The organism is Methanobacterium sp. (genome assembly GCF_038562635.1).
In the GTDB taxonomy this organism is placed as follows: domain Archaea; phylum Methanobacteriota; class Methanobacteria; order Methanobacteriales; family Methanobacteriaceae; genus Methanobacterium_D.
The window spans coordinates 57,672-474,697 of the sequence record NZ_JBCFBO010000002.1; the positions used below are offsets into that span (position 1 = coordinate 57,672).

398 protein-coding genes, 5 tRNA genes and 2 pseudogenes (1 of these 405 only partly in view) are annotated in these 417,026 nt (G+C 32.9%); 168 read left to right on the plus strand and 237 right to left on the minus strand.

Annotated features, from left to right (window positions below; translation table 11 throughout):
* A protein-coding gene (arfB, locus tag AAGU07_RS12365) for a 2-amino-5-formylamino-6-ribosylaminopyrimidin-4(3H)-one 5'-monophosphate deformylase (protein WP_342459845.1) crosses the window boundary here: on the minus strand, window positions 1–313 show its start. It extends 380 nt beyond the left edge of the window; only the first 313 of its 693 coding nucleotides appear in the window; the start codon lies at window positions 311–313; its stop codon lies beyond the left edge, outside the window.
* 43 nt (window positions 314–356) lie between these two features.
* Entirely contained in the window at window positions 357–833 is a 477-nt protein-coding gene (locus AAGU07_RS12370) for an RNA-binding protein (RefSeq protein WP_342459422.1), read from the minus strand.
* A 575-nt stretch (window positions 834–1,408) separates the two neighbouring features.
* On the opposite strand from AAGU07_RS12370, the gene AAGU07_RS12375 reads away from it, so the two are divergent.
* The 5 genes from AAGU07_RS12375 to AAGU07_RS12395 all read left to right on the plus strand — a co-directional run bounded on the left by AAGU07_RS12375 (window position 1,409) and on the right by AAGU07_RS12395 (window position 5,710).
* Entirely contained in the window at window positions 1,409–1,651 is a 243-nt protein-coding gene (locus AAGU07_RS12375; RefSeq protein ID WP_048080615.1) for an LSm family protein, read from the plus strand.
* Between the two features lie 91 nt (window positions 1,652–1,742).
* On the plus strand, window positions 1,743–1,925 hold the full coding sequence (locus AAGU07_RS12380; protein ID WP_048080616.1) for a 50S ribosomal protein L37e: 183 nt from the start codon (window positions 1,743–1,745) through the stop codon (window positions 1,923–1,925).
* Window positions 1,926–2,795: a toprim domain-containing protein gene (locus AAGU07_RS12385; protein ID WP_342459423.1), complete on the plus strand. Its 870-nt coding sequence runs from the start codon at window positions 1,926–1,928 to the stop codon at window positions 2,793–2,795.
* Window positions 2,796–2,889: 94 nt separating this feature from the next.
* Entirely contained in the window at window positions 2,890–4,296 is a 1,407-nt protein-coding gene (gene purF, locus AAGU07_RS12390; RefSeq protein WP_342459424.1) for an amidophosphoribosyltransferase, read from the plus strand.
* 226 nt (window positions 4,297–4,522) lie between these two features.
* Entirely contained in the window at window positions 4,523–5,710 is a 1,188-nt protein-coding gene (locus tag AAGU07_RS12395) for a U32 family peptidase (protein WP_342459846.1), read from the plus strand.
* 202 nt (window positions 5,711–5,912) lie between these two features.
* On the opposite strand, the gene AAGU07_RS12400 is transcribed toward AAGU07_RS12395, so the two are convergent.
* From AAGU07_RS12400 to hypE, 10 genes are all read right to left on the minus strand, one after another.
* Window positions 5,913–7,325 (minus strand): MATE family efflux transporter, encoded by a 1,413-nt coding sequence (locus AAGU07_RS12400; protein ID WP_342459425.1) that lies wholly within the window; start codon window positions 7,323–7,325, stop codon window positions 5,913–5,915.
* Between the two features lie 373 nt (window positions 7,326–7,698).
* Window positions 7,699–9,168, minus strand: a complete 1,470-nt coding sequence (locus tag AAGU07_RS12405) for an MDR family MFS transporter (RefSeq protein ID WP_342459426.1) — start codon at window positions 9,166–9,168, stop codon at window positions 7,699–7,701.
* A gap of 5 nt (window positions 9,169–9,173) precedes the next feature.
* A complete protein-coding gene (locus tag AAGU07_RS12410) occupies window positions 9,174–9,629 on the minus strand; it encodes a MarR family transcriptional regulator (protein WP_342459427.1) in 456 nt (151 codons plus the stop codon).
* A gap of 20 nt (window positions 9,630–9,649) precedes the next feature.
* On the minus strand, window positions 9,650–10,447 hold the full coding sequence (locus AAGU07_RS12415) for an MBL fold metallo-hydrolase (RefSeq protein ID WP_342459428.1): 798 nt from the start codon (window positions 10,445–10,447) through the stop codon (window positions 9,650–9,652).
* A gap of 406 nt (window positions 10,448–10,853) precedes the next feature.
* Complete coding sequence (locus AAGU07_RS12420) at window positions 10,854–11,420, minus strand: EMC3/TMCO1 family protein (RefSeq protein WP_342459429.1); 567 nt, start codon at window positions 11,418–11,420, stop codon at window positions 10,854–10,856.
* Window positions 11,421–11,928: 508 nt separating this feature from the next.
* Entirely contained in the window at window positions 11,929–13,116 is a 1,188-nt protein-coding gene (locus AAGU07_RS12425; RefSeq protein WP_342459430.1) for a histidine kinase dimerization/phosphoacceptor domain -containing protein, read from the minus strand.
* Between the two features lie 11 nt (window positions 13,117–13,127).
* The gene (locus AAGU07_RS12430) at window positions 13,128–13,571 is read right to left on the minus strand and encodes a response regulator (protein ID WP_342459431.1); all 444 of its coding nucleotides are present in this window, start codon (window positions 13,569–13,571) and stop codon (window positions 13,128–13,130) included.
* Between the two features lie 31 nt (window positions 13,572–13,602).
* Window positions 13,603–14,538 (minus strand): ATP-binding protein, encoded by a 936-nt coding sequence (locus AAGU07_RS12435; RefSeq protein WP_342459432.1) that lies wholly within the window; start codon window positions 14,536–14,538, stop codon window positions 13,603–13,605.
* 188 nt (window positions 14,539–14,726) lie between these two features.
* Entirely contained in the window at window positions 14,727–15,128 is a 402-nt protein-coding gene (locus AAGU07_RS12440; RefSeq protein WP_342459433.1) for an RDD family protein, read from the minus strand.
* A gap of 110 nt (window positions 15,129–15,238) precedes the next feature.
* Entirely contained in the window at window positions 15,239–16,249 is a 1,011-nt protein-coding gene (gene hypE, locus AAGU07_RS12445) for a hydrogenase expression/formation protein HypE (protein WP_069584612.1), read from the minus strand.
* Window positions 16,250–16,935: 686 nt separating this feature from the next.
* Here hypE and AAGU07_RS12450 point away from each other — a divergent pair.
* From AAGU07_RS12450 to AAGU07_RS12470, 5 genes are all read left to right on the plus strand, one after another.
* Window positions 16,936–17,316 (plus strand): 30S ribosomal protein S8e, encoded by a 381-nt coding sequence (locus AAGU07_RS12450; RefSeq protein ID WP_069584610.1) that lies wholly within the window; start codon window positions 16,936–16,938, stop codon window positions 17,314–17,316.
* Window positions 17,317–17,574: 258 nt separating this feature from the next.
* Window positions 17,575–18,222, plus strand: a complete 648-nt coding sequence (locus AAGU07_RS12455) for a DNA polymerase domain-containing protein (RefSeq protein ID WP_342459434.1) — start codon at window positions 17,575–17,577, stop codon at window positions 18,220–18,222.
* Window positions 18,223–18,421: 199 nt separating this feature from the next.
* The gene (locus tag AAGU07_RS12460; RefSeq protein ID WP_342459435.1) at window positions 18,422–19,102 is read left to right on the plus strand and encodes a TIGR02253 family HAD-type hydrolase; all 681 of its coding nucleotides are present in this window, start codon (window positions 18,422–18,424) and stop codon (window positions 19,100–19,102) included.
* A gap of 116 nt (window positions 19,103–19,218) precedes the next feature.
* Window positions 19,219–20,766, plus strand: a complete 1,548-nt coding sequence (locus AAGU07_RS12465) for an ATP-binding protein (protein WP_342459436.1) — start codon at window positions 19,219–19,221, stop codon at window positions 20,764–20,766.
* Between the two features lie 165 nt (window positions 20,767–20,931).
* Window positions 20,932–21,204, plus strand: a complete 273-nt coding sequence (locus tag AAGU07_RS12470) for a SemiSWEET family transporter (protein ID WP_342459437.1) — start codon at window positions 20,932–20,934, stop codon at window positions 21,202–21,204.
* Window positions 21,205–21,515: 311 nt separating this feature from the next.
* On the opposite strand, the gene AAGU07_RS12475 is transcribed toward AAGU07_RS12470, so the two are convergent.
* The 3 genes from AAGU07_RS12475 to hemB form a co-directional block, all read right to left on the minus strand.
* Window positions 21,516–23,045, minus strand: coding sequence for a phenylalanine--tRNA ligase subunit alpha (locus AAGU07_RS12475; RefSeq protein WP_342459438.1), 1,530 nt, complete (start codon window positions 23,043–23,045; stop codon window positions 21,516–21,518).
* 323 nt (window positions 23,046–23,368) lie between these two features.
* Window positions 23,369–24,274, minus strand: a complete 906-nt coding sequence (locus tag AAGU07_RS12480; protein WP_342459439.1) for a triphosphoribosyl-dephospho-CoA synthase — start codon at window positions 24,272–24,274, stop codon at window positions 23,369–23,371.
* 39 nt (window positions 24,275–24,313) lie between these two features.
* Complete coding sequence (hemB, locus tag AAGU07_RS12485; protein WP_342459440.1) at window positions 24,314–25,285, minus strand: porphobilinogen synthase; 972 nt, start codon at window positions 25,283–25,285, stop codon at window positions 24,314–24,316.
* A 368-nt stretch (window positions 25,286–25,653) separates the two neighbouring features.
* Here hemB and AAGU07_RS12490 point away from each other — a divergent pair, with 368 nt between their 5' ends.
* The 6 genes from AAGU07_RS12490 to AAGU07_RS12515 all read left to right on the plus strand — a co-directional run bounded on the left by AAGU07_RS12490 (window position 25,654) and on the right by AAGU07_RS12515 (window position 31,685).
* Window positions 25,654–26,943, plus strand: a complete 1,290-nt coding sequence (locus AAGU07_RS12490) for a threonine/serine exporter family protein (RefSeq protein WP_342459441.1) — start codon at window positions 25,654–25,656, stop codon at window positions 26,941–26,943.
* 101 nt (window positions 26,944–27,044) lie between these two features.
* Window positions 27,045–28,346, plus strand: a complete 1,302-nt coding sequence (locus AAGU07_RS12495) for an STAS domain-containing protein (protein WP_342459442.1) — start codon at window positions 27,045–27,047, stop codon at window positions 28,344–28,346.
* A gap of 234 nt (window positions 28,347–28,580) precedes the next feature.
* Window positions 28,581–29,540: a nuclease-related domain-containing protein gene (locus AAGU07_RS12500; RefSeq protein ID WP_342459443.1), complete on the plus strand. Its 960-nt coding sequence runs from the start codon at window positions 28,581–28,583 to the stop codon at window positions 29,538–29,540.
* Between the two features lie 181 nt (window positions 29,541–29,721).
* Window positions 29,722–30,138: a MarR family transcriptional regulator gene (locus AAGU07_RS12505; RefSeq protein WP_342459444.1), complete on the plus strand. Its 417-nt coding sequence runs from the start codon at window positions 29,722–29,724 to the stop codon at window positions 30,136–30,138.
* 181 nt (window positions 30,139–30,319) lie between these two features.
* Window positions 30,320–30,850 (plus strand): DUF2115 domain-containing protein, encoded by a 531-nt coding sequence (locus AAGU07_RS12510; RefSeq protein ID WP_342459445.1) that lies wholly within the window; start codon window positions 30,320–30,322, stop codon window positions 30,848–30,850.
* Between the two features lie 40 nt (window positions 30,851–30,890).
* Entirely contained in the window at window positions 30,891–31,685 is a 795-nt protein-coding gene (locus AAGU07_RS12515; RefSeq protein ID WP_342459446.1) for a 4Fe-4S binding protein, read from the plus strand.
* Window positions 31,686–31,810: 125 nt separating this feature from the next.
* Here the strand turns inward: AAGU07_RS12515 and AAGU07_RS12520 are convergent, their stop codons facing one another.
* Entirely contained in the window at window positions 31,811–32,272 is a 462-nt protein-coding gene (locus AAGU07_RS12520; RefSeq protein ID WP_342459447.1) for a DUF302 domain-containing protein, read from the minus strand.
* 364 nt (window positions 32,273–32,636) lie between these two features.
* Here AAGU07_RS12520 and AAGU07_RS12525 point away from each other — a divergent pair, with 364 nt between their 5' ends.
* The 3 genes from AAGU07_RS12525 to AAGU07_RS12535 are packed head-to-tail and all read left to right on the plus strand — an operon-like array spanning window position 32,637 to window position 34,956.
* Complete coding sequence (locus AAGU07_RS12525; RefSeq protein WP_342459448.1) at window positions 32,637–33,275, plus strand: TetR/AcrR family transcriptional regulator; 639 nt, start codon at window positions 32,637–32,639, stop codon at window positions 33,273–33,275.
* Between the two features lie 4 nt (window positions 33,276–33,279).
* Entirely contained in the window at window positions 33,280–34,200 is a 921-nt protein-coding gene (locus tag AAGU07_RS12530) for a 4Fe-4S dicluster domain-containing protein (protein WP_342459449.1), read from the plus strand.
* A 39-nt stretch (window positions 34,201–34,239) separates the two neighbouring features.
* Window positions 34,240–34,956, plus strand: a complete 717-nt coding sequence (locus tag AAGU07_RS12535; RefSeq protein ID WP_342459450.1) for a head GIN domain-containing protein — start codon at window positions 34,240–34,242, stop codon at window positions 34,954–34,956.
* Between the two features lie 269 nt (window positions 34,957–35,225).
* On the opposite strand, the gene AAGU07_RS12540 is transcribed toward AAGU07_RS12535, so the two are convergent.
* Entirely contained in the window at window positions 35,226–35,924 is a 699-nt protein-coding gene (locus AAGU07_RS12540) for an endonuclease III domain-containing protein (protein WP_342459451.1), read from the minus strand.
* Between the two features lie 457 nt (window positions 35,925–36,381).
* Between AAGU07_RS12540 and AAGU07_RS12545 the strand changes: the two genes are divergently transcribed.
* The 4 genes from AAGU07_RS12545 to AAGU07_RS12560 all read left to right on the plus strand — a co-directional run bounded on the left by AAGU07_RS12545 (window position 36,382) and on the right by AAGU07_RS12560 (window position 40,041).
* Complete coding sequence (locus AAGU07_RS12545) at window positions 36,382–36,849, plus strand: pyridoxamine 5'-phosphate oxidase family protein (protein WP_342459452.1); 468 nt, start codon at window positions 36,382–36,384, stop codon at window positions 36,847–36,849.
* A gap of 514 nt (window positions 36,850–37,363) precedes the next feature.
* Window positions 37,364–37,750: a nuclear transport factor 2 family protein gene (locus AAGU07_RS12550; protein WP_342459453.1), complete on the plus strand. Its 387-nt coding sequence runs from the start codon at window positions 37,364–37,366 to the stop codon at window positions 37,748–37,750.
* A gap of 537 nt (window positions 37,751–38,287) precedes the next feature.
* On the plus strand, window positions 38,288–39,367 hold the full coding sequence (locus tag AAGU07_RS12555) for a hypothetical protein (protein ID WP_342459454.1): 1,080 nt from the start codon (window positions 38,288–38,290) through the stop codon (window positions 39,365–39,367).
* 29 nt (window positions 39,368–39,396) lie between these two features.
* Complete coding sequence (locus AAGU07_RS12560) at window positions 39,397–40,041, plus strand: HAD family hydrolase (protein WP_342459455.1); 645 nt, start codon at window positions 39,397–39,399, stop codon at window positions 40,039–40,041.
* 332 nt (window positions 40,042–40,373) lie between these two features.
* Here AAGU07_RS12560 and AAGU07_RS12565 read toward each other — a convergent pair whose 3' ends face one another.
* The 14 genes and pseudogenes from AAGU07_RS12565 to AAGU07_RS12630 form a co-directional block, all read right to left on the minus strand.
* Window positions 40,374–41,384: a tetratricopeptide repeat protein gene (locus tag AAGU07_RS12565; protein WP_342459847.1), complete on the minus strand. Its 1,011-nt coding sequence runs from the start codon at window positions 41,382–41,384 to the stop codon at window positions 40,374–40,376.
* A gap of 102 nt (window positions 41,385–41,486) precedes the next feature.
* Window positions 41,487–41,615: a hypothetical protein gene (locus tag AAGU07_RS12570; protein WP_342459456.1), complete on the minus strand. Its 129-nt coding sequence runs from the start codon at window positions 41,613–41,615 to the stop codon at window positions 41,487–41,489.
* 185 nt (window positions 41,616–41,800) lie between these two features.
* The gene (locus AAGU07_RS12575; protein ID WP_342459457.1) at window positions 41,801–43,072 is read right to left on the minus strand and encodes a tetratricopeptide repeat protein; all 1,272 of its coding nucleotides are present in this window, start codon (window positions 43,070–43,072) and stop codon (window positions 41,801–41,803) included.
* 176 nt (window positions 43,073–43,248) lie between these two features.
* Entirely contained in the window at window positions 43,249–43,833 is a 585-nt protein-coding gene (locus AAGU07_RS12580; protein ID WP_342459848.1) for a tetratricopeptide repeat protein, read from the minus strand.
* A 325-nt stretch (window positions 43,834–44,158) separates the two neighbouring features.
* Window positions 44,159–44,902: pseudogene (locus AAGU07_RS12585) on the minus strand (tetratricopeptide repeat protein); the annotation flags it as partial.
* Window positions 44,903–45,077: 175 nt separating this feature from the next.
* The gene (locus AAGU07_RS12590; RefSeq protein ID WP_342459458.1) at window positions 45,078–45,542 is read right to left on the minus strand and encodes a hypothetical protein; all 465 of its coding nucleotides are present in this window, start codon (window positions 45,540–45,542) and stop codon (window positions 45,078–45,080) included.
* 290 nt (window positions 45,543–45,832) lie between these two features.
* Entirely contained in the window at window positions 45,833–45,934 is a 102-nt protein-coding gene (locus AAGU07_RS12595; protein WP_342459459.1) for a tetratricopeptide repeat protein, read from the minus strand.
* Window positions 45,934–47,124, minus strand: a complete 1,191-nt coding sequence (locus AAGU07_RS12600) for a tetratricopeptide repeat protein (RefSeq protein ID WP_342459460.1) — start codon at window positions 47,122–47,124, stop codon at window positions 45,934–45,936. The genes AAGU07_RS12595 and AAGU07_RS12600 overlap by 1 nt, the downstream gene beginning before the upstream one ends.
* Window positions 47,125–47,199: 75 nt before the next feature.
* Window positions 47,200–47,529: a cysteine peptidase family C39 domain-containing protein gene (locus AAGU07_RS12605; protein ID WP_342459461.1), complete on the minus strand. Its 330-nt coding sequence runs from the start codon at window positions 47,527–47,529 to the stop codon at window positions 47,200–47,202.
* Window positions 47,530–48,138: 609 nt separating this feature from the next.
* Window positions 48,139–48,657: a cysteine peptidase family C39 domain-containing protein gene (locus AAGU07_RS12610; protein ID WP_342459462.1), complete on the minus strand. Its 519-nt coding sequence runs from the start codon at window positions 48,655–48,657 to the stop codon at window positions 48,139–48,141.
* 138 nt (window positions 48,658–48,795) lie between these two features.
* Window positions 48,796–49,794 (minus strand): tetratricopeptide repeat protein, encoded by a 999-nt coding sequence (locus tag AAGU07_RS12615; RefSeq protein ID WP_342459463.1) that lies wholly within the window; start codon window positions 49,792–49,794, stop codon window positions 48,796–48,798.
* Between the two features lie 96 nt (window positions 49,795–49,890).
* Window positions 49,891–57,735 carry a pseudomurein-binding repeat-containing protein gene (locus AAGU07_RS12620; protein ID WP_342459464.1) on the minus strand — a complete coding sequence of 2,615 codons (7,845 nt, stop codon included), beginning with the start codon at window positions 57,733–57,735 and terminating at the stop codon, window positions 49,891–49,893.
* Between the two features lie 1,509 nt (window positions 57,736–59,244).
* Window positions 59,245–59,499: a hypothetical protein gene (locus AAGU07_RS12625; protein ID WP_069584567.1), complete on the minus strand. Its 255-nt coding sequence runs from the start codon at window positions 59,497–59,499 to the stop codon at window positions 59,245–59,247.
* Between the two features lie 56 nt (window positions 59,500–59,555).
* The gene (locus AAGU07_RS12630; RefSeq protein WP_342459465.1) at window positions 59,556–60,815 is read right to left on the minus strand and encodes a CPBP family glutamic-type intramembrane protease; all 1,260 of its coding nucleotides are present in this window, start codon (window positions 60,813–60,815) and stop codon (window positions 59,556–59,558) included.
* Between the two features lie 195 nt (window positions 60,816–61,010).
* Here AAGU07_RS12630 and AAGU07_RS12635 point away from each other — a divergent pair, with 195 nt between their 5' ends.
* Genes AAGU07_RS12635 through AAGU07_RS12645 form a run of 3 tightly spaced genes read left to right on the plus strand, consistent with a single transcriptional unit; the run spans window position 61,011 to window position 64,143 of the window.
* A complete protein-coding gene (locus AAGU07_RS12635) occupies window positions 61,011–61,262 on the plus strand; it encodes a hypothetical protein (RefSeq protein ID WP_342459466.1) in 252 nt (83 codons plus the stop codon).
* An 18-nt stretch (window positions 61,263–61,280) separates the two neighbouring features.
* Complete coding sequence (locus AAGU07_RS12640) at window positions 61,281–62,705, plus strand: flippase (protein ID WP_342459467.1); 1,425 nt, start codon at window positions 61,281–61,283, stop codon at window positions 62,703–62,705.
* 1 nt (window position 62,706) lies between these two features.
* A complete protein-coding gene (locus AAGU07_RS12645) occupies window positions 62,707–64,143 on the plus strand; it encodes a hypothetical protein (RefSeq protein WP_342459468.1) in 1,437 nt (478 codons plus the stop codon).
* Between the two features lie 62 nt (window positions 64,144–64,205).
* On the opposite strand, the gene AAGU07_RS12650 is transcribed toward AAGU07_RS12645, so the two are convergent.
* The 11 genes from AAGU07_RS12650 to AAGU07_RS12700 all read right to left on the minus strand — a co-directional run bounded on the left by AAGU07_RS12650 (window position 64,206) and on the right by AAGU07_RS12700 (window position 76,647).
* Window positions 64,206–65,108 carry a glycosyltransferase gene (locus AAGU07_RS12650; RefSeq protein WP_342459469.1) on the minus strand — a complete coding sequence of 301 codons (903 nt, stop codon included), beginning with the start codon at window positions 65,106–65,108 and terminating at the stop codon, window positions 64,206–64,208.
* Between the two features lie 2 nt (window positions 65,109–65,110).
* Window positions 65,111–66,202: a DegT/DnrJ/EryC1/StrS family aminotransferase gene (locus AAGU07_RS12655; protein WP_342459470.1), complete on the minus strand. Its 1,092-nt coding sequence runs from the start codon at window positions 66,200–66,202 to the stop codon at window positions 65,111–65,113.
* A 2-nt stretch (window positions 66,203–66,204) separates the two neighbouring features.
* Entirely contained in the window at window positions 66,205–67,209 is a 1,005-nt protein-coding gene (locus AAGU07_RS12660; protein WP_342459471.1) for a GNAT family N-acetyltransferase, read from the minus strand.
* A gap of 153 nt (window positions 67,210–67,362) precedes the next feature.
* Complete coding sequence (locus tag AAGU07_RS12665; protein ID WP_342459472.1) at window positions 67,363–68,295, minus strand: GNAT family N-acetyltransferase; 933 nt, start codon at window positions 68,293–68,295, stop codon at window positions 67,363–67,365.
* A gap of 70 nt (window positions 68,296–68,365) precedes the next feature.
* Window positions 68,366–68,800 (minus strand): FdtA/QdtA family cupin domain-containing protein, encoded by a 435-nt coding sequence (locus tag AAGU07_RS12670; RefSeq protein ID WP_342459473.1) that lies wholly within the window; start codon window positions 68,798–68,800, stop codon window positions 68,366–68,368.
* 116 nt (window positions 68,801–68,916) lie between these two features.
* Entirely contained in the window at window positions 68,917–70,047 is a 1,131-nt protein-coding gene (locus tag AAGU07_RS12675; RefSeq protein ID WP_342459474.1) for a glycosyltransferase family 1 protein, read from the minus strand.
* Between the two features lie 24 nt (window positions 70,048–70,071).
* On the minus strand, window positions 70,072–72,366 hold the full coding sequence (locus AAGU07_RS12680; protein ID WP_342459475.1) for a DUF2206 domain-containing protein: 2,295 nt from the start codon (window positions 72,364–72,366) through the stop codon (window positions 70,072–70,074).
* A gap of 1 nt (window position 72,367) precedes the next feature.
* On the minus strand, window positions 72,368–73,507 hold the full coding sequence (locus tag AAGU07_RS12685; protein ID WP_342459476.1) for a glycosyltransferase family 4 protein: 1,140 nt from the start codon (window positions 73,505–73,507) through the stop codon (window positions 72,368–72,370).
* An 80-nt stretch (window positions 73,508–73,587) separates the two neighbouring features.
* Entirely contained in the window at window positions 73,588–74,577 is a 990-nt protein-coding gene (locus AAGU07_RS12690) for a class I SAM-dependent methyltransferase (RefSeq protein ID WP_342459477.1), read from the minus strand.
* A complete protein-coding gene (locus tag AAGU07_RS12695; RefSeq protein ID WP_342459478.1) occupies window positions 74,555–75,745 on the minus strand; it encodes a DUF1972 domain-containing protein in 1,191 nt (396 codons plus the stop codon). Before AAGU07_RS12695 ends, AAGU07_RS12690 begins: the two co-directional genes overlap by 23 nt.
* On the minus strand, window positions 75,742–76,647 hold the full coding sequence (locus tag AAGU07_RS12700) for a glycosyltransferase family 2 protein (protein WP_342459479.1): 906 nt from the start codon (window positions 76,645–76,647) through the stop codon (window positions 75,742–75,744). Before AAGU07_RS12700 ends, AAGU07_RS12695 begins: the two co-directional genes overlap by 4 nt.
* A 600-nt stretch (window positions 76,648–77,247) precedes the next feature.
* On the opposite strand from AAGU07_RS12700, the gene AAGU07_RS12705 reads away from it, so the two are divergent.
* On the plus strand, window positions 77,248–78,828 hold the full coding sequence (locus AAGU07_RS12705) for a histidine kinase dimerization/phosphoacceptor domain -containing protein (RefSeq protein ID WP_342459480.1): 1,581 nt from the start codon (window positions 77,248–77,250) through the stop codon (window positions 78,826–78,828).
* Between the two features lie 34 nt (window positions 78,829–78,862).
* On the opposite strand, the gene AAGU07_RS12710 is transcribed toward AAGU07_RS12705, so the two are convergent.
* Entirely contained in the window at window positions 78,863–79,435 is a 573-nt protein-coding gene (locus AAGU07_RS12710; protein ID WP_342459481.1) for a hypothetical protein, read from the minus strand.
* A gap of 633 nt (window positions 79,436–80,068) precedes the next feature.
* Between AAGU07_RS12710 and AAGU07_RS12715 the strand changes: the two genes are divergently transcribed.
* The 4 genes from AAGU07_RS12715 (at window position 80,069) to aroC (ending at window position 82,943) form a co-directional block, all read left to right on the plus strand.
* Window positions 80,069–80,587: a GNAT family N-acetyltransferase gene (locus AAGU07_RS12715; RefSeq protein WP_342459482.1), complete on the plus strand. Its 519-nt coding sequence runs from the start codon at window positions 80,069–80,071 to the stop codon at window positions 80,585–80,587.
* An 8-nt stretch (window positions 80,588–80,595) separates the two neighbouring features.
* Complete coding sequence (locus AAGU07_RS12720; protein ID WP_342459483.1) at window positions 80,596–81,042, plus strand: GNAT family N-acetyltransferase; 447 nt, start codon at window positions 80,596–80,598, stop codon at window positions 81,040–81,042.
* A gap of 58 nt (window positions 81,043–81,100) precedes the next feature.
* Window positions 81,101–81,670: a DJ-1/PfpI family protein gene (locus tag AAGU07_RS12725; RefSeq protein WP_342459484.1), complete on the plus strand. Its 570-nt coding sequence runs from the start codon at window positions 81,101–81,103 to the stop codon at window positions 81,668–81,670.
* Between the two features lie 181 nt (window positions 81,671–81,851).
* Window positions 81,852–82,943 carry a chorismate synthase gene (aroC, locus tag AAGU07_RS12730; RefSeq protein WP_342459485.1) on the plus strand — a complete coding sequence of 364 codons (1,092 nt, stop codon included), beginning with the start codon at window positions 81,852–81,854 and terminating at the stop codon, window positions 82,941–82,943.
* A 134-nt stretch (window positions 82,944–83,077) separates the two neighbouring features.
* On the opposite strand, the gene AAGU07_RS12735 is transcribed toward aroC, so the two are convergent.
* Entirely contained in the window at window positions 83,078–83,590 is a 513-nt protein-coding gene (locus AAGU07_RS12735; RefSeq protein ID WP_342459486.1) for a hypothetical protein, read from the minus strand.
* A gap of 223 nt (window positions 83,591–83,813) precedes the next feature.
* Between AAGU07_RS12735 and AAGU07_RS12740 the strand changes: the two genes are divergently transcribed.
* The 5 genes from AAGU07_RS12740 (at window position 83,814) to AAGU07_RS12760 (ending at window position 91,025) form a co-directional block, all read left to right on the plus strand.
* On the plus strand, window positions 83,814–85,349 hold the full coding sequence (locus tag AAGU07_RS12740) for an MFS transporter (RefSeq protein WP_342459487.1): 1,536 nt from the start codon (window positions 83,814–83,816) through the stop codon (window positions 85,347–85,349).
* A gap of 830 nt (window positions 85,350–86,179) precedes the next feature.
* On the plus strand, window positions 86,180–87,076 hold the full coding sequence (locus AAGU07_RS12745) for a cation diffusion facilitator family transporter (protein WP_342459488.1): 897 nt from the start codon (window positions 86,180–86,182) through the stop codon (window positions 87,074–87,076).
* Window positions 87,077–87,290: 214 nt separating this feature from the next.
* The gene (locus AAGU07_RS12750; protein ID WP_342459489.1) at window positions 87,291–87,746 is read left to right on the plus strand and encodes a response regulator; all 456 of its coding nucleotides are present in this window, start codon (window positions 87,291–87,293) and stop codon (window positions 87,744–87,746) included.
* A gap of 569 nt (window positions 87,747–88,315) precedes the next feature.
* Window positions 88,316–89,791: a pyridoxal-dependent decarboxylase gene (locus tag AAGU07_RS12755; RefSeq protein ID WP_342459490.1), complete on the plus strand. Its 1,476-nt coding sequence runs from the start codon at window positions 88,316–88,318 to the stop codon at window positions 89,789–89,791.
* Window positions 89,792–90,125: 334 nt separating this feature from the next.
* Complete coding sequence (locus tag AAGU07_RS12760) at window positions 90,126–91,025, plus strand: hypothetical protein (RefSeq protein ID WP_342459491.1); 900 nt, start codon at window positions 90,126–90,128, stop codon at window positions 91,023–91,025.
* Between the two features lie 62 nt (window positions 91,026–91,087).
* On the opposite strand, the gene AAGU07_RS12765 is transcribed toward AAGU07_RS12760, so the two are convergent.
* Window positions 91,088–92,494, minus strand: coding sequence for a glutamate decarboxylase (locus AAGU07_RS12765; protein ID WP_342459492.1), 1,407 nt, complete (start codon window positions 92,492–92,494; stop codon window positions 91,088–91,090).
* Between the two features lie 273 nt (window positions 92,495–92,767).
* On the opposite strand from AAGU07_RS12765, the gene AAGU07_RS12770 reads away from it, so the two are divergent.
* Window positions 92,768–93,157 (plus strand): hypothetical protein, encoded by a 390-nt coding sequence (locus AAGU07_RS12770; RefSeq protein WP_342459493.1) that lies wholly within the window; start codon window positions 92,768–92,770, stop codon window positions 93,155–93,157.
* A 145-nt stretch (window positions 93,158–93,302) separates the two neighbouring features.
* Complete coding sequence (locus tag AAGU07_RS12775; RefSeq protein ID WP_342459494.1) at window positions 93,303–94,070, plus strand: ion channel; 768 nt, start codon at window positions 93,303–93,305, stop codon at window positions 94,068–94,070.
* Window positions 94,071–94,108: 38 nt separating this feature from the next.
* On the opposite strand, the gene AAGU07_RS12780 is transcribed toward AAGU07_RS12775, so the two are convergent.
* A complete protein-coding gene (locus AAGU07_RS12780) occupies window positions 94,109–94,582 on the minus strand; it encodes a DUF308 domain-containing protein (protein WP_342459495.1) in 474 nt (157 codons plus the stop codon).
* Window positions 94,583–95,290: 708 nt separating this feature from the next.
* On the opposite strand from AAGU07_RS12780, the gene AAGU07_RS12785 reads away from it, so the two are divergent.
* The 3 genes from AAGU07_RS12785 to AAGU07_RS12795 all read left to right on the plus strand — a co-directional run bounded on the left by AAGU07_RS12785 (window position 95,291) and on the right by AAGU07_RS12795 (window position 97,380).
* Window positions 95,291–95,992, plus strand: a complete 702-nt coding sequence (locus AAGU07_RS12785) for an ABC transporter permease (RefSeq protein ID WP_342459496.1) — start codon at window positions 95,291–95,293, stop codon at window positions 95,990–95,992.
* A complete protein-coding gene (locus tag AAGU07_RS12790) occupies window positions 95,985–96,644 on the plus strand; it encodes an ATP-binding cassette domain-containing protein (RefSeq protein WP_342459497.1) in 660 nt (219 codons plus the stop codon). Before AAGU07_RS12785 ends, AAGU07_RS12790 begins: the two co-directional genes overlap by 8 nt.
* A 205-nt stretch (window positions 96,645–96,849) precedes the next feature.
* Window positions 96,850–97,380 (plus strand): DUF308 domain-containing protein, encoded by a 531-nt coding sequence (locus tag AAGU07_RS12795; RefSeq protein ID WP_342459498.1) that lies wholly within the window; start codon window positions 96,850–96,852, stop codon window positions 97,378–97,380.
* A gap of 62 nt (window positions 97,381–97,442) precedes the next feature.
* Here AAGU07_RS12795 and AAGU07_RS12800 read toward each other — a convergent pair whose 3' ends face one another.
* Together AAGU07_RS12800 and AAGU07_RS12805 are read right to left on the minus strand one after the other, a co-directional pair.
* Window positions 97,443–98,222: an MBL fold metallo-hydrolase gene (locus tag AAGU07_RS12800; protein WP_342459499.1), complete on the minus strand. Its 780-nt coding sequence runs from the start codon at window positions 98,220–98,222 to the stop codon at window positions 97,443–97,445.
* A 105-nt stretch (window positions 98,223–98,327) separates the two neighbouring features.
* Window positions 98,328–99,251: a DUF2121 domain-containing protein gene (locus tag AAGU07_RS12805; protein ID WP_342459500.1), complete on the minus strand. Its 924-nt coding sequence runs from the start codon at window positions 99,249–99,251 to the stop codon at window positions 98,328–98,330.
* A 496-nt stretch (window positions 99,252–99,747) separates the two neighbouring features.
* On the opposite strand from AAGU07_RS12805, the gene AAGU07_RS12810 reads away from it, so the two are divergent.
* From AAGU07_RS12810 to AAGU07_RS12835, 6 genes are all read left to right on the plus strand, one after another.
* Window positions 99,748–101,844, plus strand: a complete 2,097-nt coding sequence (locus tag AAGU07_RS12810; RefSeq protein ID WP_342459501.1) for a thioredoxin domain-containing protein — start codon at window positions 99,748–99,750, stop codon at window positions 101,842–101,844.
* Window positions 101,845–101,863: 19 nt separating this feature from the next.
* Window positions 101,864–102,556 carry a sulfite oxidase-like oxidoreductase gene (locus AAGU07_RS12815; protein WP_342459502.1) on the plus strand — a complete coding sequence of 231 codons (693 nt, stop codon included), beginning with the start codon at window positions 101,864–101,866 and terminating at the stop codon, window positions 102,554–102,556.
* 464 nt (window positions 102,557–103,020) lie between these two features.
* Complete coding sequence (locus AAGU07_RS12820) at window positions 103,021–103,251, plus strand: LSM domain-containing protein (RefSeq protein ID WP_342459503.1); 231 nt, start codon at window positions 103,021–103,023, stop codon at window positions 103,249–103,251.
* A gap of 242 nt (window positions 103,252–103,493) precedes the next feature.
* The gene (locus AAGU07_RS12825) at window positions 103,494–104,534 is read left to right on the plus strand and encodes a hydroxymethylglutaryl-CoA synthase (protein ID WP_342459504.1); all 1,041 of its coding nucleotides are present in this window, start codon (window positions 103,494–103,496) and stop codon (window positions 104,532–104,534) included.
* A 35-nt stretch (window positions 104,535–104,569) separates the two neighbouring features.
* Entirely contained in the window at window positions 104,570–105,721 is a 1,152-nt protein-coding gene (locus AAGU07_RS12830) for a thiolase domain-containing protein (protein ID WP_342459505.1), read from the plus strand.
* A gap of 324 nt (window positions 105,722–106,045) precedes the next feature.
* Window positions 106,046–106,408: a hypothetical protein gene (locus AAGU07_RS12835; RefSeq protein WP_048080680.1), complete on the plus strand. Its 363-nt coding sequence runs from the start codon at window positions 106,046–106,048 to the stop codon at window positions 106,406–106,408.
* 104 nt (window positions 106,409–106,512) lie between these two features.
* On the opposite strand, the gene AAGU07_RS12840 is transcribed toward AAGU07_RS12835, so the two are convergent.
* The 3 genes from AAGU07_RS12840 to AAGU07_RS12850 all read right to left on the minus strand — a co-directional run bounded on the left by AAGU07_RS12840 (window position 106,513) and on the right by AAGU07_RS12850 (window position 109,338).
* Window positions 106,513–106,860 carry a rhodanese-like domain-containing protein gene (locus tag AAGU07_RS12840; RefSeq protein ID WP_342459506.1) on the minus strand — a complete coding sequence of 116 codons (348 nt, stop codon included), beginning with the start codon at window positions 106,858–106,860 and terminating at the stop codon, window positions 106,513–106,515.
* Between the two features lie 25 nt (window positions 106,861–106,885).
* Window positions 106,886–108,367 (minus strand): oligosaccharide flippase family protein, encoded by a 1,482-nt coding sequence (locus AAGU07_RS12845; protein WP_342459507.1) that lies wholly within the window; start codon window positions 108,365–108,367, stop codon window positions 106,886–106,888.
* A 509-nt stretch (window positions 108,368–108,876) separates the two neighbouring features.
* Entirely contained in the window at window positions 108,877–109,338 is a 462-nt protein-coding gene (locus AAGU07_RS12850) for an acylphosphatase (RefSeq protein WP_342459508.1), read from the minus strand.
* A gap of 188 nt (window positions 109,339–109,526) precedes the next feature.
* Between AAGU07_RS12850 and AAGU07_RS12855 the strand changes: the two genes are divergently transcribed.
* Complete coding sequence (locus AAGU07_RS12855; RefSeq protein WP_342459509.1) at window positions 109,527–110,570, plus strand: PQQ-dependent sugar dehydrogenase; 1,044 nt, start codon at window positions 109,527–109,529, stop codon at window positions 110,568–110,570.
* A gap of 38 nt (window positions 110,571–110,608) precedes the next feature.
* Here the strand turns inward: AAGU07_RS12855 and AAGU07_RS12860 are convergent, their stop codons facing one another.
* The 17 genes from AAGU07_RS12860 to AAGU07_RS12940 all read right to left on the minus strand — a co-directional run bounded on the left by AAGU07_RS12860 (window position 110,609) and on the right by AAGU07_RS12940 (window position 130,768).
* A complete protein-coding gene (locus AAGU07_RS12860; RefSeq protein ID WP_342459510.1) occupies window positions 110,609–114,835 on the minus strand; it encodes an Ig-like domain-containing protein in 4,227 nt (1,408 codons plus the stop codon).
* Between the two features lie 419 nt (window positions 114,836–115,254).
* Window positions 115,255–116,889: a thermosome subunit alpha gene (gene thsA, locus AAGU07_RS12865; RefSeq protein WP_342459511.1), complete on the minus strand. Its 1,635-nt coding sequence runs from the start codon at window positions 116,887–116,889 to the stop codon at window positions 115,255–115,257.
* Window positions 116,890–117,033: 144 nt separating this feature from the next.
* Complete coding sequence (locus AAGU07_RS12870; RefSeq protein ID WP_342459512.1) at window positions 117,034–118,065, minus strand: transglutaminase family protein; 1,032 nt, start codon at window positions 118,063–118,065, stop codon at window positions 117,034–117,036.
* Window positions 118,066–118,685: 620 nt separating this feature from the next.
* On the minus strand, window positions 118,686–119,201 hold the full coding sequence (locus AAGU07_RS12875; protein WP_342459513.1) for a hypothetical protein: 516 nt from the start codon (window positions 119,199–119,201) through the stop codon (window positions 118,686–118,688).
* A gap of 57 nt (window positions 119,202–119,258) precedes the next feature.
* Entirely contained in the window at window positions 119,259–119,840 is a 582-nt protein-coding gene (locus AAGU07_RS12880; protein ID WP_342459514.1) for a phosphatase PAP2 family protein, read from the minus strand.
* Between the two features lie 176 nt (window positions 119,841–120,016).
* A complete protein-coding gene (locus AAGU07_RS12885; protein ID WP_342459515.1) occupies window positions 120,017–120,610 on the minus strand; it encodes a hypothetical protein in 594 nt (197 codons plus the stop codon).
* A gap of 408 nt (window positions 120,611–121,018) precedes the next feature.
* Window positions 121,019–121,927, minus strand: a complete 909-nt coding sequence (locus tag AAGU07_RS12890) for a hypothetical protein (protein WP_342459516.1) — start codon at window positions 121,925–121,927, stop codon at window positions 121,019–121,021.
* 127 nt (window positions 121,928–122,054) lie between these two features.
* A complete protein-coding gene (locus tag AAGU07_RS12895; protein ID WP_342459517.1) occupies window positions 122,055–122,576 on the minus strand; it encodes a hypothetical protein in 522 nt (173 codons plus the stop codon).
* 343 nt (window positions 122,577–122,919) lie between these two features.
* Complete coding sequence (locus AAGU07_RS12900; protein WP_342459518.1) at window positions 122,920–123,312, minus strand: hypothetical protein; 393 nt, start codon at window positions 123,310–123,312, stop codon at window positions 122,920–122,922.
* Window positions 123,313–123,817: 505 nt separating this feature from the next.
* Window positions 123,818–124,861: an aspartate-semialdehyde dehydrogenase gene (gene asd / locus AAGU07_RS12905; RefSeq protein ID WP_342459519.1), complete on the minus strand. Its 1,044-nt coding sequence runs from the start codon at window positions 124,859–124,861 to the stop codon at window positions 123,818–123,820.
* Window positions 124,862–124,982: 121 nt separating this feature from the next.
* Window positions 124,983–126,140, minus strand: coding sequence for a phospholipase D-like domain-containing protein (locus AAGU07_RS12910; RefSeq protein WP_342459520.1), 1,158 nt, complete (start codon window positions 126,138–126,140; stop codon window positions 124,983–124,985).
* A gap of 51 nt (window positions 126,141–126,191) precedes the next feature.
* Complete coding sequence (gene dapB / locus AAGU07_RS12915) at window positions 126,192–127,016, minus strand: 4-hydroxy-tetrahydrodipicolinate reductase (RefSeq protein WP_342459521.1); 825 nt, start codon at window positions 127,014–127,016, stop codon at window positions 126,192–126,194.
* 217 nt (window positions 127,017–127,233) lie between these two features.
* Window positions 127,234–128,127 (minus strand): 4-hydroxy-tetrahydrodipicolinate synthase, encoded by an 894-nt coding sequence (dapA, locus tag AAGU07_RS12920; protein ID WP_342459522.1) that lies wholly within the window; start codon window positions 128,125–128,127, stop codon window positions 127,234–127,236.
* On the minus strand, window positions 128,124–129,344 hold the full coding sequence (locus tag AAGU07_RS12925) for an aspartate kinase (protein ID WP_342459523.1): 1,221 nt from the start codon (window positions 129,342–129,344) through the stop codon (window positions 128,124–128,126). Before AAGU07_RS12925 ends, dapA begins: the two co-directional genes overlap by 4 nt.
* Before the next feature lie 38 nt (window positions 129,345–129,382).
* On the minus strand, window positions 129,383–129,574 hold the full coding sequence (locus AAGU07_RS12930; protein WP_048080698.1) for a 30S ribosomal protein S17e: 192 nt from the start codon (window positions 129,572–129,574) through the stop codon (window positions 129,383–129,385).
* On the minus strand, window positions 129,567–129,866 hold the full coding sequence (locus AAGU07_RS12935; RefSeq protein WP_069583600.1) for a chorismate mutase: 300 nt from the start codon (window positions 129,864–129,866) through the stop codon (window positions 129,567–129,569). The genes AAGU07_RS12930 and AAGU07_RS12935 overlap by 8 nt, the downstream gene beginning before the upstream one ends.
* Before the next feature lie 35 nt (window positions 129,867–129,901).
* Window positions 129,902–130,768 carry a shikimate kinase gene (locus AAGU07_RS12940; RefSeq protein WP_342459524.1) on the minus strand — a complete coding sequence of 289 codons (867 nt, stop codon included), beginning with the start codon at window positions 130,766–130,768 and terminating at the stop codon, window positions 129,902–129,904.
* A 431-nt stretch (window positions 130,769–131,199) separates the two neighbouring features.
* Between AAGU07_RS12940 and AAGU07_RS12945 the strand changes: the two genes are divergently transcribed.
* The 4 genes from AAGU07_RS12945 (at window position 131,200) to moaC (ending at window position 134,614) form a co-directional block, all read left to right on the plus strand.
* Entirely contained in the window at window positions 131,200–131,463 is a 264-nt protein-coding gene (locus AAGU07_RS12945; protein ID WP_069583598.1) for an MJ0307 family thioredoxin, read from the plus strand.
* Window positions 131,464–131,527: 64 nt separating this feature from the next.
* On the plus strand, window positions 131,528–132,586 hold the full coding sequence (gene cbiD / locus AAGU07_RS12950; RefSeq protein WP_342459525.1) for a cobalt-precorrin-5B (C(1))-methyltransferase CbiD: 1,059 nt from the start codon (window positions 131,528–131,530) through the stop codon (window positions 132,584–132,586).
* A 198-nt stretch (window positions 132,587–132,784) separates the two neighbouring features.
* Window positions 132,785–133,855 (plus strand): glycosyltransferase family 4 protein, encoded by a 1,071-nt coding sequence (locus AAGU07_RS12955; protein WP_342459526.1) that lies wholly within the window; start codon window positions 132,785–132,787, stop codon window positions 133,853–133,855.
* Between the two features lie 285 nt (window positions 133,856–134,140).
* Window positions 134,141–134,614 carry a cyclic pyranopterin monophosphate synthase MoaC gene (gene moaC, locus AAGU07_RS12960; RefSeq protein WP_342459527.1) on the plus strand — a complete coding sequence of 158 codons (474 nt, stop codon included), beginning with the start codon at window positions 134,141–134,143 and terminating at the stop codon, window positions 134,612–134,614.
* A gap of 20 nt (window positions 134,615–134,634) precedes the next feature.
* On the opposite strand, the gene AAGU07_RS12965 is transcribed toward moaC, so the two are convergent.
* Together AAGU07_RS12965 and AAGU07_RS12970 are read right to left on the minus strand one after the other, a co-directional pair.
* On the minus strand, window positions 134,635–134,988 hold the full coding sequence (locus tag AAGU07_RS12965; protein WP_342459528.1) for a DUF5518 domain-containing protein: 354 nt from the start codon (window positions 134,986–134,988) through the stop codon (window positions 134,635–134,637).
* Window positions 134,989–135,409: 421 nt separating this feature from the next.
* Window positions 135,410–135,748: a rhodanese-like domain-containing protein gene (locus AAGU07_RS12970; protein ID WP_342459529.1), complete on the minus strand. Its 339-nt coding sequence runs from the start codon at window positions 135,746–135,748 to the stop codon at window positions 135,410–135,412.
* Window positions 135,749–135,937: 189 nt separating this feature from the next.
* Between AAGU07_RS12970 and AAGU07_RS12975 the strand changes: the two genes are divergently transcribed.
* From AAGU07_RS12975 to AAGU07_RS12990, 4 genes are all read left to right on the plus strand, one after another.
* On the plus strand, window positions 135,938–138,031 hold the full coding sequence (locus AAGU07_RS12975; RefSeq protein WP_342459530.1) for a DEAD/DEAH box helicase: 2,094 nt from the start codon (window positions 135,938–135,940) through the stop codon (window positions 138,029–138,031).
* 50 nt (window positions 138,032–138,081) lie between these two features.
* Entirely contained in the window at window positions 138,082–138,618 is a 537-nt protein-coding gene (locus AAGU07_RS12980; RefSeq protein WP_342459531.1) for a DUF2115 domain-containing protein, read from the plus strand.
* Window positions 138,619–138,719: 101 nt separating this feature from the next.
* Complete coding sequence (locus tag AAGU07_RS12985) at window positions 138,720–139,253, plus strand: DUF2115 domain-containing protein (protein WP_342459532.1); 534 nt, start codon at window positions 138,720–138,722, stop codon at window positions 139,251–139,253.
* 1,176 nt (window positions 139,254–140,429) lie between these two features.
* The gene (locus AAGU07_RS12990; protein ID WP_342459533.1) at window positions 140,430–141,440 is read left to right on the plus strand and encodes a trypsin-like peptidase domain-containing protein; all 1,011 of its coding nucleotides are present in this window, start codon (window positions 140,430–140,432) and stop codon (window positions 141,438–141,440) included.
* A 36-nt stretch (window positions 141,441–141,476) separates the two neighbouring features.
* On the opposite strand, the gene AAGU07_RS12995 is transcribed toward AAGU07_RS12990, so the two are convergent.
* Both AAGU07_RS12995 and AAGU07_RS13000 read right to left on the minus strand, forming a co-directional pair.
* On the minus strand, window positions 141,477–141,863 hold the full coding sequence (locus tag AAGU07_RS12995) for a DUF488 family protein (RefSeq protein WP_342459534.1): 387 nt from the start codon (window positions 141,861–141,863) through the stop codon (window positions 141,477–141,479).
* 121 nt (window positions 141,864–141,984) lie between these two features.
* The gene (locus AAGU07_RS13000) at window positions 141,985–142,605 is read right to left on the minus strand and encodes a hypothetical protein (protein ID WP_342459535.1); all 621 of its coding nucleotides are present in this window, start codon (window positions 142,603–142,605) and stop codon (window positions 141,985–141,987) included.
* 825 nt (window positions 142,606–143,430) lie between these two features.
* Here AAGU07_RS13000 and AAGU07_RS13005 point away from each other — a divergent pair.
* A complete protein-coding gene (locus tag AAGU07_RS13005; protein WP_342459536.1) occupies window positions 143,431–144,615 on the plus strand; it encodes a trypsin-like peptidase domain-containing protein in 1,185 nt (394 codons plus the stop codon).
* Between the two features lie 82 nt (window positions 144,616–144,697).
* On the opposite strand, the gene AAGU07_RS13010 is transcribed toward AAGU07_RS13005, so the two are convergent.
* The 5 genes from AAGU07_RS13010 to AAGU07_RS13030 form a co-directional block, all read right to left on the minus strand.
* The gene (locus AAGU07_RS13010) at window positions 144,698–145,498 is read right to left on the minus strand and encodes an EFR1 family ferrodoxin (RefSeq protein ID WP_342459537.1); all 801 of its coding nucleotides are present in this window, start codon (window positions 145,496–145,498) and stop codon (window positions 144,698–144,700) included.
* A gap of 98 nt (window positions 145,499–145,596) precedes the next feature.
* A complete protein-coding gene (locus tag AAGU07_RS13015; protein ID WP_342459538.1) occupies window positions 145,597–146,334 on the minus strand; it encodes a 4Fe-4S binding protein in 738 nt (245 codons plus the stop codon).
* A gap of 102 nt (window positions 146,335–146,436) precedes the next feature.
* Window positions 146,437–147,030, minus strand: coding sequence for a TetR/AcrR family transcriptional regulator (locus tag AAGU07_RS13020; RefSeq protein ID WP_342459539.1), 594 nt, complete (start codon window positions 147,028–147,030; stop codon window positions 146,437–146,439).
* A 279-nt stretch (window positions 147,031–147,309) separates the two neighbouring features.
* On the minus strand, window positions 147,310–148,320 hold the full coding sequence (locus AAGU07_RS13025) for a histidine kinase dimerization/phosphoacceptor domain -containing protein (RefSeq protein ID WP_342459540.1): 1,011 nt from the start codon (window positions 148,318–148,320) through the stop codon (window positions 147,310–147,312).
* A 133-nt stretch (window positions 148,321–148,453) separates the two neighbouring features.
* Window positions 148,454–150,268 carry an MJ1255/VC2487 family glycosyltransferase gene (locus AAGU07_RS13030; protein WP_342459541.1) on the minus strand — a complete coding sequence of 605 codons (1,815 nt, stop codon included), beginning with the start codon at window positions 150,266–150,268 and terminating at the stop codon, window positions 148,454–148,456.
* Between the two features lie 1,160 nt (window positions 150,269–151,428).
* Between AAGU07_RS13030 and AAGU07_RS13035 the strand changes: the two genes are divergently transcribed.
* Complete coding sequence (locus tag AAGU07_RS13035) at window positions 151,429–151,668, plus strand: hypothetical protein (protein ID WP_342459542.1); 240 nt, start codon at window positions 151,429–151,431, stop codon at window positions 151,666–151,668.
* A gap of 157 nt (window positions 151,669–151,825) precedes the next feature.
* Here the strand turns inward: AAGU07_RS13035 and AAGU07_RS13040 are convergent, their stop codons facing one another.
* Together AAGU07_RS13040 and AAGU07_RS13045 are read right to left on the minus strand one after the other, a co-directional pair.
* Window positions 151,826–152,125, minus strand: a complete 300-nt coding sequence (locus AAGU07_RS13040; RefSeq protein ID WP_342459543.1) for a DUF2098 domain-containing protein — start codon at window positions 152,123–152,125, stop codon at window positions 151,826–151,828.
* 34 nt (window positions 152,126–152,159) lie between these two features.
* Complete coding sequence (locus tag AAGU07_RS13045) at window positions 152,160–152,453, minus strand: PRC-barrel domain-containing protein (protein WP_342459544.1); 294 nt, start codon at window positions 152,451–152,453, stop codon at window positions 152,160–152,162.
* A 200-nt stretch (window positions 152,454–152,653) separates the two neighbouring features.
* On the opposite strand from AAGU07_RS13045, the gene AAGU07_RS13050 reads away from it, so the two are divergent.
* Window positions 152,654–153,742: a CBS domain-containing protein gene (locus AAGU07_RS13050; RefSeq protein ID WP_342459545.1), complete on the plus strand. Its 1,089-nt coding sequence runs from the start codon at window positions 152,654–152,656 to the stop codon at window positions 153,740–153,742.
* Between the two features lie 28 nt (window positions 153,743–153,770).
* On the opposite strand, the gene AAGU07_RS13055 is transcribed toward AAGU07_RS13050, so the two are convergent.
* Window positions 153,771–154,115, minus strand: coding sequence for a hypothetical protein (locus tag AAGU07_RS13055; RefSeq protein ID WP_342459546.1), 345 nt, complete (start codon window positions 154,113–154,115; stop codon window positions 153,771–153,773).
* A gap of 763 nt (window positions 154,116–154,878) precedes the next feature.
* Between AAGU07_RS13055 and AAGU07_RS13060 the strand changes: the two genes are divergently transcribed.
* From AAGU07_RS13060 to AAGU07_RS13070, 3 genes are all read left to right on the plus strand, one after another.
* Window positions 154,879–156,519, plus strand: a complete 1,641-nt coding sequence (locus AAGU07_RS13060; protein ID WP_342459547.1) for a tRNA uridine(34) 5-carboxymethylaminomethyl modification radical SAM/GNAT enzyme Elp3 — start codon at window positions 154,879–154,881, stop codon at window positions 156,517–156,519.
* 369 nt (window positions 156,520–156,888) lie between these two features.
* Window positions 156,889–157,593, plus strand: coding sequence for a deoxyribose-phosphate aldolase (gene deoC / locus AAGU07_RS13065; protein ID WP_342459548.1), 705 nt, complete (start codon window positions 156,889–156,891; stop codon window positions 157,591–157,593).
* A gap of 5 nt (window positions 157,594–157,598) precedes the next feature.
* Window positions 157,599–157,952, plus strand: a complete 354-nt coding sequence (locus AAGU07_RS13070) for a cyclophilin-like fold protein (protein ID WP_342459549.1) — start codon at window positions 157,599–157,601, stop codon at window positions 157,950–157,952.
* A gap of 62 nt (window positions 157,953–158,014) precedes the next feature.
* Here AAGU07_RS13070 and cofH read toward each other — a convergent pair whose 3' ends face one another.
* The gene (cofH, locus tag AAGU07_RS13075) at window positions 158,015–159,130 is read right to left on the minus strand and encodes a 5-amino-6-(D-ribitylamino)uracil--L-tyrosine 4-hydroxyphenyl transferase CofH (protein ID WP_342459550.1); all 1,116 of its coding nucleotides are present in this window, start codon (window positions 159,128–159,130) and stop codon (window positions 158,015–158,017) included.
* 313 nt (window positions 159,131–159,443) lie between these two features.
* Between cofH and AAGU07_RS13080 the strand changes: the two genes are divergently transcribed.
* A complete protein-coding gene (locus AAGU07_RS13080; protein WP_342459551.1) occupies window positions 159,444–160,754 on the plus strand; it encodes an ATP-binding protein in 1,311 nt (436 codons plus the stop codon).
* A gap of 292 nt (window positions 160,755–161,046) precedes the next feature.
* Here the strand turns inward: AAGU07_RS13080 and AAGU07_RS13085 are convergent, their stop codons facing one another.
* Window positions 161,047–161,829 (minus strand): hypothetical protein, encoded by a 783-nt coding sequence (locus tag AAGU07_RS13085; protein WP_342459552.1) that lies wholly within the window; start codon window positions 161,827–161,829, stop codon window positions 161,047–161,049.
* 552 nt (window positions 161,830–162,381) lie between these two features.
* Here AAGU07_RS13085 and AAGU07_RS13090 point away from each other — a divergent pair.
* Both AAGU07_RS13090 and AAGU07_RS13095 read left to right on the plus strand, forming a co-directional pair.
* Window positions 162,382–162,588: a histone family protein gene (locus AAGU07_RS13090; RefSeq protein ID WP_048080739.1), complete on the plus strand. Its 207-nt coding sequence runs from the start codon at window positions 162,382–162,384 to the stop codon at window positions 162,586–162,588.
* Between the two features lie 298 nt (window positions 162,589–162,886).
* The gene (locus tag AAGU07_RS13095; protein WP_342459553.1) at window positions 162,887–163,378 is read left to right on the plus strand and encodes a rubrerythrin family protein; all 492 of its coding nucleotides are present in this window, start codon (window positions 162,887–162,889) and stop codon (window positions 163,376–163,378) included.
* An 877-nt stretch (window positions 163,379–164,255) separates the two neighbouring features.
* Here the strand turns inward: AAGU07_RS13095 and AAGU07_RS13100 are convergent.
* The 3 genes from AAGU07_RS13100 to AAGU07_RS13110 form a co-directional block, all read right to left on the minus strand.
* Entirely contained in the window at window positions 164,256–164,537 is a 282-nt protein-coding gene (locus tag AAGU07_RS13100) for a hypothetical protein (protein WP_342459554.1), read from the minus strand.
* A 937-nt stretch (window positions 164,538–165,474) separates the two neighbouring features.
* Window positions 165,475–167,334: a glutamate synthase-related protein gene (locus AAGU07_RS13105; RefSeq protein ID WP_342459555.1), complete on the minus strand. Its 1,860-nt coding sequence runs from the start codon at window positions 167,332–167,334 to the stop codon at window positions 165,475–165,477.
* On the minus strand, window positions 167,331–168,002 hold the full coding sequence (locus tag AAGU07_RS13110) for a tributyrin esterase (RefSeq protein ID WP_342459556.1): 672 nt from the start codon (window positions 168,000–168,002) through the stop codon (window positions 167,331–167,333). The genes AAGU07_RS13105 and AAGU07_RS13110 overlap by 4 nt, the downstream gene beginning before the upstream one ends.
* Before the next feature lie 155 nt (window positions 168,003–168,157).
* Between AAGU07_RS13110 and AAGU07_RS13115 the strand changes: the two genes are divergently transcribed.
* The 3 genes from AAGU07_RS13115 (at window position 168,158) to AAGU07_RS13125 (ending at window position 169,810) form a co-directional block, all read left to right on the plus strand.
* Complete coding sequence (locus tag AAGU07_RS13115; protein WP_342459557.1) at window positions 168,158–168,706, plus strand: helix-turn-helix domain-containing protein; 549 nt, start codon at window positions 168,158–168,160, stop codon at window positions 168,704–168,706.
* A gap of 371 nt (window positions 168,707–169,077) precedes the next feature.
* Complete coding sequence (locus tag AAGU07_RS13120; RefSeq protein WP_069583557.1) at window positions 169,078–169,275, plus strand: hypothetical protein; 198 nt, start codon at window positions 169,078–169,080, stop codon at window positions 169,273–169,275.
* 100 nt (window positions 169,276–169,375) lie between these two features.
* Window positions 169,376–169,810 carry a hypothetical protein gene (locus AAGU07_RS13125; RefSeq protein WP_342459558.1) on the plus strand — a complete coding sequence of 145 codons (435 nt, stop codon included), beginning with the start codon at window positions 169,376–169,378 and terminating at the stop codon, window positions 169,808–169,810.
* Window positions 169,811–169,849: 39 nt separating this feature from the next.
* Here the strand turns inward: AAGU07_RS13125 and AAGU07_RS13130 are convergent, their stop codons facing one another.
* The 3 genes from AAGU07_RS13130 to AAGU07_RS13140 are packed head-to-tail and all read right to left on the minus strand — an operon-like array spanning window position 169,850 to window position 171,138.
* On the minus strand, window positions 169,850–170,092 hold the full coding sequence (locus AAGU07_RS13130; RefSeq protein ID WP_342459559.1) for a hypothetical protein: 243 nt from the start codon (window positions 170,090–170,092) through the stop codon (window positions 169,850–169,852).
* A gap of 3 nt (window positions 170,093–170,095) precedes the next feature.
* On the minus strand, window positions 170,096–170,677 hold the full coding sequence (locus AAGU07_RS13135) for a DUF2953 domain-containing protein (RefSeq protein ID WP_342459560.1): 582 nt from the start codon (window positions 170,675–170,677) through the stop codon (window positions 170,096–170,098).
* A 50-nt stretch (window positions 170,678–170,727) separates the two neighbouring features.
* Window positions 170,728–171,138 (minus strand): spore germination protein GerW family protein, encoded by a 411-nt coding sequence (locus AAGU07_RS13140; protein WP_069583553.1) that lies wholly within the window; start codon window positions 171,136–171,138, stop codon window positions 170,728–170,730.
* A 336-nt stretch (window positions 171,139–171,474) separates the two neighbouring features.
* On the opposite strand from AAGU07_RS13140, the gene AAGU07_RS13145 reads away from it, so the two are divergent.
* The 3 genes from AAGU07_RS13145 (at window position 171,475) to AAGU07_RS13155 (ending at window position 171,937) form a co-directional block, all read left to right on the plus strand.
* A tRNA-Val gene (locus AAGU07_RS13145) sits at window positions 171,475–171,546 on the plus strand.
* Window positions 171,547–171,549: 3 nt separating this feature from the next.
* Window positions 171,550–171,622: transfer RNA gene (locus AAGU07_RS13150), tRNA-Phe, on the plus strand.
* Window positions 171,623–171,787: 165 nt separating this feature from the next.
* Window positions 171,788–171,937 (plus strand): hypothetical protein, encoded by a 150-nt coding sequence (locus AAGU07_RS13155; RefSeq protein WP_342459561.1) that lies wholly within the window; start codon window positions 171,788–171,790, stop codon window positions 171,935–171,937.
* A 96-nt stretch (window positions 171,938–172,033) separates the two neighbouring features.
* On the opposite strand, the gene AAGU07_RS13160 is transcribed toward AAGU07_RS13155, so the two are convergent.
* The 10 genes from AAGU07_RS13160 to tes all read right to left on the minus strand — a co-directional run bounded on the left by AAGU07_RS13160 (window position 172,034) and on the right by tes (window position 180,703).
* Window positions 172,034–172,264, minus strand: a complete 231-nt coding sequence (locus AAGU07_RS13160) for a hypothetical protein (RefSeq protein WP_342459562.1) — start codon at window positions 172,262–172,264, stop codon at window positions 172,034–172,036.
* 119 nt (window positions 172,265–172,383) lie between these two features.
* Complete coding sequence (locus tag AAGU07_RS13165; RefSeq protein ID WP_342459563.1) at window positions 172,384–172,782, minus strand: hypothetical protein; 399 nt, start codon at window positions 172,780–172,782, stop codon at window positions 172,384–172,386.
* Between the two features lie 143 nt (window positions 172,783–172,925).
* Window positions 172,926–173,327 (minus strand): hypothetical protein, encoded by a 402-nt coding sequence (locus AAGU07_RS13170; RefSeq protein WP_342459564.1) that lies wholly within the window; start codon window positions 173,325–173,327, stop codon window positions 172,926–172,928.
* Between the two features lie 681 nt (window positions 173,328–174,008).
* Window positions 174,009–174,404 (minus strand): hypothetical protein, encoded by a 396-nt coding sequence (locus AAGU07_RS13175; RefSeq protein ID WP_342459565.1) that lies wholly within the window; start codon window positions 174,402–174,404, stop codon window positions 174,009–174,011.
* Window positions 174,405–174,551: 147 nt separating this feature from the next.
* Complete coding sequence (locus AAGU07_RS13180) at window positions 174,552–175,832, minus strand: tRNA (N(6)-L-threonylcarbamoyladenosine(37)-C(2))-methylthiotransferase (RefSeq protein ID WP_342459566.1); 1,281 nt, start codon at window positions 175,830–175,832, stop codon at window positions 174,552–174,554.
* Window positions 175,833–175,962: 130 nt separating this feature from the next.
* Window positions 175,963–176,619 (minus strand): protein-L-isoaspartate O-methyltransferase, encoded by a 657-nt coding sequence (locus AAGU07_RS13185; RefSeq protein ID WP_342459567.1) that lies wholly within the window; start codon window positions 176,617–176,619, stop codon window positions 175,963–175,965.
* Window positions 176,616–177,215, minus strand: coding sequence for an HVO_0476 family zinc finger protein (locus tag AAGU07_RS13190; protein WP_342459568.1), 600 nt, complete (start codon window positions 177,213–177,215; stop codon window positions 176,616–176,618). The genes AAGU07_RS13185 and AAGU07_RS13190 overlap by 4 nt, the downstream gene beginning before the upstream one ends.
* Before the next feature lie 90 nt (window positions 177,216–177,305).
* Complete coding sequence (gene hacB, locus AAGU07_RS13195) at window positions 177,306–177,797, minus strand: homoaconitase small subunit (RefSeq protein WP_342459569.1); 492 nt, start codon at window positions 177,795–177,797, stop codon at window positions 177,306–177,308.
* 169 nt (window positions 177,798–177,966) lie between these two features.
* Window positions 177,967–178,965, minus strand: coding sequence for a beta-ribofuranosylaminobenzene 5'-phosphate synthase (locus tag AAGU07_RS13200; protein ID WP_342459570.1), 999 nt, complete (start codon window positions 178,963–178,965; stop codon window positions 177,967–177,969).
* 205 nt (window positions 178,966–179,170) lie between these two features.
* Complete coding sequence (tes, locus tag AAGU07_RS13205; protein ID WP_342459571.1) at window positions 179,171–180,703, minus strand: tetraether lipid synthase Tes; 1,533 nt, start codon at window positions 180,701–180,703, stop codon at window positions 179,171–179,173.
* 66 nt (window positions 180,704–180,769) lie between these two features.
* Between tes and AAGU07_RS13210 the strand changes: the two genes are divergently transcribed.
* Together AAGU07_RS13210 and AAGU07_RS13215 are read left to right on the plus strand one after the other, a co-directional pair.
* A complete protein-coding gene (locus tag AAGU07_RS13210) occupies window positions 180,770–181,351 on the plus strand; it encodes a CDP-2,3-bis-(O-geranylgeranyl)-sn-glycerol synthase (RefSeq protein ID WP_342459572.1) in 582 nt (193 codons plus the stop codon).
* Between the two features lie 309 nt (window positions 181,352–181,660).
* On the plus strand, window positions 181,661–182,104 hold the full coding sequence (locus tag AAGU07_RS13215) for a response regulator (RefSeq protein WP_342459573.1): 444 nt from the start codon (window positions 181,661–181,663) through the stop codon (window positions 182,102–182,104).
* Between the two features lie 43 nt (window positions 182,105–182,147).
* On the opposite strand, the gene AAGU07_RS13220 is transcribed toward AAGU07_RS13215, so the two are convergent.
* On the minus strand, window positions 182,148–182,657 hold the full coding sequence (locus AAGU07_RS13220; protein ID WP_342459574.1) for a CcdC protein domain-containing protein: 510 nt from the start codon (window positions 182,655–182,657) through the stop codon (window positions 182,148–182,150).
* 82 nt (window positions 182,658–182,739) lie between these two features.
* Here AAGU07_RS13220 and AAGU07_RS13225 point away from each other — a divergent pair, with 82 nt between their 5' ends.
* Window positions 182,740–182,979, plus strand: a complete 240-nt coding sequence (locus tag AAGU07_RS13225) for a hypothetical protein (protein WP_342459575.1) — start codon at window positions 182,740–182,742, stop codon at window positions 182,977–182,979.
* Between the two features lie 95 nt (window positions 182,980–183,074).
* On the opposite strand, the gene AAGU07_RS13230 is transcribed toward AAGU07_RS13225, so the two are convergent.
* The 9 genes from AAGU07_RS13230 to AAGU07_RS13270 all read right to left on the minus strand — a co-directional run bounded on the left by AAGU07_RS13230 (window position 183,075) and on the right by AAGU07_RS13270 (window position 193,822).
* The gene (locus AAGU07_RS13230; RefSeq protein ID WP_342459576.1) at window positions 183,075–183,803 is read right to left on the minus strand and encodes a hypothetical protein; all 729 of its coding nucleotides are present in this window, start codon (window positions 183,801–183,803) and stop codon (window positions 183,075–183,077) included.
* Window positions 183,804–183,944: 141 nt separating this feature from the next.
* The gene (locus AAGU07_RS13235; protein ID WP_342459577.1) at window positions 183,945–184,640 is read right to left on the minus strand and encodes a hypothetical protein; all 696 of its coding nucleotides are present in this window, start codon (window positions 184,638–184,640) and stop codon (window positions 183,945–183,947) included.
* 63 nt (window positions 184,641–184,703) lie between these two features.
* The gene (locus tag AAGU07_RS13240; RefSeq protein WP_342459578.1) at window positions 184,704–185,384 is read right to left on the minus strand and encodes a hypothetical protein; all 681 of its coding nucleotides are present in this window, start codon (window positions 185,382–185,384) and stop codon (window positions 184,704–184,706) included.
* Window positions 185,385–185,511: 127 nt separating this feature from the next.
* Window positions 185,512–186,534 carry a hydantoinase/oxoprolinase family protein gene (locus tag AAGU07_RS13245; RefSeq protein ID WP_342459579.1) on the minus strand — a complete coding sequence of 341 codons (1,023 nt, stop codon included), beginning with the start codon at window positions 186,532–186,534 and terminating at the stop codon, window positions 185,512–185,514.
* 108 nt (window positions 186,535–186,642) lie between these two features.
* Window positions 186,643–187,644, minus strand: coding sequence for an ATP-grasp domain-containing protein (locus AAGU07_RS13250; RefSeq protein WP_342459580.1), 1,002 nt, complete (start codon window positions 187,642–187,644; stop codon window positions 186,643–186,645).
* Window positions 187,645–187,666: 22 nt separating this feature from the next.
* Window positions 187,667–188,968, minus strand: a complete 1,302-nt coding sequence (locus AAGU07_RS13255; RefSeq protein WP_342459581.1) for a nucleotide sugar dehydrogenase — start codon at window positions 188,966–188,968, stop codon at window positions 187,667–187,669.
* A gap of 334 nt (window positions 188,969–189,302) precedes the next feature.
* Window positions 189,303–190,613: a UDP-N-acetylglucosamine 2-epimerase (non-hydrolyzing) gene (wecB, locus tag AAGU07_RS13260; protein ID WP_342459582.1), complete on the minus strand. Its 1,311-nt coding sequence runs from the start codon at window positions 190,611–190,613 to the stop codon at window positions 189,303–189,305.
* Window positions 190,614–191,070: 457 nt separating this feature from the next.
* On the minus strand, window positions 191,071–192,633 hold the full coding sequence (locus AAGU07_RS13265) for a DUF4013 domain-containing protein (protein WP_342459583.1): 1,563 nt from the start codon (window positions 192,631–192,633) through the stop codon (window positions 191,071–191,073).
* 409 nt (window positions 192,634–193,042) lie between these two features.
* On the minus strand, window positions 193,043–193,822 hold the full coding sequence (locus AAGU07_RS13270; protein ID WP_342459584.1) for a CPBP family intramembrane glutamic endopeptidase: 780 nt from the start codon (window positions 193,820–193,822) through the stop codon (window positions 193,043–193,045).
* 762 nt (window positions 193,823–194,584) lie between these two features.
* On the opposite strand from AAGU07_RS13270, the gene AAGU07_RS13275 reads away from it, so the two are divergent.
* The gene (locus AAGU07_RS13275; protein ID WP_342459585.1) at window positions 194,585–194,866 is read left to right on the plus strand and encodes a DUF5654 family protein; all 282 of its coding nucleotides are present in this window, start codon (window positions 194,585–194,587) and stop codon (window positions 194,864–194,866) included.
* A 59-nt stretch (window positions 194,867–194,925) separates the two neighbouring features.
* Here the strand turns inward: AAGU07_RS13275 and AAGU07_RS13280 are convergent, their stop codons facing one another.
* Window positions 194,926–196,323 carry a DUF460 domain-containing protein gene (locus AAGU07_RS13280; RefSeq protein WP_342459849.1) on the minus strand — a complete coding sequence of 466 codons (1,398 nt, stop codon included), beginning with the start codon at window positions 196,321–196,323 and terminating at the stop codon, window positions 194,926–194,928.
* Window positions 196,324–196,981: 658 nt separating this feature from the next.
* Here AAGU07_RS13280 and rsgA point away from each other — a divergent pair.
* Window positions 196,982–198,031 (plus strand): ribosome small subunit-dependent GTPase A, encoded by a 1,050-nt coding sequence (gene rsgA / locus AAGU07_RS13285; RefSeq protein ID WP_342459586.1) that lies wholly within the window; start codon window positions 196,982–196,984, stop codon window positions 198,029–198,031.
* Window positions 198,032–198,221: 190 nt separating this feature from the next.
* On the opposite strand, the gene AAGU07_RS13290 is transcribed toward rsgA, so the two are convergent.
* The 8 genes from AAGU07_RS13290 to AAGU07_RS13325 all read right to left on the minus strand — a co-directional run bounded on the left by AAGU07_RS13290 (window position 198,222) and on the right by AAGU07_RS13325 (window position 206,410).
* Window positions 198,222–198,344, minus strand: coding sequence for a hypothetical protein (locus tag AAGU07_RS13290; RefSeq protein WP_342459587.1), 123 nt, complete (start codon window positions 198,342–198,344; stop codon window positions 198,222–198,224).
* Window positions 198,345–198,350: 6 nt separating this feature from the next.
* Window positions 198,351–199,472, minus strand: a complete 1,122-nt coding sequence (locus tag AAGU07_RS13295) for a M20/M25/M40 family metallo-hydrolase (protein WP_342459588.1) — start codon at window positions 199,470–199,472, stop codon at window positions 198,351–198,353.
* 560 nt (window positions 199,473–200,032) lie between these two features.
* Window positions 200,033–201,415 carry a hypothetical protein gene (locus AAGU07_RS13300; RefSeq protein WP_342459589.1) on the minus strand — a complete coding sequence of 461 codons (1,383 nt, stop codon included), beginning with the start codon at window positions 201,413–201,415 and terminating at the stop codon, window positions 200,033–200,035.
* A 189-nt stretch (window positions 201,416–201,604) separates the two neighbouring features.
* Window positions 201,605–201,934, minus strand: coding sequence for a Rieske (2Fe-2S) protein (locus tag AAGU07_RS13305; RefSeq protein WP_342459590.1), 330 nt, complete (start codon window positions 201,932–201,934; stop codon window positions 201,605–201,607).
* A gap of 41 nt (window positions 201,935–201,975) precedes the next feature.
* Window positions 201,976–203,271, minus strand: coding sequence for a phosphomannomutase (locus tag AAGU07_RS13310; protein WP_342459591.1), 1,296 nt, complete (start codon window positions 203,269–203,271; stop codon window positions 201,976–201,978).
* A 130-nt stretch (window positions 203,272–203,401) separates the two neighbouring features.
* Complete coding sequence (locus AAGU07_RS13315; protein ID WP_342459592.1) at window positions 203,402–204,571, minus strand: NDP-sugar synthase; 1,170 nt, start codon at window positions 204,569–204,571, stop codon at window positions 203,402–203,404.
* 317 nt (window positions 204,572–204,888) lie between these two features.
* Window positions 204,889–205,695 carry a tRNA pseudouridine(38-40) synthase TruA gene (truA, locus tag AAGU07_RS13320; protein ID WP_342459593.1) on the minus strand — a complete coding sequence of 269 codons (807 nt, stop codon included), beginning with the start codon at window positions 205,693–205,695 and terminating at the stop codon, window positions 204,889–204,891.
* Window positions 205,696–205,990: 295 nt separating this feature from the next.
* The gene (locus AAGU07_RS13325) at window positions 205,991–206,410 is read right to left on the minus strand and encodes a hypothetical protein (RefSeq protein ID WP_342459594.1); all 420 of its coding nucleotides are present in this window, start codon (window positions 206,408–206,410) and stop codon (window positions 205,991–205,993) included.
* A 286-nt stretch (window positions 206,411–206,696) separates the two neighbouring features.
* Between AAGU07_RS13325 and AAGU07_RS13330 the strand changes: the two genes are divergently transcribed.
* Together AAGU07_RS13330 and hisA are read left to right on the plus strand one after the other, a co-directional pair.
* The gene (locus AAGU07_RS13330) at window positions 206,697–206,927 is read left to right on the plus strand and encodes a hypothetical protein (RefSeq protein ID WP_342459595.1); all 231 of its coding nucleotides are present in this window, start codon (window positions 206,697–206,699) and stop codon (window positions 206,925–206,927) included.
* Between the two features lie 211 nt (window positions 206,928–207,138).
* Entirely contained in the window at window positions 207,139–207,858 is a 720-nt protein-coding gene (gene hisA / locus AAGU07_RS13335) for a 1-(5-phosphoribosyl)-5-[(5-phosphoribosylamino)methylideneamino]imidazole-4-carboxamide isomerase (protein WP_342459596.1), read from the plus strand.
* Between the two features lie 382 nt (window positions 207,859–208,240).
* On the opposite strand, the gene AAGU07_RS13340 is transcribed toward hisA, so the two are convergent.
* Window positions 208,241–209,479: a putative PEP-binding protein gene (locus AAGU07_RS13340; protein WP_342459597.1), complete on the minus strand. Its 1,239-nt coding sequence runs from the start codon at window positions 209,477–209,479 to the stop codon at window positions 208,241–208,243.
* Window positions 209,480–209,609: 130 nt separating this feature from the next.
* Between AAGU07_RS13340 and AAGU07_RS13345 the strand changes: the two genes are divergently transcribed.
* Window positions 209,610–210,068 carry an adenylyltransferase/cytidyltransferase family protein gene (locus AAGU07_RS13345; protein WP_176720232.1) on the plus strand — a complete coding sequence of 153 codons (459 nt, stop codon included), beginning with the start codon at window positions 209,610–209,612 and terminating at the stop codon, window positions 210,066–210,068.
* A gap of 92 nt (window positions 210,069–210,160) precedes the next feature.
* On the opposite strand, the gene AAGU07_RS13350 is transcribed toward AAGU07_RS13345, so the two are convergent.
* The 4 genes from AAGU07_RS13350 to AAGU07_RS13365 form a co-directional block, all read right to left on the minus strand.
* Window positions 210,161–212,881 (minus strand): pseudomurein-binding repeat-containing protein, encoded by a 2,721-nt coding sequence (locus AAGU07_RS13350; RefSeq protein WP_342459598.1) that lies wholly within the window; start codon window positions 212,879–212,881, stop codon window positions 210,161–210,163.
* Window positions 212,882–213,728: 847 nt separating this feature from the next.
* A complete protein-coding gene (locus tag AAGU07_RS13355) occupies window positions 213,729–214,613 on the minus strand; it encodes a transglutaminase-like domain-containing protein (protein WP_342459599.1) in 885 nt (294 codons plus the stop codon).
* A gap of 907 nt (window positions 214,614–215,520) precedes the next feature.
* On the minus strand, window positions 215,521–217,740 hold the full coding sequence (locus tag AAGU07_RS13360; RefSeq protein ID WP_342459600.1) for a transglutaminase domain-containing protein: 2,220 nt from the start codon (window positions 217,738–217,740) through the stop codon (window positions 215,521–215,523).
* A gap of 417 nt (window positions 217,741–218,157) precedes the next feature.
* Entirely contained in the window at window positions 218,158–219,309 is a 1,152-nt protein-coding gene (locus AAGU07_RS13365; RefSeq protein ID WP_342459601.1) for a hypothetical protein, read from the minus strand.
* Window positions 219,310–219,724: 415 nt separating this feature from the next.
* Here AAGU07_RS13365 and AAGU07_RS13370 point away from each other — a divergent pair, with 415 nt between their 5' ends.
* The gene (locus AAGU07_RS13370) at window positions 219,725–220,765 is read left to right on the plus strand and encodes a thiamine-phosphate synthase family protein (protein WP_342459602.1); all 1,041 of its coding nucleotides are present in this window, start codon (window positions 219,725–219,727) and stop codon (window positions 220,763–220,765) included.
* Between the two features lie 236 nt (window positions 220,766–221,001).
* Window positions 221,002–222,024: an SIS domain-containing protein gene (locus AAGU07_RS13375; protein ID WP_342459603.1), complete on the plus strand. Its 1,023-nt coding sequence runs from the start codon at window positions 221,002–221,004 to the stop codon at window positions 222,022–222,024.
* 184 nt (window positions 222,025–222,208) lie between these two features.
* On the opposite strand, the gene AAGU07_RS13380 is transcribed toward AAGU07_RS13375, so the two are convergent.
* From AAGU07_RS13380 to AAGU07_RS13390, 3 genes are all read right to left on the minus strand, one after another.
* Window positions 222,209–222,646 (minus strand): Hsp20/alpha crystallin family protein, encoded by a 438-nt coding sequence (locus AAGU07_RS13380; RefSeq protein WP_342459604.1) that lies wholly within the window; start codon window positions 222,644–222,646, stop codon window positions 222,209–222,211.
* Window positions 222,647–222,772: 126 nt separating this feature from the next.
* A complete protein-coding gene (locus tag AAGU07_RS13385; protein ID WP_342459605.1) occupies window positions 222,773–223,393 on the minus strand; it encodes an Hsp20/alpha crystallin family protein in 621 nt (206 codons plus the stop codon).
* A complete protein-coding gene (locus tag AAGU07_RS13390; RefSeq protein WP_342459606.1) occupies window positions 223,365–224,366 on the minus strand; it encodes an NOG1 family protein in 1,002 nt (333 codons plus the stop codon). Before AAGU07_RS13390 ends, AAGU07_RS13385 begins: the two co-directional genes overlap by 29 nt.
* A gap of 532 nt (window positions 224,367–224,898) precedes the next feature.
* Here AAGU07_RS13390 and AAGU07_RS13395 point away from each other — a divergent pair.
* On the plus strand, window positions 224,899–225,327 hold the full coding sequence (locus AAGU07_RS13395; RefSeq protein ID WP_342459607.1) for a hemerythrin domain-containing protein: 429 nt from the start codon (window positions 224,899–224,901) through the stop codon (window positions 225,325–225,327).
* A gap of 283 nt (window positions 225,328–225,610) precedes the next feature.
* Here the strand turns inward: AAGU07_RS13395 and AAGU07_RS13400 are convergent, their stop codons facing one another.
* The gene (locus AAGU07_RS13400; RefSeq protein WP_342459608.1) at window positions 225,611–226,171 is read right to left on the minus strand and encodes a TIGR00296 family protein; all 561 of its coding nucleotides are present in this window, start codon (window positions 226,169–226,171) and stop codon (window positions 225,611–225,613) included.
* Window positions 226,172–226,215: 44 nt separating this feature from the next.
* The gene (locus AAGU07_RS13405) at window positions 226,216–227,589 is read right to left on the minus strand and encodes a TldD/PmbA family protein (RefSeq protein ID WP_342459609.1); all 1,374 of its coding nucleotides are present in this window, start codon (window positions 227,587–227,589) and stop codon (window positions 226,216–226,218) included.
* Between the two features lie 641 nt (window positions 227,590–228,230).
* Here AAGU07_RS13405 and AAGU07_RS13410 point away from each other — a divergent pair.
* Both AAGU07_RS13410 and AAGU07_RS13415 read left to right on the plus strand, forming a co-directional pair.
* Window positions 228,231–229,781 (plus strand): homocysteine biosynthesis protein, encoded by a 1,551-nt coding sequence (locus AAGU07_RS13410; protein ID WP_342459610.1) that lies wholly within the window; start codon window positions 228,231–228,233, stop codon window positions 229,779–229,781.
* Window positions 229,778–230,164, plus strand: a complete 387-nt coding sequence (locus AAGU07_RS13415) for a 4Fe-4S dicluster-binding protein (RefSeq protein ID WP_069583515.1) — start codon at window positions 229,778–229,780, stop codon at window positions 230,162–230,164. Before AAGU07_RS13410 ends, AAGU07_RS13415 begins: the two co-directional genes overlap by 4 nt.
* Before the next feature lie 195 nt (window positions 230,165–230,359).
* Here AAGU07_RS13415 and AAGU07_RS13420 read toward each other — a convergent pair whose 3' ends face one another.
* The 4 genes from AAGU07_RS13420 to AAGU07_RS13435 form a co-directional block, all read right to left on the minus strand.
* The gene (locus AAGU07_RS13420) at window positions 230,360–230,737 is read right to left on the minus strand and encodes a DUF5518 domain-containing protein (RefSeq protein WP_342459611.1); all 378 of its coding nucleotides are present in this window, start codon (window positions 230,735–230,737) and stop codon (window positions 230,360–230,362) included.
* Between the two features lie 250 nt (window positions 230,738–230,987).
* Window positions 230,988–231,818 carry a 4,5-DOPA dioxygenase extradiol gene (gene ygiD / locus AAGU07_RS13425; RefSeq protein ID WP_342459612.1) on the minus strand — a complete coding sequence of 277 codons (831 nt, stop codon included), beginning with the start codon at window positions 231,816–231,818 and terminating at the stop codon, window positions 230,988–230,990.
* Between the two features lie 44 nt (window positions 231,819–231,862).
* Window positions 231,863–232,015, minus strand: coding sequence for an ester cyclase (locus tag AAGU07_RS13430; RefSeq protein WP_342459613.1), 153 nt, complete (start codon window positions 232,013–232,015; stop codon window positions 231,863–231,865).
* On the minus strand, window positions 232,002–232,307 hold the full coding sequence (locus tag AAGU07_RS13435; protein ID WP_342459614.1) for an ester cyclase: 306 nt from the start codon (window positions 232,305–232,307) through the stop codon (window positions 232,002–232,004). The genes AAGU07_RS13430 and AAGU07_RS13435 overlap by 14 nt, the downstream gene beginning before the upstream one ends.
* A gap of 140 nt (window positions 232,308–232,447) precedes the next feature.
* On the opposite strand from AAGU07_RS13435, the gene AAGU07_RS13440 reads away from it, so the two are divergent.
* Genes AAGU07_RS13440 through AAGU07_RS13465 form a run of 6 tightly spaced genes read left to right on the plus strand, consistent with a single transcriptional unit; the run spans window position 232,448 to window position 236,871 of the window.
* The gene (locus AAGU07_RS13440) at window positions 232,448–234,106 is read left to right on the plus strand and encodes an AAA family ATPase (protein ID WP_342459615.1); all 1,659 of its coding nucleotides are present in this window, start codon (window positions 232,448–232,450) and stop codon (window positions 234,104–234,106) included.
* A 19-nt stretch (window positions 234,107–234,125) separates the two neighbouring features.
* Window positions 234,126–234,566 carry a hypothetical protein gene (locus tag AAGU07_RS13445; protein ID WP_342459616.1) on the plus strand — a complete coding sequence of 147 codons (441 nt, stop codon included), beginning with the start codon at window positions 234,126–234,128 and terminating at the stop codon, window positions 234,564–234,566.
* A gap of 5 nt (window positions 234,567–234,571) precedes the next feature.
* Complete coding sequence (locus AAGU07_RS13450) at window positions 234,572–234,784, plus strand: DUF2997 domain-containing protein (protein ID WP_342459617.1); 213 nt, start codon at window positions 234,572–234,574, stop codon at window positions 234,782–234,784.
* A gap of 1 nt (window position 234,785) precedes the next feature.
* The gene (locus AAGU07_RS13455; protein ID WP_342459618.1) at window positions 234,786–235,514 is read left to right on the plus strand and encodes a helix-hairpin-helix domain-containing protein; all 729 of its coding nucleotides are present in this window, start codon (window positions 234,786–234,788) and stop codon (window positions 235,512–235,514) included.
* Window positions 235,515–235,555: 41 nt separating this feature from the next.
* The gene (locus tag AAGU07_RS13460) at window positions 235,556–236,278 is read left to right on the plus strand and encodes a helix-hairpin-helix domain-containing protein (protein ID WP_342459619.1); all 723 of its coding nucleotides are present in this window, start codon (window positions 235,556–235,558) and stop codon (window positions 236,276–236,278) included.
* A complete protein-coding gene (locus AAGU07_RS13465; protein WP_342459620.1) occupies window positions 236,278–236,871 on the plus strand; it encodes a 4Fe-4S single cluster domain-containing protein in 594 nt (197 codons plus the stop codon). The genes AAGU07_RS13460 and AAGU07_RS13465 overlap by 1 nt, the downstream gene beginning before the upstream one ends.
* 717 nt (window positions 236,872–237,588) lie before the next feature.
* Here the strand turns inward: AAGU07_RS13465 and mch are convergent.
* Window positions 237,589–238,551, minus strand: a complete 963-nt coding sequence (gene mch, locus AAGU07_RS13470; protein WP_342459621.1) for a methenyltetrahydromethanopterin cyclohydrolase — start codon at window positions 238,549–238,551, stop codon at window positions 237,589–237,591.
* 29 nt (window positions 238,552–238,580) lie between these two features.
* Here mch and AAGU07_RS13475 point away from each other — a divergent pair, with 29 nt between their 5' ends.
* Window positions 238,581–238,748 (plus strand): hypothetical protein, encoded by a 168-nt coding sequence (locus AAGU07_RS13475; protein ID WP_342459622.1) that lies wholly within the window; start codon window positions 238,581–238,583, stop codon window positions 238,746–238,748.
* A 157-nt stretch (window positions 238,749–238,905) separates the two neighbouring features.
* Here the strand turns inward: AAGU07_RS13475 and AAGU07_RS13480 are convergent, their stop codons facing one another.
* From AAGU07_RS13480 to AAGU07_RS13530, 11 genes are all read right to left on the minus strand, one after another.
* Window positions 238,906–240,993: a hypothetical protein gene (locus AAGU07_RS13480; RefSeq protein WP_342459623.1), complete on the minus strand. Its 2,088-nt coding sequence runs from the start codon at window positions 240,991–240,993 to the stop codon at window positions 238,906–238,908.
* 299 nt (window positions 240,994–241,292) lie between these two features.
* A complete protein-coding gene (locus AAGU07_RS13485; protein WP_342459624.1) occupies window positions 241,293–242,222 on the minus strand; it encodes a TDT family transporter in 930 nt (309 codons plus the stop codon).
* Window positions 242,223–242,265: 43 nt separating this feature from the next.
* Complete coding sequence (locus AAGU07_RS13490) at window positions 242,266–242,952, minus strand: thymidylate synthase (protein ID WP_342459625.1); 687 nt, start codon at window positions 242,950–242,952, stop codon at window positions 242,266–242,268.
* 129 nt (window positions 242,953–243,081) lie between these two features.
* Entirely contained in the window at window positions 243,082–244,038 is a 957-nt protein-coding gene (locus AAGU07_RS13495; protein ID WP_342459626.1) for a methionine synthase, read from the minus strand.
* A 266-nt stretch (window positions 244,039–244,304) separates the two neighbouring features.
* A complete protein-coding gene (locus AAGU07_RS13500) occupies window positions 244,305–244,988 on the minus strand; it encodes an alpha/beta hydrolase (protein ID WP_342459627.1) in 684 nt (227 codons plus the stop codon).
* Window positions 244,989–245,070: 82 nt separating this feature from the next.
* Complete coding sequence (locus AAGU07_RS13505) at window positions 245,071–245,961, minus strand: class I SAM-dependent methyltransferase (protein ID WP_342459628.1); 891 nt, start codon at window positions 245,959–245,961, stop codon at window positions 245,071–245,073.
* Between the two features lie 34 nt (window positions 245,962–245,995).
* Window positions 245,996–246,892 carry a class I SAM-dependent methyltransferase gene (locus AAGU07_RS13510; protein WP_342459629.1) on the minus strand — a complete coding sequence of 299 codons (897 nt, stop codon included), beginning with the start codon at window positions 246,890–246,892 and terminating at the stop codon, window positions 245,996–245,998.
* 340 nt (window positions 246,893–247,232) lie between these two features.
* Window positions 247,233–248,027 (minus strand): TetR/AcrR family transcriptional regulator, encoded by a 795-nt coding sequence (locus AAGU07_RS13515; protein WP_342459630.1) that lies wholly within the window; start codon window positions 248,025–248,027, stop codon window positions 247,233–247,235.
* A 50-nt stretch (window positions 248,028–248,077) separates the two neighbouring features.
* Window positions 248,078–248,920: an MBL fold metallo-hydrolase gene (locus AAGU07_RS13520; RefSeq protein WP_342459631.1), complete on the minus strand. Its 843-nt coding sequence runs from the start codon at window positions 248,918–248,920 to the stop codon at window positions 248,078–248,080.
* Between the two features lie 85 nt (window positions 248,921–249,005).
* A complete protein-coding gene (locus AAGU07_RS13525; RefSeq protein ID WP_342459632.1) occupies window positions 249,006–249,653 on the minus strand; it encodes a methyltransferase domain-containing protein in 648 nt (215 codons plus the stop codon).
* Window positions 249,654–249,715: 62 nt separating this feature from the next.
* On the minus strand, window positions 249,716–250,141 hold the full coding sequence (locus tag AAGU07_RS13530) for a pyridoxamine 5'-phosphate oxidase family protein (protein ID WP_342459633.1): 426 nt from the start codon (window positions 250,139–250,141) through the stop codon (window positions 249,716–249,718).
* A gap of 115 nt (window positions 250,142–250,256) precedes the next feature.
* Between AAGU07_RS13530 and AAGU07_RS13535 the strand changes: the two genes are divergently transcribed.
* Window positions 250,257–250,562 carry a carboxymuconolactone decarboxylase family protein gene (locus AAGU07_RS13535; protein WP_342459634.1) on the plus strand — a complete coding sequence of 102 codons (306 nt, stop codon included), beginning with the start codon at window positions 250,257–250,259 and terminating at the stop codon, window positions 250,560–250,562.
* Between the two features lie 12 nt (window positions 250,563–250,574).
* Here AAGU07_RS13535 and AAGU07_RS13540 read toward each other — a convergent pair whose 3' ends face one another.
* The 6 genes and pseudogenes from AAGU07_RS13540 to AAGU07_RS13565 all read right to left on the minus strand — a co-directional run bounded on the left by AAGU07_RS13540 (window position 250,575) and on the right by AAGU07_RS13565 (window position 255,370).
* The gene (locus AAGU07_RS13540; RefSeq protein ID WP_342459635.1) at window positions 250,575–251,066 is read right to left on the minus strand and encodes a hypothetical protein; all 492 of its coding nucleotides are present in this window, start codon (window positions 251,064–251,066) and stop codon (window positions 250,575–250,577) included.
* Between the two features lie 291 nt (window positions 251,067–251,357).
* Window positions 251,358–251,660 carry a DUF1894 domain-containing protein gene (locus AAGU07_RS13545; protein WP_048080812.1) on the minus strand — a complete coding sequence of 101 codons (303 nt, stop codon included), beginning with the start codon at window positions 251,658–251,660 and terminating at the stop codon, window positions 251,358–251,360.
* A gap of 42 nt (window positions 251,661–251,702) precedes the next feature.
* Entirely contained in the window at window positions 251,703–252,176 is a 474-nt protein-coding gene (locus AAGU07_RS13550; protein WP_342459636.1) for a DUF1890 domain-containing protein, read from the minus strand.
* Window positions 252,177–252,202: 26 nt separating this feature from the next.
* The gene (locus AAGU07_RS13555) at window positions 252,203–253,285 is read right to left on the minus strand and encodes a hypothetical protein (protein ID WP_342459637.1); all 1,083 of its coding nucleotides are present in this window, start codon (window positions 253,283–253,285) and stop codon (window positions 252,203–252,205) included.
* 351 nt (window positions 253,286–253,636) lie between these two features.
* Window positions 253,637–254,714 (minus strand): annotated as a pseudogene (locus AAGU07_RS13560) (hypothetical protein).
* Window positions 254,715–254,878: 164 nt separating this feature from the next.
* Window positions 254,879–255,370 carry a GNAT family N-acetyltransferase gene (locus AAGU07_RS13565; RefSeq protein ID WP_342459638.1) on the minus strand — a complete coding sequence of 164 codons (492 nt, stop codon included), beginning with the start codon at window positions 255,368–255,370 and terminating at the stop codon, window positions 254,879–254,881.
* A gap of 249 nt (window positions 255,371–255,619) precedes the next feature.
* Between AAGU07_RS13565 and AAGU07_RS13570 the strand changes: the two genes are divergently transcribed.
* Window positions 255,620–255,692, plus strand: a tRNA-Ala gene (locus AAGU07_RS13570).
* Between the two features lie 148 nt (window positions 255,693–255,840).
* Here the strand turns inward: AAGU07_RS13570 and AAGU07_RS13575 are convergent.
* Genes AAGU07_RS13575 through hypA form a run of 3 tightly spaced genes read right to left on the minus strand, consistent with a single transcriptional unit; the run spans window position 255,841 to window position 257,920 of the window.
* Window positions 255,841–256,866, minus strand: a complete 1,026-nt coding sequence (locus tag AAGU07_RS13575; RefSeq protein ID WP_342459639.1) for a DUF354 domain-containing protein — start codon at window positions 256,864–256,866, stop codon at window positions 255,841–255,843.
* Window positions 256,867–256,890: 24 nt separating this feature from the next.
* The gene (gene hypB, locus AAGU07_RS13580) at window positions 256,891–257,547 is read right to left on the minus strand and encodes a hydrogenase nickel incorporation protein HypB (protein ID WP_342459640.1); all 657 of its coding nucleotides are present in this window, start codon (window positions 257,545–257,547) and stop codon (window positions 256,891–256,893) included.
* The gene (hypA, locus tag AAGU07_RS13585) at window positions 257,540–257,920 is read right to left on the minus strand and encodes a hydrogenase maturation nickel metallochaperone HypA (protein WP_342459641.1); all 381 of its coding nucleotides are present in this window, start codon (window positions 257,918–257,920) and stop codon (window positions 257,540–257,542) included. The genes hypB and hypA overlap by 8 nt, the downstream gene beginning before the upstream one ends.
* A gap of 849 nt (window positions 257,921–258,769) precedes the next feature.
* Between hypA and AAGU07_RS13590 the strand changes: the two genes are divergently transcribed.
* Window positions 258,770–259,627 carry a ribose-phosphate diphosphokinase gene (locus AAGU07_RS13590; RefSeq protein ID WP_342459642.1) on the plus strand — a complete coding sequence of 286 codons (858 nt, stop codon included), beginning with the start codon at window positions 258,770–258,772 and terminating at the stop codon, window positions 259,625–259,627.
* A gap of 63 nt (window positions 259,628–259,690) precedes the next feature.
* Here the strand turns inward: AAGU07_RS13590 and AAGU07_RS13595 are convergent, their stop codons facing one another.
* Complete coding sequence (locus AAGU07_RS13595; RefSeq protein ID WP_342459643.1) at window positions 259,691–260,500, minus strand: hypothetical protein; 810 nt, start codon at window positions 260,498–260,500, stop codon at window positions 259,691–259,693.
* Between the two features lie 237 nt (window positions 260,501–260,737).
* On the opposite strand from AAGU07_RS13595, the gene AAGU07_RS13600 reads away from it, so the two are divergent.
* Window positions 260,738–261,457: a DUF5518 domain-containing protein gene (locus AAGU07_RS13600; RefSeq protein WP_342459644.1), complete on the plus strand. Its 720-nt coding sequence runs from the start codon at window positions 260,738–260,740 to the stop codon at window positions 261,455–261,457.
* Between the two features lie 63 nt (window positions 261,458–261,520).
* Here AAGU07_RS13600 and AAGU07_RS13605 read toward each other — a convergent pair whose 3' ends face one another.
* The 3 genes from AAGU07_RS13605 to AAGU07_RS13615 all read right to left on the minus strand — a co-directional run bounded on the left by AAGU07_RS13605 (window position 261,521) and on the right by AAGU07_RS13615 (window position 265,981).
* Window positions 261,521–263,101, minus strand: a complete 1,581-nt coding sequence (locus AAGU07_RS13605) for a DEAD/DEAH box helicase (protein WP_342459645.1) — start codon at window positions 263,099–263,101, stop codon at window positions 261,521–261,523.
* 214 nt (window positions 263,102–263,315) lie between these two features.
* Window positions 263,316–265,220, minus strand: coding sequence for an ATP-dependent protease LonB (lonB, locus tag AAGU07_RS13610; protein ID WP_342459646.1), 1,905 nt, complete (start codon window positions 265,218–265,220; stop codon window positions 263,316–263,318).
* Window positions 265,221–265,729: 509 nt separating this feature from the next.
* On the minus strand, window positions 265,730–265,981 hold the full coding sequence (locus tag AAGU07_RS13615; protein WP_342459647.1) for a hypothetical protein: 252 nt from the start codon (window positions 265,979–265,981) through the stop codon (window positions 265,730–265,732).
* 252 nt (window positions 265,982–266,233) lie between these two features.
* Between AAGU07_RS13615 and cobQ the strand changes: the two genes are divergently transcribed.
* Window positions 266,234–267,736 carry a cobyric acid synthase CobQ gene (gene cobQ, locus AAGU07_RS13620; RefSeq protein ID WP_342459850.1) on the plus strand — a complete coding sequence of 501 codons (1,503 nt, stop codon included), beginning with the start codon at window positions 266,234–266,236 and terminating at the stop codon, window positions 267,734–267,736.
* A gap of 43 nt (window positions 267,737–267,779) precedes the next feature.
* On the opposite strand, the gene AAGU07_RS13625 is transcribed toward cobQ, so the two are convergent.
* The 3 genes from AAGU07_RS13625 to AAGU07_RS13635 all read right to left on the minus strand — a co-directional run bounded on the left by AAGU07_RS13625 (window position 267,780) and on the right by AAGU07_RS13635 (window position 269,723).
* Window positions 267,780–268,226: a universal stress protein gene (locus AAGU07_RS13625; RefSeq protein ID WP_342459648.1), complete on the minus strand. Its 447-nt coding sequence runs from the start codon at window positions 268,224–268,226 to the stop codon at window positions 267,780–267,782.
* A 4-nt stretch (window positions 268,227–268,230) separates the two neighbouring features.
* Window positions 268,231–269,229: a calcium/sodium antiporter gene (locus AAGU07_RS13630; RefSeq protein WP_342459649.1), complete on the minus strand. Its 999-nt coding sequence runs from the start codon at window positions 269,227–269,229 to the stop codon at window positions 268,231–268,233.
* Window positions 269,230–269,327: 98 nt separating this feature from the next.
* Complete coding sequence (locus AAGU07_RS13635; RefSeq protein ID WP_342459650.1) at window positions 269,328–269,723, minus strand: hypothetical protein; 396 nt, start codon at window positions 269,721–269,723, stop codon at window positions 269,328–269,330.
* A 463-nt stretch (window positions 269,724–270,186) separates the two neighbouring features.
* On the opposite strand from AAGU07_RS13635, the gene corA reads away from it, so the two are divergent.
* The 3 genes from corA to AAGU07_RS13650 all read left to right on the plus strand — a co-directional run bounded on the left by corA (window position 270,187) and on the right by AAGU07_RS13650 (window position 271,508).
* A complete protein-coding gene (gene corA / locus AAGU07_RS13640) occupies window positions 270,187–271,233 on the plus strand; it encodes a magnesium/cobalt transporter CorA (RefSeq protein WP_342459651.1) in 1,047 nt (348 codons plus the stop codon).
* A gap of 125 nt (window positions 271,234–271,358) precedes the next feature.
* Window positions 271,359–271,432, plus strand: a tRNA-Gly gene (locus AAGU07_RS13645).
* A gap of 2 nt (window positions 271,433–271,434) precedes the next feature.
* Window positions 271,435–271,508, plus strand: a tRNA-Gly gene (locus tag AAGU07_RS13650).
* 237 nt (window positions 271,509–271,745) lie between these two features.
* Here AAGU07_RS13650 and AAGU07_RS13655 read toward each other — a convergent pair.
* On the minus strand, window positions 271,746–272,150 hold the full coding sequence (locus tag AAGU07_RS13655; RefSeq protein WP_342459652.1) for a CBS domain-containing protein: 405 nt from the start codon (window positions 272,148–272,150) through the stop codon (window positions 271,746–271,748).
* 344 nt (window positions 272,151–272,494) lie between these two features.
* Here AAGU07_RS13655 and nikR point away from each other — a divergent pair, with 344 nt between their 5' ends.
* The 3 genes from nikR (at window position 272,495) to hycI (ending at window position 274,332) form a co-directional block, all read left to right on the plus strand.
* Complete coding sequence (nikR, locus tag AAGU07_RS13660) at window positions 272,495–272,941, plus strand: nickel-responsive transcriptional regulator NikR (RefSeq protein ID WP_176720239.1); 447 nt, start codon at window positions 272,495–272,497, stop codon at window positions 272,939–272,941.
* 109 nt (window positions 272,942–273,050) lie between these two features.
* Entirely contained in the window at window positions 273,051–273,872 is an 822-nt protein-coding gene (locus AAGU07_RS13665) for a 50S ribosomal protein L11 methyltransferase (protein WP_342459653.1), read from the plus strand.
* Complete coding sequence (gene hycI / locus AAGU07_RS13670; RefSeq protein ID WP_342459654.1) at window positions 273,856–274,332, plus strand: hydrogenase maturation peptidase HycI; 477 nt, start codon at window positions 273,856–273,858, stop codon at window positions 274,330–274,332. The genes AAGU07_RS13665 and hycI overlap by 17 nt, the downstream gene beginning before the upstream one ends.
* Before the next feature lie 89 nt (window positions 274,333–274,421).
* Here the strand turns inward: hycI and AAGU07_RS13675 are convergent, their stop codons facing one another.
* Complete coding sequence (locus AAGU07_RS13675; RefSeq protein ID WP_069583477.1) at window positions 274,422–274,784, minus strand: carboxymuconolactone decarboxylase family protein; 363 nt, start codon at window positions 274,782–274,784, stop codon at window positions 274,422–274,424.
* Between the two features lie 222 nt (window positions 274,785–275,006).
* Here AAGU07_RS13675 and AAGU07_RS13680 point away from each other — a divergent pair, with 222 nt between their 5' ends.
* The 7 genes from AAGU07_RS13680 (at window position 275,007) to AAGU07_RS13710 (ending at window position 284,420) form a co-directional block, all read left to right on the plus strand.
* Window positions 275,007–276,134 carry an ATP-grasp domain-containing protein gene (locus tag AAGU07_RS13680; RefSeq protein ID WP_342459655.1) on the plus strand — a complete coding sequence of 376 codons (1,128 nt, stop codon included), beginning with the start codon at window positions 275,007–275,009 and terminating at the stop codon, window positions 276,132–276,134.
* A gap of 183 nt (window positions 276,135–276,317) precedes the next feature.
* The gene (locus tag AAGU07_RS13685; protein ID WP_069583475.1) at window positions 276,318–277,397 is read left to right on the plus strand and encodes a glycosyltransferase family 4 protein; all 1,080 of its coding nucleotides are present in this window, start codon (window positions 276,318–276,320) and stop codon (window positions 277,395–277,397) included.
* Window positions 277,398–277,776: 379 nt separating this feature from the next.
* Window positions 277,777–279,195, plus strand: coding sequence for a Mur ligase family protein (locus AAGU07_RS13690; RefSeq protein ID WP_342459656.1), 1,419 nt, complete (start codon window positions 277,777–277,779; stop codon window positions 279,193–279,195).
* Window positions 279,196–279,246: 51 nt separating this feature from the next.
* Entirely contained in the window at window positions 279,247–279,705 is a 459-nt protein-coding gene (locus AAGU07_RS13695) for a hypothetical protein (protein WP_342459657.1), read from the plus strand.
* 75 nt (window positions 279,706–279,780) lie between these two features.
* Window positions 279,781–280,995, plus strand: coding sequence for a hypothetical protein (locus AAGU07_RS13700; protein WP_342459851.1), 1,215 nt, complete (start codon window positions 279,781–279,783; stop codon window positions 280,993–280,995).
* A gap of 542 nt (window positions 280,996–281,537) precedes the next feature.
* Window positions 281,538–283,145, plus strand: coding sequence for an MFS transporter (locus AAGU07_RS13705; RefSeq protein WP_342459658.1), 1,608 nt, complete (start codon window positions 281,538–281,540; stop codon window positions 283,143–283,145).
* Window positions 283,146–283,163: 18 nt separating this feature from the next.
* Complete coding sequence (locus tag AAGU07_RS13710) at window positions 283,164–284,420, plus strand: sodium:proton antiporter (protein WP_342459659.1); 1,257 nt, start codon at window positions 283,164–283,166, stop codon at window positions 284,418–284,420.
* 47 nt (window positions 284,421–284,467) lie between these two features.
* Here the strand turns inward: AAGU07_RS13710 and AAGU07_RS13715 are convergent, their stop codons facing one another.
* The 6 genes from AAGU07_RS13715 to AAGU07_RS13740 all read right to left on the minus strand — a co-directional run bounded on the left by AAGU07_RS13715 (window position 284,468) and on the right by AAGU07_RS13740 (window position 286,774).
* On the minus strand, window positions 284,468–284,794 hold the full coding sequence (locus AAGU07_RS13715; protein ID WP_342459660.1) for an AI-2E family transporter: 327 nt from the start codon (window positions 284,792–284,794) through the stop codon (window positions 284,468–284,470).
* A gap of 17 nt (window positions 284,795–284,811) precedes the next feature.
* A complete protein-coding gene (locus tag AAGU07_RS13720; RefSeq protein WP_342459661.1) occupies window positions 284,812–284,991 on the minus strand; it encodes a hypothetical protein in 180 nt (59 codons plus the stop codon).
* A 149-nt stretch (window positions 284,992–285,140) separates the two neighbouring features.
* A complete protein-coding gene (locus AAGU07_RS13725; RefSeq protein ID WP_342459662.1) occupies window positions 285,141–285,479 on the minus strand; it encodes a hypothetical protein in 339 nt (112 codons plus the stop codon).
* 56 nt (window positions 285,480–285,535) lie between these two features.
* The gene (locus tag AAGU07_RS13730; RefSeq protein ID WP_342459663.1) at window positions 285,536–285,910 is read right to left on the minus strand and encodes a hypothetical protein; all 375 of its coding nucleotides are present in this window, start codon (window positions 285,908–285,910) and stop codon (window positions 285,536–285,538) included.
* Between the two features lie 69 nt (window positions 285,911–285,979).
* Window positions 285,980–286,186 carry a hypothetical protein gene (locus tag AAGU07_RS13735; RefSeq protein WP_342459664.1) on the minus strand — a complete coding sequence of 69 codons (207 nt, stop codon included), beginning with the start codon at window positions 286,184–286,186 and terminating at the stop codon, window positions 285,980–285,982.
* A gap of 63 nt (window positions 286,187–286,249) precedes the next feature.
* Complete coding sequence (locus tag AAGU07_RS13740) at window positions 286,250–286,774, minus strand: DUF308 domain-containing protein (protein ID WP_342459665.1); 525 nt, start codon at window positions 286,772–286,774, stop codon at window positions 286,250–286,252.
* 725 nt (window positions 286,775–287,499) lie between these two features.
* Between AAGU07_RS13740 and AAGU07_RS13745 the strand changes: the two genes are divergently transcribed.
* The gene (locus tag AAGU07_RS13745) at window positions 287,500–287,862 is read left to right on the plus strand and encodes a DUF356 domain-containing protein (RefSeq protein ID WP_342459666.1); all 363 of its coding nucleotides are present in this window, start codon (window positions 287,500–287,502) and stop codon (window positions 287,860–287,862) included.
* Between the two features lie 23 nt (window positions 287,863–287,885).
* Here AAGU07_RS13745 and AAGU07_RS13750 read toward each other — a convergent pair whose 3' ends face one another.
* The 3 genes from AAGU07_RS13750 to AAGU07_RS13760 form a co-directional block, all read right to left on the minus strand.
* Entirely contained in the window at window positions 287,886–288,548 is a 663-nt protein-coding gene (locus tag AAGU07_RS13750) for a DUF5518 domain-containing protein (protein ID WP_342459667.1), read from the minus strand.
* 85 nt (window positions 288,549–288,633) lie between these two features.
* On the minus strand, window positions 288,634–289,299 hold the full coding sequence (locus AAGU07_RS13755) for a VTT domain-containing protein (RefSeq protein WP_342459668.1): 666 nt from the start codon (window positions 289,297–289,299) through the stop codon (window positions 288,634–288,636).
* A 601-nt stretch (window positions 289,300–289,900) separates the two neighbouring features.
* A complete protein-coding gene (locus AAGU07_RS13760) occupies window positions 289,901–291,133 on the minus strand; it encodes a proteasome-activating nucleotidase (RefSeq protein WP_342459669.1) in 1,233 nt (410 codons plus the stop codon).
* A gap of 368 nt (window positions 291,134–291,501) precedes the next feature.
* On the opposite strand from AAGU07_RS13760, the gene AAGU07_RS13765 reads away from it, so the two are divergent.
* Window positions 291,502–291,960: a multiprotein bridging factor aMBF1 gene (locus tag AAGU07_RS13765; protein WP_342459670.1), complete on the plus strand. Its 459-nt coding sequence runs from the start codon at window positions 291,502–291,504 to the stop codon at window positions 291,958–291,960.
* Between the two features lie 52 nt (window positions 291,961–292,012).
* On the opposite strand, the gene AAGU07_RS13770 is transcribed toward AAGU07_RS13765, so the two are convergent.
* On the minus strand, window positions 292,013–292,741 hold the full coding sequence (locus tag AAGU07_RS13770) for a UPF0280 family protein (RefSeq protein ID WP_342459671.1): 729 nt from the start codon (window positions 292,739–292,741) through the stop codon (window positions 292,013–292,015).
* A 132-nt stretch (window positions 292,742–292,873) separates the two neighbouring features.
* On the opposite strand from AAGU07_RS13770, the gene AAGU07_RS13775 reads away from it, so the two are divergent.
* The 4 genes from AAGU07_RS13775 (at window position 292,874) to AAGU07_RS13790 (ending at window position 297,556) form a co-directional block, all read left to right on the plus strand.
* The gene (locus AAGU07_RS13775) at window positions 292,874–293,476 is read left to right on the plus strand and encodes a PH domain-containing protein (RefSeq protein ID WP_342459672.1); all 603 of its coding nucleotides are present in this window, start codon (window positions 292,874–292,876) and stop codon (window positions 293,474–293,476) included.
* A 162-nt stretch (window positions 293,477–293,638) separates the two neighbouring features.
* Window positions 293,639–294,805, plus strand: a complete 1,167-nt coding sequence (locus AAGU07_RS13780; protein WP_342459673.1) for an NAD(P)/FAD-dependent oxidoreductase — start codon at window positions 293,639–293,641, stop codon at window positions 294,803–294,805.
* A gap of 176 nt (window positions 294,806–294,981) precedes the next feature.
* Entirely contained in the window at window positions 294,982–296,016 is a 1,035-nt protein-coding gene (locus AAGU07_RS13785) for a TIGR01177 family methyltransferase (protein WP_342459674.1), read from the plus strand.
* A gap of 34 nt (window positions 296,017–296,050) precedes the next feature.
* Window positions 296,051–297,556 (plus strand): (R)-citramalate synthase, encoded by a 1,506-nt coding sequence (locus tag AAGU07_RS13790; protein ID WP_342459675.1) that lies wholly within the window; start codon window positions 296,051–296,053, stop codon window positions 297,554–297,556.
* An 89-nt stretch (window positions 297,557–297,645) separates the two neighbouring features.
* Here the strand turns inward: AAGU07_RS13790 and AAGU07_RS13795 are convergent, their stop codons facing one another.
* On the minus strand, window positions 297,646–298,008 hold the full coding sequence (locus AAGU07_RS13795; protein WP_342459676.1) for a hypothetical protein: 363 nt from the start codon (window positions 298,006–298,008) through the stop codon (window positions 297,646–297,648).
* 249 nt (window positions 298,009–298,257) lie between these two features.
* On the opposite strand from AAGU07_RS13795, the gene AAGU07_RS13800 reads away from it, so the two are divergent.
* On the plus strand, window positions 298,258–298,662 hold the full coding sequence (locus AAGU07_RS13800; RefSeq protein WP_342459677.1) for a hypothetical protein: 405 nt from the start codon (window positions 298,258–298,260) through the stop codon (window positions 298,660–298,662).
* Window positions 298,663–298,828: 166 nt separating this feature from the next.
* The gene (cgi121, locus tag AAGU07_RS13805; RefSeq protein WP_342459678.1) at window positions 298,829–299,323 is read left to right on the plus strand and encodes a KEOPS complex subunit Cgi121; all 495 of its coding nucleotides are present in this window, start codon (window positions 298,829–298,831) and stop codon (window positions 299,321–299,323) included.
* A gap of 83 nt (window positions 299,324–299,406) precedes the next feature.
* On the opposite strand, the gene AAGU07_RS13810 is transcribed toward cgi121, so the two are convergent.
* From AAGU07_RS13810 to AAGU07_RS13845, 8 genes are all read right to left on the minus strand, one after another.
* The gene (locus tag AAGU07_RS13810) at window positions 299,407–300,390 is read right to left on the minus strand and encodes a DegT/DnrJ/EryC1/StrS family aminotransferase (RefSeq protein WP_342459679.1); all 984 of its coding nucleotides are present in this window, start codon (window positions 300,388–300,390) and stop codon (window positions 299,407–299,409) included.
* 158 nt (window positions 300,391–300,548) lie between these two features.
* Window positions 300,549–301,715, minus strand: a complete 1,167-nt coding sequence (locus AAGU07_RS13815) for an Nre family DNA repair protein (RefSeq protein ID WP_342459680.1) — start codon at window positions 301,713–301,715, stop codon at window positions 300,549–300,551.
* 344 nt (window positions 301,716–302,059) lie between these two features.
* Window positions 302,060–302,371 (minus strand): hypothetical protein, encoded by a 312-nt coding sequence (locus tag AAGU07_RS13820; protein WP_342459681.1) that lies wholly within the window; start codon window positions 302,369–302,371, stop codon window positions 302,060–302,062.
* 616 nt (window positions 302,372–302,987) lie between these two features.
* Window positions 302,988–303,671 (minus strand): ABC transporter ATP-binding protein, encoded by a 684-nt coding sequence (locus tag AAGU07_RS13825; RefSeq protein ID WP_342459682.1) that lies wholly within the window; start codon window positions 303,669–303,671, stop codon window positions 302,988–302,990.
* A complete protein-coding gene (locus AAGU07_RS13830) occupies window positions 303,664–304,833 on the minus strand; it encodes an ABC transporter permease (protein WP_342459683.1) in 1,170 nt (389 codons plus the stop codon). The genes AAGU07_RS13825 and AAGU07_RS13830 overlap by 8 nt, the downstream gene beginning before the upstream one ends.
* Before the next feature lie 614 nt (window positions 304,834–305,447).
* Complete coding sequence (locus AAGU07_RS13835; protein ID WP_342459684.1) at window positions 305,448–305,744, minus strand: hypothetical protein; 297 nt, start codon at window positions 305,742–305,744, stop codon at window positions 305,448–305,450.
* 11 nt (window positions 305,745–305,755) lie between these two features.
* Window positions 305,756–306,046 carry a winged helix-turn-helix domain-containing protein gene (locus AAGU07_RS13840; RefSeq protein WP_342459685.1) on the minus strand — a complete coding sequence of 97 codons (291 nt, stop codon included), beginning with the start codon at window positions 306,044–306,046 and terminating at the stop codon, window positions 305,756–305,758.
* A gap of 587 nt (window positions 306,047–306,633) precedes the next feature.
* On the minus strand, window positions 306,634–306,816 hold the full coding sequence (locus tag AAGU07_RS13845; protein ID WP_342459686.1) for a PadR family transcriptional regulator: 183 nt from the start codon (window positions 306,814–306,816) through the stop codon (window positions 306,634–306,636).
* 426 nt (window positions 306,817–307,242) lie between these two features.
* Between AAGU07_RS13845 and AAGU07_RS13850 the strand changes: the two genes are divergently transcribed.
* From AAGU07_RS13850 to AAGU07_RS13870, 5 genes are all read left to right on the plus strand, one after another.
* Window positions 307,243–308,133, plus strand: a complete 891-nt coding sequence (locus AAGU07_RS13850; protein ID WP_342459687.1) for an alpha/beta hydrolase — start codon at window positions 307,243–307,245, stop codon at window positions 308,131–308,133.
* 75 nt (window positions 308,134–308,208) lie between these two features.
* Complete coding sequence (locus AAGU07_RS13855; RefSeq protein WP_342459688.1) at window positions 308,209–308,838, plus strand: SGNH/GDSL hydrolase family protein; 630 nt, start codon at window positions 308,209–308,211, stop codon at window positions 308,836–308,838.
* A 166-nt stretch (window positions 308,839–309,004) separates the two neighbouring features.
* Complete coding sequence (locus AAGU07_RS13860) at window positions 309,005–309,565, plus strand: GNAT family protein (protein ID WP_342459689.1); 561 nt, start codon at window positions 309,005–309,007, stop codon at window positions 309,563–309,565.
* Between the two features lie 177 nt (window positions 309,566–309,742).
* Complete coding sequence (locus tag AAGU07_RS13865; protein WP_342459690.1) at window positions 309,743–310,549, plus strand: HEAT repeat domain-containing protein; 807 nt, start codon at window positions 309,743–309,745, stop codon at window positions 310,547–310,549.
* A 35-nt stretch (window positions 310,550–310,584) separates the two neighbouring features.
* Window positions 310,585–310,923 (plus strand): cupin domain-containing protein, encoded by a 339-nt coding sequence (locus tag AAGU07_RS13870; RefSeq protein ID WP_342459691.1) that lies wholly within the window; start codon window positions 310,585–310,587, stop codon window positions 310,921–310,923.
* 39 nt (window positions 310,924–310,962) lie between these two features.
* On the opposite strand, the gene AAGU07_RS13875 is transcribed toward AAGU07_RS13870, so the two are convergent.
* The 5 genes from AAGU07_RS13875 to AAGU07_RS13895 all read right to left on the minus strand — a co-directional run bounded on the left by AAGU07_RS13875 (window position 310,963) and on the right by AAGU07_RS13895 (window position 314,521).
* Window positions 310,963–311,604: a class I SAM-dependent methyltransferase gene (locus tag AAGU07_RS13875; protein ID WP_342459692.1), complete on the minus strand. Its 642-nt coding sequence runs from the start codon at window positions 311,602–311,604 to the stop codon at window positions 310,963–310,965.
* A gap of 26 nt (window positions 311,605–311,630) precedes the next feature.
* Complete coding sequence (locus AAGU07_RS13880; RefSeq protein WP_342459852.1) at window positions 311,631–312,254, minus strand: MBL fold metallo-hydrolase; 624 nt, start codon at window positions 312,252–312,254, stop codon at window positions 311,631–311,633.
* An 18-nt stretch (window positions 312,255–312,272) separates the two neighbouring features.
* A complete protein-coding gene (locus tag AAGU07_RS13885; RefSeq protein ID WP_342459693.1) occupies window positions 312,273–313,061 on the minus strand; it encodes an EFR1 family ferrodoxin in 789 nt (262 codons plus the stop codon).
* Window positions 313,062–313,096: 35 nt separating this feature from the next.
* On the minus strand, window positions 313,097–313,651 hold the full coding sequence (locus AAGU07_RS13890) for a PadR family transcriptional regulator (RefSeq protein ID WP_342459694.1): 555 nt from the start codon (window positions 313,649–313,651) through the stop codon (window positions 313,097–313,099).
* 330 nt (window positions 313,652–313,981) lie between these two features.
* Window positions 313,982–314,521, minus strand: a complete 540-nt coding sequence (locus tag AAGU07_RS13895) for a hypothetical protein (RefSeq protein ID WP_342459695.1) — start codon at window positions 314,519–314,521, stop codon at window positions 313,982–313,984.
* 146 nt (window positions 314,522–314,667) lie between these two features.
* Between AAGU07_RS13895 and AAGU07_RS13900 the strand changes: the two genes are divergently transcribed.
* Both AAGU07_RS13900 and AAGU07_RS13905 read left to right on the plus strand, forming a co-directional pair.
* Window positions 314,668–315,225 carry a cysteine hydrolase family protein gene (locus AAGU07_RS13900; RefSeq protein WP_342459696.1) on the plus strand — a complete coding sequence of 186 codons (558 nt, stop codon included), beginning with the start codon at window positions 314,668–314,670 and terminating at the stop codon, window positions 315,223–315,225.
* Between the two features lie 70 nt (window positions 315,226–315,295).
* On the plus strand, window positions 315,296–316,162 hold the full coding sequence (locus AAGU07_RS13905; RefSeq protein WP_342459697.1) for an MBL fold metallo-hydrolase: 867 nt from the start codon (window positions 315,296–315,298) through the stop codon (window positions 316,160–316,162).
* Window positions 316,163–316,188: 26 nt separating this feature from the next.
* Here AAGU07_RS13905 and AAGU07_RS13910 read toward each other — a convergent pair whose 3' ends face one another.
* From AAGU07_RS13910 to AAGU07_RS13925, 4 genes are all read right to left on the minus strand, one after another.
* Window positions 316,189–316,764, minus strand: coding sequence for a GNAT family N-acetyltransferase (locus AAGU07_RS13910; protein WP_342459698.1), 576 nt, complete (start codon window positions 316,762–316,764; stop codon window positions 316,189–316,191).
* Between the two features lie 51 nt (window positions 316,765–316,815).
* A complete protein-coding gene (locus AAGU07_RS13915) occupies window positions 316,816–317,295 on the minus strand; it encodes a MarR family winged helix-turn-helix transcriptional regulator (protein ID WP_342459699.1) in 480 nt (159 codons plus the stop codon).
* Window positions 317,296–317,404: 109 nt separating this feature from the next.
* Complete coding sequence (gene guaA, locus AAGU07_RS13920) at window positions 317,405–318,331, minus strand: glutamine-hydrolyzing GMP synthase (protein ID WP_342459700.1); 927 nt, start codon at window positions 318,329–318,331, stop codon at window positions 317,405–317,407.
* A gap of 270 nt (window positions 318,332–318,601) precedes the next feature.
* Window positions 318,602–319,573, minus strand: a complete 972-nt coding sequence (locus AAGU07_RS13925; protein ID WP_342459701.1) for a tetratricopeptide repeat protein — start codon at window positions 319,571–319,573, stop codon at window positions 318,602–318,604.
* Between the two features lie 387 nt (window positions 319,574–319,960).
* Here AAGU07_RS13925 and AAGU07_RS13930 point away from each other — a divergent pair, with 387 nt between their 5' ends.
* From AAGU07_RS13930 to AAGU07_RS13945, 4 genes are all read left to right on the plus strand, one after another.
* On the plus strand, window positions 319,961–320,485 hold the full coding sequence (locus AAGU07_RS13930; protein ID WP_342459702.1) for a hypothetical protein: 525 nt from the start codon (window positions 319,961–319,963) through the stop codon (window positions 320,483–320,485).
* Between the two features lie 124 nt (window positions 320,486–320,609).
* The gene (locus AAGU07_RS13935) at window positions 320,610–322,043 is read left to right on the plus strand and encodes a DUF2142 domain-containing protein (RefSeq protein ID WP_342459703.1); all 1,434 of its coding nucleotides are present in this window, start codon (window positions 320,610–320,612) and stop codon (window positions 322,041–322,043) included.
* A 317-nt stretch (window positions 322,044–322,360) separates the two neighbouring features.
* Entirely contained in the window at window positions 322,361–322,837 is a 477-nt protein-coding gene (locus AAGU07_RS13940; RefSeq protein ID WP_342459704.1) for a GtrA family protein, read from the plus strand.
* A 259-nt stretch (window positions 322,838–323,096) separates the two neighbouring features.
* Window positions 323,097–324,707 (plus strand): NAD(P)/FAD-dependent oxidoreductase, encoded by a 1,611-nt coding sequence (locus AAGU07_RS13945; protein WP_342459705.1) that lies wholly within the window; start codon window positions 323,097–323,099, stop codon window positions 324,705–324,707.
* A 73-nt stretch (window positions 324,708–324,780) separates the two neighbouring features.
* On the opposite strand, the gene AAGU07_RS13950 is transcribed toward AAGU07_RS13945, so the two are convergent.
* Entirely contained in the window at window positions 324,781–325,350 is a 570-nt protein-coding gene (locus AAGU07_RS13950) for a GMP synthase subunit A (RefSeq protein ID WP_342459706.1), read from the minus strand.
* Window positions 325,351–326,245: 895 nt separating this feature from the next.
* Between AAGU07_RS13950 and AAGU07_RS13955 the strand changes: the two genes are divergently transcribed.
* Complete coding sequence (locus AAGU07_RS13955) at window positions 326,246–326,866, plus strand: DUF447 domain-containing protein (RefSeq protein ID WP_342459707.1); 621 nt, start codon at window positions 326,246–326,248, stop codon at window positions 326,864–326,866.
* A gap of 67 nt (window positions 326,867–326,933) precedes the next feature.
* Here AAGU07_RS13955 and AAGU07_RS13960 read toward each other — a convergent pair whose 3' ends face one another.
* From AAGU07_RS13960 to AAGU07_RS13975, 4 genes are all read right to left on the minus strand, one after another.
* Window positions 326,934–328,160: a histidine kinase dimerization/phosphoacceptor domain -containing protein gene (locus AAGU07_RS13960; RefSeq protein ID WP_342459708.1), complete on the minus strand. Its 1,227-nt coding sequence runs from the start codon at window positions 328,158–328,160 to the stop codon at window positions 326,934–326,936.
* Window positions 328,161–328,388: 228 nt separating this feature from the next.
* Window positions 328,389–329,267, minus strand: a complete 879-nt coding sequence (locus AAGU07_RS13965; protein WP_342459709.1) for an MBL fold metallo-hydrolase — start codon at window positions 329,265–329,267, stop codon at window positions 328,389–328,391.
* Window positions 329,268–329,280: 13 nt separating this feature from the next.
* Window positions 329,281–330,888, minus strand: a complete 1,608-nt coding sequence (ade, locus tag AAGU07_RS13970; protein ID WP_342459710.1) for an adenine deaminase — start codon at window positions 330,886–330,888, stop codon at window positions 329,281–329,283.
* A gap of 92 nt (window positions 330,889–330,980) precedes the next feature.
* The gene (locus AAGU07_RS13975) at window positions 330,981–332,048 is read right to left on the minus strand and encodes an NAD(P)-binding protein (protein ID WP_342459711.1); all 1,068 of its coding nucleotides are present in this window, start codon (window positions 332,046–332,048) and stop codon (window positions 330,981–330,983) included.
* A 108-nt stretch (window positions 332,049–332,156) separates the two neighbouring features.
* Between AAGU07_RS13975 and AAGU07_RS13980 the strand changes: the two genes are divergently transcribed.
* Together AAGU07_RS13980 and AAGU07_RS13985 are read left to right on the plus strand one after the other, a co-directional pair.
* The gene (locus AAGU07_RS13980) at window positions 332,157–332,291 is read left to right on the plus strand and encodes a hypothetical protein (RefSeq protein ID WP_342459712.1); all 135 of its coding nucleotides are present in this window, start codon (window positions 332,157–332,159) and stop codon (window positions 332,289–332,291) included.
* Between the two features lie 49 nt (window positions 332,292–332,340).
* A complete protein-coding gene (locus AAGU07_RS13985) occupies window positions 332,341–333,030 on the plus strand; it encodes a class I SAM-dependent methyltransferase (protein ID WP_342459713.1) in 690 nt (229 codons plus the stop codon).
* Between the two features lie 58 nt (window positions 333,031–333,088).
* On the opposite strand, the gene AAGU07_RS13990 is transcribed toward AAGU07_RS13985, so the two are convergent.
* Together AAGU07_RS13990 and AAGU07_RS13995 are read right to left on the minus strand one after the other, a co-directional pair.
* Window positions 333,089–333,328, minus strand: coding sequence for a hypothetical protein (locus tag AAGU07_RS13990; protein ID WP_342459714.1), 240 nt, complete (start codon window positions 333,326–333,328; stop codon window positions 333,089–333,091).
* 452 nt (window positions 333,329–333,780) lie between these two features.
* Window positions 333,781–334,167 carry a Fur family transcriptional regulator gene (locus AAGU07_RS13995; protein WP_342459715.1) on the minus strand — a complete coding sequence of 129 codons (387 nt, stop codon included), beginning with the start codon at window positions 334,165–334,167 and terminating at the stop codon, window positions 333,781–333,783.
* Between the two features lie 211 nt (window positions 334,168–334,378).
* Here AAGU07_RS13995 and katG point away from each other — a divergent pair, with 211 nt between their 5' ends.
* From katG to AAGU07_RS14065, 14 genes are all read left to right on the plus strand, one after another.
* A complete protein-coding gene (katG, locus tag AAGU07_RS14000) occupies window positions 334,379–336,547 on the plus strand; it encodes a catalase/peroxidase HPI (protein ID WP_342459716.1) in 2,169 nt (722 codons plus the stop codon).
* Window positions 336,548–336,701: 154 nt separating this feature from the next.
* Entirely contained in the window at window positions 336,702–337,262 is a 561-nt protein-coding gene (gene afpA / locus AAGU07_RS14005; RefSeq protein WP_342459717.1) for an archaeoflavoprotein AfpA, read from the plus strand.
* Window positions 337,263–337,289: 27 nt separating this feature from the next.
* The gene (locus tag AAGU07_RS14010; RefSeq protein ID WP_342459718.1) at window positions 337,290–337,673 is read left to right on the plus strand and encodes a YbaN family protein; all 384 of its coding nucleotides are present in this window, start codon (window positions 337,290–337,292) and stop codon (window positions 337,671–337,673) included.
* A 656-nt stretch (window positions 337,674–338,329) separates the two neighbouring features.
* The gene (locus tag AAGU07_RS14015) at window positions 338,330–338,560 is read left to right on the plus strand and encodes a ferrous iron transport protein A (RefSeq protein ID WP_342459719.1); all 231 of its coding nucleotides are present in this window, start codon (window positions 338,330–338,332) and stop codon (window positions 338,558–338,560) included.
* A 173-nt stretch (window positions 338,561–338,733) separates the two neighbouring features.
* Window positions 338,734–340,836 carry a ferrous iron transport protein B gene (feoB, locus tag AAGU07_RS14020; protein WP_342459720.1) on the plus strand — a complete coding sequence of 701 codons (2,103 nt, stop codon included), beginning with the start codon at window positions 338,734–338,736 and terminating at the stop codon, window positions 340,834–340,836.
* Window positions 340,837–340,860: 24 nt separating this feature from the next.
* Window positions 340,861–340,989: a hypothetical protein gene (locus tag AAGU07_RS14025; protein WP_342459721.1), complete on the plus strand. Its 129-nt coding sequence runs from the start codon at window positions 340,861–340,863 to the stop codon at window positions 340,987–340,989.
* A gap of 250 nt (window positions 340,990–341,239) precedes the next feature.
* Complete coding sequence (locus tag AAGU07_RS14030; protein ID WP_342459722.1) at window positions 341,240–341,599, plus strand: metalloregulator ArsR/SmtB family transcription factor; 360 nt, start codon at window positions 341,240–341,242, stop codon at window positions 341,597–341,599.
* A 331-nt stretch (window positions 341,600–341,930) separates the two neighbouring features.
* Window positions 341,931–344,273: a cation-translocating P-type ATPase gene (locus AAGU07_RS14035; protein WP_342459723.1), complete on the plus strand. Its 2,343-nt coding sequence runs from the start codon at window positions 341,931–341,933 to the stop codon at window positions 344,271–344,273.
* A 548-nt stretch (window positions 344,274–344,821) separates the two neighbouring features.
* Complete coding sequence (gene cfbA, locus AAGU07_RS14040) at window positions 344,822–345,271, plus strand: sirohydrochlorin nickelochelatase (RefSeq protein WP_342459724.1); 450 nt, start codon at window positions 344,822–344,824, stop codon at window positions 345,269–345,271.
* Between the two features lie 65 nt (window positions 345,272–345,336).
* Complete coding sequence (locus AAGU07_RS14045) at window positions 345,337–347,262, plus strand: cation-translocating P-type ATPase (RefSeq protein ID WP_342459725.1); 1,926 nt, start codon at window positions 345,337–345,339, stop codon at window positions 347,260–347,262.
* A gap of 277 nt (window positions 347,263–347,539) precedes the next feature.
* A complete protein-coding gene (locus AAGU07_RS14050; RefSeq protein ID WP_342459726.1) occupies window positions 347,540–347,728 on the plus strand; it encodes a DNA helicase PriA in 189 nt (62 codons plus the stop codon).
* Window positions 347,715–347,972 (plus strand): hypothetical protein, encoded by a 258-nt coding sequence (locus tag AAGU07_RS14055; protein ID WP_342459727.1) that lies wholly within the window; start codon window positions 347,715–347,717, stop codon window positions 347,970–347,972. Before AAGU07_RS14050 ends, AAGU07_RS14055 begins: the two co-directional genes overlap by 14 nt.
* Window positions 347,973–347,977: 5 nt before the next feature.
* Window positions 347,978–348,130: a hypothetical protein gene (locus tag AAGU07_RS14060; protein ID WP_342459728.1), complete on the plus strand. Its 153-nt coding sequence runs from the start codon at window positions 347,978–347,980 to the stop codon at window positions 348,128–348,130.
* A complete protein-coding gene (locus tag AAGU07_RS14065; protein WP_342459729.1) occupies window positions 348,127–348,327 on the plus strand; it encodes a FeoA family protein in 201 nt (66 codons plus the stop codon). The genes AAGU07_RS14060 and AAGU07_RS14065 overlap by 4 nt, the downstream gene beginning before the upstream one ends.
* 150 nt (window positions 348,328–348,477) lie before the next feature.
* On the opposite strand, the gene AAGU07_RS14070 is transcribed toward AAGU07_RS14065, so the two are convergent.
* From AAGU07_RS14070 to AAGU07_RS14080, 3 genes are all read right to left on the minus strand, one after another.
* Window positions 348,478–349,713, minus strand: a complete 1,236-nt coding sequence (locus tag AAGU07_RS14070) for a TIGR00300 family protein (protein WP_069583401.1) — start codon at window positions 349,711–349,713, stop codon at window positions 348,478–348,480.
* 396 nt (window positions 349,714–350,109) lie between these two features.
* Window positions 350,110–350,979, minus strand: coding sequence for an agmatinase (speB, locus tag AAGU07_RS14075; protein WP_342459730.1), 870 nt, complete (start codon window positions 350,977–350,979; stop codon window positions 350,110–350,112).
* A gap of 370 nt (window positions 350,980–351,349) precedes the next feature.
* Window positions 351,350–351,739, minus strand: coding sequence for a translation initiation factor IF-5A (locus AAGU07_RS14080; protein ID WP_048080894.1), 390 nt, complete (start codon window positions 351,737–351,739; stop codon window positions 351,350–351,352).
* A 579-nt stretch (window positions 351,740–352,318) separates the two neighbouring features.
* Between AAGU07_RS14080 and AAGU07_RS14085 the strand changes: the two genes are divergently transcribed.
* The 7 genes from AAGU07_RS14085 to AAGU07_RS14115 all read left to right on the plus strand — a co-directional run bounded on the left by AAGU07_RS14085 (window position 352,319) and on the right by AAGU07_RS14115 (window position 359,447).
* On the plus strand, window positions 352,319–352,762 hold the full coding sequence (locus AAGU07_RS14085; RefSeq protein ID WP_342459731.1) for an arginine decarboxylase, pyruvoyl-dependent: 444 nt from the start codon (window positions 352,319–352,321) through the stop codon (window positions 352,760–352,762).
* Between the two features lie 4 nt (window positions 352,763–352,766).
* Window positions 352,767–353,603: a bifunctional fructose-bisphosphatase/inositol-phosphate phosphatase gene (locus tag AAGU07_RS14090; RefSeq protein WP_342459732.1), complete on the plus strand. Its 837-nt coding sequence runs from the start codon at window positions 352,767–352,769 to the stop codon at window positions 353,601–353,603.
* Entirely contained in the window at window positions 353,603–354,445 is an 843-nt protein-coding gene (locus AAGU07_RS14095) for an NAD(+) kinase (RefSeq protein ID WP_342459853.1), read from the plus strand. The genes AAGU07_RS14090 and AAGU07_RS14095 overlap by 1 nt, the downstream gene beginning before the upstream one ends.
* A gap of 45 nt (window positions 354,446–354,490) precedes the next feature.
* Window positions 354,491–355,825, plus strand: coding sequence for a coenzyme F430 synthase (gene cfbE / locus AAGU07_RS14100; RefSeq protein ID WP_342459733.1), 1,335 nt, complete (start codon window positions 354,491–354,493; stop codon window positions 355,823–355,825).
* 952 nt (window positions 355,826–356,777) lie between these two features.
* A complete protein-coding gene (hemC, locus tag AAGU07_RS14105) occupies window positions 356,778–357,647 on the plus strand; it encodes a hydroxymethylbilane synthase (protein WP_342459734.1) in 870 nt (289 codons plus the stop codon).
* Complete coding sequence (locus AAGU07_RS14110) at window positions 357,644–358,597, plus strand: Gfo/Idh/MocA family oxidoreductase (RefSeq protein ID WP_342459735.1); 954 nt, start codon at window positions 357,644–357,646, stop codon at window positions 358,595–358,597. Before hemC ends, AAGU07_RS14110 begins: the two co-directional genes overlap by 4 nt.
* A gap of 250 nt (window positions 358,598–358,847) precedes the next feature.
* Window positions 358,848–359,447, plus strand: a complete 600-nt coding sequence (locus AAGU07_RS14115; protein ID WP_069583393.1) for an orotate phosphoribosyltransferase-like protein — start codon at window positions 358,848–358,850, stop codon at window positions 359,445–359,447.
* Between the two features lie 483 nt (window positions 359,448–359,930).
* Here AAGU07_RS14115 and prf1 read toward each other — a convergent pair whose 3' ends face one another.
* Window positions 359,931–361,160: a peptide chain release factor aRF-1 gene (prf1, locus tag AAGU07_RS14120; RefSeq protein ID WP_342459736.1), complete on the minus strand. Its 1,230-nt coding sequence runs from the start codon at window positions 361,158–361,160 to the stop codon at window positions 359,931–359,933.
* 386 nt (window positions 361,161–361,546) lie between these two features.
* Between prf1 and pyrH the strand changes: the two genes are divergently transcribed.
* Both pyrH and AAGU07_RS14130 read left to right on the plus strand, forming a co-directional pair.
* Window positions 361,547–362,221: a UMP kinase gene (pyrH, locus tag AAGU07_RS14125; RefSeq protein ID WP_342459737.1), complete on the plus strand. Its 675-nt coding sequence runs from the start codon at window positions 361,547–361,549 to the stop codon at window positions 362,219–362,221.
* A gap of 201 nt (window positions 362,222–362,422) precedes the next feature.
* On the plus strand, window positions 362,423–362,620 hold the full coding sequence (locus AAGU07_RS14130; protein ID WP_342459738.1) for a DUF2116 family Zn-ribbon domain-containing protein: 198 nt from the start codon (window positions 362,423–362,425) through the stop codon (window positions 362,618–362,620).
* A 254-nt stretch (window positions 362,621–362,874) separates the two neighbouring features.
* Here the strand turns inward: AAGU07_RS14130 and AAGU07_RS14135 are convergent, their stop codons facing one another.
* The 5 genes from AAGU07_RS14135 to AAGU07_RS14155 all read right to left on the minus strand — a co-directional run bounded on the left by AAGU07_RS14135 (window position 362,875) and on the right by AAGU07_RS14155 (window position 366,589).
* On the minus strand, window positions 362,875–363,810 hold the full coding sequence (locus AAGU07_RS14135; RefSeq protein WP_048080904.1) for a transcription initiation factor IIB: 936 nt from the start codon (window positions 363,808–363,810) through the stop codon (window positions 362,875–362,877).
* On the minus strand, window positions 363,807–364,106 hold the full coding sequence (locus AAGU07_RS14140) for a Gar1/Naf1 family protein (protein ID WP_342459854.1): 300 nt from the start codon (window positions 364,104–364,106) through the stop codon (window positions 363,807–363,809). Before AAGU07_RS14140 ends, AAGU07_RS14135 begins: the two co-directional genes overlap by 4 nt.
* A 299-nt stretch (window positions 364,107–364,405) precedes the next feature.
* A complete protein-coding gene (locus AAGU07_RS14145) occupies window positions 364,406–365,473 on the minus strand; it encodes a UPF0104 family protein (protein ID WP_342459739.1) in 1,068 nt (355 codons plus the stop codon).
* Window positions 365,474–365,626: 153 nt separating this feature from the next.
* Entirely contained in the window at window positions 365,627–366,292 is a 666-nt protein-coding gene (locus AAGU07_RS14150) for an RraA family protein (RefSeq protein WP_342459740.1), read from the minus strand.
* Window positions 366,293–366,298: 6 nt separating this feature from the next.
* Entirely contained in the window at window positions 366,299–366,589 is a 291-nt protein-coding gene (locus AAGU07_RS14155) for a DUF211 domain-containing protein (RefSeq protein ID WP_069583386.1), read from the minus strand.
* Window positions 366,590–366,942: 353 nt separating this feature from the next.
* Between AAGU07_RS14155 and AAGU07_RS14160 the strand changes: the two genes are divergently transcribed.
* The 8 genes from AAGU07_RS14160 to AAGU07_RS14195 all read left to right on the plus strand — a co-directional run bounded on the left by AAGU07_RS14160 (window position 366,943) and on the right by AAGU07_RS14195 (window position 374,657).
* Window positions 366,943–367,290 carry a toprim domain-containing protein gene (locus tag AAGU07_RS14160; protein WP_342459741.1) on the plus strand — a complete coding sequence of 116 codons (348 nt, stop codon included), beginning with the start codon at window positions 366,943–366,945 and terminating at the stop codon, window positions 367,288–367,290.
* Between the two features lie 98 nt (window positions 367,291–367,388).
* Window positions 367,389–368,549 (plus strand): DNA primase DnaG, encoded by a 1,161-nt coding sequence (dnaG, locus tag AAGU07_RS14165; protein WP_069583384.1) that lies wholly within the window; start codon window positions 367,389–367,391, stop codon window positions 368,547–368,549.
* Between the two features lie 119 nt (window positions 368,550–368,668).
* Entirely contained in the window at window positions 368,669–370,180 is a 1,512-nt protein-coding gene (locus tag AAGU07_RS14170) for an ATP-binding protein (RefSeq protein WP_342459742.1), read from the plus strand.
* Window positions 370,181–370,332: 152 nt separating this feature from the next.
* A complete protein-coding gene (gene xerA / locus AAGU07_RS14175; protein ID WP_342459855.1) occupies window positions 370,333–371,241 on the plus strand; it encodes a site-specific tyrosine recombinase/integron integrase in 909 nt (302 codons plus the stop codon).
* An 88-nt stretch (window positions 371,242–371,329) separates the two neighbouring features.
* Entirely contained in the window at window positions 371,330–371,635 is a 306-nt protein-coding gene (locus AAGU07_RS14180; protein ID WP_342459743.1) for a hypothetical protein, read from the plus strand.
* 228 nt (window positions 371,636–371,863) lie between these two features.
* Complete coding sequence (locus tag AAGU07_RS14185) at window positions 371,864–373,051, plus strand: MFS transporter (protein WP_342459744.1); 1,188 nt, start codon at window positions 371,864–371,866, stop codon at window positions 373,049–373,051.
* Window positions 373,052–373,170: 119 nt separating this feature from the next.
* Complete coding sequence (locus AAGU07_RS14190) at window positions 373,171–373,659, plus strand: TspO/MBR family protein (RefSeq protein ID WP_342459745.1); 489 nt, start codon at window positions 373,171–373,173, stop codon at window positions 373,657–373,659.
* A 50-nt stretch (window positions 373,660–373,709) separates the two neighbouring features.
* Complete coding sequence (locus AAGU07_RS14195) at window positions 373,710–374,657, plus strand: DUF523 and DUF1722 domain-containing protein (RefSeq protein WP_342459746.1); 948 nt, start codon at window positions 373,710–373,712, stop codon at window positions 374,655–374,657.
* Window positions 374,658–374,823: 166 nt separating this feature from the next.
* Here AAGU07_RS14195 and AAGU07_RS14200 read toward each other — a convergent pair whose 3' ends face one another.
* Window positions 374,824–376,905: a histidine kinase dimerization/phosphoacceptor domain -containing protein gene (locus AAGU07_RS14200; RefSeq protein ID WP_342459747.1), complete on the minus strand. Its 2,082-nt coding sequence runs from the start codon at window positions 376,903–376,905 to the stop codon at window positions 374,824–374,826.
* Window positions 376,906–377,600: 695 nt separating this feature from the next.
* Between AAGU07_RS14200 and AAGU07_RS14205 the strand changes: the two genes are divergently transcribed.
* On the plus strand, window positions 377,601–378,263 hold the full coding sequence (locus tag AAGU07_RS14205) for a biotin transporter BioY (protein ID WP_342459748.1): 663 nt from the start codon (window positions 377,601–377,603) through the stop codon (window positions 378,261–378,263).
* A gap of 47 nt (window positions 378,264–378,310) precedes the next feature.
* Entirely contained in the window at window positions 378,311–378,781 is a 471-nt protein-coding gene (locus AAGU07_RS14210) for a DUF1284 domain-containing protein (protein WP_342459749.1), read from the plus strand.
* 2 nt (window positions 378,782–378,783) lie between these two features.
* Here the strand turns inward: AAGU07_RS14210 and AAGU07_RS14215 are convergent, their stop codons facing one another.
* The 6 genes from AAGU07_RS14215 to AAGU07_RS14240 form a co-directional block, all read right to left on the minus strand.
* The gene (locus AAGU07_RS14215; protein WP_342459750.1) at window positions 378,784–379,044 is read right to left on the minus strand and encodes a hypothetical protein; all 261 of its coding nucleotides are present in this window, start codon (window positions 379,042–379,044) and stop codon (window positions 378,784–378,786) included.
* A 126-nt stretch (window positions 379,045–379,170) separates the two neighbouring features.
* Window positions 379,171–381,102, minus strand: a complete 1,932-nt coding sequence (locus AAGU07_RS14220) for a histidine kinase dimerization/phosphoacceptor domain -containing protein (RefSeq protein WP_342459751.1) — start codon at window positions 381,100–381,102, stop codon at window positions 379,171–379,173.
* A gap of 490 nt (window positions 381,103–381,592) precedes the next feature.
* A complete protein-coding gene (locus AAGU07_RS14225) occupies window positions 381,593–382,360 on the minus strand; it encodes a hypothetical protein (RefSeq protein WP_342459752.1) in 768 nt (255 codons plus the stop codon).
* A 175-nt stretch (window positions 382,361–382,535) separates the two neighbouring features.
* Entirely contained in the window at window positions 382,536–384,509 is a 1,974-nt protein-coding gene (locus AAGU07_RS14230; RefSeq protein ID WP_342459753.1) for an FUSC family protein, read from the minus strand.
* A 189-nt stretch (window positions 384,510–384,698) separates the two neighbouring features.
* Window positions 384,699–385,688 (minus strand): ATP phosphoribosyltransferase, encoded by a 990-nt coding sequence (locus AAGU07_RS14235; RefSeq protein WP_342459754.1) that lies wholly within the window; start codon window positions 385,686–385,688, stop codon window positions 384,699–384,701.
* A 908-nt stretch (window positions 385,689–386,596) separates the two neighbouring features.
* On the minus strand, window positions 386,597–387,742 hold the full coding sequence (locus AAGU07_RS14240) for a DUF763 domain-containing protein (protein ID WP_342459755.1): 1,146 nt from the start codon (window positions 387,740–387,742) through the stop codon (window positions 386,597–386,599).
* A gap of 418 nt (window positions 387,743–388,160) precedes the next feature.
* On the opposite strand from AAGU07_RS14240, the gene AAGU07_RS14245 reads away from it, so the two are divergent.
* Window positions 388,161–388,283 (plus strand): hypothetical protein, encoded by a 123-nt coding sequence (locus AAGU07_RS14245; RefSeq protein ID WP_342459756.1) that lies wholly within the window; start codon window positions 388,161–388,163, stop codon window positions 388,281–388,283.
* A gap of 67 nt (window positions 388,284–388,350) precedes the next feature.
* Here AAGU07_RS14245 and nadA read toward each other — a convergent pair whose 3' ends face one another.
* The 18 genes from nadA to AAGU07_RS14335 all read right to left on the minus strand — a co-directional run bounded on the left by nadA (window position 388,351) and on the right by AAGU07_RS14335 (window position 407,804).
* Entirely contained in the window at window positions 388,351–389,271 is a 921-nt protein-coding gene (gene nadA, locus AAGU07_RS14250) for a quinolinate synthase (RefSeq protein WP_342459757.1), read from the minus strand.
* 299 nt (window positions 389,272–389,570) lie between these two features.
* On the minus strand, window positions 389,571–390,341 hold the full coding sequence (gene mtnP / locus AAGU07_RS14255; RefSeq protein ID WP_342459856.1) for an S-methyl-5'-thioadenosine phosphorylase: 771 nt from the start codon (window positions 390,339–390,341) through the stop codon (window positions 389,571–389,573).
* Between the two features lie 909 nt (window positions 390,342–391,250).
* On the minus strand, window positions 391,251–391,862 hold the full coding sequence (locus AAGU07_RS14260) for a hypothetical protein (RefSeq protein ID WP_342459758.1): 612 nt from the start codon (window positions 391,860–391,862) through the stop codon (window positions 391,251–391,253).
* A gap of 262 nt (window positions 391,863–392,124) precedes the next feature.
* Window positions 392,125–393,573, minus strand: coding sequence for an RtcB family protein (locus AAGU07_RS14265; RefSeq protein ID WP_342459759.1), 1,449 nt, complete (start codon window positions 393,571–393,573; stop codon window positions 392,125–392,127).
* Between the two features lie 310 nt (window positions 393,574–393,883).
* A complete protein-coding gene (locus tag AAGU07_RS14270) occupies window positions 393,884–394,300 on the minus strand; it encodes a hypothetical protein (protein ID WP_342459760.1) in 417 nt (138 codons plus the stop codon).
* Between the two features lie 27 nt (window positions 394,301–394,327).
* Window positions 394,328–394,768, minus strand: coding sequence for a methyl-coenzyme M reductase operon protein D (gene mcrD, locus AAGU07_RS14275; RefSeq protein WP_342459761.1), 441 nt, complete (start codon window positions 394,766–394,768; stop codon window positions 394,328–394,330).
* Window positions 394,769–394,810: 42 nt separating this feature from the next.
* On the minus strand, window positions 394,811–395,527 hold the full coding sequence (locus AAGU07_RS14280) for a flavodoxin family protein (RefSeq protein ID WP_342459762.1): 717 nt from the start codon (window positions 395,525–395,527) through the stop codon (window positions 394,811–394,813).
* Window positions 395,528–395,644: 117 nt separating this feature from the next.
* A complete protein-coding gene (locus AAGU07_RS14285) occupies window positions 395,645–396,568 on the minus strand; it encodes a class I SAM-dependent methyltransferase (protein ID WP_342459763.1) in 924 nt (307 codons plus the stop codon).
* Window positions 396,569–396,582: 14 nt separating this feature from the next.
* The gene (locus AAGU07_RS14290; protein WP_342459764.1) at window positions 396,583–397,458 is read right to left on the minus strand and encodes a class I SAM-dependent methyltransferase; all 876 of its coding nucleotides are present in this window, start codon (window positions 397,456–397,458) and stop codon (window positions 396,583–396,585) included.
* A complete protein-coding gene (locus AAGU07_RS14295) occupies window positions 397,439–397,609 on the minus strand; it encodes a hypothetical protein (RefSeq protein WP_342459765.1) in 171 nt (56 codons plus the stop codon). Before AAGU07_RS14295 ends, AAGU07_RS14290 begins: the two co-directional genes overlap by 20 nt.
* 176 nt (window positions 397,610–397,785) lie before the next feature.
* A complete protein-coding gene (locus AAGU07_RS14300; RefSeq protein WP_342459766.1) occupies window positions 397,786–398,526 on the minus strand; it encodes a TetR/AcrR family transcriptional regulator in 741 nt (246 codons plus the stop codon).
* 331 nt (window positions 398,527–398,857) lie between these two features.
* Window positions 398,858–399,583: a TetR/AcrR family transcriptional regulator gene (locus tag AAGU07_RS14305; RefSeq protein WP_342459767.1), complete on the minus strand. Its 726-nt coding sequence runs from the start codon at window positions 399,581–399,583 to the stop codon at window positions 398,858–398,860.
* Between the two features lie 354 nt (window positions 399,584–399,937).
* Window positions 399,938–401,593: a coenzyme-B sulfoethylthiotransferase subunit alpha gene (gene mcrA / locus AAGU07_RS14310; protein ID WP_342459768.1), complete on the minus strand. Its 1,656-nt coding sequence runs from the start codon at window positions 401,591–401,593 to the stop codon at window positions 399,938–399,940.
* Window positions 401,593–402,390: a coenzyme-B sulfoethylthiotransferase subunit gamma gene (gene mcrG, locus AAGU07_RS14315; RefSeq protein WP_048080941.1), complete on the minus strand. Its 798-nt coding sequence runs from the start codon at window positions 402,388–402,390 to the stop codon at window positions 401,593–401,595. The genes mcrA and mcrG overlap by 1 nt, the downstream gene beginning before the upstream one ends.
* Window positions 402,391–402,879 carry a methyl-coenzyme M reductase operon protein D gene (gene mcrD / locus AAGU07_RS14320; RefSeq protein WP_069583359.1) on the minus strand — a complete coding sequence of 163 codons (489 nt, stop codon included), beginning with the start codon at window positions 402,877–402,879 and terminating at the stop codon, window positions 402,391–402,393. It lies immediately after the preceding gene.
* A gap of 23 nt (window positions 402,880–402,902) precedes the next feature.
* Window positions 402,903–404,234, minus strand: a complete 1,332-nt coding sequence (gene mcrB, locus AAGU07_RS14325) for a coenzyme-B sulfoethylthiotransferase subunit beta (RefSeq protein WP_342459769.1) — start codon at window positions 404,232–404,234, stop codon at window positions 402,903–402,905.
* A 789-nt stretch (window positions 404,235–405,023) separates the two neighbouring features.
* Window positions 405,024–405,464, minus strand: a complete 441-nt coding sequence (locus AAGU07_RS14330; RefSeq protein ID WP_342459770.1) for an archease — start codon at window positions 405,462–405,464, stop codon at window positions 405,024–405,026.
* 54 nt (window positions 405,465–405,518) lie between these two features.
* Window positions 405,519–407,804 carry a CDC48 family AAA ATPase gene (locus AAGU07_RS14335; RefSeq protein ID WP_342459771.1) on the minus strand — a complete coding sequence of 762 codons (2,286 nt, stop codon included), beginning with the start codon at window positions 407,802–407,804 and terminating at the stop codon, window positions 405,519–405,521.
* Between the two features lie 179 nt (window positions 407,805–407,983).
* On the opposite strand from AAGU07_RS14335, the gene AAGU07_RS14340 reads away from it, so the two are divergent.
* Window positions 407,984–408,160 (plus strand): hypothetical protein, encoded by a 177-nt coding sequence (locus tag AAGU07_RS14340; RefSeq protein WP_342459772.1) that lies wholly within the window; start codon window positions 407,984–407,986, stop codon window positions 408,158–408,160.
* Between the two features lie 197 nt (window positions 408,161–408,357).
* Here the strand turns inward: AAGU07_RS14340 and AAGU07_RS14345 are convergent, their stop codons facing one another.
* The 3 genes from AAGU07_RS14345 to AAGU07_RS14355 form a co-directional block, all read right to left on the minus strand.
* Window positions 408,358–409,482 (minus strand): ORC1-type DNA replication protein, encoded by a 1,125-nt coding sequence (locus AAGU07_RS14345; protein WP_342459773.1) that lies wholly within the window; start codon window positions 409,480–409,482, stop codon window positions 408,358–408,360.
* Window positions 409,483–409,768: 286 nt separating this feature from the next.
* A complete protein-coding gene (locus tag AAGU07_RS14350) occupies window positions 409,769–410,182 on the minus strand; it encodes a hypothetical protein (protein ID WP_342459774.1) in 414 nt (137 codons plus the stop codon).
* Between the two features lie 572 nt (window positions 410,183–410,754).
* Window positions 410,755–410,937 carry a hypothetical protein gene (locus AAGU07_RS14355; RefSeq protein ID WP_342459857.1) on the minus strand — a complete coding sequence of 61 codons (183 nt, stop codon included), beginning with the start codon at window positions 410,935–410,937 and terminating at the stop codon, window positions 410,755–410,757.
* A gap of 444 nt (window positions 410,938–411,381) precedes the next feature.
* On the opposite strand from AAGU07_RS14355, the gene AAGU07_RS14360 reads away from it, so the two are divergent.
* On the plus strand, window positions 411,382–411,666 hold the full coding sequence (locus AAGU07_RS14360) for a hypothetical protein (RefSeq protein ID WP_342459775.1): 285 nt from the start codon (window positions 411,382–411,384) through the stop codon (window positions 411,664–411,666).
* 118 nt (window positions 411,667–411,784) lie between these two features.
* Here the strand turns inward: AAGU07_RS14360 and AAGU07_RS14365 are convergent, their stop codons facing one another.
* Window positions 411,785–412,546 carry a 6-hydroxymethylpterin diphosphokinase MptE-like protein gene (locus AAGU07_RS14365; RefSeq protein WP_342459776.1) on the minus strand — a complete coding sequence of 254 codons (762 nt, stop codon included), beginning with the start codon at window positions 412,544–412,546 and terminating at the stop codon, window positions 411,785–411,787.
* Window positions 412,547–412,773: 227 nt separating this feature from the next.
* On the opposite strand from AAGU07_RS14365, the gene AAGU07_RS14370 reads away from it, so the two are divergent.
* On the plus strand, window positions 412,774–413,922 hold the full coding sequence (locus AAGU07_RS14370) for an alanine--glyoxylate aminotransferase family protein (protein WP_342459777.1): 1,149 nt from the start codon (window positions 412,774–412,776) through the stop codon (window positions 413,920–413,922).
* A 77-nt stretch (window positions 413,923–413,999) separates the two neighbouring features.
* On the opposite strand, the gene AAGU07_RS14375 is transcribed toward AAGU07_RS14370, so the two are convergent.
* The 3 genes from AAGU07_RS14375 to AAGU07_RS14385 all read right to left on the minus strand — a co-directional run bounded on the left by AAGU07_RS14375 (window position 414,000) and on the right by AAGU07_RS14385 (window position 416,458).
* Window positions 414,000–414,671, minus strand: a complete 672-nt coding sequence (locus tag AAGU07_RS14375; protein ID WP_342459778.1) for a hypothetical protein — start codon at window positions 414,669–414,671, stop codon at window positions 414,000–414,002.
* A gap of 228 nt (window positions 414,672–414,899) precedes the next feature.
* On the minus strand, window positions 414,900–415,430 hold the full coding sequence (locus AAGU07_RS14380; RefSeq protein WP_342459779.1) for a hypothetical protein: 531 nt from the start codon (window positions 415,428–415,430) through the stop codon (window positions 414,900–414,902).
* 845 nt (window positions 415,431–416,275) lie between these two features.
* Window positions 416,276–416,458 carry a hypothetical protein gene (locus tag AAGU07_RS14385; protein ID WP_342459780.1) on the minus strand — a complete coding sequence of 61 codons (183 nt, stop codon included), beginning with the start codon at window positions 416,456–416,458 and terminating at the stop codon, window positions 416,276–416,278.
* Between the last annotated feature and the right edge of the window lie 568 nt (window positions 416,459–417,026).

Below are 417,026 nucleotides of genomic sequence, written 5' to 3' on the forward strand. Positions count from 1 at the left end.
CAACTTTTTTGATATTCAAGTATTTTTTTGCACTTTCAAGTACCAGAAACAGTTGATCTTCTGCTAATTTTTGGGCATCTATGTGGATACCATGTTTAACGTATTCGTATTCTGTTGCTGCATGCAGTATCCCTAAGAATTTTGCACCGCTTATTAAAGATGCTTGAAGGGCAAGATATGCTGCAATTTTAGAATCAGTATCTATGGGAAGTGCAGCACCATGATTTTCAAGGTGAGACCCAACTGCAAGAACTCCAATCTCATGTACCTCTGGAGATATAACGTTCCCTGACGAGTATCTAAGTTCCATAATTACTCACTTTTAAAGTTGCATAACCATTTATGATCTAAATAATTTATATGACCAGATTCCACAATTTGTCGCCGATATAATGGATCGCACTTACCGCTTTTCCTTCATTTTGTTCCACCATTTCCTGGCCAGAAATAAGTGCTTTTCCTATTGCAAGAGGTTTCCTATGTGTTTCCTCAATTATAATAACAAAATCTCCTTCAGTTATATCTGGATCAGCGCCAACAATGCCTGGACTCATTACATCTGCACCCTTTGCAACGAATTTAACAGCACCCATATCCACTACAACATATTTTTTAGTTATTTCAAGTTCCAGCGCTCCCTTAATTGTTGGAACAGGAATATCATCAATCATCATAATTAACGGCTTGCCGTCAACCAGTATCACATCATAAAGGTCACTTTCAAGAATTTCAACTTTACTCTTTGGAGAAATTAATGCGGAAAAATCTCCCAGTTCCTTTCTTACTTTCTTTAATTTCTTTTTTTGAAGATAGTATCTTTTCCGGATTTTCAATTTTTAACACCTGATTAAAACTATTTATATCTTGATTTAACATTATTTAAATTGTAATGTTTAATTTTTAAACCGAAATGATTTAAATTCTTTAATTTTTAGAATTATCTTATCTTAGACAATATAATCTAATATATTCTAAAAAATATTTTAAGTGGATTTACAATAACCTTAAAGTTAATAAGTTAGTTATCTTTAAATTTAATCTAAACATTATAATATTAACGGTGATCAAATTCATCATGTGATTATATAATCCAGTATCTATTTTTAAAATACCATAATTTAAAATTATATGAAATTTAGATTCTGGCATGTGTAACTTCATTAAAATAGTATTCTATTTAAGACTTAAATATAATTAAATACCAAAAAATACATACTAACCATCACTACCATTCCATTTAATGGATATATGGTTTGTTTTAAAAAGATCTATTTCAAAAAATATTGAAGTAAAATGATGGATATTTTGTTGACTTATGACCAAAATCCATGTTATACTTTAAATTTGATGAAGGATACATTTAAATATAAATCACACCAACAATGAAGTTATAGGAAAGGTGATAATTGTGAGTGTACAAAAGAATGTGAATGTTTCAAGACCACTTGACGCGTTAGGTAAATCATTAAACTCCCAAGTATTAATCAAGCTTAAAGGCGGAAGAGAATTTAGAGGAGTTTTAAAAAGTTTTGACATGCACATGAACTTAGTATTAAATGATGCTGAAGAATTAGAAAACGGGGAATCATCCCGAAGATTAGGCGTCGTGCTTATAAGAGGAGACAATATAGTTTATATATCTCCAGGATAAATCTAAAATTTAGATAACAAACTACTTTTGATATCTAATTTTAAAAATCGAATTTTGATACAATATTAACATAATTAAGGAGGATTAATAAATGAAGGGAACGCCATCATTTGGTAAGCGTAACAAAAAGACCCACATAAGATGTAGAAGATGTGGTAAAAATTCCTATCATGCAAGGAAAAAATACTGTGCAGCATGTGGTTTCGGCAGATCCAGCAAAATCAGAAGCTACAACTGGCAGAATAAAAAAATTACAGGATATAGGTTGAAATAGATGGATATTAAAAATCCGATTGATGTACGGATAATTGTAGAAGGTGCATCAGATGTGGAAAGCGTATCTAAAGCTATGAAAAATATAGCTTTAGGGGCTGAATACCACATTACCATATCCTCTATAATTCCTACAACAAGCTCCGTGATAGCAAAAAAAGCTGTAAAAGGAGCAGATATTGTTTTAATTGCAACTGATGTTGATGCCCCAGGACGAGAACTTGCAGAAAAGTTCCAAAAGATCCTGAAAGATGACGTGGGACATATAGAACGGATGAAACTTCCGTTTGGTCATGACGTCGAGTATATGGATCCTTACCTTATACAAACTGAGATTAAAAATGCTATAATAAGGTCAGGATTAATTTCTATAGCTAATATTAAATTATTTAGAGAATTACAGGATAAATTAAAAGAATATGAAAAAACTATTAAAGATTTATCCACAAAAAATAAAGATTTAGAAGCATTGAATAGTGAACTTTCCACTGAAAATCAAAATCTGCAGGATACAGATACTAAATTAAATGAAGAACTGGAAAGTTTAGAAGATAAATACAACTCACTGCAAATTGAATTTAATTCAATGAAGCATGAGTACAGCGAAGTTCAAAATAAAGAATTATTTGAAGCATTCTCTATTGACGAGTTATGGAAAGAAGTTTTTGATGAAAAGTTAGAAAATAAAGAACAGATTTATTTTATAAGTAATGAATTTAAGCCAGAAAATGTAATAGTCGGCCAGGACCGAATTGTTGCATTATCTAAGAAAGATGCTGTTGAATGGCTTAAAATAATCAGAGTAGTCCTAATTTTTTATGATTCTAAAATCGAAGAACTAAAAGAAGAGTTTGACAAAGGAAAGATTTAATTTGAAGTGTCTAAAAAAAAGATATGTTAAATCAAACCCTAATAAATTTATTTTCACTTAAAGAATTATCTAGAGAAAATCAGGAGAATTAAAATTGCGAGATAAATGCGGTATTGTAGGGGCTTATTCTCACAAAAAATCAAATAATATCTCAAGACCTATCTATTATGGTCTTTATGCATTACAACATAGAGGACAAGAATCTGCAGGTATATCAGTGCACAATGGGAAAAAAATGAGCACATATAGAGGCATGGGGCTTGTCTGTGATGTATTTAACAATGGAAATATTGAAGGACTTGAAGGTTATGTCGGAATAGGACATGTGAGATATTCAACTACAGGTAAATCAAGAATAGAAAATTCACAACCTTTTTTCAGCGAGTTTGATATGGGAACCATTGCAGTTGCCCATAATGGAGATATCATCAATTCAATGGAACTGAGAAAGGAATTAGAAGAGCAGGGCTACGAATTTAAATCCACCACTGATTCTGAAGTTTTATGCCACCTGCTTATTAAAAAATATCACAAAACTGGAGACATAATAAAAGCTGTTCAAGAAGTTTCTAAACGTTTGATAGGCTCTTATTCACTGGTTATATTATTTAACAATGATCTGATTGTTGTAAGAGATCCAATTGGAATTAAACCTCTTTCACTAGGAAAAGTCGACGATACAACTCTCGTTGCATCCGAAACAGTTGCCTTTGATGTGGTAGGAGGAGAGTACATCCGTGCGGTAAAACCAGGAGAAATACTGCTTATAAATGATGAAATAAAAAGTTTCAAAATGCCAAAAACCGAGTCATGCAAACAAGCGCACTGCATGTTTGAATATGTTTACTTTGCACGTCCAGACAGCATACTTGATGATAAATATGTCTATGATGTAAGGTTAAAAATTGGAAAAGCACTTGCAAAGGAATTTCCTGCAGAAGCAGATGTTGTAATGCCCGTGCCGGACTCAGCAATAACTGCAGCTATAGGCTATTCTAGAGAATCTGGATTACCTTATGGTGAAGGGCTTATAAAAAACCGTTATATAGGCAGAACTTTTATTATGCCAACTCAAGAAGAACGTGAAACTTCCGTAAGGTTAAAAATGAACCCTGTTAAAACAGAACTGGAAGGTAAAAAAATAGTTCTTATAGACGACAGTATTGTAAGAGGTACAACATCTAAAGCTCTGGTTAACATATTACGGGAAGCAGGAGTTAAAGAAATTCATTTAAGAGTAGGATGTCCACCTATAATTTCACCATGTTATTATGGAATTGCAATGGCAACCAAAAGGGAATTAATAGCATCTGATAAAGAAGTAGAGGAAATAAGAAAAACTTTAGGCGTAGATTCTCTTGGTTATTTAAGTGTAGATGCACTGGTTGACTGTATAGGTATAAAAAGAGATCAGCTCTGCCTTGGATGCCTTACATGTGAATATCCAACAAAATTACCGGATAATATTGAAGAATATGAAGCAAGGCGCTGTACCTGCTGAATTTATAATTTTTAATATTTTAACTTCTTTTTACATTTTATTTTTTCAATTTCAACTAAAATTATAAAACATTTTACATGTTAAAATCTAAAAAGAATGTGCAATATAAAAATTTTAACATTTTTAAATCCAAATCTCAATACTTGATGATATTCTATTATATATAAAAATAAATACAACTTTCTTATTTAAAAAAAGGATTAATAAACTAACATCGGTGATGAAAATAGTAGAACTACTTTCACCTGCACGAGATTTCCCGGCATTGAATGCAGCAATTTCAAACGGTGCAGACTCTGTTTATGTAGGCATTGAAGGATGCAACATGAGGGCAAATGTTAAAAATTTTACAATTCACGACCTCAAAGAAGCAGTAGAAATATGTCACAATGCAGATAAAAAGATATACCTCTGCACAAACACCATAATGAAAAATAAGGACATATACTCTTTAAAAAAAATTATCCCTACTATTTACCATTATGAAGTAGACGCATTAATTATTTCTGACCTTGGTGCGCTTAACATTGCCCGGGAAAATGATATTGAAGCGCACATGAGCATACAGGCCAATGTTTCTAATTTTGAATCACTGAATTTACTTGAAGAGCTTGGAGTTAAACGTGTTGTCCTCTCAAGAGAGTTATCACTTGAGGAAATTAGGGAAATTAAAGAAAACACTAATCTGGAGATAGAAACGTTTATACACGGGGCTATGTGCGTTGCGGTTTCTGGAAGATGTTTTTTAAGCTCGCATCTTTACGGCAAAAGCGCAAACTGCGGAGAATGCTTACAGCCATGTAGAAAAGAATGGAAACTTACATCTGAAGATGGAGATGAGTTTAAACTTCTTCAAAATGAAAATGAAAGCCATATCTTAAGTCCCAAAGACCTCTGCACTATAGAACATATACCCGAGCTTATTGAAGCAGGAATTGATGCATTTAAAATAGAAGGAAGGGCAAGGCCTGCAGATTATGTTGCAACAGTTACCAAAGCTTATCGAGAAGCTATCACCAGCTATGAAAGTGGTTCATGGAAATTTGATGAAAACTGGATTGAAGAACTTAAAAAAGTGTTTAACAGAGGCTTCGATACTGGATTTTACTTTAAAACTCCTTACAAAACCAGCCAGTATAATGAATCTACACATGTTAAAAAAGACATCGGTTCAGTTGTCAATTATTACAAAAACGTCTCTGCAGCTGAAATCAGACTATGGGATGATTTGAAGGTTGGAGATGAAATTATAATAGAAGGAAAAACAACAGGGTCTTTAATTCAAAAGGTTGAATCAATGCAGATTGATGGTAAAGATATAACCGAGGTTCAGAAAGGTCAAAATGTAGGTATAAAAATTGATGACAAAGTAAGGCCTAATGATCTGGTTTATAAAAGGATCAAAAGGCAGTAATTTTGAAAATTAAATACTTCAAAAGTGATTTTATATATTCATTTTATCATAAATCATTTTAACTCCAAGCTTATTTTACTATACACTTTTAAATAAACATGAGCTTTATTTAACACTTATTTTAAAAATAAATAAAAAAGAGTATCTGATTACAAATAACTTTTGTTAGATGTCCATCAAATCTGTTTAATTTACAGTATCTTTAATCAGGACTTTCAACGCTTCGCAGCCTGCGGATGTAAGTACGCGCCCATACGTATGCAACTATACCTCCGAGAATATCCCCTGCAACAATTCCCCACCATACTCCATATTCTCCTAAACCAAAGAATATCGCGAATATGTATGCAAATATTGCAATAAAAACCAAGTTTCTGAGCAATGTCAGCATGAGGGATGTCATTCCCTTACCTACGCCCTGGAATGTTGAGCTGGACATCACTCCCGGCGGCATGAAGATGTAGAAGAAACACATCACCTGAAGGAATGCTGCAATTGTAGGTGCCAGAGAAGCACTTTGAGGAGTATATGCAAATATCATGGCAATATAAGGAGCGAATACAAATGTTAGGACACTTGTAGCTGCCGCTATAATAAGCCCCACCTTTATGGAGTACTTATGGGCTATGGAAATGTTTTCATACTTTCTGGCCCCGTATGAAACACCTGCAACTGTAATTACAGATGTCCCCACAGCAATTATAGGCATCGTAGCCATCATCACAACTCTCCAGCCTGCAGAATAAACTGCAACTGCATCTGTTCCTGCAACTACAACCAGCAAACCGTTTACTATACCTGCTAAAATCGACATTATAAGAAACTCAGCACTTGCAGGTAGACCAACGCCTAAAATACTTTTGGCGACTATTTTATCCGGCATAAAATCTTTAATTGAAAAGGAAACATAAGTATCCTTTTTTACAAAGAACCAGTAAAGCAGGACAACAGCTACAAATCCCATGGATATAACTGTACCCCATGCCGCTCCGGAAATACCCAAGCCTGCCCAGTAAATAAGTATAGGGTCCAGGATCATGTTCATAACTGATGATATTATCATCGCGTACATTGTTCTTTTGGCATCGCCCTCTGCACGAAGTACTCCATAGCCTACACCTGTAAAGAGCATTAAAATAGTTCCTGCAAATGTGACCTGTCCAAACTGGACTGCAAGATCTATTGTATTTCCCGCGCCAAGAAGCATGAGTATAGGTTTAAGGAATACGGTAAGCAGCACAGTTAGAATAATTGAAATACCTACTGTAATGAACAAAGAATGCAGTGTAGCATTGTTTGCGCATTTTTTGTTATCCGCCCCTATATAACGTGCTATTGCAGATGCTGCGCCGGCACCAAGACCGTTACTGAGACCAACAAGTACCAGATACAATGGTGTTACAAATCCAACCGCGGCTAGAGCATTTCCCCCCAGACCCGCAACCCAAATTGCGTTGACCAGGTTGTAAAAGGTCATTAGAAGCATTGAAATGATCATAGGACCCGAAAGTTTGATTATTGCCTTTCTTGGGTCTCCAGTTATCAGATTAACTCCTTTTGTCTTATCATCTCCAAGTGGAGAATTTAATGTTGATTGTGATTCATCTGTTTGCATTTATAATTTCACCAAAATTTACTTATTATTACTAAATACAAAAAAATTGAGACTTATAATGGAAAAGTACGTCAATATAAGCTTAATTTAATTTTTTTGCCTGTTTTTTCGTTTATTTTAATTTTTATTTTAATTTTTTACGTATATACGTTAAATTACTAGGTATATAACTTTTTTGAATTAAATTTAAATTAAAAATTCTTATTTTAAAAATCTAATCCCTAACAACCATTATTACATAACCCCAAATATGGGTAGTGCACAGGGCATCAAGTTAAAATAAAGGAAATAGATTCCCACTAACTTAATAAATACTGAAAAAATATTTTCAGAGGTTAGATCTAATTTAAAACATTTAAGCGAAATAAATTATTTATTTCGCTTCATCAACTGCATTACCTGGAATTTCTTGAGCTGAAGATTCATGGTTTAAAGATGCTTCTTTAAGGAAGAATGCAATGGCCAAACCTGCAAATGCAAGTGCTATCGATGCTAAGAAAACGTTCTGTATAGAAAGTGCAAGAGCCTCTTTTTGACTCAGATTTACCATAGATGGACTTGCCAGAGTTGCATTTACTATATATCCAAACACCGGAATTGCCACTGTTGACCCAACGTTCCTGAAAAACTGCATGGAAGCCGTTACAATTCCTATTTCCCTTAAACTGAAAGAATTCTGAACACTTATTGTAAATACTGTGTACATCATTCCAGAACCTAAACCAAGAATTGTGGAATATGCAAGCAGTGCGTATGGGGAGGAATTTACATTCAATGTAGAAAGCAGTATGATTCCAATTCCAGTGATTACAAACTCTGCAATAGCGAGTTTTTTGTATTTTCCAGTCCTCGAAATGATTTGTCCAGCAATATTAGATGCTATTGTAAGACTTATTAGCATGGGTATCATTAAAAACCCTGCATTTGTGGCACTCATCCCCAAAATATTCTGCGCAAATAAAGGGACATAAATTATTCCTGCAAATATAAGTGCACTTGCCAAAAAGTTTTCTACCGATGAAACAGTGAATATTGAATTACTAAACAGGTTAAGGGGTAAGATAGGTTCCACTGCCCTTTTTTCAGCCCAAACAAATAACACAAACATCACTACTGAAAAAATCAAAAACCCGACTATTTCCTGCATAGGATACACATTTAAATCTCTTGCAAGTGTTAATGCCAGGAAAAGCCCACTTAAAGCCAAAGTAAATGTTATAATCCCTGAATAATCAATTACTTTTTTTACACCGTCTAATTTAAAGTTAGGAAGAGAATACATAAGTATGCTTACAGCAGCTATTCCAACTGGAACATTTACAAAAAATATCCATCTCCATCCAACAGCGTCTGTAATTACTCCACCAAGTATCGGCCCTAAAACACTTGAAATTCCAAATACAGAGGCAAGTATTCCCATGTATTTACCCCTTTCTTTTGGGCTGAAAATTTCCCCAACCAGAATAAATGGGAGGGACAATAATATTCCGCCACCAATTCCTTGAAGGCCTCTAAACAGGATCAATTCAAATATATTGGTAGAAAAACCACATAACATAGAGGTTATGACAAACAAAATAATTCCAAATATTATAATTAACTTTCTGCCGTAAATATCTGATAATTTACCAAAAAGGATTATTGCAATGGTTGATGTTAACATGTAAGATGTAAATGGCCATACATAGTATTCCATTCCCTGTAAGTTGCTAATAACTCGAGGCATTGCTGTACTGATTATAGAATTATCCAGAGCAGCTACAAGGAGTCCCACCATCAAACCTGCCATGATCATGATTATTTTATTTTTACTAAGGTTGTAATGAGTTTTATAATGATTCATAAATATCACTTATTATCCATTTTTAGGAGCAATCTCTTTATATTTTCCAAAGAGCCATTAAGAACTTCAATTTCTGTTTCAGTTAAATTCAAAATATTTTCTTTGATATTTTTCTCTACAGCTTTACGTCCTTCAATCAAAAAGTTCTTACCTTCTTCAGTTATTTCAATTTTAACTATTCTCCTATCCTCTTTACTTCGTGATCTTTTGACATTTCCATCTTTGACCATTCTATCAATTAAAGAAGTCATATTAGGTTTAGATATAAAAAGCATTTTGCCCATTTCAGATATTGGCAATGAACCAACATGAATTAAAATTCCAAGTACTTGATAATATCCGGTGGGTTTACTGTATTTTGAATGCTTTTCATGATTAATTGATGTTTTTATTTTTCTGTAAAACAGAGGATAATAAATTAAGATATTATCCACCATTTTTTCAAATTCTTTTTCTTGCATATTTTCCACTTGAATCTGATTTATAAATGATTTTCATCGTAAATAATGCTTGTTTCATTGAATCTGCACACAAGTCCCTCTCCGAAAAATGTTTGTTCTGATTTTCCACTCAATTTACCTTCCAGAATTTCAGAAACACCATCTATTAATTCATTTAAAATCGTTTTATCAATGGGAGTTTTGCCGTGTCCAGGTAATATTTTATTATACTCTTCCTCAAATGAACATACATGCACAATGCTGTCAAAATATGTACTTAACAGAAGAGACGTATCAAGATGCATCAAAACTGGCGCAGTTTGTACAGAATCACCTGAAAACAGCAGTTCATTTTCCCCGTCCAGTAAACAAATACTGCCAGGAGTATGTCCCGGCACTGCTATAACCTTCAGGTCCCTTTTACCCAACTCAAACACATCTCCCTCTTTAATTGTTGAAACATTGCCTAATTCTGCGTTGATCCATTTCTCCTTAGAGAAATCTGCAGGATGTTGGTCTTTAAAACGGTTCTCAAAAAGTTGACTGCGTGTTTGCTTATTATAAAATGCATTTAACATGCCTTTATCTTCATTTGAAATAGAGAGATCACTAAACTGGAATGCACCACACACATGATCCGGATGTCCATGGGTAATTACAACTTTTACAGGCAGTGATGTGATTGATTGAACCAGTTCTGCTAAATTGCCAATCCCCCAGCAGGTATCAATTAAAAGAGCTTTTTTTTCACCTTCAACTAAATAACATGCCACCTGTGTTTTGTCATGAATGGCCCATGTTTTGTCTGCAACCTTTTTCACTTTAAACCAATCTTCCATGTTTTTTCTCCATTTAGTTAATTTTTATAATAGTTATATTTTTAGAACTATTATAATAATATAATTATTATGTATTTAAATGCTTCGAAATTCTAGGACTTTTAAAAAGCTGTCAAACTGGAAACCTACTAAAGTTTCAGTTTAATAAAAGTCCAAAAATCATAGCTTTTTGACAGGTTTTTTAAGATTTATATCCCTAAAAAGCAGGGTTTGATGACTTTTAAAAAGTTACAAATTTTTCAGATACAGTATTTTAAACTTAGAAAACAGAGAAATTCATTTAAAACAAGAAATTTATACAAATAGCAAGTTAAACGTACTAAAAATTCATTTTGAAAAGAAAAAGAAGATAATTTCCTCTTATTTAAAATTAACAGGAAATATTTAGTTTAATAAAAATTTTTTATTACATAGCACCTGCATTTTTAACTCCCAGGAATTTCCTGAATATCTGGGAAAGCGCAAATGAACACAGGAAGTACCAACCAAACCATGAAACTGCAAGTGGTCCAAGTGGTACATGGACATAGCTTAGTGGAATTGCATGCCATAGTGGAACTAAAAGCACATAATAAGCAAATGAAGGTAAGTTAACCGCAACCTGGTTCAATAACGGTGATTGAAACATCCAGTAATATATAATAAGTATTGGAACCCATGTCACTATCATTGGTTTAAAAGACATGAACATCATCTCTTTTTGAAGACCCATGAACTCCATCTGCTTTTTTTGCATTTTCGCCAGCGCTTCTGGATCATTTGAATTTCTTGCCGCCACCATCTCCTGATTAAATTCTTTCATTTCTTTTTGGAGAAATGCAAGCCTGTCCTGATTTACGAGAAGCTTGGTTGCAACAGTGGTTATTAATGCAACCACAGCAGCTATTAAAAATATAGTCAATATCGGACCAAATGTATTAACAATTGGATTAAATACTGGATTTAATGCGTTAAAAACTGATTCAAATACCATCTAATTTCCTCTTTGTTTTAAGTTAGTCTATATAAAATTCTAAAGTTTATTTTTAAATTTAAATTCTAATAATGCATTACTTTTCAAAAATAGAATACATTTTATAGTTATTACTGTTAATTCGTCATATTTATACAGTTTAGTAAATAAACTATTTTACAAGTCTTCCAACAATCTGAAAAATATTCATGTAACTAATTAAATGTTATAGTATATAAATTCAATGAACTTCATACACTCATTTTTAGTCCGTTCATGCACATGGATTAATGTTAAATTGTAATCTTTATGAGGTATCTTAACATTAGTTCAAGATATTCACATGAAATATTACATTACCTGCACAACTCCCGATATAAACATTATAAAAAATAAAATGGTTTATGAAGTATATTAACATACAGTTCGAGATATTCACATGAAAATATTACATGCAACTCATGGGATATAAACATTGTAAAAATAAAACGATTTTTTAATATATAAATGTAAAAATTTTCTAAGGGACCTAAAATTTATTATTATACTCAACTTCTTTAAAAACAATTTTAAACAATGTCCCATTATTTCTTTCAAGCTCCACTGTACCTCTTAATTGACTTGTTAAACTAATTACAAGTTGCATACCTAACGAATCTGTATGACGGAAGTCTAAATTATCTGGAAAACCTATACCATTATCATAAACAGACATGGTGTAAATTTCATTTTCCTTAGTGATATTTACAGCTATTTTATCTCTTTTATCAAATGATTGGCTGTCAACACGAGTTCTACTTGCCAGAAATCCATGTTTTATTGAATTTGTTACCAGTTCATTGACAATAAGTCCACATGGAATTGCTGTATTAATATCTAATAAAACATCACGGATATTTATATCCGGCTCGATATTATCAACACCGTACGAATGGAACAGGTCCATTACTAAACTTTTTACATAGTCCCCAAAGTCAATCCTTGCTAGATCTTCTGATTGGTACAGTTTTTCGTGTATTATAGCCATAGATTTCACACGGTTCTGGCTTTCCTTATAAATATCAAGCATTTCTTCATCATTAATATAACGAGATTGGAGATTTAAAAGGCTGCTTATTATCTGTAAATTATTTTTAACCCTGTGGTGAATTTCTTTTAAAAGTATTTCCTTCTCTTCAAGAGATTTTTTAAGCTTATTTTCTATTCGTTCACGTTCATCCATTTCTGCACGTAACTCATCATTAACTCGAGATAATGCTTTTGTTCTTTCTAAAACTTGCTGCTCTAGCTCAAAGTGCGCCTTTTTCAGTGCTTTCTGTGCTTTTTCACGCTCAATTTTTTCATGACACTCCTTTAATGCCCTCTGCATGGCAGGTACTAATTTAGAAAGGTTATTTTTGAATATATAATCTGTAGCACCTTCTTTAAGCGCATTTACTGCAAACTCTTCACCTATTTTACCACTTACAAATAAAAAAGGAGTATATGGACATTCTGAATTTGCAATTTTTAAGGCCGAAAGACCGTCGAACTTAGGAAGAGAATGATCAGCCAGGATCAAATCAGGTTTTAGCACCTCAAGTTCACTTATAAAACTTTCTTTAGTTTCCACTCGCCTTGATAAAAATTTTACTCCTTCACGACGCAGTTCATACTCTATTAATTCTGCATCAAAGGCAACGTCCTCCAGGATCAGGATTTTAAGTTCTTCTTTCATGTTACTCTCTCTTATTCGGGTGGATTATTAAGTAACATCCAGTACAATCCAAGTGTTGAAACCGCTTCTGTAAATGCATCAAATTCAACGGGTTTACTAACGTAACTATTTACTCCAAGTTCATAACTTTCTACTATATCCCTATCTTCTTTAGAAGAAGTAAGGACAACTACAGGGATCATTTTAGTTCTTTCATCGGCTTTAATAGCCTGAAGGACTTCTAAACCATCTACTTTAGGCATTCTCAAATCAAGTAATATCAATCTTGGAAGTCCTTTTTCTATATCCCTTTCAGAATATTCGCCTTTGCCAAATATAAAATCCAACGCTTCAGCACCATCTTTAGCCCACACTAACTTATTGGCAAGATTATTTCTTTTTAATGCTCTAATTGTGAGCTCAGCATCCGTTTCGTTATCCTCTACAAGAAGAATTTCAACTTCATTTAAATTCATTTAATATCTCCTTAACCAATTTAACTTTAAATTATTCCATTTTAGCAGGCAGCGTGAAATAGATGGTTGCTCCATTATCGATTTCTCCTTCTCCCCAGACATGTCCTCCATGTCTCCTGATAATGCGCTGAACAATAGAAAGTCCTACACCAGTACCTTCAAATTCATCAACGCCGTGCAATCTCTGGAACAGGCCAAAAAGTTTATTTACATATTTCATATCAAAGCCAGCCCCGTTATCTCTAACATAATAAATGTTTTCATCTTTTCCTTTTTTTGCACCCACTTCAATAACCGCTTTTTCCCTAATTCTTGTAAACTTAATAGAGTTAGAAATAAGATTAGTAAAAACCTGAATAATTAGCGTCCTATCACCATAAGCCTGTGGAAGAGACTTAAGTTCTAATTGAACATCTCTATCTCCCATCGAAGATTTCAATTCTTCGAATATATTTTCTACAAGTGATTCCATGTCTATAGGAGCTATTCTCATTTCTTGGCGACCTGCACGGGATAAAAGAAGAATATCATCAATCAATTGGCCCATTTTCTGGGTATTTTCCCTGACAACATTTAAAAGTCTTTTGCCCTCATCATCAAGTTTGTCCTCATAGTCCTCAATTACAATACGAGAAAAACCATCTATTGCTCTAAGAGGAACTCTTAAATCATGTGAAACAGAATATGCAAACGCTTCTAATTCTTTATTAGCATCTTCAAGTTTTTCACTTTCTTTTTTTAAATTTTCATTCATTTCATTGAGAATTTTAACTTTCTCAATTCGTTCCCCTAAAAACGCGATTACAATAGCTATAAACATGATCATAACCAGTTGATAATAACTATCAGAAAATGAAGCTCCAAAACTCTGGTAAAAAAGCTGAATAAATATTAGTATAGCTGCTAAAAATATCGGTGCAAACCATGTCCTTTTTCTTCTCCATATGGATTTTGAAATAACTGGCATTGTATCTCCCTTATTTAATATAACTTCAAAAAAAGTATATTCCATTACGTATTATTAAATATATGCCTTGATAAGCAAAAAAAGATAAAAAGTAAGCAAGTAATACAAAAAAATAAATTTTTCAGCATTTATGAAAAATTATAAATCCAATTTCTATTAGCAACTACTAAAAAGCCATTTTTAACCCATTATACTTTCAATTTAACATCAGTACCTGCTACTTCATCTAAATATCTTAACTTTGAGTTTCCAGCTATATAATCTACTATAATATCCAAAATTAATGGAATTCCCAAAATTTTAGATATATTTCTTATAAAAGCTTTCCGGTAATTCATTTCACCATCATCTACAACAACTTCAATTTTCATCAAACTTTTACCTGGAGTTGTACCTAATTTTCCTTCAAAGTATGTGAAATAAACCATAACAATCACTGCAGTTACAATAAGCCAGTAATTCAAAATTCCAAATGCATTTGTTACAGCAAGTAAAGGATATACAATACCACTAAAGACCCACGTAATAAGTATTACAATTAAAAAATCTATTATTAAAGCTGCAAAACGTTTGCCCCATAAATCCTGCATTCTGTTACCCCTCTTATCTTATAATATTAATCCATCTATTCTTAAGCTATAAATAATTTCCTCAAAAATCTGAGCACTAAAATAAGATTCAAATTTAAAAAAAAATAAGTTTAGCAGACCCTTGGTACAGGATCAGCTATTGGGGCTTCAAGAATTCTTTTTCCACCAAGTGAAGTCTCAATAATTACATGCTTATCATCTGTAACTTCACCAATAATCTGGGCATCTTTACCATATTTGGTACTTCTTATAGCTTCAAGAATTTCTTCAGCTTTATCAGCTTCAACACCCATTACTACCTTACCTTCATTTGCAACTTCATAAGGGTCAATTCCAAGCATCTCAGATGCTGCTATAACCTGTTCTTTAACTGGAATTTTATCCTCATAAACCATCATTCCAACACCAGATTTGGATGCAAGTTCATTTAAAGCATTTGCAATTCCTCCTCTTGTTGGATCTTTCATTGCATTTACTCCACCAATTTCCAAAGCTTTTTCAATCATTTCCCAAACTGGTGCAACATCTGACTTTAAATCAGTTTCAAATCCAAACCCTTCACGGTAAGACATGAGCGCAATACCATGATCTCCAACACTTCCAGTTAATATAATTTTATTTCCAACTTCAAGGGAAGCATCACTTGTAACTTCACCTTTTTTAGCTATTCCAATCCCTGTTGTAGAAATAACTATTTTATCAAGTTTATCTTTCTCCATGACCTTTGTATCTCCAGTTACAAGTGCCACATCCGCTTCAGTACAGGCTTCACCCATTGACTTTATGATTTTTTCGAATTCTTCACTTGTAAATCCTTCACTTATGACCATTGCATTTGCAATTGCAAGAGGTTTTGCCCCCATTACAGATACATCATTTACAGTTCCTGTAATTGATAATTTTCCAATATCTCCTCCGGGGAAAAAGATTGGATCAACAGTGTGGCTGTCTGTACTGATCACAATTTCATACTCGCCAAAGGGAATTGTAGCGCCATCATCAAGCTCTCCAAGTCCTATTCCGCCATTGACATTTTTGTTTTTAATGTTACTCAGTATAATATCTGATATTAGGCTCTGCATTATTTCTCCGCCAGCGCCGTGTGCCATGCTAATTTTCATAAGTTCACCCTTTGTTTTTGTTTATTATGTATTCCTGTTTAAGCTTAATCTTAAATTAAGTCCTTTTTAGGATTTTAATGAACAAATTAAAATCCATTACTAATAAATAGCATACTAAAATATATATGGCTTGTTATTATTCTACTGTTAAAGAATTATTTTTTTACTTATTGTGAGTTGAACTTTCAATATATTAAATATATTTCATGGATATGTTCTAATGTTTTAAGTGATTTAATTGTACAAAAAAATGAATCATTTATTTTTTTTTTAATGATAAACACATAAAATGAAATAAAAATACTCTTGTTAGTCTAATTTACGAATTCATAAGAAGTTATCCTATAGATTTTCTGCAGAGTTCCTGTATTTGAACTGGACTATTTTTCAAAAGATACATGATTTCCATTAACCATTTATAACATAAAACATAACTATTTTAATCAACAAAATCCTATTTACTATTTAAAGATGTATAGAAACATATTTAAATACATTCAGAGAAATATCTTGAAGTAGTTAATTTAAGGGATAGCTATAAATAAAGCGTCCTAGAATTAATATAATATACAACTATTCTAAAATAGTGCTTTTTTGAGAATGAAATATTCTTTAAACTGAATAAATTCTATTTAAATATATTCTCAAGTAACAAAATCAACCATAATTAATAAGAGGTGAATATAATGGCAATTTGGCAAGGAAAATCATTAAGAACTCCAAGTGGAGCACGTGGTAAGCTTAACAAAAACAAAAGGAAATCTGAGCTTGGAAAAGAAGCAGCAGAAACTAAAATAGGAGACAGAAAAGTCAAAAAAATCAGAAGCAAAGGTGGAAACGAAAAAATCAGGCTCACAAACGAAAATAAAATCAACGTAGTGAACCCTGAAACAAACAAAGTAGAAGTTGCAGAAATTTTAAACGTTGTTGAAAACAGCGCAAACACTCACTTTGTACGTAGGAACATTATAACAAAAGGTGCAGTAATTGAAACCAGTGCAGGAAAAGTCAAAGTGACATCAAGACCTGGTCAGCACGGTGTTATAAACGGCGTATTAATTGAATAATTCAATTAATACAACCTATTTACACTCTAAAATCAAAGCAAATAAAAATCGATGATTTTTGTTCGTCAAAATTGAAAATTTTGACAGATTTTTGGTGTTTCGAAGCGTAGCTTCGTAACCGTGAAAAACAGAGCCTTCAAAAACCGTAGGTTTTTGCATGCGTCAAAATCATAGTTTTTGACAGTTTTTCACATGCTGTTAAAAATGATGCCCCAAATGCTGCGCATTTGAGGGTTCTAACAAATTTTGGTGTATCTATTGAACGAAGAAATTTTAGATAATGCTCAAAAGTTCCTTCAATCTGTAAACAAGGATTTACCAGAAGGAATGGAACTTGAATATGAAGGATTTTTCAAAAGAGGCTTTTTTGTCACAAAAAAAAGATACGCTCTTATTGAAGAAGACAATACCATAATTGTAAAAGGTTTAGAACTTGTAAGAAGAGACTGGGCACCAATAACCAAAAAAACCCAGCAAAAAGTTCTCGGTGCTATTCTAGAGGAAGCATCACCTAAAAAAGCAGCGGAAATCATTAAAAATGTCATTGAAGACATTAAAAAAGGAAATGTTGAATTAGAAGATTTAGTTATCCATACACAGCTTACTAAAGGCCCCTATGAATATACTCAAATGGCACCTCATGTTTTAGCCGCACGAAAATCTATAAAAAAAGGAAGAGACGTTGGAAGAGGTTCCATTATAAGATATGTTGTAGTAAAGGGGAGGGAACCTATAAGCAAACGAGCTGAACCCATAGAAGATGTGGATGTTTCAAAATACGATCCTACTTATTATATAGAAAATCAGGTGCTTCCAGCCGTTGGAAGAATAATAGAAGCACTTGGATATTCCGAAGAAGAAATACTGCACAAACAGAAGCAAAGCAGTCTCGACGCGTTTTTCTAAGTTTATTTTTAATAAAAAGTCATAAATCCTTTTTAAATTTAAAAATTATATATTTTAATATATTTTAATATATTTTAAGAGAATTTAATGAATATAAATAAATTTAAAAGTTTAAAATTAAATTTATTTCATTTTTCCTTAAGTATATATTAGTCCTAATTACAATTAATATTCATTGTAGTTATGCAGGTGTTTAATAATGATAAAAGCAGTTTTTTTTGATATTGATGATACTTTATATGATACCTCTGGTTTTGCAAAGCTTGCAAGGAGGGCTGCACTTAACGTAATGGTAGATGCAGGTTTACCTCTTTCAACTGACGAAGCATATAAGATTTTAAGGGAAATTATTGATGAATACGGCTCAAACTATGATAAGCATTTCAATGTATTAACAAAAAGAATTTTTGGAGAAGAAAAACCACTTCTTATTGCACTTGGAATGATTACTTATCACAACGTTAAATTTGCACTTTTAAGGTTGTTTCCACAGACAACAGCCACTTTAATTTATCTGAAGAAGCAAGGTTATGATTTAGGAGTAATATCAAATGGAATTACCATCAAACAGTGGGAAAAATTGATAAGACTTGACTTGCATCACTTTTTTGATCATGTCATAACCTCTGAAGAAGCAGGTGCAGAAAAGCCGGATAAACATATTTTTGAATGTGCACTTGAAAAAATGGGATGTGATGCTGAAAAATGTGTTATGATTGGTAACAAGTTCAGTGAAGACATATTAGGTGCTGTAAATATTGGAATGTCTGCAATACTTGTTAACTCTGAACTAAAAGAGTCTGAAAAGGAATATATTAAAGAAAAGGGTATAAAAATAGATGTAATATCTCATATAGGCGAACTTAAAGATATCCTCTAATTATTAAAAATCGGGAAAATAAGAACGCGCTAAAATGCACATTAAATACCTTAAAAGTTTATAAAATAGTGACAATAATATACAAGTAATTTTTCAGTTATTTTCAAGGTGATTCAATGAATTATTATCATGATGATTTAATGGAACAGATATTTGAGGTTCTTAAACAACCAAAATGTATTGAAGACCTTAAACTCTCAGAAGGCTTTGTTAAAAATTTAATTTTAAAGATCATATCAAGTTATGGAACTATTAAAACCAGCAGAATGAATGAAATAACCGGAATTCACTGGGACATTTTGGAAAAAAATCTCAGAAATCTAGAAGAAGATGGATTCTGTGCACCTACAGGTGGAGGGTTCCTGTTTTCAAGTGTTGAATACACTGTGACAAAAAAAGGACATGAAAAAGCCAGAAGGGCACTAGAGGAAAACCCATACATCGGCATGGCACCTGTTTCATACGATGATTATTACAGTATGATGGAAGCTCAATTAAAAGGGCGCCACCCCATAATAATACCTGAAGAAGTCATTGAAGAAACTTTTGCAGATGTTGTAGGTGTAGAACACGCTAAAAGAGTACTGTTAGAATCCTGTACTATTGGTAAAGGTATTTTTGTCTACGGACCTCCAGGAACAGGGAAAACATTTACAGTAAGTAAAATGTCAGACCTTCTCCCCCCACTCGTGGTTCCAAAGTTCATAGAATTTGGCGGGGCAGTAGTCCAATTTTACGATCCAGATTTCCATAAAGCAACTCCCGAACAGCCAGAAGATCCAAGATGGGTTAAAATTCGCGCGCCATTCGTACTTACTGGGGCTGAACTTAGCTTAAACAAACTTGAAACTAACTACAACCCAGATAAAGGAGTCTATGAAACTTCACCGATAATAAAAGCAAACGGAGGAGTACTTTTAATAGACGACCTTGGAAGACAGCGCGATGACCATGAACTCATTTTAAACAGGCTTATCGTGCCTATGGAAAATAAAAAAGATGTTATTTATGTAAGGGGAGTTCCAGTAGTTGTACACAGTCATTTTATACCTGCTTTTTCCACTAACCTGGATATAAGTATAATGGATGAAGCTCACTTAAGAAGGGCCCCTCTACATATTTTACTTTCAAATCCCCCTCTTGATGAGTTAGCCAAGGTTTTCAGGAAGAATATAGATGATTTAGAAGAAACATGCAGTGAAGAAGCCGTAGAAAGGTTTTTAAAAGTTTATACTCCTATTTCTGAAGGTGGAGAAGGCTTAATGCCAAGTTTCGCTCATGCAAGAGATTTAGCTCAAATTGCACAGTCAGTCCGTATAAACAGAAAAAAAGAGAGTATAGATTTAGATATTATGGAAGAAACACTCGGAAAACATATTCTTATCTATCTTCAAAGAATAAATATAGATGTTGCAAATATTGAGAAAAAAGTGCGGTCATATCGTGTGAAAACAAATGATTTAGAAGCTGCAGCTAATGCCCTTGCTGACTATGGTGCATATACAATATCACAGGAAGCAGATGCTCTCCTTTTGGATGTAGAAGAAACTATAACACCAGTACAACTTGCAGATTATCTGCAAAATAAAAATATTAATGTAGAAAGGGTTGATTTAATTACAGAGTCTGTAAGAGAACTGAGAAAAGCGCTTTTACAAAGCTAAACCTTTCCTCATTTTTTTGGAGATCAAAACTTATTTTTATTAATTTAAACTTATTTTCAATTGATCAAATCGGCTTCTATTAGATTATGCTTTTTAAGTATTTAATATAAATACCCCCTCTTAAAGCTTAAATTAAAAATAACTAAAAAATAAGAGTTTAAAGAAATGGACATAGAAACAATAGGACTAATTGCAAGCATTACAACCATAATAATGTTTATAAGCCCAGTTGACCAGATTAGAGATATTATAAAAGATAAAACATCTCATGGAGTTTCTCCAATCATATATGGGATGATGATAATAAATGGCATATTCTGGGTCACCTACGGTTTTGGAATAAACAATTCATTTATCATAGTTCCAAATGCAGTAGGTGCTGTTCTAGGAGCTGCAACACTATTTATAATATATAAATACCGATCTCATAAAGAATAGTGAATTTACTCTACAATTAGTACTTGAAAAGTTGTTTTATGTTTATTATTAATTAAAACTGATTTTTTAAATGTAGATCCTTAAAAAATAGCAGATTTAGTTTTAGCATTGAAAAAACATTTAAAAAGTTATTTTTACCTTTTATTATTAATTAGAACTGATTTAAATACCAATCCTTAAAAAATAGCAGATTTAGTTTTAGCATTAAAAAAACATTTAAAAAGTTATTTTTACCTTTTATTATTAATTAGAACTTATCTTTAAATTTTGCAATTACTAAAAATAGGATAATAACTGGAAAAAGTCAAAACTTAATCCAGTATAACTGGTAAATCTCTTAACCAGCCAATATCACTCTTATAAAGCATTCTTATATCTTTAATACCAAGTCTTAACATTGCAAGCCTTTCGATCCCAATACCAAATGCTGCAACAGGTGTTTCAACTCCCAGAGGTTCTAAAACTTCTGGACGGAACATTCCCGATCCTCCCAGTTCTATCCATGTCTTTTTATCTGGAAGGTAAATCTCAGACTCAACCGATAGATATGTGTAAGGGAAATATGCCGGCCTGAACCTGGCTTTAAATCCTAATTTACGGTAAAATTCCTTTAAATAACCAAGTAAGTTTTTAAAGGTAAGATCTTCTGCAGCTACAATTCCTTCAACCTGGTGAAACTCAGGAAGATGTTTATAGGTTATAGTTTCTCTTCTAAAGACCCTTCCAACTGAAAACATCTTGAGAGGGGGTTGGTGTTCTGCTAAATATCTTGTAGATAAACATGTTGTATGGGTCCTGAGCACTGACTGTTTTGCGACATCAACATCCCATGAATAACCCCATCCCTCAGAACCGGTCATTCCACCATTTTCATGAGCCCTGCGAACATTTTCTACAAGTTCATTTGAGGGAAGATTTACAGTTTTCGGTTCTTTGATATAAAAAGTGTCCTGCATTTCACGTGCTGCGTGATCTTGAGGCTGAAACAAGCAGTCAAAGTTCCAAAATGCTGATTCTAAAATTGATCCCTTAGATTCTGTAAATCCCATTTTAAGGAATATCTGTCTTATATCTTCAATTGTTCTCTGCAAAGGATGCATTTTTCCAGGGAAAAAATCAGGATATTCAGCATGGACATCATAGCCCCTAAATTTCAAGCTTTTCCATGACCCTGTCTTTAACTGTTCATGAGTTAACTGAGTTGCTTCTTCCCTGATTTCTATTCCAATATCAAGGAGTTCTTTTCCTTTTTCTGTTACTTTTAGGTTGTACTTGGGCTCTTTTTTTACATGTATTATTCCTTTTCTTTTCCTTAAAAGGTCGAACCCTTCCTTAATTAACTGAGTAGGGTTGAAAAGAAGCATTTTGTTTGCATCTAGAAGTTTATCCAACAACATTTCATCGGTATATTCTTTAGATACCGCTTCTTTTCCTTCTTCTGTTATTTTTACGGTTCCTTTATCAATTACGGCCCATTTCTTTTTACGCAGCCATCCTATAGCTACTTTAACTTCAGAAGAATCTAGATCAGCCTTACTGCCTATATCCTTCATAGGAATAGCTTCTTCATCGTTTAAGACCCTCAATATTTTTCGCTCAGGTAAACCTTCTTCAGCGTATTCTTTTCCTGTGTCACTTAAACTGATTATTTCATCAACATCTTTCTGTACTTCTATAAGTCCTTTGGATTCTAAAGAACCTGCTGCACTCATTACAGATTTAATATTTAGATCTTGAGTTTCAGCTATCTTTTCAGGTGTTGATTCATAATTTAATGATCCTAATCCATTTAAAACCTTTTTTTCATATATATGTAATTCATCAATGATATTTTGAAGCATGCTATTTACTCCTTATTTAAAATAATCAGCTACCCACGGTAGTATAATTTTTACCATCTAATTTTTATGGATTAAATGTGTTAACATTTTCTAACAAACTTAATATGAAAATACCAATTTGTTAGTCAGCTACTTCTTGAGGCAATATAATCTTCACCACTTATTTTTATGTTAAATGTGTTAAAACATTTTCCAACAAACTTCACATGAAAACAATAATTTGTTAGTCAGCTACTTCTGAAGTAACATAATCGTTATCACTTAATTTCTAGATTAAATCTGTTAAATATTTTCTAAAACTTTAAATGAAAAATGAGGATTTGCTAGAATCCAAATTCATCAAGATATGCAACCATTATAGAAGCAGCAGTTATATCTGCAGTGGTTCCAGGATTAAGCTTATTTCTCATAAGTTGCTTATCTAATTCCCGAAGTAAGAGTTCCCCTTGAGGATTCAATATCCCCCCGCTTTGAAGTACTGAATCTGCATCTGCAGACACTAATTTTGCCATATCGTCGCCGTATTTTCTTGAGATTAAGGTATCTGGTTTTTTGGACAAAATAGTAAGGAATGTCTGAACTGTTGCTTTATTTATCCCATACTCCATTTTAGTGGTTCTAAATGTAGGAAAACCAATTCCAAATGTCACAGGCATCCTATTTGTAAGTTCATAGGATAATAAATCCCATTTAGATGACATTTGAAGCACTTTGTACATGCTTATATCCTCATCTATAATCTTATCACGTGCTTCTGCATCTGCAACATCCAGTTCTTCCTGTTCGCCCATTCCACCTGCATCTGCAAGATTTATGGCATCATATAAATTTATAGCGTCCTGGGAAGTTGTTGCTTCCATTATTCTTCCCACATTTTTTCTTAAATCATTTAAGTCATTACTCATCCCTGCAGATGCAGATAATGGAGTTAAAAGTAGAACTATCCCCAAATTGGTATTGTTCCCAATCCAGCGATCAGTTTCAATTACAGCTTCCTTTATAATTTTCCCCAATTTAATTTTATGTAAAGAATCATCATTTTGACATCTATTTCCAATTTCAGCGGCCTTTTTCATTAAACTCCCAATAACTACGCCGCTTATCAGGAAATCTTCAAAGACCATATCATCAAAGTCCTGTGTACGGTGAACATTTCCGGGTTTTGGATGGCCGCTGACTTCAAGAACTGATGCAATCTGTGCTATTTTTCCGATTAACTCTGGATCCATGTTAACTCCTCAATTATCTTTGTTTATTATTCTACTTTTTTATATTTTACCCTTTAAAAAGTCAGGTGCAAAATGAGAAATGATAAGATCTGCTCCTGCACGTTTAATAGATAGTAATGATTCATATATAATCTCTTCAGTAATATATCCTGCTTCCATACCTGCTTTAATCATGGAATATTCACCGCTTACCTGGTAAGCAGCAGTCGGCATTTTAAACTCTTCTTTAATTGTTTTTATTACATCAAGATACGCTATAGCAGGTTTAACCATTAATATATCTGCACCTTCCACCATATCAAGTTCTGCTTCTCTTAAAGCCTCATCAACATTTGCAGGGTTCATCTGATAAGTTTTTCTATCACCAAAAGATGGTGCAGAACTTACAGCTTCCCTAAACGGTGCATAAAATGCTGAAGCATATTTTGCAGCGTAAGACATTATAAGTGTATCCTCATAGCCGTTTGCATCAAGAGTCTCCCGTATAGCATCGACCCTGCCGTCCATCATATCAGAAGGGGCTACCATGTCAGCACCGGCTTCAGCATGGCTTAAAGCAATTTTAGATAAATATTCAAGGGTCTCATCGTTTACTATTTCATCCTTCAGGATTATTCCACAGTGCCCATGGGAAGTGTACTGGCACATGCATACATCAGTTATAACTATTAAATCTGTCTCTTCCTTTAACCTGCGGACTGCCCTTTGAACAATTCCACCTTTCTCGTAAGCTGATGACCCTTTATCATCCTTTTTTTCAGGTATTCCAAAGATAAGAACTGATGATAAACCCAGTTCTTCCAGCTTTTTTGCCTCTTCAATACCTGCATCCAGTGAATATCTATACTGACCAGGCATGGTGTCGATGTGCTCTTTTTCGTTATCTTTTAAATCTTCTTTAAAATACATTGGATAAATAAAATCTTCAGGGTTCAGTTTTGTCTCACTTAAAATATTCCTTATCTGAGGCGTTTTTCTCAGTCTTCGCATTCTTGTAATTGGAAATTGCATTTTAACCACTGTTATCGTTAATTATAGTGAATAACTATATGTATTAAACCATTTAATTTTTAAAATAGCTTTATATACCTTAAATTTCAATTAAGTGATTAATTCGGCCTAATTTATCAGTCAAATAAATTAAATTATTCACTACTTAAAAATATTTATAAGTTTCTATTATTTATGAATATTGCATTGGGAATATAATAAGATATAATAATTTTGCATAACTAGTTCTTTAAAAATATTTGATAAATCAATACAACTAAATTACCCCAAATCAATAAAGTAAGTTACAAATAATTTTAATATTACTTAAATAATATGTTTTAAACGAAAATCAAATAAAAAGGGTTTAAAAGTTAAACGGTTTTATAATGGGTGAAAATAACGAATTAAAATCAGTTAAAAATGCTGTGGGCACCAAAGACGGCAGATCCATACATGGAATGTTTGAATTTTTAACTGAGCTCGGTAAAGCTTTAATATCAGCTGGGATTTCAGTAACAGCTGTGCAGTCAATTTTAGAAGATATTACAGAAGCATATAATCTTAAAGCTGAAATAATTGTTTTTCCTACCCTTTTAATTATAAAATTAGGTGATGAAGAATCAGCCCCCATAACTGCAGCTAACCAGTTGCCCGGTTCATTACCACTACACCAGGTTTCAGAACTTTATGAACTGATATACAAGGCCGAAAAAGCTGAAATATCTCCAGGTGATGGAAAAAAACGTGTTAAAGAGATACTTTCACAAAAACACCGTTTTGGCCAGGTAGGCATACTAATTGGTTATATCCTGTTTGCCATAGGTCTAGGAATGCTTTTACAACCTACCCTCCAGCAGTTAATTGCATCGGGAGGGGCAGGAGCAATTGTTGGTCTCCTACTGATTTTAGGTAAAAACCGCCCGCGTTTAGGACTTATATTACCAGTAGTTGCTGCGCTGCTTGTTTCAATTTTTATATTCTGGGGAATTAAGCAGGGATTAATAGTAGGATCTATCGCAGTGCTGATCCCAGCTCTGGCCTACTTTTTACCAGGAGCTACATTTACAACAGGAATGTTTGAACTCGCATCAGGAAATATAATCTCCGGCTCAAGCAGAGTTATTTATGGAGTGGCAGTTCTATTCCTGCTTCTTTTTGGAGTTTTAATGGGAATGCAGATAATAGGCTTGCCTCAAGAAGAAGTTATAGCCACTGTCCCATTCAACATATGTCAGGGGTGGATATCCTTCTTTGGAGTCTTTATTTTTGCCGTTGGAATGTATTTTTTCATGTCCATACGTAATAGAGACCTGCCGTGGATACTGCTGGTCCTTTACATAGCTTTCTTTGGACAGCAGTTTGGAAACTATTTTATTGGCGGATTTTCAGGGGCGTTCTTAGGTTCACTTCTTATGACAATCAGCGGGACTCTAATAGGGCGTTCGCCAATTAGAACTCCCAGCTTTGTATCGATACTACCTGCTTTCTGGATTTTAGTGCCTGGATCTATAGGTTTTATCAGTATAGCATCACTGATCGGTCAAAATTACTTTTCAGCTGTTAACAACCTTACAGCAGTTGTAATGACCGTTGTTGCTATTTCACTGGGATTACTGGTAGGGGCAGCCATTGTTGAGCCTTTAAAATTAGGGAAAATTAAACCTAAATCACTGTAATCATGTTGTGTTAACAACTTACTTACCGATAAGTAGTTTTGATTCCAGTTATAAAATCTAATATATAAACATATAAAAATAATTCTCTTTTAAGTGATTATATGGACATAAATACCAAAAGAACCAATGATATCCTGCAAATCTCCGTTAAAGGAAGGTTAGATACATTTGGGGCGTTGGAATTAGGTGATGCATTTAATAGCGTCATTAAAAAGAATGATACCCATATAATTGTAGACATGAATGATGTCTATTATTTAAGCAGTGCTGGCATCAGGATCCTTCTTCAACTAAATAAAAAGCTCAAAAAAAGAGGTGGAGATCTCCATTTATGCCATGTAAATCAATACCCATCAGAAGTACTGGAAATGACAGGGTTAGATAATGTATTTTTAATTCATTCTGGAAAAGAAAAAGCAATATTTCACATTACAGAGAAACTATATAAAACAAAAATAAACTGGAAGGATGCATTATCTTATACTAAAAATAATATTGAAATAACCGTTTATAAATCATCACAGAAATCTGCCATTTTGAAGGCTGTTGGAGACATATCTAAGGTTTTGTTTGCCCAATTAGAACAAAAAGATATTTATTCTAAAAAATTTTCAGAAACTGAATATTCCATCGGTCTTGGTGCGTTAGGAGATGATGTAAACGAATACATGCAAATTCTCGGCGAAATGATTACCCTAAGCGGGACCATGGTCTGGCTCCCAACAGACGGGCATGATACCCCTGACTTTTTAACTCCGTATAAAGATACTGGAAATGTAACTATCCATACAGGGTTTAATGCATCATTAGAAGGAGATTTTAATGATATAATGATTGTAAAAGCTAAAAATGGAGAAAGCTTCACTATAAGCGCCATTTATGCTGCTGTATTTAATATTGCACGTCAAACTCATCCCAATTTCAGTGGAGTTATAAGTATAGCCATGCAGGCAGATTTAGATGAATTTTACAGCTCAGGGGTTAAAATTGCACCTGTTAAAAAATTTGCACCTGAAAATCACCAGATGATAACACACAAAGATAACTTTAAAGACTGGATGGATATAAACAGTAAGCCCCAATATCATGGGGAAACAATGGTAAGCTTCGGCGTGGGTATGGATCTTAGTGGAAGCATATCAACCATAAAAAAAGAAGCTTTACACACTTTGTTCTATTTAAATCCTGCAAATATAAGAGATAGTGAACTGATCTTACATAACCATGCGGTTATTTTTAAACATATCCCCCTTAAAAAAACATGCAATTTGGATAAAACAATTAAAAATATCATAAGCAACGGCAAATTTATAGATATGCGCCATCTGCTGGACAATACAAAAATTAAGCAGGCGGTTATTGGAGTTTCTTATATTACAGATATTGTTTTTGAGAATGAATAATTAAAATTGAATTAAAATAGATAATGCCGCGCTAATTTTAATAATCCTACCACTTTTTTATATTATAACTGAAAATTGTATTTCAGTATCCATATAAGTCCCTAATTGGTAAAATATTTATAAATGTTTGTATTATTTATTAATAATATGTATCAACTAATATAAAAAAATTTCAAAATGAAATCTGTACATTTTAAATGAATTAACAAATAACAGCATTTACAGGTGCTAAAAATGCCTTATTTAATCTGCAATGAGTGTGAAATTTATTATGAAATAGAACCAGATTTTGATCCTGAGGCTTTAAAAACCTGTGAAAAATGTGGTTTGCAATTGGAGTACTATGAAAACTTCGATGATTACTATAACAATGAAAATATTAACCCTAATGCTTATGAAGATGAAGAAAATTTCAATACTCATTCAAAATATGCCAAAATTACCACTGCAGGTTTTATAATTGCAATCATAGGGTTATTTGTATTCATATTAGCTTATGTATCTCCCATTTTTTTGATATCTCAAAGTACAAATAATTTTAAAAATCCAAACAATTTATTGAATTTATCTCTGCAGATAATATTTTTTTATATTACAGCTGTTTTTATTATGGCTGCAGGCGTTCTTACTTATTTATATGGTAAAAGAAATGGAAAAATAATGAAAGCACGCGTTAATAATGCAAATCAGAGGAGAAGAACCGTAAAAAAAAATTCAACTGCAAATTATTTTAAGAATCTACCTGAAGGCTATTTTATTTTAAATAACCTGAAAATCCAGGGTAAAAAAATAAAAATTAATCATGTGGTAATTGGACCAACAGGTATCTTTTTAATCCATATCAATAATCTCCGCGGCCATTATGTCATCAACGAAAATAAATGGATAGATGACATTGGTAAAATAGTCTCAAAAGCTATCCTTAATCCTCAGCAGGTTAAGCTGAATGCAATAGAATTAAAAAGGTTTTTAGATTCTAAAAATTTAAATATTGATTACATAATGCTTAATTCAATTGTTGCATTCCCCAATAATAATTTTACAGTTCGAAAGATGCCGAGAACTTATACTGTGATGAATACTAGAGAAATATCTAATTTTATTGCTAACTCAAAAGTAAAAATGGATTTAAGTACTATTACTGAAGCTGTAGTCTTACTGGAACATTACTGCAGTGATATAGCACGTATTTAAACGGAAAGTTTTAATATATTACTAAAGTCTTTAAAATCCATGAGTTATAGTTTACAATACCCCTACTTTAATTCAAGTATTATGAATCTACAACTCAAACTAACAATTATGTGCTATAAAAATTATAATAAATTTAAACAACAACAATTGATTAATTTGATGTTTTAAAGAGGCCGAAATCATGGAAAATATAGAAGGACCTGAAAAGTACATCTGCTTTAAACTTAACAAAGTGAGGCGTAAGATACATCGGTACTATGAAAGCAAATTAGCGCCTTTTAACATTACTCCAGTTCAATTCTATGTGCTCAGTGCGTTATGGGATAAAGACGAAATAAAATTTAAAGACCTGGCACGTAGGTTAGATATGGACGGTTCTACCCTTACTGGAATACTTGACCGGATGGAAAAAAGGGGATTTATAAAGAGAAAAGAAGATCCAGATGACCGCAGGTCAATTTTAGTGTGTTTAACCAATGAATCAAGGGAAATTAGACCTCAAATGATAGAAATTGCCCAGGATCTTGACCGCGAATTCAGAGATAAGGTTCCAGATGAAGAATTCAGGACGCTTCTTAAAGTTTTAGATAAATTATAGATTAACAAAAAATTTATATACTTTTTTGAAATATTATTTGTATACAAATAATTTGTATAGAGTCAAAAATATAAAAAATAAAAATATATTTTAAAGGTCAAAATAGAAAACAAATGACTTTTAAAGAGCATATATCAATAAAAAGCATATTTATAGCTTTTAAAGTTAATAAGGTGCCCATATGTTAATTAAAGATATCAATCTTTCAAAAAATGTTCCAAGACAGACATTATTAGATGCTTTGAAAAACGAAGCAGGAACTATACACATAACTGACATAATGGCCGCATTCACCCATCTAAAAAAAGAATCTGCCTATGTACAGGAAAATTACCGCGAAGAATTTGACCAGGCGTATATTCAATCATTCTTAATGCGCATCAAGAAGATACAAGATAACAATAAACAATATGAAGGGTTCGTGAATGCTGATGAACTTCAAGAAGCTATTAAAATCTTAAAAGAGCAGCAAAAGTTGGCAGAACTTGATCACAGGCAGCACATGCATTTTTTCAAAATTTACCGAATCATTACACTTTACACAACATTTGTAATGGACGAACCAGTTCACCCTGTAGGAATGCCATTTCCAGGGGGATTTGAAATCAAACAAAAAGATGGAATATACTACTGTCCTGTAAAAGAAAGTCAAAAAAACAATCCAGGGGCTGTTTGTGGAATTTGTATAGCTGAACAGGACCCAGACGTTTAAAACTGGAACATTTTATAAAAATAATTTTTGGAGTAAAAATATGAAAGAAAAAACAGAATCTTTCAGGGCAGACATAAAGAAAAAAATTAAAGACTATGCAAAAGATATGGGAGCAGATGATATAGGTTTTGCTTCAGTCCGAAATTACAGGAGTCCAAACTCCATTCCTATAAAAGAACTCTTTCCTGAAGCCAGAACTATCATAGTTTTAGCATTTCAACAGATCGATAACTGTGAAAGCGATAATGACCAGTTTGCCTCGGTTGGTATTAAAATAGTAACAGAATTTTCGCATTCATGCACATATAAACTAGCTCGCTTCATAAAAAAACAATTCAAAGCCCATGTAATGGCCGTACCCGGTGCAGGCCCTGTAAATGTAGATAAAAATACAGGATTACCTTCAGGATATGTTTCGCTGCGTCATGCTGCACTGGCTGCAGGCTTAGGAAATTTCGGCAGAAATAATTTGATATTGCATCCAGAAATGGGTTCAAAAGTAGTATTCACAGCAATCATTACAGATCTTGATATTGAATCAGACATTCCTATTGAAGAGAAAAGTTGTATAAACTGTGATATATGCGTAAATCAATGCCCAGTTAATGCTTTAGCTGAAGAGGATAAAACAAATGTTGGTTTATGCGCTTTTAACAGCCGGCCATATGGAGTTCATGGTAGTATAGGGTTCTGGACAAAATTTACTGAAAGCAGTACTGATGATCAAAAGAAGATGCTTCAAGATGAGAAGTTTAAGAGATTGTATCAAGCATTAGCCTTAGGCTCTCAATATGTCTGTTTTAACTGTACCAAAAGCTGTCCTGTAGGGCAGTGAAATCTATTTTTTAATTTTGCATAGACTTTTCCAATCATATACTACATTACCCTGTTTATAATATCATTATTAACTCTTTTATTTAATTATAACCTGCTTTTAGGACTAATTTCAATTCAATATGATTATTCGTTTAAGTATTTAGCCATTGATTCTGCTTCTTGAATGAGATTTATCAATTTTTTATCAAGAGATTGTGCAACAGTTGTAACATTGGGGTTGTTAAATTGTCCAAAGAGGGATGAAGGCTGATCAAAATCTATTCGAGTTAACTGATCGTCAGTTTCGTATACAAGCACTCTCAGGGGTGCATAAAGTCCTGCTCTAATATCATGACGTGTCATCTCACTTGCAATTAGAGGATTTCCCAGGACGTATTGCTTGGCGTTTTTAGGAGACCCAATTATGTTCAAAAGGTTTCCATGATCTAAAACTTCAAAAAGCATTAAATCCTCTTCTCCACCCATCTCCTTGAGGCACCTTTCAATCATACTAGGATCAGTTTCATTAAATACAGATCTATCTAAATTGCCGAGTAATAGTTCAAATGTACATGTGAACCCTTTAAAATCAGCATTTATCTCCATAGATACATGAATTACTCCAATTTCATTTTCCATTTTAATACACCATTTTTAATTATTAGTTTAATACTTTTTATATTTTCATTATTCCCAAATTTAAATCCTAAAAACTGCTATTTTTTTATAAATAAGCTTATTTAATAGTTTTTTTAGCAAATCTAGAATAATTTATTTTTTTGTAACTTTTTATTAGCATTTACCTTATTACAATCACTTTTAGCAGGTATACAATAAAGTAAGTTCCTTCCCTACCTATCGGTAGGTAGCTTTATATACTATGAAATATATTACCATATTCATAAACTACCTACCGGTCGGACGTATAAATTATGTTTATACCAATTATTAGAAAAAGGATATGATTAAAATGGCCGAAAATAAAGGCAATATAAATAAATTAGAAGAAAAAACTACAAAAGAAAGAATATTTGAATCTGCTATTAATTTATTTGCCCAAAAAGGGTTTGATGCAACATCCATGCGAGAAATAGCAGAAGCTGTAGGTATTAAAAAGGCATCTCTTTACAGCCACTACAAAAGCAAGAATGAAATAATGGATAATATTTTCGAATACTTTAAAAAAGAATTAATGAAAATGAGGCCTCCAGAAGCCCAGAATCTGGACAAAATAGATAAAATTACGCCAGAAATTTTCCGTCAGAGGGCCGATCTTACCCTGGGTATTTTTAAAAATCCAGTAATAGAAAAAATATTCAGGATTATCTCCAGCGAGCAGTTTAGAGATAAAAGAGCCAGAATGATCGTTCTGGAATGCCTGATTCATGAGCCATACTCCTTTTCAAGGGCTGTATTAGAAATTATGGTCAAAAAAGGAGTAATAAATGAAATAGATCCTGATGTTAAAGCTATGGAGTTTCAGTACTCAATATACACCTTATTTATGGAATATTTGCTTTTAAAAAGCGGTAATTCAGATACGGGTAAAATAGAAGAAATGATTGAAAAACATCTGGATTATTTTGTAAACAGCCTGGAGAAAAAGTGATAAAATGAGCATAATAACTAAAATAAAGGACAAATATGCTGGTTACAGGCTTGAAAAAGTCAATAATCTTGAAAATAGTGTTAAAGAAATAGGAGGATGCGTAACAGCATCACCATCATCTCCAGAGAAGTTGATGCCTGATAAACTGAAAATAACACTAAAAACGCTCCCAAGACAGCTTTCAATAGCAAAAAATATGGAATTAACAGTTAAATCACTTAAAAATAATCCAGAAAATCCAAAAATAAATGCCAGCCATGATTTTATTGAAAAATTTGAAAATTATGCGGGATCAATTGGTATAGACAATATAGGATACATAAAAGTCCCTTCCACGTTTATATTCAAAGATAAATCGATTCTTTTTGATAATGCAATTATCCTGATAATGGAAATGGACAAAAAAGCTGTAGATGCTGCCCCAAGTCCTGAAACTCAGGAAATGAGTAATGTAACCTATGATGAGCTTGGTAAAAAAACCAACCAAATTGCAGGATTTTTAAGAGAAAATGGATTTGCTGCCCATGCCAGCCATCCTGCAGGAGGAGTTGTAATGTATCCACATCTAGCCCAAAAAGCAGGTTTAGGTTATAGGGGAACACATGGAATGCTTATAACACCAGAGTTTGGTCCAAGACAGCGGTTGTCTGCAATATTTACCAGTATTCAAAATTTACAAGCAAATACAGATGTTGATCACTCATGGATTCCTGAATTTTGTGCAAAATGTGGTAAATGTATTAAAAACTGTCCTGGAAACGCAATTATTCAAGAAAAATCTTCTGAAACTGGAATAACAAGGACAAAAGTTATAAAAGATCTGTGCAGTGGCTGCACTATTTGCATGCGTGGTTGCAGTTTTAACAGAAGAGGATACATGCAAATTAAAGACAAGTATGAAAAATCCGAAGAAATAATAAGTTAATAAGACCAGAATATTAATTATAAATAGGGAGGGGATAATTTGAAAAAATATATCTTTGCAGCTTTAATTATTTTAGCAGTTGTTGCTGCATCTGGATGTACAACGCAAGGTACAACCGGGTCTGGAAATGTAGTAAACCAATCACAAAATGTAAGCGGTTTTAACCAGGTTTCAGTTGATGGTTCAGGTACCTTAATTATAACTCAAGGGAATAAAGAATCATTGACTATTGAAGCAGAAGATAATATCCTGCCAAATATTAAAACCAGTGTAAATAACAATGTTTTAAACATCAGACACAGCAACTATACTTTAGTACCTACCAAACCAGTTAAATATTATTTAACAGTAAAAGACCTTAATTCCATCACATATTCTGGAGGAGGGAAAATCCAGTCCAACGGTTTAAAAACCAATTCATTGACTATAAACATCAATGGGGCAGGTGAAGGCACCCTAAGCAATTTAAACGTTGAAGCCCTTAAAATCATAATTTCAGGAGCAGGCAAATTAACCATGTCAGGCACTGCCAACAATCAGGATATCAGCATCTCTGGAGCAGGGGAATATAACGCAGGTGATTTAACCAGCAAAATAGCGACCATAACAATTAGCGGTGCAGGAAGAGGAACTGTTAAAGTATCTAACTCATTAAATGCAGTAGTTAATGGTGCAGGGCAGATATCTTACATAGGTAATCCACAGGTAACTAAACAGCTGAACGGTGCTGGAAGTATAAAACAGGTTACAGGTTAACTCAGCTGAAAAAAAAAACAGTTTAAATCAATTAAACTGTTTAATTTTTTAATTTTTAATTAAAAACATTTGTTTAATAAAAATTTAAGCAATCAAAAAATTCTAATCTTTCATTAACTTTTCTAGCGGATCACCCACCATAATGCTTTTTACCATACTTTAACATGTTTCACATATTTCTAGAAATTATCAGTTACTACAAAAAAATATTTTGTCCTTCTTTTGACAGCTATACCACATATCCAACTTAAATAACTTGAAACAGATAGTTAATACTTCATTAACTCTTTTAAAGAGTCATTTACACCATAAGGCTTTTTACTGTAATATCTTTTAGCATGTTCCACTATCAAAGCATGATATTCCTGATAAAGAGGCACATCCTCAGGCAGGTTTGATTCAAACAGTTCTTTAAGTTCCATATATTTTATATCTTCACTGACAATTCCCAAATGAGAAAATATCCGTTTTGTATATGCATCAACCACGAACTGGGGCTGTTTATAAGCATAAAGAAGAATTGAATCGGCAGTTTCATTACCAACACCTTTAACTGCCAGTAATTCTTTTCTTGTTGGGACATTCCCATCGATTTCTATAAAAAATCTGGTTATTTCCCTGAGGTAAACTGACTTCTGGTTTAAAAATCCTGCACAGCGGATGGCTGATTTCAAGGTTTCAACATCTAACTTTAACAATTTTTCAGGGTCAATTACATTTAATTCATTGAGGTTGAATAATGCCATTTCTGCAGACAACCAGGATGTATTCTGCGTCAAAATTGCACCAAGGATTATCTCATAGATTTGATCCCGCTTCGCGGGCAAATCATAATTTTCAGGATGATAACCCCTGATAGCTCCAGTTTTTGTTGGATTTGTCCCATCGTGATTTATTAATGGCCACCAGCCCTGCGGGCCGTAAAGGTCATAAAGTTTATCATAGATTTTAATTATCTGTTCCTGCATTTTCTCAACGCCAAATTACATGTTAAGTTATTAAATGTAGTTTAAATGTAAATCTTAATTAGGTTCCATATTTACAATTCAAAAATACAAATATCATTACTTTAAGTATTTTAGTTAAATTTAAAGATTATAAACTATTTCTATATTTCCAATTTAAAAATATCATTAACCAATTTAATTCATTTCAATTAAACTTAAAATTCCAATAAAATAATCCTATACGTACTCCTTAAAAAAATATCATCTACAATCCTTTTAAACGTATTTTAGTCAATTTAAAATTATATAAACTCTCTCCCTACATCTCCCTTAAAAAAATAGTGATAATTGAAAAAAATATCATTAAAAATCATTTTAAATGTGTATTAGTTAAATTTAAATCAAATATTATATTAAACTGTTAATTGAAACTTTATTTCTTGTAGAAATTTATCCAAAATCAGGAGGAAAATAATTTATGCAATATCGAATGAGAAAACATCAGTTGAGCGAAGAAGAAATAACCAAACTCTTAACCAAACAACCAGTGGGCAACCTGGCAACCATAAATGAAAATGGATATCCATACGTGGTCCCTGTACATTTCACTTACCATGAAGGTAAAATTTACATCCATGGACTGCCAAAAGGACAGAAAATCAACAATATTCAGGCCAATGAAAAAGTGTGCTTTGAAACTTATTTCATGAAAGGTTTTATTCTCGATGAAAAACCATGTGATGTAAATACAGAATATGAAAGCATTGTTATCATGGGAACCGCGTCAATTATTGATAATTTTGATTTAAAAGAAGCAGTACTGAATAAGATTGTGAAAAAATATACTCCTCATTTAGAAGGGACCAAAATGCCCGATAATGTGATAAGGGGTACAGGCGTAATTGAAATAACTATTGAAGAATGTACAGGTAAATATTATAAATAAGCGTGGCTCTGTAAAAAAAGTTTTATTTTTATATTTTCCAATTTAAGATCTAAATTCATTAATTTTTCTTTTTTTTAGGAGATTAGATCGTTACTCCAACTTACTAATTGAGCTGCCAGCAGTAGCCTGCGGCGTTATATAAAATAACTGTTTAAAAACAGTAATGAGGTTATGTGATTAAAATATTTATAAATTTGACTTATTTATTTAAGTTGATGCCATAAATTGTAGATTATAAAGAATAAATAAAACACTCAAAAAACTAAGTTTTTTGGTGCCCTCGAACATTTCATGTTCGGGGCCGAGGAAAATTAGATTCCTTTTTAAAAGACAATAATTTAAAACTGATTTGCAGTTTAAATTCGGATGATTTAGAAGATAAATTCTTCAAAATGAACAGGGAACTATTATTGCTAAAGTGAATGGTACACATTGTATAACATATGCAATAAAATAAAAGGTATAAATTGTTTAAAAAGTAATTTAAATTAAATCAGTAACCAAGAGGCATATCATGAAAGAAAAACGAATGAAACAGATCATCGATGAATACATTAAAGCATATAACGAATTCGACGTTACAGGGATGCTTAGAAATGTCCATGAAGATGTTGAACTTAAAAACACCACAAATGGAGAAGTAAATGTCCAGCTTAAAGGTATTGACACCTTAAAGAAACAGGCCGAACAATCATTGAGCTTATTTGAAAAAAGAGAGTTGAAAATTATTGAACAGGTGATTGAAGGCAATACAGTAAAAAATAAGATTAATTTTAAAGGAGTTATCGCCATGGATTTTCCAGAAGGCGGCGTTAAATCAGGCGAACTCGTTAAACTAGAAGGCAAATCTGTTTTTCAGTTTGAAAAGGGTAAAATAATTTTAATTGAAGACGTAAGGTGAAAGTGAAATTATCCTTTTAACTTATTAAAATATGTTAAATTTTCTAAATATTTAATTTATTTAATCAAATTATAAAATTGCCTTTAATTAGAGAGGTAAGATAAAAAATTTCCTCTTAACCTGCTAAAATCTAACTAGCATTCATAAATATCCAATTTACTTAATCATGTACTATCTAATTATAAAATTGCCTTTGATCAGATAATAGAAATTTCCTCTTTTTAACGATTCACTAAATTAAGTTTTTCATTTAACTATTTTTTCTAGTTTTATAACAATTAGGTGTTTTATCACAATTCTTAAAATTCTGAAATTATTCACAAACACATTGTAACTATCCTGTAGACATGTGCATAAATGATTAAACAGATTAAATAAAGGATTTATTCATCAAAAGTTAATTAATCAAAAGTTATTAGTTAAAAAAATAGAACTTGAGAAGAATTAAATAAGTTACACGGCGATGTTTATGTTATCTAGCTTCGAAGTAATAACAAATCAGATTATAATAGATTATATCTAAAAAGGGGTCAAAAAATGAAACGTTTAATTGTAGGAGGAGCTGGCGGAACTCCTTCCAATAATTTCATCCAATCAATCAGGGAATCATCAGAAAAAGTATTTATAATTGGAATGACCAGCGATCCTTATGATCTCTGCAAGGCAAATGTTGAAAAACGCCATTTAATTCCAAATGCTATGGAAAAAGATTATTATTTAATTCTTGAAGAAATAATAAGCGAAAATGAACCTGAATTTATCCATGTACAAAATGACTTCGAAGTACTTGCAATATCTCGATTCAGGAACAAGCTGAAAAAAATGAATGTAATTACATGTTTACCCCGACATGAATCTGTAGAAAACTGCATCGATAAATTAAAATCATGGAAGATATGGGAAAAATCTGAAATTGAAGTTCCTAAATCATTAATTATCAAAGATGAAGACGATTTAAAGGAAGCTTTCAAAAATTTAGGGAATACAATCTGGATTAGATCGATTAAAGGAGCGGCAGGTAATGGTGCATTACCCACTTCAGATGTAGACTTTGCCAAAAGCTGGATCGATTATTTTGATGGGTGGGGTAAATTTATGGCAGCAGAATACTTAAGCCCTACCTCAGTTACATGGATGTCTTTATGGGACAGTGGCGAACTTATCATTGCACAGGGAAGAAAAAGACTTAACTGGGCGTTTAATGACCGAACCTTATCTGGAGTTACAGGTATAACTGGTACTGGAGTTACAGTATCAGACCATTTAGTGGATAAAATAGCCCAAAAAGCTATTTTAAGCGTAGATTCTAAGCCTCATGGCGTGTGGTCCGTAGATATGACCTACGATAGCAAAGGAATGCCGAATCCTACTGAAATAAATATAGGTAGATTTTTCACCACAAGTCTGTTTTTTACAAAATTAGGGCTTAACATGCCATATATATATTTAAAATTAGCTTTCGGCGAAGAATTACCTGAAATAAAGAAAAAAATAAACCCCTTACCTCCGGACTACGCATGGATTCGAGGAATGGACACCGAACCAGTTTTAACAAATATGAAAAAGATCAGTGAATACGAAAACGACCTGAAAAAACGCAGAAGTCTGTATATTTAAATTAGTACCGCAAAAGTTATCTATATCTAGTGGTGATTGAAATACCCGGAACTATTTTTTTAGATTTAGACGGAACCTTGTTAGATACTTCTCCAAGGCATTACAAACTATATCAAGATATCCTTAATAATAAAGGAGTATCAGAATCAAAAGTTTCCCTTGAAAAATTCTGGAACATGAAACGTGCAGGTATAAAAACACGTGATATTTTACCTGCATCTTTATCAAATGAGATTATAGACAGTTTTGAAAAGGAATGGCTGCAGAAAATAGAAAAAAAATCATACCTGCAGTACGATGAACCTTTTCCCAAAACAAAAAAGGTCTTATCCTGCTTAAATAAAGAATTTGATCTGGTTCTGGTCACATTAAGGAATAATACCGAAAATCTTCACTGGGAACTCTCAAAATTAGGCTTGCAAAATTATTTTAAAGCTATAATCTGCGGTGAAGGTCCTAAGAATAAATTAGTTGAAGACTATTTAATGGATAGTCCTGATGAGAAATGTATAATTATCGGTGATACTGAAGAAGATATAAAAACAGGTCTAGAATTGGAAATAATTACCATTTCGGTTACATGGGGAATAAGATCTAGGGGCTTTTTAGAACAGTTTAACCATGACTTTTGTATAGACAGTTTTCAAGAAATAATGGACATCGTTAATTTTTAATTGGATACATAAAAAACGGGTTAAATGATGTTTTTAGTTTTTAATTTACTGTCAAAAGTGTAATTTTGACGTCCCCCACTTTTCAATTCCATTGACTTCGTTATAGTGTACTATAACGAAGTTCAACTAAAATAATATCTAAAAATAGATTTTAAAATTAAACAAAATAACAAATTATTGCTTTTATAATGTCAATTGTTGAACACTGTTTAATCCATCTTTTCTACAAATTTTTGTATACAATTCATATTAAATTTAAAAATTGTTCATTTTATACAAATAATTAAAATATCTTTACAAATTTTAAATAAACTTCTAAAAAATAGAAAAAGTTAGATTTTATATTTTTTAGCTTTTAAAATCTCTTTTTGAGTATTTAAAGCAGGCTCAAAGCCCCGATTTATTTCTAAAGCTTTATTGAAAGATTCTATTGCTTCTTCATTTCTTCCAAGTTTTGTAAGAACATTGCCTTTTTTATAAAATGCATAAATATTTTCTGGATATAACATGATTGATTTATCAATGTGTTCCAGTGATTCCTGATATTTCCCCAGTTTTTCTAGAGTGTGACCTTTATTACACCATAACATAAAATTGTTTGAATCAAGTTCCAACGCTTTATCAAAACATTTTATCGCTTCTTCATATTTTCCCAGTTCTTTAAAGCTGAAACCTTTCTGATGCCATGACTCTGCATTCTTCGGGTTTATCTTTAAAGCTTTATCAAAACATTTTATTGCTTCTTGATGTTCTTTAATTCCTATAAATGCCAATCCTTTGCCCTGCCATGCATCTACAAATCTTGAATTTATAGATATGGCTTTATCGAAACATTCAATTGCTTCTTTATTTTTATTAATTTTTCCAAAAACCAGTCCTTTGTCATACCATGCATATATAAACTTGGGATTTATAGATATGGCTTTATCAAAACATTCAATTGCTTCTTTATTTTTATTAATTTTTCCAAAAACCAGTCCTTTGCCATGTAATGCTTCTATATATTTTGAATTTATATTTATAGCTTCATTAAAGCATTTTAAAGCATTTTCATATTCTCCCCAATTATATAGAATCACACCTTTATTTTGTCGTGATCTAAAATGTTTTGGATCTAATTTTGAAGCGTTATCATAAGATTTAAAAGCTTCATTCTTTTTACCAAGGTTTTCAAAAGCAACACCTCTATTATTCCAGAGTGTAGAATCTTCTGGATTTATTTTTAAACCTTGATCAAAATATTTAATAGCTTCATCATATTTACCATGATCTAGGCATTTATTGCCCTTTTTAATAAATGAATTTCCATCATTTTTAGTTTTAAAAATATTTAGTATTCCAATATGATAACCTCCTTAAAAAAAGGGAAGTTAGGCTGATATTAGAGTAACAGCCTATGAATATATTTAAATTGTGTACTTTTACTATTATTCCCAGAAATTTTTTTATGATCCTTTTAATGCCCTTCTTTTAACCTCTGCTATGAACTTTATTGTTTCAGAGCATGCATCAACCAAACCACCTACAATCACTGCACCTCCAGCTGTTGCACCAGCTATTCCGGAGGCAATCATACCGTGATCTCTATTCGCTATTCCGTTTACAATTGTCGTAACAGCTGTTGTAAAATAAAGACCAACATGGCCCCACTCTTTGGATCGGGCTTTGGATCTGCATTAGTTCCGATGGGTCCCTCCTTAGCTGCCAAGTATTCCCAACATTTTTCAACAAACCATTCATACCATGTTTTTTTGGTAAACTATTTTTTAGCTTCTAAAATTTCTTCTTTAGCTTTCAATGCAGGTTCAAACTCCGGATTTATTTCTAGAGCGTTATTGATAGATTCTATTGCCTCTTGATGTTTCTCAAGTTTTACAAAAACACGCCCTCTATCAACCCACGTTTCAACATCATTTGGATCTACCTTTAATACATCATCAAAAGATGTTAATGCTTCTTGGTAGTTACCAAGTTCAATCATAATGTTGCCTTTATTATACAATGTTTCCATATCATTTGGGTTTATTTTTAAGACTTTATCATAGCTTTCTACAGCTTCAGAATATTTTCCGAGATTTGCTAAGCTGTGACCTTTCTGAAACAATGCATTAACATTTTCTGGTTTTATCTCCAAGACTTTGTCAAAAGATTCCACCGCTTCTGGATATTTTTCCAGTTTTTCTAATGCATATCCTTTGTTAAACCATGCACCATCATAATTTGGATCTATTTTTAAAGCGTTCGAAATCTCTGATTTCGGCGCCATGAAATCATAGATTTCAATGGCCTTATCATAGATTTCTACTGCCTCTTGATATTTTCTTAGACTTAAAAGAGCATTTCCTTTGGCAATCCATGCATAAATAAATTCTGAGTTTGTTTTTAGGGCTTTATCGTAGCATTCTATTGCTTCTTTATATTTTTCAAGCTTTGTAAGGACATTTCCTTTACTATACCATGCATTTGTATTTTGTGGTTCCAATTTTAATTCCTTATCAAAGCAGTTCAATGCTTCTTGATATTTATCTAGGACTCCATATGTAATTCCTTTGTTATGTAATGCATTAACATGACTGGGATCACTTTTTAAAGTGTTATCATAGGCTTCTAATTCTTCTTCATACTTTCCAAGTTTTCCTAAAATCACGCCCTTATTATACCATGCCTCAACATATTTAGGATCTAATCCTAAAGCTTTAGTATAAGCCTTTAAGGCCTCCTGATATTTTCCAAGTTCTCCTAAAACAACACCTTTACCACACCATACATCAACAAAATCTGGATCTAATTCTAAAGCTTTATCATAAGCTTCCAAAGCATCACTATACTTCTCAAGCCTTTGTAAGACAACTCCTTTACCAAACCACGCATCAGTATAATGTAAATCTGTTTCTAATATTTCATTGTAACATTTCAATGCTTCCGCATAATTGCCACTATTAATCAGGTTGTAAGCTTTTTTAATCTGTGAATTTTTCTTAAAATTATCGAAAATGCCTATTATAAACACCTCCTTAAAAAAATATGGCATGTCAGTATTAGATATGTCTCTAAAATTTGGAAATATAGTTTTATTAATACAAGTATTGAAGTTATTTAAGCCTATTCTTAATTTTATTCGTTTAACTCACTGTATAAATAGGTTTTTTTATTTTGGTTTAAATATATCCTATTCAAATTACAAAAAGAGTAGAAAAAAGTTAGAATCTATTCTTTTTTAGCTTCTAAAATCTCTTTTTTAGCATTCAAAGCAAGTTCAAAATTTGGATCTAACTCTAAAGCTTTATCAAAGGATTTTAAGGCTTCTTGGATTCTATTAAGATATTTAAGTGCTATCCCTTTACTATACCACGCGCCTATACTATTTGGATCTAACATTACTTCCTTATCAAAGCAGTTCAATGCCTCTTGATCTTTTCCAAGAACCCCATATGCAATTCCTTTGTTATGTAACGCTTTAACATAATTTGGATCCAGCTCTAACACTTTATCATAAGCTTCCAAAGCCTTTTGATGTTTTCCAAGTTCTCCCAAAAGCACTCCCTTATTGTACCACACATCAATATAATTTGGATCCAGCTCTAACACTTTATCATAAGCTTCCAAAGCCTTTTGATGTTTTCCAAGTTCTCCCAAAAGCACTCCCTTATTGTACCACACATCAATATAATTTGGATCCAGCTCTAACGCTTTATCATAAGCTTCCAAAGCCTCATTATATTTTTCAAGCCTTTGTAGGACTACTCCTTTACCATACCATGCATTAGTATAATGTAAGTCTGTTTCAAGGATTCATTGTAACACTTTAATGCTTCTTGATACTTATGCTCATTAATTAAATTATAAGCTTTTTTAATCTGTGAATTTTTCTTAAAGTTATTGAATATGCCTATTATAAACACCTCCTCAAAAAAAGTCTAAAATAGTCTGATTTTAACCACTTTAAAGTAATGTGTTCATGAATGTGTTGTTCCCGTTTCAATCCTAAAATATACTGATTTTAAAAGGGTAATCTTTTTATTCTTTCGCTAAGATAGATCCCATTTTTCATGTACATAAAATTTATTTTATCCTTTTAAAAATTAAAATAAATTAGTAAATATCAAAAAATAGATAATTATTTTTTTGCTTCTAAGATTTCTTTTTTGGCTTTTAAAGATGGTTCATGTTTTGGATCAATTGTTAGAGCCTTATCAAAACATTCTATTGCTTCTTGAAGTTTTTCGAGTTTTGTAAATGCACTTCCTTTGTTATTCCATGCATAAATAAATTTTGGATCTATTTTTAGGGCTTTATCATAGCATTTTATTGCTTCTTGATATTTTCCAAGCTCTTTAAGGGCATTTCCTTTGTTGTATAATGCTACAATATCATTTGAATCTATTTTTAGGGCTTTGCTGTAGCTTTCTATTGCTTCATGATTTTTATCAAGTTTTGCTAATGTATATCCTTTATTATGCAACGCTTTAACATAACTAGGATTTATCGTTAGGGCTTTATTATAACATTCTACTGCTTCCATATCTTTATCAAGTTCTGTAAGCGCATTTCCTTTATTATACCATGCCGTAATATCATTTGGTTCTATTTTTAGGGCTTTATCAAAAGATTCAATTGCCTCACTGTATTTTTCAAGTTTTACCAGTGTATATCCTTTATTATACCATGCATCAAAATAGTTCGGATCTATTTTTAGGGCTTTATCAAAAGATTCAATTGCCTCACTGTATTTTTCAAGTTTCGCTAATGTGTATCCTTTATTATACCATGCATTAAAATAGTTCGGATCTAGCTTTAAAGTTTTATCATAGGCTTCTAAAGCTTTTTGATGTTCTCCAAGTTCGTCTAAAACAACTCCTTTGCTATACCATACTTAATATAATTTGAATCGATTTCTGAAATAATTTTATCATAACATTCTAAAGCTTCTTGATATTTACCCTGAGAAAATAATTTATGAGCTTTTTTAATAAGCGAATTCTTCTTAGATTTACCAAATAAACCTATTGTAAACACCTCCTTAAAATATGATAGATTTACGGTGATGTTTTGCCTTTATTGATTAATTTCTTCTCAAATAAATCCCTAGCAAAACTACCTGCACTACCAACAACAGCTCCAAACATAATTCCCATAAATATGAAAACAAAAACTGAGAATATATAAAGTCCAATAAGATAGATGGAATTATTTCCAAATGCGGATAAGTTTGTCAAAAAAGTAAAGGTAGTTTTTAAAAATATAAAGATACAACTTGAAAACATCCCTGACGCTCCCCTTCTTTCAGAAGCGGAATCAACATTCCATTTTTTGATAATAGGAAATTTTAGGAGAAAATTAGGTGGAAAAGCATCTTTTGATATTAAAAAAGATGCTACAAAACTGGATACCAGTAAAGGAATGAGGATATTGATAAAATAATTGTGGAAAGATATTTCTGAAATTAACCATGCACATATAATTCCAATTATAACTGATGTAGAAAATCCAAATATCTTCAAAATGATATCTCCATGTTTTTTTATAATTCCAATATGATTTTTTATTTAATTAAGTTAATATTACTCTTTAAGCCTACTAATTGAAATCTCCCTTTCTTGATCTAACCTGCAAAATATTAAGTACTGATGAATTCGAACTTTTCAAATAAATAAATTAAAGTTTAATAAGTGAATTCGTATCAAATAAACCTATTTTAAACATCTCCTTAAATAAACTAAATATAGAAGATGAATTTCATATATTCAAGTTGAATAAATTTAATGAGAATTAATCTATTCATTTTCATATTCTAAAATTTCTTTTTGGCCTTTAAAGCGAGTTCATATTCAGGATCAATCTCCAGAGCTTTATCAAAACATTCCAAAGCCGTTTGATACCTTCCTAACTTCACTAATGTCTCGCCTTTGTTATACCATATTTCCACATCATTAGATCTATTTCTAACGCGTTATTGTAACATTTTAAAGCTTCCTGATACTGTTCAAGTTGTATAAAAATAACTCCTTTATTATGCAATGCACTAACAAGTTTTGGATCTATTTCTAACGCTTTATCATAAGATTTTAAAGCTTCCTGATACTGTTCAAGTCTTTTAAGGACAACTCCTTTATTATACCATACTTCAGCATACTTTGGATCTAGCTCCAAAGCTTTATTATAATTTTTTAAAGCTTCCCGATACTGCTCAAGTAGTGTAAAGACAACTCCTTTATTATACCATACTTTAGAATCATTTAGATCTATTTCCAGAGATTTATCAAAACATTCTATTGCTTCATCGTACCTCTCAAGATACTTTAAAACATCACCTTTATTAAACAAGGCATCAAAGTGATTTGGATCTAGTTCTAACGCTTTATCAAAACATTCCAACGCTTCCTGATATTCTTCGTGCTGCATTAAAACAAAACCTTTAGCAAACCATACCTTTGCATTACTTGGTTCTAAATCTAAAGTTTTGTTAAAACATTCAATTGCTTTTTCATATTTACCGAATAATTCAAAAACAATGGCCTTATTAAACAAAGCATCCGCATATACTGGATTCAACTCTAAAGCTCTGTTGAAACAGTCAATTGCCTTCACATAATTACCCAATTCTCTAAAAGCATTCCCTTTATTATACCAAGCTCTTAAAAACTCCGAATCCAATTCTATTACTTTATCATAACACTCAATTGCATCACCATACCTACCAATATTATAAAGAGCATTCCCTTTATTGGTCCATGCTCCCAAAAACTCCGGATTCAATTCCATTACTTTATCATAACACCCAATTGCATCTTCATATTTGTCTAACTCTTGTAGAATATTTCCTTTATTATACCATGCTTTAAAATATTCAGGATCTAATTTAATGGCTTTTTCATAACATTTCAAAGCATCTTGAGATCTTCCGAGCTTTCCAAAAATCACTCCTTTATTATACCATGCTTTAGCATAATTTGCGTCTATTTCTGAAATAATTTTATCATAGCAATATAACGCTTCCTGATATTTACCCTGATTTTCAAATGTAATTCCCTTTTTAATAAGTGAACTCTTCTTAAAACTGTCAAATAATCCTATTTTAAACACCTCCTAAAAATATAGAAATGGAGCATTTAAATTCCGCCAATTGGAAAACTGATATAATTCTTGTTACCTAATAGTTCAATTAGTAGTGTTGGTTGTGTTATTACCATCTTCAGGTAATTCTGTAGGTCCAATTGCATCAACTGCTTCCCAGATAGCCCAAGCTATACCTTGAGAAATTCCAGTTGTACCGTTTATACTTGTTATAACGCTGAAGTGATAAAGCCCACCTACAGTCAAAAGCACCATATAACCCAGTTTAAGTTGATCCACGGGTAGTATCATGCCAGTTGCATTTAAGCCCTTAACTTGCGCTGCATGCACTAATCCATACATTGTAGTTCCATCTTTATCTGTACCTGCTAATTGGGCAAGTTCGGCTTCTGTGGTGTAAATTTCATTACACAAACAGATTATCAATCATGAATAATAATTTATAGTCAATAATTTTCCTTAAAGATATTGGGTTTAAAAAGTAATGAAATGACAACAACATATGCTAAAACTCCAAAAGCAAAAAATGCGTATTCTCTACTGTTCTGCAGATATATTAATTTATATAAATAGTTATCAATCAATATTAGACTTTGAACTACTATTATGGATAAAAAAATTACGTAATAAATAACACGATTATAATTAATGAGCCTAGATATAGAAATCAATACTCCTATAATGCCCAAACAAAGTACTAATAATCCAGGATTTCCTGAAGATAAATAATTGAAAAATACACCAACTAATACCATTAGCATGATAATAACAAAATTTCTTTTGTTCATTTCCTTTGCCTCTTTAATTCATAAAAAAGTATTAAATAAAGTGTCTAATAAAACACTTTATTTAACATAGATGTATCCTGTTATTTACTCTTTTTCTTATAGAAAAGTATCCATGTTTATCACTGAGTAAATCATTTGCTCATAATCATCCACTCCATACTAAAAGTCTATACAATTTACATATCCCTCTCCTGCTCCAGTGGGATTAGGATCCGGATTAACAATCTTGGTAAAGTCAGTTGAATAGATGCCCGTTGCAGTGAAAATTCCTGTTTAAACCTGTAAAAGAATTATTTAGATAAATAACTTTCTCCCAATGCCAACTTCCTTTGATATTCCTCATCTCATCGTCAGTTAATATTGTAGCGTTTGCTGGTGCTTGCTCATTAATTAACAATGCAATTCCAATATAGAGTTCATTGAATTTGTCTCTTGTCATTTGAATGTTTCCAAGGTTAGGGTCGAATAGGTAAACTGTTGTATTGGTGATATTTTGCACGACGTCGAAGTGATTAACTCCATTGATGGATAGAACTACTATATTGTTGGTCAAAAGTTGATCAATAGTTAGTCTTGCTCCTATTGCAGTTACTCCTTTGGATTGTGCTGCTATCTTTAGGCCATATAAACTAGTTCCAGTTTCGTCTGTACCTGCCAAACTTGCAAGTTCATCCTGTGTTGCGCTGATCCCCATGTTATTTAGGACTGTAGCGAGACTTGCAGGTCCACAATCCCAGATGTCACTTTGTATCACAACTCCTGTGGTGTTTATTTGTTGTATATCTGCAATTGAATTATTTGTTATGGTGTTTCCAGATGTTGTAGTGCTGGTTGACTTGTAGAAAAAGAGTCTATGATCAAATTATGAAAAAATAAAAAAAAGTTAGAGCTTTTATTTTTTAGCTTTTAAAATTTCTTCTTTAGCTTTCAATGCAGGTTCAAAGTCCGGATTTATTTCTAAAGCTTTATCATAAGATTTTATTGCTTCTTGATATCTACCACTGTCTTTAAGAGCATGTCCTTTATTGTTCCAAGCATCAAAATCATTTGGATCTATTTCTAAAGCTTTATCATATGATTCTATTGCTTTCTGAAACTTACCAAGATTTCCAAAAGTATTACCTTTGTTATACCATGCTTCTACATCTTTAGGATTTATTTCTAAAGCTTTATCATATGATTCTATTGCTTCTTGAAACTTACCCAGATCCCCAAAAGTATTGCCTTTGTTATACCATATTTCAGCTATTTTTGGTTCTATTTCCAATGCTTTATTATAGGATTCTATTGCTTCCTGATACTTACCAAGTTTTTCAAGGGCAATTCCTTTATTATTCCATGCATTTGCATTTTTTGGCTCTATTTCCAATGCTTTATCATGACATTCTAATGCTTCCTGATACTTACCAAGTTTTTCAAGGGCAATTCCTTTATTATTCCATGCTTCTGCATTTTTTGGTTCTATTTCCAATGCTTTATCATGACATTTTAATGCTTCCTGATACTTACCAAGTTTTGTTAAAATGTATCCCTTGTTATTCAATGGAGAAGCATAATTTGGATCTATTTCTAGTGCTTTATTGTATGATTCTATTGCTTCCTGATACTTACCAAGACTTTCCAGTGCATTACCTTTATTATACCATGCTTCAACTTTTTTCGGTTCTAATTCTAATGTTTTATCATAAGATTCAATCGCTTCCTGATACCTTCCCAGTTGGTCTAAAACCACTCCCCTACCATGCCACGCTTCAACATAATCAGGTTTTATTTCGAGGATATTATCATAATGTTCCAACATCTCTTGAAATTTATCCTGTTTAAATTGTTTATAATTTTCTTTAGTAAGTTTTTTTTGGCCAGATCCGTTAAATAAACCTATTATAAACACCTCCTTAAAAAATATGGCATGTCAAGTTTGACATGTCAAAAATCTGTTAAAATACAGAGTATTGTTAGGTATAATTTACAAGTTATGATTTTTCAATTAGGGAAACGCTATCATAAGTAGAATAGCTACCTGAACTTCTGCACATCCTACTATCATATGCGCTGTACCTCCGGCAACATCACCAGTTTGATATTTGTATTTTCCAATTCTGAAATTTTTACCTGCATCCCTTGAAAGAGTATTTATAACTTCACCTACTTCATCATATTTATCGTCATCATCATCGTCATCACCGCCAATTATTGGTCCTATTGCACTCAAAGTAAGATAGGGTTTCTTTGATAATTCATCTTTTTGCATATCACTGAGTGATTTTTCACTTTTACGTTTATTATATTGGTCAAGATAGAATTCTGTTAGTCCTGATATTTTGCCAAGTTCACTGTCTCTTTTGATTTGATACTGTTTATAGATCTGTTGATCTTTTAAGATAGTTGGGTTTGAAGTAGTGGTAAATGTTTTGTACTCCCAGCCTGTAGGAGTGGCTACATAAAGACTATATGTATATGTGGGTGGTGTGTATGGGATATGTACTGGGTGGATGCTTCGTGTGGTGTAACCGTGTGGATATGAGTAACTATAGCTATAGCTATAACCACCACCTCCCACATGAATTGGGGAGTAGTTATTATATGAGGAACTAGAGTGATGATTGTTTTGACTGTTCCAGATACTATTTCCTATTAGGTATCCGGATATGGCTCCCATTGCCACTATTGCACCTCTTTGAACCCATGGTTCCCATATTGGAGCTGTTTCTATTATTAAAGCTCCTGCAGCAATAAGAATTGGGATAAATGTGCCTTTAATTTTCTGCATTTGTTCATTAGCTAATATTGTACCGTTAAATGTGTTGTTAGTTGAATTATTGGTTATAATTAGTGCATATCCTGTGTACATTGCTGTGAAATCTTCTATTGTCATGTTGATGTTTCCAAATGCGGAATCTGCTAGATAAACTGTAGTATTTGTAATGCTGTTTATAACACTGTAATGAAGTCCATTTGCAGTAATTAGAAGCACTATGTAATTAAGTTTAAGCTGATCCACTGATAGTATCATACCTGTTGCATTTAGACCTTTAGATTGTGCTGCATGTACCAAACCATACATGCTGGTTCCAGTTTCGTCTGTCCCTGCTAGATTTGCAAGTTCATCCTGTGTTGCATTGATTCCCATTTTATTTAAGACAGTGGCGAGACTTGCAGGTCCACAATCCCAAATGTTACCTTGTATCACAACTCCTGTAGTGTCTATTTGTTGTATATCTGCAATTGAATTGTTTGTTATAGTGTTTCCAGATGTTGTAGTGCTAGTTGACTCGTAGTAACTGATTCCTACTTGATTATTTGTTATATTGTTTCCTAATATGGTAGTGCTGGTTGAGTCGAAAAGAGATATTCCAATATTGTTGTCTGTTATATTATTTCCAGATAGCATGATGTTATTTGCGGTGTTGATGAAAATTCCATACCAATTACCCATTATATTATTTCCAGATACAGCACTAGTTGAATTGTAGAAACTGCTACCATACCAGTTGTTTATTATATTGTTTCCTGATATTGTGCTAATTGAATTGTATAGAATAATTCCATACATGTTATTTATTATAGTGTTCCCGGATATTATGGCACCATTTGAGTTAAATAGAGCAATTCCATTATTATTAGCTGTTATGGTGTTTCCTGTGATGTTAACGTTATTAGCATAGCCGAGTATACCGTATGAACCTACAGCACCTACCACATTAAGATTCTGTATGGTTGCCCCATTTTCAACAATGGTGAAAACACCACTAGTGGGATCTGCTGCCTGAACTGTTACATTTACTCCCGAAACTGGTTTTATTGTAATTTTTTTGTAAACAACGACATTTTCTATGTAGGTACCATCTGCTAGTGTTATAATATCCCCATCTAAAGTGTTGTTGCTGTCTATGGCTGCTTGTATGGTGGCAAATGATTCACCTGTCCTTGTATTGGTTACTCCAAGTGTAGTAACATTTGTTATGTTTATTGGTATTGTAATTGTCTGGTTATCTAACGTTGCAGTAATATTGGCGCTGCCTGCTGCTGTGCTGTTAAGTGTTGCAACTGCTTTACCATTTTTGGTTGATACGGTAGTGTCTATGGTTCCAAATGTTGTTGTGAAGTTTATTGGTATATTATCTGGAAGAGTATTATCTGAAGAGTTTCCATTAGATGATTTATTATTGTTGTATGTGTCTTCTCCATGATTATTGTGGGTTAAATCTGCTGTTATTGTGTAATTGTAGGTAGTACCATTTCTATCTGAACGATCACAGGAGCTTGTTAAGTTAAGTACAAGCCATGGGTCATAAGTAACGTTTCCTCCAAGTATGTAAATATCACTTCCGCTGGTTGATGAGACTACTGGAGTATTTGAGCCCCACCAGTTATTTGTAGCATCTACGATTCCATTACCTACCTTATAAAGTCCATATCTGCTATTTGAGACAATACTGTTGAAGTTAATATGAGCAGATGAATTGCTGAGATGAATTCCATCCACATTATTGTTTGATATTACGTTATTAGAGATTGTGTTATCATTTGAATTGTTGATACTGATTCCATCTATGCCATTGTTAATCAGATTGTTACCAATGATTGTATTGTTATTTGAACCTGCATCTATAAGAATACCGTTTGCAGTATTGTTTAGTATATCGCTGTCTAAAATCTGATTATCCGTAGAGTTACAGATGTATATCCCATTACTATTGTTAAATATGATACTGTCTAAGATTATATTGCAATATGATCCGTTGATGTATATACCTGCATTATTTGTAGATCCTCGTATAATAAGGTCCTGTATGATTGAACCGCTTCCATCTGTAGTTATTGTGAAGACTGGTAGATTTGGATTTGCAGCTTGAACAGTTACCTCTACTATAGGTGTAGACATTATTTGAATTCCCTTATTAACCACAATATTTTCTGAAACTAAGGCTTTTCCTATTCCTATAGTGTTGCCGCTTACTGTATCATTATCATCTATGGCTTCTTGCACACTGTTAAATATTTTATTGCTCTGGTAATTGTATATTGCATTTGGATTTGAAACCGCTATCCAAGGAGTTATTGTGAGATAACTCGGTAGAGTCTCGTTATTGGTGTTGTAGAAGTTTAAAATTTGCGCATACATATAGACCTGGGATTGGAAGCCCATGTGAGCTCCGAGACTGGTTTGATATGCGTAGTTAGGTGCTGCTCCGTTGGAGTCCATATAACTTTTAGTGTATTGTGCTATGGACATATATTCATCATATGTCATATCTCCACTTACTATGTCTTCTGTGGAGTTTGTTGCATTTCCAACACTTCTAAGAATGATTGAAGTATTTAAGTATCCTTCCATGTTTAACAGTGCTGTGGTTGCAAGTTTTAAGAACTGAGGCATGCTTATCTGCTTTCCAGCAATTGTTACGCTATTTGGAAGCGCATGGTTTGATTCTATGTAAGATTTCACTGCTCCTGATACGTTATTTATTTGATCTACACTTAAAAATGTTGTATTTGAGTTAGAAACGATTGACCATGGATTTACTGTGATATAATCTGGTAAAGTTTCGTTGGTATTGCTGTAGGAATTTAATATTTGGGCATATGTGTAAACTAGTGATTCATAGCGGATAGTGCTTCCGGTACTGGTTTGTGTGGCATAATTAGGTGCCCGCCTATTGGAATCCATGAAAGAATTAACACGTTTTGCAATGTCTAAATATTCTACGTATTCCATATCTTCACTTGTAACATTTTCTGAAGGAGTAGATGCACTTTCATAACTTCTAGGGATGAATGATGTACAAAGAATTCCTTGCATATTTAACAGTGATTCTGTTGATAGTTGCAGGAATTGAGACATGGTCACTTGTTTTCCAGCAATGGTTACACTGCTTGGAAGTGCATGATTGGTTTCTATATATGACTTTACAGTGCCTGCGGCGCTATTTATCTGATCTGCAGTGAAAAATACAGTATTCGTGTTTGAAATAACTGACCAAGGGTCAACTGTAACATTTTGAGGTAAATAACCAGTTGAATTGTGATAATCTAAGAGTTTAGAATACGTGTAAACTAATGATTCAAAGCGTATGTTTCCAAAACTGGCTATTAAGTAGTTAGGTGCTCGATTATAATTAGGGTCATCCATAAAAGTTTTAATACGGCATGCAAAATCTATATACTCTGACATGTTCATATTTTTGCTTGTAATGGTTTCTTCTGGATTTAAAGCAGGATCATAACTTTTAAAGATAGTTGCCGCGTTAGAATATGCGTCAATGTTTAATAATGTCGTGGCTATCATTCTTAAAAACGAAGGCATATCCACCTGATTATTAGATATTGTAACATAGCTTGGAAGTCTGTGATTAGATTCTACAAATGATTTCACTCTACTTGCCGCATCATCTATTTGATCTATACTGTAAAACACAGTATTTGCATTTGAAACAACAGACCATGGATCTGTTACAATAGAGTAAGGCAGTACATCGTTTGTGTTGTATGAATCCAGAATTTCTGAGCATATGTAAATTATGGATTCGTAGCGTATGTTTCCTAGACTACTTGAAACATAATTAGGAGCTCGTCCATTGGAATTCATAAATGAATTCACACGTTTTGCAATGTCTTTATATTCTGTGGAGTTAATAATTCCACTTGTCATGGTTTCTGAGGGTGATGGTGCGCTTCCATAAGTTCCAGGGATAAGCGAAGTATTAAGAGTTCCTGCAATGTTTAATAAGGCTTCAGTAGCTAATTTTAAGAATTTAGGCATGCTTATCTGCGTTCCGGAGATAGTGACACTACTTGGAAGGGCATGATGGACTTCTACATAATTTTTTACTGTTCCTGCTGCGTTAGTTATGCTGTCTATAGTAAATGCGTTGGTAGTGTTGAAATTGATTCCCCAAAGTGCAAAAGAATTGCCTGCCAGGTCTGTGACACTGCCTGTATGCAAAGTGAGAGTGTATTTATTTGCTGTTAGGAGAGTAGTAGGTGTTATTGTTAAAACTCTGCTACTAATAAATGTAGTAAATGGTATTGCTGTTCCAGCATTGTTTTTAAGTTCTATCCAGAGACTTCCTGCTTTTATAGGTTCACTGAATGTAACTTTAATCACTTTGTCTGATGGTACTTTCACTGCACCATTAGCCGGGTCTACAGATGCAACGGTTGGTGCTGTTGTGTCAAGGGTGTAAGTTTCACTGTAGATAAGGCTCCAATTATTATTTGAATCAACAGCGGAAAATTTGAGAGTTGTTGTATTGTTAAGTACTATTGGAGTTGTGTATTCAATTTGGGTACTGCTTGTTTGTGGATTTGAACCATCTATGGTGTAATAGATTGTTGCAGTACTGTTAGGGTCAGTATTAGTCAAAGTGACGGTTTTTGATGTGTTAAATGAGATTCCAGTCGGATTAGCAGTTACAGTTGGAGTTGTAGGTTCTGTTGTATTTTGATCTAAAGTATCTAATGCATCTATCATAGCGTTTGCATCAGATGTTTTTTCATCTACGGAATCATAGAAGTATGTTTCGTAGATCATTGTGGTTATTCCTTGATTTTTAATTGGCTCTGTGACATATTGAGTACTTGTAGGGTTTGGAGGACTGTAAATCACTAAAAATGGCATCTGACTGATTATGTCACTGGCATAGTTTGTAGTTGTAGTAGTGTTTGAAATCAGATATAAGAACCTGTAATAAGTGTATCCACTGTCTGCACCATGATTTTCATGGCAATCTAAGACCAGTATGGGGTTTTCGCTTGCCACATCTGGAACTATAAATTCTTGAGCTAATAATTGCCCGTTCATCCTTCCCTGGCTGTAATCATCGGCATCCTGGGTTACATGAACATAATATAGAACATATCTTTTACTGAGATCTGATGACTTGTTTATAATGGCATTGTAGATTGCAGTGTGTATTCCATTTTCCTGTGGGTGTACGCCAATTATAATAACTATGGTCTGGTTGGAGTTTGGATTTCCGTAAAATTCTTTTTCTACATAACCATAGCTGGTGTTGCCTATTACATAACTTGAAACATTTGCCCATGGCTCCACTGTGACATTGTCTGGTAAAGCACCATTTAGGTTGTAAGAGTTCAAGATTTGTGAGTACATATAAACCAACGATTCATAACGGATGGTGCTTCCTGTACTTGTTTGAGTGGCATAGTTTGGTGCCCGACCGTAAGTGTCCATATATGACTTTAAACGACCTGCAATATCCAAATATTCTGTTTTATCTATTTCTCTGCGTGTAATAGTTTCTGAAGGGGATGGTGCTGTATCGTAGCTTCCAATAGGGATAGCTACATTTGAATTATTGTTGATGTTTATTGTTGCAGTAGCTAGAAGTTCTAAGAATTGTGCCATGCTCACTTGAACTCCAGAGATATTAACACTACTTGGAAGGGAGTGATGGGTTTCTATATAACTTTTTACTGTTCCTGCTGCGTTAGTTATGCTGTCTATGGTAAATAAGCTGGTGGTGTTGAAATTGATTCCGCAAAGTGCAAGTGGGTTGCCTACCATGTCTGTGACACTGCCTGTATGCAAAGTAAGGGTGTATTTATCTGCTGTTAGGAAATTGGTGGGTGTTATTGTTAAAACACTACCATTAATAAGTGTAGTAAATGGTACTGCTGTTCCAGCATTGTTTTTAAGTTCTATCCAGAGACTTCCTGCTTGTATTGGTTTGTTGAATGTGATCGTGATTATTTTATCTTCAGATACATTAATCTCGCCATTAGCTGGATCTGACTCTATAATAGTTGGTGCTGTTGTGTCAATGGTGTAAGTTTCTGTTTGTATTGGGCCCGTATTTCCTGCTGTATCACGAGCATAGTACTTCAAAGTCGTTACTCCTTGGCCAAGACTCAATGTAACACTGTTAGCCTGATTATTCCATGTAGAACCATTATTCAAACTGTAATATATTAGGGGATTTGTGTCAAGATTATCTGTTGCAGTTAAAGTTACTGATTTTGTGGTGTTATAAGTTCCGCTTGGAAGATTTGCAGTTGCTGTTGGTGCTGTTGTGTCAATAGTATAAGTTGCAGTTTGTGTTGTACCTTGATTACCTGCTGTATCACGAGCATAGTACTTTAATGTTGTTATTCCTTGGTTAAGGTTCAATGTAATGCTGTTAGCCTGGTTATTCCATGTAGAACCATTGTTAGTACTGTAATAAACTTTTGGGTTTGGGTCATGGCTATCTGTAGCTGTTAATGTCACACTTTTGGTAGTATTATAAGAACCCGAAGCGAGGTTGTTGCTTATGCTGGGAGGAACATTATCTATTATTACACCTGTGGAATCTACACCGGTATAATAAACCACTGAAACGTAATTTGGTAGGTATCCATTATCTTGATAGAAATTTACTACTTTAGAATACGTGTAAACAAGTGATTCATAACGAATGTTTCCTAAACTACTGGACGCATAATTAGGCGCCCGACCATTTGTATTTATATAATTATACACATTATTTGCAACCGTAACATAATCAGCTTTATACAAGTTGCCTGTCGCTGATCCTGAAGGACCAGTAGGACTATTCACACTGCTTATATTTACAGGCGCTGTAGAACCTGAATTAAGCTGCACTGTAGTCTTAGTAACCGTCTTTAAAAAAGAGGCTGCACTACTATTCTTATCAGATACTTCTACATAACCGGGTATGTTACCATGGGCTTCCGTATAGTTTTTAACTCCTTCTGAAGCTAATTCTGTTTCAGTGAGATTTAAACTCGCTGCTGAAACAACTCCCATAAATAGGGCTAATACCATACAGAAACTCATTAATATTAAAATTCTTTTAATGTTTTCCATAATTCACCTCATTGTCTGGTGATATTATTTTGTCATATTTTTAAGGATCCATTACCTAAATTTAATAATATTATTAAATTAAGTAATATTAAGGCTGTAAATAGATTCAAACTTATTTTTTTCACGTAATTTATACCGCCCCCTTTTTCTTCCAAATTGTAAATAAAAAAAGTCAATTATAACCTTTTTATCTACAATTAACCTACAAATAAGAGTTAAAAAATAGTACATATAAACTTATCGTATTAAATCAAAAAAGCAATAGATATAATAATCTTTTATAGCATTTAAAACGTTTTAATCAAGCTTTATATTTATTAAGTATAGCCATTATCTGCTTATTACCATAATTCATACTTTAACTAATAGCTTAATTTATTTCAGAATATAGTGAAAGATATTTAGACTTTTAAGCTAATATTGAGGTTAATAAAGATAAAAGAACTTATTTAACCGTAAAATATAAAATAAATCAAATTTAGCAATAGTTTTATTGTTTAATAAGTTTATTTAAATTTTTTTTTTGAATATATAATCATAATTTTCATAGAATTTAACTATAAATAAGTATGACTATCCCAAAAACAGAATATTAACAAATTATTTGAATATATACAATTAACAGGAATTATTACATTCTAAATTAGATAGTAAAAGTACTTACAGAGATAATAATTCAAATAAATTCGTTAAAAATAATAATCAAAAGATTAATACTTAATACTCTATAATTTAAACAAATAAAGTTCATTACATTCCACAAGTACTAAAAATCCTTTTTAGAAGGTAAAAAAGAAAATTCTCTAAACAAAAACATTAATAAACATTAAGAATATACTTACCTTTTCCGGCTTAATATTTAATTATAAACAGTTTAATCTCATTTAAGACTTTATAATATAACTAAAAAGAATTAGTATAAATTAAAATATTTATCAAAAAAAATTAAGCACTAACTAATTATTCTTTCAGACTCTTACAAATATAACGAATATTCAACTTTTTAAACTGATAACTTACTAAATTTATAAATTTGATATAAAGTAAAGTTTCATCAAATAATTGAATAAAGTCTTCCCTATTTAAAACTTATTTAATAGATTTTATAATGATAAATCGATTAATAAAAATTATTTAACGCTTTTTTTAAATTATAATCCATTTATAGACATTTTTAAATGAATTAGTTAACATTAACGAATATTTGTGATTTTTTTCAAAAATTTTAAATAATTAAAACCCCCATATACTAACTAATTAACAAATATACTACTTTTATTTTAATTACCATGCAAAATAACGCTATAAATGTACTCTACAGATGAGTAAGTGTACTATAACGAATTAAAAATAACATCTTGAATTATTTGTTCAATTTTAAAGTCAAACAGTATTTGTTCAAAATTTAATAACAATTTACTAACTACAAATTAGAGAATAAATGGAAGATTATATTATACCATAATATTTACAACTAAAATGAAAAGGCAATTAATCATCTAGTATTTGCTAGAAACTAGAGAATAAAGGTGAAGATGAATATATCCTGTAGATAATTATAGTTATAAACATTATTAGAAGGGGTATTGAAACTATGTTGAGGTTGCGCATCAAAATTCCCACTTTACGCCGGTTTGAGATCTCTCCACGTATTATATTTCTAAGTGAAAGGAACAGTAATAAAAAAAGCACTGCTACAATACTGTAATCCATTATTTGACTCATTGTTACATTGGTTGTTGTGCCAGTGATAATTGATATCATATTTTTTCCTCTTTTTATCTTTAAAACATTTCATTCGATAATCACATTATATCCATTTATAATAAAAACGGCAGGATGATGAAAAGAATAACATTACAAATACCATGGGAAACGCTTATCCCCAGTATACTGCGCGTTTTTTGGAATATATACCCATAAAAAATTGAAATTCCAAAAATAAAGAGCAAGTCCATGGGAGAGTTCCAGCTGATATTAAACCCTACAAAAAGTAAGGAAGTAAAAATAATCCCCCAAACTTTCCCTATAATATTTTCAGCGTTCCTCTGGATAATTCCCCTAAATACCAGCTCCTCCAGTAATCCTGTAGATATTATCACAATTGAACCTACAAAAATCACATTTACCGGGCTTAAATTGGATATAAGAGCAATGGGCTGAAGTATCAAATATTCCACAAACCCAAAACCAATTCCTGTAAGACCTACCAGTAGCTGTAAAGGCAAATTCCTCGCGTTAAGTCCAACCATTCCCTTGCTTAGATACTGACTCTGCATTAACATCCACACAGCAACTAAAACCGGTACTGACATTAAAACCAACCAGTAGAGAGGTTCTAACTCCATAACAGGTATACTAAGGCTCATAATTCTAATTAAAGGTAGTAAAATCATGGCCTGTAAAAGGTATGAAAATTTAATTGATTTAGTCAATGTAGAATCAATTACCAGGCTTATAATTAAAATTACATGTAAAATAATCCCCCAGGAGGTCATGTAGTAAGTAGTCACCAGTTCTGATAGTATAAGTATCAAAATATAACAAATTAAAGTCAAAAATTGCGTTTTTGTAGGTTTAATACCCTCAATCTCATTTAGCAGCCTTTTAATATGTACCTGGTTTATAAAAAACTGAGCCACATCTAATGGCAATTCATCGATCTTCTTATGGACATCCAGTGCATCTTCTATAGATCCTTCAGCCAGATAACAACCAGAAATCCTGTTTAAAATATTCCTTTCCATCTCCCAATTCCCAATTACCTGAAAGTTTTCTAAGGACTGTTGATAAAATTTACGTGCTTCCGAATACACTCTCGCACTTTTCCAAAGGTTACCCATAGATTCAAGAGTAAAAGCTTCCCCCCATGTATCATCTTCATCATGAAAAAGTTTAAGGGCAAGATTATAATTCTCCATAGCTTTACCATGGTTCATGAGATCCCTATAAATATCTCCAATCCTCACCAGTACTTTAGCAGCCATATGGCCGTTTTTAAGCTTTCCAAATTGTTCTAATAAATTATTATAATTTTCAAGTAACCTATATGAATTTTTATCATTGCTACCATCGCTCATTTTGTCCATCTTCCATTTCTCAAGTAGAAACTAAAAATATGTAGAAAATCACCAGGGTCTATGTTTAAACCTAGTAATTCATTATATCTAATAAAAACTTCTTTAAATGGACTAACCACCTTTATGAATGGGTGTTTATGTGAAAATCTACTTCTTATTTTTAAATTAAACTCAAAATAGCATTTTATGATTAAATTGAGCGACAATCTGAATATTTTACAAATAACTGCAAATAACACTGAAATATTATTTTCTGCACAGATTATATCATTTATGTTAACCACTAATCTCTATGAATGTCATTTAGGGCTTGAATGTTTGGGGATTCTTTTATTTGTAATGTTCCTGGCTTCAATTCTAAGTATCTTTGAAGATCCAGATTTAAACATTATTTTCATCCATAAATATGATTCATTTATGGATCCACTAAAATTTTACACCGTTTGATGCCTGTGGGGAGTAGGAATGAACACTGCAAAACGAATTTTTAAAAATACAAGCATCCTTTTTATCGCTCAAGTTGTTAATTATATTCTGGCTTTCTTTTACACCATTTATTTGGCCCGTTATCTGGGGGTATCTGGTTTTGGTGTTTTAACATTTGGGATATCTTTTACCACAATTATGGGAGTAACAGCCGACTTAGGGCTTTCTATACTGGCAGTAAGAGAAATTGCAAGGGATAAATCTATTTCTTCAGGCTATACTGGAAATCTTATTGTAATCAAACTGGTTTTGAGTTCCATTACAATGGGCCTTATTGTGTTATTTATGAACTTATTTAACTGCCCTTCCCAGACTATTCAGGTGGTTTATCTTCTGGCGCTCTGGATGCTGTTTACATCATTTACTCAGCTCTTTTATTCAGTATTCCAGGCATATGAAGAAATAGAATACCAGTCCATAGGAACAATTTTATACAGCATTCTGCTGTTTTCAGGGGTATTTTATGGAATATTCAACAATTTCAGTATAGAGTGGTTTGCCCTAATCTATTTGATAGTAAGTGGAGTGATTCTGACTTATACTGTTTTTATTCAGATTACAAGGTTTCCAAGGCCCAGTTTACAGGTAAACTGGAATTTTTGGAAGTCCAAACTGACCTTAGCTTTGCCTTTATCCATTGCTTTAATTTTTTCTACCATCGCTTTTAGGGTAGACACAGTTCTACTTTCATTATTTCAAGGTTATCTTGTGGTAGGATTATATACAGCTCCATATAAAATAATAGAAGTACTGCTTTTTATTCCCAGTGTTTACAGTGCTGTTATATTTCCAGTACTCTCCAGATTTCATGTTTCTTCTAAAGAATCCTTCCAATTAATTTACGTAAAATCTATCAAATATATGATTATTCTGGGCCTGCCCATTGCAGCTGGAATCACCATTCTATCTAAGGATATAATTCTGATTCTTTATCAATCTGCATTTTCAGGGTCTGTAGTGGCGCTTCAAATTTTAATCTGGACTGTCCCTCTTTTACTTTTAACTACAAGCTTTGGGATAATTTTAATATCCATGAATAAACAGGTTTTAGCAATTAGACTTACGTTTATTTACATGATTTTTAATATAGGAGTTAATCTGGTGGTAATACCTTATTTCAGCTATTTAGGTGCTGCAGTTGTAACAGTACTTACAGAATTAGTAAATTTTATCATGCTTTTCTACTACCTGTCCAAGTTCATCTGCAAAGTACCTCTCCACCGACTAATTTGGAAACCCGCCTTAGCAACAGTTATTATGTCCTTATTCATGATTTCAGTGCATTTAAATATATTCATCACAGTTTTACTCGCTACTATTATATATTTTGCTCTTTTAATCCTCTTTAAAACATTTTCTAAAGGAGACTATAACATAATCAGAAAATTAGTAGAAAAGGGATAAAATGAATTTTAAAACTATTGAAGTGAAAATAGAGAATGAAACACATGACAGCAAATTTAAATTGGGGGTCATGAGAGAATATTTTAGAATCCCAAATAATGTTGCAGTAATCGCCGCCATAAATGGGAATATTTCTGAAAATAATCTTGTTCAGGTTTTAAAGAAAGTTGCTAAAATGCACCCACTTACAGGGGTTCGTGTAGTTATTGACAGCAACCAAGATGCATGGTTTACAGAGGAATGTGATGCACCCTTACCACTTAAAGTTACCCGTAGAAAATCTAACAGGCATTGGATAGATGTACTTGAAAATGAACAGAAAATACCCTTTGATTTTGAGAAAGGTCCTTTAATTAGATTTATACTTCTAAAATCAGGTGAAATTTCTGATCTTATCGTTATCTGCCAGCATTCAATCTGTGATGGTCTTTCACTTGCCAACATTATCCAAGATATTATGTTTCTATTAAATAACCCTGAAATCAAAGTTAAAAGGATAGATCCCGTTTTACCAGTGCCGGCCAATTTCCCGGCAGTACCTCTGCAGGTTAAATCAAAGTTATTGAAAAATAAGCTAATAATGAGAAGAGTTAACAGGAAATGGGATAAACAGCAAGTATTATTCGATGATGTGGATTACCATGATATCCATAAGGCTTACACTCAAAAATATAAACATAGAATAATTGTAGAGGAATTATCCCTGTCACAAACGTCTGATCTGGTAGAATGGTGTCATAAAAATCATGTAACAGTTAATTCAGCATTATCTGTAGCATTTCTTGCTGGAAGACGTAGTATTCGTGGTGAATCCAGTGATAACAACCACACAATACAAATTGCTGTAAATATAAGAGACCGATTTAAAAAACCTGTTAAACGAGTTTTTGGACTTTTAGCCAGCGGTATTAAATTTGAATTTGAATATTTACCAGAGAAAACATTTTCAGATAACGTAAGTTTATTCCACCAGAAAGTGCAGCATGAACTAAATGGAAATAAAATTTTAGAACCACTTATTGGATATTATATCGACCCTACACTTGTAGACGGAATTAACTTTGCAACCTACGGCAGATGGTTAACTGATGAGTTCAGCAGGTATGAAAAACTATCCGGGTTTATAAAGAACAAATCAAATAAAGCAGTAGCTATATCAAATCAGATGGTAAATAACATGCCTGGACTGATGATATCAAATTTAGGGGCAATTAAAACCCAAAAAGGATATGATTCTCTCAAACTTGACCATTTATATTTTGTTACTTCATCTTCTCCTTTTTTAGACATTGTTGCTGGCGTGGTAACTGCAAGCGGGAAATTAACGCTGACCTTAAATTATATGGAAGATGATACTTCAAATGACTTAGGTATAAAACTGGAAAAAATAATGCATAAAAGTATTGGACATTTAACTGAAGCTGTAAAACAGGGATAAATTCAGATTCGAATAAAAAAAAAGAAATTTTTTAGTTAATATAATCTAAACGTATTTTCAGGTTATTTTGCAATTTTTCCAGCTATTCTTTTTGGAATAGTCTTAACAGTAAGTAACATAAAAGTTAAGGGAGTAACTACCGGATAAATTATATTAAACCTGTTTAAAACATCATTTTGAGTGCCTATCATAAACGGAATTATGCAGGTTTTGTAGAAAATATTTTTCAAGGCTTTGTAGGATAATCCGCTGCCATACTCTTGAAAGAGATAGATACATAGCACTAAAGAATCATGATACCATCCTTTTATATCTGTTATTTCTCCAAATGAAGCGTTGTCTCCATGTAAACGGTATTTTGAAAGTGCCTCCATCATATAATAAAATTGGTATTTATAGGCTAAATCTGCGTAAAATTGGGTGTCATTCAGGTACTTCAAATTTTCACTGTATCTCATATCATGGATATTTTCTCTTTTCATAATAATACCCGAACCAGAAAGCCATGAATTAACAATCTCCTCAAATACATATCCATGAGGAGTGGCGTTTTTATATTTTTCACTGGTTATCTCGCCGGTAAGGTTTGAATTGGAGTCGATTATTGCAGAGTTACACCATACTACTAAATTTTCATCTGCCTCAAGGATTTTCAGCTGTTTTTCCAATTTTTCACTTGCCCATACGTCATCTGAAGCTATTAATGCAATGTATTTTCCCGTTGAGTTTTTTATACCTTCATTTATGGTCTTTGCAATGCCCAAATTTTCCCTATGGAATATTTTCTTAATTCTATTATCTTTTTGGGCGAATTCATCAATTATTTGCTGAGAATTATCCCTAGATCTATCATCTATAATAATTAGTTCCAGGTCCCTGAAAGTTTGCCCTAAAACGCTTTCAATTGCTTCAGATATGAATTTTTCATGATTATAAGAAGACATTATTACGCTGACAACTGGCAATTTCAGTCACCTTTACCTTTTAAACAATCTGTAACTTTTAAAATTTCTTCGTAGCTCATCAAGGGATGCAATGGCAGTGATAATATTTCATTGCATATTTTATCAGTTGTCTCTATCTTAAAATCATTAAAATTCAAATATGCCTTTTGCTTATGAACAGGTATTGGATAATGTATTTGAGGGTGTATATCGTTTTGAAGGAGTTTCTTTTTTAGATAATCTCTATTCTTACTCCTTACTACATAAAGATGGTAAGCATGTTTTGCAAATCGATTTTCAACAGGTGTGATAATGTCAGAATCCTGCAGAAGTTCTGTATATATCTCAGCATTCTTCCGCCTGCTTTCAATCCATCCTTCCAGGTGTTTTAACTTAGTTTGAAGAATAACAGCCTGTAATTCATCTAACCTGCTGTTAACTCCAACAAAATCGTGGCGATACTTCTCTGACTGTCCATAGTTTCTCATCTGAATCAGTTTTTCTTTAATTTCTTCGTTATCCGTGACTACTGCACCACCATCTCCATAAGCCCCTAAATTTTTAGTAGGATAAAAACTAAAACAACCCATATCCCCCATACTACCTGCTTTTTTCCCATTGTATTCTGCACCATGTGCCTGACACGCATCTTCTATCACATGAAGACCGTAATCTTCCTTTAGTTTGCAGATAGGATCCATATCTGCAGGGTGCCCATATAAATGTACAGGTAAGATAGCCTTAGTTTTCTCAGTTATCTTTTCCTCTATTTTTGATACATCCATACAATATGTATCCTGAGTTATATCAACAAAAACAGGTTTAGCACCGCTCCTAATAATAGCATCAACTGTTGAAATGAATGTATGTGAAACTGTAATCACTTCATCGCCTTTACCTATTCCAATAGATTTAAGTGCAAGGAAAAGAGCATCAGAGCCAGAGTTCACACCTACTGCATGATTAGTACCAATATATCTGGAAAAATCTTCTTCAAATTTTTTTACTTCTTCCCCCAGCACGTAAAAACCGGATTTAAGAACTCTCTGGATATTAAAATTCAATTCTTCACTTATAGAAAGATATTCTTTTTTTAAATCAGCAAACAAAACCATAATTACATCCCCACATCTATTAAATCAATGAAAATGTCTATTCTAACCATAAGAAACATCAAAAAGCCCATCACGATCAATTTCAATTCATAAGAGTCATAAACAACAGATCTTGCCCCAAATCTCTCTTTAAAATCAATTAAACCACGGTTTAAATAATGACCATTATTTTCTGTGGATATACCAAAATCAAAATATTTTTTTTGGCAGTACTGGTTGATTATCTTATCATAGATGAAACTAGAGGCATATAATTGCATTCCCCTCTCAGTAGCTCCCTGGTACTGTGCATGGACAACATTTTCACTCTCATAAATCAACAGTCCATCTACCATTTCGCCGTTATGTTCAACTGCAAAGAGTTTTATATTATCTGGAAACTTACCTGCCAGATATTCCATTTCTTCTGCAGTATGGGTAGGATTTTTACCATACTTCTTTAGCAATTGCTCTTCTTTTAGACCCATAAAAGTATCAAAATCATAACTTCTTTTTAAGCTTAAATCCTTATTTTCAGCTTTTTTTCTGTTTCGCTTTATATTCTTATTAAATGGTATTTTAACATCCATTTTGATGGTTGATGAAACTTCCCTCTTTATTAAAGTAGCATTGTTAATAAAAAGAGCATACAAATCTTCATCAGACAGATATGAATGGTAAATATGAGGTATTGCTTTATAAAGGAGTTTTTTAAAACCCCACTCTTTTAAATATTCTTTTAATGAATCAAATATCTGCAGCATTAAATTAACGTCCATTTTTTGATCGGTTATAATGCCTCCAAAGGTCAGTCCTGCATGGCTGAACAGCGTATCACCACTACGATTTGCAGGCAATAAAGCAACAAGTTCCCCTTCTTTAAAGAAAATTAAAGAATGGTCTTCAAATCTATCAGAATGGTATTCCATGTAGTCCCTCAAAAAAAAGAACACTCCATTTTTAGAACCCTTCACAAAATTATCCCAGAGCTCTTTTTTTTCAGGTTTATATCTCTTTATTTCAACCATTTAATCACCATTAAACATCTAAATTACTATTTGTGTACATTTAGTTATAACGCAATTAAAATCCCAAAATTCAGGTTATTTAATCGCTTAAGAATTAAAATTTCTTTATTTAAAATTTAAGTAATATAATCCCCTGGTAAAGTCTATTTTAAATTATAAATTCAACTCATACGAATCATATACAGTAGATCTCGCTCCAAATCTCTCTTTAAAATCAATTAAGCCTTCATTTAAATAAAAACCGTTATTTTCTGTGGATATGCCAAAATCAAAGTACTTTTTTTCTGAGTACCGTTTAATAAGCTTATCAAAAAGTAAGCTTGGAACATGTAGATCCATTCCCAGTTCATTAGCTTCCTGGTACTGCGCATGGATTACATTTTTATTTTCATATATTACCATTCCACCAATCATAGTCCCATTCTGCTCAGCTGCAAAGAGTTTTATATTATCTGGAAACTTACCTGCCAGATATTCCATTTCAAGGGCAGTATGAGTAGGCATCAATCCATATTTTTTAAACAACTGTTCCTCTTTTAAAAGCATAAAAGTACTAAAATCATAGCTTCGCTTTAGACTCAATCTACTGTCCTGAACTTTTTTAATATTCCGCCTTATATTCCTGCTATAAGGGATCTTACAGGCCATTTCAATAGTTGATGATACTTCTCTCTTTATTAAAGTAGCGTTATTAATAAAGAGAGCATATAAATCCTCTTCAGAAGGGTATAAATGGTATATATGGGGTATTGCTTTATAGAAGAGTTTTTTAAATCCCCCTTCTTTTAAATACTCTTTTAATGAGCCAAATATCTGCAGCATTAAAGAAGTTTTCATCTTTCGATTGGTTATAATGCCTCCAAAGGTCAGTCCTGCATGGCTGAACAGCGTATTACCACTACGATTTGCAGGCAATAAAGCTACAGGTTTATTATTCTTTAAGAAAATCAAAGAATGATCTTCAAATCTATCAGAATGGTATTCCATGTAATCTCGCAAAAAAAAGAACACTCCATTTTTAGAACCCTTCACAAAATTATCCCAGAGTTCTTTTTCTTTTGCTTCGTATCTTTTAATCTCAATCATTTGACCACCATTAGCAGACTATAAGTTTAGAGTAGCTGGAAAAGATTTATTTTAATTAGTTGCTTTTTATTTATTTGGCTTCTAAATCCTCCAGTGCAGCTTCTTTAAAATTTGAGTAACTTCTAATATAATCATCCTCATTAAATGATTCAGATGCTAAAACTAAGCATACAGATCCTGAAGAAAAGTTATCCAGTTCACGCCATACCATCTTAGGTATGTAAAGACCATAATAAGACCTATTCAAATGGAAACGTTCTTTATTCTGGCCATCATCCAGTATAACATCAAAACTACCATTTGCTGCAATAATAAACTGCTCTAATCCCTTATGTGCGTGACCCCCTCTACTTTCTCCCCCCGGAACGTCATAAAGATAATAAACCCTTTTAATTTCAAAGGGCACATGCTCAACCTGTTCAATAAATGTCAGATTACCCCTGTTATCTTCAATTTTAGGGAGATATATTATTCTACATTCTGATATTCTCGGTTCTTTAAACATTAAACCACCTGCTTTGTTTTTATTCTTTAATAATTTTAAATGCAATTTTTAAATGTTTTAATCATTATATGCTCTTAAATAAAATTTTAGAGCCCACATAATAAACTATACCTAATTTACCAATAATTATAAACCTCATCATAAACTTTTAAAGTTTCCCAAGCTGTTTTTCTCCAATTAAATCTTTCAGCCCGTTTTAAACCTTTTTTAATAAGCTCTTTCATTGTCCCATCATCAGACAGTACCCTATTAATGGCAGATGCAAGTTTTTCAGGGTCGTAAGGGTTGATTAGTTTTGCAGCATCTCCTACTATTTCAGGTAAAGAACTGCTGCAGGAAGTTATAACCGGAGTACCACAAGCCATAGCTTCCAGAGGAGGCAAACCAAAGCCGGCATATAAACAGGGATATAAAAAAAGATCCGCAGCGTTGTAAAGACCTACCAGATCATCATCAGAAACCACTCCCGTGAAAATCACATGATCTTCAAGACCCAAAGTAGTTATAATGTGGAATATCTCTCCAGCCCGGTCTACAGCGCCTCCGACCATCACCAATTTATGTTCTAAACCGTCTTTTCGTGCCAGATAATATGCTTCAAGCAGGCGCGGAATATTTTTTATTGGGTGCAGACCCCCTACAGATAAAATAAATCTATGGGGCAGCCTGTATTTTTCCTTAATTTCCGCCAGTTGTCTGGAGTTTAATGGCCTGAAATTTTCGTCCTTTCCATTATAAATTACTTCTATATCCTCCTCTGGAACATTGAGGTATTCCATGATGTCTCTTTGGGAATTATAAGATACTGTAATTATTTTATCAGCTTTACTAATGGTTTTTTTAAGGAGCAAACGGTGCAGCATTACATCTCCCCTCTTAAAAAGATTTGGGAAGAGCAGCGGTGTCAAATCATGCACAGTGATTACCTTCCGAAAGGGCTGGTTAAAAGTAAATGGCCCCAGCTCATAGGGGTCATGAACAACATCCAGATTATATTTCTTCAACTCTCGAGGTAATGTGAAGTGTCTCCAGAACATATAACTTCCCCACCCCTTTACAAATCGGTTTTTAGGGATAATAATCTCACTATTTTGACTGTAAATATCTAAATTATTCTTTAAGTAATGTATAAGATGGTAATTATTCTCATTATCCATTTTACCCAGATTTTTCACAATTTGATTGGTGTAAACGCCAATTCCACCATTATACTCGTCTATAAAGTTACTAACAATACCTATGTCCATAATTAACCTCCAGTTAGATTTGATTTATCCACGAACCGCTGATCCGTAGATATATGAACCTCCATCATCGTATATCCTGAACCGTTCACTGAGTATTTCATCAGGCGGCCGATAGCCTTCATTGATCACTATGTTGGCCCCTGCCATTTGAGATATCAAGACCTTATTTCTGGCAATATTCACGGTCCCCAAAAATATGTAGGACGTACTGTTGACCAGATCAAAATATGCAGGGATCTCCATACAGGAAACCATGCTGTTTAAAACACTGGCCCTATTTTTATCAGCGTAAATATCAGTACCATTATAAGAATATTTTTGTAACCATTCGCCACTTGTTACCTCTCTTTGATCGAATTTAGGGAAATCACAGGTGGTGCTAAGAGCAATAGAAGTAACATCAGCCCTATCTAAAATTTGGTATGTAAAACCAGTGTCAAAAAACAGGAAAACCACCAGAAAAATGGAGATCACCGTAAATAAATTATTACGGCTGATTTTTGAAAATGGTTTAAGCCTTAAAACTGGTCTAAACAAATGGAATGCCTTTATAATTCCAATTACACAAAATGGCGCTAAAATAATTAATGACATGTGATAAAGCCTGGAAGTGTTCATCTGGCTTGAAAAGAAAGGTAAAAAGACTCCTGCCATTAGCACTATAAATGCAGCTAAACTGAGGGCTTTAAATTCTTTTTTAAACTTCATCCCATCTTTTCCAAATAACAATGCAAGAATACCTACCGCTATGAATAACTGGCTGATCAGATAGAAATTCTTCTGCAGATTACGCAGAGGAGTAACCTGCTGCTGCATCACCAAGCTTAAACCCTGAGTGGCATTCGGATCCATAAAACTGTAGAGATTACCTATTATGCTACAGCCTATGTTAACGAAACTCTGGAAAATTGTGGAGTTAGAGGTGTAAATATCCCATATCAAAATAAATAATATGAATAGGGCTACAAATGGAGGGGTGATGATTATCCTGCTGTTCCCAATAACAGATCTGTAACGTTTTATTTTTGTGTTGATTTCACCCTTTTCATTGTCAACTAACTTACCCCTGGCTAAATATTTTTTAAATATATTAACTGGGTTCTTATCAATAAAATACAGGAAAATCATGCTTACTGATAAAATAAACATCATAATGTACGCTAACCCATAATGTGCTACAACAATAGACATCCCAAAAATTATGGCTAGAACTGACCTTTTTATTACATCCATCTGTTCGTTGACCATTATCATCAATACCAGAACTAACATAAGTTCAGCCACTTGCTGCCGGATTAACGATACCATTTCAGTGTAAAAAGTAAACTGTATCATAAAGAAAAATGCTGCAAAAAACGCTATACGAGGGCTGGTCTGTTTATGAAACACGTAATATAAGCCTAAAGGTGTTAATGAGAAAATAAATGGATAAACAATTTTCATTATCCAGATTAGTCCTGTGTTAATGAAGGTCGAAAAAATAGGCACCATCATCATTACACTTAGCATAGAATTATAGTTCATAGGGAGATTCTGATCCCAGAAAGAATTTGCAACAACCTGATTTGCTAAAAAGTACTCAATGTTTACATCCCATCCCCAAATATAGTTGGTAATCAGAGATTTGTGCAGTAAAAGGGAAAATGAAATTACAAATACCCATAATGAATAGTATTTAGAATTAATTTTTCCCATACCAACAAGCAGTGCCATTAAACCTATTAAAAAAATCGTCAGCATTGTTAAAATATTAAACTGATATACATTCATCATGTAAGCCCCTAAAACACTTAAAAACGGTATTAAAAGTGGAAATAGGACCTGTGATGCCATTAAATTTTTAACATTTACATGATTTGGTGGTGATTTTTTAATCACCATATCCTTTAAATTTCGTAAAATTAATTTGTACCTCCGGCCTTTATCTATCTTATAACAGATAAAATACAAAATAACAGTTAAAACATTAATAGTAACGAAAATTGATACAAAGGATAGTGGTTTATTAATTCCAAAAATAGGGTAAATTGTATTCATCAAAAATCCTACTAACATGAGGCTAGCTAGACTTAGCCCAACAGTATACAAAAGGACCTGCCCATTACGTTTTATTCCGTCTAAATCCAGCAAGCGAAGTAAAAGCATGCCCGGAACAAACAAAATAAATATAAATCCAACTACATTTTTAACAATGGGGACATTTAAACCAGCAAAATCCAGGAGAATGAATACGGAGAATACAACTTGGACCTCAGCAATCAGTGCAAGAAATTCTTTAATCCTCCAATCTTTCATACGAAAAGGGTTTTTTAGATACATTCTAAAATCCCCCATCAAGAACCTGACAGTAGATACTGTTCAACCGATTTTCCATAATTGTCCAGTTATACTTGTTCTCATAGGCTTTTCTGCCGTTATCCCCTAACCTTTTCTGCAAGCTAAGATCATTTTTTAAACGAGATACTGCCCAGATCAAAGCTTCTTCATTTCCGTAGGGTATTACCATTCCACATTTCTCTTTTCGTACAATATCTGCCATTGAGGTATTTTCATTCACAATAATTGGAATTTTAGATGCCATAGCTTCAAAAAGCTTATTTGGGCTGGCATATTTATTATTGGGAATATCTGGATCATAAAGTGCAATGGTAAGGTCCGCGCTCAGTGTCCCTTTAACTATTTCTTCATAGGGAACTCCATCTAAGTAAATGTCTATATTGTCAAATTTTTGGCTGAGCCGTATTATTTGCTGCTTATAATCTGTTTCATCACAATGCCCTCTGATACTTAGTTTTGCGCCTTCTATTTTACCAATAGCAGAAATTACAACGTCTAAACATCTTTCTTTTAGTATTTTACCTCCAATAAATACTTTAAACGTGTTTATATTGTCATCACGATAATTTTTATCAAAATTATCTTCTTCAGGGCTGTTATTTATAGTAAAAATATTTTTGTGTATACTTCCGCCTATTTGTTCAACCCTTGCTTCGTCGGCCAAAATTAGAACATCTGAAAATGGCAATAAACGTTTATCCACCTTTACAATAATATTTCGAAGTATAGATGGCATCATATCCCCATAAAAATCATATATATCATAAATTATGGGTTTATTTTTAATTTTAGCTGCAATCAGTGAAAATAAATATGTATCAAAATTTACAGCATGGACTACATCCCATTCCGATTTAAATAGCCAGAAAAAAAGGTATAAAAACCATATTGGGAAATATAATAATGAATTAATACGGCCTATTGGAGCATTAAGTCCTAAACCTTTTACATCAACTTTTTTATCGCAGGTAAACGGCCAGCCTCTCTCCCAAATGATAACTTTAACTTCATATCCACATTTTAGCAGGGTATCTATTTCCTTTCTCAGGCGAGTATCTGGATAAGATATGACCATCAAAATTTTTGATTTTTTATTTGTTTTTCCGTTTTTAAGTTGAATCATCTAAATCTACCTGTATAAAATTTCTCAAGATTTTAATGTATAAAACGCTTAAAAAATTTCATTTTTAAAACTACAATTTATTAGTAACTATGTTGCTTTTTTAAGATTATTTCGCACTGATCTCCAATTTTAAATAAATTTAAAATTGTAGTTAATGGAATAAGGAGCATATTCAAATATAAATTATGAATTAAAATACGTCTAGATTTTTTACCCCTAAAACTTTCCCAAAAATATATAAATGAACTTATAATCTGATATCTGGGGTCAGAATTATATCTTATTTCCAAAATATCAAAATTATATTTTTTAGCATATTTTTTCAGGACGCTAGTTGAAAAAAGGTATAAATGACGCGGAGTATCAAGCTGCGCCCAGTATTTTCCAAATACCTTCGAAGCCAGGGAGTCACTCACTGGCACTGCTATTATAAGATGACCCCCTGGCTTTAAAATTCGATAAATTTCTTTCATGGTCTCTGAAGGATTAGGAACATGTTCAAAAACATGATTGAGGGTAATAAAATCAAAATATTCATCATTATATTTCGCTTCTTCTAAAGTACAATTTGAAATATTTAAGCTGTAGTTTTGGGATAATTCCTGGTTGAAATCAACTGGTTCTACCCCATGAGGTTTCATTCCAAGATATTTCATGACTAAAGGGAAATAACCAATTCCACAACCAATATCCAGGTATTTACCATTTTCAACAACTTTTACAGTCCTGAAATATGATGAAAACGGTAAAAGTAAAAATCTAAATACCCTTAAAAATCCCGAGTTATTATTTTTTTGGACATAATGATACAATGTTTCAATCAATGTGAAAATTTTTCTGGAGTGAGATGGACCTTTTAAATCAGAATAAATAGAATAACCTGTAGAATAATTTTTTTTAAGCTCTTCAGGACTGGGTTGATTTAAAAATGAAAGCCCACAATTCTGGCATTGATATATCTTAAATTCTCCTCCAATTTCAGGAAACATGCGATCATGATTAGTAAAGACTAACTTATGAAGCCTGGAACCACATAAATCACAGTAATCATGCTTCATCTTTTTGTTCATGATCCATCTCCCTGTGTGTGATAAATTCTTCATCGATTATCTGGAAAAGAGAAAGATAGCCCTCTGTAATCCGGTCCCATAAATAATTATTTTTTACTCTATAGTAAACGTCATCCTTGAGCTTAAGATAACTTTGATGATGTTTATAAACTGATTTCATTTTTCTAGAGAGTTCTATTTCATTTTTAAAGTAAACTGCTGATGTTCCGCAAACTTCACGGTTAAACTGATTATCATGTGCTATAATTATATTTCTAGAAATTGCAGCCTCTAAAAGAGAAGGATTGGTTCCTCCCACTGAATGACCATGAATATATGCACAGCAGTTCTGCCGAAGCATATCCAGAAGTTTTTGATTATAAATCGATCCTAAAAATATTACTCCAGGTTGAGTGCATTCTTCTGCTATAGCTTCAATCTCTTCTTTATAATCTTTACTTGTGAAATCTCCAACTATTAACAATGGAATAGAAATTTCAGCCTGAATAAATGCATCTATTATTATATGGATGTTATTTTCTGGCTCTAATCGTGCTACCGCAAGATAATAATCTCCAGGACTAATCTCAATTGAAGTATAAGTTTTAAGAAGCTTCAATGATTCACCATTCCATGTAACTCTCTTAGGGACATCGATCCCATAGGAAAGGTAACTGGTTTTGTCCAGATATTTCGTATCCACATAATTTTTCATTGCTTGAGCATCTACAATTATTTTATCTGCAAATACAGTTGCCATATCATGATTTATCTTTAAAAGCCATCTTTCCAGTAGACTAAACTTGCTTCTCTGCCACATGACCCCGTCTATATTAACAAGAACTTGAGACCTTCTATTAAGTATCTTAGGGATGAAAAGAAACATACCCACTTCTATACCCAAAAAGTATATTAGCTGATGTTTCCTGCTTAATTTAATCAGGAAATAAATATCCGAGAGATTCTCATAAATTTTCCTTAAAAAATAATTTTTAGGCGGTTTTACAGGAAAATACTCCAGTTTGGCCCCCATATAATTATCTTTACGAGACTGCAATGGTTCGTGTTCACAGCTTACAGTGACATCATAACCATTTTTTACCAGATTTTCCGTTAATCCCTGAGCAAAAGTTTCAAAACCCCCATATTTGGCAGGAATACCACGGCAGCCTATAATTGCAATTTTCATCTTCTCACTCTTCTTGTTTTAATCCAGTAACTTAACATTCGTTTGAATATTTTAATCCCGTCATTCAATCCATTTAATTTAGGGGAATCTAATCGATTTTTATAGTTAATAGGAATTTCTAATACTCTGAAATTGTTGTTAGAAATCTTTGAAAACATTTCAACCTCTAAATCAAAACCATCGGAATCTATACCTTCCTGCAAAAGACTGTCTATCACTTTTCTTTGAAAGGCCCAGTAACCAGTGCATACATCCGAAACTTTAGAAAACAGTATGCTGGCAAAAAAACTCAACAGGCGGTTACCCACCAGGTTAAATCGACTTATAGAGCCTTTTTCGCGTTTGCCTAATAGACGAGATCCTAGAACTACATCCGCTTTACCATCCATCAATGGCTTTAAAAGTTTTTGAGCATCTTCTGGATCATATGTGTTATCTGCATCCAGCATTACTATAAAATCAGATTTTACATTCTCAAAACCTCTTTTTATAGCATGTGCTTTTCCCTGTTTTCGTTCTTTAAGTACATTGGCCCCTGATTTTTTTGCAACATACGCAGTCTTATCTTTAGAATTGTTGTCAACCACAATGACTCTTGATTTGGGATATCTGCGGATATTTTTGACCAGGGCACCAATGGACTGTTCTTCATTATATGCTGGAAGCAAAAAGGTCACATGCCTCATTGAATGATAATATTCCTCGTCAAAAACCCGGTTTACTGTTAGTTTATTGCTATATCTTTGAGAATAGAGTTCTATATCTTTCAGATAGTCTAATTCTTCAAATGATGTGTTTTTGTATAGATTTTTTGAATCCAAAGTGATCCCCTTCCATTCATATCTATACGCTCTTATAAATCGTGATATGAATATCATCAAAACATTTAATACTACTCTCATCAAAATGTCCCCATGCTTTTCATGATAGACATTCCCGCACTGTTCTGGCCAAACATTTCAATGCATCTTATAACAAATAGCAAAATCGTAAAATAGTTAGATTTTAATAGTACAGTTTATAAAAGTTAAAATTCTATATTTTTACAAATTAAAACAAAATAAACCATATAAATGGGCCAATTAAAACTTTAAATTAATTTAAAATATATTGACTATCATAATGGCTTTAAATATAGTAATATTAAAAATAGACGTGAAAATGCAACTTTTTTCACAGATTATTGTCAAAAATAGTGGTTTATAAAAACTGATAAATTGATCAATACATTTAATGAACAGTAGGGCATTTTAAAGATAGATTAAATAGTGAAAACATGTTAGACGATATATCCTCTTAATTCAAATCATAATTTTATTTTTAATTCATATTTATGGAGAAGTAGAAATTTTTTTATGTGATGATGTGATATCTATGTTTATACTTTATTAACTATCAGTAAAAAATCAGTACAACACTGGAAAATTTAAATCCATTGAACAATTCAGTATTTACGCAAAAATAGACGTTAATAAGAAATTTAACAAGTGAGATGAGCATCAATGAATATAAGTGTTCTTTTAATTAAGAATAATATAAATTATCCCTTCGAGGCGATTGTGGGATTTACTGATCTTCATCTTAAAGATATGCTTAATTTAGATGATCTTATTGATTTATTAGAATTTGATGCTTCAGAATTTGATGCTGTTTTGTTTGAAATGGAATGTTATGATACTTTTGAGAAAGCAACACTAGATAGAATCTCAAAAAAGTGGAATAAACCTGCATTGGTTATTATAACCCGTGCCAAAAATGAGGAAAAAGTTAAAGAATTAACTGATAATTATTTACTAGTAGAGCAGTTAACTCCCATATTACTAGAAAAGTCAGTTCTCCTTGCAATTGAAAAAAAGAAAGTCGATGATTTAAATTGGAAGCTTCAAAATTACGAACAACTTATAGAAGAAGACATTGAAAAAGAAGCTAATCTAACCATTGAAAACTATTCATATCTGGAAGAATATGACGATATTATAGATTTAAACCCGAAAACTGAATTTTTTAACCAGTATGATTCCGATGAATCAGAATTAAAATGGCTTGAAATTTTATTAAATGCAGTCCCTTGTGGAATCATTATTTTAGACTGCAGGGAATCACATGAATTTTTTGTAAACAGAGAATTACTCCACATGTTCGGTAATTATAACTTAGATGAGTTTAATATAGAAAAAAATTTGATAAAAATAAATAATATCAATGCACTCAACTTATACAGCCCCAATGGTGAAAAAATAGCTGATGAAGAATTCCCCTCAATCAAATCAATTATAAGTGGGGAAGATATTGAGAACTTAGAACAAGTTATAAAATACGATGAATATACCGATAAAACTGTTATGATTAACTCTTCACCTGTTTTTGATAAATCAGGGAATATAATAGCCTCCATAACAGCAATATCTGATGTATCTAAGCTGAAAAATACTGAAAGAGATTTAATAAATACAATTAAAGCTAAAAATATAATTTCAGAGGAGTTTAATGATCGAATTCTAAATATTTTGCAGACCATGACCAATCTTCTGTGTGTAAACGAAGAACTGGACCAGCCTGAACAGTATAATAAATTTTATCTAAATGAAAATAAGATAAATAAGGTAGTAGGGTTGAGTTTTATTCAAAATATCCACGAACAACTCCTGTATTATGAGGATGTTAAACAGGTAGATTTTAATGAATACGTTCAGGAAATATGTTCTAAGCTTCTCCATATTTATAATGCAGAAAGTTTGGTTGATTTGAAAATCGAAGGTCATGCACCTATGAATCTAGATATTATACTTCCATGCGGCCTTATTATTAATGATATACTCAATTACAGACTTAAATCATTCACAAAAAGTGCCAAAATTAATTTAATGATTGAATCTAAATCACAGGACGGTAGAATAACTATAGAAATTGCAGATAATGGACCCCGACCTAAAGTTCCTGTAGTGAAAAATTCAGATGATTTGAAGCTTACACATGCACTATTAGAACAGTTAAGCGGAATAATAAGAATTGAGACTAATAATCAACAAACTTCATTCTTTATAGAAATATTGTACTTAGATATCAATGATATTTTAAGTTAATGAAAGTAATGTGATTATTGAGCCTTTCTATTTTTTATTTAGATCTAATTGGATTTACCTGATTTTCTAAGACTTCGCTTTTCTGAGTTTCTGCCTCAGAATTAATTGATTCATAGGTACAAAGCAATGTGCGTGAATTAGAAGTTATATATTCCTGTCCAGTTATATCTTTAATAGCTGCACAAGCAACATTTTCTACAATACAGCTTAAATATACAGAACCATCTTCCTGTACTATTAACTGAGGAAGATAAGAGTCTAATGAATCTTCTTTATCCACTATAATTTTGTGGTCATTTAATCTGTAATTCACTTTTTCAACATACTTAATATCAGTTTCAAAATACTGGACAACTGAATCTAATATTTCTTCCGGATTATCAGAATCAATATCAATTTTATCTTTAAAGATGTTCCACAGATAATTTTTTTCTTCTTCAGAAATATCAGATTTTTTACTTGTTTGGTGTGTAATCCAAAGTTGTATTGCTTCAAGTATAGCTTTCCCATACCAGCCTCTTCTAAAAGCAAATTTTATTGCTGCATTTCTACGAAAGATCAAATCAATATCTTCAGGTACCGAAATCGTAACCCTATTCATGCCCATTAATACCACCTTCAAATTAATTGACTATTTTATATTCATATATCCAACAATTGAATTAATTGTTTCATATCAAGTAATATTACTCAACTCAAGTAACAGCACTTTTCACGTTTAGAAACATTGATGAATACAATCAATATTGCTGCGTATGATCTAATTTAACGTTCCAGCATATAAACATATTGTTAAATGCGTCCCCTTTTCTATATACATCTATTAAATGTTTCTAAAAGCAACAACGCACATATATGCATATACTGCCAATATTAAGGTATTACTGATTTTTTAATACTAATTCCAAACACTATTTGTATATTAACTTATGATACTAAAGTAATAAAACGGAAGTATTACCTCTAATTTGAATAATTAGATATTAACAATCCCAGATTAAATTTTAAGAAATGTTCAAACATTTTAATAAGTTAACAAACTATTAAATTAATTATAAAAACATTCGAACAGTTATACAATTAGATGAACTATCTAATTTTTCACGTGGTTTGTGACATATGTCACCAATAGATCAGTTATTTCCAAACTGGTAATTGTATTAGGTTATAGAAATACTTAAACTATTAATAAATTAAAATTCAGATTTTAACTAAAAGTAAAAAAGTGAATGGGTTAATAATGATAATTAAATGTGATAAATGTACATTAAGGAAATGGAAGGCTTCCGATCTTGAAAATCTGGTTAAAAACGCCAATAACTACAATGTAGCATCTACTTTGAGAGATGCATTTCCATATCCATATACTATTGAAGATGGAAAAGAATGGATAGAATTTGCAGGGAATGAAGAATGGGGCCATAATTTTGCCATAACCATAAATGATAAAGCTGTTGGCGCCATAGGGCTTATTGTAGGTAAAGATATAGAGAGAAAGTCTTCAGAAGTTGGTTACTGGTTAGGCGAAGACCACTGGGGAAAAGGCATTGCATCTTCTGCACTGGAAGCTATCGTAAAATATGCATTTGATAATTTAGAATTAGAAAGGATTTTTGCAGTCCCCCTCGAACATAACATTGCATCAAGAAAAGTCCTTGAAAAAAATGAGTTTATCCTGGAAGGAATTTTAAGAAACAGTGTTTTTAAATACGGAAAATTTCATAACCAAGCTTTATATGCAAGAATTAAGGAACAATAGTGTTTACAATGATGAAAAAAGTACGTCTAATTAATTACAAAGAATTAGAAGGCCTCTTATCTCTTTATAAATATTTAATCCCAGATGATCCTAAATTAAAGATAGACACTGCCTTAAAAGAACACTGGAATGAAATACTGTCTGATCCCAGCTATTTTTATTTAGTAATTGAAGAAGACAATAAGCTTGTTTGCGCGTGTAATTTAACCATCATTAAAAACCTGACAAGGTCAGCTAGACCCTATGGAATAATAGAAAATGTAGTTACTCACCCTGATTATAGGAATAAAGGATATGGCACTGCAGTTTTAAAAAAGTCGGTCCAGGTAGCTGAAGAAAATAACTGCTACAAAGTGGTGCTCACCACCAGCAGGAAAGATGAAAACATATTAAATTTTTATGAAAATGCAGGGTTTGACAGGGGAGAAAAAACTGCTTTTATTGTAAGGATATAACTTAAGTCAACACATGCTTATTGGTTTTAAATGACAGTACACTATCTGGAGACTAAAAATGAAAATAGCTTTTATAATTTACGATAAAATGACAACATTAGATTTTATCGGAGCCTATGACCCTATAACACGATTAAAGACCATGGGATTTATAAATAACTTAGAATATGATGTTTGCTCCAACAAAAACAAAGTAACTGCTGCAGAAGGTTTAGAAATCGCTGCAGATAAAATTCTAAATAATTTAAGTGAATATAATTTTATTGTCGTGCCTGGAGGAGAAGGGGTAAAATACATTGCACAGGACAAAGAATTCATTGAATGGATAAAAACAGCAAAAGATAAATCAACAATAACATCAGTGTGCGGAGGTTCTATAATTTTAGGGCTTGCAGGACTGATTAAAGATAAAAAAGCCACCACTCACCCCCTGCTGATGGAAAATCTTAAAAAATTCACAGCTAAGGCAACAGATAAACGGATTGTTGAGGATGGAAATATTATAACTGCAAGGGGCGTGACCTCTTCAATAGATTTAGGCCTGTTTTTATGTGAAAAAATTGCAGGCAAAGAGATTAGAATTAAAATTCAAAAGCAGATGGATTATCTAAATTATAATTGTGATTGAACTATTTTAGTTTCTATTAGCTAAAATAAAGTAAACTATTGAACATAATCAAAAGAACCATTTTTCAAAGATACTACTATTAACATTTAATAAATGTAAATCCAGATAATATTTAATAATCATTTAAAAATTTTAAATTACTATTAATTCAATCTCAAATATTTTATAAGGACGTGGACCCATGTCAGGAAATACAACAGGCAAAATGTTTAAAATAACAACCTTCGGCTCAAGCCACGGCACTGCACTTGGTGCTGTTGTAGACGGCTGTCCCGCAGGGCTGGAATTATCAAAAGAGGACATACAAAAGGAACTTGACAGGCGGCGTCCTGGAACAAGTAAAGTTACAACTTCCAGGGGCGAAACAGATGAAGTCCAGATTTTATCAGGTATCTTTGAAGGAAAAACAGATGGTACACCTATTGCAGCAGCAGTCTATAACAGGGATATGGATTCATCAGCTTACAAAGCACTTAGAAATAAACCAAGACCAGGGCATGCAGATTATGGATGGATAAGTAAATATGGACACTATGATTACAGAGGCGGAGGTAGGGCAAGCGGAAGAACTACCATAGGACATGTAATAGGTGGTGCAGTTGCAAAAAAACTTCTTGAAAAGTTAAATATCAAAGTCATAGCCCATGTAACAAAAGTCGGCAGTATCGAAGCTCAAAAGGTCGAATTAACTGAAATAGAAAAAAATATTAAAAATAATTCTGTAAGGTGTGCAGATTTAAAAGCTGCAGCAAAAATGGAAGAATTAATTCTTGATTTAAAACAAAAAGGAGATTCTGTAGGCGGGATAGTTGAAACAATAGTTTTAAATGTACCTGCAGGTCTTGGAGAGCCTGTATTTGACAAGTTAGATGCAGATATTGCAAAGGTTTTAATGGGAATAGGATCCGTTAAAGGTGTTGAAATTGGAGCAGGATTTGAAGCTGCTGGTTTAAAAGGTTCCCAAATGAATGATGAATTTTATGTGGATAACAATAAGATTAAAACTAAAACAAACAAGTCTGGCGGAATATTAGGTGGAATTTCAGATGGAATGCCAATTGTAACCAGAATGGCTGTAAAGCCAACACCATCAATATCTAAAGTTCAGGAAACTGTTGATCTTGAAAAAATGGACAATACAGAAATTGAAATTAAGGGAAGACATGACCCCTGCATTTGTCCGAGGGTAACATCAGTTGCTGAATCTTCTATCGCAGTTGTACTTGCAGACCATTTGATACGAGCAGGCGTTATTAATTCATGCAAATTATAAGTTTTATTCTTTTTTACAAATTAAATTTATTTTTTATTCCCAAATTGATAAAATCAATGAATTTAAAACTTTATATAATCATTAAATTTATTTTTAGGCATCCAAAACATTTACATAAAATAAAAAGAAAAAATTTAGGAAATAGTTAATGTCTGTAGAATAAGGCTATAAGCTTGTTCAGTCTGATTCAATGCACCTGGTGGACAAATATACTCCAGTACAAGATAATTGCTACCAGTATCTACAATTGTTACTTTTTGAGCTACATCTGACCCATAGGATCCCAGCTGAGTTGCTTTAAAGTTTCCAATGTTAGCACTTCCAACTGTTGAATTTGTGGTATTCATCACTATCGTATTTGTTCCCGGAAGCTGTAAAGTCCCCTGTGATTTCTTTTGCATTTGAATAACAATATATGATGTGGGGCTTTGTCTATCAGGAATATTTGCAGTTAAAGTAATCTCAGAATACAGTGAATTATTGGTAAAATCTCCCACCACATGGTTTTGGCTCCATGACTTAGGGTACTGGAAAGATATATTACCGCTCGTGAATGTGTTATTTCCAACGGATACAGCCAGTACAACGGCAATAATCACTACAACTGCAATGATTATTCCAGCAATAATTAAATTATCACGATTCATTTTATCACCGACTATTACCTATATATTACAAAATTAATACTTATATTTTTCCTTAAATTCATAAAAAAAGATGTTTTGATCTAAACTAAAATCCTTTTAATTATAAAATAAAAATTATTGATTTTAAACCTTAATTGAGTCTGAAAATTGATATTAACCTTAAAGCAAAAATTTAAATTTAATAAAATACATATTAAATTTAATAAATTGTAAAGGGATTTTTATGGCTCATAAAAACCAGAATAAATGGAGTGTAGTGATAATTGCCTGCATGGCAATCTTTATAATTGTTTTAGACTCATCAGCCATGAATGTAGCCATAAGTACCCTCGTTGTAGAATTAAATACAACGTTATCCATTATCCAATCCATAATCGCATTATATGCATTAATAATTGCATCATTTATGCTGCTTGGAAGTAAACTTCAGGATATTCTTGGTAGAAAGAAGACATTTCTTATTGGATTAATAATATATGCATGTGGAACAATCACAGCAACCCTAAGTGTAAATGCTTTTATGCTCCTTACAGGATGGTCCATTTTAGAAGGCATCGGGGCAGCTATGATCTTACCTGCAACCACAACAATAGTCGGAACTGCTTACGAAGGTAAAGATAGAGTCACCGCTTTTGGGATATGGGGAGGAATAGCAGCAATGGGTGCTGCAGTTGGGCCGATTGTAGGTGGAATATTCACTACATTTGTTACTTGGAGACTTGTATTCGGTTCAGAACTGGTTTTTGTTGCTGTCATACTAATTTTCAGACATTACTTAAGTGAATCAAAACCAACGTTAACCTGGAAAGATTTAGACAAAGTAGGTGTGTTACTTTCAATAGTATCCCTAATTTTAATTGTTCTAGGCATTTTATTACTTACAAGGCCAGAATACTGGTCTTATGTGGCAGTACTATTGATTTCAGGTTCTATTCTGTTTATATTATTTTTATTATGGCAGAGAAGAAGAATTAATAAGGGGATGGAACCTTTATCTGACATATCCCTCCTTAAAAACCGCATATTTGGTTTAGGGAATTTAAACTCCATTATACAGCAGATACCCCTGGCAGGATTTCTTTTCATAATTCCAGTATTCATGCAGCAGGTGGCCAAAATCAACGCATTTATGACTGGTGTTGCCCTTTTACCTGCATCAATCAGTATTTTAATCTTTTCATTGCTTGGTGCAAAATTATCATCGATTTTAGAATCTAAATATATCCTAATGATAGGATTTATCATTTCTGCAGCTGGTGCATTCATACTGGGCGGTGTATTTAACATAAACACCCAAATAATCGATATTATACCCGGAACAGTTGTATTTGGTATTGGAGTGGGCCTTTTACTTTCACAATTAACCAATCTAACCATGTCAGCTGCAAGAAGTGACCAGGAAACTGATGCTGCAGGTTTTTTAAATGCATTTAAAAATCTGGGCTATTCTATAGGAACAGCTTTAATTGGAGTTTTACTTATACTTGGAATATTCAGCGGCCTTACATCTGGAATAGAATCAGCAGGTTTAGATGGAAACATGACAACTAAGCAAATACATGACAGTCTCTTTAACTACGTGGAAAAAATGCAGACAGTTCCACCCGAAATATCTCCAGAATTAGTACCGCAGGCCACACAGATCGTTGAATCTACCATTAGCTATGCAATGAAACAAACTTTCAATGCCCTAACACTGATTTTGATCTTAGGGTTCATTATAAGTGTTTTTATACCCAAAAGGAAAGAATTTAATTAAATTTATTTATTATTTGGTTTTGAAGTTAAAAATAAAATTTATTGTTCTCTAGTATCAATCAATTTAAATCTGTTCTTATTATTTGTAATAAATACACAGATATCTCCATCTATATTTTTTTGTATATTATGAGACACTTTGTATTCATCCTCATCTTCAAACAGGTAGGTAACTAATGATATAGCTTTATTCTTTAATTTAGACTTCGGGTCATCTGTTAATTGGTCTTTAGGTTCAGTTATTTTAAAACACCTCATTTAATTTATTGAAATAGTTTCTTATATGATTAATTAGTTTTCAATATGTTTAAATTTATGTAATTTATTTTTTGAAATGTTATTTAATGGAGGCAAATAACATAGAAATAAAAATAGTGACTCTTAGAAAAATAGCAACAGAACCAATTACAAAATGAAATCACTGATAACTTTCAAGATTCGTGATTACATTGTCATTTAACATAAAACAGCTTAAGGCTTTATTTAATTAGTTTAATAGCTGATATTACTGGTTCTATCTTTTATTTCACATTGCCAAAGCCGTAGAAAACGAAGTTTTCTCGGCCACAAAATCAAAGATTTTGTTGGCCATAATTTTTGGAAGCCCAAAAACCCTCAAAATTCCTAAATTGAGATTTTTAACAGATAAATTAAATTATAAAAGCTAATTCTAAAAATTAAATAATTGATCTAAATACATGAATACTTAAAACATTGTAATCTTACCACTAAATGTGAAATTATGTTTATCTTCTTTGAACAACAGATTTATCCATCCTTGTCACATAAATGAATACTCCCAATCATTAAAAATAAATGGAGACTGATTTTTTGCAGAATACACCCGAAAGAGAAAAAGTAGGTAAACAAGCATCTTACATTGCCATATCTGGAAATATATTCCTTACAGCTTTTAATTTAATTGTAGGAATAGTTTCTGGAAGTAGTGCACTTATAGCTGAGGGGTTCCATACTTTATCAGACGTTATAACATCTGTTCTGGCTTTTGTTGGTTTTAAGATAGGCATGAAACCCGCAGATGATGATCACCAGTATGGGCATGGAAGGGCTGAACCTATTGTAGGACTTATTATTGTTGTCTTTTTGTTAATTGTGGCTTATGAGATAATATCTGAGGCTTATACCAAAATTATGTTGGGAGGAGAAGTTATACCTCCCAGTATGATAGCTGCTGTAATGGCTGCAATTGGAATAGGAGTAAATTATACAATGAGCACTTATCTTATAAGATCAGGAGCGAAAATTAACAGCCAGGCAATTATAGCTGACGGAAAACATCAAAGAGTAGATATATTTTCATGTATATCCGTTTTAATAGGAGTTATTGGATCTCAATTTGGGATATCTATCATGGATACTCTTGTATCAGTATTTATAGCCATAATAATACTTAATACAGCTTTCCATCTAGCTAAAGATAATATTAACACGTTAATGGGTAAAATACCCTCAAATCAAATCATTGGCGATGTTAAAAAAGCTGCACTCGTTTCAGAATGTGTTAAAGGTGTTCATAATGTGAAAGTTAATAATATGGGTCCATATGTATCTGCAGAGTTACATATTGAATTGAATAAAGATTTAAAACTTGAAAAATCCCATAAGATAGCTCATGAGGTTGAACAAAGCATCATTAACAACGTTGAATCAGTGCAAATGGTCAGCGTCCATACCTGCCCTACTGAAGTAGTGTGCAAAAAGAAATAAGAATTTCCCCAGAATGCTAAAAATAGATCATTAAGTTAAATTTTTTCAACTTTTAAAGCTTGTAGTCCATAATTTATTCTAATTTTAACAACCCGCATTTAACGAATATGAATTATACAAAAATACAACTCCACTTAAAAAAAATGAAAAATTGTTTGAATTATGTTTTACAAAATAAAATGGACTTACTACAAAAATTAATGTGGAGGTTTAAATGAGTGCCCTAGATAATGTTGAAATATTATTAATAGAGGATAGTCCTGCCGATACTCGTTTAATAATGGAATTATTAGATAATTGTAATATAATGAATATTAAAAGTGTCGATAACGGTATAACTGCTATGGATTACTTATATAATAGAAATGAATATAAAAATTGTAAAAAGCCATCTCTAATTTTGTTAGATTCAGGTTTACCTGCAGAAAATGGTTTAAAAATACTTAAAGAGATTAAAACAGATGATAAATTAAAATGCATTCCTGTAATTATACTTACAGGGTCCACTGACGATACGAATATAAATAACTTATACAAACAATATGCAAATGCATGTATAATCAAACCAATTGATTTAGAAGATTTTAAAAAGTATATGTGTACTTTTATAGATTTTTGGTGTAATATTGTCACATTACCTAAAATAGATGAAAAACAGCTTATAGAATAGCAGCTTACATGGATTAATATAACCTTGTAGAATTTTAAGGTTTATTACAATTATTTTTATACCCCGACTAAAAACTAGTTATCTAAACTTTTGATTAAAAAACTAAATTAATATCCTGTTAATTAATTCCACGCATATACTTATCCTAATAATTACTGGCGTGGGAGTAGGATTTGCAACAGGGCTTTTGGGTATTGGAGGAGGTTTTATACTTGCCCCTGTTCAGTTCTTGCTCTTATTATCATTAGGTATTGATCCTGATACCCCAATAAAAATTGCTTTTTAACAACAAAGGAAATTCCACCTTTAGCTGTAATCCATTAAAAACATACAAAAATACTTATGATTAGAATTATTTAAGATACACGTCGCTTCACTACTTTTAGGCATTTATTCTGCAAAAAATTAGTTTTCAAAGATTTAGCTCAAAAACTTATAAAATAACTACCATTGTTTAATTAATGAAAATATCAAAAAAAATATTTTTTTCTTTAATAAAACTATTATTTAGATTTATTAAAATTCTAAAGTTGCAATTAAAAATTATTTTTAAAACAGGAGGATTTTAGATGTTATCAAACAAGAAAAATTTAGGTGAAATGAGTAAGTTAGAAAGGGAACATACCACAACTTACGGCAGCCGTTACTTCAGAAAAAGCGTACCTAAGTACAGAATGCCCGATAGAGGAATGCCTGCACGGGCTGCTTACCAAATAATACATGATGAGCTGAATCTAGACGGTAACCCTGCCTTAAACTTAGCAAGTTTTGTAACCACATGGATGGAACCTGAAGCCGACATGTTAATAATGGAAAGTATGGGAAAGAACTATATCGACAACGATGAGTATCCTCAAACTCAAGTAATCCAGGACCGAGTTGTAAACATGCTTGCAAGGTTATTCAATGCCCCTAAAGACAGTAACTCCATTGGAAGCGCTACTATAGGTTCTTCAGAATCTATCATGCTCGGACTTCTGGCCCACAAGTGGACGTGGAAGAAACGAAGGGAAGCTGAAGGTAAACCAGCGGACAAGCCGAATATAGTGATAGGTGCAGACGTCCACACAGTATGGGAGAAGTTCGCCCTCTATTTCGACGTGGAACTCAGACTTATACCCCTTAGAAAAGACATATGCAAAATAACAGATACCAAAATCACCGAGATTATGTCTTCATTCAGTTATATAAGCGGATTAAAAGAAGATATATACACAATAACCGCAGAAGATGTTAAAGCTGCAGTTGACGAGAATACCATAGCTGTGGGGGCAGTAATTGGGACAACATTTACGGGACAGATGGATCCTATAGAAAATATTAACAAGGCACTACTTGAAATTAAGGAGACTAAAGGGTGGAATATACCAATACATGTTGATGCTGCAAGCGGGGGCTTTATACTGCCGTTTTTATACCCTGATCTTGAATGGGACTTCAGGCTGGAACAGGTTAGATCTATCAACGTATCCGGCCATAAGTACGGCTTAGTGTATCCAGGTATCGGATGGCTGCTGTTTAAAGATAAAAAAAATCTCCCTGAAGAGCTTATATTTAAAATAAATTACCTAGGAGGCCTCATGCCTAATTATTCGCTTAACTTCTCCAAGGGCAGCAGCACCATAATAGCACAGTACTACAACTTCATAAGACTTGGGATGGACGGTTACAAAAAGATAATGAAAAACATGCAGGAAAATGCGCGCTACCTCGCAACCAGGTTAAACGGGTCTGGTAAATTTGAAGTTATAAATAAAAGCGTCACATTTCCAATAGTAACTGTAGAACTCAAAAATACCACGTGCAGCGTGTTCCATCTTTCAGAAAAGCTCAGGCAGAAAGGGTGGATTGTACCAGCATATACCTTACCTGCAAACGCAGATGACACTGCCGTTTTAAGAATAGTTGTGAAGGAGAGTTTCAGTAAAGATATGGCAGAAATGTTCTTTGCAGATATAATGGAATCAATTGAAAAACTTGAACAGTCGGAAGAAGACAGGATAACAGACATAGACCAGAATAAAAATCCCACTCTACTCTACTGAAACTGGAAATAAGGCGAACAGCCACTATTTCTATTTTAATATGTAGAAAAACTGAATTGACAAAACAATATAAATAAACAATTCTTTAGAGTATTTATGTTATTACTGTAGCTTGAATCCATTGTCTAAAACATATAACACTACCTCTTGAAAAATTCAGAAGCATTACACGTGCCAAACAAGTTCGCCTCCATAATATATTTAATTTATAAAAATAATAACCAGTGCATTAAATAAAAAATCATATCAAAACAGGACACCGTTTAACACTGATAATAATTCCATTGCCATATTTAGTTTAGTAAAAATTAATAAGAAGCAGCAGGGCACCAGAATGAAAACAGATAAAACCATTAACAAGAACAAATGTGATGTGCTTCCTGTTAACCTGCCAGAAGATTGGTCATGCCTAAATGCTAAAGGACCAGGCCCATTCGCAACAAAGGCTACATTAAAAACCCCTGAAGGTAAAAAAGTTTCCTGGACTTCTCGCCACAAACGAAAACATCATTTTCAGCTCGATAAAAGTAAAGGATCAACATGGTGGGCACCCGGCGCCATAGGATGGTGGATCGGGGTTCTTTTCTCGATTGGAGCCACCTGTTTTGCAGTTGGTGCTATACCTTCATATTTAACAGCGGTTGGAGATACGTACGACGGCCTGACCTTTTTTATCGGTTCCATATTTTTTACATCTGCAGCTTTCCTACAGTACCTTGAGGCCATAAACACCCCATATAATCCTTTAAACAAAAAAGAAAAATTTCGCATTCTTGTATGGGCACCAAACCGTATTGGGTGGTGGGCTGTAGTGGTGCAGTTCATTGGAACTGTATTCTTTAACCTCAACACATTCAATGCCCTGCGCAGTAACCTGTCCATCAACCAGTTAACCCCTCTGGTATGGATCCCCGATGCCTACGGGTCAATCTGTTTCCTTGTTGCCAGTTTACTGGCATGGATGGAAGTCAGCCATGCTCTATGGTCATGGCGTCCCCGCAGTTTTTCCTGGAATATAGCAGGGTTGAACATGTTAGGCTCCATTTTCTTTGGAATTTCAGCAGCAGGTGCATTTGTTTTACCCGGAACAGGCCTGCCTCTAAACATGTTTCTAGTTAATATGGGCACATTTGCAGGAGGTGTTTGTTTCCTGGTTGCTGCCATACTATTACTACCAGAACGCGTCCATGAAACAATTAAAAACCCCCCAAGTATCATCTCAAAGTTAAAATAAAAATTTTAATTAAAAAAATAAACAAATATGTGCTGCTGATATTAAATCCAGAGCACAAATATTTAATACAACAGTGATGGATTTTCCCGTTCTTTTACGTCTTCTTTTTTGATAGATAATTCTTTCAACCTGCCGCAGGTATCTACCATATCATTAAAGAGCATATCTATCATATCTCTACCAAAACTCTCTTTGATGACCATTCTTATCACTGCAATATTCTCTGCGTCCTTTGGAAGGGTATATGCCGGCACGATCCATCCTTTTTCACGCAGCTTTTCCGAAAGCTGGAATACATCAAAATCAACATCTTTTAACCTTGCAGTAACTAAAGGAAACATTATATCATTGTTTATGACTTCAAATCTACCAGATTCCTCCAGTTTTTTCGATAAATACTTGGCATTTTTAAGCATATTCTGTATAATTTCCCCATAACCCTTTTTTCCCAGTCTTATGAAGTTGTAGTACTGTGCTATTATGGTGCTGCTGCCCTTGGAGAAGTTAAGCGAATAATTAGGCATTGAACCTCCAAGATAGTTTATATTAAATATAAGCTCTTCAGGTAAGTCTGTTTTATCTTTAAAAACCAGCCACCCTATACCTGGATAAACTAGACCATATTTGTGGCCAGATACGTTGATAGATCTAACCTGTTCCAGCCTGAAGTCCCATTCAAGATCAGGATATATAAATGGAGCTATAAATCCACCGCTTGCACCATCGACATGTATAGGTATATTCCACCCTTTAATTTTTTTAATTTCCAGCAAACAGTCGTTTATTTCCGTTATAGGATCCATCTGCCCTGTAAATGTAGTTCCTATAACTGCTCCCACTGCTATAGTATTTTCATCAACGTTTTCAGTCACGTCTTCTGCAGTTATAGTGTAAAGATCCCTTTTTAAAGGTATTAACCTTAATTCTACATCGAAGTAACGTGCAAACTTCTCCCATACTGTGTGGACATCTGCCCCCATTACTATATTCGGCTTGTCCGCTGGTTTACCTTCAGCTTCCCTTCGTTTCTTCCACGTCCATTTATGTGCTAAAAGTCCAAGCATGATAGCCTCAGAAGACCCAATGGCACTGGTACCTATAGATTTACAATCACTAGGAGCATTGAATAGACGAGCTAGCATATTAACACATCTATCCTGTATCTTCTCTGTCTGAGGATACTCATCGTTGTCCACATAGTTTTTATCTATACTTTCCTGTATCAGTTTGTCGGCTTCAGGTTCCATCCATGTGGTTACAAAACTTGCTAAGTTTAAGGCAGGATTTCCATCCAGATTCAGCTCATCATGTATTATCTGATAAGCTGCCCTTGCGGGCATACCCTCTTCAGGCATCTCAAATTTAGGCACACTTTCACAGAAATATCGACTGCCGTAAGTAGTCGTATTAACTGTATGCTCCTTCTCACTTTCACGCATCTTACGTAAATCATGTTTTTTAGATAACATTCTAACACTCTCCATTAACAAAATGAGAACACTCAAATAATTATTATTAATAATTATTAAGTAATTGGTTGTCATTAAATCTTTGCATTTCAAATATTATTGCCTAAAAAAAATAAAATCGATGATTATTTATGATTTAAAAATAATATATTATTACAAAAAACTTGTTTAAACTATTTAAAAAAAATGGACGCATTTTGAACCCATAAAAGGAAATAAATAGCTTAAAGTGTCTGCTTTCAGGTTATTATATTTAAAAAAGGAGATATTAAAATGAAAAAAATCGCAGTAGGTTTAATAGCCCTTTTGATTTTGATAACTTTTGTATCTGGATGTACAAGCAGTAACAACTCAACAGCAAATAATTCAAGTGCACAAAACAATTCAAGTATGCAAACAGATCAAAATGTAACGCTTAAAATTAATTCAGACGGTTCATGGAACGGCACATTGACATATAAAAATGGAAATCAAACTATAAATGGAACTGGAAATGCCACATATGATCTAGGCCAAAATCCAGGTAATGTTAGTGTCAGTGTACAGAAAACTAATAACAACAGAGGAACTATAACACTGCAACTGTTTAAAGGTGGAAATGTTACCATCTATCAAAGCACCACTTCAAATGAAGGTACTGTATCTTTAAACTATAACTTTTAATTTTATTTTATTTTTAAGAAAATATAAATTAACAAACAAAGATATACCCTACTATCGTTTTTAAGTACGAGTCAAGCTTACTGGTAGCGAATATTTAAATAATTTTAGATATACTTTTAATAGTAAAGTAGAACAGGATGAAAATATGCAGCGAAATTTCAAATTAGTCTTCAATGCTTTATTATTCGTTTCAATATTCATAGATATTCTAATCCTAATTTTTCTAGGTTTGGATTTTGCTCTAAGTTTAAAACCAGTTATATTAAGCCTGGTAAACTTTGATATAATCGTTTCTTTACTCATAATTCTCCAATCTGCACAATGGATAAAAAAACAAGAGCATAAAAAGCAATATCTGACAAAAAATTGGATTTATATCCCTGCTATGATTCCTTTTGCATATCTTATTATCCTACTTTCCCCAAATATGCATTATTTAGTTGTAATACTGCTTTTATTCAGAATTTATGCCCTATTTAAATATGCAATGAGAATTAAAGATATAATCCATATTACAGAAAAAACCAGACTGGATTATGCCACATTTGTTCTTGTAGGTACTTTTGTATTTGGCTCACTGCTTTTCTTCTGGGTTGAGTCTCCAGTAAATCCCCAGGCTTCTACCCTTGATGATGCAGCTTATTTTATGATTGTTACCATGTCCACTGTTGGTTATGGAAATATAGTCCCATATACAGGAATCGGCAGATTCATTTCTGTTATAGCAATAATTGTCGGTGTTGGATATGCTGGTTGGGTCACTGCTGCCATTGCTACGTCCCTTATAGAACAGTTGAGAGAAGAGCGGAAAACAGAGAGTGAAAAAGAAGTTAAATCCATGGAGATTATTTTAGATAAATTGGATAAAATAGAAAAAGAACTGGAAGAATTGAAATCTCAAAAAAATAAATAATTATTTCTAATTTTAACGATTAAAAGAGAATTTCGAGTTTAATCCTGGAATAACATAATTATTCCTGTAATTAAAAGCCATATCCCTATTAATGCACCTAAATAAAAAGGATCTGCCACTATTGATCCTATCAGGATGTATATTAAACCCAGAATTATAGGTACAATACTTACCCATTTATTTCTAATTTTAGCAAAAAATGCCATTATACCTACGATTATCAGGAATATACCTGCAATATAAATCAATAAAGCAACTAAGAAACTGAAGAATCCAGGATTTATAATGATACCTATACCCAAAATAATGGCTATAATTCCCAGTATTAACTCCACAACGCCCATGGTAGTACTTGCACGGATTCCAATTATACCTGCTATTAAAAGCCCTATACCTAAAAATAGCACGGAAATTCCAAGAAGCAAACTAAAAGGGAGTATTCCTAAAAGAGGGAAAGCAATTATAATTAAACCAAGGACTATTAAGATCAATCCACTTGTTTTTGCCTGCATACGTTAACCTCCAAACCTGAATTATGGTTTTAGTTCAAAAACACGAGTTTTCATCAACTACAGTATTTAAATAACTAACTCACCTTAATCTTACTAAAATATTTGTTTTTAATTGCTTAAATACATTTGAAGAACTGTTAGCAAAATCAGAGATTTTTGCATGCTGTCAAAAACGAAGTTTTTGACGCATCGAAAACCGTAGGTTTTCGAATGCTACGCATTTCTGAACATTCTAAAATCGGAGATTTCCGATGTTTGTGAAGCAAAACTTAAGAAAATGCTTCGCATTTTCTTTTCCGGAGGAAATTAAATTTCTTCGGCCACAAAAATCTTTGATTTTTTGAAGCTTCACAACCGTAAAAACCTTCGGTTTTTACATGCCCCGAACATGAAATGTTCGAAGGCATTAAAAATTTTTTATTAAAAGATTTTTAAAGTATTATTTCCTAAATTTCATTTAATAATTATAAAATTATTTTTTCATGCTTACAAACCAATTAAAACCACATTTTAGAAATTTTAATAAATATAATCCCCTAAAATCTTGATTAATAAAGTTTAAGTTATTTACTTTTTTATAATGGAAGCAGATATTTAAATTATAAAATATCCACAATAAAAAAATAGAACCATATATCCTGTTTTTTAACTACTTTTGCACCCATGAATCGCAAATTATTTTTAATACTTCCCATAAATAATATCTAGATGAATACAGGCATCTATAGTATTTCATATAAAAATTTACGCAGAAACTGGTTTAGGAATGCTTCTACCGTTTTAAGGATAGGGTTTGGCGTGCTCATCTTCGTGATTCTGGTTAGCTCTGGACTGGGAATTAGCACATTCCTTGGCCAAAATCAGGCAGCTGCTGGAAGTTCAATTTTAAATCAATCAGGCGGTAACGGCAGCACCACTAACCTTTTAAATACCGTAAATGATTTTATAAACTCAAAATTAGGTATAGATATAAGTAAATCTCAATTTTTAGGCCTTGTCGAAACTATTTTAAAAAATATCATAAATTTTTTTGATTTAATGGCCAGCATAGTGTTTTTAATTGGAATTTTTGGAATCACCAATGCCATGACCGTTAACTTACTTGAAAGAAAGAGAGAAATAGGCTTGCTAAAATCACTGGGCTTTACAGAACACCAGATCATTTTAAGTCATCTGTTAGAGGCAGGGTTATTGGGATTTATTGGGGCTTTAGTAGGTATTGTAGTTGGAATTTTTGGAATAATAATTTTATCAAACGTTATAAAAGTTGTACATCTCTCTATTTTAATCCCCTGGTGGTTACCAGTCATAGCTTTACTTCTTACAACCTGCCTGAGCATGTTACTGGCAGCATATACCATATTTTATTACACCCGACAGGATGTTGTGGGGGCTTTAAGATATGAATAATAATATTTTAAAGTTTAAAGAAGTTTGGAAGACTTATGGTACTGATAAAACTAAAATAACAGCTTTAAAAGGAATAAATTTAGAACTTAAGAAAAATTCACTAAATCTCATCTTAGGTCCATCTGGATCTGGAAAAACAACCATATTAAATCTTGCAAGCCTTTTAAACATTCCTACAAACGGTGAAATTTTAATAAATGGTCAAAACACGTCTAAATTATCTAAATCAGAGAGAAGCAAAGTTCGGCAAAATAAAATAGGAATCGTCTACCAGCGGGCTAATCTGTTTCCATATCTAAACCTTTTAGAAAATACGATGCTTCCCATGATTTCAAAAGATATGAATAATGCATCTAAAGTCCTCAATAACGTTGGTATTGTTGAAATCAGCAAATTTCCAGATGAAATTTCAATTGAAAAACAGCAGAGGGTAGCACTTGCAAGATCTATGATTAACGATCCTCATTTAATAATAGCTGATGAACCAACTGGAGAACTTGATAAAAAAAGTACAGAAGCAGTAATGGATTTAATTATGCATATAAAGAGTAAACACGCTATTTTAATGCTATCAAACAATGTTAATTTAACAGAATACTGCGATGAATTATTTTTAATCAAAGATGGCTATTTACAAAAAAGTAAGAACTAGAAAAGAGTTAAAATTACTTTTTATGAAATATATTTTCATATAATACCCTATAAAACTTTTTTTTAAAATAATAATTAATTTTAACCCATATTACCTATGAAACTCATTTAAACCCCAAATTATAAATTTTTAAATCAATAATTATTTATATTTATTAATATAATAAACTATAAGGGCTTGTTTGAAAATTAAGGGGGTAAATTATATGGCTGAAGGAAATAATATATTATTAGGTATTTTAGCTGTAATTTTAGGTATTTTAGTTATCGCTTTCCCATTGTTCAGTGTATTTACAGTAAGTGCTCTGGCCGGATTCGCTATCATGTTACTTGGAATTTGGCTATTGGTACAGAGTTTTGGAACATGGGGCGCAAGCAAAGCAGCAAGTATAGCTTATTTAATACTGGGAATTATAGCAATAATATGTGGAATAGGATTGTTCGGACACATACTTTTATTTAGCTTCTTAGCAAGCATCTGGCTCTACTTCGTAGGTTTCTTCCTGATAATTTCAGGTATAATGTCACTCTTTGCTAAAGAAGGAACCGCAGGTAAAGGATCTGGAGGTATGGGAGTCATACTTGGTATATTATATATTATACTGGGTACATATGCATGGGATCCTTATTATTTAGCATTGTTAATTGGAATTTGGTTAATAATTGATGGAATAGCTTTATTTTTTGTCAGTCCATCAGATTTAGTGGGTATGGAAAAATCAGAAATGCCTAAGTAAAATAATTTAAAACCAAACAAGCCCTTTAAAAATAAATAAAAATCAATGAAAAAAATTTAAATTCATCTAAAACTATCTAAAGTCTCCTGTTTTGGCATGAACTGGTCAAGATTAATTTTCATACCGTCATAAGCAGCGAAAGTATTTACTCCAGTTTGCTCTTTAACTGAATCTGCTTCTTTTTTAGCATCATTTACCACCATTTTCATCCCAAGATGAGTCATTATAGCAAGTCTAGGTGAAACTTCATCAACAAGTTTTGCAAAATCATGCGTAGACATATGTCCCCTTATTTTTTCATTTCGGGGCCTTATGACACTTGCTATTAAAACATCAGCACCGCTGTGATATTTATGAAGGTCTTCAAAATATTCGGTATCTGCAGTATACGATATAGAAAAATTTTTTACATTTAGATTAAACCCTACTGCAGTTGGATCTCCATGAATTGTCTTTGTTCCCTTTATTTTAATTTTACCTAACTTAGTCGTTTCATTAACACCTAAAATTGAAATATCTGGTTTACTTAAATGATACTTTGAGATACAGGGGCCCCATTGTTTATATCCCTCAATTACACTTTTACTTCCCACTACCGTGCCCTTTTTTCGGGTCATTCCTTTAGTCATTGCCTCTATAAGGACTTCAGCATCAGTATAATGATCAGTGTGGGAATGGGAAACCATGACAGCATCCAGTTTAAGTGGGGTCAGTCCAAACTGGTATGTCCTGACCAGTGCTCCAGGTCCCGGATCGATATGAATATTTTTTCCATCAATTTTATCTATTCTAAGCCCGCCAGTCATTCTACGCTGGGTAATGGTAGCGAAAGCGTCCGCCACCACTTCCTAAAAATGTTAGTTCCATTTATTCACCTTCGAATTCTACTTTAAATCATTTGCATAATAGATACATAAATTTATTTTCAATTGTGTAACAATTTTTCATCAGCTTCTACACAGAATAACATTACATGTAAGAGAGCACTTTGTCCGCATGATGCAGAGATTTTCATTTTCAATTACAGCAACGTCACCTATTTTGACACTTGAAGGATCATCTGTGTTCATTTCAATCAGACCGCCTGGTCCTGCTATTACATTCCATTCCATATCCAAAGCCTGGACACTTTTATCCAAAAGTATCCCTATTTTATCTCCATTTATACTTTGAACTTTACCTATTTCACCTTCATTGATTATCTTTGATGCCATTTGAATAGATTTAGCATTGGTATCCAACTGCTGTCTCAAACCTTCTCTCCACTCTTGAAGTTCTTTAACATCTTTAATCAGGATTTCCCTTAAATGTTTTTGTGCTTCCCTTTTATCCATACCACTGTGCTTGATAATTATGTCATAGTCTTTACTTACAGATGGCGTTTTACCTGATATTTCATTCATTACCCTCTTAAAAACGGATTCCACATTTTCTAAACTTGCTTTAGATTTCCAGTGCTTTTTAATGATTTCATTTGCCATCTGCTTTGTAACTTTATTTCCGAATACCACTATCGAACTGGCGCCGTTTTCAACCTTTTTAATATCTGACCCTGAAAGCTCCGTAATGATATAACCATTAGTAGTCCCATAAATTCGTTTCCGCTTGGTCTCAAATGGTGTTTTAAACCTGACCTCACCAACCACAACATCATCAATACTTCTAATTTTTCGAGCATCATCTGATATTTTAAGGGTTACTTCCTGTTCTTTTGCAACTTTAACCAGTTCTTCATCAGTTTGAATAGCTCCCGAATAAAGATATTCTTCAAGTTTTTCTCGTTTTTCTTTATCTCCAAAAAAACCAATTCTTCTTTTGTCTCCGGCCATTACACAACCATTACTTCCAATATATGACATTATAAGGCTCATTTAAACCACCTGATTGTTTTAAATGGTTCAGATCTATTATCAATTATCAACTTTAATTTATAGACAATTTACTTATAGATCCAATGAAATTTTGTATTTTCAAATTCTTTGATTTGCTTTATTAATCTGTATTTCAACTATATAAAACATGATTTCCTGTTAATTTATCATGCAAACGATTCAAAGACCAATATATTTTCAGTTAACATACATTATGTTTTCTATTTAATTTCATGTTTGATTTTTTAATTATATTAATTTGCTTTTTGAGCCGGTGAAGATAAAAAAATATATTATCTTAATGATAAACATAGTAACAGGAAAAAAACTTTTAAACAAAAATACAGTAAAAATCAAGTTATTCCATATATTCTTTGCCAAAAAACTCATTTTAAAGTCCAGAACTTGAAATCTAAGACTACACAATATATCCTATTTGCCCTAAATAAAACTTTAAAAATATTTATTTTAGTTAGATTATTATCAGAGGTGCAGTATGAACCCTGAAAATAAGCTTAAAAAATCAAACCACCTGATAAATGAAAAAAGCCCTTATCTAATTCAACATGCACATAACCCTGTAGATTGGTATCCATGGGGTAAAGAAGCTTTTGAGAAAGCAAAAAATGAGAATAAACCTGTTTTTTTATCAATTGGGTATTCAACATGCCATTGGTGTCATGTTATGGCTCATGAATCCTTTGAAGACTCTGAAATTGGGAATTTGATGAATGATATATTTGTTTCAATTAAAGTGGATCGTGAAGAACGGCCTGATCTGGATAATATCTACATGACAGTTTGCCAGTTGATGACTGGAACCGGAGGATGGCCGCTTACCATAATAATGACCCCTGATAAAAAGCCCTTTTTTGCAGGGACATATTTTCCAAAGATAAGTATGTATGGAAGAGTGGGCATTAAAGACTTAATTTTAAATATTAGAGATATCTGGAATGAAAAGCCAGAGGAAGTCTTTGACTCTGCAGATCAGATAATTAGAGCACTCCAAAAAGTATCAGAAACCTCATCAGGAAATGAACTTGATGAGAACATACTGGACAGTGCATATGAAAGCCTTTCCAATAATTTTGATGAAATCCATGGCGGTTTTGGAGGTGCTCCCAAATTTCCTACAGCACACACACTTTTATTTCTGCTTAGATACTGGAAAAGGAACCAGAATGAAAGAGCATTGAATATGGTAAAAGAAACCCTTGATTCCATGAGAAATGGTGGAATTTACGACCACTTAGGGTTTGGTTTTCACCGCTATTCTGTAGACACCAATTGGCTGGTACCACATTTTGAGAAAATGCTCTACGATCAGGCTATACTTGCAATAGCATATCTAGAAGCTTTTCAGGTTACAGGGGATGAAAAATACAGAGATACCGCACAGAAAATTTTTGAATATGTTTTAAGAGAGATGCAGTCTCCAGAAGGAGGCTTTTATTCTGCTGAAGATGCAGATAGTGAAGGTGTTGAAGGTAAATTTTATATCTGGAAGAAAGATGAAATTTATAAAGTTTTAGGAGAAGAAGATGCCAAATTCGCATCCAAAATATTTAACGTGACCTCTGAAGGTAACTTCAGCGAGGAAGCATCTCAAAGAAAAACTGGTTCTAATATACTTCACCTTGAAAATTCACTTGATGAAATATCCGAGACTTTAGAAATTAAAAAGGAAGATTTAAAAAGAAAAATTGAAAAAATTAGAGAAAAGCTATTTAATGCCCGTGAAAAACGCGTACATCCACATAAAGATGATAAAATACTTACCGACTGGAATGGTTTAATGATATCTGCCCTATCTAAAGGAGCACAGGTATTTGATGATGAAAAATATCTGGAAGCTGCTGTAAAATCTGCAGACTTTATAATTGACAACTTATGCGAAAACAATCGTCTCCTGCACCGCTTCCGAGATGGTGAAGCTGCAATAACTGCAAATTTAGATGATTACTCATTTTTTATATCTGGGCTTTTAGAACTCTATGAAACATCTTTTAATTTAAAATACCTTAAATTAGCAATAGATCTAAACAATAAATTGTTAAATCATTTCTGGGACTATGAAAACGGAGGATTTTATTTCACGCCTGATGATAGTGAAGATATACTTGTTAGAAAAAAAGAGATTTATGATGGTGCTGTTCCCTCTGGAAACTCAGTACAAATGCTTAACCTGCTGAAACTTTCAAAAATCACAGAAAATGAAGAACTTAAACATAAAGCAGTACAAATAGAAAAAGCATTTTCCCATGATGTTATGAGAACTCCATCTGCACATGCACAACTTATGATCGCTGTCGATTTTAAGTTAGGTCCTTCTTACGAGATAGTAATTGCAGGGACCCCTAATAACAATGATACTGATATGATGCTGAACTCCATCCGAAGCAATTACATACCAAATAAGACCATCACATTAAGGCCTCCAGATGATGAAGCTTCAGAAATAATAAAAATTATAAACTCTTTAAAATTTAAAAAACAGGAAAATAAGAAGGCAACTGCATACATATGTTCAGAAAACACATGTAAAACTCCAACAACTGATTTAAACACCATGTTAAAATTTTTAAATTAGATAAGAGGAGGTTTAAGTCTTGAGAGGATTATTTAATGCTGCTAAAAAGAAAATGAAAGGCGAAGAACCATTAACTGAAGAAAAAATTAATGAAATAATCGCAGATAAAAATATAATTATAAGTGAAGACACTAAAAGAGAAAATCGAATCCCTCCAGGACAGCACGAAATAAAATCATGGCCAGTGCTGCATGCAGGGTCAGTCCAAAATATTGATACATCAAAATGGAAATTCAAAATATTTGGACTAGTTGAAGAAGAAAAAGAATTAAATTATGATGAATTTATGTCTCTTCCCCAAACTAAGGTATTTTCAGATATACACTGTGTTACCACCTGGTCAAAGCTCAATAACCTGTGGGAAGGCGTAAGTTCAAATACAATTAAAGAACTTGCAGACGTCCAGAAAGAAGCTGAATATGTTACGGTTCACGCATCTGGCAATTTTACAACTAATTTAGCTATTAAAGACTTTTTAGAGCCGGATGTCCTGTTTGCAACCAGACACAACGAAAATCCTATAACTTCAAAACATGGAGCTCCTTTAAGACTTGTAGTCCCAAAATTATACTTCTGGAAAAGTGCTAAATGGGTTACAGGTATAGAATTCATGGCCGAAGACAAACCTGGATTTTGGGAATCTAACGGATACCATATGCGCGGTGATCCATGGAATGAAGAGCGTTACAGCTGGCAAAGCAACTATATCTAAATTTAAAATTAAAGTATTCAATTAAAAAAAATAGATTAAGATTAAATAATATAAAATCTATAAATAGAATTAATTATTATAAACTAATAAATCTTACAATAATTGATTTCGCTCATGTACTAAATATGTACAATTAATTATTTTTAATATTAATATCTGAAGTAAACTACATGTTTTTAAGATAATTCCCATTTTTAACCTAAAGATAATTCATGCGCGGGTCATATATATGAGCGTTTGATTTAAATACATCTTTTAAAAATAGTTATATAACCAGTTAATGTGTTATTTACATAAACCATTTGACTTGGTAAAGTAGTTATATCTTAAATTAGAATATAATTGCAAAGATGAACCGCTTATTCTCTAAAGAATAAACATTAAATCAGAAAATAGTTATATCAAAACTTTAAAAAATATCCAAGGCAAAATATTTACAATGCTGAAAATAACGAGATGATTAGATGAGAGGCAAAATAATAGCAGCTAAATCCGAAGAAAGAAAAGAAAATCCGCTTCACAGACAGCTTAAGCAATTTCAAAATAAAGATGTCAATATACTTCAGAAAGATAATGAAACCAAAGAAGGTAAACTTTTAGCTATAGATAACTATTTAAATGTTGCCATTGAAACATCGGTTGGCCTGGAATTTATAAAAGGAACTAAAATATTATACATTCAACTTTTAAACTAATTTTCATAATATTTATTTATTATTTGATAAAATTCATTGTATTTACTTAAATTTTTGGAATTTGAAGGTAATGATCATTATTTATAATTAACATTTATAGTAAACTTTATAAGTTCATTGCAAATAATAAGATATAAAATTAGTTAAATTTTTATTTGTAAATACAATTTTGTATTTTTTCAAAAATTAAAAAAATAACATGTAAACTAACAAAATAGATTACTTAACGGTAGTGATATCAAATGGCAGGAATTGTAGGATATGGTGTTAACATACCATCATATAGAATTAAAGTTGAAGAGATAGCAAAAGTTTGGGGAGATGACCCTAATGCTATTTCAAGAGGACTTATAGTACAAGAAAAATCTGTTCCAGCTCCAGATGAGGACACAGCAACCATATCAGTTGAAGCTGCAAGACATGCACTTGCTAGAGCACTGATAGACCCTCAAAAAATAGGGGCCGTTTATGTTGGATCAGAATCACACCCTTACGCTGTAAAACCTACAGCAACTATTGTAGCAGAAGCTATTGGTGCAGCACCACATTTAACCGCTGCAGATTTAGAATTTGCATGTAAAGCAGGTACCGCAGGTATGCAAATCTGTATGGGGCTTGTAGATTCAGAAACTGTTGAGTATGGCCTTGCTATAGGTGCAGATACATCCCAAGGTGCTCCAGGAGATGCACTAGAATACACTGCATCTGCAGGAGGGGCAGCATACATAATTGGAAAAGAAAATACAATTGCTGACTTTGAAGGAACTTACAGCTTTACAACAGATACTCCTGATTTCTACAGAAGAGAAGGAAAACCTTATCCTCGACACGGAGGAAGGTTTACAGGAGAACCAGCATACTTTAAACACGTGCTATCTGCTGCACAAGGTATGTTTGACAAAATGGGCACAGAAGCCAAAGATTACGACCACGCAGTTTTCCACCAGCCAAACGGTAAATTTTACCTGAAAGCTGCCAAAAAACTTGGATTTAACAATGAACAGGCAAAAACTGGTCTTTTAACTCCAGTAATTGGTAACACATATTCTGGAGCTACTCCATTAGGTTTAGCAGCTATACTCGATATAGCAGAACCAGGAGACCGTATATTTGCAGTTTCATACGGATCAGGTGCTGGAAGCGATGCATTCAGCATAACCGTAAATGACGCAATAGAAGAAAGACGAGAAAACGCTCCAAAAGTTGCAGATATGATTAAAAACAAAACTTATGTAGATTATGCCGTATATGCCAAATACAAAGGCAAACTAAGGATGGCTTAAACAAACTAATCTAAAATTATTCATGGGGGAATTCCTTGAGAGACGTTGCAATTATCGGAGTTTCACAGACAAAATTTGGAGAACTCTGGGATAAATCATTTAGAGATTTAATAGTAGAGGCCGGAATAACGGCCATTGAAGATGCAAATGTAGAAGGAGACGAACTAGATGCCATGTATGTTGGAAACATGTCTGCTGGTCTATTTGTAAAGCAAGAACACATCGCATCATTGATAGCAGACCATTCAGGACTTGCACCAATTCCATGTGCAAGAGTAGAAGCAGCATGTGCATCTGGAGGATTAGCACTTAGAAATGGGATAATGGCTGTTGCATCAGGATATCATGATATGGTAATTTCTGCAGGTGTGGAAAAGATGACCGATGTAGTTGACCCAACTCCAGCTATCGCCACAGCTTCAGACCAGGAATGGGAAGCACAGCAAGGTGTCACTTTCCCATCACTTTACGCAATGATGGCAAGAAGACATATGTACGAATATGGAACAACAAGAGAACAGTTAGCAATGGTTTCTGTTATAAACCATAAAAATGGTGCCAAAAACCCACTTGCTCAGTTCCCAATGGAAATTTCAGTGGATGCTGTATTAAACTCAAGTATAGTCGCAGACCCACTTAGACTCCTTGATTGTTCACCAGTATCAGACGGTGCAGCTGCAGTCATTTTATGTCCTGCAGAAGACGCTAAAAAGTACACAGATACACCAATATATGTTAAAGCTTCAGCACAAGCTTCTGGGACCATCGCATTACACGATAGGAAAAACTTAACCACCATTGACTCAACAGTACACGCATCAAGAAATGCATACAAAATGGCAGGCCTTGAACCAAAAAATATTGATTTAGTTGAAGTTCACGACTGTTTCAGTATAAACGGGTTACTTGCAGTAGAAGACCTTGGATTTGTTGAAAAAGGAAAAGGTGGAATTGCCATTGAAGAAGGTATGACTGAAATAGACGGTGATATTCCAGTAAACCCATCTGGAGGACTCAAAGCTAGAGGCCACCCATTAGGAGCTACAGGAATTGCTCAGGCAGCCGAAATCGTATGGCAACTTAGAGGAGAAGCAGGTAAAAGACAGGTAGACGGCGCCCAGATCGGTATGACCCACAATATTGGTGGAACCGGCGGAACTGCTGCAGTCCACATTTTCTCCAATTAAAAGGAATCTTTTGATTCCATTCACTTATTTTTTTAGTAGTAAATAACTTTTATTTTTGGCAATATTAAATAAAATTTTTAAGTAATGACTCGATAAGAATTGTGAAATTATCGGCCTTATTTATAAAATATTTTTAAAAATAAGTTTTATTTCATATTGAGTTATAATACAAAGGTTTAAATAGAGCTAATTCATATTCAAAAAAATCAAAAAAGACATATAACAATATATTTAATCCTTATAAAGTTTAAAGCCTATAAATATATACTCTATGTTAATAATATATTAATAGAGACTTGATACTCATAAATTGCGTGGTAAACAATGGAAATACTATGGTTTTATATTGCAGTGATATTAGCTATCAGTGACGAAGTTCACAGCAAGCTCTTCTGGAATGTTTTTGCTGATTTTTATATCCTGTTATCGGGAATACTGCACAAAATTATACATTCTAATATAAGGCTGTGGATGGTTCATGAATGCATGGAAGCAGTTTTTCATTTCATAGTGTTATCAGTGTTATTTTTATCTCTAGAAATAGGTATCTTAGGTGCTCTTATCCACTTAGTGATAGACCTTTACCATGAACTGGCAGGATTAGATCTCAAATGGCTGCAGCACCGTGCACTGCATTTCACCATAGAATCACTGTTCTTTATACTGTTCTTTTCAGCTTTACAGTAATATAACTAATTTATAAAATTTTTTCCATTTAATTTATTTAAATGGTTATTTCAACCAGAAATCTTTTTTTTCCATCCGTACATTTCGTATTCACTTAAAAAATGTTATTTCTCAACTGGAAGTCTGTTTCGTTTCCATTTATCTACGCCACCTATGATACTATGAGCTTCCATGTATCCTCTTTTTTTCATTAATTCAACTGCTTTGCGGCTTTTACGTCCTGTTCTACAATAAACAAAGTATTTCTTATTTTTATCCATTTTCCCAAGTTCATTTTCAAAACTACCAGATTTAAAGTTTAAAAGATATGCATTTTCGATGTGCCCACCATCATATTCTTCCAGAGTACGGACATCCAGAATCACAAAATCAGGGTCATTTCTATGCTTTTCAAGTATGGTAAACACTTCTTTAGGTTCTATTTCTTCAAATTCTTTTTTATGTGTAGACATAACAATACCTCTAATTATTTAAATTTTATAATCCCCGCAGTGCACAATAAACGTTCACTAAAGATTCCTTTATCATACCTGTGAAGAACTTGATTTCATCTGTTTTAATTCCTTTAAGAAGCCATAATACAAATATGTACAATGCAAATGAAAATAGTCCAGACAGTACTATATTAACTGGGCCATATGGATTCAGAAGAATGAGGGATAGAGCCATGAAAAATGCGGCGTATATAGTTTTTTTTGCAAATTTTACGTAGAAATCGCACCTTATATAGTTCAGAGAATAATAAACTGTAATTAAAAAGGCCGTTAGATAAAGAAGCAGTGTTATAATTGCTATACCAATAATTCCAAGGAAGTATCCAAACGTTACATCCAGAATAATATTTAATATTGCAGAAATAGCCCATATATTACCCGTGATCTTTGTTTTCCTTTCCATAACTATTATTTGAGTTATAATACAATAAAGACCAAAGAATAATCCACCAGTAGCTAGAATTGGAGTTATAAGATATCCCTGGTTAGCCAAAGTTGGAGTGGATAATATATACAGTAAAGGTCGAGCCAGAATAGATAATCCAATTACAGCAGGTACAGCCACTATTAAATACAATTTAATAGCATAATTTAAAAGAAATCTAGTTTCTCTGATTTTTCTTTCAGCATAAAACTGAGATAAAATAGGAAGTAGAACCGTATAAATTGGTGATGTGAGGATAGTAAGCAAAGAACTTATTGTATAACCTGCAGAATAGTAACCAACCGAAGTTATACCAAGTACTATCCCTATTATATAACGATCACTTGCATCTAACACCCAAAAAGATGCATTACTTGGAATGGTAGGTAATCCAAATGTCAGGTACTGCCTTAAATTATGGAACCTTGGAATTTTAAATCCAATCTGTTTAAGCACAAATGTAAACATTATTAAAGAAATTAAAGTTTGAGTTATTAAGATTCCTGTAACAGCCCCCACTACTCCCCTTCCCATCAATACAAGTAATAATGCAAAAATAACCACCATGTACGCCTGCAGAGTTGTGAAAACAGCATACTTTGTCATCTGGTTAGACGCTCTGAAATAATCAACAAAAACAAGCTGCAGCGCGGACATAATTACAGTAAGTGGAAGAATCAAGCCTACCCCTACATTTCCATTAAAAAGTACATGTGAAATAGGCACTACCAAAATATACAATGCAACAGCACCAATTATACTGGCAAATATAACTGTAAATAAAATTGAATAGAACGCTTCTTGTATTTCAGTCCTACTTTTGGAAGCAGATAAAAATCTTACCATTGTATAGGGCAGCCCCAATATTGCAATAGCAGGAATAATCGTAATTGTGATCTGAAACTGAGTCCATACACCATAATCTTGAATAGAAAGGTTTTGAGTTAAAATAGGCAGGAGCATAATCCCAGTTATAGTTACCAAAAAAGTTGACGTTCCAATTAGACCCATTCTCTGTAAAAACAATTTGTACTGATCCAAATTTTCACCTCATAACTCAAAAATCCTTAAAAAAATCCTCGACTTTAGGTTCAGGAAAATACTACGCATTTTTCTTCAACCCAATCAACCAAATATTACTTATGTAAAAATTATTATTAAATCGTTTGCATTACAAAATATTAACTATCCTACTGAATTAAAATATAAAAGACAATCCAAGACAATATTTAACGCAAACATACAGAAAAATAGTCTTTAAAATAATAAAAACAGATAATCAACGTTTAAAAAATATGATAAATTTTTACAATTAGTTTTACAATTTAACAAAACAGCCACTTCATTATAATTAACTTCTAAGAGCATTACCCTGCTCCAAGTAAATCCAACTTAAAAACAAAGAAAGAGACAAATTAACCCAATAAAGTACCTCAAAAAACTTGTTTTTTGGGCCCTCGAAATTCTACGAATCTCGGAGCATACAAAAAACTCTGTTTTTAGAAAGTTCAGAAAATCCTCAAAAAATTCATAGAATTTTTTTGGGACTGTCAAACGCGAAGCGTTTGAGCATTGGAAATCAAAGATTTCCAAAGGTTAGAAAATACGTAGTATTTTCTAAAATCCCAATCAAAGCTCGCAAAAACTATGTTTTTGTGGCTCTCAAACATTTCATGTTTGGCGCATTGAAAATCTACGATTTTCAAAAGCCCCAAAACCATAGGTTTTGAGGGATTGAGATTTTCTTCAACCTCAAAATCTCCAAACTCTTCATTATAATCCTGCCAGTTTACATCAACATTCAACACTCTAGCTCCTGAAGGCCATTTACCAGCAAAATCAATAAGCTTATTAACATTCTCCTTATTTCCATTAAAAACGGCTTCAACCCTGCCATCAGGAATATTACGGACCCAACCAGTTACTCCATGCTTTTTAGCTTCATCTCTTGTTCTATATCTAAAATAGGCTCCCTGTACTTTTCCAGTTATAAATACATGAGCGCTAACCATCAAGTTATCATTCTCCACATTTATTTTATAATCTAAAATTAAAAAATTTAGGGTTATTCCTTAATCTATTAAATGTCTAGAAAAAAGTTTATACTAAGCATTTTTCCATTTTGAAGCCTTCTTTGGGAAATTAAACATATTTAATAGAAATAAAAATAATAATATTACTTGGATAAAATGGTGTTAACATGAAACGAAAAACTGCCGTCATCATTGTTTTTGTATTTTTAATTGTAATTTTTGCTTTATATTTCATTATACCAAAACCAGCGAATCAAGAGGGCTATGAAACGGAAATTTTAGTTCAAGATCTGAATACACCTTGGGGAATTGATTTTCTTCCAGACAGTAAAATGATCTTTACAGAGCGTGGTGGAAGAGTAAGTATCTTTGATAATGGTACCATCAAAACAGTAGGAAATATAAATGTCACTCAAATAGGCGAGTCTGGAATGCTGGGAATTGCAGTAGATCCGGAATTCAGCACAAATAAATTCATATACCTATATTACACCAGCACAAATGGAAATAGAATTTCAAGATTCACATTAAATGGAACATTACAAAATGAAACTGTTTTAGTTGATAGAATACCAAATGCACAATTTCATAACGGGGGCCGGTTAAAGTTTGGACCTGATGGAAAATTGTATGCTACCACAGGGGACGCCACTAACAACCAATCAGCACAGGATATAAATTCTTTAGGCGGTAAAATACTTCGGATCAATAAAGATGGTACTGTTCCATCAGATAACCCATTTAGAAACTATGTTTACTCCTATGGACATAGAGATCCACAAGGGATAACATGGAACCCCTTGACACAAGAGATGTATGAATCTGAACACGGAGCAACACGAAATGATGAAATAAATATCATTACAAAGGGCGGAAACTACGGATGGCCGCTTTATCAAGGAAACGAATCGGCACAAGGATACATTAAACCACTTATCGTTTATACAGATTTCACACTTGCACCATCAGGAATAGATTATTACAACGGCGCTTTATACGTTGCAGGATTACGGGGATCGCAATTACGTAAAATAACACTTTCTATAGATGGAAACAGTGTAACTGGAGAAGAAGCCCTTTTTACTAACTTAGGGAGAATTAGAGAGGTTGTAGTGCATGATGGATACCTTTACATTGCAACGTCTAATAAAGATGGGCGTGGAATTCCCCAATCTGGTGATGATAAAATTGTCAGAATTAAGGTTTTATGAAATTAGTTAATATTAGTTAAAAAAATAAAATTCAGGAATTAATATTTTCCTGTTTTGAACTTAAATGCATAGGTTGCTGCTAAATTATTGCCTGCACTGTCTTTTACCGCTGCCGCGAGAATGTAAACCTGATACGAAGTGTATGCTGCTCTTTTACTGTTAGTTTTAATGTAAATATGATTTCCACTGACCCATGCTGTTATTTTACATTTAGAACCTGTTTTTAAGTTTTTAATGTAAATTTTAGACCAATTAACACTCTTTAAAATGTTTTCACTGAGCCGAATTGAAACTGTAGATGTTCTTGAAACTCCAATAACTCCGTTTTTAGGAGAAGTGGCAGCCACTTTAGGATCTGTTTTATCAATTGTATAAGTGTAAGTTTTATGGGCAGAAGGATTACCTGCTCTATCAACAACATAAAATTCAAGTTTATTAGTCCCCGCACTGGTTATCGATACTTTTCCAGTACCTGTAAAAGTATGCCATGACCCACCATTTAGTCTATAGTAAATTTTCGCGTTTGATTCACTTGAAAGAGTCACACTAATACTTTTAGATAAACCACCAGTCGGAGTTGCAGTAACCACCGGAGCAGTTTTATCAATTGTGTAACTGTAACTTGTATGTGAAGATGGATTACCTGCAGCATCTATCGCATAGAATTCAAGTTTATTAGTTCCTGAACTGGTTATCGATACTTTTCCAGCGCCTGTAAAAGTATGCCATGACCCGTTGTTTATTCTATAGTAAATTATTGCGTCAGATTCACTTGAAAGATTTACAGTAATGCTGCTATTTGACACGCCTTTAGTTGGACTTGCAGTTACCATTGGCTGTACTGTATCTACAGTAAAACCTGAAGTGAAAGCCGTTTCTAAGCCGTTGCCAGCCAAATCGGTTACTGCATTTACAGGAATATTAACAGTATAATTTCCATTAATGTAACCAGAAGTTGGAGTTATGGTTAAAACATTTCCTTTGATACTTTTAATTATTGAAACAGCTCCTGAAGGTCCAATAATAGAAATACTATCATAAACACTACCTGCTTGTATTGATTCACTGAAAACAATGGTAATTACTTTGTTTGTGGAGTTTGTTTTAGTATTATTCGCTGGATCACTGGTTGTTACAGTTGGAGGAATTGTATCTATACTAACAAATGTATCTAATGCTTGATAGTCCATTATAGTTGTTACATCAGCTACACCATTTATTAAACCTCCATTCAAAGTATTTTGCGCAATTCCATCAACGGTAAATGCTTGATTGTCTATATTTCCCAAAGTTGTAGTAAACTTCACCGGAATTCCATCAGGGACATGCCCTAAATCTGAATCATAGTAATTTCCAACATTGTCATGAGTTAAATCCACAGTAATTGTAGAAGTGGTGATATTATTGATTAAGTTTGGAAAAGCTGTAATATTCATTACTAACCAAGTAAATGGGCTGTATATGTTATAGGTTGGATATCCAGTACATGTACTGTCTCCAGGACCATAATTAGATCCCCACCAATTATATTCTATATTCAAACTGCCAGAATTGTAAATATTATTACCTGGAAATGGAGTGTGATAGTTACTTGCAGTATTTCTAATAAATTGGCTGAAATGAATAATTAAATTCCCCCCATTGGAAATAGCACCACCAAGACCACTATAAGTATAAGGATTACCCGATACATGGTTATCTTCAAAAATACTACTGTTCACGTTTAAATTAGCTCCATTACCAATAGCTCCAGCCCCATTCATAGCTTCATTACCAATAAATACACTATTATTTACAGTCACATCACCATCACGATTGTAAATAGCTCCACCACTAGAATGGGCATTATTATCCCTGAATATGCTGCTTGAAATCATTAATGTACCATAATTAATGATAGCTCCACCACAAAAACCACCTATAGCATCACCACCAGTAACACTATTTTCTGTAAATATACTGTTATTCACTTTTAAAGTACCATAATAATTGTTAATGGCACCACCATCTTCCACTGCGTTATTTCTTGTGAAATTACTGTTATTTACAGTCATAGTTCCATAATAATTGTAAATAGCACTACTACTTGCTGTATTACTTATAAAAGTGATGTTATTTAAAATTGAATTATTTTTATTGTAAATAGATGCACCATTAATTGCACTGTTACTATTAAAAGCACTGTTGTCAATAATCAGAGCCCCTAAATTAAATATAGCACCGCCAAATGCTTCACTTGCGGTACCAACTGCTTTGTTACCTGTAAAAGTACAATTTTTCACATTTAAATTAGCACTAAAACCTGAATCAGCGTAATTATAAATTGCACCTCCAGAAATTGCTCTGTTATCCGTGAAATCACCATCACTAACTGTTAAATCACCTGCATTATAAATAGCACCGCCCATATTACCTGCGGTGTTACTGTTGAATTTAGTATTTTTTATACTCAAAGTTCCACTATTGGAAATTGCACCACCAGAAGTAGCATTATTGGCACTGAAATAACTGTCAGTTACAGTTAAATTCCCCAAGTTTAAAATTGCACCGCCATAAGTTGCATTATTACCTGTGAAATTACTATTCTCCACAGTTACGTTACCATAATTGCAAATAGCACCACCATTAGTTGCATTTCCATTTGCAAGTGTCAAATTCGCAATTGTAACCTTCACGCCATTTTGAATCTGGAATATTTGTGCTGAATAAGTTCCATTGATAATGGTACTATCTCTACTTTGGCCAGTTATGGTCATATCACTACTAATGACCATATTAGTGTTGTTTTCTCCAGTGTAAGTCCCATCTGCAATATGCAATCTTCCACCAGGGAAAACATTGAGAATACCTGTTTTAATGGTTTTAAATGGATTGGATTGGCTGCCGTCGCCATCAATATCACTACCAGCATTTGAAACGTAAACATCATTTCTTCCCACGCTGATTTGAGTATTCACTGTTTGTGAGTCAGCCGCCGCCGAAACTGTTGCTAAACCCAGATTTTCAGATATAAATGTTGTAGTTGCTATGCCATTGCTTGTAGAGACACTTTCAGAGTCAACATGACCTACATAATCACTTTTAAAAGATACATTAACTCCATCAGGAACATGTCCATCTGCAGGATCATGATAAACTCCATCTGAGTCATGCAATAAGTCTGCAGTTATAGTTGATGTCTTACCTCTATTAATACTAGTTGAACTTACATTTACTGTTAAAACTATCCATTTAGAAACAGCAAACCCGCTAATTTTTCCAGATGGGTTACCCTTTGAACCCCACCAATTATACTCCGCATTCACAGTACCATCACTGCAGTAAATGGCACTACCCTTGGTTGCACTGTTATTTAAAAATATGTTAAAATGCACATTAATAGTACCATTATTGTAGATAGCACCGCCGCTATCAGTTGCATTGTTGCCTATAAAGTTACAGCCACTCAAATTAGCAATTGTGCCATAATTGAAGACAGCACCACCACCATAGTCCTCATCTGCTGCGGTGTTATTTGTGAGATTACAATTACTCCAATTGGTGATAATACCTTTATAATTACCAACCGCACCGCCACTTTTACTTGCGGCATTATTTGAGAACATGCTTCCACTTAAAGTAGTAATGTTACCTTCCCAATTGCTGATAGCACCCCCATAAATTGCATTGTTGCCTGTGAAATTACAATCAATCACAGTACCAATAGTACAGTAATTATTGTCAATAGCTCCGCCGAACCCTGCGCTGTTATTCGTGAAAGTACAGCCTTTTAAACTACTAATAGTACCATTATAATTAGAAATAGCACCACCCAAAGCAGTTGCTTTATTATTTAGGAAAATAGAATCAAAAACTGTTAAAGTACCATTATTATAGATGGCACCACCATAAGTTGCATTACCATTAGTCATCGTTAAATTTTGAATTGTAACATTAACATTACTGACAACTTTAAATATCCAATTTGTATCATTTCCACTTATAATAGTTTTATCTTTGTTTTGACCAGTTATGGTCATATTCCTGCTGATTGTAATATTTGTATTTCCTGTTCCAGTGTATACCTCATTTGCAATTTGTACTGTTCCACCTTCACTTACAGTTCCTGTTGCATTTTTAATGGATTTTTTAGGACCAGAAAGTGTATCAACTATCCATTCTGCGTATTGACCGTCCCAACTATCATTTCCACCAGAATTGTTTACATAAATAACCGATGAATCAGCTGCAGAAACTGCATTAACAGCAGATAACGTTATTAACACCATGCTAAATAAAATAAGGAATATTATTAATTTATTCGCATATTTAAAATGTGAATCCCCTTTAATTTTATTTATCCCCCTTTAAATGTTAAAAATAAATGAATAATTTATTAATAAATGAACATAATAACCCCCAATTATTATTTAAAATTTTCGGTTTAATTAAGAGGATTGACGGCTTTTTATAGTTACATTTAAAGGTTTATGCGTATTAAATTTAAAAATAGAACCAATTAAACTGTTTTAGGAAAAGAAAGCAAAAATTACTCCCATATAAGATCAGAACTTATTAAATCATGATCTATGTCAATAAACAGGCTAATTTGGAAATTAATATTCAATTTTAATTATATACAGAAACAGTTAATTTTCAAGAAGCGATTTAAAAAAAGAAAAAAATAAAGGAGATGTAAGTTTACTTACATCATTGGTGGCATTCCACCAGGCATTCCGCCCATACCTTCCATACCTTCCATTTCAGCCCTACCGGCACCAGTTGATGCGATAACGTCGTCGATACGGAGGATCATTTCTGCAGCTTCTGCAGCGGACTGCATAGCCTGTTTTTTAACTCTCTGTGGTTCGACTACACCAGCACGGTACATGTCAGCTACTTCACCTTTGAAGACATCTAATCCCATGTATAATGATTTTTCGTGTGCTGCTCTTAAGTCTACAAGAGCGTCAATGCTGTCTAAACCTGCATTTTCAGCGAGTGTTTTTGGAACAACTTCCAAAGCTTCTGCAAATGCAGAAACAGCTAGCTGTTCTCTGCCGCTTATTGAGTCAGCGTATTCTTTTAATCCTTTGGATATTGCTATTTCAGGAGCTCCTCCACCAGCAACAACCTTTTTGTCTTCTACTGTGGAAGCAACTACACCAATTGCGTCGTCAACTGCTCTTTCGATTTCGTCTACAACATGTGATGTGGAACCTCTAACCAGTAATGTAACAGCCTTTGGATCTTTACATTCTTCAACAAAGATCATGTCGTCGCCGGAAATTTTTCTTTCCACTACTTTTCCAGCTTGTCCTAAGTCGTTGAAGGAGAGATCTTCAAGGTTGGATACAACTTTAGCGCCGGTTGCTTTGGCGAGTTTTTCCATGTCTGATTTTTTGACCCTTCTTACAGCGAGAATACCTGCTTTTGCAAGGTAGTGCTGTGCGAGGTCATCGATACCTTTTTGACAGAATAAAACATTTGCACCTGAGTCTTCGACTTTGTAGATCATGTCTCTGATCATCTGTTCTTCCTGTTCGATGAATGCCTGCATTTGAGCTGGGTCTGTGATCCTGATTTCTGCGTCTACTTCAGTTTCTTTAACTTCTATTGCAGAGTTGAGTAATGCGATTTTTGCATCTTCTATTTTTGATGGCATTCCAGGGTGTACTCTTTCTTTGTCTATGATTACACCTTGTACGAGTGAAGAATCGTCCACTACAGCGCCGTCTTTTTTCTCTATTTTTATGTGATCTGTGTCAACTTCACCGTCTTCTTCAACCTGTTTAACAGCGCTTACGATGAGTTCTGCCAGTGGTTTTCTAGCTTTTTCAGTTCCTTTACCAGTCATTGCAGTCATTGCAACTTTTAAGAGAGTATCACGGTCATCAGCATCTATTGAAATTACGTTTAATATTTCCTGAGCTTTTTCTGCTGCCTGCCTGTAACCTGTAGCTATTACAGTTGGGTGTATGTCCTGGTCCAGTAATCCTTCTGCTTTTTTGAGTAATTCTCCAGCTATGATTACTGCTGTTGTTGTTCCGTCCCCTACTTCGTCTTCCTGTGTTTTTGCAACTTCTACAAGCATTTTAGCTGCAGGGTGTTCGATATCCATTTCTTTTAATATTGTTACACCGTCGTTGGTTACAACGATATCTCCAAGGGAGTCTACGAGCATTTTGTCCATTCCTTTAGGACCTAAAGTAGTTCTTACTGTCTCAGCGAGTACTTTTCCTGCCATGATGTTCATTCTTTGAGCATCTCTACCTAACAACCTGTTAGTACCTTCTGGTAAAATTAAAATTGGTTGGTTTCCACCACCTAATTGTGCCACTATATCACCTCAAATTTTTTTTAAAATAATTTTCAATTGTTTTGTATTTTATCAATGGGTTAGAGGTTCTATAAGTAGTTTTCGATAAAGCTCCCCTTTAAATAAAACCCTAATTTAAAATAAAAATAGTAAAAATCAAAATGTTTAGAATGGTAGCGATGAATAAATACCTTTTAAAATATCGTTTTTGGTGTTCCAATTACGTATTACTCCGAAATCATTGATATTATTTGATGCATCAGCACAGATCCATTTTCCATTGACAAACAACTGTGCCCACACATGACCGCACCATCCACTTGAAAATTTACAGTTTGCATGTACATACCTTGCTGGAATCCCTGCAGCTCTTGAAAGAGCTACTATAAGATGTGACAGGTCAACACAGTTACCTTTTCTATCTCTTAATGTACCTACTGCCCCTCTTCTTGTATTGTAATAGAATGAATAGTTTACATAATCTCTTACCCAGTTAAAAATATTGGTGGCTTTTTCTAGAGTTGTGAGTTTCTTAGTTACTGTTATATTTTCTTTATATTGACTCAACTTTTGTTGATAACTTGCATAGTCCTGTAAATATTGATTATATTTCTGTTTTGCTTTCAAATAAGAGTTATATGATACATTTGTCTCATTCCAGGCATCACGCGCTTCTTGATATGCAGTTTCATTTCCGCTGAAATCTGCAATTTGCGGCTCAATGCCAGGTTCTGAAACTGGATCTGGATTTTCCACATGTTCTGGTGCTGTTGGTTTTGGGTTTGGATTAGGTACAGACACGTTTTTAGTTGCAGGTGTTAAACTTTTAGCAAGTGCTTTTATTCGTGCATCACGGGATTGGGCATTTTTAGTTGCCTTTTTACACTCACTGGGAGGAATATTCCTTACTTTATAAGTTTTATAGACATATTTGTAGTAGTACTTGTACGCGTACCTGTAACTGTACTTATATTTATACGTGTATTTCCACTTGCCCCTGTATTTGTACCATACTTTTACCTTTGATTTTACCGGGACCTTTATCTTGTAGTATACTTTAACTTTCTTTTTTATCGTTACTAAATAAGCTGCATTTACCTGTAAAATACTTTTATATTCGTTAGAGATAGTGTTAATACTACCATTCGATGAAAATTGATTTTCTGTTAAAGCTGCAGAAGGAAAAACGCAGATCATTATACTTAATACAATTAGTAACGAAAAAAATGATTTTCGCTTAATTTTATCGCCTCCGTGATGGCATTGTTAAATTTATTATTTAACAAGCCCCAGGACTATTATTAATAATTTTTTTTAATAATATAAATCTTTTGCTTTTATTTTTAAAAAAATAAGTTATTTAAAAGCTTATTTAAGTTTAAAATTACCTAAAAAACTGTTTTAATACATGCAAAATTATTATTAATTTTAATTTATGTTTTTAATAAGTTATTATATAGTAAAAGATTTTTGTAAAAAATTTAGATATTTAATATTCTTCTGCATCTAAATTATGATTTTAAAGAGTCCACCGATAGCATTAAAATAATATCTAACTCCCCATCCTTAGTTAAAATATTATTTTCCAAATATATCCATTATCCCATGAAATATGCAGCTATTACTAATTTTAATGTTTTCTTAACAAGACTTTTAAAAATTAAGTTAAATTCTATTTCAGTATAAAGTCTGTTAAATTTACATCGCTTAAAGAAACTGAATTAAAATATTAAGAGCGTATTTGTTAAACCAATGAAATCTGCGGAACGAATTCAAAAATTTAATTAAAAAGAAGATGATTATTTATTAAAATTAATTTAATTCTCTATTTTCTGCCAGAAAGTTATTTCATTTTCTTTAAATGCTTTAAAATAACCTTTCCTTTCTAAATTTCTCAAAATACTGTTAAAATTATCAAAAGATAACTCTTTAAACCCTATATCCCGTATCTGTTCATAAAGTTCTTGGGTGGTACATTTATCCATACTTAATAATTGATAAACCTGGGATTGGAATGAAGTCAAATCCTTTTTTGGTTTAGCGGTAAGTGCGTCAAAATGTCTTTTAATTTTTTCAAGTTCTTCCAGTTCCTTATTCCTTTCATCCAGAAGACCCACAAGTTCTGATATTTTCCCATCTTTTTCTTCCAAAGCCAGCTTAAGTTCCTCTATTTCCTGATTCTTTTTATTAACCAATTCTGTATCTAACTTACCTGCATCTCTGGACTCAGTTTGACACTTTTTAAGTTCAATCTTTAATTTGCTAATTTCAAGCAGACAAGCCTTAACCAGTTGTCTCAACTGTTCCCTTTCGTTATCTTTCAGTAATGGCATTTTATCATGTATAATTTATTGGAACTTATTTTTAAGTTTAATGCTTTATCCGTATTTTCACGATAACATTTCATTAAACTTTATTATATCCTTTTCAATCATTAGAATTAACAAAGCGCAAAATATACCAATTAAAGCACCCGAAATTACATCAAATGGATAATGAACTCCATTATAAATTCTTGAAAATCCGACCAGAAATGCAAATATCAGCAGAGGATAAATTAATTTACACCTTTTACCTTTAAATTTAAAGCTGTAACTCCTCCCAATTATAATTGCCCCTATAAAAGAAGCAACCGTGTGACCTGATGGCCATGAAGAACCGCTCATATCTGTTAAAACCCGTATTCCATTAAGTGCAACATATGGCCTTGGCCTTGCAACAATATACTTTAAAATTTCTGTCAAAAAATAACCGAATACCAGGGCAACTATACAAACTAACGCAACATTTCTCCCTTTCCTCCCGCCAAATATGTACAGTAAAACACATAGCCCAATCCAAATGCTAAAATATCCCACACTTGATATCAACGGCATTATAACATCAAAAACTTGATTTTGCATGTTGATATTAATTAAATAGAAAATTATAATATCTACCTGATTTAATGTCCCAATTAGTCCATTTAGCATGCGTACCCTCTATATTAACTAGTAAAACAAGGAATTTTTAAAATACTTATTATTTGATCTTTAAATAATTAAAGTTTTCCCGTTATTTAAATGATAAATTTGTATTCTTTTAAAAAATATGGATGTTACAGATAACGTTATTCTATAATTCATCCAAATAACTAAAAATTAGTAGATTAATTGCTTTCTATAGCAGTGTACGTTAATTGATTATAATAATTCCCTGCAGAGGTATAAAATGGTATACCCAATGTTAAATAAGTACCAAAATGGCTTTCAGAACCATCAGCTGGCATTTGCACAGCAATACCAACATTTGTAGTTAAAATATCTACTGAAGAACCATCTTCCGAGTTAATTGTGAAAGATGCTGGTGTGAATACATTAGAACCGCCGTCTGAAAATTGCGTACTTGCAGACCTTACAAGCAGATTTATAGATACATTTCCAGCATTTTTAATGTAAATATTACGGTCTAGTTCAGCACTGCTGTAAGCTGTTTCACCAGCCAGAGGATTATGTCCATTTGTAGTCATTTTAATATTTGTTGGATTGATTTTTAGTGCAATATCCCTTTTAGTGTTATTGGTGTAATTTTGAGTACTATTTGATGTGCCATTATGATCAGTGCTTTTAACGATTAATGTAATAGTCTGTCCTGCTGAACTTGATTCAGATACTGCTGCCGCATCAGTATTTGCTGCTGCAAACACTGCTATAAACAGGACTGCAACTGTTAAATAAGCTATTCCCAATATTTTCTGGTTCATTAAGTTCCCTTTGCTTGATCATATATAATCCGTTAAATTAGTGAAGATAAGCACAAATATTTAACTGATTTAGTTAAAATGTGATATTGTCATTATCACGTATAAATATTATGTATTTTTATGTGAAATAAATTAAAATTAAGGTTTAAATAAACATATTAATCTATATTTTATTATTTAAAAAATCAATTAATATTAAAATAAATTATATTTTTATATCAGTGAAGAAATAACCAATAATATTAAAAAAAACACAAATAATAACTTGTTTGCTGTATTTGAACTGATTTAAAGTACTGATTAAAAAAATTAGATACATAATAACCTTTTAAAAAAGATACATAAACTATTAAAAACAGCTAATCAAATAGGACTTACAAAATAATAGAAAAAAGGAAATAAGTTAAATTATTTTTTCCTTTCTACTTTGATTTTAATTGGGGATTCTATTTCTTTTTTCCTGATGATCCACACTGCTGCTGCAATTATCAACAATAGTATTAGCCATATTGGAATTACAAGAATTGTGTCATGTGCCTGGAGGATCTTGTTCTGTTGATATCTCCCGTAGTTTATTTTTGTATCTGCAGAATAAAGACCAAAGTCTGCAAATCCAGGTGTCCACTGCGCAGTTAAAGTGTAATTATCTCCAGGGAATACTCCACCCTGTATGGGTACAACTTGTTTTCCAAGCAAGCCATTTATTTCAATATTTCCTGTCATGTTTGCATATACAGTTCCGTTGTTGTTTAACTGATATATAAAATCGCCAGGCATGTATGAAAGAAGGACTGTGGGTGTACTGTGCTGAATCATTTGTAATGATTCAACAATAGGGCCTGGAAGACCTGCTATTATTGGAATAACAAGTTCTACACCCTGTTTAATAGTTAAAGTCTGGCTTAAATTGCTACTGTTCTGCAAAGGTACCCCAGTTATGACCATTGCACCCATAGCGTCAGAATAATTTATCTTTGAGGGGGCAGTAAGAGTAAATGGAATGACCTTTGATGCCTTAGGTGTTAATGTGAAATTGGTTACGCCCAGGTTTATCCACGTAGCAATTCCTTGATCAGAGTAAAGCAGATGAATACTGTCCATTAACAGCCTTTTTTTGTTAACTGTTACATTCAGTGTTTCATCCCCAATATTTGTAACTTTTACCTGACCAGAAACAGTTTGTGACGGTGTTAAATTATATTTAATTTCAGGGGGTGATGCTAAAAGCCCTGCACCAAAAACGGACCCCACTGAATTAATCAATATAAATAAAATTAAAATCACTGGTAAAAACTTCTTAATATTTCCTAAAAACATGTGAAACCTCCAGATCATTTATTGGATACTAATAATGATCTGATTTACAAAACAGTATACTTTTGAAGTATTTAAAGATTTTCTAAGTAAAATTAAAAATAAAAAAATTTAAAAAAAAATGTTTTTATTACGGTGCTGTAGCTCCGTGTTTAACAGCTGTGTAAGTTAAACTAATAGAATAATCACCATCTTCAGCGCCAGCAGGTATATCAATTAACTGATGTGTTGTGAAAACATTGGTACCGGTTCTTGCAGTAGCTAAATTATCATATACTTTAGCAGCAGCAGCAGCAGATATTGCAACATTTCCAGATTGACCAACAATTTCATAGTTTGCTTCATCTATTCCGATTGTATCTGTTACTGGAGCAGTAGATGTAAATGCTGATGTATCTGCTTTAACATATATATCAGATTTAACGTTTCCAGTATTTGCTATATCAAAGTTACTACTTGAGGCACCAGTAGCACCAGGATTTAAAGCGCCAAATGCAGTATTACCGACAGTTAATGCTATGTTTTGGTTAACGGTCACTGTTGCAGTCTGACTATCTGTAGCAGCTGCAGCCGGATTGTCTCCCACTGCAAAAACAGCAACAAACATCATTGCAGCTATTAAAGGAATTATTCCTACTAATTTTTGATTCATTATTAATCACGTCCCCATTATATTAATATAATTATTAGTTATCATTGTATTCAATTAGTGACAATTGTCACAAAGTTATAACTGGATATCAACTAAAGTGAGGTATAGTTCTTTTAATATATAAATATTACGTGCTTTTTTTGTGAAATATAGTATTAAAAGGCCCAAAAGACAGTAATAAGGCATAAAATTACTTATTATTATATAATCAAGAATTAGTATTAAATATAATAAATTTCATGCACTTAATCAATAACAAATATGCCATTATTAAGAAAATATAATTATAATTAAAAAAATAGTCCATAAAAAGATTTAAACCAAATTTTAAGAATTCATAACACTAAGTAGCAGTATAAGTAATTGTTGTAGTGTAAGTTCCAGGTTCAGTGCCCTCAGGTACTGTTATATAATAGTCCATGTACACAGTTTCACTATGAAACAACCCAGAATAAGACTTTAATAATTCATCATCCGTAGTAAATGCTTTTTTACTTATAGTGCCCCCACTATATTGGCCACCGTACTTAAAATTACTCAATGCAATTCTATTAGTACCGCTTGTGAAATCACCCGATGCTCTAACGTAAAGTCCACCACTACCCAAAAGAGATGATACACTAACTGTCGTTGCACGAGTAAATGTATATTCTGTACCATCAGCTGCTAAATTTCCAAAATTAACAGTCGCAGGATCTGCTTCTACATCTGACAATATTGACATTGGTTGAACCATAATGCTCTTCGAAGCATTTTTTGTAACATTGGTTGAATTTGTATTATTAGTTGAATTTGAAGAGTTTGAACTGTCGGCATATACTGAAAATATGCTCGCAATTACAAAAGTTACGGCAAATACTGCAAAGATTATGTTGTACCTTTCTTTCACAAACTTCCCCTCATTTTAAACTGTAACACTAACTGTGATGTAAATCACAGATCATCAAATTACCATTACTAACTCACGAATATATTCACATATTTAATAAATCGTTATATATTCACCGTGATTTTAGTTCAATATTAATTTAATAAATATATATCTAATATAAACTTATCTTAAATCTGCTGGCAATCACATTAGAGACTTGATCGAGTAATACTCTGAAAATCAAATTATTAAAGTAAAAAAAAGAAAACCCTGCAAAATCCATGATTTTAAAGAGTTTTTCTAATTATTTGTTTGAGTACTCTTTAAAAATCTTTGATTTTTATGCAGAGATCCAATACACGTTTAAACACTACATTATCTCAGAAATAAGTTCAGCATTCAAAATAGAAGCGCCAGCGGCACCCCTTATAGTGTTATGCCCAACTAATACATATCTAAGACTGTTATCAAATGCTGCATCTTTCCTTAATCTTCCAACAGTTACAGCCATGCCGTTATCAGTATTCCTATCCATTCTTGGCTGCGGCCTATTTTCTTCTTCCCGGATTACAACAGGGTTTTTTGGTGCAGAGTGGAGATCTAACTTTTGTGGAATGCCTTTGAAATTATATAAACAATTTTTCACATCTTCAATCTCTAAATCATCTTCCATTTCAATGAAAACTGCTTCAGTATGACCATCGACAACAGCAACCCTGTGGCAGGAAGCACTTAATCCGAATGGCGCAGGGACTACAGATTCTCCATCAAATTCACCAAGCAAATGAAGTGTTTCAGATTCCATTTTCTCTTCTTCGCCGCCGATAAAAGGCACGAGATTATCCACTATTGCCATTGAAGGAACACCATTATAACCAGCTCCAGAAACAGCCTGCATGGTTGAAACATACACCCTTTTTAGGTTATACTGATCATAAAGTGGTTTTAAAGTGAGAGTTAAAGCTATGGTTGAACAGTTAGGATTTGTTACTATGAATCCATCCCATCCTCTGTTTTTTTGTTGAATTTCTACTAAATCCAAATGTTCAGGGTTAACTTCAGGTATCACCAGGGGAACATCGGGCTCCATTCTCATTGCACTTGCATTTGATGCTACAATACAGGATTTGGCAAACTTCGGCTCAACAATCGCTGCAGTATCTGCTGGAAGCGCAGAAAACACAATATCAACATCTTTAGTTTCTTTAGGGTCTGTATCAACTACAGTAATATCTTTAACACTTTCTGGTATCGAACTATCAAGATACCATGTTGCAGCGTCTTCATATCTTTTTCCTGCTGATCTTGCAGATGCTGTAAGAGCAGTGATTTCAAACTTTGGATGATCTGCCAAAAGTTCAATGAATCTCTGCCCAACCATTCCAGTTGCTCCGAGAATACCTACGTTTACCATATAATCACCTATAATATAGATTCATAACAAAATATCGTAGAAATGACTTTCCATTTTATTTATGTCATATTATCTTTAATTTACTAAATATATCTAATAATTTATGTTATCTACTATAAATTTATACACCTAATAACTTTATTTTTCCGTCGTTCTTTTGAAGTCCTAATCTTAATTCTCCCTCATGGACCTTCGTATAGCCGTTTGTTATTTCCAGCTTGATACCGCCTTTAAGTTTTCCACTTGGAATTATATTATCCCAAAGCTCTAAAGTGATATCTCCAGTGTCATCTTTAATTTTAACAAGTGTTAACACCTTACTGCCATACTTAGTCTCCATTTCAATTACTTCTTCTATGCTTATAACTTCTCCCTTTATCTTAATTTTACTTAAACCTAACCTCAAATTATTTATGTTAAATTTATCAGTGCCCTTTGATAATTCTTTTATTGTAAACTCGATATGTCCTTCTATCCTGTTAAATTTACCTGAAATTTCTACTTCATCACCGATTTTAGATGAATTCAAACTTCTGCTATCTCGCAAAAGTTTCACGGCAATATCTTTCCTTGTTTTTCCCAAAACATACGCTTTTTTACTATCTAAATAGCCTAAAATTCCGCTAAACTTTAAAGTTCCATCGTCCTTTACCCGCATCTTCTCTTGATTCACTATTTTATCAAAGTCCTTCCTGTATCTTTGATATATCCCAGATAGATGGTACGATTTACAAGATAACACATATTCATCATTAACATATTTATTTGAAGTTTTATGGCTCCATAACCTGACAAAAAAGCCTACTCCATTTTCTACAGCTTTTCGGTCATTTGTATAAATATTTGCTTCAATCTGAGGCTTTCCTTCATAATCTCTAGATGATCCAAGACCGCTTCCAGTTAAATTTGAAGATCCAGCAATCATTTCAGTGTCATCAACAATTATCATCTTTGCATGAAGATTATTATTGTATTTTATAGATATATTGTCACCAAAAATACTTTTCCACCTTTCAACATCATCTAATTGATGCAGCCTTCGAAATACATCTTCCTTTTCCAGTTTAGTGATAAGATATACTTCTACATCTTTATTATTAGATAAAGCATTTTCAAAAGGAATGATAAATTCCTCACCAAGCGTGATCCATGGATATACAATATAAATATGATTCTGTGCACCACTTATCATTTCATGAATCTTTCTTAAAGCAGAACGGTCTTCCTTTAAGAAAGTTGGAACAAATTCAGTTACTGGTTCACGTTTCTTAAAAAGCATGTATCCCCCTAAAAAATAAAAATATTATATAAAATAAGCAAATTATTTTTTTTATTTTATACCGAGAACATCTCCCATATCGCTTATTTTTCCCTCAGAAGCCCCAACAACATATCTTACTGCTTTAATTACTCCTGATACAAATGCCTGCCTGCTGTGTGCTCTATGGACAATTTCAATTCTTTCTCCTTCACCTGCAAAAAGTACAGTGTGGTCTCCAACGATATCTCCACCACGGACAGCGTGTATTCCGATCTCTTCAGGAGTACGTGCACCTACCATTCCTTGCCTGCCATAGACACCACATTCATTCTTATCTCTTCCAAGTGTCTCTGCCAGAACTTCATAAGCTTTAACAGCTGTTCCTGATGGTGCATCAGCTTTATGCTTGTGGTGAGCTTCTATTATCTCCACATCATAATCATCTTTTAAGATTTTAGCAAGGTCCGCAATGATTTTAAAGAATACATTTACACCTACTGCCATGTTTGGAGCAATTACTGCTTTTACTTTATTCTTTTCTATAGCATTTTTCATTTCTTCCATTTGCTCGTCTGAAAATCCAGTTGTACCTACAACTAAATTAACTCCACATTCTGCTGAAGTTTTAATTGTACCTACGGCAGCATTTGCTATAGTAAAATCAACAAGCACATCTGGCTTCTTCTCTGTTAGAACTTCAGCAAGTTTTTCAGCACCGTTTACAGGAACACCAATGGTTCCCACACCAATTACTTCACCTACATCCTTTCCCTCAAAAGGGGTATTTGGTGCTTCTATTGCTGCCACAACTTTCATGTCATCCTGTTCAAGTATGGTCCTAATTATTTTAGAACCCATTCTTCCGCTTGCGCCTGTTACAGCCACTCCAATCATTTTATCAATCTCTCCAATATTTAATATTTTGATTCAAAAAATCCATGATTTCGACCTAAATATTTTCTATTTCAGGCATAAAATCTTTGATTTTAACCAATTTCCCTGTAAAAATTATAAAAAAGCCCGAAAAACCGGCGAAAACATAGTTTTTGAGGGAATTCTCGAGCGATATAAAAATTAAATAATAGTTTTAGCAAATGTGCTAAATAATAATTTAAATTAAATCAAGGTTTTTAAGTACTTCTTTTAATTTAGCCTTGTTTTCCTCATTAATAGGTGCAAGAGGCATTCTTACATTACCTGCTGGCCTTCCCATCATACTTAAAGCTGTTTTTGCTGGGACTGGATTTGTCTCAATGAATAGAACTTTCATGAGATCATAAAGTTCGTAATGGGATTCAGATGCAGATTCAAAGTCCCCTTCCAATGCATAATTAACCAGCTGGCTCATACGTGCTGGATCAACATTTGCAACAACACTTATCACTCCTTTTGCACCCAAAGCTATCATAGGAAGTGTAAGATCATCATTTCCAGATAGAACTGCGAATTTATCAGTTTTACCTATTTCATCAATTTTTTTAATTATTTGAGATACTTTATCCAGGTCAGGGTTTGCTTCTTTAATAGCAGCAATGTTGTCAAGTTCTGCAACTTTTCCTATAGTTTCAACGTCTATATCTGTACCTGTTCTTGAAGGTACATTGTAAACTATTATAGGAATATTTGTAGATTCTGCAAGTAATTTATAATGCTCATAAAGGCCATTTTGCTGCGGTTTATTGTAATAAGGTGTTATAACCAGTGCTCCATCTGCGCCTATATCTTCAGCATGTTTAACAAGCCCAAGAGCTTCCTTGGATGAATTACTACCTGCACCGGCGATAGTTGTAACTTTACCATCAGCTTCGTCAATTAAAATATCTAACAGCTTTCTGTGCTCATCGTGAGATATTGTAGCTGATTCACCAGTTGTTCCTGCAGCTAATATCCCATTAACGCCGTTTTCTATCAAATAATTTATGTTTTCACGAATTCCTTCTTCATCTATTTCATCGTTTTTCGTGTATGGAGTCACCATAGCCACGGTCGTACCTTCAAATTTCATTTTAAGACACCTTTTACAAGTTCATAAGCCTTATTACCATCATCCCAATCCACAAAAAGAACAACAGAAGTCTGACTTGAAGAAATTTCAACAATATTTATTTTACTTTTTTGTAAAGGTTCAGTTATTTCTGCTATTACTCCAGGAGTGTCTATAAAATCCTGACTTGCAACAGTTATCATTGCAATTTCTCTTCCCAGAGAAAGAGAACTTAAATCATCAGTTGTTACAACAACTTCATGGAGAACTTCATGAGCACGGTCTGAATCAGATTTATTAACGAATACAGTTATGGAATTTTGACCTGTAGAAATTCCATAGATGTTAATTTTATGTTTTGCAAGAGTATCTGTGATTTTTGACAAAATTCCAGATTTTGTTAAAATCTCTTCCCCAACAACAGCAATAACAGATATAGGTTCGCTGTTTATGGTTGCACATTTGAGTAATTCATTATTAGAAGGACCTATAATTTCTGTCCCAGGAGTAGATAAGTCTCCTTTTTCATATCCAATTATTTTAGCATCTATTTTTGGATCTTTGTATTTTAGAGCATGGGGGTGCAATACCTGTGCTCCATGAGTTGCAAGGTCCCTCATTTCTTCAACAGAAATTTTATCAAGCTTTTTAGCCGAGAGAAGTTTGTTTGGATCAGTAGACATTACTCCATCAACATCAGTTACAATGATAACTTCTTCAGCTTTGAGGCAGTGCCCAAGCAAAAATGCAGTTATGTCACTTCCTCCTCGTCCTAAAGTTGTGATGTTCCCTGATTCATTTTTTCCAAGGTATCCACAGACTACAGGAATTATTCCTTCGTCTATCATTTCTTCAATCTTGCTTGATTTTTCTTCTGTTACTTCAAAGTTAATTTTTGCACTTAAAAAATTGTTATCAGTAATTACGGGCCAAGCATCTGCATATGGATCTACATATTCGGATTTAACACCTAAAGATTCGATAGTTGATGAAAATATTCTAACACTGGTCATTTCTCCCATTGAAACAACTTCAGCAAGCTGTTTGTCTGTTATAGATTTTCCCATAGCAGTATCTACAATTTTTAAAAACTCATCTGTCGTTTTATTTATTGCAGATACAACAACTACTACCTTTTTACCTTTCATGTATTCATTTACAACTGATTGCGCTGCTTTTTTAATCCGTTCACCATTGCCAACGGATGTTCCTCCGAACTTGGCCACTATAATTCCCATTAACTGTCACACCTGAAATCTATTGATATCTATAAGATCTATTGAGGTCCTTGTTTTACTAGTCTAGTTACATATCCTGCAATTTTATTTCTAAGATGTTTTGTACTTACAGTAGAAAATTCTTCTACTAATTTTTTATTTTCATCAAAATCTGTGGTAAATTTACCCTCATATGTTTCTACTAATTCTTTTGCAGTTCTTTTTACGAATGATGTTCTTATGTTACCCATTAGTATTCCTCCTAAGTATTTTTTCTTGTTCTTTTTTGTTTAATTCCATCAAAATATTCATTATTTTATTGATGAAGTCTCCATCTATTTCTTTGGAGATCTTTTTAATTTTATCTTGAATATAATCTTCTCTTTTTTTATCTTCTATTGGAATGCCCAAAGCTAGTTTTGCACTCGCAATATCTTTAGCAAGAGATGTTCTTTTTTCTATTAAATATATTAGTTCTTCATCTATTTTATCGATTGCGACTCTAGATTCTTGAAGAACTTTTAAAGCTTCTGCCTTATCCACTTTTTCACCTTAATTTGTTTAAAAAAGGAGACTTATTAACTCAGAATTTCCTTTGTGCCTTCATTATCAACTTCAGTATGTATAATGTTACCTTCATAAGAGCTCCATGAGTCTAAAACATTATCTAAAGCTTTATCATCAGTTACAGCCACAAATGAAGGCCCTGTACCTGATAATCCGGCTGCAATTGCACCTGCACTTAATGCATCAAGGGCAATGTTAGGATTAAATTCAAGAGCTGCACAATATAAAAGTCCATTTAAAGTTAGAGCCTTATATATATCACCTTTCAAAGCCTGGCCAAATGCAAGCTTGACATAAGGTGAGAGAAGTTTCATCTTCAAAATATCAGATTGTGCAGTAAGTGATTTTTTATCTGGCATATATATTAATATATTTTGCTCTTCCATGTCTTGCTTTTTCAAAATTTTTCGGTTCATGTTGTCGGTTACAGTTAATCCTCCAAAAAATGAAGCACTTGCATCGTCGAATGCACCAGTAATAGTAACACCCGCCTCTAACGAAGCATCTATAGCCAAATTTAATACATCAACATCCGACATATAACAATCAGGACCATATTCTTTTGATAAAGCTAAAACTGTAGCCAGAACAACTGCATTTGAAGTTGCACTGCTGCTTGAAAGTCCAGATGCAACTGGAAGATCAGAATATGTTTTAACTCTAACTCCAGTATCAATATCAAATTTATGGAGAACGCTTTTAACACATAGCTCCATTAAACTTGTGTCTACATCTTCATCTGACTTACATATTATATTTGATGATTTTAATTCCACTTCTGCAGTTACATAACGCCTAATACCAAATGCTGAACCACAACCAGTGGCTATAGCATTTATAACTGTTGCAGAACCTGGAGATTTAACAATTGTTTTCAATATATCACCTTTAGGTGTTATCATTATTTGTAACTAAATAAGAAGATTATGATATGTACTTTTATAACTCCTGATATTTAAATAAAATAGACATTACCCTTTTAAAATCATAATTTCATGACAATTCCATTTTAAATCTAATTTGTATGGTAAAAATATAAGGCAGAAACAGAATTTAAGGATAAATGATGAAAAAATAAATCAGTAATATGTTGAATGACTTTACCGCGCCCCCAAATTTAACTAGTTTAAAAAAATTAAGACTATCACTTAAAAGATACACTTCAACATGTTTTTATCTGCAGTAACTTGCGGGTTAAATTTAAATCTTAAAAAAACCAAATAGATATTTTATTAAAATAGAAATGCTAAAAATATTGAATAAATTGAATAATGTTAAAATAAAAATCTTATATAATGGAGGTTAAATAATGGCTGTTAAAGTAGAAGTATTTACATCTCCTTCATGCCCATACTGTCCTATGGCCATAGAAGTTGTTGACGCAGTAAAAAAAGAAATGCAAGACGATATAGAAGTTGAAAAAATTGATATAATGCAGAATCGTGAAAAAGCAATAGAATATGGTTTAATGGCAGTTCCAGCCGTTGCTATAAACGGTACTGTGAAATTTGTAGGAGCTCCTGAAAAAGACGAGCTAGAAAAAGCTATTAAAGAAGAATTACAAGCAAGCTAATTTTAGAAAAATGGAAATCCACAGTGCGCATCTCATTAATAAGTCCAGAGATACAGGGGAATTAATGAAAAATAATGAAAATTCCTCTTACGGGATTACAACAGGGAGCGCTGCAACTGCTGCTGCTGTTGCAGCACTTTTAACTGTAAATGGAAATATTACGTCACAGATAGATATTGAAACTCCTTTTGGAATACTTAAAATTGATATAAATTGTTCAAGAAAAATTAGTTCTAATTCTGGAAGAGCATGTGTAATTAAAATGCCCTACAACGACCCTGATGTCACCACAAACCTTAAAATATGTGCTGACGTGAAGATAACTGAAGATAACGAAATAAAAATTAAAGGCGGGGAAGGTGTTGGTAAAGTAACCAAACCAGGTTTACAGATCCCAGTTGGAGAACATGCCATAAATCCTGTTCCAAGACAAATGATAGAAATTAATCTCCAAAAGGTGCTCCCTAAAGGAAAGGGAGCAGAAGTTATAATATTTGTCCCAAAAGGAGAAGAAATTGCAAAAAGAACCATGAATTCTCGTCTTGGTATAACCGGCGGTATTTCAATTCTTGGAACGACTGGTATCGCAAGGCCTATGTCTTCTAAAGCTTATAAAGAATCTTTAGCCTGCCAGATTGATGTTGCAGTGGCTGAAGGATATGAAGATCTTATCTTCGTGCCAGGTAACATTGGAGAACGCCTTGCAGTTAAAATTTTAGATGCTCCTAAAGACAAAATAGTCCAGATGAGCAATTTTGTAGGTTACATGTTAGACAAAGCTGAAGAAAAAGGCATCAGCAAAATTATGTTATTTGGACACGCAGGTAAACTCATTAAAATCGCTGCAGGTATTTTTAACACTAAAAATAGTGTTGCAGATGGAAGAAGAGAAATAATAGCAGCATACTGCGGACTTTTAGGTGCAGACCAAAAGTTAATAGAATCTATTTTTAAATCTAAAACTACAGAAGACATGATAACTATTCTTGATAAAGAAAACATGACCTACTCTGTTTTTGAACTCATAGGTAAATCTATAAAAGAGAAATGTCATGAAAAATATAACATAGATTTTGACATAATTATCGTTACAATGAACGGCAGAATTTTAAACAAACAATAACTGCTTGTATAGTCAGGTGCAAAAATAGACCATCTATCCAAATGAAACGGTGAAATAATTGAATTTAATCAATTTAAAATCATTATGCCTGACTTTCAAATATTGTAAGTTTAATTAATTACGCTCATGACTATAAAATCAATAATTAAATAAATTTATAATTTTTACAATGATATAATTTAATTTAAGGTGAACATAATGAAGATATGTATGTTAGGTCATTTTCCACCCCATTTAGGAGGTATTTCTTCATATACCTATCTTTTATCCAGAGAACTGGTAAATCGAGGGGATAAAGTATGTGTACTCACATATCCCCATGAAAATATTTCTGATATTGAAGGCATTCCTGTTTTTACAGCCCCAACTGTAAATATTAAGGGTATACGAGGATTTTTATTTTCAATATCTGCCACTTTTAAGCTTTTGAGTATGATTAGAAAATATAAAATTGATCTTATACACGCTCATTACGTTATGCCTCCCGGATTAATAGCAGTTATTTGCAGTATGTTTTCAGAGACTAAAACAGCGATTACTATACACGGCTCGGATATATTTGTCCTGGCACGTAAACCCCTGTTAAAATCAATGATTAAATTTATTTTAAAAAGATCAGATTATGTATTCGTTGTAAGTGATTCGCTCAAAGAAAATGTCCTTAAGTTAGGCATCGAAGGGCTTGAAGATAAACTATCAATCACCTACAATTCAGTAGATGTTGAAAGATTTAGACCAGATCAGATAAGTACATTTAAAAAAGAAATACATATAAACCCACAAAAGCCAGTTGTGCTTTTTGTTGGTAATTTAGTGTGGCAAAAGGGTGTTGAATATCTTATACGGGCAAAAGAATTCCTCAATGTAGATGCAGAAATAGTGATTGTTGGAGACGGACCCCTGCTTGAGGAACTCAAGGGTATTGTAGAATTCGAAAAAATGGAAGGAATTACTTTTACAGGCGCGAGAAATGATATTGAAAATATAATGCCTTCAGCAGATGTTGTAGTGGTGCCTTCGGTATCTGAAAGTTTTGGTATTGTGATTTTAGAGGCCATGGCATCTGGTAAACCAGTAGTTGCAACTAAAGTTGGAGGAATTCCGGAAGTTGTAAATAAAAAGATTGGAATACTTGTAAATCCCGAAGACCCTGTAGGACTTGCAGAAGCAATTAATAAAATACTGCAGGATAAAGAACTTAAAGAGAACATGGGAAAAAATGCAAGGGAACAGGTAATGAAATATTCAAGTATTGAAATTCCATATTGATTAACACTCATAAATTAATAGTGAATTACCAGATAATTTAGATTAATTGATCTAAAAAAATGTATTTACGTGGTTTAAACCTCTAAAATTTTGTTAACAAAATTTTGGGGTTCAAGAAATGATATACATTTCTTTCAACCTGCAAAAAATCTTTGATTTTTTTTGACGGCTGTCAAAAATGAAAGTTTTGACGTATCGAAAATCTACGATTTTCGGATATATTTAAAATTAAGCGTTTAAAAAGTTACGTAATTCACTATAATAATTCACTAGGAGCTGACTTAAATGGAAGAAAAATCATTTACACACCTTTCTAAAAAAGGTGTTCACATGGTAGAAGTATCAGATAAACCCGTTGTAAAACGAACCGCTGTAGCACAGGGTAAAATCTACTTAAGTGCAGAAACAATTCAACTTATAGAAAAAGAAGAAATTAAAAAAGGTAATGTTCTTACTACAGCCCAAATTGCAGCTATTGGAGCTGTGAAATCAACACACCACCTGATTCCTCTGTGCCATTCCCTTAAAATCACAGGTGTCGATGTAAAATTCGATGTAAAACCCCAATTTATACAGGCAGAAGTCAGTGTAACTTCCCTCGGAAAAACTGGTGTTGAAATGGAAGCTTTAACTGGTACAAGCGTGGCACTTTTAACAGTATGGGACATGGTAAAAAGTGTTGAAAAAGATTCTGAAGGCCAGTATCCTTTTACCAAAATTTCAGATATAATTGTTGTTAAAAAAGAGAAAAAAGGGTAAATTTATCCTTTAATTTATTTCTATCCTTTTATTGCTCCACCTATAGCTCCGCCGATTCCCATAAGAACTAAAGACTGGATTATTGCAACTATAACAACTACTAATCCAACTGCAGCTCCTGCTAAAAGTCCTGCAATGCCTGCAAATAGTGTTCCTCCAATTACAATCAGTATGGCTGCGATTATTCCGCCAAATGCACCTGCCACAGCCGCGTTCCACGCGCCGTTTAAGGCTCCATCTCCCACCATCAAACCAACAATCAGTCCAGCTATGAACAATCCAAAGTAATTTCCACCATAGAACAATCCACCAAATAGCCAGGACAATATTATGGATAGAACAAATCCTATAACTACTGCTCCCCAATTTACCATCAAATACCTCCTTTAGATACAGAGTGATATATACTAATTTATTTTTAATTTTTAATAAACTTTTCCTTTTAAATGCCATAACTGGTTGAATTAAGATTAAAATAAGTACTGTAGAAAATAATAGCTTTATTTAACTGATTTACTCAGTTAATAAATTAAATAGCCCTATTATTTAGAAAATAAGTTTTGAAAAATGATTATATGCTCCTAAAATAAATTATAAACGATTTATCCAATTCAAAATATACAGATAATAATTATTTTATCTTGTTTCTATTTCAAATATTTAACAAAGTTTACTTATAATTTGAAACATATTTATAATGTTAAATATAATTTTGATCCTGATTTGGCTAATAAAAAACGTATTAATTCGTCAAAAAACAAAATTTCATTTAGATATATGTCATTAGCTTAAAACTTATTCTGTTTCACCTACAAGGGGAAGTTTACTTATTTTCCAGGCCACAAATCCGCCCAGTATATTATAAGCTTCATTAAATCCAGATTCTTTCATTTTACCCATAAAATATTCGCCTCTAGCACCACTTTTGCAGTATATAATATAATTCTTACTTTTATCCAGTTTTTCTGCTTTTTCCTGGAAATGATGTCCATGATAATCCAGATTTTCTGCTCCAGGGACATGTTCTTTTTCAAATTCATCCTCAGGTCGGATATCCAAAATAGTTATTTCATTACCTTTCTCTTCCATTAATTTAAGTGCTGCTTTCGGAGTTATGGTTTGAAATCGAGGCATGGTAAACACTCACAATGATCTTTAGTATGAATATGTACCTAATCACTATTATTTTTTTCTAGTTATACTGAAATTTTATGGCCAAAAAAGGTAGAATTAATAGTTTTTAACTTATTGGAGATATATAACTCAATTATTAAATAAGCATCAAAGGTATAATATAAAAAGCAGAATGCACTATTAATTTTTATGGAAAAAGTAGATCAGAAAATCAGAGATATAATCAGTGATTGCTATCCAAAGATTAAAGAACTAAATCCTGCGCAAAAAGCAGTTTTAGATTCAGGGTTACTTGAAAATAAATCTAATTATATAATAGCAATTCCAACTGCAAGTGGAAAAACACTTCTTGGAGTAATTGCTGCATTAAATACAATTTTAAATGGTGGAAAGGTAGTATACGCCGCACCGCTTATATCGATACAGAATGAGAAACTGGCAGAATTTAAGAAGTTTGAAAAATTTGGTATAACTGTAGGGAAACACCCCAAATCGTCAGACCTCTCAGTTATGGTCTTTGAATCATTTGATGCAATTACCCGTTTCTCATGGAATAATTTAAGAGAAATGGATCTTCTGATTATTGATGAATTTCACATGATTGGTGAATACTCAAGGGGCCCAACAATTGAATGTGCACTGACACGATCAAAAATTATCAATCCCGCCCTAAGGATCATTGCACTTTCAGCAACTCTCAAGAATATGGACGAGCTTGCAAGCTGGTTGGATGCAGAGATTGTGGAGCATGATTACAGGCCAGTTCCACTTTATAAGGATGTCCTCATAACTGAGGAGCTTGGGGTTAAAAATAAAAATGATGTTGTTTTAAAAGTTTTAAACGAATCCATTGAAGATTCATCTCAGATCCTTGTTTTTGTATCTACAAGACGGTTTACAGAAGCTCTTGCAAATTTTATCTCAGGTAAAGTGAAAAAGAAAATTCCAAGGGATAAGAAACTTGCATTTAGAGCCGTAGCTCAAAAAATACTGGATGTGCCAAGGAAAAGAGGGTCACGCCCAACTTCAGTGTGTTTAAAACTTGCAGAATGTGTTGAAAACGGAATAGCATTCCACCATGCAGGTCTTTTCGACAAACAGAGGGAAATAATTGAAAATGAGTTTAGAGCAGGGAATCTTTACATGATAACCGCTACTCCAAGTCTCATGTACGGAGTAAACCTCCCCTCTAAAAATGTTATAATAAGAGATTACACACGCTGGACATCTAGAGGTCCTCAAAGTATCCCAGTATTTGACTACGAACAGATGTCAGGGCGTGCAGGTCGGCCAGGGTATGATACTGAAGGATATTCATATCTAGTAGCCAAAAGCATGGACGAAGGCTATAATTTAAAAGATCATTACGTATATGGAGAAATAGAACTTACATCTTCCAAACTCATAGAAAATAAAGACGCTGTTTTCAGACAGATAATAGCACAGATAGCATCTTCACTTGCCAAAACTCCGCAGGAAATAACAGAATTCTTCGGCGAAACATTTTATGGTTATCAAATGAACTGCAACGATTTCTTCGGCGCTCTTGCAGTAGATACAATGGAATACGAAATAAACAGCGCGCTTGAGTTCCTGATTCAAAATGGAATAATTCAACTTACTCCCGAAGGGCTTAAAACAACTGATTTTGGAAATTTAATTGCAAGAAGCAATTATACAGTTGAAACCGCAGTGAGACTTAAAGAATACGCTAAAAGAGCTTCAGATCTTGATGTCTATCAACTTATCTATGATATTTCAAGGACTCCAGATATGCCCAAAATCTCATTTAAAAGCCGTAAAAGCAAGGAACCAGTAATGGACAAGCTGAATGAATATGGGATATTTGCCTGCGATATCAGCAACGATGAAGCTACAACTGCTGCCCTTTTAGAGTGGATAAATGAGAGAAGTGAATATGGAATAGAAAATGCGTTTAATGTGTACGCTGCAACCACGAGAAGGGCTGCTTATGAAGCTTCCAGGATGGTTAAGTTCTTTAAAGAAATTTGTCATGTCTTAGACAATTATTCATACTCCAGCGATCTCGACAAGCTGTCAGCACGTCTTTACTATGGAGTCCGCGAAGATATCATTCCACTTGTTGTAAGTGTTAAACGACTTGGGCGAAAACGTGCCCGTGCTCTTGTAGACGCGTTCGGAAGCGATTTAAGTTATGTATCAGAGAAAGAACTGGTTAAAATAGAAGGAATAGGGCCTAAAACTGCAGAGTCTATAATGAATAAGTTTGGTAAAGACCAGTTTGCAAAATTTAAACCATAAATCCAGTTTATTTTTAAATAATTTTTAAAATTGACATACTGGTACTTAAAATGGTAAACAAGCTAGAAAGCCTTGATTTTACAGGGAAAATAACAGTAGAAGAACTATTACTTGTTCTTAAAAAAGAAGCTTCAGATATATCAATGACAGACATCATGACTGCCCACACATATCTGGTAGCTGAAGGAAAATATGTACAAGGAAATTACAGGGAAGAATATTTAAGGGCATATGTAAAAGGGTTTATTCTACGGTTAAAAGAAATAAAAAATAATCAAAATAAATTTAAAGGCACTGTAAATACCTGCAAACTTAAAGAAGCTGTTGAACTCCTGAATGAACAGGAACAGATGCTGTTTAAAATAAGGTCCAAAGAATCCCACTTTTTTAAGATTTATAAAATTATATCCATCTACACCACATTTGTCCTTGATGAACCAATACATATAGTTGGAACGCCGTTCCCGGGCAGTCTTAAAGTTAAATATGAGAATGGGACCTACTTTTGTCCTGTAAAAGATAAACAAAATGACAACCCTGGAGCTGTTTGCGGGTTCTGTATTGCTGAGCAGGACGAAGATGTATAATTGGACATATCCATTTCATAAAATGAAACCATTTTTTTTAAGTTTTATATAATAAGTTAAACAAAAACAGGTTTAAAATTTATAGAAATTAAGGTCTTATCATGGTTGAAACAATTGAAGAACTCGATTTTTCCAGGAAGATATCAAAGAATGAACTTTTAGGTGTTTTAAAACAAGAAGCATCACGAATTCACATGCATGACATAATGCTTGCCTCTGCTTATATTCAGGAAGATGCTAAATACATGCATGCAGGGTACAGAGAAGAGTTCATTGAAAATTTCACAAAAGCATTCATAAACCGTTTCAAAGATATCAGGGAAGATAAAGGAAACTATGAAGGACATATTAACAATAAAAAGTTTCAAGAATTTCTGGAAGTGCTCAACAGACAGATAGAAGAATCTAAACTTAGATCAGAACTTTATTTTCTACGTTTAGCAAAAATTGTTTCTATTTATACGACTTTTATTTTAGAGGCATCGATTCACCCTGTTGGAACTTCATTTCCTGGAGGTTTCAAGCTTAAATTTGAAAACGGCGTGTATTTATGTCCTGTAAAAGAGAAACAAATGAATACACCTGGTGCTCTCTGCAGGTTCTGCGTTTCAAAGCAGGACAAGAGTGTAGAATAAATATTGATCTAGTTATTTTATAGCTATAAAACATGATTTAATTCAAAATAAGCTAAATCTGGACAATGGTGAGAGAACTCTCAAAACTCCCACCATCTCCTCATTACCAGATTCTAAAAGAGAAATGATGAGAGAAACATCTCTAAAAACTCTCATCATATCTCAACTGACTACCCCTACCTTCAACTTGATAGCAACGATTTAACGGATAATCAAACCATCATAATTCAATCTTGAATATGTCAACAAAGTGGAGGCATCCCCTCACTCAATTACAGCAGGTTTGATTTCCCCATTGCATTTTGTGATATATACTGGAACATATCCAGTACAAGCTAGAACTGGTAGTTAAACTTTCATTTTACCAGACGGTTAATCATAATACTGTGCTAATTAGTATTATAGTTGTCATGCTTATTAAATGTTACGGATGATTAACCCATTTTTTAAGTTAATAAGGTTAACTAGATAATCTTACATTATAAAAGTACAAAAATTGTATTAAAAAATGTAAAATTTTTAATATAAACTGACGTTAGGAAATCAAAATGCTTTTAGTGTAAGCCCATATTAAAAGGACTGTTTTTTGATAATAATAAAATAACATACTTATTAAGCATTAAAATTAACTTAAAAAACATTGAATTGTGAAAATTAAGGATATATTAACATTAATACTTCCTAATTTATAATAACTATCTTAATTTCTTACCCCTATATGTTCTAAATGACTCAAAAATTCATAATTGGAGTAGGCATCATATTCTTATCAAATTTTAGTAACATGTACCTATATCCAGAGCTGGGATCGATGACATTTATTTACTTGAAAGTTGATTAAGTTAAAATAATTATTACATCCTTGTCACTGAAAATTAAAACCTGTTTTACTTTAATTATTTAATAAAACAAGCCCTAAATACATTCATTGTAATTAAAACAAAATGTTTATATAAAACTTCAAACCGAATAAAATCATCTTGAAATAGAACAGTTTAAAAATGATCATCATGATGCACATGCATTATACCAATTTGAAGGCTTTAACTAATTTTAAAATCTGCAAAGCTGCTTCTTTTCAGAATTAATTACCAAAAACAAGATATATTGTATATTATTCCAATTATATAAATATTTAAGATATTGTCGAACAATCAATCCCCAAGAGGTGGAAACATGATTCTCCCTGAATCAAAAAACAAATTATTAAATCTATTTAAAATATTTTTACTGATCATTATTGTTATCGGATTTTCAGGAATTGGATGTGCACAGGCAGTTGCTGGAAGCTCTTTAAACACTGCAAATATTGCAAGTACAACTGTCAGCGTTGAACAGGGATTTTCAGGCACAGTTACAATTAAAGACCCTATGTTTAATGTAACATCAAATGTAACAGTCAACTACCAGCCCTACAGCTACGGGTCAGGTTTTATTATAAATAAAAACGGCTATATTATAACTGCATTTCACGTTTTAAGTGATTCCAGAGCATTAGAAAGCAAAAATCAGCTTAAACAAATGAATTCTAGTGATATAAAGTGGTATGTTGAAGAGGCAGGTTTATTGTACTATTTAAAAAATAAAAATCCAATACTTGCTTACCAATTGTTTAAAAATGTGCCCAAAACTCAAAATGACCGCAGGAAAGCCTTAGAACGTGCTACAAATGATTTCATTAAAAAAGGGTTGATATCTTCAAACTCTTATAGAAGTGAGATTTATGTCAAAGGAAACGCATTGCACAACGTCAATACCAGTAATTCACTAAAAGCCAGTTTGATAGGTTCTGGAAATACCGCAAATGGTGAAGATATAGCACTTCTAAAAGTAAATACCAGTGGTGTGAATCTGCCCATTTCAGGTATTAGTTTAAGCCACAAAATGAATGAAAAAGTTGTCATATACGGCTATCCGGTAAATAAAAAAAGCAGCACTCCATCAAGCTCATCAGGTAATTTAAAGGCAATGGCACCTAACCCCCAAGGCACTATATATTACGTAACAAACGCCCTTACAGGTGAAGGTTACAGTGGAGGTCCTGTTGTTAACAGCCAGAAAAAGGTGATAGGCGTTTTAGGTTACGGTATTTTGGATGAAAAATCTAAAAAGATTGCAGGCAGTCTTTTCCTATCCTCAAGTTACATCCAGAAAATATGTAAAAAATATGGAGTTACATTAAATTAACTTCATTATTATCCTTTTTTTGAAACTAATTAAAAATCACCCTCCATGAAGCCTGCCTACAGACCTGCTGACTGTCCTGTATCCATTAAGTTTATCTTTCAAAACCGCTGCGCAATTACATTCAGGGTCGCGTTTAGAATATAACAAAGTAACAGTTCCATTTTCTTTTTCAAAGTTCCGGATAATAGAAATAAGTGTCTTTTTCTTTCGCAGTTCCCTGCGATATTCCTCTTTAAACCCTTCAAAATCTACAGTGTTCTCTGTGATCCATTTATCTGTATCTTTTGTAGGGGCAATTTCTTTAAGCCATAAATCTACCTTTGTATCTTCTTTTGATAATCCTTCAGGCCATGTTTTATCTACTAAAATTCTAAATCCATCTTCTTTATCTGCAGGTTCGTAAATACTTTTAATTTTGAACATACTGAGCCACCAATTCAGTACAGTTAATCTCGAAAAATGCAATTATTTAAAATTTCATATATTACTACGTTGTTGATGATTAATAATCCTGCGCCCCATATATCTTTAAACTTAAAAATACTTACCACGTACATTTATCCAGGAAACATGCCGCTAAATCTCTTGTTTTAGGGCTTGAACTATCCAATTGAGCCTCAATGAACTTTGCCACCCTTTCTTTATCCTTAATCTCAGGATACATTTTTCTAAGTGCTTCTATAACATATGACTTAAGCAGCTCATTCTGCCGGCCCTGATGAATGTTGTCTATATCCAAAAGCATGTCAAGTATTTTTGATTGGAGTTCTGGCTTGTTCAATGCTATTTTACTGGAATTAAGGGCCACATGAGAGGCTGTCATGATCTTGTCCCCTGCAAGTATCCCATAATATTCATCAAAAATATCTTCAAATTTATTTTCTTTATCTACCCTGGTAAGGTCTGCCAGAATATAAATAGCAATGTATTTATGATAATTATTTTTACTTATGAGCATTTTATGGAAATAATCCCACTGTGGATAAAGAATTTCTGGTTTTTCAACACTTATAATCTGGAGTACATTAAAACTATTTGATCTAGTAGTGTTATCCTTAGATACAATCCCTTTAAGCAGTTCATGTAATAAAACTTTATCATTCAGCGCTTTTTCAGCTAATTTTTTAATATCGACGTCTTTTTTATCTAAATCATATTTTGACACACTAAAACCTCTTTTTAACAATTTATATTTCAAAAAATTTATTTATTAATCATTTTTAAAACATTGTCAATATATCCAAATTTAAATGAATGCCCACCATTTAAATGAGTCCTGATTTTTTATATATTTACTAATTAACTGAATTTGAGTTATATAAACAATAAATGTACCCTCTAACAGATTTCATTTACTATACTTATGACGCTTTTCATATTTATTTTCTTAAAATACAGCGAAAAATAGAGTATTAAACTTATTTTACAAAAGTAATACATGGTTTGAGTTTATTCAACATAAAATAAACTGGAAATGGCATTTTTTACTAAAAAGTAAATTATCAATGCCCTATGTTTTTATCTAGAATAAATATGTCCCCTCTAAAATAGCTAAAATCATTTAATATTTTTAAAATTAGGGTTTAATTGTAAGGGCATAATCAAAAATAATAATAAATTATGGAAACTCAATAACAATTTAAAATAAAACTTTCTATACTGTCTTTTTTTGATAAAATAAGCATTAATTAAGTTTATTTTTGGAAAATAGAGCGAAATATTTATATGTGATATGAGATTATTAGGGTTGTCTTGAAATGCTATTTTTGAAAAATGGTCATCATGACATAAATGTGGTTTAATTAAGCGGAATAATGCATACATACATATAATTGTATTATGTGGTTTATTTTCTGGTTTTAAGATATAAAGGTACGTGGAAGATTGAAATACTGCAGATAACAGCTTAGAATTTCAAAGTAATTTATTCTAACATTACATGCAGTTTAATGTCCTTTTTATCAATCCAGGATGATTAAGAGGTGTAATAGTGATTTGCCCAAGATGTGGCTTTAAAAATGCCGCATGCGCAAATTTTTGCGAAAAATGTAATGACCGACTTAAAAAGTCAAGTATTTTATCTAAAAATTTTTTACCATCATTTGATTTTAAAAACAAAACATCAATATTACTCAAAGCATTGATGCTTATAGTTGCAGCAGTTGGAATTTTTGCAATGGTTAATGTCCACCCTGTTTCTGCAAACTCGTTATCTCATAACTCACACGTAAGTGCTGTTCAAAATGGAACCGTTTATATTGAAAGCGGTTTTTCAGGAGTAGTTACCGTTAAAAATCCCATTACTCATAAGAAAGTAAATGTGACAGTTAATTATCAGCCATACAGTACTGGATCAGGGTCAATTGTAACTAAAAATGGTTATATCATAACTGCATTTCATGTCGTAAGTGATTCTAATACGTTAAACAATGAAAATATACTTAAAAAAATGAATTCTAACGATGTAAAATGGTATGTAGAAGAGATAGGTTTAATAAATTATATAAGAAATGATCCCCAATTAAGCTCTAAATTCCTCAAAAATACATCTAACCCGGATCCTGAAAAAGCTATGGGAGATGTTACATCTAAATTCATTAAAAATGGATGGATATCTACAAAAATATATAAATCAAGCATTTATGTTAAAGGTCTTGGATTAAAAGGCAGCGGAAGCAACAATTCTCTAAAAGCACATTTAGTTGACGTAGGAGATAGTAACAAAGACCAGGATATAGCTCTTCTAAAAGTCGACCCTGGTAAAAGCAAGAAATTACCGGCATTAACAGTCAGTGCAAAGAATCCAAAAATAGGCGGAAAAATTTATATATATGGATATCCTGGTAAAAAAATGGAATCAAAACTAAAAGCGAATAATAAAACCAAGTATTCAGCTTCAAAACCATCAAATTATACTCCATTTGTATCATCAGGTCATTTAATAGCTAAAAAGCCTAATGCTCAAGGTACAATTTATTATAGAACAAGTGCAGTTACAGCTGAAGGTTACAGCGGAGGACCAGTTGTTAACAGTGCAAATAGAGTAACAGGTGTACTAGTTTATGGAATTGGAACCAAAAAAAATCCTGAAAAAATAGTAGCTAGCCTTTACTTATCTTCAAAATACATTAAAAAAATATGTAATAAAAATAAAGTACCAATTACAGTAGCTTAATCACATTCGAGACTAAATTCTCGAAATTTTTTTTTATTCAACTTTTTAATAAGGTCTAAATCATTGGATTTAAAATAAATAATTAAAGATTCCTTATCTTCAAAAATTCTTTTGCCTTAACAGCACTGTATGTTTTCCCTTTATAATTAAAACTGCATGGAATAGCATGTTTAGGGCAGAGAGAAGTACATCTTAAACAGTATTGACAGTTTAAGCCATGATCAGGGTAGTTCCCGCTGTCTATCTTGATATTTTTAGTTGGGCACAGACCAACGCATATTCCACATTTATTGCATTTTTCCTTATTCACCTTAAAAAGGAGTAATTTCTGGTGTAAATCAATTCCAGTTAGCTTCAAAGTACCCCTTGAAAATAAGTTCACAGCATCGGATAAAATTGGAACACGTCCCCATTCAGCCTTTTCATTTACAAGATCTAATGCATATTCTTCAGCTACTTGGAGTCCCTTTTGAACTTTATTTTTGTTTGTTTTTTCATCCCGTATAAAAAATATATTGGAAGGCATCTGGATTTCCATGGCCCCAACTGGATTGTAACCCTTCTCTGAGACAATCTTTCGAAGTGGACCAACAATTCCTCCAGAAGTACCTCCCAGGGTGTCAACCATGAAAATTTTGGTACCACCTGCACGGGGCAACGACTCTATAAAATCCCAGACTAAAGGATAAGTTGAAAATACTGCCACAGGAAATGCTAGTCCTATCATATGCTCCAAATTAACCTTATCCGGATTTGATTCTTCGATTTTGTGTAAATTTACAGTTATGCCGTTTTTTTCGAATGTATCGCGCATCTTCTTTACTACAAGCAGAGTATTTCCTGTCCCTGAGAAAAAATAAAAGTCTATTGTTTTTAAATCCATAATATACACCTTTTACTGAACTTATTTATTAAATATTAACTTTAAATCATTATTAATTTATAACTTTTAAACCATTAACCTGTAAATTACATGTATTTTTATTTCTCCGGCCTGCCAAAAGCATATTTTATTGCTCCCTTTGGACAGGAATCAACACATTGGCCGCATAAAATGCATTCAAAATCATGCATATCTCCATCTTTCACTTTTTGCTGCACATCAAGACTCATCGGACAGTTTCTACAGAGCCTGCATTCCGTGCAAAGCTCTTTATCAGTTTTAATGTGAAGGGAAGGCCATCTAAAAAAATTCTTTATTTTTGTCCCAATAATCATAAATGGGGCTATAAAGCAGAAATAATGACAACTGGCCCTTTTACCAGCTATTAGTGAGACTGCAATTGTTGATAGCAGCACACCATAGTAAATAATGTACATAAATGGTTCTGAAATAGAAACTCCACTGGCAGTCATGAAGAAAGGATCAATTTTAGTTAAACCACCTGCTAATAAAGCCATTATTGTAATAATAGCCAGCCATGGCACAAAGAGGAAATATTTAATCCAGTTATATTTTCCACCCCTTGTTTTTCCATCATTTATTGAGAAGCAGTATTCCTGAGCTCCTCCAGTTGGACAGGCCCATCCGCAGAATGCTCTACCAAAGAACAGTGATAAAATGAACAGAACAGTGAAAGTTATAAAGCTGCCTGTAATTATCCCAAAGGAAGCTCCCCATATTATCAAAAAGGGTGAAAAGTAAAACATGGTAACTGGGAAAAGTAAAAATGAAATTAACAACGTTGTTTTTCTAATTTTCTGTTTTATATCTTTCATATAATGCCCCAATTATTTTATCATAATAACATGTATTAAAGACGTATATCCTTAATTAAGTCGCGATATTACTTTAATTATTATTTAATTAATTTAAAGCAATTATACTCCTTTTTCAATTGGTTTTATAAATTTTTCTTCAAATCGTTTTACCACTTCCTCAAGATTCAGCTGCTCATCGAGGAACATGTAGCATATAATTCCATCTAGTGCTGCTGCCAAGGTAACTGCACTTGTCATGGTATCATGTGGAATAAATTCACCTGCTTCAACTCCCATCTTAAAAGCTTCTTCCAGATATTTTATATAATCTCCAGTAAACTGCTGATAATACTTTAAAAGCTCAGAATTGTCTAAAATTTTAGTAATAGACAGGAAGAGAAAAGTAGTTTCTACAGGGTGTTCTAACCAGTACTTGAGATAATTTTCCATATAAAAAAGCAGTCCCTCTTTAACTGATGGCATTTCCATGGAGGCATGTCCTATTTCTTCTAATTTTTTGCTTATCTTTTGATTAACAAATATCAATATCATATCCTTGCTTTTAAAGTGGTGATACAATCCGCCTTTACTTATACCTGCTTTTTTAGCAATTGATTCCATTGTAGTGTTTTCATAACCTTTTTTTAGGAAAATTTCCATAGCAGCATCAGTAATATCATTGATACGTTTTTCTTTGGATTCTTTTTTAGTCATTATGTTTCTCCAAAAAACCGACTGCCGGTTTGTTAAAATAACAGTGATACATCTCATTATATAAAACTTTCTAAAATTTGCAAATCATTCAAAATTTATAATTTTAAAATATTTTGAGATTAATCCCGCTTGAATCTCCTAAAATTAGTTTAAACAATATACTAAATCATTTAAAAAATATTATATTCAATATATAAAAATATATAAACATTGAATGGATTAAACTGCATTAAATTTTAAAATTAATCATTAAATTAATTTAATGCGTCAAAACCCCAATTATGGAAATTTTATGGTGAATTTTGTCCCATAAGTTCTATCCATATCTATTTCACCATGTATCTGATCTACCAGACTATTTACAATTCTTAAACCTAAAGAATCTGATTTTTTGTAATCTAACTCTTCTGGAAATCCGATTCCATTGTCAGATATTATCAATACATATTTTCCACCATCTTTGTAGAACTTTATTTTGATAGTACCATTTCTGCCGTCAGGAAATGCATGTTTCAGGCCGTTTGATATAAGTTCATTGACTATAAGCCCTAATGGAATTGATGTTTCAGTATCCAGTTCATGATCTTCTAAATCAAAATTAATTTTTATAATACTAGATTGTCCAGAATACGTTTCGAAGAGTTCCATAGATAATTTTTTGATGTAATTTGCAAAGTTAATCCATTTAAGGTCAGTTGTCTGGTACAGTTTTTCATGAATTAACGCCATAGATCTTGCACGATTTTGACTGTCCCTGAAAATATTCTGTGTTTCTATATCTTCAATATACCTTGCCTGTAAATCAAGAAGGCTTGATATAACCATTAAATTATTTTTTACCCTGTGATATGTCTCTCTAATTAACATTTCCTTCTCTTGAAGGGAAGTTTTAATTTTATCTTCCATTATTTTACGTTCTGTGATATCACGTGCTATGTGCACGCTCCCCAGCGTGTTTCCAGATTTATCCTTTATAGGAGCAGCCGTAACCATAAAATATCCGCCCAAATTAGGTTCATACACTTCTTCAGTATGCCCTCTATTATCCATCATCATTTTCGCATGGGGACAGTTATCAACAGGCAATTTAGTACCATGAATTGCCTCAAAACATTTAACTCCCAAACATGAATCTAGCGAAGTATTTAAACACTCTGCCATAGCAGTGTTCGCCCATATAATCTCATATTTATGGTTTAAAATAGCTATAAGATCAGGTAAGGAGTTTAATACAAACTTCCACCCTTCAATATCTTCTAAAAAAGATGTTACTCTGTATTCTACATTCATTTTAATCATTTACTGAAAGTGTTTTATTCAAGTAACTCCTTTTATAATTTGAAGTTTTATAAATAAGCTGATATAAGTCCCTGCAATAATAAATAGGATGGATTTTTTAAGAAACGAATTAAAAATAGTAGTTTTATTTTGCGTTTTCTCTTGATTCTATTAAATTAACGATTTTGTAGGTAGCTTGCGAATACTCCTTAGAATATTTTTCAATTGCATCATTTAAAGCCTGGAAAATTTCCTGATTTCTATCGTGTTTAAATGAACTAAGTGATTCACGGTATACATCTAATTTATCCAGGAAATTTTCAAAGTTTTCTTTAGTTAATAATTCATGGAATTCACCATAGCCCAGTTTTTCGATATACATCGCATTAACAGTCTGTTCCGGCTGTTTCTTTACAGGAATACAAAATATTGGTTTTTTAAGATACATTGATTCACTTATCAAAGTAAATCCTCCGTTAGAAACCACTGCTTTGCACGATTCAAAGTCTTTGAAGAACTGATTTTCATTAAATTTACGGAAGTGAAGATTTCCATCCTCTTTTTCCATGTTAAAACCATAAATTACAAATTCTTCATTAATAGATTTTAATGTAGAAATAAGCTCTAAATTGGAATCACTTGTTTGATAAACAAGTACATGGTTACCATTTACAGGGTTAAGATTTAAAATTTCTTCCCTAAGCACAGGAGGGAATAACTCTACTTTCTCCTTATTTTTAATTTCAGGATAGAAAAATGTTGTAATTAAATAACATTTAGGCCTGTTTATAAATAAACGTATGACTCCTCCAGCTACTATCTTTTCACTTAAATACCGTTCAGGGAGGTCTAATTTGCACTGAGTAATAACATGTATATTATCAAGACTAATAAGAGGTATTCCGAGTAGTTTACTTAAAATGTTGGAGAATGCCTCAAAATCAGAAACTATAATATCCGGTTTAAATGCCCTGGCAATATTATAAAGCAGTTTAATATTAAATTTCAAACTTTTTGGAAGGTCTTTAACTACAGAAAAGAATGTAGATTTATACTGTGCATTATTTCCACTGTAAACAGTGTTAGGCCCTTCTATATAATATACATCATTGAATTTTTCTGAAAGATAGCTAAATGCTCTACCTCCAGCAAAAATAACCACATCATTTTCCTTTAACAGGTGTTTAATCATTACTGAACTTCGGATAGCATGGCCCATTCCTTCCCCACATACAGAATAAAGTATCTTCTTTTTCTTTTCTTTGGAATGTCCAAAGGTGTAGTTTAATTCACCAGCTGTAATTTTCTTGCCCATGAAGTCGTACAGGGTACTCTTTGCATAAATTAACGCCAGACTTTTAAGCCCTTCTTTTTCAAGTCTTCTTGTAGATATAAGGAGTTTAGGCTCTCTTAGCACCTTAAAAGAGTGTATTTTCCCTATCCGTTCTATATAATCACTGTCTTCTCCAAAATCAAGGCATTCATTAAATCCTTCTGCTTCCTCATGGATATCTTTCTTGGTTAAAATTCCATAACAGCCTGCACCATGGGGCTTTATTGACTCCACAAGTTTCATAAAGAAGTTCGCAAAGTCATGTAATATTTTATCTTTCTTACTATCACTAATTGGAACTAATTGGGTTATACCTATATCAAGATCATTTTCAGTAAATTCATTTAATGCAGATTCTAGATATCCTTCAGTTAATATCGCATCAGAATCCAGGAATAATAAATATTCCCCTTCTGCTACTTCACCCCCCTTATTTCGGCCCACAGCAGGAGATCCACCATCTACAACTTTACATCCGAACGATTCTGCTATTTCTCTTGTTTTATCAGTGGATTTAGCGTCCGCTACAATAATTTCATAATCTTTGAAATTTTGATCTTTTATACTTTGAAGTAATTTAGGGAGATAACACTCCTCATTGTATGTTGGGATTATTATACTAAGCATTCATAGATTAGTTTATTCTAATTTATTTTTAAAGCTTACTATTTAAGACATAATTAATACTAATTATTATAGTTTTTATGTATAAATATAAACTAATTACCGATACCTATCAAATCCATTTTTAAGGAAACTTTTTAAAAAATTGAATTATGCCCTCATTAAAAAGAAAATAATCTCAATTTAAAAAAATATACATATTCTAATTAAATTTAATGTAAAACAAATGAAATTCCTTTAATTCTTGTCAATTATACCTTAAATAAGTTATTATAAACTCTTTTTTACCTATATCTGTCCTAATTCTACATAGAACGTATCTTCAATACCCATTTATCCACATTTAACTATCTTTTTACATGAACCCCCTATGCAGTTTTAACGTACGATCTCAGTAAATCAGGGTTAAACTACAATTATCCAGTAAAAATCACTTAAACCTTGTATTAATATCCAAATAACAAAAACATCATGATGGTTATAAAGTTTATAGGAAGGATATCCCGATTTATTCTCAGTCATATTAACCCATTCAAAATCATTTTAAGTTTATTACTCCATAATGAAATTTTGTTTACTACTACCAAATTAGTTTTAATACGTCTTTTTTAACCCTTGTTATATCTTAATACTCCCATAAAAAGTTAGATTCTTAATTAACTAAATTTTATGAATTATATAATATATAAGCACATGTAAAATTAATATTATACTAAAAAAATAATTTTAATGCAATAAGGTGAAATTTTTGATAAGTCTTTATATCTTTCAAAGTACAATACAATAATTGCAGAACAAAAATTATAAATAGAAGTTAAAATGGAAATTTCGATTTTTGATTTTATATTGTTTTTAACTTTTAATAGAATGGAGATGTTAACATAGACAGTATAGACGAATATTTAAGCGAATTTTTAGAATCTGCTGGCAAAACAGAAGAAGTTAAAAAAATAGATGAGCAAATAACCATCTATCAAAATGAATTAAATAATCTTGAAAATAAAGACACAATTACTACAAACAATATTACACGCACAGAAGAGGAGCTTAAATATCTTAAAGAGAATTTAAAAGAAAATAACAGTGATTCAAGTCTTAAAGATATTGAGACTACAAAAATTAAATTAAGTGATCTTGAAAAACGCCATACAACAATTAAAACAGTGATATCTGAAAAAAATGAAACCCTAACAGATTTAAATCATGAAAAAGATGAAATAATTAAAAAATGTCTCATGAAATTACATGCAGACATGAAAAAAAGTCACAGAAAAGTAACTGAAGACCATGATAAATATGTAGAGTTATACACAAAAGCACGGGAAGAAAGACACAGTATAGAAAGAAAAATGAGGAATTTAAAAGTACTTGTCTACAAAACTTACAAAATACGACTAAAATAAATTTTACATGTTTTCAAATTTTATATTAAATTATAATTGTTTTAAAACATGAGTTAATTACTTCTTTTTTGTATATCACTAACTTACAAAAAATAAGCGGCATAATTGCGGTAAAAAATTAATTAATAAATTAAAACTATTTTTAAAGGATATAAATCTATCCTCCACCGTCACAGAGTTCTGAGCTCATATCAATATCTTCATCAACAAGCTTCTTCCTGTTTTTAAGTTTTTCTTTGATGTCTTCTCTGGATTCTTTTTTAAGTCCATTTTTTTCTATTTTTTCAATGGCCTGCAAATAATTGCTTTTATACCAGAGATCTGTATCTTCTAATTTTGCCCAGGTAGCTTCATTTTCAGTTTTAATGTCAACAACTTTACCAATTGTACCAGTTCCATTATATATAACATAGGAACCTTTCATTATAGGTTTACCGCAGAAATCTGAAACTTCCATTATTTAACCCCCTTAAAGTTAATAGATTTAAACATCAGTCCTCTTTAGTAAGAGTTAATCTTGTCTTTTCAGGAGCTTTTTCCTCTTCTTCTTCAAATATTCCTTCTATTTCAGCTTCTTCAAGATTTAAGATTAGATAGTCCCCTACCTGTTGAATGTCACGGGGTTTAATTTCAAAAGTTCTATTTCTAACCCACACTTCACCAGTAGATATTGTGATTGTGTCTATAACACCTTCTTTTGGCATCAAATCAACATCAGATACTTTTCCAATTTCCATTGCATTTTTATCAAGGACTTTTCTACCCATTAACTCGCTTACTTTCATAAATACACCTGTTTTTAGTCTATTTTTTAAAGCATATATTTTTTATGAGTGCACAATATAACTGTAGTATAATTATTATTAACTGTCCATATACCTCAAATTTAAAATATACCTCAAAAATCTATTTAAAATTTAAATTAATTATTTTTAGGAAATATAATTTTATTAAGTTGATGGAATCATAGTAATATAGTGATGTTATGAAGTCTTCATTTAAAATATTCAGCGCCTTTGGAATCCCTGTGGAACTGCACATTTCATTTTTATTATTAATGCTTTTTATATATGTTATAGCCTTTTTAGGAATAATATCTGTGTATATCGCGTTTCTAATCACATTACTATTTGTAACAGTTGTTGTACATGAATTAAGCCATTCTTATGTGGCAAAGAGATATGGAGTTAAAGTAGGTAAAATAGTTCTCTTACCCATTGGCGGTGTATCTGCAATGGAAGAGATTCCTAAGGATCCAGATCAAGAACTTAAAATAGCTGCTGCTGGGCCACTTGCCAATATTTTAATAGCATTAGCTTGTTTTATAGGCCTGTTAATTATTGGCGGCGTGGGTTCTTTAACTTTTAACTCATTCTTTATTTCTAACACTCCATCAGTAGATTTATCTCTGTTTCTTGCTAACTTCTTAGGAGTTAATCTTGTACTTGGACTTTTTAATCTTCTTCCTGCTTTCCCCATGGATGGGGGAAGAGTACTAAGAGCTTTTTTTGCAAAAAGAATGAGTTATACCAAAGCAACTAAAGCTGCTGCTTCAGTAGGAAAACAGTTCGCTATCTTAATGGTTATATTAGGTATATTTTTTAATTTTATTTTGATATTGATAGCGATATTCATTTACTTAGGTGCAGACCAAGAATATAAAAATGTCATGATTTCATCAAAGCTTGAGGGAATCAAAGTTAGAGATATCATGACTAAAGATGTAAATACATTAACTCCAGATACCTCGGTTTCAGAGGCATTAAATACCATGTTCAAACAAAGACACATGGGCTATCCTGTAAAAGATCATGGTGAGCTTGTTGGTATCGTTACTTTCGATGACATTTCTAAGATACCTGAAAATCAGAGGGATACACTTATTGGAAATATAATGACTAAAAAACTTATTTTAGCAAACCCTGAAGAGCCTGCAATGAATACCCTAGAAAAAATTACTAAAAACAATATTGGAAGACTTCCAGTTATTGAAAATGGAAATTTAGTCGGAATAATCTCTAAAACAGATATAATGAGGGTTTTAGAAGTATTAGATACTAAACCCCCTGAATAAATTCTTTTTCAGCACTTGGTAATTAAATTCACGTTTCTTCTAGGATAATTGTAAATTTATATACCGGTTCGAACTCAGATTCAATACTATTTAAAGATGATATGCCTCTAAATTTATATGAAACTGGTTCAATACTTCCATTAACTTTGTCTAATGAAATTAATTGACCATTTTTTACTGTCTGGTTTTCATCATTTTTATCTTCAAAAAATTCATGAATTATCTTTCCAATTTCACCTACAGCAGAAACATCGACCCTTTTAATTTTTTCTTTATCATTTTTTATCTCAACGAAATCTTTCAAAACTTTAAGTTTGTATTCTTCATTCCCACAGACTTTACTAAATGTTACTTTATTTACAGTCTCGCTCATAGAATACCTCCTGTATAATCCATGCAATTTCCGAGTATGAATTAATTAATTTTAGATATGAACTGAACTTATAAAAAAAATTTACTATTTTAAAGTCTAATTCAGAAATAGTTCCTAAATAGTCAATAAAAAATATTTAATTGAGTTAAAATAATTTCCCATTTTAGGAAAAAATAAAAATTTGACATACATAACTATTATATTATACCAGATGTCTATAAACTTATTAAATAGAGAATTTTCATTTGATATAAAACTTAATATTATCTTTAATTTAACTACCCTCAAAATCTACGATTTTCGAATGTTTACAAAATCAAAGATTTTGTAACATGTGAAAATTTTTAATTTTCACGATTGCAAAACTCCATTTTGCAAACAGCAAACACGAAGCATACAAATACGAAGTATTTGTTGTGTCAAATCACAGATTTGACAACATTCGAAAATTTTTAATTTTCGATGTTTGCGAATTGCAAATTCGCAACCGTAAAAAATCTACGATTTTTTACATGCGCCAAAATTCATTGAATTTTAGAAAATGCTTTGCATTTTCTAACCTTTGGAAATCTTTGATTTCCAATGCTCAAACGCTTCGCGTTTGACAGTCCCAAAAAAAATCAAAGCCTTCAAAAACCTGTGGTTTTTGATGCCCCGAAATTCTATGAATTTCGAGGGATTTTTTTGAGGATTTTGGCAGTGTTTGCATGCTCTGATTTTTTGAGCATTCGATTTAAACACTTATTTTTTGGAGAAAATAATAATGGAAAATGCATGCAAACTCATAATTAATCAAATAATCAAGGGAAAAATTAAAACAAAAAGAGATCTGGAAAAAGCAAAACATAAGGCTTGCAGAGACTACAATCTTGAAAAATTTATGAGTAATTCAATGATACTGCAGAATGCAACTCCTGATGAGAGAAAGAAAATAGCACGGATCATACAAAAAAAACCCACAAGAACCATATCCGGTGTTGCAATAGTTGCAGTAATGTGTAAACCACATAAATGCCCTCATGGGAGGTGTCTTTACTGCCCAGAGAGTGATATAGCTCCTCCAAGTTACACTGGAGAAGAACCTGCGGCACTTCGGGCCAGAATGTTTAAATTCGACCCTTATTTACAGGTATACAACCGCCTGCTTCAACTTGAAAGTATAGGACACCCTTTAGACAAGGTAGAATTAATTATAATGGGCGGAACATTCCCTTCATATTTCCTGTGCTATCAAGAATGGTTCGTCAGCAAGTGTCTTCAAGCTATGAACGATTTTGGAGTAAAAGATGTGTCCATTTCGTCTGAAAACTTTAAAGGGTCTAACGCGGCATATAATATTGAAATCCCCAAGGAGTTCGTTTACCTGAAGGATGTTCAAAGCAAAAATGAAAAATCCAACGTGCGGTGCGTTGGGATGACATTTGAAACCCGTCCAGATTACTGTAAAACACAAGATGTTGATAGAATGCTCAATATGGGCGTTACAAGGGTGGAACTTGGAGTCCAGACCATTTACAATTATATATACAAACGGATTGACCGCGGGCATACAATAGAAGACTCCATTGAATCTGCAAGAATACTCAGGGATTCCGGTATCAAGGTGGCAATGCACCTTATGCCCGGCCTTTTTGCAGATTTTGATAGAGATTTGAGAATATTTAAAAGAGTATTTTCAGATGAACGCTTTAAACCAGATATGCTTAAAATCTACCCATGTTTAGTAACTAAAGGTTCAAAACTCTATGAAATGTGGGAAAAAGGAGATTATGAGCCATATACAAGTGAAGAAGCAGTTAATCTGATAGCTAAAATTAAAAAGAACCTCCCAAAATGGGTCAGGACCATGAGAATCCAGCGGGATATACCTTCTCCTCTAATTGAGGCTGGAGTTAAAAAATCAAATCTTGGTGAACTTGTATACAAAAAACTCCATGATCTAGACGTCAGTTGCAAGTGTATTCGATGTAGAGAAGTTGGACATAAAGCATCTCATGGATTGATCCCCGATATTGATAACGTGAAATTATTAAAGGAAGAATATCGTGCTGGGGAAGGTGATGAAATCTTTTTATCATTTGAAGATGTTAAAAAGGATATCTTAATTGGATTCCTGAGGTTAAGGATACCCTCAGAACATGCCCATAGAAAAGAAATAGATGATAAAACAGCACTTATACGAGAATTACATGTTTACGGCTCGATGATGTCTATTGGTGAAAGAGAAGATGGGCAGTGGCAGCATTTAGGCTATGGAGAATCATTATTAAATGAAGCAGCTAGAGTTGCATCTGAAGACTACGGCATGGAAAAGATACTTGTTACAAGTGGAATAGGGGCTCGAAACTACTACAGAAAATTCGGGTATGAAAAATTAGGCCCTTACATGGCAAAGAAGATTTGAATTAGCTATAAAATAGAAATTCCCGATAATATAAAGGATAATAAAACACTCAAATACAGAGTATTTGTATGTTTCATGTTCGAGTTTCGGGAAATTTTAGAATTACTGTATAAACAAGGAAGAAAATGCAGTGCTGGTGTAAAAGAGGAATTTTTAATAGAAAAAATTGGAAGTAAAAATCGAGGATAATGAATTAAATGTTCACATTGACTATTTAGCTGAAAAGAAATATGTCCTTATAAAACCAGTGCATGACAATTTTATAACAGTCAAGAAAAATCACCATCACTGTAAAAGGCATATATCTAGTTAGAAACCCTCGATTATAAATTTATATTTAAAGAATTTAAAAATTAAAATGGTGTTTACATGATCAATTTAGTAGAATCTCCAGAAAAAATTGCAAAAATCATCGACCACACCAATTTAAAGGCCGATACACGAATAGAAGATATAAAAAAATTATGTGATGAAGCAAAACGCTATGGATTCGCTTCAGTCTGTGTTAACCCAGCAAATGTTGAATTATGTACAGACTTCTTAAAAGAGTCTGATGTGAACGTTTGCACTGTTATAAGCTTTCCTCTAGGAGCAAATACGTCAAAAATTAAATTCTTCGAAACTAAAGACGTCGTACAGCACGGAGCCTGTGAAATTGATATGGTGATGAACATTGGCGCTCTTAAATCAGGGCTCAAAGAGACAGTGAAAACAGATATAGAAGGAGTTATCACTGCAGCAGAAGACAATATAGTCAAAGTAATCATTGAAACAGCCTTATTAACAAAAGAAGAAAAAATTCTGGCATGCGAGATAGTCAAGGATGCAGGTGCAAATTTCGTGAAAACCTCAACTGGTTTTGGATATCCCGGAGCTACTGTGGAAGATGTTTTTCTAATTAAAAAAACAGTAGGACCACAAATGGGTATCAAAGCTTCAGGAGGCATAAAAAATATAAAAACCGTTTTTGATATGGTAAAAGCCGGTGCAACACGAATTGGTACCTCTTCAAGTGTTAAAATTATGGAAGAACTATTCAAACTTAATCACGGCATGGAACCACCTAAAAGGTGAATATTATGGAAATTGAAATAGAAATAGTAGGAAAAGGCAAAGCTACTGGAAAATTAGATGATAGGAACCCAGAAACTGCAAAGAAATTATATGAAATATTTCCACTTCCTGGAACTGCACATACCTATCTTGAAGAAGTATATTTTGACATGACACTTGAATTAGACTATGAAAACCCTTCGAAAACCACTGAAGAGGGAGATATATGTTACTGGCCACCAGGACCTGCTTTCTGCATATTCTACGGGAATTCACAACCTGTTTCTGAAGTGAATAATTTCGGGAAAATCACAGAGAATTTAGAACTCTTTAAAAAGTGCAGAGATGGGGATGAAATAATAGTAAGGAAAAAAGAGTAAAGAAAATCCCAGAAATTCATAATTTATGTAAAAATTAAAAATAGAAAAGTTTAGTAAATAATTTATATTTCCTCTATTTCAGTATACAAAGTATTCCTTCGAGCTGGGATTCTTCCAATATCTTTTATTGCCCGTTCTAATTCACTTGGATGAGTAGATTCTCCATAAGATGCCCCTGCAGACTTGGATATGCTTTCTTCACCTAAAGTACCTCCAAGGTCATTTGCACCAGACATAAGACAGAACTGGGCAAATTTAAATCCAAGTTTCACCCAAGAAGCCTGTATATTTTTGAGCAGGTCACCAAACATTAACCTTGAAACTGCATAGAGCCTTAAATCGTCTGCTCCTGTTGTTCCAGGGCTTGAAATCCCGCTCCTGAAAATTGGGGCGTTTTTATGCATGAATGTTAAAGGAACAAATTCTGTAAACCCGCCTGTTTTTTTCTGTATGTTCCTTAAAATCTCAAGGTGTTCAATTCTATGATTTATATTTTCAACATGGCCGTACATCATGGTACATGTTGTTGGAACTCCTGTATTATGGGCCGTTTCGATAACATCGATCCACTCTGCTGTGCTTAACTTTCCCCTGCATATGATATCCCTTATATCATCATTTAATATTTCAGCAGCAGTTCCAGGCATTGAACCAAGCCCTGCCTTTTTCAACATCTTGAGCGTGTCTTCTACCTCAAGTTCCGCTTTTTTGGACCCGTAAAATATCTCCATTGGAGAAAAAGCATGAATATGAACATTTGGGACTTCCTTTTTGACATTTAAAAGAATATCCTCATAAAAATAAGCATCTATATCGGGGTGCAGGCCTCCCTGTATGCAAACTTCAATTGCACCCTCATCTGCAGCATTTTTTGTTCTCCGCACGACCTCGTCAACCTCTAAAAAGTACGCGTCTTTATCATTTTCGTCTTTTTTAAACGCACAGAAGCCGCATGTCCCCGAGCAAATATCAGTGAAGTTGATGTTCCAGTTTTGGATGTAAGTTACCTTGTCTCCCGCCAGTTCTTCTCGGAGTAAGTCTGCAGTGAAAATTAATGCTTGAAGTTCCCTTCCTTTAACTTGCATTAGTTTAAGCGCTTCATCCTTTGTAATTTCTTCATCAAAAGATTTTTCAAGTATTTCTTTTATCTGAGGATCGATGTTCATTGTGTCAAACATACAATTCCATATTCAGGTCAACTTTTTTAAAAGTTTTGGTGATATATTTCAAATATTTCCATACTTACTTTGCACTTGTAATTAATTTTAAAATTATGAATGAATCATTTTCTTTTTTTTAGATAATCAATTCAATTTAATATACTGAAACAGACAAAAATTTATTTAATTCAAAGTTAAATACAGCTAAAAATAAAACTGCAATTTTGCAACCCCCTAAACTTAATATTAAAAATACAAAAAATAAGCCATCATAACAGTTATACAATCATGGGATTTAAAGGGGCTAAAAGAGTTTATTAAGAGGAATAAAATGTATCGTTTGACATCCAAATTGGTGATTTACAAAAATATCGACAAAAACAGCATCTTGTTTAGATTATCTAGTATCTGCCAGCAGTTTGCAGCAGGCAATTATGAGAAAGAAGATCTGATTACAGATATTTATGTCGAAATCAACCGCCTGCTTGACATTTCAACGCGTTACGGCTTTGACAAAAATCTGTGGCACAACTATCTGGCTTTTGTTTTGGCCATGACTGAAAACCCATTTACACTTGTTTCGGAAAAAGTTGGGGCGAGTGTAGGTACTGTAAATAAATTCGCCAGGAGCGATTTCTGCATCTTCAAGCAGTTGTTCGACTACGATTTTTCCGAGATGGAAAAAGAACTGGATATAGACTGCTTTACGATTATCACAAATTATGAGGCTGTTGTAAAAAATGAACAGATTTTCAACAAGGGCGTGAGCGAAAAGGTTCAGCAGCTCAGCTGTGCTATTGAGCAGAGTGAAGATGACACTGAGCTGTATCAAATCATCACAGATTTCTACAAAACATATGGTGTTGGAAAATTTGGGCTGAATAAAGCTTTCCGTATTTCAACTGATGATAAATCTGGAATTCTCTGCCCAATCACAGCAACCAGTGACGTACTGCTGGACGATTTGGTCGGTTATGAATCTCAGAAGAAAGAACTGGTACAGAATACAGAAGCGTTCGTTGAAGGGCGCAGGGCAAACAATGTTCTTCTCTACGGCGATGCAGGCACCGGCAAATCCGCAAGCATAAAAGGAATTTTAAATCAGTATTACAGCCGCGGCCTCCGTATGATCGAGGTCTACAAACATGAATTCAAGGAACTGCCAAAGGTCATTGAAGCCATAAAAAACAGGAACTACCGCTTTATCATTTATATGGACGACCTGTCCTTTGAAGAGTTCGAAATTGAGTATAAATATTTGAAGGCAGTTATGGAGGGCGGCTTGGAGTCAAAACCTGAAAATGTACTGATCTATGCAACATCCAACAGGCGCCATCTGGTTCGTGAAACATGGAGCGACCGTTCGGATATGTCTGAGGATGAACTGCACCGTTCGGATACAATGCAGGAAAAACTATCCCTGGCGGAGCGGTTCGGAGTTACCATCGCTTATTTCAAGCCTATGAGGAAAGAATATTTCAACATCGTTATAAATCTTGCAAGGCGACACCCTGAAATCAAACTAACAGATGAAGAACTGAGAGCAGAAGCAAATAAATGGGAAATGCGTCACGGCGGAATGTCAGGGCGTACAGCACAGCAGTTCATCGATTCACTGCTAGGGGCTGTTGATCTATCCTGATTCATTTTTAAGATATAAATTGCATAAATTGCTGCCGATAAAAAAATAGAGAGTATAATGCACAAATAAAATGAACATATTGTTTTCCTCGCAATAATCGCAAAATTTTTCTATTTTAGAACGTGATATCATCATAAATTAATAAATAGATCCTATCTACTATTAAACTAATTCTCTTGCTCTTTAGTGGTTTTAAATGAGTTCATTAATAATTTCACCAAGAACTCATTTGATTTCGTAAAAAGAAGCCATTATTCAAATTCATTAAAAGATTAGTTATCCTACCAAAATTTTAAAGGTATCCTTTCAGAATTAAAGCCCCAAACATTGCGATAAACAGAACCACAGCGAATATTCCTATGATATTTTCTTTTTTCTGGTTGGAAATTCTTAAATCACTTACATAAATTTGAATGGAAAAAAACATAGTAATATTACCCGAAAGAACCAAAGCAACTACAAAACCCATTTCAGCAAATTGATACCAAAAGCAAATGATAGTAATCCATTGTGCTATTAAAACAAGAGCCATAGCTTTTGCATAATTAGTTGAAACATTAACTTTTCTATTCTCACTATAAAATCCATATATAAAACTCATCAAGCCCAAAGTAGCCCCATATAAAAAAATAGGAGCATAATAAACTATAAAGCTTACTAAACAACCAATTGTTATAACCACACCCATACTTAGTAACATTAATCTTTTCTTATCTTTTAACATGTTAATTTTTGCGTTTTCAGGCGATTTTAGATGATTTTTACGGACTTGATTAACTAAAACTAATGTAAAAAAAGGTGCGCCAATTAAAATATAATAAAAATCAGTTTTTATATAAATAAGATTATTAAAGAAGACATAAATCAAAAAAAGCCACTGAAATACATTAACACCAAACAACGCCATTAAATAACCAATTTTTTTATCCTCATTATACAACACAAATATAAGAATCATAACACATAAAGAGCAGTTAAATATGCCTAAAAGAGATTTAAACCACAAATAACTTACTAAAGAATACAATATTATTCCAATTCCAACAAATACAATTAATACCTTGTTACTATTCATTTCAACCATCTTTTAAAATCAAATAGATTAAAACAATTATTATATTAACTTATTCGACATGTAAAATTACATAACTCATAATATTTAAATCAAACACATAAAAAGAAGCCCTTAATAGAATTCATTTATAGTCTATTTTAATGAAATCATTTAATAGACATCTTTCATTGAATTCGTTTGATGGTGCCACTATAAAACTGCCATGATTTTTTCGGATTGCATTACTCCCCCAAAGCTCTTTTAAGAATCATATATTCCCTTTTTCTAAAGGTTAGACTCCCACTAGGGACTACTCTTCTAGGACTTTTTGTGATGTATTTCACATGCCAGAGACTATCAGCTACCCCCAATGTTATGTCACATTACAAGTTGAGGCATATATTCAAAGTTCATGAACTACAATATTCTATTAATGTTATGTCATGCTAAAAAATTTACATATAAAGCAAGCTCATTTATTGAAACAGTAGGGAGTTACCCATAGCCAAAGACACTATGAAAATCGATAAGTTTAAATGTTATAGATGTAAATCTAAATTAGGAGGTGAAATTATGGCTGAATTACCAATTGCTCCAGTTGGAAGAATCATAAAAAATGCTGGTGCTCAAAGAATTAGTGATGATGCAAAGGAAGCTTTAGCAAAATCATTAGAAGAAAAAGGTGATGAAATCGCTAAAAAAGCAGTAGAACTTGCAAAACACGCAGGAAGAAAAACTGTTAAAGCTGAAGACATCGAAATGGCTGTTAAAACAGCCTAAGTTTTCCTTTTTTTATTATTATGAAATATTTTTTTATTAGTTTAATTTATTCAGTAGTTTTAAAGAGTATAAATTGATTTTTAATTAATATTCTACTTCTATTTTGGCTTTTAAATGGTATTATATCCCTAAAATGCAAGTCTGACCATTAAATAGTCATATAATATATAACAATTTAATACCCTCAAGTATTCCATTCTCAGCACAGCGAATCAATATATTTTCAATTGTCGAAAATAATAAATATTTATTGAATCAAATAAAAGCTTGATATTAATTAACTGACGGAGGTCGTTATATGAGTACTACTGAAAATTTAAAAGAAGCTTTTGCAGGTGAATCTCAGGCAAACAGAAAATATCTGGCATTTGCTAAAAAAGCAGACGAAGAAGGATTTTTCCAGATAGCAAGATTATTTAGAGCTGCAGCAGCAGCAGAGACCGTGCATGCTCACAACCACCTTAAAGTTCTTAAAGGAATAAAAAGTACCGAAGAAAACCTCAAAGAAGCAATAGCAGGAGAAGTAGCTGAATTTAAAGAAATGTATCCTGCAATGATAAAAGTAGCCGAAGAAGAAAATAATGAAGCTGCTCTCTGGAGCTTTGATGTTGCAAATAAAGTAGAAGAAATTCATGCTAACCTTTATGAAAATGCGCTTAAAAACATTGGAAACAACGTAGAAACAGTTTATTACGTGTGTAATTACTGTGGAAACACCGTAGAAAAAGAAGCACCTGAAATATGCCCTATCTGCGGTGCACCTAAAAAAGAATTTACAAAAATAGAATAAATTAAATTTATTCTAACTACTTTTTATTTAAATTAATTTTATTTTGAAGGGCGAATTTTATTTAAATTTAGCAAGTATTCGGAGATGCTGCTTCGCCCTTCATTTTTATTATTAAAATTAATAGATATCATATTTATGGTAGTAAAAAAATAAGAATAAAGTGCAGTGGTTAAAATCGATAATTTTGGAGCCTCAAAACCAAAAATTTTACATTACAAATCTCTGATTTTCAGTTCTGTGTTTGTTAATTTATTAAATGAGCTATTTTATGTCTAATTTTAAAAAACAATGAACATACTCAAAAAAAATAATGTATAGACCTATCTCTCCAGCAGGTGCTGTTCTTATGTTTCAAAGAGAATATAAAGAGAACCTAATCCGCAGCATTCCCTCAGAGATAGTTCTATTTAAATACAGAGTATGAAATGATCTAAATTATAATATTAAACCTAATATACTGCTTAATAAAGAGAAAATAGGACTTAATAAAGCTAATAAGCTCTCCAGCATAACTTTCACCCCCTCTTGAATCATTTATGGGATTTTACTTCCATGTACTAACAAATAAGGTTTGATTATTATTTATATGATTTTAAATTCATAATTGCAGACTAATGCATAAGCACACTAATGAACTAATGCAAATATGAGCAGGTACTTTATTTACACTCAAAAATAATGCACTTGTGTACTTTTGCACACAATCACGAAAATGAAGTTATAAATAAGTGGAAATTGGTATTAATATCTACCCATACCCTTACTCATCTTGGACAATTAATTCTTGCAGGTGTCCAAGATGAGTTAATTCTATATAAAAACAAGTTAAAGTAGGAAATCGTAAAAAGAGTAAGAATCAAAAAATTATAATAAATAACTATTGTCCGCTGTTATCTAACATCCAATCATCATGTAGCTCTTTCGTTTTCTTATATTTTATATTTTCTAATCCTTTTTGTAATCCATTCTGCAATTCAAAGCTTGCATTAAGATGATCTGCAATTAATTCCAACGCTAACTCTTCATCATCATTTTCTTCGTTAGATGTGTAACCAATAATAGCAAATAGAGATTCATACCATGATTTATATTCGTCTGTAGTTTCAAGAGCTTTTATTAAGTCTTTATCTATCCTATTTTCCTGATTTTCATTACTCATTTTTGTTTCTCCTTCCAGTTTTCCATTTATGTAAGCACTTATATCAACAATTGATGTTATCAACCATTATAAATTAAATTATCTGTTTAAATCATCTAAAGCTATTTTAAGATTCTAGTAAAGATCACAGTTATTTTAACTTTAAAATTCAAAAAAGTTTAATTTTTTTTGTTTTTTAAAATATTAAGTAGAATTAGTGGTGAGATGAAGATTGTCAGCTCTTCCAGTAATTAATTACCAGATGTTTTGGCTGGCAATCTTTTTTCGTACTATAGCTCCATATTATTAGGAAAGTACGAAACACCTATCGTTATAGCATGTTTATATCTGCTTAACAAGTATTTAAACTTTTATATTATTATTGAGAATTAATTAACATTCAATTTGTTAAAATACATTTTATTAGTTGTTTTCAGTTACATCTTCAAAATTCAATGTTAGCTTGTTAAATATTTTCAAAAAATTTAATTTTTGTGGGCTGAATTTTACAAAATAGTTTTTCAACATTATAACATTTAATGTTACTAACACCTAATATTATGCCTATCTGATTAAAGGGTTTAAAGGTGCAAATAACAGAAAGTAAAGCAGTATAATCCCAACAAGAGCATGAACTAACCAATTCTTTGGTTCTTTCAAATAATCTATCATTAATCCTCTCCCATCACCTTTTATATTTTATTTATTTCTGGTATTAAGTCAAAATGAGCTTATGCAGCATATATTATTTGCTCCCCACCTTTATCTCAAAAATTAATATTTCAAGTTTTAATAGTTTCACAGGCGCATGTACTGTTTACCCTCGCAAAAACCAGTTTATTCCATTTTCTAAGCTAATATATACAATTAAATTATAATATTAAATGTTAAAAATAGAATAAATCATGAATTTATTTTTTAGCCTTTATTTTAAACTAGAAAAATAAAAAATATATGTTTATGTACCTATAAGTTTAATTCCAGTTATTTCTGCTATATTTGTATTCAATGCTCGTAGATCATCCATAGAGAAGTTGCGTATATCATTGTGACCTGCTAATTGCGCCAGCATTTTTGTTTCTTCAGTCATAGATTTTATGTAATTTCCAACCCTTTCTGCAGACAAATCAACGTTCATTCTTTCTCTTAAAATAGGATCTTGGGTTGCCACGCCTACAGGACATTTTCCAGTATAACACATACGGCATGCACGGCATCCTGCAGCGATCATCGCCCCTGTTCCAATGTATGCTGCATCAGCCCCCATGGCCATAGCTTTAGCCACATCAGCACCGCTTCTTATTCCTCCCGTAATTATAAGGTCTATTTCATCCTTCATTCCAATTTCTTTAAGGCCATTTACAGCTTGAACAAGTGAAGCAAGTGTGGGAACTCCAGTATGTTCAATAACTACTTCAGGGGCAGCACCAGTTCCTCCTTCCATTCCATCGACTGAAATGATATCTGCTCCAGCTTCTGCAGCAATTTTGACATCTTCATCAACTCTTCCAGGTCCGAGTTTAACTATTATTGGAACGCGCCAGTCTGTCACTTCTCTAATCAGTTCAATGTGTTTTGCAAGGTCCCCCTCCCTGGTCGCATCAAGAAATCTACATGGACTTAAAGCATCAGTTCCAATGGGTATGCCCCTTATCTGGGCTACTTCTGGGCTTACTTTTTCAGCAAGGAGATGACCTCCCATTCCAGGTTTTGCCCCTTGACCTATTTTCACTTCGATAGCATCACCCGCATTTAGATAATCAACTGAAACTCCAAATCTACCTGATGAATATTGAACAATTAGTTTATCTGCTTCTTCTCTCTCTTCAGGGAGCATTCCACCTTCTCCAGTGTTTGCACATGATCCTACAAGTGAAGTACCCTTAGCAAATGCCACTTTGCATTCTTTGCTTAGTGCACCAAAAGACATTCCTGCAATTAAGATAGGAGTATCTAAAACCAAAGGTTCTTCTGCATAACGAGTTCCAAGAACAACTCCAGTATTACAAGCCTCCCTATATTTATCTACAGGAGCAATAGATGCTTGAGCTGGGAGAATTACAATATCATCAAAATTAGGGAGGCTTCTTTCAGTTCCAAAACCTCGCAATACATATTTTCCAGCTTTAGAAGTGAATCTTATATCTGCAATGGTTCTGGGATCCCATATACTTCCAGCACCACTTGGTATCAAAACAGGACATGCTGCAAAACACGACCCGCACATTATACATCTAGATTTATCAATTTCTGCATGGTTATCAATTATTTGGATTGCATCTGTGGGGCAGACAATTTCACATGTTCCACAGAATACACAGAGTCCCTGTGTTGCATTAGCAAGATCTGATGATGAATAAGGAGTTAATGAAGATGTAGTTGAGTTCCCACTCATTTCAAACCCTTTTTGGACTCCTGCAGCTACATCTTTTACATCTACTGCTTTTAAACATTTAGACTCGCATGCGTCAACACATACTGGTCTTCCGCCATTAGAAACAGTGCACTGCTGTTCACATTTTAACATCATGTTCTCAGTGTAGGTTATACTCCCAATAGGGCACATTAATACGCACAACCTGCATCCTATACATTTATCTTGGTCAATTTTTACAACACCATTTTCACGGTATATAGCGTCCCTAAAACAGCCCTTAATACAGGAAGGATTAATACACTGTTGACAGACAATAGCTTGGTATCCCTCGGTCATTTTGTGCAAAAATAATCCACTTCCCCCGTTAACTTTAGAACACGCTTCTACACATTCATTGCACCCATCACAGTTTTCAGGATTGGTTAAAAGAATTTGCTTCATTTTTCATCACCGTAAAATGGCCTTAATCTTTTTGGCTCTATTTTAATAAAATTATGAATATCTGCATCTATTTTGTAAATATCAAAAATTTCTTTGAGTTTTTGCCTGTCATCATCACTCATTTCACGAATTTCAGCATTTGTACCAGTATTATAAGTTCCTCCAACATATATCGAACCCCCAATCATCCAGTCACCGGTGTCGATACCTGTGCTGCCTGTTATAATTATATCTCCACTTAACATGTACAGGCCTGCCAGATTTCCGATGTCTCCATCAATAACAATTAACCCCCCTTTATTTAATTGCCCTATACCATCACCTGCACTTCCATAGACTACAACTGTGCCTTCATAAGTTCCAAAGCCTACACCATCTTCAGCCGAGCCATTAACAATTATCTCACCGCCAGTCATGTTGTTACCAACATATCGTCCCGCATTACCTTCAATCTCTATTTTAGCACCGTTATTAAGTGCTCCTACGAAATCGCCGACATCACCTTTTAAAGTTATACTAACTCCATCTCCAAGCCCAACTGCTATAGAGTCCAATTTTTTAGGCATTTCAATTGTTAGAAAATGTCTCTCATCGGCTATTTCATTTTTAATCTCCACATTTACATGACGTGTGGATATTTCACCTTCAGATGTTATCACATTAGCCATATTATTCCCTCAATCATTCTTTATTTAAAATAAATTAGGAACTTAAATAAACCTTCTCATGCATATAACATGTATGGTTGACTAGTCTACAATTGAATGAGACTAAGTAACATAATTAAAATACCTAAAATTAGTAGTTAATTACAGGTGAAAGAATGAGAACCCTAATTACAAACCTCAAGGGCCAGTGCTTGTTTAATGCATCAATGAAAACACAAGCTGAAGGCGTGATCATTTTACGTGGAAAACATCGCAGAAGAACTGAATTAAATAAATTTATTAAAGGCGGTGAAATTAAAATTGAAACTGAAGATCCTGTAGAAATATGTAAGGAGATATATAAAGTTATAAATGCAGCTAAAAAGCATGGTGAAATATTTGTTGCATATGGAGGGGACGATTTGGGTTCTTTACTCAATTTTGTGGCTAATAAAGAAGGAATAAACGCAATTTTCAGCTGCCATAATGAGAAAGTCATAAGAATTCCCCTTTTAAAACTGGATTTATCAAAAACAAAACAAAAAATTCTGGAAATTTTAGCTAATGAAGATCTAAGTGCAGCTGAAATCGGGAAAAGTGTAAATATATCACGTGCAATGGTATACAAACATTTAGCAGGACTTATGGATAGAGGTTTAGTTAAAAAATCAAGATTATTTGAAAAATACACCATAACTCAAGCTGGAAGAATCGTAATTATTTAATAGATCTATATTTCTCTATTTTTACCGGTATTTGCACAACTTAAAGATAAAATACTAACTTTACATCAATTGATAAATTCACCAAATTTTCCCTTATTTTAATTTAAATTTTTTACATATTTTTATAAAAAGCTAATTATTTTAAACAATGTTCAGAAATAATGGCAATTGTCTGAGCAATAGGGGGATCTTTAAGGAAAAAATTGAAAAATATTTATATACTAGTTCTGACACTTTATTATTGTATAGAAAATAGTGGCATATGATGTACATATTTCAACAAAACAGAGGATCTAATAAAAAAAATATGAAATGAATTATATGATCTGAAAATTTTGAGATAAGTACACATACTCAAAACAGGTGGTATAATGGATGAAATGAAGGATGAAATCATTAAAATGAGATATATGATTCTTGTAAAGAAGGGGATTGTAGATAAAAAATATGAATCATACCAGAATATATCTAAAATTGTAAAGGAATATGAGAACCAGTTTATTCCAGGAACAGTCTTGTTAAGCGAGAAAGCCGGTTATAAATTACGTATTGAGTATCCCATGGAATGATAAGAGGTCATACATCTGTTATTGATTTTAAAACCATTAAAAAATGTAAATCTGCTGTAACCTTTGTTAATTTTTACAGATTAAATTTCAGGAGTATTTAATGAGGGGCATTAATATGTGCATGAGATCCAGCAGCATAAAAAAAGGTGAACTTCCGAGAAATATAACTAAATCTTTAGTGGATACATTACAAAAGGAAGGCTACCTTGTAAAACGAAACTTTGAATATCCTAATAAAATTTCAAGCAATTTTGATGTTAAATATCCTAGCTACACATTAGATATATTCGCAGTTAAAAGAAATGATATAATGATAATCAAATATGAAAACTGCTCAGATGTTTTATCTAACAAACATAAAAAGCTTTGGAAAGCATTATCTTCTAAACCTGGAGTAAATTTTCACATATTAGTTCCATCTTACTGCAGCGAAAAAGCCCGGGTAAAAAGCAGGATGTTAAATGTTCCAGTAACAATTTTATGCCTGAATGATTGGAAAAATTCATTTGAATCCAGTTTAAGAAATTCTAAATAAACAAGAATGTCTTAAAACATAAATAGATTAATTTTTAGATTATACCATCTTTAAAAGCTCATTCTGGTTAATTTTTTCATCATTTAAATAAATAACATATTTTTTTCCATTTTCTTCAACTACAAATGCAATTGGAACTATCCATGATCCAACAATAGTCATTTTATTATCCTTTAAAATGGAAACTTTAACTATAGGATGGAGAATTTTACCTTGCGCCTCAATAGATTTACCAACGATAGTATCAACATCAAAATTCTCTGCAAAGTTAGTTTTAACCATTGTTTAACCTCTAGTTTCTCTTAATTCTTTTAAGAGCGCCCTTACAGGTTTCTTGGTGAAAGCCCTTATAAGTTCAACCACTATCCAAAAAAGCCGGATTTTTATTTTTAAAGTTGCATCTGCTTCTATTTTCTCATTTAAAAAATCAGGTTCCAGTGATATGTAAGCATTAGGAATTAAATTTAACAAAGAGGATGCAGCCCAGAAATAACCGCTGACCATAGCCGTGTCAGCAGGATCCCCCAATCCTAAAATTAAATTTAAAGAAAATATTTCAAAAGATGTGGATTTTAAAAAGCTGTTAAATACCCTCTCAAGATAAGGCCATGATTCTACCAAAAGAGACAAAATTTTTGGAATACTGCTTATTTCAAATTTATTTTCCCTTTCATTTTCTTTCTTTGGCGCTTGTTTTTCTGGAGGGATCTCTCTCTGGATTAATTTTATTTTCATCCAGGTTAATCTAAAAGTCCCTGTGATCTTAAAACCAGTATTGTATATATTCAGGTATATATGAAATGGAACCACCAAAATTCCAGTTACAATTATTAAAATAATCAGGATTATGGCGGTCGCTATGAACATTAAATTCACTCTTTAAAATTCCTAATTACAAAAAATAAGTAGAAAAGATTTTATTCACTTTCTTCCTTTTCTTCTTTCTTTTTCTCTCTCATCTCTTTTACAGTTTCTTTACCTTCTTTCATAAGGTCTATTACTGCAGGCATTGCTTCAGATACTGCCCTACCCATTGGGCTAGGCTTGGTTAAATGCATAACTCTAACGCTTTCAGGACCTGTCATACCTTTAAAGACAACTACCATAGCTATTGGTTCAATACCGGCTCCACCACCAGCACCGCTGCCTTTTCCACTTTGATCTTTAAGTGCACTGCCTTCAGCGCTTGCAGCACCAAATGCCATTCCAAATTTTGTAACTGGAATAATTATTTTATCCTCAGTCTCTATTGTCTCACCAATCACATTTTCAGTTGCCAAGACTTTTAAAAGCTCATCTACTGTAGTTTTTATCGGCTCCACGTCCATATTCCAACCCTCCCAGGGATTTTTATATATAATAAGTTGTTTTACTAATATTTATAATTAATGTATGCTTTTTTACTTAAATAATCCAAAAATAATTCCCAATATTCAGCATATAACAGATATTATATTTTAATCTGTAAATTGCATAAATTAAAATTTTAAAAAATATAATGTATAAACACATAGGATAGGCAGCAAATAATTTAAGCAAGTTTAACAAGAAATGGTTAAAAAGTCGGAATAATTTGATTTATTTTACTGTTTCACAAAAAAATTCCATTGAAAAAGGGAAAAGGTTATATAGGAATACAACTATATTCAAGTTAGACGCACTCCGGGCCGGTGGTCTAGGGGTATGATACCTCCCTGACACGGAGGTGATCACGAGTTCGAATCTCGTCCGGCCCATTTGCCGTGGTAGTTCAGTTGGGAGAACGCCAGACTGAAGATCTGGATGTCGCTGGTTCAAGTCCGGCCCACGGCACTCAACTTATTTTAACTAACTATTTTTAAATCATTACAACAATTTTCTTCCAAATCTACTGTTTTTAAATCATATTTAAAAAGACTTAATATGTTAAAAAGTAATATCATTTTGGTAGAAAATCATGACAAAGAAAAATTTGTGTCCACTATGTGGTTCTAAAAAATGAAATGGCATGACCCACACCTAGGGCCCTGGGAATATGGAAACTGCAGTTATCGAGGTTCTGTAGTTGTAAAAGACAGCAGCGTGCAGAAAAAAGTCAGAGAAGCTAAAAAAATGGAAATACTTTCCTGGAAACGGCAGCTCAAGTAGTTTTATATTATAAACGCGAAACTTTCCTCAATTGTAATATTTGTTGCTTTAAAAATTAAATAACTACAAATTATTATTTTTTCATATTAGATGATTTTATTTATCCATTTGCCGCCTACCGAAGATCCCCATTACTCCACCAATTGTCACCAATACACCAAACACAATTATGCCCATGAAAACTATGGAGATTCCACCAAAAAATCCTAAAATAACTGAAGCTAAGGCTCCCACTAAAAATCCATTGATGATTCCATCATCATAGTCCCTGCTGATGCCAATAAAAGCAGCTAAACCACCCGAAACCAGTGCAAAAATACAGGACAATACAACAAGCGCTGAAAATGCAAATATAAAACCGGAATAATTGTAATAAGAACTACTAAACAAATAAAATGATAACAATAGAGATGTAAATACACTTATTACGAAAAATACAACTCCAGCTATAATTGATAACCAGTTGCAACCTTTCTAAAGGCATTATCTGACAATCTTTCAAGCTTTTGCTTATCAAAACTTTTAGTATTGCTAATTACTTTTCCTTTTACTGCAATTAGCTTTCCACCGCATTTAGAACAAAATATGCCTTCTTCATGTTCACCCATACAGTTTGGACAGATAAATTTTGGTTTATCATTCTTACCCACTTCTTTAAATGTTTTTTCGACATTTAAATTATTCTCATGAGAGTTATCCAAATTTTCTAAGGATTTTACTTCTTTAAGTTCGTTTTCAGGATATTTTAAGGTACCACCGCATTGACATGCCCCCAAATTATCAAGGGATTCCCCTTCCTCAAGTTCATAGTGTCCCCCACATTTTTCACAGATTACATAGTCCATAAAAACACATTGTTTAATAATTTATAGCCATAACTTCCGTTTGCTTAAGTTTGGTGACATCATAAAGATTAGATTGTATTATCTACAGAACTTTAGTCATAATTTGTTTGTTAGGATTTTTTCCCATTCTGAAAGATTTTGCCTTAGATATAGGAGGTGTGCCTTCTAACATAAACAGCTATTAACCCACCTGCAGCTGTCATAACGCCTCCATATATTATACCTATTATTAATACCATTAATCCCGATATGATTCCAACACCAATATTTATTTGCCCATAGAATCCTGAAAATAACAACCCAACGGTCAGAGAAAGTATTCCAAAAAGAATTCCTATTATAACTCCAACCATACCCCCAGTTATTATACCAGTTGCATAATCTCTTGTTGTGATATTTGATATTGCCCAAAAACCAGATGCTACCGGAATAAGGGCTGAGATTAATCCAAAAAACATCGCCAAAATACCTACAATAGGAGATATTGCAGTTATGTTTGTATTTTGAGCTGCAATAATACTTACCCCTAAAAATATCCCCCCCAACTATTCTAATAATTATACTAGCCACAATGTAAAATACAATTCCAGAAGTAACTCCACTCCATTGAATTTTTTCAAGAATATTTATGGATGAACTTTCAGCCAGGACATGCCTATAATCATTCCTATTTTGGTGATATCTTTTATTTTGATAATTTGTTTTTATTTTAATCCTACTACCACATTTCGAACATATTAAACCTTTTTCCTGTTCATGCCCACATATAGTACATTTAATGGCATTTTTTGGTTTCGTTCTATCTTTTTGAATATATTCTACATAACTAAGAGTACCACCACAATTACAGGCTTCAAAGTCCTCAGGAGATTCCCCTTTTTCAAGTTTATAATATCCACCACATTTTTCACAAATCAAGTATCCCATAAAATCACTACTGAATATTTCATTAAAATAATATTTTATTATTTACCATAACAGATAAATAAAACCCCTACAAATAGGGGATTTTTGGGAATTTTGAGTGAGAAATATATGGAATAAAAATTAAATGATACATAATACCTTTTTAAGAAAGGAAATTATATTTAATTGTTTAAAAATTGAATTTTTAAATTTTAATTAACACGTAAACTTCAATTAAACCATTTAAAACTGCTAAAAGTTTACGAAAGGAGAATGTAATCCGTAAATAATGCAAAGCATGTGAAAATTAAACTATTGATTTATTGAAGATCCATTACTTCAATTCTCCAGTTTTTCAGATTCTCAGTTTTCACATACATGGAATAATTTCCAGGCCCAGATTCTATTTTGGCATAATCAGACCATTCAGGTCCTTTAAAAGTTCTGCACTGGCGGCCTTGATAAAATGAAAAACCATTATTTGATGAAATATCAACATTAATTGAACCCTTAATTGATGAAAAGTCCGTTTCAGCACTCATTATCAGCATAAAATTTTCCCCTTTAATTTCAAATTGAGGAAGACTCTGACTTCCATATCCTGTAAAATTTGCCACGCTAACCTTATTTTTTGAACATGCAGATGTAGTATCTACACAACCTGCAGTCAAAATAACTAAAAGTAAAATAAAAATAGCGCAAAAATATCTCTTCATAACCCACCTGCAAATGCTACAATATTAAATTATAACTCTTTAAAAAGAATATGTTAAACACATTAATGAATGTTCTCATTATAAATTTAAACTGAATCATGTTTAAAATACTTAAATCATATAAAAACATGATTCAGCAGCTAAAAATTAGTTATCATAAATAGTTCCCTTTAAATAGGTACTTGTAACTTCATCTATCTTTACATTAACAAAAGTACCAATTTCACCGTTTTCTATGACTACATGCTTGTAAGAATCTGTCCTTCCAATGTAACCGCCCTTACTACCTTTTTCTGTTATTAAAATTTCATGAACTTTTCCGATTTCTGCAAGGTTGTTCTGGTAAAGTATCTTTGATTTAAGATCATTCAGTGCTTTAGACCTTTTTTTCATAATGTTATGGTCTATTTCAGGCATTGAAGAGGATATAGCCATTGGTCTGTGTCTGTATTTCGAAATATGGATAAAGTTTGGCTTAATATCTTCGATTAACTTTAAAGTGTCTTCAAAGTCTTCATCAGTTTCTGTTGGATAGCCCACTATTATATCTGTAGCTATAGAAATCTCGGGTATTTTTTCCCTGACTTTTGATATTATATCTTTATACTGTGCAACTGTGTGATCACGACCCATATGATTTAATACAGAGTCGCTGCCGCTTTGAATAGGGATATGCATGAATTTATAGACATTTTTATGCATAAAAGCCTCGATTAACCCATCTAGATCTCGCATCATGCTCTTTGGGTGCATCATTCCAACTCTCAACCTGAAATCACCAGGAATCGTAGTTATCTCTTTTATAAGTTCCGAAAGTTTTCCTCCAGTATCCATCCCATATGCAGCCGTATCTTGAGCCGTGAGTTGAATTTCAACACATCCATCCGCTACTGCGCTTTCAATCTCATTCTTTATATCTTCAACTGGATAGCTCTGGAGTTTTCCCCTTGCAAACCTTGTACAGCAGTAAGTGCATCTTCCAACACATCCCTCACATATTTGAGATATATGTACAAATGGATCGAAACGTATCTTTGGAAGGCCTGCCTTTATATCTTCACTATGACCTGTAATCCGCGAAGTTTTATCATTCATGCATGACTTCACAACATCTATAGTCGATTTAATTTGACGCGGCCCAATCCATCCAGCAGAAGGTGCAGCTTTTCTAAGTTTATCTGGATCAATTTCCACCATACATCCAGAAATTATCAACTTTTTATCTGGAAACTGCTCCTGAACCTTCTTAATCCTGTTTATAACCTTCTGTTCTGTCGGCTGTTTAACATAACATGTGTTAAGTATGATCACATCTGCATCTTCCATCTTTGAAACTATCTGGGCATTGTCTTCCTGCAGAAGCCCTGCCATTATCTGTGAGTCACCCTGATTAAATGTACAACCAAATGTATCAATGTAAACTTTCATTTTATCGACCTGATCCTGTGTAAAAATATAAATTGAACTGTGTGATCTAATCTAAAATTAGCTATAAATATATTGTTTTAACTAAAAATTAGTTGGATAGTATAATCTCTTTAAAAGTAATATCCGGAACCTATTCAGGCCATCCATGTTTCCCAATCATCGGAACAAAAGCAACTCCACCCAGTGATTTCTCTTTGAATTCAGTTTCGGATTTCTTAACAATACAGATAAGATCCTGGAAATATGCCTGTTCTCCAACTGGAACTAAGAGCCTTCCACCAACCTTAAGCTGTTCTTTAAAGGGTTCAGGAACATATGGGGCACTAGCAGTCCCATAAATTCGATCATATGGCGCTTCTTTTTCATATCCAAGTGTTCCATCACCAATTATCACTGTTACATTTTCATCGTAGCCAGTTCTTGTAAGGTTCTCTTCGGCCAGTTTTGCAAGATATTCTATCCTTTCTATGCTGTAAACATGGCCTTTTTTGCCCATGGCCTCTGAAATAACAGCTGCATTGTATCCAAAACCAGTCCCAATCTCTAAAACTTTCATATCCTCTTCAAGTTGAAGTCTCTCACATATCATTGCTACCATATGTGGTGCTGAGATTGTTTGACCCTTTCCTATTGGAAGAGGTTGATCATTGTAAGCGTAAGACTTATTTTCTTCCGGTAAAAATTCTTCTCTCGGAACTTTTTCCATAGCCTGCCTTACATTCTCTGATTTTATGTATCCATATTCTGAAAGTCTCTTAACAAGTTCCTTCCTTTCATTTATCATCATACTATATTAGAACTTAGATCATAATTATATCTTACGAATTCTTCTAAAGGTCTTCCATAAACCCTTTTAGTCACATAAGCCTTTGCAAAACCTTTTCTAAGTTTTCGTTCAATGGTTTTCATGGAAGTTATTTTAAAAATCAAGTTCCCCATTTTGACTATATCTCCAACAGTGAACTCAAAATCCCTATCAATATCCACTTTTTTTGAGATAATTCTGCCACCAAAATCCACAGAAATTCCAACTCTTGCAGGCATATCCATTGGAGATGCCCAAATAGTTTCTATATCCGAAACTTGGCTTCTATAAACTCTTGCATTAGTTTTTGTTTCAATCGAGTTTACTGCAACTTCTTTTCCGTCGAGGTCTAAAATATCATCTACCATCAGCACTTCGTCAGGATAAAGCTTTATGAACTCTTTTTTAGATTTTTCAAACTCACTTATAACTGTTCTAACATCTACAGGTTTTTCTCGTATTATGTTCTCCCTGTAAACATTGCCGCATTCTTCACACTTCAAAAGAAGCTCTTTTGAATGCTTACCTTTTGATTTTAAGATTTCATATGATTCAGATTCACATACAGGACATTTCATTTACTTTCCTCAAAATTTTAATAAATTTATATTTACACTATGTAATCTATTCAGTATATACTAAAAATAAAATTGTGTTTACCTAAAACCCTATTCTTCTTTGAGTTTAAGGTAATGTTTAACTAATCCACCGTCTTTTAAAATATCAAGCATGAATTTTTTAAATGGCTCTATTTTAAATGATTCATTAGTTGATTTGTTCTCTATAATGCCTTCTTCCAGGTCTATTTTTAAAATATCTCCTTTTTCGGCATTTATATCTGCCACAATGACAGGTAGCCCTATATTTATCGCATTCCTATAAAAAATTCTTGCAAATGATTTTGCAACTATTGCTGAAACACCTGCGTGTTTTATGGCTACTGGAGCTTGTTCTCTTGATGAACCACACCCAAAATTCCAGTCAGCAACTATGATATCTCCCTTTTGGACATTTCCTGAAAAATCAGGGTCTACACCTTCCATTACATGTGCTGCCAGATCATCCAGGCTGAAAGTTCTCAGATATCTCCCAGGAATTATCACATCAGTATCTACATTATCTCCAAATTTCCAGACTTTTCCTTCTATTTTTTCCTTCATATGAATCAGTGATGAGTTTTTAAAGAATTTTGATTAATTTAGCGATGTCAATATTATCATTTAGTTGTTATATAAATGATTGCTAACTAATAGTTCAACACATGTTATTAATGTAAACAGGCTATGTTAAAATTTTCACTTTGATTATACCCTTGAATTTTGAACATCATCAAAATTCTTTTTTCAACGTAGCACCGCTATTTTTAGCTTCAGTAACAATAACTTTTCCGCCAATCTCGTTCATAGTACTCTGAGCTACTTTTGATATATCTTTTGTGTTTGTATCAGTTACCGCATAAATAGTAGGACCAAATGAACTCATTCCAACCCCCGCTGCACCTGCATCTCTGAGATTTTGAGCTATTTCATTAATTACAGAATCCTGAAACCCAACTTCTATTTTTTTAAATCCAATATTCTGAATTTCATTAACTGCAGATCCAAAAGAGTCTAAATCTTCTTCTACTAAAGAAGGCATCATTTTCATTAATATCAAATGAGATAATTTCTGTACTTCATCCAGCTTAATTGGACAGTACCCCTGGAAAATATTTACCTCATTTTGACCTGATGCACCTGCAGGGACATTTGGAATTGCAAGTACTACTTTCCAATCCTTTGGAAAATCATATCTTGCTATTAAAGGTGCAGGGCGTGCATTAGATGCTGATGATGGTAAAAAATCAGGTTTTTCATCTACCTTATGCCCGCCGTCAATAATAAATCCGCCATGATCAAAGGCCCTGACTCCAATACCTGAAGTCCCACCTCTTCCAACGATTTTTGCTATTTGCCATGCATCCATATCACGATCATTAAGATTTAATATAAGCTTTGCAACTGCAAGGGATAGTTGAGTACCTGATCCAAGTCCAGAATGTGCAGGATAAGCTGTTTTAACCTCAAATTTAAATCCAGAGTCAATTTTCAGGAAATCAGTTATTTTCTTAACTGTATTTTCAATTTTTCTCCCACAATCTGCCATTATTTTTTCATTCAATTTATGGGATTCCTTAAAAAATATATCGATACCCTCATCTTGAGATTTTGCTTCAAGAACAAGTTTGGGTTTTTTGATGGTAAGTCCTACACCGCCATCAACTCTTCCAATAGTTCCATTAAGGTCTATTAAAGTCATGTGTAGCCTTGATGGAGTTTCTATAATCATTTGAACGACCTGCTATTTGATTTATTCCAGACTTTCAAAGAAATGGTACTTTGTACTGTTTTTGTTATATTTTTTGTTAAATTATTAATAGTTGATCTCTTGTTTAATTCTGCATATTAATAGTTTTCTGAACTTCCAGAAAATAAGTCTACAAAAGAGAATTAGAAATAGTTATTTTAATTCCTAAGTAACAATTTAACTCAATTTAGGTTTTATTTGAAGGTAAATCAGATTTTCCTTCTAATCTCTCACCAGTTATATTCTCTTTCTCAAATGGAATCGCAAACTTCTTCTCTATTTCCTCTCTATGAACAGCGTTCATAGAACAGAACGGTATTATTCTTCCATCTGGAACTGCATAGTGTATTACACACCTTTTTACCCTATCCTGATCGAAGTTCCAGGGGTCCATGAAGTGCATGCATCCAATAAGAAGTGTTTTATGGTGGAAATCCCCAAGAGCGCTGTAAGATCTCTCTTTAAACACTGAAGTCAGTATAGATCGGATGTCAACTGTACTTGGTGATTTTGACATATCTACTGTTCTTGGAAGTTCAAGTGTAGCCCTTGCTACTGTTTTTGCTTTTCCAGTTAATCCGCCGTCTTTTATGTCTTCAGCACTTTTTGAAAGTAATTTAAAGAATTTATCCACATCTACAAATTGGGTAATTGGGATAATTTGGTCATCATCAATAAAAACATAGGTAGCAGCACCGCAGTGAGGGTGACAGGTAAATACAACCTGCTCTTCGCCTTCAATAGCTTCTATAAATTCTGAAATTGGAGTAACGCATGATGCAGGATGGAAATCTTCCACTTTAATCTGAGAATCAGTCTGTTTTTCCACCAATTTTTCAAAATCAGGGATTGTTACACGCTGCTCTTCCACTTCATCTGCTGGAGTTCTACCTGCAAATGATACGGGCTGGAAGTTTACTCCCCTTATTATATCGATGTTTTCAACTGCAAATTTTATTATATCACCAATCTGGTGGTCATTTATTCCTTTTACAATTGTAGGAACCAGCACTATACCTAAATCTACTGCTCTGCAGTTTTCTATTGCCTTAAGTTTGGTTGCAAGTAAGTCCTTGTTCCTTGTCTTAAGATATGGTTCTTCTGTAACTCCATCAAATTGAAGATAAACAGTGTTTAAACCAGCTTCTTTGAGTTCCTTTGCAAGTTTCGGATTTCTCGCAAGTCTTAATCCATTTGTAGCTATCTGAGTATGTCTAAATCCTTCTTCTTTTGCAAGCTTAATCAGTTCAACCAGATCTTTTCTTACAGTTGGTTCTCCACCTGCGTATTGAATTGCAGGTGCTGGAACTGGTTTATTAGATCTTAAAGTTTGAAGCATGCCCCTTATTTCTTCATAAGTTGGTTCATATAAACGGTTTGAAACTGCGGCATTTGCAAAACATATTGGACATTTTAAATTACACCTGTTTGTCACATCAATAAGACCTAAAATAGTTTGACTTTCATGATCCTTACAAATTCCACAATTCATAGGACATTCTTTTTCAGATGACGTTTGAGGGTTAACTATTCCATTACCCTTGTGATCACTCTCTGAAGCTTTTAGGTAGAGTTCATCACTACCCCAATAAGTACTATCAAAAATACCATGCTCTTTGCATTCTTTTTTTATCATAATTTTGTCGCTGTCTTCATAAACTTCAGCATCTACCACTGAAAGACATTGAGGACATAGACTTTTGGTTTTCTTTATAACCATCATCTCACCATAGATATATTTATAAATAACATAATTATTATCTTGCTTTAAAACAGGAGGTAAACCATGGATGCAAGTGTTATCAGTGTTTTAGTTTTATCAGCATATGTAATATACTTTATGTTACCGGCATACCTTGCAAATGTTTCAGCATTAGTCTTTGGAGGCGGTAAACCACTGGATTTCGGCCGTAATTTTCGTGACGGTCGCCGTATTATAGGTAATGGAGTAACTTGGAGAGGAACTATTATTGGAACTTTAATTGGAACTTTTATAGGGATCCTTCAGGGATCTGTATCTGAGTATTATGGAAATGTCTTTAGCTTAATACCCGGAATTACGATAATCCACGGACCAATACCGACAAGTATACTTCAAGGTGCCCTTGTAGGACTTTTCCTAGGAGGCGGTGCTTTAATTGGTGATGCAGTCGGAAGCTTTATAAAAAGAAGAATTGGAATCGAAAGAGGAAAAGCTGCCCCATTTCTAGATCAACTTGATTTTGTAATTGGTGCCTTAATATTTGCTTCGCTTATAGTTTTTATACCATTAAACATGATTATAATTATACTTATTATAAGTATCGTTCTACATCTTCTAACTAACATGATTGCATATTTAATTGGTATGAAAGATGTTTGGTACTAAAACCAAACTCAAAATCTTAATCGTGTAAATTGATCAAATTACACATTAAATTTCTTTTTTTACAATTTTTACAAAGAAATAATTTGAAAAATTTTAATTTCACTATTTTTTTTAGGAACTAGAATAAATTTTCGAGTATTACTAATATGGTCAGATCATAGCCATAATTCCAAAAATTAAATTTATTAAGGATTAATTACAATATAATATAACATACGATGTCTATTCAACAATAGGAATATTGAAATTGATTCAATCACTTAAAACATGAATTAAAATTCAGTTTGTACAAGGATCTTGAGGCATACAATGAAGAAACCTGTTAAAGTACTACTGGTTGAAGACAACCCTGCAGACATTAGGTGGACAGTAGAAATTTTTAAAGAGTACCATATACCCACTGAAATACGCGCTGTTAAAGACGGCACTGAAGCATTAAATTTCTTGTATAAAAAAGGAAATGATGATTATCATCCAGATATAATAATACTAGACCTGTACTTACCTCTTATAAACGGACATGAAATACTTAAAAGAATTAAAATGGATAAAAAATTAAATTCATTACCTATTGTAATCCTTACAGCTTCAAATTCCCCAAAAGATGCTAAAATTGCTTATATAAATCATGCAGATTGCTATATCTCAAAACCTCTTGATTTTAGAGGTTTAATGAAAATTATACAGCGTACTGGGAAATTCATGCTTACAGCGGCCGCATTACCTGGATGTATCGAAATACCATGTAAATAATATTCTCATTAAACATTACATCATTTATCAATCTATAACTTTTTCAGTTAATTAATTCCTGCTTTAAAGCAGCATTCTTTTTAAAGTTTATGTATCTCCTGTAAATAAATACACGGCGGGAAATCATTGCCCCTACAGTCATGATAAGGAACATAGAAGTTAAAAGGCTTAAATCCATAAGTTTCATACCGCCAATTGCATTCCTACCATATATCTTGATTACAATAATTGCAGCCCACATAAGCACCGCCAGAAGAGAACCCTTTAAAATCATGGATCCATCTTCATGAACCTTAACTTCCATGAACTTGGATATTAAATAACCCATTAATATACCTATTAAGAGCCCAATAAAGATAACTACAACATTAAAAACACTGTACATCTCAACATAAACTGCAGGAAGCGTAAAAATTGCTAAAATTACTGGCATGACTATTAATTTCCTTAAGTTCATTTTCCGCTCACGTAACTGCAGTAAAATGATTAAAAAAATTATAATAAGAAATGATGGGCTGGCCATAAAATTACTATCTGGTACTATAACTGTCATTATATCACTCATTATTGAATTTATTTCAATAGTATATAAATTACATACTAAACAAAAATAATAATAAAAAAAGAGGCATCACATGTCACCAAATGACAGATTCAGCATTTTAGCTGGATGCATATTTTTAATTGTTTTTATATATACATTATATATTAAAAGTTACTTATATGCCCTCGGATGGCTTATACTAAGTGCAGCACTACTTTTAGAGGCATATACTCCTCGAAAAATTGGAGATAGAGAAATTTTAATAATTATAAATGTAGCACTACCTTTTATAGCCCTCGGAATATTTATCTATACTCTGATTTATGGATAGATTATTTTTTAGTTTTTAAATTCCTTGATTTTAATAATACAAAATTTAAAAAAGTTAAACAATAATTAATATGAAAAATGTTGATTTTTCATTAATTATATCGAATTATAAGCCGTGTCAACTAAATTATAGGTCACGTTATAAGCTTCGCTGTAACTCACCCATTCAGGGATCTCATAAACAAATGTAGCGTGCCCAGTAGCTGCTAAAGGTTTTGTGAAAACTTCGGTTGATGTACCTTTCTTTTTAGGATTTTCATCTGAAGGGAGGAATCTTAATCCGGACATAGCTTTGTCAACCTTTTCTGCAAGTGTTACAGATTTATTATCCATTGAAGGAGTTGCAATGTAAAACCCTTCACCATAACCTTTTTTATGGTCATGACATATTATTATAACATCATAATCCGATTTAGCAACATCTTGAATGATATAATCTGCAGCAAGGCCCTGTCCTTTGTTTCTACCTGCAGTATAATAATCAAAGTTTTCATGCACCACAATGGTGTAATGTACTATCTCAACATCGTGGGATTTAGCATAATCTTTTACTACAGCATCAGATACATTTATTGAAAGTGTTTCTCTAGGATGTATACCTGTAACAACTGCTACTTTAACTTTTTTTTGAGAAGAAGTACCAGTAAAGTTCTCCAATTTAGAACTCAAAGTCTCATTTGGCATATACACATCTTTTATGACATATCCTCGGCTGTCTGAACCTAAAGTAGTATGTTTAGTTGAACTAGCTGTATTTAAAGATGCAGCTGTTAATATAATAACAATTGCACATAGAACAATTATAGTTAATTTTTTTTTAATCATTGAATTCACCTAGAACTCTGATTTCTGGAAATTGTAAGCTCTGATTTTTGAATATTTAGAGATTAATTGACCTGCTTAAGAAAGATTTGATCTAACCATATAAAAACTTTTATAAAAATTAGTAATAAAAAGCGAATATGTTTAAGTCACCCCCATTGACTTAAAACACGCATCAATTAACCTATTAGAATTAAAATACACATTAGAGTTATCTAACCATTCTGGAATCTCGTAAACAAAAACAGAAGTCCCTGAAGCTACGATCGGGTCATCAACAGTGGTAATTGATGAACTTTGAGCCTTTGAATCTGCGTCTCTTTGATAGTAATTAAAATCAGGCAAGAGATTGTGCACTGATTCTGCCAGAGTTATGGATTGAGAATCCATTGTAGGGGTGGCAATGTAATAGCTATCATTACCATAACCCTTCTCATGATTGTGGCAGATAATCACCAGGTCATAATTTGATTTCTTAATATCCGGAATTACATATTTAGCAACGAGGCTTTCACCGTTATGACGGCCAGTTACAAATATATCTGGATTAGCAGTGACCGTTACCTGATAGCTTACAACTTCAACTTTGTGTGATTTAGCATAATCTGTTATAACTTCAGGCACTACCATTTTCTCTGAAATTTCCCTCGGATGCATTCCAGTTACAATTGCTATCTTCTTAGTCGATGATCCTGACGGATCACATATTGTTTTAGTGACGAATCCTTTATTATCTGATCCCAAAGTAAAATGTTTAATTGAACTGGCTGTATTTAAAGATCCAACCATAACTGCAATGCTAATAACAACTATACCAATTATAACTAAAGTTTTTTTCATAATTATTATTTCCTACAAATTTTAACATATCGTTCAAAATAAAAAGTAGATGTAGTTAATCCTTTAAATTGAATTAAAACATGCATCAATTAACCTATTGGAATTAGTAAATACACTAGAATTGCTTAACCATTCTGGAATTTCATAAACAAATACTGGAGTTCCGGTATTTACAATTGGAGTGTCAACCTGAGTAATTGATGAACTTTGAGCCTTTGAATCCGTGTTTCTCTGGTAGTAATTAAAATCAGGTAAAAGACTGCTCACTTTTTCTGCAAGATTTACCGATGGTGAGTCCATTGTTGGAGTAGCAATATAATATCCACTACCATATCCTTTTTCATGGTCATGGACTATTATTACCAGGCTGTAATTTGATTTTGCGATATCTGGAATTATATATTTAGCCACCAGACATTGACCGTTGTAACGACCGGTTGTAAAATCCTGAGGGCTGTCAGTAACTGTTACCTTATAATTTACAATTTCAACGTTGTGCGTAAGTGCGTATAATTTAATAACTTCAGGTACAACTGTTTTAGCAGAAGTTTCCCTCGGATGCATTCCAGTTATAACTGCTATTTTAGGTGCAGATTCACTGTAATGTGCATATACGTCTTTAGTAACATATCCTTTGCTATTTGAACCTAAAGTTGAATGATCGCTGGAATTATACAACATAAATGCTGCTGCGGCTATTATACCCACCATTAAAATGAGTATTATGAACATCTTCTTAATCATTAAATCACTACGCTTTCTGTTAATATTTACAATTTAAAAGGTTTGATTTTAGTTTAAAACTTATTATAATTTGCTGTTATCAAATTCAAAGATAGTCTTAACTTAATAAAAAAAAGTTAAATATAATTTAATCTTTTAGACTATCCCTCATCATCAGCGCAGTACCAACTGCAGGAGCGACAACACATTCATCCTTTTTAAGTATTGTATCCATACCTGTTGATTCAAGTCCGGCTACTTCTGCTGCTTTTGCACCGACTATATCCATACCAAGCCCGGTAGTTACAATTTTTGTAAGATTTTCCCTTTCGCAAACTTCTAAAAGAGCTTCAGCTACTTTTTCAGCCTGTCTTTTGTAGATGTATGCTGCAATCTTTTCTATATCAGATTCGCTCAGCATATCCATATCCCCACAAATAACCCTTGAAATCCTTCTCATACACTCTTCTTTTGATTTTCCTGCCCCATCAGAAGTACTGCAGCTGTAATCTTCTTCCGTTATGTTTCCAAGTACTGTGTGAATATCAGCAGTAGCTGCAAAAAGTTCTGAAGATACCCTCACCCAATCATCCTCTAAAGGTACTTTATCTACTATTGCAGCCAAATTTGTCCTGAGAGTTGCACTGTATACCAGTTCTCCTGTTTTTAATCTTTCAAGGTCAGATCTACCTTTAGCACATTCAGATCCATTTTTAATTGGGATGATATCTGTGGTTGTGCTTCCCGTATCTATCATTACACAATTTTCCTCTATTTCCGCTGCTATTTTAGACGTTGCAATCCAGTTTGCAGCAGCAACTTCATCAGGCCGTTCAACAACTTCCTCAAAATTTAAAACACCATTTATTCCAATAAAACCTACAGGAACAGAAAAGGATTCCTTAGATTTTTTTGCAATGTCAATTACCCCTTCCCTCTTTGTCTTATAGGCATCCACAAGTTCTGCGGTCATACATATACCTACAGCATCTATATCTTTTAAATCATCTCCAAGTAAACGTATAAGAGCATCACCAAGTTCATCCTTTTTTAACCACATTGGAAAATACTCAAAATCTGTTTTAATTCCAGTTATATTGCCCTGATCGTCAAAGTCAACCACTGCCAGGTCTGTATTTGCTCCGCCTATGTCAAATCCTGCAATTTTCATAAAGATCACTCTGTTTATTTTAAATTATTTTTTTAGATATCTCAAGATTTATTTCATTTAAACTTTCAAAATGCATTTAATTAAACTCATAATAATTTTAATCAGTATTTATCTCAATTCATCAAGCTTTAAAACATCGTCTTTTTTACAAAATGATATTGATCCACACAAATTAATTTTTTTAGGTAATTTATCACCATAGATAGAATCCAAAATAGCATCACCAAGGTTAAAATTTAAAAGACGCCTTAATGCTACATAAGGCGTTGTAATCCTTGAATTTATCTCAACCAGATGCACTTCCTCTCCCAGAATCATGTCAACACCAACATAACCATTAAGGCCATCTATTGATTCTACAGCCTTTTTTGCCACTTTTTTTGCTTCTTCTTCAAGTTCATGAGTTAAAGGCACCTGCCCCCCATTATAATTTATCCCCTCGTCTGAAAAATGGATATCTTGAAGGTTCAAGCTTAACGGAACTGCTTCACTGCCGTTGCTTATCAAACTCACACTGGCTGAAGTTCCCTCTATAAAGTTTTGAATTATAAAATAAGGAAGATTGGTTTCAATTAAAGAAGCTGCTTTTTTCATTTCACCCTTTGAGTTTACAACATGTACACCCGAGCATGAAACTCCATCAGCAGGTTTTAAAATCCGTTTATTATTAAAGGGTTCATAACTATCCATATCTTTGAAAAATACTTTTTCAGTTTTAATTATAGGAACATTCTCCTTGAGAGACTCATACATCCTGAATTTGTCAGAACATATCATTACAGCATCTGAACTTGATCCTATAATCCCAACGCCTTTTTTTTCTATGAAATTTACTATATCATATAAAATAAAATCTTCTTCAGGAGCTATTACAAGACATGAGTCATAATTTGATATATTTTGATCTAACCACTCCATTAATTCTCCTTCAAGTTTAACGGGGTTACAATAATTATTACGAGAAATAGATTGGTCCAAAGATATAAGATAATCTACATCCCTATCTTTAAAATCTTCTAAAAATCCATCAAGCATCGCCTGTCCTTCAGACCATAAAGATGGATCATCAATTCCCATGGCTGTGATATATTCAAGAATAAGTATTTTCAAATAATCAACTCCAAAAAAAAGTTTAAAGCCGTCCAATTCCTTTAAAAACAACGCCTTCCCTTTTAAAATCATCAGGATTCAAAACTGGCCTTGTACAAACAAATATTTTGTTTTTGATCATTCCCGGTGTGATTGATTTATATTCATCGTGATCAGTTATGAGCACAACACAATCGCACTCCAGAACCTCTTCCATGCTTACAGGTCTGGCACCGAAAAACTCTATCAAATCATCAGAAGTATGCGGGTCGTGGGCGTACACATCAAAGCCTTCCTCAAGCAGAAGTTCAATCAATGGTTTTGCTGGTGTTTCTCTAGCATCCGCCACATTTCCCTTGTACGCAACACCCAATATACCTACTTTAGAGTCTTTAATCTGTTTTCCAGCATCATTTAACGTGTCAACCACAATTTCAGCAACATGTCTTGGCATTCCATCATTTATAGCCCTGGCATTCTTTATTAAAGTAGATTCTATCCCTTCTTGTTCAGCTATCTCTACAATGAAATATGGATCAATAGATAAACAATGTCCGCCAACACCTGGACCAGGAGTATGTATATTAACTCTAGGGTGATGGTTCGCAGCAGCTATAGCTTCTATCGCATCAATGCCGAGTTTTTCACAGACCTTTGCAAGTTCATTGGACAGTGCTATATTGGTATCCCTATACGTATTTTCCATTAGTTTGACCATCTCTGCAGTTATCAAATCATTGACCTTTATTATTTTACCCTTTGTAATATGTTCATAAAGAGAAACAGCCGTATCTGCACTTTTTTGGTTGATTCCACCAATTACTCTTGCATTATGGGTCATTTCATAAATGGTGTTATTTGGAAGCGCTCTCTCAGGAGTATATGCTATTCCAAAGTCTGCACCTGCTTTTAATCCGCTTTCTTCAAGTATTGGAATTACAACGTTTTCACAGGTTTTAGGAGGCGTAGTACTTTCTATTATAACAAGGTCATCCCTATTTAGAGCTTTTGAAATGCTCCTACAAGCGGATTCTACAGCAGATAAATCAGATTTTTTAAATTCATCCACAGGCGTCGGAACAATTACTATTTTGATCCTTGAATCTTTAGAAGCGGTGATTCCATCACCAGTTGCAGTTAGTTTACCGCTTTCAACTGCTTTCTTCACCAGTTCATCAAGTCCTGGCTCCATAATTGGAGTTTTACCTTTATTTACATACTCGATAGTTCTTTTATTTATGTCAACTCCTGTAACCTGCAAACCACTGTTTGCAAAAAGGGCTGCAGTTGGAAGCCCAATATGGCCAAGACCAAAAACTGTAATCTTTGAATTTTCGAGAATCATTGTTTCTATCCCTTTTAGTTAAATTGAAATATATAACAACTATTTAATTTCAATAATTTATTGTTTCTATCCCTTTTAGTTAAATTGAAATATATAACAACTATTTAATTTCAATAATTTATTGTTTCTATCCCTTTTAGTTAATTATGAAATATTGATAACAAATATTTAATTAATTTCAAAATTTAATTATTCAATATTAATAACTGCTTCAATCAATTAAAACTTATCCAATTTAAAAAAATATAAAAATATAATAAATTAAGTTATTCAATATTTGTAGTACTATAAACTAATTATTAGGAGTACTACACTAACTTTCAAAATATAATAATTAATCTGATTTAAAACTATCGATTAATGCAGTCTTACCCTTTAAGTTAAGATTTTCATAGGGAAATCTGGCATTGCCCTCTTCAAAAACTATTTTTACTATTGAATCTTCTTTATTTTCAAATTCTAATACAGATATATCTTCTTTGATTTCAAGAAGTTTACGGGTTCTGTTTTTCATTATATCTTCAGGTACAGTTATTTTAAGCTCACCAGCATCATATAAATCTAAAATTGCATCAAGAATTCCTTCTGAAGAATTCCCAGTACCATACGGATTTTCAGCTTTGCTCATTTTACCATAAAGATCATCGTTATTTAAGATTTCTTTAACTGTACTTGTTATTTTATCTTTTTCCGCCCCAACAAGAATATTTCCACCAGCTTCAACTGTTTCAGGGCGCTCAGTGTTATACCTTAAAGTCATACAGGGCACGTTTAATGTAATTGCCTCTTCCTGTAACCCACCAGAATCCGTCATGATAAACTTGGACTTTGATAGGAGAAGTAAGAAATCAAGGTAACCTACAGGCCTTATAAGTTCAATATGGTCTGCATTTTCTAATTTATCAAACATATTAAATTCTTTAAGGGTTTTAACTGTCCTTGGATGTACTGGAAAGACAACTGTTACATCATCTAATTCAAGCAGTGCATCTATAATATTTTGAAGCCTCTCTTTGTTATCAACGTTCTCTGCCCTGTGCATGGTAAGGGTGAGGATATCTCCATCAAAATCAAATTTAGATTTTTCTTCTGACTTTTGCGCAATTTTAAGGTTTCTGATACATGTATCAACAATGGTATTTCCAGTTATAAAAATATCTTTTGGGCTGATACCCTCAAAAAGCAGGTTAACTGCTGATTCTTCGGTTGGCACAAAATAAAGCTTTGAACAAACATCTGCAATTTCCCTGTTTATTTCTTCAGGCATGGATTTATCATAAGACCTTAAACCTGCTTCAACATGACCTACAGGAATATGGAGCTTGGATGCCACAAGCGCTCCAGCAAGTACTGCATTAGTATCTCCCTGAACAAGGACTATGTCTGGTTTTTCTGCAACTAAAACTTCCTCAATACCGTTCATCATTGTCGCTGTTTGTTTCCCATGGGATCCAGAGCCAACCCCAATGTTAAAATCAGGTTTTTTTAATTCTAAATCTATAAAAAACTGGTCAGACATCTCGTGGTCGTAGTGCTGTCCAGTATGGATTAATATGTAATCGATATTTCGTTTTTCTATTTCATCGATTACTGGGGCCATTTTGATTATCTCCGGCCTTGTCCCAATAATGACTGCAATCTTCATAATGCACATTTAATAGTTTAAGCTTAATAAAGTTAATTCTTTGAAATTATTCAAGGCTACACTGGAAATTTCCATGTTATTAAGCTTTATCATATGAACTAAAGCATATATGTTACTTTTATGCAATGAAACTATAATTTACTTATTCATTTTTAAAAATTTTAAATATTAAAGTATAAATACAAATATAAATTACTTATTTTCATATTAATTAACATTGAATTATTTTTAATTATGTATAATATATAATAAGACTGTTAATTGAGATTTTTACAGAGAAGACAAAGATGAGTAGAAAAAAACAAAAAATTATCAGACAAATAGCTAAGCAAAAAAGAATATAAACGCGGCGATGATTTAAACCGTTCAATTTGTGGCAGAAATAATTATAACAATTGTTTCATTGCTTGTTGGTATTGTGATACTTCTTATGATCATTAAATAAGAAAAAAAAAGTTTATTGGGCTTTGAAACTGTTTAAAATAATATTAAAATTTTGTTCTTCTTTATCAAAGTCGCTATCTGGAGCTTGGAGGAGGAAACTGTACATTTTCCCATTTTTTACGAAACTTATTCCCTCATATCTCATATTTTTATTAGAGCCGTTAATATCAGCTATACCGGTTACTTGATAAGCAATATTGCCGTCTATTTTCAGTGTGCCGTTTGAAATTATCGTTCCATTTGAAACTATAAAATTTCGCCAATTATTAATTACGTCTTGAGTTGACTCATTAGTAGGCATTATATAAAGCCGAAGCCCTGGACCATTCGTTACATCATATTTAAAAACTGCAATCGAAGATGTAGTATCTGTTGTAGTATCCTGAAATAATCGCCAATCAGCAGAATAATTAAAACTAATACCATTTCCAGAATAAGTTTTTATAGACATATCCATACTGTTATCGTTAAAATTAACAAAATTATGAGCTAAAACCACAAGAACCAAAAGCCCTACTACTAATCCAATATATTTGCCCTTTTTGCTACTGCTATCATTGATATTAGTTATTTTGAATTTTTCCAGTTGCTTTTCATTAGCATCCCCTGAATTAAGGAGATTATCTTGGTGAAATTGATAGTTTCTCATGCAGTTTTCATTGAGTAAATAACTCTTAATTGCATAATTATAAATTAATGCAGCTGATCTTGAAAGAAATATAAATAGATAAGGAAGTAAAACTAACGATAATATCAATATCATTAAAATATTGTAATTTGAGATTGAATATAAATCTAAACCATGTAAAATTAAAATTGAAGTGATATTAGTTAAAGTATAGCCTATAAAAATTAAGGTTAATGAAATAATTCCAGTTGCCATATACCAAATTATAAGCTTGGTCCATCTTATACTGCTGATTCTATCAATAATTTCATCAAATATAAAGAATCCTATAATAATTGAAACTAAACTATTGTAGAAAACCAATTTAGACCCTGTAAGAGTATCCTCAGTTAATTTTGAGACGTTATTAAATATTTCCTTAAATTTAAAAGCTGCACTAAGCTTACCATCATTATCTATCATATTTGCTACTGCCATTAATATTACTGGAATAATAATTATTAGATATAAAAGTGCAATTAGGAGAAAAAGATAAGGAAACCACACGTATAACCATAAAACTAAATTTAAAGTTGGGATACTTCCTATATCTGATCCAGAATAGTATACAAAAATAATTATCAAAATAACAGGAATTAAATAAACAAAATTAACCACCATAAATTTAACACCATCTACAAACATTTCAGGCCAATCATTAAATTCAGGAAGTCGTTTTACACCAGCCAAAGACGATTTTATAATTCTAAAGGAATATCCAAATATCAAAGCAATACTCAAAAATCCAATAATCCCTAAAAATCCTATTAATGCACTATCTTTTACACCTACTAATACAGATAAATTAGACATACCACTAAAAGCTATGAAAACCCCTAAAACTAAAAATTCTTTCCAGTTTGAAAGAGGATATTTTAAAGAATCTTTAATTATTTCTCCTACGTCCATTCACTACCCTTCCTATATTCCTTTTTAATTATTTTTGCGAAGTTTCTTTTATTTGAGATGTAAGTACGATATAACTTGCCATTTATGTCTCTATATTATATTATTACAATCATATAAAAAAGCATGCTAATAAAAATAGAGATTTGAAATAAAATACATTAAAATAAGTTAAAAAAACATAAATTTAAAAATTAAGCCTTAGATTGCACTTTATTATAATTTTTACCTCATTTATATTTTAATTCGGATTATTTCACGTTTATGTACCACATTAGACTTGCTTACTCAATTAATTCATCCAAATATAAATAAACATAAAAACAGTTTTAAATTGGACCATTAATATAAATTGTCCTGGACATTGCAAGAAAGTCCAGGATCATTAATTAAAAACATTCTTTGGTTTGGGCTATTTTTCTGTTGGATAACTGAAACCTATTTTTTTAGAGGCCCAGAACCATAAAATAACCAGGAACACTAAACCAAAAGCCAATCCTAACAAACCACTTTCAGGGCTAAATATGTTAGTCATTTGAATTCCCAAAATACCAACAGTACTGCCGAAACCAAATAGAATATAAACTAATGTATTCCAGAGAGCATGGGAGAATGATGATACAATTATAGAACCTGAAATGTACCGTAAGAGTCCAAAGGTCAGCCCTCCAATAACCCCACCAGTAATGTATATAGGAAGCATACTCATCGTGAACGATGCGCTCAGGAAGAATAAAGGTAAATGCCAAGAAGCAAATGCTAACGCCGTGAGTAAAAGAATCCATTTAAGATTTATCTTGCCCCGTTCCAGTATTCCAAAAAGCCATCCTCTGAAAAAGCCTTCTTCAGTGGCAAATGCTAATATAAGTGTATACAGGAAAAGATAAGCAATTTTTCCAGCTGTTCCATCAAAGTATTGAATTCCATTAATATTCCCAGTTGCCAATGCAATGACAATAATCACTGAACAAATACTTACTGGATACAAAATAGCCCACATATAATCTCTTAAACTTCCAAACTCCAAACCCAACTCTTTACCATTCATTTTAGTCCAATAGGCTAAAACTAAAATTATAGGGAATATTACAAACGCTTGAAGTTGTTCATTATTAAATATTACTGGTGTAAGTACACTAAAAATCATCACCAAAACATATCCAATTAAACCCGTTTTGTAAACATTTTTCATTTTTGACACCACCTAAAATCATATTTAAATATATTGTGAAAGACAAAAACCCAGAGCAACCTCTCAAATAATCACTCCGATTTACAAAAAATCTCATCTTCACCAAAACATACAATGGTACTCCCAGAATTATTACTAGAACAAATGGCATTTTCGTGAAATAATTGAGATTTATTTCAAATAAATCCATTGCCATTATTTTATATTTGCTTATTCCATCCAAAAAGACTTATTTTTATTTATAAAAGTTTTTTAAAAGGTTTTTATTCTGGAATTCCATTTATTACCTGCAAATTCTAATTATCCATAAGTCGGTAAAATTAAATTTAATTTTAATAATGTCATAATTTGCTATTATAAAAAAATAGAAAATATTATAGTACCTATCCCTAAATAAATTAATATTCTATCTTAATAAGCTAATCCAAATGTAATATTTACATAATTACTTAATAAGAATTTTAATAATAATTATTAAAAATGATACGGTTGAATATAATATTTAAATTAAATAAAAAGCCCTAATAGTGGGAATTTTTTTAAGTGTATCCTTATTTTAAGTTTTAATAGCAGTAGACATATTTTGAACAAAATGAATTTAAAATGAGCTAACCTAACATTTTAGTTTTTATAATTATTAAAAATTAATTTTTCAATATCCATAATCAAGATTTAAAAAATATAATTAAGATCATAACTTATTTGATTAGTTTCATACATATTCAATTATACTGTAATTTAAATCAAAAGGGGGAGATATTAATGAAAAAAAGTGCAAATAATATGAAAAGTAAGGTTATGAATACAATAGCCACATTAGTAACGACCGCATTTGGATTAATTGCTGCTTTAGCATGGAATGATGCTATAAAGGCCATAATAGCAGAATTTTTCAAAACAGGGAATGGAGTTACAGGATTACTCATTTATGCAGTTTTAATAACAATAATTGCAGTAATTGCAACACTCCTGATTGCAAGAGCAATACCTACTGAACCTACAGTACAGAATGTAAGAATCGTAGAAGATACAACTGAAAAATAAACTATCTTTTTTTCTTTTAACTGTATTAAATTAAAATAATTCAATAACTATAAATGAACTTAATCACCATTTGACGGCCTTCTTCTTTGAGCCCGGTATTCATCTATCATTTTTAAGAGCTGTCTTTTCTCTTCTTTATTCTGTCTGGTTTTCACACGTGTTTTCCAGTTTTCAATCTCATCATCTAGAATATCTTTATCTATAACTGCAAATTCGTCAATCATCTCAAGATCAATCTTATTTGCATCCAGTACTGGTACCATATTCTTTTCAAATTCTTCTTCTGCAGGGTGTGACATTTTATCCACAAATATTGCCGCTTTTATACCCATGTTAATCAGCATTGAAGCGGTTTGTGAGCCCCCACCTTCAGAGCTTGATAAAAGGACCACGTCTCCCTTTTTAATAGTCCAGTAATTCACAGCCTCTTTGATTTTTTCACGGGTGAATGATTCTATGATCTTTACAGGGACTGCTTTTTCAGACAGCTCCATCACCCTTATCTCTTTCATGGAGCGCAGGTTCTCTTCAAGTTTTTCCCTAAGCGCCCTTTCTTGAGTATACTTCTCCTGAAGCCCTTTTATAAGGGATACTTTCGAAGATATCTCTTTTTTACGCAGGATATCTTTTGAATACTCATAATGTAATTTTTCTATTTTATCTTCAAGTTTGGAAGTCTTCTTTTTGTAATGCCTGACGTCCTTTTTAAGGAGCTTATTTTTCTTCTTTAAATAAGCCATCTGCCTTTCTTGAGACTTTATTTTTTGTTTAAGTTTCTTTGCAGATTCTTCAATAGCCCTGAGCTTTTCTTCATCTATAGATCCAATATTATTTTCCATTTCTTCAATCTGAACTTCCAGATCATCCTTACCTTCAGGAATTTTTAAAACATCGTCTATTGCAGAAGTAATTGGACGGTCCCTGATGACCATGCTTTTAACTTCATCCACTTCTTCAGGGGTTAAACCCAATTTTTCAGTACGCCTTTCAATCTGCTGGAGCTTTTTTTGATAATGCTTGTATGTTTTAATTGCAGCAGCCAGGGCATCCCTTTCATGGGCATTTGCAGGGTAATTATCAGACGATATTTCATTGAGGTAGCTGTCTACAAGTTCTGTCTTGGAGCTGACAGTGAATGTTTTGCTTGGAGAATAAATTTTAGAGTTAAGTGTTGATGCAAGCTTCCTAACATTTTTAGGGACTGGATAAACATCAGTAGCTATTAAAACAGTTTTTCCATGACCTATAATAAATTTTATTACTTCAGCTCTGGCCATTTCCTTGCAACTCTTTGTTGCAATTACATTTCCAGAGAGATCTAAAATAGCTATTCCCACAGTTAATCCTGGATCAAAACCTACAATAAGCCACTTTTGTCTTTCCTGTGATGATTTAGAATTTAAAAATAAGTTCGAGTTTTCAATTTCTTCTGTTTTATCTACGTTCTTATAAACCAGGGAATTTCCTCCTAAATACCTGTTTCACGCTTTAAATACAGATTATAAGATAAATACAATATTTTAAATATTGCTCTTTTGATTAATAATAGGGGTTAATACAATTTATATTTATTTATTAAAATTTGACTCTGTAGAAAACCATGAAAAAATTATAAATCCCGTATTTAAGCAAATTAATTCACAAAATAGAGACTAAAACCCCAAATATAATGATTTCTACAAAGATTATAATTTAGGAAAATTGAATGTGTTTATTTAGATCAAATTTTTATATGGCCATATACAGTCATTTTACTCAATTTACCACGAAATTTCATATTTAATTCTAATATATTAAATAAGACATTCCTATTAGTTTACAAAAGCAACTTTAATCCAACTAAAAAATTCTTCAATCAATGAAAAATTTACTTCGTTAAACCCACTCATACTTCAATATATAGCTAAATATAGTCTAATTTAATGAAATATGAATCTATATAACCTTTAAAATATCCTGAAACCCCACCTAATATTATCTAACTTTTTCTATTTACTAAAAAACGCATGATACTTATATACTTATGAACAATTCCTAATTCAGTGAAAAATTAAGTATCAGAACCAGGATTTAAAAAGCTGAACACTGCCATATTAATAAAATGGAGATATTAAATTGAATAATTTATTAAAGAAATTAGGATGGAATGCCTTTTTTGGTAAACATTTTAGGGAGTATGCAGGGTTATATGAACCAGCAAGGGTCTCAACTGCATATAAAAACGGTTATAAAGTGTATACTAAAGAGGAAGAGGTTCGCGCAAAAGTTTCGGGTAATTTACGCCAAAATGGAGAACTTCCCGCAGTAGGTGATTGGGTAGCCATATCAAAAGAGGAAATAGGTTCTGCTGTTATACAGGTAATTCTACCTCGAAAAAACAAATTTTCCAGGAAAGGAACGGGGAATGCTACCGAAGAACAGATAATTGTCACAAATATTGACACTGTTTTCATAGTTACCTCATTAAACAAAGATTTTAACTTAAGAAGGATAGAACGATACATTGCTATCGCCAATGAAAGCAAAATAGAGCCAGTAGTGGTTCTAAGTAAATCAGATCTTTGTGAAGATGTTGATAGTAAAATAAGAGACGTTCAAGAGATTTCACCTAATACAAATGTAGTTGCTATTAGTTCTATAGAAAATAAAGGCATAGATCAACTATCACCTTATCTTAAAGACGGTGAAACAGTGACACTTTTAGGATCTTCCGGTGTGGGTAAATCTACACTTATCAATATTCTTGAAGGTTATGAAAGACAAAATGTCGGTGAAATCAGGGAAAAAGACAGCAGAGGAAGACATGTCACAACTGAAAGAGAAATAATCCTTTTAGAAAACGGCGGTTTAATTATAGACAATCCCGGAATGAGGGAACTGCAGTTATGGGATGCTGGAAAAGGATTGATTGATCTTTTCAGTGATATTGTAGAACTTGAGATGCAGTGTAAATTTTCGGATTGCTTGCATGAAACCGAACCTGGATGTGCCGTAAGAAAAGCAATAAAAGACGGAACACTGTCAAATAAAAGATTAGAAAGTTACAGGAAATTACAAAGAGAAATGCAAGCTGTTGAAAGGAAAAAGAACCCTAAACTTGCAGAAAAAAAGAAATGGAAAAATATAAAAAAAATGGCCAAAGAGATTAAAAAAACCAGGAAATGAAAAGATTGTATTGAATATCCTATCTTTTCCTGCTCATTTTAGATTGGTCAAGTCACTACAAATCAGATATAGCGACCATGTGGCTAAATATAGTCGAGTTTAACGAAATTTTATTAAGAATTGTATATGATTATAATTTTATCCAATTCCAGTAAAAAATGAAAATCAGGAAAAAGAAATATAAATATCGTTATTTACAACTTTGAATATTTAAAATCATTTTTATAGCTTCTTCAATTCCATTTTTTCTTTCTTTAAGGAACCATAATCTTAAGGATGACTCTGAGCTCCAATTAACTTCACAACCCATCATATTTTTTCAAATCTCACCCTTCATCAATTCCATTGTAATTTCTGTTATCTTCTCAAGTTCAGAAACAGAAGTGCATTCTTCGCATGAATGGCAGCCATTCATAGCTGCTGCTAAAACAAGTCCATTTATGCCGTGCTGTTCTATGTTGTTGTTATCACTGCCGCCGAGTGTGGGGCATAGTTTGCAGGGAATGTCTAATTTTTCACATACATTTTGAAACCTTTTTATAACAGAGTGGTTTAACGGTGTTTCATATGCGCTTATGCGGAGTTCGTGTGCAACTTCCATTTTGGCCCCCTGTTCTTCAGTTATTTTAGAAAATATTTCTACGACTTCATCTAACAATCTAAAAGTCTCATCATGGGAGTAACTTCTTATTTCTCCTTTAACAGCACACAAATCCGGGACAATGTTTGGGGCACGTCCCCCTTGAATAAGTCCTATGTTGCATGTAGAGTTTTCATCAACCTTGCCTGTTTTTATTTGGGCAAGTGCCTTTGCAGCAACCATTATCGCATTAACATTTTCCTTGCACTTAAAATTGGAATGGGCCGACTTTCCCTTTACAATTATATCGAAGGTAAGGAGTGACGGCGCTTTATAAGCAGCTTCCCCAACTTCTCCAGATAAATCAAGGGTGTATGATTCTTTTGATTTTATCATAGAATAGTCAAAATACTTCGATCCAAGACCGTATACCTCTTCTGCAACGCAAAATAATACTTCTATAGGGCGGTGATTTATGTTCTCTTCTTTTATTGCTGTAACCGCTTCTATAATGGCAGATACTCCAGATAATGCGTCGCATCCCAAAATAGTGTCCCCATTTGATGTAATTGACCCATCATCGTGAAATACGGCTTTTTTTCCTTTGGCAGGTTCTACTGTATCCATGTGTGCACAAAAAAGCAAGGGTTCTAAAGATTCATCCCCCTGTAAAAATCCATATAAGTTCCCACTGTTTCCCCCAATATTTTCACCCACTAAATCTTCATGAAGGCTAAATCCTAATTTAATAAGCTTAGAACTTAAATAATCGCAAACAAGTCTTTCTGAAAGGGAGGGGCTGTAAATTGAAACTAAATCTGAAAATGTATCTAGTAATCGCTGTTTATCCAAAATTTTCACCTGTTACTTAAAAAATGTTTAAGTTTTTAAGTAAAATGTTACTGCAGTGAATTTAAATTTTTTCATTTGTTTATAAATTAAAATTAATAATTAATTTAAGCAGTTTAACCAATCATATATCTAATTTATGCCATTAAAAATCATAATAGAACACCCTAATATATAATAGTCTTCAGATACATGTGTCATTTAAGTAAAAATAAATTAAAACGTTTTAATTAAGCTATCAATATCAACTAGAACACCTCCATACATTAAATGTCAACTGAAGTGCATATAATATGTCATTTAAGTAAAAAAAGCAAGCTAAATCATTTTAATTAAGCTATAAATATCAACCAAAAATACATACCATTTAAATAAAAACAAACTAAATCATTTTAATAAAGTTATCAACATGAATTAAAGTACCGCACATTAAATATCGGATGACACGTTACGTTATTTAAATGAAAAAAAGTTAATTAAACCATCTATCAACTAAATCATCATATATAATATCAGCCAGAATACAGGCGATATGTCATTGAAAACAAGTCAATAAAATTAAATTATATGAACTAGAGCTTCCTATATTCATAGATTAAATCTTCTATTTTCCCTCCAGAATTCAGGTGTTTTATCAGTCTTTGAGCAGGGTTTTCTAAGGATTTTGCTCGCTTATACAATGGATTTAATAGTTTTTCCTCTTTGTTTCCCCTTTCTTTTAGACTTTCTGATGCCAAATCAAGAATTTTAATTAAAAGCTTTTTAAGTTCACTTTTTTCTACAAATTCTGGAAAATAAGATTTTGCAAAGATTTTCCGCAGCTCAGTTAAAGAATATGGCTTATTAAATAGGACTGTATCCTCATCTAAAATTTGATTTATTTCATCTACCTGATTTATAAGTCCCATGTGAAATGCATGGGCAGTCATTGTTTCATTAATTGGCTGACAACAAACTGATCTAAATTCTAGTGTGCCTCTAAAAGTTAAATCTACAAATTTAAAAGGCCTAAAATAATTAAAGTCTCCTTTATTTGGTTTAAAGGTTATTTCATGATATTTTCCATCTTCAAAGTATTCTCCATTTATTTTCTCTTTTTTGAAAAATTCAGTTACTACGGTAGGTTTGAAGTTAATGTACTTCCCTTCCTGTTTCGTACAGTATATGCTTGTACTGAGCAAATATTCAAGAAGTTCTCCAATACTTTGAGGTAGGGTATCGAACATTCCAATGTTTTTCTTATTATACCCATGCATACTGTCTTCCCACAGCATATCGCGGCTGCAGGCCAGTTCCATGTTTTCTCCGTTTAACACAGAGTTAGAAAAAAGAATAGCTTTTATTGGCTCAAGCTTGGAAAATGCACTTAAGGCAGGTATTAACTTATCAAAATTAACGTCTACATGGGTCTGTGATGCACTCGTAAACATACCAAATTCAGGCATGTCATGAAAGCTTATTTCATCCTCATACCTTTTATATAAACATAGATAATGATACAGCATTCTGTACCTCCCATTAGGCACAGGAAGACGTTTGTTGTATTTTCTATAAGGATTAATACCCAATCCAGTTAAAGTATGATTTCCTTTATTCAATATATCCTGAATAAATTTATAATATTCTTCAAACCGCTCTTTAACCGGGTATAAATTTTTTTCTTTTCCAAATGAGATTTCAAGGTTGTTATACGAACAATCAAAAGTATAAATGTCACCAGTCACCTGATCTTCAAGGGCACAGATTACATCATTTTCATCTCTGGCTTTTACTTTGAAATCGAAGTAGTTTTTAAATTTTACAGTTAATTCATGGACCAGTTTTAAATCCACTGCCGTTTTATTTAAGTTGATAATAGGTAATTCAAGTTCTACTCCCACAAAAACATCGTTTTTTAGTTTTGTAGGTTCAATAAACCGTTCGTACATTAACTTTTTAACTTCCTCTCTTTTCATTTTCCCACATATAGCATTTGTAACGCTTTTTCAATATCTGGGGCTTGCCATGTTTTTATGGCATAATGTGAATATTTCAAGGAGTTTCGAGGGCTCCGAAAAATCCCTCAAAATCCATTATTTTTAAACGTCAAACAAATTTAAATCCATCATTAGACTTGGTATACGTTTTATAATTCATTCTACAATTTAAAACTTAACAAAAACAGACCCGTCCTCTACTTCAACGTCATAACTGTTCAAATCACGCGACCCGCCGCCGGTAAGAATCTTCAAAAAGCCAGAGACGTCTTTAACGAGTTTTCCAGTTTTAACATCGTACTGGGAGCCGTGCACTGGACAGGTTACAATGCCGTTTTCAAACTTGCCAATAGGAAGATATCCGCCCATATGGGGACACACAGCATCCATAGCATAAAATTTTCCACCTAAATTTGCTAGAAGAAGATACCTGAACTTAACAGTGACCCCCCTCATAGTCCCCTCTGGAACATCTGAAACACTACATACTTTTTCCATTAAAGTCACCTTATTTAAATTAAAAAATATTTAATCAACCATTACATCATTTTATTTATATCATGGCTCAACTTCTGCAGTTTACCTGAAGATTTAGCCTCAACGTAAACTCGAAGCAGTGGCTCAAACCTGGAAGGACGTACAAGAACAAAAGAATCTTCTTCCTGCATTTTAATTCCTTCAGTGGTATCAATCTCACCTATGTCTTTTAAATTTTCTTCTAAATTCTCTAAAACCTTCTGCTTTTCATCATGTTCGCAGTCTACAGAAAAAACAGTTCTTGGATACTCTGGTATTTCATTAACTAGAGTAGAGAATGTTTTATTATGCTTGCAAACTATTTCTAACATTTTGACAGCAGCAAAAATTGCATCAAAGCATTCCTGGAACTGCGGAAATACATACATTCCAGAATCATCTCCACCGAATACTGCCTTATTTTTTATTATTTCATCTAAAACACAATCCATTGGTGCTTTTATGAGTTTACTGCCGTGATCTGATACTATTTCATCCAGAGACATTGAGGCTGTAACTGATGATACGATTGTTCCTTCCGGATTTTCAATTAAAGCTTCCCTTGCAAGTATTGCAAGTACAGTTTGGTCCCTTATTATATTTCCTTTTTCATCAATGAAAATTACTCTATCTCCGTCATTATCCATTGCAATTCCCATATCTGCGCCTACGGCATTTACAAGATTTGAAACCAGAGAGACACTTTCAGGAGTTGGTTCTGCAAATTTTTTAGTACTTACATTGGTGGGCCGGCATCCGAATAGTATGACATCACAGCCTAACCTGCTTAAAATCTCAGGTAAAAACTGTACCGCTGAACCATTTGCACAGTCTATAACCACTTTAGGTGCCCTGCTGCTTATAACCTTCTTTTCTGTATTTTTTAACACTGCATTTAAGTATTTATCAACATAATCATGCACATATGAAAGCTGGCCCACTTTATCCCATGATACCTTCTCAGCATGCCTTTGAGTTAATGGTATTTCATGATTGCTGAAGACTTTAATATCTATTTCTTCAGGGTTCATGTGGGAGGCAGTTACAGTAACAAAAACGTCTGTATCATATAGATCTGCACCATAGTGAACAGTAGGTATAGGTGCAACACCAAAATCAATTACATCGATCCCTGCTGCCAGTATACCTGCAGTTATGGACCGCTTGATCATTTGAGATGGATCATTTATATCACGTCCAACTATCACTTTTTTTCCAGATCTAACAAAATTTCCAATTATATTACCCAAATTTGATGCAAACTCATTGGTTATCTCAGAATTTACAACTCCCCTAATTTCATTTATATATAATGACATTTTAATCTCCAAAGAAATTTTATCCATATAATTCATTTAGATAATTTGAATGAGGGAGTTATTATCCTTAAATAAAGGACCCTCTAATTTTAAAAGAGTTTTTTTTGTTTTATGTAAATTATCTAGTAGACTATTTGGCCTCCAGCACATAATCTGAATCAATTATGGAATTCGGTACAATTTTCATATTATTAGTTATAGAACGTGAAGAGCGCACGATACTGTTTCTTCCAATTTCAACCAGGCTTCCAGTTACAACCCCATTTTCTACAACGGTGTTTTTATCAATCAAACATTTAGTATCTATTATACATCCATTTAAGAAAGAATTATCTTCAATTATGCTGTTTGGGAAAAGAACTGCCCCATCGATATTTACATCCTTTCCAATTGAGACATTATCTCCTATTACGCTTCCCCTGGATATTTTACATCCTTCCTCAATTGTACAGTTGTTTCCAATTACTACAGGACCCTCTATCCTGGCTTTTTCATCTATAAAAACATTTTCTCCAACCCAAATATTTCCTATTTTTCCAATACTCTCTTCCATTTTTGTTTTATAGAAGTTCTGATCTGTTTTCTGGTCTAAAATATCATAGGTAGCTTCAAGATATGTTTCAGGCCTGCCAATATCGTTCCAGTATCCATCGAATACGTACCCATATATTCCTGCATCCTGTTTTATTACTTCAGGAAAAATATCCTTTGAGAAATCAACTTCTTTTTCTTTATCATCAAAAAAATCGAATATCTCAGGCTCAAAAATGTAAATTCCAGTATTTGCAACGTTACTGAATGCCTCTTCTGGAGATGGTTTTTCAAGGTATTCAGTTATTTTATGGTCCCTATCCATTACTGCTATTCCAAAATGGGTGGGATCTTCAACTTCAGTTAGTACCATTGTTGCAACTGCCCCTTTTTCTTTATGGTACCTTACAACATCTTTAAAGTCAACATCAGTGAGCACATCCCCACTTACAACCATGAAAGTATCATCTATATACTTTTCTGCTTTTTTAACACTTCCTCCAGTTCCAAGAGGCCATTTTTCAACCGAATATCTTATATCCATACCAAACTCAGAACCGTCTTTAAAATATTTTTTAATATTTGTTGACATATAATTCAAAGTCATTATAATATCATTAAATCCAGATTTTTTCAACTTATTAACAGTATATTCTATAATAGGCTTATTTACCAACGGTATCATTGGTTTAGGCCTTATTAATGTTAGGGGTCGTAATCTTGTCCCTTTTCCGCCAGCCATCATTATTGTTCTTATAATATCACCCATTATTATTATTCTAGTTAAACACTTAAATAATTATCGTATTTCAAAATAAAAGGAAAATATAGTTTATTGTACAATAATAGCTTTTATAATCTCGTTTTTTGTTAAGCAAGTTTGATCATTATAAATCTTCATATTTTATTGAATTAACAATATTAAGAGCATAATAATACACATTTAGATAAAAAAAATATGTTAAATAATATTATTTACTTTTAAGCCTAAAATAAGTATAATATTAAAATTAAAATGATTTATAACATTTTTTAATAAACAATAATTTCTGGATAAATTATAATTAAGAGTAATAACTTAATTGATTAATGGCCAATTAATTCATCCATCATGATCTTTTCTGCAGCAGCAATAGTCTGATTATATGTATATTCATCCATAAGTGCAGATAAGAACTTGCTTTTTGCATATTCATCATATTTGAAGGCCACTCCTTCATAAATTGTATCCATAAGAATAAGCCCTTCTGGAGGCATGGGTGTAATAGCAGCAGTAGTTGATGGATCAAAAAATGTTTGAAGCTTTTCTATACTCAGTTCGCTATTTCCAACCAGAAAAAGGGTAGTTGCTATTTTTCGAACCATATTCCATAGAAAACTTTCCCCAATTACATCAATTATTAAAAGGTTATCATTTACATTTATTTCCACATTATCTACTTTCCTTACAGGATTTCTTTCACTTCTTTTTGAGAAATTAGAAAAATCGTGGTTGCCTTGAAAAATTTTAGATGCCTCTCTAATTTTATCTAAGTTAAGATCATCATTATTTACAATAGTATACCTGTAATGTCTGTATTTTGCAAACCTTGGCTTAAATCCAAAACGTACTCCTGCTTTGGCTAAAATTCGTATGTCTTTAGGTAAAAAATCATTGATCTGGTTTATTATGACATCTTCCTCAGTTCTAAATGAAACTACATTACCCAGGGCGTGGACTCCCCTATCAGTTCTACCAGCTATTGCATATCCTGAATCTTTTAGATTATCTATTAAATTAGCATTCTTTAAAGCATCTATAAGTTCGCCCTCTACTGTTTTAAAATCAGGCTGTCTTTGAAATCCATGAAAGTCGGTTCCTATATACGCTACTTTTAAAGCTACTTTCCTCATTGTTTCACCTAGATAACGTTCTATTTAATTTAATATATGTATCAAGATACAACAAAAAATTATTCTCATAATCAGTTATATTTATCCAATAAAAATTGATCTTGTAATTAGACAGAATTATTGAAAAGAATAGATCATGATTTTGTCTTTATTTAAAAATTGTATTTACTTATAATTAATACAAACCTTATGATATCCCCTATATCTATTCTATAAAATAGAAAATCACTTAATTTAAAAAGCAATTTAAGAACATTAGAAATTTAATGCTATTAAAATAAGTAAAAAAAATTAATTAAGGATATTTACGAATTCCAACACGTGGTGGGAATGAAAAACAGATATTTGGATATTTTCTTTTTTCTTCTTGCCCTATCTTTTCGATTATTTCATCTTCAAGGTCTTTAGTCTTAGTTGTATCTACAGAAAACACATTATCTTTAAATGAAGCTTTAATGTCTTCTTCCCCAAGCTTAATATCAAATTTAACTTCTTTTTTATCGTCTATATTTTCCAAAATATCATTTAAAATATCATCAGATAATTTAAGAAATTTACCCTCATCAGGAGTATATGTATTATTTTCCGTTTCGATCTTTTCAATTAAAAATGGAGCACAGCCTTCACTTCTTACACCCTTACGGTTAGTCCAGAACAAACCCATTAATAATTTCCTTTTAGAATCCATATTTCCAGTTATTTCCACAGATTTCATATTAATCCCCCTTTAAGTTAATTCCATACTCCACCTAATCCATCAATTATTAAAATATAATATCTCTGCTTATTATTTGTGATAATAAATTTATAAAATTTACTACAATTTAGATAGTATAAATCTGCATAATAAAAAAATTAAATTAAATAACTGATATTACTTTAATGTCAATATTTACATGGATAAATACTAATTTATTTTTACCATTACATCTCATGCCTCCGTACAAAAAAATCTAAATACTTAATGAAACAAACAGAGTCATTGTAAAAAATATAGAGGTATGAACGAAATGGGACTATTTAAAAACCAAAGTACTCATAAAAATAAAAAAGATGAAAATAGATATAAAGACATCATAGAAGAAGTTAATCATTGCAAATCTGATGATTTAGAGTCTCTACTTCAAAAAATAGAGTCTGAAATTGAAAAAAGCGATAAAAAAGATAAAAAGCTTTTATCTGCAAAAACTATGGTAACAAGTAGAATTGCAGTCAGAAATAGTTCAAAATAAATTGTAATTTTTGTAAACAAGGGTAAAATTAACTCCCTTGGCCTCTTAAGAGGCAAATTTTCAATAATAAATTTAATCATAATTTATATATTGTTTATTTAGATATCAAGGCTATTTTAAAAGTATATATTAGATCATTATTATTATCTTCTAAAAACATTATAAACTACAATATATCATATTTTTATTTAAACATGTAAAGAGGAGTAATATGTTAATAATTCCTGCCGTGGATATTAAAGATGGAAAATGTGTTCAATTAGTTCAAGGGAAGCCTGGAACTGAACAGGTAGTCATTGAAAACCCTGCTGAAGTTGCGAAGGAATGGGAAAAAAAAGGCGCCAGTATTTTGCACATTATTAATTTAGATGGTGCCTTCGGAGATAAAGAAAAGAATGTCGATGTAATAAAAGAGATCATAAATGCAGTCTCAATTCCAGTTCAGCTCGGAGGAGGTATAAGGACAAAAGAAGATGCTGCGGAATTACTTAAAATGGGTGTGGATAAAGTCATTTTAGGTACTATGGCAATAGAAAATCCCGAAAACGTTGCAGAACTTTCTGGTGAATTTGGTAGTGAGAGAATAATAATTGCCCTGGACAGTAAAGATTCCAAAGTTGTGGTAAAAGGCTGGACCGAAAAAACCGAAAAAAGTGCACCTGAATTTGCAAAAATATTTGAAAAACAGGGAGCCGGAGGTATTTTATTTACTAATGTAGACTATGAAGGTCTTCTTAATGGATTTGACACTGCCCCATTAATTGAATTGTTAGATGCAGTGAATATACCCATTATTTACTCAGGAGGAGTTACTTCAATAGATGATATCAAAAAACTGAGCCTTACAGATGCATATGGTGTGGTAATAGGTTCTGCATTGTATAAAGGAAAAATTGACTTTAAAGAAGCTCTATTGACCTCAAAATCCTGAATTTGAAAGGCCATTGATATTCTATAAAAAAAATAGAATATCGTGGCGTCAAAACTTTAGTTTTTACAGCCTTAAAAAATTCCATGAAATGGAATTTTTGTGGCGTCGAAATTATAAATTTCGACAGCCCTCGAAACTGTCGTCTAGGGATGTTAAAAAATGAAATTTTTTGAATGCCATCAAATCTCTGATTTTTTAAATTCTTTGAATTGCCAATGATATAATGTGTACAAAAATATAACACAGAATATAGCATGTATTAACTTAAAATACTGATCTATCTAAGCATAATATATTCAAAAATTATCAATTAAGTTAACAGAGCTTTTATGTAGGATACAGTATAGCACTAACCAAATAATGAATTTAAATAAATTAATTTTTATGAAGTAAATCCACGCTTTATAATCTCATTTTCAACATTATAAACAGTTTTTCGTATTTTAAGCACCTGATCCGGATTTGTAGAAATACTGCTTATTCCGAACTTAATGAGTTTTTTAACAATTTCAGGGTCTCCTCCAGCATGTCCAGACACGCTGCTTTCTATACCATATCTATTGCATTTTGCAATTACCATTTTTACCATTTTCAAAACAGCAGGATGCATGATATTGAAGAGTTTGGCAACTTTAACACTTCTCCTATCAACAGCCAGTGAGCACATAGCCAGATCACTCATACCAAGAGACATAAAATCAATTCCTTCCTTTAAAAACTCATCAAATGTAAAAACCACCGATGGTGTTTCAACAGAGACCCCCACATCAATATCTTTATGCGGCCTTAATTTAACGTCTTTTAAAATTTTCTTTGATAAAATATACTCACTAATATCTCTCACAAATGGAATTTTAAGCCCTATATTATCATAACCATCATCTAAAAGATATTTAATTGCCTGAAATTCAGCCATTAATATATCTACCCTATTTAAATCTTTTTGTATGCCTCTAAGACCTAAAAGAGGATTTTTTTCATAAGGTTCCGCTTCTCCACCCCTTAACCGTTTCAATTCATCAGTGGGTATGTCAAATGTTCTAAACCACACCGGTTTTGGATAGAATGCATCTGCAATTTTTCTCACTCCGCTGACAATAACATCTACCAATTCTCCATCCTCTAAAAGTTTATAGGGGTGTTTTAGTGTCCGTACCATCATATTTTCAATCCTTATGGAACCGACACCGTCTGAATAAAGTGCAGCACTTTCTGCAATCTCAGGGACATTTAAATTAACTTTAATTTTTGTTGCAGGATTATAGATATCAAAAAGTTCTTCTTCACCTTCAATTTCCATAAAACCCCCATAAACATTTCCAGTTTTACCATCAACAGTTACTATCATCCCATTTTCAAGAATTTCAGTTGCATTTCCAGTTCCAACGATACATGGAACCCTCATTTCCCTAAGTACAATCGCAACGTGGCTGGTAATTCCCCCATAATCCGTTATAACTCCACCAGCCTTTTGAAGATGTTGGAGCATGTCTCTTGAAGCTTTTGAAACCACTACAATTTCACCTTCTTTGATCTGTAAAATATCACGGTCAGTTTCAATTTTTCGTACTTTCCCAACTCCAACATAGGAACTTGTACCTATTCCTTTCAATAGTTTCATATTAAAAGATATATCTTTATTACACAAATATATTTACATTATATAAAGAATTAGGAACCAATATAGGAAGCATAATTTATTTAATGTTAATTCATATCATAATTTATTTAAAGAAAAACAAGGTGAAGAAATGAAAACAGTGATGGCAACAGGGACATTTGATATAATTCATCCAGGACACGGATATTATCTTGAAGAGGCAAAAAAACTAGGAGGGGATGATGCAAAGCTTGTAGTAGTTATTGCAAGGGATTCTACTGTAAGGGCAAGGAAAAGAGTGCCTGTTGTGGGTGAAAATCAAAGGTTAGAAGTTGTTAAAATGTTAAAACCTGTTGATGAAGCTTATTTAGGCCATACTAGCGATATGTTCAAAATTGTTGAAGAAATAAAACCAGATATAATTGTTATAGGTCCTGATCAGGATTTTGATCTTCGAAAACTTAAAGAACAGCTCAAAGAAAGGAATATCAATGTAGACGTTGTAAAAGTTACAAGCTATAAAAAATCTCCACTCGACAGTTCATGCAAAATAATTAAAAAGATCAAAGAAATGGAATTTGACGAAAAAATTTTTAAAAACGGACCATGAATCAACTTAATATTAATTAAATGATTATTTTAATTTTAAATTCATTAAACAGTTGTAATTAGAATTATTTTAAAAAAAAACATATGCTTTGCCTAGAAAGGCAATTCCGCATATGTACCGTAATATGTTGCTGTTGCAGTATTCCAATTATTGATAACACCGAAAGTGTTCTTGGAACTGGTTCCATCTGCATTGTACCATTTACCGTTCACCCATACTTGAGCGATGACGTGTCCGTACCAGGTACCACTTGTAAATTGAGCTTTAACATGCTCATATCGTGCAGGAATTCCTGCAGCCCTTTCAAGAGATATTAACAAGTGTGCGGTATCCACACAATTTCCGGTTTTGGCATTCAATGTACCTACCGCCCCATATTTGGTGTTATAATAGAAGGAATAACCTATATTGTCCCTTACCCAGTTGAAAATTGCTACCGCTTTATCGTAGGTAGAAGATTTACCGCTTGTTATTGATTTTGCCAGTGTTTGAATCTGTGAATTAGTCACCTGACAGTTTTTTGTTTCCTTAAGATACTGCTGTAAATCAGATGGTATAGGCACTGTTGAAACTGCACTCCAAGGACTTACTGAAACATAATTTGGTAAAGCCTTGTTTGTACTGTCATATGCCAGTATCTTTGAATACATGTAAATCAAAGATTGATATCCAATTTCACCAAGAGTAGTTGTTGCATGGTTTGGTAAAACCCCATTTGCATCTATGAATGCTTTGACCCTATTTGCAAGATCCACATAATTGGCTTTAGTTATGTTTCCACTTTTAATGCTTTCACTTGGTGTTGCTGCTGCATTTACTGTTTTAAGTGATATCTGAGCATTTGATCCATCATTTACTTCGATTGTACCTATAAGTAACAAACGTAAGAAGTCTGTCATTTTAACCTGTACTGAACCAACTGTTACATAATTCGGCAAATCATGATTGGATTCTATATAAGATTTGACGCTTGTTGCCGCACTTTTGATCTGGTCTAATGTAAATACCTGTGTGGTTTGAATATCACTATCTGATGGTGGTGAAACCTTAACACCAGGATCCATTGAAACATAGCTTGGTAAAGCCTTGTTTGTGTTGTAGTAGTTCAATATTTTAGAGAACATGTACACTAACTGTTCATACTGAACTTTTCCAAGGCCAGTTGTTGCATAGTTTGGTGCAAGACCGTTTGAATCTATGAAAGAATTGATTCTCTGTGCAATATCCATGTAGCTTGTTTTGTTTATATTTCCTTTAGTAAATGATCCTGTTGAATTTTGAGGATTATTTACTGTCTTAAGTGTTATTGGTGTTGTTATTTTGCTGTTTATCTGGAGTAACCCTTTAACCATTAGTTTCAAAAATGCAGGCATTGTAACCTGGGCGGTACCAATTGTTACATAATTCGGCAGTTTGTGATTAGTTTCAATGTATGCCTTTACTTTCGCTGCAGCACTTTGAATGTCACTTGTATTGAAGCTCGGTGGAGCTATGAAATCTTTACTGATTAATCCATATCTGTAAAGTGCATATCCCGATGCCCCATTACTTAATGCTGATTTAATGTCTGCATTCAATTCACCAGCACTTAATGGTGTTGTATCATAGTCTGAAATATAAGACTGAAGTCCCACAATTACTGGCTTTCCACCTGCATTATTAACTATGTATTTTGTTGCCGTTCCAATCCACGTGGTGTTTTGACCGTAATTTCCTTTATAGATCATTGGAACAAGGAAATCAAGATATTTGGAAAGTTGTGTATAGTTCTGTCCATAAGTGTTTGCATTTGTTGTTCCTTCAGGCATTACTGTTGCTGAAACAGCTGCTTTAGGTTTTATCGATTTAACGGCGTTATAGACTTTTTGAACGAATGATGTTATTGTTTTGGTTCCACTTGTACCTGCGGTGTTGCTTCCTACTCCCGAATACCTTACGTAATCCAGAAAGATACCATCTACGCTGTAATTGGTTACGATCTTTTTAATTGCATTCAACAAGGTTGTTTGCTGAGTAGTATTTGCTGGATTAATCCATTTACCATTTGCATCCTGGAAACAGGTGATCCATGCATGAATTCTTATTCCAGAATTCTTGAATTTTGTTATAATACCCGATAACACGCTGGAATAAGTTGGTGCTGAGATTAAATTTGCTTTTACGAATATATCTGTAATATTTGCTTTTTTTAGTTCACTTACAGTAATGTTTCCTGCATCTTCGGCTCTAAGCCAGATGCCGTGAACATTGGTGTAAGTGGTTCCTGCTGCTGCCTGCAAATTTTCTATTTGCGGATTAGAAAATCCTTGATTTTCTAAAGCTTGCAAATTTTCTATTTGCGGATTAGAAAATCCTTGATTTTCAGTAGCTAGTTGTTGAATAGTTGTATTGTTTGCTGAATTTGTTGGAGATGTATTTACTGAATTTTGATCGTTAGTCTCTGCAGTTTGTACTGCGTTTTGTGTATTTGTTAATGCATTTATTGAATTTTGGCTGTTTGAACTTATATTCGATGTAGAATTTGTAGTGTTTTGAGCCTGTAGAGTTTGTGTTGTACTGTTTCCTGTATTTCCTGTTAATGAAGTACTTTGAACCCTATTTTGGATCCCTGTTTGGTTATTTTTAACAGTTTCAACTGGGTTTTGATTAACTGTTGTGTTATTATTTAAAGCGGAATCTGCAGTAGTTTCCGCTGATTGCTGATTATCTGCAGTGGCATACGAACTACCAATGGTAGACATAGCCATGATGCAGATAATTAACATTACAAGCAACGAGTGTCGCTTGATAATACCGCCCCCTATTGTTTCCAAATTGTAAATAAACCATTGAGGTTATTCATTTACAAAGGGAGATAGGGAAATATAATATTTAAAGCTTTGGATTTTAAATTGAAAAAAAGGCATTCAAAACGCTCTTTTTAGAGTTTAAAACATTTTAAGAGCTTATTTAAAATACAGATCAGAGGAAATTATAATGGGTTTATACTTTTATAAATTAAAAGTTCATTGGTAGGTATTTAAAGTTAAAAATCATTTTAAACAAATTTATAAAATCCTATTATCATTTTTAAGGGATTATTGAGCTTTTTAAGTAGGCATATCTAACTAAGTAATGTAAACAGATATTTTAAGTGTGCAATGTTTTTTAAAAACAAATTTAATTAATCAGCACCGCACGTGTATATCTAATTTACTATTACCATAAATCAGGTGTCTTAAACAATTATTATACCTGAAAAAGAATACTAATTTAATTAATACATAATTCTAATCATAATACTAACCCAATAATAATACTACAATCCTATTAAAAGCAAAATTTACATTAATTGCCATATTTAGATATAATAATAAAATAAAAGTTATTATTTGCTTCCCATTAATTTTAGCATAATTTTTGCTAATTTTATATGAATATAATGACAGTAAAACTAGTAAAAATATTAAAAATCTGTTAATTATCATGTTAAAATATTTACTGATAGGGTGCCAGTTGATTTAAGTTGAATTTATTTAAAAAATTCCAATTTATTTAATCAACAATTTACGTCCACTTATATGTAAAATGTATTCCCCTAAAAGAATTTAAATCTGTTAATTAGTTTAAAAATAAGATAAAAAAAACTCAAACATATGATGTTTGAGTTTTTAAATATATTTAAAATGGTAAGTTACTGTAAATACCTTTGATATGTGCTGCATTCCAGTTTCTTGCAACTCCAAATGAATTACGGTTACTGGTTGGGTCAGCTGTGTACCATCTACCGTTAGCTTTAATTTGAGCCCATACATGACCATACCAGTGTCCACTTCTAAAGTGAGCTTTAGCAGCCACGTACCTTGCATGTAATCCAGATGACCTTGCAAGTGCAACGACTAAATGTGCCTGATCAGCACAGTTACCTGTTCTATATTTTAATGCACCATTTGCCCCATATCTAGTATTATAATAGAATTTGTAGCTTAAATGGTTCCTTACCCAATTAAATACTTTAGCCCCTTTCTGGTACTGTGAATGTGTACCTCTTGAAAGTGAATGAGCTAATGATTTTATGCTTGCACTGTTTGCACTTGAATGTCTATGATATCTATGAGTTTTACTGTGGTGCCTGTAGGTATGATGTCTTTTATATTTGTGAACCTTACCGTGGTATCTGTACCATTTACCATGATATCTGTACCATTTGTGGGCATATCTTACCTTCTTTTTATGCCCATATGCATACATAGGTTTTTCCCCTGCATACTTAGGAACTGATTTTGTTACTGTATTATTTTTTGCCTTCACTGAATTTTTACTGGATGAAGTCACTGTTTTATTTTTGTTCACAAATTGTGTAATATTGTTTGTAGTGTTAGCAGTCTTTTTAACTGTTTTAGACTTTTTAACGACCTTTTTTTGCGTTTTGATCGGTTTTTTTAGAATATTTATATATTTATCATGTAAATTTATATCTTTTTGCACAGTATGGTGATTACCAGTCTGTGTTGTAGCAGTTCCAATATTTGCTGCGCTTACGCCAGCAATACCAATTAGCGACATACTTGCCACTAATAAAACTGCAAATAACAGTTTCCTCGTAATTCTACCGCCTCCAATTACCCATCATGCAAAAAATCCATTAGAGTTTTTCTCAGGGTTGCCACTAGTTTGACTTCATACCTTATAAACGTTTTGGTAAAAAAGTTTAAACAAACCATTCTTAAAAGCCCAATTTTGATTTAAACCATTCTAAATGGTTTTCATAAAATCAATGAAAGATCATGCATTTAAGTTCAAGCTCGATCACATTCAAAATACACCCTAAGTGAAATTAGAAAGAAAATTAAACTAATGAAATATTAATGCCATGTAACTGGCATATATGTACCAAATAGAATAAATTAATTATATTATTTAGAACACACCATTATGACCATTATCTTAAGCAATTAAATCATTATAAGACGAGAATATACTCCCCAAATTGCCATTTAATTGCCACAATTTATTATCAGAATATTTTAGATTTTTTATATGTAATAACTAATTATATTAAAAACTTAATTATTTGACTAAATATTAAAATTAAAGTTTATAGAAATTTAACACTTTACCCAAATACAATTGGAAATATGACATAATTTAAGGAAAGTTAATAAAATATACCAAATATGGTTTTAAACCATTAATGTATATTGTTAATAATAAAAAAGCATTTTATAGTATTAAATATTTGGTAAATTTAAACTCATGTTAATTTTGTATTTAAAGATTTAAAGCATTAAAAATTTTTTGTTCAAAAATACAACGTATTTTTTCAACATTTAAAAATCTTTGATTTTTTATGTTCAAAAATACAACGTATTTTTTCAACATTTAAAAAGAAAATTAAACAAAAATAAACACTATCTAAAACAAAAATGCCCAAAAACTTTCAAATCTATGATCTGAAAGTTTTTGAGTGGACTTAGAAAGGCAGCTCCGAATAGGTGCCTTCTATTGTCGATTTATTTTTGTCCCAGTTATTTATTTCACCAAGTGAATTTCTGATGCTTATTCCATCTGCATCATACCATTTACCATTTATATATAACTGCGCCCAGACGTGCCCATATATAGTACCACTTGAAAACTTACAATAACCGTGTACGTATCTTGCTGGAATTCCCGCTGCTCTTGCCAGTGCTATCATAAGATGCGAAGTGTCGACACAATTTCCTGTCTTTGCATTTAATGTGCCTACTGCCCCGTATCTGGTATTGTAGTAAAAGGAATAGCCCAAGTTATCCCTTACCCAGTTAAAGATCTTTTCGCCTCTATCATAGGTCGAAGTTATACCTTTTGTAAGTGATGATGCAAGTGATTTAATTTTAGGGTCGTTTGATTGACAATTATTGGTTGGTTGCAGGTATTTCTGCATTTCGGATGGTAAATCGTTCCATATCCATGGAGTCATTGTTACATATACAGGTAAATATTTGTTTGTCTTGTAAAAGTTCAATATCTTTGAATACATGTAAATGGCAGATTCATACTGTATCTTTCCCAAAGAACTTGTTGCATAATTTGGTGCAATACCATTTGTTTCAATAAAGGACTTGATATTCTGTGCAATCTTTAGATATCCTGCTTTATTTATTATCCCATCTATTGTATCTCCAGTAGACTTTACTGGTGAACTAGTACTTTTCAGTGTTATGGGTGTCTTTGTTCCGCTGTTTAATTGTAAAAGACTTGCAGTCATTAATCTTAACATATCAGGCATTTTAACCTGAGTTGTACCAATTGTCACATAATTTGGAAGGACATGATTGGTTTCAATATATGCTTTGACTCTGGCTGCAGCATCTTGAATTTGGTCCATTGTGAACTTAATCTGAGTGCCAGTACTGTTTTGACTTGTATATAATTTACTATCTATTAGCCCGTACCTAAACAATGCGTATCCTGATGCTCCATTATCCCCAGCTGCTTTAATGTCGCCCTGTAATTCGCTCGCTGGTATTACTTTTACATTTTTATCTGAACGGTACGTCTGAAGGCCAGCTATAACCGGTGTTCCGTTAGCCTGACTAACTATATATTTCACAGTTGAGCCTATCCAGTTTGTACCACTTTTTCCATTACTACTAGTACCTGTTGAACTGTTGTATCCATAGTTGCCTTTATAAAGCATTGGAACCATGAAATCAAGGTATTTTGCAAGTTGAGTATAGTTCTGCCCATAATAATATGCGTTCATTTTTCCTTCAGGCATTAACTCTGCCGAAACTGCTACTTTCGGTTTAATCGATTTTACAGTTTTATACACTTTTTGAACGAAAGATGTTATTGCTGCGGTTGAACCTGAACTTTTATAGGCATTACCTGGATATCTAATATAGTCGAGATTGATTCCGTCTATATTATAATTTTTAACTATTTTTGAAATTGAAGAGATCAATGAATCTATTTTAGATGTGTTGTATCCATATTTTGTTTGATATTTGTACGTGTATTTGTACTTATAGTAATATTTCCATTTATATTTCCATTTACCATTGTATTTGTACCAAGATTTGTACCAAACCTTGTATTTAATTTTTTTATCAGGAACTTTTACTTTATAACTGTATTTTCCCTGAGGATCGATCCAATTACCATTTGCATCCTTAAAGCATGTTATCCATGCATGAACCCTAAAACTTGTGCCTTTAAGCTTGTTTAAAAGAGCTGTTAACACGTTTTTATACGAAGGAGCAGATAATAAGTTCGATTTGATGAATATATCTGTAATTCCTGCTTTTTTAATTTCACTTATATTCAATTTGTTCACATCTTCGGCTTTTAGCCATATCCCGCGAACATTTTTATATAATTCAGCTCCTGCGGCGTCAGTAGAATTTTGAACGTTTGTTATATTACTGTTATTTGTTTTCATTCTGCTATCGCTTGAATTCGATGCATTTTTTAGTAAGCTTTGGTTTTGTACTGTGTTATTAACAGATGCTGTTTTATTTACAGATTCTGTTGTATTTTGAATAGTCAAATTATTTGAAGTATTATTTGTTATATTTTCTTGAATTAAACTGGTGTTTAGGTAATTATCTGTAATCTGCGAATATTCTGTGGCGGCATATATATTAGTTACATTAAACAGCGCTGCAACAAAAAGGAGCAACACTGTAAGCAACAAAAGTCGCTTCATTTTATATTGCCTCCCAGTTTTTTCCAGATGTCAGATCAACACCGATTTGGAGTTATTGACAATTAAAAAGTTGTTGCTTTGAACATATAAAACTTTTGATTTAAAATTTCAAGCGGTATGCTCCTAGTACTTATTTTTAAATTTAAAGCGCTCTAAAAAGGAATCAAAATCACATTTTATATTAATAATAACTTGATTTTACAAGTAACAACTAAAAATTTGTGCAGAATTAAATTAAAAACAATTGAATTAGTAAAATATTACTTTGATATAATTAATAATTATTTATTTAAAATAGATACCAAAATAGCAGGTCTAAATAAAAAATAAATACCCTTTAAATCCTAAAAAATGAATTTAAAGAGATTTTAACTAATTTATTACATTAACCTTTTTATTTTCTGAATTTAAGCAGCTTCAAGTCCAGGCAGGTACATAAGAGCATCCAAACCCATATCTAAACAGTACAAAACCAGATGCCCCTCCAGCATTTGCAGAATTTACATCCTGTTGTAATGCATTTAAACTCAACGATTTAAGATTACAATCAGAACAGTATGTTGTCAAACCTGCATATACTGGTTTTCCTTTTGCATTGCTTACGATATATTTTATTTTATCAGTTATCCATGCATTATTTGCGTTATAGTTCCCCTGATAAGTCATTGGAACTAGAAAATCAACGTAATCTGCAAATCTTCCGTAGTCCTGACCATAATAATATGCATTTTTTGTTCCTTCAGGCATTACTGCTGCTGAAAGCTCTTTAGTTACCACACTTCTGACACTTTTAACGAATGCTGTTACTGTATTTACTGCTGCATTTACTCCACCAGGCTGCTGATATGCTGCATTACCATATTTAGCAACTCCCGAATATCTTACATAGTCCAGGTGAATTCCACAAACAGCATAATTATCGTTGATATTTTTAATTGCAGCTATTAATTTTTTATTGTAAGAAGTATCATAGCCTGTTTTTGTCACATATTTGTAAACGGGCTTATATATCCAACCTTTTCTGTATTTAGTTACATATTTCCATGTGTATTTCCATTTATAGTGCCATTTACCGCGGTATATATACCATGATTTATACCATACCTTCTTTTTAACTTTGTATTTAGATTTAATACCCCAATACTTCGTTTTTTTTACTAAAACCTTAACCTTTTTACTGTAGTATCCTGAAGGATTTACAAAAGAGCCCCCATAATTAAAACAAACGATCCATGCATGGACTTTTATTCCATACTTACTTAACTGACTTATAGCATTATTTAATTCACTGTAATGATATTTCCCACTAATGTCCCTTGTACAAACAAATACATCCGTAATTCCATTTTTTTTAAGAGCAGCTGCTGAATTTGAATTTAACTTCGCGGCTGATGACGAAAACATCCAATAGCCCTTCATTGAACTTGTTGATTGTTTAGTCACTTTAGACATATTAGTTGACGTAGTGTTGCTGGAACTGTTTAATGTTGAATTGGACGTGTCATTTATTGCAGCAGAATCAGTAGCGTTAACAGCACTCAAACCAATCAATACAATGCCAAATATCAATACTACAAGCAACAGGCGTTGCTTAATCTTACCCCCTCCTTATCCAAAGATAACTTAACCTATGGAAATTTTAAGCATGTACAATGTATTTAAATCATAAATATATAAATATTATGTTTTTAATTTATAAAAAAAAGGTTTATAATGATAATATAAAGATATAAAACCCTATTAGGATTAATTATATAAATTTATAAGGTACAAATTTTGATAATAGCACCATATACATACTTTCAGCCATTTATTTATGCATTAGATCATTTATGTGCTTTAAAACAAAATCAGTCTTTAACCAGGAGCACATATAAAAAAATATGAAAGTCCATTTTTATTGAAGTAGTTCATTAGACTAGATAGTACCCTCCCTTATTTTAATCCTAATCCTTATATCTGATTACAGATATAGTAATTAGTTATGGAAATAGAGAATCTGAAAAAAGCCGTTGAAATTATACAAAACTCTGAAGAATTAGCTGCATTTATTCCAGAGGTACGAAGTAATATTGTAATGGCAAAAGAGAACGCAAAAGATGTAAATGACGTGGCAGGAATTCCAGGAAGAATAACAATAGTACATGGTAAACCAAAAGCTTTCGTGGAACCCGAATTCGGAGTATCTTCACACATGGCCAGATTAGTATTAAGCATGATGAAACATGATTCTTCAAAAAGAAGTGCCATGAATATTAAATATAGCCCCAAAATAATTGAAATATGTGAAAAATTAGGGCTTAAAGTCTCATTTTATGATAGAAATGATGAACCTGAAAACGTGAGGCAAGTAGAAGGTGGTACTATCCCATGGGGTGTTGAGACTGCCATTAAAAGAATTGGAGATATTCCAGACATTATATATCACAAAGGCGCTTGGGGAAAAGAACCTTCAATTACTTTAATTGGTACCAGTGCAGTAGATGTTGCCAAAATGTCAGTGTGCATCGCGAGAATTTTCAATACTAAAGAAGGTTATAAAGTAATTTTTACTCCTCCTGCCGAAAAATCAGATTCAAAAAGTTCAGATACATCATGTATATTCTGTGCAATGGCAAAAGGTGATCCAGAAGTTTCAAAACATGTGCTTTACAATGATGGAGAAGATATGGTAGTTTTAAATATAGCTCCTTATACAACAGGACATCTCCTTGTTATTCCAACAAAACATTACACTGATTTGAATGAATTAAATCCAGAATCTCTTAAAAATTTATTTAACACTGTAAAAAAAGCAGGAACGCTTATGAAAGAAGTTATACATCCAGATGGGATAAATATAGGGATTAACCTTGGTGAAGCAGCAGGACAACGCATACAACATATCCATGTCCACCTTGTACCCCGGTTTAAATTTGAGTCCAGTTTTATAGGGACAACTGCAAATACTAGAGTTATTAGAGAAAGTCTGGATGAAACCTATATTAGATACATGGAAAAAATTGATAAATTAACCAATGTTTAAACAATACAGTTAATGTAAATCTTTAATTGCATATATTCATTAAAGTGAGTTTTTGATGAAGCATTTTAGAAAAAAGGTTTATGTGAACGAATAAAGTAAAGTAATTATACTATAAAATTCTGAAAGTATTAAGGTGAATCCCTGAATATTTAAAATCAAAGAATTGATCAATATTACGCCAAATTAAAATCTTAAAAAGGAATTTATGGCATGAAAATTAAGGTTGAGGGAAAATAATGAAGTATAAAATGTATGATGAAATTATAGAACAGCCGAGATCCCTGAAAGATACTTTAAGTGAAGAAAAATCACATATGAAAGAGATTGCAGAAAAGTTTGAAGAATTTGATAAAGTATATCTTTTAGGGTGCGGTAGTTCACTTTCAACATGCTACTCTGCAAAAAGCGCGCTTGATTTCATATCAGATAAAAATATAGAAGTTTACACAGGATATGAATTCTTTTACAATAAGAAAATTGAAAATGATAATGCTGGAGCTCTTTTAACTTCCCAATCAGGAGAAACTGCAGATACTGTCGCTGCTCTTAGGAGGTCACAGCAAAAAGACATTTACACGGTAGCAATAACCAATGAAAGCCAGTGCACAATGATTAAAGAAGCTGATGACACTGTGATTACAAGAGGTGGGCGAGAGAGTGCAATACTTGGAACTAAAACTTATGTAACTCAACTTATGAGCCTGTATGAAATTCTATTCAGCATGAATGATTTCAAAGATGATGATGCCCATAAAATAAAAAAAGAAGTTTTAGGAAATATCGAAAAACTTCCATCTGCAACTGAAGACCTGATTAGAAAAACAGAAAATGACGGCAAAGAGACTGCTCTAAAATTTAAAGATGATGACATATTCTACTGCATGGGAAGCGGGCCGAATTATGGGCTTGCATACAAGCTTGCAATGACCATGTTCATGGAAGGAGCTTTAAAACATGCGTGCCCTCTATATTCTGGAGAATTTAGACATGGATTAATTGAACGTGCTGAAAAAGATGTTCCAATCGTGTTTTTAAATGCAAATTATCCTGGAGATGACATGACCACGCGTTCCATTGAATTTTGTGAAAAATTGGGAACTAAATCACTCGTTTACAATATGAAAGATTATTCAGATATGAACCCTTTAATGTCGCCTTTTTCCCTTGTAATTCCACTTGAATGGTTTACTTACTATCTTGCAGACATTAATAACGAAGATCCAGGGGCCACAAGGCATATTGGGAAGGTCCGATATTAACCTTCTTCTTATTTTTATAGTAAATAAAATAACTTTTTAAACTTAATACATTTCAGATATTTAATTATTTACCATAAATAAAGTAAATTTCTTATATTTTTAAATTCTATTAATGCCATATCAGGTATTTTAAGTTTATTAAGTGAAAAATAGCTATTCAGTAACTATTAAAAAGAGAAAAGAATTAGTGAATAGGTACTTCATGCCTTACTTTTTTCTCTGCTTTAGGCATTGTAACTGTTAAAACGCCATCTTCAAGTTTGGCACCTGCTTCTTCTACGATAACTTTTTCCGGAAGCATTACAGTTCGCTTTATTTTACCGTGTCTTCTTCCTTTTGATTTTACTTGAGCCCCTTTTTCCAGCGGAGTCTCTTCATAACCTAAAACTTTAATTTTAAGTTTTTCTTCTGTTAAATCTATCTTTATATCTTCTTTTTTAATTCCTGGAAGATTTGTGCGGACTATTATGTTATCATGAGTTTCAATTAAATCAGTTTCTGGAGCGCTTGTATAACTGCTAATAGATCTTTCAATTTCGTCGCTTACATCATTGATATAATCCATAGCATCATCTATTATTTTATCAATCGAAGTTCTCCTTTTAGGCCTTCCATTCATCATATTTCCTCCATTTAATTCAAACTATGATATACTCATCAAATATCTGTTTAAAAATAAATAAATGGTCATGAATTCATGATCTATTCAAAATAAAGTAAAAATTTTAAAATGAAATTACAGGTATATTTAGTCAACCTTTACCTGGAATCTCTTTTTTTCTTCTAATTTAGGAAGTGTTACTGTTAAAACACCATTATCAAACTTAGCTGATGCTTCTTTGACCTTAACTGCTTCTGGCAGTATTAAAGATCTTCTTGCTTCACCATATCTCCTTTCTTTTTTGATGAAGTTTTTACCTTCCTCTTCTGTTTCTTCTTCGAATTTTGCAAAGATTTCTATTGAGTCATCTGTTAAGTCAATGACTATATCTTCTTTTTTAACACCAGGAATATCTGCTTTAACAATTATATTGCCATCAGTTTCTATTACATCAGTCGCTAGTTTACTCGGAGCAGATGCCGTATATTCAGATAGAGCTTTCTCAAAGTCTCCCCCTCTTTCGCGGAATGTACCTATCATATCATCAAAAAACTTCTGTGCAGCTCCTCTTCCTCTTTCTGCCTTGGCTTCCCATTCTGATTTTCTTTCTGATTCAGGTTCGGTTTCTGCTTCAGGTTCATCTGGAAGTTTTTCTACTTCTTCCACTTTAACTTCTTCAGGTTCAGTTGATTTTGACACTGGAACATCTTTTTCAGCTTTTTCCATTTCTAATTCTTTTTTAGTCTTTATTTCCTTTTTTTCCACCATTAAATTCCTCCAGCTCCTTAATTATTAAATCCACGCCAGAACCTTCTGATGCTGAAATCATTAGAGGTTCATTCAGTTTACTAATATATTCATCTAAATACTTATTATTTTCTACCAAATCCATTTTGTTAAAAACACTTATTATTGGAGTGTCAAAAACATGTTTTATTTCTTCATATAATCTCATCTGTGCATCGAGAGGGTAACCAGATGTTTCAGATGCGTCAAAAATATATAAAATGACATCAGCTAAATGTTCCAGTGCAACCATAGCGCGGAGTTCAATATTGTTCATGTCCCTTATAGGCCTGTCAAGAAGTCCGGGTGTGTCTATTATCTGGTATTTTTTCCATCTTTTCTCAAAGTGCCCTATTTGAATCCCATGAGTTGTAAAAGGATAGTTTGCAACTTTTGGCTCGGCAGGAGTGATCTGGCGAAGCAGTGTAGATTTTCCAACATTTGGGAACCCTGCTATAACCAGTGTGAATGCTTCAAAATCTATGGTGGGCATATTTCGAAGTTTCCCTTTCACAAAATCTAAGAAGTCAAGTTCCTCTTTTATTTGGCGCATTACAGATGCAATTCTACCAAATGCAGCCCGTCTAACATTTGCTGCATTTTCAGACTTTGACCTTCTTACTTTAAACACATATTCATTTTCAATCTTAGATACAATACCTACTGCCCAGTTTAAAGCCCCGAGAGACTTTTTAAGGTCATCTACACCAACCATAACATCGATATAGTCCTGGTAAAACATGTGCATTTGTTCCACCTGCGGTGTCTTATCCAGTAAATTATTTAATGTATCTTTTGTAACTTGACAGGCAGTTTTTATTCTGGCCTCTTCTGTTTTTTTCGCCATTTGATAACGGGGGACCTTTGATGTCCTTACCTTATCGGCTGCTTTTTTGGCCCTTCTAAAGCTTTTATCTAAGATTTCATCAGGCGTTGGTACTGTTGGTATAAACATATAATCACTTCAATTCCTTTAATTAACTTGTTAAGCAAAAAGTATGATAAAAATCAATATTTTAAGGGATTTGAAATCTTTTTTCAAGACTCCAGTATTTTCATAATATGATATTGAATTTCATAAAACAAGTATTTATTTATAAATCACTTTTTTTCTAATTTAGATATATATTTGAGATATATAAAGTTGTAGCTTTAAACAAGTTTTTATTTATTTTCAAACGCTCATGAATTGAATGTTGTGCAAATGTGACTATTTAAATTTATGTAAAATTCTTGATTAAATGAATTAAACTTGTCTGAACAATTTCAACTTAATTAATCGATATTGCAATTTAATGTACAGTACTATTTCTACACATGATCATCGATATGAGCGTTTAAAAGGGATTTATTAGAACTCACTGAATCCTGAATTCTTCTCAAATCTGAGTTTCGATTATATATGAAATCAACCCATTTTATTAACTATTTGAATAAATTTATTAACTTTCAAAAACATAATATGATTAAACACAGGAGGTATTCAATTGTCAAAAGGAGATGTTTACAAAGTTTTTAAGAAGGATCATGCCCATATTAAAAAATTGTTTAATGAAACATTAAGAGATACCTCAAAGTATCCTGAAGCCCAGAAAGAACTGGAAGCTAACCTGCTTGGTGAAGAACAGTTTCTTTATCCTGCAATGGACTTTATTGATGAAGAATTGGTAAATGAAACCAAAAGAGAAAATGAAGAAGCATTCAGAACAATGGCAAGAATGAAAAATATGAATGAAGAAGACCGTGAATGGGTGGACAGCCTAAGACGGCTGAATGATCTTGTGGTCCATCACATGGAGATCGAAGAAAAGGAAAATGGACTTTTTGATAAAGCATCTGAGGTTTTAAGTGAGGAAGCAGAAGAGGATATACTCCATTTATACAACGAGCTGAAGTCAGAGAATCTTTCACCTTAATTAAAAAAATTACAACTCTACTTTAGTTTAAATGAAATAAAAAGAATTTTTTAGTATATTAAAAAAATTTAACAGGCTTATAAATGGCGCACCACCAGTTAGGTGTAAAAGCTTGCGATCACTATTTCAGAATCATGCGTGGAAATTTCCAAGTGGAACTTAAATATAATTCCAACCTCATATCACACTTATTCCTGAAAAATTTTAAATAGAACTTAAAGCTGGAGATACTGCACATCTATACTTTTAAGTAATTATTTAACATCCCAATTAAATATCATACTCATTCATGAAAAATTTCAGAGTGGAACTTGTATATCTTTACATCATTGTAGAGCCAGCAGTCTGCAGTAAGTCCTGCTTTTGTACAGGTATTATATAAGAACTCCTCTACATTCCATCCCCATTCTACAGCTACTTGCGGAAGTAACAACCCTTTGAATGGGCCTCTTTCTATAATAAGACCGTCTTTACCTATTTCAATCTTATCCAGATATTCTTCAGGTTTTTCAACCTCAATAATCTCAGGTTTTGTAAGTACACTTACTTCAATTTCGAGGTCATCTATTTCATCAAAGCTTACCGGTGGAAAACGAGGATCATTTACTGCAGCAGATATAGCAACGTCAATTACAGCATTTACAAGTGGCTTAACTGGTTCTGAATAACCTATACATCCCCTGAGCATCCCATTCTTATTTAAAGTTACAAATGCACCCATATCTTCTTTTAAAGTATCAGGAACATCCTCAGGTACATCCATAATTTTTCTACGGACTATATAATTTTTTATAGACTCCTTTGCGAGTTTTACCAGAAATTTTCCTTCTTCTTCAGATACCATTAAATTTACCCCCTAAAAAATGAAAAATAAATGAAAAAAATAATTTACATTGCCCCTCCAACAGTCGCTTCGCTTACCCTTACATGAGGTCCCCCATCTCCAACAGGAGCAGTTTGACCTCCTTTTCCGCAGAATCCAATGCTTAATTTGAAGTCGCTTCCAACACCGTTCACCTTATTAAGGATTTCCAGGATGTTTCCAGATAAAGATACATCTCTTAAAGGATCTTTTACTTCTCCATTTTCTATCATGAAAGACTCCGCAGCATTGAACTGGAAAATACCTTTTCCAGTATCTACTTGTCCTCCTCTGGAACCTTTAAGGTAAATTCCATTAGCCATATCTTCAATTAACTCTTCAAATTTCATATCTCCAGGTTTAAGGTAGGTATTACTCATTCTAACAATTGGTTGATCCCCAACTCTAGATCTTGCATTTCCTGAAGACGAAATTCCAAGTTTTGCCGCAGACTCTCTGGAACTTAACAGAGATACAAGCATTCCATTTTTAACCAGTACATTTTCACTGGTTTTTACACCTTCTGCATCGTATGGATAATAACCAAATGCATCCATACTGGCATCATCTATTATTGTGACCAATTCAGAACCGATTTGGGTTCCCATCTTACCTTTAAGAATTGAATCATTCTGTAAAATAAGATCAGCTTCAGAAGCGTGGCCTACAGCTTCATGTATAAACACGCCTGTGAGTTCACAGTCAAGTATAACTGGAAATGTCCCAGAAGGTGGTTTACTTGCATTTAAAAGCCTTACTGCCTTATCTGCTGCTTTTCTCCCGAATTTTTCTATATCTTCCTTTTGAAGCACTTCAAATCCACGTGCTCCCCCAATACTTCCATGCCCGAACTGGATCATATCCTCTTCTGCTGCAACAGCATTTAAAAATACTGCCACCCGAGATTCTTCATTTGTAATTGAAGTACCTTCCGTGTTTAAAAATAAACTTTTTCCTTCCGCATCAACATAACTTACAGTGGTACTGACTATTTTTTCGATGGTTGCAGCCTGGTTGACTTCATTCATGAGATCCTTCTTTTCCTCGATAGATACGTGAGAAGGTTTAATTTGGGCCTTTGATTTGACACTGTCAACTTTTGCCTCAACATCAGCAAGTTCCACGTCACTTTTTAATGATTTTACCAGTTTAAGGGCAGTTTCTACGACTTTATCCATCCTTGAAAGCTCGGTTGTAAATGCCGAACCCCATGCCCCATTTTTCAAAACCCTGATAACAGTTCCAAAATCAGACCCGGATCTTATCTCCTGAACTTTACCATCTTTCATAGTAATAGCTGTATTTTGACTATCACTGACTCTTATGTCAGCATAATCCACTTTATTTTCTATTTTATTGAGTATTCCCTCAAATAAATCGAGATCTAGTTGATTTGTCATTTATATCTCCCTTTAATTGTTAGTTTTCTCTTTTTATCCAGAATAAATCTACTTAAATTATTGATATTAATATAAATGTTAGTTTAGCCATAAAATATGGCAATTAAGAAGTATCATGTCCCCATCAATTAATAACTACTAGCAGCGATTTTTTTTAAAAGATAGAGCTATTTATATTATGTAATAAGGCCTTTATATTAATTATGTTTAAGCTGGTTGTTGAATTTAAAAACTGAGCCAGAGAGATAAAGTTGCATGAGTTAAATATATCTTAGAAAAAATGCAATTAGAATAGGGCAATATACCTTAAAATTTAGTCGGTTGCAAAAATTCTTTGAACGATTAAATTTAGTTAATGTTAAAAATTAGATAGTTATCATCGTAATTGCATGTGGAGGTGGAATGTATTCTATCAATTCATTTATAACATTTCTGCTGCAGTTTACGGCTGTTAAAAAACTTCGTTTTTTTTGAGGGCCTTCAAAATCTATGATTTAGATGCCCCAAACACGTAGTGTTTGAGGGATGTTACATTTGAATACAGAGAAATAATAAATACAGAATACATATAAATTAGTTTAAATTAATAATTTTAATGTCATTTTTATAAAAATCATTATAATAATATTAGACGTGGTGAAATGAAGACAATTAAAGAGATTAACCAAAAAATCGAAACTGGTGACGCTGTTGTCTTAACTGCTGCAGAGATGACAACTTTTGTTGAACAAAACGGTGTAAAAGCAGCTGCAGAGGAAATAGATGTTATTACAACAGGTACATTCGGTGCTATGTGCTCTTCAGGAGCATTTTTAAATTTCGGCCATTCTGATCCTCCTATTAAAATGAACAAAACATATTTAAATAATGTTGAAGCCTATTCTGGGCTTGCTGCTGTTGATGCATATATAGGAGCTACTCAATTAAATAGAAATCCCCAAATAGGCATGGATTATGGTGGCTCTCATTTAATTGAAGATTTAATCAGAGGCAAAGAAATAGATCTTGCTGTAGAAGCTTATGGTACTGACTGCTATCCTCGAAAGGAAATAGAAACCACCATTACCCTTGATAAATTAAATCAAGCAGTAATGATGAATCCAAGAAACTGCTATCAAAATTATGCCGTTGCTACAAATTCAACTGAAGAAACATTATACACTTACATGGGAACACTCCTGCCCCATTTTGGGAATGCAAGCTATTCAAGTGCAGGGCAGCTGAGCCCTCTCCTCAATGATCCTTACTTTGAAACCATAGGAATGGGAACTCGAATATTCCTGTGTGGAGGAGAAGGATACATAATCAGCGAAGGAACACAGCACTCTACTGATGCTGAACGTCGAAATGGAGTTCCTATCAGCGGTTCCGGGACATTAATGCTCATGGGAGATATGAAAAAGATGAGCAGCGATTTCGTCAGGGGAGCGACCATGCAGAAATACGGCCCTACATTATATGTCGGTGCTGGAATTCCTATTCCTGTTTTAAACGAGGACATAGCTAGAAGAACAGCTATAAGCGATGAAGACATCGTCTGCCAGGTTGTAGACTATGGAGTTCCAAAGCGCAGCCGTCCAGTTATAAAAGAAACAAATTATAAAGAACTTAAAACAGGTAAAATTGAAATTAACGGCGTGGAAGTTAACGCATCACCATTATCATCCTATAAAAAAGCTGAAGAAATTGCAAATGAGCTTAAAGCATGGATAACTAAGGGTAACTTCTTCCTTACAGAACCTATCATGAAATTACCATCTGAAGGGTACACTGTAAATCCACTTGAAATTACAAAGCCTGCTACTCTTGTAAAGAATTTAGAAAGCAAACCTGTAATAAGGGCATATCCAACAGAGGGAATAAGCGATGTTGCCAAGAAGCTCGTTGATAACAACATAAATCATTTACCAGTTGTAGATGAAAGTGGCAAGCTTAGGGGAATCGTGACTTCATGGGACATAGCAAATGCTATTGCCAAAGGTAAAACCAAATTGATGGATGTCATGACAAAGAGAGTTATAATAGCACGTGAAGACGAACCTGTGGATTTAGTAGCAAGAAGAATAGATAAACACGAGATTTCAGGGCTCCCAATTGTTGATAAAGATAACAAAGTTAAGGGAATGATCACTGCAGAAGATATCTCAAGATTAATTGGAAAGGAAAAAAATAACGACGAGGTGTGCAAATGAAGGCCTGGCTAAAATTTTCACCGGACATAACCAATAAATCAATAATTTCAGACACAATAAAATCCTATGATATAGATTTCAATATTTTAAGGGCAAATATAACTCCTAAGGGAGGTAAACTGCTGGTTGAAATATCAGGAAATCAAGTTACAGAGAGTATTGAATACATGGAAAGCCAGGGAATTAGTGTAGATCCTATTAAAAAAGTGGTGAAAAAAGAGGAAGAAAAATGCGTGGACTGCGGAGCATGTATTTCTTTATGCCCTGTAAAAGCCATATCTATCTCTGATGACTGGACCATACTGGTAGATGACCAGTTATGCATTGGCTGTGCATTCTGCACCAGTTCCTGCCCAATGAAAGCTATAAAAGTCACGGAATAGATCCAAGGCATTAATTAAATTTAATGCTTTTTAAGCATTAAATTTTTATTTAAATTTATAAAATCTTTTTTTAAATTATTTAATTATATCTTAATGGTTTAATTTTTATAAAAAAAGTCATTTACTTTTAAATTTGATTTTCAATTTATCTAATTTAATTATAACTTAAAAAAAGTAGAAGAATAAGCTAATTACTTATTCTTGAACTGGAGTTTCTTTTATTTCTGCCCTTATTACAGATCCAAGAACTCCACCAACTATTGCCAGAATTATATCCGCAACCACGTAAATTACCAGATAACTGAGTATGGATGTTATTAAAGATCCATAACCTTGGGCAGAATATATAATTACCAGTATTATAAGGAATATAACTGCTCCTATTATACCCATAATTGTTCCATTAATTGTTCCATCCTTAATTGTTCCTCCAACCATGAACCCTACTGCTATTCCCGCCAGTAAAAAGTCAGCGGTTAATAAACCTGAACTAAGCATTGATAAAACACTTAAAATAACGGCAATTATTGTACCAATAATTATAGGTCTCCATTGAATCATATTATTAGCCATATTTTTTCACTTCCTAATCTATATAATAGAAAATTAGTAAGACCTATTTAATAACTTTTTCCAAATTTACACCCAAATCTATACCAGATTAAACTTATTTAAGAAGTCTCAAGTAACTATGACATTATCCATTGTAACAAAAACAGGTGAAATAATTAAATCAGTGATTGATTAATTATTTACATTCATTTAATAAAAAAAGGCAAAAATAAGTTCACATATTGTTAAAAATAACAATCAATTGTAAGTATTATCCGATCTGGAAACACCTCATAGAAATAGAACCATTTTGAAAACCTTCATAAGTAAAAGTCACGGGTTCATTCTCATCACGCAGTGCAATGGAATAGATCATAGGTAAATAATGGTCAAGTGTAGGCACGGCATAGAGAGCTGAAGAACCCATATTCTCAAAATTAATTAAATCTTCCACATTTCCATTTAATAGATTAGATTTCACTTTTTGGTCAAACTCGACTGCCCAATCATATGGCTTAGCCTGCATATTATAATCAGCCATCCCCAAGTTATGAACAATATTACCACTGCCCATAATTAAAACTCCCTTTTCTCTCAAGACTTTGAGTTTTGAAGCTAAATCATAATGATACTGGACTGGTTTTGGATTTCTATCATTGAAAGAATAATCCAGACTCATTTCAAAGACAGGTATATCCGCTTGAGGATACATGTGCTTTAAAACAGCCCATGAAGCATGATCTAAGCCCCATTGAGTAGAACAACTAATGATATTCTCAGATTGAGCTAAAAATTTAGCACAATCTGGAGCACCTGGACTTGGATAAGTGATCTCATACATCTTTTCAGGAAAGCCATAAAAATCATGAATGGTTTTTGGCTTATCCATACATGTAACGTAAGTTCCATCAGTCAACCAGTGGGCCGAAACTACCAGTATTGCCATTGGTTTAGGGAGATTTTGACCAAGTTTCACTAAACTTCTTGTAAAATCATTGTCAGAGATTACATTTATAGGCGAACCATGTCCTATAAACAATACTGGCATCTTTTCGTTATTCTGCCGGATTTTTTGATTCATAGCTACTTTTTTGTAATTCATCCATTATCGATTTTTCGCTGCAGTTAAAATATATTCCAAATTAATTACATTAAACCAATTTGTTTCATTAGCCCTATCTGATCATAAAATAAGTTTTCTTCAACGATTTTGCTGTCTTTCCAGTGGGCAACCGTGCAGAATTTCACTTTAAACTTTTTATTGGTTGGCTGTATCATCTTTCCATCAGCGCATTTCATAGGTCCTTTCATCGTGCCGGCGAATATAGCTAGTCCAATCATCTTGACCCATAAGTACATTATATGGGTCGTTCTCTATGTGGTTATCTGGAAATGTCTTGAAAAATTCTTCAGCTTCTTTTTGATGTGGATCTCCTCCCTTTGTTGGTTCAGGTTGTCCTGGCCAGTAAACAGCAGCGTCTTCTGTATGCCTTTCTCTAAACACTTTCCAGTCCTGAGAATTCCATGCATCACCCAGTGTTTTCATTAACATTTTATTTTTATTAACAGTGTCTGATTCTTCCTTATTCAAGATATAATGGATAAATTTAAGATTAATATTAAGATGTGATTACTCTAAAGAACAATTTCGTTACATTTAAAAGTATATTCATACCATATGAAATTGTTAAAATATTAATCATAATGTAATCTTAATGTGGGGCGGTAATTATGGGTGATGAACTTGAATTTAAATTTTTGCTTTCAAATTTATTAAAAGCTAGATTTCCATATATCTACATTCCTACTTGGGAAGAAAATCGTGTTTTATCAGTAATTAATACTATCTCAACGGATCCAAATTTGATCAAGACCTCCAGAATCGTTTATATATGGAAACTCACAACTGGACTTACCAAAAACAATGAAAATGTGATTAGCGGTACTAAATCTCCCCTAAAAGCACTGGAATATATAGAAAAATCAGATGATCCTGCAATATTCGTATTTTTAGATTTTCATATATATTTGGGCTCAACTGGTATGTGCAATCCAGATCCTCAAATAATACGTAAAATTAGAGATCTATCATCTTTGCTTAAAGAGAGTAAGAATCCTAAAAACGTAATATTTATTTCACCTTCGGTTATGTTGCCTGATGAATTACAAAAAGAAGTAAGTATTGTTGATTTTGATTTACCCAATGTTGAAGACATAATGAATCTTCTAGAAGATATGATAACCGTAAATCAACCTGGAAAAATTACAATTGATCTCAATCCAAATGAAAAAGAACGCATTTCAAAATCAGCTTTAGGATTAACCCTCCAAGAAGTAGAAAACGCATTTGCCCGTGCTATGGTTGAAGGAGGAAACTTCAATATTAAAAAATTAGACGTGATTCATGAAGAAAAACGTCAGATAATTAAAAAAAGTGAGATATTGGAATTCATTAAAAGTGATCTCCAAATGAATGATATAGGTGGATTACAAAACCTTAAAAGATGGTTAGAAAAAAGGAATAAATCCTGGCTAGATTCAGCTAAGCATTATGGGATCACAGCACCCCAAGGGGTTTTAATTACTGGAGTTCCAGGTTGTGGTAAGAGTTTGATAGTAAAAGCTATTAGCGCAATGTGGCAGTTACCTCTTCTTCGCCTGGACATAGGAAAAGTTTTCAGTGGAATCTTGGGAAGCAGTGAAGAAAATATGCGAAAAGCAATAAAAATTGCAGAAGCTACTTCTCCTTCAATATTATGGATAGATGAAATTGAAAAAGGTTTCAGTAACGGAGGAGGAGATGGGGGGACCTCAAGTCGTGTTTTTGGAACATTTTTGACATGGATGCAGGAAAAAGAGAAGCCTGTTTTTGTTGCGGCAACCGCAAACGAGATAGAAATGCTACCTGCTGAATTTCTCAGAAAAGGCCGTTTTGATGAGATATTCTTTGTAGATTTGCCCACTTACAAAGAAAGAATGGACATATTAGAGATACATATTAATAAACGCCTAAATCAAGAGATCATAGGAGATTTCAAATTAAATAATGATTCTTACTCATATTTGGCAGGAATTACTGAGGGTTATGTTGGAGCAGAACTAGAACAGATTGTAATCTCAGGACTCTTTGAGGCATTCTCAGAGGACAGGCCCATTGAGCTCGAAGATTTTGAAAAATCCATAACAAATACGGTGCCTTTATCGGTAACCCAAGCAGAAAAGATCAGGGCAATTCGTGAATGGGCCAACATACGTGCCGTAGCGGCCACATCTGCCGATGATAGGATTGAATATAATCAAGAAGTGGCAGGATTTGAATTGGAGCCAAATGAACAGAATATCGATGAAGATATCGGATCTTCACGAGGTGGACGAGCAATTGATTTGTAAAAAATGAGGAGATGATTTAATGAGTGTGACTATGGTGTTAATACCCGTAGCAATCGCTGCTGCAGGAACTTTATTTGTTAAAGTTGAACCTCTTGAAAGTGATCTAATCATATTCAAAACGAAAATGAAAAATGCCTTAATATTGCAGAAAGCCGTAATTAATCTTGGATATCAACCCCATATTTTAAATAGAATTCAGATGGAAATTCAACATGAAGATATGCATATAAATTTCCAGAAAAATGAAGATAATACTATCCAAGCCACATTCAATGAAAATATGTCTCAAAAACAGGCCGAAGCATATATTGCTGAGATTTATGATGAATATACTACATTAGTACAACAACAAACCTATGAAAAACTCCTTGAAAACATTAAAAATCGTAATCTTAACTTAGAGTCTGAAGAAGTCACAAAAGACAATTCTATTGTACTTACACTAACCGTGCAGGAGTAGGAAGCATGAAAAAGAGTATTAAAATTGAAATTTTCAGTGATGGTACTATTCAGGCCGAAACTCAGGGAATAAAAGGCAAGAAATGTACGGATTATATAAAAATTTTAGAGGAAATTTTAGAGTCAAAAATAACAGATTCAGATTATACTCCCGAATATAACGAAAAAGAAAACGTGCGAAATAGAAATATCCAAAAACAGATGGTTAATGGAGACTGACATGTCCAAAAGTTCATGGGAACTGATTCACTCTTGGTGGCTAATATTACCTTTTACTTTTCCTATTTATCTAAACTGGACAGCCTTTATATATATAGGAATAACTGCAAGAGATCGCAAGTGGATTTCTTACGGAGTAATATATTCAATTCCCAGCATACTACTAACATTTGTAGATAGCACAACGAATTCTAACGAAATAATCGATGCTAACTCACTAATGGGGATACTCATAATTAGCATATATTTAATGGGATGTATCTCAATAATTCATGCATTTTCTTTGCGTGAAGAGTATTTAATCCGTTTAAAAGCTTTAAAAAATGTTAAAAATGATGATAAATTAAGGAAAAAAATTGCCAGAGAATATGGTCTGGATGATGGAAATTTTTCATATAATCAAGAACATTCTACAAGAATTAAAAATGAGAAATCCCCGATTTCAGATGAGTTTGTTAAGGATTTCCCGCATACAGTTTCACCTTCAATAGACATTAATAATGATCCTGAAGATTTGTTGCTAGAATTACCGGGTATAAATGAAACATTGGCTAAAAAAATAATTCAATTGCGCCAATCGGGTATTTATTTCGATTCTGCTGAAGACTTCGGAGAGTTATTAGGCCTTAAACCACACGTAGTGGAAAGAATAAAACCTCTTATTGTTATTAATACATCTGGAGAAGAAACAAAAATAATGAAAAATAAAGGTAGAATAGTGGACATTTAATAAATAAACATTGCAAACATGAGATTAAATAAGGGATTAATATGTCAAGACGTTTATGGGGACTAATTAACTCTTGGTGGCTTATACTGCCTTTTACTATATATCTGAACTGGTTGGCCTTTCTATATGTAGGAGTAACTGCCAAACATCGCAAGTGGATTCTTTATGGAGTATTATATGCAATTCCATTCATATTTTATCTATTTTACACTCTAACCGGCCAAGACACCAGTATAGTAAATGGCCAACCAGTCAGTTTAGAATTTGAAATAATTTTAAGTGCAGTATGGCTAATAGGGATTTTTTCGATTGTACATGCGTTTTCATTACGTAAAGAGTATTTAATTCGTTTAGAAATCTTAAAAGAAGTTAAAATAGATGAATTAAAAAAGGAAATCCATCAAGAAATCTCTTTAAATAATCCGGAACATTCCAAAAACATTGAAAACCAGGATACGAGAACAGATACTAATGAGTTTGTTAAAGATCTTCCTTTTAAATCAGTTTCATCTCCAGTGGATATAAATAATGATCCTGAAGACTTTTTGGTACAATTACCAGGTGTGAGTATAATATTAGCCAAAAAAACAATTCAATTGCGCGAATCAGGCGTTTATTTCGATTCTGCAGAAGAGTTTGGACAAGCACTGGGCATTAAACCTCACACATTGGAAAAAATTAAACCATTTATAGTTATTAACCCACAAAAAGATGTTTCTACAATAACAACATCCCATACTAAAGGCCGCAGGATTGATATTTAATGTATTTATATGTATACAAATTCTTACCAAGTACTCAGGTAGAAGGACCTGGTGAACGTGCCTGTATCTATGTGCAGGGGTGTTCTATTAGATGTGAAGGTTGTATTACACCCCAAAGCTGGCAGAAAGGGATTAACCAGAAGGTTAATGTGAAAGATATTGCTGAAACCATTCTTCAAGGTCCTGAAGTTGAAGGAGTTACCTTTTCTGGCGGAGAACCATTTGAACAGGCGAAAGCTCTAGCAAAATTAGGAAATATCCTTAAAAATGAAAATTTATCAGTTGTTACGTTCACCGGTCATGTTTTTGAAGATATAGTGAAATCTTCCAATGCCGATTGGCATGAATTGTTATCTATAACTGACCTGCTGATTGATGGTCCTTACATGAAGAATGAATTTGATCTCAACCATCCATGGGTTGGCTCATCAAATCAAAGATACCATTTTTTAACTGAACGTTACCATCATATTCAACCTACTATCCATAAAATCAAGAATAAAATTGAAATTAGACTTCAGGATGATGGCGAAATAGTTGTTAATGGAATAATTAGACAAAAAAATATTAAAGATCTATTGGATGGGATCTAACTAAAAAATAATAAAACCAATGATAAATAAATGAATTTTGGTAGAAGACAATATTTTTTTAATTTTCATTATACTTTATTTTATAAGTATAATTTACATTTCGCTAAGTGAGGGTGATTTTTTACGCATGATATGGAGATTTGCACCTGTCCTTACAATTATACTGGTCTTTAGATAGTCTAAAGATCACATTAAAATATATTTTGGGTTTTAACGAGTTTAACTATATTTTCAGGGTTAATATTAAGTTATGTATACGTGTTTATGCCCACATATGCTTTAAACAGAAAATATTATCTTTCAATGGGCATTTTCCTGTTATATTTGATATTTTTGGTTTTTGGTTATATTTACAGAGCAAAAATTTGAATTTGATTTTTTATGCTTAGTAATACTACAATAGATAGTACTGGTTTACAACTACTCTTATCTAAACATGTTAAGAGATTATATCTTCTTTGGTTGTCTAATCCTAATTTTTATTGGTTATATCATTCTATTCATTTAGTTATATAACCATGAAGATGTAGAAAAAAAATCCATATTAAATCCTAGAACAACTAAAAATGTTTATATCATTCCCAAGAGGGTAAACTGTACTTCCATTTTAATCCTTTTTCAGATTAAATAAAAAAATATCCCTATTCATAATTTCTTTTTAATTAATAGACTCCACTCAAAAATTAAAAATTATTAAAAAAAATAGTTTATAAAAAATTATAAACCGAATGATTTTTTAAGGAGATCTACATTTACGTATCCTGCTCTGAAGAGTTCACCAGTTCTTAAATCGTTTATGACCACTTCAGCAGGTGCAAACATTCCTTTGTCGATTTTGTAGAAGTCGTATTCCGCTTCTTTAAATACATCGTAGAATGGTTTTCCGTATCCTTCAGATGCGGACGATGGGAGATTTTCAGCTAAAGCTTTTAAGTCATCTCCTTCTTCAGACTGGATGTAGTAGTAAGTCCTACCACCGAATAAAACAGCATCGTTTGTTTTACCCATTGCTTTAAGTCCGTCTGGGTCAACAGGTGCTATTGGTGCGATTCCTGCAGCAAATTTAACTTTTGTAACGTCGAAGTCTAAAGCTTCCATCATTTTGTAGGTACCGTTTTCTACAACTCTTCCTGCTATTTGTATTGAACCTACGATTGATGATGTTGGTGCAACGAGTACTGTTACGTTTTCTGGTGAGACACCGCAGTCTTTTGCAATTGCGTCGGTTACGTCAGCGCCGGGTAATTTGTCAGCTTCGAGTGTGAGGATTGCAATGTCTGCATCGTCTTCGTAGCCTATTACTTCATAGGTGTGGGCTGGTTTTTTAGCTAATGCTCTTGCAGGTCCTGAACCTAGTGCAAAGAAGTCACCTACACTTACAGACCATCCTGCTTTTTGTGCTCCAAGGGTTGATATTGCCGGAGAGTTGGTTTTAATTTTTACAGAAGGTAACGCAAAACTTTCTGAGAGGTCTCCTGGAATTGAGATTCCCACTTCTGCAAGTCCTCCAAGACATACTTTTGTGTAAAGTTCCCCTGCTTTAAGGCTTCCAGAAACATTTACACCAGCATCGATAACTGTGGAACCGTTTTCAAGCTTTTCTACGCTTATGTTTAATTCATCTGCGTCTTTTATCATTAAGTCTACTGTCTTTTTTGCTTCAAGATTGACACTTACCATTATTTCACCTCATTAGTGTGATATATTATATGAATACAAAATTTGTTGGTGAATGGATTTTAAGCTATTGTCCTTTAATTAGTTTACTATTTGATCTTCTGGATTTTGAAAAATGTGCCATTATGATTACATACGTCCATTGCAAAAAATTCATTGACAGCCGCCTGTTACCTCTTCTTAATTCTATTTTAACATAGGGCATTCTGGGGCGAAACTCCTTTTAATTTTATTGTTAAAATTAAATAGATTATTTTGCTTCCTTTTAACTTATGTTGAACTTTTTTATAATAATAAATAATTAAACGAATAAAATTAAGATGTAATCATTTTTTTAAGGTACAAAAAATACTATTTTTAGTAATCCATCCTTTGGTTAAGACATTTTTTAAATTCAACAGCATTTACATGTAATTTTAACTGTTCAGAAGATGGAAGGGCTGATCTTTCAAAATGTCTCATATCTGAGAGTATGCTCATTTCAATAATAGCTTCCATGGACCTGGCACCATGCTTATATTTAGGGACTTTAATTAAGGCGTTTAATACAGAAGGATCGATATTTGCTTCAGAACCTAAAAAAATGTTTTTAGCTTTTTTCTCTAAAATGGATCGTAATACCATGGCCCTTCTTATCATGTAAAGGTAATCATTGTCTTGTTCTTGGTCAATTCCCGTAATATCAATATATCCCCGTAATCTACTTACAAAATCTGCCCCTTTGACCTTGTCTTTATCTTTATCATTATCAAATTCTTCAAAAGTTTTATTCCTGCCTCCTGCAAAAACAAAAATACATTTACCAATAGGGTGAATAATCTCGCCCTGTTTGAAACTACCATCACTCATAGGAGATAAAAAGTATTTTAACCAGCCATAAGGAACATTATCCAGATCAGAATCAAATTCATCAAAAAATATTAGGGGTGTTTTACCAGTTAAGGATGTACTTTGAATAATGTGAAAAGCACTGAACAAATCATTCAGCGATTTAAATTGGGATAAATTAAATTCTATGGGTTTTATGTCATTAGAAATAGTTTTCGTGATTTGAGTAACACCAAATGATTTTCCAGAACCAGGTGGTCCAAAAACTGCTATTGAAAGAGGTTCTTTTATATTTTTTTTAGATAAATACTCCAGTATGAGGTTTCTACTATTATGAAAAGTTTCAATTTCTTTTCTATCAACTGTAAGCAATTCACCAAACTCAGCAATAGGAGATTGTAACAAAACGCTTTCTTTAGATTTTACATATTGATATGCTGCTTTAAAAACATCTTTTTCATTTTTCAACTTCTGTTTCATGATTTTCCAGCCAATATCATCTTGGAATTCAACATCCTGAATTTTTTCTTTATCGTTATCCAGATTTAAAAACATTTTTTTAAAAGGAAAATCCATCTTACCAGCATCATCTGCTATAAAACCCATTTCAAGAAGATTACGGCTGGCAACTATTCCTTTTTTAATCCCATCAATCAGTTTATCACCATAACTTTTGGGATTATTCTGAATCTCATGTATTAATCCAGAAATAAAAGCACTGCGTAACCCTTTCATATAATATCCTTCACTTTTTTGTTCAAGGGCTCCTTCAAAAACTTCAGGATCAAAAAATAATGTGTATTTGGCTTTTTCTCCATCATATTGGCATAATATTGCTCCGTTTACTCCAAAACGAACAATCAAATTTTTACATTGACTGATCTCCTTAATATTAAGATTACCTTCTCCTTTCCGATTTTTTTCCATTTCATTTAAAAAATCATAAGCGGTACGTTCCCATGATAAACTTCTACTTATACGCAAACCTTTTTCTCGTAAATCATCAGCTCTTATTATAACAATTAAATTTGGTTGATTTTTTAGAAATTCCCATAAATCTCCCTGGGCCAAAGGACGACTCATTTTAAGTATAAATAAACTATCTTTCACATCTACATTATCAATAGGGCTCCAAAGATTTTTCAAATCCCTGAAATATTTATTATCATCATGTATAACCACTATATCTGGAGGAGTTTGATCATCAAATTTATGGTAATCGAATTTCGGTTTTATGATTTTTTCTGGTTTTTTAAATCCCGAAAAAGTTTTAACAAGATGTTTTTCGTTAGGTGGTAAAACCAATTTATTATCTTGTGACGGGCTATATTTTTCCAAAATGCACATACTATTAATCAAATCTTTAGAATTATTTAGTTCCATTTCATTTTTTATTTCTAATTCGTCATATTGAATCAATTGAAGGTGATCTTTTTTAATTTCATTAATCATTTTTGCAATTAGTGGGGCCCCGCCCATTCTGGCTATAATGTCATATCCTTTGTAGATTTCATGATTGGATTGTTCATAAGGATAATCCTTTGAATTACTGTTATCCCATTTTAACCAATCTTTAGTAACATCTCCAACAACCATAAGTTTAATTTTTTCTGACATTCCCCACATCCTCATAATTTATTAACAAAGTTAATTAATATATATGTCAATTTTAGGATTTATAATGGTGGTTTCTAAGAATTTTAACTTAAGAAGCAGAAATAATACCAATAAAACTTGTGGAAATGGTTCACCTTTTGAAAAATTCTTTTTAGACCATAAATAATAGTTATAGTATTAAAACAATTATATTTCTGTTATAATCAAAAATACATTACATTATGGGTAAAAATCAGATTAGAGGTTAAAAATTTATCTAATCTATTTAACTAGAGCATCATATTTTAGCTTTATGAGATTCAATGACTGTTTCTATAATCTCCAAATAAAAAGTTCGTGTAATGCACCAGCACATAAACAACAAATACAACCGCCAGCAGCTCCTCAAAGTACCCCACATACTGCAGTAAAGGTATTTGCAGATTCATACTGGCCAAAAAATTATTTGCATACTGCATGGCAATAGCACTAATTACTAAAGGAAATCCAAATGCAGAATAACTAGGATAAAACTTTAATTTCAGCATTTTAGGCATGTACAGAAGCACTGCAAAGAACATAACAATCGCCGAAATAACAAGCCCCCAAAAAATATTCATGTTTATCACATTAAATGAGCTTAAATATCCTGCCAGACAGATGCTTGAAGGTGCTGCAAAAATGGTTAATGTAGGAATGGCTGGTTCTGGAAATGACTTAACTACAAATACCCTGTAAAGCATTAACGGCAATAAAATCAAATAAGATACAAATCCAAAGTAGAATAACACTCTACCGATGCCCGCAGCGTTAAATATCGGCGCAACTATACTTCCCACTGCAACACCAACATACACTACAAAGTAACAGGGAAATACTTTGTTTATATCAAAATCAAAGATAAATTTCCGGGTAAAAAGAATTATTATAACAAACTGCATTAAAATTCCCACAATCCACATAACATAAGCTGTAGAAGGAAAAAATGAATTAACATACGTTGATAAGACAATGATCCCCATTGGAAAAGTGGAAGCAACACCTGCAACTGCAGGATTATTTAAATCTGCCTTAAGATGCTTAGGATTAGATGCTATTTTTATTAAAATCAACGCTAAAATTAGCGCAGATATAACTCCAAATATAATTTTAAGTGCAATTTCTTGAGAAGATACCAGATTTCCTGCTTCCGCTAGACCCAGCATTAAACCAGATATCGGTACAGAAATTTTGTCCATCAAATCTTTCATAATCTAACCATTTAAAAAATAAATAAAATTAACCGTTAATTCACTATAAACCAAACATCTGCATGCTTAAAGTCTTCTTAGCATCATCAAAATTAACTTCGTATATGTGGGCACTTATGGAATGGATGGATATCTCCCCTACTTCTACACCGAGCTGATCAGCAGCATACTTTGTTAAATAAGTTAAACCTACTGCATTGGGGAACCAGGCACCGTAGATATCGTGTGACCTCCATAAACCAGTTGTATAAAGTTTTCCATCCCTTATTTTGAGATCTACAAGGATCATGCACGGTACTTCATCGACTTTTGTATCAGTAGTCGGGTCCCATGTTACAGAAATTGATCTCCTTGATTCAGTACAGTTTTTAAGCCTGTCAATGGCCACCTGAATCTGATCAATGCCCTCAAAGTGTGCCCTCAGACGGTTACCGTAAGTATAAACAAATCCCTGCTTATCATCACTTATAAACTGCTTCGAATAAATTTTAAGTTTTTCCCCTCTCCAAAAATAACCGGTTGGTATTTTTATGTTCTCAAACATGTCATTTTCATTATTGTTTTTAGATTTCTGGTTTCCAAGGGGATTTTTTATTGTAACAAGGGTATTCAAAACTTCTTTAGTTAATGAGCCCCTTTCATCATTTATTTCTTTACCTTCTTCCATAATTTTCTTTACAAGTGTTTCCCAGCCGTCTGCTATCTGATTGACTTCAATTTGAAATGACATGTTATATTCTCCGTTGAACTAAGTTTTTATTAAACTGTTATAAATTTAATGCTTTTTGAATATTTAACCCGCGTCTGTATTATAATTTATAAAATTAAATAAATTCAAGGGACGCTACAATTATCAAAATTAAAATTCCTTTGCGACTTCTGCCATTACTTTAAGTTTAGAAAATGCTGCCTCTCTTGACCTCAGCCTCATTCCACAGTCAGGGTCGGCAATCATGTTTTCAGCACCTATAAGATCTATACCTTTTTTTATCAGGTTTTCCACTTCTTCCTTACTTTCAATTCTGTCCGTTTTATTATCCAGACACCCGAACCCTATTTTTTTCCCGCGGAGATTCACATTTTCAAGGGCGTTGATGTTGCCCTCGATACCTGCAAATTCACAGTCCACGATGTCCACCGAGAATTTTAAAAGTTCATCAAATATATCCACCACTTCACCACATACATGCATGGCTACTGGTACAGATAAACCATCTGCTATAATCCCCACAGCTTTCTTTGCAACGTTAATGTCCACAACTCCAGTAGAAATAAAAGGTTCATCTATCTGCACAACTACAGCACCTGCATTTTCAAGATGTTCTGCTTCTTTTTTTAAAGCATATGCTAAATCTATGACTGCATCTTCTTTTTTATCATAATAATCTTCAATTCTGGATGAAAAAACAAGTGTAGAAGGGCCTGTTATTATTCCTTTAACTCCTTTAACACTGCCCTCAATGGTTTTTTTAGGTTTCTGGCCATATTCCTTTGAAATTCCCTCTGCTATTTTTATAGCAAATTTAAGGTCTTTTGCACATACTGATTTAGGTGAAGGCATTATTTTTCCCACAATTTTAGGAGTGTTATCCTCAACAGCCATTCCATAGATAGAACTGGCGAAAATTTCCACCATCCCCTCCCTTACCTGCCCATCGGATATTATATCAATACCTGCATCGATTTGATCCTTTACTGCAAGCTCTATGGCGGGTTTATATGCATCATAATTTCCAAAAGCATTAAAAATCTTATCTGAAAGTGATGATGGGTTTTTTAGTAAGGGGGGATAACTCCCAACGACTGTAGTTAACATAATTGGCCTCAAATGTTAAATTATTAATTTTTTAATCTAAACTTTTATATAATTCACATATGGTTTAAGTGGTATAAAAATCATATGATAATATGTTGCAACAATTTGATTATTTTAATTGTTTTGTCCAGGCATTGGTTTAAGGTCTTTTAAAACATAGAATAAAAGAAAAAAATAAAAAATGTGTCTATTTATTCATCACATAAAATAATAGCCATAGTTGTTTAAAGTAGATAAAAAACTAATTTTACACAAATAACAGATTCTTAAGCTTTTAAAGCCGATTTAGCGTCAACTTCCCCAAAAAATTCAAGAGCAGGTTTGACTAACAAATCCAGGTTTACCGCCGCAAATAAATGGTCTCCTTCCACAAGAATCAGTTTTGAATTAGGTATTTCTTTTACTAACTCTTCTGTACACCCCATGGAAATAGTATGATCTTTTGTACCGTTTATTATAAGTGTAGGAGCTTTAATTTTGCTCAACTGGCCCTTACCATCAAATTCTACCGTGGCAACAAACTGTCTATAAAATGATTCTCTGGTTGGAGGATACACTTGTGTAAAAAGTACTGCACTTTCCTTGACCAGTTCTTCCCACAATTCAGGTGTCTTCAATGCGATTTCAAGCTCAATCTTCATTGAAGGAGAAACACGAGCCGCTGTAGAAGTTAATATCAAACCTTTCACCATTTCAGGATATTTAACAGCTATCACCTGTGCAATTCGACCTCCCATAGAACTACCAATAAAATGAGCTTTCTTTATTCCAATGGAATTCAAGAGTCCCACAGTGTCTTCAGCCAACATTTCGATAGAGTATGGTTCATCAGGCTTGTCGGTTCTACCAACACCTCGATTATCAATACTCACAACTTTATATTTTGAAGTAAACATCTGTATCAAATGACCTACTGTACTGGTTTCAAGGCCCGCCCCATGAATTAACACCAACGGCTCACCTTCACCACGTATCTCATAATACATATTTATATTTCCTACTTTTTCTACTGGCATTTAATTCCTCCTTTATTTATTTAACCAGAGCGTGTGCAAAGTATAAAAGTTCGCAAACATCTCTATTTTCATTTTTACCGTGGAAATACAAGTCTTTGTAATCTTCACTAGTTACATTTTGAACCCTTGAAAATCCAAATTCTGTAAGAAAGTCTTCGATCTTTTCTTCTTTAATTCCAAATTGGAGCGGTTCTCCCTGTTCTGCTACATGATTTCGGATATTTGTCCCTATTTCTAATTTACAGGTTCCATCAACTACAGATTCAGGGTAATAATCAAAAATAACATGACTACCTTTACCTGAATTTTCTACAATAAATAAAAGAGTTTTAGCTACAGCCTTAGGAGGAATGTACATTATAAGCCCTTCCATAATAAAAAGCGTCTTTTTTGAACTATCATATCCATTATCCAATAATTTTTGACCCAATGTATCCTTTTCAAAATCAACAGGGACATAAACAACATGATCAGGAAGAGAACCAAAAATTTCGCCTATTTTTTGAATTTTAAAGCTCTGAGTACCCGGATGGTCGACTTCAAACACTTTTATATCCTTTAATTCCTCAATTCTATATGCTCGTGTATCATATCCTGCACCCATTATAACAACCTGTTCAATTCCTTCTTCAATAGATTTTTTAGTAAAATCATCGAAATATCTAACTCTAGCCATTATAGAACTGCTGAGTCCTGGAAAAAGTTTTTCCATTTGTTCTACTTTCACTTTAGCTTCTTTTGGGTGTTCTCTTCCAAATTTTATTATTTCGGGACTGATGAAATGTACAGCATAAGGATCATAACAGATTCTTTCATCTTCAGGCTTTACAGATTCACCAAACCTCTGCATTGCCATTCCCTCAGCCATTTTGCTGGGGTTTTCTCTATTAACATTATTTTCAGACATTTAATAACCTCTTTTTTAAAATTTAAGCCTCATTCTATTCAATCACCGCATGGACGAATGATGATAAACTATTGACCGTTCTATCCTTATTTTTCCCATGGAAATAGGCTTTTTTATAGTCTTCGCTAGTTATGTTCCTAACATTCTTGAATCCTCTTTGAACTAGAAATGATTGAATTTCTCCATTATTAATACCAAAAAGAAAAGGCTCCCCAACCGCCATAACTCCATTTCGCCAGTTCTGCCCTTCTTCAAGTTTGCATGTACCATCAACCACAGATAATGGAATGTAATCAAAAATTATGGCACTGCCTTTGCCTGAATTATAGACTATGAAAGATAGTATTTCATCCACGATCTCATGAGAAAGATACATTAAAAGCCCTTCCATAATAAAAAGAGTTTTCAGAGACTTATTATATCCACTTTCCAGAAGTTGGTGGCTGAACTTATCCAATTCAATGTCCATTGGAATATATGTTACATAATCAGGAAGTGAACCAAAAATCTCAGTGATCTTCTCAATTTTTATACTTTGGGTGGCTGGATGGTCTATTTCGAACACTTTAACCTTATCCAGTCCTTCAATCCGGTATGCTCGGGTATCATATCCCGCTCCGAGTATGACAAGTTGTTCAATGCCGTCATTGATGGACGAATTCACAATATCATCAAAAAATCTCACTCTAGCCACAATTGAGTTACTGGCTCCTGGAACTAAACGTTCATTTCGAGCTACGAATGCTTTATACTTTTTAGGGTTATGAACCGCAAAATCCAGCACTTCCCGACTAATAAAGTGAATAGCATACGGATCATAACAAACGCGTTCATCTTCAGGTTTTTTAGATTCACTCATCCTTACCATGGCTATTGTCTCAGCCGTTTTACTGGGGTTTTTCATATTTACTCCAACATTATTTTCAGGCATTTTTTACTCCTATATTACAAGCTATTTTCGAAAAACATGCTTGATAACAATTTTTGATAATCTGCTTATTTATTCGATGACACCATGTCAGTGACGTAGCGTCATTTAATGACGTTGTGTCATGGAATATTTAAAGTTTTTGATAAAAGAGTTAACAAAAAATGAAATAGTAAAATTAAAAATATTGTTATAACTCAGTTTAAAAATTAAATATAATTAAATCATGCCTAAATTTAAGAAAATAGGTACATAAACCTTGAAATAAGTTATTAAAAAAATATAACTGATTTATATACAATATAACATATACATGAAATAAATAATAAATCAAATAACAAAATTAACCATTTTTATTTACATTACTTCTGTTACTAATCATATTGCCCATTAGTTCTCCAACATCCCTTAAAAATTCTTCATGGCTAATATTCTGGCTTTCAAGTAAATCTTTAAGGTCTGGAGGTAAATTATCAATACTATTTGCAATTAAAGTTTGCAGAACAGTCACTTCGACTGAATTGACGTCAGACCTGATTATTCTTTCTTTTTTACCCTGTTCTACTGCATTACGAAATATATTCAACATCTCACGGCGCAAAACAAGGATCTCATTTAGATATTCACTGATTGTGAATTTTGGTATTGGAAAATCAGGTACAATGCCTTTTTCTAAATTTTTTATATATATTTCTTCAAATTTCTTCTTATATTCAGGATAGAGCTTACTGTCAGAAGAAGGAAATATTTTATATTCTGCAGGTTCAATGTTATCTAAATCAAACCTTCCAGATAATAAATAATTATAAGCCCTTAAATAATCAGAATATTCTTTAGCAAAGTCATAATATGCCTTTCTAAATCCTGCAAGTTTTGAAAAACTATTTTTTCCTTTCTTTACTTCATCAGTGATCATTTTATACAATATTCTGGTTCCGCGAAGGACAATCGCAAAAAATAGTTCTTCTTTGTTTTCAAAGTATAGGTAAAGGGTAGATCTGCCTAATTTCACTTCTTTAGCTATATCCTTTAAAGAAACGTTTTCATAACCTTTAGAAAAGAATAATTTCTCTGCTGCGTTTAATATATCATTTCTTCGCTGTTCCTTTTCTAATTCTTTCCTGGCTATGAGTGACATTGTTTTTTTCACCTGTAATTAATGTAATCAATATTAAGTTTACATTTAATTTATAAAGTAATTTCCATCCCAGTATAAATGCTTTTTAACTTACCGCTTAAAATTGGTTTCATTATATTAAATCCGCGTTCTCCAGTACAATGACCCGTGTAAATTTGTCCTGCAGCTTCCAATTTTAACCACTCCGCTATTTCTTCAATTTCTTCTTTTTTAGCCGTCTCAAATGTACGGGCTCCAGCCTGGAGATGGAACCCTCCAAGTACAGTGCCTATCTTTTTATGAGGAAAAACTTTTTTAGCAGTATTTATAATATTTTTGATCCCGCTGTGCCCACATCCTGTAAAAACAGTTAAACCATTACTATTTTCTATAATCATGAATAATTCATGTTTAAAATCATCTTTTATAAGTTTTTCATTTACTTTTTCAAATAAAACATGATTACTGTAAGGAACTGGAAACTCTTTATGGATATTAGGCACTATAAACATGTTTTTGGCTATTTCTACAGTTTTGTCAATGAAATATAATCTTTCTGCATATTTTTCGACTATTTCGCTATCGATACCAATGTATTTTTCACCCTCAGGACGTTTAGAATAATAGGAACCTAAAGCTTCCTTTTTAAGGTAAACTGGTGCTTTATCGTTAATCTGGAAAAATTTTAGAAGTCCTCCAGTATGATCGTCATGTCCATGAGAAATGATTACAGCATCCACTTTCCGTAGATCAATGCCTAATCTTGACGCATTTTCTATTGCGCTTTCTTGAGGGCCTCCAGTATCAAAAAGAATTTTATAGCCATTTTTTTCAATAAATAATGAGATCCCATGTTCTGCAATTAAATCAGAATTTTTTAGCTTGGTATTTTCAGTCAAAACAGTTATTTTCATCTCAAGTCTCCAATCTAAATAATCTGCATCAAGTGTAATATTATATACTTTTAAACCGCATAAAATTCAACTTTTACAGAAAATATTAATATTTTTCGTTTCCAGGTTTTGCTTTAATATAATTAACTGTAACATAGTTAGGGTCCGTTTCATCACGAATAATTTCCTTGCTGACCACTTCAAATCCAGTCTTATCCAGCATATCCACTATCTTTTCTTGATTTAAAAAATGACCAGTAGTTGGGATCTTACGATAATTTACAAGTGCTTTAAACCTGAACTTTAAGTTTCCATAAAAGGATAGAAAAGAAATGTCAGGGCCTGCTATTATAAGTAAACCTCCAGGTTTTAAAATTCGGCGGCTCTCTTTAAGAGCTTTTTCAGGTTCAGTAAAGAGAAGAACCAAACCCATAAATACAGTATCAAATGTTCCTTCATTGAATTTACAATCCTGGCAGTCCATAACCTGAAATTCAAATCCTTTCAGGTTTTCTCTAGCAATTGACAGCATTTCCTCTGAAATATCAGTTGAAATAATGCTTTCTGACTTATTTGCCAGTGTTTTTGTGAAATAACCTGTGCCACAGCCAAGTTCAATTAGATTTCCTAAATTGTCTTCTTCATTTAACTTTTCCTGTATTTTTGGCCTTATTTTTTCTCCCATGATATTATCTATAGCTGAATCGTATCTATTTGATAATTCTGCCCAAAATTTAATGAATTCTTCCGCCAAAGAAACCCCTCTTATTACAAAGAATACTTCCAATTAAAAAAAGAAAAGAATGCATATTTTGTCTAGCCGAAATTGATGAACTTTTTAGGCTCAAAATTGGTCTGCATTGTCCAGAAATAGGCTTCACCTTTGGCAATGCGGAAAATTATAAGACCCGGACTGTTAAATGTCATACCAAATTCCTTAAGGAATGGCCTATCTTCCAAAACCTTTTTTTTAAGATCAGGGTCATCAACAAATTCTATTTCACCAGCTACCCTCATCATTTTTCCTGTCGCCTCGTCTGGCTGCCAGAAACATGCCTCTACTTTAGGATTTGCTTGAAGCTGTCCGTACATATCTTTCATACCTCCAATCTGGAAGTAAAATCCATTTTCATCAGCAAACCAGAAACCAAGTGCTCTAACTCTAGGCTGGTCCCCTTCAGTTGTTGCAAGGTAGCAAACAGGCGTTTCATTTGCAAAATTTATGCAGTCTTTAAAATCCATAATATCATATCCTCCATTTAATTAGTTTAAATAGATGTAATTATATTTATTTTTTAATGAATATATAAAATATGTTATATTTACAGGAAAAATCAATAAATTGAGGAGTAATAAAATGAAAGAACAAAAGCCAAGACCATACAGATTTACAGAAGCAGTAAGTGATGAATTAAATGATGCATTCCAGAATTTAGCCGCGCAAATAATGAAAGATGGAGCATTATCTTCAAAGGAAAAATCAATAATAGCGCTAGCATGTGCAGTAGCTCTCAAATGCGAACACTGTGTAAAAGCCCATAAAAAAAGCGCTTTGGCAGCTGGTGCAAGTATGGAAGAGCTTCTCGAAGCAGGTGCAGTTGCAGGCCAGGTTCGTCTTGGATCAGGTTTAACTTTTGCATCATTCCTTCTTGATGATGATTGAATTAAATAATCCTTATTTTTTCAACCCAATGATACTCTCGCAGTAATTATCACCAGCACACATTCTTTTGGTAAAGATTTGAGTATATTCAGGGTTAAGGGACTCGACAGCGCTGGTGCAGTAAGCTTGACAAAGATCAGGCATGCTAACAACAGGGATGTACATCTCTGCATGAGCATTGAAGTTTGGACAGGTAGTAAAGTGATCTATAACAAGTTCACTGGCTGCATCTTGAACTTCATGTTCCTTTTTTCCCATAATTATCATTCCCACAATTTTCAAACTGTTGCTGATATCTATTGCATTTTTTGAAGGTAATTTCAAAATATCAGCAATTTTTTTTACTTCTTTACCTCTTTCAATCCAGACCATTTCTTCTACATTTTTAACAGTTTTTTCGTCCAGTATTTGCCTGAATGCCGCACCATAACCTAAAAATAAGTTTTTAAATGTCTTTGTTGCAATTTTCCACCTTAATTCCGCAGGTATATCATCAAATTTCATAATATCACCTCCAAAAAAATTAAAAATTTTTTTGGGGTTCAGAAAAATCGGAGATTTTCCTTCAACCTGACTCTTCGATGGTAATAATTTTGTTGGTGATATGCCATAAAATATGTGGTTTTTTTTTGATGCAATATATCTCATAAATTATGCAGTTAGTCTATAAAAAGTACAACAAAATGATAATTAGAAAAATTGATGAATTTTTATAAAAATTAAGGTATAATAAAACTAAATAATTTAAAAAAAATAGTTTGTTGATTTAAATAAAATATTAATGCTAAAGAAGCATTATTTAATATTTAACTTCTTTACATTGTCTATTTCTTCTTGACCAACAGGTATTTCAACTACTGCAGTTCCATGGCAAGGTTTCGTATAAGGAAACAGTACAGTACCTTTTTTTTCATTGATGCCTACAGATATTGGAGGTATTCCAATAATTCTAGCACCTAAAACCTTATCTCCAGGATTAACGTAGATTATTTCAAGAGCATTTTCTTTAATAACTTCGATAGCTTCTTTAAAACCTGTTCTGGCTATTAATACTTTATAATCTTCAGATTCTTGCAAATATGTTTCAAGGCAGAACATAAAATCCCCCTAAGATTGATTAATTCTTATTAAATTTTAAATTCAAAGAGCATTGGATTCTTCAAGCTTTTTGATGGTTTTATCAAATTTCACCCGGAGTGGAGTCGGATTGTGGTAAGCCCTCGCAGATACAATTTCTGCATCTGTACTTTCTGAAACAGTATCTATAAATTCAGCAAGCTTATCCGCATCTTTTTCAAAAACTATAGCTATAGATTTTGTATCAAGTATACTATAAAAAGTTACAAAGTAGGAAACAGCTGCATCTTTGTGAATAAACCCAACAAGAAGATCAAAAGTGCCTTTGTCCAGTTTTTCAATACATGAATCGATATCTACTTTATTTTGAATATATAACTCCTCAGGATCTCCCACTTCCAGCAGTTTCATTGCAGAAGGAGTACTTGCTGTTGTAACTTCGTATCCCATTTTTTTAAGTTTATATGTAACATAAACAGCCATTGGAGTTTGAGAAGGTGATTCAGGGCATCCTAATAATATCAAGGCTTTTTTCATTTTTTTCCTCCTATCCTATTTCAATTTTAACGGGTGGTTCTTTTCACCATCACCACATGGCCCAAAACCAGTGCACCCATAAGCATGAATGTTAAAAGTGCCATTCCATTTATATCCCTGTTAGAGAAAAACAGCCCCATTATTGCCTGGGTTGAAAATGCAGTGAGCGCTCCTATAAGCAAAGCTTCCCTTCCAAGATAATTCCTGTTACCGTTCTCCCTCTTCTCACGGTATGCAGACAGTATTTTGAACCCTACAAAAATCACGCCTGCACAGTATATTAAAAGACATATAAGCCCAAGATAACCGAAATCAAATGTAAAACCAAATGTTCCAGGCAAGAAATAATCTATTACGTCCTTTTTACTTACCAAAACTCCGTAAAATACTGGAAATGGCAAAGTAAGCATCGTAATCAAGGTTAAAGGTAAACTCACATAACCACTGGCAAATCCAGTATCGGCTGAACCCCAGTAACTTGAACCCTGAACATGGCCTAAAAGCGCTGAATTCTTTAAAACCATCGTAATACTTGGGAGAGCATTCTCTTCAAGCCTGCTGAATCTTAAAAGAGGGCTTAATACCGACATATTTAATGCATCAGCTAATAACTGGAGAGCTCCAAAACTTACAACTACTACTCCTACCACTGCAATTACCCTTTTAACTGTAAGGAATGATTTCTGGCGGAAAGACTTTGAAATAATAAATAAACCTATTAAAAGTCCTAAAATCCACAGAACTAAAAAAACCCTATGCACTACGCTTCCAGCAATTGCAATTGCGCCTATAACCATAAATATAAATATTCTTAGATTAGCCACCCTTATACCTACTTCTTTCATCATTGGTAAAGCAGCAAGTAAAGTTACAACGGCAAATAATGCGATTGGACCATAGGGAATACTGAATTCATGAGCATATGACACAAATAAAAGCCCAGCATCAACACCAAACAGCAAGGCAAGTCCTACTGCCAAAATAAGCGTTGCAAAAAGCACGAGACTCAAAGATATTGGAACTATATTAAGCAGTAATATGATTCCTATTTGTATTATAAGTCCTACTTCTATTATGAATTGTAAATGATTTTGAGCGATTAAAACCAATTCTATTCCTCCAGCCCCCTAAGGGACTTACTATTCTATTATTTTGAGTATGATATAATTTAATTTGATGAAATTATTTCCATATTATTAGAAAAATTTAACTCTTAAACCTTCTTAATCTCAAATTTTACTTTTGTATATATTGACTCAACTATACATAAACTCATTTAAAAGTTTTTTGGACAGTTCATTTTATTAATTTATTAAAAACAACCATATTTTGTTTATACTAATATATTTTATTAACGCAGTTATCTATAATGTTTACATTATTTTGACTTTTATCTTTAAAATCTAAATCATGAAAAGATATAGAATTCCAGTTTTATGATTTAATTAAATACACTTTTTTTACATTCTTTTTACAATTACAACATGGCCTATAACCATTGAACCTAAGAATATGAAAGTTACAAGTGCCAACCCATTTATAGACCTATTTTGTAAGAATAATCCTATTATGGCGGGCTGAAAATGCAGTTAAGGCCCCCATAAGTAAAGCTTCCCTTCCAAGATAATTCCTGTTACCGTTCTCCCTCTTCTCACGGTATTCAACAAGTATCTTAAAGCCTACAAAAATTACAGCAGTACACAAAATTAAAAGGAATATGAACCCTGCATATCCAAAATCAAAAGTCCATCCGAATATTCCGGGCAAAAAGTAATCAATTATGTCCCTTTTATTTGACAAAACCCCAAAGAAGATTGGTAACGGCAGACTTAAAAAGGCAATCAATTGATAAGGCAAACTTATGTAACCGCTGGCAAACCCAGTATCATCTATACCCCAGTAACTTGAGCCGGGAACATGGCCAAACAGTACTGCATTTTTTAAAACCATAGTAAGGCTTGGAAGTGAATTTTCTTCAAGCCAGGTAAATCTTAAAAGAGGGCTTAAAACAGCCGTATTTAACACTCCAAACATTAATTCAAGGAATCCAACAGCAGCGATCACCACTGCCCCTACTACAACTGCCCTTTTTACTGTAAAAAATGATTTTCTGTGGAATGATTTTGATATGATGAACAACCCTATCAAAAGCCCTAAAATCCACAGAGCTAAAAAATCCCTATGTACTACGCTTCCAGCAATTGTGATTATAGCTATAAGTAAAAATACAAATACCCTCAGATTAGCCACCATTATACCTACTTCTTTCATCATGGGCAGAGAAGCAAGTAAAGTTACAACTGTAAACAGGACAATTGGACCATATGGATGAGTAAATTCATGTGTGGAAGATAAAAACAAAAGTGAAACTGCATCAATCCCAAATAATAAAGTAAGTCCCACTGATAAAACAAGCGCTGCAAAGAGTACGAGACTCAAAGATAGTGGAACCAAATTAAACAATAGAATAATTCCAACTTGCATTATAAGTGCTATTTCTATTATGAATTGTAAATGATTTTGAGGGATTAAAACCAACTCTACTCCTCCCAGATCCATAGAAGATATTATTTTAATTTTAATTGATTGATAAAAGAATACATAACATCAAAAACATTAAAATTTAATATGGATCTGCCCAATCTTAAAGTTTGTTATTATTAGATTAATTTTAATAAATTAACTGAAAAATTTTGTGGAGCTTAACCTATTGATTTATAAAAAACAACCATATGCTGTCCCATACCATTATAATTCTTAACTGCATTTACACCCAAAATATTTATGGTTTCCCTGCTTTTATCTTCTAGAAATCCCAGTTTTTTATAAAAAGATATGGAATTCCAGTTTACCGGCTTTGTAATTAAATAGATCTTTTTACATTCTTTTAAAGCCGCTTCTTCAGCGAACTTTTCTACCAGTTTCTTTCCAATATGTTTGCCCCTCATTTTCGGGTCAACACATAGGAGATGGATGTATACATCTTCAGGATTTTCCTGAGATATGAATCCTAAAATAAATCCACCTAATTCTCCAGAGGGTAATTCAGCCACAAAAGATGTGCTTCTAAAAAATTTAGTAAATATATGATAAATAGAGTTCCTTTCAGTTTCCATAGGACCGCAGTTTTCTGCCAGATCAGCTATTTCAACAAAATCTTCTTCTAATGTGCTTCTTATTTTAATATCTTCCATATTTTAAGCTCCATCACATTTTTAAAATAAGTACTAAACATTCATGACATGAATGCATCGTAAATATTAATTATTAACTATTAAATCTTTTAATAGATTAAAATCCATAGATTTCTTAAACTAATTGACATACAATGAAATCATAAATATGCCGCCAAAATGAACACAGACAACATTAGGTTTAAATATCATGATGTCGAATTGTTAATATACCTCGATGTTATATTTTATAATATCAAGTTTAAATAAGGGCTGGTAGCTCAGGTGGTAGAGTGTCGCCTTGGCATGGCGGAGGCCCCGGGTTCAAATCCCGGCCAGTCCATTTTTATAATTTAAAAATACAAATTCTGATCAAAGCTGTTTTTATGCCTATTATCAATTAAACAGACTACATTACATTTTTTATACTTAAAAATTTAAAAACTGCACAAAAATAGAAAATAAGAAATTTTAAAAATTAATTAATTATTTTAACCATTTGCAGACCTGTAAATATGATCTACAACCAGATTAAATAGATCCTCTGTTTTTATTTCTTTTACGTTCCGGCCATCCGATAACAATTCAAATGCAATATCTATAATTTCGTCTACATTTGTAGATCTCTTCATAAAGCCGTTATCTACATAATATTTATCCACAGATAATAATTTTCCAGGGTAACATGAAATAACCGGAGTGCCTAAAAGTACAGCTTCCCTGTTCATCGTTCCCCCAGCGCCGATTACAAGATCGCATTTTTTCATGAGGCTGAAGGTATCTACAGGAGGTTCTATTAAAGTGACGTCAGGATCGTTTTCAAATATCTGCTGCTGTTCTTTAAATCGCGGGATCACCAGTATATTCGCATGGTCTTTTAATGCATCCACAATTGGTGATAAAACAGATGTTTTACAATCTGCATCCAAATAAGATGCAAGAGCAGGCTCAGTTCTCATTAAAATTGTTTTTTCTTTCTTTAAATTTAATTCCAGATCATCAAAGATATTTTCATTATATTTAAAGTCTTTAAAATGAGTAAGTTCAGAAGTACCAGTATACCTGATTAAACTGTTTGGATCAGCACCTGTTTTAAGAACATCCCACACATCAATCGCTTTAGGGATTACTATTTTATCACAAAGGGATAATGTAAGCTTATTTGCAGCTATAGCATGTTCATTATCTAAAACGAAAACACTTGGTATTCCTAAACCAAATGCAACTCTTGGAAGCTCAATTGAGTGTTTTGACACTGCCACATCGGGTTTTTCTTTTGCAATTAGTTTTGAAAGCTCATAAGCTCTTTTTGTACTTTCTTCAAGTTTTTGTGATAATGTAACTCCATGTTTTCCAACCGATGTGTACTCTATTTCAAAAAGGTCAAGGAGTTTATGTATATCTCCAAATTTACGAGTTGTTATAAAAACCTCTTCCCCTTCATTTTTCAAATAATCAATTATACTCTTAAAAAATCTCACATGCGGCGCATTTACTAAATCAATCCAAACTTTCAATACATCACCTGCTATTGGCCCCAGTTAGGCTTCATCCATAAATTTCTGGATGCTTTGTATAATCTCATCCAGCCCTTTACCAGTCTTGAGACTACTTTTTATGACTATCGCATCAGGATTAAGCTCTAAAACATCATTAACCATTTTGTTTTCGTCAGCACCTACCGCTTCTGCAATATCGACTTTATTAATAACCACAATATCCGCATCCTTAAAGATCAGAGGATGCTTTTCAGCTGTATCGTCCCCTTCGCTCACACTTATTACAACCATCCTTATATGGGATCCAAGGTCAAAATCAACCGGGCAGATAAGGTTTCCAACATTTTCTATGAAAAGTAATTCCATATCATCAAGTGGAAGGTCATGAAGAGCATGTTCTACAAGATGAGCATCTAAATGACATTCTTTTCCAGTGTTAAGCCCTACAACAGGCACATCGTGTTTTTCAATTCTTCCGGCGTCGAACCTGCTTATTACGTCACCTGCTATGACACCTATTTTGTAATCCATTTTTTCTATGAGCGCTTCTATAAGTGATGTCTTTCCAGAGCCTATTGCCCCTAAAAAATCAACTGCAAATACGCCTGCTTTATCGAATATTTTCTGATTTCTTTTGGCAAGTTTCTTATTTGCAACCATGATATCATGTTGTATTTCTACTTCAGCTATTTTATGCATCTTCATCCTCCTTCTCTATTTTAATAGTTTTAACGTTACATTCTCTTCCTTTAATTATTTCAACATTCCGTTCTTCACATTCAGGACAGGTAACAATTGGTACATAATGATCTGAATCATCTGAAACAGCCAGTCCTTCAAAGTCACAGGATCTGCATTTTATCTCAATCGGAATTTCGTTAACTATAACTTCAGCATTCTCAAGAAGAGTATCTTCACTTAATACTTCAATCATAAACTTAAGCTGTTCTGGATTAAGCATGGCAAGTTTTCCAACTTCTATGGTTACTTCAGTAATTTCCTGAGCGTCATTTTTCTCTGCAACATCAATTGCAGTCTTTACTATGGCATCAGCCATTGAAAGTTCATGCATTCTAATACACCATCCTTCAAAGTATAGTACTTAATAAAAAATTTATTAATCAATCGTTATATGATTAAAAATGTTACCATTCAATTATTTCATAGAACTGAATTCAATTTACATATAATTTCTTATCTTATAGAACTATATGTATAAAATACTTATTAATAAAGTTAGCAAAATATAGAATAGTTAACTTCATTACGATTATGAACTCTACTAAATAATTAAAATTCTAATTTCAATTACATAATAGGTTAATTTCATAATATTAAAAGTTTTACATCCACATAAACATATAAATAAATAATTTCATCTTTAAAATAGAAATATAAATAAATTAACCAGTTATAATAATGAAATACGGTTGAATTTTAATTGTATTTATAAATTAATTTGACTTAACATCCCTGCAAATATATTTAAGTAGATTATATTATACGTCAATTTAATAAGTTCATTTACAGGTTGGTTTAACCGGTTATACTAAACTACAACTAAATTTTAATTGTATTAATAAATTAATTTGACTTTACATCCCTAAAATAATTCTATTAATGGAAAATTTAAGTAGATTATATGCCAATTTAAGTTCATTTATGGATTGGTTTAACCGATTATATTAAACTACAAATAAATTTTAATTGTATTTATAAATTAATTTAGTTTTACATCCATGCAAATGTAATTAAATAAGTTCTTAATGAATAATCTAAGTAGATTATATGCCAATTTTAACTATAAGTTAATTCATAGATTGGTTTTAATACTCATTGTAAACATATAATTAAGTAATTCTCTTAAAATATAAAGTTAAATAAATTAATTGATTATATCTATAAAGTATAGGTGATTTTAATGATTATAGGTGGATCCGCTTCACAAAAATTAGCTGCAAAGATCGCGAAAGAACTTGAATGTCCCTTAATCCCAATAGAAACCAAAAGATTCCCAGATGGCGAACGATATGTCCGTATAAAAGGACAAGTGGATGAAGAAGTAACTGTTGTCCAATCAACAGGTTATCCTCAGGATGAAAATTTAATAGAACTTTTTTTAATTCTTAAAAATTTAAAGAGTATGGGCGTTAAAAAAATAAAAGTTGTAATTCCTTATTTTGGATACGGAAGACAAGAAAGGCGCTTTAAAAGTGGAGAAGCCGTTTCAGCTGTTATAATTGCAAATTTACTTGAAGCTGCAGGTGCTGATGAAATATTCTGTATAAATTTACATGAAGACAATATCAGGGAATTCTTCCAGATCCCAGTACATAACTTATCTGCAATGAAACCAATAGCAGATCATATTAAAGAAACCATTAACGACCCCGTAATTGTTGCACCAGATAAAGGTGCACTTGGATTTGCCCGGGAAATTGCTGAAATTCTTGGTTGTGAATATGATTATCTTGAGAAAACAAGGTTATCTCCAGAAGTTGTAGAAACAAAACCAAAAAATCTTGATGTTAAAGGGAAGGAAGCTGTTATAATTGACGATATTATAAGCACTGGTGGTACAATAGTTAACGCTTCAAAAATTTTAAAAGAACATGGCGCAACAAAGGTAATTGTATCATGCGTTCACCCAGTACTGGTTGAAGATGCACTGCTTAAAATATTTGCAGCGGATGTTGATGATGTAATTGCCACAGATACCCTGCGATCAGATGTGAGCCTGATTTCTGTAGCTCAAATTGTTGCTGATGCAATAAAATAATTAAATTTTTTTTAAATTTCATTTTTTTAAGTAATATCTAATTAAATCCAATGAAATTGTTTATCATTTTCCAGGTTTATTCCTAGTTTCCATAGACTTATGATTTTGGCCGTCGTGGCCTCTGGTTTTATTTTCTAAGGCATCCAATATATAACGAGGCTTATTTCCATATTTTTCAATATAAAATTTAATTTTTTCATCATCAATGCATGAAAAATGATTTTTTACTATTTTTATTGTTTCTTCCTCAGAATAAGATATTTCAATCACATCAAAAAATATCTTTAAAAACAGAGAAAGTATTTTAGAAAAAATACTGAAATCCGTGATTAAATCATATTTATACCCTCTAATCTCAATGGCCCATGTCATGTGCACGACTAAATTTATTTGAAGCAGTTTTCTCTTATTTATCAAGTACTGGAACAATATGATCAAATAAAATGGAATTGATTTTAAACCTTTATTTTTAATCCATTCACCAAGCCCGATCTTTTTTTCATTTAAAGATTCAGAATCAAGTATCTTATCTGCTACCAGTACAACATCATAGTTTGAAAGTCTATTAAATATTTCTTCTTTTCTTTCAATGCCAAAATCTTCTTTTATTCCATTTATTAATTCTTTATAAACACCTAATGAACTTTTTTTTGTGTTGTCTAAAAATAAAACTGGTTCATAATAACTTAAATCAAGTTTTTCCAAAGCCTTATAAATATTAGATGATTTACCAGTTCCAGGAGATCCTATAACCAGAATAGCCCTGCCCTTATCATATTTTAACTCTTTCAATCTTATACATAGCTTTAAAAATGAATCCGTTATCACAAAGTCGCCGTTGTCCCTGGAAGAAATTACTTTATGATTTTCCATAATATAATATTTGTCTATTTGTTCATATCTATTTTATATTTAATATGAAAAATATAACTGTAATTATTGATTTTTTATACACTCCACTATTTAAAAAGACAAATAATCACTTTTTAGATTTTCAATTTGATTAACTGAACGATTTAAAATAAAGATTACCTTTTTTCAAATCAAAATTAATAATAAAAATGAAAAATATATTAATACAAAAGATGATTTAAATAGGTGAGAGAAAAAATGATTAAATGGAAAGCCATAATTATTGGGTTTATTCTAGCGATAATATTAACTATACTTTTTGGAGCTGCAGGAGGAACAGTTGGTTTTTATTTAGGCGTGTTTATAGCAGGTATAGCCGTTGGTTACATCGTTGATGTAAATATAAAAAATGGTGCCACACATGGGGCTATTACAGGACTAATTACAGGGATAGTTTCCGCAGTATTAAGTATAATAGTAGTTTTAGCTTATGGTGCAGGAGGAATGTTATTAGGATTAAATGTAGTTGCTGAACTAATATTATCACTCATCTTATGGACAGTTCTAGGAGCAATCGGTGGAGTTATAGGTACTATAATAACCGAAAGGCTATGGCAAACGGTTTTCACAAGGGGAATGATGGGCAGAACAGCCAGTACTGACGCTCCAGAAAAAATGAAACCAAAAATTGAATTTACAAGGGAAAATATCACAAAATGTTTATGTCCACAATGCCCAGTTCAGGCTGAAAGCGAATGCGCGCAAACAAAAATGAAAATGCTTCAAGAATCCATGAGGGGTATGAGTCCAGAACCTTCAGATGTTCCAGGAGTTTACTGTGCAACAGGAACAGCAACATGTAGTGATCTTAACCCAAGCAAAATGTGTAACTGCCCTAACTGTGATGTATTCAAAGAAAATAACTTAGAACAAGGAGAACCTAATGGATACTTCTGCCAAAAAGGGGCTGTAAAATAAGCGTTTTAAAATAAATATGGTCTACGTAAAAAAAAAGAATTTAATTAAAAAGTGAAATCAATTTCACTTTTTATTTGCAGGTTCCATATTTGCAGACTTACCTTTTATTTTACATCTGCTCATTAAGGATAAGACTTCACCTGCATTTTCCTCTGGAATTTCAACAAATGAGAATTTGTCAAAAACATCTATTTTGCCAATTATCTTGCTTGAAAGTCCTGTTTCTTCTGCAATGCCCCGGACAATATCTTTCGCTTTTACCCTCTGTTTACGTCCAACGTTGATAAAGAACCTTACCATTCCTGGACTTGCACCAGTATCTCCAAAGCCTTCATCTCCAGATTCTTTCTGGTCTTTTTTGGTCATTATCATCTTTAGAAGAGCAGCAGCTATTTCAATAGAAGTATAATCCTCTTTAATTAATCTTTCAATTTTTGCAGTGTAATCCTCTAGATCTTCTGTGTTTATGACGTGTTTTATATCATCTAAGAACATATTTGTCTTGATTTTTTTAACATCACTTAAAGATGGGATTCTATGCTGTTCAATTTTTGTTTTGGTGAATTTTTGTATATCCCTAAGCTGATAAATCTCTCTACCTGAAGCAAATGTGAATGCACGGCCAGATTTACCTGCACGACCTGTTCTACCTATCCTATGTACATAATACTCATCGTCGTTAGGCACATCATAGTTAAATACAGCTTCCACATCACCTACGTCAATTCCACGGGCTGCAACATCTGTTGCAACAAGGATCTCAATCTGGCCTGATCTGAATTTGGACATGACTCTATCCCTCTGTCCTTGAGTCATATCTCCATGAAGTCCATCTGCAAGGTATCCCCTTACCTGAAGGTGAGTTACAAGAGTATCAACCCTTCTTTTGGTATTACAAAATACCAGAGATAGCTGAGGGTTATATATATCTATTAAACGGGACAAAAGTTCTAATTTCATTTTCTCTTTAACTTCAAAGTATATCTGCTGAATTTCTGGAACTGTCATCTGCTGGTGAATGACCTTTAAAAATTCAGGATTGTTCTGATATCTTTTAGTTAAATTTAAAATTGCTTTAGACATGGTGGCAGAGAAAAGAAGAGTCTGTCTTTCTTTAGGCATGTCCTGTAAAACTGTTTCTATATCTTCCCTAAATCCCATATCTAACATTTCATCTGCTTCATCAAGGACCATAATTTTAACGTTGTTCATTTTTAAGGTTCCACGGCGCATATGATCCATTACTCGTCCAGGAGTACCTATAATGATCTGTACTCCTTTTTTAAGAGATTTAAGCTGCCTTTCAATTGGCTGGCCACCGTAAATTGGTAAAACATTGAGTTTTCTCATGTATTTTGAGAGCTTTCTAATTTCTTCAGCTACCTGAATTGCAAGCTCTCTTGTAGGGCATAAAATTACAGCTTGTAAATTTTTATTATCCGGATCTACCATTTCTAAAGCAGGTATTCCAAATGCTGCTGTTTTTCCAGTTCCTGTTTGAGCCTGTCCTATAACATCTTTTCCATCCAATATATATGGAATTGCAAGTGATTGAATCGGGGTTGCTTCTTCAAATCCCATATCTACAATAGCTCGTTTGATCTCGTCTGAGAGATCTAAGTCAAAAAATCTTAATTTTTCCATCTTTATCGTTCCTTCAGTTTCTATTTATAATTAATTAAGGCAAATATTAAAATGCGTGTAATCAAAATCAGCATAACAATAATTTATCCTAAATATTTATAATATTTATATAATCCTTTTAAAATATATAATCATTTTAAAGTATATCCATTTAAAATAAAGACTATTTTAAATTTAAAAATAAATGAAAGGAAAATTCCTTTCAAAATTCAACCTAATGAGTTGTTGGTTTTTGTAAACCTATGTTAGGTACCATATTGGTAATTTTCTGCATTCTGTCAAGAAGGCCTTTTTTATCCTTTCCAATTAATGCATGTTCCAGTACATCACTCATGGTTTCTACAGGAATTATTTCAATTTTACTTCTGTATCTTTCCTCAATCAGAACATCATTCATATTTGATTTAGGTATTAAAACCTTTTTAATTCCTGATTCTGCTGCAGCTTCAATTTTACCAGTCACTCCACCTACAGGGAGAACATCTCCTCTGACACTTAATGAACCAGTAAGTGCAACTGACTGGTCTACTGGAATGTTTTCCAGTGACGAAATTACTGCTGTAGCTACTGAAACACTTGCACTGTCTCCTTCAACACCTTCATAAGACTGCAGGAACTGTATGTGTATATCATAGCTTGATATATCTGTTCCAGTATGCTTTTTAATTAAAGCGCTGACGTTTTGAACAGCTTCTTTGGCAATTTCACCAAGTTTACCTGTGGCAATGATCTTACCTTCAGATTTACTTTGGGCAGGAGCAGCTTCAGCAACTATTGGAAGAATTATACCGCTCCTATCTCCAATTATTGCAAGACCATTTACAGTACCTATTTTTCCACCTTCAGATGCAAAAGTTTCGTATTGTTTTTTCTGGCCAATGTAACGATCTGCAATTTGCTGTTCAAGTGTCCTTGCAAGTTTTTTAGCACCAAGTACATGCTCTAAAGTGACATGCTCTGCACCTTCTCCTTTTGCAATATCACCTGCAGCCCTTACAAGACCACCTAAATCTCTTAATCTTAAAGTAAGTGTATCTTTTTTACCGGCTCTTCTTTGAGCTTCCCTTATAATCTCAGCAACTGCTTCTCTACTAAAGTGAGGTATCCTACCATCTTTTTCAACTTCTTGAGCTACAAATTGAACCAATTTATCCCTATTTTCAGGTGTGTCCGGCATTGAATCTTTCATAAAGACTTCATAACCGTATCCACGTATTCTTGACCTAAGTGCTATGTGCATTCCTTCAAGTACCTTGAGGTTTCCAGATGCTACAAGTACAAAATCACATGGAACTGCCTGGGATCTAACCATTGCCCCACTGCTTGTTTCACTTTGCCCAGTTATTGAGTATTTCTTTTCCTGCATAGCCGTCAGTAACTCTTGTTGAGTTTTCATATGCATGGTCCCAATTTCGTCCACGTAAAGAACACCTTTGCTGGCTTTGTGAATCATTCCAGCTTCAACACGTTCGTGGGCAGGAGTTCCTAACCCTCCTGATTGATATGGGTCGTGCCTTACATCACCTAAAAGAGCCCCTGCATGTGCACCTGTTGCGTCAATGAAAGGGGCAGTAATGTTGTTTTCATTGCTTACAAGAAGCTTAGGAATCATAACTGTAGTTCTAGGTTTTATTTGTAGAAGTGCAACAAAAACAATTGCTGCTGCTATTAAAGCCATGAAAAATTGGTTCACCACAAATCCCACGATTAATATAAATGAGATTATGATCATTGTGAACATGTTCTTCCTTTCTTCCTGGGATTTTGCTTTGGCTTTGTAGTTTGCAACTATTTTTTTACCTTCCCCAGCAGGCATAGTCCCAATTAGAGGGTTATGATTATCTTCAATATTTGGATAAACCAGGATATCTTGAAGTTCCTCCGGAGGGAGCAGTTCTGCCATTCCCTTTGCAAGCATGGATTTACCAATTCCAGGTTCTCCAATTAAAAGAACATTCCTTCTCTGTTTTGCAGCTTTCTTAATAGTCTCAACTGCTTCTTCTTGACCTATGATTTGATCAATGATCTTTTCAGGGACTTTAATTTCCTCTGATGTTTTATAAGTTCTTAAATTGAATGAATTTGAGCTTGAACTTGAGTCTGAATTTAGATTTGCCATGATTCATGACAACCTCCTATTTTCATTTTATATTTAAAAAATCAACATTTTTATTTTATAATAACTTTATGGAATATTAACTTTATTGATATATAATATTGTTATATATAAATATCTACTTTTCGTTTCTTGAATTTAAAAATATTTCACTTTAACTTTAACCAATTAATTATTTTAAATTCTTTTTAGAATAATTTTATGACTGATTTCATATTTATAATTGTTGAGATCAGTTTCTATAATTTCCTTGATGTCTGCAAAACAAATTTTAACATCAATTAGAATAAAACTCATTATTCAAAAATTTTTCTAAAAGCTAACCATGCATTTTTGAATAAATGCAAGATAAAGTGATAAATGAGTTTATTTACCTACTTACTTAGTTGAATATGCATTTTTATTTTATTTATAAATGGAATAATCAATTAGAATTCACACTATATAACCCTTTTGCAATAAAATGAAAATATCTAAAAATAACGTTATATCAATTCAAATAATAAGCAATCCTACTCTTTTTCAATTTTACTTCCTAATCTTATACTTTGTATTGCTCCACCGCTGATCATTTCTTTAATATTGTCAGCATACTCTACAATGAAATTTAAGTTTTTAAATTCAATAGCAATTATTTTGGCATGTATTGAATTGCCATTTAAAAGTATAATAGTGGCCTCTTCCCCTTTAAAATTTTTAAGCTCATCAAAAAAGGCACTTTCAGTCTTAGATACAGTTTTAGGTACTTCAATCTTTTTGCCCATCACAATTATCCCCTCAACTTGATTTTTTGGCGCAGCAAATTACTTTGAAATACAGAAGTTTCCATAATATCATATCCTACGTATTACTATTTTTAGAAATTATAACATAATAAAATTACTTTTAATATAATTGAAAACAATATTGAAACAATTTTAAAATATTTACAATTAACTTTAAAATTAAATGTAGATCATTTTAAATTTAACATATACGGAGGCTGAATTTTGCGTTCTGATAAAACCAAATGCATAATGGTACAGGGAACTTCATCAAATGCTGGAAAAAGTGTTGTTGTAGCCGCACTTTGTAGAATATTTTCAAAGAGAGGGTACAATGTTGCACCGTTTAAATCTCAAAACATGTCCCTTAACTCATATACAACTCATGAAAATGCAGAAATAGCAATTGCACAGGTTCTGCAGGCTGAAGCCGCAGGTGTTGAACCTTCATACCACATGAACCCAATCCTCCTTAAACCAAAGGAAGATTTCATATCCCAGGTAATAGTGCATGGAAAACCTGTTAATGATATGAATTTTTATGATTACCAGAATTCATTTAGAGAAAAAGCTTTAAAAGCTATAAAAACATCTTTAGATACGCTAAAGGAAAAGTATAATATAATAGTGATAGAAGGTGCAGGTTCTCCTGCAGAAATAAATATGCTGGACAAAGACCTTGCAAACATGAAAATAGCAGAAATAGCAGATGCCGATGTTATATTAGTTGCAGATATTGATAGAGGCGGGGTTTTTGCATCAATTGCAGGAACATTTGCCCTGCTTCCTGAAAAAGACAGGAAAAGGATAAAAGGAATAATTATCAACAAATTCAGAGGTAATCTGGACATATTAATTCCAGGAATACGTCAAATTGAAGAAATTGTAGGGGCTCCAGTACTTGGAGTTTTACCATATGATGAAAGCTTAAAACTTCCAGAAGAAGATTCTGCATCATTATCAGAACGAAAATACAGTAAAAACGAAAAAATAACCGTTGGAGTAATGCGTCTCCCAAGGATCTCTAACTTTACAGATATAGATCCCCTCGAATATGAACCTGATGTTGGTATAAAATTAATAGAAATGGGGAATGAAATAGGGAAAGTAGATGCATTGGTACTTCCTGGAACAAGAAACACTGTTAATGATATGGTAGCTTTAAATGAAGCTGGTTTTACAGATGAAATTGCCAATTTGTCGGAAGAAATACCTGTTTTCGGAATATGCGGCGGATATCAGATGCTTGGAAAAGAGATAATCGATGAATCGTTTAAAGAATCCAAATACGGCAGTGTCAAAGGAATTGGCATTTTAGATGCTAAAACTAAATTTGACAGAATTGACAAAATTGTCACTCAAAGCAGAGCAAGCATACTTGGAAATGGAATATTTAAAGAAATAAAAGGAGATTCTGTAAAGGGATACGAACTGCATGAAGGCCTTACAATTCTTGGAGAATCCAAACCACTATTTAAGGTCATTGAAGGATGTGGAAATCACCCATCATCTCCATATGATGGTGCAGTGAATGGTTATACTGCAGGTACATATCTTCACGGAATATTCCACAATTTCACATTTAGAAGGTTCTTTACAGATTATTTAAGGGCTCAAAGCGGTCTTGATATGCTCGGTTTTAGTGAAGACAATTTTGAGAACCTTAAGAAGTATTCAATCGATAGGCTTGCTGAAATCGTTGAAAACAACGTGGAATTAAAATTAATTGAAGAATCTATTGAAAAAAGAGTATAAAAATAAAAAATATAATTTATTTATTTATTTTTTTTAATTAGATCTACTCGATCTGCTCTAAAGGCTTATGTTTTGACCTTATCAAAAGGACGGTACATGGAGCTGAGTGGACAACTTTTTCAGATACGCTACCAAGCAGATGCTTATCTATTTTGCTTTTTCCAGTTCCCATTATTATTACATCTACATTTTCTTCTTCAGCAGTTTCAACTATCCTCTCTGCAGGATCTCCTTCAATAAGCATCGGCTTGAAATTTACATTAGCCTTTCCGAATTCCTGTCCCATGCTTTCTAAAATTTCTTTTCCTTTGCTTTTCAGCTCGTCGACCATCATCTGTTTAACTTTACTTGGAGTTAAAAAAGGTGCAGATGTATCTGCAACATAAAGGCCAATGACCTCCATGGGCCTTCCATGCATTAAATCAAGAGTATGTTCAATTATTTCATCTAAATATTCCCCAGTACTTGTAACCAATATCTTTTTATACATATTATCACCCGAATACAAATATTCTTATTACCGCATAAGTTATATATGTTGCCAGCAGGATCAATCCATTATTTCTTGTAAGTTTCATATCTTTTTTTATAAGCAATAACAACAGCACTGTAACAAAAATCATTGCAGGAGCGTCGAAGATAAGTGAAGTGTGGTCTACAGGAACGTTCAAAACAAGGGCAGGTACCCCAATTCCTATAAGTATGTTGAATGTGTTACTTCCAAGAACGGTTCCTATTGATAAATCATGCAAACCTTTCATTGCTGAAGAGAATGTAACCACAAGTTCAGGAATACTTGTTCCAATAGCAAGTACAAACAGGCCCATTATCATCTCAGGAATGCCTAAAATCTCTCCAATTCCAGTTCCACTGTAAACTAATAGCCTGCATCCCAATACCAGTCCTGCAAACCCAACTAATATCCATGCTATGCTCTTAGGAGGAATTGATTTAAGTTTAGATTCAGACTTTTTATTATTACCTTCAAGTTCAGATTTTTCTTCAATTTTAATCTTATTATCTTCAGTATCCTCTTTTTGGGCTTTTATCAAGCTTCTCAGATAAATTGCATATACAATTATCATTACGATAGCTGCTATTTTTCCAATATCCCCAAAGAACATGAAAAACATCAGTATAAGCGCGGTGGCAAGTGTAACTGCACCATCCCTTTTAAGCCCTTTAGTATCTGACTTAATAACACCTGCAAAAGTAGCAGTTATACCCAGTATCCCTGCAATGTTCCATATATTTGATCCAATTACAGTTCCAACTCCTATATCCACACTGCCGCTTAAAGTAGCTATCATAGCAGAACCAAATTCTGGCAGAGAAGTCCCAATAGCCGACGCTGTAACTCCCAGTATTATTTGAGATATTCCCAACAAAGCACCGACTTCTACCAAATTATCAACAAAGATATCTGCTGATTTTATTACTATAAGTAATGAAATTATTAAAATAACAATTAGTTCTACTAAAAATATTTCCATAAACTCACCATTTTTTTTATTAAATTAATAATAAACGGACAATTATTTTATACCATAATTAACCATCATATGTTTATATAAAAAAATGAGTCAATGTATTACTCATGGTATACTCCAAAAATAAGAACTCCTGCAAGCACTATAACTAAAAATAACAACTGAGGATTATCGAAAAAAGGAGCCACACCCCTCTGTAAAATATCATCAATAAAAGACCGGGATGTAAGTTGAATTCCCATACTTAAACCTATCACTACTCCGTTTAATCTTAATCTTTTCTTTTCTTTCTGTATAGCAAGATATTCTTTATCAAAATCAACTTGAGAGTGACAGCTTAAAAGTCCAGATCCTAATTTATACTCCTGTGGAAGGTTTGAAATATCCTTATAACTCTTCCTGTATTTTCCTGATGCTTTACGCCAGCTTTCACGCTTAGCTTCCCGACTACAATTACTAATATCAGCTGGACAGTATTTCTGATTTGGTGATTTCACTTCAAATGGTTTACCGCACCACTTACAATATTTTATCTGTGTAACTTGACCACTAATCGTAAAACCTCATATTTTGGATCTTAATCATGCGTATCTGCCGTACTAGTTTAAATTGACATATTTTATATTTAAACGGTTTTAATGCTGTTAACAAGAATTAACGCTGCCGTTATAATCATACAATTAACAATACGTTTCATTTAGTATTTTTATAATTTTTTGAGCATTGCATGATTAAATAAGTCAACATATATAAAATTTTTACACCATATACTCTACGCCGGAAGTAGATTGCCTTTTTCCTTATATAAATGTTTCGAAGAAATAACATCATCCAATAATAATTTAAATTAACTATTCCTCAAATTACACTTTAAGTCTAATAATAATATTTCAAAACTTAAATAATAAAATGAAAATTAGCATTAATATTATAAAACTAAATAAATTTTAACGTGAAAATATGCTAAATTTGAAACCACGGTCAAAAAAAGCAGGACTTCCCCCAGGATCACTTGTTTACACAGGTGCAGAAAATATACCCACCAAAATAACTTTTATTGAATATAACAAGGATATTTTCAACCAAAAAACAATAGCAGAATGCCCTCAATTTACAGACAAAGATACCATAAAGTGGATAAAAATAAATGGGTTTGGAAATGTAGAAATTTTAAAAAAAATAGGTAAATGCTTTAATTTACATCCGCTGGTACTTGAAGACATATTAAACACAAACCAGCGGCCCAAAGTAGAAGATTACAGTGACTATCTTTATCTGGTTTTGAAGTTATTTGACGTCAGTGAAAATGATCAAATGGTTACAAAACAGGTTAGTTTAATTCTCGGAAAGAATCTTGTAATTTCTTTCCAGGAGGATGATGAGCCCCTATTCGATTTAATCATTAAAAGAATAAAAATAAAAGAGAATCAGATAAGTAGCAGGGGTGCTGACTATTTATTATATTCAATAATAGATACAATTATTGATAGTTATTTCTTAGATATGGAAAATGTAGAAGATAATATAGAACGTATAGAATACAATCTAATAGAAAATACAAGTCCCGAGGTTCTTAAGAGAATTCACAGTATTAAAATGGACATTATAACTCTTCGAAAAACAATTCGGCCGCTCCGGGAAATGCTGAGTACCCTTGAATCATCAGAATATTTCCAAATTGAAGAAGCAACAGATTATTATCTCAGAGATGTCTATGATCACTCGCTTCAGATCTATGAGATGTTAGAATCTTTGAGAGATAGAACTTCAGAAATACTGGATATCTATCTGTCAAGCACAAGTAACAAACTGAATGAGATAGTGAGAGTTCTAACAGTGATATCTACTGTATTTGTGCCTTTAACATTTATTGTAGGCCTTTATGGAATGAATTTTAATAATATGCCTGAACTCAGGGAACCGTTAGGATATCCTGCGGTTTTAGTAATAATGGTTATAGTTGCATTATTTATGCTGGCTTACTTTAGACGGAAAAAATGGATATAAAAACATATTAATATTAACAAAGAAATTATTCAACACGTCTAATTTTGAGAAAATTGGACATTTGACCTTATCAAAAACCTAAAAGTTTATATAGGATGAACCCAAAAAGGATGGTATGCTGGTATGCGACGTTAGTCCAGTCTGGTTAAGACTCTGGCCTGCCACGCCAGTGACCCGGGTTCAAATCCCGGACGCCGCATTGCATCTGTAGTCTAGTCTGGTTAGGACTTGGGCCTTCCAAGCCTACGACCCGGGTTCAAATCCCGGCAGATGCACTTTTTTAATATTGAAGAATAAAAATTAAAATTTTAAGCTGAATTCTTTTTGTATTCCTAATACTTTATTGAAATTAACTTATTTTAAAAATATAAAAATAAATTTCCTTTTACAGTGATTTCAGAGCTATAAAAAAGGATTTAATAAATTTTCAAAATTAAAAAATTCAATAAAAATTTAATTGACGGTCTTAGTGAGACAGCCAATTTAATGTACTAAAAAAGTTTTAGAGCAGTTTAATATTCTGGCACTAAAATTTCAGCTGCTACCAACCGGCAAATATCTGTTTTTGTAATTACTCCAACTGGTTTTTTATTTTCCAGAACCAGCAGTCCGGATACATCTGCCCTTAACATCAAATTTGCAGCATCTTCAATTTTGTCTTCTGCAGATATCGTTATAATATCTTTTGACATTATATCTTCAATCTTTAGATTATCAGATACCGTTGTACGTGGCTTAAAAGCTCCAAGCATGCCTACAAGATCAAGATAAGATATTACACCTACGGGATTTTCAGTTTCATCCATAACAAAAAGTCGTCTTACTCCTTCTTTGTACATCTTTTCAAATGCATCAATTGGCCTTGTATTTGGGTCAATTGATATTATGCCTTTATTCATCGCTTCCCTAACTTCCATCCTATCCCTCCTGATTATCCATTACAATTATTAATTGATCTTTTAAAGTTATATGAGTATTGAAAAAATAAGAAGATAAGTACTTATTTTTGTATTACATAAGCTATTTTATATTACAAATTTTAAAAAAAGTAATTACATCATTGTTCTCCTAGAGCAATATTGCTCTTCAAGGACAAAGTTTAAATAGTAATATAGTAATCAAATAGTATTATATCATATAATTCGTGTTTAAAATATGCATGAATATTGTTGGCCATGCACAATATTGTTGTGCAATAACAACATTTAAATACTATAAAATGTTATGATAATAATAACGTAATAATGGAGGGAGAATTGTGATGAGAATTAGTATGTCGTTGCCAAAAAAATTGTTAAATGAATTTGATGGAGTATTAAAAGACAGAGGATACCAATCAAGATCAAAAGGTATCAGAGATGCTCTTAAAGATTATATCGTAAGGTATCAGTGGATGAATGAAATGGAAGGAGAACGTATAGGAATAATTGCTGTAATATACGACCACCACTACACTGGAGTAATGGAAGACCTTACCGAAATTCAGCATGATTACAAAGATTTCATAAACGCAGTTATGCACGTACACATGACAGACAAACACTGTCTCGAAGTTATAGTTGTTAAAGGAGACGTTAAATACATCCGTACACTTTCAGAAAAAATAATGAGACTCAAAGGTGTAGAACACGTACGTCTTACCAGTACAGCAGTTGGAAAAGCACTTGACCTTGAAAAAGCAGGCGCAAGCAGCCCAATGTCACCTTAATTATATAAATTTTATTTAGTTAACAACGCAATTGCTTATCGTGACTTGTTTAAACGAGTCACGATAGGAACCACTTATTTTTAATTTATACTTATTTTCAGGTGAAAATGTGCACCTTAAAAATGAATTTGAAGTACTACTTGAAACTAAAATGCACACAACACCCTATCATCTCAACCTTATATCTGATAAAGAAAGAGTATTAGCCTTTCAAGAAGCAATAAAAGAGAAGGCTAAAGGTATTATATATGATATAGGTGCTGGATGTGGAATACTTTCGATTTTAGCAGCACCTTATGCTGATTTTATTTATGCTGTTGAAATAGATCATACTGCCTCAAAACATGCCAAATCAAATCTTGAATCTTTTGATAATGTTTTAGTGATAAACAAAGATGCAAAAGAAGTTATTTTTCCTCAAAAAGCAGACTTAATTATCTGTGAAATGTTAGATACTGCATTAATCGATGAGGAACAGGCCCCTGTTCTTAATTCTATTTTAAAATATCTGAAAAAAGATGGTGAAATCATACCCCAAAAAATCCTGAACGGAGCTGAAGCCATTGACATGGAAAGAGAAAACATCTGTTATGAGGATAATGAGGCTAATGAAAATCCAAATTACGACGTTATGAGTAATTTCAAGATATACAGTGAAATTGATTTTAAAAAAGAAATCAAAGAGGATGTAGAAACTGATTTGGAATTTAAAATTTCCAAAAAAGGATCTGTTTCAGGGATTAAAATCACCACTTTTACTTTACTAAATGACCACCTGATCTGCGGGCCAACTCCAATGCTCAATCCACCATTGCTTATTCCAACTGAAAAAATCAAGGTAGATATAGGAGATATTATAAAAGTTAAATTGAACTATAAAATGGGTGGTGGATTAGATAGCATTAAAACCAGAATTGAAAAAGTTTCTTAGAGACTATAAAAAAATAGTAATTTTGGGCATTGGTAATGAAATAAAAGGTGACGATGCTCTTGGAGCCATTATAGCTCAAAAATCATTAGTATTATTTGATAAAAATGAAAATATTGTTGTTTTTGATGGGGGAACTGTCCCTGAAAATTATACAGGATTAATAAGAAAAGAAAACCCCACCCACATAATTTTAGTTGATGCTGTGGATATGAAAAAAGAACCAGGATATATCCGTGTGGTGGAGAAAGAAGAAATTGCAAACTATAATATTTCAACACATGCCATGCCCATATCTTTTTTAATAAAATATATGGAAACTACATTAGACGCACAGATAATATTGTTAGGAATTCAACCAAAAAGCATGGGTTTTGCAGAGCCCATTTCAAAAGAAGTTGAAAAAAGTATTGGAGAAGTTTTAGTTACATTTGATAAAGTGATTAAAGAGAATTTTGACTGAATTTTTAATAATTTTAAGTTGTTAACGATTTTAAAGCTTATATAATCTAGTTTTAAGGAGTTATTATCTAATACGTAATTTTTAATTATTTAAAGCTTTTTAATGACATCTGAGACAATATCTCTACAATTAGCTAATGCGGGGGCTCCTGATGTGAGTAAAACTACTCCCAGTAAATCTGCTATTTCTTCTTTTGTTGCTCCTGCATTAATAGCAGCATGCAACTGTTGTTCAACACAGTAACCACATTTACCCGAAATAATAATTCCAAGTGCTATCAATCTTTTTGTTTTAGTTGGAAGTGCACCATCTTTTAAAATTATATCATCGAACTCACTTATTACATCCAGAAGTTTGGGATTTAATTTTTCATACATGTCCAGTATGTCTGGAGAAAAGCCCATTAATTTTCTAGCTTTTTTAATAGCCTCATGTCCTTCTTCATGTACCATAATATCACCAGTTTAGTATATGACATTCAAATTTATTAAATTTGGTGGAATTATTCATAACTATTAATCTTTACATTGAATCCCAATTAAACTATCTAAAAATTAAAAAGCAAATCAAATATTTTTAAGTAAGAAAAAACAAACCTGTTAATGTTGTGAAATAATACGTTAAATAAAGCTAATATTACTAAAGATTAATGTTAAGTGATTTCCAGTGATAAAATGAAGATACTATTTATAGGGGCAAGACTTTTTGATGATATTGCAGCATATACAAAAAAAGAAGGAATTACAAGTATAGTAACAGAATCTAATCCAGATTCTAAAAATCTAGATCTTCCTGATACTCATTATATCGTTCCAAGAGGAATGGAAGGACCTAAAGAAATTGCACTTAAAGAAGATGTAGATGCAGTTGTACCTCTTATAGGGATAGATAAACCTCTTTTTGAAATTGCAAAATTAAAAGAAGATTTAGAAAAAAATTATGGATTACCTGTTATTGCATCCCCCGTAGATGCTGTTTCTATATCAAGAGATAAGCTTAAAACAAAGGAATTCTTTATTAAAAACCACGTCAAAACTCCTTCATTTAGTAAAATCTCTAAAAATATCTCCAAAATTTCATTACCTGCTGTATTAAAGCAGTTAGAAGGTCAGGGAGGTAGTGGAGTAAAAATTGCAGTGAGTGAAGATGATCTTAGAAGCTGCATCAATGATTTTAAGGGAGCATTTGTAGAAGAGTTTGTTGAAGGCACAGAAGTATCCATTGAAGTTTTAAGATGGAAAAATGAAACTGTTCCTCTTGTTCCAGTTTATAAAGGAAAAACAACTCTTGAAGGTACTCATCCCCTTGATAAATTAAAAACTGCTCCTTTAAATATAGAAAATCAAAGAAATGAAGATATAAGACAGGTAGCTGGAAAGATTGCTGATAATTTGGGATCAGAAGGGGTAATTGATATTGACATAATTATTGATGAAACAGGGATCAATTATTTTATAGAAATAAACACACGGCCCAGCGGTACACGATACTTAACAGCAGCTTCGACCAACATAAGTCCAATGCACGAACTTGTAGATATGGCCACAGGTAAATGGAATTCTAAAGAAGTTCAAAAAAGAATCATGAAATACCACGCACTTGAGATACCTGTAGGTGACTATAAAACGGATAGGAACAACTATAAATTCAGAGATTTTGAAAATAAAAATTGCTGGGTAATTCACGGCCCTCAAAATTTTCAACGTATAACTATCCGTGCTGAAAATGCACAAAAAGCATATGAAACCGCAAAAAGATTAAATGTTGATTATAACAAATTTTATCAAACCGGCAAAAATTAAAACATTCGAAAATCATAGCTTGCAAAATTTTTAATTTTGCGCTCCAAAAATCTTCGATTTTTGAGAGATTTTGAGCAAGTAGTGTCAAAAACAAAAAATTAAATTTTAATAAATAAATATAATAAACATAAAAAAGTCAGGATTAGTATTAATAATATAATAAATTTAATATAAGGTGGTAAGTTGAATAATTTCCAGATAGACATTTTGATATTCATTATTGCATTATTATCAACCATATTCTTTACAATAGTCATAAAAAGAGTATTGATAGAAGCTAATGTAACAGATAAACCTATTGTAACCGAACACAGCCATAAATCAGGGACTCCTACAATGGGAGGGCTTGCAATTTTACTGGGTATTCTCCTTACTTCTTCAATCTATTTTACAAATAGATACCTAATGATAGTGGCCATTATAATGGCAACTGCAGGAATTATAGGACTTTTAGATGATTTACTTGGACTTAAAACCAAAGAAATTCAAAAGAAGGTCCGAAACATATACTCCGCCCCAATAGAAATGGGAAGATTAATGCTTAAACCAGGAGAAGAAGCACGAGTCGCAACTGAAAAGGCCAAAAAAGACTTAGTGAAATATTTGGCCGAGAAAAAAGTTGAAATAGTTGGTGAAGCCCCAATTAAAAGTGAAGTAGAAGAAAGTGAAAAAATAATTGCCCAGATTATAATTTCATTATTTTTATTAGGCTCAGGAGCCGTTAGTTCCTCAGTACTCGGAATTGATATCGGCTATTTTATAATACCAGTTGTAATATTTGGTATAGTTGGAGCTATAAATGCAGTAAACCTTATTGACGGTATGGACGGCCTTGCAGCAGGAATACTTGCAATAGCATCCTCTGCCTGTGCAATTTTTGCCATTACAACCAACAACGTGGATGGTGCACTTCCATTCATAGCACTTGCTGGAGTTTCATTTGGTTTCCTCGCCCTAAATAGGTACCCTGCCAGTATATTCATGGGGGATACTGGTTCTTTCGCACTAGGGGCTGGTTACATTACAGCAGCATTTTTAGGCAATGTATTGTACTTTGCACTGATTGCACTTGCTATTCCCATAATTTCAGTAATAGTAAGCCTTTTACACCGCGCTCACATTATAAACCTGCCAGTAGAACCATTACACCATACTTTAAATTATAAAGGGCTTTCAGAAAAGAAAATAGTGCTTCTTTACTGGGGAATTACCCTTATAATATGTATTCTAGCACTTTATTTCTACCATGCATTTATAATTTAAATATTTTTTTTTACATTTTTTTTCGAAATAGGGTTAGAATAGGGACCCTCAAACACACAGCATACAAATACGAAGTATTTGTTGTTACAAAATCAAAGATTTTGTAAACATTCGAAAAATTGTAAATTTTTCGATGCCTGCAAAACTGAAAGTTTTGCGGTTCAAGAAACCTACGGTTTCTTTCAACATGCAAAGACGAATTTTTTGCAGTTGCAAAATATAAAATTTCGCAAACGTCAAAAATTCTATGAATTTTTGACAGTGTTTTGGGGCCAAAAAATCGAAAGATTTTTTGAGCACAATGCTTATTTAGAATTTTTAACATCACATTAATTAGACCATATTTAAAATTATTTAGACTAAATAAAATTGTGAAAAAATGAAAGAACTTACAACGTCGATTATTGCAGAAAAAGTAGAAGGAACACTCACAGGTCCTAATAAAAATATGGATGGTATTTTTAATATTTTAAAGGACGCTCAAAATGGAGATGCAGTAATAAGACACTGGATAGATGAAACAGGGGTAAAAATTGCAGCTCAAAAAGGTGTTTCCTGCATAATAACTCAAAATCCAAAGGGCAGTGCAGTAAAAACTGCAGAAGAACTGAAACTGCCATTTATAGTAACAGAAAAAATAGAACTGGCCAATGCTTTTGCCATTAACTGGGCGCTGGAAAAATTTGCAAAAGACTCTTTACGTGTTGTAGTAACTGGAACCAACGGAAAGTCCACCACTACACATATGATTTATCATATTTTAAAGGAAGCTGGTTACAGCACATATACAAACACTGATTCTGAATCTGAATTCAATACACTTATAGATCCGATGGTTGCAAAGCAAATTGCAGAATTCGATGCTCCCATCGAGGCTGCAGTGATAGAAGTCTCTGAGGTCCAAGGCTGGCTCGGAGATATTATGAAAGACCATGCATACATAATGACGTCAGCAATCAATCCAGATGTAGTGATTGTAACCAATGTAGCCCTGGATCATATAGGTCTCGTAAATTCTATTGAAGAAACATTTAATGAAACTTCAGGTGCAGTTAAAGGCATAAAAGAGAATGGGACTTTGATATTGAACTATGATGATCCACTTGTTTTAAAAATGAAAGATTTAACTTCAAACCATGGAAAAATCTTATTTTTCGGAGATAATGCAGATATTAAATTTGACAGTACAGGAATAGTATATAAAAATAATATTTTAATTAAAACTGATGATTTACCATTTAAAAGCTGCCATTTTGTCCAGAACACCATGGCTGCTGCAGGCGCAGTTATAGCTTTAAATATTGATCTCGAAACCATTAAAAACTCAATTTCATCATATAAAGCATTAAAAAGGAGATTTACAATAGTGCACAATGATCCATGTATAATAGATGACTTTGCACATAATCCAGATGGAATTCTTGCTACAATACAAAATGCTGCTCTGATTGGGAATGGAACTCTTTTTGTGGTTTCAGCTATCAGAGGATCAAGAGGAGAAAGTATTAATCAGGCAAATGCCGAAGCCATTGCTAAGGGACTTCAAAACATCCCATATAAACTGATTATAACAAGCAGCACCGATGTTGTGGATCATTTAAACACAGTAACAGATAATGAAAAAAAAGTATTTATAGATGCACTTGAAAAGGAAAAAATAACATATATCTTTAATGAGAAACTATATGATGCATTGAAAAATGTACTTAAATTATCACATAACAAAGACACAATTTTATTAATTGGTGCGCAGGGCATGGATCCTGCAAGTGAACTTTTAAACAAAATCTTAAATTAATGAAAGTTCATATTATATAATTCAAATTCATTATTCACACTTGGTGATTAAATGTTCATAAAAGTAAGAAGAGATACTATAATCATTTTAACACTCGCATTTTTATTAATAGTATCAGGAAGGGTTATGAGTTATATGGCATTTGCCGAATCTCCTGCTACAGATCAGGGAATACCCATATCTGGAGTCATGATAAAAGGAAATAATCTCGTACCAACTGATTCTATTCGAGCCAATATATATGCATCAGGTTTAAGGCCAGGAAGTTACATCAACGGAAGCACATTAATTACAGACAAACGAGAATTACCTTTAAATGAAGCAATAAGTAATGCTCAGCAATTTGCAACGTTGACAACCATTCCAGGTACAAGACTAACACCTATAGTAGCTGCAGATGTTAAAGTAGACAGCACAACAGGAAGTGTCACAGTAACTGTTGTTGAAGACTGGACACAGGTTCAGGTAAATACAACATCAAGTACTACAAGTTCATACGCAACGGGGTAAAAATATATGAAAATTCCGCAAAGACTTCAAGGAAAATATGTAAAAGGAATATTAATATTCCTAATCACAGTTGCAATGATTATTGGGCCTGCTGCAGCAACATGTAACATAATCGTTATAACAGACCCTACAGGAAAGGATCCAAATGGCGCAGCAGCAGGGAGTATGTCATTCCAGAACAACATGTTTCAATCAACTTTCCTATCCTCATCAAGCGGTCATTTTGCTATACTCTCCGGGGGTGAAGGTTCATCCACGCCCAGATTACAGGCTATTGTAGCAGCTGTAAAAGCTATGGAAGCGGGTGCTAGCCCACAAGCAGCAGCAAACCTCGCAAATTCATACAGTGGAATCAGGGTCCTGGTTGGAACCGCTACTAAAGGTGCGGCAGTAGGAGGATCATACGACGTTTACGTGGTCACAGTGTCAAATAATGGGACCATTACAGTAACACCTCACTCATCAGATGGAACCGCAGTTTTACCTGCAGGAACAAAAGGAGCTATTATCCACTTAAGGAATACAGAAGGTAACCCTATGTATGGAACAGCTTCAAAAGTACGTCAGGAAACTGCAGTAAACATTGGTAAAATGATAAGAGACGGTTATTCTGCAACTTACATACTGGGACAAGCATTTGGAGAAGTAGCAAATGATTCTGGCGAAAAGTACGGGGGTGGTGGAGTTAACCTTGTTTCAGGAATCACAACTGGAGACATGTTCACTCCAGCTCAGTTAAACACAACCGGTTATGCTATGAACACTCCCTATGCCAAAATAAGTACATCCAGCGACGGATGGAGTATAGGTTATCCAGCAGCAGAGCAATACCAGACAGATCCATATGATGGTTCACCACTCAAGATAGAGTACGCCTATGAAGCGCTTATAAATGCCATTACAGTTACAGGGCAGACTGTACAGGTTTCTGTTTATGGAAGTGACGATGTAGGTATTTCAGAAACTACACAAGAAATCGTAGCTGCAACTGTAAAGAAATATGGTTACGATAACGTTCAAATAGCAAACAGAATCAATACAGCAATAGACAGTGGAACTATTGTAGGTGTTAACCATGTAGAACCTAAAGACATCAACGTCAAGTCAAGTTCAAGGGCAGTAGGAGTCTATTACAAACCTCTCGGTAACGACAGGTCTTCCCCACCATGGACTTTACCAATAAGCTCTTCACTTTTAGATTTAATTGGAAATATCCAAACTGCCATAGGTTTAATACTGGTACTCCTGGTTCTGTTTAGAAGTACTCTAATCAGATCATTCATGAGATAATTAAAAGGATTTTTATAAATCCTTAACTTTTTTTAATTTTATTTTAACTAATTATTTCACAGTATCTATCAAAATAAAGATTTTCTACCAACGTATTTTATATTATTTTAAGCAAAACATTCTTTTCAATTAATTTAGCATTTTTTAAGTTTTTAAAGATTATCATTGATTTTATCACGGTCCTCACTAAATCAGTGCTAAAAAAACAATATAAAACATGATATTTCATTAGAATTGGTAGATAGTTAATATTTAAATAATTTGAAGATACTAATTAATATTATCAAAATAAATGAGGATATTATGGGGAGAAATTTTAAATTAATCTTCAAGGAATTATTGTCAATTTTTATCCGGATTAATACGCTTATTTTAGTGATTTTAAGACTCTACACTGATTTTAATTTGAAATTATCTAATTTAAACTGGATAAATATGGTAAACTTTAATTCATTAGCTTTTCTTGATAATTGCATATATAATTTTTAAATTAAATTAAAAAAAAGATAAAATATTATGCGCTTAATATAGCGAGTGATAAAATGAATGCAGAAAAGGTAAAAAATAGAAATTCTGAACCGGGAATGGTAGTTCTGGCCACCCTTATTTTGGGGGCTGCGGTGGCCAACTTGAACTTATCAGTTGCCAATGTAGCCCTTCCATCTATAGGTTTGGCTTTTAATGCTTCGCAAGTTCAGATTAACATGGTTGCTGTGGGTTTCTCACTTGGCCTGGCTTCCTCAGTATTGTGGTTCGGGGCTCTTGGTGATCATCACGGTCGAAAAATGATGCTTATACTGGGAACTATTATATCTATACCTGCATCCTTACTGGCAGGTTTTGCCCCAACTGTTAATATACTGGTTTTAGCCCGTATAATTGGAGGTTTAGCTGCGGGAATGGCATTTCCAACAACATTAGCAATAATCACCGCATTGTGGTCAGGTCCTAAACGAACGAGATCTATCGCTCTCTGGTCAGGCATAGGTGCCGCTATTGCGGCTTTAGGTCCACTTTTATCAGGATACCTCCTCATATCTCGCCCATGGGGATCTGTATTTTTAATTACGTTGCCCCTTGCATTCTTAACATTAATTATGGCCATTAAATTCATCCCATCCCATGTAAATGAAACCAAAAATCCAGTTGATAATGTGGGAGGCATAATGTCCCTCATACTCATAGGAACATTAATTATGGCCATTAACTTTGCCCCAGTACCCAGCATAAGAACTTTAGTACTTGTTTTAATAATTTTAGCGGCTGTCGTTGGATTCTTATTTATAAAACACCAGCGGAGCATACCTAACCCTCTTTATGATCTAAAAGTAGCAGGCAGGCGGATTTTCTGGGTAGCGGCAAGCGCGGGAATAATTGTTTTTGGATCGTTGATGGGTGCTCTGTACATTGGGCAGCAGTTTTTACAAAATGTTCTGGGTTATTCAACCTTCGATGCAGGACTTTCGATTATACCCTCCGCAATTCTCATGATCCTAGTGGCGCCACAGTCTGCCAAGCTCGTAGAGTCACGAGGATCCAGATTTACGCTTCTTGCAGGTTACCTGTTCTGTTTATTAGGATTCTTGACTATGTTACTGTTATGGAAAGAAGGCATACCCTACTGGAAGGTTGGGCTGGCTTATGCATTAATAGGAATTGGAGTTGGGTTAGCAGGGACTCCAGCATCCCATTCTCTTACAGGATCTGTTCCTGTTAAACGTGTAGGTATGGCATCAGGCACAGCAGACCTGCAGCGTGATTTTGGCGGTGCCATTATGACTTCAATCTTTGGTACATTACTTACCGCAGGTTATGCTTCTGCATTTGCTTCAAAAATCAATAATGTTCCCCAGCAGATCTCTGCCAGTGTGGAAGCAACACTTCAAAAATCATTTGCCAGTGCTTCTACCCTTGCCCAGCAGTATCCTCAATATTCAGATCAGATCATAGCCGGAGCCAAATCTTCTTTTTTAGTTGGAGATCGATGGGCATACCTTGCTGGAATTATTGCTATTTTGATTGGGGCAGCACTTGTATTTTACAAGTTTCCAAAGTTAGAAGAAGAGAAAAAATTACTTTCCCAGTACTATGAGATGGATACAAAAACAGAAAACACGGAAAAAGAAGATTTAAAGAGTTTTAAAAAATAATCAGTTCATGGAGATATCATGATTGAAATCATTTTCTTTTTTATAATGCTCCTAGTAGTAGCGATTTTTTCCTGTTTAATTGGCAAACTTCCAGTTAGTTTCCAGATGATATTTATTGTAGCAGGAATGTTAACAGGATGGCTTGTTACAGGATATGTAGACATTACCAAGCCTCCATATTCAACCATAATTTTTTTAATTGCAGAAATAGCTCTTGTTCTTGTTCTTTTCAGTGATGCATCTCGAGTAGGATTAAAAGCGCTGAATAATAACCTGAGTACAAGACTACTAACCATAGGTTTACCTATTACTATTATTTTAGGAGTAGTGATAGCAACCCTACTATTCCCAGGCATACCATGGTGGGTAGCAGGCATTATAGGTGCTGCTCTAGCTCCAACAGACGCAGCCTTAGGACAAATAGTAGTTCAAAACAAAAAAGTACCTGAAAGAATACGCAAAACAATAGAAGTGGAAAGTGGATTAAACGATGGAGGTTCAGTCCCTTTCCTTTTAGTTTTTATAGCCATTGGTTTGGCAGCAGAAACTTTTAGACCAATGGGGTACTTTATTCAGGTTGCTCTAGAACAAATTGGTTTTGGAATAATTGTAGGTGTGGTAGTTGGAATTGGGGGAGGGTGGCTGGTTTTAAAAGCCCAGGATAAAGAATGGATCACTCCCAACTTCCAGAGAATAGCTTTTCTGGCAATAGCAATACTCACATTTCTTATAGCAGATCAACTAGGAGGAAGTGGATTTATAGCAGCCTTTATCGGCGGTTTGGCATTAGGATATGTTGTTAAGGATGCAGGAAAAATTTTAATAGATTTCTCCGAAACGGAAGGGCAGTTGCTGAATTTAACAGTGTTCTTCCTATTAGGAATAGCAGTTCTTCCCCTGCTCTTGAATGTAACCTGGCAAATAATTCTCTACGCTGTTTTAAGTTTGACAGTTATTAGGATGTTACCAGTGGCTATATCATTAATTGGCACTAAATTGGATTTTGATACAGTACTATTTATCGGTTGGTTTGGTCCTAGAGGATTAGCATCGATAGTACTGGCCCTTTTAGCTTTAGAAGAATTAAAAGTATTCCCTGGAGACAGCACTTTTATTTCAGTTGTTTTCATTACGGTGCTGATTAGTGTTTTTGCACATGGATTTACAGCTTCCCCATTATCAACCATTTATTCAAGAAGAATAAACAGTGACAATCTTAAAATAGAAGACAAAAATGAAAACAAATCATTAACTCCAAAAAGTAAGCGATTATAAAATTATTTAAAACCGTTAGTTTACAAAACTGAAATTTACATACTCGTTTATTTCTCTTTTTTCTGCTTATTGATGTTTACTTCTGCATCTTCCTCACTACTAGCCATAAGTAAAGCCAGCCATCGTGTTTCATCAAAATTTTCCAGATATTTTATGATGATCAGGGTCAACGGCACGCCGAGGAAAAATCCAACAGGCCCTAAAATCCATCCCCATACAAACAATGAAGCAAATACCACATAAACTGACATTTGAAGCCCTTTTCCAGTTAATCTAGGAAATATATAGCTTTCTGCAATGGTATTAATTGTAATAAAGAAAAGTCCCATTATTAGGGCTGCCTGTATTCCATATTTACTCCAGGCCACCAGCACAGGAGGAATCGCTGCTATTACAATACCAAATATGGAATAAATCCAAGTATAAATGTTAATAAACCCCAGAGTACTGCAAAGTTAATGTCAAATATGAAAAGAACACCTGCAACACCTACACCATAAATAAGATTTATCTTTACCCGGATTATAAAATATTTAATGAAATCGCCGACAAGAGCAAAAGTTTTATTCAAAGTAAAATTATCTGCGCCTAATCCTTTGATCAGTCTTTTTTTAATTTGAGGAAGCTCATAAACCAGGAATATCACAGCAAATATAATAAAAGTACCATCTGCTATAAGTCCCTTTATATCTGGTTATGGGTATATTGGAAACAATGAACTCAATTATTTGATTTCCGTATTGTGCAGAAATTAGATGATTTTATCGATAAATCCGGGAGTGCCTGTACTAATTGAGACAATGTTACTACCAGAAATGCCAATATTCCGAGACCCAAAATAAAAATTCCCAGAAGAGTTATCAACATTCCAATGTTGTAAAAGAGACCTCTTTTTTCCAACCATTTTAAAAATGGGTAGATAAGTAAGCTCAAGAATATAGAAAGCAGTATGAGACTAGTTATAGGTGCAGTAAATTTTAATGCAACTACTGCAGATAAAATAACCACAATTATAATAATCTGCCGGAGAAACGGCGGCATTTTAAAGTTATCCATCATTTTTTTTGTTCCTTATTAAAATTTAAGTAATAATCAAAAAAGAAAATGAAAAAGTTTTAGAATTTCTGATCTATATTGACAATTCCCATACTTTCAGATGTACTTTGAGTTTGTACAGCATTTCCACCCCTGAGCAACTGTATAGTTAAAGTACCATTGCCTTTATTCTCTATAGATACTGTGACATGACCCGGATTAGGGCCTAAGTTATAATTAGCGTTTCCCGTTCCATTAATTTGCATATTTCCATTTGTATATGCATAGTCACCAGTCCATGGACCATCAGCTGTAATTTGAAGTGTTACATTTGAGTTATTTTGATTTGAAGTACCGTTACTGCTATTGTTTGACATATTGTTACTGCTTGTGCATCCTGAAGCAAAAACAACCAGTATCGATATGGCCAGTATAATTCCCGCAATCTTTTTCATGATAATTTCCTCTTTTTGCCCATAATTTTACCATGAAACCATTTTATACCATGATAATCCACATTTTATTTATTCAAATAACAGATCATACTCATGTTCTGTTATTATTCCTTTATTTTGCAGTAATTTAGCTAATTTCTTTAATGTATCTAAATCAACAGACTCTTCCATGTTATTTGATTGATCTGATGACTCGTTAGCTTCATTCATTGCCATCATTCTTCTTCTTGTTCTTCTTCTAGCTCCACCACGCCCTAAAGGTCCTAACTCCGGCATAATATCACCTTTTTAGTTAAATACATCTTTTTAATGAGACAGGCTTGCCGATTTTAAATCATTTTAAATTTCTAATTTTTCAGTATTCACCAGATCAGATGGATTAACAAAGAATAAAGCTATTCCATCAATTACCAGCCAGATTCCAATTAACAAAGCAAGGTAATAAGGGTCCCATGCAAATGAAGCCAGTATTATATATAATATACCTAATATAATACCTATACCCCCAGATCCTTTAGCTGCTGTTCCTTCTTTAGTAAATAATGACATTATACCTGAAATTATCAGGAAAAAACCTGCAAAGAAGAGAGCTATGCTTGTTAAGAAGCTAAATGCAAGTATATGTCCAAATAAGCCTATTCCACAAATTACTGCTACCAGCCCAAGTATTAAAAAGGCAATACTTGCGGCTTTACTTGCTCCCCATGTCCCGAAACTCTGTGCTAATAACCATATTCCTAAAAACACTACAGCCAATCCGGCTAGGACACTGGCTGTGAAAATACTTAACAATGGGAAAGCAATGACCAAAATACCTAAAATTACAGCTAAAATACCTAACAACATGTTGTTACCTTCAGCCATATAACATACCCCCTTTTATTTTTTTCAAGCAAGCCCTAATAAATTATTATATTAATAAATATAAATAATTATTTATTACTAATATCTGGCAGCTCATATACATTGAATTAATTTGAGGCAAATTAACAACAGAATTAAAAACATGATAATCATAACTACTAGATACTCTAAATGAGATATAATTAAATAAAAATTGAAGAGCGGTTAAACTTTAAAAATGAGAACTATCCATAGAGAACAACAGGAAATAATTTATTAATAGGACCACATAGCCAGTGCAAAATTTAACAGATGTGTTTATCTGAAAATGTATATTCATATCTTAAAAATCAAGAAGATGCTTTCGTAACCGATTTAAAAACAGTGCGAAAACATGCTAATCAATTCAAAATTAGTAGCTAATAGATAAACTTAAAAATCAATGGATTGTTTGATTCACGAGCGATCAATGGAGAAAAATTTGAAAATATAGAAAAGAAACGTTTTACCTTTTATACAGTCCGCATTAATTATACAGTTACATAAGATAAATTTAAATACCGTAATTTTAGATATAATAACTCTTATACCATTAATTGAATCTTAAATACTAATTTTATATTTTTAAAAATAAAGAATATTTAATTAGAAATCATCTACAATACTCATATATCCATAAAAATAATTTTTTAAAAATCAAGTTTTGTTTAATTAATCATATCAAAAATAATTATACTGGTGAAAAAATGACTCTAATTTTAATACGTGCAAACAGTCAAGGAAAACTATTGAATGCCATTGCAGACATTGAACGGCATGCTAATTTAAGAATATCAGGAAAACCAAAGATAATTGAACCTCAAATTGCAGATAAACTAGCTAAAGGGATTCTTAAGCAGAATTTAAGATCAAAATGTGAAATAGCAACTCTTATAAAAGTTTTAGACGACACAACAAAAAGCATAATGCATATTAAAAAAATACACCCGCCAGCACATATTGTTGTTATAAGCGAGGAATATAAAGAATTTGAAGAAATAAAAAAGATGTTTAATAGGTTACCTGTACTTAAAGGCTATTATTCACATAAATCAGTTCCTTCAAATTAAAATTTTTTAGTTAAGCACTAATCTTATTTTTCAGCTTTAATTAAGAATTCACGTATTGAAGTACCTATTACTCCTCCAATAAGGCCAAAAAGGGCAAGGATTAATATAGCACCGCTCATTTCAAAAATGAATATTTCTATATTAAAGAGGATATCATCAATAAATAAAAAATTACCTCTAAGACTTAAAATTAAGAGTGCAGCTATTACACCAACTATAATTCCATTTATAGCTCCATCTTCACTTTTTCCTCCAGCAATTAAAGATGCAACTATTCCGCCAATTAAAAGCAATAATAAAGCATAATTCGAATCTACAAATATGAAAGTAGGGATCACTACAATTAAAACGCCTACAATAATTGCCACTGCCCTCAATATCCATTTATTAGATGTAAATTTTAGCACATTTTTATTAGAATCAGTAGAGCTATTTTCTTCATTTTTGGTATCTTTTATCATTTTACCACATGATTTACAGTATTTCTCATCTGCAGAATTCTCAATTCCACAGTCAGGACAAATATTAAATTCATTTATAGGGTCTAATTCTTCATCGAAATGTGCATTAAAATTTTGGACATAACTGAGAGAACCTCCGCACTCACATGCCTCAAATTCATCGGGCTTTTCTCCTTCTTTAAGCTTGTAATAGCCACCACATTTCTCACAGATAAGATAAGACATCTAAACACATCAACTGAGATAATCTACTATTATTATTTGTTTTGCATGATTAATAAATTTTAATAATACATAATAAATAATGACCTTAATCAGAATTAAATACCTTTTTATTTTTCAAAATGACAATCATAACAGCAGGGACTATTATGGCGGCTGCAAAAGCAAGTAAAAATGAATTAATATGGGCAGAATAAGCCCCAACAGCTGCATAAACCATGGATATACTCAAATTGGATATTGTAATTATAAAAATAAAACGGCTGAAGTTCATACGACCAATTCCTGCAAATAGAACTGAAGTTTCAGCAAGTAATGGGACTGAACGTGAAATAATAATTATCCAATCTCCATACTTTTTTTGAAGAGATTCAAATCTAGAAATTTCTTTTGAATCTACAAATCGAAGAGCTGCAGCACGTCCAAATTTAGCTCCAATCCAGTACCCTATTAAACAGCTGATTGTCATGCCTGCAAGAGAAATAAGAGTTCCCCCTATAAATCCAAGAAAATAGCCACCAGCTGTACTTACAATACTAGAAGGAATAGGGGCTACAATGTCAATAGATAATAAAAATCCAATAATTATACTTGCAATCAGCTTAGAAGGTCCCGATTGAAAAAAACTATTAGTCCAGTTATCTAAAGAATCTCCAAATAAAACAAAAGGGATTAAAAGAAGAGTTAAAATTATAAAAGTTAATAATATCCATTTAATTCCAATATGAGTTTCTAAATTTATCTTATTTTGCAAGATTTAACTTCCGCAATTATTTATAACATAATATTTTATATATAAAAGGTATTATTAATATATGTAATCTAAAATAAATAGTTTTATGGAAATTCTATAGAATTCATTGCAAAATCAGTGCTTAATTAGTTCAAATTCAATTAGAATAGTAAAAACCTATAAAATACAATAAATTAAATTAAAAAAGATTAGAACTAATTAAAAATTGAATTTAATAATAAGTCTACGAGTCTTCGACTCGTGCATGTAAAAAATTGAAAATTTTTTACGGTTGCGAATTTTCAATTCGCAAACATCAAAATTCTTTTGAATTTTGAAAGCCGTCGAAAAATCGTAGCTTGTAAAAATCTTCGATTTTTGCGCTCCAAAAATTCGAAGAATTTTTGAGAGATTTTTCGGGCTACAAATCATAGATTTGTAAGCTGTCAAAATCATAAATTTTGACGCACAAATTAAAATAAATATAATAAGTAAGCCTCAGATCGCCCATCATTCATCACGTATCAGAGCTCATAGGGTTCATCACTGGCTTAGAATTAGATTTCAAATTATAGAATAAATAGTTTGTGTTTGATGGTTAAAAATAAGAAATAAAGAAAAATTAACCGTACATTACGCCGGCTTCTCTTCTAACTTCTTCTTCTTTCTCAAGACCTACAATCTTATCAATTGCATCCATGAAGTCGTTCATTGTAACGCTGGATCTTTCTTCCCTTATTGCAAACATACCTGCTTCTGTACAGATAGCTTTAAGGTCGGCACCAGAAGCACCTTCAGTTAATGATGCAACAAGTCTTATATCCACTTCTTCCTCTAAGGACATATTTCTGGTGTGGATTTTCAAGATCTCCATTCTACCGTCTTCATTTGGAATTGGAACTTCTATGAACCGGTCAAATCTTCCAGGACGTAAAAGTGCAGGGTCTAATATATCTGGCCTGTTGGTCGCTGCAACGATTCCAACATCTCCCCTGGCTTCGAATCCATCCATTTCTGCAAGTAGCTGCATGAGTGTCCTTTGAACTTCTCTGTCACCGCTTGTTGAACTTTTGAGCCTCTTAGCTGCAATTGCATCTATTTCATCAATGAAGATAATACTTGGTGCTTTCTCTTTTGCAAGTTCAAATACACCTCTAACTAATCTTGCACCTTCACCAATGTATTTTTTTACAAATTCAGATGCAACAATTTTTATGAATGTTGCATTGGTCTCATTTGCAACTGCTTTTGCAAGAAGAGTCTTACCTGTTCCTGGAGGACCGTATAAAAGTACTCCTTTTGGAGGTTCAATTCCAATATTTGCAAATAATTCTGGTTTTTTAAGTGGTAATTCTACTGTTTCCTTAATTTCAACGACTTGTTCTTCAAGTCCACCAATTTGCTCGTAACTTACTTCTGGCTTTTCTTCTACTTCCATACCGCTGATTAGAGGATCTTTCTCAGACGGTAATACATTTACTATACTAAATGTTTGCTGATTTAAAGCAACCCTTGAGCCTGGTTCTAATGATTTTTTATCTAATAAACGTGAATAATTTATAACGAAATGAGGTCCTGTGCTGCTTTTTACTACAAGTTTTCCGTCTTCTAAAACTTCAGTTATAGTAGCCACTACAAGAGGAGGGGACCTAAACCTTTCAATTTCGCCTCTTAGAGATTTTACTTCTCTGTCGAGCCTCATCTTTTCATTTTCAACTAAAACTTTGTCTTTCTCAAGCTTTCTAACTTTCCACATTAAATTCCTTTTAGTTTTAGTATTCTCCTCCTTTAGGAGTTTAATTTCATTCTTAAGATCTTCAGTTTTTTTCATTATATTTCGGGACATGTCTTCCATGATCCTTATTCACTCCTGAATTTTTATTAAATTGAAAATATTTATTAATTATTTCAGTCATATTTTTGTTTTAATAATATTTAAATATTGAGGGTACACAATATAATAGAAAAGTATAATTTAACGTTTTTTTTAAAAGCCAATGCAAATTAAAGTTTTTCGAGGCCAGTGAAAATTAAGAAATTATTGTTTTCAATTTACAAAATCATATATTTTTTATAAAACATAATTTAAGATATATCAAAACAGACATAAATATTATAAAGAAGAATAAGAAAAGTATAAATACTTAAACAAGAACAACTGTTCGTTTTATTGCATTATCAATATTATATATTACACTTACATGAAAATACAAAGTGATCAGCATGAGATGCGAGATATGTGGAAAGAAAATAGTTGGAGAACCAGTGAAAACAAAAATTGAAAGCTCAATTATGGTTACATGTAATGAATGTTCTAAATTCGGAAAAGTACAGAGAGAACCACCAAAAGCAAGGAAACCAAGGCCAGTTAGAAGAAGTCCTAAATTCAGAGAGCCTTCAGAAGAAGTCATCGAAGATTTCAAAGATATTATACGAGAAAGCAGGGAAAGAAAAGGATGGACCCGTGAAGTACTGGCTGAGAAAGTATATGAAAAAGCCTCTGTGGTTAACAGGGTTGAATCTGGAAAGATGGTTCCAGATATTAAACTTGCAAAAAAATTAGAAAAAATACTGGACGTGACACTCATTGAAAAAACTGACGATGGAAAACAGGAAGATTTAGGTCCGCGAGCCAGAAGAGGAGCTACAATAGGAGATATAGCTCGGATTAAGAGGAATTAAATCCAATTTGAAAAAATATCAGAAATATATTTTTTCAACTTCTTTTTATTTTCTAATAAATATCAAAGAGATCTCCTAAAACAACTTTTTTATCAGTCTTAATCAATTTAGGGATCTTTCCGACTGTCCCTGCAGATTCACCGACCACAATCATAACACCCCTAAAATAAGGTTTAAAGTCTTCAGCTCTTGCCAGGCAGTTCTGCACAGCATCTTGTTCTAAATCACCTTTAGCTTCATTTGCAATGCTTGTGGCAAGCGCATCGGCAAAGCTGGCATGGTCTGCAAATATAGTTACAGAATCTGCCCTTCCCAAACTTATAGAATGCCCAACAGTTCCAGAAGAGGTGCATATTCCCATTGGAGTTTTCCCGTATTTTATTTTAAAACCAATCTGTCCAGAAAGTGATGAAGTTCCAGCATAAAGACCCATTACCACATCTTTATTAGTTTTAATGGCTATATCCCCACCGTTTTCTACAATTGCATATTTTGCACCGTTTTTTATTAAGAAATTCATTGAGAGTTCTGATATTGTCCCTGCAACAGCAGCCATAGGACCTACTTCTGCAATTTTACCTGCTTTTGCCATTACTTTTGCTATAAAAGGAGCATCTTCCACATTTACTGGTTCAAAAGATATTAAAAACTCTTTGTTATTCATAATATAATTTACAAGCTCCATACGCTGCCTTAAAATAAAATTAGAAAGTTTATGATTTATTAAATCTGTCTTAAGTAAAATGTTAGTTTCATCAAGCCTAATTCTTTCTGTGATCATCGTGGTTAGTTTGTCTTACATAAAATATTTAGATTACTAATTCTAAATTATGCATAGATAAAACACAGAAAGGATCATAATTAAATTAAATTTATCCCTCCTAAAAGTAGTAGAAAATAAGTGGTGATTTATATGAGACACACAAAGGATATTCGTTCAGGAGAAAGAATTTTATTTGAGACCAAACCTCGCTTTTTTATGTATTTAAAATCAGCTGTAATTAAATTCATTGCATTACTTGTAATTATATTTATTTTTGAGCCCGTAGTATCTCTCGTTGCAAGTATACAAAATTATATCATAAAATATATCCATGTTCCACTTGTAGAAGCTACCACTCTAATCCTGTTCTTTTTAATGCTTATTTTGATCCTCTGGATTATATGGGACATACTTTCATGGGAATACACAACATATACCCTTACAAACTACAGAGTCATCCTTGAAAAAGGTATAATCCGTAAAAACAAATCATATATGCATTACGATAAAATCCAGGATGTTAACGTTTCGCAGGGATTAATAGAGCGCCTGACATCCAGTGGAGATATATCTGTATACGGAGGTCATGAAAATACTCGAATCATACTCAATGATATTCCAGATCCTACAAAAGTAGAAGATAGAATAAACCAGATGATTGAAGGCGATTATATAACTGAAAAATCAACTGGCCCTAAAAAGATTAAAGATTCCGTAATGGACAGATATGACAAAAAATTTAAGAGATATTGATCAATCCTTAAATAGTTGTAGTTACAAACTCAAAATGTACTATTCTAATACTAATTTAACAAATATTACAGGTATTTCCTGTTTTTTACAGTCCCCGAAAACTTGTTTTCGTGGTTTTACATTGAATGAGATGAAATAGCGTTGTTAAACGGATAAGATAACATGAAAAATTATGATGTGGCTATAGTTGGAGCCGGACCTGTAGGCTCAACATTTGCAAGATATATGGCAGAAAAAGGGCTTAAAGTGGCAATATTTGAGAAAAAAAAGGAAGTGGGAGTACCTCTACAATGTGCTGGACTTCTAGGTAACAAAATAAAAGATGTGAATGTTTTACCTGAGGAAGTTATACTTAACAAAATATATGGGGCATGCTTATATTCCCCATCCAGTACTATGATCTCAATGCGTAAAAAAGAAGAACCCTTAGCCTACGTTTTAGATAGGGTCAGATATGATAAATATTTAGCACAATTAGCAGTAGATAAAGGAGCAGAACTTTTTTTAAACCATCGGGCAGAAAAGATAGACATAGAAAATGGTGAGATATACTTCAAAGATAAAAAAATATCTGCTGAAATCATTGTAGGTGCTGATGGTCATTCATCTATAGTATCTGAAGCATTTGGCAATGACTTTAAATTCGTGCATGCAAGCCAATATTTAATTGACACTGGAGAAAGCACATTTAAAGAGGATTATTTTCAGGTATATGTGAATTCAAAAATATCTCCAGGGTTTTTATGGGTTATTCCAATTTCAGAATCCACCGCAAGAGTAGGTTTATTTGCTGATTTTGATTATAAAGAGTTAAGTGAGATTTTAAACGAATTTCTAGAAAATAATGAAGAATTAAGAGATTCTAAAATTTTAAAAAAATATCATGGTAAAATCCCAATATATGACCCTAAAAAGGACATAGTAAAAAATCGAGCCATACTTATAGGAGATGCAGCATCTCAGGTTAAACCAACTACAAGCGGCGGACTTATAATAGGTTTTAATTGTGCAAAAATCGCTGCCGAAGTTGTATATGAATCAATTAGCTCTCAAAATATTGATATTTTAAAGAATTACCAAAAAAGATATAAAAAAATGTACAATAATGAACTTAAGATGCAGCTAAAAGTACAGAATACCTATAAATCACTGGACGATGATAATCTTGACTCTGTAATTTTAAAACTTAAAGAAAAAGAAGTGGGAAAAATAGTTTCTGAATATGGAGATCTGGATTCTCAAGCACCACTTATGATAAAACTAATAAAAAGCGGGATAATCTTTTCAGTTCTTCCTAAACTGCTTTCACGTAAAATATTTGGCCTGTAAAATCAACATACCTTTCATTACTTATTTTGAAAATAGTTAGTTTAAATAGAAAAATTACTTTGTTTAATTTGAACTGTAATTAAGTAATTTATTAAAGGTGAAACCCCTAAATATCAGTTAATCTATGAAATATAAAAAAATAAATACCATTCAACTCATTAAAAGGTGTCTAATCTATGGAAATAATCTTCATTTTATCCGGTGAAAACGAAACTTTGCCAAAAGCAGAAGTAACAGCGAGTTTGGAGACTGAAAATGTCTCCTTTAATATAAAATATCATCAAAATGGAATTTTGATCATTGAGATTGCAGATGAAAACTCTGCAGTTATTGATATAATTGGTAAAAAGATTGCTTATACCCACGAAATATGTAAATTACTGTTTGAAACCAGTATCTCCAATTTAAACGAAGATATCCAAAAATACCCATGGAAAGATATTATTAGTCAAGATTATGCAGTAAGGGTTAAAAGAGTAGGCATTGACCCTGATTTTAACTCCCAAGCCATGGAAATTGAGCTTGGAGGTATCATTAAAAATGAGTTAGGAGATAAAGCCAGAGTAAATCTTGAAAATCCCGATACTTTTTTAAGAACCATCGTGCTTGATAACTCTGTCTTGGTCAGCAAACAACTGGTTAAAAGAAGTAAAAAACACTACAATGATTTAAAACCTCATAAAAGACCATTCTTCTATCCCGGATCCATGAGCCCAAAACTTGCAAGGGGAATGGTTAATCTAGCACGGGCCAAAAAAGGAAGCACCGTTCTAGACCCATTCTGTGGAACAGGTGGTATTTTAATAGAAGCAGGAATAGTAGGGGCTAGAGTAATTGGAACTGATATAGACGAGAAAATGGTTGATGGCACTAAAAAAAATCTTGAATACTGCAACATTAAGGATTATAATATTTTTCAGGGAGATGCAAGGTATATTACACTTGAGGAAAAAGTCGATGCTATTGTAACTGATCCTCCTTATGGTATCTCCGCTTCAACAGCAGGTATAGACAGTAAAAAGATTTATGAAGAATCCCTCGTATCTATGCAGGGACTATTAAAAGAAGACGGATACATCTGTATGGCAACTCCCCACTACCTGGACATCCATGAACTTGTGAGTCATACTAAATTTAAAATAATAGAACAATACAAGATAAGAATGCATAAAAGTTTAACCAGAGTTATCTCTGTACTTACAAAAAAATAAAGTTTATAAATTTAAAATAAAAAGAGGAATTCCTTTGAACGCTAGAATATTAGATACAACACTTAGAGACGGCGAACAGACCCCTGGAGTTTCTTTAACTCCTGATGAGAAGCTGCGAATGGCCCTAAAACTTGACGAACTTGGTGTAGATGTTATTGAGGCAGGATCTGCCATTACATCAATTGGTGAAAGGGAAGGAATTAAAAAAATTACCAGTGAAGGGCTTTCTACTGAAATATGCAGTTTTGCAAGGGCGGTTAAAGTCGATGTAGACGCCGCATTGGAATGCGACGTGGATAGTGTTCATCTGGTTATTCCAACATCTGATCTTCATATAAAATATAAATTAAAAAAAACAAGGGAAGCAGTTAAAGACCTTGCAATCGAAAGCACACAGTATGCTGTCGACCACGGGCTGCTGGTAGAGCTTTCTGCAGAGGACTCAACAAGAAGTGACCTTGATTACCTCACACAGGTATTCAAAGAAGGGATAGATGCTGGTGCAAAAAGGATATGTGCATGCGATACCGTTGGAATGCTCACTCCTGAAAAAGCCTACGAATTTTATGGGTATTTATCAAAACTTGATGCACCTTTAAGTGTTCACTGCCATAACGACTTTGGACTTGCAGTTGCAAATTCACTTTCAGGTTTAAGGGCTGGGGCGAGTCAGGCCCATGTTACAGTAAATGGAATAGGTGAAAGGGCAGGAAATGCATCATTAGAAGAATTAGTAGTTTCACTATACTCACTTTACGGCGTAAAGACAAACATAAAAATAGGAATGTTATATGAAATCTCTAAAATGGCTTCAAGGCTAACCAATGTGCCATTACAACCAAATAAAGCCATTGTAGGAGAAAATGCATTTGCCCACGAGTCAGGAATACATGCAGACGGCGTCATTAAAAAAGCTGAAACCTATGAACCTATAACTCCTGAACTTGTAGGTCACAAGCGTAGGTTTGTGATGGGCAAACATATCGGGTCAGGTTTACTTAAAAAACGGCTTGAAGAGATGGGATTACGTGTAGATGATGAAAAACTCAACCAGATATTTACAAGAGTAAAAGCTCTTGGAGATAAAGGCAAATGCGTTACAGATGTAGATTTACAGGCAATTGCAGAAGATGTACTCGGGATAGTAGCCGAAAAAGTGGTCGAGCTTGAGGAGCTTACCATAGTTTCCGGAAATAAAATTACCCCAACAGCATCAGTAAGACTTAATATCAATGACAAGGAAGTCCTTGAAGCTGGGATCGGTATAGGTCCAGTAGACGCGGCTATAGTTGCTGTTAAAAAGAGTATAGCTGATTTTGCAGATATAGAGCTTGAACAGTACCACGTAGATGCTATAACCGGAGGTACCGACGCACTGATTGACGTTATTGTCAAGCTCAAACATGAGGATCAAATTGTCACTGCAAGAAGTACACAACCTGATATCATAAACGCAAGTGTAGAAGCTTATTTAAGTGGAATTAATAAAATATTAGGCGATAAAAAAGATATTAAAAAAATAAAAGAAGGAGATTTATAAAAATAGAAAATTTAACACATCTGTAAAAATAAATTTCCGCCCATCAAATATTCTTTTTTAACTAAATTCTTTTTTTGCTCTCAGGGACATTAATTTGAAGTTCTATTTACCTTATGATATTTTACATAACCATAGAACCACCTTACTGACCATATAATGTGAAATGCAGACCACCATATGATTCCAATGAAATAAACTATTATCCCTAAAAAGATATTGATCAACGCCACCATTAAAAAAACAATAGGATTTCTATAAAAAAATGATGTAACTCCCATAAACTGTTGTATAGTTGATGAAAAGAAAATAGTGGGATTGACACCTATCAAAATCCATAATAATAAACCAAAAATCCCAAGAATAATTCTAAATACTGCTCTAGCTGGAGATAATTTTTTTTCAAGCTCTACTGATAATTTTTCATTATCTACATCTTTTTTATCTCTTTTCAATAAATTACCCCCTGTAACGATTTAATGTAACCAAATATAATAAAATTTTCTTTAATTAAAACAATGTCAAAATTAAAATAGAATTTTTACTTAATTAAAAACACATCCTATCTATGCTTTGTTGCTATTTTTTTATTTAGAAGCTAAAAGTCAAATAAATTTTTAACCGACTTTTTAATTTAGCAACACCCATTGTCCTCAGATCAAAATATTAGAAAATTAAATAATAGTTTTTATATATTAAATATTATGGACACAGAAAATAAAACACATGTTAAAATTGAAGAATCATTTTTAGAGATTATCAATGGTTTTAAAGAATCATACAGCGGCATTTTTATAAAAGGAGTAACAGATCCCAAGGTTATAAAGGAAGGAGACTTAAAAAAAATTGGAACTTCATTAACAAAAATATCTGAATTTTTAGATAACAGACTTCAAGATCTAGAATTTGAAGCCAGTGACGAAAAAGTTAATGCAATAAATTCACGTTTAAAAAATGCCGTGAAAGTAGTCAATGAAATGGGAAATGAAATAAAAACCTTAAAAAACCATGAACCAAGAGATTATCACTGGTATGTAGTTGGAACACTTGCAGTGGTTTTAATAGGGCTATTTGATTATATTGAGATTTATATGGAACACCAACCCTAATTCAAATGAGCATCAACAAAAAATTTAAAAGACCCGCTGTCTTAATTAATAGTTGACTGTCAAACAGCCCATATTTTTACAATACAAAATAATAAAATGGATTAATAGAATAAATAGCACGTATTAAAGCTATAACAAGTTTAAAATTATCTTTGAGGAATACACTATGGAGTACAATATCCAGATAGCCGGTTTCAAGTCAAACATCAACGATTTCAAAAAATTAATGGGTAATATAAATAAAATAAGCAAAAAATGTACTGTTCAGCTTTTAAATGCCGATGGAGTTGCCGGCCGCGAACATATTCTCCATGCTACAGTTCATGCAATTAAAGCATTTGAACGGGATGAAAATATTGCAAAAGACCTGGGACTTGAGATATGCGTGCGTGCGTCTGCTCAAAGACAAATATCCAAAGCACTTTCAATTTTAGGGATAAAAGAAGGTGAAATGAATATCTGTGCAGTTGCTGTAGGCTGTAAAGGAGATATTATGGATGAATTAGAAATTTTATTAGATAAAAGAGATGACAGTGTCTTAAATCCTGATGAAATTCTTTTAAAAGATATTTATAAAATTTCAGAGGAAGAAATAAAAATTGCAAGTGACATATCAGATGTAATGATGGAGAAAACCACATTGCTGATACTTGAAACTTAATTTAATTTTTTAGATTCAAGTAACATAACTTCTTAAAATCTGGTATTTATAGAACTATTAACTTTATTTAATTAAAACTAATTCTAATCAATTATTCCTTTAATAATTTGGGCAATTTCATTTAAATTATTATTTTCCAGAGACGGCATATCAAGATTCTTGATCTCAATACATACAGCATCCATAATCACCCGTTCATATCTAGGGCAGACGGTTATTATACCCCTTCCATCAGCTTTTAATTTTTGTCTGAGTAAATATCCTGTTTTTTTGGGATCATCTGTCTTTAAAGCAACACTTATTCCCCTTTTATCAGAGTGAACTGCAGATTTAAATTCTTTTTTAAGTATGTTACACGCTTCAATTGTCTTTGATAAGATCTGCGGGGCGTTTCTAATTTCCTCAGATATTCCAGCACAAGTAACAGGGTTTGCTTTCAATGTTTTCAAAAGGAGCTTTGATTTTTTAAAAATTTCGTTATTGTTTGTTGAGATAAATCCGCCACTTCCAACGTTTACTATTTTAGGAGATCCTGTTGAAGCCACGATTACATGTGCATGTTTACCGTTTCCCAGTTTTTTTTCTCTATCTCCAATTCCACCGGAAGCATCTTCAACCAGAATTACACCTTTATCATCACATACTTTAAATAATTCTTTTACAGGCTGTTCTGCAATATAACCTGCAAAACTTGTTATAAAAAGAGCTTCAGGTTTGTGTTCATTAATGGTTTCTTCAAGAGTTTCAGGGCTGATAATTCCAAGGTATGTAGGCACTTCTACAACTTCAATACCTCTAAACTCGGCCATGTTTCTAAATCCAGTCCATCCTCCCTGATCTGGAATCAATATTTTATCTTTAAATGAATTCATAGCCACCAGAATTGCAGAGTTCCCGCTGTTTACAGTTTTTACATGTTCATGCCCTGTAATTTCACTTATTCTATCTTGTGCAAGCCTAACTTCGTCAAATCCCCTGTTTGATGCATAGTCAATATTTACTGCGGCTTCGCACATTGCATTTCTGGTTTCTTTTGAAGGTTTTTTAAAGTGTAGTTCCAATTGCATCATCTCAAAAATTTATAAACACGTTTTAATTTATAAAATAGTTAAATAAATAATTTATCGGCTTTTAATAAATAAATACTATCCATTTTCAAGCATAAAAATAGTTAAAAATAGATAAACTCTTATGAAATTATTAATTTTGCAAACTAAATTAAAAATTATTTAAAAAAGTTATCCAGCGTCATCTGCCGGGACCTCATCAAGTCCTGAAGAAGTGTACTTGTTTCTTTGAATTTGTCCATTGGAAGCTTTAATTTAGTTTCAATATAAGCAAGAGCTGTTTTCATGTCTTCAAATTCCCTTGGGATTTCACCCATTGCGCTCCTTACATTTTCCCTGACGTTGAAAACTCCAAGAGGGACATATCCATTATAAGCTTCCCTAAGTACTATTGCACCAGCTTGCTTCTTCTCACTTGCAAGAGCTTCAAGGACAGCCATTTTGCAAGTATAATAACATCCACCTACACATGAATATTCTTTTTTACCGCCGTTTAATTCATGGTCTGCAAATATCAGCTCTTCACGGCCCATAACATGCATGAACGCTTCGATCCATTCATACTGCCATTCCATTGGGAGTAAGAGAACTGCATAATAATTATTTAGGCTGCTGAATTCATATACCCTGTAAGTATCAATTATATCATAATGACGGACTTCCCTGAGCAGATTATCTGCTATAATTGTGTCACAGGCTGTAATTGACCACCGTGTAGGGACTAACTTCCTGTTTTTTTCAATTCCCATTGTCCCCACAGAAAATGCTTTCTGGATACTTGAAAAGGGAACTCCTTTGCTGTGGAGGTCAACTGTAGCTGAAGCTGCCTTAAAATCAGTATCGTAGTACACCTTTTCCAGCTGGCGGTCCCATTTAACTGCATCTATGTCAAATTTTTCAATTAAAGCACTTGGGCCGTGGGGGGCTGTTTCATCGCTGAACGAGAGGCCTTTTGGCCGGCTTCCAAATTGGGCTTCGCTTTCAATTGAAGTCGATGCGAGAGATATTTCCTGTAATTTTTCAACAAACGAATTATTAAAGTCCTGTATCCCTACAGTTTGTTTACCACGTACTAAATTCAATCTGTAGCCTATTATCTCTTCCTGCGTGGTTTGACTCGGGATCCATGATTCCGGCCTATCCATAATGGATATGTCACCCTGCATTGGAGCAATCATTGGACCTGCATATACCTTAGGATAGTTCCAACTGCCAATGAATACTGAAGGTGGTGTAGTTCCGTCAAGTTCCTTTCCTACATCAACGGATTTCATATTGATGTTCGCTGTGAGCCTTTTGAGGTAGGCTTCCTTGCCCTTTATCATGATCTTATATATCAACCTACCTTAATAAAAAAGTAATGAGAGCAGATGAAAAGTATCTTTAAAATTATTTGATAGCATTTTTACAGAATAATTATGTCCAATATAATGAAATTGATAAGTTACTGTGTAATAAAATAATTTTTCATTATTTTTCAACATTTTTAAAAAAAATTAAATACTGCATAATTGATTTTTTTAGCCATAATTCGTTATATCATAAATAAAGTAAAAAATAGGTCATTTAAAGCGAATTTAGCTATTCATTTATCTGACAGTAATTGTTCCTTAACCAGTTTTAGGAGACCAAACGAATTGATATAGAAATTTATCACAAGTTAATTAATTTAATAGTCCCATGTTATCTTTAAAAGTATAGTAAGAGCTATAAACTGGATAATGCCGCCGATAATATCCTTTGTTAAATCATGACTATTATTCAACATATTACCTGTCATAATTAGATATGTAATATCAAAAATATTTCTAAGTAAAAGAATTGCAGCGAATAAAATAATTCCTGTTGTAAATCCAATCTTTATTTGCCGGTAACTCCCAATGTAAATATAAAGTAACCCCAATAAAACGCCAATATTTGCAATGCTAATAATAATGACTGCAATTTCAATTCCTGTAAACCCAAATAGCTCTATTGTCATTTAAACACCAATATATCACTTATTGATAGTTACTTGTTCCCAAAAATAGTTTCGATATCAACATAATTTTCCATATTGTCTAAAATACATTTTACTGTAATTTTCTTCAGCGAAACTATTTTTCCGTCTTTTAAAATCTTTAATATGAAATTTAATATCGCTACAATTAACATTTAATTTTTTTCTGTTAATATATGCATTTTAATGCAGTTTATTTGTTTTTAAAAATTTAAATAGGAAAGTGCCCACCCACCCTGTAATTATAGAATAAAAAAAGTTTACTTGCATCATTTTTGTCTATAATTACCCAAAATTTCATATATCTAGTTGGTTTGTGTGTTCTTATTCAAGTTTTTCCCGCCCTATTGTTTATCCTGGAAGCATAAATGGAGGATAAACATTTATTCACTTAAATCCTTCGACTAAAAGGAGAGTTGTTGGGGCTTGTTCCCATATAGGATGAATATTAAGTGAATTAAAATGGAGGTCCCACCGTCCTCCAATTAAGATCTGTTTTTTTAGTTTTTTTAAATGTCACCCCTGACATGTTTTTGGAAAGTTTCCCACCACAAAATTATACTGAAACAGAGATGAAACTCCCACCAACTTTCATATATTAAACACGTGCTTTTTCTTCTACGATTTTACCATCTCTTACAGTTATGATCCTTTCCGCCATATTTGCAACGTAAGGCTCGTGTGTTACCATCACAAGAGTCACATTCTCTTTTTTATGAAGATCTTTAAGAATATCTAATATTATATCTCCAGTCTTAGAATCTAAAGATCCTGTTGGTTCATCTGCTAGAATAATAGATGGACGATTTACAAGGGCTCTTGCAATAGCAACTCGTTGTCTCTGCCCTCCAGAGAGTTTAGTTGGTTTCTGGTTTACTTTTTCTCCAAGTTCCACTGATTTTAAAAGTTCTATTGCACGCTCCTCCATTTCCTTACTCGACATATTTGTTCCAAGCATTGGAATTTGAACATTTTCAAGCACTGTAAGGTTAGGTATCAGGTTGTGCAACTGGAACACAAATCCGATTTCATGTGATCTAAAAGTACTTAAGTCCTTGGTTCTTGTTAAGTCAACACCTGCAACTTTAACAGTGCCTTCATCTGCTATATCTAACGCTCCCAACATGTTTAGGAGTGTAGATTTTCCAGAACCTGAGGGCCCTATTATGGAAACAAATTCTCCTTTTTTGATTTCAAGATCGACACCGTTTAATGCGATTATTTGTCCATTTTCGTAGCTCTTTTTGAGCCCGTGTATTTCGATAATGTTCCCGTTATTCATAGCGCAACGCCTCCGTTGGTGCTAATCTGCTCGCTCTGTAAGCTGGATAAAGTCCTCCAAGTACACCTACAATTAGAGCAACTCCAAATGCTCTTACAAGCAAATCAAGTGTAAATACCGGTGTTAATGAGGCAATATTAAATATCATTAATCCTCCGTAAACTAGTACAGTACCTACGACAGTACCTACTACTGCAGCTGCTAGGGTAAGTACAATTGATTCCCCTACTATCATTCCAAGTATTCTTCTACTTGGCCAGCCTACAGCTTTTAGAACCCCAATTTCACGAGTTCTTTCATATACTGACATTATCATGGTATTTATAACTCCAATTCCCCCAATTAATATTGCTAAGAGCGAAATTGCCCATGTTGCATTATTAATCACGCTTAAAATGCTATTTATCATGTTAGCCTGATCTAAAGCTGTTGTTGTAGCTAGACTTGGATACTTGTTTGTGATTGCCTGGCTTACTTGGGTGACATTAGCATTATCATCGACTTTAACTTCGATATTGCTGATTTTGTTAGTGTTGGAGGTTAGATTTTGAAGTTTACTTAAGGACATGTATGCTCCACCGTCTGTCATGAAGCTTCCCGTTTCATAAATTCCAACAATTTTGAAAGTCTGATTGTAAAGTGTGATATTATCCCCAATGGTTTTGTTTTGGTTTTGAGCTGCAGTTTTACCTATTATAATCTCGTTTGCACTGTTATTGAAGGTAGTTCCATTAAGACCACTTCCACTTATACCTACAAGACTTAATTTGCTGCTGTCAATACCAGTCACAGAAAAGCCACCTTGACCGCCGCCCCGACCAAATCCTGAACCTGAAGAACTTGAAGAACTTGAACTACTATTTAAGCTGATTTCCTCACTTAAAACTCCAGTAGCATCTTTAACACCACTTATACTCTTAACATTAGCTACTTGCGTCATATTAAGATCAGCTGAGGATTGAAAATTGTTTGAACCGTTTGCCATTACAGTAATTTCAGCTTCCCCTGCTTTAAGGGTCGTTTGCGTGGAAGATTGAAGAGCACTGGTAACAAGACCCAATGCCACAATAGTTGCAATTCCAATTGCAATACCTATAATCGCAAGGGAAGCTCTTGTTCTATTTCTAAATGGATTTTTTAAAATTAATCCAAGATAATTCATTTTTAACTTCTCCTTTTGTTTAAAATAATTTAATCCTGCAATTCACGTCCTATTTATAAAAAAAGAGCATATAAGTAATTATTTCAAAATTCGTGTAAAATTTATATAAAATCCGTGGTAAATTGCACCCAAATTACATACAAATTATAAAAAAATAACGTTCATATCCAAGATCATGTGCAAAAATATTTATTGTATGCTAAATTGTACTGTTAATTAATTTAAGTTAAATTTATTTAAAAAATCCAATTTATTTAATCAACAATTTCCATAAAATATTAGCAGTACCACTTAGTACAACATTCCAGACATGAGCGAAAAAAATTAACATACATAACTTCGAGAATTGACAATATGCAATAAAGTATAAAAAAAGTCTAATCAGTTAATTTTCTAAAAAAGAGTATAAATCACTATCTTAAAAATTTATCAGTACTAAATTGTTCCTTTTTAAGTAATAATCCCAAGTTATTTTTGATCACCGTCGAAAATCTTCGATTTTCTGGATGATAAAAATTGAAAATTTTTGATCACCGTCGAAAATCTTCGATTTTCTGGATGATAAAAATTGAAAATTTTTGATCACCGTCGAAAATCTTCAATTTTCTGGGCAGTTAAAGATTGGAAATCTTTAACAGTATGAGCAGTGCTATAATTTGTACAATATTGCCTAAAATGTAAGGAAAGTTTATTGGCATCTGATTACTAAATAATATAAACCCCATCCCCATAATACTTTTAAATAAAAGCATCAAAGCAAATAATATGAGTCCCACTGTAAATCCAAATTTTATTTTCCTGTAACTTTTAATATAAATATATAAAAGCCCGGATAATAACCCTATATTCACAATTTCTGAAATTATGGCCAAAATTTTAATTCCAGAATATCCTAATATTTCTAATACCATTTTAATCACATTTAATCATCTTTTAATCCTTTAACCTGTTTCCATATTACTTCAAAATCATCATAATTTTTTTCCATCTCTTCTGAGAGAAAATATATCTTACCATATCTTTCTCCAGTTGGTTTAACTATTTTAGCATCTTCTAAAATCTTAAGATGGTGTCTTATAGTGCTGTAACTCAAACTTAACTCTTCAGCAAGTTGATATGCGTTACAAGGCGTTTCATTTATTTTTTTTATGATTTTGGCACGATTTAATCCACCGCGCGTACCAAGAATTGCCCAATACACTATTCTATTCATATAAATCACGATTAAGATTTAAAACATCCACCACGTTCTCTTGTTAAATGATTATAGTTAATTAATATTAAAATTTATACACTAATTAGTGGTAAATTACACCCAAATTCATTTTCCAAAATTAAAATACTACTAATAGTAATTATCATAATTTGGGGAATTTAGACTTCAAAGCCTATTTTTTTAGCACAGCAAATAGTTTGATAATTCAATAATATTGAAACTAATTCAACACATATGCAACAAAAATGAAATTATAATTAAATCAAAAATTAGTACTGATTACCAGTAATCTACCAACATAGACACATATTAAAACATGCCAAAATAGAAACACATGAGGACCATATGTCTTTAATTAAGGATCATAATGCATGAAATGATAAATTGAAAGGTCAAATATGACTCAATGTTTTAAATACGACAGCAGATATATAGTATTATATATTGCCCCACCTTAATAAAAAAAGTAATGAAAGCAAGCGAAAAGTATCTTTAAAATTAATTGATAGCATTTTTACCAGTAATTATGATTCATAAACGAAATTAAAAATACAGTTCAACAATTTCAATTTTGGAATTATTTATTAAATAGAACCCATATAATCCTGAAATTCTGTCCAGAGGTTAGCGTGATCATTTTTAGCATGTTCAGCAAGTTTTTTGAAACTTAAAATGAAATTTTGGCCTTTATCAGTTATGGTATAATACTTCACCTTTCTTTTTCCTTGATGTTCCCATGATCCTTCTATTAATCCATTATCTTCCAACTCATGCAGCTGGATAAATTTTACTGGTACTCGGCATTTTATTTTCATAAGGATTAGAATTATGGAGTTCTGTCATTATTTCATACCCATGCATCCTCTTTTTGTTAATAAGCCATTAAATCATAATATTGCTGAAATTTCTCATTAAACTTTTAATAATCTTTTTTTCATAATTAGAGAAACTTTCAAAGATTTTTACCTCTTCTTCCATATAATTAACTCCTTTACTTCCCTTATGAAATATCAAAATTTGATATATCATTTTTTGATACTAATGGTTTGATATAGCGATTTTATATAATTTTTTAAATATTCACGTAGAGTGATAGTGCGGCAACTGAAAAGTATTTTTTAAATTAAATTCAAATTAATTATATTAAATTTTAAAATCTAATAGGTACATGTTTTACTTAGAAAGGGGTTATCATGAGCAATAAACAAGCTGAAAAAGTATTGGACACAATCAACAAAAATATTTCTTTAAATCAGGGCAATATATTTCATCTAAGAAGAGATTTTGAACAGCTGTATCTTAAATTCAGTTCTAAACATGAGCTTAATGTGAAAATTCAAAACGTCAGCGATATACCCGGATTTAAAATCTGTGCCGAAAATGCTCAAAATGATAGGGTAATACTGTTTTTCCATGGAGGTAGTTTTACAACAGGATCTACAAAGGATCATCTTGACTTGTGCGGGAAACTATCTCGTGCATCAGGTTTTTGTGTTTTTAGCATTGATTACAGGCTTGCACCAGAACATAAATTTCCTGATGCGGTAGAAGACTGCTTAATGTCATATTTATGGCTCTTAAAGAATGGAATAGAAGCCTCCCAAATTATTATTGCAGGGATATCTGCTGGTGGAACTTTAGCATTATCTACGCTTTTATCTCTACGAGATAGTGGAGTTGAGCTTCCAAGAGCTGCAGTGTGCATGTCACCCTTAGTTGATATGCTATTTGAAGGTCACTCCATGGTAACAAATAAAGGAAAAGACTGGATTACACAAGAAAGGCTTGAAAAATCAAGAAAAATCTATTTAAAAGGTAACAGCCTAACTCAACCTTTAGCTTCACCCATTTATGCAGATTTACATGGATTACCTCCATTAATGATTCAGGTTGGCAGCCATGAACTGCTATTGGATGATATTATAAAATTTTATGAAAAAGCAGTTGATTCTAATGTTGAAGTGACTTTTGAACTCTGGAAAGACATGTTTCACAGTTTTCAGATTTTTTCATCATATATTGAAGAAGGGCAAAATGCCACTCAAAATGCCGGAGAATATATAAAACATATGTTATCACTGTAATTTCCATATTAATATTTGAATTTATAAAAATGAACTAATGTGCATTATAACTATAAAAACAACAGAGGACTATTTATGAAAACTATTCTTTGTTATGGTGATTCACTTACATGGGGCTATGATCCTGCAACTGGCAAGCGTATTACAAGAGATAAACGATGGCCAGGAGTTTTAAGGAACGATTTATGCAGTAATTATTTTGTAATTGAAGAAGGACTGAATGGTAGAACAACATTATGGGACGACCCACTGCATGGGGGCTATAAGAATGGAATGAAGTATCTTATACCATGTCTTGCATCCCATAGACCAGTTGATCTTGTAATATTATTTTTAGGCACCAATGACCTTAAAACACGCTTTTCTCTTTCTGCTACAGAAATTGCCCGCAGCATCCGTGTTCTGGTAGATCTAATTCTCAAAAGTGAAGCAGGCCCCCATGAAAATGCACCCGAACTATTATTAGTTGCTCCGCCTATAATTACAGAACTATCCAATTTTGCTGAGGAATTTGAAAGTGGAAAAGCTAAATCACGTCTATTGGGCCAATACTATAAGCAAGTAGCTGAAGAGTATAATATTCATTTTTTAGACGCTTCAGAAGTGGTTAGAGCAAGTGATCTGGATGGAATTCATTTAGATGATGATGAACATATTAAACTTGGCCATGTAATAGCAGATATTGTTGGAAAAATCATGGAATAATTATGCTAAATCAGATTGTATATCCCATATATTAAGAGATACAAAAAAATAGTAAGATTTAACTAGTTTAAGTTCCATCAATAAATTTCTATAGGTTAAAATCAATAAATATATGCAGATTAATTTTTAAATTGATGAATTTTATAAAACATGAGGGATGAAAAACTTGAGAATAAGACCCGGATTTCCAAAATTATCTACAGAAAGATTAATTTTACGAAAAATGACCAGTAAAGATGCAGAAACATTATTCAAATTCTGGTCAGATGATGAAGTTACAAAATACATGAATATGAACTCTTTTGTAAATATTGAACAGGCCACCTATATGATTAACTTTTTAAACAACCTATTTAAAAACAAGGAAGGTATTAGGTGGGCACTAATCCGGAAAGAAGATAATACCCTTATTGGGACATGTGGTTTTAACACATGGGTTAAAAGAAGCTCTAGAGGAGAAATTGGATACGAATTAGGCCACGAATACTGGGGAAAAGGATACGCCACAGAGGCCTTGAAAGAAGTAATTAGATTTGGATTTAAAGAAACGCTTTTAAACCGTATTGAAGCATATGTTGTCCCAGAAGCATCACGATCCGTTAATGTACTTGAAAAACTTGGTTTCAGGAAAGAAGGAACTCTTAGAGAATATGGATACTGGAACAACAGGTACTGGAGCGAACATATTTACGCATTACTCCGGAAAGAATGGAAGCAGTTAAAATAATTAATAAGTTAAACTTTTTACTTTAAATGTCTCATCAAATTCTGCAGTTTGAAATTCTCAAATTTTACTACATGCAAACATAACTCTATGAAACGGCGCGTATTCCATATGCTGTAAGCAGGTGCAAATCTAAAATAAATTTTATAGATACCACAAAATGAAATAATAATGATTACAATGGTAACTGAAGATAAAAGGAAACAGGCCCAAAGAAAAAGAGGTCAGATTTCATCGGAAGAGCTTGGAGCATATGTTGAATTTGAGGCCGAACATTTAATTGAAATGTTAAATAGCGACAATCCCCCAGAAAGAACAATTGCTGCAACCATACTAGGAAATAGAAGAGATGAAAAAGGAATATTGTCATTATGTGACTCTTTAAAGAAAGAGAAAGCACTTTATTCGCGAATTGCCATGTCTGAAGCATTGGGCAAAATGGGAGAAACAGCAGTTCCCCCATTAATCAAATTACTGGGCCAGATTGGAAATAATCAGGAAAAAGAACTACCAGAGAAATATTTTAACAAGAAAAGTTTTCCACTGGCACGCGATATGGCTGCAAGGACAATTGTCAAAATTGGAAAACCAGCTACACCATATCTAATTGAAGTAGTGGAAAAACAGAATGATTATATTTTACAACAGGCAGTTGATGCTTTGGGTGGGATAGCAGCTAAGACCTGCGACAGAAGCGCACTGCCTGTACTGCTTAATGGCCTTGATTCAAATAATGAAATTACTTTGTGGAAAATAATCAGGTCCTTAAGTGGATTTAAACATAGTTCTGAAGCACTGCCACCACTGCTAAATATTTTAGAAAGTGATTATAACGCTGCAATTATCTGGGAATCTGCAAGAACTTTAGGCCAGATAAGTATCAACAGGCAGGATGTTATGGATGCACTTTGTAAATTAGAAACGAATGATCACCCTGAAATTAAAAAAGCAGCAAAAAATGCATTGATTAATCTTAAAAATCTTTAAAATATCCAGAAATTTATAACACGCGAGGAATAAACATGTCAGCATATAAAATTGGAAAAACAAGTGAAGAGGATTATATTAAAGTTTTTGATGGAATAGAACGAAAAACACTGGTTTATGGAGATAATACGCTTTTAGCTGAATTTAAATTAGAAAAAGGAAAAATATTACCTGCACACAGCCACCCTGAAGAACAGACTGGTTATCTTGTATCAGGCCGCATAATACTCATCATCAATGGTGAAAAACATGAAATGAAACCAGGTGACAGCTGGGCCATTCCCGGGGAAGCAGAACATGGTGCAGAAACAGTTGAAGATTCAGTTGCGGTTGAAATATTTTCGCCGGTTAGAGAAGATTATATCCGGGAATAAAATTAATTTTTGACCATAAAAAATTAGAAGGCAGTATTTTTATTTCTTTTTTCCAACATAATAAAATCCATTTGATTTATGGCCGTTCATAGTATCAAAGACTGTTTTTTCAAATACTATTTTATTAAAATCATTTGTCAATTCTAAAATATGTTTTTCAGTGTGGTGCCTTAAAACTGCACCTTCTGGAAGTTCAAAAATACCATAAATCCCATATTTATCTTCATATTTTTGGTATCTCCCCAGATTTCTTTTATCATCGTTTATTAAAAAATCAGTTAGATACAAAATTCCTCCCTCTTTAAGCACCCTTAAGATTTCTGAAATCAGTTTTTCCTGTTCTTCGTCTTTAACATTGGATGTTAACACAGAAATAAGAAGCACAGCATCAAATTTGTTATCCGGAAACGATATACTGTCTCCATCAGTTTTAATGAGATTTAAATAGGGATGTTCTTTTAAACCTCGTTCTACCATTCCCTGAGAGTAATCAATACCTACCAAGTTCTTAAAGCCGTGATTGTAAAGTTCATCCAGCGTCCTTCCATAACCGCAGCCCACATCTAATATGCTTCTTTCCTTTGGTACAAATTTTTCAAACTCTTCAATTTTAAAAGGGGTTGGAAATTTCTTTTCTTCGGCCGCTTTATCCCAGTATTCTTGATTGTGAGTATCTTCCATATATTTTCCCCATCTAAGATTATATCTTAATACAATTCTTTTAACTGTCCATTTCTTTTAAGTGGTTCACCATGGGCAGGACATATCCACTCAAAATCATAATTATCAATTTTAGCCAATGACTCTTTTAAAACAGAGTCGTTCCAGTTCATAAATGATTTCATGGGAGCTATTTTTCCCTTTGATGTCCGGAATAAGTCTCCAGCAAATAAAACGCCGTTGTAAATGATGCATACGTGCCCAGGAGTATGTCCCGGAGCTGTTATAACTCCAATATTTCCTATTTTTCCATCTTCAGGGTAAGGATTTATATTTTCCGGCTTTTTAACCCTCATAATATATGAAACCAATTTTTTGATCCCATGACGGCTTTTTTCTCCATAAATATAAGGGATATCCTCTTTTGAAGCCCATATTTTGGCTCCAGTTGCCTGCTGCAGGAAAGCAAGGCTCCCAATATGGTCTACATCGTGATGTGTTATTACGATATGTTTAACATCATGAGGTTCTATGCCCACAGACTTCAAATCATTTAAAATCCCTTTTCCCTGTCCGGGACGTCCTGTATCTATTAAAATAATTTCTTCACCAGAAATTAAATAAGCATAATTTCCTTTTGTTGAATCCAATGCATAAACATTATCAGTCACTTCCAAAAAACCCACTCCTTATCTTATCATTATATCTTTTATCTTTACTTCGGGGTTATGATAGCGCCTTTTAGGATCTTCATTTTTAATATGAATTGCTCCTTTAGGGCACCACTGAACACATGCCTGACAGAACTCACAGTTTTGATTCCAGTGTGGTTTGCCATTTACTGTTTCAATATTATTGCTTGGGCAAATTCGCTGGCAGTTTAAGCACATGCTGCATTTTTCATCAGCCCAAAATTTACCCATGGTGTTTATCCTGCTCATTCCCATTCCATAAACGAAGTTACCAAATTTATTAAGCAGTATTGAACTTGTTTCAGGTTCGTGTTCATCTTTATTAGTTATAACTTCTACCATCTCTGAAAGCCTCTCCTTTCCAGACTTAGTTATCTTGCTGTTCCTTTCAATTAACATGGCAATTTTAATAAAAATGTTATCTTCCTGAATCGTATTAGCAGTTTCCCTAACTGCAAAACCTGCATGTAACTCTGTACCTTTCTTTTGAAGCATCTTTTGCAGCTGAACCAGTGTTTCACCCGGCTGACCTGCACATGTGGTTACAGCAAAAACATATTGATCACTGCTTATTTTAAGTTTCTGAACAAAATCAGCGACCATATTAGGCATTCCCCACATATAAACTGGGAAAACAATTCCAATAACAGAATCATCAGTTTCAATATGTCCATCTACAACTGCAGGAATTGAAACAAGTTCTGCATCCCCAAGTTCCTTACTAATATCTCTTGCCACGGATAATGAGTTGCCAGTTCCAGTGAAATAAAATATTTTAGTTTTCATTGTTTAGCTCCTTTAAATTCCATTTAATTATAATCTTAACTTTTTAATTCTCCAATACATTCTTCAGCCCATTTTATAGCAGTTTCTAAATTCATTATGCCTCTTTTAATGGTAAAATTCCAGAAGATCTCTTCTTTTTCAGGGATATCTACTGTAAACTCATGGCGGTATCTACCAAAATTCTTTTCTATCTCTTTCAATGATTTTAGATACTCTTTCTTTTGCAAAATAAATTGATTAAATTCTGTTATTAACTGTTCTTTTTCTAATTTTGACCCGAAGAAAATTTTAAGCATGAATTCATCCCTTTTTGGGGACGAAAAAGTTCCTGAGAAATCCTTTAGCCACTCTTGAAATGCATTTTTACCCTCTTCAGTTATATTATATATTTTCTTATCAGGACGATCTTCCTGCTTTTTAATAGTTGATTGTACATATCCTTTTTTTTCTAAAGCCGATAATTCCCTGTAAATTTGACTCAAACTGGCTGCCCATACATGAGATATTGATTTATCAAATATTTTCTTTAAACCGTAACCAGTTAAAGGCCTGTAAGTTAAAAGACCTAAAATTGCATGTGATAATGACATTATAATTCCTCCAAATTTTTGTTAACAAAAATTTGGGGTTCCAAAAATTCAGAATGAATTTTTGAGAACCTCCAAAATCTCTGATTTTGGGGTTTCGGAAAAACGGAGTTTTTCCTTCAACATCCAAAAAATTTAATAGTTCATATATAACTTATTATATATAACTTGTATCATAATATAGAACATGTTATATATAAACTTTTCATGGAAATAAGAAAAAATAAGTGGCATTAAAAATGAGTATAAACCTTTAAAACCTTATTTAAAATCTTAATGAAATATTTAAATTAAAAAAAGACATTTAAAAAGAAAATAAAAAAATTACACAGATTAGATATCATAAGATTCAATTTTTTTAAGTAAATCCTGAGTCCTCATGACAAGATACTTTTCATCAGACATATACCTATTGAATTCCAGAATTTTCTCAGATTCAGCACTTATTTCTATTTTATTACTTAAAATATCATTAATTATAACTATAACAAATTTTTTAGTTTCTAAAAGAGTATCTTCAGGTGCATGCTCATGAAATTTGCTCTTTTCTATTATGTCAAATAACTCTTCAGCATACCTGAGTTTTAAAAAAGAATCTGCTTTGCCGTAATTGTCTGAAATAAAATACAGCACTTTTTTTAATAAATCATATTCACCAAAATAGTTTATAATTAATATCAACCCATTAAGCGAACTACTATGTTTAACATCAAGTTCTGAGCATAATTTATCTATTAATTCATTTCTCCAGATTAATTCCTGGTCTTTAGATATATTATACGTTTTATATTCGTCTAAATCACCGTCTTTCCACATGAAAAATTCATTACCATAATAACTGAAAAACAATTCTTTAGCCCTGTCTTCACTCACAAAGAACCAGCTCCAAAATATTACTTAAAGAGTTATAGTCAATTATAAGATATTGACATTATAAAAAGATGACCATATTTATCCAGTTAACTGTAAAATATTATTTTAAATTTTATTTACTCATAAATTAGAAAATGAGGGAAAATATGAAAAGAGCACTACTTGTAATTGATGTACAGAATGAATATTTCACAGGAAAATTACCAGTTACATATCCCAAAAACAGCTTTGAAAATATTATTAAAGTTATAGATTTTGCAAATGAAAATAATATTCCAGTACTTCTTATTCAACACACCAATCCTGGAAAAGATGCAGTTACCTTTAAAAAAGGTACTGCTGAACACAAAATCCACGCAGAAGTCTTAAAAAGAGGATATGACAAAATCATAGAGAAAAATTTGCCAGGAAGTTTTACAGGGACAGAATTAGGGCTCTGGCTTAAAGAAAATGACATAGATACTATTGTAATCAGCGGATATATGACTCAAATGTGCTGCGATACCACTGCAAGACAAGCTATGCATATGGGTTTTAATGTTGAATTTTTAAGTGATGCTACAGGAACACTTGATATATCAAATTCTGCTGGAGAAATCAGCGCTGAAGAACTGCATAACGCCATATTAATTACACAGGCCATGAGGTTCAGTAAAGTCATGTCTACAGATGAATGGATAAAAACAGCTGTAAACTATAAATAAGATGAATTTTAAATGAGTATTCTTCTTAAATATGCTGAATAAATAAAAAGATCACTAAGGAGTTAAAAATATGGAAATTACAAAAAATGTCCACGCAATAAAAATTCCTTTTCAGGTAAAAACTGAATTAGGAACGCTTGATAGATTCGTTTATTCATACTTGGTAAATGGAGAACAGGTATGCTTAATTGACAGCGGAGTTGTGGCATCTGAAAGAGTGATCTTTGATTATATGGAAAAAATCGGTTTAAAACCCGAAGATATTTCTTTAATGATTTTAACACATTCACATCCAGATCATATTGGATCAGCCCGGTCAATAAAGGCAAAATCAGGATGTAAAATCGCTGCCCATTCCGGTGAAATACCGTGGATTGAAGATGTTGAATTACAGGCAAAAGAACGGCCTGTACCTAATTTCCACTTGCTGGTAGAAGGGTCTGTTGATGTTGATACTATTCTTGAAGATGGAAATGTACTTGATTTAGATAAAAATATCAGCTTGAAAGTTATCCATACTCCTGGCCATTCCAAAGGTTCTATTTCTCTTTTAATAGAAGAAGAGGGAGTTATAATTACAGGAGATGTTATTCCGCTTAGAGGAGACCTGCCAATTTACGAGGATATTGAAACTTCTGTAAATTCCATTAAGAAATTAAAGTCTACCTCTGGAATTGAAACACTATTAGCTTCATGGGATGACCCTCAAGAAGGTGAAAATGTATATCAAATCATTGATGATGCTTTGGATTACCTTCAAACTATTCATGAGTCAGTTATAAAAGTTAACAAAATGAATCCATCTTTAGAGCCTATGGAATTCTGTAAGATGGTTTTAAAAGATTTAGGAATACCTGAAGTAGCTGCAAATCCAATAGTTGCCATGTCTTTTCAGGCTAACCTGAATGTTCGTGAAAATCAGGATTTATTTTCATAAAATCCAATTTAATTTCTTTTTTTAGATTATATTCCTTTTTCAAGCTCTGTAACCATAACAGTCCTGTCCGAGTTATTATAAAATCCATTTTTAATATAAAATTCCTCAGCAGGTATCCCTTTATTGGTTAATAAAACCAAACGCGTGTACTCTTCTTCAATAAGCTGTTTTTTAATATAATCCATCATTCTGGTTCCAATTCCGTTTCCCTGGCTTTCATTTCTCACATAAAACTCATCCATGAAAAATTCTTTTCCCACCCACCATGACCTCTTGTGGCCAAAGCAAACTGCTACCAGACTTAATCCATTATATGCAACATATCCATCAAAAACAGGGTTTTCAATTAATTCTATTAAATAAGTTCTTGCCTGCTCCAAAGATACCCAGTTATCATACCATGGATACGCTGAAAACACTTCTTTAAACAGTTCGGCACAGTTATCCTCATCCTGAACTGTGAATTTTCTCATTAAAAGATTTTCATCTTGATAATCTAATTTCATACCGCTAAATCCATGCAAATAATCAAAATGATTCTTCAAGTGCCTTGAAATTGGAGCGCTTGCAAAATGATCTTTAACTGCTGTTTTTATGGACATAATTATCTCCCCCTAACAGTTTAGTAGCTAAACTGTTTGATAAAAAAAATATTATTTTTTATTCTTTAAAAAGGTATCGATATATTCTTCAATTTTAGGCAAAATCTGGAGAAAAGAGTCAATTTGTTCAGGAGTAAACATTTCTAAATGGTTTATAAACTCCCCTTCCATCTTTTTATGGAAATTATCCTGAATTTTAAATGCATTTTGCCCCTTTTCAGTTAAAGATAAGATAATCTCTTTCCCATAATCCTTATTTCGTTCCTTATTTATGAAACCTTTATCTTGAAGTTTATTTACAACCTGTGAAACAGCGCCTTTTGTAATTTCAAGTCTTTTACTTAATCCAGTAACATTATTTTCATATCCGCTTCCAACAGCCACTATAACATGAAACTCAGAAGGATAAAGTTTTTCCCCATTTCCAACATCTATGGACATCTTTTCCAGTTCGTTGAACTTCTTTGTGATCCTCAAGAATTGAACCATCATTTTAAATATGGTTTCATGAGTGATTTCGTCTGGTTTCATTTAATTAAACCCTGTATTTAAGTTATTTTCAGAATGTGCAATCAACGTAGTATTTAAATAAAAATAAGTGAAAAATAAAAAATAATTTGATAAATCTCTTTTAAAGATTTTATGCAAACTCAATAGTGCTAGGTGGTTTATCACTGACTGAAAGAGCCACATGAGTTACTTCAGAAACTTCAGCAGTAATTCGTGCTGAAATTGTCCTTATCATTTCCCATGGAAGTTCAGGCACATTGGCTGTCATTGCATCCCACGATTCCACCATACGTAAAACTACAAGGTATCCAAAGTCCCTTATATCTCCTTTAACTCCTGTAACTTTAGTATCTGTTAAAACTGCAAAGTACTGCCAGAGCGATTCGTCAAGTCCTTCTTTTTTAACTTCTTCTTCCACGATAGCATTAGCCTTTCTGCAGATTTCTATTTTATCAGGAGTTAATTTTCCAACCACACGGACTGCAAGTCCAGGACCAGGGAATGGCTGTCTATTGACTATTTCATCTGGAAGACCCATTTCACTTCCTACAACTCTCACTTCGTCCTTGTAAAGCTCCCTTATAGGTTCTACCAGTTCTAAAACCAGCCCATGAGGTAAAGCTACATTGTGGTGGGATTTAATTTTCCCCTCACTTTCTATCCAGTCCGGTGCAATTGTACCCTGTACTAAAAATTTAGCACCTTCTTTTTCTGCTTCTCTTTCAAAGACTCTTATAAAAACTTCACCTATAATTTTTCGTTTTTCTTCAGGATCTTCTACTCCTTCAAGTTCCTTTAAAAATTCAGCACTTGCATCAATGCAGTCAAAATTAAGTCTTGGTTCAAATGTTTCTTTAACGTATTCAGCCTCTCCTTCACGTAAAAGGCCGTGATCAACAAACACTGCCAGGAGGTTATCTCCTATCGCCTCAGAGACTAATACTGATGCAACAGAACTATCTACCCCTCCAGAAAGAGCTATTATTGCTTTTTCGTCTCCTATTTGTTTTTTAATTCCTTCAATTGATTCCTTTATAAAATCAGATGGATCAAGCATTTTTTTCACCTAAAAACTGTTAAAATTTTCATTTATTTAAATAAAGTATTTTATGCTGTTATATTTTATAAGTTATGCAAGTCATTTTTTTTAAATTCGCAAATACAATACTGGACTGAAAATTTTATAATTTCAAGCCAGTTAAGTTAATTCAGGTAACATAAATCATAATATCAGTACTATGTTCCAGAACTCTTTAAAGATTAATATCACCATTAATCCTTATAATTTTTAGTATCTATTCATAAAAATACAAGAAAAATTTCGTTATTATTTTTCAGATTTATACGCGGCAATATCTGCTTTTCCTTTTTTAGCAGCCACAGAATCCGGACTCAATTCCAGTGCGTTATTATAACATTTTAAAGCTTCTTCGAATTTATTAAGGCCTGCAAGAGCATTACCTTTACCAATTAAACTATCGATATACACTTGAGGTATATCCCCTTCAGAATATAATTTCAAAGATTTATCAAAACTTTTTACAGCTTCATTGTACTTTTTAAGGCCCAGAAAACTGTTTCCTCGGACATGCCATGTGACCTGCTTGTTTTGATTTTTATTTTGCACACCTAACCCTTTATCTTCAAGAATTTCAAGGGCTTTATCTGTACATTTAAGAGCTTCTTCAAACTTTTTAAGCTCATTAAGAACCGCACTTTTATTAGCCCAAATCATAGGATTTTCAGGATCCAGTTCTAAAACTTTTTCTAAGCATTCTAGCTCTTCATCATATTTACTAAGGAATCCAAGAGCTAAACTCTTGCTAACTAACGCGTCAAAACTATATGGATTTATTTTCAGGATTTCATCAAATGATTCAACTGCATCCTCGTATCGACCGATCTGGTTTAAAATTAGCCCTTTTCTAAAGTAAATATCCACATAGCGATTTTCAAAGTTTTTAAAGCCTAAATTCAGAGATTTATCATAGTACTCAACTGCTTCTTCATATTTACCTAAGTTTTGATAAACCAGAGCTTTACTATACCATGGAGCTGCTAATTCAGGATCTAGTTCTATAGCCTTATCTAAACATTCAATTCCTTCTTCAATATTGGCCATCCCGATAAGCACGTTGCCCTTAAGATTCCATGCTAAAGCATAATCTGGATCCAATTCTAATGCTTCATCAACAAGTTCTAAACCTTTATTAAAGCTTTCTAAAGATTGATTATGACCCATAATGTTTGTAGCCAGTTTAATTAACGATTCTTTTTTATTATCATTGGATGAACTCATAAACAACACCTGCATATCTCATAATTCAACATATTCAAATTTTATTATGTGAAATTCAAATTATAATGGATAAATAATTTTTATATCCCATTTATACCATATAAACCTATAAAATTTTATCGAAATTTAATTAAACCATATTAATCCGTACAATATCCCAAAACATTGAATTTTCCGATTTATTGAATTTAGAACCCTATTTTTAAAATATAATCAATTGAAATTTTTAATTTATATGAATTTCAATATAGTCCATCTTTATAATTTATATAATTATTTTAGTTTATTGATATTAATAACAACTGGGCCAATATAGTTATAAATAACAACTGCCATAAAAACTAATCAAAGTGTTGAACCTGATTTTAATATAGATAGGGGGATTTTTTGAACCAAAAATATAAAATTTTAACTGTTATACTAATCATTACAATAGGATTATGTGGATACTATGGATATGAACAGTACAACCTCTCAAAAACTCAGGAATACTTACAAACATCCTTAATTCATAAAACCGCTGCTAATAATTATTCAGCCCAGGCAAGCGCTTATGCAAACAAAAATGATTATGCAAATGCTGTTACAATGTTTCAAAAAAGCTCAGATGAAATATCAAAAGCTTTAGAAAACGATAATAGTGCATTATCCTATGCAAATAACCTTTATAAAGATTATATTAATAATGATATTCTTATGTTACAAACTACATCCAAATTACTAGATTTTCAAATATATCTAAACAAAGTGAAAAATAATGATTTAAATCAGGGGCAGGAAAAAGTTAACCCAGTTGATCTGTATCCACAGATAAATCAATTAAAAGAAAATATTTCAGTTTACAAAAATAATGAAAATAAAATCATATCTGCAAACCCTGAAAAATTTAAATTCCTGAATTCCAGTTCCTAGTTAGTACTGCTATTTAGAAAGTTAATAGAATAACTTTTTATTGATTAACATGGAAATATATTAACCTCAATTTTGATAATTCAATCCATCAGATATTATAAATAAAAATTCCGAGTCTGTGTCAATGATGAACAAGTTCAGAGATATCAACCCTCAAACCGCTTTTCTTATTATAGGGCTAATTTATGGATTAGGTTTCCTTATTGCGACTCCGGCTTTTCAGGTCCCTGATGAATACGAACACTTTTACAGGTCATTATATGTAAGCGAAGGGCATATAGTGCCTGAAAAATTAGGTAACCTGTCAGGTGTTTACGTTCCAGAAAGTGTGAAGTTTACATCAGATACAGTTAATCAGGAATGGTATACATTCCTTCAGGACAGAGACAATAAGACAAATTTAGCTCCTCTCCTACATTTGCCATTTAACAGTAAGAATATGGTTTTTGAAGATATTTCAAGAATTGCAGTAATTACTTATTCTCCTGTCCCTTATTTAGTATCTGCATTTGCTATAGATCTCGGTAAATTATTTAATTTAGCTCCTTTAGTACTGATGTACATTGGAAGATTAGCAAACCTGCTGGTATGGATTTTTCTCACATATCTGGCAATCAAAATAACTCCTGTCCACAAATGGGTTTTCTTTATGTTAGCATTGCTCCCAATGACAATTTTTGAGGCAGCGTCACTTTCTGCAGATAGTTTTTTACTGGGAATATCCTTTTTAATCATTGCAATTTTCTTCAAATACGCATTTGATGATAATAAAAAGAGAATAGGCTTTAAAGAGGTTTATATTTTAGGTATACTCCTCCTGCTGGTAGGGCTTGCAAAAAGTAATTATATCCTACTGTTATTTTTGATCTTCCTTATTCCTGCACAAAAATTTGGAAACCGGAAAAACAGGATTTTAGTAACAGGATCTTTATTTTTAGTCGTGGTCGCAGTTGTAGGTATCTGGAATCTTATTGTTAACGGGCTTTATGCCCCAATTATACCTCAAGTATCTATTTCAGGCCAAATCATCTACCTTCTAGGAGATCCTTTCAGGTTCCCATACTTACTAATAAACACATTTATTAGCCGTGGCTTATCCTATCAATTTTTATTTGTAGGTAATTTCTGGCTGGATATCCCATTACCTACATGGTGGTTAGGTTTTTATTTAATTACAATAATTCCTGTAGCTTTACTGGATAAAAGCATGGTAAATATAACAAAAAATCAAAAATTAATCTCAGCAGCGACTTTCATCCTTAACGCCATTATTGCCTGTGCCCTTGTGTATATTACATGGACTCCTGTTGGGCAGAATGTTATAGACGGAATTCAAGGAAGATATTTCATTCCTATATTCCCGCTTCTATTCTTATTGCTATATAAAATAAGAGATTTTAAGAATTATTATGAAAAAATAGACAGTAATAAACTGGTTATTAAAGATAAACCCGTTATTAAAATTGTTCATGACAACCTGAATCCAATATTAATTGCATATGTTGTTATTTTCCTGTCAATTACGCTTTCAATATTTATATTTGATTATTACATCTAAATTAGTTAACACACTAAAGCTTAAATTTTGTTTTAATTAAAAATATCATTTTACATATCCCAATTTTTAATAAATAACCTAATTTCATATACTCTAATAATCTGCCAGTTGAGTATTTATTATAAATAATTATTACCCATAAAAATCAATAAATAACGCGTTCTTATAAAAAATAGAAAAATATAACGCATGTTAAAATGAATATTATATATGCAGGACAAATGGGAACTAAATAGCAAAGATTTATACTGAATAAAATTTAGAATAGTATAATACATGCTTATAATTATCCTACTTATTTTAGATGGAGATATTAAATGACAGATATAGAAGATACTATTATAGACAAATTACTAAAAAATCAGACAGATCAAACACATATCCAGTTCTTCCGCTACATGTTCGTTGGGGGAGCTGCATTTTTAGTGCAATTTGCAGCATATATGATATTTATAAACATTAATATAAATTATCTTATTGCTACACCAATGGCATTTATTTTAGGATTAATAGCTAACTATGCTTTGAGTGTTAACTGGGTCTTTAATAAACATGCACTTGACAATATGTGGTCAGAATTTGTGATTTTTGCAGTTATTGGCGTTGTAGGAATGGTACTAACTGAAATACTTACGTGGTTCTTTGTAGATTTCGTTGGTTTCTATCAAATTTTTTACAATGTTCATCTGTACAATTCAAGTCATAATATAGGCTTTTATGTGGCAAATGTTGTTACCGCTGCTTTAGTATTATTCTGGAACTTTTTTGCAAGGAAATTAACATTATTTAAATAAGGATAACCCTATCCTTATCAATTAAAAACTACAATTATAGTTTAGTAACAATGTTTTAGACACTGATCTATAAAAAAAATTGTTTATATACTATTAAACCAAAAATTTCTGCAATGAATTAACATTATTTATAAATGATACGCAAGTAGTATTAGTCAGAAATTGCAATTATATAAAAATAGTTAATATACTAAAAGCGATGCTTAGTAAAAACATCGATAATAATCTAATAACAAGCGTTTAGGCAAGGAGTACCTATATGAGTCAAAAAACAGCGATTATAATAGGAGCAGGACCTGCAGGATTAACTGCAGCTTATGAATTACTTGATAAAACTGATATTAAACCAATTATCTATGAAAAAAGCGAATATATTGGAGGAATCTCAAAAACCGTTGAATATAAGGGCAATCATATAGACATAGGCGGTCATAGATTTTTCTCAAAAAATGATCGGGTTATGAAATGGTGGCAGAATATCATGCCATTACAAGGGGTGCCTGCAAAGGACGATTTAGCCCTTGGAAGAGAAGTTCCATTACATAAAGACTGCTTAAAAAGAGAAATAGGGCAAGAAAAATCTGAGAAAATTGCAGCACCTGATCCTGAAAAAGAAGATAAAGTAATGCTTAACCGAGGGCGCCTTTCAAGGATTTATTTCCTTAGAAAATTTTTTGATTATCCTATTAAATTAAATTCTAATACCATTAAAAATTTAGGCGCCTTAAGAATGATTAAAATAGGTTTAAGCTATGTTAAAGTCGTCATATCTCCAATTAAAGAGGAAAATACCCTTGAAGACTTTTATATCAACAGGTTTGGTAAAGAACTTTACGGCACTTTTTTTGATGATTACAATATAAAACTATGGGGAGTTTCCTGCAGTGAGATTGCACCCGATTTTGGAGCCCAAAGGGTAAAAGGTTTATCTATAACTAAAGTTATCACTCATGCATTAAAAAGTGGATTTTCAAAAAATGATTCCATAGAGCAGAAAAACGTAGAAACAAGCTTGATAGGACAATTTATGTACCCTAAATATGGGCCGGGACAAATATGGGAAGAAGTAGCAAGAATCATCACTGAAAACGGCGGTGAAATACACTTCAACCAGGAAGCTGTTGGAATTGAACATGATGGTAATGGAGTAAAACAGATTAAAATTAAAGACGCCGAAACAGGTGAAATAAAATCAGTAGAAGGGGATTATTTCTTCTCAACAATGCCTGTTAAGGACTTAATTAACGCTACAGAAAATGTACCTCAAAATGTTCAAGATGTTGCAAACGGATTAATATACCGTGACTTTATTACAGTAGGTTTACTTTTAAATGAACTTAAAATAAAAAATGAAACTAACCAAAAAACTATCAATAATATAGTCCCTGATAACTGGATTTATATACAGGAACGTGATGTTAAAATTGGTAGGCTTCAAATATTCAACAACTGGAGCCCTTATCTGGTAAATGATGATTCTAAAACATGGATTGGTCTTGAATACTTCTGTGATGAAGGAGATGAATACTGGACTATGAGCGATGAAGACTTCTCAAAATTTGCCATAGACGAACTTGCAAAAATTGACATCATCGACAAAAAAGACGTGCTTGACAACGTAGTAATACGAGTTCAAAAAACTTATCCTGCATACTTTGGTACTTATGACCAGTTTGACACCGTTAAAGACTTCACAAATAAGTTTGAAAACCTGTTTTTAATTGGAAGAAACGGAATGCACAGATATAACAATATGGACCACTCTATGCTTACCGCAATGACTGCAGTTGATAATATTATAAAAGGAGTCACTTCCAAGGATAATCTCTGGTGTATAAATACCGAAGAAGAGTATCATGAAGAAAAATAAGTATTTAGCGCCTAAAATGGCACTAATTTTCTAATTTTATTTTTAAAATTTAAAAAGTGAATTAATTTATTTTTTACTGACAGGAGTAGTTCTTACAAAATTCATAGAAATTTTCCAGTAGTTTTGGCCCGTTTTCAGTGTGATGAACTTCAGGGTGGAACTGTATACCATACAACGGTTTGGTTTCATGCTTCATTGCTTCAATTTCACAAATTGGGGATGTTGCAAGCAGTTTAAAACCTTCAGGTAACTTTGTGACTTCATCTTTATGAGATGTCCAGACTTTCATGGTGTCTCCAAGTCCCTTAAATATATCATTCTCTTCTTTTATGGTAATTTCAATTTTTGCATAACTTTCCATCCCTGCAGATCCTACTTCTCCACCATAAGCTTTTGCTATGATCTGGTGGCCAAGGCAAATCCCTAAAATAGGGTAATCCAGTTCTTTAACATATTCAAAGCAATTTCCTGTCCTTTCTATAGATGGTCCTCCACCTAGTATGAGGCCTACGGGTTCTTTTTCATTTATTTCATCAATAGATGTTGAATTCGGAATTAGTTCTGAAGGAATCTTTAAATAATGTAATGTTCTATGGATTCTGTGATTGTACTGTCCATGATTATTTATAACAAGTATTTTCATTATATATCTCCCAAATATTGTTTTATTAGTAAATTAAGTCATGTAAACATAAAAATGTATAAATATATTAAAATACAATTAGGATATATGGAATTTAGAGATATCATATATATAATAATAGCTATTATAGTTGCAGTAATTTTACTCAAGATAATATGGTTCTTGCTACCAATAATCATCATACTTGTCATAGCCTTTATCGTGTATATCTTTTTAAAAGGCAGGGACAGATACGGATAAAACAGTTTAACTCCATTTAATTTTATTTCAAGTTAAAATTAAGCAATCATAACAATAATCTTACATAAGACAATATAGTTTACACCATCTAACATTTATCAGGTATATCCTTAAAGGCAGGGACAGATACGGATAAAACAGTTTAACTCCATTTAATTTTATTTCAAGTTAAAATTAAGCAATCATAACAATTACATAAGACAATATAATTTACACCATCTAACATTTATCAGGTATATCCTTAAAGGCAGGGACAGATAAATTAAAGCAATTTACCTCTTTTCTATTTATTCAATAGTTTATTTTAGATTTAATGCACAACTAATTTATTAAACATGCTATTTTTAATTTAAATCCGGTTTTTATAAGATTAAATTTAAATAGCCATTTATAATTAGTCTAACTTAAAAAAATAGATTCCCCTATCATAATTAAATTTATTACATCGACCAACTAAATCAAATACATTACTCTCATGTCTAAATAGTTGTGCAGATGTTACTTTGAATTTTTATGGGTCATATGGTTAAGTAAATTACACTCTTCCAAATATAATTTCATATAATTAATTGATATTATAATTTAACATAAAGCATGAACTGTGCACATGATCATAGGACATGAGCGTTACATTAAAAATTAGCAGGGTGAACATATGCAAGATCTTGAATCTCTTGGGATGAAAAAGGGATTACTCTATGAAACAATTATAACCACTCAAAATAGGAATGGAGTACCAAATGCAGCCCCTATAGGAGTTATCTGCAAAAATAAAAATGAAATCGTGCTGAATCTTTTTGAAGGAACCCATACTCTTGAAAATATAAAAGCTAACTCCAAATTTGTTGTAAATATACTAAAAGATCCTCTAGTTTTTGTAGGTTGCACCACTGGAGATCTTTCCTCTGATCATTTTAAAAAGCAGGGTAATGAGTTTTACATTAAAAATACAGATGCGTTTTTTACAGCAAGTGTAATCAACACTAAAGAAATTGAAAAAGAAGATAATATCAGCAAATCCAAGATGACCATAATAAAAGCCCGTGTAAATGAAGTTATTATTAAAAAAGAAGGTGTTGAACCTTTAAACAGGGCTATTTTTGCAATAATAGAATCACTTGTTTATTTAACAAGAATTAAAATGGTAGATGAAAATACTGCAAAAGAATATTTAGAACGGATCCATGAAATGTCAAGAACTGTAAACCGTGTAGGAAGCTTGGATCATAAAAAAGCGATGCAAAATATTCTAAAATATATTGAAAATGATGGATAAACCTTTTAATTGAAAAATAATATAATAAATATATAAATTTAAAAAGAATAGCCTTTTAAAATTTTATTTATACACTGGACTCTCTAAATATAATTTTAAATTCACAACCATTATTCTTTTCAAGATCAATGAGCCCATCAAGCTGTCTCACCAATGCATTCACCAGTTGAATCCCACTAGTTTCTGCATATCTAAAATCAATGTCATCAGGTAATCCAATTCCATTGTCTCCAACTTTTAATGTGAAATTACCATCATCCGGCATAAATGTAATGTTTATTTCTCCAGTTATCTTATTTTGACCTGTAAATTCATCATTTACAAATTCGTTAGATGGTGGTGTAAACCTACCTTTTAAGAGTTTACGATCTTCAAAATACCATGAGGGAAAAGCATGTTTTATGGAGTTGGTGACAAGTTCATTTAGAATTAGACCACATGGAACTGCGGTATCTATATCCAGCAGAATTCCATCTATTTTTATATTCGCATTTATATTTTTATCAACTGCATATGACTTAAACAGATGATCAATTAAATCATGAGCATATTTATTAAAATCAATTATTGCAAAGTCTTCAGATCTAGAGAGAGTCTCATGAATTAAAGCTATAGCTTTAACACGGTTTTGGCTTTCTTGATAAATCTCAATAGGTTCTTTATCATTGAGCTGAGTATATTCAAGTCCCATAAGATTAGATATTGTCTGTAAATTATTTTCAACCCGATTATGTATCTCTTCAAGGAGTATATTCTTTTCCTCAAGTGATGCTTTGATCTCCTCTTCAGCCATTTTACGTTCTTCAATTTCATTTTTAAGCTTTTTATTTGCTTCCTGAAGTTCAATTGTTCTTTCTTGAACCAGTTCCTCAAGATGATCTCTGTGCCTTATCAATTCACCTTCAATTGCTTTACGCTCGATTGCATATGATATAGATCGTGACAGGAGACTGCTGTCAACCTTTCCTTTAATTAAATAATCCTGTGCTTCGCCTTTAACTGCATTAATCGCGACATCTTCATCATCGAAAGCACTTAATATAACTATAGGGCTTTGAGGTACTCTTTCTTTAGCTTTCAGAAATGTATCAAAGCCAAAACTATCAGGTAAATTTAAATCCAGTAACAGCACATCTGCCCCATTTTTTTCGATATAGTTTAATCCATCTTCAAGGCGGCGAGTATTATGTAACTTAAATCTAGGTTTTCGTACTTCCTTTAACATTTCTCGTATTAAAGCTGTGTCTGTAAGATTATCCTCTATCAAAAGAACGTTAACGTACTTATCATCCATCTTATCATCCTTAAGTCTTTAAGCTTATACTTTGAACTATTGACTATTTAATGGCATTTAATGTAATAAGATGGTCATATTTAATTTTATTACAATATAAGTTTTTTTATTTAAAACAGAATTTTACTTTTTTAAGGCTATTCCACCCACATAATACGAAGTATATATGATTTAACCGCCATCACGTTTTAAAAACTTTAAATAAATAGTCAGGTACTCTCAATAAATTTAAGCCCTATAAAATTGCTTTCGCCTTGCCTCTAATAAATCAGGTTCTTTACCTATTATTTGAGATGCTACCCTTATTTCACTGCCAGATTCTTTCTCCACTGACTTTATAAAATTGAGATATCTTGTACTCCTTAAAAGGTGATGGTCCAATACTACTTTAGGTATTTTTTCCGCTATTTCAATTAAATTGATTCGAGCTTTTTCAATATCTTTTCTCTCAACGGCATATCCTGCAAGATAAATAGGAGGTCCGCTTAATACCAGCATATCTGGTTTTTCTTCGAGAATAACATCCTTTGCTTCCCCAGAAATAGGGCCTTGGACGTCAGATGCGTGCATAAAAGTTTTTCCATTCCACCTAATTGTTACAGCTACTACATAACCTAATTTACTTCCTTGAGAACCGTGAGGAAGCGGATTTGAAAATTTAATAGATGTATCTCCCACTTCAAATGATTGACCATCTGCATAGGATACTTCACAGTTCAAGCCTTCCAAATTCTTTAAAAAATCAGAAGCTCGTTTTTGCTGGCTTTTATTGATTTGAGAAGTGGGGTGTTTAATAAATAATTTTTTTCCTTGATACAGTTTCTCTGCAGCCTTTGGAGATGAATCCATAAATTTTCCAAGTTCAAATGGGGTGTAGTGGTCATGATGGTAATGGCTTATAGTAATAATGTCTGCTTTTTCTGCATACTCTTCAATTCTAACTCTCGTCTCATGTAAAGCATCGAATTCATCCTTCCAGGGAGGATATCTAAACCTTTTAGGGGCTATAGATGTCCCAGGGTCTATCAATATTTTTTGGTCAGTTTCAACGAATGTAGCCATGGACCTTACGCCCATACTTTCAAAGGCAAGCGGTATAACTTTCATGAGATCACCAAATTCACTTTACAACATCCACAAAATCAAATTTTTCAACATCAAATAGTCCCATATCACTTATTTTTAGTTTTGGGATTACAAGAAGGGCTAAAAATGACATGGTCATAAATGGCGATGCCAATTTGCATCCCATATCAGCCGCAGCATTATGTAAAACTTCGAGTTTAAACGCCACATCTTCAACAGATTTTGTGCTCATTAAACCACCTATTGGAAGTTTTAAGGAATGTATACAACCATTAGAGGCTGTTACAAGCCCGCCGTTATTTTTAACAAGGTTGTTAACAGCGTCTGCCATGTCCTGAGTGTTTGTTCCAACTGCAATGATATTATGTGAATCATGAGCTACACTTGATGCAATTGCGCCCTCTTTAAGTCCAAATCCACGGACAAATGCGGTTGCCATTTTGTTACGGCCGTATCTTTCAAGAACTGATATTTTTAAAATATCATTTTTTATATCTGGATCTATTTTACCATCTGCAGCAGACAGTACTGCTTCAGATTCTTCAGTAAGCAGCTGCCCCTCCATTACATCAATTACCCTTACTTTTTCTTCTCCTTTGGAAGATGAAATTTCAAAATCTGCATGTTTTTTGGAACTTATTTTAAATGTACTTTCAAGTTTAACTGGATTAACTGAAAATAACGCTTTTCCTTCACGTGCAGCGATATTTCCATCTATATAAACTTCTTTTACTTTGAAATTTTTAAGATCATCTACTACAACAATATCTGCAGGTTTTCCTGGAGCAATTAATCCATTATTTAAGCCATAATGAGCTGCAGGATTAATAGTTACCATCTTAACTGCTTTAACTGGATCTTCTCCCAGTTCAACAGCTTCCTTCAGCATTAAATTAACATGCCCCTTTAAGAGATCTTCAGGATGTTTATCATCAGATATAATGAAATCACCGCCGGCACCTATTAAATCTGCTAAATTTTTTGCAGACGAACCTTGCCTGAGCATCACCTTCATTCCAAGCTTTCTTTTTTCAATTGCTTCCTCTTTCAATGTGCATTCATGATCAGTAGAAATTCCTGCTGCGATATATCTACAGAGGTCATTTCCACTTAAAAGAGGTGCATGCCCATCTACAGGCTTTCTGTAATTTTTCGCGGCTCTAATTTTGGCCATAACTTCGGGATCATTTGATAGAACCCCTGGAAAATTCATCATTTCTCCAAGTGCAACCATTTCATCATATTTAAGAATTTCATCGATCTCTTTTGAGCCAATTACAGCACCAGAAGTTTCAAACGGCGTTGCAGGAACACATGAAGGGGCTGTAAAAAACACTTTAAGCGGGACAGTCGATGCATCCTCAATCATATATTTTATTCCACGGGTTCCCAGAACATTGGCAATTTCATGGGGATCTGATACAACAGACGTTGTTCCATGTGGTACAACTGCTTCTGCAAACCTTGAAGGCGTGAGCATTGAACTTTCGATATGTATATGTGCATCGATAAATCCTGGTAGAATATACTGATTAAATTTACCTTCAATTTGCTTCACGCATTCTACCATCCCATTACGTACTTCTATTTCTGCAGGATAGATCTCTTCAGTAAACGGATTAACTAAATTGCCTCTGATCATTGATAACGCTCCCCATAAAATTGACTTATCTAAATTTAATATTTATAAATTATTTAACTGTATTTTCTTTATAGATATTCTTTTTAAAAAAGTTAAATACTTAAAATTTCATATTTTCTCTTTAAATATCTGTGAGCAAATGGATAAATCATTTTATGGATAAAATTAGTATTGTAAAAATAATTAAGGAATTTAAGGGGATCTTTTGCCCTATGAATTCTGTTTACAATAAAAGAATAATCTAAAAAACAGAATCGTTCCCATAAATAACGGTTAACCATACCTGCTTTTAATTTATCCTCAAAAAATTTTTCTGCGCATTTCTGGTAATCTTTTCCATCAATTATACTTTTTGCAGCAAGGTATCCTGATGTCACAGCACTTTTAATTCCAAAGCCCCATAAAAAATCCTGCAGACCCGCAGCTTCCCCTACATACAAACTCTTTCCACGTTTAAAAATATTTTCACTGGAAAAAGCACCTACACCGCCCATATTACCTGTTTTTTTCAAATTCAAATCAAACTTATTATTAAAAATCTTTTTTGTTTGTTTAAAATAAGAATTCATGTTGTTAAAATTATTGAATAAAACCGTGGCCATGCAGCCCTGCCCATCTGCAATTAAAAGGTAAGAATAACCATTCAAAGCTGCATTATTGTTAACAAGCCCGATAGCCATATTTCTAGAGAACGTATTAAATGTAATTCCCTTTGCTGCCGCATAAATTTTATCTTTTATAGGGCCTGTTGCAATAATATCAGCTTCATTTTGAGAGATCATATCGTTAAAATGAATATTTACTCCCATATCTAAAGCTTGATTTTTTAAAGCAGTATCTAAAGTTTCTTCTTTTGATCCCCTCTTAACAAGATAAAATGCGGGCCTTTTACATCTAAAATCCCATATTTTAGATTCATTAAATATTTTAAGTTTTAAAAAAGGACTGTATTTAAAATTGACATCAATATTCATATCATTAAATAATTTAAGCACATCTTCTTTATCAGACCAGTTTTCAAGTCCCTGAAATTCTTCGTGAAATCTCGAGCCCACATCTGCACTTTTTTCAAAAATATCTACATTATAACCAGATCGAGCGAGATTTATGGCTGCAGATAACCCCGCAGGGCCTGCACCTAAAATTTGTACCCCTTTCATAGTATTAATTTTGTCTATAATTTTATAAATTATTGATCAAATTAAATAGAAACACATTATATAAATTAGATACTAGCTATTAAATCTTAATATCCAAGGTGCTAAAGCATGGAACAAAAATTAACGGGCGTACCTGAAACATTACTGGTTCCCTTGGGGGCCAGGGCAACCGAAACAAAACATAATGATCCTATTGTTAAAGATGAAAAAGCCCAAGAAAAATATCAAAATTTACTATTTTGATATTTTTCGGGGCGCCAAAATTCAAGGAATTTTGAGCGCCGTAGAAATAATGGATCAAATTGATTATGACTTTTTTAAATTTAAGAATCAAGAGCCAACACTTGTCAGTGTCGCTGTTAGAACTGAACTTCTGGATAAAGCAGCGAAGGATTTTATTGGGAAATATCCTAATGCTGCAATCATCAATATTGGCTGCGGCCTTGATACTCGCTTTTTAAGGGTAGATAACGGCAAAATTTGCTGGTATGACCTGGATTTACCCGAGGTAATTAATATCAGAAAGCAATTTTTCACTGAAAGCGAAAGACACAAAATGATAGCTAGATCTGTCTTTGATTACTCATGGATAAACGATATCAATATAAATGAACACATTTTGATAATTGCAGAAGGAATATTCATGTATCTCACAGAACAGGAAGTTAAAGGTATAATGGATAAATTAGCCGCTGCATTTAAAGGTTCTGAAATGCTTCTTGAGACCACACCTGCATCACTGGTAAAACAAAATCAGAAACAGGATCTTATCAAGGATCAGTACCAAATAGAAGCTCGACTTCAATGGGGAATCAAAAAAGGAAAAGAAATTGAGAAATTAAACTCCCACATTAAATTTATTGATGACTGGCATTATTTTGATTACCATAAAGATAGATGGAGAATAATACGCTGGTTGTCATTAATTCCAACCTTTAAATATAGATTTGGTAACAGGATTGTTCATCTGAAATTTATTTAAAATTGAATTGATTTTTATTTTTGAATTATTTTTTAATTGAATGTTTCAAAATACTTCACTAATTTTTAGGAAAGCCTAAAACTTTATATACAATGAAGAATTTAAGTATACCTAACTTTCGATATTTAGGTTCACCTAAAAATGTGGAAGTTATGAAAATATGGTTTTGAGTCATCCTCAGCTCAAATGTATCACTTAAAACCATGTTTACAAACAAAACAAATCCAAATATGGTTTCAAGCCTTCTTCTGCCAAAAAATAGCTTAAAATCATATTTTTTAAATATTTGATCAAACATGTAAAAAAATCTAAGATTTTTTTACGGTTGAAAACCTCGGATTTTCAAACATGCGAAAAATTTCCAATTTTTCGCGGCATTCGAAAATTCTCAGAATTTCCGATGCCGTAGGAAACTCTGTTTTCTCGGCCGCAAAATTAAAAATTTTGCAGGCACCAAACACTTTGTGTTTGAGTGTTGTGAAATTGAAAAATTAGCAAAACTTTAGTTTTGCACTCCAAAAATTTTTCAAATTTTTGAGAGTTTCACAAACATGTAAAAAAAATCTACGATTTTTTTTACGGTTGAAAATCAGAGATTTTCAAACATGTACTACACGTTAAATAGGTCTACCATACCTATTTATCCTCCAAAAAATATTTAGTTAATGGATCTGGAGTTGAACCAGGTCTCTGACCTCCTTATTAAAAAATAATTAACTGTTTGGGATAAAACCTGTAAAATCTATCTGATTATTCTACAATGACCAGTAAATTTTTAATTTTAATTCCTTTCTCTTTGTTTATAATTCGTTCTATTTCCTTTAGATGTTCTTTAATTTCAGCATTCCTAATGTCTTTTATTGCCCCATCAGATCTTACCATGTTTACATGGGGATCAAGATTCATTTCATAGTGAATTTCACCGTTGTAATGAAAACTGCTTATGATACCCAGTTCAACAAGTAACTTCAAATTTTCATATACAGTAGAACGGCTAATACTTGGATATGTATCTTCTACAGCTTTGTAAACATCATTAAATGAAGGATGAGAACTTCCTAACTCTTCTAATTTCCCAATTATCTCCAGCCTTTGTGGAGTAATTTTAACTCCATGTGCTCTCAATTCCTTTTTCATAGTAATAACTATAGTACGATTTAAATAAAAAGGTATCGAAGAAAAACTTATATAGAACTGAGTTCTATATAGAAATAAATATATTTAGAGAAAATTCAAATATTTTCTAAAAAGATTTTATCAAACAGTAATTAAACTCTAAAAGACAAAATTTACAGTTTTTGTAAATTTAAAATAGATGAATTAGAACTAGAAAAAAGAGAGTGAAATTATGGATAAAAAAAGCAAAAGAATTGTTAGCAGTGGCACGACGAACCTTGACTGGTGGCCTAACCAGTTAAATCTCGACATCCTGCGCCAGCATTCTGCAAAATCCAATCCAATGGACGAGAGTTTCAACTACGCTCAAGAATTCAAAAGTCTCGACTTCGAGGCTGTGAAAAAGGACCTCCATAAACTTATGAATGACTCACAGGACTGGTGGCCGGCAGACTTTGGCCACTATGGACCTCTATTCATCCGTATGGCATGGCACAGCGCAGGCACATACCGTGTCAACGACGGCCGTGGGGGAGCAGGACATGGCAGCCAGCGTTTAGCACCTTTAAACAGCTGGCCAGACAACGCCAACCTAGATAAGGCACGACGATTACTTTGGCCCATCAAACAGAAGTACGGCAGGAAAATTTCATGGGCAGATTTGATGATTCTCGCAGGCAATGTCGCACTGGAATCAATGGGGTTCAAGACTTTCGGTTTTGGTGGCGGACGTGAAGATATCTGGGAACCAGAAAAAGACATATACTGGGGTTCTGAAAAGGAATGGCTTGGAGGCAAGCGCAGTGGCAGTGAACTTGAAAAGCCCCTCGCAGCTCTTGAAATGGGTTTGATTTATGTGAACCCCGAAGGCCCTCACGGCAAGCCAGATCCTGTGGCTGCGGCGCATGATATCCGAGAAAGTTTCGCTCGTATGGCTATGAACGACGAGGAGACTGTAGCTCTTATTGCAGGGGGACACGCCTTCGGCAAGACCCACGGTGCCGGTGACCCCCAGAAAGTGGGACCAGAGCCAGAAGCTGCCCCAATCGAGGAGCAAGGTCTAGGCTGGAAGAACAGTTTCGGTACTGGCAAAGGCAATGACACCACTACCGGCGGTCCGGAAGTTATTTGGACCAACACCCCCACAAATTGGGACAACAACTTCCTCAGGATCTTATTTGAATTTGAATGGGAGCTGACGCAGAGTCCAGCCGGTGCCTACCAGTGGAAGCCGAAAGGTGACGCAGGAGCAGATACTGTGCCTGATCCACACGACCCGTCAAAACGCCGCACTCCTGGCATGCTGACCACAGATCTCTCTTTACGGTTCGACCCCATCTATGAAAAGATCTCACGACGCTTCTATGAAAACCCGGATCAACTTACAGACGCATTCGCACGTGCGTGGTTCAAGTTAACCCATCGTGATATGGGTCCACGGACACGCTATCTAGGTCCAGAGGTACCTGAAGAGGAACTCATCTGGCAGGACCCAATTCCTGAAGTCAATCACGAATTAATTGATGAAGAAGACATAAACTCCATTAAGGGCAAGATATTGGCTTCTGGCCTGTCAGTATCAGAACTGGTTTCCACCGCATGGGCTTCAGCGTCCACTTTCCGCGGTTCTGACAAGCGTGGAGGTGCCAATGGCGCCCGCATTCGCTTGGCGCCCCAAAAGGACTGGGAAGTCAACCATCCAGCCCAGCTAGCCAAAGTGCTCGAGATACTTGAGGGTATCCAGAGCGAATTTAACGAAGCCCAGTTGAGCGGTAAAAAAGTCTCGCTGGCCGATCTCATCGTTTTAGCTGGTTGTGCAGGTATTGAGGAGGCTGCTAAAAATGCTGGCCACGATGTAACAGTGCCCTTCACTCCAGGACGTATGGATGCCTTGCAGGAACAAACCGATGAGAACTCCGTTAATATGCTTGAACCATTTGCAGACGGCTTCCGTAATTATCAGAAGGCTCAAAGCATCAGGAAGCCCGAAGAGCTGCTGGTGGATAAAGCTCAGCTGCTGACATTGACCCCTCCAGAGATGACTGTTCTAATCGGAGGTTTACGTGTCCTGAATACTAACTTTGGACAATCCCAACATGGTGTCTTTACTAGGCAACCCGAGACACTTACCAACGATTTCTTCGTTAATCTGCTCGATATGAGAACTGTATGGAACGCATCTGCAGATGACGATAATATATTTGAAGGACAGGATCGTACAACTGGTGAACTCAAGTGGACAGGTACTCGTGTCGACCTCATCTTCGGTTCAAACTCTGAACTCAGAGCATTAGCAGAGGTCTATGCATGTGAAGACTCCCTTGAGAAGTTTCTGCGCGACTTTGTAATAGCATGGGACAAGGTCATGAACCTGGACCGGTTTGATCTTGCAGCATCATGATTCATCGTTTTAGACTACTCTATCCAACTAAATGCAGATAACTTCATCAGTTATTTTTTTTACAAACTGATGAATATCCAGCATGCACTGAGATTTCATACATTAATATTAAATTTTTTTAAACTATTTAGAGTTTTTAAGGAGGAATTTCAACATGAAAAAGGTAAAAATTGCATGGGGAATTACTGGTGCCGGTGAGAAGATAGAAAAAACAGTAGAAATGATGAAGAAAATAAATGAAGAGTATAAGGACCGTGTTGACATAGAAGTCTTCATCTCAAAATCAGGGGATCAGGTTATCAAATACTACGGACTATCTAACGAACTTGAAACAAACTTTGAAAATATTTGGGTTGAAATTAATGCTAATTCACCATTTTTAGCAGGGCAGATACAAGTGGGCAAATATGAATTCTTTTTAATCGCGCCAACTACATCCAACACCGTTGCAAAGATTTCCATGAGAATGGGAGACACATTGATTTCTAATGCCGCAATTATGGGTCAAAAGGCAGATGTTCCAATTTATCTGTTACCTGCCGACTATGAAGAAGGGGTTACTGTTACAAAGCTCCCCAATGGAAAAGATTTAAAGATCTCAATCAGAAAAGAAGACGTTGAACACGTCAAGAAACTTGCTAAAATGTATAAAACATTCATTATAAAAGAACCTGAAGATATAAAAAAAATATTTGCAGAATATTTCGATAAATAAACCAGTAATTACAGCAGGCCGGGATGTATGGAAATAAAAAGGCTATTTTTATTTAGTTTAGGGGCTGTTCTATTTGCAATAGGTGCGATTGGAGCAGTACTTCCAGTACTGCCCACCACCCCATTCATTTTAGCCTCTTTCCTTTGTTTTGGTAAAAGTTCAAAAAGAGCTGAAAAATGGATTTCAAACAACCGCTACTTCGGAAGTTATATAGAAAACTATAAAACTAGACAAGGCGTGCCTTTCGATGTTAAGCTGAAAAGTATCATTTTTTTATGGACAACACTCATAATTTCATTAATTATTTTTTCTCATGCCAACTATCTTGTTATACTTCTACTTATTGTTGGAACAGCTGTAACAGCCCATATTTTACTGCTTAAAACAAAAAACATAGATAGACCAATATAACTTAATTGAACACATCTACTGATAAATAACTCATTTTTATTCCAATTAACAGTATCCCTTTATTTATTCAACTATACTTGAAAAAAATTAAAGTAAAATTTATATAATATGTTAATCAACTCTTAGATGTAGTAAAAATAATTAATGGAGAAGACATCAAGAAGGGTCTACCACAAACTCCTTGTTCTCTAAATAAGATGTCAATCCATAGGGATCTAAAATCAAAAATAGATCCCTGCCCTACCACCGAAAATCCAATAACTCCTTTTTTGAAAATAAAATTCAACACATTTCAATAGAACTTTCTATAATCCCAAAATCTTAAAACTTAAACAACTTTCAAAAAGGAAACATTTACAATAGTATCTTTAAATAAATCAACTATTGATGTTTATTTTAGTTATATGATTTTTAAATAGTTTTTAAAGCTAAAAAATCAATTAAACTATTTTCTATTTAAAATATGAGTTTCTTAGCTATTAAAATTAGAAATTTTATCTAGAATTATTTATTTTTATTTATTACAACTAACCAAATTTTTAGGCTAGCTTAAAAAAATAGCAAACCTTATATATCAAAAAAGATTTAGGTATACCTAACTTTATAAAATTTAGGAGTACCTAAATTTTTAAAGGACAAATGAGGTGAATAAAAAAATGATAACAACATTGAATGAACTTAAAACAGGAGAATCGGGAATTATTAGATCCTACAACGGAAAAGGTGAACTTCGAAAACACCTTATGGAAATGGGATTTGTAAGAGGGTCAAATATTGAAGTAAAACGTATAGCACCCTTAGGAGATCCCATGGAAGTGAAAATCAAAGGATATTCCATATCTTTAAGAAAAGAAGAGGCAGTAAATATCGAAGTGGAAGTAACATGATAATTTCAGCCATGCTCTGAAAATGAACTCGAAAATAATTCAGCGAGTGGCAAAAAAAGTTGTCCACTAAATAAATTGAAAATAAAGAAAATACCTAAACCTTTAATAACAGATTTAAAACAATCGTGGGTCTTAGGGTACGAAAAATGCCCAATATGGAGGGAATGTAACCCATGGAAAAGATAAAAATAGCCCTGGCAGGAAATCCAAATGTTGGTAAAAGTACACTCTTCAACCAGTTAACTGGTATGAAACAGCACGTTGGTAACTGGCCTGGCAAAACTGTAGAAAAAAAAGAAGGAAGCTTCAAATATAAAGGAAACGAATTCGATGTAATTGATCTTCCTGGAAATTACAGCCTTACTGCTTACTCTGTTGAAGAAATAGTTTCAAGGGATTATATTGTTGATGAAAATCCAGATGTAATTGTTAATATTGTTGATGCTGCTAATTTAGAACGAAATCTATATCTAACTGTACAAATGATGGAACTAGGAGCTAATTTAGTTCTTGCACTCAATATGAATAAATTTGCAGATGAAAAAGGCTTTAAAATAAATATCCATAAATTATCCCAACTTTTAGGGATACCAGTTGTTAAAATTGAAGCTGTTGATAAAACAGGATTTAACGAACTGATGAAAAAAGTACTTGAAGTTTCAAAATCACCCCATAATGTTTCAAGTAGAATAGAATACGGAAATGAAATTTCTGAACACGTGAATCAGCTTGAAAAAATTATAAATAAAAATGTTTCAACAATAAACGCTCCTTCAAGCTGGACAGCTCTTAAACTACTTGAAAACGATAAAGAAGTTGTAAAAAAGATTGAAGAAACCCAAAAAGGACCAAATGTTTTATCAGAGGTAAAAAAAATTCAGAAACATTTAAACGATGTCTTTGGTGATGATGTTGATGCAGCAGTTACCGATGCTAGATACGGTTTTATAGCAGGACTTATGCAGGAATCAGTGCAAAAACCAAAGATAGACAAAGTAACCCGATCAGATTTAATAGATAGAGTAGTAACCAACAAATATCTAGGGATACCGATATTCCTGATTATAATGTGGCTTACATTCCAGATAACATTCACTGCAGGCGCACCATTCCAGGATCTTATTGATTCATGGTTTGGCTGGCTTGGAGATACCATAAGTGCATATTTAGGCCCAGGATTTGTGACATCATTCATCGTTGACGGAATAATAGGTGGTGTAGGCGGTGTGGCCGTATTTATACCTATGATCTTCCTGCTGTTCCTGATACTCGCCATACTGGAGGACAGTGGTTACCTGGCAAGAGCCGCATTTGTAATGGACAAATTAATGCATAAACTGGTTGGCCTGCATGGAAAATCATTTATACCCATGATACTTGGTTTTGGATGCTGTGTACCAGGCATCATGGCCACAAGGACCCTGGAAAATGAAAAGGATAGATTTTTAACCATGTTAATTGTTCCTTTCATGTCCTGCAGTGCAAGATTACCTGTTTATGCACTTATTATAGCTGCATTTTTCACCGCATACCAAGGGTGGGTTTTATTTTCAATCTACATGCTGGGAATAGTAGTAGCAATCATAATGGCATCCATATTTAAGAAAACATTATTTAAAGGAATGTCAGCACCTTTTGTTATGGAACTCCCACCATACAGACGACCAACTGTCAAAGGTGCTCTACTCCACATGTGGGAACGGGGATATCTCTTTATAAGAAAAATGGGTACAATCATCCTTGCTCTATCCATCGTGATATGGGTACTCAGCAGTTTGCCTGTTGGTGTGGAATATGGTTCACAGGAAAGTATCACTGGACAAGTCGGTACCGCTATAGCCCCAGTATTTGCACCTCTTGGTTTTGGTGAATGGCAAGCATCTGTTGCAGTAATATTCGGTTTCCTCGCTAAGGAGGTGGTTGTAAGTACCTTTGGTACCATCTACGGTGTCGGTGAAGATTCACCCGGTGAACAGACATCAAACGAAGTATCCGGTGATAACGCGTCAACTGAAGCGACATCATCTCAAGAAGAAGCACCTGAAGAAGATGCAGGATTTATATCAGCCATACAAAAATTATTCACTCCACTATCAGCGTATGCCTTCATGGCATTCGTACTGCTGTATATACCTTGTCTTGCAGTATTATCAGCGATAAGAAGGGAGACCAATTCATGGAAATGGCCAGCTTTCTCTGCAGGGTACACTCTGGTGGTTGCATATGTAGTTTCATTCACCATATATCAGGGCGGATTACTGTTGGGATTTGGTTAAACAGAATTTATTCGAGGAGTTAAAATGACAACAAGATGCGGAATAAGAGGTATAAAAAGTATAGAAAAAACTCAAAATATTGAAGACAAAATGTACTGTTCTAAAAGCAGGAATAAAAAAACAAATAAAGGTGATATAAAGGCAGAAACCTAAAGAAAAATATGAGTAAAACAGTTTAAGTTACATCAAACTGAATGAGCTGCAGTTTTTAAACAGAAGCGCATTTATAAATAATTGGCATGTATCTTATTTTTTTATTTTAATAAATATTTAATTTTAAAGTTACTTAATTAATAAAAAGCAATTATATCATTAAAAATATTTTTTTAATGCTTTAGAAAAGCTAGATCTATCTTATATTAAAATCCAAAATTTTATAGGATAAATATAACCATCTATTCATATGGAAGAGAAAGATACATGTGAAATTGTATGCGTGCACGAAGACAATGTTAAAGAAATAAAATCCAAAATGCTTGAAGACGAACTTCTCTTTGAAGTTTCTGATAATTTCAAGATATTTGGAGATTCAACCAGACTTAAAATACTGTACGCGTTATCTAAAAAGGATCTCTGTGTCTGTGATTTAGCCGCAGTACTTGATATGAGTCAATCCGCTATTTCACATCAGCTTCGGGTTTTAAGAAGTAAAAATTTAGTTAAATTCAGAAGAAAAGGTAAAATGGCCTATTATTTCCTTGCAGATGACCATGTCGTTTCAATGATCGAGCTTGGAGTAGAACATACCCAAGAAAAGCTTTAAACCCTCTTAAAACAACTTTCAAGTTTTTATAATATTCCAAATTAAGTTCTATTTTTAATCATGAATTTGATCTTTATTTTTAATTTAAAGAATTTAATAGATCTATATTAGAAATATAAGTATAAAATGCGATTTAATGAATATAAAAATTGGTATTAAACTTCATAAATAGATAAACACATTGCAATTAACTTTAATTTATTATAAAGTTACATAACTACTTTTTTTATTTTAAAACGTTTTAAGCGCAAAATATATATACTCATATGAACATCAATTCATATGATGATATGTTTACAAGATCAATTGTAGTCATGATGGAGATTTAAAAATGCATGATAAAGAAATAATTTCCTGTCGAGATGACCCATACAGTGAAAACTCATCTGAAAATAAAGAAAAACAGGATAATTGCCAAATAAAAAAAATAGAAAATCACTGCGGCAGTGCTGAAAACTCAGCCCACAGCAGAAAAGAATCAACCTGTGAAGAATCAGATAATTCATGTGGCTGCGGCTGCAGCGAAGTTTCAAACGAGAATGAAAAGAACCATAACCACAATCAACACAGAGAACACTACGATTGTGATGAGCACTCTGGCCATAATAAAAAAGAAACAAATAATTCATGCAGCTGCGGCTGTGAAGATACAGATGAAAAAGGGCACGAAACATGTGAAATAGAAAGTACATCCCATACATGCGGATGTGGTTGCAGTGAAGGATTACTCGAAGAAAGAGAGCCTTTATGGACCCGGAAAAACCTCTTTGTTATGATTACATCAGCTGTACTGCTGCCTGTTGGGTTGTACTTCAACTACTTTACAGGGCAGGAAATAGTATCTGAAATCCTGTTTCTGGCAGTTATAGCATTATCAGGTTATGAAATAATTAAAAGCGGAATTATGGGTCTTTTAAAAGGTAATTTCAGCATGAATCTTTTAATGACAATTGCAGTTGTAGTTTCCTTTGCAATAGGATCCGGTGCAGAAGGAGCAGTTATTATATTTTTGTTCTATATCGCCGAGTTTTTAGAAGGTTATGCTGGAAATAGAGCACGTAAATCCATAGAAAGTTTATTAAAACTAGCTCCAGATACATCTACTGTTAAAATAAATGGTAAAAATGTTGTATTAAATGTAAATGAAGTAAAAGTGAATGATATCCTTGTTGTAAAGCCTGGTGAGAAAATTTCATTAGATGGAATCGTGACCAAGGGAGTATCCACAGTAGACCAGGCAGCAATTACTGGAGAAAGCATACCTGTCAATAAAACTGAAGGAGATACTGTTTTTGGAGCTACTTTAAATGGAGAAGGATATTTAGAAATTAAAGTAACCAAAAAATCAGACGAAACAGTGCTTTCAAAGATTATAAACCTCATAAAAGAGTCACAGAAGAAAAAATCCAATACTGAATCTTTTATTGAAAGATTTGCAAAATATTATACTCCTGCAGTTGTATTGATTGCAGCTGCAATAGCAACGGTGCCGCCGCTCCTATTTGGACAGCCATTATATACATGGATTTATAGAGCATTAGTTCTCCTGGTAATTTCATGTCCATGCGCATTTTTATTATCTACTCCTGTAGCTATGGTTTCAGGGATAACTGCAAGTACAAGAAATGGTGTACTGATTAAAGGTTCTAAATACATTGAAGAAATGAAAAACATTAGTACCATAGTCTTTGATAAAACAGGTACCCTTACAGAAGGAAAATTAGAAGTGACCGATATTTTAACCCTGAATAATTATTCTAATAATGAAATTCTTCAAATAGCAGGTTCACTGGAATCTAGATCTAAACATCCCCTTGCAGAAGCAGTTATAAACTATGTTGAAGAATCAGATATGGACTTTAAAGAAGTTAAAGACTTTAAATCAATTACTGGAAACGGTGTTAAAGGCCGTATAGATGGAAAAATGTTTTATATTGGTAAAAAAAGTCTCTTTAAAGATAATCCAGAGTTTCCTGAAGAATTAATAAACAAACTTCAAAATGAGGGTAAAACCACCATAATTCTTGGAAATGATAATCACATACTTGCTGTAATAGGGTTAATGGATAGAATAAGAGACCTTTCAAAAAGTACCATTGCCGGACTTAAAGAAAGAAGTATTAAAACTGTCATGCTTACTGGAGATAATGAATGTACTGCAAAAGCCGTATCAGCCAAAATAGGAATTGATAAGTATTATAGTGGGCTTTTACCTGAAGATAAAGTCAAAATAATTGATGAACTGCTTGATAAAGGCGAATGTATTGCAATGATTGGAGATGGTGTAAACGACGCCCCTGCACTTGCAAGGGCCAATGTAGGTATCGCTATGGGTGCTGCAGGATCAGACGTAGCAATAGAAACAGCCGATATAGCATTAATGCAGGATGACATCTCAAAAATCAATTATCTCATGGACTTAAGTAGAAAAACCATGTCTGTAGTTAAACAAAACGTTTCAGCAGCTCTTTTAATCCAACTGGCACTTGCAGCACTTGCAGTATTTGGGTTTGTATCTCTATGGGTGGCAGTTACCTTTGGAGATGTGGGTTTAACACTTGCTGTTATCTTGAATGCGCTGCAAATAGGAATTAAAAATAAGAATGATGCTATTTATGAAAATAAAAGACATGACCTCAATATAGATTACCCTAATCTTAAATTGAAAGGTTAAAATTGATATTTAACTAAAAATATCCTTTTTTCTTTTTTAAATTCAGGTTATTATTAAATTTTATTCTTTATTTTAATGGATGTATTTTAAGTACTCCAAAATTTGCTTAAAATTGTTTAAAAATAGGAATTAAATATTTTTTTAAGAATACTTATCTTCTGGAAAATTCTCGCAATTTTTATACATTTCATTTCTTATTAAAAAACAGTACCTCAATTAAAAATTTAAAAGCTCCAAATAATTAAATTATTCAAATTAAGTTTATTATTAATCAAAAAAGCTTTAAAGTATCTTTAAAGATCAAAAAAAGTCAAATTAATTTTATATATAGTCAAATAAGCTTGAACATGCCTTTAAATACGATGATGACCATTATAGTATTGTTAATAAGTATCTAAAATGAGTTATGACATAAATAATGCTTGCATTAAGGAACAAATAGTTCAATAATGGCCAAATGTTAAGTTATAACTCCAAATACATAAAAACAACCAATTAAGCTAGAAATAAGTTTAAAAATTAAAAATATATGTAATACAGGCGATAATATGCATGCAAATCTAGATTCAAACGATAGTGAAATAGGCATTTTACTTGTTGGACATGGAAGCAGTTTACCCTATGGACAGGAAGTTCTCCATAAACTGGCAGAAGAATATAGAAAAAATTCAGATTACCCAGTTGAAGTAGGATTCATGAATATAGCAGAACCATCAATAGCTGCTGCAGTTGATACCCTTAAAAAAAAGCAGGTGGAGAAAATAATCATTGTACCTGCATTTATAGCACATGGAATCCATACAAAGCAAGATATTGAATACGTTCTCCGCTTAAGAGATGATAAACGGCCATCAAAAATCCATAATTTTGATGAAAGTGAAAGAATTGATTTCGATGGGGAAATTATTTATACTGAACCATTTGGTGCTGATTCAAGGATCGTAGAAATAGTTGAAGAAAAGGTGAATAACTCAATTAAACCACTTGAAAAAGTTTAAAAAATTATATCATAATTTTAAAGTTTTTAACAAATTCCATAACTTTATGTGTATCTGTGGTAAAAATGGAGAAAATTATCGACTTCAAAAGATTTAAAAACGATCCTGAATATCGGACAATTATTTTAACTGTAATTTCAGGAATATTTCTTTTAATCAGCTGGTTGGGATTGCTAAAAGATGTTTTACCCTTTGATCCTGCCATAATAAGCATTGTAATCAGCGGTACCCCCATACTACTTGAAGCAGCAGAAGGATTAATCACCAGATTTGATTTAAAGGCAAATGTTCTGGTGAGCATTGCTCTCATTGCATCAGCTGCAATTGGCGAATACTTTGCAGCTGCAGAAATTGCAGTTATTATGATGATTGGAGAAATACTTGAAGATAGAACTGTTAGAAAATCACAGGAAAGTGTTAAAAAACTTATTCAGCTGACTCCACAGACAGCACGGATAAAGAGCTCTGCCGGAGAGAAAGAAATTTCTATTGAACAGGTAAAAATTGGAGATATTATCCTCGTCAGACCTGGAGAATCAATCCCTGTAGACGGAATTATAATAAAAGGACATACATCCATAAATCAATCCATTATTACAGGAGAATCAATGCCTGTTGACAAAACTGTGGGTGATGAAGCCTTTGTTGGTACATTAAACCATTTAGGGGCTATTGAAATAAAAGCAACCAAAGTTGGTGGAGATACTTCTCTTGCAAAATTGATAAGGCTTGTTAAAGAATCAGAAGATAAAAAAGCACCGGTTGTTAGAATTACGGATAGAGTAGCCACAGTAATTGTACCGCTTGCAGTGCTCGCATCTATAGTTACCTACTTACTGACCAGAGATATCACGCGGCTGGTCACAATTCTTGTTGTATTCTGCCCTTGTGCACTGGTACTTGCAACTCCAACAGCAATCATGGCAGGCATAGGCAATGCATCACGTAAAGGAATTTTAATTAAAAGCGGTGAAGCATTGGAAAATGCAGGAAGAATTGATACAATTGCATTTGATAAAACAGGTACAGTTACAAGCGGTAATCCAGAAGTAATCGATATTATTTCACTAAATAACAGATACGATGAAGATACTGTTCTATCACTGGCATCAGCAGCAGAAAAATTTTCAGAACATCCATTAGGTAAAGCAGTTTACGTAAAGGCAAAAGAAATGTCACTAAATATAGCTGAACCTCAAAAATTTAAAATAATACTAGGTAAAGGAGTTATGGCTTTAATAAATGGTAAAAATGTCATGGTCGGAAACCAAAAGATGATTGAAACAACTGAGGAACAGTCCCAGTTTATTAAATCCTATGAAAACCAGGGAAAAACTGTTTTGATAGTTGAAGTAGAAGATTCAGTAATTGGGCTGATAACTGTTGCAGATAAAATAAAAAATAAATCCATGGAAACAATACAGCAGCTCAAAGAGATGGGTATAAATAAAATTCTACTGATTACCGGAGATAATAAAAATGTCGCGCATTCAATTGCAAAACAGGTGGGTATAAATGATATTTACGCTGAACAGCTCCCTGAGGGTAAAGTGCACGTAATTGAGGATCAATTAAAAAATAACAATAAGATTTGTATGGTTGGTGATGGAATCAACGATGCCCCTGCTCTAGCCATATCCAATGTAAGCGTGGCAATGGGCGCACTTGGTGCTGATGTCGCCATAGAAACTGCAGACATTTCATTAATGTCAGATGATATAAGCAAAATTCCAGAATTAATCGACCTTTCAAAGAAAGTTATGGGCACAATAAATATAAATATAGCAGCGCCCATCTTAATCAACTTTGCAGCCATCATGCTTGCTGCATTTGGAATTATTGGACCTGTAGCTGGTGCTTTAATCCATAATTTGGGGTCGGTACTGGTAGTAGCTAATTCATCAAGATTGATAAAATACCGCATGAATCATAGCCCCCCGAAAAAAATTAAAAATTTAAATATGCATTATCCTCTTAAAACTGAAAGATAAAGTTTTAATAATTGTTTAAGGCACAGATTATATTCTTTTTTTGTAGAATTCCAAAAAAGCAGCAAACTTTATATACAATGAAAGATTTAGGTATACCTAACAATATTTAGGTGTACCTAAAAAAATTAAGAAAAATGTAATTTAAAAAGTTACTTTAAACTAAAATAAAGTGAATTAAATCTATTTAAGCTGCGTAAAAGACTTAAAACAGATAAACTTCGTTAAACAAAAAATCCGAAGGATTATAAAAATAAATCAATAAACTGGAGGCCATTTTATGCAATGCAAACTTTGCGGATGCATTTTTGATGAAACCAAAAAACCCGAAACCTGTAAACACTGTATAGGATCAAGTTGTAATAAAATTAAATGTCCCAACTGCGGATATGAAGTTTTACCTGAGTTTAAAATAGAATCCAAACTTGTAAACTTCTTAAAAAGGAGAATTAAAAGTGAGAATAAGTGAACCTGCAGAGAAAACACTGCAAAAGCTGTGGATATACTGGGTATACCTTGAAGGAAGCAGTAATGTACAAAAAGAACTGTATGATGAAACCGTAATTAAAGAACTTGAAAATCTAAAATTGATAGAACCCGAAAGCAATAAAATCTATTTAACTCCAGAAGGCTTTGAAGAATCCAGAAAAATAATAAAAAGATGTAAATTGTCTGAAAAATCAGAAAAATTGATTCATGAGGTTTTACTGTGAAAAATATGAAAATTGAATCTTCCAATTTTAAATTAATTAAAGAAAATACAAAGGACATATCTGCACATGTTCATCATGTACTGGTTCCAGATCAGCGTGCGGGTGCTGTGGAGGATCGTGTAAATGCGCCAAAAAATCGTTACCCCTCACACAAATGAAAAAAGGGCAGTCATGTAAAATAGCTTATATTAAACCGGGAAAATATGAAAAATCACACAATATACTGTCACTTTTACCCGGAAACGAAGTTAAAATAATTCAAACAGCCCCATCACCAGTATTTCAGGTAGAAAACATCCAGATTGCAGTAGACAGTGCCATGGGAAATAACATATATGTGGATCACTTAGAATAAAGTGTTTTAGAAACATCCCTATTACTATATCTCATTTTTTAAATATAATGATAAATGTTATTTAACCGTTTAAAGCAATATTCAGAACACATTAAAAACAGACATTTTTTTTATATAAAAATTTCAAAATTAAAAAAATAAAAAAGATTTTTAGTCTTTAATACACTCCAAACCTTCCAAACTTTCATAAAGGATAGGTAAAAATGCTCCGACATCTGTTACAACGCCCACAACCTGCGCGCTTCCCCTGTCTGCAAGTTTTGTAACTGTTGCAGGGTTTATATCTACACATATACTCTTTACGTATGATGGGAGTATATTACCAACTGCTATGGAATGGAGCATTGTTGCAATCATGATTACCATGTCAACGTCCTGAGCATATTTACGCATTTCATCTTGAGCCTGGATAACATCAGTTATAACATCTGGAAGTGGTCCATCATCCCTAATGGATCCTGCAAGCACGAATGGGGCGTTATTTTTAACACACTCGTACATGATCCCGCTTTTTAACACTCCTTTCTCAACAGCTTCTTTTATTGAACCTGCCTTGTTAATTTCATTAATTGCGTAAATATGGTGCCTGTGGCCTCTAACAACAGCTTCACCACTTTTTGTACATATTCCAAGAGAAGTTCCATATAGATCATTTTCAATATCGTGTGTTGCAAGGGCATTTCCAGCAAACAGTACGTCTATAATTCCTTCCCTTATCATCCTAGCTAAAATTGGAGCTGATCCAGTATGTACTATTGCAGGACCTGCTACTATAGCTATCTTTCCATTCCTCTTTTTAATTTCCCTGATTTCTGAAGCTATATTTTTTACTATGGATCTTACAGGCTTTTCAGAAGATGCTTCACTTGACATGAATTCAAAGACTCCTTTTTTACCCCTTGGCCTTTCAGGAGGTTCCACTTTGATACCTTCTCTTCCAACAGCCACTAAGTCTCCCTCTTCGATCCGCCCTATTGGCTTGCAAAATGCGCGTTTGCTTTCTGGATCAATTACAATCATACAGTCCATTTCAATGTCTTCAACTTCTATCCATTGCCCATTATATCTCACCTGTGTAGGGTGGTTGGTGGTGGAATAAAAGTCTTCAGGGAGAGTCTTATCTTTTGTGGATGGAACAAGTTCGATTTCCTTAATTTCAGAAATAACTGCCCCTATCTCGCTTAATTCATCAAGAATTTCACCTAAATGAGATTCATCATTTCCTATAACTCTGATTTTAGCATGGCTTACATCTTTTTTCTGTTTACCTATGTTAACATCAAGAATCTCAAAGTCCCCTCCCATATCCATTATAAGATCAAGGGTCTTTGGAAGTGTTAATGAATCTATTATATGACCTGAAAGTTTAATTTCTCTTGTATCCATAATAACATCTCCAATTTAGTCTAAATTAAAGTAATAATCCTTAAAATATTGATTAAATTTAAGTTGGTATACTTTTGGTATTTAAGTATGCAAAATATCATAAGATTTCTTTTTTAAATTGATTTTAAACTTTTTATCTCCAGAATTCTCATGTGACTATTTATTAATAAATCATGGTATATAAATTTTGAGAGGATTTTAAAAAAGGATCAAAGATAAAAATGAAATTAAAAGAAATATAAAAGGTTTATTACCAATATATATTGTTTTAATGCATTATTTTATAAAAATCAGACATAAAAATTGGAGTTGTAATTATTGCAATGGAACAAAAAAAACCAAACACCAAAAAATTGTTTAAACCATCCAGAACATGACTATAAATCAAAAATTAACTTACTGAACAGCTAAAAAATCATAGATAATTTTTGCACTGTTTATAGAAGTTATATCCCCAATTTCAGATGATGAAACTTCTACTAAATCAAATCCAATGACTTTCTTATCTTTTAAACAATGAATTAGGCTTTCCAGTTGAAATGGGTTTAATCCGCATGGAGATGGAGTACCAACACCCGGAGCATAAGCCGGATCAAGCACGTCAATATCTACAGTTACATATAACGGCCCTTCAATGTTCTTTATTACATTTTTAACCAGTTCTATATTTTTATTAACTTCATGAGGCGTGAAATATGTTATTTTGTTTTCCTTTGCAAATGACATTTCATCTGCAGAACAAGACCTTATACCAATCTGGATCATGTCTTTTGGATTTAAATCAAATATTCGGCGCATTACAGTAGCATGTGAATACTTTTCACCCATATATTCATCTCTTAAATCCATATGGGCATCAAAATGGATAATAGTAGTATTTTCAACATCAAGAGCTTTCAATATTCCAGAACTTATGGTATGTTCTCCACCTACAGCCACTGGAAGGATACCTTTATCTAAAATTTCTTTAACCGTAAATTCTATAATTGAAGATGTTTTTTCAAAATTACCTTGAATTACTTCAATATCACCAAAATCAAAAAGAGATACATCTAAATTTTTATCTAAAATTATGTTATATCTTTCAAAATTATAAGAAGCTTCACGAACTGCCCTTGGACCAAATCTTGAACCTGGTTTGTAGGTGGAAGTGCTATCAAAGGGAATGCCTATAAAACCAAATTTTTTAGTATCATCTGCTGATTCAACCTCACCCCATAATTTCGAAAAAGCAAATTGTAAAGGGCTTTCTGTATAAAAAAGCATTTTATCATCTATTAAAGGTATAATAATTGAAATATGTTAAAAACCCTGCAAAATCATCAAAAATCTCTCAAAAATCCATAGGATTTTTGGAGCACAAAAATCTCCGATTTTTGTAAGCTTCGATTTTTGTGAGCCTACAAAAACTGTTAAAAATTCATAAATTTTTGACGCATCGAATCGGAGATTCGAATGCTTTGTTTTTGTGGCCGAGGAAACTGTCAAAATCATAGATTTTGACCAGCAAAAAACAAAGTTTTGCATGTTTTGTTTCCTCCGGATAGAAAAATGCTTGCATTTTTCTATATTTTTAATTTTGCGGCCCGAAAAATCGTAGATTTCGAATGAAAGAAAATAATTGAAATTAATTCAATTATTTAACCCGCATAATTTTTTGTTTACCTAGAGCTTCAATATAGTCTACTTCTACACCTTCAACTATATCGTCTTTAAGTTCGTCAGGAATAGGTAGTTCAAAAGTTTCGTAACTTTCAATGTCCATAAGTTGAACTTCTTTTCCCATTAGAGCAAGAACTTGAGCTACCCTTTTATCGATTATAGGTACATCACATTTAGCATCTACAGGTTTTACAAGGCTTCTTTTCTGGTTATCGAATATACCAACAGCTTCTACTCTTGCTTTTGCAGCCCCGTGTTTTCCAGGGGATGATGTCTGGATACTTTTAATTTTTGATGCTTCACCATCTAATATGACATATTTACCTACTTTTAAGGTTTTTACTTCTACAACCTTCTTTGACATGTTATTTACCTCCAAAATTTCAAATTTTGGGGCCCTCGAACATTTTATGTTCGGGGCATCGAAAATCTTCAATTTTCGAATGTTCAGAAAATACTTCGTATTTCCTTCAACCTCCAAATTAAATTAATATTAAAGAACCTATAAAATTTATAGTGATACCAAATGACTAGCTCCAGACATTTGTAATTATAATTTTCCATAATGAGATAATATTATTAGAATCTATCACCCAATATAAAAATACATTTCACTATAAAAATATTTAAACATGAAATTAATATGTCTAACCAAATTTAGCTCTTTAACTAAATCTAAAAGATATTTTATTTGTGTATGTATATAAAAGTTTTATAGATAACTCCCAAACATTTCATGTTTGGAGCCGCCACAAAAAATGAAATTTTTTGTATGCGTTCAAATCATAGATTTCAATCTGTGCAAATATTATCAACAGCAGATTTTTAAATCCCTGTTAACATTTGCATCTAATTAGCGTATAATTTTTACACAATGAATGTTTTATTATCTATTAAAGTTAACTATATCTTTTTCAATATTTAAATCTATTAAGTGATAACAATGAAAGTAGCAATAACATCAGGAAAAGCAGAAGGTCCAAGTAAACTCAATGCATTCGATAATGCCCTGTTAGATGCAGGAATAGGCGACGTGAATTTAATAAAAGTATCCAGTATTCTTCCAGCAGGTTCACAATTCGTAGAACTCCCTGAACTTACAGCAGGAGACATGATAAACTGTGTTTTAGCCCATGCAACATCAGACAAAAAAGGAGATGTGATCACTGCGGTGATAGCCGTTGCAACATCTGATGATTTTGGCTGTGTTGTGGAGCATTCAGCTGTAAATGAAGATCCAGAAGAAATAAAAAAATATGCTGTCTTTATGGCAGAGCAGATGATGGAAATAAGAAAAATGAAGATAAACGAAATAATCGTTGAGGAGAAAAGCCATGTGGTGGAAAATGAAGGCTCAGTAATCGCTTCAATTGTTTATCTGGGGTAAAATCATGGAAAAAAAAGATATTGAATTTTGGAGGGCGGTTTCATATCGAATAATAACTGAAGTAGGTGAAGCCATTACTCCACTTGTAGGTAAGGAAAAATCAGGCGAAACCGTGAAAATGGGTGCCGATGGTACCCCCACCAAAATGATCGATGTCGTAGCAGAAGAAAAGGTTATAGAAATTTTAAAAAATACTGGAAGATCTATGACCCTCATAAGCGAAGAAATAGGCGAATATAAAATAGGGGACGGGACATCTGAAGTTGTTTTTGTAGTTGACCCCCTGGACGGGACCATAAATGCCCTTAAAAAAATTCCATTTTATGGAATTTCCATTGCAATTGCAGATTCATCCAGTAAATCATTGAATTCACTTACCCTGCAGGATATTGAAATTGGCTTTGTTAAAAATCTTGCAACTGGAGACATTTATGAAGCAATTAAAGGAGAAGGTGCTAGTTTAAACGGTAAAACTGCAGTTCCTTCATCAAGAGAAGATATTACTGGTTCTTTAATAGGAGCTTATGTTCGCGGGGCAATGACCCAAATGAATGAAATATGTAAAACTGTAAGGCGAATTAGGCTACTTGGTTCTGTTGCTACTGAGCTGTGTTATGTTGCCGATGGCACCTATGATGCTTTTTTAGATATCCGAGGGAACTTGAGGGTGGTAGATATAGCCGCCGCTAAACTCATAGTTGAAGAAGCTGGAGGCACTGTAACCAATGAACAGGGAAAAAGCCTGGATAATAAATTAGGTGTTACAGAAAGAACATCTATAATTGCAGCATGTAATCTAAACGTTCATGCAGACATAATAAACATTACGGAGGTTTTATGATGAGAATAGGGATTGCAGCACGCCTTGATATTCATAAAGCCATTGAACTTACTGATGACTTAACAGATTTTCTGATTAAAAATAGTGTAAAAGTTTTTTTAGATCCTGCCCTTGTAAAAAAACTTAATAAATATCATGATTCCGCCAGAGAAATTCAGGACATGGATGTAGATATTATCATTGCAATTGGGGGCGATGGAACAATTTTAAGAACCCAGAGCTTTATAGATGGAAAAAATATTCCCATATTTGGGATAAATATGGGTACAGTAGGATTTTTAACAGAAATAGGTCCTGAAGAATCATTCCATGCCATTAAAGAAGTTTTAAATGGTAATTATTTCATTGAAGAACGTACCCGCCTTGAAGTATGGCACAACAAGGATCTGGCACCAGCATTAAATGAAGTTGTTTTAATGACCAGGAAACCTGCAAAAATGCTTCATCTTGAAATAAGGGTTGATGATGAAATAGTTGAAGAATTAAGGGCTGATGGACTTATAATTGCAACTCCAAGTGGTTCTACTGCCTATGCAATGTCTGCAGGAGGTCCCATTGTTGATCCTCGTGTAAATGCATTTATAATAGTTCCAATATGTCCATTTAAACTTGGTTCGCGCCCTACTGTAGTATCTGGCGAAAGTATAATAAGTGTAAAGCTGCTTAGAGAAGGTAAAAAGGCCATAGCAGTTATAGATGGACAGGTTGAGGAAGAGATCAACTACATGGAAGAAGTTATATTTAAAAAATCAGACCAGCATGCTTATTTTGTAAGATTAACCAAAGAGTTCTATAAAAAAGTAAGAGAGAAACTTATAAAAGGTGGAATAGGTCTAGAATAACTATTTCTTTTTTATTTTTAGTGAATACACAGGAGCATATACTCAATGAATGCATTAATTGTAGACATGACACATGGAGGAAAATTAATAGCTTCAGAGTTTTCAAAATTAGATGATTTTAATGTCTTTGCACTAGATATTTATAATACCCTTTCTCTAGATGAAAAACTTTCTTTAGAGAAAAAAGGGATAAAATTTGTTGAAAAATCGTTTCTGGATGAAGCAAATGATGATGATTTTTTAATTATTGCCCCCGTACACTGTAACATCGATTCAAAAGTCGATATGACTCACCACGAAGCAGTTAATTTTCTGATGAAAGACAAGATTAATGTTCCAGTAATTGAAGTTACAGGAGTAAAAGGAAAGACCAGCACTGTAAAAATGCTCAAGGAAATATTTAAAAATTTAAACCCATTAATTTTAAGCAGTTTAGGTGTGGAAGTCGTAGAAAACCATAAAAGCACACTTTTAAAAAAAGATATAAGTATAACTCCAGCAAGTATCATTGAAGCGTGGCAGCTGGCTAATGATTATAAAAATATTGGAATCTGCATATTTGAAACTTCTCTTGGGGGAACTGGACTTGCAGATGCAGGTATACTTACCAATATAGCTGAGAATTACTCCATAGCATCTGGGGGGAAAACTGCAAGCCAGGCTAAAGCGCAAATATTTAAAAGCAGTGTAATAGCTTGCGATTTTGATTCAATCAATCAATTTTATTCAGATTTCTACAAAAAAACAAACACCTTTGGCAACAGTAATGCAAATGTCCGTGCATCTAATGTAAAATTTGGGCTTGATAAAACATGTTTTAATGTGGAGGTTAACGACCTTAAAACCATAGATGGAAGTATTTTAAACACTTCCTTCGATGTTTCAACTTTTGCACCTGCAGAACACCATTTAAACAACGTCCTCGGAGCTGTATGTGCCGCTTTAATTTTAAAAACTTCCATTAATCAGATCAAAACAGGGTTAAGAAACTTTAAAGGAATTGATGGCAGAACTTCCATAAAAAATTACAAAGGAAGCAAAATTATAGAGGAAATCAACCCTGGAATTAATGTTACGGCCATTAAAAAATCAGTTAAAATGATTCAAGATCTAGAAAATCCAGTAATTATTTTTGGGGGCAAATATGGAGTAACCTGTGAAGAAATAGATGAAAAATCCACTGCAAGGTTTTTTAATTCTATGGACTCTAAAATTCAGCTTATACTTGTTGATGAACTTGGCAAAAGTATCGCAAACATGATAAAACGAAAATATAAGTATATTGACTTCGATAATGCTATTGCTGAAGCCTCCCAAATGAATTCTAAAATGATTCTTTTGATATACAGATCTAATTTTTCAGATCTTGCCAGAAGATAATTTAAATATGAAAATTTTGAAATTATATAAAAATCTAGGATAAATCTTAAATTATATACCTAAGGATCAATAAACCAATTTTTATAAAGTTATGATGTTATGACAATTCTTATAAAGTTATGATCTAAATGTGAAATTATTCACAAAAATCTTTTTAAAGGTCATTGATGAACATTCAATATGGAGTTGGAAAAACTATGTATTATTTTAAGCATTCGAAAATCTATCGATTTTCGATGTTTGAAAATAGAAGATTTTTCGTTGTTACGAAACTGAAAGTTAGAGAAACTTCGTTTCTCTACAACAAAAATCTTCGATTTTTGAAGTTTCGTAAACACCAAACACGAAGTGTTTGAGTGCCGGAGGAAACATGTTTCGGCCCCGAAAACTAAGCTAAAGAAAATGTTTACAAAATCTACGATTTTGTAACATGTGAAAATTTTTAATTTTCACGGTTGCAAAACTCCATTTTGCAAACAGCAAATACGAAGCATACAAATACGAAGTATTTGTTGTGTCAAATCACAGATTTGACAACATTCGAAAATTTTTAATTTTCGATGTTTGCGAATTGCAAATTCGCAACCGTAAAAAATCTACGATTTTTTACATGCGCCAAAATTCATTGAATTTTAGAAAATGCTTTGCATTTTCTAACCTTTGGAAATCTTTGATTTCCAATGCTCAAACGCTTCGCGTTTGACAGTCCCAAAAAAATCAAAGATTTTTTTGAGGATTTTGGCAGTGTTTGTATGCTCCGCATTTTCTGTGCATAAAAATCTTTGATTTTTTAAAGTTTTCGAAGGCCGCAAAATTAAAAATATAGGAAATGCTGTCAAAATCTTTGAATTTTAACGCGTGAAAATCAAATCTTTCAAAAATCTTAGATTTTAGAGGGATTTTTGATGATTTTGCAGGATTTTAATTTATTAAATAATTTGGAGAGGATTCTTTGAAAGTTGGCACCCGGGGAAGCAATTTAGCAGTGACTCAAACGAAAAGTATAATCAGTCAGTTGTCTAAAATAATAAACAAAGAAATAGATATGGAAATAATTAAAACTACCGGAGATAAAATCACTGATTCTCAACTTTATTCCATTGATGTAAAAGGCATATTCACCAAGGAACTGGACAAAGCAGTTCTAGAAGAAGACGTTGATTTTGCAGTACACAGTTTAAAAGACCTTCCCACAGAACTCGCAGGTGACCTTGAAATAGTAGCCGTTCCAGAAAGAGAGTCCCCAAATGATGTGCTTATATCTTCACATAAATGGGATGAACTCCCTGAAGGGGCATCTATTGGGACAAGCAGCCTGAGAAGGGAAGCTTTTTGTAATTATCACGGCAAAAAATTGAATATTAAACCCATAAGAGGAAATATAGATACAAGAATTAAAAAAGTGATTAGTGGAGAATACGATGCAACCATAATGGCAGAAGCTGGCCTTAATAGGCTTGGTCTGGCCCATCATATCAAAGAAATATTTCCAGTAGACTATTTCACTCCTGCAGCCGGGCAGGGAGCATTAGCTGTAGTTGCAAGGCATGACAGCAGTGTTAAGAAAACTTTAGAAAAATTAAATCATTTTAATTCAGTACAAGAAATAGCAGCTGAAAAAGCTGTGCTTGCAGAACTTGGAGTAGGGTGTCAATGGCCGCTTGGAGTATCTGCAAAGGCAAATGGCAATAAATTAGATGTTTACAGTATTTTATTAACAAAAGAAGGCGATGTACTGTCTGAGACCAAATTAAGCGGATCAATAAACGATGCAGAAAAATTAGGTAAAGATGTTGCAAAAATAATGGAGGATTATGTGTGAATAAGGTAAATGTGGGCGTAATTGGTGTAGGAGCTATGGGAGTTCACCACGCCAGAGTATATTCTGAACTTGAGAATGCTAATCTGATGGCTATATCTGATCTTATGAGAGAAAAATCAGAGGAAGTTGCTAACCAATACAATACACGGGGATTTGTAGATTATATGGATATTCTTAAAATGCCTGAAATAGATGCTGTTAGTGTATGTGTTCCTACTACTCATCATTTTAATGTTGTTATGGATGCAATAGAGCATGGTAAACATGTATTGGTAGAAAAACCAATAGCATTTACCTTAAGAGAAGCAGAAGCTATGGTAAAAGCTGCAAAAGATGAAGGTGTTAAACTTGCAACTGGGCACGTTGAAAGATTCAACCCTGCTGTAGGAAAGGCAAAAGAACTTATAAAAGATAATGTTATCGGTGAAGTTGTATCTGCATCTGCAAAAAGAGTAGGTCCATTTCCTCCACGAATTAAAGATGTTGGAGTTATAATAGACCTTGCAATACACGACGTAGACATAATGTACCACCTTTTTGACAGCCCAATATCTCGAATATATGCTAATATGGGAAGCAAACTTGAAAAATGTGAATATGAAGACCATGCAGAAATAATGAGCAGTTTTAAAAACGGCATTATTGGTATGCTCGAAGTGAACTGGCTTACACCATACAAAAAGAGGAAATTAGAAATAACAGGTGTAGATGGAATAATTTCCATTGATTATATCGATCAAACAGTTCATGTATACGGAAAATCTACCCAAAATGTAGATATAGAGTACAAAGAACCATTAAGGGAAGAATTAAGTTCATTTTTAAATGCAGTGGATAACGGTGAAGATCCTAAGATCACTGGTAAAGACGGAATATATGCACTTAAAGTTGTAACTGCAGCCATGAAATCTGCAAAAGATAATCTTCCTGTTGAAATAAACGGTTACTAACACTGTCTTTAAAATGTCGATGCATATTTTAGCTTTTCGACATTTAAACTTTTTTTTAGATGATCATAATTTAAAATTGTGATAAATTAAAGATTATCAGTTATAGAATTCCCATATATTTTTATTTCTCAAAAATCAAACCATTGTATAATGTCTGTTTAGTAACAGATAAAAACTTATATTGCAATATCTTAAAAATTAAGTATGTATATTATTAGAAATAATCCTCAATTAAATTGGACGTGTTTTTATGAATGAAGAGCTTATAAAAAGGGCTTATGAACTAAGAAGCAGGGGCTTTACCACTGGAGAAATAGCAGATGAACTTAATGTCTCTAAGGACACCGCCAGATGGCTTATTTTACAGGTAACTGGTAAAAAAATGGAAGAAGGAACCCAAAAAGCTCCAGTTGATTTCGCCATAAACTGGAAAAACTTAGGTAGCAGTTCTACACGAATGATGCATGTATCTGCAGCCATGGCTGATTTAGCTTTAGAATATGGTGATGTTGAAGTAGTAGTAGGTATAACTGTAAGTGGAGTACCATTTGCAACCATGATGGCAGAAATAATAGATGCAAATATAACCATATTCCACCCTATAAAACACAGAAAAGAGGAAGATGCAAGGGGAGCAATAAGCAGTAACTTTGCATCAGTTGAAGGTAAAAAAGTCGTAATTGTGGATGACGTTATAACAAGCGGAAGAACTGTAAACGAAGCGATAAATATATTAAACGACCTTGGAGCAAATCCGCTTTGTGCTGTTGTTTTGATTGATAAAAAAGGAATAGATGAGATTGAAGGCGTTCCTGTTGAGTCATTGATTCGTGTAAGCAGGTTAGGATAAAATTATCCTTTAAAATTATTTTTATTTTTAATCCCTTTTTCTTAAATTATTTAAAAAAAAATCAGAATCTATTTTATCTAAACTACTTTTTAAAATTAAATAAAAAAAATAGAGATAGAACTCTGTGTTCTATAGCTAAGTATAGTATCAATATCATCAAATGCGCGTAATAACTGCATCTCCTCCACCTTTTTTTAAAAAAGTCCTCAAAATCAGAGATTTTTGGGGCATGTGAAAATCTATCAAAAATTTATAATTTTCGATGCATGCAAAATTCTACGAATTTTGCTGTTACGAAATTGAAAATTTTGTAAACATAGAAAATCAAAGATTTTCTAATGTTTCAATTTTCACGGTCACAAATCTTCGATTTGTAAACACCAAAAAATTCTACGAATTTTTGAGCGGTGGTCAAAAAATGCAGAAAAATCGTAGATTTTTCTGCCCAGAAAACTTCCTAAAAAAATCATTAAAAAAGATAGATTATGTTCTATATCTAAGTATAGCAGCAATACCACCAAATGCACGTAATAACTGTATTCCTTCCTCTGTTTCAGTTGAAATTATCTCAACATCAGATCCGCCTTCTTCAGCCATGTCAACGAATTCATCGATGATGTCCCTTGTTCCAACCACTTTCATTATTTCTCCACACTGAGGGCACTGCTCGTTTTCTATTTCTTCAGATTTTTTAATAGTTTTTCCTTCAGTATACGCACATGCAGGGCATTCACATGTTTCACGCTTGTAACTAACATCTTCAGATAAAAGAAGGACTTCAACTGCACCCATTTCAAGATTTCGCCTTACATCTTTTTCTCCATAAGATGAAAGCCCATCTTCGTTTATGAGTTCCTTTAAAAACCGTTGTACAAGCTTTTTTTCACGCATGATATCCATTTCATTTAAAACGTCCATGGACTTGTCGATGACTTCCCTTATACCAAATTCACCAGTGTATGATGTATCTACAGTGGTTATAACCTTATTTTTAATTTCATAATGCATATAATCCCCTTCAAGGAACTCTTCCTTAGTATGTCCTGGTCCACCCAGTACTACTCCTTTTAAGTCAGGGATTGGTAAGAAAGCATCGTTAATATGATGCCCTATTCTTTTTAAGAACTCATGAGCTGCAAGGTCAATTAAACGATCAAACCTTCGCTGAGATTGTCCACCTGCTTTGTGCTTACCTGGAACACCACTAGTTAATGTTTTAACAATATCAATTCGTTTACCACGTAAGACAGCAATTGTAGCTTCTTTTCTGTCCAGTACCGCAAGCCCATATGTTTCCTTTACATCCAACATATCCTGAAGCGGTTCCAGATAAAATTCAGAATTACAGTGATATGTGTAAGTTTGTATAACTTCTGGCGGCTCAAAAACGTAAGTTTCCATTTTTTCAGTACCAGGACCGCCCTTAGGGATCATCCCAACAAAAAGAAGTAATCCATGTTCCGGAGGTTTTGGGAATAACTTCAATTTTTGCACGATTACTTCAATTGCAGACTGTACATTCTTTTTGGTTTGTTTACTCTTAATGTTAGCACTTTGACTTAATTCTTCTCTCATGTGCTTTACAACATCACTCACTTGCTTATCTGGAGGAATATAAACTGATACAAGTTCAGTTCCCCTTCCTTTTTTATCTGCGAGTTCTTCAATCGTTCTTTTAAACTCGTATAACTCTTTTGATGACACTTCAGCCAAAAAAATCACTCCTTAATAATAGTAATAGTAAATTAGTTCATTATATCAACATAATTTAGAATATCAGAACATGAGCTATTTAATTTATATCATATCTACAATATATAAATTAAAATTTTACCCGTAAATTAATTCATTATTATCCCCATAATTTAGAATATCAGAACATAAGCTATTTAATTTATATCATATCTCCAATATATAAATTAAAACCTTACTAGTAAATTAGTTCATTATTATCCCTATAATTTAGAATATCAGAACATAAGCTATTTAATTTATATTATATCTTCAATAATATATAATTAAAACCTTACTAATTCTACTTTATAATTTAGAATTATATTTATTTAAGTTACATTGACAGTTAATATGGTGATGATAATATGAAAATTGTGGTCGCAGTAGGCGGATCTATAATAATTAAAGAGAATAACCATGAAAAATTTAAAGATTATGCCGATGTTTTAAGAAGTATGAATGATGAACATAAGTTATTTATTGTAGTTGGTGGTGGAAAACCCGCTCGGGAATACATTGGAATTGCAAGGGATCTTGGAGTTTCTGAAGCAGCCTGTGATGATATAGGAATTGATGTTACACGATTGAATGCTAAGCTTTTAATTATGGCCCTTGAGGAAGATGCATATCCAAAAGTAGCTAAAAATTTCCATGAAGCAATGGAATTTTCAGTATCTGGTAAGATTGTAGTTATGGGTGGAACTGAACCTGCCCACAGTACAGACGCTGTCAGCAGTATCCTTGCAGAGTTTGTAAATGCTGATCTTTTGATAAACGCCACATCAGTGGATGGATTATACGATAAAGACCCAAATAAGAACAGCGATGCTAAAATGTTTGAAAAAATTACCCCTACAGAAATGATGTCTATTTTAAGCAGTAAAGAAACCAAAGCAGGTACTTATGAGTTTTTCGACAGCACTGCAATACAAATAATTAAACGATCAAAAATAAAGACCAGAATTGTAAATGGAAAACATGCTGAAAATATTCAAAAAGCAGTTTCCAGCGAAATAGGGACTACAATCATCCATGAATAAAAAAATCAGCACACCATCTAATTTTTCATAATTCATAGTAGTCTTTATAAATATGAAGGACATATGGGTACATAAAGTATTCAAACATCATTTTTTTTATATGAGTTAAGATGGTTAAATAACGGATACATATTTTTAAACTTTTGATTAAAAGTTCAACTTTAAATCAATTACAATTAATTAAAATTGAGGTGTATTAATATGACAAAACCACACAAACACTGTCCAGTATGCGGAATATCAATTCCGCCAGAAGAACGATTTTGCTCACCTAAATGCGAAAATACATATGCAGAAAGAGCTAGAAAAGTCGGCAAGTCAAGGAGAATATTTTACATAGCCCTTGCTGTAATTATTGTAGTTTATCTTTTGTACATCTTTAGAGGAAGCATATTCTAGATTCCTCTTAATTTCTTATTTTAAATATTGAAATCAATTAGTTAATGTCTTAATCAAAAGATTGTTTATAGTGCTTGTAATATTGAGATAAAAAATAGGATTTAATCCATAATAAAAACTAATAAATAAAATACAAATTATCAGTTCCTATATAAAATAAACTGTTTTAAGCCTAATAAAAATTAAATTGAGTAACTACGTTATAATGTGTGTATTACCCATAAATATTTAAAAAATAGAGTTTTATAGGGTAACTATAAAGTTACACCCATATCAAGCTGTTCTGTAAGCTCTTTGTATCTGTTACGGATGGTTACTTCAGTTACACCTGCGATGTCTGCAACATCCCTTTGAGTTTTTCTTTCACCAAGAAGCACAGATGCTATGTATAAAGCTGCTGCTGCAACTCCGGTTGGTCCTCTACCCGATGTAAGACCTTTTTCCATAGCTTTTTCAATTATTTCAATAGCTTTGGATTGTACTTCACCAGATAAGCTTAACTCACTTGCAAATCTTGGTACGTAATCAACTGGAGATGTTGGTGGTAATTTTATGTTAAGTTCACGTGTTAAGAACCTGTATGTTCTTCCAACTTCTTTTTTACTTACTCTAGAAACTTCTGCAATCTCATCAAGAGTCCTTGGAACGTTACATCGTCTGCATGCTGCATATAATGATGCTGCAACGACTCCTTCTATACTTCGTCCTCTTATGAGTTTGTTTTCAACAGCGCTTCTGTAAACAACTGAAGCTGCTTCTCTCACACTTCTAGGTAAACCCAGTCTCGAAGAGTCTCTATCAAGTTCACTTAAAGCAAATGCAAGGTTCCTTTCTGTGGCACCAGAAATCCTTATCTTTCTCTGCCATTTCCTTAAACGGTACCATTGAGCACGGTTCCTGGCAGGAATATCCCTACCGTAGATGTCCTTATTCCTCCAATCGATCATGGTACTTAAACCTTTATCGTGAATGGTATAAGTTATTGGAGCACCTACCCTTGTCCTTTTATCCCTCTGCTCATGGTCAAATGCTCTCCATTCTGGTCCCATATCAACTAAATTATCATCGATAACCAGTCCACACGCACCGCATACTATTTCCCCGCGTTCGTGATCGTTAATGAGTTTGTCAGAATTGCATTCCGGGCATCTTGTTTCGACCTTTTCAATTTCTGAAACGTCGTATTTCATCTTTTCTTTCGTTTTTTTCGCCCCCATTTTTTTATAGGTTTTGATGATATATACAAGCTCTCTCCAACTCGCTTTTCAAGATTTTTAGTGTTTTTTGCGTAGACTTTGACTGATATATACGGTTTTTTGGTAGGTCCAAAGAAATCGTGAACAGTTCCAATTCTTTTTTTATCTTCAGTAAAAACAGGTAGTCCAAAACCAGGCGTTTTATCGGATCGTAGTATGATCTTGCCCTTGTTGGAGATGTGCGATATAATTCCTAATTTTTTCAGTTTATCATCAACCGATAATTTTATATATTAATTATAGTGTGCAGAAGTTATATATAAATGTTTCGATATTTTTAAATAATAAATGTTAATCTCTAATATAAATCTTTTGAATTTATAACCTAACATTTAATCCTAAAACTAAAAATTACATATAGTAAGATAAATCTATAATCCAATTTTAATCTAAAATACAAAAACCATGAGCACAGGCATCTGAAGTTTCTAAAATCTATAAAGTCCCAATCAAACTTAAAATAGAGGATCCTAATGAATAATAATTCTTAAAAAATTATGCTTCTAATCCTAAATTACTTGATACCATATCAAGCTTGAGCTTTTGAACTTGTCTTTTTTTCTTTATAGATTTTACCGTAGTAAAACGTTGCAAGGGCTCCAATAGACGTTGGAATAACATAACTTACCACACGATCCAACAAAGATACTGCGAGGACTATATCTGGAGAAACACCTACCGGCAGGAAAAGGGCAATCATTACAGCCTCACGAATACCAAGAGATCCTGGTATATTCGGGATTATAGAAACTACAAATGCAACGGTATAAATAATTACCACCGGTAAAATTGGAGGATGGTAACCTACAGCCACAAATGTTAAATAAAAACGTAAACTATCTATTCCCCACATTAAAAAAGAGATTAAAATACCTACAACAAACATCTTACGATCTTTAAGTACTCCCTGAAAACCAGTAGTAAAGCTTTCGATATATCCTATCAGTTTATCGTGAATACTGCTAAAAGATGTCTCTTTAGACGTTAATTTCTTTGCAAAAGGATATATACGCTTTGCAATAGAAATGACCAATCTGGTAGCGACCTCTTTCTTATAACCAACATATATCATAAGTCCAAAGATAATTATAACCATTATAATCAGGATAATGATTATCAAACTAAGCCAGAATCCGGCATCCAATGTGAATATTAAATATATAGTAAGTATAGAGACCAGTACAAATGGGAAAAATTCAAAAACCCTATCTGCAGTGGTAGATGCAAACCCAGTTTCAAATGGAATACCTTCAAACTTATCAAGAAGATATGCACGTAATGGTTCGCCTCCAGCTGCACCGGGAGTAACATTGTTCCCAAAAATGCTCGAAAACAGCATTAAGATAATCTGTTTAAATTTAGGTGCCTTATCGAGAATATCTAAAATAAATTTCCACCTTACAGCCCACATAAGTATCATAACAAGTTCTAAAACCAGCGTAAACAACATTATCGTTAAATTAGTGTGATCTAAAACACTTAAAATTTCATCTAAGCCTATAAAAAAAGATACTAAGAATATGATGAATAAACCCGCAGCAAACGATAGTGCAATTTCCAGTTTATGATCCTTTATAAATTCTGTGGTGTTCTGCATATTAAATCCCTGTAAAACTAGTATTATCCTTAAATTAGTACCCTAAAAACATCTTCATAATTTATGTGAATATAAACTTATATAAAGGTTTTTCAAGCAGTAATCTAATTAACATATGTTTATAAATAAAAACAAATTATTAGGATTAAATATCTAATTTAATCCAAGTATATCTGAAAAAGAATAGCCTTTTTCAATTTTTGAGATGATTTGAGCCTCATTTCTTTTAATACGTAATGTTTCATCTATAACGTCTTTTAAATGATCATCGGGTACAACTACGACCCCACATTCATCTCCTATAATTAAATCATGAGGATTAACAGTTACATCTCCACAGGTTATTGGAATATTAATTTTACCTTCTGCTTTTGAGCTTCCAGCATTAGGAACAATAGTCTTTGAGAATACGGGATATTTTAATCTTTTTACTGCTCCAACGTCCCTTACAGCCCCATCTATTATTGTACTTATTATTCCTCTCTCTTGCGCTGTTTTTGAGGCTAATTCACCCCATACAGCTTTATCATCACCTTCAACCTGAATGACAAGAATTTCCCCCTCTTTAGCCGCTTCAATAGCCTTAATACTTGTGCCCCAATCATCAGCCATTGTACTGGCAGTTACTGCCCTTCCAACGATGGTCTTATCAAATAAGGGTTTAATTCCCGAAAGCACTCCAGGATTACCTGTTACTTTGTTTAAAGCATCTGAAACCTGAGAGGTATTAAGATCCAAGCGGGCTAATTTAGAATCAGAAAATTTGGGTGAAAATAATTCTAAGATGCTTTCAGGTGAAAGCTTCTTCTTATTTTTCATATAAAATCAGTCCTGAGGTGTTGTAACTTCTTCAACAAGTTTTTTACCTGCAACAACCTCGTCAACACTGTGAATTGAACCACCATATTGCTTAATTGCTTCACTTATTTGTTCAAAATTTAAATCATTTCCCTGCATTGTTACTTTAACGTTCTCTGTCTCTTTATCTATTTCCATTAAAGTAACATTTACACCATCTACTCCTTCTATTTCACTTAAATATTTTGCAAAATATGGTATATTTGGTTCATGAGGTTTTAGTATATCTAAAACAATCCTTATTAGGCCTTTTGCCAATTTAATATCCTCCAATTTTAGTAGTTAATAAATCATATTTCTACAATATCATTTAAAACTTTACATTTATATCAAAGTTTTAAACGAAAAACTATATTATTTACATAATTCTGATTTAAATAGTCTACTAACCGATCATTTGATACAGATCAGAACTTAAACTTAATAATAAAATGTATTAAATGGTTTAATTATTTATAATTAATACTTGTTTTGAATGTTCAATTATTTATATAAGATAGACTATATAATCTCATAGATACTATTTAGACATTTCATAAAAAGGGCTTACCATGAGTTTTAGAAGATTATCTCGCATTGTTGAAGAGCTATCATCCTGCGTAGAACAAGGAATGCCAATTCTTATCGAGGGTAAGAAAGACGAAGAGGCTTTAAGAGAGTTAGGTATTACTGGTAATATCATCAAAGTTTCAGGTTCTGGTCTTAAACTCTTTGAAATTGCAGAAATAGCCGCCAAGACATCTTCAAAAGTCATTATACTGACAGATTTTGATAAAAAGGGAAATATACTTGCAAAAAAACTGTCAGAAGATATACAGAGCCTTGGCTCTCATCCTGATCTTAATATTAGAAAAAATATTATAAAAATCACGCGAAGATATATTAAAGATATAGAAAGTCTTCCAAAACATATGAAACAATTAGAATTAGAAATAAATCCTTATGGTAATTACCTATAATTATTATCAAGGGATTTCCGCCGAAATGGAAAGCCCAGCCTTAATGATCTTAATCGATTCAAATGTATCTATAATTACAATAATAAAGGAGGCCCATTATGGGAAAAGGAGAAGAAATAAGTACAACTAAATACCTCATTCACGCTCAAATTAACGCTAACGGAATTGTAGAAAAGCCAGATGTCGTCGGTGCGATCTTTGGACAGACAGAAGGGCTTTTAAGCAATGACCTTGATTTAAGAGAATTACAAAAAACAGGACGTATAGGGAGAATTAAAGTCAACATCAATTCAAGGGGAGGGCGTTCAAAAGGAGAAATTGTAATCCCTTCAAGCCTCGACAGGGTTGAAACTGCAATTCTTGCAGCATCACTTGAAACCATTAATCGTGTAGGACCTTGTGAAGCTTATATACAGGTTTCTAAAGTTGAAGATGTAAGAGCGGTTAAAAGAAGGAAAGTTGTTGACAGAGCAAAAGAATTATACAAAGGCATGATGGAAGAAGTGACTCCCGAAAGCCTTAAAATGATAGAAGAAGTAAAAGAAGCCATGAGAATTCATGAAATAACTGAATTTGGTGATGAAAGGCTTCCTGCAGGACCTAATGTTTCCACTTCAGACGCTATCCTTGTAGTTGAAGGAAGAGCAGATGTCCTGAACCTCCTCAAATATGGAGTAAAAAATGCAATAGCAGTAGAAGGCGTAAGTGTACCTAAAACTGTTGCAGAATTAACTAAAAATAAAACTGTAACTGCATTTGTCGATGGAGACAGAGGCGGAGAACTTATACTAAAAGAATTATTACAAGTTGGTGAAGTAGATTACGTCACCAGAGCTCCAAGAGGAAAAGAAGTTGAAGATCTAGAAAAAGAGGAAGTAATGGTAGCTTTAAGGGACAAGGTACCTGTTGAACAGATGTATCATGATCTTGGAGTTAAAGTTGAAAAAATAGAAGAAAAAGAAAAAGATAAAGCTGAAGATAAAATTACTGTTCTTCGAAATGTATTAAAAGACCTGGAAGGTTCAGGTAATGCAGAGATCTTCGATGACGCTTTAAACATCTTAAAGGAAGTTAAAGTTGAAAATCTCTATGATGAACTTAAAAACATCGAAAATAATACATATGCAGTAGTATTTGACGGTGTTATAAGTCAGAGATTAATAGACATTGCAAAGGAAAAAGGACTTAAACACGTTGTAGCAGTCAGAATGAGTGACGTGGTTAAAAAACCAAGTCCAATTAAAGTTATAACAAGATAATTTTTTTAATTTCCACTTTCGGGTGGAAACCCTTCTATTTAATAATTCATAAATTTAAGCGCCGCTTGGGATAGTTATTTAATTAACATCCCAAAATCCACATTCCAGGGGTATTTATTATGTATGTTAACATGAAAAAAGAGTTTTTAGGAGATATAGAAACTACAAAAGACATTTTAATACCAAAAGACCCCTTAAATAGAGTTATCGGGCACGATGATATTATAAAATTTGTAAAAATTGCTGCAAAGCAGAGGAGAAATCTGCTGCTTGTGGGACCTCCAGGAATTGGAAAATCATTGATAGCCCAGGCAATTTCTTTTCATTTAACCAAACCTAATGAAGAAATAACCGTTGTACACAACCCTGAAAGACCTGAAAGGCCTTTTGTTGAACTAAAAACGCGAAAAGAACGGGAAAATGAAAGAATAGATCTACAAAAAGCAGAAGGAGATATTGTAGATCCTGCTGAAGTCCCAGATGCAGTTGCAGAAAGACTGGGGTTTAGATGCATCCACTGTGGAAGTTTCAACAGCGCTTATCAAAGCATATGCCCCGACTGCGGGGGAGACAAATTTTCACATATCAATGCCAGACGAAAACACTTGGGTGATCTCCTCGGAATGTTTGAGATGAACAGCGGCCCCATAAGCATACCCCAGGATAGAGTAACAACAACCAGAGTTAAAAATGGGAAAGAAGAAGTTGTAATCTATGAAAGAATTGATGGGGACCAAATTAAAATACTTGACCAGCACGCTCTTGAAAAACGGCGCGAACTTGTGGATGAAAAACCAAAAAATGTCATAGTTCCACTTAAAAGAAAATTATTTATCCAGGCAACGGGAGCAAGTGAAACTGAACTTTTAGGTGATGTCAGGCATGATCCTTATGGAGGACATCCAGATTTAGGAACGCAGCCCTATGAAAGAGTCGTACCTGGCGCTATCCATGAAGCCCATGAAGGCGTTCTTTTTATAGATGAAATAGTCCATATTGCAAGATTACAGCGTTATATATTAAGCGCTATGCAGGACAAAGTATTCCCAATTATAGGCAGGAATCCACAAAGTGCTGGAAGTTCAGTTAAAGTTGAAAATGTTCCATGCGACTTTATTTTTGTTGGAGCATGTAATATCAGAGATATACAGTACATCCTGCCACCATTACGTTCAAGAATACAGGGAGAAGGTTATGAGATCCTCATGAAGACAACAATGCCTGACACTGAAGAAAATGTTGCAAAACTTGCACAGTTTGTAGCTCAGGAAATTGAAATGGATGGTAAAATACCTCATGCATCAAAAGGGGCTGTTAACATCCTAATTGACGAAGCCAGGAAAAGGGCAAAAGTTATTGATGAGCAAAAAGATTCTTTAACTCTCAGATTAAGAGATCTTGGCGGTGTTGTTAAAATGGCAGGTGATATGGCTGTAATGGAAGGTGCAGATCTTATAATTGAAAAACATATGAACTTTGCCGTAAATAACGCTATTTCAATCGAAGATCAAATTCTTAAAAGGTATAATTCCTTTGAAAATGCTATTCAAAAAGATCTATCCAGTTCTCAGAGCATGGGAAATGGAAAAGGATACAGACCAAATGAAAGTGTAGACAGAAGCTATATGTAGTAAAACTTATGTAGTATAACCCCTAAACCAAAATACGCTATTATCTAATTTCAATTAAAAACAAACATGCCATAGCTGATACCATGAATCCATATTCTAATCACGTGAGAAGGAACGGGGGAGAAGTTGTTTCTGAAGCACACAGCTATGACATGGATAAATCTATTTTAGAAGAATATGATTTTCCCGAAATGATAGAAGATTATCTCATTGAGCTTGAGATAAGAAACTACTCGAGAAATACCATTAAAACATATAAATCAATAGTTATTAATTTTTATAATTTTTTACTTGCAGAAAAAAACCTCACTGATGAAAGACGAGTTTTAAGGGCATTTAAAAAGTATATAACCCACTTGAAACGTGACAAAAACGTTTCACAGAACTACATATACCTTGTAACAGTTGTGGTGAAAAAGTTCTTTGAATTCGGCGGTATCCACATTTTAAATGAAATTAAAACACCTAAACGAACTAAATCACTCCCTAAACATCTAAATGAGCAGGAAGTGAAAAACCTGATACACGCCTTTGATAAAGCAGAAAACTTATCCAAGCATGCCCAACTTAGAAATCTCAGAAATAAAGTTATTTTAGCTTTACTTTATTCATCAGGTCTTAGGGTTTCAGAACTGGTATATCTCCATACTGATAATGTTGATCTAAGAGAAAGGACAATAAGAATTCGTGGAAAAGGAGAGAAGGACAGGATTGTGCTTTTTGACGATGCAACAAAATTATTAATCGAAGAATATATTGAAAAAAAAGATGATGACACCCCATTTCTCTTTGTAAACAGGTCTGGAAATCATTTAACTCCAAGATATATTCAGATGATGATTAAAGACCAGGCTAAAGCTGCAGGGATTAAGAAAAAGGTAACTCCCCACATTTTAAGGCACTCTTTTGCAACCCACCTTTTAAAGAACGGTGTCGATATCAGGGCTATTCAACAGCTTTTAGGACACGCCAACCTGAGTACTACCCAGATTTACACCAGCGTAGATATGCACACACTCAAAAATGCTTATGATAAGGCTAAGTCTGTTTATGAGAATTAAATCCATACTAAGAGCTAATTCTATTTTCAGTGTTATAATTATCTAATTTTCATAAAAGCCAAATACTTCTTTTTATAATAATAAAAATATGGAAAATAATATTAAAAAAGTGATCTGTTCTGCAATACAGTCCAAAAAAATGATCCAGTTCAACTACGAAGACAGCACCCGCGTAGCTGAACCCTACTGTTACGGAGAAAGTAAGACTGGGAATGAAGTCTTAAGAGCTTTCCAAGTTAAAGGAGGCAGCAAATCAGGTACACCTGTTGGATGGAAACTATTTAGGGCTTCTAAAATGGAAAATATAACCTTTACTAATGAATACTTTGCAATTAGACATCATTATAGTAAAGAACCTGTTATTAAAAATTTATACTGCTGCATTAAGTTGTAGAATTATTAAATCCTAAATCATTAATTCTTAAATTAATATATATTAAATTAATTTAGGATTTATCCTCGAGTATGCATCCAATAAATAAAGCGACGTATTTTGATTAAATTTAGGGTTTATTTTAATTAATAGAGTAATTCTTACTAATAATTTTTAATTTAATTTGATTGTGGCATTCCTAAAAAATTACGGATATTTTTATAAAATAAGCTGCAAAATAAAACATTGATGAATAATGAGTCAGTACCAGTTGAAGACAGAAACAATTTAAGAAGCCATGCTTTAAAATTCATTATTTTACTAGGCATAGTGAGCCTTCTTGCAGATATGACATATGAAGGTGCTCGAAGTATAACTGGCCAGTATCTTGCGATCCTAGGGGCAAATGCAGTTGTAGTTGGGTTTGTTGCGGGTTTTGGAGAATTTATTGGTTACGCCCTGCGTCTTGTTTCTGGATATCTAAGCGATAAGACCCGTAAATACTGGGCAATAACAATCACAGGATACTTTATAAATTTACTGGCCGTGCCTCTCCTTGCACTTGCAGGGAGTTGGGAAATTGCCGCTGTTCTTTTAATTGCAGAGAGAATGGGAAAAGCTTTTCGTACACCTGCCCGTGATGTAATGCTTTCACATGCATGTTCAGAAGTTGGGCAGGGATGGGGATTTGGTTTACATGAAGCAATGGACCAGATAGGAGCCATAATGGGTCCGCTTATAGTTGCATTTGTTTTATTTTTTAATGGCAGTTACCAGACCAGCTTTGCTATTCTTTTGATACCTGCAGTTTTAGCTTTAAGTGTGCTAGCAGTATCACGTTTTCTTTATCCAAATCCTCATGAACTGGAAATTAAAACTCCAAAACTTGAAACTAAAGGATTTAAACATGTTTACTGGATATACATGGCTGCTGTAGCCTTAATTGCATTAGGTTTTGTTGATTTTCCACTTATAGCATTCCATTTCAAAAACTCGCTTATTGTATCTGACAGTTTAACTCCAGTATTTTATGCCATTGCCATGGGGGTAGATGCCCTTGCTGCACTTGTCTTCGGCCGCTTATTTGATAAGATAGGTCTTTCCATTATGATAGTTGTCGCTGTTCTTTCCGCTTTCTTTGCACCCCTAGTGTTTTTAGGAGGTTTCTATTCGGCGCTGGTAGGAATAGCTTTGTGGGGTATAGGTCTCGGGGCGCAAGAATCTATAATGAGAGCTTCAATTGCAGGAATGTCGCCCGTTCAAAGGCGCGGAACTGCTTATGGAGTGTTTAATACAATTTTTGGAATTTTCTGGTTTATAGGCAGTTTGACAATGGGAATTTTATATGATATATCCATCCCATATCTAGTTATCTTTTCCATGGTGGCCCAACTCGCCTCAGTTCCTCTGTTCATGCTAATAATAAAATCCAGATAAATTTAAATTTTATTTTTATGCATATTCAAAAATGTACACCCATAAAACAGTAAAAACTATGTATTATTAAAAACAATATATTTAATAACACTTAATTAAAATTTAAAGGAGCGTAATTAATGGAAAGCCTTAAAAAATCAGAAATTTTAAAACTGGTAGTATCCATACTAATTCCTTTAATTGCAGGTTTTATAGGTTCCATCGCCACCATGTCTTCCATACCAACATGGTTTACTGCCCTTGCAAAACCCGCGTGGACACCACCTAACTGGGCGTTTGCACCGATATGGACAACTCTTTTTATATTGATGGGTATTGCACTTTTCCTGGTGTGGCGCCAAGGCCTTTGGAGAAGAGATGTTAAAATAGCAGTCATTATTTTTGCAGTACAGCTTGTTTTAAACGTGTTGTGGTCAGTTATATTCTTTGGACTGCAGTCTCTGCTTGGAGGATTAATTGAAATAGTTTTTTTATGGATAGCCATACTCGCAACAATAATCACATTTTACAGAATATCTAAACCGGCAGGAATACTCCTTTTGCCATACATAATATGGGTAACTATTGCTTCTTACTTGACTTATACAGTGTACCTTTTAAATATCTAAAAATACCTTAATTTTTTTATTTTGTATCCAAATCTAATGAAGGTTATATCTTGAGAAAATTTATAAAACCTAAAGTAATTGTAAGTAAATGCATAGGCTTTGAAGCCTGTAGATACAATGGACTTATAATTAAAAGCGATTTTGTTGAAAAACTTAAAGAATATGTTGATTTTTATCCAGTGTGTCCCGAAGTTGAAATAGGCCTTGGAATACCAAGAGACCCAATAAGAATTATTGAGCTTGGAGGGGAATTAAGGCTTTATCAGCCAGCAACTGGACTCGATATAACAGATAAAATGAAAAAATTTACCCAGAATTTTCTGGACGAAATAGATGATATTGCTGGTTTTATTTTAAAGAATAGATCTCCTTCATGCGGCATTAAAGCAGTTAAAGTATATCACGGTTTTAAAAATTCAAGAACAAAAAGTAGAGCTGGGTTTTTTGGTAATGCAATTTTAGAAAGGTTTCCATATCTTGCCGTTGAAGATGAAGGCCGTCTTAGAAATCTTAAAATAAGAGAAAACTTCTTAACCAAGTTATACATATTAGCTGATTTGCGAAAAGTAAAAAAATCCAGAAGCCTTAATGAGCTTATTAAATTCCATTCACATAATAAGATGCTTTTAATGGCGTATAATCAGGAAAATACGAGAAAATTAGGAAGAATAATTGGAAATGCTGATAAAAACACATTTGAGGATTTAATTTCAAAATATCAAACTGTCTTTTATGATATTATTCTAGAATCTCCACAAAATACAACTAATATTAATGTTCTAATGCATGCTTTGGGTTACTTTAGTAAAGAACTAACACATGATGAAAAAGCTTTCTTCTTAGATTCTGTAGAAAAATATAGAAACGGTATTTTTCCGTTATTTGTATGTCTAAATATTTTAAAATCTTGGATAATCCGATTTAATAATGAATATTTAATGGACCAAACATTCTTTGAGCCTTATCCCGAAGAATTAATCCCCATTACAGTAGTATAACTCATATGTATGCCGCAACGATATTAATTTCTTTTTCCAGCATATTTCGTTTAAATTCATTTTTTGACAGCATCCAGCACTGCCTAAATTATAAGTTAAGAGTTTACATCATTTAAAATGAAATTTTTTCAGTTAAAAATAATTTAAAAATATTTAATGTAAAAATTCAATTATTGTAAAACTTTTCTTTAAAATCAATGATGAATTTAGTTCCTTCATCTCTTTCCAGCTTAATACTGCCTTTTATTTGATCGGTTAAGCTGGTTACAAGCTGCATACCTAATGAATTTGTATTTCTAAAATCCAAGTCACATGGGAACCCTATACCATTATCTTCTACAATTAACTGCATCTCATCGGCATTTTTAGCAAAGCGTACTGATACATTACCTGTTTTTTTATCAGGAAACGCGTATTTCAGGCTGTTAGTTACAATTTCATTTACAATTAAAGCTAAAGGAACTGCCGTGTTAATATCTAAATCTATATTAGATATATCCATATTTAATTCGATTCCTTGAGATGCTCTATAAGAATTGAAGAGTTCTATAGTTAAGCTCCTAATATATTCACCAAAATCGATTTTCCTTAAATCATCTGACCGGTAAAGTTTCTCATGGATTAATGCCATAGATCTAGCTCTATTCTGGCTTTCTCTAAAAACACCTAATGCTTCTTTATCGTTGATATGGCGGGACTGCAGATTTAACAGGCTTGATATAATTGTTAAATTGTTTTTTGCCCGGTGATGGATTTCCTTCATGAGAATTTCTTTTTCTTTAAGGGAAGCTTTGAGATCCTCCTCTGCTTTTTTACGTCTAGAAGCTTCCAGTCCTAAAGATATTAAATTTGCAAGTGAAGATACAAAATCCTGCTCTTCAAATTTCCAGTGTCTAGTTTTGAAGGTTTCATGGCAAAGTACTCCCAATAATTCTCCTTCCAGCCATATAGGAACATCCAACAATGAACAGATGCCGTTAGGTTTAAAGTAAGATTCATTTAATTCAGAAGTATAATAATAACCTTGAGCATTGGCAGCAGTTATATTATGAAATTTTTTCATAGCTTCAAAATAGCGAGGACATTTTGCCGCTTCCAAAATTAAGCCTTGCTTATGGCTTTTACCATTATAACAATCCTGACAAATGATTTTTGTTTTATCAAAATCGAATAACCATATACTTACCTGATCAACATTAAGTGTTTTAAAAGATGCTTCAGTAATTTTTTGTAGGCCTTCAGGCATGTTAGACAAATCTTTTTGGGATAACTCCAGTAAAGTTTCCTGTCTTTCAATTATTTGCTGAGTTAACAGGTTTTTATGTAATTCTTTCTGCCGAATCTTAGTTATATCACTGCCAACACATAATATGCCTAATTTATGAGAACTGTAATTAATAGGAGCTATAGACATAAGAACAGGTATAGCTTTTCCATCTTTAGCCCTCATAATTGTTTCAAAATTAGAAATACAACTTTCTGTAGCTTTATAAACTTTAAAAGCGCTTAAATCTTCAGAAAATATCATTTTCATATCTTTTCCATAAATTTCTGATTGCCTATAGCCTAATAATTTTAATCCTATGCTGTTAACATTTTTAATTCTATTTTTATTGTCTATTAACACTGAAAAATTAGACATTGCAGAAACTATTTCATCAGCAGCCATAGCAGGAGTTAATTGAGGGATTCTATACCTCACAATTCCATAACATAGTAATGCTATACCTAAAACAGCTGCCGTATAAAATGTTTCAGGAATTTTAATAGAGAATGACGACATGATATCAGTAGCGATACCTATCGCCATAGTGAAAGATAATCCCAAAATAATATATTTAGCCAGCTTTCTTTCTTCAGTATCGGATTTTCTATAGTGCAAATAAGCTAAAACTAATGATGTAACTATAAGGGCTGTTAACCACAGATCACTTAAACCAAAAAGTAAAGGGTTAAGCTGTACAGAATATGTCCAGCCCCAGTATTCTCGTACCATATTCACAGATGTTAAGTTGGATATAATAAAATAAATTGAAACAATTATTGATGGAACATATATCAAAGAAAGGATTTTCACTTTGTTTTCAGAGTTTAACCTGTCAGTGACAACTAAAACTACATGTAAAATAAGTGATGCAGATATAATCCATATAAAACTACCAATATACCATAAATTAGCCATATAATACGTTTCTGCCTGCCTGTATCCAAATTCAAGGAACAATAGATATGCAAGCATAAAACACATTAATGCAGTTAGTTGATTTAACTTACTCTTGGTATTCTTATAATAAATAAAATTAGCAAGAAAAATACATAAAATAGATGATAAAAGCGATACTAACGCATATATATTCATTTCTCAGACGCCCCAAAATTTAAATTGTACCAATTTACAACAAAAGTGAATATTAGTCATATAAACTTGTTTTTGTAATATTAATTTATATAACTTTTCTTTAATTTGTATAGCATCATATCAATATATTTCCTTTCAATTCGAGTTATTATGATTAATAAAAAACATAACATCAATTTAATCAGTTTTTATGTCACATTAAAAAAAAGAATAACATATACCACTATAATTAACCATATTATCCCTCCTATTTTTATAATAAAACGCTAAGAATGATTATAAACCCAACAGAACCATTTCCAAAATTATTTTATAGCATTAAATGTATATTTTTCTAATTTAATTCAATACATCACTACACCATATCCCCAAATATGAAAACAAAGTATTTATAATATTTAAATCTAATCAATAATGGGATAAAATACTCATTTAGAGAGTATTATTCACCTCGATATGCAATATACACGATTTTTTAATCAGTATTTTTTGACGCTCACAAAATTCTTTGAATTATGTGTAAAATATACTTAAATATCAATTATGATATTTTTTTAAAGTGATATTAATTAGGAGGCAAAATAATGCAAACACCTATGGTTAATAGTTATTTCGAAAAGAGGTACAACTTCTTTAAATGGCGCCATGATTCCTCATTTGTAAATAAAACTGTCTTAGCTTTGATAATGGCATGTATTACAGGGATCTCAGCGCAGATAATAATACCTCTTCCATGGACCCCTGTACCTGTAACAGGACAGACCTTTGCAGTGTTAATGGCTGGAATTATCCTTGGTAGATACTGGGGAGGAATTAGCCAAGCCCTATATGTTGTAATAGGCTTAATTGGAGTCCCATGGTTTGCTGGAATGTCAGGAGGCTTTGATGCAATTTTATGTGCAAGTGGCGGATATCTCATTGGATTTATTATCATGTCCTTATTCCTCGGCCATTTTACTGATAAATACATTAGAGCAAGAAGCTTTACATCTATGCTTGGATTGATGTTTATTGCAAACTTCATCATGTTATATGTTCCCGGAGTAATAGGTTTAAGCCTATGGATGACTGCAAACGGTGCACAACCAACTTTATGGAGTTTACTTGCAATGGGAGTTCTTCCATTCGTTATTGGCGACATAATGAAGATTGGAGGGGCAGCAGCATTAACTAAAGCAATAACACCTAAAGAAGCATTTGGTGAAGAAGTAGACGTTAAAGAAGCAGCAAACTGGAGAATATTCTGATAACCATCAGGATCTTCTAATTTTTTTATTTTTAAACTTTTGATAAAATGAAAATTCGAGCACACCACCTTTTATGCATGCAGGGATTCCAGGGATACGGATACAGCGAAGATTTCAGCAAAAATATGGCTGGAGTAATTGAAATCCTGCAAAATTTTCCCAAATACAAAATAGAAATAGTTACAGAGGCTGATGCAATCTGTACCTGCTGTCCATACAATATAAAGGGGAAATGTCAAGAAAGTCAGGAATCCCTCGAACACAAAGTGTTCGGGGGCCCAAAATCAAAGATTTTGACGGCCAATAACCAAATCATAGCAATGGACCTAAAAGTACTTAAAAAACTAGATATATCCCCAGGATCTATTTTTGAAGCAGAAGAAATATTTAAAATTACAAATGAAAAACTAAAAACATATTTTGACTTGAAAGATATATGTGGAGACTGCAGATGGAGTGAAAAATGTCTCTGGTATCTAAAGAAATGTGAAGTTAGTACAGAGTTAATCAGCAAATAATTCTATTTTGATTCGTCTAATTCTTCTTTTAACTGCTTCATAATAACCATTATATCATATAAACTCTTTTCTTTGACCATCTCTAAAAATTCAAATATCATTTCAGTATTTACTTTGTTTTCATTTCGATAGGTATTGAAATCTTCAAGTGGAATTACTACTGCATATTCTTCTGAACTTAACTCATCTCTAAAATCAGGATGAAGCTCAATATAGCCCTCTTTAATTTGACCAATTGTAAATCTGTAAGGTAATTCCGTCATATAATCTCATTAAGTAGTATTTGTTATATATTTTATTTATAGCGTAATAAAACTATTTAAACCTAATGTTACTGTATTTAAAACATCCATTAATTATTTTAAAAGTAAATTTATATAAAATAGCCTTTAAACTCTTTCTGTATATTCTAATTCTTTAAAAATGATGGTGAAAGTTGTTCCATTCCTATTATCTATTTTTAATTCACCTTCCAGCTGATTTACAAGCATTTCAACAAGTAAAAGACCTAAAGAGTTAGATTTTTCATGTAATAAATGTTCAGGTAACCCTCCCCCATTATCACTTACAGTTAATTTTAATTTGTCCATTTCTCGAGTAAATTCTACACTAATTACTCCATCGTCCTTTAAAAATGCATATTTAATGGAATTCGTAACCAGTTCAGTTACTATCAAACCACAAGGGATAGCTGTTTCAATATTAAAAATTATATCTTCAATATTGAATTTGGGAGTTATCCACTGGGCATCATAATGAACTATAATATCCATTACAAGTCTCTGGACATAACTTTGAAAAGGGATACTTGATAGATTATCAGAAAGATAAATTGATTCATGCACCAAAGCCATTGCTTTTATGCGCACTTCACTTTCTTTAAGAACCTGTATGGTCAAATCATCGTTAATATATTTAGATTGAAGGCTTAATAAAGAGCTTATAATCTGCATGTTATTTTTGACTCTGTGGTGGACTTCCTTAAGCAGTAATTCTTTTTCATTTAAAGAGGATTTAAGTTTATTTTCAGCTTTTTTAAGTTCATTAATATCACGTGCAGCCGCAAAAACACCGATAACCCTACCAGATTCATCTTTGTAGGTTGTTGCATTATACAAAACAGGTATAGATTTTCCGTTCTTATTCTGTATCTCAAGGGGATAATTTCTTACGGATCCATTCTGAAAAGCTTTTTTATATCCTTCTTGAGCTTTATCATGCTCAGTAAAGTAACTTGAAAAATCAGTGCCTATAAGTTCATGGCGTGAATAGCCTGTAACTGCTTCTGTAGAACTATTAACATCAGTAATTTTCCCATCAAGCCCAATTGTAACAAGAGGATCTAAATTCACTTCAATTAAACTACGGTTATAAATATTGGCTAATTTTAACGCTTCTTCAGATCTTTTACGGCTTTCAATCTCTTTTTTTGCCGCCACATAAAGATTTTCATTTTCATTCAATATAATGCCCTGTCGGAAGACTGCCAAAAGTATGATAATTCCAACAGCAGCTTCAATATACAGTCCACTTATAGAAATTTTATTATTATTCACCAGTATGACCAGGACAAATGTGATCAACACAGTTAATAAAGGCAAATAAGGCGGGAAATTAAACTTATGTATCCACAATTCAAATTCAATGCATTTTTTATTGCCCATTAAAAGATCTATTTCAAAAGAGGCAGCTAAATACATAAATAATATTGCCAACAACCACCCTGCATTTAAAAAACCTCCTGAAACAGATATCCCCTGTATAACTTGAAAACTGTAAATATTATCAGTTACAATTTGAGAAAAGATACCCATACCCAAAAGCAGCAGAGGAGTGCGATAAAAACCTTTAAAATTATTGAATAATATTCTCAGTAATGCCAAAAAAAGGACAAGATCTACTACAGCATAAGCTATACTCACCTTGTTCAAACCATAACTTGAATTAATGTAAGGTAAAAAAAAGATTCCAAAAATAATGCCAGCAGTTATAGATATTACAGATGTATCTAATATCATTTTGATCTTTTTATTTTTGGAAAGGGGTTCTCCTGGAAGATAAAGTATACCTAAAACAAATAAAAAGTAAAATAAAAAGTAAAAAATAGACGCAAATGAAGGAAATAGTTGTTGATGAAGAACTAATTCCATTATAGCCCATATTACATCACCTATACTATAACACAGCAAAGCAATACCTATAATTAACCAAAAATTTTGTACTTTTCTCCCATGGACACCTGAAAGTTTTGCTGCATAAAATAAACAGAAACCTACTACCAATTCAATCAGAGGGCCTACCATATCCCTGAAACATGCCATTGAATTTTTATCCGTAGATAATACTACAATAAATAAATAACCAATTAAAACTATTAACGATATTATAACAGAGTTACGAAATGAAATGAAGCGCATTTTAAGGTTATTACTATATGAACCTGCTCCCTTTAATTTATTAACAAATGATTCAAACGGATCACTTTTATTTGGCATATCTGTGCTTAGTTTTCACATGCTTAAATAGTAAAAAAAGATATTTGTGAATTATATCATTATCAAAGTTTAATTAATAGATATTTATAAAATAATATTGATAATAATTGCATAATAAATTAAATATTAAATAATAAGTAATATATATTTAAATGTAAGCATTAAAATTAATTTATGTATTTTTTAGCTCTTTTTTTAATTTATTACAGCGTTCAAAGCCCAATTATACTTTATTTAAATAAATTAAAATAAAAGAATAGAACCAAAAATGGTTGTAAATTAATCTAAATAGTTTTTAAATTCATATTATTACATATCAAAATTCAAAAAATGGTTCACAGGCAACAGAATTTAGTAAATCTTCAGCTGATTTTATTTGTTCCTCTTTTCCACTAACTGCAAGCCAGATCGATCCTTCAGCACCGCTTACTCCCCCGCCTGCAACTATTTCTGCCTTTGCTCCAGTTAGTAAAGATATAGCATCAATTTCAGTGAATATTTCTCCAGGTACAGGAAGCAAACGGGGGCCATGTGCTCCTGGAACATTTAAACGCAGCGCTAAATCATTCAAATCATTGTAAACACGTTTTTCTATTCCGGTAGGTAAAATCAGCCGAACGCGACGTCCAACTACAGCTTGCAGTGCTGCTCCTATAGTACCTCCAAAAGGATCGCCAATATAAATACCTGCCTGTTTGAGGGGTAAATTAAGGGCATTTGCACCCTTGAGTATAACATCACCCTCTTTAAGGTCATCTACAACGTCAAAAATAGTGAGTCCCTTCTGCCAGATGCCGTCTTTAATTATTACATCGCCAGGAAATCCACTTTCATCCTTAACACGTCCAGCACTAGTTACAGGTCCTCCTGGAGGGAGTACAATACCTCTGAAAAATCTTTTTCTTGAAAATCCTTCCAGTTGATCTATACTGGATAAAATCTCTTCAGCCGCGTATCCATTTGTAGTACCGGCAATGATTACCAAGGTTCCAGATTTAAAAGCTTTAGTTATAGCAGAATATTTTGCCAGAGCCTTTGCTATTAACCTTTTACCAGCTGCAGGTGTAATTAAAAATTGTTTCAATAAATCTCCTCCATTAAATAATTATAAGTAATCTACACTCCATGTTTAAGTGTATGTGCAAAATATCACTATTTAAATTATGTAAGCTTGTTAATAGATAGAATTTTTTTGAACATGTCAGCCCTATTTATCATTTAACACGTAAAAATTTTACAGAGGATAAGAAACATGAGCATTAATTTAACTTGGTATACCGTGACAGCGCTCCTGTTTCAACAGCTATTTCCATACCTTTAATAATCAGTTGAATATCCGCTGCTATCCAGTTTAAAAGCTGTTCCAATTCACTATTTTGAAGATCATAGGAATGATCCATTTTAAGAACATCTGGATTCAGCTTTAATTGATTAATATCCCCATTTAATGAAACTTCAAATTTATGAAGTATACCCTTAAGTTTGACATGTATATCATTATCCTGCTGCAATTTTTCAGGATCCTTAGAAAGTATTGCAGATGCAGCTGTTAAATCAGCAGCTACTTTTCTATTTAAAATCATCAGCCCATTATACAGCTCAAGATCATCATTTATATCCTCAAAAGTATCTTCCAATTTCTTTATTCCTGCCTCAAGATTATTGTCTTCTCCAATATACTTTTTAAAGCATTTTACTATATTAGAATCATAATTTTTTGAAATAGCTAAAACCTGATTAGCACAGTTTATATTGGCTTTAATAGTTTTAATCAACTGATCAGGAAGATTAACTGTGACTCTGCTTGGTAAAATCACATATGCAAATATAAAAGCTATAATTCCTCCTATAGAAATGTCTACAAGTCTTGCAATTGCATTTTCAAATACAGTTCCTGTGGGCCACACCAGAACAATGAAAACTGTAATGGCCATTATAGAAAGCGCCATGTAGCCTGGGAAAAATGCCCTAAAGAAAAAAAGCATTATAAAAGCCAGAAAGATCAAAACATAATGGGGGAATATGAATGAAAGGATTATGGCTATAATTATAGCAAACAAATTGACTCCTACCCTTGAAATTAAGTTATTAACTGTGCTGGTAATATCCGGCTTTAAAATAATTAAAATCCCCATTGTAACCCATATTACACTCCTTTCATGATTAAAATAAACTAAAATAAGCGCAATTGTCATTGCAATGGTAAAACGAATAGTATGACGGATATAAATGTTATTTATATTGAAGTTAGCCTCCAAAACTTCCTTAAAAGATATTTTAGAAGTTTCTATTTTTTTTACATCTTTTTTTGAAGTTCCAGAAAGTAAATTATTGCTTTTATCCAATATATCATTTATACCCCGAGAAAGTTCAAAAACCACATTATTATTTTCCAAAAAGCAGGATTCAACCTCCAAAAGGGCATTATCCATTTCCTTTAGATCCACCATGTCACCGTTACCTTTAAAATTATTTGAAACCTTTAACGATGACTTATCTGCAGCCTCTAAAAAGTTATTAAAGCATTCCTTAGATTTTGAAGGTAATCTTGAAGCGATTAAATCACTGTACGCCCTTAGACCCTTCAAATAGCTTCCGAGCTTAAAAATATCATAATAATTAGATTTTAAGGAAACTCCAGAGAGGACCTTTAGTGTAAGGAAAACACTTTGAATTGAGGACTGGGGATTAAATCCAACAGTCACCATCTCTCTTATTCTTTTCTTTTCGAGCCATATTTTAGGAATAAATAATATAGAAACTACCAAGTAAGGTAATACACTGTAAATACACCATTCTACTGGAGTTGAGCCTGTATTAACCATTAAAACTGCTACAAAATAAATTAAAAAGAATGTAAATCCTAAAGAACCTTCGGCAGCCCCAAAAATATAGAGAGACGTGGTGAAAAATGCCCATACAACTGTAAAGAAAATAAATATTTCAAGACTCGATAAGGCCAAATAAGCACTTAAAAAAGCTAAAACTGTCATAAAAAGGCCTAAAATTGCTAAAATAGCTACTTTACGAATAGGAAGAGAAATATCAATTATTATACTGGCTAAAAGAGTTACAAACATTATAACCCCAATTCCTTTATCAAAGCCCAAAAAATGAGCTATTAAACCTGCCAAAATCATTAAAATAATAGCCCTAACAGCATGCCCCCACTTAGGACTTCCAGTAGGTCTTGCAAGTATTTTAAATTTACCTATTAAACCTATTTTTTCCATGTTAATCCCAATATTTTTTTTTAAAATAATAATTCTGTTTTTATTATTATTATAACTTTGTATATCACCACCACGGCCAAAGTAGATTAGATATTGTAAAAAAGAAAAATTAAAAAAAATACATGTTAAGTTAATAAAAATTAATGAATCAACAAAGATCCAAAAATAAATAATTAAATTATAAAAAAATTATTTAACATACTGCTTGACGTTTTCACGTACAATTGCAGAAGCACCGTAGCTTTTTATTCCCCTGAGCATTGCAGGGAATTTAGTTTTAGGAATTAAAACATTCACCTGAGAAAAGCTGGCCCCTTTTACAGCTGTAGGCTCGTCAGAGCAGAAACCCTTTGACAGTAAAAATCCTTTAACTTCTTCCAATTTTTCATTAGATATGTTAAATTTTACATCGAAGTATTTTCTAGCGGTGATTGCTCCGAAAAGCTGTTCAAACATCATTTGAGCTTTTTCGGCTTTTTTACCAGAGCAGCTAGGCCCAGCATATAGTCCTGCGCTTGATTCCATTATTGTCTCCAGGATTTTAAGCCCTGCTTTTCTAAGGCTGCTTCCAGTTTGGGTGTTATCCACGATTAAATCAGCCCCTTTTGCTATATAAACCTCAGTTGCACCATCAGAATTGATGATCTGGACCTGTTTATTATCTCCGTCCCTGAGACCTCTTACCTGAACGAATGGTTTACTGTCGCCAAATATCTCTTTGTACCCATCATTGTTCATGATGTGCTGCCTTGTTAAGTTAGGGTACTCTGTAAAGCACAGTATTGGAGTTTTTCTATCTTTATTTGCCCTGAAAAACTCAGTAAGTGAGTTGTAAGGCGCCTCATTTGGTATAGCCACAATAAGCTTTGTTTGACCGTAATCAAGGTCACCTATTCTTTTTATTAAGTTTTCCCCACTTTCTACAGATTCTTCCCTTACCCAATCCTCGCCAACGATTGCAATATCAAGAATTCCTCGGTTAAGCTCCACAGGAGAGCTTTGAGGCCTTGAAAGAAATGCTTTAATTTCAGGATCGTTTGCTATCAATATTTCGTTTTCTTCCTTACCTGGTTCATATCCTTTGACTTCATAACCTGCATCAACAAATAACTGGTAAGTGTTACCTCTGTTTACATTATTTAAGCTCCCTTTCGGGAGACCAAGTACTATTTTCTCCATACTACATTAATATAGAAAAGAGTAATTAAAATTTTTCGATATTGTTTTGAACTATCTAAATAATCTTTAAGATGGGAGCATTATAATTTTAAAAGAATGTTTAAATTCCAAATTATTAAATTTCAGTAGGCGAAATTAATATTTTTAAAATAGAAATTAGTAATTTTTAAAAATCAGGGTAAATTAATGACCACATATAGCTGCAGTAGCATATTTTTCATGATCTTTAAATGTTTTAGTTCATTAATTTTTGAAGTATACCCTACTAATTAACTTCGTTAAACGTTGATATGACGAAGTCGACAAAAAACGTAGCATTCGAAAATTTGTAGAATTTTCGATGCATGTAAAATTCTACGAATTTTGCTGTTACGAAATTGAAATTTCGTAAACATCAAAATCAAAGATTTCGATAGTTTTTTGTGACGTCAAAAATTTCCAATTTTTAACAGTTGAAAAAATCTATAATTTTCGTGATGTCAAAATCCAGATTTTAACAGTTAATGAAAATCTATGTTTTTTAATACAGCAAAACCTAAGGTGAGATAGTCATAAATTTTGACAATTAAATTTGTCATTGAAATCTCAATTTATTAAATTGATTCAATAGTTCAATTGTTTATTATTCAAATCATACATAAATTCTTTATTTAAGCATGATATGCTCCCAAAATACCTTTAAAAACTATATAAACATACAGAACTAAAAGTTTAAATATCTAGATCAAGATAACATCTTATGAGTCAGGGCACTATTATTCCAATCAATGTTTAAAACCTCAATTAAACTTGTCTGCCCTGGCTTTTTACTTTTATTTTACAGATAATAATTAAAAATATTCTTTTAAAAGAATATTCTTAGAAATTAAGTTCAATTTTAGGTTTAGTTTAACTAAAAATCAACAAATTTAACATTTAATAAATGATTCCAATCTCTTAATTGCATTGTACTTATCTTTTTTATCCAGTTTAGCTTCATCTAAAGCGTCTTTTAAAGTGTGAATTGAATGGTCGTAAACTTCCCGGTCAACAGGATATGGGAATCCGTCCTTTCCACCGTGGGTGAAGCTGTATTTTACAGGATCTCTCCAGCTTGGCTCGGTTCCATAGACCAGATCAGAGATCAATGCTAAAGCCCTTATTTTCTTAGGCCCTATCCCTTCAAGGGTGATAAGCTCTTCGTAATTTTGAGGCTGAAGCTCGTATGCCCTTTTTAAGACTTCAAATTCTCGATCACTTATATCCATGTCGAGTACTGGATGGTGCCTCGGCATTTTCATTTCTTTATAATTTTTAGACTTATCTGAATGTACTGGCGCGTCAAAAAAGTCAGTGAGAAGTGTCTGGGATTTTTTTCTGAAGTAAGGCCGTAAATGGTCAGGGTTATCACATATAATGTCTACACTTATATCCCTTGTATCACTGCTTTGATTTGAGGTCATATTCAAAGTATTTGACTGGGATTCATCGCAGCAGATGGCATTGTGAGGTTCTTCTATAACATTATCTATGGACTGCGAAAGCCAGTGGTATCTTCTAGCATAATTATTTTTATTGTTCAGTCCTTGCTGTACAACTGCCCAGTTGCCGCCTTCTGTAAAAAAGAATGAATGGTGGTACAGGCCATAGCCGTCTTGAATGCATGAATTGTCTATTTTTGCAGAAATACGGCTTGAATATTTAAGTTCATCGATTTTCTTTGAAGATAATGAGAAAAAATCAGCCGCCGTTTCGATGTCTAACGGTGCTTTTCTTGAATTTTTACCCTTTCCTCCCGCAATCATGATTCCATGTTCTTGGGGGTCAACTGCAAGTTTTAACGCACCGCAGGTTGTGGTCGTGGTCCCTGATGAGTGCCAGTCAAATCCAATTACGCATGAAAACGCCTGGAACCAGTGTGGATCTGATATCCTCCTTAAAAACTCGTCTGTACCATATTCATACAAAATTACATCTGTTATGCCTCCAGCTAGCTTAACCATTCTGTCAAACAGCCATCTCGGCGCGTGCCCTCCGTGTAATGGGAGGTTTGCCACTCCTCTTTTTGCATGCATTTTATCTCACATTTAAAATTAAGTTTCAAATGATAATATAACGTTTCCATTTCTATTTTTGGATTTTCATAATAAAGAATTAACTAAAGAGCATGTGAAAACTAAAAATTTTCACGGCCCTCAAACATTCCATGTTTAGGTCCGAGGAAATGTAACTTACAAACACTATGTGTTTGTGCTCCGAAATCCTCAAAAACCATAGGTTTTTGGGACTGTCAAACGCGAAGCGTTTGAGCATTGGAAATCAAAGATTTCCAAAGGTTAGAAAATGCAAGCATTTTCTAAAATTCTACGAATTTCGAGAGTTTCCTACGGTTACAAAATCGAAGCTTACAAACCTTTGGTTTGTGCCATCAAAACCTACGGAAACTGTCAAACATCGAAGATTTTTGACGCATCGAAAAACGAAGTTTTTCGAATGCTTCGTTTCCGTGGACCAAAAATCACAGATTTTGAAGACCTCTGGTTTCGTGGCCCTGAAAATCAAAGATTTTCAAGGGCTCCAAACCCGAAGGGTTTGAGAGATTTTGTAAACATGTGAGAAGTAATTAAAAAAGAATATAATCAAATAATCTAAAAAAAATAAAATTTAAAATAAGAAATGGATTTTAACGTTTAGAAACTTCAATCATCCGTTCAACTGCACTCCTTGCATTATCTGCTGTTTCATCATCAACAGTTACTATATACTCCTCATTTAAAAGGGCATTTTTAACCTTTTCAAGGGTGTGGAGTTTCATAGTTTTACATATAGCTTCAGATAAAGCTGGAAGAATGGTTTTATCAGGATTTTCTCTTCTTAAACGGGTTACAAGGTCCACTTCGGTACCAATTATAAATGTTTTCTTTGGAGACTCTGCAACATGCTTAAGCATGCCGCCTGTGCTTAAAACATAATCAGCAAATTTCTGAATTTCAGGGTCGCATTCTGGATGTACTAATATATCTGCATCGGGATATTTTTCCCTTGAAAAGAAGATATCCCCAGTAGTAAACATCTTATGGACGTAGCAGTGGCCTCCTTCAGGTATGGTAATTATTTCCTTGTCAGTTTGCTGGGAAGTATACCATGCGAGGTTCATATCTGGTCCGAAGAGTACCGTATCTTCATCAAGGCTGTTTACGATTTTAACTGCGTTTGATGATGTGCAGAGTATGTCTGCTTCTGCTTTTGCTTCTGCAAGTGTGTTAACATATAAAACTACTGCTGCCCCGGGATGTCTTTCCTTTGCTTTTACTACTTCATCTGCAGGGAGCATGTGTGCCATCGGACATTCTGCTTGAGGGTCAGGAATTACTATCTTTTTATCCGGGTTAAGTATAGCTGCTGTTTCAGCCATGAAGTCAACGCCACAGAATACCACGAGGTCTTTTCCTCCAATCTCTGATGCTTTTATGCAGAGCTCAAGTGAATCCCCCATAAAATCTGCAATTTCCTGTATATCTCCAGTTTGATAATTGTGAGCTAATATTATTGCATTTTTCTCTTCTTTAAGTTTTATAATTTCCTTTTGTAAATCATTCAGCATGAAAATCGCCTTCAAGTAATATTAATTAAAATTAGTATAAAATACGATAATTTTGAATATAATATAATTATAAATAGTATCTGTTTCATCCAATAAATACTTAAATCTTATTATTCATGACTTAATACTGTTTGGATACTGGCCAGCATCACTATATAACTCATAATTTCTGCATGTACATACTAAACAGATTATCTGATAAGTATTCCAATTTATTATAGCTAATTATTTGATTATTTATATAAAAAATTAAATATGAAAATTAATTGAAAAAAATAAAGATTAATTAAAGCTTCAAATTACACTTCATCTATTTTTGCACCTAACAGCGCATAGCTGCATGGGCATTCCCTTTTATCCGGAGTTTTTGCTATAGCATCCGATATTAATTTAACTAAATTCTCCTTCTGCCCTTCTACTACCTCAAATACTTCATCTATTGTCAGCTTGGTTGGAGATATTGATGCTGCATAATTTGATACCATACAGATACTTGCATAGCATATTTCAAGTTCTCTTGCAAGTATAGCTTCAGGTATTCCAGTCATTCCAACAACACTGCCACCTAATTGTTTAAACATTGCTATTTCAGCGGCGGTTTCAAATCTCGGCCCTTCAGTACACACGTAGACCCCATTTGGGACAACTTCACCTGATGATATTAAATAGTTTCTTAAATCATGACAATAAGGTTCTGTAATGTCTATATGTACTGTTTTATTGTCATAAAATGTGAATTCTCTTGTTTTTGTAAAATCAATGAAATCATGAGGTATTAAAAAATCACCAGGTTTAACAGATAAATCAAGAGATCCAACAGCATTGGTTGCTATTATTCTCTCAACGCCAATTTTTTTCATGGCATAAATATTTGCCCTGTAATTTATCATATGGGGCGGATTTGCATGTCCTTTTGCATGTCTTGGCATGAATGCAATATCTTTACCATGTAATTTGAAAATGCTGATCTCTGGAGATTCACCATAAGGTGTTTCTATAATCTTAGTTTCAACGTCTTTTCCCATTTCAACGATTTCGTATATTCCTGTGCCGCCAATTATTCCTATCATGTTCTCAACTTTTTCTATGATAGTTAATTGTTCTGGATACAATAATAAATAGATATGCCTTATCCAGTAAAATATAGAAATCATAGGTTTTATCCATTTAATATGGTTTAATCTGCTCGTAATATATTTTAAAGAGAATTTCTAAAAACATGCAGAACCTTAAAAAATCATAGATTTTTTAGGCATAGAAAAATGCATAGCATGCAAACACTTCGTGTTTGCTGTTTGCAAAATGGAGTTTTGCAACCGTGAAAATTAAAAATTTTCACATGTTACAAAATCGTAGATTTTGTAAACATTTTTCTCCAGCTATGTTCTGCGGCCCAAAAAATCAGAGATTTTTCGACGGCCCTTAAAATAGAGATGAGATATAAATTTTATAATAATTAATAATATTAAAACATGTTTAAAGACTGTATCTTCCAACATAAACATCTGAAATCATTAATTAGAAATTATTCGAAAATGAGAAATAATCACACTCATATCTAAATGATGTTAACAGAAATTCTCTAGAATTAGTTTTATGTTTATTAATAAAATTAGAAAGTTTCTCTTCTGAAATCTGGTTTAAATGCATTAAAGGGCAGTAAACTGTAAATGAAATGACTGCAGTATCCAGATTTACATTATATATAACTTCAATCTCAATATTTTCGTCTTTGATATGGAAATCATGCTTATTTAATTTTTTCTCAAACTATTTCACATTCATTTGTCAGCATATCTTCTCTAAAAATCAACTGGAAATCTCTTGAGATATTTGACCCTTTATCCAATTTTTCTATTGTCAAATTCTTTTATTCCCTCAAATTTTAACATAGTCAACACGATATTATAGATCCACATTATTATTTTGTTTTTAATTAACTAGTTATTTATGACCTTTAAAAAATCGCCTGGAGCATGTTAAAAAAATATCCCCTGTTTTTTAGCTTCCAATTTGTTTACCGCATCCTGGAGGTTGTTTGCTGAAATCTGTTCCTGTTTATTAAATGTTCTAAGTGCATCAGCCAATTTTCTGAGATCTCCAGCAACAGCTTTATTGTCTCCACTCCTTAAATCATTGGCTAATTTGTTCATTAGCGGGTCCATACTGTTTAATGTATTCACTATTTCATCACTGTATGCAGATTTCAAACCAGATGCAATATCTCCCATTAAAAGTAGATCATATTCTAAAGCCATATTTTTAGTGGTGGTAATATTCTGTTTAAGCTCATTTAACGTGTTAGTTATCGATTGAATTCCACGACCATTTTCTAGATCGTTGGCCTGTTTTTGCCGCTCACTTAAAGGAATACTGTTAAGCAGTGATAAATTTTCAATTCTATCAGCCTGCCTCTCAAGACTGGATATTTCCTCATCATAAGTTCCAGATTCGTTAATGGTTTTAATTTCATCCTTTAAAAGCTCAATATCTTTAGGCACCAAATAAGTGGTTGCATAGGTATAATAACTACCATATGCTCCCAAAACTATAATTATAACTGCAAGTATACCTATTAACTTTTTATTCATGCATTAGCCTCTTTAAATTTTATAATTAACCAAAAGGACTCAATTTTGTAAATAAAGAGCAGCTATTTTAACTATTACTACTTTTATTATTATATATTATTAAATTATTAATTATTATAGTTATGAGTAGTCCCAAAATTGTACAAAAAAAATAAAAAACGATCTAAAAGGCAATTTATGCTATTTCAGACTATTATTCAGTAAATAAAAAAAATAGTAAACTAAATAAATTTTATCCTGTTTATAAAAAAATAAAAAGGGGTTATCCCTTTGCAACACCAAGAGGAATCATTTTTCCAACCATTCGGGATATTCCTGCATCATGTGATGTTTTTACAACTGCATCTACATCTTTGTATGCTCCAGGCGCTTCTTCTGCCACTACAGGCATTGAAGTAGCTCTTATTATAATTCCTCTGTTTTCCAGGACTTTTTGAACTTCTTCACCGCGGTATTCTTTCTTAGCTCCGGCTCTACTCATTTTACGTCCTGCACCATGTGCCGAAGAACCAAAAGTTTCTTCCATTGCCAGATCTGTTCCTGCAAGCACATATGATGCTGTACCCATAGTTCCAGGTATAAAAACAGGCTGTCCAACTTTTCTGTATTCTTCAGGTATTTCTTCTCTTCCAGGACCAAATGCACGTGTTGCCCCCTTTCTGTGGACAAACAACTCCATTTTTCTTCCCTGTACATTGTGGACTTCTTTCTTTGCAATGTTGTGTGCCACATCATAGATTATTTCCATGCCCATTTCTTCAGCATCCCTTTTGAAAACTTTTTCAAATGATTCTCTAACCCAATGTACAATCATTTGCCTGTTAGTCCATGCATAATTAGCTGCAGCTGACATTGCCTGGAAATAATCGGTTGCTTCTTCAGAACCAATAGGTGCACATGCTAATTGCCTGTCTGGAAGGTTAATCTGGTACCTTTTGGCTGCCCTGTCCATAACTCTAAGGTAATCCGAACATATCTGATGGCCGCATCCTCGAGAACCTGTGTGGATTAAGACGGTGATCATACCTTCTTCTATTCCAAAAACTTCTGCAGTAGCTTCATCATAAATTTCATCCATTTTCTGGACTTCTAAAAAGTGGTTTCCAGAACCAAGAGAACCTAATTGAGGCACTCCTCTTTTTTTAGCTTTATCACTGACTTTACTGGAGTCTGCAGATTCCATTTTTCCATTTTCTTCCAGATATTTTAAGTCTCTTTTCCAACCATATCCATTTTCAATAGCCCACTGCGCCCCATGATCTAGCACTTCATCAATTTGTCCAGGTTGAAGCCTTACTTTACCTTTACTCCCAACTCCAGAGGGTACATTATTAAAAAGAGTATCTACAAGTTCTTTCATTTTTGGTTTAACATCGTCTTCAGTTAAATTTGTCTTTATAAGCCTGACACCACAGTTAATGTCAAAACCAACTCCTCCAGGGCTTATAACTCCATTATGTACGCTGAATGCCGCGACACCACCTATAGGGAATCCATATCCAAAGTGGATATCTGGAAGTCCAATTGAAAATTTTTTAATACCAGGTAAGCATGCTACATTTGAGACCTGATCTATTGCCCCAATTTCTATATCTTTAACAGTTTCATCGTTTAAATATACTCTTCCAGGGACTAACATCCCTTTTTTATAACTTGATGGGATTTCCCAGACACAATCTCTTATTTTTTTTAAAGTTCCTTCAACTTCCATAAGATAACTCTCCTATCGATGATTTATTTAAATTTAAAATTTTATTAGAATATTTAGCGTCTTAAAAAAGTAAGATAACATCTAATTTAATTTTTGATCGAACTTTTAAAAAAAGGTTGTTATATTTGATGTTTTTGCATATACAAAATATAGTCCGGTGCAAAAATTTTTAGATTATCTATTCAAATAAATGGTGGAATATTGAATTAATCTAAAATCATTGCACTGGACTTTCCAAAATTTATACATTAATTAATTATGCTCTTGACTATAAAAAATAAGAATTTTTGAATACTTTAATTTCAAGTTGCTAAGGATAATCTATAATCCCTACACGTCGTGGAAATTTTGAACAAATACCCGGATACATCTTTTTTCCTTCTGATTCCAATTTTTCAGCTATTTCCATCTCAAGTTCCTTTTTGGTTGCAGATATAAAAAAAGCATTTTTACAGATTGAAAGTTTAATATCTTCTTTTCCAAATTTTATTTCAAATTCAATTTCCCTCTGATATTTCATATTATACAAAATATCGTTTAAAATATTATCCGACAATTTAAGGAATTTATTCTCCTTAGGCAGGTGTATATTAGTTCCAGTGATAATTTTTTCAATTAAAAATGGTTTGCAGCCTTCAGTACTTGCAGCTTTCTTGTTTATCCAGTACAGACCCATAATGATTTTTCTTTTGGGATGTATATTTCCCGTTATTTCAGCAGTGCTCATTTTTATCCACGTTTAAAATAAAAAAAATTAATCCAATTTCTTTTTAAGTATTTTTACTCTTTCGCTGAGCTGTGCATTTTGATCAGTTAAACCAATCATTTCATCTGGAATTTCACCTAATTTTTCTCCATACTTTAACTTATCAGTAACAGTTTTTTGCTTTCTGATATATGTTCCCACATGTATATTAAACCCAAATGACAGGTGATTTTCACATGCCTTCCTCACTTCATCCATAACTGCTTCTGATTCGATTTCCATTAGAACTCTACCTGTTTTAACCTGTAAATCAATTTCCTGACCTTTAAGAGTTATAATCCTACGGTCCGGATGTCCGCTTTCAGCTGGAGGAAGCCTTTGTCCCTGTAAAACTATTCTTTTCACGCCTTCAATTTCATCAAGGTCTTTTAATAAATTTTCAGTTGTATCAGCACTCAAATACCTGTGTGGAAAAATTTCAATATCCATCCAATCATCTCCTTTTAAACAAACCTTTGCAATCCTCTTTTATTATACGTCATCTCCTTGACGCCTTTTTACGCCCTGATTATATATCCTTATAAACATATCCTGAGATATAAGCGGTTTGCTGACAGTAGCCTGCATACCGACAGGGATCCTACCGCCTTTAACTAGCTGACGACCAGATTCTCTGGCCATTTCAATTACATCGGTTGCAGGTGCCCCCTGTTCCAGCATACGCTTAAGAAAAAGACCGTGAGGCCTGAGAAGAGCCCCTGCAAACTCAAGATCAGCATTTCTGCAATATGATTGAATATGAGATAACACTGAATCAAAGTTATCCAGCTCCCATAAGCCACAGCTGGATACAAGTACCAGTTTACCCTGTGTTATTTCCCTGTGTGGATGCCTGGTATGGCCTTCCCTTAGCTCGATTGATGGCATTGCTCGGGGCAATAATCTTTCTAAAAACATCTGCATATGAGTATTGATTCCATCACAGTACACCGGTGTGGCTAAGACAAGGATATCTGCTTTGATTGCCTTAGGTGCAAGCCAAGCCATATCGTCGTCCAGAATGCATTTACCTGGAGTTTTCATCCAGCAGCTGACTTCACCTTTACAGGGCTGGATGTTGAGGTCTTTATTATAATAAATTTCAACTTCAGCGCCTTCTTCTTTCATGCCTTCCAAAAATGGGTTTAAAATCAGTGCTGTATTTCCTTTATCTTTATTTGGACTTGAATTAATCACTAATATGTTCATATTAGTACCTTTTAAGAAAATTTAAATTTTATTTTTGCTTAAATTCACATTTTAAATTTCATTCCTCTAAATAAATCTAAAATATCGCAAATTACCCCATGCTCGTTAAACATATTCTTAAACCGTGGCAACAGCAAAATATAAAATTTTTTCAGACGGAAATCTATTTTCGTTTTTACCCTGATAATATAACTTTTTAAGATCTTTAGTGGTTGAACCTTGTATATCTGAAAATCCAAACTGGCCTAAGAATTCCTCAAGTCCATCTTCCTTAATGCCAAATTTAAAAACATTAGCACCTGGTCTCTGTTTATTTCCTTCTTTAACTCCAGAATCAAGTAAATAATCAAATACTACAGCACTGCCATTACCTGAATTTTTTACTATAAAAGAAAGTGTTTCGGCAACAGCCTCTGGAGTAATGTAATAAATAAATCCTTCCATAATGAAAAGAGTCTTTAATGAAGCATTATAACCTCTTTTAAATAGTTCTTCACTGATTTTTCCCGATTCAAAATCAACAGGTACATATACCACATTTTCTAAGTTAGATTGGAACATTTCTTTGATTTTTCGGGTTTTATGTTGTTGAGTGGTTGGATGATCCATTTCGAAGACCTTAACATTTTCCATTCCATCAATCCTATAAGCTCGAGTATCAAATCCAGCTCCTAATATTACCAGTTGCTCAAGCCCTTCCTTGACTGATTTTTTCACAATGTCATCCAAATACCTAACTCTACTTACAATTGAATTAATACCTGCTTCAGTATCAGCTGCCATTTCCGGATGTTCAACGAGAACTTCCCACATCTTAGGATTTATAAAATGAATAGCCAGCGGATCATAACAAATACGTTCATCTTCGCTTTTAGAAGATTCGTACGCCCTTACATTTGCAATTAATTCAGCCTGGCCAATTTCAGTTTTTAATTCTTCAAATTTTCTTTCATCTCCTTTATATTGGCTTGATATCTTTTCCGCATATTCCATTAAATCATTAAACTCTTTCTCTTTATTTCCTGTTGTATTTTTTTTCAAAATATCACCTCATTTCATTCAACCACAGCATATACAAAGGATGCCATGTCATTAACTTCTCGGTTAGCATTCTTCCCATAGAAATAAGCTTTTTTGTAGTCTTCACTACCCATATTCTTTATTTTATAAAACCCTCTCTCAGAAAGGAATTTCTCAATTGGTTCATTTATGCTTGATTTTACAGGCTCTCCACGCTGTTTTGCAAACTCATAACCACTTTTTCCTTTATGAGCATTAGTATCTGGCTTGACTTTCCCATAATCAAAAATAACAGCACTTTTTTTACCAGAACTATGAACGATGAATGACAGCAACTCATCTACAGCTTCATGAGGAAGATAATAGATAAGTCCTTCCATTACAAATAGTGTTCTCTTCGTTTTGTCATAACCGCTCTCTGCCAGCCGCTGTTCAAGCTTTTCAACTTCAAGATCTGCAGACACATAAGTAACATGAGCCGGAATAAAACCAAATATTTCATTTATTTTATCTTTTTTCACTTTTATTGTGTCAGGATGGTCTATTTCAAATATATGAACATTTTTTAACTCTTCAATCCTGTAAGCCCTTGTATCATATCCAGCACCCATTATAACCAGCTGCTCAAGCCTATTCTGGGCAGATAACTTAACAATATCATCAAAATACCGTGCCCTGGCAACGATTGAATTACTATATCCAGGTAAGCTACGTTCTACCTGTTCTCGTTGTGCTTTGTATTTCTCAGGATGACACGTCATGAACTCCCGCATTTCAGGACTGGTAAAATAGATAGCATACGGGTCATAACATATACGCTTATCTACAGGCTTTTCTGACTCTTCAGCCCGAATTAATGCAACTATTTCTGCCATTTTGCTTGGTCCTTTTTTAATATTCTCCGCCATCATTCAATTCCCCCATCGTTATTTTCCACGTAATTTTCTTTCCTATAACTTTAGGTCGACCATTTGTGTCCTGAATTAAAACATCATAAATGTATAAAACTACTAGTTCTATGTATGACCAGTGGTCGTTATTATAACCAGTAGTATACAACATATATAAAACTTTGGATTTTAGGAATAAAAATTAAAGAAAGTAAATGGTTAATATCAGCACATCATGGTGTAAAAAAAGTGTTTAATATATTAATAGCTCTTAAATAAACAATTAAATGCCAAAATAATAAAATAAATTAAAATTAGAGTTTAATAAAAGATATTTTAGTGATTAGTTCAGTCTAGATCTTTTTTATCATCCATTTTAATATAGAGCTGGCTTATAAAATCATCAAGGTCTTTAGTAAATTTCACATAATTGACCCCTTGACCTTTGAGTATCATCCTAAAATCAAAGGGTAAATTACCTACATTTTCACAAATTAGCATCTGTACAGCCGTTATTTTAAGAGGATCTACATCAGATCGTATTGTTCCTTCTTTTATACCTAGTTCTATAGATTTATATAAAATAAAGAATATTTCCTTACGTAACTTAAAAATTTCTTTTATAGTTTCATTAGCATCGACCTTTAAGAAATTAGATGGAAGATGTATAGAATAAAGCGTACTCTGCATCATAATTTCAGAATAATCACTATGCAGCATGTCACTTAAATCAAATCTCCCTGATTGAAAGTAATTATAAGCTTTAAAATAGTCAGAATAAGTTCTGATGTATTCAACATATGCCCTTTTGAATGCAATGAGTTTTTCAAGTCCAGTATCCTCTTTTTCAACCTTTTCTTTGATCATTGTATTCAAAATAACGACCCCTCGCAAAACTACGGCATAAAAAAGTTCTTCCTTATTATCAAAGTAAATATAAAGAGTGGCTTTACCTAAACCAACTTCTTTAGCAATACCATTCATAGAAACATTATCGTATCCTTTTGAGAAGAAAAGTGCTTCTGCAGCGTCTAATATATCATTACGCCTTTGTTCTCTCTCCCTTTCCTTCCAATTTGAAACTGACATTCTCTCACCAAGATATATGTTGTTACTTGTTATCTTAATACTTTGACATTTATATTCAAGAGCATAATTAATTAAACTTACAACTGGGAAGTCCAGGTTAATGGTTTTAATCTATAAAATTCAATATTTCACAATTTCATTTGTAGATGTAGAATGATTTTTTCACTTGAATATAAAATCGTATCTATTGAAGGTCAGGTAAATGATTTATCAATTAAAAATTCGTGTAATAATTAAAAAATAGCGGTGCAAATAAGATAAATGATTTCATTTACCTGTCAATTAAAGTACTGAATATTAAATTAAAATGTACCTTAAAGAATGCATCATCCTATTTATTCATGATCATATGGCGTAAAAGATTTTCTACATCCATAAAATATTTTTCACTGTTAATTCCTCTGCTTTCCAGAATTCTTATGTGATCAGGGGGTACTTCTGACATACTTTTAGAAATTGCAGATAATAAAATAGAAACTTCTACAGGATCTACATCAGGCCTAACAGTTCCATCAATTATACCAATTTTAAGGGAGTCACGCATGATATCAAACCTTTCTTTACGCAAGCTCATGATCTCCCTGGTGTATTCACTTACTGGAGGAAGAAGCTGGAAATCAGCATTATGAACTATGGAATAGAGCCTTACATCTTTACTGATTTCTTCTGCATATTCCCTATTTACTATGTTCTCCATATCAAATCGTCCGGACTGGAAATAATTGTAAATGTGGATATAATCAGGATAATCTTTTGTAAATTTATGATATGCAACTCTAAATGCAGCAACTTTGTCAATCCCCTTTTCTGCAGCTGCAACTGCTTCTCTTATCATTGCATTTAAGATACGGGTTCCTCGAAGTACTATAGCAAAAAATAACTCTTCTTTATTTTCAAAGTAAAGATAAATCGTTGCTTTACTTAATTCAACTTCTTTAGCTATATCATTCATAGAAACATTATCATATCCCTTTTTAAAGAACAAGCTTTCGGCGGCATCGATGATGTCCTTCCTTCTCTGCTCTTTTTCCCTTTCTTTTCTGCTTTTTATGGGCATACCATCACCTTGCTGACTGACAGTAATATAATATCCGCTGGTTTATATATAAAAGATGAATTTATTAATAAAAGTTTGGTTTTAAACCTGAAATAGAGTTTAAAGTTAAAATTTAAGTTAAAGTTCATCTGCATATTGTGTAAATGTTATAATCAAAACTAATTATGTAATTGTTGATTAAATGGAATTATTTTGAACTTCAACCTAACAGACTACTACCTTTAAAACACAGTAAAATTCGCACTTACAGGTAGTTCTATTAAATTATTTAAAAAAAGCAGCCATCAATTAAAAATTATAATTCGTTAGTTTAAAAAAAGAGAATATGGTGGAAATAATCCACTTTCTCCAAACTTAGTTTGCAGGGGAAATTAAATCCCTTTCTCCGCTAGGTAAGAACTCTCTGAGTGCTCCTTTAGCAATGCATTCTCTTGGTGCAGTAAAGTCAAATGTAAGGTTCTTATCTGCAAATGCTATTTTAATTAAAGGATTGACACAGAAAGCGTCACCTCTTGCAGCGTGAGGAGCCTGAGCTATTCCAGCGTATTCTGGCTGGTGACCTACGTTCATAGCGTAGTTAGGGTAGTTAGGTCCTCTGAGTTCGTGGATTAAACCTTCGTCGCTTCTTATTGATAGAGAGTTAGAAGCTCCACACTGATCTTGAAGGTCGTATCCGTAGAATCCGAGTCTGCTGTGTACTTCTTTGTGTAATATCTGGCTTAAGTACCATCCGTTAATTCCAGCGTTGGAGTTTCCAGTTGCAAATGCGGTTGAACAACCTGCAGCTGCTGCAGCGACTGCTGCTCTCTGGGATCCACCAAAGTGGCTTTCTAAGAGTGTTGGGATTTCGTACTGTTCCATTCCGTAGAGAGTTACTTCAGTTGTTATGTCTTTAACAACATCCATATCTGCTTTAGCCTGGCATAAACCAAATTTATCTTCTACGTATTCTTTACCGTAGTATAAGAAGTCGTCGAGTATATCGTCAGTGTATGCTGCGGTAGCATACTGAGTGAATCCGACACCACCAGACATGTAAGATCCGAGCCAAATCTGATCGTATATTGCTGCACCAGCAGCTATAACTTCAAGACTTACTTTTGCAGGGTCTTCAGAGACTCTGGAGGTCTGAATCATATCTGCTAAAACTCCGAACTGGATTCCACCAGGTTCGTTTGGTCCTCTTGCTCTTCTTGATGGTAAGATAGCACCCATTCCGATAACGTCAGCGTGTTTAGCTGCGTATGAGAAATCAGCAATAGCTGCTTCTCCTGCACAGAGTTTGTATGCTGAGATGAAACTCATACCTATCTGCATTGCAGACCATCTGGATACTGTACCACCGTCACAGGATCTTACTACTGCTGTAGGGACTCTGCTTACCTGGTAGGTTTTCTTTCCAACGTATTTTTTGAGCATTTCAGCCTGTTCTTCTGGGAACTCTTTGTTTATGTCTATGAGTACTCTTTTATCGAGTTCGTCAGCTAAGTTGTCGTCACCAGTGAATATTTTAGCGTAACAATCGCCTACAAGACCAGGGTTTACTTCTACCATGTGTTCCTGCACAACAGCTCCACCAGGGAGTGCGTGGTTGATTGTTTCCATGTATTCGTTTATTGTTTCTGGAGTAACTTCAACACCTAAACGTTTTTCGAGAACTGCGTGACCGGTATCCATACCTACAATAACAGTCCTTTTAATATCATCTAAAAGCTGCTGGATAGCTGCGTTGTTGATGAAATGGAGGTCGTCTCCTTCAACATATGAGTCTGTTCCAGAGATTTTGTATGCCATTAATTTCCTTTGTCCTAATGGAACTCCAATATCAGGGTTGTAGAATGGAACTCCGCCCCTTTCTTCCATTAGTTTTTCAGCTTCTGCATTGAATTCTTTTTTCCTTGCAGACTGTTCCCAACCGCCGAAGCAGTAAAAGTTGGTGTGATTTTCATTTGGGTCTTCGTCAAATTTACCTTTTAAGGCTTTTGCGAAAAGCTTTTTTTCGTCTATCATTAGTCATCACCCAATTTACATTTTAAATCATTTTTGAATACGCCTAATCCATAACCACCTTTTGTTCTGGCGTCGTGTATGGTTTCGACTACTTCAATTGCTTCTTCATCATCTCTCATGCTTACGTTATCGTACCTGTAGATGGTGGTAATTTCTGATAGATGTTCATCATCTAATGGTTCTCCTACAGCTACAGGTTCGTCAAGAGGTCTTCCTACTTGGTCTTTAACATAAGATACTTGACCGTCTTCTTCGTTGTAAACATATCTCTGAAGTGCGTCAAACATTAAACCGTTTTCATCGAGTCTTAATGAGTGCCCGTGTACGGTTGCACCTCTTATACCTGTTTTTGCAGGGTCAAATAATTCAGTTTCAATTAAAGTTTTAGACATTTTTTCTAAGTCAAGTTCCCTGATTTCTACAACCTGTCTTCCAGATAAAGTACCTGTGTCTACTCCTCTGAACCTCCACATGTAGGTTCGAGCCCTGTCATAAGGCTGTGCTGGAGCGTTGTACATGGAATCTGCAAATTGGACATATCTGGTCCTGACACCTTCTTTTGCACCAGGAATAGGTTCCACGAGTTCTTTCATCATGTCTAATTCAAAGTCCATTTCTTCAAGAGGAGGGTGTACTGTTTTGTATCCTTCCCCAGGGTTTCTGTGACCTAAAATTTTAACTATATCTTCATCTGCTACTTCCCTGATCTTTTTAAGTTCATAATCAGGGTTCATATGGTTCCTACGATTTTCAGCAATTTTTGTTTTTCCAGGTGTGTATTGAGCTTCATACGACATTTAATCACCTATTAATCTTACAGTTTCTGAGGATTTTGCACTTGGATCCACCATTCCAATTAACCGTGGATCAATACTTTTATCAAATCCTATGCCGTATTTCATATAATCTGAAACAGTGATATTTGTTTTTGTGAAAATACCTACTGAAACATCATATCTGAAGTTAAGGGCATCACTTAGGATTCTTTCTAGTTCCTCTTTAAAGGAATCCAGTTTTTCATGGTTTACAGTTACTATGATTTCTCCAACAGAAACTAAAAGTTCAAAATTCTCTTCTTTTACCTTAATAACCTTTCTATCTTCGTGATTTACGATAGTTCCTTTTGCAGGTCCGTACCCTACAACTCGTGGTAAAGATTTACCATTTACAAGAACCCTTAAAATTCCATCAAGGTCAATTATAGAGTTCAGTATTTTTTCAGTTGTTTTGGGTTTTAAAAGCCTGTGGGGAAATATTTTAACATCCACGGCTTTAATTTCGTTCATAAAATCACCTTAAACCTGCGGTATTATATTTTGTCTTTTATCTCTACTGCACCTTCTGCAACGTATTTGATAGGTTCCCTAAGGTAGTCAATATCACTGTAAACAGTTCCTACTAAGCTAGAGGTAGATTCAACAGAAAACATCTGTGTACCTGCGTCTAAACACATGGAAGCTGCATTACAAGGTACAGCATAACCTTTACTGTGTCTGGTTACAACGTGGTTTCCGTTGAAGGTTCCAGGACCCCCTCCACCGTATATACCGTGGGAGAAGAAACTCATACCTACACCAGTACCCTGTGCTCTTCCGTAGTCAACACCAGGAAGACCAGTTTCGTATTCTAGTATATCGTTGTAGTAAAGAAGTGTAGAAGCAACACCCTGAGCAGCTCTGGATGCACCTATGTTTACTATTGTTGAACTTATTAATCCAGCAGCAGCATAAGCGTTCCATAAAGCCCAGTCAACAGGTTCATATATTTTGTATCCTGAAGGCATTGTTTTTGCTACTTTAATGACTCCGTCATCAAGTGCTCTTTCTACCAGTGAAGCGATTACTGTTCCTACAGTACCTTTTCCGTTTGCTTTGACCAGGTCGAAAACAATGTTATTAGCATTTAAACCCTGGTATGCAAGTCCTAATAAGTGGGACCTTTCGAATGCACCTAAAGCATCACCTATTTCGAACATTGAGGTTTGTTCTAATATTGCGGATAATGCTACTGCATTTAATGTGTTTTTCTTGGTTACTGCTACGATGTGGTTAGCTGCAATGGTCCTGAAACCGTAACCTAAACTGTCGAGCATAGCTGGAGGTGCAAGTAGTGCTGCGACGTTAGCTCCTTTGAAGTCTACACTCTGTGGGTAACTTCCTAAAACTGCGGTTTTTATTGCAGAAGCATCAAATTGATCTACATCGAATGTGTCTATGATTGCCTGGATTACTGCTCCACCAGTAACTAATGTGGAAACTGTGTAATCTGCTGCCATGTTCATTCTCTGTGAAGGCAGCTGAACAAGAACCTGAGCCCCATTGTTAATTTGTTTGAGATTGAAATCGTCATCTTCGTCTATTTGGATAATTTTTTGAAGTTTATCAGCAATTACGTCTACGTTTTCAACTATTGGTAAATTTAATTCCCTTCCAGGAATAAAGTTTGCTTTTCCACCATAAGCTGCGTTTGCCAATGTTTTTTCTATCCCTGCTAAGTTAATAGCTACAGAACGTTTAACTTCCTGTACAATCTTAGAAATAGTAGGGTTGTACATTGGACTAATTGCTTCTAGAGGAACATTTTCTTCTAAAAGCTTTCCATCTACTCCATATAGGTCTATTTTATCTTCATATGTTGGCATAAAACTTACACCTCTTTATTTGTTTTCATTCTAAAATGAAATTTAAGGAGGATAAGAGACTATATTAGTCTCTCGCCCATTTAGCAGTTGTTTAAACAGAATAGTTAAAATAAACCAATAGTGGCAAGTTATTCAGATAAGATCTCCCTAATCGGAGGGAAAATATGGTTTAACTCAACATTTTGTTTCTGTTTAAAGGAAGTCATAGATCTCGTCGGAATTAGAAAATGATAACGTTAGGAGATTAATATAATCCTGGTTATTCGTTTCACATTTCCGTGGTTATGACTTAGTGCATTATTTGTAACCACCGGTAACCATGTTACTGGTGGTTACAATATAGCCAATGGTCATTATTGATATTTAAATGTTTTGTTTAAAAAAAGCAATGTACCTATAAAGATAGAAGAAAACATAATTTTACTACATCAAACTAAAATAAATGTTTTCATAGAATTGAGGATTTAATATATCATTTTAATTAAAATAGATTTCTCTCAATTATTTTTTATTTGGATAAAAATATTACAAATATAACCGTAGGTTATTTTGTTACCAAATGATATTCTATAACTAGAAGTAAATCAGTATATAAATTTTTTGGTTTTAAAGGCTGTATTTGAGCTAATTTTAAATTATTTAACACATAAAAATAAAATAAGTTATTATTAACGCCAATTAAATCACACAACACAATAAAAAAAGATATTTTTAATCAGGGGTTTAAATTAAGTATTAAAAATTAGTTAAAGTCCAGTTTAGTTATTATTAATAATTCCAAAAATAATTTTAAATATCCAGAATAACCTGCACCATATTCCCATTATCCTGTTTGACATCCATCATATGGTAAGTAACTGCCTTTACCTCAGCCCGGCTTTCATGGATTTCTGGATTAAATTCTTCGCCCCATGCTGTCCCTTTTAAAGAAAATCCATCATCTCCTTTATTTATTTTGACTTCAAATTTAGAAAACATCAGGAAATCAACGTCCAGCATGAAAAGAAATTCTGAAAGCCAATCATATAAAAGTGCACATTCATCTTCGGATTCAACTTCAATCTTCCGTTCTACCTCATGTTCTATTTTTGATGTATCTGTCATTACTTCAAACATTGCAAGAGCGGCATTTTCAAACGCTTCATCCAGCGTTTTTCCATATGCCCTATAGCCCACATCAGCTGTGACCTCAAAAAATTCAAATTTTTTGCCTTGATTATCGTTTTTCACTGTGCTACCTCAAAAAAAATATGGATATATAATCATATTAACCTTTGGTATAATCTAGGCAACTTCTCTTGGGAACTCTTCTCTCACTTTTTTAGCTTCTAACCCTCTTCCAAGTCTTCTTGCAACTTCTTCATAATACTCCTTGGTCTGTGGTGTTGTAGATGGATTTACTTTACTTAAAGCTGCTTCAAAGTGTCTTTTTGAAACTTTTTCAATTTTAATATTTTCATGGAGTGCAATTACACCCGCTTTTCTGCACAATGCTTCTATATCTGCTCCAGAGTATCCTTCCGTCCTTTTAGAAAGATCTACAAGATTCACATTATCATCAAGAGCCATGCTTTTAGTATGGACTTTTAATATTTCAAGACGTGCCTTTTCATCCGGCGGTGAAACAAGCACAACTTCATCAAATCTTCCAGGACGTAATAATGCAGCATCAATTAAATCAGGCCTGTTTGTAGCGCCAATTACGACAACACCCCTCATTTCTTCTAAACCATCCATTTCAGAGAGTAATGTGTTTACCATTCTTTCAACTACCCTTGGTTCACCTGCTGCAGATCCCCTCATAGGAGCTATAGCATCTATTTCATCAAAAAATATTATACATGGAGATGCCTGTTTTCCTTTTTTAAATATTTCGGTTATTTTTCTTTCAGATTCTCCAAACCATTTGCTTAAAATCTCTGAGCCTTTAACTGATATAAAATTAGCCTTTGACTCTGTTGCAACCGCCTTTGAAAGCATGGTCTTTCCAGTTCCAGGCGGACCAAATAAAAGAATTCCTTTAGATGGTTGGATTCCAATCCGCTTAAAATCCTCAGAATTAGTTAACGGCCATTCTACAGCTTCCTTAAGAGTCTCTTTCAACTCCTGCAGTCCACCTATATCTTCCCAACGGATATCCGGAACTTCTATAAAGACTTCACGAAGTGCAGAGGGGCTGATTGATTTTAAAGCATCCATAAAATCATTATTTGTTACAAACAATTTTTCAAGGACTTCTTGAGGGATAGTCTGCTCTTCAAGGTCTAATTCAGGTAGTATCCTTCTAAGTGCATTCATTGCCGATTCTCTGCTTAGTGCTGCAAGATCTGCCCCAACAAAACCATGTGTTATATCAGCAATTTCTTCCATATCTACATCATCTTCCAGGGGCATTCCCCGGGTATGAATTTGCAGTATTTCACTCCTACCATCCCTATCAGGAACTCTAAGCTCTATTTCCCTATCAAATCGTCCCGGCCTTCTAAGTGCCTGATCAAGTGCATCCGGCCTGTTTGTTGCACCTATAACTATTACTTTTCCCCTTTCTTTTAATCCATCCATGAGTGCAAGTATCTGGGCAACAACTCTGCGCTCTACTTCTCCAGTAACTTCTTCCCTTTTTGGTGCAATTGCATCAATCTCGTCTATAAATATTACAGTGGGCGCATTTTCTTCAGCCTCTTTAAATAAGTCCCTTATTTTTTTCTCGGCTTCCCCCACATATTTGCTCATAACCTCAGGACCGTTTATAGCAACAAAATTTGAGCCGCTTTCATTTGCAACTGCCTTAGCAAGTAGAGTCTTTCCAGTACCTGGAGCTCCATGTAAAAGAACTCCACGGGGCGGATCAATACCAAGTCTATCAAATATCTCAGGATGGCGCAGAGGAAGTTCTATCATTTCCCTTACTTTCCCTATCTCCTGCTTTAATCCACCTACATCATCATATGTAACATCTGGAACCTTTTTTTCAACTATTTCTACAGCCTCAGGCCGCACTTCTATTTCTGTAACATCATTTATTCTTACAATACCCGCAGGGTTAGTTGATACCACTGAAAATTTAATTTCACCCAGTGAAAATGGAGTTGTAGATTCAAAAAATTCTCTAAAAACTTTCTCTCCCCCAGGGAATTCTCGGAAGGTCTCTCTCGTTCTCCGCGGAGATATTAAAGATAAAATATCCCCCCTTGCTGCTGCTCTCCCCATTATATTCCTTTTTATGATGTCTCCCGATGCCATTATTCTTAATCCTTTTGTTGCAGGAGCCAGGGTAACTTTTCTAGCAATTCTTATTTTAGCATGTCTTATGGTTACGGTTTCACCTATAGATGTGCCTGCATTTGATCGGGTAAGGCCGTCCATTCTCACTATTTCAAGCCCAATATCTGCAGGATAGGCATGTCCAACTATTGCACCTGTTGTTCTTTTACCGATTATTTCAACAATATCGCCAGGTTCAACGTCCATTTCCGCAAGTAATTCATTATCCATCCTTATAATACCCTTTCCAACATCTTGCTGTAGTGCTTCTGCAACTCTAAGCTCAACTTCGCCAAGTTCAGGCATTAAAATCCCTCCGTGAAAGTAAAATCAAATAATGGACAATATACTCTAATATTTATGTTAATACATTGATATATATTTTTGTAAAGTTATTCCTCCCTATTCTGATTACTTTTCATGCGCTCTCTATCTCTTCCTTTAAGTAACTTCAAATAGAGGATTTAAACAAGGAAGTGATTAATATGTTAAAAACTAGTAGAAATACCGCAATTGATCTTAGAAAAAAACGAAACTATATAAAGTTAGAAGAAATAAACATGGTATCCTGCATTACAATAGCAATGATTGTACTTATTTTCATTTTAAGTGTTGCCGTTTTTGCTTCATTCCCAAATTCAAATATGCCCGCAGGTATCTAAAACAGGCCATATAAAACTCCACATAACCAAAAAAATAGCCGTACATTTCTCTTAAATTCAATTATATTTACAGTAAATAACGTAACTTTTAAACTTATAATTATTTAGTGAAAATTAAATTTATATGATTTAAGTCAAAGAAATCATAGATTTCACCAGAAAAATATTTGGTTATTCCCCATAAGTCAAAGAAATATCTAAAGACGAGACATACATTTTTGGATTTCTTCCGTGTCGAATCTGAGTATTATAATCCTTGAGTTACCTTTTACTCCTTTTCCAGTGAACCTGGTATCAATAAGCCTTAAAAATTCAAGTTTATTTAAAATACGGTTAAAAGAAGCATAACTTGACTTAGTTTTCTTACTGAACTGACTGTAAAGTTCACCTGCAGTTAAATCTACGTCTGAAGTCCGTATAAGATCTAGTAATGTTCTTTCATCATCTGATAAAGACTTGAGAGTGTACATAAGATTTATAGAACCCGTATTTTTAAGTGCCTCTTGAATATGTTTTCGTTCTATTGTTTTAGATGCATCTGCTTCAGCCAGATTTCCACCTATCCTTAAAAGGTCGATTCCTACCCTTAAATCGCCATTCGATACCGTATATTCGGTGATTTCATCCAGTAATTCATCTGAAATCACTTCACTGTAAAAACCAATTCTGGCCCTTTCTTTTAATATATCTTTTATTTCTTCTTTTGAGTAGGGATTGAATATTATTTCCTGGGGGATGAATATGGAATTAACATTTTTATCAAGCATGAACCTGAATTCAATATCAGACAGGATAGCAAACACACCGGTTCTTACACCTTCAAATGATTCATGAGCTCTTAAAATATCATAAAATATTTTATTGGCATTTTTACTGTAAAATAAATAATTAATATCATCTAATGCAACAATGAGAGCTTTACCCTCGTTTGAAAGGTGCTGCATTATATTTTGATAAATTCTTGAAAAGGGAACCCCTGTTTCTGGGGGAGTATGTCCGAAAATCTTTTGATAAATCTGTGAAAATATGCCAAACCGAGTTGTATGTATCTGGCAGTTTATATAGACGCAAACCACTTTATCTGATGTCCTTTCCACCATTTCAAAGATCTTTTTAATGGCTGTTGTTTTCCCTGTTGCACACGAGCCAAGTATAACCCCATTAACTGGCCTTCCGCTACGTAGTGCAGGCCTTATGCTGATTGCAAGGGCCTCCATTTGTGATTTTCGATACATGAAATTGTCTGGAATGTAATCTGGATTAAATGCATCGATGTTTTTAAACAGAGTTTCATCATAAAGGAGAAGGTCATCAATGTCCATGGTCTTTACCTAAAAACTCATTATCTGAGTGGTTTTTAAATATATTATGTTTATATCAATACTAGCTTTATTTTTATCTATTTCCTTATAAATCTATATAATACATACTACTTGTAGCTCCCCTATTTAATTATTTATTGATTCAATAAAAAACATCATCCATAATCCATTTAGTGCAGTTATTAAAATTAAACAAAAAATAAAGCACCTATCTAATTTTTAAAGCTAGAGTTATGTAACTATGAAAAGATAAGTACCGTATAATAACTAAAATCTTTAAACAAACCTAATGTAAAATCCAGAACAATAAAATAACTATAATTAAGGCTAAAGAACTGCAGCCAACCAGGTTCCATTTTATCCGTTTATTATAATTAGATTTTAGTGGATTACTGCAAAATACACATACTTGAGAAGTTTTTACATTTTCTTTTCCACAGCTATGACAAATATTTGGAGTATCACGAGATTTCAATATTTTACCACAAAATACACATATTTTTGAACTATTGATATTTTCTTTTCCGCATTCCAGGCAAATATTTAACTTACCCTCTGATTTTTCTTGATTGTATCGTTTATGGAGTTTTTTAACATATCTTAAAGATCCTCCACATGGACACCTGCCAAAATTATGAGGGGATTCTCCCGCCTGAAGTACATAATAGCCCTTGCACTTTTCACAAACAAGATAAGGCATCTAACCACCGTTTATGTTTTCCAAAATTCCATTAACTGGAATTTATCGCAGAAATTGTAAAATAGGAATTATTTTCACTACATAAACTATATATATGCCTTAAATCTAATGCAACTAAAATAATGGATATATCTAGAAATCTTAAAGCCGATTTCTTCAAATTATCTCCTCCTTTATGCCACATAATTATTTTTTAGAAGATAATAATATTATTTACTAATATATCCAAATAGAAAGAATTATATTATTTATTATTAAATAATGATAATGTTCCTGTTTATTTTATTTATTTAATTCCAAAAGAATGATTATATACTCTTAATAAAACTACATTTTATTTTTTATATTAAATAAAAACATATTATATATTTATAATAAGTATAATCATCCATAAGCTTTGATAATAAAAGTAAATATTATCAATTAAATTTAATTCTAAAAATAAGTGTATTAACCTGCTGAAAACAGTTTAAAGCCCAATATGATTAATCCAGATCTAATTTCATGGCCAGTGCATTATTACCATAATTCCCGATGATATCAAAACTGTCGGGAATTACATTATCCTCCGGTCATCCCCAGAGTATAGCCCTAACTATAAAGAATCCGCCATAAGCAGCGTAAACTCTTCCAAAATTTGCTGGTTGAAGGGTTGCAACTATTCCATATAATACCAAAATTGCTCCACCTACAACTGCGACCCAAAAGCTTCCCCTATCACGAAGCCAAAACCATATAAGATATCCTCCACCTATTTAACAGAAGCCTGCAAGTACAAAACCCTCAAACACGTAGCATGCAGAATTCATAGAATTTTGCTTGTGCAAAAATCGTAGCTTGCAAAAACCTTCTGTTTTTGCGGTTCAGGAAACACAGTTTCCTTCAACATGTAAAAATCAAGATTTTCGAGTGTATAAATGATTTAATAACTTCCATTTTGGCGTCTCATCTAAAATAGATGAGTTATAATTGGCACATATCAACTAAAAACCTTACAAAATCATTTCTTTTACTATATCATTTAAACTATCTTTGTTTTTAGGAGTTTTTAACTTATTTATTTCAGGGTATGAAAATATATTAATAATATTCATCATAGTAATATTATTGTTTTGGAAATAGGTTACTTAAATTCGTATTTCAAATGGTTCTATTTCCAGAAACACTAAAAAATCTTTAATTATTAGGAGAGTTTTATAATGCCAGATTGGGAAAAGTACCATAAAGGTAGCTGGGAAAATTACTGGAAAGATTACTGGAAAGAAAGTGCTGGAGCAGACTGGACAGAGCATGAACGAAAATACAAGGAAATGGGTAAAATCATGAACAAATTAGGGGAGACTCAATTTAAAACAGCAGAGCTCATAATGCAGCTTGCAAATAAAAAAGAAGGAGAAGAATACGAAAAAGAAATAGACAGTTTAGAAAATGCAATAAAAGATCTGAGGACTGTTATAGATAAAAAACGCAGCGAATTAAAGTGAATTAATTTATTTCCATTATCTTTTTAAAATTAAATTAAGTATAACTAGTTTTTTTAAATATTAACACCCTAATTTTATTGTAAATCCCAAACAGTGCCCATTTTTATCATGAAAAATATTATTCAAATTTGATATCATCAACACCTTGCACGCTTTCTCCACCAGACATATTCACTATTTTCACATTTTCATTTTCTGCAGCCCACTGTGTAAGTTTTTTAGCATAATTCAACTTCATTTGCTTAATTTCATCAGCTTTACCCTCTGCTTCAGATAAATCCGGCCTAGAATATTTGGTTACGATATCCCCAAAGTCCATTCCTGCAAGAAGTATAAATCTTGCCCCAAGTTCAATTGCCAGGAAGATGCAACGGTCTCCATCTGTAAAACCGCCGAAATTAGATACATTTTCCAAAGGTACACTTTGAGTAGTCCCCAAAATTCGTTTTAACTCCGGAACATATTCTTTTATTTTATCAATATTATTTCCATGGGCATGGACAGCCAGAATTGCTCCTCGCTCGTTAGCTTCTATTATATCATCCATATTACCGTCTAAATCTGTAACTATAATATCTGGAACTATATCTTTCTCTAAAAGTGCAGTTGTTGCCCCATCTGCTGCAATTAATGTAAACTTATTTAAATTTAATTCTTCCAACTGATCCAGTTCGTCCAAATCTTCAATATTCCCTTTAAGGGATGGTCCAGCTCCAAAAATAATTACCATATCTTTTATATTAGTCTCAGCAATGCTTGAACTGTTATCTTCGTTTAAAAGGTTGTTTAACAGTTCCGCAGATTTTTCATCATCTTCACGGCTGAAACCAAATTCTTTTAGTATTTTGTCATACCATGAAAACCAAGCATCAAGATTCATGAAAGTGGATATATTATTTTTAATAAATAAATTGTTGGAATTAAATTCAAATTTAGAAAATATGATTAATTGAAGTAAAATCATGAAAATTATGGTGATAAAATAGTTTGACTATTTAAGAATCAGGGACTGAAGTAAAGGTATATTAACTGTTTAATTGATAAACTTATGTGTATCTCAAAAAGAGAATCAAGTTTAATATAGTTTTTAAAATTGGAGGTTTGAAAATGGAGGAAACATTGCTAATGATACCCGGACCTACCAAAGTAGCTCCGCGAGTACTAAAAGCCATGTCAGATGCAGTGATGAACCACAGAAGTGCTCAATTCGCTGATATTTTAACTGAAGTCAATGAAATGATGTCAGAAGTATTCCAGACTGAAAATCCATCTTACACTATAACCGGTTCTGGAACAGCTGCAATGGAAGCTGCAGTTGGAAATGTCCTTAATAAAGGAGATAAAATTTTAAATATTGTTGGCGGGAAATTCGGAGAAAGATTTGCACAGATAGCTGAAGCTAACGGCGGTAATTCCGTTAAGCTTGATGTGGAATGGGGTAAAGCAGTAGATCCCGAAGATGTCAAAAATATTTTAGAAGAAGATGATGAAATTAAAGCTGTGACATTAGTTCACAACGAAACTTCAACAGGGGTCGCAAGCCCAATAGAAGAAGTAGGTAAAATTGTTAAAGATTATAACGCTTTATATGTTGTAGATACTGTTTCATCCCTTGGTGGGGACGACGTAGCTGTAGACGATTATAACATCGATATTTGTGTAACAGGTTCACAGAAATGTCTTGCCGCACCACCAGGAATGGCAGCAATCACAGTAAGTGATGATGCATGGGATGTAATCAATAAAGTAGACTCCAACTCATATTACTTGGACGTAAGGAAATACAAAAAATACGCAGGACATACACCATCCGAAACTCCATACACACCTTCCGTATCCTTAATGTACGCAATGCGTGAAGCATTAAACATGGTAATGGAAGAAGGTCTCGAAGCTAGAATAGAAAGACACAAATTAGCTGCGTCAGCCACAAGAAATGCTGTTAAAGCTCTTGGTCTTGAACTATTTGCTGACGAAGATGTTTCATCTACAACCGTAACTGCTGTAAAAATGCCTGAAGGCGTAACTGATAAAGATATGAGGGGCACAATGAGAGATAAATATGGAATTGTGCTTGCCGGTGGTCAAGACCACTTAAAAGGCAATGTTTTCAGGATAGGACATATGGGTAATGTCAACTACAGAGATCTTGTTGTTACAATGGCTGCTCTCGAAATGACTTTAAAAGGTCTTGAAATGGACATTTGTCTCGGAAATGGAGTGGCAGCAGTAGAAGAGGCTTATCTTATAGGATAATTCTCTTTTTTACTTATTTTTTTGAACTGTTTTTTATCTGAAAATTAAAAAATAAAACAATAAATAACTATTTTTTATCACCAATTAAACCAGCTTGCAATGGCATGTGCAACAAAACAGGCTGCTGCAGCTATTCCGCAAACTACAGCCCCTATAACACATACGGTTTTAGTTATTCCTTCAGGAGCTACAGCAATACCAACTGCAAAACACCCAGCTATAGCTGACAAAGCGTAACCTGCATTTTCTATAGTATTTAAAGTGTGAGTTTTAGCAGGACTATCCTGAGTAGCATTATCAGTTTGATTCAAAGATGTTTCATTTGCATAAGTTGTATTATTTAAAGCTGTTCCATTGACATTAATTTCATTTTCAAAAGTCCCATTACCTGTTTCATTAAAAACTGTTTTATTTTCATCAATTGAATTGTTTAAAACCGTTTCATTCGTGTTATTTTCATTATCAATTGTTTGATTAAAATCTGTTTCATCTATAACCGTTTTATTACCCGTTTGATTTAAAATTGTTTCATTTATACCAGTTGAACTATGCATTTCTAGTTTATTTAAACATTTATTGTGATCCTGATTAACTACAGCACTTTTAACCATACTTTGAACAATTTCACATGAATTCAATGTATCTGGAGATTTAACCTGGTTCAATGACCCTATTTCAACTGCACCTGCAGGTTCAACACTTAATATGCCTAAAATTAACAGGACCACCAAAAATTCTTTATATTCCATAGTTTACCCCCTTAAATCCCAATTTATTTATCGGACCCGTTTTAATGTAAACGTTATGGTATTTAAACATTTTTATGAATAATCAAACAGATGAACATATAGAAATAAGAAGTAGAAAAATTAATTCAAAAAGAAATCCTGTAAAAATATATAAACTATCTTAAATTTTAAAATAACATTAAAAAATTAAATAAAATATTTATTTAAAAAATAAGTGGTAGTTAAACTTCATTTAGACCAGTTTAAACCATAAACAGTGATAATAACCTGGGCAAGTGGGAAAATTGTCCAGCTGGCGTTTATTTTAAGCCAAGCTGTAGAGCTTCTAATTTTAGCGGTGTTGATTTCATCTTTCTTTAATTCTTCTCTTATTATACTAACTTTTTCTATGACTTTATCCCTATTATCTAAATTTAAAGATTCTATCGTGTTATATATCTGATTAAAAGTATTTTTTATCCTGAGATCACTTGAAGTTGTAATTTCATCACTATTTTCTGCAGCTGTAAAATTAGACATGCCTGAATTTTCTATTAAGTTTATTCCCTTACCAGTTATTTTAACTGAGCTAAATTCTACTCCTAGACCTGGAGATATATCCACATACTTTTCATCACGTAACTGAAATGCATTTTTCTCAAGTAATTTATCATCTATTTTTAATTTATCCAGCAAATAATTACGAGCAAGATAATATCCCGGATTTTGATCGTTGAATTCATTTAATATATCCAGTATTTGTTTCTGTATTTGGTTCATAAGTTCACGCCCTAGTTTATAAAATTAGCAATAGTTTTTAGTAACGCTCATGTTCACAAAATCCCTCAAAATCCTCAAAAATCTAGATTTTTGGGTTCAGAAAATCTCAAGGAGATTTTCTTCAACCTCAAAAAATTCATAGAATTTTTTGGGACATTCAAACGCAAAGCGTTTGATGCCTGCAAAATTTTTAATTTTGCGGCCGAGGAAACAGAGTTTCCTCCGGCATCGGAAATCTATGATTTCCGAAAGGTTAGGAAATGTTTACAAAATCTCTGATTTTGTAACCGCAAAAAACTATTGAAATCTCTCGAAATCTACGATTTCGGAGCGCAAATCAAAGATTTGCAAGCTCTGATTTCAATGCATCGAAAATTCACAGAATTTTCGAATGCTTCGTTTTTTGCATGCTTGCATTTCCTAAAATTTGAAGAATTTTGGGGCATACAAAACTCCCAAAACCTTTGGTTTTGGAGCCCTCGAAAATCTACGATTTTCGGGGCGTCGAAAACAATGTTTTTGACAGCGCAAATCGTAGATTTGCAAGCTTCGTTTTGCAGTTGCGAAGCGAAGCTTCGCAAACATCAAAAACCGTAGGTTTTTGAAAGCTTCGGTTTTTGTGACCGTAAAAACCTGCGATTTTTACATGTCCATGATCATATGCACACTTCATGCTTTATGTTAAATTATAATATCAATTAATCATATGAAATTATATTTGGAAGAGTGTAATTTACTTAACCATATAACTCATAAAAATTCAAAGTAACATCGGCACAACCATTTAGACAGGAGCATTTGTAAAATTGATTTATAAAGTTAATATCTGTAAGGTAGCATTAAAATTATTCTTCCTCTTCTGGCCATACATCCTGAACATTAACATATTCCAAGCTTGAATATGGTATCATCACATGTCCCTGGTTAAATTCTATTAAAACATATGTCTTTTCATATATTATGTCTGTAACATCTGCAAAATGCTTCTTGTTCTGCTTATTTTTAAAATATACATCAACAGTTGCCATTATTTCAACCCATATTATATTATATCCATTTTAAATTATAAAATTATCATTACTAATAAAAAATAGGTTTATTTTTCATTATTTCACATAAAATAAATAAAATAAGCATATTTTAAAAAATAAAGTTAAACCAGATATGAAATCAGATTTTTAAGTAATTAAAAACATGAATTAGTAACCTGTCTTTAATATAATAGGGCAACATATTAATAATCTAAAATTCAAAAATAACTGTAGACTGGTAATTAATAATTATAAATGTAATTTCAGTCTACAACCCCCATTAAACTATAAATATAAACTTAACCTAAAAATAAATCCAAATCAAACATGGAATTATATTTCCAAGTAATCTTAAAGACCATAAATTAACAACTTATTTTAATACTATATAACAACATATTAATAATTCAAACTTCAAAAATAACTGTAGACTGGTAATCACCGATTATAAATGTAATTTCAGTCTACAACCCCCATTAAACTATAAATATAAACTTAACCTAAAAATAAATCCAAATCAAACATGGAATTATATTTCCAAGTAATCTTAAAGACCATAAATTAA

Coding starts and splice junctions, on each gene's coding strand:
- AAGU07_RS12380 (WP_048080616.1), top strand. CDS start 1,743: ATGAAGGGAACGCCATCATTTGGTAAGCGTAACAAAAAGACCCACATA.
- AAGU07_RS12385 (WP_342459423.1), top strand. CDS start 1,926: ATGGATATTAAAAATCCGATTGATGTACGGATAATTGTAGAAGGTGCA.
- AAGU07_RS12400 (WP_342459425.1), bottom strand. CDS start 7,325: ATGCAAACAGATGAATCACAATCAACATTAAATTCTCCACTTGGAGAT.
- AAGU07_RS12405 (WP_342459426.1), bottom strand. CDS start 9,168: ATGAATCATTATAAAACTCATTACAACCTTAGTAAAAATAAAATAATC.
- AAGU07_RS12410 (WP_342459427.1), bottom strand. CDS start 9,629: ATGCAAGAAAAAGAATTTGAAAAAATGGTGGATAATATCTTAATTTAT.
- AAGU07_RS12415 (WP_342459428.1), bottom strand. CDS start 10,447: ATGGAAGATTGGTTTAAAGTGAAAAAGGTTGCAGACAAAACATGGGCC.
- AAGU07_RS12420 (WP_342459429.1), bottom strand. CDS start 11,420: ATGGTATTTGAATCAGTTTTTAACGCATTAAATCCAGTATTTAATCCA.
- AAGU07_RS12425 (WP_342459430.1), bottom strand. CDS start 13,116: ATGAAAGAAGAACTTAAAATCCTGATCCTGGAGGACGTTGCCTTTGAT.
- AAGU07_RS12430 (WP_342459431.1), bottom strand. CDS start 13,571: ATGAATTTAAATGAAGTTGAAATTCTTCTTGTAGAGGATAACGAAACG.
- AAGU07_RS12435 (WP_342459432.1), bottom strand. CDS start 14,538: ATGCCAGTTATTTCAAAATCCATATGGAGAAGAAAAAGGACATGGTTT.
- AAGU07_RS12440 (WP_342459433.1), bottom strand. CDS start 15,128: ATGCAGGATTTATGGGGCAAACGTTTTGCAGCTTTAATAATAGATTTT.
- hypE (WP_069584612.1), bottom strand. CDS start 16,249: ATGAAAATTAGCATGGCACACGGCGCTGGCGGAGAAATAATGCAGAGC.
- AAGU07_RS12450 (WP_069584610.1), top strand. CDS start 16,936: ATGGCAATTTGGCAAGGAAAATCATTAAGAACTCCAAGTGGAGCACGT.
- AAGU07_RS12460 (WP_342459435.1), top strand. CDS start 18,422: ATGATAAAAGCAGTTTTTTTTGATATTGATGATACTTTATATGATACC.
- AAGU07_RS12465 (WP_342459436.1), top strand. CDS start 19,219: ATGAATTATTATCATGATGATTTAATGGAACAGATATTTGAGGTTCTT.
- AAGU07_RS12470 (WP_342459437.1), top strand. CDS start 20,932: ATGGACATAGAAACAATAGGACTAATTGCAAGCATTACAACCATAATA.
- AAGU07_RS12475 (WP_342459438.1), bottom strand. CDS start 23,045: ATGCTTCAAAATATCATTGATGAATTACATATATATGAAAAAAAGGTT.
- AAGU07_RS12480 (WP_342459439.1), bottom strand. CDS start 24,274: ATGGATCCAGAGTTAATCGGAAAAATAGCACAGATTGCATCAGTTCTT.
- hemB (WP_342459440.1), bottom strand. CDS start 25,285: ATGCAATTTCCAATTACAAGAATGCGAAGACTGAGAAAAACGCCTCAG.
- AAGU07_RS12490 (WP_342459441.1), top strand. CDS start 25,654: ATGGGTGAAAATAACGAATTAAAATCAGTTAAAAATGCTGTGGGCACC.
- AAGU07_RS12495 (WP_342459442.1), top strand. CDS start 27,045: ATGGACATAAATACCAAAAGAACCAATGATATCCTGCAAATCTCCGTT.
- AAGU07_RS12500 (WP_342459443.1), top strand. CDS start 28,581: ATGCCTTATTTAATCTGCAATGAGTGTGAAATTTATTATGAAATAGAA.
- AAGU07_RS12505 (WP_342459444.1), top strand. CDS start 29,722: ATGGAAAATATAGAAGGACCTGAAAAGTACATCTGCTTTAAACTTAAC.
- AAGU07_RS12510 (WP_342459445.1), top strand. CDS start 30,320: ATGTTAATTAAAGATATCAATCTTTCAAAAAATGTTCCAAGACAGACA.
- AAGU07_RS12515 (WP_342459446.1), top strand. CDS start 30,891: ATGAAAGAAAAAACAGAATCTTTCAGGGCAGACATAAAGAAAAAAATT.
- AAGU07_RS12520 (WP_342459447.1), bottom strand. CDS start 32,272: ATGGAGATAAATGCTGATTTTAAAGGGTTCACATGTACATTTGAACTA.
- AAGU07_RS12525 (WP_342459448.1), top strand. CDS start 32,637: ATGGCCGAAAATAAAGGCAATATAAATAAATTAGAAGAAAAAACTACA.
- AAGU07_RS12530 (WP_342459449.1), top strand. CDS start 33,280: ATGAGCATAATAACTAAAATAAAGGACAAATATGCTGGTTACAGGCTT.
- AAGU07_RS12540 (WP_342459451.1), bottom strand. CDS start 35,924: ATGCAGGAACAGATAATTAAAATCTATGATAAACTTTATGACCTTTAC.
- AAGU07_RS12545 (WP_342459452.1), top strand. CDS start 36,382: ATGCAATATCGAATGAGAAAACATCAGTTGAGCGAAGAAGAAATAACC.
- AAGU07_RS12550 (WP_342459453.1), top strand. CDS start 37,364: ATGAAAGAAAAACGAATGAAACAGATCATCGATGAATACATTAAAGCA.
- AAGU07_RS12555 (WP_342459454.1), top strand. CDS start 38,288: ATGAAACGTTTAATTGTAGGAGGAGCTGGCGGAACTCCTTCCAATAAT.
- AAGU07_RS12570 (WP_342459456.1), bottom strand. CDS start 41,615: ATGATTGCCTCCGGAATAGCTGGTGCAACAGCTGGAGGTGCAGTGATT.
- AAGU07_RS12575 (WP_342459457.1), bottom strand. CDS start 43,072: ATGCCATATTTTTTTAAGGAGGTGTTTATAATAGGCATTTTCGATAAT.
- AAGU07_RS12620 (WP_342459464.1), bottom strand. CDS start 57,735: ATGGAAAACATTAAAAGAATTTTAATATTAATGAGTTTCTGTATGGTA.
- AAGU07_RS12625 (WP_069584567.1), bottom strand. CDS start 59,499: ATGATATCAATTATCACTGGCACAACAACCAATGTAACAATGAGTCAA.
- AAGU07_RS12630 (WP_342459465.1), bottom strand. CDS start 60,815: ATGAGCGATGGTAGCAATGATAAAAATTCATATAGGTTACTTGAAAAT.
- AAGU07_RS12640 (WP_342459467.1), top strand. CDS start 61,281: ATGAACACTGCAAAACGAATTTTTAAAAATACAAGCATCCTTTTTATC.
- AAGU07_RS12645 (WP_342459468.1), top strand. CDS start 62,707: ATGAATTTTAAAACTATTGAAGTGAAAATAGAGAATGAAACACATGAC.
- AAGU07_RS12655 (WP_342459470.1), bottom strand. CDS start 66,202: ATGGTTTTGTTTGCTGATTTAAAAAAAGAATATCTTTCTATAAGTGAA.
- AAGU07_RS12660 (WP_342459471.1), bottom strand. CDS start 67,209: ATGGTTGAAATAAAGAGATATAAACCTGAAAAAAAAGAGCTCTGGGAT.
- AAGU07_RS12665 (WP_342459472.1), bottom strand. CDS start 68,295: ATGATTGAGATTAAAAGATACGAAGCAAAAGAAAAAGAACTCTGGGAT.
- AAGU07_RS12670 (WP_342459473.1), bottom strand. CDS start 68,800: ATGTTTAAAGAACCGAGAATATCAGAATGTAGAATAATATATCTCCCT.
- AAGU07_RS12675 (WP_342459474.1), bottom strand. CDS start 70,047: ATGGACATAGGTATTGTTAGTAACTTTATAGACGAGTATAATGGTGGA.
- AAGU07_RS12680 (WP_342459475.1), bottom strand. CDS start 72,366: ATGTATCTAAAAAACCCTTTTCGTATGAAAGATTGGAGGATTAAAGAA.
- AAGU07_RS12685 (WP_342459476.1), bottom strand. CDS start 73,507: ATGATTCAACTTAAAAACGGAAAAACAAATAAAAAATCAAAAATTTTG.
- AAGU07_RS12690 (WP_342459477.1), bottom strand. CDS start 74,577: ATGAACAAAAAGATGAAGCATGATTACTGTGATTTATGTGGTTCCAGG.
- AAGU07_RS12695 (WP_342459478.1), bottom strand. CDS start 75,745: ATGAAAATTGCAATTATAGGCTGCCGTGGTATTCCTGCCAAATATGGG.
- AAGU07_RS12700 (WP_342459479.1), bottom strand. CDS start 76,647: ATGAGAGTAGTATTAAATGTTTTGATGATATTCATATCACGATTTATA.
- AAGU07_RS12705 (WP_342459480.1), top strand. CDS start 77,248: ATGAATATAAGTGTTCTTTTAATTAAGAATAATATAAATTATCCCTTC.
- AAGU07_RS12710 (WP_342459481.1), bottom strand. CDS start 79,435: ATGGGCATGAATAGGGTTACGATTTCGGTACCTGAAGATATTGATTTG.
- AAGU07_RS12715 (WP_342459482.1), top strand. CDS start 80,069: ATGATAATTAAATGTGATAAATGTACATTAAGGAAATGGAAGGCTTCC.
- AAGU07_RS12720 (WP_342459483.1), top strand. CDS start 80,596: ATGATGAAAAAAGTACGTCTAATTAATTACAAAGAATTAGAAGGCCTC.
- AAGU07_RS12725 (WP_342459484.1), top strand. CDS start 81,101: ATGAAAATAGCTTTTATAATTTACGATAAAATGACAACATTAGATTTT.
- aroC (WP_342459485.1), top strand. CDS start 81,852: ATGTCAGGAAATACAACAGGCAAAATGTTTAAAATAACAACCTTCGGC.
- AAGU07_RS12735 (WP_342459486.1), bottom strand. CDS start 83,590: ATGAATCGTGATAATTTAATTATTGCTGGAATAATCATTGCAGTTGTA.
- AAGU07_RS12740 (WP_342459487.1), top strand. CDS start 83,814: ATGGCTCATAAAAACCAGAATAAATGGAGTGTAGTGATAATTGCCTGC.
- AAGU07_RS12750 (WP_342459489.1), top strand. CDS start 87,291: ATGAGTGCCCTAGATAATGTTGAAATATTATTAATAGAGGATAGTCCT.
- AAGU07_RS12755 (WP_342459490.1), top strand. CDS start 88,316: ATGTTATCAAACAAGAAAAATTTAGGTGAAATGAGTAAGTTAGAAAGG.
- AAGU07_RS12760 (WP_342459491.1), top strand. CDS start 90,126: ATGAAAACAGATAAAACCATTAACAAGAACAAATGTGATGTGCTTCCT.
- AAGU07_RS12765 (WP_342459492.1), bottom strand. CDS start 92,494: ATGTTATCTAAAAAACATGATTTACGTAAGATGCGTGAAAGTGAGAAG.
- AAGU07_RS12770 (WP_342459493.1), top strand. CDS start 92,768: ATGAAAAAAATCGCAGTAGGTTTAATAGCCCTTTTGATTTTGATAACT.
- AAGU07_RS12775 (WP_342459494.1), top strand. CDS start 93,303: ATGCAGCGAAATTTCAAATTAGTCTTCAATGCTTTATTATTCGTTTCA.
- AAGU07_RS12780 (WP_342459495.1), bottom strand. CDS start 94,582: ATGCAGGCAAAAACAAGTGGATTGATCTTAATAGTCCTTGGTTTAATT.
- AAGU07_RS12785 (WP_342459496.1), top strand. CDS start 95,291: ATGAATACAGGCATCTATAGTATTTCATATAAAAATTTACGCAGAAAC.
- AAGU07_RS12790 (WP_342459497.1), top strand. CDS start 95,985: ATGAATAATAATATTTTAAAGTTTAAAGAAGTTTGGAAGACTTATGGT.
- AAGU07_RS12795 (WP_342459498.1), top strand. CDS start 96,850: ATGGCTGAAGGAAATAATATATTATTAGGTATTTTAGCTGTAATTTTA.
- AAGU07_RS12805 (WP_342459500.1), bottom strand. CDS start 99,251: ATGAGCCTTATAATGTCATATATTGGAAGTAATGGTTGTGTAATGGCC.
- AAGU07_RS12810 (WP_342459501.1), top strand. CDS start 99,748: ATGAACCCTGAAAATAAGCTTAAAAAATCAAACCACCTGATAAATGAA.
- AAGU07_RS12820 (WP_342459503.1), top strand. CDS start 103,021: ATGAGAGGCAAAATAATAGCAGCTAAATCCGAAGAAAGAAAAGAAAAT.
- AAGU07_RS12825 (WP_342459504.1), top strand. CDS start 103,494: ATGGCAGGAATTGTAGGATATGGTGTTAACATACCATCATATAGAATT.
- AAGU07_RS12835 (WP_048080680.1), top strand. CDS start 106,046: ATGGAAATACTATGGTTTTATATTGCAGTGATATTAGCTATCAGTGAC.
- AAGU07_RS12840 (WP_342459506.1), bottom strand. CDS start 106,860: ATGTCTACACATAAAAAAGAATTTGAAGAAATAGAACCTAAAGAAGTG.
- AAGU07_RS12850 (WP_342459508.1), bottom strand. CDS start 109,338: ATGGTTAGCGCTCATGTATTTATAACTGGAAAAGTACAGGGAGCCTAT.
- AAGU07_RS12855 (WP_342459509.1), top strand. CDS start 109,527: ATGAAACGAAAAACTGCCGTCATCATTGTTTTTGTATTTTTAATTGTA.
- AAGU07_RS12870 (WP_342459512.1), bottom strand. CDS start 118,065: ATGATCTGCGTTTTTCCTTCTGCAGCTTTAACAGAAAATCAATTTTCA.
- AAGU07_RS12875 (WP_342459513.1), bottom strand. CDS start 119,201: ATGCCATTACTGAAAGATAACGAAAGGGAACAGTTGAGACAACTGGTT.
- AAGU07_RS12880 (WP_342459514.1), bottom strand. CDS start 119,840: ATGCTAAATGGACTAATTGGGACATTAAATCAGGTAGATATTATAATT.
- AAGU07_RS12885 (WP_342459515.1), bottom strand. CDS start 120,610: ATGAACCAGAAAATATTGGGAATAGCTTATTTAACAGTTGCAGTCCTG.
- AAGU07_RS12890 (WP_342459516.1), bottom strand. CDS start 121,927: ATGTTTTTAGGAAATATTAAGAAGTTTTTACCAGTGATTTTAATTTTA.
- AAGU07_RS12895 (WP_342459517.1), bottom strand. CDS start 122,576: ATGAATCAAAAATTAGTAGGAATAATTCCTTTAATAGCTGCAATGATG.
- AAGU07_RS12900 (WP_342459518.1), bottom strand. CDS start 123,312: ATGGTTCAACCAATGTCAATATTGTCAGATGTAGAAGCAGATCCTGCG.
- asd (WP_342459519.1), bottom strand. CDS start 124,861: ATGGTAAACGTAGGTATTCTCGGAGCAACTGGAATGGTTGGGCAGAGA.
- AAGU07_RS12910 (WP_342459520.1), bottom strand. CDS start 126,140: ATGCTTTTTAAGAAACGTGAACCAGTAACTGAATTTGTTCCAACTTTC.
- dapB (WP_342459521.1), bottom strand. CDS start 127,016: ATGATTGGAGTGGCTGTAACAGGCGCAAGCGGAAGAATGGGTTCTAAA.
- dapA (WP_342459522.1), bottom strand. CDS start 128,127: ATGAAATTTGAAGGTACGACCGTGGCTATGGTGACTCCATACACGAAA.
- AAGU07_RS12925 (WP_342459523.1), bottom strand. CDS start 129,344: ATGGGAATTATAGTGGCCAAGTTCGGAGGAACATCCGTTGGCAATGGT.
- AAGU07_RS12930 (WP_048080698.1), bottom strand. CDS start 129,574: ATGGGTAACATAAGAACATCATTCGTAAAAAGAACTGCAAAAGAATTA.
- AAGU07_RS12945 (WP_069583598.1), top strand. CDS start 131,200: ATGGCTGTTAAAGTAGAAGTATTTACATCTCCTTCATGCCCATACTGT.
- cbiD (WP_342459525.1), top strand. CDS start 131,528: ATGAAAAATAATGAAAATTCCTCTTACGGGATTACAACAGGGAGCGCT.
- AAGU07_RS12955 (WP_342459526.1), top strand. CDS start 132,785: ATGAAGATATGTATGTTAGGTCATTTTCCACCCCATTTAGGAGGTATT.
- moaC (WP_342459527.1), top strand. CDS start 134,141: ATGGAAGAAAAATCATTTACACACCTTTCTAAAAAAGGTGTTCACATG.
- AAGU07_RS12965 (WP_342459528.1), bottom strand. CDS start 134,988: ATGGTAAATTGGGGAGCAGTAGTTATAGGATTTGTTCTATCCATAATA.
- AAGU07_RS12970 (WP_342459529.1), bottom strand. CDS start 135,748: ATGCCTCGATTTCAAACCATAACTCCGAAAGCAGCACTTAAATTAATG.
- AAGU07_RS12975 (WP_342459530.1), top strand. CDS start 135,938: ATGGAAAAAGTAGATCAGAAAATCAGAGATATAATCAGTGATTGCTAT.
- AAGU07_RS12980 (WP_342459531.1), top strand. CDS start 138,082: ATGGTAAACAAGCTAGAAAGCCTTGATTTTACAGGGAAAATAACAGTA.
- AAGU07_RS12985 (WP_342459532.1), top strand. CDS start 138,720: ATGGTTGAAACAATTGAAGAACTCGATTTTTCCAGGAAGATATCAAAG.
- AAGU07_RS12990 (WP_342459533.1), top strand. CDS start 140,430: ATGATTCTCCCTGAATCAAAAAACAAATTATTAAATCTATTTAAAATA.
- AAGU07_RS12995 (WP_342459534.1), bottom strand. CDS start 141,863: ATGTTCAAAATTAAAAGTATTTACGAACCTGCAGATAAAGAAGATGGA.
- AAGU07_RS13010 (WP_342459537.1), bottom strand. CDS start 145,498: ATGGATTTAAAAACAATAGACTTTTATTTTTTCTCAGGGACAGGAAAT.
- AAGU07_RS13015 (WP_342459538.1), bottom strand. CDS start 146,334: ATGAAAGATATAAAACAGAAAATTAGAAAAACAACGTTGTTAATTTCA.
- AAGU07_RS13020 (WP_342459539.1), bottom strand. CDS start 147,030: ATGACTAAAAAAGAATCCAAAGAAAAACGTATCAATGATATTACTGAT.
- AAGU07_RS13025 (WP_342459540.1), bottom strand. CDS start 148,320: ATGAATGTAGAATACAGAGTAACATCTTTTTTAGAAGATATTGAAGGG.
- AAGU07_RS13030 (WP_342459541.1), bottom strand. CDS start 150,268: ATGCTTAGTATAATAATCCCAACATACAATGAGGAGTGTTATCTCCCT.
- AAGU07_RS13040 (WP_342459543.1), bottom strand. CDS start 152,125: ATGGAAGTTTCAGATTTCTGCGGTAAACCTATAATGAAAGGTTCCTAT.
- AAGU07_RS13045 (WP_342459544.1), bottom strand. CDS start 152,453: ATGAAAGTAAGCGAGTTAATGGGTAGAAAAGTCCTTGATAAAAATGCA.
- AAGU07_RS13050 (WP_342459545.1), top strand. CDS start 152,654: ATGAAGTCTTCATTTAAAATATTCAGCGCCTTTGGAATCCCTGTGGAA.
- AAGU07_RS13055 (WP_342459546.1), bottom strand. CDS start 154,115: ATGAGCGAGACTGTAAATAAAGTAACATTTAGTAAAGTCTGTGGGAAT.
- AAGU07_RS13060 (WP_342459547.1), top strand. CDS start 154,879: ATGGAAAATGCATGCAAACTCATAATTAATCAAATAATCAAGGGAAAA.
- deoC (WP_342459548.1), top strand. CDS start 156,889: ATGATCAATTTAGTAGAATCTCCAGAAAAAATTGCAAAAATCATCGAC.
- AAGU07_RS13070 (WP_342459549.1), top strand. CDS start 157,599: ATGGAAATTGAAATAGAAATAGTAGGAAAAGGCAAAGCTACTGGAAAA.
- cofH (WP_342459550.1), bottom strand. CDS start 159,130: ATGTTTGACACAATGAACATCGATCCTCAGATAAAAGAAATACTTGAA.
- AAGU07_RS13080 (WP_342459551.1), top strand. CDS start 159,444: ATGTATCGTTTGACATCCAAATTGGTGATTTACAAAAATATCGACAAA.
- AAGU07_RS13085 (WP_342459552.1), bottom strand. CDS start 161,829: ATGAATAGTAACAAGGTATTAATTGTATTTGTTGGAATTGGAATAATA.
- AAGU07_RS13090 (WP_048080739.1), top strand. CDS start 162,382: ATGGCTGAATTACCAATTGCTCCAGTTGGAAGAATCATAAAAAATGCT.
- AAGU07_RS13095 (WP_342459553.1), top strand. CDS start 162,887: ATGAGTACTACTGAAAATTTAAAAGAAGCTTTTGCAGGTGAATCTCAG.
- AAGU07_RS13100 (WP_342459554.1), bottom strand. CDS start 164,537: ATGAGTAATGAAAATCAGGAAAATAGGATAGATAAAGACTTAATAAAA.
- AAGU07_RS13105 (WP_342459555.1), bottom strand. CDS start 167,334: ATGAAGCAAATTCTTTTAACCAATCCTGAAAACTGTGATGGGTGCAAT.
- AAGU07_RS13110 (WP_342459556.1), bottom strand. CDS start 168,002: ATGGCTAATGTGATAACATCTGAAGGTGAAATATCCACACGTCATGTA.
- AAGU07_RS13115 (WP_342459557.1), top strand. CDS start 168,158: ATGAGAACCCTAATTACAAACCTCAAGGGCCAGTGCTTGTTTAATGCA.
- AAGU07_RS13120 (WP_069583557.1), top strand. CDS start 169,078: ATGGATGAAATGAAGGATGAAATCATTAAAATGAGATATATGATTCTT.
- AAGU07_RS13125 (WP_342459558.1), top strand. CDS start 169,376: ATGAGGGGCATTAATATGTGCATGAGATCCAGCAGCATAAAAAAAGGT.
- AAGU07_RS13130 (WP_342459559.1), bottom strand. CDS start 170,092: ATGGTTAAAACTAACTTTGCAGAGAATTTTGATGTTGATACTATCGTT.
- AAGU07_RS13135 (WP_342459560.1), bottom strand. CDS start 170,677: ATGTTCATAGCGACCGCCATAATCCTGATTATTTTAATAATTGTAACT.
- AAGU07_RS13140 (WP_069583553.1), bottom strand. CDS start 171,138: ATGGACGTGGAGCCGATAAAAACTACAGTAGATGAGCTTTTAAAAGTC.
- AAGU07_RS13155 (WP_342459561.1), top strand. CDS start 171,788: ATGAAATGGCATGACCCACACCTAGGGCCCTGGGAATATGGAAACTGC.
- AAGU07_RS13165 (WP_342459563.1), bottom strand. CDS start 172,782: ATGGACTATGTAATCTGTGAAAAATGTGGGGGACACTATGAACTTGAG.
- AAGU07_RS13175 (WP_342459565.1), bottom strand. CDS start 174,404: ATGAAGAGATATTTTTGCGCTATTTTTATTTTACTTTTAGTTATTTTG.
- AAGU07_RS13180 (WP_342459566.1), bottom strand. CDS start 175,832: ATGAAAGTTTACATTGATACATTTGGTTGTACATTTAATCAGGGTGAC.
- AAGU07_RS13185 (WP_342459567.1), bottom strand. CDS start 176,619: ATGATGATAAATGAAAGGAAGGAACTTGTTAAGAGACTTTCAGAATAT.
- AAGU07_RS13190 (WP_342459568.1), bottom strand. CDS start 177,215: ATGAAATGTCCTGTATGTGAATCTGAATCATATGAAATCTTAAAATCA.
- hacB (WP_342459569.1), bottom strand. CDS start 177,797: ATGAAGGAAAAAATAGAAGGAAAAGTCTGGAAATTTGGAGATAATGTA.
- AAGU07_RS13200 (WP_342459570.1), bottom strand. CDS start 178,965: ATGATTATAGAAACTCCATCAAGGCTACACATGACTTTAATAGACCTT.
- tes (WP_342459571.1), bottom strand. CDS start 180,703: ATGGTTATAAAGAAAACCAAAAGTCTATGTCCTCAATGTCTTTCAGTG.
- AAGU07_RS13210 (WP_342459572.1), top strand. CDS start 180,770: ATGGATGCAAGTGTTATCAGTGTTTTAGTTTTATCAGCATATGTAATA.
- AAGU07_RS13215 (WP_342459573.1), top strand. CDS start 181,661: ATGAAGAAACCTGTTAAAGTACTACTGGTTGAAGACAACCCTGCAGAC.
- AAGU07_RS13220 (WP_342459574.1), bottom strand. CDS start 182,657: ATGACAGTTATAGTACCAGATAGTAATTTTATGGCCAGCCCATCATTT.
- AAGU07_RS13225 (WP_342459575.1), top strand. CDS start 182,740: ATGTCACCAAATGACAGATTCAGCATTTTAGCTGGATGCATATTTTTA.
- AAGU07_RS13230 (WP_342459576.1), bottom strand. CDS start 183,803: ATGATTAAAAAAAAATTAACTATAATTGTTCTATGTGCAATTGTTATT.
- AAGU07_RS13235 (WP_342459577.1), bottom strand. CDS start 184,640: ATGAAAAAAACTTTAGTTATAATTGGTATAGTTGTTATTAGCATTGCA.
- AAGU07_RS13240 (WP_342459578.1), bottom strand. CDS start 185,384: ATGATTAAGAAGATGTTCATAATACTCATTTTAATGGTGGGTATAATA.
- AAGU07_RS13245 (WP_342459579.1), bottom strand. CDS start 186,534: ATGAAAATTGCAGGATTTGACATAGGCGGAGCAAATACAGACCTGGCA.
- AAGU07_RS13255 (WP_342459581.1), bottom strand. CDS start 188,968: ATGATTCTCGAAAATTCAAAGATTACAGTTTTTGGTCTTGGCCATATT.
- wecB (WP_342459582.1), bottom strand. CDS start 190,613: ATGAAGATTGCAGTCATTATTGGGACAAGGCCGGAGATAATCAAAATG.
- AAGU07_RS13265 (WP_342459583.1), bottom strand. CDS start 192,633: ATGGACGTAGGAGAAATAATTAAAGATTCTTTAAAATATCCTCTTTCA.
- AAGU07_RS13270 (WP_342459584.1), bottom strand. CDS start 193,822: ATGAAAAATGTTTACAAAACGGGTTTAATTGGATATGTTTTGGTGATG.
- AAGU07_RS13275 (WP_342459585.1), top strand. CDS start 194,585: ATGAAAAAAAGTGCAAATAATATGAAAAGTAAGGTTATGAATACAATA.
- AAGU07_RS13290 (WP_342459587.1), bottom strand. CDS start 198,344: ATGATGGGTTGTGAAGTTAATTGGAGCTCAGAGTCATCCTTAAGATTA.
- AAGU07_RS13300 (WP_342459589.1), bottom strand. CDS start 201,415: ATGAAAAGAGAGGAAGTTAAAAAGTTAATGTACGAACGGTTTATTGAA.
- AAGU07_RS13305 (WP_342459590.1), bottom strand. CDS start 201,934: ATGGAAAAAGTATGTAGTGTTTCAGATGTTCCAGAGGGGACTATGAGG.
- AAGU07_RS13310 (WP_342459591.1), bottom strand. CDS start 203,271: ATGTCATTATATATAAATGAAATTAGGGGAGTTGTAAATTCTGAGATA.
- AAGU07_RS13315 (WP_342459592.1), bottom strand. CDS start 204,571: ATGGGTGATATTATAAGAACAATAATGATGGCTGGCGGAAAAGGGACA.
- truA (WP_342459593.1), bottom strand. CDS start 205,695: ATGAGGAAAGTAGCTTTAAAAGTAGCGTATATAGGAACCGACTTTCAT.
- AAGU07_RS13325 (WP_342459594.1), bottom strand. CDS start 206,410: ATGAAATCTGTGGAAATAACTGGAAATATGGATTCTAAAAGGAAATTA.
- AAGU07_RS13330 (WP_342459595.1), top strand. CDS start 206,697: ATGAACGAAATGGGACTATTTAAAAACCAAAGTACTCATAAAAATAAA.
- hisA (WP_342459596.1), top strand. CDS start 207,139: ATGTTAATAATTCCTGCCGTGGATATTAAAGATGGAAAATGTGTTCAA.
- AAGU07_RS13340 (WP_342459597.1), bottom strand. CDS start 209,479: ATGAAACTATTGAAAGGAATAGGTACAAGTTCCTATGTTGGAGTTGGG.
- AAGU07_RS13345 (WP_176720232.1), top strand. CDS start 209,610: ATGAAAACAGTGATGGCAACAGGGACATTTGATATAATTCATCCAGGA.
- AAGU07_RS13355 (WP_342459599.1), bottom strand. CDS start 214,613: ATGTCGCTAATTGGTATTGCTGGCGTAAGCGCAGCAAATATTGGAACT.
- AAGU07_RS13360 (WP_342459600.1), bottom strand. CDS start 217,740: ATGAAGCGACTTTTGTTGCTTACAGTGTTGCTCCTTTTTGTTGCAGCG.
- AAGU07_RS13370 (WP_342459602.1), top strand. CDS start 219,725: ATGGAAATAGAGAATCTGAAAAAAGCCGTTGAAATTATACAAAACTCT.
- AAGU07_RS13375 (WP_342459603.1), top strand. CDS start 221,002: ATGAAGTATAAAATGTATGATGAAATTATAGAACAGCCGAGATCCCTG.
- AAGU07_RS13380 (WP_342459604.1), bottom strand. CDS start 222,646: ATGATGAATGGAAGGCCTAAAAGGAGAACTTCGATTGATAAAATAATA.
- AAGU07_RS13385 (WP_342459605.1), bottom strand. CDS start 223,393: ATGGTGGAAAAAAAGGAAATAAAGACTAAAAAAGAATTAGAAATGGAA.
- AAGU07_RS13390 (WP_342459606.1), bottom strand. CDS start 224,366: ATGTTTATACCAACAGTACCAACGCCTGATGAAATCTTAGATAAAAGC.
- AAGU07_RS13400 (WP_342459608.1), bottom strand. CDS start 226,171: ATGGTATCTGAAGAAGAAGGAAAATTTCTGGTAAAACTCGCAAAGGAG.
- AAGU07_RS13405 (WP_342459609.1), bottom strand. CDS start 227,589: ATGACAAATCAACTAGATCTCGATTTATTTGAGGGAATACTCAATAAA.
- AAGU07_RS13410 (WP_342459610.1), top strand. CDS start 228,231: ATGAAGACAATTAAAGAGATTAACCAAAAAATCGAAACTGGTGACGCT.
- AAGU07_RS13415 (WP_069583515.1), top strand. CDS start 229,778: ATGAAGGCCTGGCTAAAATTTTCACCGGACATAACCAATAAATCAATA.
- AAGU07_RS13420 (WP_342459611.1), bottom strand. CDS start 230,737: ATGGCTAATAATATGATTCAATGGAGACCTATAATTATTGGTACAATA.
- ygiD (WP_342459612.1), bottom strand. CDS start 231,818: ATGAATTACAAAAAAGTAGCTATGAATCAAAAAATCCGGCAGAATAAC.
- AAGU07_RS13430 (WP_342459613.1), bottom strand. CDS start 232,015: ATGAAATGCGCTGATGGAAAGATGATACAGCCAACCAATAAAAAGTTT.
- AAGU07_RS13440 (WP_342459615.1), top strand. CDS start 232,448: ATGGGTGATGAACTTGAATTTAAATTTTTGCTTTCAAATTTATTAAAA.
- AAGU07_RS13445 (WP_342459616.1), top strand. CDS start 234,126: ATGAGTGTGACTATGGTGTTAATACCCGTAGCAATCGCTGCTGCAGGA.
- AAGU07_RS13450 (WP_342459617.1), top strand. CDS start 234,572: ATGAAAAAGAGTATTAAAATTGAAATTTTCAGTGATGGTACTATTCAG.
- AAGU07_RS13455 (WP_342459618.1), top strand. CDS start 234,786: ATGTCCAAAAGTTCATGGGAACTGATTCACTCTTGGTGGCTAATATTA.
- AAGU07_RS13460 (WP_342459619.1), top strand. CDS start 235,556: ATGTCAAGACGTTTATGGGGACTAATTAACTCTTGGTGGCTTATACTG.
- AAGU07_RS13465 (WP_342459620.1), top strand. CDS start 236,278: ATGTATTTATATGTATACAAATTCTTACCAAGTACTCAGGTAGAAGGA.
- mch (WP_342459621.1), bottom strand. CDS start 238,551: ATGGTAAGTGTCAATCTTGAAGCAAAAAAGACAGTAGACTTAATGATA.
- AAGU07_RS13475 (WP_342459622.1), top strand. CDS start 238,581: ATGAATACAAAATTTGTTGGTGAATGGATTTTAAGCTATTGTCCTTTA.
- AAGU07_RS13480 (WP_342459623.1), bottom strand. CDS start 240,993: ATGTCAGAAAAAATTAAACTTATGGTTGTTGGAGATGTTACTAAAGAT.
- AAGU07_RS13485 (WP_342459624.1), bottom strand. CDS start 242,222: ATGAAAGATTTGATGGACAAAATTTCTGTACCGATATCTGGTTTAATG.
- AAGU07_RS13490 (WP_342459625.1), bottom strand. CDS start 242,952: ATGTCATTTCAAATTGAAGTCAATCAGATAGCAGACGGCTGGGAAACA.
- AAGU07_RS13495 (WP_342459626.1), bottom strand. CDS start 244,038: ATGTTAACTACAGTCGTTGGGAGTTATCCCCCCTTACTAAAAAACCCA.
- AAGU07_RS13505 (WP_342459628.1), bottom strand. CDS start 245,961: ATGTCTGAAAATAATGTTAATAGAGAAAACCCCAGCAAAATGGCTGAG.
- AAGU07_RS13510 (WP_342459629.1), bottom strand. CDS start 246,892: ATGCCTGAAAATAATGTTGGAGTAAATATGAAAAACCCCAGTAAAACG.
- AAGU07_RS13515 (WP_342459630.1), bottom strand. CDS start 248,027: ATGTCACTCATAGCCAGGAAAGAATTAGAAAAGGAACAGCGAAGAAAT.
- AAGU07_RS13520 (WP_342459631.1), bottom strand. CDS start 248,920: ATGAAAATAACTGTTTTGACTGAAAATACCAAGCTAAAAAATTCTGAT.
- AAGU07_RS13530 (WP_342459633.1), bottom strand. CDS start 250,141: ATGGATTTTAAAGACTGCATAAATTTTGCAAATGAAACGCCTGTTTGC.
- AAGU07_RS13535 (WP_342459634.1), top strand. CDS start 250,257: ATGAAAGAACAAAAGCCAAGACCATACAGATTTACAGAAGCAGTAAGT.
- AAGU07_RS13540 (WP_342459635.1), bottom strand. CDS start 251,066: ATGAAATTTGATGATATACCTGCGGAATTAAGGTGGAAAATTGCAACA.
- AAGU07_RS13545 (WP_048080812.1), bottom strand. CDS start 251,660: ATGTTCTGCCTTGAAACATATTTGCAAGAATCTGAAGATTATAAAGTA.
- AAGU07_RS13550 (WP_342459636.1), bottom strand. CDS start 252,176: ATGAAAAAAGCCTTGATATTATTAGGATGCCCTGAATCACCTTCTCAA.
- AAGU07_RS13565 (WP_342459638.1), bottom strand. CDS start 255,370: ATGGAAGATATTAAAATAAGAAGCACATTAGAAGAAGATTTTGTTGAA.
- hypB (WP_342459640.1), bottom strand. CDS start 257,547: ATGCATAAAATAGCTGAAGTAGAAATACAACATGATATCATGGTTGCA.
- hypA (WP_342459641.1), bottom strand. CDS start 257,920: ATGCATGAACTTTCAATGGCTGATGCCATAGTAAAGACTGCAATTGAT.
- AAGU07_RS13590 (WP_342459642.1), top strand. CDS start 258,770: ATGATTATAGGTGGATCCGCTTCACAAAAATTAGCTGCAAAGATCGCG.
- AAGU07_RS13595 (WP_342459643.1), bottom strand. CDS start 260,500: ATGGAAAATCATAAAGTAATTTCTTCCAGGGACAACGGCGACTTTGTG.
- AAGU07_RS13600 (WP_342459644.1), top strand. CDS start 260,738: ATGATTAAATGGAAAGCCATAATTATTGGGTTTATTCTAGCGATAATA.
- AAGU07_RS13605 (WP_342459645.1), bottom strand. CDS start 263,101: ATGGAAAAATTAAGATTTTTTGACTTAGATCTCTCAGACGAGATCAAA.
- lonB (WP_342459646.1), bottom strand. CDS start 265,220: ATGGCAAATCTAAATTCAGACTCAAGTTCAAGCTCAAATTCATTCAAT.
- AAGU07_RS13615 (WP_342459647.1), bottom strand. CDS start 265,981: ATGGGCAAAAAGATTGAAGTACCTAAAACTGTATCTAAGACTGAAAGT.
- cobQ (WP_342459850.1), top strand. CDS start 266,234: ATGGTACAGGGAACTTCATCAAATGCTGGAAAAAGTGTTGTTGTAGCC.
- AAGU07_RS13625 (WP_342459648.1), bottom strand. CDS start 268,226: ATGTATAAAAAGATATTGGTTACAAGTACTGGGGAATATTTAGATGAA.
- AAGU07_RS13630 (WP_342459649.1), bottom strand. CDS start 269,229: ATGGAAATATTTTTAGTAGAACTAATTGTTATTTTAATAATTTCATTA.
- corA (WP_342459651.1), top strand. CDS start 270,187: ATGCTAAATTTGAAACCACGGTCAAAAAAAGCAGGACTTCCCCCAGGA.
- AAGU07_RS13655 (WP_342459652.1), bottom strand. CDS start 272,150: ATGGAAGTTAGGGAAGCGATGAATAAAGGCATAATATCAATTGACCCA.
- nikR (WP_176720239.1), top strand. CDS start 272,495: ATGAGAATTAGTATGTCGTTGCCAAAAAAATTGTTAAATGAATTTGAT.
- AAGU07_RS13675 (WP_069583477.1), bottom strand. CDS start 274,784: ATGGTACATGAAGAAGGACATGAGGCTATTAAAAAAGCTAGAAAATTA.
- AAGU07_RS13680 (WP_342459655.1), top strand. CDS start 275,007: ATGAAGATACTATTTATAGGGGCAAGACTTTTTGATGATATTGCAGCA.
- AAGU07_RS13690 (WP_342459656.1), top strand. CDS start 277,777: ATGAAAGAACTTACAACGTCGATTATTGCAGAAAAAGTAGAAGGAACA.
- AAGU07_RS13695 (WP_342459657.1), top strand. CDS start 279,247: ATGTTCATAAAAGTAAGAAGAGATACTATAATCATTTTAACACTCGCA.
- AAGU07_RS13700 (WP_342459851.1), top strand. CDS start 279,781: ATGATTATTGGGCCTGCTGCAGCAACATGTAACATAATCGTTATAACA.
- AAGU07_RS13705 (WP_342459658.1), top strand. CDS start 281,538: ATGAATGCAGAAAAGGTAAAAAATAGAAATTCTGAACCGGGAATGGTA.
- AAGU07_RS13710 (WP_342459659.1), top strand. CDS start 283,164: ATGATTGAAATCATTTTCTTTTTTATAATGCTCCTAGTAGTAGCGATT.
- AAGU07_RS13725 (WP_342459662.1), bottom strand. CDS start 285,479: ATGATGGATAACTTTAAAATGCCGCCGTTTCTCCGGCAGATTATTATA.
- AAGU07_RS13730 (WP_342459663.1), bottom strand. CDS start 285,910: ATGAAAAAGATTGCGGGAATTATACTGGCCATATCGATACTGGTTGTT.
- AAGU07_RS13735 (WP_342459664.1), bottom strand. CDS start 286,186: ATGCCGGAGTTAGGACCTTTAGGGCGTGGTGGAGCTAGAAGAAGAACA.
- AAGU07_RS13740 (WP_342459665.1), bottom strand. CDS start 286,774: ATGGCTGAAGGTAACAACATGTTGTTAGGTATTTTAGCTGTAATTTTA.
- AAGU07_RS13745 (WP_342459666.1), top strand. CDS start 287,500: ATGACTCTAATTTTAATACGTGCAAACAGTCAAGGAAAACTATTGAAT.
- AAGU07_RS13750 (WP_342459667.1), bottom strand. CDS start 288,548: ATGTCTTATCTTATCTGTGAGAAATGTGGTGGCTATTACAAGCTTAAA.
- AAGU07_RS13760 (WP_342459669.1), bottom strand. CDS start 291,133: ATGGAAGACATGTCCCGAAATATAATGAAAAAAACTGAAGATCTTAAG.
- AAGU07_RS13765 (WP_342459670.1), top strand. CDS start 291,502: ATGAGATGCGAGATATGTGGAAAGAAAATAGTTGGAGAACCAGTGAAA.
- AAGU07_RS13770 (WP_342459671.1), bottom strand. CDS start 292,741: ATGATCACAGAAAGAATTAGGCTTGATGAAACTAACATTTTACTTAAG.
- AAGU07_RS13775 (WP_342459672.1), top strand. CDS start 292,874: ATGAGACACACAAAGGATATTCGTTCAGGAGAAAGAATTTTATTTGAG.
- AAGU07_RS13780 (WP_342459673.1), top strand. CDS start 293,639: ATGAAAAATTATGATGTGGCTATAGTTGGAGCCGGACCTGTAGGCTCA.
- AAGU07_RS13785 (WP_342459674.1), top strand. CDS start 294,982: ATGGAAATAATCTTCATTTTATCCGGTGAAAACGAAACTTTGCCAAAA.
- AAGU07_RS13800 (WP_342459677.1), top strand. CDS start 298,258: ATGGACACAGAAAATAAAACACATGTTAAAATTGAAGAATCATTTTTA.
- cgi121 (WP_342459678.1), top strand. CDS start 298,829: ATGGAGTACAATATCCAGATAGCCGGTTTCAAGTCAAACATCAACGAT.
- AAGU07_RS13810 (WP_342459679.1), bottom strand. CDS start 300,390: ATGCAATTGGAACTACACTTTAAAAAACCTTCAAAAGAAACCAGAAAT.
- AAGU07_RS13815 (WP_342459680.1), bottom strand. CDS start 301,715: ATGATAAAGGGCAAGGAAGCCTACCTCAAAAGGCTCACAGCGAACATC.
- AAGU07_RS13820 (WP_342459681.1), bottom strand. CDS start 302,371: ATGACAATAGAGCTATTTGGGTTTACAGGAATTGAAATTGCAGTCATT.
- AAGU07_RS13825 (WP_342459682.1), bottom strand. CDS start 303,671: ATGAATAACGGGAACATTATCGAAATACACGGGCTCAAAAAGAGCTAC.
- AAGU07_RS13830 (WP_342459683.1), bottom strand. CDS start 304,833: ATGAATTATCTTGGATTAATTTTAAAAAATCCATTTAGAAATAGAACA.
- AAGU07_RS13835 (WP_342459684.1), bottom strand. CDS start 305,744: ATGGTATTAGAAATATTAGGATATTCTGGAATTAAAATTTTGGCCATA.
- AAGU07_RS13840 (WP_342459685.1), bottom strand. CDS start 306,046: ATGAATAGAATAGTGTATTGGGCAATTCTTGGTACGCGCGGTGGATTA.
- AAGU07_RS13850 (WP_342459687.1), top strand. CDS start 307,243: ATGAGCAATAAACAAGCTGAAAAAGTATTGGACACAATCAACAAAAAT.
- AAGU07_RS13855 (WP_342459688.1), top strand. CDS start 308,209: ATGAAAACTATTCTTTGTTATGGTGATTCACTTACATGGGGCTATGAT.
- AAGU07_RS13865 (WP_342459690.1), top strand. CDS start 309,743: ATGGTAACTGAAGATAAAAGGAAACAGGCCCAAAGAAAAAGAGGTCAG.
- AAGU07_RS13870 (WP_342459691.1), top strand. CDS start 310,585: ATGTCAGCATATAAAATTGGAAAAACAAGTGAAGAGGATTATATTAAA.
- AAGU07_RS13875 (WP_342459692.1), bottom strand. CDS start 311,604: ATGGAAGATACTCACAATCAAGAATACTGGGATAAAGCGGCCGAAGAA.
- AAGU07_RS13885 (WP_342459693.1), bottom strand. CDS start 313,061: ATGAAAACTAAAATATTTTATTTCACTGGAACTGGCAACTCATTATCC.
- AAGU07_RS13890 (WP_342459694.1), bottom strand. CDS start 313,651: ATGTCATTATCACATGCAATTTTAGGTCTTTTAACTTACAGGCCTTTA.
- AAGU07_RS13900 (WP_342459696.1), top strand. CDS start 314,668: ATGAAAAGAGCACTACTTGTAATTGATGTACAGAATGAATATTTCACA.
- AAGU07_RS13905 (WP_342459697.1), top strand. CDS start 315,296: ATGGAAATTACAAAAAATGTCCACGCAATAAAAATTCCTTTTCAGGTA.
- AAGU07_RS13910 (WP_342459698.1), bottom strand. CDS start 316,764: ATGTCCATAAAAACAGCAGTTAAAGATCATTTTGCAAGCGCTCCAATT.
- AAGU07_RS13915 (WP_342459699.1), bottom strand. CDS start 317,295: ATGAAACCAGACGAAATCACTCATGAAACCATATTTAAAATGATGGTT.
- guaA (WP_342459700.1), bottom strand. CDS start 318,331: ATGCTTGATCCATCTGATTTTATAAAGGAATCAATTGAAGGAATTAAA.
- AAGU07_RS13925 (WP_342459701.1), bottom strand. CDS start 319,573: ATGAGTTCATCCAATGATAATAAAAAAGAATCGTTAATTAAACTGGCT.
- AAGU07_RS13935 (WP_342459703.1), top strand. CDS start 320,610: ATGATGAACAAGTTCAGAGATATCAACCCTCAAACCGCTTTTCTTATT.
- AAGU07_RS13940 (WP_342459704.1), top strand. CDS start 322,361: ATGACAGATATAGAAGATACTATTATAGACAAATTACTAAAAAATCAG.
- AAGU07_RS13945 (WP_342459705.1), top strand. CDS start 323,097: ATGAGTCAAAAAACAGCGATTATAATAGGAGCAGGACCTGCAGGATTA.
- AAGU07_RS13950 (WP_342459706.1), bottom strand. CDS start 325,350: ATGAAAATACTTGTTATAAATAATCATGGACAGTACAATCACAGAATC.
- AAGU07_RS13955 (WP_342459707.1), top strand. CDS start 326,246: ATGCAAGATCTTGAATCTCTTGGGATGAAAAAGGGATTACTCTATGAA.
- AAGU07_RS13960 (WP_342459708.1), bottom strand. CDS start 328,160: ATGGATGATAAGTACGTTAACGTTCTTTTGATAGAGGATAATCTTACA.
- AAGU07_RS13965 (WP_342459709.1), bottom strand. CDS start 329,267: ATGAAAGTTATACCGCTTGCCTTTGAAAGTATGGGCGTAAGGTCCATG.
- ade (WP_342459710.1), bottom strand. CDS start 330,888: ATGATCAGAGGCAATTTAGTTAATCCGTTTACTGAAGAGATCTATCCT.
- AAGU07_RS13975 (WP_342459711.1), bottom strand. CDS start 332,048: ATGAAAGGGGTACAAATTTTAGGTGCAGGCCCTGCGGGGTTATCTGCA.
- AAGU07_RS13980 (WP_342459712.1), top strand. CDS start 332,157: ATGGAACAAAAATTAACGGGCGTACCTGAAACATTACTGGTTCCCTTG.
- AAGU07_RS13985 (WP_342459713.1), top strand. CDS start 332,341: ATGGATCAAATTGATTATGACTTTTTTAAATTTAAGAATCAAGAGCCA.
- AAGU07_RS13990 (WP_342459714.1), bottom strand. CDS start 333,328: ATGTTTGATCAAATATTTAAAAAATATGATTTTAAGCTATTTTTTGGC.
- AAGU07_RS13995 (WP_342459715.1), bottom strand. CDS start 334,167: ATGAAAAAGGAATTGAGAGCACATGGAGTTAAAATTACTCCACAAAGG.
- katG (WP_342459716.1), top strand. CDS start 334,379: ATGGATAAAAAAAGCAAAAGAATTGTTAGCAGTGGCACGACGAACCTT.
- afpA (WP_342459717.1), top strand. CDS start 336,702: ATGAAAAAGGTAAAAATTGCATGGGGAATTACTGGTGCCGGTGAGAAG.
- AAGU07_RS14010 (WP_342459718.1), top strand. CDS start 337,290: ATGGAAATAAAAAGGCTATTTTTATTTAGTTTAGGGGCTGTTCTATTT.
- AAGU07_RS14015 (WP_342459719.1), top strand. CDS start 338,330: ATGATAACAACATTGAATGAACTTAAAACAGGAGAATCGGGAATTATT.
- feoB (WP_342459720.1), top strand. CDS start 338,734: ATGGAAAAGATAAAAATAGCCCTGGCAGGAAATCCAAATGTTGGTAAA.
- AAGU07_RS14025 (WP_342459721.1), top strand. CDS start 340,861: ATGACAACAAGATGCGGAATAAGAGGTATAAAAAGTATAGAAAAAACT.
- AAGU07_RS14030 (WP_342459722.1), top strand. CDS start 341,240: ATGGAAGAGAAAGATACATGTGAAATTGTATGCGTGCACGAAGACAAT.
- AAGU07_RS14035 (WP_342459723.1), top strand. CDS start 341,931: ATGCATGATAAAGAAATAATTTCCTGTCGAGATGACCCATACAGTGAA.
- cfbA (WP_342459724.1), top strand. CDS start 344,822: ATGCATGCAAATCTAGATTCAAACGATAGTGAAATAGGCATTTTACTT.
- AAGU07_RS14045 (WP_342459725.1), top strand. CDS start 345,337: ATGGAGAAAATTATCGACTTCAAAAGATTTAAAAACGATCCTGAATAT.
- AAGU07_RS14050 (WP_342459726.1), top strand. CDS start 347,540: ATGCAATGCAAACTTTGCGGATGCATTTTTGATGAAACCAAAAAACCC.
- AAGU07_RS14060 (WP_342459728.1), top strand. CDS start 347,978: ATGAAAATTGAATCTTCCAATTTTAAATTAATTAAAGAAAATACAAAG.
- AAGU07_RS14065 (WP_342459729.1), top strand. CDS start 348,127: ATGAAAAAAGGGCAGTCATGTAAAATAGCTTATATTAAACCGGGAAAA.
- AAGU07_RS14070 (WP_069583401.1), bottom strand. CDS start 349,713: ATGGATACAAGAGAAATTAAACTTTCAGGTCATATAATAGATTCATTA.
- speB (WP_342459730.1), bottom strand. CDS start 350,979: ATGCTTTTTTATACAGAAAGCCCTTTACAATTTGCTTTTTCGAAATTA.
- AAGU07_RS14080 (WP_048080894.1), bottom strand. CDS start 351,739: ATGTCAAAGAAGGTTGTAGAAGTAAAAACCTTAAAAGTAGGTAAATAT.
- AAGU07_RS14085 (WP_342459731.1), top strand. CDS start 352,319: ATGAAAGTAGCAATAACATCAGGAAAAGCAGAAGGTCCAAGTAAACTC.
- AAGU07_RS14090 (WP_342459732.1), top strand. CDS start 352,767: ATGGAAAAAAAAGATATTGAATTTTGGAGGGCGGTTTCATATCGAATA.
- AAGU07_RS14095 (WP_342459853.1), top strand. CDS start 353,603: ATGAGAATAGGGATTGCAGCACGCCTTGATATTCATAAAGCCATTGAA.
- cfbE (WP_342459733.1), top strand. CDS start 354,491: ATGAATGCATTAATTGTAGACATGACACATGGAGGAAAATTAATAGCT.
- AAGU07_RS14115 (WP_069583393.1), top strand. CDS start 358,848: ATGAATGAAGAGCTTATAAAAAGGGCTTATGAACTAAGAAGCAGGGGC.
- pyrH (WP_342459737.1), top strand. CDS start 361,547: ATGAAAATTGTGGTCGCAGTAGGCGGATCTATAATAATTAAAGAGAAT.
- AAGU07_RS14130 (WP_342459738.1), top strand. CDS start 362,423: ATGACAAAACCACACAAACACTGTCCAGTATGCGGAATATCAATTCCG.
- AAGU07_RS14135 (WP_048080904.1), bottom strand. CDS start 363,810: ATGAAATACGACGTTTCAGAAATTGAAAAGGTCGAAACAAGATGCCCG.
- AAGU07_RS14145 (WP_342459739.1), bottom strand. CDS start 365,473: ATGCAGAACACCACAGAATTTATAAAGGATCATAAACTGGAAATTGCA.
- AAGU07_RS14150 (WP_342459740.1), bottom strand. CDS start 366,292: ATGAAAAATAAGAAGAAGCTTTCACCTGAAAGCATCTTAGAATTATTT.
- AAGU07_RS14160 (WP_342459741.1), top strand. CDS start 366,943: ATGCCAATTCTTATCGAGGGTAAGAAAGACGAAGAGGCTTTAAGAGAG.
- dnaG (WP_069583384.1), top strand. CDS start 367,389: ATGGGAAAAGGAGAAGAAATAAGTACAACTAAATACCTCATTCACGCT.
- AAGU07_RS14170 (WP_342459742.1), top strand. CDS start 368,669: ATGTATGTTAACATGAAAAAAGAGTTTTTAGGAGATATAGAAACTACA.
- xerA (WP_342459855.1), top strand. CDS start 370,333: ATGGATAAATCTATTTTAGAAGAATATGATTTTCCCGAAATGATAGAA.
- AAGU07_RS14180 (WP_342459743.1), top strand. CDS start 371,330: ATGGAAAATAATATTAAAAAAGTGATCTGTTCTGCAATACAGTCCAAA.
- AAGU07_RS14185 (WP_342459744.1), top strand. CDS start 371,864: ATGAATAATGAGTCAGTACCAGTTGAAGACAGAAACAATTTAAGAAGC.
- AAGU07_RS14190 (WP_342459745.1), top strand. CDS start 373,171: ATGGAAAGCCTTAAAAAATCAGAAATTTTAAAACTGGTAGTATCCATA.
- AAGU07_RS14200 (WP_342459747.1), bottom strand. CDS start 376,905: ATGTGTTTTATGCTTGCATATCTATTGTTCCTTGAATTTGGATACAGG.
- AAGU07_RS14205 (WP_342459748.1), top strand. CDS start 377,601: ATGCAAACACCTATGGTTAATAGTTATTTCGAAAAGAGGTACAACTTC.
- AAGU07_RS14210 (WP_342459749.1), top strand. CDS start 378,311: ATGAAAATTCGAGCACACCACCTTTTATGCATGCAGGGATTCCAGGGA.
- AAGU07_RS14215 (WP_342459750.1), bottom strand. CDS start 379,044: ATGACGGAATTACCTTACAGATTTACAATTGGTCAAATTAAAGAGGGC.
- AAGU07_RS14220 (WP_342459751.1), bottom strand. CDS start 381,102: ATGGCATGTTTCAGGGATATGGTAGGCCCTCTGATTGAATTGGTAGTA.
- AAGU07_RS14230 (WP_342459753.1), bottom strand. CDS start 384,509: ATGGAAAAAATAGGTTTAATAGGTAAATTTAAAATACTTGCAAGACCT.
- AAGU07_RS14235 (WP_342459754.1), bottom strand. CDS start 385,688: ATGGAGAAAATAGTACTTGGTCTCCCGAAAGGGAGCTTAAATAATGTA.
- AAGU07_RS14240 (WP_342459755.1), bottom strand. CDS start 387,742: ATGCATGCAAAAAGAGGAGTGGCAAACCTCCCATTACACGGAGGGCAC.
- AAGU07_RS14245 (WP_342459756.1), top strand. CDS start 388,161: ATGCTTCGTTTCCGTGGACCAAAAATCACAGATTTTGAAGACCTCTGG.
- nadA (WP_342459757.1), bottom strand. CDS start 389,271: ATGCTGAATGATTTACAAAAGGAAATTATAAAACTTAAAGAAGAGAAA.
- mtnP (WP_342459856.1), bottom strand. CDS start 390,341: ATGATAGGAATAATTGGCGGCACAGGAATATACGAAATCGTTGAAATG.
- AAGU07_RS14260 (WP_342459758.1), bottom strand. CDS start 391,862: ATGAATAAAAAGTTAATAGGTATACTTGCAGTTATAATTATAGTTTTG.
- AAGU07_RS14265 (WP_342459759.1), bottom strand. CDS start 393,573: ATGGAAGTTGAAGGAACTTTAAAAAAAATAAGAGATTGTGTCTGGGAA.
- AAGU07_RS14270 (WP_342459760.1), bottom strand. CDS start 394,300: ATGAGCACTGCTGAAATAACGGGAAATATACATCCCAAAAGAAAAATC.
- mcrD (WP_342459761.1), bottom strand. CDS start 394,768: ATGGATATTGAAATTTTTCCACACAGGTATTTGAGTGCTGATACAACT.
- AAGU07_RS14280 (WP_342459762.1), bottom strand. CDS start 395,527: ATGAACATATTAGTGATTAATTCAAGTCCAAATAAAGATAAAGGAAAT.
- AAGU07_RS14290 (WP_342459764.1), bottom strand. CDS start 397,458: ATGATGGCGGAGAATATTAAAAAAGGACCAAGCAAAATGGCAGAAATA.
- AAGU07_RS14295 (WP_342459765.1), bottom strand. CDS start 397,609: ATGTTGTATACTACTGGTTATAATAACGACCACTGGTCATACATAGAA.
- AAGU07_RS14300 (WP_342459766.1), bottom strand. CDS start 398,526: ATGTCAGTTTCAAATTGGAAGGAAAGGGAGAGAGAACAAAGGCGTAAT.
- AAGU07_RS14305 (WP_342459767.1), bottom strand. CDS start 399,583: ATGCCCATAAAAAGCAGAAAAGAAAGGGAAAAAGAGCAGAGAAGGAAG.
- mcrA (WP_342459768.1), bottom strand. CDS start 401,593: ATGATAGACGAAAAAAAGCTTTTCGCAAAAGCCTTAAAAGGTAAATTT.
- mcrG (WP_048080941.1), bottom strand. CDS start 402,390: ATGTCGTATGAAGCTCAATACACACCTGGAAAAACAAAAATTGCTGAA.
- mcrD (WP_069583359.1), bottom strand. CDS start 402,879: ATGAACGAAATTAAAGCCGTGGATGTTAAAATATTTCCCCACAGGCTT.
- mcrB (WP_342459769.1), bottom strand. CDS start 404,234: ATGCCAACATATGAAGATAAAATAGACCTATATGGAGTAGATGGAAAG.
- AAGU07_RS14335 (WP_342459771.1), bottom strand. CDS start 407,804: ATGCCTGAACTTGGCGAAGTTGAGCTTAGAGTTGCAGAAGCACTACAG.
- AAGU07_RS14340 (WP_342459772.1), top strand. CDS start 407,984: ATGTTAAAAACTAGTAGAAATACCGCAATTGATCTTAGAAAAAAACGA.
- AAGU07_RS14345 (WP_342459773.1), bottom strand. CDS start 409,482: ATGGACATTGATGACCTTCTCCTTTATGATGAAACTCTGTTTAAAAAC.
- AAGU07_RS14350 (WP_342459774.1), bottom strand. CDS start 410,182: ATGCCTTATCTTGTTTGTGAAAAGTGCAAGGGCTATTATGTACTTCAG.
- AAGU07_RS14360 (WP_342459775.1), top strand. CDS start 411,382: ATGCCAGATTGGGAAAAGTACCATAAAGGTAGCTGGGAAAATTACTGG.
- AAGU07_RS14365 (WP_342459776.1), bottom strand. CDS start 412,546: ATGAATCTTGATGCTTGGTTTTCATGGTATGACAAAATACTAAAAGAA.
- AAGU07_RS14370 (WP_342459777.1), top strand. CDS start 412,774: ATGGAGGAAACATTGCTAATGATACCCGGACCTACCAAAGTAGCTCCG.
- AAGU07_RS14375 (WP_342459778.1), bottom strand. CDS start 414,671: ATGGAATATAAAGAATTTTTGGTGGTCCTGTTAATTTTAGGCATATTA.
- AAGU07_RS14380 (WP_342459779.1), bottom strand. CDS start 415,430: ATGAACCAAATACAGAAACAAATACTGGATATATTAAATGAATTCAAC.
- AAGU07_RS14385 (WP_342459780.1), bottom strand. CDS start 416,458: ATGGCAACTGTTGATGTATATTTTAAAAATAAGCAGAACAAGAAGCAT.